We start from the raw sequence: 458240 nt of genomic DNA, 5'->3' as shown, positions 1-458240 counted from the left end.
CAGCGAGGCTTTTCTTTTGCCTTGGCCGCTGCTGCGGCCCAGCGTTGTCGCTCGATCAGGCTTCGGAAGCCTTGGCTTTGGCGGCAGCTTCCTTGATCAAGGTCTGCAGCTCACCTTTCTCAAACATCTCGAGCATGATGTCGCTGCCGCCAACCAGTTCGCCACCGACCCACAGCTGCGGGAAAGTCGGCCAGTTGGCATATTTGGGCAGGTTGGCACGGATCTCCGGGTTCTGCAGGATATCGACGTAGGCGAATTTCTCGCCGCAGCCCATCACCGCTTGCGCCGCACGTGCCGAGAAACCGCACTGCGGCGCATTCGGCGAGCCCTTCATGTAAAGCAGAACGGTATTGTTGGCAATCTGCTCTTTGATTGTTTCGATGATATCCATTGAACACCTCGGCTGAACTATCCGACACAATCGCCGGCACGGTGGACCATTGTATCGGAAAGCCGGGACGCTTGTCTGGCAAGCTGCAGGTGAGCACGAGCGGAGATTCGTGCAAGGCAAGCCTGCTGGTCGCCGGGCCACCGGGGCGCCGCATCAGCACGCACGCCCCTTGGTTTCAGGCGACATTCAATTATAGTATTGCGTCTTTCCCATTTTCGTCGCCGCGTGCGGCATTCGCCGCAGGTCACTGCCGTTGTCAGCCAAACCCCTACGGTGACTTGCATTCGTTGCAGATAAGGTAGTCAATCATGAGCGCTAGGCACTTTCTCTCCCTGATGGATTTCACAGCTGACGAACTGCTCGGCGTGATCCGTCGAGGCATCGAGCTCAAGGACCTGCGTAATCGCGGCGTGTTGTTCGAGCCTCTGAAGAACCGCGTGCTGGGGATGATCTTCGAAAAGTCCTCGACCCGCACCCGACTGTCTTTCGAGGCCGGCATGATCCAGCTCGGCGGCCAGGCGATCTTCCTGTCCCCGCGCGATACCCAGCTGGGGCGCGGCGAGCCGATCGGTGACAGCGCCATCGTCATGTCTCGCATGCTCGATGCGGTCATGATCCGGACCTTCGCCCACGACACGCTCACCCAGTTCGCGGCCAAGTCGCGGGTGCCGGTGATCAACGGCCTGTCCGACGACCTGCACCCGTGCCAGCTGCTGGCCGACATGCAGACTTTTCTCGAGCACCGCGGCGCCATCCAGGGCAAGACGGTGGCCTGGATCGGCGACGGCAACAACATGTGCAACAGCTATGTCGAGGCGGCCATGCAGTTCGATTTCCAGTTGCGCGTGGCCTGTCCGGAGGGCTACGAGCCCGACCCGCGCTTCCTGGCCAAGGCTGGCGAGCGAGTCCAGGTAGTGCGCGACCCGCGCGAAGCGGTAAGCGACGCGCACCTAATCAGCACCGACGTCTGGACTTCCATGGGGCAAGAGGAGGAAACTGCTCGGCGCCTGGCGCATTTCGCGCCTTACCAGGTCAACGCCGCACTGCTCGACCTGGCGGCACCAGACGCCCTGTTCATGCACTGCCTGCCCGCCCACCGTGGCGAGGAGATCAGCCTCGACCTGCTCGACGACCCACGTTCGGTCGCCTGGGACCAGGCCGAGAATCGCCTGCATGCACAGAAGGCCCTTCTCGAATTCCTTGTAGAGCCGGCATACCACCACGCATGAGCCATTCCCTGCTGCTTTCCCTGCGCGACCTCGCCTGTGGCTATGGTGACCAGCGCATCGTCCAGAACCTCAACCTGCACCTCAATGCGGGCGACATCGGTTGCCTGCTCGGGTCTTCGGGCTGCGGCAAGACCACGACCCTGCGTGCCATTGCCGGCTTCGAGCCGGTGCACGAGGGCGAGATACAGCTGGCCGGCGAAGTCATTTCCCGCGCCGGCTTCACTCTCGCTCCGGAAAGACGGCGCATCGGCATGGTCTTCCAGGACTATGCGCTGTTTCCGCACCTGACCGTCGCGCAGAACATCGCCTTCGGCATAGCCAGGCACCCGCGGCAGCGGCAGGTGGTCGAGGAGATGCTCGAGCTGGTGAAACTGGCCGGCCTGGGCGCGCGCTACCCGCATGAGCTTTCCGGTGGTCAGCAGCAGCGCGTGGCCCTGGCCCGCGCACTGGCGCCCGAGCCGCAACTGCTGCTGCTCGACGAGCCGTTCTCCAACCTCGATGTGGAACTGCGTCGGCGCCTGAGCCACGAAGTCCGCGACATCCTCAAGAGTCGTGGCACCAGCGCCATCCTGGTCACCCACGATCAGGAAGAGGCCTTCGCTGTCAGCGATCATGTGGGTGTGTTCAAGGCCGGCCGCCTCGAACAGTGGGATACTCCCTACAACCTCTACCATGAACCGCGCACACCATTCGTCGCCAGCTTCATCGGCCAGGGCTACTTCATTCGTGGCCAGCTGACCAGCCACGAGGCGGTCAACACCGAGCTTGGCGAGCTGCGTGGCAACCGGGCCTACAACATCACCCCTGGTAGCGCCGTCGATGTGCTGCTGCGCCCGGACGACATCGTTCATGCACCGGACAGCCCACTACGTCCGACCATCGTTGGCAAGAGTTTCCTGGGTGCCTCGACCTTGTACCGACTGCAGCTTGCCACCGGCAGCCAGCTGGAGGCGATCTTCCCCAGCCACGTGGACCGCCAGGTCGGCGAGGAAGTGGGCGTGGCGGTCGCTGCCGATCACCTGGTGGTGTTCCCCGCCCAAGGGAGCGTAGCCGCGCAACTGGCAGAGCAGGAAAATGGCGTGCGACGCTACAGCACATCGAACTGAGGCTTCGGCTTTCGCCGCGCCTCATCCGCGTCCGATTTCAGCGAAGCTGCCTTGGGTGAGCGAAGCCAGCAGCGCGGCTGCCAGCTCGACTTCGAGGCCTCGCCTGCCAGCGCTGACGTGAATCGTCGCGAATCGCCTTGCTGATTCATCGATGAAGGTGCGCAAGCGCTTCTTCTGGCCCAGCGGGCTGATGCCTCCTACCAGATAGCCGGTGGAACGCTGCGCCGCCGCCGGGTCGGCCATCTCGCATTTCTTCACCTGCGCGGCCTGGGCCAGGGCCTTGAGGTCCAAGGTGCCGCCAACGGGCACCACCGCCACCAGCAGTTCGCCTTTCTCCGTGCATGCCAGCAAGGTCTTGAATACCTGTTGCGCATCCAGGCCGAGCTTTTGCGCCGCCTCGAGGCCATAGGAAGCAGCCTTCGGATCATGTTCGTAACTGTGCACGCGATGTTCGGCACGGGCTTTCTTCAATACCGCCAAGGCAGGGGTCATGGTTACTCCAGGCGATTAAGCATCGGCGGCTACTGTAGGACAAATCCCAGAAGCCGACTAGATCGCTTCCTACGCGGGCGAATCGCCAACTCGCCTTGCAGTCGAAAAGTGGCTGAGCGTTCACTTTCGACCTTTGACATCGGCATTTCTTGTCTATATTTTTTCGTTTCTGAAGAATCCTGCCCGTTCCGGGTGCATTCCTTGGTGTTCGCCCCGCTTCGGTGCGGGCCGGGCCCTGCGGTCGAACGCGCGAGTACACAACAACAAGAGCGAGGTCTTCCTACATGACGACTGCCCAACCCAAGCTTCAAGCCCAATGCATCGCCGAGTTCCTCGGTACTGCACTACTCATCTTCTTCGGCACCGGCTGCGTCGCCGCGATGAAAGTCGCGGGAGCGAGCTTTGGCCTTTGGGAGATCAGCCTCATCTGGGGGATCGGCGTGAGCATGGCGATCTACCTCACCGCCGGGATTTCCGGCGCGCACCTGAATCCGGCGGTCAGCATCGCCCTGTGCCTGTTCGGCGGGTTCGAAAAGCGCAAGGTACCGTTCTACATCGTCGCCCAGGTTGCCGGAGCCTTCTGTTCGGCAGCGCTGGTGTACACCTTGTACGGCAGCCTGTTCTTCGATTTCGAACAGGCCCATGGCATGTTGCGCGGCAGCCCGGAGAGCCTCGAGCTGGCTTCGGTATTCTCCACCTATCCCCATGCGGCGCTGTCCACTTCGCAGGCATTCCTGGTCGAAGTGGTGATCACGGCCGTGCTGATGGCGGTGATCATGGCCTTGACCGATGATGGCAACGGCTTGCCGCGCGGAGCCATGGCGCCCCTGCTCATCGGCTTGTTGATCGCGGTGATCGGCAGCGCCATGGGGCCGCTGACCGGCTTCGCCATGAACCCGGCACGCGATTTCGGTCCCAAGCTGATGACCTTCTTCGCGGGCTGGGGCGAGGTGAGCCTCACCGGCGGACGGGACGTGCCCTACTTCCTCGTGCCAATATTCGCGCCGATCCTCGGCGCCTGCCTGGGTGCCGCCCTGTACCGGGGCGCAATCGCGCGCAATCTACCGGCGGTCGCGACCCGGCAGGCCCAGGCAGGCGACAATGCCCAGGCCGACACCCAAGCTTCCTGAGCCAGGCTGCCAGCCAATGCCCAGCCTGCCTCCCTCTTTCTGCAAGGCCAACGACATGACAGACCTCCACGACAAGCACTACATCATTGCCCTGGACCAAGGCACGACCAGTTCACGGGCAATCATTTTCGATCGTGACGCCAATGTGGTCGGCACTTCCCAGCGCGAGTTCGCCCAGCACTACCCACAGCCGGGATGGGTCGAGCACGACCCGATGGAAATCTTCGCCACCCAGAGCGCGACCATGGTCGAAGCACTGGCCCAGGCCGGCATCAGCCACGCCCAGGTCGCGGCCCTCGGCATCACCAACCAGCGCGAGACCACCGTGGTATGGGACCGGGAAACCGGCCGGCCGATCTACAACGCCATCGTCTGGCAGTGCCGTCGCAGCACCGAAATCTGCGAGCAGCTCAAGCGCGATGGTCACGAAGCCTATATCCGCCAGACCACCGGCCTGGTCACCGACCCCTATTTCTCCGGCACCAAGCTCAAGTGGATCCTGGACAACGTCGAAGGCGCACGCGAGCGCGCCGAGCGTGGCGAACTGCTGTTCGGCACCGTCGATACCTGGCTGATCTGGAAATTCTCCGGTGGCAAGGTACATGTCACCGACTACACCAACGCCTCGCGCACCCTGATGTTCAACATCCATACCCTGACCTGGGACGACAGGATGCTGGAGCTGCTCGGCATCCCCTCGAGCATGCTGCCTCAAGTGCGCAGCTCGTCGGAGATCTATGGCCATACCAAGAGCGGCATCGCCATTGCCGGTATCGCCGGCGACCAGCAATCGGCGCTGTTCGGGCAGATGTGCGTCGGGGCCGGACAGGCCAAGAACACCTACGGCACGGGCTGCTTCCTGCTGATGAACACCGGCGACAAGCCGGTGACCTCGTCCCACGGCCTGCTCACGACCATCGCCTGCGGCCCCAGGGGTGAAGTCGCCTATGCGCTCGAAGGCGCGGTATTCAACGGCGGCTCGACCGTGCAATGGCTGCGTGACGAACTGAAGATCGTCAACGACGCCCTCGACACCGAGTATTTCGCCGGCAAGGTCAAAGACAGCAACGGCGTCTACCTGGTACCAGCGTTCACCGGACTGGGCGCCCCGTACTGGGACCCCTATGCCCGCGGCGCCCTGTTCGGCCTGACCCGCGGTGTCAAGGTCGACCACATCATCCGCGCCGCGCTGGAGTCGATCGCCTACCAGACCCGCGACGTTCTGGATGCCATGCAGCAGGACTGCGGTCATCGGCTCAGCGAACTGCGCGTGGACGGCGGCGCGGTGGCCAACAACTTCCTCATGCAGTTCCAGGCCGACATCCTCGGCACCTGCGTGGAACGCCCGCAGATGCGTGAAACCACGGCGCTGGGTGCCGCCTACCTGGCCGGCCTGGCCTGCGGCTTCTGGAGCGGCCTGGACGAGCTGCGCGACAAGGCGGTCATCGAGCGCGAGTTCGCCCCAACGCTCGAGGAAGCCGAGAAAGAGCGCCTTTATGCCGGCTGGAAGAAAGCCATCGAGCGCACTCGCGACTGGGCGGAGTGAAGGAGCCGCAAGCCGCAAGCCGCAAGTCAAGGCAGACCGAGTCTGCCCTTGCCTTCGACTCCATCTCCAAGCCCGGCGCCGAAGTGAGTTCGACACGATCGGCTTGTAGCTTGTAGCTTGCAGCTTGCAGCTTGTTGTAGCTTGTGCGTTTTCCAGGATGGCCTGAAGGACGCTCATGAACCTGCCCCCCCGACAGCAACAGATTCTCGAACTGGTCCGCGAGCGCGGCTATGTCAGCATCGAGGAAATGGCGCAGCTGTTCGTCGTTACCCCGCAAACCATTCGCCGGGACATCAACCTGCTCGCCGAAGCTGGCCTGTTGCGCCGCTATCATGGCGGCGCTGCCTATGACTCGAGCATCGAGAACACCGCCTACGCGATGCGCGCCGACCAGATGCGCGACGAAAAACAGAGGATCGCCGAAGCGGTGGCCAGGCAGATCCCCGACCACGCCTCGCTGTTCATCAACATCGGCACGACCACCGAATTCATCGCCCGCGCATTGCTCAACCATGATCACCTGAAAGTCATCACCAACAACCTGCACGTCGCCTCCATCCTCGGGGCCAGGGAAGACTTCGAAGTGCTGGTGGCCGGGGGCACGGTGCGCCGGGATGGCGGCGTCGTGGGCCAGGCGAGCGTGGATTTCATCAATCAGTTCAAGGTGGACTTCGCCGTGGTCGGCATCAGCGGTATCGACGAAGATGGCAGCCTGCTGGATTTCGACTATCAGGAAGTCAGGGTTTCGCAAGCGATCATCGCCAATGCCAGGCAGGTGATCCTGGCCGCCGACTCAAGCAAGTTCGGGCGCAATGCCATGGTCCGGCTGGGTTCGATCAGCCTGGTGGACTGCCTGGTCACTGACCACGCCCCCGCGCAACCGCTGGTGGATCTGCTTGAACAATACAAGATCCGCCTGGAAATCGTCTGACAGTGCGCGGCACCCCAGTCGCATGCAGGATGTTCGTTAATGTTCGATACGGATGCGGGTGATCGGTTTTTTCTATGACAACCCGCTGGTGATTGCCGTTTTGTTGCGCTATTATTTTCGAAAACGAACATAACTGTTCGCATTCGATGAGAACGCTCCCCAGGAGGCCGCCCGTGTCCCGATCCGTTTCCGCTCAGCCAGCCCTCGACGACTGCTATGATCTTGCCGTGATCGGTGGAGGAATCAACGGCGCTGGCATCGCAGCCGACGCAGCGGGGCGCGGCCTTAAGGTGTTTCTTTGCGAAAAGGACGACCTGGCCAGCCATACCTCGTCGGCCAGCAGCAAGCTGATCCACGGTGGCTTGCGCTACCTCGAGCATTATGAATTCCGGCTGGTGCGCGAAGCGCTCGCCGAGCGGGAGGTGCTGCTGGCCAAGGCGCCTCATATCGTCAAGCCGATGCGTTTCGTCCTGCCCCATCGCCCGCACCTGCGCCCGACCTGGATGATCCGTGCCGGCCTGTTCCTCTACGATCACCTGGGCAAGCGCAAGCGCCTGGGTGCGTCGCGCAGCCTGCGTTTCGGCCAGGAAGATCCGCTCAAGCCGGCCATCACGCGTGGTTTCGAATATGCCGACTGCGCCGTGGACGATGCGCGCCTGGTCGTGCTCAATGCCATGGCGGCGCGTGAACGCGGCGCCCAGGTGCGTACCCGTACCCGCTGCCTGCGGGCCGAGCGTGTGGATGGACTGTGGCAGGTGTTGCTGCAAAACGCCGATGGCAGCCAGCAGAGCATCCGCGCCCGGGCTCTGGTCAATGCCGCAGGCCCTTGGGTCTCGAGCTTCATCAAGGACGATCTCAAGCTCGATGCGCCGTACGGCATTCGTCTGATCCAGGGCAGCCACCTGATCGTGCCGCGCCTGTACGAGGGCGAGCATGCCTATATCCTGCAGAACGAAGACCAGCGCATCGTCTTCGCCATTCCCTACCTGGAGCGTTTTACCCTGATCGGCACCACCGACCGCGAGTACGCCGGCGACCCGGCCAAGGTCGAGATCACCGAGATGGAAATCGACTACATCCTCAAGGTGGTCAACGGCCACTTCAAGCAGCAGCTCAGCCGCGCCGACATCCTGCACACCTATTCGGGCGTGCGACCGCTGTGCAATGACGAATCGGACAACCCCTCGGCCGTTACCCGCGACTACACGCTCGCGCTGTCCGCAAGCAGCGGCCAGGCGCCGCTGCTATCGGTATTCGGCGGCAAGCTGACGACCTATCGCAAGCTGGCGGAGTCTGCCATGGCCGAGCTCAGGCCCTTCTTCCCGCAGATGCGAGGCAGCTGGACCGCAGGCGCGCCGCTGCCAGGTGGCGAGGACATGCACACCCCGCAGGACCTGGCCGCCGCGCTGCAGGCCAGCCACCGCTGGTTGCCCGCCGAGGTGGCGCGGCGCTGGGCAGTGACCTATGGCAGCCGTGCATGGCGCCTGGTCGAGGGTGCCAAGGGCATCGAGGACCTGGGTCGCCAGCTCGCACCGGGCCTGTTCACCCGTGAAGTGGATTACCTGCGTGACGAGGAGTGGGCAACGCAAGCCAGCGACATTCTCTGGCGCCGAACCAAGCTTGGCCTGTTCACCAGCACCGAGGAGCGCTGCTCGCTCGAACAGTACCTGCACCAGCACAAGGCGCACCAGGCTGCCTGAGCCAGATGAGCCCCCCTTTGGTGCTTCAGGCGCACTCAAGGGCCGGCAGCGACGTGCCTCCCTTGAATCATGGAGCTTGCGTCGCCGCCCTGCCAGGCCTGACGATTCGGTTTTCCGAACGAGGCATCCAGCCTTGTTCGGAAGCACGGACGACATACAGGTTCCACCCCCCTTCAAAAAGCATTAATTCCCTGTTTTTACAGGCCGTTGCGAACTTGCGCGTGGCTTGGCATGAGTCATGCTCTACACTCGTTACCCGATGCACCGCCGCTTCGCGCGGTGTTCGTTGAACGAAGAGTCCGCCAACGGCTCCATAAGAAAAACAACGTCGAGGAATTATTGATGCGTATCGTTCGTCAATTGCTGGGTGCCGCCATCGCGGCCGCCGTCATCGCTTCGCCAGCCATGGCCGAGGAGCTGACCGGCACGCTGAAGAAGATCAAGGATTCGGGCACCATCACCCTGGGGCACCGCGATTCTTCCATTCCGTTTTCCTACCTGGCCGGCAAGCCGGAGCCAGTGGGCTATTCCCACGACATCCAGCTGGCCGTCGTCGAGCACCTGAAGAAACAGCTCGATGTTCCCAACCTCAAGGTCCGCTACAACCTGGTCACTTCCCAGACGCGCATCCCGCTGGTGCAGAACGGCACCGTCGACCTGGAGTGCGGCTCGACCACCAACAACGTCGAACGCCAGCAGCAGGTCGCCTTCTCGGTCGGCATCTTCGAGGTCGGCACCCGCCTGCTGACCAAGGTCAAAGACGGCCAGCCAAGCTACAAGGACTTCCCGGACCTGGCCGGCAAGAACGTCGTCACCACCGCCGGCACCACCTCCGAGCGCCTGCTCAAGGCGATGAACGCCGACAAGCAGATGAAGATGAACGTGATCTCGGCCAAGGACCACGGCGAATCCTTCAACATGCTCGAAAGCGGCCGCGCAGTGGCCTTCATGATGGACGATGCGCTGCTCGCCGGCGAAATGGCCAAGGCGCGCAAGCCCTCCGACTGGGTCATCACCGGCACGCCGCAGTCTTACGAGATTTATGGCTGCATGGTTCGCAAGGGTGACGAGGCGTTCAAGAAGGCGGTCGACGAAGCCATCGTCGCCTATTTCAAATCCGGCGAAGTCAACAAGAGCTACGAGAAGTGGTTCCAGCAGCCGATCCCGCCCAAGGGCCTGAACCTTCAGTTCCCGATGAGCGACGAGCTCAAGAAGCTGATCGCCGAGCCTACCGACAAGGCCGCGGACGAGAAGAAGTCCTGAGCCGATCATGACCTGCCGCTCGCACCGGGCGTGAATCGATCCTGCAGGTCAGCCATTAGTGTCTAACCTTTCATCCGAGGGCGCATTGCCCTCGGATGCTCGAAAGTGCCTGTGAAACAACCGTCTGAGGGGAAATCCCGATGAATTACAACTGGGACTGGGGCGTGTTCTTCAAGTCCACCGGCGTAGGCAGCGAAGTGTACCTGGACTGGTATGTCACCGGTCTCGGGTGGACCATCGCCATCGCCATCTGCGCGTGGATCATCGCCCTGCTGCTGGGTTCGATCCTGGGTGTCATGCGCACCGTGCCCAACCGGCTGGTATCGGGTATCGCCACGGCCTATGTGGAACTGTTCCGCAACGTGCCGTTGCTGGTGCAACTTTTCATCTGGTACTTCCTGGTACCCGACCTGTTGCCCGAAGGGCTGCAGGAATGGTTCAAGCAAGACCTCAACCCCACCACTTCGGCATTGATCAGCGTGATCATCTGTCTGGGCCTGTTCACCGCCGCGCGCGTCTGCGAACAGGTGCGCACCGGCATCCAGGCGCTGCCGCGTGGCCAGGAGGCAGCGGCCCGCGCCATGGGCTTCAGCCTGCCGCAGATCTATACCAACGTACTGCTGCCGCAAGCCTACCGGATCATCATCCCGCCACTGACCTCGGAGTTCCTGAACGTGTTCAAGAATTCCTCGGTGGCTTCGCTGATCGGCCTCATGGAACTGCTGGCGCAGACCAAGCAGACCGCCGAGTTCTCCGCCAATCTGTTCGAAGCCTTCACCCTCGCGACCCTGATCTACTTCACCTTGAACATGGGCCTGATGCTGCTCATGCGTCTGGTGGAAAAGAAAGTCGCGGTTCCTGGCCTGATCTCCGTGGGAGGCAAGTGAATGGACATGGATTTCAGCGAAATCATCCCGGCCTTGCCAGCCCTCTGGGACGGCATGCTCATGACCCTGCAACTGATGATCATGGGCGTGATCGGCGGTATCGTGCTGGGCACCATCCTGGCCTTGATGCGCCTGTCCTCGAACAGGCTGCTGTCGAACGTGGCCGGTGCGTACGTCAACTACTTCCGTTCGATCCCGCTGCTGCTGGTGATCACCTGGTTCTACCTGGCGGTGCCTTTCGTGCTGCGCTGGATCACGGGCGAGGATACGCCGGTGGGCGCGTTCACCTCCTGCGTCGTGGCCTTCATGATGTTCGAGGCGGCCTATTTCTGCGAGATCGTGCGCGCCGGGGTGCAGTCGATCTCCAAGGGCCAGATGGGCGCGGCGCAGGCGCTGGGGATGACCTACGGGCAGACCATGCGCCTGATCATCCTGCCCCAGGCGTTTCGCAAGATGACGCCGCTGTTGCTGCAGCAGAGCATCATCCTCTTCCAGGACACCTCGCTGGTGTACACCGTCGGCCTGGTGGACTTCCTCAATTCGGCACGCTCCAACGGCGATATCATCGGCCGCTCGCATGAGTTCCTGATCTTCGCCGGCGTCGTGTATTTCATCATCAGTTTCTCCGCTTCCTGGTTGGTCAAGCGCCTGCAAAGAAGGATCACCGTATGATTTCCATCAAGAACGTCAACAAGTGGTACGGGGACTTCCAGGTGCTGACCGACTGCAGCACCGAAGTGAAGAAAGGCGAGGTCGTGGTGGTCTGCGGCCCGTCGGGTTCGGGCAAGTCCACCTTGATCAAGTGCGTCAACGCCCTGGAGCCGTTCCAGAAAGGCGACATCGTCGTCGACGGCACCTCGATCGCCGACCCCAAGACCAATCTGCCGAAACTGCGCTCGCGGGTCGGCATGGTGTTCCAGCACTTCGAGCTGTTTCCCCACCTGACCATTACCGAGAACCTCACCATCGCCCAGCGCAAGGTGCTCGGGCGCAGCGAGGCCGAGGCGACCAAGAAGGGTCTGGCCCTGCTCGATCGCGTAGGCCTGGGGGCCCACGCCAAGAAACACCCGGGGCAGCTTTCGGGCGGGCAGCAACAGCGCGTGGCCATTGCCAGGGCCTTGTCCATGGACCCGATCGTGATGTTGTTCGACGAGCCGACGTCGGCGCTGGACCCGGAGATGGTCAACGAAGTGCTGGACGTGATGGTGGAGCTGGCCCACGAAGGCATGACCATGATGTGCGTGACCCACGAAATGGGGTTTGCCCGCAAGGTCGCCAACCGCGTGATCTTCATGGACAAGGGCAGCATCATCGAGGACTGCCAGAAGGAAGACTTCTTCGGCAACCCCGGCGCCCGCCATGAGCGAACCCAGCTGTTCCTCAGCAAGATCCTGCAACACTGAAGCGGATCCGCGCCCGCCGTCCGCCTGGTCCGGACTGTGGGCGCTGGTCCCGGCAAGGCCACTGTGATGAAATGCAGCCCTCCCGAGCCTTTGCTGTCCAGCCCGCATTCACCGTGAACTCCCGCCTGATCCGCCAGTTGCTGCTGCCGCCCCTGATCATTCTGCTGATGGTCGGCCTGGGCGTCGTTGGCTTCATGATCAGTGAAAGAGCCGGCATCCAGACCCTGGGCGAGAACGGCAAGCGTCAGCTGGAACTGCACGCGCGTACCGTGGAAAGCGAGATCAGCAAATATACCTACCTGCCCAGCCTGCTGGAGCTGGAGGACAGCGTCTCGCGCTTGCTCGAAGACCCCGAGGCTGGCGCCCGTCAGGCGGTCAACGAGTACCTGGAAGGCCTCAACCGGCGTAGCCGCAGCAAGGCCATCTTCGTGCTCGATACCAGCGGGCGGGTCCAGGCCACCAGCAACTGGCGCGATGCAAGCTCCTTCCTCGGCGAGGACTTATCGTTCCGCGCCTATTTCCAGGACGCCGTGCGCGGGCAGCCAGGCCGCTTCTATGGCATCGGCAGCACCACGGGCGACCCGGGCTACTTCCTGGCTCATGGCCTGGAAGAGCATGGCAGAGTCATCGGCGTGGCAGTGGTCAAGATCGGCCTCGACACGCTCGAGGAGCGCTGGCAGCGAGCCCGGCTGGAGGCGTTCGTCAGTGACGAGAACGGCATCATCATCCTGTCCAGCGATCCGACCCGGCGCCTGAAGTCGGTACGTGCCCTTTCACCCGAGGTCAAGGAGCAGCTGGCCCGCAGCCTGCAGTACTATTGGTGGCCGCTCGATCCGTTGCAGCCGCTGGACCGTGAGCGCGTGGCCGACGGCATGGAGAAACTGACCTTCCCGGCCAATGACACGATCGACCATGATCGGCGACAGGCCGTCACTTATCTGGCCCAGACCCGCCCGCTGGTCGATACGCCATGGCATTTCACCTTGCTGACGCCACTGCATGATCTCAAGCGCGAGGCCGTGGTCCAGGGTGTGCTGGTCGGCGTGGCCTTCGCCTTGCTGACCATCCTGCTGATCGCCTGGAACGAGCGGCGCAAGGTCATCGCCACCCGCCTGGCCGCGCGCGAGGCGCTCGAGCAAGCCAACAGTCATCTGGAACGTCGCATCGCCGAGCGCACCGCCGACCTGCGTGCCAGCAACGAGCGCCTCAAGGGACAGATCCGTGAACGCCGCCAGGCCGAGCAGACCCTGCGCCAGGCCCAGGACGACCTGGTCCAGGCAGGCAAGCTGGCGGCGATCGGACAGATGTCGACCAGTATCGCCCATGAACTGAACCAACCCCTGGCAGCGTTGCGGACCTTGTCTGGCAATGCCGTGCGCTTTCTCGAACGCGGCGCCATCGAGACGGCCAGCACCAACCTGCGCACCATCAATGACCTGGTCGATCGGATGGGGCGGATCACCGCCAGCCTGCGCTCGTTCGCCAGACGCAGCGATGATACTGGCCAGGCTTCGCTGGCCAAGGCCGTGGAGGCGGCCCGACAGCTGCTCGGCCCGCGGATTGCCGCCTGTCGGCTGCAGGTGCATGACCGCTGCGCCGACGTCCACCTGGCCATCGACCAGACGCGCCTGGAACAGATCCTGGTCAACCTGCTGGGCAACGCGCTGGACGCCATGGCGGCCCAGCCGCAGCCACAGGTATGGCTCGAGGGTGAAACCCTCGAGGAGCGCTATCGCCTGCAGGTACGCGACAATGGCCATGGTATAGATACCGAGACACGCAGGCATCTGTTCGAACCTTTCTTCACCACCAAGCCGGGCGAGCATGGCCTGGGGCTGGGCCTGACCTTGTCGGCCAGCCTGGCAGCCGCGGCCAAGGGCAGCTTGAGCGTCGAGCACCCCATCGACGGCGGTACCGCCTTCATTCTCGTCCTGCCCCTGGTCACGCCCTTCAAGGAACCGGACAAACATCATGAACCCTGAGCCCCTCACCGTCCTGATCGTCGAGGACGATCCCCATGTGCTGCTCGGCTGCCAGCAAGCCCTCGCGCTCGAGGACATCCCCTGCGAAGGAGTGGGCAGTGCCGAGCAGGCGCTCGAACGTATCGGCGAGGATTTCGCCGGTATCGTGGTCAGTGACATTCGCCTGCCGGGCATGGATGGCCGGGAACTGCTCGACCGGCTCAAGGCGCGCGACAGTAGCCTGCCAGTGGTGCTGATCACTGGCCATGGCGATATCGACATGGCGGTCGGGGCAATGCGCGCGGGTGCCTACGACTTCATGGAAAAACCCTTCTCGCCGGAGCGCCTGGTCGGCGTCGCACGACGCGCCCTCGAGCAGCGCCGCCTGTCACGCGAAGTGCATAGCCTGCGACGTGCCCTGGCCAGCCAGGGCACGCTGGAGTCACGGATCATAGGACGCTCGTCCGCCATGCAACAGTTGCGCGAACTGATCGCCAACGTCGGCGACACGTCGGCCAACGTGCTGATCGAAGGCGAGACCGGTACCGGGAAGGAACTGGTAGCGCGCTGCCTGCACGATTTCAGTCGGCGTCATGACCAGCCCTTCGTGGCCCTGAACTGCGGTGGCCTACCGGAAAACCTGTTCGAGAGCGAGATCTTCGGTCATGAAGCCAACGCCTTCACCGGCGCGGGCAAACGGCGCATCGGCAAGATCGAACATGCCAACGGCGGCACGCTGTTCCTCGACGAGGTGGAAAGCATGCCGCTCAACCTGCAGATCAAGCTGCTGCGGGTGTTGCAGGAGCGGACACTGGAACGGCTGGGTTCCAACCAGAGCATCGCGGTCGACTGCAGGATCATCGCCGCCACCAAGTCCGATCTCGATGCGCTGGGCCAGAAAGGCCAGTTTCGCAGCGACCTGTATTACCGGTTGAACGTCGTGACCCTGGAACTGCCTCCTTTGCGCGAGCGCCGCGAAGACATCCTGCAGTTGTTCGAGCACTTCCTTGCACAAGCGGCCTTGCGCTTCGACCGACAACCGCCAGGGCTCGACAGCCAGACCCTGTCGCGCCTGATGGCCCATGACTGGCCGGGCAATGTCCGCGAGTTGCGCAACGTTGCCGAGCGTCATGCCCTGGGCCTGCCGGTTTTCAAGAAACCCGGCCAGGGCGCTGGCCAAGGGCTGGGCTTTGCCGAAGCGGTGGAGGCGTTCGAGCGCAACCTGCTGAGTGATGCCTTGCAACGCAGCGGCGGCAATCTCAGCCAGGCCAGCCAGGAGCTGGGCATGGCCAAGACCACCTTGTTCGACAAGGTGAAGAAGTACGGCCTCGGCTGAGCGGCAGCTCGCCAGGGGCAGGCCGCGCACAGGTGCTGCCGCGTCGAGACGACACTCCAGGACAGGGCTCGGCGGCACACGGATACCTATCTACCGCATCACACATGAGCTGTCCCGCTTCAATGCCTCGAGCCATATCCGGCCTGATCGATTGGAGTGCCCTGCATGACTGGATTGCTCGATGACCCGACGCCCCCGCCCTTCTTCCCCGCGCGCTTGGCCCCGGCGATACCCTGTTCGCCCCTGGCCCTGGCCGCCCAGCAACGCCTGATCGACTCGAGCAGGCAATTCCATGACCTGTTGCGTCATGCGCCCACCGTTCGCCAGGTCATCCGCGAGCTGCTACGGCAGCGCTGGCAAGTCGATCCGGACACCAGCGGACTGGTGTTCGAAGAGCGCGAGGTCTCATTCGACTTCGTCAGCCTGACACATCTGGCGGCATTCATGCACTCGCATGGCGACGCTGGCGCACAGCTTGCCGCCAACGCCCGCATTCGTAGCGCCCAACCCGCGCCAATGCTCGACGGCCTGACACCTGCCGAGCTGTTGGGCCAACTTGCGGCCATGGACCTGCCCGGCGCGCTCGGCAGCCGATGGCGGGCCTATTGGGAGACGCGTGCGCCAGGCACGCCCAGCAGTCGATTGGAGCACGGCCGGCGGCTGTACCAGACGCATTTCCTGGCCGCGCTGGAACTGGCCTCGCTCGGCATGGAATGTCCGGCCAGCCTTGCATCGATGCTCGACGCCTTGCTCGAGGATACTGGCCAATGGTCGTCGCAAGGTCTGTCGGTGCAGGCCAGCGCCGTCGCGTCGGTACCAGGCGCCTTGCTCTTCACGCTGCGGGACGAACCAGCGCAGCTGCTCTATCGGCCAGACCAGGCCCCGTCGGTGGTCATCTGCCCGACACGCGAAGTCCTCCAGGCGCGCCTTGGCGTGCCCCCTGGACAGGCCCTAGACGGCCAGCCCGTCACCGCTATCGACGCAGGTTTCGAGGCCTGGCATCGGCATTGGCTAGACAAGCTCAATGCAGCGCTGGCACACGACCCAGGCGCTTCGCTGCGGCGCGATGCGGCCTTCGCTCTGGCCATCGCCGACGACCTGGCTCTGGCCTGGTACCGCGACGCGTTGTTGGCAGCGCCTGCAGGCGAATCGATGGAGCTGGAGGAAGCTGTCGCGCCTTCGCTGTTCGATTTCGGCGCATTGACGAGCGACATTCCCTCGCCCCTTCGCTCGCACCTGATCGCCCGACAGCTGGCGTCGCTGTCGGCCGCGGCTGAACGTCAGCCCGGTCTGGTAGAGCAAGCCCAGGCGGACTTGCAGGCAGCGCGAGCGATGGCGCAGGCGGCGCTTGAGCCGTTTCTGCAGGCGCCTCACTGGCATTCGTCTGCCGAGTCGGTCGGTGCGCCGGCCGAACTGGTACGGGCCCATCATGCCGGGCTGCGCGCCCATGCGCGCTTGCAACGCTTGCTCGGCCAGCTCAACGAAGCGGAGCTGACTCGCGTCGAGGCCATCTCGATGCAAGCGTCCGGGCCGCTGGCAGCTGTCGATCAGGTGATCGCCAGCCGGCTGTTGATGCAGCAGGTAGCGCGGCCGGAGCAAGAGCTACCGGCCAGCGAAGCGCCCGTGCACGGTGCGCTGATCATCAGCCAGGCGCCAACCGCCGCCGGCGAGGCCGCCGAAGGCGGCTTGTTGCTGTATTGGCCAGGGGAACACGGCGGGTTGCTGCGGCTGCGCTCGCAGGTTGAGCTGGAGCAGTGCCTGGGCGTCAGACCGGAACAGGGCCAGCGACTTCGTCTCGAGGCCGTGACCGGCGACGCCATCGCCGATGTGCTCGAACAGTTACTGGCGCAGGCACGCGAACTTGCACGGCAGGTCCAGGACCAGCAAGGCCTGGCAGCCGTGGCTCGAGAGCTCCCGGCGCTTCGCGAATGCCTGGCACAGCGCCTGCGCGTGCCACGCCATGCCGCACGCGAGCAGGCCCTGGCGCTGCTCGCGCAGCAACGGCAGGTGCTGGAGGTCGCCGGAGCGACCCCGGAATGGCTCAAGCGCTTGCCTGACGCATCGCGCGACCTGCTCAAGAGCCTGGTTGAGACGTATATCGCCGCCGCAGGCCAGGCAAGAGCCTTGCTCGAGCGTGACCTGCCAGACCGGCGGCTGTTTTGCAGACAGCAAGTCACGGACCGCCTGCGCCAGGACTTTCCGGCCTACGACGGCACGGCCATCCGCATCGAGCTGCCGACCAGCACGCGCTGGATCGACGATCCGATTGCCGGCAGCGGCGCTCCTGGCGTGCCTGTCAAGCGACGCCTGGTGCCAGGCGAGGCACGTGAAACCCTGCCCCTGGAAGACCTACTGCTGCACAACGTCGACGAGCCGAGCGCGCTGCGTCTGCGCTTCATGCGCCTGCTGACGCAGTCCGCGGATGGCGCCTCGAACCGAGCGCTCGAACAAGGCCTCACGGCGCAGTACATCCGCCGACTGGCCGGCCAGCTCGACCTGGCCACGGCCTACGAGTCCATCATCCGGGCAGCCTACGGCGGCCTCGAAGAGACCCCGCACGCCCGGGCCCATCGACGCGAATGCCTGCTCAGGCCACTGCAGGCGATGCTGCGCATCCAAGGCGTGTTGCTACATGGCCAAGGACACTTGGACAGTGCCGCCCGGCAAAGCCTGCAGCGGGCGATCGATACGCCTGGCGCGCCTGGCCTTCGGCTGCTGGCCGCGCTGCTGACGACAGGCGGACCGGACACCGAGGACCGACCTGTCACGCTGTCGGGCATCACCTTCATCGAGGACCAGGCCAGTGGCCTCACCCTGCTCTATCGACCGGAACACTTGGACAAGCCGATTCGTCAGTACCCCAGCCTGGAGGATGCCCGCTGGGCCTTGTATCAGGAGTGCGCGCAAGAACGGGAAATCGCCTATCTGGCCGATCGCGCCTTGCTCGGGGATCCAGCGGCTCATCGCTGGCGTATCCGTCAGGCAAGGATTCGAGGTTTCGATGCCATCATTGCCGTAGGTGCGCGCTGGCCTGCCCACCTGACACTGCCCGAGCTGCTGCTCGAGGCGCAGATGGGCAGGCTCATCGAGGCCCACCGGGCAAGCTCGCGCTCCAACCACGACTTATGGATGAGGCAGTTCGCCTACGAGAGCCGGCTGGTCTTCAACTACCTGAAGATGGCCCTGAGCGTGGTGCCCTTCGTCGGCACCGTGATCGGTCTGTACGACTTTCTGGACGCCACGGCAGAATCGGTCTCGAGCTTCATCGAAGGCGAAACGGCGCGCGGTATCGCCGCGCTGAACGATGCCCTGCTGGCGTTCATCGATGCGGCCATGGACCTGGTCCCTGGCGCTGCGTTAGACGCCAGCGCCCTGCGCCGGGCAGTACAGCGTCGCCATATGGCTCAGTTGGGCGCAGGCGCAGCCAAGGCCTGGCGACCCGATGGCAGCGCCAGCCAGAAGCTGCAGCGCCTGGCAGGCTACGAACACGCTCGACCCTTGCTGCTCCAGGGCCTGCAGCCTGGCAACGAAGGCCGCTACCGAGGCGTCTATCGCCACTCCGAGGGCGACTTCATCCTGATCGAAGGTAGGCCTTTCCGGGTCCGCTGGGATGCCACGGCCCACACCTGGCGCCTGCAAGGCAATCGCAACCTGACCTGGCAGCGTGCCGTGGCACTGGACGAAAATGGCCAGTGGGATACTCATATGGCGCTGTATGGCGTGCACGTGCTAGGCGGCGGTTCCGCTGGGGGCCAGACGCTCGGACGCCTGGCCGACCGGCTCGATCCCTACTGGCCTGCCGCGGTGCGCGAGCGGCTGCCACGCTTTCTGGTGGATCGGCACTACCGCCGCCAGCGCATGCTGCAAGCCCAGGCATTCGCTGATGAAGCCCGCACGCAGGATGCCTTGGCCCGCAGCAACGCGCTGTTCGAGATCTACGAACGAAGCACGCCGGAGCAGAAGCTCGCGCAGTTACCGGCCTTGCTCGACGCCTGTCATACCGATATCCGTCTGGCCAAGCAGCTCTACCGGTCTTGGGACGACTACCTGCCGCTAACCGCGGGACGCAACCGACAGATACCCATGCAGCAGAAGGGCCGGGTGGCCAAGCTCATCTGTGAGCGGCTGCTCAGCCTGCTCGAACTGCAAGCCTTGCGCAGCCAGGCGCTGCTGTGGGAAGGCATCAAGGTCAAGCAGGTCATCGGGCGCTTGCCGAACCTGCGCGAACAGCTGCCCGCGCTGCGTCAGTTGCGCAGGGTATCGATCGAACAGCTGGCGATTCGCGAACGTCTTTTCCAGTCCATGGACGAACTGGCCAGCTGGTACCCGCTGGCTGAGCGTTCCACGGCCTTGCGAACCGCCTTCGAGCGCACCCGCGATGCCCTGAGCAGCGAATTGCGCGCGTTCTTCCAGACTCATCACCTGATCCACGCGGCGCATCGCCACGAAAACATGTCCGTCGTCGCCCAGTTCCTGCTCGAAAGGCTCAAGACGTTCGAGGACGAGGCGCTGGATCTGCACGGTACACTGCTCGACCTGCATAGCGTGAAGGTCAGCACCGCGGAACGCCGGACGATCCATCAACAGGCTCGCAGCGCGTTCGAGCTGTACAAGAAGCGCTTGCAGGCAACGCATTCGACGCTTGCGGATCTGTTCGACGAGCATTATTTCAAACTGCTGCAGGACAACCTCGATACCTTGATCGAGATAAGCGACCGCAAGCTCCGACGGCTGCCGGCACTGGAGCAGATGCGCCAGGCGCCAGCTCGCAGCCCGAGGCTGTTTCTGACCGTCGACGGCCAGCTGAAGGTCGGCGACTTCATCGCGGCAAGCGGCAACCGTCCCGAGCAGATCGTCATGCGTGGCGACGATGGCCAGGTCTTGCGCCGGTTCGAAAGGGCCCAGGGCGATCGCTGGCAGCTCCAGCAGGCCGCACGCAAGCCGCGTGAACATGAGCTGCGCGAGCTGCGCATGGTGGCCAGAGAGGTGACCGCGCAGCTCGACGACTACCGCCGGCGTATCCAGTCCTATCAGCGCCAGGGCATGCTGGCAGCCGATCTCGAACACATGCTGGTGATCAAGGCCGAAGACCTGGAAGCTACGCCAGTCGTCTGCTCGAACTCGACCCTGGCGCGAGCGAAGCGGCGCGCTTGAGGGAGCAGGCCGGGACCTTGCGTGACCAGGGCAAGGCCATGCGTGTCACCCAGATCAAGCAAAGCCAGACGCCGGGCGAAGGGCAGCTGGTGTATCTGCTGGAACAGGGCGAGACCAGCCTGCACCGTCTGGAGCAACGACAACGGCTGGCCGAGCGCGACTACCTGCAGGAATACGAGGTTCGCGATGCGACAGCGCCTGGCCAGCCGGTGATCTGGTATGCCCACTTCCACTATCGCAGCGCCGAGGCGCCATTCGAGGCCTACACCGCAGCGCACCTTAAACGCCGCGAAGACCGTTATCGCGGTGCACAGTGGCAACAAGCCAATACCGGGCAGGATACGATCTGGCGTGGCCCCATCGGACGCCAGGTGGCCATGGCGCACTTCGCCGGGCTCTGACCCAGCCGCTGTGGCGGAGCCCTGCTGCGCCACAGCGGCTTGCCAGCAGCATCGACAGTGGCTCGTGCATGAGGGAAACTCAACACCTATCTGCCCTCATCCAAGATTCATCGCGAGATCGAACGTGCTGGAAATCCGTCACCTGAAAACCCTTCATGCCCTGCGCGAGGCCGACAGCCTCGTCGAAGCCGCCGAACGCCTGCACCTGACCCAGTCGGCCCTGTCGCACCAGTTCAAGGAGCTCGAGGAGCGCCTGGGCCTGCAACTGTTCGTGCGCAAGACCAAGCCCATTCGCTTCACCAGCGCCGGCCTGCGCCTGCTGCAGCTGGCCGATGCGACCTTGCCGCTGCTGCGCGGCGCCGAACGCGATATCGCCCGGCTGGCCGGGGGAACAGCGGGACGCCTGCACATGGCGATCGAGTGCCATAGCTGTTTCCAGTGGCTGATGCCGACCATCGACCAGTTCCGTGACGCCTGGCCGGAAGTCGAGCTCGACCTGGCCTCGGGCTTCGCCTTCGCGCCGCTGCCGGCGCTGGCGCGCGGTGATCTCGACCTGGTGGTCACCTCCGATCCGCTGGACCTGCCCGGCATTACCTACGTCCCGCTGTTCACCTACGAAGCCATGCTGGCCGTGGCCAACCAGCACGCCTTGGCTGGCAAACCCTACGTGGTGCCCCAGGACTTGGCCGACCAGACATTGATCACCTACCCGGTGGAACGTGATCGACTGGATATCTTCACCCGCTTCCTGGAGCCGGCCGACATCGAACCGGCGGCGATCCGCACCTCGGAGCTCTCGGTGATGATGATGCAACTGGTGGCCAGTGGCCGTGGCGTCTGCGGCATGCCCCACTGGGCGCTGCACGAATACAGCTCGCGGGGCTACGTCAAGGCCAAGCGCCTGGGCGAGAAGGGTCTGTTCGCCACGCTCTACGCGGCCGTACGCACCGACATGCTCGACGCGCCCTACATGCGCGACTTCCTGCTGACCGCCAAGGACACTTCGTTCGCCACACTCGATGGCGTCAGCGCGGTGCGCTGACTGCAAGCGCCTGGCGATACAGCGGCAGAATCGAATCGCGGGTCAGGGGCGCCAGTGTCAGCGTCGTCGCCTCGTCCTGCCCAAGCCAGGCCAGCTCTTCGATTTCAGCCGCCGGCCAGACCGCCTCGCCACTGTCGACACGAAACAGTTCGGCTTGCACGATGAAGCCCGGTTCGTTGGCCGCCGGCGCACTGAAGCTGCCCAGGTACACCGCCCGTGTCGGGTCGATGCGCAGGCCCAGCTCCTCATGCAGCTCGCGCGCCAGTGCGTCACGCGGCGACTCGCCCGGGTCGATCTTGCCGCCCGGCTGCATGAAGGCCAGGGTGCCACGCTTGCGTACGAGCAAGGTACGGCCTTGGGGATCGATCAACAGTGCGGCGGCGATGTGCAGGGTGGCGTTCATGGGTCGCAGGGTCCGGAGTCAGGGAGCGCGACGATCATACCAGCCACGATGGCAACAATGCCTGCTGCGCGGTGCGCGGCCATTCATTTGACCGGCTTGGCGGCAAAGCCGGCGAAGCGTTTGTTGAACCCGGCGACCCGTCCTTCCGACTGCGCCTTACGCTGCTGGCCGGTGTATACCGGGTGCGAGGCACTGGATACGTCCAGCGCGACGTAGGGATAGGTCTGGCCGTCGGTATGCTGGTAAGTGCGATCGGTTTCAGCTGTCGATCCGATGAGGAAGAATACGTCGGCGGCGGTATCGTGGAACAAGACGGTTCTGTATTCAGGATGAATGCCGGCTTTCACGCAAGTACCCTCTGGTTTTTAGATACCTTATAACATACAACTCAAGCGTAGGGTTTGGGTAGGTCTGCAAGCAAAGCGAGCCTGCGGCTCCTGGAAGTTCCCTGCGGAGCATGAACTTTTGCACGCCAGCGGTTTCGCTCCGAAACGGCTTGCGCCTCGTCGCCTTTTCACAAAATTTTCATCGAACTCCCCCGGCGTCTAAGCTTCAGACAAGCAGGACGAAAATATAAGGCCGGACGAATTATGGGCGTGTTGTGGCAATCGGAACCAACCAGGACGGACCGGCCCGATGAGACCGCGGCGCAGGCGCCGACGCCGCCTCCATCGCGCCAGCGTCGTTTGTGGTGGCGTCTGTTCGCCGTGGTGCTGGTGGTGGCGATCGTCATCGTCGGCTTTGCCGCCTACGATGAAATGCACACTTCGCAGTTCCAGTCGCGCGAATTCAGCCGGCTGGCCGCCAGCCTGACCTACTCGCTGCAGCCCGGGGCCAGCGACGCCATCGTCTATCCGGGCGAGGGCCCGTTCGACAAGCGCCTGGGCTATAGCGCACTGGGCGAGTTCCTGCCTCGTCTGCTCAAGCGCGACTACCTGATCAGCGAGCAGGTCCGCTTTTCGCCCGCATTGATGCGCTATGTCGACCATGGCCTGTTCGTGCCCTACCAGGAAAAGATCCAGGCCGGCCTGTCGATCACCGATTGCCGCGGCGACACCCTGTATCGCTACGACTATCCCCAGCAGTTGTATCCCGATTTCGATTCGATTCCGCCGGTCGTGGTCAAGAGTCTTCTGTTCATCGAGAACCGCAACCTGCTCGACCCGGACGATCCGCGCAACAACCCGGCGGTGGACTGGCCACGCTTCGCCAAGGCAGCCTATTCGCAGGTGGCCAAGTACCTGGCGCTGCCTGGCCAGTCGGCAGGCGGCAGCACCTTGGCCACGCAGCTGGAAAAGTACCGCCACTCCCCCGACGGGCTGACCGTCTCGGGCGCGGAAAAGATTCGCCAGATGCTCTCGGCCAGCGTCCGGGCCTACCAGGGCGGCCCAGACACCACCCAGGCGCGTCACCGTATCGTGCGCGACTACCTCAACAGCGTGCCGCTGTCCGCCGTGCCCGGACATGGCGAAGTGCACGGGATGGCCGAGGGCCTGAGGGTCTGGTATGGCGCCGATTTCCAGCAGGTCAACACGGCTCTCTCGTCTACCGCCAGCGACGCGCAAAGTCTCGCCGCGCGTGGCCTGGCCCTGCGTCAGGTGCTGTCGCTGATGATCGCCCAGCGGCGGCCGTCGCATTACCTGGCCAAAGGCCGCATCGAATTGGCCGAGCTTACCGACGCGCACATCCGCGTCCTGGCGAACAATGGCATCGTCGAACGGCCACTGGCCGAAGCGGCCCTGGCGAGCAAGGCCATCTACCGGGACTGGGTCGCCCAGCCGACCATCCAGCCGATCATCACCAACAAAGGCATCAGCCTGGCTCGCAACCGCCTGGCCGGCATGCTCAATCGGCCGCTGTATGACCTCGATCGTCTCGACCTGTCGGCCACCAGCACACTGCAAGCCGGCCTGCAACTGCAGGCCAGCGACTACCTCAGGCGGCTTTCCGACCCGGCGTTCGCTGCCCAGCTCGGCTTGATCGGCGAGCGCCTGCTCACGCCCAGTACCACCGACCAGGTGCGCTACAGCTTCACACTGTTCGAACGCACCGCCGATGGGTCGCGAGTCCGGGTGCAGACCGACAGCACCGACCAGCCCTTCGACATCAATGAAGGCAGCAAGCTGGAACTGGGCTCGACGGCCAAGCTGCGGGTCATGACGACCTATCTTGAGATCATCGCCGAGCTGCATGCCCGCTACGCTGGCAAACCCGTGGCGGAACTGAGGAAAGTCGAGGTCGCCGACCTGGACCACCTCAGCCGCTGGTCGCTCGACTGGCTGATGCGCAACAGCAAGGACCAGAACCTGGCCGCCATGCTCGAGGCCGCCCTGGAACGCAAGTATTCGGCGAGCCCTGGCGAGGCGTTCTTCACTGGTGGCGGGATGCATGTGTTCAACAACTTTCGCCGCCAGGACAACGGTCGCAACCCGACTCTCAAGGAAGCCTTGCGCGAGTCGATCAACCTGCCATTCATCCGGCTCATGCGTGACATCGTGCGCTATGTCACCTACCAGCAACCCCTCAACCGCGAGCCGCTGCTCAAGGACGACGCCGATCCGCGGCGTCAGGAATACCTGGCCCGTTTCGCCGATCGTGAGGGTAGCCACTACCTGATGCGGTTCTGGAAGAAATACCAGCGCAAGACGTCCCAGCAACGCCTGGACACCTTCCTCGACGGCATGCGGGTCACGCCCCAACGGCTGGCCGCGGTGCACCGCTACCTGTTTCCCGAGGCCAGCCAGGAAACCTTCGCCTCCTTCGTCCGCAGGCACAGCCAGGCCAACAAGGCGGCGCTGGCCAGGCTCACCGACACGCGCTTGGTCGAGCTGTACGACAGCTACGGTCCGGGTAGATACGACTTGCCAGACCAAGGCTACATCGCCAAGGTCCACCCGCTCGACCTTTGGCTGCTGGGCTATCTGCTGAAGCATCCTGGCGCCTCGCTCAGCGACGCGCTCAACGCCAGCCGCTTCGAGCGCCAGGAAGTCTACGGCTGGCTGTTCAAGAGCCGCCACCAGGGCGCGCGTGACAGTCGGGTACGTACGATGCTGGAGATCGAAGCGTTCCTCGACATTCACCAGCGCTGGAAACGGGTCGGTTACCCGTTCGATCACCTGGTGCCCTCGCTGGCCACCGCGATCGGCAGCTCCGGCGATCGTCCGGCGGCGCTCTCGGAGCTGATCGGCATCATCCAGAACGATGGGGTGCGCTTGCCGACCTTGCGTATCGACACCCTGCACTTCGCCGCCGGTACACCCTACGAGACGCGCCTGGTCAGCGATCCGGACCGGGGCCGGCGGATCCTTCCCGTAGAGGTTGCCCGGGCCCTGCGCGGGGCGCTCTCGGAAGTGGTCGAGGCAGGTACCGCACGGCGCGTGTCAGGCATCTTCAAGCTGCAAGATGGCACTTCGCTGGTGATGGGTGGCAAGACGGGCACTGGCGACAACCGCATCGAACGCTTCGGCGCTGGTGGCCGGCTGATCGGCTCGCGTTCACTCAACCGCACCGCGACCTTCGTGTTCTTCCTCGGCGACAACCATTTCGGCACCCTCACCGCCTTCGTGCAGGGACGTGCCGCCGAAGCCTTCAAGTTCACTTCGGCCCTTCCAGTGCAGGTGCTCAAGGGCATGGCGCCCATCCTCATGCCTTACCTGGAACCGGCGAGTGCCACCCAGTGCACCGTGCCCCACATGGCCATGCGCTGAGTACGTACGCGAACAGCCCACCTATCCATGGGGTTGATGATAATCATCATCATTTCCGGTTTGTTCAAAGATATATCTTGAGTAATATCGCCAGGTCTTCACACACAGGACCTGACCATGCCCCACCCTACTGGCCTTGAAACGCTGGAACGGCGAGCCGGCCGCGGCGAACGCGGCCCACGGGTCTTCGCTCCCGGCGACCTCAAGCTGCTGCTGCTGGCCATGCTCGGCGAACAACCCGGCCACGGCTATGACTTGATCCGCCAGATCGAGAACCTGTTCGAAGGTGCCTACAGCCCCAGCCCCGGCGTGATCTACCCGACTCTCAACTTCCTGGAGGAAGCCGAACTGATCGCCGGCCAGCCACAAGGCAGCAAACGTCTCTATGGCATCACCGACGCCGGGCGGGCCTCGCTGGCCGACCAGGCTATCGCCCTCGAGGGACTGCGCATGCGCATCGAGGTGAGCAAGCGCGCGCTGCGCGGGCACGAGCGTCCAGCCCAGATCCATGAGGCAGTCTGCAACCTGCGCCATGCCTTGCACATGCATGGTGGACGCTGGACCCCTACCGAGATCGAGCGGGTCAGCAACCTGCTCAACGATACCGCCAAGGCCATCGCCGCGGCGCCAGCCGACCCCGTTCAGGAGAACAACCCATGAGCGACACCCCCCATCGCGTCAATCACGAGATCCGCCAGCGCCGATTGCAAGTGCTGCGCGTGACCGACCTGACGCCACGCATGCGCCGCATCACCCTTGGCGGCGAGGAGTTGCAAGGGTTTCTCAGCCTCGGCAGCGACGATCACGTCAAGCTGCTGTTCGCCCTGACAGCGGAGCAGCAGCAGGCCATCGAGGCCCGCAGCCTCGGCCGCGACGGCGGTGCACGCCCGACCATGCGTGAATACACCCCACGCCGCATCGATCTGGCGCACAACGAACTGGACATCGACTTCGTCCTGCATGGCGATGGCCCGGCCTCGACCTGGGCAGCCCAGGCAACCCCTGGCCAGGTCCTGCATATCGCCGGTCCGCGTGCTTCGCTGGTGGTGCCGGACGTCTTCGACAGCTATCTGCTGATTGGCGATGAGACCGCCATCCCGGCCATTGCTCGGCGTCTCGAGGAGCTGCCCGCAGGTCGCCAGGTGGTGGCGGTGATCCAGATCGAAGACGAGCACGAGCGCCAGGTGCTGACGAGCAAGGCGGATGTCGAAGTCATCTGGGTCCTGCGCCATCAGCAAGCGCTGCTCGATCGCCTGCGTCAGCTTCAGCTGCCGCGTGGCTCGCTATACGGCTGGGTCGCCCTGGAAAGATCGCTGACACGCCAGGCAAAAACGCTACTGCTGGAAAAGGGCGTGCCGGAACAGGCACTCAAGGCAGCTGCCTACTGGCGCCTGGACGGCACCGCCGACGACGCGTGAGGCTCAAGCCTGCCCCATTCTGGTCAGGCGTCGGCCTTGCCAATGGTCCAGCCCCAGCAGTACCAGACCGATGCCGAGAAATCCGCCAAGCACCGCAGCGGCATTGAGCAAGACCTGCCAGTAGCCGAGGCTGGCCACATCGATGAATGGATATGGGTACACGCCGATTTCGCGGCCGCGCCACAGCACGAAGGCAAAGTACACAATCGGATAGAGGCTCCACGCTGCCAGGTGGCGCAGGCGCAGCGTGCCTTTGGGCACGCTTGTCCACCAATACGCCGTGAACACGGTCGGCATGATGTCATGCAGCAGTTCGTCGGCCAGCCACTGCCAGCCTTGCGGCTGCCACAGGTGGCGCAGCAGCAGCCCATAGGCGCTCGCCACCAGCAGGATACTGGCAGCCACGCCCGAGCCGACCCTGGGGTCGAGAAAGAAACGCTTGGCTGCTCCTTCCCGGCCGAACGCGGCGTAGCTCAAGACGGTCGCCGCCAGGGTATTGCTCAGGATCGTGAAGTAGCTGAAGACGCTGACCAGTCCCCCCAGCAAACTGGCCTGCTGCTCCCAACGAGCCAGCAATACCAGCTGCACCTGAATCGCCACGCCGCTCCAGCCAAGCACGGCGGCCAGCGTCAGCCATGGATGCCTCGCCATTCAACCGGCCTTGTGATGCAACTCGACATAGAGCGCTTCGACTTTCTCCCGCGCCCATGGCGTCTTGCGCAGGAACGCCAGGCTCGACTTGATGCTTGGATCGCTCTTGAAGCAACGGATATCGATGCGTCGAGCCAACCCCTGCCATTGGTAGTACTCGACCAGAGCGGTGAGCACCTGCTCCAGCGTCTTGCCATGCAATGCGTCATGTCGGGCGGTGCCCATGCCTGTACTCCAACAGTGGAAAAGGTTTCTACGATACACGACTCGACCCTCGACTCGTAGAGCACGGCCAGCGCCAGCACAGGCAAATCTGTCCAAGATCCGTGCGAGCAATTAGGATGTTATATTGTAACTATAACTCATCATCCAAGGATCCTACGTTCGATGCTCGTTCCGTCACTGCGTCTTTCACCTCTGGCCGCCGCCTTGTGGCTGGCATCCACGCCTGGCCAGGCCGTGGAACTCCAAACCCAGGTCATCACGGCCAACCCCTTGGGTAGTCGACAACTGGCTGCACCGAGCACCGTGCTCGAAGGCGAACGGCTGCTGCAGGCGCAGCACGGCAGCCTCGGCGAGACGCTCGATCGCCAGCCTGGCGTCGCCTCCACCTGGTTCGGCCCCGGTGCCAGCCGGCCGGTGATCCGCGGCCTGGATGGCGACCGCATCCGCATACTGCGCAACGGCGTCGGCGCCCTGGACGCTTCGTCGCTGTCCTACGACCACGCCGTGCCGCTGGACCCCAACAGTGTCGAGCGCATCGAAATCGTGCGCGGCCCTGCGGCCTTGCTCTACGGCGGCAATGCCATCGGTGGGGTGGTCAACACCTTCGACAACCGCATCCCGGATACGCCGATCGACGGCATCCATGGCGCCGGCGAGCTTCGCTATGGCGGTGCCGACACCACTCGAAGCAGCGCCGGCAAGCTGGAGGCCGGGAATGGCACCTTCGCTCTGCACCTGGACGCCAACAGTCGTCGGTTCAACGACCTGCGCATCCCCGGCTACGCCCGTGCCTCGAAGGTGCGCGACGCCGCCGAACCGGGCAGTCGGCACCGCCTGGAAAACAGCGATGGTCGCCAGGATGGCGGCGCGCTGGGTGGAGCCTACCACTGGGACCATGGTTACGCGGGTTTGTCGTATAGCCGCTACGACAGCGACTATGGTTCGGTAGCCGAGCCGGGCGTGCGCCTGGACATGGAGCAGGAGCACTACGGTTTCGCTGCGCAGATCGACGATCTCGACGGCCCTTTCAGCTCCGTGAAACTGGATGCCGGCTATACCGACTACGAGCACAGCGAGATCGAAGCTGGCGAAGTTCATACCACGTTCAAGAACAAGGGCTACGAGGCACGCCTGGAGGCGCGCCACCAGCCCTTGGGCCCTGTCGAAGGCGTGCTCGGCGCCCAGGTGAGTCGCAGCGAGTTCTCCGCCCTGGGCGAAGAAGCCTTCGTCCCGAATACCGATACCGATAGCGTCGCCCTCTTCGCCCTGGAGCGGTGGCAGGCCAGCGATAGGCTGGAGCTGAGCCTGGGCGGGCGCCTGGAGCACACCCAGGTCGATCCGGACGCCAAGGGCAACGAGCACTTCCTCGCAGCCGATGGCTCGAGCAGCTTCACCGCAGGCAGCCTGTCGAGCGCAGCGGTCTATCAGCTTGACCCGGTCTGGTCGCTGGCAGGCAACCTGGGCTACACCGAGCGAGCCCCGACCTTCTACGAGCTGTACGCCAACGGCGCTCATGTGGCTACCGGAGCCTATGAAGTGGGCGATCCGGGCCTGGACAAGGAAAAAGCCATCTCCGCCGACCTGGCCCTACGCTTCGACAACGGCACCCACAAAGGCAGTGTTGGCCTGTTCTACAGCCACTTCCGCAACTACATCGGTCTGATCGGCAGCGGCAATCTGCGCGAAGGTCACGACCACGACCACGACCACGACCATGACCATGACCATGGCGATCTGCCTGAGTATCTGTACCAGGGCGTGCGCGCCCGCTTCTATGGCATCGAGGCCCAGGATCGCTGGCAACTGAGCGAGAACCGCTACGGCAGCTTCGCCGTGGAACTCTCGGGTGACTACACCCGGGCCAAGAACCTCGACACTGGCGAACCATTGCCACGTATCGCGCCGTTGCGCCTGAACGGCGCCCTGCTCTGGGAACAGCAGAACTGGCAGGCGCGCCTGGACGTACAGCATGCCGCCTCGCAGCGACGCAGGCCGGACAACGAAACCAGCACCGACGGCTACACCACGCTCGGGGCGAGCCTTGGCTATCGCTTCGATGTCGGTCAGAGCCAATGGCTGGCATTCGTGCGCGGGGAAAACCTCACCGACCAGACCGTGCGCTACTCCAGTTCGATCCTGCGGGACATCGCGCCCGCCCCTGGCCGCAGTGTCGAAGTGGGCCTGCGCACTTCGTTCTGAATGCCTGCCGCTGCCGGACCTGCGTTCCGGCAGCATCTTGCGCGCTTGCAGCGCGAACCTCCCCACACCGCCACCGGGCAGGCGTCTGTCAGACATACGGCCCGTGCCGCCGGGTTGGCTCGACCAGGCGCATCGCCTGGCAGTCGGATCGAACTGCGACCCGCCATGCAAGTCAATGCCAGGAACGGAACACGCTGGCACGCGCCTGGGCGGTCCCTGCGCACAGAACGTTTAGCGCAGGGCAAGCAACGAGCGGGTCTGCCATGGTTCCGGCATCCACGCTCGTGCGGCTGTCGAGCAAGCCTTCTCTCGTTTCTCAATCATGGAGACACCAACGATGAGTTCTGCGACTACCAAGGATGGAACGCCGTGGCTGCCACGCCTGCTCGGCGCGCTGCTGGTGCTCATGGGGCTGGGGCTGCTGGCTGGCGGCATCCTGCTTAGCCGGCTGGGGGGTTCGCCGTATTACCTGCTCGCTGGCATCGGCTTCGGCTTATCCGGGCTACTGCTGCTGGCCAGGCGTCGCATCGGCCTTGGCCTGTACGGCGTGGTATTGCTGGCCAGCACCGTCTGGGCGCTGTGGGAGGTGGGTCTGGACTGGTGGCAGCTGGTACCGCGGCTGGCCATCTGGTTCGCCCTTGGCGTGCTGCTGTTGCTGCCGTGGACGCGCCGTCCCCTGGTCGGCCCGGCATCGAAGGCCAACACTGCCTTGCTGGGCGCCGCGGTCGTGGCCTCTGGAGCCTGCGCCCTGGCTAGCCAGTTCACCCATCCTGGCGAGATTCGTGGAGAACTGGGTCGCGACAACAGCGAGATGGCCAGCGCGGCGCCTGCGATGCCCGATGGAGAATGGCAGGCCTATGGTCGCACCGAACACGGCGACCGCTATTCGCCACTGCGCCAGATCACCCCGCAGAATGTCTACCGGCTGGAGGAAGCCTGGCGAATCCGCACCGGTGACCTGCCGACCGAGAACGATCCGGTGGAAATCACCAGTCAGAACACGCCGCTCAAGGTCAACGGCATGCTCTACGCCTGCACCCCCCACGGTCATGTCCTGGCCCTGAACCCCGATACCGGCGAACAGATCTGGCGCTTCGATCCGCGAATCAAGAGCCCGAACGGCTTCAAGGGATTCGCCCACATGACCTGTCGCGGCGTCTCGTACTATGACGAGAATCGCTATGTCAGCCGCGACGGCACCCCGGCGCCGAAGATCTCGCCCGCGGGGCTGGAGGTGGCCCGGGCCTGTCCTCGCCGCCTCTACCTGCCGACCGCCGATGCGCGCCTGATCGCCCTCGATGCCGATACCGGCAAGGTCTGCGAAGGCTTCGCCAACCAGGGCGTGATCGACCTGACCCAAGGCATCGGCCCCTTCACGCCAGGCGGCTACTACTCCACCTCGCCCGCGGTCATCACCCGCGATCTGGTGATCATCGGTGGCCACGTGACCGACAACGAGTCGACCAACGAGCCTTCCGGCGTGATTCGCGCCTATGACGTGCATGACGGCCGCCTGGTCTGGAACTGGGACAGCAACAACCCTGACGACACCCGCCCGCTCGCGCCGGGCCAGACTTACAGTCGCAATTCGGCGAACATGTGGTCGATCGCCAGCGCCGACGAGAAACTGGGCATGATCTACCTGCCTCTGGGCAACCAGACCCCCGACCAGTGGGGAGCCGACCGCACGCCTGGCGCCGAAAAATTCAGCGCCGGTATCGTCGCCCTGGACCTGGCCACCGGCAAGGTCCGCTGGAACTACCAGTTCACCCACCACGACCTGTGGGACATGGATGTCGGTAGCCAGCCGACCCTGGTCCATCTCAAGACCGATGACGGCATAAAGCCAGCCGTCATCGTGCCTACCAAGCAAGGCAGCCTGTACGTGCTGGATCGTCGGGACGGCACGCCTATCGTACCGATCCGCGAAATTCCGGTACCGCAGGGCGCGGTCGAGGGCGACTGGACCTCGCCGACCCAGGCACGCTCGGACCTCAACCTGCTCGGCCCCGAGCTGGACGAGCGCGCGATGTGGGGCGCCACGCCGTTCGACCAGATGCTGTGCCGGATCCAGTTCCGCCAGCTGCGCTACGAAGGCCAATACACTCCGCCCTCCGAGCAGGGTTCGCTGGTCTATCCAGGCAACGTGGGCGTGTTCAACTGGGGCAGCGTTTCGGTCGACCCGGTACGCCAGCTGCTGTTCACCTCGCCCAACTACATGGCCTTCGTCTCGAAGATGGTCCCACGTGAACAGGTCCAGGCCGGAAGCAAGCGCGAAAGCGAGACCAGTGGCGTGCAGCCCAACACCGGCGCGCCCTATGCCGTGATCATGCACCCGTTCCTGTCGCCCCTGGGAGTGCCCTGCCAGGCGCCAGCCTGGGGCTACGTGGCCGCTATCGACCTGTTCACCAACAAGGTGGTGTGGAAGCACAAGAACGGCACCACGCGCGACAGCACTCCAGTGCCGATCGGCCTGCCGGTAGGCGTACCGAGCATGGGTGGCTCGATCGTAACCGCGGGCGGTGTGGGCTTTCTCAGCGGCACCCTCGACCAGTACCTGCGTGCCTATGACGTGAACGATGGCAAGGAGCTGTGGAAGGCCCGCCTGCCGGCCGGCGGCCAGGCGACGCCGATGACCTACACCGGCAAGGATGGCCAGCAGTACGTGCTGGTGACCGCCGGAGGGCATGGCTCGCTGGGGACGAAGATGGGCGACTACATCATTGCCTACAAGCTGCGCTGAGCGGCGGGCGGGGCAACTGCAAGCTGCAAGAGGCGGAGTCCGCACGGCCCCGCTTCTGCTTGCAGCCTGCAGCCTGCTACCTGCCGCTGCCCGGCTTGAAACCCGGGGCGCCGTGCCCCATCTAAGCACCATAGTCATTCACGCAGGTGCCCCATGAGCGACCAGCAGGATTTCCCGGAACATCAAGACGATAACAGCGAAGTCGAACACATCGATGCCCAGGCCGTGCCGGGGCATCATCTGGCATTGCCGGGGCAGCAGCTGCCCGACAAGGTCTACGTGATTCCGATCCACAATCGCCCGTTCTTCCCGGCCCAGGTCCTGCCGGTGATCGTCAACGAGGAGCCTTGGGCGGAGACCCTCGACCTGGTGGCCAAGACGCCCCATCACTCGCTGGCGCTGTTCTTCATGGACACCCCGCCGGAAGATCATCGTCACTTCGATACCTCCGCGCTTCCCGAATATGGCACCCTGGTCAAGGTCCACCATGCCAGCCGCGAGAACGGCAAGCTGCAGTTCGTCGCCCAGGGCCTGACCCGCGTGCGAATCCGCACCTGGCTCAAGCATCATCGACCTCCCTATCTGGTAGAGGTCGAGTATCCGCGCCAGCTTTCCGAACCGACCGACGAGATCAAAGCCTACGGCATGGCCCTGATCAACGCGATCAAGGAGCTGCTGCCGCTCAATCCGCTGTACAGCGAAGAGCTCAAGAACTACCTCAACCGCTTCAGTCCCAACGACCCTTCGCCACTCACCGATTTCGCCGCCGCGCTGACCTCGGCCACCGGCAGTCAGCTGCAGGAAGTGCTGGACTGCGTGCCGATGCTCAAGCGCATGGAAAAGGTCTTGCCGATGCTGCGCAAGGAAGTCGAGGTCGCGCGGCTACAGAACGAGATCTCGGCAGAGGTCAACCGGCAGATCGGCGAGCATCAGCGCCAGTTCTTCCTCAAGGAACAGCTCAAGGTCATCCAGCAGGAGCTGGGGCTGACCAAGGACGATCGCAGCGCGGACCTTGAGCAGTTCGAGCAGCGCCTGGAAGGCAAGACCCTGCCAGCGAGCGCGCAGAAACGCATCGATGAGGAAATGAGCAAACTGGCCATCCTCGAAACCGGCTCTCCAGAATATGCCGTGACCCGCAACTACCTGGACTGGGCCACTGCGTTGCCTTGGGGCGTGTATGGTCAGGACAAGCTCGATCTCAAGCACGCGCGCAAGGTGCTCGACCAGCATCACGCGGGCCTGGACGACATCAAGGACCGGATCATCGAGTTCCTCGCGGTAGGCGCCTGGAAAGGCGAGATCAGTGGCTCGATCGTGTTGCTCGTCGGCCCGCCCGGCGTGGGCAAGACCAGCATCGGCAAGTCGATCGCCGAATCCCTGGGCCGACCCTTCTATCGCTTCAGCGTCGGCGGCATGCGCGACGAAGCCGAGATCAAGGGGCACCGTCGTACCTACATCGGCGCCCAGCCAGGCAAACTGGTGCAGGCCTTGAAGGACGTCGAGGTGATGAACCCGGTGATCATGCTCGACGAGATCGACAAGATGGGCCAGAGCTACCAGGGCGACCCGGCCTCGGCCCTGCTCGAGACCCTCGACCCCGAGCAGAACGTCGATTTCCTCGACCATTACCTCGACCTGCGCCTCGACCTGTCCAAGGTGCTGTTCGTCTGTACCGCCAATACCCTGGACTCGATCCCCGGCCCGCTGCTCGACCGCATGGAGGTGGTCCGTCTGTCCGGCTACATCACCGAAGAAAAGCTGGCCATCGCCAAGCGTCACCTCTGGCCCAAGCAACTGGCCAAGGCCGGCGTGGCCAAGAGCAGTCTGGGCATCAGTGACGGCGCGCTGCGCCTGGTGATCGAAGGCTATGCCCGCGAAGCAGGCGTACGCCAGCTGGAGAAGCAGTTGGGCAAGCTGGTGCGCAAGGCGGTGGTCAAGCTGCTCGAAGATCCCCAGGCCAAGCTGAAGATCGGCCCCAAGGACCTGGAAGCCTCCCTCGGCATGCCGGTGTTCCGCAGCGAACAGGTGCTTGCCGGCAAGGGCGTGATCACCGGGCTGGCCTGGACCAGCATGGGCGGCGCGACCTTACCCATCGAGGCCAACCGCATCCATACCCTCAACCGTGGCTTCAAGCTGACCGGCAAGCTGGGCGACGTGATGAAGGAATCCGCGGAAATCGCCTACAGCTATGTCAGCTCCAACCTCAAACAGTTCGGCGGCGACCCAGGCTTCTTCAACGAGGCGTTCATTCACCTGCACGTTCCTGAGGGCGCCACGCCCAAGGACGGGCCAAGCGCCGGCATTACCATGGCCAGTGCACTGTTGTCCCTGGCCCGTGACCAGGCGCCGAAGAAAGGCGTGGCCATGACGGGTGAGCTGACCCTGACCGGGCAGGTGCTGCCTATCGGCGGGGTCAGGGAAAAGGTGATCGCCGCACGCCGGCAGAAGATCCTCGAGCTGGTCCTGCCCGAAGCCAACCGGGGAGATTTCGAGGAGTTGCCGGAATACTTGCGTAGCGGCCTGATCGTACATTTTGCCCGGCGCTTCGCCGACGTGGCCAAGGTGCTGTTCGGCTGACGGCGATGCCCTGGCCACCGAACCCAGACGAGGTGGCCAGGCATGTCTGGCCGCTGGCGTCTACCAGGCGCCAGCTGGGTTTGGTACGGAAAGTCGCCGAGCGGCGATCAGGCAAGGCGAAAACAGGCGAGCAAGCGCAGTTTACAGCGTGTAAATGAGCATTCCGAGCCCCGTTTTCAACACGGCATGATCGTCGCGCGGGCACTTCACGTACAAGCCTAGAAGGCGTCGCGATCCTGCTGCATCAATGCAGCCTGATAGGTGAGCAGGGCGCGAAGCTCGTTCTGCAGCGCGCGCACATCCGCGTCGCTGGCCAAGGTCCGTGCCTGCAATCGATCATGGAAGTTTTCCAGGGCAATACAGATGCGATCCATGCCACTGGCCCAGTCACTGCGCAGCTCAAGCAAGGCTGGGAGCGTCGCCAGGGTCTCCAGCCAGTTTGCTTGTTCGGCCTTGCGCTGGGAAAGCTGGCGCAGGTTCTGGCGCACTTCGCCAATCTGGCGGGCACGCGCGGCACGCTCTTCGAGCAGCTGGGAAAACCGCATGCCCTTGGCCAGATCGCCGAACAACGTCTCCAGACGTTCGATGGCCTTGCCGATGGCCTCTGCGGTAAGCAATGCCTCGCCACCGGGCGCGGCGAGCTTGGCAAGCTGTTCGGTACTGGGGATCACGCCCTCGAAGCGGGTCTGCAAGCCGTTTTCCTCGAACACCCTGATAGCTGCCTCGAGACTGTCCAGCTGTTCCTGATGCTGTTCGAGCAGTGCCGCCAGCTGACGCTGGCTGACTTCGCCTCGTCCCTGGTCGGCCTGGATGCGTGAGCGGTCAGCTGTCGTGTCGTAGACAGGCAGCCCGGCCAGCGCACGGTGCTCGCCCCGCGCATGGGCGAGCTGGGCAGCCAACTTCGTCCTCACGTCCTGCAGGGTCTCCTGGGCTAGGCTCAACAGCTCATCGGGCTCGCCCTCGCCCAGCGCGTCGAGGATATCGCGCAGCGGGTCGTTGCGCAGCTCCGCGATCAGGCGCTGGGCATTGCGCGCCAGTCCCTGCCGACAGGCGATGAACAGCTGCATGTGCCGCGCCAGCGATTCGTGCAGCAGCGGAATGAACTTGAAGGTTTCTCGTTGCCAGGCCTGGGTATAGCGCTTGGTGGCAGCCAGCACCTTGCCGTAGTCAGGCGTCTGGGTCGAAGTAGGCAATACGCTGATGTCGTTCACGGTAGGCTCCTTGTCATTGCGCCGATATGGCTTCGTCGAAGATGCGGGTGAGTTGCAGCGAGGTCTGCTCGATGGCGCCCCACTGGGCGAGAAACTGCCTGAAATAGATGATGAACCGGGACAGTTCCTGATTCGTCCTGATGCGCCCAAGCTTCTCGATGGAGGCATCGATGTAGCTCTCGACGATCTGCCATGCTGTCTGCAGGTGCGAGGCTGCGGTGATCACGTCCTGCAGACGGGTATCGAGTTCGCTCATGAACGTGGCCAGTTCTTCCAGGCGTCCCTCCAGATTCACTTCGGCTCGCAGTTGCTGGCTTGTCTGATGGCGTTCTTGCTGGCGAGCCGTGCGTCTCTTGCGGGTGCTCTCGGCCTTGCTTCCATAGATGCTGCCGGTGATGATGATGCCGATCGGGCCGGCAGCCAGACCGCCGATGGCGGCCGCGACATACTGGTCGTATTCCTTGCGCAAGGCTTCGATTTCCTTGTCCAGTTCGGCAAGCCGCTCGCGCAGTTGCTCGATCGTCCCGTTGTTCTGCTTGCGCTTGATCGCGGTGGACTTCTGGTTGACGGCAGGCACCAGCTTGAAACGTGCTTCGTCGCGAAACTCCTCGGTCTGCTGGCGCACCTGCTGGACGCAGCGCGCATAATGCTCCACGTCTTCCTTGATCACGGCCAGGTAGTCCACCAGGGTCGCAACGGAGCGCCGGTCCTGGGTATCGAGCTCCACAGGTTTGGCGAACTGGACCTGCTCCCATTTGTTCACCTGCGGACCGAGGGCACGAATACGTCGGCATTCCTCGACGATGGTTTCACCACTGGAGCCGATGGCGTTGGCAGTCGCGGCCAGTTGCGCCGCCAAGCCCTTGCTGCGGTCGGACAAGGGTCCCCAGCGTCGCGCATGGGCGCGCAGGTCGTTGAACAGCTTCAGCATGGAGTCGCTGCTGAGCTCCGGCTCGTCGATCTCCTTGTAACCAAGCCAGCGTTCGGTATTGTCCTGGCTGTCAGGCAACGCGAATACATGGTTGGTATACCGGTTGAGCGTGACGATATGCTCCCGGCTCAACGTGAGGCCGCCTTCCTGGGGCCCGTCGCGCTTGGCCATGGCCTCGACCAAAGCCTTTGGCAATTGGCTTGCCTGTTGCTGCAACAGTTCATCTGTGGCTTGATTCTGCATACCCCTGGTCTCCTACGATGGGTCTGAAGCGACCCGGCCGGCAGAACATACGGTGGCCACGGATGGGGGCGGCAGCGGGCAGCAGTTCCTGCAATCGCCAGGCAAGGCACTCGATCAGCGGAGACACTATGAAGATCCATCGTCTATTCGTGCTTTCGGGGTGCGCAGTGCTGGCTGCCTGCGCCCAGGCCCCTGTCCCCGAGCCGGCCGTGCTGCTGGAGGGCGCCGGGCAGTGCCCCATCCACCTGGTTCGCGGCCAGCACCTGACCCTGCGCCTGCCAAGCAACCCGAGCACCGGTTATCGCTGGCTGTTGCAGCAGCCAGCAGCCAATATCCTGCGCAGCCTGGGTCCGGAGGTCCATGAAGACGCCACTGACGACGAGATGGTCGGTGGCGCCGGAAGATCGATCTGGCGTTTCCAGGCGCAGGCGCCCGGCGCGAGCCACCTGATCTTGGTCTACCAGCAACCGTGGGCGCCCGAGGTCAGCCCTGAACGTACGTTCGACTGCGCCATTAGGGTTCGCTGACGCACGACCGCGGTCGTCGTCATGCCAACCGGGGTATCGGCATAGGCAGCCAGGCCGATGCACGGCAGGTCATGTTCGGCTAGAATGCCGGCCCTTCGTCGCCCTCTGCCTGGAACCGCCGTGAGCAAAGACCCCGACCGCCTATTCGCCCAGCCGTTGCAACAGGTACCTGACTTCGTGTTCAACGAGGATGTGGTTCGTGTGTTTCCCGACATGATCAAGCGGTCGGTGCCTGGCTATCCGGCCATCGTCGAGAACCTTGGCGTGCTCGCCGCGCGCTTTGCCCAGCCTCATACCGCGTTGTATGACCTGGGTGCCTCGCTGGGCGCGGTGACCCAGGCGCTGCGTCGACACGTACGCGCCGACGGCTGTCGAGTGATCGCCGTGGACAACTCGTCGGCCATGGTCGAGCGCTGTCGGCAATACTTGGTCGCCCAGGACTCGATGTTCCAGGAGCTGCTTCCCGTGGATGTGCTGGAAGCGGACATTCTTGCCCTGACGCTGCAGCCGGCCTCGGTAGTGGCGATGAATTTCACCTTGCAGTTCATCGCCCCGCAGCAGCGCCTGCAGTTGCTGACGACCATCCGCCAGGCCCTGTTGCCTGGCGGCGCCCTGATTCTTTCCGAAAAACTGCGCTTCGAAGACCCTCAGACCCAGGAGCTGCTGACCGACCTGCATCTGGATTTCAAGCGGGCCAATGGCTACAGCGAGCTGGAGATTGCCCAGAAACGCAGTGCCATCGAGCATGTGATGAAGCCCGACAGCCTCGAGGTCCACCGTCAGCGCCTGCTCGCCGCCGGCTTTTCCAAGGTCGTGCCCTGGTTCCAATGCCTCAATTTCGCTTCGTTGATAGCCTTGCCATGATCGATCTCTCCCCCCTGCTGCGCCGTCTCGCCTCCACTCCATTGGCCGCCTGGGCACACGATCTGCCCGCCCAGCTCGAAGCCAAGATGGCCAAGGGTCATGGCGACCTGGCCCGTTGGCGCGCCGCGCTGGATGCCTTGCCTGCGCTGCGACCGGTCGAGATCGACCTGGTCGATGGGCTACGCCTGGACTGTGCCTGCGACGATGCCACGCGCGTGCGGATGCAGCAGGCGCTGATGGGGCTTGCGCCCTGGCGCAAGGGACCTTTCGACCTGTTCGGCGTGCATGTGGACACGGAATGGCGCTCGGACTGGAAATGGTCAAGGGTCAGCCCGCACCTGGACTTGCAAGGCAAGCGCGTGCTGGACGTCGGATGTGGCAATGGCTACTACCAATGGCGCATGCTCGGGGCCGGGGCCGACATGGTCATCGGTATCGACCCGAACTGGCTGTTCTTCTGTCAGTTCCAGGCGGTACAGCGCTACTTGCCGGACCTGCCCGCCTGGCATCTGCCCTTCGCGCTGGAGGACCTGTCAGCAAACCTCGAGGGTTTCGACACGGTGTTCTCGATGGGCGTGTTCTATCACCGGCGTTCGCCGATCGAACACTTGCTGGCGCTCAAGGACTGCCTGGTCAAGGGCGGCGAGCTGGTACTCGAGACCCTGGTCATCGAAGGTGACGAACAGCAGGTGCTGGTACCCGAAGACCGCTATGCGCAGATGCGCAACGTCTGGTTCCTGCCTTCGGTACCCGCCTTGGAGCGCTGGCTGCGCCGCGCCGGCTTCAGCGACGTGCGCTGCGTGGACGTCAGCGTGACCAGCACGGCCGAACAACGCAGCACGCCCTGGATGCGTTATCAATCGCTCGGCGACTTCCTCGACCCGAACGATCCCACCCTGACCGTCGAAGGCCTGCCGGCCCCCAGGCGCGCGGTGCTGGTCGCCCGCAAGTAGCGGCCCGGTGCGGCCGTGCAGAGCCCCACCCGCACGGCACCTTGGACTGGCCGCCGGTCCGGCGCCCCGGCGGCGATCGATCCTGCGCCGGCCCTGCCAGCACCCACCGATGGTGCCGGAATCACCCCTTCTGGGCCGCCACGATCAAGGCTTTCATCTCGGCCACCGCCGTCTTGAAACCGACGAACAGCGCATGTGCGACCAGTGCATGGCCGATATTCAGTTCGTTGACTCCCTCGATCGCCGCCACCGCCTCGACATTGTGGTAATGCAGGCCGTGCCCGGCGTTGACGATCAGGCCCTGGTCCAGACCAAGGGCCACGCCGTCGACGATGCGCTTGAGTTCCTGAGCGATCGCGGCCGGGCTTTCGGCATCGGCGTAGCGGCCGGTATGCAGTTCGATGGCCGGCGCGCCAACCCGGCGCGCTGCCTCGATCTGGCGCTGCTCGGCATCGATGAATAGCGAAACCTGCGCGCCGGTACGCGCCAGGCGCTCGACGGCCGCCTTGATCCGCGCTTCTTGCCCGGCGACATCCAGGCCGCCTTCGGTGGTCAGCTCTTGACGAGTTTCAGGCACCAGGCAGATATGCGCAGGGCGGATGCGCTCGGCGAACGCCATCATCTCCTCGGTAACGCCCATCTCGAAATTCATCCGAGTCTGCAGGACATCCTTGAGCAGCAGCACGTCGCGCTCCTGGATATGACGGCGGTCTTCACGCAAATGCACGGTAATGCCGTCGGCGCCCGCCTCTTCCGCGTCCAGGGCGGCCTTGACCGGGTCCGGATAACGGGTTCCTCGGGCTTGGCGCAGCGTGGCCACATGGTCGATGTTGACGCCCAGAAGCATGCGGTTACTGTGAGTCACGAAAGGCTCTCCTGAAAATTGAGCCTCACAGCATACGGTGTGCTCAGCGCTTGCGAAACAGCTCGCGACTGACCAGCGGCCTGGATCCGAGATGAACCGCCAGGGCCTGGCGCATCAGGCGCTTGGCTGCGAGCAAGGCACCCGGCGCATTCCAGTCAGCCTCGGCGAGCGCCAGCAGCTCGGCGCCATTGAACAGGCCAGGCTGTACCCGCTCCACCCGCTCGAGGCCCGACTCGACTTGCAGACGGTACAGCCCTGCCGGCTCCACTGGCATGCCTGCGGCATCCCGGTCGAGAGCGAAGGCGTAACCAAGCTCCTCCAGCAGCTGCCACTCGAAGGTGCGCAACAGAGGTTCCAGTGCGCGTCCCTGCGCCATGGCTTGCAAGGTCAGCCCATAATGGTCGAACAAGCGTGGGTGAGGGACTTCGAGGGGCAGTAGACGAACCAGCAGCTCGTTGAGGTACAGCCCGCTGAACAAGGCGTCCCCGTGCAGCCAGGTGGCGACGCCGATACTCTCCAGGCGACCGACGGTTTTGAGTTCGCCACGACCGCGCAGCTCGACCTCCAGCGGCACGAACGGCCGGACCAGGCTGCCGCCTTTGCCACGCGCGCGCCGCAACACCGCCCGCACGCAGCCTTGCGGCGTGAAGAAATCCACCAGGGCGCTGGCTTCACGGTAGGCACGGCTGTGCAGCACATAGGCCGGTTGCCCGACAGGTCGCTCCATGGCGCATCATCCAGAGGGGCGGCCCGCAGACGCGGACCACCGAAGGCTAGAGGTCGCCGTAGCCCAGCGAACGCAGGGCTCGTTCGTCATCGGACCAGCCACCCTTGACCTTGACCCAAAGGTTGAGCATGACCTTGGCGTCGAACAAGAGCTCCATGTCCTTGCGGGCATCGGATCCGATGCGCTTGATGCGCTCGCCCTTGTCGCCAATGATGATCTTCTTCTGCCCGTCACGTTCCACCAGGATCAGCGCGTGGATATGCAGCACATGGCCTTGCTGCTTGAACTCCTCGATCTCGACGGTGATCTGGTAGGGCAGCTCGGCACCCAGCTGGCGCATGATCTTCTCGCGCACCAGCTCGGCGGCCAGGAAGCGGCTGCTGCGATCGGTGATCTGGTCCTCCGGGAAGAAGTGTTCGTTCTCCGGCAGACGGCTGGCGATCAGGCCCTCGAGCGCCTCCAGGTTATGCCCCTGCTGGGCGGAGATCGGCACGATCTCGGCGTTGGGCAACTGTTCCTGCAGCCACTTGAGGTGCGGGATCAGCTCGGCCTTTTCATCCAGCCGGTCGGTCTTGTTGACCGCCACGATCACCGGCCCCTGAACGTACTGGACCCGCTCGAGCACCAATTGGTCCTCATCGGTCCAGCGGGTCCGGTCGACCACGAAGATGACCACGTCGACGTCCTTCAGGGCGGCCGCTGCGTTGCGGTTCATGTAGCGGTTCAAGGCCTTGTCGTTGGCCTTGTGCATGCCCGGAGTATCGACATAGACCGCCTGTACAGTGCCTTCGGTCTTGATCCCGAGCATGTTGTGGCGAGTCGTCTGCGGCTTGCGCGAAGTGATCGCCAGCTTCTGGCCGAGAATATGGTTGAGCAAGGTCGACTTGCCGACATTGGGTCGGCCGACGATGGCCACATAGCCGCAACGGGTCGGATTGCTATCAGTCATTGCCATTCTCCACGCCCAAGGCGATCAATGCGGCGGCGGCGGCGACCTGCTCGGCGATACGCCGGCTCACGCCCTGACCACGGCTCTTCTTGTTGAGCAGGGCGACCTCGCATTCGACGAAGAAGGTCCGGCAATGGGGTTCGCCCTGGATGTCCACCACTTCGTAGCGCGGCAGTTCACAGGCCCGTGACTGCAGGAACTCCTGCAGGCGGGTCTTCGGGTCCTTGTTGGTGTCGACCAGGGTAAGCCCCTCGAACTCGTCGACCAGCCAGGCCAGGATACGTTCACGCGCGGCAGTGATGTCGGCATCCAGGTAGATGGCGCCGATCAGTGCCTCCAGGGCGTCGGCCAGGATCGACTCGCGACGAAAGCCGCCACTCTTGAGCTCGCCCGAGCCCAGTCGCAGGTACTCGCCCAGATCGAAGCCACGCGCCAGGCGGGCCAGGGTCTCGCCCTTGACCAGGCGGGCACGCAGGCGCGACAGCTGGCCTTCGCGAGCCTGCGGAAAGCGCTCGTACAGCGCCTCGCCGACCACGAAGTTGAGTATCGCGTCACCGAGGAACTCCAGACGTTCGTTGTTGCGGCCGGCATAGCTGCGGTGGGTGAGTGCCAGGAGCATCTGGTCCTGGTTCTTGAAGGTATAGCCGAGCTTGCGCTCCAGGCGACTCAGGGACGCGGTCATGCGTTCACCTGCGGGGCGGCTGCGGTCGCTCGGTTTGGCGTCTCGTTGGAGAGAGTCGCCGGATTCAACACGTTGTTCAAATCGACTTCCTGGAAGACTGTGTGGCTGTGGAGCGCTGTCGAGCAGCGGCCGGACCGAGCGGTCCCATTGAACACAGCCTATGTCAGAAATGCATTCGGCGCCGTCCTGCGGACAACGCCGATCGGGTATCACTGGATCAGGCCAACCCGCGACAGGTTGGGAAGGTGCCCGAGCTTGGGCTCAGGCCAGCTCATCCAGACGGCGAACGCCTTGCCGACGATGTTCCGGTCCGGAACCATGCCGTGCAGCTCCTTCGGAATGTTAGGATCGTCCCAGTAGCGGCTGTCGTTGGAGTTGTCGCGGTTGTCGCCCATCATGAAGTAGTGGCCGGCCGGCACTGTCCACTGCTGGTCCGGTTGCATGCGATTGCGGGCCATTTCCTTGCGGATCAGGTGCTCGGCCTGGCCCAGGCGCTCCTTGTACAGCTGCGCGCTGCCCAGGGTACCTGGCTCGGCCCCGACCAGCTGCTCGGCGATCGGCTGGCCATTGACGTACAAACGCTTGTCGCTGGTATAGCGGACCTGGTCGCCCGGCACGCCTACCACGCGCTTGATGTAGTTGACGTTCGGATCGCTGGGATAGCGGAACACCATGACATCGCCGCGCTGCGGGTCACCGACCTCGATGATCTTCTTGTCGATCACCGGCAGGCGGATGCCGTAGGAAAACTTGTTGACCAGGATGAAATCACCGACCTCCAGCGTGGGCTTCATCGACCCGGACGGGATCTGGAACGGCTCCACTAGGAACGAACGCAGCACCAGAACGATGAACAGCACCGGGAAGAACGACTTGCCGTACTCGACCAGCAAGGGTTCCTTGCCCAGGCGCTCGACCACGTCCACTTCTGGCTGGGTGACGCTGCCTCGGTAGTTGGCGATCGCTGCGCGCCGGCGAGGCGCCAGCAACAACAGGTCGATGAGGGCCAGCAGGCCACAGACAGCAACGGCGATGACCAGCAACAGCGGGAAATTTAGCGACATAGGACCTAGCTATCCAACCTGAGCACGGCGAGGAAGGCTTCCTGTGGAATCTCCACGTTGCCGACCTGTTTCATGCGTTTCTTACCGGCCTTCTGCTTCTCGAGCAACTTGCGCTTGCGGCTCACGTCGCCACCGTAGCATTTTGCCAGTACGTTTTTCCTGAGGGCCTTGACCGTCGTCCGGGCAACGATCTGTCCGCCGATGGCGGCCTGGATCGCAACGTCGAACATCTGCCGAGGAATCAGCTCCTTCATCTTTTCGGTCAGCGCGCGCCCTTTGTAGTGCGCGTTATCCCGATGCACGATCAGCGCCAGTGCGTCGACCCTGTCACCGTTGATCAGCACATCCAGCTTGACCAGGTTGGCCGACTGGTAGCGATCGAAATGGTAGTCCAGCGAGGCATAGCCACGGCTGGTCGACTTGAGCCGGTCGAAGAAGTCCAGCACCACTTCGTTCATCGGCAGGTCGTAGCGTACCTGCACCTGGGAGCCGAGGAACTGCATGTCGCGCTGGACGCCGCGCTTCTCGATGCACAGGGTGATGACGTTGCCCAGGTGCTCCTGGGGTACGAGGATGTTGGCCGAAACGATCGGTTCGCGGAAATCCTCGACCGAAGAGATGTCTGGCAACTTGGACGGGTTGTCGACATAGATGGTTTCACCGGTCTTGAGCTTGACCTCGAAGATCACGCTCGGCGCGGTGGTGATCAGGTCCAGGTCGTATTCGCGCTCCAGGCGCTCCTGGATGATTTCCATGTGCAGCATGCCAAGGAAGCCGCAACGGAAACCGAAACCCAGCGCGTCGGAGCTTTCCGGCAGGTACTGCAGCGACGAGTCGTTGAGGGTCAGCTTCTGCAGGGCATCGCGGAAGTCCTCGAAGTCGTCGGAGCTGACCGGGAACAGGCCCGCGTAGACCTGTGGCTGGATCTTCTTGAAGCCTGGCAGGACCTCGACCTCAGGTGTCGAGGCCAGGGTCAGGGTGTCACCTACCGGCGCCCCGAGAATGTCCTTGATGCTGGCGATGATGAAGCCGACTTCGCCGGCCTTGAGGTCGGCGGTCTGGGTGTGCTTGGGCGTGAACACGCCAACGCTATCGACCAGGTGGACCTTGCCGGTGGACTTGACCAGGATCTTGTCGCCTTTCTTGACCCGCCCCTGGCGTACCCGTACCAGCGAGACCACGCCGAGGTAGTTGTCGAACCAGGAGTCGATGATCAGCGCCTGCAACGGCGCATCGATCTCGCCCTGGGGCGCCGGGATGGTCTGGACCAGGCGCTCGAGCACCTCGTCGACACCCATGCCGCTCTTGGCGCTGCAAGCGACCGCGTCGGTGGCATCGATGCCGATGATCTTCTCGATCTCTTCCTTGACCCGGTCCGGATCGGCCTGCGGCAGGTCCATCTTGTTCAGCACCGGCATGACCTCCAGGCCCTGCTCGATGGCGGTGTAGCAGTTGGCGACCGACTGGGCCTCGACGCCCTGGCCAGCATCGACCACCAGCAGCGCCCCTTCGCACGCGGCCAGGGAACGGCTGACCTCATAGGTGAAGTCGACGTGGCCTGGGGTGTCGATGAAGTTCAGCTGGTAGATCTTGCCATCGCGAGCCTTGTAATGCAGCGTCACGCTGTGCGCCTTGATGGTGATCCCGCGCTCGCGCTCCAGGTCCATGGAGTCGAGTACCTGGGCCTCCATCTCGCGCGCCGTCAGACCGCCGCACATCTGGATGAACCGGTCGGCCAGCGTCGACTTGCCATGGTCGATGTGGGCGATGATGGAGAAATTGCGGATATGACTCAAATCACTCACAGGTCAACACTCGATAAGGCTGCGAGCCGGACGCCCGCGGAAAAATAGCCGGGAATTGTACTGCAATCAGGGTGGGCAGGCTACAAGCTGCGCGTGGCAAGCCGCAAGCCGCAGACAAAAGCAAAGCGGGGGCTAACATGCCCCCGCCTGGTTCTGCCGGCCTGGGCTTGATGCCCAGGCGGCGAGCGGCCGGATGCAAGCGAGGCCCGGCAGGCCGTTTGGCCCCGCTCTTGCTTGCCGCTTGCCGCTCGCCCTGCAGCCGCCTACTCCGCCTACTCCGCCAGCTTGAAGGTGATGAAGCTGGCACGCCCCTGACGCAGCACCCGCATGGACACCGAACGGTTCTTCGGCAGGTCCCTGGCAATCTCGGTGAACTGCTTGGCCGAAGCGATGGCCTGGTTGTTCAGATGGCTGATGACGTCGCCCGGACGCAGGCCGATCATCGCAGCCGGACCGTCCTGGACTTCCTTGATCACCACGCCCCCCTTGAGCTCGAGGGACTTCTTCTGCTCGGCGGTCAGATCGGCCACGGATACGCCCAGGCGGTTGCTGCTGCGCTCGGCGCCAGCCTGGCCACCCACGCCGATATCGGCATCGTCTTCCGGCAGCGCGCCGATGGTGATGTCGAGGTTCTGGCGCTTGCCGTTGCGGATGATCTCGAGCCTGGCCTTGGCGCCATCCTTGAGGCTGCCGACCAGGTGTGGCAGATCGGCGGACATGACGATCGGCTGGCCGTTCATGCTGAGGATGACGTCACCGACCTGCAGACCACCCTTGGCTGCCGGGCCGTCCTCGAGCACTTGCGCCACCAGGGCACCGGCCGGTCTTTCCAGGCCGAAGGACTCGGCCAGATCCTTGTTGACTTCCTGGATCACCACGCCCAGCCAGCCGCGGCTGACCTTGCCGTCCTTCTTCAACTGGTTCGACACGTCCAGCGCCACGTCGATCGGAATGGCGAAGGACAAGCCCATGAAGCCACCAGAGCGGGTGAAGATCTGCGAGTTGATCCCGACCACTTCGCCGTTCATGTTGAACAGCGGTCCGCCGGAGTTGCCGGGGTTGATGGCCACGTCGGTCTGGATGAACGGCACATAGGTGTCGTTGGGCAGGGTCCGCCCCTTGGCGCTGACGATGCCCTTGGTCACGGAGTGATCGAAGCCGAATGGCGAACCGATCGCCAGCACCCACTCGCCGACCTTGAGCTTGCCGGAATCGCCCAGCTTGACGGTCGGCAGGTTCTTGCCGTCGACCTTGAGCAGCGCCACGTCGGTACGCGGGTCGGTACCGACCAGCTTGGCCTGCAACTCGCTACGATCGGACAGGCGCACGATGATCTCGTCGGCATCGGCGACCACATGATTGTTGGTCAGCACGTAGCCATCGGCGGAGATGATGAAGCCCGACCCGAGCGACTGTGCCTCGCGCTGGCGATCGCCACGCGGCGAGCGCGGCATTTGCGGGATGCTGCGCTCGAAGAACTCGCGGAACATCGGCGGCAGGCCTTCGAGGTCGGGGAGCTGGCCCTGGACGATTCGGCGATCGGGCAGCTTCTGTTTGGTGCTGATGTTCACCACCGCTGGCGATGCCTGTTCGACCAGGCTGGTGAAGTCCGGCAGCGCCTCCTCGGCCTGGGCCGTGAGGACCTGGCCGAGCATCAGCACGGCAGCGAACATGGAAAGATAGGATTTCAAGCGAGGTAGTGACATACGACTCCCGTCAAAACGAGCCTAGTTATCAGTAAGCCCCCTGCAACGCAGGAAAGGTCAGACTCCGAGAAGCCTGACCTATAAGTAATTTGCGACAATTTTGCAAATGACAAACCGTTAATTTCTGTTGAAGCGGCGCGCTCGCAGGGGGACGGCGCACAGCCAGCCGATCACTGCCCTGGCTGGTCATCCCTTGCCCGCATGGACAGCGCCACCCGCTCGGCGGTCCCTAGCGGAACCTCGCCGACCACCGTCACCAGCACCGGGCCCGTGGCCGCGTTCAAGTGTCGCGAAACCGCCACGGTCGGCCCGAGCTGGACGCGCGCATCGCTGCCTGCGACCTCCTTGAGTGGCTCGATGAATACCGAGAAGCGGGCCAGGCCATCATCATAGACCAGGTGTTCGACCCGGCTGTCGCGGGTAGAGCCGCGGCGCACCCAACTGTCGACCAGTTCGAATCCGGGCGGCAGCCATTGCGAATGCCAGCCAGGCGCCTGGGTCGTCTCGAGCGAGGCGGCACGCTTGACCGGATGGCAATTGTGGCTGGGTTGGAGCTCGGCTTCGCTGGGCACCTCATCGGTGTCCAACCGGGTCATCTGGAAGCGTTCGAGCAGCTGCCCCTTGTCATTGACCATCAAGGAGACCAGGGGCAAGGCGGTGCGCCGATCAAGACGCAATTCGAAGCCATGGCGATGCTGGTCACGAGGGGTGAGACGAATGTCGATCGCATCACGCTCGGCCACGCGCGACTTGCCGGTGACGGCAAGGTCGTACCAGTTCGTCAGCTTCGCGGGGTCGAGCGCACGCGGCGCCGAATCGGGCGGACTGTCCGCGCCGTCGCCCAGCGTGCCGCCTACGCATTGCACCCGGCCATCGACGCGCAGCACTTCCTGGGCCGGGCCATCGAGCTGCAGCAGCCGCTCACTGACCTTGCCGTCCTGGACACGGTGCCAGATGTCGTGGGAAGAGAAGCTGCCGTTGCGCTCATAGACGAAGGAACCCTGGTAGCTCTGTTCCTTCTCGGCACGGGCCAGCCTGTGCAGCCAGTCACTCGCTTCGGCGGAGGAACCGGCTGCCAGCGCAGGCGCTGCCATGCAGCTGCCGATCAGCAACGGCAGGAGAGGTAGCGCTCGCATGAACGTCCTTGATCAGTGGTTTTCCATGCTCGCCGCACGTGCATAAGGCAAGGCGCTGCCGTTACCTTGCAGAGCGGACTCCTGGGCATGCTGGCGCACCTGCTCCGGCAGACGCTGGTCCCAGCCGGCCTGGTTCTGCAGCACGCCGTTGGCCATCGGGCCGGTCGGCTGGTCGCTGCTTTCGCTGTAGCCAGCCAGTACCGCCGGACCCTGCGCCTGTGGCACGCTCAAGGTCTGCTGGGCCGGCTGCTGGGCTGCCAGCTGGTTACCGCTGATCTCGTCCTGGTTGTACAGACGCACGCCAGCCAGGACCGCCACGGTGACCGAAGCTGCAACGGCCAGACGACCCAGGCTGCGCCATGGGCCGCGCTTGGCCACTACCGGGGCCGCTTCCTCGGCCAGCGCCGCGGACACTGCCGAGGCGATATCCAGGTTCGGCAGCAGCAGCTCCTTGTGCATGGCCGCACGGGCGACCTGGTAGCGCGACCAGGTGGCACGGGTTTCGGCATCGCCGGCTGCATTCAGCACACGACGCAGTTCCAGTTCATCCGCTTCGTTGTCCATCACCGCGGACAGCGATTCCTGCAAAGCTTCACGACTCATGGCGGTTCCTCTCAAGGCTGTGGCCGCTGTCTCAGGTTTCCTGCAACAACGGTTGCAGGGCTTTATCGATGGCCTCCCGAGCGCGGAAGATCCTGGAGCGCACGGTACCCACCGGACATTGCATGACACTGGCAATGTCCTCGTAACTCAGACCATCGAATTCGCGCAATGTCAGGGCCGTGCGCAAATCTTCAGGCAGCTGCTGGATTGTGCGATGGACAGTGCCTTCGATTTCATCCCGCAACAACGAGCGCTCAGGAGACTCGAGATCCTTGAGGCCATGATCGCCGTCGTAGAACTCCGCATCCTCGGAGCTCACATCGCTGTCCGGTGGCCGCCTTCCGCGGGACACCAGGTAATTCTTCGCCGTGTTGATGGCGATGCGGTACAGCCACGTGTAGAACGCACTGTCGCCGCGGAAGTTCCCAAGCGCCCGGTACGCCTTGATGAAGGCCTCCTGCGCCACATCCTGGGCCTCGTGGGTATCGTGTACGAAACGCACGATCAATCCGAGAATCTTGTGCTGGTACTTCACCACCAACAGATCGAACGCTCGCCTGTCGCCGCGCTGTACGCGCTCGACAAGCTGCTGATCCTCTTCCTGGGTTAGCATGAACACTCCTCGATGATCTCGAAGGAGCGTTGCAACGAGCATCGCTCAGGCTTGCAACCATAGACTCGGGCTTCGCGCAAAAGTTCTCCCCTCCAAGCAAGTTTCCTGCGGCCTCGGTCGGCCTGCATGGAAGACGTAGCGCGATCATTGCCGCCCACGTCGATATTCTAGTCTTCGATACGCAGGGCCAGCCCGGATGAAGCTACCGCCTGCGTCGCCACGGCGATCGTGAACTGCGGGCAGCCTTCTATGGATATCCACCCCGGATGGAAAGTTCCCAGAAAAATTGCTCGATCGACCGGCGCCCATGGAAAATCGGCGCCAGTGGCTGCTATAAAGGCAACCGCTCTGGTTTCACGATACTTTCACAATGCCATCTGCGCATGGCTATTGTGCCGTTCCCTTCCCGAAGATTACTAGTGCCCCGACATGAGCCAACGATTCCAACATGATGTCCTTGTGATCGGCAGCGGTGCAGCAGGCTTGAGCCTGGCACTCAACCTTCCCCGCCATCTGCGCGTCGCGGTGCTGAGCAAGGGCGAGCTGGCCAACGGTTCGACCTTCTGGGCCCAGGGCGGCGTTGCCGCCGTGCTCGACGATGCCGACACGGTCCAGTCCCATGTCGAGGACACCCTCGATGCCGGTGGCGGGTTGTGCGACGAAGCGGCCGTGCGCTTCACGGTCGAACACAGCCGCGAAGCCATCGAATGGCTGATCGAGCAAGGCGTGCCTTTCACCCGCGACGAAGGTCACGGGGTGGATGACGGCGGTTTCGAGTTCCACCTGACCCGCGAGGGCGGGCACAGCCACCGACGCATCATCCATGCCGCCGATGCCACGGGTGCGGCGATCTTCAACACCTTGCTCGAGCAGGCCAGGCGTCAGCCCAACATCGAGCTGCTGGAGCAGCGCGTCGCGATCGACCTGATCACCGAGCGCCGGCTGGGCCTGGAGGGCGAGCGCTGCCTCGGCGCCTATGTCCTGGACCGTGGCACTGGCGAAGTCGACACCCATGGGGCGCGCTTCACCGTGCTGGCCACCGGCGGGGCGGCCAAGGTCTACCTCTACACCAGCAATCCCGACGGCGCTTGCGGCGATGGCATCGCCATGGCCTGGCGTGCCGGCTGCCGGGTGGCGAACCTGGAATTCAACCAGTTCCACCCCACCTGCCTCTACCATCCCCAGGCCAAGAGCTTCCTGATCACCGAGGCCCTGCGCGGCGAGGGCGCGCTGCTGCGCCTGCCCAGCGGCGAGCGCTTCATGCCGCGCTTCGATCCGCGCGAGGAGCTGGCGCCGCGGGACATCGTCGCGCGCGCCATCGACCACGAGATGAAGCGCCTGGGCATCGATTGCGTCTATCTGGACATCACCCACAAGTCGGCCGAGTTCATCAAGAGCCACTTCCCCACGGTCCACGAACGCTGCCTGTCGTTCGGCATCGACATCACCCGCCAGCCGATCCCGGTGGTACCGGCCGCGCACTATACCTGCGGCGGCGTGGTGGTCGACCAGCGTGGCCTGACCGACGTGCCGAACCTGTATGCCATCGGCGAAACCAGTTTCACCGGCCTGCACGGCGCCAATCGCATGGCCAGCAATTCGCTGCTCGAATGCTTCGTCTATGGACGCTCCGCCGCGCTCGACATCCAATCCCGCCTGAACCAGGTCGACATGCCAGAGGCCCTGCCCTGCTGGGATGCCAGCCAGGTCACCGATTCGGACGAGGACATCATCATCGCGCACAATTGGGACGAGCTGCGGCGCTTCATGTGGGACTACGTCGGCATCGTGCGCACCAGCAAGCGCCTGCAGCGCGCGGCTCACCGGGTACGCCTGCTGCTCGACGAGATCGACGAGTTCTACAGCAACTACAAGGTCAGCCGGGACCTGATCGAGCTGCGCAACCTGGCCCAGGTCGCCGAACTGATGATCCGCTCGGCCATGGCGCGCAAGGAGTCCAGAGGCCTGCACCATACGCTGGACTATCCACAGCTGCTGCCACGGGCGCTGGACACTATCCTGGTGCCGCCCAACGGCGCCGGCTGAACTTCAGCCTCAGCCGCAGCCGGCGATGCAGCTCGGGTGCCAAGGCGTCGCCCGGGATGCACTGGGCCCGGGCAAACCGGTCGCCTTGCCGGACGAAGCGCAACACCACCAGCCCCGGCAAGGCGACACTGTCGCGGCACAGGCGCGCCGCTTGCCAACCACCGGCGCGCGAATACAGCCACCAGCCGGCGGGGTCACGGCGCAAGCCGGTCACGGCCTGGGGATGGTCGAGCAGGATGCGTCGGGGAATGGCCCAGGCAGCATGCGTCAGGCAGGCCAGGCACAGCGCCAGTCGGAGCCAGCCGGGCAGCGCGGCCAGGCCAAGCACGCCCAGAGCCAGCGCCAGGCAGGCGAGATAGGCCACCAGCAACAGGCGCGAGCCTTGCCAGTGGCACTCGAAGCGTTCACTTGGGCTGGACACGGTCCAGGATGATGCGAACCATGCGTTGCAGCTCCGGATCCTCGGACTCGTTGCGCTCCATGAACCAGCCGAACAGGTCCTGGTCTTCGCAGGTCAGCAAGCGGCGATACAGCTCGCGGTCCGCCTCGTCCAGGCTGGCATAGACCTCCTGGGTGAAAGGCACCAGCAGCACGTCCAGCTCCAGCATGCCGCGACGGCTGTGCCAGAAAAGCCGGTTGAGTTCAGATTGTTCGACCATGGGGCCCTCCTCGAATGGCCGGCCAGTATACAGGGCCTCCGACGAAGCGGCACGCGGCGTTGGTCGAGGTAGGCCGGCGGCCGGTCACGGGCGAACAGCGCGCTGCCTACCTATTTTGGCCCTGGCGTTCTATCATGGGCGCAGAATTCACGACGTGCGATGACCCATGGCCGATTCCGCTTTCTTCTGCCCGCTGAGCCACGAAGGCATTCTTGCCGTGCGCGGCTCCGATGCCGGCAAGTTCCTGCAGGGCCAGCTGACCTGCAACATCAACTACCTCGACCCGTCCCATTCCAGCCTGGGCGCGCGCTGCATGGTCAAGGGGCGCATGCAATCGAGCTTTCGCATCCTGCCCGAAGGCAACGGCTATCTGCTGGCCATGGCCCGCGAACTGCTCGAGCCGCAGCTTGCCGACCTGAAGAAGTACGCGGTGTTTTCCAAGGCCACGCTGGAGGACGAAAGCCAGGCCTGGGCGCGCTTCGGCGTCCACCAGGGTGAGGCCGCCCTGGCGTCCCTGGGGCTGGAGCTGAACGACGAGGCTGGCGCCACCGTGCGCCTGGACGACCTGATCGCGGTGCGCGTCTCGCCTGGCCGGGCCGAGCTCTGGGCCCCGGCGCGGCAGGCCGGGACGCTGGGCGAGGCGCTTGCCAGGCTGCTGCCGGCAGGCGAACTCAACGACTGGCTGCTCGGCCAGGTGCGGGCCGGCCTCGGCCAGGTCATGGCCCAGACGCGCGAACTGTTCATCCCGCAGATGATCAACCTGCAGGCCGTCGGCGGCGTGAGCTTCAAGAAAGGTTGCTACACCGGCCAGGAAATCGTCGCCCGCATGCAGTACCTGGGCAAGCTCAAGCGTCGGCAGTATCGCCTGGCGCTGGAACAATCGGCGCCACCGGCGCCGGGTACCGCGATCTTCTCGCCCACGCACGGCTCTTCGGTCGGCGAGGTGGTGCTCGCCGCGCGCAGCGAGCAGGGCTGCGAGCTGCTCGCGGTGGTCGGTGCCGAGGCCATCGAAGATGGCAACCTGCACCTGGGCAGCCTGGAGGGCCCGCGGCTGGCCGTGCTGAGCCTGCCTTACGAACTGGACCGTGATCGGGAAATCCAGCGCTGACCCGCCTGCCCCGCGCGCCGCGGGGCTGCACTTGCACCGTAGTAGTAGAAGAATCCATGAACAAGCTGGCCGAGATGGTCCAGGAGCAGCTGCTTGCCGCCATCGAAAACGATGACCTGGTGCTGCCGACCCTGCCTGAAGTCGCACTGAGCATCCGTGAAGCCGCCGAGGACAGCGAGATAAGCGTCGCCGCGCTGAGCCGGGTGATCGGTCGCGACGCGGCGTTGTCGGCGCGCCTGATCAAGGTGGTCAATAGTCCGTTGCTGCGCGCGAGCGTCGAAGTCACCGACCTGCATACCGCGATCACCCGACTGGGCATCAACTACAGTTGCAACCTGGCCGTCGGGCTGGTCATCGAGCAGATCTTCCGGGCCCGCTCGCCAGTGGTCGAACAGAAGCTTCGCGCGATCTGGAGCAACAGCCTGGAAGTGGCCGGCATCAGCTACGAGCTGAGCCGCCGGCACACCCCACTCAAGCCGGACCAGGCGGCGCTTGGCGGCCTGGTCCACCAGATCGGCGCCTTGCCCGTGCTGATCTACGCCGAGGAGCACAACGAACTGTTGGCCGACCCTGTCTGCCTGGAGCACGTCATCGAGCAGATCCAGCCAGTGCTGGGCGACAAGATTCTCAGCGCCTGGGAGTTTCCCGAACAGCTGGTCCGGCTGCCGGGACAGATTCGCGACTTGCAACGGCGAACCGAGCGGATCGACTACATCGACGTGGTGCAGATCGCTCGTCGGCTGAGCAAGCGCGAGCCCGACCGCCCGGTGGACGCCCTGCCCGCCTATCGCCACCTCGGCCTGGCCGCCGGCACCGAGCTGGACGTGCTCGAGCTGCTCGATGCCCGCAGCCTGCTGCACTGAGCACGCTCGGCTCACTGGCCGGCGATGAAGCTCACCCTCACTCGCAGCCCGCCACTGGCGCCATCGTGCAAGCTCACCTGCGCCAGGTGTGCGCGGCAGATTTCACCGACGATGGCTAACCCCAGGCCGGTGCCCTGCGCGCTGCCGCGATAGAAGCGCTCGAAGACCCGCTCGCGTTCGTGCGCCGGGATGCCCGGCCCGTCATCTTCCACTTCCAGGATCGCCGGCGCCAGCACCCTCAAGGTCACGCTGCCACCGGACGGGGTATGCGCCAAGGCATTGTCCACCAGATTGTTCAGCAGCTCGTTGAGCAGCGTCGGCTCGCCCTTGAGCCAGACCGGCGCCTGTGCCTCCAGCGCCAGGGCGATGCCGCGGGCATGGGCCAGCGGTGCCATGGCAAGGCCCAGTTCGCGAGTCAGCTGGCTCAAGTCCAGGCGCTGCGCGCCCCCTTCGGCGATGGCTCGCGCGCCGTTCTCGACACGGGCCAGGGAAAGCAGCTGGTTGGCCAGGTGAGTGAGCCGATCGGTACCTTGCGCGGCCGCTTCCAGCGTCTGGCGCCAGGTCTGCGGCTCGTCGGCGCGCAGCCCCAGTTCGATCCGCGCCTTGAGCGCTGCCAGCGGGGTGCGCAGCTCATGGGCAGCATCGGCGATGAACTGCGCCTGGCGCTCGAACTGACCACGCAGCCGCTCGGTGAAATGATCCAGAGCCCGGACCAGCGGCCTTAGCTCCCGCTGCACCTCGACCACTGGCAGGGCACTGAGGTCGTCCGGCTGCCGCTCTTCGACCGCCGTGCGCAGACGCTCGAGCGGACGCAACGCCGCGCTGACGGCAAACCAGACCATCAGTAGCGCACCCAGTGCCAGCATGCCCAGGCGCAACAAGGTGTCGGCCATGAGCCCCTGGGCCATGCGCACCCTGGCCTCCTCGGTCTCGGCCACGCGGATCTCGGCCATGCCGTTCATGTTCGGTTCGCTCACGGCCTTGAGCAGGCTGACCACTCGCACGTTCTGGCCAAGATAGGTCGCGTTGTAGAACCGTGCCAAGGCCGGATAGTCATCGGTACGCGGCGTCCCCGGCGGCGGCGCTGGCAACTGCTCGTAGCCGGAGATCAGTTTCTGGTGAATGTCCAGCACCTGGTAGAAGATGCGTCCGGCACTGTCATAGGCGAAGGTATCCAGGGCCACGTAGGGCACATCCGCGCTGAGCGTGCCGTCGCGCTGCGAAAGACCGGCGGCAATGGTGCGTGCCGAGGCCAGCAAGGTACGGTCATAGGCCGTATCGGCTGCCTCGCGGCCGTTCCAGTAGGCGCTCAGCCCACTGGCCAGCATCAGTATCACCAGCAGCAGCGCGAGATTCCACAGCAGCCGCGCGCGAAGGCTGTCGGCCTCACGCATCGCGATGCTCGAGCAGGTAGCCCAGGCCGCGGAAGGTCACGATGGCCACGGGCTGGCCGTCGAGTTTCTTGCGCAACCGGTGGATATAGATCTCGATCGCATCGGGGCTGGCCTCCTGGTCCAGGCCGAATACCTGCGCTGCCAGCTGCTCCTTGCTCATCACCCGGCCTGGGCGGGCAATCAACGCCTCGAGCACGCTCTGCTCGCGAGAGGTCAAGGTCAGGGTCTGCTCGCCCAGACTGAAGCGCCGGGTGTCGAGGTCATAGACCAGCGGCCCGCAGTGCTGCTGGCGCTCGCCGCCGAGCACGCTGCGGCGCAACAGGGCCTTGACTCGCGCTTCCAGCTCGGTGAGTTCGAAGGGCTTGGCCAGGTAGTCGTCGGCGCCGAGGTTGAGTCCATGTACCCGGTCCTTCACGTCACTGCGCGCGGTGAGCATCAGTACCGGCAGGTTGCGTCCACGCCCACGCAGGCGGGCCAGCACTTCGAAGCCATCCATGCGCGGCAGACCGACATCGAGGATGGCCACCGCGTAGTCCTCGCTGGCCAGTGCAAGGTCCGCCGCCACGCCGTCATGCAGCACATCGACGGTCAGCCCTGTGCCCTTGAGGGCCTGGGCAACGCTTTCAGCCAGTTGCAGATGATCTTCGACCAGCAGGACCCGCATCGTTCTCTCCCGTCTCGGCTCAAGGATGGGCGCGGAGTGTAACCCTGTCTCCAGCGCTGTGAAGCCCCTCGTAACAAACCTTTCAAATTGAAAGGTTGGTGAAAGGTTCGTTACCTAGCATCGCACCACGGCACACCAATGATGCCGAAAATGCGCCATGAAGGTGCACCGATAAGAACAATAAACGGAGTCAGTCGACGATGCTGTCCTCACAGCCTCAGGCGTGCATGCCTGCCCGATCTCATCCCGCTCGTCCCTCTACCATCGCCACGGCTCTGGCCTTCGCCAGCGTCGCCCCGATGAGCCAGGCCGCTTTCCTCGAAGACAGCAAGGCCACCTTCGAAACCCGCAACATGTACTTCAACCGCGATTTCCGCGATGGCACCAGCAGCCAGCAGTCCAAGCGCGACGAATGGGCCCAGGGCTTCATGCTCAACGTCCAGTCCGGCTATACCGAAGGGACCGTGGGGCTGGGCATCGATGCGCTGGGCATGGTGGGGGTCAAGCTCGACTCCAGCCCGGATCGCACCGGCAGTGGCCTGCTGCCAACCCATGACGATGGTCGCGCCGCCGACGAATACTCCAAGCTCGGCCTGACCGGCAAGATCAAGGTGTCGCGCACCGAACTGAAGTTCGGCACGCTGATTCCCGAGCTGCCGACGTTGCAGCCCAACGATGGCCGCATCCTGCCGCAGACCTTCGAAGGCGGCTTGCTGACCTCCGAGGAAATCGACGGCTTGACCTTCACCGGGGGTCGCCTGGAAAAGGCCAAGGACCGCAACGACACCAATCGCGAAGACATTGCGCTGAACAACAAGAACAATCGCTTCGGCGCCACCGTGGTCGGCGATCACTATGACCTGGCTGGCCTGGACTACCAGTTCTCCGAGCGCGTCACCGGCAGCTACCACTTCGCTCAGCTCGACGACGTCTACCGCCAGCATTTCATCGGCCTGGTCGCCAGCCAGCCCTGGGGGCCAGGCAACCTGGTCGCCGACCTGCGTCTTTCCGTCAGCGACGACCAGGGCCAGGCGCGCGCCGGCAAGATCGACAATACCGCGGCCAACGGCATGCTCAGCTACGCCATCGACAGCCACAAGTTCAGCGCTACCTACCAGCACCTGTCCGGCGACAGTGCCTTCCCCTACATCGATGGGGCCGATCCCTATCTGGTCAACTTCGTCCAGATCAACGACTTCGCCGCAGCCGACGAGCACTCCTGGCAGCTGCGCTACGACTACGACTTCACCCGGCTGGGCATCCCCGGCCTGACGTTCATGACTCGCTACATCAGCGGCGACAATGTCAGCCGTGCCGAGGGTGGCGAAGGCAAGGAATGGGAACGCAACAGCGAACTGAAGTACGTGGTCCAAGGCGGTCCGTTGAAAAACGTCGCCGTACGCCTGCGCAACGCCACCTTCCGCTCCAACTTCGCTCGCGACGCCGATGAAGTGCGGCTGCTGGTGAGCTACAGCGTGGCCCTTTGGTAATCCGACAACAACAACACCCCGGAGATAGACGATGACCTCTTCACTACGCCGCCTCGTCCTTGCCACAGGCTGCCTGCTGCTGGCTGGCAACGCCCTGGCCGCCGAACCCAAGCGCCCCGAATGCATCGCCCCGGCCTCCCCCGGCGGCGGCTTCGACCTGACCTGCAAGCTGGTGCAGAGCGCCTTGGTCAACGAGAAGATCCTCAGCAAGCCCATGCGCGTGACCTACATGCCCGGTGGCGTCGGCGCGGTGGCCTACAACGCGGTGGTAGCGCAACGCCCCGCCGATGCCGGGACACTGGTGGCCTGGTCCAGCGGCTCGCTGCTCAACCTTGCCCAGGGCAAGTTCGGCCGCTTCGACGAGAACGCGGTGAAATGGCTGGCGGCGGTCGGCACCAGCTACGGCGCGATCGCGGTGAAGAGCGACTCTCCCTACAAGACCCTGGATGACCTGGTCGCCGCGTTGAAGAAGGACCCGAGCAAGGTGGTAATCGGCTCCGGTGGCACCGTCGGCAGCCAGGACTGGATGCAGACCGCACTGATCGCCAAGGCCGCCGGGATCAACCCGCGCGACCTGCGCTACGTCGCTCTCGAAGGCGGCGGCGAGATCGCCACTGCGTTGCTGGGCGGCCACATCCAGGTCGGCTCGACCGACATTTCCGACTCCATGCCGCATATCCAGAGCGGCAACATGCGCATCCTCGCCGTGTTCTCCGAGAATCGCCTGGACGAACCGGAGATGAAGGACATCCCGACGGCCAAGGAACAGGGCTACGACATCGTCTGGCCAGTGGTGCGTGGCTTCTACCTGGGCCCGAAAGTCAGCGACGAGGACTATGCCTGGTGGAAAGCTTCGTTCGACCAGCTGCTGGCGTCCGAGGCGTTCGCCGAGCTGCGTGACCAGCGCGAGCTGTTCCCGTTCGCCATGACCGGCGAGCAGCTCGATGGCTACGTGAAGAAGCAGGTCGCCGACTACAAGGCCCTGGCCAAGGAATTCGGGCTGATCCAGTAAGCCCTGACGACAGCGCTGCCTGTTCCGGATGACGCGGAGATGACGTTGTCCGGGCCAGGCAGCTCTCGATCGCTCTTCATGAGGATTCCCACGATGATCCTGCAACGCATTTTCGCCCTGGCCCTGCTGGCGGTCTGTGCCGCGCTGGCGGTGATGGCCTGGCCTTACCAGGCCGCGTTTTCCTACGAACCGGTCGGCCCACGGGCCTATCCGCTGCTCATGCTTGCCCTGATGGGCCTGGGCCTGCTGTACCTGGCGATCCGCCCCACGCCGATCGTGCGCAAGGACGACGAGCCGGAGCTGGACCGACAGACCCTGGTCAAGATCGCTTGCTGCGTGGGCCTGCTGGTCGTCTTCGCCGCCACCTTCGAAGCGCTGGGTTTCATTCTCAGCGCGATCCTGACCGGCCTGCCCATGGCCCGCCTCTATGGTGGCCGCTGGCTGCATGGCGCCCTGGTGGTGATCGGCATGAGCCTGTTCCTGTACTGGCTGTTCGACCGCGTGATGGATGTCCCTCTGCCCCTGGGCCTGCTCGCCGGACTGGAGAACTGAAACATGGATACCTTGAGCTACCTCGGGCAAGGCTTCGGCGTTGCCCTGAGCCCCTACAACCTGGTCACCGCGCTGAGCGGAACGCTGATCGGCACGGTCGTCGGCCTGTTGCCGGGGTTGGGCCCGATCAATGGCGTGGCCTTGCTGATCCCGATCGCCTTCGCCCTCGGCCTGCCGCCGGAATCGGCGCTGATCCTGCTGGCGGCGGTCTACCTGGGCTGCGAATACGGAGGACGGATCAGCTCGATCCTGCTGAACATTCCAGGCGAAGCCTCCACGGTGATGACCACCCTCGACGGCTACCCCATGGCTCGCCAGGGCCTGGCCGGCGTGGCGCTGTCGTTGTCGGCCTGGAGTTCGTTCATCGGCGCCTTCATCGCCACTTGCGGTATGGTCCTGTTCGCACCGCTGCTGGCCAAGTGGGCGATCGCCTTCGGCCCGGCGGAATACTTCGTGCTCATGGTCTTCGCCATCGTCTGCCTGGGCGGCATGGCCGGTGACAAACCGCTGAAGACGTTCATCGCCGCGCTGATCGGACTGTTCCTTTCCAGTGTCGGCATCGACGCCAACAGTGGTGTCTACCGCTTCACCGGCGACAGCGTGCACCTGGCCGATGGCATTCAGTTCGTGGTGCTGGTGCTGGGCCTGTTCTCCATCAGCGAAATCCTCCTGCTGCTGGAAAAGACCCATCACGGCCACCAGGCGGTGAAAGCGACCGGACGCATGCTGTTCAACCTCAAGGAAGCGGCCTCGGTATTCGTGGTCAACATCCGTTGCGGCCTGCTTGGCTTCATCATGGGCGTGCTGCCCGGTGCCGGCGCGACTCTGGCCAGCGCCGTGGCCTACATGACCGAAAAACGCCTCGCCGGCACCTCGGGCAGCTTCGGCAAGGGCGACAAGCGTGGCCTGGCCGCGCCAGAGACAGCCATCGGCGCATCCTGCTGCGGCGCCCTGGTGCCGATGCTGACCCTTGGGGTCCCGGGCTCGGGCACCACCGCCGTGATGATCGGCGCACTGACCCTGTACAACATCACGCCAGGGCCACTGCTGTTCGAGCAGCAGCCAGACATCGTCTGGGGCCTGATCGCCTCGCTGTTCATCGCCAACATCATGCTGGTGATCCTGAACATCCCGATGATCCGCATCTTCACCCGCATCCTGGCCGTACCGAACTGGGCACTGGTGCCGGTCATCGCGATCATCACCGCGATCGGCGTCTATGCCGTGCATGCCACCACCTTCGACCTGTTCCTGATGGTCGGCATCGGCATTCTTGGCTACATCCTGCGCAAGCTCGACTTCCCGCTGTCGCCGATCCTGCTGGGGTTCATCCTCGGCGGTCTGATGGAGCAGAACCTGCGGCGCGCGCTGTCGATCTCCAACGGTGAGCTGGGAATCCTCTGGTCCAGCCCGATCAGCTTGTCGGTCTGGGTCCTGACCCTGTGCATGCTGGCCCTGCCGCTGCTGCGCATCTGGCGTCGCCGCGCCAAACAGCGCCAGGCCCTGGCCGATGCCTGAGGGCAAGCTGCCACTGTACTGGGTCACCGGCCTGGTCGGCCTGGCTGGCGGGTTTCTCGCCAGTCAGGCCGGCTGGCCCCTGCCATGGATGGTGGGCTCGCTGCTGGCGATCATCCTCGTGCGCTGCCTGACCCCCTGGCAGCTCAGCGAGATTCCGGGCGGTCGCAAGTGCGGCCAGTGGATCATCGGCATCGGCATCGGCCTGCATTTCACGCCGGCGATCATCGAGCAGGTGGCCAGCCACTTTGCGCTGATCTTCTTCGGCGCGCTGTTGACCAGCGTTTCCAGCGTGATCGGCGTGTGGCTGTTGAGGCGTACCGGCGAGGACAGGCCTACCGCCTTCTTCGCCAGCATGCCCGGCGGCTCGGGCGAGATGGTCAACCTCGGTGCGCGCAACGGCGCGGCGCTCGGCCAGGTGGCCGCCGCGCAGAGCTTGCGAGTGCTGACGGTGGTCCTGTGCGTGCCGGCGCTGTTCAAGCTGCTGCTCGGTGAAGGGGTAGCGATGCATCACGTCGGTGGGGTCGACTGGGGCTGGCTGGCGCTGGTCGCCCCGCTCGGCCTGCTGGCCGCGTGGGCCTGGCAACGCCTGCGCCAGCCCAATCCCTGGCTGTTCGGTCCGCTGCTGGTGGCCGCCACCACCAGCTTGGCGGCGGGCTTGCAGACCAGCCTGCCGGACGGCGCCAGCCAGATCGGCCAATGGCTGATCGGCAGCGGCCTGGCCTGTCATTTCAACCGAGCGTTCTTCCGCCGCGCGCCGTCCTTCCTCGGGCGGACCTTGCTGGCCACCGCCTTGAGCATGCTGGTCGCCGCCGCTGCTGCCTGGCTGCTCAGCAGCCTGACCCTGCTGGACCTGCGCTCGCTGACCCTGGGCATGATGCCCGGCGGCATCGCCGAGATGAGCCTGACCGCCGAGACCCTGCAACTGTCGGTGCCACTGGTCACGGCCATGCAGGTGATGCGATTGTTGTTCGTGCTGTTCCTGGCCGAGCCGCTGTTTCGCCAATGGGCGGCCAGGTGGCCCGAGACGGATTCACCGGACCACCCAGCGCGCTGATGTGAATGAGCGCTACGGTCAGTTGGACAAGGGCGGCAGCGACCAGTCGATTGGTGCCAGGCCCCACTGCTCGAGGAAGCTGTTCGCCCGGCTGAAATGTCCGCAGCCCAGGAAGCCGCGATGGGCCGACAGCGGCGACGGATGCACCGACTTGAGCACCAAGTGCTTGGTCCCGTCGATCAGTACCTGCTTGCTCTGGGCGTGCTTGCCCCAGAGCAGGAACACCACGTGCTCGCAGTGCTCGCTGACCAGCTGGATGATCCGATCGGTGAACGACTCCCAGCCTTTCCTGGCATGCGAGGCCGCGTTGCCGCGCTCGACGGTCATGGTGGTGTTGAGCAGCAGCACGCCCTGTTCGGCCCAGCTCTGCAGGCAGCCGTGCGTCGGTATCGGGATGTTCAGGTCGCGCTGCAGCTCCTTGAAGATGTTGACCAGCGAAGGCGGTGCCGGGACGCCGGGCTGGACCGAGAAGCACAGCCCATGGGCCTGGCCTGGGCCGTGATAGGGGTCCTGCCCGAGGATGACCACCTTGACTGCATCCAGGGGCGTGGAATTCAAGGCGTTGAAGATCATCGGCCCAGGTGGATAGATCTCCTTCCCGGCAGCGTGCTCTTCGCGCAGGAACTCGCGCAGGCGGTGCATGTAAGGCTGGTCGAATTCGGCACGCAGGGCCGCCTTCCAGCTGGGTTCGAGCTTGATGCGATCGTCGTCGGTCATGGGGTCATCCGTTGGCAGATGGCGGGACGGTAGGAAAGCTGTCCCGGGTTGTCAATGAATCCGACCGACGAGCGACGAGATCGCTCCGACCAGCCATACTTGAGCCGACAAATACAACGAGGTCGTCCATGTCCATTCACCATGAGCTACGCAGCGGTGCGCACGGCGCCCGCATCGGCATCGTCACCCTGGATGCGCCCGAGTCCCTCAATGCCCTGACCCTGTCCATGGTCGAACGCCTGCACGAGCTGCTGCAATTGTGGGCCAACGATCCGGCCGTGGCCTGCGTGCTGTTGCGCGGCGCCGGCAACAAGGCGTTCTGCGCCGGGGGCGATGTGCGCAGCCTGGCCCAGGCCTGCCGCGAGCAGCCGGGCAGCGTCGTCCCGCTGGCGGCGCGCTTCTTCGCCACCGAATATCGTCTCGACCATTACCTGCATACCTACCCCAAGCCATTGCTGTGCTGGGGCCATGGCCATGTGCTCGGCGGCGGCATGGGCCTGCTGCAGGGTGCCGGCATCCGTATCGTCACCCCAAGCAGCCGACTGGCGATGCCGGAAATCGGCATCGGCCTGTACCCCGACGTGGGCGCCAGTTGGTACCTGAACCGCCTGCCCGGCAGGCTCGGCCTGTTCCTCGGCCTCACCGGCTCCACGCTCAACGCCCGCGACGCGCTCGACCTGGGCCTTGCCGACCGCTTCCTGGGCGAACACCAGCAGGCCGACCTGATCGACGAACTGCTGCAGCTGAACTGGCAGGCGCAACCGGCGCTGCAGCTCAACAGCCTGCTCAAGGCCGAGCAGCACCGCGCTCACGAACAGCTGCCCGCCGCGCAGTGGCTGCCACGACGCGCGCGCATCGACGCGTTGCTGGACGTGGCCGAGCCACACGCCGCCTGGCGGGCACTGAGCGACCTGCGCGAGGATGCCGACCCGCTGATGGCGCAGGCCGGCCAGCGTGTGCATGGCGGCTGCCCCTTGACGGCGCATCTGGTCTGGGAACAACTGCAGCGGGCCCGGCGCCTGTCGCTGGGGCAGGCCCTGCAGATGGAATACACCATGAGCCTGAACTGCTGCCGCCATCCGGAATTCAGCGAAGGGGTACGCGCGCGCCTGCTGGACAAGGACAACGCTCCGCGCTGGCACTGGCCCGATATCGAGCGGATACCGGACGCGGTGGTCCAGGCGCACTTCAGCCCTTGCTGGGAAGGCCCACACCCACTGGCGGACCTGGCTTGACTCAACGCTGCCAGCGCTGACCACCCCGCTCGTGGTAGCGCGGAGCGCGTTCGCCGCGCCGGTCGTAGTGAAGGCGCTCATCGTAGCGTGGTTGGCCCAGGCGATGATCGTGGCGGTGGCGATCACCGATGAAGCGCTGGTCCTGGCGATAGTTGCCATGCCACCTGGGATTGACACCGGGGGGCGGATAGGGACGAAACTGCGGCGGCGGCGCTGGCTGGTAGTAGCGCGGCGGCTGACCGTGATGGTAGCGCGGCTGCGTGTTGTAGTAGTAACGCGGCTGCGGTGCGACATGATAGCGATCGACACGATAGTAGCCCGGCTGGATGGATGGCCCGGCCGAATGGTACTGCGTGCGGTAATATCCCTCGTAAGGTGCGCAGGCGCTGGTCAACAGGCCAAGCAGTGCGAGCATCAGGATTCTGTGCATGGCGGCCTCCCGGACCGCTGAGAGCCCGGACCAGCGACGCTGGCGGGGGTCGATCAGCAAACGTTCGTCGACCTCGAATCAGACAATGCACCTGGCGTGCAGTGCCATGTCCGTAACAAATTGATACAAGGCTTTGCACCTTGCAAAACAATGCAGTCAATCCGCTTGCACCGCTCTAGAATGGCGCCACTGGCACACATCACGGGAAGATCATGCCTTCACGTTCCGCCCTGTTTTCGCAACGCTCGCTGCTCCTGGCGCTGCTGGTGTTGCTGGCCTGCGGTTTTCTGGCGACCTCGCTGCTGAGCTACTTCGCTTCGCGCGGGGCGATCCGTGACGGTATCGTCAACACGGAACTGCCATTGACCTCCGATACGGTCTATTCGGAAATCCAGAAGGACCTGGTGCGTCCGGTCCTGATCGCCGCCATGATGGCCCGCGATACCTTCCTGCGCGACTGGATACTTGCCGGAGAACAGGACCCGCGGCAGGTCACCCGCTACCTGGGCGAAATCCTCGACCAGCAACAGACCCGCACCGCTTTCCTGGTTTCCGAGCGCAGTCGTGTCTACTACCAGGCCAAGGGCGTGCTCAAGCGCATCGAGCCCGGCAACTGGCGCGATGCCTGGTATTTCCGCCTGCGCGACCTGTCCGAGCCCTATGAGATCAACGTCGACCTGGACATGGCCAACCAGGACAGTCTTACCGTGTTCATCAACTATCGCGTGCTGGACTACCAGCAGCGCTTCATCGGTGCCGCGGGCGTCGGCCTGAGCGTGGCCTCGCTGGTGCAAATGATCGACGACTACCAGCAGCGTTATGGCCGCTCGATATTTTTCACCGACGCCCAGGGCCGCATCCTGCTGACCGGCTCGCAAGGCGGCCCACACGGCATGCGCGCCGGCCAGCGGCTCGACCAGCAACGCCAACTGCGCGGGCTGCTGGCCAGCATGCCGACACCGAGCCAGGGGAGCCACGAATACCGCGACCAGGACGGGCACAGCCATTACCTCAACGTGCGCCGGGTCCCCGAGCTCGACTGGTACCTGATGATCGACAAGCGCGAGGACGGCGCGCTGGATCGCATCCGCCAGTCGCTGTACCTGAACCTGGTGATCTGCACCATGATCACCCTGGTGGTGCTTTCGCTGCTCAATGCCATGATCAAGCGTCACCAGCACAACACCGAGATCCTTGCCGGTCTCGACAGCCTGACCGGCCTGCCCAACCGGCGCAGCTTCGATCGCATGGCCGGCCAGGCATTGGGCGAGGCCGAACGCGAGCAGGTGGCCCTGGTGGCACTGCTGATCGACCTCGATCACTTCAAGGCGCTCAACGACACCCATGGCCACCTGGCCGGCGACGAAGTGCTGCGCCAGTTCGCCGAGGTGCTGCGCGGCAGCCTCCGCCAGTCGGATATACTGTGTCGCTGGGGCGGCGAGGAATTCATCGTGCTCCTGCGCGACGTCGAGCAAGGCCGTGCCCGCGAAGTGGCGGAGAAGATCCGTCGGCGAACCGAGCAGCTGGCTTTCGAGTTCGCTGGCAAGCCGCTGCGCCTGACCACCAGCATCGGGCTCAGCGAGCGTCGCGCCGACGATACCTTGCACAGCCTTATCAGCCGTGCCGACCATGCCCTTTACCAGGCCAAGCAAGGCGGACGCAACCGTGTCTGCTACGAAACGAGCGAACCCGAACATGCCTGACACCCGCCATTGCCCCGCGTGCGGCGCCGCCAACGCCTGCAGCCTGGCCGATCCGCGCAGCGCCACGCAGGCCTGCTGGTGCCAGGCCGTGAACATCGACCCGGCCGTGCTCCAGGCCCTGCCCGAAGCGCAGCGCGGCCAGGCTTGCCTGTGCCAGCGCTGCGCCACGCGCGCGGACCGGCCAGCGGCCAGCTCGCTCGAGACGGCCGGCTAGAACCCGCGCATGCGCCTGGACCGTTTCCTCGGCAACCTGCCGTGCCACAACCGTCAGCAGGTACGCCTGCTGCTGGCGCAACGACGCGTGCGGGTCGATGGTGAGCCTGTCACCGATCCGCTGCACCCGGTCACTGCCTTCACTCGCGTGGAAGTCGACCAGCAGTTGCTCCAGGCCGGCCAGCCGGCACGCTACCTGATGCTGCACAAGCCCGCCGGATGCGTCAGCGCAACCCGTGACTCGCGCCATCGCACCGTGATCGACCTGCTCCCCGGTGAACTGGGCGCGGACCTGCACATTGCCGGGCGGCTCGACTACAACACCACCGGCTTGCTGGTCCTGACCAACGACGGGCAATGGTCAAGACGCCTGACCCAGCCGCGCGCCAAGTTGCCGAAGATCTACCTGGTGGAAACCGAGGACGAGATCGGCGAGCACTACGTGGAAAAATTCAGCCAGGGTTTCCATTTCGCCTTCGAGGACCTGGTCACGCTACCGGCCCGCCTCACCCTGCTCGGCCCGCGCCAGGCGCGGCTGGCCATCGTCGAGGGGCGCTATCATCAGGTCAAGCGCATGTTCGGCTACTTCGACAACAAGGTCATCGGCCTGCATCGCGAGCGCATGGGCGATATCGTGCTGGATGCAGGCCTGGCCCCAGGGCAGTTCCGTGAACTGACACGCGCCGAGATCGAGACGGTGTGAACGGCGTTCGGTGGCGCAGGTGAAGGCTGCCAGTCGAGCGCAGCAGCGAGTCGGCCGCCCAGCAAAGGTCGTGGATTGGAGGTTTTCAGCGCGCCGGGCTTCTCATCAGGCGGGAGTTCTGGTAAAACATCGGGCTCCGAGCGGCAAGGCCCAGACAAGGGCGCTGGTTTCACGCATCGGGTCGCTTCGCAAGCGGGTATAGTTTAGTGGCAAAACGAAAGCTTCCCAAGCTTTAGTTGAGGGTTCGATTCCCTCTACCCGCTCCATCTTCCTTCCGGTTTCTTCCCGCGCAGTCCTGGTTCGCCCTCCTCTCGACGAGGCGTGGGTCGTAGCATCGATGACATAGGCTCGCTACTCGGTCGATGCTCATATCTTCCATTCATGGCAAACCACCCGGCTTCCAGGGTATGTTTTTTCTACTGTCAGTCGAAAGCGTGCCTGCCTCCCTCGCGTCCGAACCCGCTGCTAGGCTGGATGCATTCGATCATCGACGCGAAGGAGAATCTCCATGGCAGTAGAAAAGGTAGCTATCGTCACCGCTGGTGGCAGCGGCATGGGCGCAGCGGCGGCCCGGCGCCTGGCCGCCGAAGGTTTCCGGATCGCCGTGCTGTCCTCATCCGGCAAGGGCGAGGCGCTGGCCAAGGAGCTCGGCGGCATTGGCGTGACCGGCAGCAACCAGTCGGTCGCCGACCTCGCGCGCCTGGTGGAAACCGTCCAGGACCGCTGGGGACGGATCGACGTGTTGGTCAACAGCGCGGGCCACGGCCCACGCGCGCCGATCCTGGAAATCAGCGACGACGACTGGCACAAGGGCATGGACACCTACCTGCTCAACGTCATTCGTCCGACCCGGCTGGTCACGCCGATCATGCAGCGCCAGCAAGGCGGCGTGATCATCAACATCTCCAGCGCCTGGACCTTCGAGCCAGTGGACCTGTTCCCGACCTCCGCCGTGTTCCGCGCCGGCCTGGCCTCGTTCAGCAAGCTCTTCGCCGACACTTACGCCAAGGACAACATCCGCATCAACAATATCCTGCCAGGCTGGATCGACAGCCTGCCGGCCACCGAGCAACGCCGTGACAGCATACCGCTCAAGCGCTACGGCAGCGTCGAGGAAATCGCCGCGACCATCGCCTTCCTGGCCAGCGACGGTGCCGCCTACATCACCGGCCAGAACATCAAGGTCGACGGTGGGGTCACGCGCAGCGTTTGAGTCGCCGCGGCTACGGTTCTGCCAGCCCTTGCCTTTGCCTTTGCAGGGCTTGGCAAGGCCGATGGCAGCACCACGCGTGGATACCAGATGTTTCAGTGCTTGACCCGCATGAAAGATGATAAGCATTATCATTAAGTTCAGGTCGGCCAGGTATCTTCGTGAGTCACTCCCGGTTCAACTCAGTCTTTCTCACCCAGCGCACCACGCTGCTGCGCACGTTGCAGCGCATGGTCGACAACCCCAGCACGGCCGAGGACCTGCTTCAGGAAACCTACCTGCGGGTCACCAAGGCACTGCGCGAGCGGCCGATCGAACATCTGGAGCCGTTCGTCTTCCAGACCGCGCGCAACCTTGCCCTCGATCATCTGCGCGCGCGGCGCCTGCAGGCCCGCACGCTGCTCGACGACGTACCCGAGCAGGTCCTGGAAAACGTCGCCGCACCGCTGGGCAGCAGCGAGGACGCCGCCCACGCCGAGCACATGCTCAGGCACCTGAGCGTCAGCCTGGGCCAGTTGACCAGGCGCCAGCAGCAGATCTTCATCTTGAGCCGATTGCACGGCGCCAGCTACCAGGAAATCGCTGACCGCCTGGGCGTCTCGCCGAGCACCGTGCAGAAGGAACTCAAGCTGATCATGGCCATCTGCATGGGCGTGGCCGATCGCCTGGCCGAGGGCTCCTGAACGGGCGTCGAGCAGCGACCAGGCAAGCCCGCCTAACGCAGCGACCCGTCACGCGAGCGCCGTTCGCAGGGAACATCCTGCGAGCCGGCGGTATTCGACCAAGGGCCTTGCCATCGGCCGGCACCGCCCCGATCATTCCTGCAACCCTCCGTGCAAGGATCCTTCGTGAGCCAACGACCCGTCTCGCCTTCGTCACCTGCCGAGCCCGCTACCCAGGCAAGCGCCAGAGACCAGGCACTGGACTGGCTGATCCGCCTGCAATGCGCCAGCGAGCAGGACACTCGTGATTTCGAAAGCTGGTTGCAGGCCGACCCGGACAATGCCGGCGCCTACCTAGAAGCCGAGGCCCTGTGGAATGGCCTGGCCCTACGCCAGGCCGCCACGCAGCTGCACCAGGCAGCACGCAGCACGCCTGCCGCCCGCCTGCGCCGGCATTGGAAGCCACTGGCCACGGCAGCGACGCTGCTGGTTGGCCTGGCGACCCTTGGCAACCTGCCCGTGCGCCTGCAGGCCGATCATCTCACCGTGGTCGGCGAACGTCAGCGGCTACAGCTCGGCGACGGTGTCAAGGTCCTGCTCAATACCGACTCGGCGTTGGCCAGTGACGTGCGCGAGGGTCGCCAGATGGCTCGCCTGCTGCAAGGCGAAGCCTATTTCCAGCTGCCTGCTGGCAGTCGGGCTACGCTGGAGCTGCGCGCCGGGCCGCTACGCGCCCAGGCCCGCGACAGCGACTTCGCCGTGCGCTACCTCGACGGGCAGGCCCAGGTGCGCGTGCAACGGGGCGACATTGATGTGCAGGCGCCAAGTGACGAACGCATGCGCCTGAGTGCCGGCGACAGCGTCAGTGTCGGCCCGCACGGCTTCGGCCCGCATCAGCGCACCGACCTGCGCCAGGACCTGGCCTGGGTGCAAGGTCGCCTGGTATTCGAGAACTGCCCGATGAACCAGGTGCTCGATGAACTACGCCGCTATTACCCCGGCTGGATAGTCAATCGCAACGGCCCGCTAGGGCAAACCAAGGTGACTGGAAACTACCGCCTGGACCAGCCCGTGGAGACCTTGCGCGCCTTGGCGCATGTCACCTCCGCGCGGTTGCGGACGTATCCGGCGCTGGTGATTCTCGACTGACCTGGTTTTTTTACGCGATCGCTTCGACTCGTGCGTCTCGTTATAGCCAATGCAACTGATTCCCATTAATCGGAATTGAGCAGCAACCATAACAGTTCGCGCGACAGGGAGCGCTTTCGATGTCCATAGGCCACATCCACCCTTCCTCTTCCTCCCGCATGGGACGACTATCCCTGCTGACGCTCGCCCTGCTGGCCAGCGGCACTTGCAGCCTGCCAACGCTCGCCGCGGAGCCTGCCCAGGCGAGCAGCCCGCGCCTGGGCGACCACCGCTTCGCGATCGGCCAGCAGGGCCTGGTCCAGGCGCTCGATGCGTTCATTCGCGTCACCGGCTGGCAGGTAGGCTTTTCCGCGGAGCTCGCCGAAGGCGTCTCGTCGCCTGGCGTGCAGGGTGCGCTGCCGGCCGAGGTCGCCTTGCAGCGGCTGCTGCAAGGCACCGGCCTGGGCTACAGGAAGATCGGCGACGGCAACGTGGTGCTCGAGCGCCAGGCCTCGGTCGCTGCCATCGCCCTGCAACAGCTCACGGTCAGCGCCACCCGCACGGCCCAGCACATCGCGTCGGTGCCCAGCACCGTGAGCGTGCGGACACGCGAACAGCTCGACCGGCAGAACGTCAACGACATCAAGCAGCTGGTCCGTCATGAGCCGGGGGTAGCCGTCAGTGGCACCGGCCAGCGCAGCGGCCTCAATGGCTACAATATCCGCGGCATCGACGGCGAGCGCGTGCTGACCCAGATCGACGGCGTATCCATTCCCGACAGTTTCTTTTACGGCCCCTACGCCCAGACGCAACGCAACTACGTCGACCCGGAAATCGTCAAGCGTGTCGAGATTCTCCGGGGCCCGGCCTCGGTACTCTACGGCAGCAACGCCATCGGCGGCGCGGTCAGCTATTTCACCCTCGATCCGGAGGACGTCATCAAGCCTGACCAGGACACCGGCGCACGCCTGAAGGCCGGCTACAGCTCGGCCGACCAGAGCTGGCTCACCTCCGCCACCGTGGCCGCGCGCCAGGGCGATGTCGACGGCCTGCTGCACCTGAGCCAGCGCAACGGCCACGAGACCGAGTCCCATGGCAACCGGGGTGGTACCGGCCTGGCACGCAGCAAGGCCAACCCCGAGGACGTGCGCACCACCAACGTGCTAGCCAAGCTTGGCTGGGACTATGCCGAGGATGCCCGGCTGGGGCTGACCTACGAACGCTACAAGGATGACCGCGACGAGAACGTGCTCAGCGCCGTGGGCGGGCCGTTCATCAGTGGCCGACCGTTCGGCATGTACCGCAGCCGCCTGGGCAACGACACCGTGACCCGCGAACGCTTCGGCATCGACCATGACTTCGCCCTCGCCTCGCCGCTTGCCGACCGCGCCAGGTGGAGCCTGGACTACCAGGTCGCCAAGACCGACCAGTCTACCGAGGAGGTCTACGCGCCCCGCGTGCGCCAGGTCCTGCGTACTCGCCAGACCACCTACCAGAACCGTCAATGGGTGCTCGACGCCCAGCTGGACAAGGCCTTCGACATCGGTGCCACGGATCATCTGCTGACCTACGGGGCCACCTTCAAGCATGAACGCATCACCGGCTCGCGCAGTGGCACCGGCACCTGCTTGGCCGTAGGCGTGGGCTGCCCGGCGCCCGGCGCCAGCAGCGAACAGGACGGCCAGGCACGGGTCAGCGATTTTCCCGATCCGACCGTCAAGACCTACAGCCTGTTCGCCCAGAACGAGATCCGCTGGAACGACTGGACCTTCCTGCCAGGGCTGCGCTACGACCGGATCCGCCTCGAGCCGAAGATGACCGATGCCTACCTGCGTTCGCTGCAAGGCCAGGACGACGCGCCAGCCAGGGTCGACGACTCGGCCAAGACCTGGCACCGCGTCTCGCCCAAGCTGGGCGTCACCTACGCCCTCGACGAGCACCACACCTGGTACGGCCAGTATGCCGAAGGCTTCCGCACCCCGACCGCCAAGGCCTTGTACGGACGCTTCGAGAACGCCGCCGGCGACTACACGGTCGAGCCCAATTCCAGCCTGGAACCGGAAAAGAGCAAGGGCCTGGAGACTGGCCTGCGTGGCAACTTCGATGCCGGCACGTTCGGCATGGCGGTCTTCTACAACAAGTACCGCGACTTCATAAACGAAGACGCGGTCCAGTCGGCCAACCTGGGCACCACCTTCCGCGCCAACAACATCAAGCGGGCCACCATCAAGGGCATCGAGCTCGGCGGTCGCCTGAACCTGGATCGCTTCGGCGGCCTCGACGGCCTGTACGGCAGCGCTTCGCTCGCCTATGCGCATGGACGCAACGACGATACCGGGCAGCCGCTCAACAGCATCAGCCCGCTGACCAGCGTGCTCGGGCTGGGCTATGAACAGCCGGACCACGGCGCGCTGCTGAGCTGGACCTTGGTCAAACGCAAGAACCGCGTCGACGAAAGCCAGTTCCATGCGCCCGACGGCAGCAGCTCGAGCCTGCGCACGGCCGGCTACGGCACGCTGGACCTGACCGGCTTCTACCGGCTGAGCGACGGGCTCACGGTCAATGCCGGGCTCTACAACCTGACCGACAAGAAGTACCTGCAATGGGAAGATGTCCGCCGGTATGCCGCAGTCGGCAGCAACGGCCAGAGCGAAGCGGCGGTCACCCAGCCGGCCAACCTGGAGCGCCTGACCGCGCCTGGGCGCAACTTCGCCATCAACCTGGTCTGGGAGATCTGACGCCAGCAGCGCTACGCCCGAGGCGGTCTCGACAGCCTCGGGCGTAGCGCTGCCGGCCAAGTCATTCGCCGGTGCCCGCTGGGCGCCGGGAATTTTTACTGTCCGAGCCCTGTTGGTTCGTCTTGTCACTAGGGTTTGCATGAACAGCCGCCAGCAGGATCGCCGCTCGGGGACTTTCCGTGCAAACCCCAGCCCCCCATACAAGGACTTGCCCATGACCATCGACTCGCCTTCCGAGCGTACCCTGCCACGCTCGCAACGCCTGAACCAGGTCACCCATGCGCCGCACGGCGAGCTGGATGCCCTGGTCAAGGCCCATGCCCCCTTCGACAGCCGCGAGCGCTTCGCCCGCTTCGTGGTCGCCCAGTATCAGTTCCAGGCCGAGCTGCAGCCGTTGTACCAGGACCCGCGGCTGATCGCCCTGTTCCCCGATCTTCCCCAGCGCTGCCGCGCCGAACAGGCTCGGCTGGACCTTCTCGACCTGGACATGCAGGTGCCGGCAGCGCTGCCCGGCGCGCTGGTGGATCCCGGCCTGGGTGAAGCGTTGGGCTGGATCTTCGTCTCCGAAGGCTCCAAACTGGGCGCTGCGTTCCTGATCAAGCGTGCCGCGGCGCTGGGTCTGTCGGAGAGCTTCGGCGCCCGGCACCTGGGCGAACCGGCCGGCGGGCGTGCCGAAGGCTGGAAGCGCTTCACCCGCACGCTCGACAGCCTTGTCCTGGACGTCAACCAGGAGGCCGCCGCCGACCGCGGCGCGATCGCTGCCTTCGAGCGCTTCACCCGGCTGCTCAGGCAAGCGTACGCGACGCAGGCAGCGCTGGCCTGAGCCGTTTCCCGACCACCGTGGTGGTCGGGCCATTGTTATCCGAGACCATGAACCGACCTGCCCGATCGAAGCTTTCCCGCCTGCTCTATGCCATCCTGGCCTACACCAGCCTGGGGATCGGCCTGGTCGCGATCGTCGTTCCAGGCTTGCCGACCACCGAATTCATCCTGCTCGCCGCCTGGGCAGCGACCCGCAGTTCGCCCCGGCTCAGCGCCTGGCTGGAGAACCATCGCCTGTTCGGGCCCATCCTGCACAACTGGCGCAACGGCAAGGTCATCCAGCGCCGGGCGAAGGTCAGTGCTACCCTGAGCATGCTGCTGTGCGCCGGCCTGATGCTGGCACTCCTGGAACACCGCTGGCCCGTGTTCCTGGCCATCGCCGGCATGGCGCTGGGCAACGCCTGGATCTGGTCGCGGCCCGAGCGCATCGCCGCGACATCCCGGGCGCCCTCGCAAGGCTAGCGTGTCGCTCGCCACAATCGCTGCCTGCCATCTAGCGGGCCAAGTCGCTGGAGATTCATCATGGCCCTGTTCGAACCCGGTCACCTGCATCTGCAACATCATGCGCTGAACAAGGATGACCACAGCTACAACCTGAGCCTCGACTATCAGCTCGCCCAGGACCCCAAGGAAGGCCGCGGCATGCAATTCCGCCTGCACGGCACGGTCGCCGATCAAGCCGTGGACGAGTCGTTCTTCCTGCCCAGGGATCAAGCCTTCGATTTCGCCCGCCATGCCACGCGCATCGCCCAGGCGCACGGCCTGCCCAAGAGCGTCAGCATCGGCTCGGTACACCGCTACTACGACGAGATGTTCGAGGACGTGCGCGCCCAGCTCCAGATCAAGTCAGGTGAACCGGTCAAGCCCGAGCATCTGGCCTAGGCCAACGCAAGCCCCGTCCACAATCGGGCCGCATCGAGGCATACTGGCGTCCCGGCAGCCTTGATTCGTCCTTTCCATGCGCATCCATGTCAGCTTCGTCGACCGCGTCGGCATCACTCAGGAGGTCCTGGCGCTGCTTGGCGCCCGCAATCTCAATCTCGACGCGGTGGAAATGGTGCCGCCGAACGTCTACATCGATGCGCCGACCCTGAGCCCGGCAGTGCTCGAAGAGCTTCACGACGCGTTGCTGGAGGTCGAGGGCGTGCGCACGGTAGAGGTGGTCGACATCCTGCCAGGGCAACGCCGGCACCTGCAGCTCGACGCACTGCTGGCGGCGATGAGCGATCCGGTCCTGGCGGTCGATGGCATGGGCAAGGTGCTGCTGGCCAATCCCGCGTTCATCGCCCTGTGTGGCCGCGAGTCCGCTGGCCGCTCGGTGGCTGAGCTGTTCGGCGATACGAGCTTGCACCAAGCGCTGCTGGACAACCAGTTCCACCTGCCGATGCGGGAAATGCAGCTCGACGGCCGCAGCCTGTTGCTCGACGCCACTCCGATCAGCGGTGCCGGCGGGCTGCTCACGCTCTACCCACCGCACCGGATGGGCGAACGCTTGTCCGCCCTACGCCACGACCATGCCGACGGCTTCGACGCCCTGCTGGGCGACTCTCCCGCCATCCGCACGCTCAAGGCCCGTGCCCTGCGCGTGGCGGTACTCGATGCCCCCTTGCTGGTGCAGGGCGAAACCGGCACTGGCAAGGAACTGGTGGCCCGTGCCTGCCACGCCGTCAGTAGCCGGCATGCCGCGCCATTTTTGGCCTTGAACTGCGCGGCCCTGCCGGAAAGCCTGGCCGAGAGCGAACTGTTCGGCTATGCGCCAGGCGCCTTCACCGGGGCGCAGCGCGGCGGCAAGCCCGGGCTGGTCGAGCTGGCCAGCCAAGGCACGGTGTTTCTCGACGAAATTGGCGAAATGTCGCCCTATCTGCAGGCCAAGCTGCTGCGCTTTCTCAACGATGGCAGCTTTCGTCGCGTCGGTGGGGACCGCGAAATCAAGGTCGATGTGCGCATCATCAGCGCCACCCACCGTGATCTCGAGCGCATGGTCGCCGAGGGCAGCTTCCGCGAAGACCTGTTCTATCGCCTCAATGTACTGAACCTGCAGGTACCCCCGCTGCGCGAACGCGGCCACGACATTCTGTTGCTGGCGCACTTCTTCATGCAACAGGCCTGTACGCAGATCCAGCGCCCTCCTTGCCGCCTGACGACAGCCACCCACTCGGCGCTGCTGGCCAACCCTTGGCCGGGCAACGTGCGCCAGTTGCAGAACGTGCTGTTTCGCGCCGCCGCGATCTGCGAGAGCAACCTGGTGGACATCGGTGATCTGGACATCGCCGGCACCTCGATGGCGCGCGGACAGGAAGGTGAAGTGACGAGCCTGGAGCAGGCGGTAGGAGATTTCGAGCGGGCGCTGTTGCAGCGCCTGTATGCCAGCTATCCATCCACCCGGCAGTTGGCCGCACGCCTGCGGACTTCGCACACCGCCATTGCGCAGCGCCTGAGGAAATACGGCCTGCCGGGCAAGTCTTGAGCGTGTACGAGACAGCAACTTTTCAGAATATTCCTACTTAGCCAGACAGTACTTTCAGCGGTGCTCCGACATAAAATGTCGATGTCGCAACGACATGCTTTCCATTCGTCTAGCCAGCCTACGACGCTAGACGTTCGCCCATGGATACGACAAAAGAGCAACCTGATGTTTGAACTCGATTTCTACGGGACGCTGGTGGCCGCTTCCCTGGTACTCCTGCTTGGGCGGGGCCTTGTCGCACGCACCGGCTTCCTGCGTGTCTACAACATTCCGGAACCGGTCGCCGGCGGCCTGCTGGTTGCCCTGGTACTCCTGGGCCTGCGCCACTTCGATATACACGTCCAGTTCGATACTTCATTGCAGCCTCCCTTGATGCTGGCCTTCTTCGCGACCATCGGCCTGGGCGCGGACTTCGCCAGCCTGAAGAAGGGCGGCCGCATGGTCGCCGTCTTCCTGCTGGTGGTCGCGGCACTGCTGCTGGTGCAGAACGCCATGGGCATCGGTCTGGCGACGGCACTGGGGCTCGACCCGCTCATCGGTCTGCTGGCCGGCTCGATCACCCTCTCCGGTGGCCATGGAACAGGCGCGGCCTGGGGCGCGACCTTCAGCGAGAAGTTCGGCCTGGCCTCCGCATCCGAACTGGCAATGGCCTCGGCAACCTTCGGCCTGGTACTCGGTGGCCTGATCGGCGGGCCGGTTGCCCGCCTGCTGATCAAGCGGGTTCGCACGCCAGGCGTGGCGCCGGGCCTCTGTTCGTTGCCGAAAGGCTTCGAACAGCCGGATACCGAACGCCCGATCACACCGTTTTCCTTCATCGAAACACTTGCCCTGATCGCCATCAGCCTGCTGGTCGGCTCGCTGTTGAACGGCGCGTTGCAAGGTACTGCATTCGAACTGCCGACATTCGTCTGCGTGCTGTTCGTGGGTGTCGTGTTGCGCAACGGCCTTGCAGCCTTTGGGCTCTACCACGTATTCGAACGCGAAGTCTCGGTGCTGGGCAATGTCAGCCTGTCGCTGTTCCTGGCCATTGCCCTGATGTCGCTCAAGTTGTGGGACCTGGCGGCACTGGCCCTGCCCTTCTTCATCCTGCTGGCGGTGCAAACCCTGGTCATGGCACTGTTCGCGATGTCCGTCACCTTCAGGGTCATGGGCAGCAACTACGATGCGGCAGTGCTGGCCGCGGGGCACTGTGGGTTCGGCCTGGGCGCGACACCGACCGCGATCGCCAACATGCAAGCGGTGACCCAACGCTACGGGCCTTCGCAAATGGCCTTTCTGATAGTGCCGATGGTCGGCGCATTCTTCATCGACATCATCAATGTCGTCGTGATCAAGCTATACCTGGCACTGCCATTCCTTGCGGCAGGTTGAAGCCCAGGTCAAACCGGTCCTTCACAGCGGACACCGAACAAGGTGCCTTGGAATGATTTCGATACAACGTATTGAATACATTCCAGGCACACCATGGGGTAACTGGTGGGTTCAGCCAGGCTAATCCGAAAAACGCTCGACAAAAGTGGAACGATTTCATTACGGAAGATGCCATCAACCCAATCCAAATAACTTAACTTATTGATTTTTAAATAGTATTTTTTTCTGGCCGGCTTCTTGCTGAAACATCCGCACCAAGAGCGTGGATTCACCACGCCTGATGCCCTTGTTTCCGAGGATCCCCATGAGCGAGTTGCGTTTCACCGAAGATCACGAATGGCTGCGTACCGAGGCCGATGGCAGCGTCACCGTGGGCATCACCGCCTATGCCCAGAACGCCCTTGGCGATGTGGTCTACGTGCAGTTGCCGGAGTTGCAGCACTATGAAAAAGGCGCTGAAGCCGCCACCGTGGAATCCGTGAAGGCCGCCAGCGGCGTGTACATGCCTTTGGCGGGCGAAGTGGTCACCATCAACGATGCGCTTGCAGACAACCCTGAGCTGGTCAACCAAGACCCGTTGGGCGACGGCTGGTTCTTCCGCTTCGTGCCCGCCGACGCCGGTGCCATGACCGCCCTGCTCGACCAGAATGCCTACCAGCGCCTGCTCAAAGCCAACGACGACGCCTGAGGAGCCAAGCCATGACCAACAACCTCGGCACCGCCAACGAGTTTATCGCTCGTCACATCGGTCCACGCGCCGATGACGAGCAGGCCATGCTGGCCGCCCTGGGCTTCGACTCGCTGGACGCCATGACCGCCGCGGTCATTCCCGAAAGCATCAAGGACACCAGCGTGCTGGGCATGCAGGACGGCCAGAGCGAAGCCGATGCGCTCGCCGCGCTCAAGGCCATCGCAGGCAGGAACCAGCTGTTCAAGAGCTACATTGGCCAGGGCTACTACAATACCCACACCCCGGCGCCGATCTTGCGCAACCTGCTGGAAAACCCGGCCTGGTACACGGCCTACACGCCCTACCAGCCGGAAATTTCCCAAGGTCGCCTGGAGGCCCTGCTGAACTTCCAGACCCTGGTCAGCGACCTGACCGGCCTGCCGATCGCCAACGCATCGCTGCTCGACGAGGCCACCGCTGCCGCCGAGGCCATGACCTTCTGCAAACGCCTGTCGAAGAACAAGGGCAGCCAGGCCTTCTTCGCCTCCAGTCACTGTCATCCGCAGACCCTCGACGTGCTGCGCACCCGCGCCGAGCCGCTGGGTATCGAGATCGTGGTGGGCGACGAGCGCGAGCTGGGCGACGCCAGCCCGTTCTTCGGCGCCTTGCTGCAGTATCCGGCCAGCAACGGTGAAGTGTTCGATCATCGTGAGCTGGTGCAACGCCTGCACGGCGCCGGCACCCTGGTGGCGGTGGCCGCCGACCTGCTGGCCCTGACCCTGCTGACCCCACCGGGCGAATTCGGCGCCGACGTGGCCATTGGCAGCGCCCAGCGCTTTGGCGTGCCACTGGGCTTCGGTGGCCCGCATGCGGCCTATTTCGCCACCCGTGATGCTTTCAAGCGCGACATGCCGGGCCGCCTGGTAGGCGTGTCGATCGACCGTTTCGGCAAGGCTGCCCTGCGCCTGGCCATGCAGACCCGCGAACAGCATATCCGCCGCGAGAAGGCCACCAGCAACATCTGCACCGCCCAGGTGCTGCTGGCCAACATCGCCAGCATGTTCGCCGTCTACCACGGCCCGGTCGGCCTCAAGCGCATCGCCGAGCGTATCCACGGGCTGACCGCGATCCTGGCCGCTGGCCTGAAGAGCCTTGGCGTCCAGATAGTGGGCGAAACCACCTTCGACACCCTGACCCTGGCCACCGGCGGCGCGACTGCCAGCTTGCACGAGAAAGCCCGCGCCCACGGCATCAACCTGCGCCAGATCGATGCCGGCCACCTGGGCCTGTCGCTCGATGAAACCAGCACCCAGGCCGACGTGGAAGCGCTCTGGCAACTGCTCGCCGGCAGCCTGCCCGAGCCTGGCTTCGCCGTGCTCGCCGAGCGTGCCGGTTCGCTGCTGCCCGCCGCCCTGCTGCGCCAGTCATCCTTCCTCGAACACCCGGTGTTCAACCGTTACCACAGCGAAACCGAGCTGATGCGCTACCTGCGCCGCCTGGCCGACAAGGATCTGGCGCTGGACCGCAGCATGATCCCGCTGGGCTCATGCACCATGAAGCTCAATGCCGCCAGCGAGATGATTCCGGTGACCTGGGCCGAGTTCGGCAACCTGCACCCCTTCGCACCGGCCGAGCAGAGCCAGGGCTACCTGCAGATGACCAGCGAACTGGAATCCATGCTCTGCGCCGCCACCGGCTACGATGCCGTATCGCTGCAGCCCAACGCCGGCTCGCAAGGCGAATACGCCGGGCTGCTGGCCATCCGCGCCTATCATCGCAGCCGTGGCGAGGGCCATCGCGACATCTGCCTGATCCCTTCCTCGGCCCACGGCACCAACCCGGCAACCGCCCACATGGCCGGCATGCGCGTGGTGGTGACCGCCTGCGATGCCCGCGGCAATGTCGATGTCGAGGATCTGCGCGCCAAGGCCGTCGAGCATCGCGAGCGCCTGGCGGCGATCATGATCACCTATCCGTCGACCCATGGCGTGTTCGAGGAAGCGATTGGCGAAATCTGTGCGATCGTCCACGACAATGGCGGCCAGGTGTATATCGACGGCGCCAACATGAACGCCATGGTCGGCCTCTGCGCACCGGGCAAGTTCGGTGGCGACGTTTCGCACCTGAACCTGCACAAGACCTTCTGCATTCCCCATGGCGGCGGCGGGCCAGGCGTCGGCCCGATCGGCGTCAAGTCGCACCTGGCGCCGTTCCTGCCGGGCCATGCCAGGCTCCGGAACACGACCGGCGCGGTATGCGCCGCGCCGTTCGGCAGCGCCAGCATCCTGCCGATCACCTGGATGTACATCCGCATGATGGGTGGTGCCGGCCTCAAGCGTGCCTCGCAGGTGGCGATCCTCAACGCCAACTACATCGCCCGTCGCCTGGAAGGCCACTACCCGGTCCTCTATGCCGGCAGCGATGGACTGGTGGCGCATGAGTGCATCCTCGACCTGCGCCCGCTCAAGGAGAGCAGCGGCATCACCGTGGACGACGTGGCCAAGCGCCTGATCGACTTCGGCTTCCATGCCCCGACCATGTCATTCCCGGTCGCCGGCACGCTGATGATCGAGCCGACCGAAAGCGAATCTCGACAGGAACTGGATCGCTTCTGCGAGGCGATGATCCAGATCCGCGAAGAAATCCGCGCGGTCGAAAACGGCAGTCTGGACAAGAACGACAATCCGCTGAGAAACGCACCGCACACCGCGGCCGAGTTGGTGGGTGAATGGTCCCATGGCTACAGCCGCGAACAAGCCGTCTATCCGCTGCCAGGGCTGCTGGAAGACAAGTACTGGCCGCCGGTCGGCCGGGTCGACAACGTGTTCGGCGACCGCAACCTGGTCTGCGCCTGCCCGCCCATGGAGAGCTATCAGGATGCCTGAGGAATCGACGATGACCGAGACGCTGCTCAAGACGCCACTGCATGCGCTGCACCTGGAATGCGGCGCCCGCATGGTTCCCTTCGCCGGCTACGACATGCCCGTGCAGTACCCGCTGGGCGTGCTCAAGGAGCATCTGCACACGCGTGAACAGGCTGGCCTGTTCGATGTTTCGCACATGGGCCAGATCCTGCTGCGCGGTGCCGATGTCGCCAACGCCCTGGAAACCCTGGTGACGGCCGACATCGTCGACCTTGCCGTGGGCATGCAGCGTTATGCGCTGTTCACCGATGCGCAAGGCGGCATCCTCGATGACCTGATGGTCGCCAAGCTGTCCGAGGATACGCTGTTGCTGGTGGTCAACGCCGCATGCAAGCACCAGGACCTGGCTCATCTGCGCAGCCACTTGCCGCAATCCTGCCAGGTGCAGCCGCTGTTCGAAGAGCGTGCCCTGCTGGCCCTGCAAGGTCCGGCCGCAGCCAGCGTGCTCACGCGCCTTGCGCCTGAAGTGGCCGAAATGACCTTCATGCAGTACCGTGCGATCACCCTGCTCGATCAACCGTGCCACGTCAGCCGCTCCGGCTATACCGGCGAGGACGGCTACGAGATCTCGGTTCCGGCCGCTGCCGCCCAGGCCCTGGCTCGCCGGCTGCTGGACGAACCGGAGGTCCGTCTGATCGGGCTCGGCGCCCGCGATTCGCTTCGGCTCGAAGCCGGGCTATGTCTGTACGGCCACGACATGGATGCCCAGACCAGCCCGGTGGAAGCGAACCTGGCCTGGGCCATCTCCAAGGCGCGCCGACCCGAGGGAAGCCGCGCCGGCGGCTTCCCAGGCGCTGAACGCATCTTTGCGCAACAACGCCAGGGCGTTTCACGCCTGCGTGTCGGCTTGCTCCCCCAGGAGCGCGTGCCCGTGCGCGAAGGCGCGATGATCGTCGATGAGCACGGCCGTGAAGTCGGGAAGGTCAGCAGCGGCGGGTTCGGCCCCACGCTCGGAGGTCCGTTGGCGATGGGGTATGTGCAGATCGAACGGTCAGTGAAGGATACCCAGCTGTTCGCACTGGTACGAACCAGGCAGATACCGCTCAAAGTGGCCGGCACACCGTTCGTGGCCCCTCGTTACCATCGCGGCTGAAGCACTCGCAAGCTAACCGCCGAGATTCGTTTTCGAACCTTGGATATAACTTTTGAACATGGCGCCAGGCCAGGCGCCATGCCGTTTCCGACAATTTTGTCGGTTATTGGAAAATCCCGATTCACTGCGTCGTGCAGGGCTTGTTTTTGTCGCGGCAGTTGGCGTAGAGTCGCTTCACTGTGTTTGCATGGGTCGCAACAGTTCGTGACCTGGGCCAGTAGCCGCAATCTGCTACAACCCGTTCGACGTCTCTTACTTTCCTGCAACCCAGCCCAGTACCCTTTCACTTGTCGGTGGAAGAACTGTCATCAAATTCAAGCTTCATAGGAAATAAGACAATGGCTGAACGTCAGAACGGTACCGTCAAGTGGTTCAATGACGAGAAAGGTTACGGTTTCATCACCCCAGAAAGCGGTCCGGATCTGTTCGTGCACTTCCGCGCCATCGAAGGCAACGGCTTCAAGAGCCTGAAAGAAGGCCAGAAAGTTTCCTTCGAGGCCGTCCAAGGCCAGAAAGGCATGCAGGCCGACAAGGTCCAGGTCATCGACTAAGCGATTACCGGATTCGAAAAGCCCCTGCCACGTGCAGGGGCTTTTTTTTGTCTCTAGAATCCTGCTTCCATCTTCCGGAGCCATCGCGATGCCCAAGCCCCTGCTTGCCCCTCAAGGAGACTTCCCACCGGCTGGCCTGGGCAGGCGCCTGGCCGCGATGTTCTACGACCTGCTGCTGTGCACGGCATTGCTGATCGTGACGGCTGGCGTGTACAAACTGATCCAGATGGCGATCATCGGCCAGGCTCGCCTGCGCGAACTGACCGAGGCAGGCGCGCTGGACGGCGATCCGCTGTTGTCCAGCCTGCTGCTGTTCGTCCTGTTCGGTTTCTTCGCCAAGTTCTGGACCCATGGCGGCCAGACGCTCGGCATGCAGGTCTGGGGAGTACGGGTGCAGAACGCCGATGGCAGCCCCATCAGCCTGTGGCAGGCCCTGCTGCGCTTCGCCGTGTCGATCGCCTCCTGGCTATGCCTGGGGCTGGGCTTTCTCTGGGCGCTACATGATCGCCGCAAGCGCACCTGGCACGATATCTACTCCGAGACGCAGCTGGTGCGGATTCCCAAGCGCGGGTGAGCTCCAGGCCAAGCCGCAAGCAGATCACGCTCAGCTTGCGGCTTGCGATCAGCAGCTAGCCGGCCCGACGGAGCAGCCAGACCCCGGCCAATGCGCAGATGCCCGCGGGGATGACCACCGCCAGCAGCGGCGGGAAGCCGAACACCTGACTGGAGGGGCCCAGCAGGTCCTGGGCGATGCGGAACACGAAGCCCACCAGCACGCCGGTGAATACCCGCTGGCCCAGGGTGACCGAACGCAACGGGCCGAAGATGAAGGAAATGGCCATCAGCACCAGGGCAGCGGTGACGGCCGGCTGGAGGATCTTGGTCCAGAACGCCAGCCAGTAACGGGCATTGTTCAGCCCCTGGTCGGCCAGGTAATGGATGTAGTCCCACAAGCCGGTGATCGACAGCGATTCCGGCGCCAGGATGACGGTGTTGAGCAACTGCGGTGTGAGCGAAACGTTCCAGCGCTCTTCGTTGGCCTTCACCACTTCGGTGCGGTCACCACGGAAGTGAGTCGTGCTGACATCGTTGAGCATCCAGTGGTCGTCCAGGTACTGGGCACGCTGGGCGAAACTCGAGGAAAGCATGCGCCGCTGGTCGTCGAAGCGGTAGCGGGTCACGCCCAGCAGCAGCCCGTTGGGCTGTACCGAGTTGATATGCACGAATTCGTCACCCTGCCGGTGCCACATGCCGCGCTTGGAGCTCTGCGCCTGGCCACCGGCCTGGCTCAGCGAGCGTTGGGCCTGGGCGCTGTTCTCGGTCACCGGGGCCACGTATTCGCCGATCAGCAGGCCGGCCAGCATCAGCACCAGCATGGGCTTCATGACCGCCCAGACGATGCGCCCGATCGACACCCCGGCGGCACGCATGATGGTCAGCTCGCTACTGCTGGCCAGGCTGCCCAGGCCGATCAGGCAGCCGATCAGGGCCGCCATCGGCAGCATCTCGTAAAGACGCCGTGGCGCCGTCAACAGCACGAACCAGCCTGCATCCAGCACCGTGTAGGTGTCGCTCAGGTCCCCCATCTCATCGATGAAGGCGAACAGCGAGGCAAGGCCCAGGATGATGCCCAGCACGGCCAGGATGGCCAGCAGCACGCTCATGCCGATATAGCGATCCAGCTTAGCCATGGGCCACCTCCGCACGCCGCGCCGCGCGCTTGAGCTTCAGCGGTTCCCAGTACAGCAGCGCCAGGCCGATCAGCAGGAACAGCCCGTGCACCCACCACATGCCCAGACCAATGGGCAGCTTGCCCTTTTCCAGGGCGCCGCGTACGGAGATCAGCATCGTCAGGTAGGCCATGTAGAGAAGGATCGCCGGCAACAGCTTGAGGAAACGTCCCTGGCGCGGGTTGACCCGGGCCAGCGGCACCGCCAGCAAGGTCACGACGAACACCAGCACCGGCAACGACAGCCGCCATTGCAGCTCGGCGCGCTCGCGCAGGCCCTCGTGGCCGAACAGCTGTGAAGTGGGGATGGCCTCGCGCTCGGTCACCTCTTCGCTGACCTCGGGCTTGGGCAACAGCACGCCATAGGTGTCGTACTTGATCGCCCGGTAGTCCGCCTGCCCTGGGTTGCCGTCATAGCGGTAGCCGTTCTCCAGGATCAGGTAGCGGTTGCCATCGGCCTGCAGTTCCTGGTGGCCTTTCTCGGCGACCAGCACCGACGGCCCGCGCTCCCTGGTCTGGCCCTGGTTCAGGCGTTTTTCCGAAATGAATACGCCAGCCAGGTTGGCGCGATCGTCGGAAAGCTCCTCGGTGTAGGTCACCCGGGTGCCGTCGCGCAGGGTCTGGAAGCGCCCCGGCACCAGGGTGTCGAATTCGGTCAGCGCGTCCTGCTGGCTGATGATCTGCTGGACCTGCGCCACGCCCACCGGCGCCAGGCTCAGGCTCAGCCAGGCCACCACCAGCGCCACCAGCGCAGCCGGCGCCATGGTCAAGGCCAGCAGGCGCTGCTGGCTCATGCCGGTGGCCGACAGCACGGTCATCTCGCTCTCCAGGTACAACCGGCCATAGGCCAAAAGGATGCCGAGGAACAGCCCAAGGGGCAGGATCAGTTGCAGGAAGCCCGGCAGACGGAAGCCCATGATCAGGAACAGCACGCCGGGATCGAGGGCACCCTGGGCCGCCTGGGCCAGGTACTTGATGAAGCGCCCGCTCATGATGATCACCAGCAGCACGGCGCTGACGGCGCTCAAGGTCACCAGGACCTCGCGGGAAAGATAACGGAAGACGATCAAACCAGACACTCCTGGGTTGTCAGGGACGAACAGCCGGACAATGGGTACAGACAGCGAGCACCAAGGCCGGTTCGCCAGCCGCGAGCCGCCTCGTGAAGTGCGCGCATTATCCTGTGATTGGCCGCGCCTGTCACTTGGCCAGGCGCAAGCCCGCACGATGGGGTTGTCAGCGCGGCGGCGACAGGCTCAAACTGGCAGCTTTTCGACTGGCCCGCATCCACGCGGCCAGGTCCGCACAGAGCGCCTGCGAAAGACAGCGCCCACTGATCGATCATTCGGGGATCCTGACATGGAACTGGTTGTAAAAAGCGTAGCTGCAGCATCGGTGAAGACCGCCACCCTGGTTCTGGCCATCGGCGAGGACCGCAGGCTCGGCGCCAGCGCCCAGGCCGTGGACCAGGCCAGCGACGGCGCGCTCGGCGCGCTGCTCAAGCGCGGCGACCTGGCCGGCAAGGTCGGCCAGACCTTGCTGCTGCACAGCCTGCCAGGCGTCAAGGCCGAACGCGTGCTGCTGGTCGGCTGCGGCAAGGATGAAAGCCTGGGCGACCGTGCCTGGCGCAAGCTGGTCGGTGCCGTTGGCAACGTGCTCAAGAGCCTCGGCGGCAACGACGCCGTGCTGGCGCTGGACGACATCGCGGTCAGCGCGCGCGACGCACAGTACGACAAGTACCGGCTGCTCGCCGAGACCCTGCTCGACGGCGAATACGTGTTCGATCGCTTCAAGTCCAGCAAGGCCGAGCCGCGTGCCCTGAAGAAGATCACCCTGCTCACCGGCAAGGCTGGCCAGGCCGAGACCGAACGCGCCGTGCGCCATGCCAGCGCCATCGCCAGCGGCATGGCGCTGACCCGCGACCTGGGCAACCTGCCACCGAACCTGTGCCATCCAAGTTTCCTGGCCGACCAGGCCAGGGACATGGGCAAGACCCACAAGAACCTCAAGGTCGAAGTGCTCGACGAGAAGAAGATCAAGGACCTGGGCATGGGCGCGTTCCATGCGGTCGGCCAGGGCAGCGAGCAGCCGCCGCGGCTGATCGTGCTCAACTACCAGGGTGGCAGGAAAGCCGAGAAGCCGTTCGTGCTGGTCGGCAAGGGCATCACCTTCGACACCGGCGGCATCAGCCTCAAGCCTGGCGCCGGCATGGACGAGATGAAGTTCGACATGTGCGGTGCCGCCAGCGTGTTCGGCACCCTGCGCGCGGTGCTGGAGCTGCAGTTGCCGATCAACCTGGTCTGCCTGCTGGCTTGCGCCGAGAACATGCCGAGCGGCGGCGCCACCCGCCCGGGCGACATCGTCACCACCATGAGCGGGCAGACCGTGGAGATCCTCAACACCGACGCCGAAGGCCGCCTGGTACTCTGCGACACGCTGACCTATGCCGAGCGCTTCAAGCCGCAGGCAGTCATCGACATCGCCACCCTCACCGGCGCCTGCATCGTGGCGCTGGGCAGCCAGACCTCGGGCCTGATGGGCAATGACGACGAACTGGTCGGGCAGTTGCTCGACGCCGGCAAGCGTGCCGACGACCGCGCCTGGCAGTTGCCCCTGTTCGATGAGTACCAGGAGCAGCTGGACAGCCCCTTCGCCGACATCGCCAACATCGGCGGCCCCAAGGCCGGCACCATCACCGCCGGCTGCTTCCTCTCGCGCTTCGCCAAGGCCTATCGCTGGGCGCACCTGGACATCGCCGGGACTGCCTGGATCAGCGGCGGCAAGGACAAGGGCGCCACGGGCCGACCGGTGCCGCTGCTGACCCAGTACCTGCTCGACCGCGCCGGGGCCTGAAGCCTCGGCGCTGGCGTCGCTCCGGCGTCGCCGGCCAGGCGAGCGGACCATGAGCAAAGTCGACTTCTATATCCTGCCCACCGACGCTGCCTCGGCGCGCCTGGATTTCGCCTGCAAGCTCTGCGAAAAGGCCTGGCGGCTCGGTCACCAGGTCTACCTGCATTGCGAGGATGCCGCCCAGCGACAGATGCTGGACGAGCGGCTGTGGCGCTTCAAGGGCGAGGCCTTCGTACCGCACGACCTGGCCGAGGCCGAGCCGCAGGCAATGGTCGTGCTCGGCATCGGCGAGGCTGCCGGCCCGCATCGCGACCTGCTGATCAACCTGGGCCAAGCCGTACCGGTCTTCGTCGGCCAGTTCGAGCGCGTCGCGGAAATCGTCGTCGAGGAGCCGTCCATCCGCCAGGCCGCCCGCGAACGATTCCGTTTCTACCGGGAACAGGGCTATGCTCTGCAAGACCACCGCTTACAGCGACTCTGAGAACGATGGACAAGTCTTCCAACCTGACCCAATCCGCCCACCTGCTCGATGACCTCGAGTCGATCCGCCAGCTGTTGGGTGACAATGACCTGCAGCCTCCGCTGCTGACCGAGACGGTGGAGCCGCCCAAGCCCCCTGACGAAACCGCCGAGCCGCCCCCTCAAGCCCGACCGAGCGCCGCCGCGCCAACGGCCGATACGCCACAGGCCCGTCGCCAGGATACGCTGCTGCACCTGGAAGCGGAGTTGCGCGCCGCCGCCCAGCTGATCATGCAGGACGTGATCAACGACTTCACCCCGCATATCGAGACCGAGATCAGGCGCCGCCTGGACGCACGCATGGAACGCCTGCTCAAGCGAGCCGAATGAGGCCCTGCCGGACCGCCGGCAACCCTGGCCCGCGCCCGCTTGCGCAGGTGCTCGCTGCGCAGCTGGACGCTTGCGGCCCGCGGCTCTCGCTTTGCGGCTGGTCGCCTGAACCTCCCGCCTCCGTTATACTTCCCGGCTTTCCCGAATAAATGCCATAGGGTCCCGCCGCGCATGGATAAGACCTACCAGCCGCACGCCATCGAAACTTCCTGGTACCAGACCTGGGAGTCCGAGAACTATTTCGCCCCGCAAGGTGCAGGCGAGTCGTACACCATCATGATCCCGCCGCCGAACGTCACCGGCAGCCTGCACATGGGACACGGCTTCAACAACGCGATCATGGATGCCTTGATCCGCTTCCGCCGCATGCAAGGCCGCAACACGCTGTGGCAGCCCGGTACCGACCACGCGGGCATCGCCACGCAGATGCTGGTGGAACGCCAGCTCGAGGCCAAGGGCCAGAATCGCCATGACCTCGGCCGCGACCAGTTCCTCGAAAAGGTCTGGGAGTGGAAAGCCCAGTCCGGCGGCAACATCAGCCGGCAGATCCGCCGCCTCGGCTCGTCGGTGGACTGGAGCCGGGAACGCTTCACCATGGACGATGGCCTGTCCGAGGCGGTCAAGGAAGCCTTCGTTCGCCTGCACGAGGACGGCCTGATCTACCGCGGCAAACGCCTGGTCAACTGGGACACCAAGCTGCATACCGCGATCTCCGACCTCGAGGTGGAGAACCACGACGAGAAAGGCCACCTGTGGAACCTGCGCTACCCGCTGGCCGATGGCGCCACCACGGCCGACGGCAAGGACCACCTGGTCGTCGCCACGACCCGTCCGGAAACCCTGCTGGGCGATGTCGCCGTCGCGGTCAACCCGAACGACCAACGCTACCAGGCACTGATCGGCAAGTTCGTCGAGCTGCCGCTGGTTGGCCGGCGCATCCCGATCGTCGCCGACGACTACTGCGACCCCGAGTTCGGTACCGGCTGCGTGAAGATCACCCCGGCGCACGACTTCAACGACTACGAAGTCGGCAAGCGCCACGCCCTGCCCCTGCTGAACATCTTCGACAAGAACGCCGCGGTGCTGGCCAGCGCCCAGGCCTTCAACCTCGACGGCACCCTCAACGACGCCATCGACACCCGCCTGCCGGCCCAGTATGCCGGCCTCGACCGCTTCGTCGCGCGCAAGCAGATGGTTGCCGACCTGGACGCCGCCGGCCTGCTGGTCAGCGTCGACGACCACGCCCTGAAGGTGCCCAAGGGCGATCGTTCCGGCACCATCATCGAACCATGGCTGACCGACCAGTGGTACGTCTCGACCAAGCCGCTGGCCGAGCCTGCCATCGCTGCCGTGGAAGATGGACGCATCCAGTTCGTGCCCAAGCAGTACGAGAACATGTACTTCTCCTGGATGCGTGACATCCAGGACTGGTGCATCAGCCGCCAGCTCTGGTGGGGCCACCGCATCCCGGCCTGGTACGACGAAACCGGCCAGGTCTATGTCGGCCGCAGCGAAGAGCAAGTGCGCGCCAGGCACAAGCTCGGCGCCGAAGTGGTCCTGCGCCAGGACGACGACGTGCTCGACACCTGGTTCAGCTCCGGTCTGTGGACCTTCTCGACCCTGGGCTGGCCCGAGCAGACCGAATTCCTCAAGACGTTCCATTCCACCGACGTGCTGGTCACCGGCTTCGACATCATCTTCTTCTGGGTGGCGCGCATGATCATGCTGACCATGCACCTGGTGAAGAACGAGGATGGTACCCCGCAGGTGCCGTTCAAGACCGTCTATGTCCACGGCCTGGTGCGCGACGGCCAGGGCCAGAAGATGTCCAAGTCCAAGGGCAACGTGCTCGACCCGCTGGACATCGTCGACGGCATCACCCTCGACGCGCTGCTGGAGAAGCGTACCAGCGGCATGATGCAGCCCAAGCTCGCCGAGAAGATCGCCAAGCAGACCAAGGCCGAGTTCCCCGAAGGTATCGCCAGCTACGGCACCGACGCGCTGCGCTTCACCTTCTGCTCGCTGGCCTCGACCGGTCGCGACATCAAGTTCGACATGGGCCGGGTCGAAGGCTACCGCAACTTCTGCAACAAGATCTGGAACGCCGCGCGCTACGTGCTGGACAAGGGCGAGGACTGCGGCCAGAACGGCGAACCTGTCGAACTGTCGCTGGCCGACCGCTGGATCATCTCGCAACTGCAGCGCACAGAGGCCGAAGTCACCCGTCAGCTCGAGCAGTTCCGCTTCGACCTGGCCAGCCAGGCGCTCTACGAGTTCATCTGGAACCAGTACTGCGACTGGTACCTGGAGCTGTCCAAGCCCGTGCTGTGGGACGAGCAGGCGCCAGTGGAACGTGCCCGTGGCACCCGTCGCACCCTGGTGCGCGTGCTGGAAGTCGCGTTGCGCCTGGCGCATCCATTCATGCCGTTCATCACCGAGGAAATCTGGCAGCGCATCGCTCCGCTGGCCGGCGTCCAGGGCAGGACCATCATGCTGCAACCTTGGCCGCAGGCCAACGAAGCGCGCATCGATAGCGCCGCCGAAGGCGACATCGAATGGCTCAAGGAACTGATGGTCGGCCTGCGCAACATTCGCGCCGAGATGAACATCGGCCCTGGCAAGCCGCTGCCGCTGTTCCTCAAGAACGCCAACGCCGACGACCAGCGTCGCCTGCAGGAAAACCAGGCCCTGCTCAAGAAGCTGGCCAAGGTGGAGTCGTTCACCGTGCTCGGCGAGCAGGACGAAGCGCCGCTGTCGGCCACCGCCCTGGTCGGTGAGCTGCAGGTGCTGGTACCGATGGCCGGCCTGATCGACAAGGATGCCGAGCTGGCGCGCCTGAACAAGGAGATCCAGCGCCTGCAGGGCGAGGTGCAACGCGTGGGCGGCAAGCTGTCCAATGCAGCCTTCGTCGACAAGGCACCGCCTGCGGTGATCGAGAAAGAACGCGCCAAGCTGGCCGAAGCGGAACAGGCCCTGGCCAACTTCACCGAGCAGCACGCGCGCATCGCTGCGCTGTAGCCGCGCACGCGACGCCACCGCGGGGCAAGCCCGCTTCCACGAGCGTGGGGGCGGGCTTGCCCCGCGATGCTTTCAGGATTTAGAACCATGAGCCACAAGCCAAGCTTGCACCCGCGCAACCGCCATCAAGGCCGCTACGACTTTCCCAGGCTGATCGAGGCGCATCCCGACCTGGCCCGCTTCACCCTCATCAACCCGCATGGCAAGCCCAGCATCGACTTTGCCAACCCCGAAGCGGTACGGGTGTTCAACCGTGCCCTGCTCAAGGCGCAGTACGGTATCGAGCACTGGGACATCCCGGCAGACTACCTGTGCCCGCCGATTCCGGGCCGGGCCGACTATATCCATGTGCTGGCGGACCTGCTGGCCGAGGACAATGCCGGCCAGATTCCACGTGGTGCCGGGATCCGCGCCCTGGACATCGGCGTCGGGGCCAACTGCGTCTACCCGCTGCTGGGGCATGCCGACTACCGCTGGCGCTTCCTCGGCTCGGACATCGACCCGGTGGCGCTCGCCTCGGCCAAGACCATCATCGAGGCCAACGGCCTGGGCAAGGTCATCGACCTGCGTCGGCAGACCCAGCGCCAGCACATACTCGAGGGGCTGTTACGCGCCGACGAATGTTTCGATCTCACCCTGTGCAATCCGCCTTTCCACGCGTCGCGCGAGCAAGCCACCCGTGGCAGCCAGCGCAAGTGGAAGAACCTGGGCAAGCAAGACCCCACGCGCAGGCTGCCGGTGCTGAACTTCGGTGGGCAGAACAACGAACTGTGGTGCGAGGGCGGCGAAATCCGCTTCGTCAGCCAGCTGGTCGCGGAAAGTGCGCGGTACGCGCGGCAGGTGCTCTGGTTCACCAGCCTGGTGTCCAAGGCCAGCAACCTGCCCGGCATCGAGGCCGCCTTGCGCAAGGCCGGTGCGCGGGAGCAGCGGATCGTCGAGATGGGACAGGGGCAGAAGCAGAGCCGCCTGGTTGCCTGGAGCTACCATGACCAGGCCGGACGGCAGGCCTGGCAGGCCCGTCGCGCGGGCAAGCGACAGGCATGAAAAAACCGCGCTCGGGCCAGCCGGACGCGGTTCGCTACGGCATCGACAATTACTTGTTGATGGCGTCGTTCAGGCCCTTGGCCGGTACGAACTTGACGACTTTCTTGGCAGCGATCTCGATGGCGGCGCCAGTCGAAGGGTTGCGGCCAGTACGGGCAGGACGCTCGGAGACTTTCAGCTTGCCGATGCCAGGCAGGGTGATCTCGGCACCGTTCTCCAGCTGGTCGGCGACGATCTGGCCCAGCTGCTCCAGGGCGTTGCGCGCAGTGGTCTTCGGTGCATCGATCGCCTCGGCGATATCGGCAATCAGTTGGTCTTTGGTCAATGCCATGGTGGTGTTCCTTCCCTAATCGAATTCAGAGGTTATGCAGCGTTCTACCGGGGTCATCGACCGGACCGCAAGGTCCGGCATGGCGCGTCTTTCGCGTATGTAGATGCGTAAATCGGCGTTTGGTTCGGCCTCAGGCGAGCACGCTGCCAGCACTGCGCCACCCTCGGGGCGCAAGACCGGGCAAAACTACCACAGCAGCGGATAAATATCCGCAGCCGCCATCGTTTTTATGCAGGTTTTTCAGGGGTTTGGCCAACGAAGCCGGTGTGATTGGCGAAAAAACAGCCAACTGGGGCAGTCCTGCCGATGGTTCCCCTGCAAGCACGCGCACGTGCGGTAAACTGAAGCACTTTGCTGCACCAACCACACGAGAATTCCATGCCAATCCGTCATTGCATCGTTCACCTGATCGACAAGAAGCCTGATGGCAGCCCGGCCGTGCTCCATGCACGCGACACCGAACTGGCCGAGTCGGATGCCATCGAGAACCTGCTGGCCGACCTCAACGACAGCTACAACGCCAAACAAGGCAAGGCCTGGGGCCTGTTCCACGGCGAATCCGGAGCCTATCCACTCAGTGGCTGGCTCAAGCAGTACCTGGAAGCGGAAACGGACTTCACGGCATTCAGCAAGTTGGCCGTGGAACACCTGCAAAAGCTCATGGAGGAGTCCAACCTGTCGACGGGTGGGCATGTCCTGTTTGCCCACTACCAACAAGGCATGACCGACTATCTGGCCATTGCGCTGCTGCATCACAGCGAAGGCGTGGCGGTCAACGAGCAGCTCGATGTCACCCCTTCTCGTCACCTGGACCTGGCCCAGTTGCACCTGGCAGCCCGGATCAACCTGTCGGAATGGCAGAACAACAAGAACTCCAGGCAGTACATTTCGTTCATCAAAGGCAAGAACGGCAAGAAGGTCTCGGATTACTTCCGCGATTTCATCGGCTGCCAGGAAGGTGTCGATGGGCCAGGCGAAACGCGCACGCTGCTCAAGGCCTTCAGTGATTTCGTGGAAAGCGAGGACCTGCCTGAAGAAGCCGCTCGGGAAAAGACCCAGACCTTGGTCGACTATGCCACCAGCCAGACCAAGATGGGCGAGCCGGTCACCCTGGAAGAGCTTTCCAGCCTGATCGACGAAGAACGCCCCAGGGCATTCTTCGAACACATCCGCAACAAGGACTATGGCCTGTCGCCGGAGATCCCCGCCGACAAGCGGACACTCAACCAGTTCCGCCGCTTCACCGGCCGCGCCGAAGGCTTGTCGATCAGTTTCGAAGCCCATCTGCTGGGCTCGAAGATAGAATACGACGAAGAGGCCGGCACCCTGGTCATCAAGGGCCTACCAACCCAACTGATCGATCAGCTCAAGCGTCGCAAGGACTGATCGCAGCCTGCTGCCGTTGCGCCCGCTCGGCATAGGCGCGCACCAGCGCTTCCTTGGCCGATTTGCGCAGTCGCTTGACCAGCCGCTCCTGACGCAGTGCCTCGGATTTGTCCGGCCATTGCTCGACATACACCAGAGCTTGCGCCGGGCTGGTCTTGAAGTAGCGCGCACCCTGTCCTTTGCGGTGGGCCAGGAACCGTCGCTGCGGGTCATCGCTGATGCCGCAGTAGAGCGACCCATTGGCAGCACGCACCAGGTATACATACCAGGGCTTGATCGGCATGTTCTGCTTCACGGACGACTCGAGGCTCGGGGATGGACCTGTATGGGGCATCATCTCTCAGGCCCGTTCGCTGGTCACCTGGACATGCAGCGAACGCCCCGCCTTGAGCCCGAACAGGATCGCACTGAATGCCAACACGGCAAAGATCCAGCCAAGCGCCGACCAGCCGCCGGTAAGATCATGCACCAGGCCGACGGCGAACGGCCCCATCGAGGCCAGCGTGTAACCAACGCCCTGAGCCATGCTCGACAGGTTGGACGCCACGTGGGCGTCTTTCGAGCGCAGCACGATGAGAGTCAGTGCCAGGGCAAAGCTGCCGCCCTGCCCCAGACCGAGCAGCACCGCCCAGCCCCACAAGCCGCCCAGCGGCGCATAGAGGCAGCCGAACAGGCCAGCCAGGGTCACCAGCATGACCAGCACGATCGCCAGGCGCTGGTCCTTGCCGCGGCTGGCCAGCCACGGCACGCTGAGCGAGCTGAGCAGTTGCACCAGCACGGAACCGGACAGCACCAGCCCTGCCTGGGTAGCATCGAGGCCGCGGCCGATCAGGATCGAGGGCAGCCAGCCGAACACGATGTAGGCCAGCGACGACTGTGAACCCATGTACAAGGTCACCTGCCAGGCCAGCGGATCACGCCACAAGCCACGAACCCGATAGGCCACCCGATGAGTGCCGTGCCCCTCGCGCGCCTGGGGCAGCCAGACCAGCATCGCCAGCAGCGCCGGAAGCGCCCAGAAACCCAGCCCCAGCGCCCAGCTACCCGCGAAATGCTCGCTCAGCGGAACCGTGGCACCGGCGGCCAGCGCCGCGCCAAGGCACAGCGCCATGGTGTAGACACCGGTCAACGTGCCAGCGTGTCGGGGGAAGTCCCGCTTCACGATGCCTGGCAACAGCACACCGATCACGCCGATGCTCGCGCCAGCCAACAGGCTGCCCAGGAACACGCCACCGACGCCCAGGTTGCTGCGCAGCACGATGCCGAGCGCCAAGACCAGGAGAATGCCCAATACCACCCGCTCGCTGCCGAAGCGGCGGGCCAGTAGCGGCGCCAGCGGGGCGAACAGGCCCAGGCACAGCACCGGCAAGGTTGTCAGCAGGCCGGCCAGCGAGGCGCTCAGGCCCAGGTCCTCGGAGACTCGTGCCAGCACGGGGGCCATGCTCGACAACGCTGGACGCAGGTTGAGTGCCACCAGTACCAGGCCCAGCAGAAGCAGCCAGGGGCGCTTGGCCATGCCGGCTGGCTCGGTGCTGGCCTGCTCGTGCGCTTCGGCATCGATAAGCAGCTCATCGACGTGCGCCTCGTGACGGGAGGCTGGTTTGCGTGTCTGGTCGTTCATGTTCATTTCTTCGTCAGGATTCGATCAAGGCTCGGCTCAGCGCCATGGCCCGCTCGGCATCGCGTTGTTCAATGGCTTCGAGGATTCGTCCGTGCAGGTCGAACACGGCCTGGCTACGCGGCAGCTGGCTCATGTTGTGCTGAAGGGTCACCGCCAGCACACTCGAGAAGTACCGGTACAGCTCGCTCAATGCCGGATTGTGCGCCGCATCCACGAGGCGCTGGTGAAAGGTGAGGTCGCAGCTGACGTACTCGTCGACGTTGCCATGGAAATGCCCCGAGCTCAGCTGCAACGCCTTGCGCAACCCGTCCAGGTCCGCCTCGGTCCGGCGCAAGGCGGCCAGGCCTATGGCTTCGGCCTCGAGGATGTAGCGGGTTTCGCGTGCCTGCTCGATCGTGCAGCGTGACAGGGCCTGGACTGTCTGTAACGGATCCTGAGCCATGCGCAGGTAGCTGCCATCACCCTGCCGCACTTCCACCAGCCCGCCAAATGCCAGCACGCGCATGGCTTCGCGGACCGTGTTACGGCTGATGCCCAGTTCCAGTGCCAGTTCAGGCTCGGTGGGCAAGCGTTGGCCAACCGTCCAGGTACCCGCGGCGATTCGCTCACGCAGCTGGTCCACGGCTTGCTCGACCAGCGAGCGTTTGATCAGGAGAGTCATACTGACATCCAGTCATCGGATGAATTTGCCGCACAGCGTAACTCGTAGCTGTCGGTGCCGGCAAGACTTTGCCTCGACGCGATGGCGCGCGCCGAGGCAAAGGACGGCGGTCAGTGCAAAGCGTCGAGCAGCGCCTGATTCTGCTCTGGCGTGCCGATGGTGATGCGCAGGAACTGGGCGATCCGCTGTTGCTTGAAATGACGAACGATCACCCCCTGCTGGCGCAGGCGCGCAGCCAGTTCGGCCGCATCCTGGCGAGGATGCCGGGCGAAGATGAAGTTGGCTGCCGACGGCAGCACTTCGAAGCCACGTTCGAGCAACGCCTGCACCAGGCTCTCGCGGCTTTCGATCACCTTGCGGCGGGTCATGTCGAAGTAGGCATCGTCCTGGAAGGCTGCCGCTGCCCCGACGATCGCCATGCGGTCGAGCGGATAGGAGTTGAAGCTGTTCTTGATGCGCTCCAGCGCTTCGATCAGGTCTGGCTGACCGACAGCCAGACCGACACGCAGACCGGCCAGCGAACGCGATTTCGACAGCGTCTGGGTGACCAGGAGGTTGTCGTAGCGATCGACCAGGCTGATGGCGCTCTGCCCACCGAAGTCGATGTAGGCTTCGTCGACCACCACCACCGAATCCCGGTTGGCCTGCAGCAGTCGCTCGATGTCCTCGAGCGGCAACAGCACGCCGGTGGGCGCGTTCGGGTTGGGGAAGATGATCCCTGCATTGCGCTTGCGATAATCGTCCACGCGGATGCGGAACTGCTCGTCCAAGGGCACCTGCTCGAAATCGATGCCGTACAGGCCACAGTAGACCGGATAGAAGCTGTAGCTGATATCGGGGAACAGCAACGGCGCATCGTGCTGGAACAGGCCGTGGAAGATGTGCGCCAGCACTTCGTCCGAGCCATTGCCGACGAACACCTGTCGCGCCGCGATGCCGTAGTGCTCGGCCACGGCCTGCTTGAGCAGGTCGCCGTTGGGGTCCGGATACAGCCGCAGGGAGTCGCCCAGCTCGCCGCGCATGGCTTGCACTGCCTTGGGCGACGGCCCGTAGGGGTTTTCGTTGGTGTTGAGCTTGACCAGGCGCGACAGCTTGGGCTGCTCGCCCGGCACGTAGGGCACCAGGTCCTTGACGAAGGGGCTCCAGAATCGACTCATGTTCATTTTCCCTCTTCGCTACGGATACGGTATTCGGCACTGCGGGCGTGCGCCGTCAGCGATTCGCCACGGGCCAGCACCGAGGCGGTCTGCCCCAGCTCGGAGGCACCTTGCTCCGAGCAGAAGATGATCGACGAACGTTTCTGGAAGTCATAGACACCCAGCGGCGACGAGAACCGCGCGGTGCCGGAGGTCGGCAGGACGTGGTTGGGGCCGGCGCAATAGTCGCCCAGCGCCTCGCTGGTGTGCCGCCCCATGAAGATCGCGCCGGCATGACGGATCCGCGGCAGCCATGCCTGGGGATCGGCGACCGACAGCTCCAGGTGCTCGGGCGCGATGCGGTTGGCCACTTCGATGGCCTGCTGCATGTCGCGCACCTGGATCAGGGCGCCGCGGCCATCGATCGACTTGCCGATGATCTCGGCCCGCTCCATGGTCGGCATCAGCTTGTCGATGCTGGCGGCGACACGGTCGAGAAAGGCGGCGTCCGGGCTGACCAGGATGGCCTGGGCGTCCTCGTCGTGCTCGGCCTGGGAGAACAGGTCCATGGCGATCCAGTCCGGATCGGTCTGGCCATCGCAGACCACCAGGATCTCGGACGGACCGGCGATCATGTCGATACCGACCTGGCCGAACACGTGGCGCTTGGCAGTCGCCACATAGATGTTGCCGGGGCCGACGATCTTGTCCACCAGTGGCACGCTCTCGGTACCGTAGGCCAGCGCGGCGACGGCCTGGGCGCCACCGAGGGTGAAGACCCGATCGACGCCGGCGATGCAGGCAGCGGCCAGCACCAGCTCGTTCACCTCACCGCGTGGGGTCGGCACGACCATGACCACCTCGCCCACTCCGGCCACCTTGGCGGGAATCGCGTTCATCAGCACGGACGATGGGTAAGAAGCCTTGCCACCCGGTACATACAGGCCGGCGCGGTCCAGTGGCGTGACCTTCTGGCCTAGCACGGTGCCATCGGCCTCGGTGTATTGCCAGGAATCCTGTTTCTGCCGTTCATGGTACATGCGCACGCGATCGGCGGCTTTTTCCAGGGCCTGGCGCTGCTCTGGCGTGATACGGCTCAGGGCCAGCTCGAGCCGCTCGCGGCCAAGGATCAGCTCGGCCATCGACTCGACCTGCAGGCCGTCGAAGCGCTGGGTGAACTCCACCAGCGCCGAGTCGCCTCGTTCGCGTACGGCCTTGATGATGTCCAGCACGCGCTGGTTGACCGTTTCGTCGGACACGCTTTCCCAGCTCAGCAGATGGTCCAGATGACGGGCGAAGTCCGGATCGGCGGCATTGAGACGGGCGATTGCAGTGGACACGGTCATGACGAGGGCCTCGATTGTTGGCGAATGCTCAGGCGCCCTAGGCTACCAGTCCATCCGCGCGGGCACCCGAGAAAAAAGGCAATGACGCGGATGGACGGGCGCGACCGCGAAGGTCGCGCACGAAAGTCAGCCGCGATGTCGCGATTCTACCGCTTGGCGCAGGGTATCGATCAGGCTCTGGATGCGGGCGTGCTGCATTTTCATGGAGGCCTTGTTCACCACCAGGCGCGAGCTGATGTGAGCGATGAGTTCCTGTGGTTCCAGGCCATTGGCGCGCAAGGTGTTGCCGGTATCGACCACGTCGATGATCTTGTCGGCCAGGCCGATCAGCGGTGCCAGTTCCATCGAGCCATACAGCTTGATGATGTCGACCTGACGACCCTGCTCGGCATAGTAGCGCTTGGCTACGTTGACGAACTTGGTGGCGACACGCAGACGTCCCTTGGGCTGTGGCGCGTCGACGGCACCGGCCGTCATCAGCTTGCAGCAGGCAATCTGCAGGTCCAGAGGCTCATACAGCCCCTGGCCGCCATACTCCATCAGCACGTCCTTGCCGGCCACGCCGAGGTCGGCCGCACCATGCTCGACATAGGTGGGCACGTCGGTGGCACGCACGATGAGCAAGCGCACGTCATCCTGGGTGGTGGGGATGATCAGCTTGCGGCTCTTGTCCGGGTTCTCGGTAGGCACGATACCGGCTTCCGCCAGCAGCGGCAGGGTATCGTCGAGGATCCGGCCCTTGGATAGCGCGATGGTCAACATGGAACGTCTGTCCTTAAGCAGCTATGGCCGGTCGGGCCCTGCCCGACCGCTTGGGGTTACGGCTGGCGCCTCCATGCGCCGGTCAGGGACTGGCGCCGTGCGACGGGCGCTGCGCAACTTTCGTACGAAACCTAGCCCGGAACGCGTCGGATCTTGGCACCGAGCATCTGCAACTTTTCCTCGATGCATTCATAGCCACGGTCGATGTGGTAGATGCGATCGATCAGGGTATCACCCTCGGCGACCAATGCCGACAGCACCAGGCTGGCCGAAGCACGCAGGTCGGTCGCCATCACCGGAGCGCCCTTGAGCGCCTTGACGCCGGTAACGATGGCGGTATTGCCTTCGACTTGGATCTGCGCGCCCATGCGGTGCATTTCGTACACGTGCATGAAGCGGTTCTCGAAGATGGTCTCGATCACCGCGCCGGTGCCTTCGGCAATGGCATTGAGCGAAATGAACTGCGCCTGCATGTCGGTGGGGAACGCAGGATACGGCGCGGTCCGCAAGTTGACCGCCTTCGGGCGCCGGCCATGCATGTCCAGCGAGATCCAGTCGTCACCGGCGGTCACGTCGGCGCCGGCTTCCTTGAGTTTTTCCAGGACCGCCTCGAGGATCGTCGGATCGGTGTCCTTGACCTTGACCCGGCCACCGGTGACGGCCGCGGCGACCAGGTAGGTACCGGTCTCGATACGGTCGGGCATGACCCGGTAGGTCGCCGAGTGCAGACGCTCGACCCCGTCGATCACGATGGTATCGGTGCCGGCACCCTGGATCCGCGCGCCCATGGCGATCAGGAAGTTGGCCAAGTCGACCACTTCTGGTTCGCGGGCGGCGTTCTGCAGCACGCTGCGGCCCTTGGCCAGGGCTGCGGCCATCATGATGTTCTCGGTACCGGTCACGCTGACGGTATCGAAGAAGAAATGCGCGCCACGCAGACCGCCTTCAGGCGCCTGGGCCTTGATGTAGCCGCCTTCGACCTCGATCTTCGCGCCCATGGCCTCCAATCCGCGAATGTGCAAATCGACCGGTCGCGAGCCGATGGCGCAACCACCTGGCAAGGCGACCTCGGCCTTGCCGAAGCGGGCGACCATCGGCCCCAGCACCAGGATCGAGGCACGCATGGTCTTGACCAGCTCATAGGGCGCGACCAGGGTCTTGATGGTGCGCGGATCGATCTCGACCGACAGCTTCTCGTCGATCACCGGCTCGATGCCCATGCGGCCGAACAGCTCGATCATGGTGGTGATGTCGTGCAGGTGCGGCAGGTTGCCGACCGTGACCGGACCGTCGGCCAGCAGGGTCGCGGAAAGAATCGGCAGGGCGGCGTTCTTCGCCCCGGAGATGCGGATTTCGCCGTCGAGGCGCGCGCCGCCAGTGATAATCAGTTTGTCCATAGGAGTCTCGCCGCCAGTTGGCTCAGGTGCGCTCAGCCCAGGCTGCGCTGCTGAAAAATTTCATGGTTACCGCATGGATGCTGCCGTTGGCGATCCACGGATTCAGGTGCGCATAGATCGCCTGCTGGCGCTTGACCGGGCTCTGGCCGGCCAGTTCGTCGCTGATCACGTTCAACTGGAAGTTGCAGCCTTCGCCCTCAACTTCGACCCGGGTTCCCGGCAGTTTTTCTTCAAGGAAGCTCTTAACTTCTACGGCCTGCATGCTCAACCTCAATCGGCGCCCTGTGCGCGCGGGTCGGCCATCATACAAAAAAGCCCCTCGCCTGCGAACCCCATGCAGAGGCTCGCTGACCGAGGGGCTGCCCTGGCTGGCAAGCATCAGCTGGCCAGCACCTGCGTCAGGTCATAGACCTCGGCGATTTCCCGCATGTCGTGCGGCATGCCCTGCAGCGTGCAGGCCTTGCCTGCCGCCTGCGCGTCGCGCATGAACCCCAGTAGCAGTGCCAGGCCGACACTGGTGGAATGCTCGACCGCCGAGCAATCCAGCACCAGGCGCGGCTCCCGACAGGCAGCGATCAGCGCCTGGCCGGCCTTGCGCAGCCGCGGCCCACTACGGTAGTCCAGCACTCCGGTCAGACGCAGCACGCCCGGTTCGACCATGCTTACGCCGGTTTCGCTCATTGCACGGCCTTGTCGGGCGATTGCTCGGCGGCCTGCTTGGCCTTGGCCACTTCGCCGGCCCAGCTGTCGATGGTCTTGTCCAGGTCGTTGCCGTTGCGCTGCATGGCATCGGCGAACTGATCGCGGAACAGCTTGCCGATGTTGATGCCATTGACGATGACATTGCGCACCTTCCACTCGCCGCCGATCTTCTCCAACGTGTAGGAAACCGGATAGACGGCGCCGTTGTTGCCCGTCACCTTCATGCCGACGCTGGTCCGCTGGCCGCTTTCATCCTTGGCCGGATCGACCTTGATGCCCTGGTTGTCGTACTCGAGCAGGGCATTGCCATAGAACTGCATCAGGCTGCGCTTGAAGTTTTCCTGAAAGCGCTGCATCTGCTGCGCGCTGGCCTTGCGCGAATACTTGACGGTCATGATGCTCTTGGAGATGCCGTCGGCATCGACCACTGGTCCGAGAATCTGGTTGAGCGAGTTGTAGAACGCTTCGCGGTCGTTGCGGTAGGTTTCTCGGTTGGCCTGCAAGTCCGCCAGCAGCTTGTCGGTGGTGCCCTGGATCACCTCGTGGGCCGACTGCCCGGGAGCTGCGCTCGCCAGCATCGGTAGGGCCGCCAGCAGCACCAGCAGGCCACGTCGCAATATAGAGATCATGAAAACTCCTTATTTAGCTTCTTTGCCAACGGAATTGAGCAAAAACTTGCCGATCAGGTCCTCGAGCACCAGCGACGACTGGGTGTCATGGATGGTCCCACCGTCCTTGAGCACGCTGTCCTCGCCACCGACGCTGATGCCGATGTACTTCTCGCCCAGTAGCCCGGCGGTCAGGATCGATGCGGTGGAGTCGGTCGGCAGGTTGTCGACGTTGCGATCCAGCTGCAGCGTTACCCGACCGGTGAACGAATCACGGTCCAGGTCGATGGCGGTGACCTTGCCGATGGTCACGCCCGCCATGGTCACCTTGGCTCTGACAGTCAATCCGGCGATATTGTCGAAGTAGGCATAAACTTTGTAGGTTTCGCTGCTCGGGCTGGCGGACAGGCCGCTGACGCGCAGGGCCAGCAGCAGCAGCGCCAGGATACCGGCCAGAAGGAACAGGCCGACACCGATTTCCAGGGTGCGGTTTTGCATCAGAAATCTCCAAACATCAAGGCGGTCAGAATGAAGTCCAGTCCCAGGACTGCCAGGGAGGCATAGACCACGGTCCTGGTAGTGGCACGGCTGATCCCTTCGGAAGTGGGTTCGCAGTCATAGCCCTGGAACACGGCGATCCAGGTCACCACGAAGGCGAACACCAGGCTTTTCACCAGACCGTTGAGAACATCGTCGGTAAAGGAAACACTGTTCTGCATGTTGGACCAGAAGGAGCCCTCGTAGACTCCCAGCCAATCCACCGCGACCCAGGAGCCGCCCCAGATGCCGACGACACTGAAGATCAGCGCCAGCAGCGGCAGCGAGATGAAGCCGGCCCACAGCCGCGGGGCGACGATGTACTTGAGCGGGTCGACACCGATCATCTCCAGGCTCGACAGCTGCTCGGTGGATTTCATGTTGCCGATCTCGGCGGTCAGCGCCGACCCCGCGCGCCCGGCGAACAGCAGCGCGGTGACCACCGGCCCCAGCTCGCGCAGCAGGGTCAGGGCGATCATCTGGCCGACGGCCTGCTCCGAGCCGTACTTGGTCAGGATGCTGTAGCCCTGCAGCGACAGCACCATGCCGATGAACAGGCCGGACACGACGATGATCGCCAGCGACAGCACGCCGACCGAATAGAGCTGACGCACCAGCAGCTGGAAGCCGCCGCCGATGCCGCCGCGGCCGATCAGGGCATGCCCCAGGAACAGGCACGAGCGCCCCAGCACCGCGACGATATCGATGGCCGAGCGGCCGAACAGACGAATACGTTCGAGCAAGGATCTTCTACGCATCAACGCGCCCCCAGCAAGTCGGCGCGGTAGTCGGGCGCAGGAAAATGGAATGGCACGGGGCCGTCGGGGTCGCCCTTCATGAACTGGCGGATACGTGGATTGTCCGAACCCATCAGCTCCTGCGGCGTACCCTGGCCCAGCACCTGGCCGTCGCCGACCACATAGATGTAGTCGGCGATGCTGGCGGTTTCGGCCAGGTCATGCGAGACCACGATGCTGGTGATGCCCAGGGCGTCGTTGAGCAGGCGGATCAGCCGCACCAGCACGCCCATGGCGATCGGATCCTGGCCGACGAAAGGCTCGTCATACATGAGGATCTGCGGGTCCAGGGCGATCGCCCGAGCCAGCGCCACGCGCCGCTTCATGCCGCCGGAGAGCTCGTCCGGCATCAGTTCGATGGCGCCGCGCAGGCCCACGGCCTGCAGTTTCATGAGCACGATGTCACGGATCATCTCGTCGCACAGCTCGGTATGCACGCGCAGCGGGAAGGCGACATTCTCGAAGACATCGAGGTCGGTGAACAGTGCCCCGCTCTGGAACAGCACGCCCATCTGCTTGCGCGCATCGAACAGGTCGCCACGCGACAACGACGGCAGGTTCTGCCCGCCGACCCAGACTTCGCCACTGGCAGGCCGCAACTGCGCGCCCATCAGGCGCAGCAGCGTGGTCTTGCCGCACCCGGACGGCCCCATGATGCCAGTGACCTTGCCGCGTGGGATCCTGATGTCGACATCGTTGAAAATGCTGCGCGAACCGCGCTTGAAGGTGACGCCCTTCAACTCGACCGCGTACTCGCTATCCACACTCATCTAGACTCCTTGCGATACGACTCGTCAGTTGGACGTCCGCCTTCATCATGAAGGCACACCCCTGGAACGGGCCGAACAGCGGCGAACTATAGCATCGCGGGCAGTCCCGCCCAAGCTGCGAGCGGTCTGCCCCGGCCTGGCGAAGCCGTTCGGGACAATCATCAGGTGAGGCTTTCGCGCTTACCCGTTATAATCGACACCTTTAGACCAGACATGCCTCAATCGACATGAGCCAACCCAGCGAGCTGATACAATCCGCCCGGCGTACCTTGCGTCTCGAACTCCAGGCCATGAAGGACCTCCTGGCACGCCTGGACGACAGTTTCGTCCAGGCCTGCGAGCTGATCCTGGCCAGCAAGGGCCGGGTCGTGGTGCTGGGCATGGGCAAGTCGGGACACATCGGCAACAAGATCGCCGCGACCCTCGCCAGCACGGGCACGCCGGCCTTCTTCGTGCACCCGGCCGAGGCCAGCCATGGCGACATGGGCATGATCACCCGCGACGACGTCATCCTCGCGCTGTCGAACTCCGGCAGCACGGCCGAGATCGTTACCCTCCTGCCGCTGATCAAGCGCCTGGGCATCCGCATGCTCAGCCTCACCGGCAACCCCGTTTCGCCGTTGGCCCAGGCCGCCGACGTCAACATCGACGTGAGCGTCGCCAAGGAAGCGTGCCCGCTCAACCTGGCGCCCACCTCCTCGACCACCACTGCCCTGGCGCTGGGCGACGCCCTGGCCATCGCCCTGCTGGAAGCTCGCGGCTTCACAGCCGAGGACTTCGCCTTCTCGCACCCGGGCGGCGCGCTGGGCCGACGCCTGCTGCTCAAGGTCGAGAACGTGATGCACGGCGGCGACGAGCTGCCCCAGGTAGCGCGTGGCACCCTGCTCAAGCACGCACTGCTTGAAATGTCCCGTAAAGGTCTGGGCATGACCGTGGTACTCGAGGCCGACGGGCGCCTGGCTGGCATCTTCACCGACGGCGACCTGCGGCGCAGCCTGGATCGCAACATCGATGTCCACCAGACCTTGATCGACCATGTCATGACCGCGCATGGCAAGACCGCGCGCCCCGACATGCTCGCAGCCGAGGCACTGAAGATCATGGAGGATCACAAGATCAACGCACTGGCCGTGGTCGATGCCCAGGACCGCCCGATCGGCGCCCTGAACATGCACGACCTGCTGCGCGCGGGCGTGCTTTGATGCATGCCAGTCCTGAGCAATCTGGCGTGCGCCGGTGTCGCACGTCTATGCTGCGCGTCCGCGGTGGCCTGGACGCGGTCAACGCCCATTACCTGTAGAGCTTGATATGTTCAGCAAGAAAGCCCGCAACATCGTCATCCTCGGCGCGATCGCCGCGCTGCTGGTCGCGATCGGCTACTGGAACGTCAGTCCGGAAAGCTTCCTCGACAAGCCCCTGGCACAAGTCGACGAAAGCGCCATCGACTACTATGCGATCAACGCGCACAGTATCCAGTACCTTCCCGACGGCAAGGTGCAGTACGAAATGACCGCCGACAAGGTCGAACACCTGAAGGCCAGCGAGGTGACCCTGCTGACCGCGCCCGACCTGCACATGTACCGCGGCACGCCCTACCCCTGGCATGTACAGAGCGAGCGGGCCGAGGTCAACCCGGACGGCACCGAGGTCGAGCTGATCGACAAGGTGCGCGTGGCGCGCACCGACGAAAGACAGCGTGAAACCATCATTACCACTGCTCGCATGACCGTGTTCCCGCAGAAGCAATATGCGCAGACCGAGCAAGCCGTTAGAATCGACGGCGCCGGTGGCACCACTACGGGCAAGGGCATGAAAGCCTATTTGAAAGACGGCAGGATGGACCTGCTGTCCAACGTAAGAGGACAGTATGAGGCTCGTTAAAACCCTCCCCCTTTTGCTCAGCCTGAGCGCAGCACTGGGAAGCGCGAGCGCCTGGGCCTTGCCGACCGATCGTGACCAGCCTATCCGGATCCAGGCCGACAATGCCCATCTCGACGATAAGAAGGGCGTGGCTACCTACACCGGCGACGTGATCATCACCCAGGGCTCGATGGTGATCAAAGGCAACACCGTCACCCTCACCCGCGCCGAGTCGGGCGACATCGACACCGTGACCTCGGTGGGCAACCTGGCCTACTTCGAGCAGCAGCAGAGCACGGCCAAGCCGGACAAGATGCAGGGCTGGGCGGTCACCATCCAGTACCAGGCGCTCAAGGACCTGGTGGTGCTGACCGACCGTGCCAAGGTGACCAACGACGGCAACAGCACCGAAGGCGAGAAGATCGTCTACAACACCAAGTCGCAAGTGGCGACCGCCGGCCGTGGCGGCAACGTCACCACCCCGCGCCAGCGTATCGACATGGTGATCCAGCCGAAGAAGAAGGCCGAGTAAATGGCGACCCTCAAAGCCCAGCACCTGGCCAAGAGCTACAAGGGGCGGCAAGTCGTGCGCGACGTCAGCCTGTCCATCGACAGTGGCCAGATCGTCGGCCTGCTCGGCCCGAACGGCGCCGGCAAGACCACCTGCTTCTACATGATCGTCGGCCTGGTCCAGGCCGACCAGGGCCGCGTGCTCATCGACAGCCTGGACGTCAGTCGCCAGCCAATGCATGGTCGGGCCCGCGCCGGCATCGGCTACCTGCCGCAGGAAGCCTCGATCTTCCGCAAGCTCTCGGTGGCCGACAACATCATGGCGATCCTGGAAACCCGCAAGGACCTGGATCGCGAAGGGCGACGCAAGGAACTCGAGTCGCTGCTGCAGGAGTTCCACATCAGCCATATTCGCGACAACCTGGGCATGAGCCTCTCCGGTGGCGAGCGTCGCCGCGTGGAAATCGCCAGGGCCCTGGCCACGGCGCCGAAATTCATCCTGCTCGACGAACCCTTCGCGGGGGTCGACCCGATTTCCGTCGGCGATATCAAGCAGATCATCCATCACCTCAAGGCCAAGGGCATCGGTGTGCTGATCACCGACCACAACGTCCGCGAAACGCTGGATATCTGCGAGACGGCCTATATCGTCAACGACGGCAAGCTGATTGCCGAAGGTGATGCCGAAACAATCCTCGCCAACGAGCTGGTGAAGGAGGTCTATCTGGGCCACGAGTTCCGGCTCTGACGTCATGGGCGCCGAGGGCCGACGCGAGCTGTCGCGCCCCGTTGCGGCATGCTCGTCGCGCAGGCACTTTTCGTGCAAGCCCTAGGCAAACGAAGCGATTTCAGGCATATGGTTTGCCTGATTCAAGCGCTCCGGCGCTTCGTGTATGTGTAGTGGATGGCGCATGTGCGCCGGCGAACAAGGTATTAAGCCCCAGCCATGAAACCATCGCTCGTCCTAAAAATGGGCCAGCAACTGACGATGACCCCGCAGTTGCAACAGGCCATCCGTCTGCTCCAGCTTTCCACCCTGGATCTCCAGCAGGAAATCCAGGAAGCGCTGGAGTCCAATCCGATGCTCGAACGCCAGGAAGACGGCGACGACTTCGACAACAGCGACCCGATGGCCGACAACGTCGAGAACAAGCCGGTCGCCGAAACCCAGGACAACGGCAACCAGGAGGCGACGCTCGGCGCCGATAGCCTGGATGAAGGCGACTGGAGCGAGCGCATCCCCAACGAGCTGCCGGTCGACACGGCCTGGGAGGACATCTACCAGACCAGCGCCAGCAGCCTGCCGGCTGGCGACGATGACGAGTGGGACTTCACCACCCGCACGACTGCCGGCGAGAGCCTGCAAAGCCATCTGCTGTGGCAGCTGAACCTGGCACCGATGTCCGATACCGATCGGCTGATCGCCGTCACGCTGATCGACTGCATCAACGACAAGGGTTACCTGGAGGAATCGATCGAGGAGATCTGCGCCTCCTTCGATCCCGAGTTCGATATCGAACTCGACGAGGTAGAGGCCGTCCTGCACCGCATCCAGCAGTTCGAACCTGCCGGTGTGGCGGCGCGCGACCTTGGCGAATGCCTGCTGCTGCAGCTCCGCCAGCTGCCGGCCGGCACGCCCTGGCTGAACGAAGCCCAACGCCTGGTCACCGACTACATCGACTTGCTGGGCGCGCGCGACTACAGCCAGCTGATGCGCCGGATGAAGCTCAAGGAAGACGAGCTGCGCCAGGTCATCGAACTGGTGCAAAGCCTCAACCCGCGCCCCGGCTCGCAGATCGAGAGCAGCGAGCCCGAGTACGTGGTGCCGGACGTGATCGTGCGCAAGCACAACGACCGCTGGCTGGTGGAGCTCAACCAGGAAGCCGTGCCGCGCCTGCGCGTCAACCCGCAGTACGCCGGTTTCGTGCGCCGCGCCGATACCAGCGCCGACAATACTTTCATGCGCAATCAGTTGCAGGAGGCGCGCTGGTTCATCAAGAGCCTGCAAAGCCGCAACGAGACGCTGATGAAGGTCGCCACGCAGATCGTCGAGCACCAGCGCGGCTTCCTCGACCATGGCGACGAGGCGATGAAACCGCTGGTCCTGCACGATATCGCCGAAGCGGTGGGCATGCACGAGTCGACCATTTCTCGGGTCACCACCCAGAAATACATGCACACCCCGCGCGGCATCTATGAATTGAAATACTTTTTCTCCAGTCACGTGAGCACCTCCGAGGGCGGCGAATGCTCGTCCACGGCAATTCGCGCGATCATCAAGAAACTGGTCGCCGCGGAAAATCAGAAAAAGCCATTGAGCGACAGCAAGATCGCTGGTTTACTGGAGGCACAAGGCATCCAGGTCGCCCGTCGCACCGTCGCCAAATATCGCGAGTCGCTCGGCATCGCACCGTCGAGTGAACGCAAGCGACTGATGTAGCCCTCGGATGTATCACAGCGTTCCAGTGGCAGGTGCAATACCTGCCTCTTCATTGCACGGGCAACAAAGGAGAAGCTGTATGCAAGTCAACATCAGTGGACACCATGTCGAAGTCACCCCGTCGCTGCGCGACTATCTGGACCAGAAGCTCAAGCGCCTGGAGGGTCATTTCGACAAGATCACCAACGTGCAGGTCATCCTGAAGGTCGAGAAGCTGCAGCAGAAGGTCGAGGCGACCCTGCAGATTCCTGGTGGCGAAGTGGTAGCCAATGCCGAGGACGCAGACATGTACGCAGCGATCGATGCCCTTGCCGACAAGCTCGACCGTCAATTGAAAAAACACAAGGAAAAACAGCAGAACCTGCTGCAAGGCGCAGCAGCCCGCTGACCCCATCCATGATCCGACTTGAAACCATCCTGACCCCCGGCCGTTCCCTGGTGAACGTGCCGGGCGGCAGCAAGAAGCGCGTGCTCCAGGAAACCGCCACCCTGATCGCCAGGGAAGTGCCGGAACTGGAAATGGAAGACGTCTTCGAGAAACTGGTCGCCCGCGAGAAGCTGGGCTCCACCGGTTTCGGCAATGGCATAGCCATTCCCCACTGCCGACTTGCCGGTTGCACGGCACCGGTCAGCGCACTGTTGCACCTCGATGCGGCCATCGACTATGACGCCATCGATGGCGAACCGGTGGACCTGCTGTTCGTCCTGCTGGTACCGGAGGCGGCCACCGATGCGCACCTGGAACTGCTGCGCCAGATCGCCAGCATGCTTGACCGGGAAGACGTGCGCCGCAGGCTGCGGGATGCCGACAGCAACGAAGCCTTGTACCAGGTTGTCCTGGACGTACAGAACGGCGGCTGAACATGCGTCTGATCGTCGTCAGCGGCCGATCCGGCTCCGGCAAGAGCACCGCCCTGGATGTCCTGGAAGACCACGGCTTCTATTGCATCGACAATCTGCCAGCGGGCCTGCTGCCCCAGCTGGCGGAAAACGCCCTGCTCAATACGGAGTTGCTGCAACCGAAGGTGGCGGTATCGATCGATGCCCGCAACCTACCCAGCCATCTGTCGCGTTTTCCCGAGCTGCTCGAAGATGCCCGGGCCCGGCATATCCAATGCGATGTGCTGTACCTGGACGCTGACGAAGATACCTTGCTCAAGCGCTTTTCCGAGACCCGTCGGCGCCACCCGCTGACCAACGCCAATCGCTCGCTGGCCGAAGCCATTCGCGTGGAAAGCGAGCTGCTCGGGCCGATCGCCGACCTGGCCGACCTGAAGATCGACACCACCAATCTCAACCTCTACCAACTGCGCGACTCGATCAAGCTGCGCCTGCTCAACCAGCCCGAGCCAGGCACGGCGTTCCTGGTCGAGTCGTTCGGTTTCAAGCGCGGCATGCCGGTCGATGCCGACGTCGTCTTCGACGTACGCTGCCTGCCCAACCCGTACTGGAAACCGGAACTGCGCGAGCACTCCGGCCTGGAGCAACCGGTCATCGATTACCTGGCCGCCCAGCCTGACGTCGAGGAAATGTTCCAGGACATCTCCAGTTACCTGCTCAAGTGGTTGCCGCGCTTCGCCGCCAGCAACCGGGCCTATGTCACCATCGCTATCGGCTGCACGGGCGGTCATCATCGGTCGGTATATCTGACCGAGCGCCTCGGCCTGCTGCTGCAGCAGTCTCTGAAAAACGTCCAGGTCCGCCATCGCGACCTTTAGCCACAGGATCCGCCCGAACATGCCCGCTCGTGATATCACCATCATCAACAAGTTGGGGCTGCACGCTCGCGCGGCTGCCAAGTTCGTCGGCGTGGCCGGACGCTTTCCCTGCCAGGTGAAGGTCGGTCGTGCCGCCGACCGCCTGGTGGATGGCAAGAGCATCATGGCGGTCATGATGCTGGCCGCTGGCAAGGGCACCCAGATTCATGTGCATACCGAGGGCGAGCAGGAAGACGAAGCGCTGCAGGCACTGGTCGAACTGATCGACAACCGCTTCGACGAAGGCGAGTAGCCGGGCCTGGCCAGCCACCCTCGGTAGCGTCAGGACATCGCCGTGTCCATCACCATCATCAGGCAGAAGCCGCAGCATAGACCCAGGCTCGCCAGCCGATGATGCCCATTGCTGCGCGCCTCGGGAATGATCTCCTGGGTGACGACCAGCAGCATGGCCCCAGCCGCGCAGGCCAGGCCGAGCGGCAAAAGCAGTTCGGCGACGTTCACCAGCCAGGCGCAGATGACCGCGGCCAGCGGCTCCACCAAGCCGGAGGCCGCTCCGATCAGGAAGGCCTGGAAGCGGGGCATACCGGCGCCTGCCAGTACCAGCGCGATGACCAACCCTTCGGGCACATCCTGCAGCGCGATGCCCATGGCCAGGCTGTCCGCATCGGACATGCCGCCACCGGCCGAAACACCGATGGCCATGCCTTCGGGGATGTTGTGGGCGATGATGGCAATGACGAACAGCCAGATCCGGGCGGCGACCACCGGGCGCTGCTCGGTGCCTACCAAGGCCTGCGCCGAAGCCCCGGACACCTTCAGGTCTACCAGGAACAGGCACAGCGCACCGAACAGCAGCCCGGTACTGATCAAGGCACCCGCGCCCCAGGCGCTGAAACCGATGGCCTGGGCAGCATCCAGGCCGGGGATTATCAGCGAGAAGGCTGTCGCCGCGAGCATCACCCCAGCGCCAAATCCCAGCAATGTGTCGGCCAGAGCCACCGGCATGTTGCGAATGACCAGCACCGGAACGGCACCCAGCGCCGTACCCAGGGCGCACAGCGCACCGCCCTCGAGCGCGCGCAGCATGCGCGGCTCGAGGTCCAGCCAGGCGATGCCTCGCGCCAGCAGCAGCGCGGTTCCGACCAGCAACAGCAAAGTACCCAGGGCCAGGCGAAACAGCCGCACACTGCTGACGGACATCACCTCCGAGCGCATGGCCGTCGGCTCACTTCAAGGCATCGGCGTAGCGACGTTCCACTTCGGCCCAGTCCACGACGTTGTAGAAGGCGCCGATGTACTCGGGACGACGGTTCTGGTACTTCAGGTAGTAGGCGTGCTCCCAGACGTCCAGACCCAGGATCGGCGTGTTGCCGTGCATCAATGGGCTGTCCTGGTTGCCCGTGCTCTCGACCACCAGTTTCTTTTCCGGGGTGACGCTGAGCCAGGCCCAGCCACTGCCGAAACGGCTGAGCGCAGCCTTGGTGAAGGCCTCCTTGAAAGCGTCGAAACCGCCCAGTTGCTCGTCGATGGCCTTGGCCACCTGCCCTTGTGGCTTACCGCCGCCCTGCGGCGACATGATGGTCCAGAACAGGCTGTGGTTGGCGTGGCCACCGCCATTGTTGGTCACCGGCCCCTGCAGGTTCTGCGGCAATTGCTTGACCGCGCCGACCAGCTTCTCGATCGGCAAATCCTTCCACTCGGTTGCCTCGATGGCGGCATTGAGGTTGTTGATGTAGGTCTGGTGGTGCTTGGTATGGTGGATTTCCATGGTCTGGGCATCGATGTGCGGTTCCAGAGCATCGTAGGCGTAAGGCAACGCTGGCAATGTATGTGGCATGTCAATGGATTCCATGTGGGTGGTTGCGAGTTTCGACATCAGCTTTGGCGGTGAGTGCATTTGTCTGCAGCGTATGTCGTTCGAGCAGACGTGCGGTGCGCGGGTACTGTCCATGTTCGCCTATGAAGTTCAGAAGCTCCGTATAGGTCCTGGCGCTGTGGCGCAGGGCCGCCTCGCGCAGCGCCTGCGACAGACGCGGTTGCTGGCTGGCCTGGAGCAAGTGCTGGTGGGCCGCGCACAGGTAGTCGGCGCTTTCCTGGGGCTGATCCAGGCGCAAGTGCAGGTCGGCCAGGTTGTGATGGGCGATGACCAGCGCGGCTACCGCTTCGTCGACGTCATGCCAACGCTCGAACAGGACCTGCGCCAGCGCCAGGGCCTGCAGGTAATGCTCTCGTGCATCGACCAGCTCCCCTTGTTCGAACAGGCGATTGGCAATTTCCGTGGTGCGTTTCCAGTGCTGCATGACGTACCTCCTCGACGATGACCGCTGGCGCCTGATGCCTCAGATGCCGCCAGCTGTGAGTTTTTCCGGATCGAGCAGCGCCTGCAGCTGATCGCGCGACAGATCGGTATGCTCCAAGGCCACGTCGATGATCGGACGCCCCTGCTTGTAGGCAGTCTTGGCTATTTCCGCCGCCTTCAGGTAACCGATGATCGGATTCAAGGCAGTGACCAGGATCGGATTGCGCGCCAGGGCTTGCTTGAGCCTGGCTTCGTTGACCGTGAAGCTGGCGATGGCCTTGTCAGCCAGCAGGCGGCTGGCGTTGGCCATCAGCTCGATGCTTTCCAGCAAGTTGCGGGCGATGACCGGCAACATCACATTCAGCTCGAAATTGCCGGACTGGCCTGCCACGGCGATGGTGGCGTCGTTGCCGATCACCTGGGCGGCGACCATCGCGGTGGCCTCCGGGATGACCGGGTTGACCTTGCCCGGCATGATCGACGATCCCGGCTGCAGCCCCTGCAACTCGATTTCACCGAGGCCGGCCAAGGGGCCCGAGTTCATCCAGCGCAAGTCGTTGGCGATCTTCATCAGCGCCACGGCACCGGTCTTGAGCTGGCCGGACAAGGCCACCGCAGTGTCCTGGGAACCGATCAGGGCGAACAGGTTGGCACCAGGCGCGAATTGGATCTTGGTCAACCCGCCGAGCTGGCGGGCGAAAGTGGCAGCGAATTGCGGATGGGCATTGATGCCCGTGCCCACCGCGGTACCGCCCTGGGCCAGGGCCTGCAGGCTGGGCAAGATGGCTTCCAGATGCGCCAGCGCGCCGCGGACCTGGGCCGACCAGCCGCCAAGCACCTGGCTCATGCGTACCGGCATGGCATCCATCAGGTGGGTGCGGCCGGTCTTGACGTATGGGTGGACCTGGCCGGCCTTGTCATCGATCACCTGCGCCAAGTGGCGCAGCGCCGGGAGCAGTTGCTCGTGCAAGGCCAGGGCGGCACTGACATGGATGGTGGTCGGGATGATGTCATTGCTGCTCTGCCCGCAATTGACGTGGTCGTTGGGGCTGATGGCGGCGCCGACGATCCGGCTGGCCAGGGTCGCGATGACTTCGTTGGCGTTCATGTTCGAACTGGTGCCGGAACCGGTCTGGAAGACATCCACCGGGAAGTGCTCGATGAAGTCCGTCGCCAACAGCTGTTCGACCGCCTGCACGATCGCCGCGCCCTGCTCGGCCGTCAGTTGTTGGAGTTCGACATTGGCCTTCGCCGCTGCCGCCTTGGCCAACAGCAAAGCACGCACGAACTGTACAGGCATGCGCTGCCCGCTGATGGGAAAGTTGTCGACCGCGCGCTGCGTCTGCGCGCCGTACAGCGCCTGGGCCGGCACCTGCAGCTCACCCATGCTGTCGCGCTCGATACGGGTATCACTCATCATCAAATCCTTGCATCAGTTCATCGGGGGAAATGGAAGGCAGCAACGCACAGCTGGCCAGTTGCAGTGCATAAGGCTGCCAGCGCGCGTTGTGCTCGCGACGGTCGAGCCGGCGCAGGTCGAGCAGCGGGCGCCAGGCCTGGTCCAGGCACAAACAACGCCAGTGCCAGGGCAGCATGCGATCGCAAGCGGTATCGAGCAGCAGCTGGAAGGAAGTCAGCGCCACGGTCCAGGCGCTGGTGTCGGTGCAGCACACCAGGTAGCGCCCTTCGGCGAGATAATGCTCGATCAGACGCGGTTCGTCCGGTTCCAGGGCGCAGCGGATGCGCCGGCTCAGCCAGCGCCAGTTTTCCAGGTAGGGCAGCTCATGAAGGATGGGTTTCATGGACATCATCACTGGGTAGCCTTGTAATGATATTCATTATTAATTGATAAATGTAATCACTTCAAGAGCGCAGGGGAAATGTGAGAGTCGAGGGTCGTGCAGGGGCGATGCCGGCGCAGGTCCGGCCGCGACAGGGCGCGCAGCGGCGTTAGGACCTGGCAGGAAGGTGGCTGCCAGCGTTCGGGTGGTACTGGCGGCAGAGCGCGATGATGGCTTGACAGAGGGAGCGCCGCGGCGGCAAATGGCGGCCCACCGCAGGGGGCCATCGCGGCACGGCGGCCTCCTACGCGGGCCGAGCTTCCAGCGTCCATCGGTGGCGCTTTGCAGGGTTGCCGCTCCACGATCCGTCGCGGCCGGCTCGGCGTCTCGACGGCGGCCGCTCACGGCTGGTGGCTTTTTCAGGAGCGTTGCGCGCCCCCTCAACTACCTGCGACGGTCATCCGCTCGATCAGCACCGAACCCGTATGGATATTGCTTCTGGTCTCGATGTCATTGCCGATGGCCACGATCTTCTGGAACATGTCCTTCATGTTGCCGGCGATGGTCACCTCCTGGACGGCGAACTGGATCTCGCCATTCTCCACCCAGTAACCCGCCGCACCGCGCGAATAGTCGCCGGTAACCATGTTCAGCCCATGGCCCATCAGTTCGGTCACCAGCAGCCCACGGTCCATGCGGCGTATCAGCGCTGCCTGGTCCTCGTCGCCGTGGGTCACGAACAGGTTGTGCACACCGCCAGCGTTGGCGGTACTTGGCAGGCCCAGCTTGCGCCCTGAATAGGTACCCAGAACGTAGGAAACCAGCTCGCCATCCTGCACGAACGGCTTGGCATAGGTGGCCAGGCCATCGCCGTCGAATGCGGCGCTAGCGAGCGCGCGCGGCAGGTGCGGGCGTTCGTCGAGGGTCAGCCAGGCGGGAAACAGTCGCTGACCGATGGCGCCTTCGAGGAAGGAAGACTTGCGATACAGGTTGCCACCGGAAATCGCCGCCAGGAAACTGCCGAACAGTCCGCCCGCCAGCTCGGCAGAGAACAGCACCGGCACCTCGCAGGTTGGCACCGGCCGCGCGCCCAGGCGACTGGCGGCACGGCGAGCTGCGTGTTCGCCGATGCTGCGCGGGCTGGCCAGCAACGGGCCTTGGCGGTTCACGTCGAACCAGTAGTCGCGCTGCATCTGCCCTTCGCCTTCGGCGATCATCACGCAGCTCAGGCTATGCCGGGTGGAGGCATAGCCGGCGACGAAGCCGTGGCTGTTGCCATAGACGCGGCAGCCCTGATGAGTATTGAGGCTGGTACCGTCGGCATTGCTGATCCGGCTGTCGGCATCGAACGCCGCGGCCTCGCATTCCAGGGCCATCTCGATGGCCTTCTCCGGCGCGATGCCCCAGTCATGATAGAGATCGAGCTGGGGAATCTCGCTGGCCATCAGGGCCGCATCGGCCAGGCCGGCGCATTCGTCCTCGGATGTATGCCGGGCGATCGCCAGGGCAGCGGCCACGGTTTCGCGAATGGCTTGCGGACCGCTGGCCGAGGTACTGGCCGAGCCTTTGCGCTGGCCGACGTAGAGGGTGATGCCGAAACCCTGGTCGCGGTTGAACTCGACGGTCTCCACCTCGCGCTGGCGCACCGTGGTGGACAGCCCCTGCTCCAGCGAAACGGCCACCTCGCAGGCGCTGGCGCCCTGGCGGCGCGCTTCGGCGACGATCTGTTCGACCTGATCCTGCAACGCTGGCAGGTCCTGCGGGCCTATGCTCTGGACTGCGCTCATGGTTCTCTCCCACTAATTCTGTGTTCGGCATGGGTCATCGACCGACCGGGCCGGACAAGCGGCCCCCGAGTGGTTATCATGGCGGCGTTTTCCAGCGGACTGCCACCATGGTTGATTCATACGACGACGCCTTCGACGGCGAAAAAAGCAAGACCCAGATCAAGCGTGAACTGCACGCCCTGGTCGAACTCGGCGAGCGTCTCACCACGCTCAAGCCCGATACCCTGGCGCGCCTGCCGCTCACCGATGCCCTGCGCAAGGCCTTGGCCGAAGCCAGCAAGCACACCGCGCACATCGCTCGCAAACGTCATCTGTCGTTCATCGGCAAGCTGATGCGCGACCAGGACATCGAGGCCATCACTTCGGTGATCGACCAGCTCGACACCTCCACGCGCGAATACAACGAGCGCTTCCATGCCCTGGAACGCTGGCGCGACCGGCTGGTCGACGGCAACGACGAAGACCTGGAGCGCTTCGTCAACGAATATCCCGAGGCCGACCGCCAGCACCTGCGCTCGCTGATCCGCCATGCGCAGCACGAAAAGGCGCGCGACAAGCCGCCTGCCGCCGCGCGCAAGGTCTTCAAGTACATCCGCGAGCTCGACGAGACGCAGCGCGGCCTGCGCTGAGCCAGGCCAGACCGGCACGCGCCGGCATCGCTGCGCCAGCGCGTGCCGGCCCCGTGGCCGCTCCTCTCACGCGCCGGTGCCGCCGACGGTGATGGCGTCCAGCTTCAAGGTCGGCTGACCGACGCCAACCGGCACCGATTGTCCATCCTTGCCGCAAGTGCCCACGCCACTGTCCAGGGCCAGGTCATTGCCGACCATCGAGACTCGGCTCATCGCCTCGGGACCGTTGCCGATCAAGGTCGCGCCCTTGACCGGGGCGGTGATCCTGCCGTCCTCGATCAGGTACGCTTCGCTGGTCGAGAAAACGAACTTGCCACTGGTGATATCGACCTGGCCGCCACCAAGGTTGGCGCAATACAGGCCTTTCTTCACCGATGCGATGATTTCCTCGGGGTCGCTGTCGCCGGCACGCATGTAGGTGTTGGTCATGCGCGGCATGGGCAGGTGCGCATAGGATTCACGACGGCCATTGCCGGTCACCGCCATGCCCATCAGGCGCGCATTGAGCTTGTCCTGCATGTAGCCCTTGAGGATGCCGTTTTCGATCAGCGTGGTGCATTCGGTGGGCGTCCCTTCGTCATCGACGCTCAAGGAGCCACGGCGCCCTTGCAGGGTACCGTCGTCGACGATGGTGCACAGGCTCGAGGCGACCTTCTGTCCGATCTGACCACTATAGGCCGAGCTACCCTTGCGATTGAAGTCGCCTTCCAGACCATGGCCGACCGCTTCGTGCAGCAGCACGCCGGACCATCCTGGGCCAAGTACCACGGGCAGGGTACCGGCCGGGGCCGGCACCGCCTCGAGATTGACCAGCGCCTGGCGCAAGGCCTCGCGGGCGTAGCCCATCACCCGCTCCTCGCTGAAATAGCGGTAATCCGTGCGCCCGCCCCCGCCTTGCCCGCCACGCTCACGACGACCGTCATGCTCGACGATCACGCTGACGTTGAAGCGCACCAGGGGGCGCACATCGGCAGCCAGGCTGCCATCGGCGGCCGCGACCAGGATGCGCTCCCAGACACCGGCCATGCTTACGCTCACCTGCTGGATACGCGGATCGAGTGCGCGAGTGGCGGCATCCACCCGCTTGAGCAGTTCGACCTTCTCTGCCCGGCTCAATACATCGAGGGGATTGTCCGGCGCATACAGGGCAGCGACATCCTGGCTACGGAAAGCCTGTACCCGGCCCTGCTGGCCGGCACGGGAAATCGAGCGGGCGGCATGCGCGGCCGACGTCAGCGCTTCGAGCGTGATGGCATTGCTGTAGGCGAAGCCGGTCTTTTCCCCGGACTGAGCACGCACGCCCACGCCTTGGTCGAGGTTGAAGCTGCCTTCCTTGACGATCCCGTCCTCCAGTGCCCAGGTCTCCGATACCTGGCCTTGGAAATACAGGTCCGCGGCGTCGATGCCGGGGCCGGCCAACTCGCCCAGCACAGCTTGCAGGCTGTCCAGGGTCAATCCGCCCGGGGCCAGGAGCTGCTCGCTGACGGTGGATAACATCTGGCTCATAGTCACTCCGAAATAGGCGCAGGCCGCAAGGCGTCCTGCGAGAAAAAGCGCCGGTGCGAAACCACCGGCATTCGCGTCCTGATGGACGCCTGATCGTGCTCGTCACGCTCGCCCAGCAGCACTGCCTCGCCGCGAGCCTGCTCGGCGATGACCCGTCCCCAAGGATCGACGATCGCCGCATGCCCATGGGTCTCGCGCGGGCCCGGGTGCAAGCCGCCCTGGGCGGCCGCGAGCAGGTAGCACTGGGTCTCGATGGCGCGGGCACGCACCAGCACTTCCCAGTGCGCGGCACCGGTCACCGCCGTGAAGGCCGAGGGTGCGCTGATGAGTTCGGCACCGGCAGCCCGCAAGGCGCTGTAGAGTTCCGGGAAACGCAGGTCGTAGCACACGCTCAGGCCCAGCCGTCCCACCGGCGTGTCGGCCACCACGATCCGGCTGCCATGGGCATAGTCGTCGGATTCGCGGTAGCGGCCACGCGCATCGGCCACGTCCACGTCGAACAGGTGCAGCTTGTCGTAGCGTGCCACGACCTGCCCATGCTCATCGACCAGCAGCGAGCAGGCACGCGCCTTGTCCCGCGGCCTGTCGGCCGGAGGCAAGGGCAAGGTACCCGCCACGATCCATAACCTGAGGTCGCGGGCCGCGCGTTTCAAGCATGGCAGGATCGGGCCTTCGCCAAGGGCTTCGGCCCGGCCGATGGCAGCCGCATCGCGACGCCCCATGGCGGCGAAGTTCTCCGGCAACACGGCAAGGCGCGCTCCTTGCTCTGCTGCCTGCTCCAGAAGCGCCCGCGCCCGCGCCAGGTTGGCGCGCACATCGTCCTGGCTGACCATCTGGATCACCGCTGCTTTCATCGACGCTCCCGGGACGATTTGTCGAAAGGTTTCACAAAGTTGATTCTAGGCTCTTTCAACGGGCCCTCGACCCGATAGTGCACGCTGGCGTAGCGGGAAATGCGGTCACCGATCAACCGATCGACCAAAAACAGCGCCCCACCCACGGCTGGCGCGCCGACCAGCACGGCCGCCAGCGGCAGGTTGTTGGTCACGGGCAGGGCTACCTGCAGGTTGGCGGCCACGCGGTCGCGTAACAGGTCCAGCGTGCCGTCGAGTTCGACATTGCTGGACGGGCCGGTCATCGCGATCGGCTCGCGGGTCACGTAGACGCCGTTGCTGGCCACCAGCAGGCCCTTGACCCGGTCATAGGCCAGACCTTTGCCGAACAGATCGGAAAAGTCCAGGCGCAGCCGCCGCCCGATGGCATTGAAATTGAGCAGGCCGAAGATCCTCAAGGCTTGTGCGCCACCCTCGACTTCGACGAACTGGCCGTTGCGCAGCGATGCATCGAGGTTTCCGGAAAAGCGTTCGAGGCCGACCCAGGCAGGCGAGCCTGGCCAGCGACCGTCCACATCCAGACGGAAGCTGCGGCTGGTCACGGTCGGGGCAAAACCCCAGGCTTGCAGTACCTTGGCCAGGTCGCTGCCTTGCAGGCGCCCCTTGTACCAGCTGCTGGTGGCGCCAGGAGCGCCCTCCCAGCTACCCTGGCCAGCGATGCGCAAGCCCTTGAGATCGAGGTCGATGGCGTTGATCGCCACGCCCCTGGCGTTGGGGCGCAGCTGCATCGCCCAGCGCCCATAGAGATCGTCGCCACGGTAGAGTCTGTCGATGGACAGGTCCAGCGCAGGTACCTTGCGTGGATCGAAACTGGCCAGCGTGTCGGGCGCGTCGTCGGCCTGGCTGGCGGGCGGCTGTGCCGCGGGCAGGCGCAACGTGCGCAGGTTCACCACCATCGGGCTGTTCTTGCCGTCAGGAACGCGCGCATTGCCCACCACTTCGCGGCTGTCCAGGCGCAAGTCCCAGCCAGCGCCGCCACGGTCGACGCGGACCAGTGCCTGGTTCAGCTCCATGCCGAACGCCTTGAGCTGGCCGATGCTCAGGTTCACGCCTTGCAAGCGTTGTCGGGCACTGCCGCCAGAGTCCTGGCCCGTCAGGTGCGTCATCTGTTGCTGCCAGGGCTCCAGATCGAGCCTTTCCAGCCGGCCGCGAACCCGCAGGCCTTGCCCGCTCGGCAACTGCGGCGTTCCGTTGCCCAGCAGCAGTTCGCCACGCCCCTGGTCGAGTGCCTCGGCCGGCGCGGCATAAGCCAGTTGGGCAAGCACACCGTAACGTGCATCGAAACGCCGCTGCGGTCCGTCCAGGGTCATGCCGAAGGTGCTGTCGACAGTGGCGTTCGCCGCCTTGCCGAACGGCGCTGGCAGGTCGATGGCCAGGCCCTTGAGGCTGGACGCGACGCCCAGGCGATTGCGCTTGCCCAGCTCGACGCGCAATTGGTAGGGCAGCTCGCCCGAAGCGGGCAATGCCTGGTCGAACCGTAGCCAGCGGGTGAGGTCGGCGAGGCCGACCGAGCCCGTGGCCTCGATACGGGTCTGCATGTGGCCAGGCTGGCCTTCGGCGAATGCCTGCGCGTTCACCGGTCGGCCGAAGGCCTGGAGTCGGATCGCCTTGCCACTGAGGCCCTTGTCGAGGTCGAAGGTGAAGTCACCAGCCAGGCGGCTGAGGTCCAGGCTGGGCGGCACGATCCTGAGCTGGGCGTCGCGGGTGGAGAAGTCGACCTTGACCTTCGGCTGCGTGCCCGAAGCCAGGGGGATGTCCAGCTTGACCCGCCCTTGCAAGGGCCCCTTGCCCTCCCAGCCAGCGAACAGCTCGCTGGTGCCGATGGGCGCTTGCTTGAGGATCTTCAGGCCGTCGTCCAGGCCTCCCCTGAACTTGCCGTCCAGGTACAGGTGGCTATGCGGTGCGCCTTCGACATGGGGAATCTCGACGCGTACATCGCTGACCCGGGTGTCGAGCAACTGGCCTTGGCGAGCCTCGATGCGCACCCCTGAATCCTCGATGTAGACATTGCCATCGACCTGCTGGACCTGCGGCCAGCCAGGCTGGAAATCCAGCGCGGCGTCACGCACCTTGAAGAACAGGCTGATGCTGCGCGCGTGCGCCGGGGCGCCATGGTTGATCGAACCCTGGTATTGGAAATAGCCCTCATCGACCGTGCCTTTGACGATGGCGCTGCGCAGCCACTTGTCCACCGCCGGGCTGAGCACACGGGGCAGGTACTTGGCCGTATAGCGTCCGTCGCCATGGGTCAGGCCCACGCGCAGGTCCATGTAGTCCTCGCGTCGCTCGTCGAACAGCAGGCGGATGAGGAAGTCGGCCGCGACGCTGCCCTCTTCCCCCTCGACCCGGATGTACGGCGCGACGAGGGTGAAGCCTTGCTGGTCGAGACGCCAGGTAAGCCGGGCCTTGGCTTGCTGGTAATGCCAGGGTTTGGCGAAGATCGGTTCCAGGTGCAGCATGAACGCCTGACTATCGAGCCGCAGCTCGCCTTGGCCAAGGTCCCCGCTGACGCTGCCGCTCACGTTGCCTGCCCCTGGCGCGCCATGATAGGCGTCGAACCCGACCCCTTCGAGATTGGCGGCGAAACGCAGGCGCTGATCACCCTGCGCCTTGGGCCGTATGTCCAGGCGAACATTGCGCAGCGTGCCTCTGGCCTGGAGCGCATCGACCACGGTCAGCAGGTGCTCCGGCAGCGGTGCCAGCGCATCGAGCCAGGGCGTCAGCGGCCCCAGCTCGATGCGGTCGGCCTGGACTCGCCAGGACTCGTCGGCCGCCACGCTGCCAATCCGCTGTCGAGCCTGCAGGCGCGTTTCCCACGGTTTGCCGTCGAAACGTGCAGCAAGCGAGTCGACGACCACTTCGGCACCTTCGTCGTGCTGCCGGAACCAGGCCGAGAGCGCCAGATCGTCCAGCGTCACCGCTCGACGCTGGCCGTGGGCGCCACGCAGCTGCGGCGCCTTGAGCCGGACCACGCCCTGACGCAACTGCCCTTGGGCCCAGTCGAGCCACAGCTCGCCACCGGCTTGCAGACGCTCGGCCCGCCAGGGGCCCAGCAGCCCTGGCGGGAGCCAGCGTGCCCAGTCGCTCTGCGGCAGGTCGAGGTAGGCGTGCACACTGCCCTGGCGCCACGCTTGGGGCGTGACCTGCCCGTCCAGGCTCAGGCTGACGAGCTGGCCATCGGGCAAGGTGGCGCGAGCATCCAGGCGCTGGCGGGTACCGACAGCCTGCAGGCCGATACCGACATAGGTGAGGGTCACCGGGTCGTGCTGCCAGGGCCTGAGCGTGACCTGGCTATCGAGCACGTCGACCCGACCCAGTTGCCGCAGGCGCTGCAACAACTGGGCCGGATCCAGTGGCGCCTCGTCCCGCCGGGGCAGGCCCTGGACCGCCCAGGCACCTTGCGAGTCCTGCTCCAGGCCAAGCCGCAGTCCTCGCAGCTGCAGGCGCGCCAGGCGCGGTTCGCCGGCCAGCAGGCTCGACCACAGGTCAGGTTTCACGCTGACCTGATCGAGGTGCAGGACCCGCTCGCCCTCGCCCACCACCACGTCACGGCCATCGAGCGTGGGCGTCAAGCCGCTCCAGCGCCCTTGCAGGGCGCCAATGCGCACCGGCACGCCCAGCGCCTGCGAAGCCTTGGCCTGCACTTCGCCTCGATACTCCGCCACCAGCGGGACCAGGAAGCGGCCCAGGCTGGCATACACGGCCAGCAGGATCGCCACCAGTGCAGCGCACAGCAATGCCCAGCGGGTCAGGCTGCCCAGCCAGCGGATCAGACGCTCCATGGGCGCATGCCTCCGGCGGGCGAACGGCCTGGCGATACGCTTGCGCGAGCATGAGGCCTGCACCGCTCACCGACGCTGGCCAGCTCAGCGAGCCAGGAGCGTGCCGGCCAGCCGCGCTGACCGGTGGTGCCAGGGCGTTTCAGAGCAGCACCACGTCGTATTGCTCCTGGGAGTACATGGACTCGACCTGGAAGCGGATGGTCCTGCCAATGAACGCCTCGAGCTCGGCGACATTGCCCGACTCCTCGTCCAGCAGGCGGTCGACCACCTTCTGGTTGGCCAACACCCGGTAGCCCTCGGCCTGGTAGGCGCGTGCCTCGCGCAGGATTTCCCGAAAGATTTCGTAGCAGACGGTTTCCGGGGTCTTGAGCTTGCCGCGGCCGGCGCAGGCCAGGCAGGGTTCGCAGAGCACCTGCTCAAGGCTCTCGCGCGTGCGCTTGCGCGTCATCTGCACCAGGCCCAGCTCGGTGATGCCGATGATGTTGGTCTTGGCATGGTCGCGCTCGAGCTGTTTCTCCAGGGTACGCAGCACCTGGCGCTGATGCTCCTGGTCCTCCATGTCGATGAAGTCGATGATGATGATCCCGCCGATGTTGCGCAGGCGCAGCTGCCGGGCGATCGCGGTGGCCGCCTCGAGGTTGGTCTTGAAGATGGTTTCCTCGAGGTTGCGATGGCCGACGAAGGCGCCGGTGTTGACGTCGATGGTGGTCATGGCTTCGGCCGGGTCGACCACCAGGTAGCCACCGGACTTGAGCGGGACCTTGCGCTCCAGGGCACGCTGGATTTCATCCTCGACGCCATACAGGTCGAAGATCGGCCGTTCGCCCGGATAATGCTCCAGCCGGTCGGCGATCTCTGGCATGAGCTCGCCGACGAACTGCGTGGTCCTCTGGAAGGTTTCCCGCGAGTCGATGCGGATCTTCTCGATCTTGGCGTTGACCAGGTCGCGCAAGGTTCGCAAGGCCAGGCCCAGGTCCTCGTAGATCACGGTAGGCGCACCACAGGACTTGATCTGCATGCCGATCTGTTCCCACAACCGCCGCAGGTAGCGGATGTCCTGCAGGATATCCTCGGCACGCGCGCCCTCGGCGGCGGTGCGCAGGATGAAGCCGCCGGCGCCCTTCATGTCTTCTTCGGCCATGCAATCGCTCACCACGCGCTTGAGCCGTTCACGCTCGGCCTCGTCCTCGATCTTGAGCGAGATGCCCACATGGCTGCTGCGCGGCATGTACACCAGGTAGCGCGAGGGAATCGACAACTGGGTGGTCAGCCGGGCGCCCTTGGTGCCTATCGGATCCTTGGTGACCTGCACGACCAGGGCCTGGCCCTCGTGCACCAGGGCACTGATGCTCTCCACCGCGGAGCCTTCGCGCTGGGAAATCTCCGAAGCGTGGATGAAGGCGGCGCGCTCCAGGCCGATATCGACGAAGGCCGCCTGCATGCCTGGCAGCACGCGCACGACCTTGCCTTTGTAGATGTTGCCGACGATGCCCCGGCGCTGGGTGCGCTCGACATGCACCTCCTGCAGGACACCGTTCTCGACTACCGCCACGCGTGACTCCATCGGGGTGATGTTGATGAGGATCTCTTCACTCATGGCAGTTTCTCGTAAGGTCTTGGAAGAATGGGTCGCCAATGGCTCGGCTAGCGCGGGCGGTGATCCTCGTGCGGGCTCGACAGGTCCTGCCAGCAGTCGATGCCGAAGCGCCCGAGCAGCTCGGCGGTCTCGGTCAGCGGCAAGCCGACCACCGCCGAATAGCTGCCGTTCAGCGCCGTGACGAACACCGCGCCCAAACCCTGGATAGCATAGCCACCGGCCTTGTCCCGCGGTTCGCCAGTGGCCCAGTAGCGGCGGGCTTCGTCCGGTTCGATGAGGCGAAACGCCACACGGCTGGCGACGCACAGGCTCTCGCAACGCTGCCCATCGGTGACTGCGACCGCGGTGAGCACCTGGTGCTCGCGCCCCGACAGGCTGGCCAGCATCGCCAGCGCATGGGCCTGGCCATCGGGCTTGCCGAGAATGGCGCCATCGAGCACCACGCTGGTATCGGCACCGAGCACCACGCCAGGATGCGCCAGGCCGGCCAGGCCGGCGGCAGCCTTGGCCCGGGCCAGGCGTTCGACATAGGCCGAAGGCGCTTCGCCCGCGAGTACCGATTCGTCCACCGCGGCGCCGATGACCGACAGCGGCACGCCGATCTGAGCCAGCAGTTCGCGTCGGCGGGGAGAACCGGAAGCCAGGTACAGTCTGTTCATGAGGCCGTCTCCCTGTCGGTCCGGCAAGCGTTCAGTTGATGCCCAGCCGTTTGCGCAGATCACGCAAGGCGAAGCTTATCCATGGCCAGAGCAAGGCGCTGATCACCGCCGACCAGACCAGGGCCAGCGTCGGCAGGCGATTGCCGGTCAGCGCGCTGAGCCACAGCTGGACCAGCTGGGCGATGCCGAAGATCACCAGGATGACCAGGCTCTGCTGCCACATGGGAAACATGCGCAGGCGCTGCTGCAGCGACATCACCAGGAACGTGATCAAGGTCAGCACCAGGGCATTCTGCCCCAGCAGCGTGCCGTAGAGCACGTCTTCTGCCAGGCCCAGCACGAACGCCGTGGTCATGCCGATCTTGTGCGGCACGGCCAGCGCCCAGAAAGACAGCAACAGGGCCAGCCACATGGGCCGGAAGATCTCCATGAAAGGAGGCATGGGGGACACGCTGAACAACAGGCCGACCACGAAGGTCAGCCAGATCACCCAGCCATTCTTGCTGCGAGCGCTGGCCATCAGTCTCTCCGGGGTAGGGTCGGCGCCGGGACGGCGGCAGGAGGGCTGGCCGGCGCAGTGCTGGCCGGCGTGACGGGCGCGCTGTCGCCTGGCTGCGCGGCCGGTGAGGTGGCCGGCACGGTCGGCGTGGGCGGCGCGGGCGTGGCATCCTGCTGGCTGGCGGCCGGGGCCTGGCCGTTGGCGGGTGCCACCGAGCGCTGGCGATCGGCCGCTTCCTGGGCCATCGCCGCTTCGTTGGCGCGCTCCTCGGGGGTGCGGCTGTCGGTGAACACCAGCAACATGTAGCGACTACGGTTGAGCGCCGCGGTGGGAATGGCCCGAACGATGGCGAACGGCTGGCCGGAATCGTGGACCACTTCGCTGACCGTCGCCACCGGATAGCCGGCCGGAAAGCGCTGGCCCATGCCGGAGCTGACCAGCAGGTCGCCTTCCTTCACGTCTGCGGTGTCGGCCACATGGCGCAGTTCCAGGCGCTCGGGGTTGCCGGTACCACTGGCGATGGCGCGCAGGCCGTTGCGGTTGACCTGCACCGGGATGCTGTGGGTCGTGTCGGTCAGCAGCAGCACGCGCGAGGTGTAGGGCATCAGTTCGACGACCTGGCCCATCAGGCCTCTGGCATCGAGCACCGGCTGGCCGAGGAACACACCGTCACGCTCGCCCTTGTTGATCAGGATACGGTGGGTGAACGGATTGGGGTCCACCCCGATCAGCTCGGCCACCTCGACCTTTTCGTTGACCAGCGCCGAGGAATTGAGCAGCTCGCGCAGGCGCACGTTCTGCTCGGTCAGGGCCGCCAGCTTCTGCAGGCGCCCTTGCAAGAGCAAAGCCTCGGTCTTGAGTTTCTCGTTCTCGGCGATCAGTTCGGTGCGGCTGCCGAACTGCCCGGCCACGCCCTGCCACACCCGTTGGGGCAGGTCGGTGATCCAGTAGGATTCCATCAGTACCAGCCCCATCTGGCTGCGTACCGGCTTGAGCAAGGCAAAGCGGGCATCGATCACCATCAAGGCGATCGACAGCACGACCAGTACCAGCAGACGGACGCCCAGCGAAGGGCCCTTGGTGAAAAGCGGTTTAATGGGCCGTTCCTCGTGGACGACGATTCAGGAGGTCATTGAGCATGGGCGACGTACCAGCCTGCTGCGGATTGACGAAAACGGCGCCTGCCAGGCGCCAGCAAAGCGCATACAGGTAGCATCGCCCGAGCCACCTGTAAACCGCGAGGCCAGGCTACGGCGACCGCATCACTCGCTCGAGAGCAGGTCCATCGCGTGCTTGTCCATCATTTCCAGCGCACGGCCACCGCCACGGGCGACACAGGTCAGCGGGTCCTCGGCGACGATCACCGGTAATCCGGTTTCCTGGGCCAGCAGCTTGTCCAGGTCACGCAGCAGCGCGCCGCCACCGGTCAGTACCAGGCCCCGCTCGGCGATGTCGGAGGCCAGCTCCGGCGGCGACTGCTCCAGCGCGCTCTTGACCGCCTGGACGATGGTCGCCAGGGACTCCTGCAAGGCTTCGAGCACTTCGTTGGAATTGAGGGTGAAGGCACGCGGCACGCCTTCGGCCAGGTTGCGTCCGCGCACGTCGACTTCACGCACCTCGCCACCGGGATAGGCGGTACCGATTTCCTGCTTGATGCGCTCGGCGGTGGATTCGCCGATCAGGCTGCCGTAGTTGCGCCGGACATAGGTCACGATGGCCTCGTCGAAGCGGTCGCCGCCAACCCGGACGGATTCGGCGTAGACCACGCCGTTGAGGGAAATCAGCGCGATCTCGGTAGTGCCGCCACCGATATCGACGACCATCGAGCCACGTGCTTCCTCGACCGGCAGGCCGGCACCGATGGCTGCCGCCATGGGCTCCTCGATCAGGAACACCTCACGCGCCCCGGCGCCCAGCGCCGACTCGCGAATGGCCCGGCGCTCCACCTGGGTGGACTTGCAGGGTACGCAGATCAGCACGCGCGGGCTGGGCTGCAGGAAACTGTTTTCGTGGACCTTGTTGATGAAATACTGCAACATTTTTTCACAAACGCTGAAGTCGGCGATCACGCCGTCCTTCATCGGACGAATGGCAGCGATGTTGCCGGGGGTGCGACCCAGCATGCGCTTGGCTTCGGTACCTACTGCCACGACACTTTTCTGGTTGCCATGGGTACGGATGGCAACGACCGAGGGCTCATTCAGGACGATACCGCGCTCACGCACGTAGATAAGGGTGTTGGCAGTCCCCAGATCGATGGACAGATCGCTGGAAAACATGCCACGCAGTTTCTTGAACATGGGAAAGTGACCCTAGGCAAAGCGTGGGTAAAAAAGTGCGGCAAACTCTAACAATGGCGGGGATTTTGGGCAAGGCGCCAATATGTTAAATTGGCAGTTTTTCCGAGCACGCCAGCAGATGATCGCGGCCGTTGGACCGTCAAAGTCCCGCCATGTTCCTTGCTGCTGACACTTCCGTTTTTCGCTTCCCCTGGAGATCCCATGGCGCTTCAACGCTCCGACGTGGAAAAGATCGCCCATCTGGCCCGCCTGGGCCTGAATGAAGGCGAGCTGCCGCGCATCACCGATGCCTTGAACAGTATTCTGGGGCTGGTCGACCAGATGCAGGCCGTCGACACCCAAGGTATCGAACCTCTGGCCCACCCGCTCGAGGTCAGCCAGCGCCTGCGCCCCGACCAGGTCACCGAGCACAACCAGCGCGAAGCCTACCAGGCCGTCGCTCCGGCGACCGAGAATGGTCTGTACCTGGTTCCAAAAGTCATCGAGTAAGGGATAGTAGCCGCCATGCATCAACTGACACTGGCCGAGATCGCCCGCGGACTCGCCGACAAGTCGTTTTCCTCCGAAGAGCTGACCGGCGCGCTACTGGCGCGCATCAAGTCGCTCGATCCCCAGCTCAACAGCTTCATCAGCATCACCGAGGCCCAGGCCCTGGAGCAGGCGCGCGCCGCCGATGCCCGCCGCGCCGCCGGCGAGTCAGGCGTCCTGCTCGGCGCGCCGATCGCTCACAAGGACCTGTTCTGTACCCGCGGCATCCGCACCAGCTGCGGCTCGCGGATGCTCGACAACTTCGCGGCGCCCTATGACGCCACGGTGGTCGCGCGCCTGGCCGATGCCGGCATGGTGACCCTCGGCAAGACCAACATGGACGAGTTCGCCATGGGCTCGGCCAACGAGTCGAGCCACTACGGTGCGGTGAAGAATCCCTGGAACCTGGAACACGTGCCCGGCGGTTCGTCCGGCGGCTCGGCCGCGGCAGTCGCCGCGCGCCTTGTCCCGGTCAGCACCGGCAGCGACACCGGCGGCTCGATTCGCCAGCCCGCCGCCCTGACCAACCTCACCGGCCTGAAGCCGACCTACGGCCGCGTCTCGCGCTGGGGCATGATCGCCTATGCCTCGAGCCTCGACCAGGGCGGCCCGATGGCCCGCACTGCGCAAGACTGCGCCCTGCTGCTGCAAGGCATGGCCGGCTTCGATGCCAACGACTCCACCAGCATCGACGAACCGGTGCCCGACTACAGCGCCACGCTGAACGCGCCGCTGCAAGGCTTGCACATCGGCCTGCCGAAGGAATACTTCGGCGCCGGCCTCGACCCGCGCATCGCCGACCTGGTTCAGGCCAGCGTCAGGGAGCTGGAAGGACTCGGCGCGGTCATTCGCGAAATCAGCCTGCCAAGCACCCAGCAGGCGATTCCGGCCTACTACGTGATCGCTCCGGCCGAGGCTTCCTCCAACCTCTCGCGCTTCGACGGCGTGCGCTTCGGTCATCGCTGCGAGGCCCCCAAGGACCTCACCGACCTGTACAAGCGTTCGCGTGGCGAAGGGTTCGGCGCCGAGGTCCAGCGCCGCATCATGGTCGGCACCTATGCGTTGTCGGCCGGCTACTACGACGCCTACTACCTCAAGGCGCAGAAGGTCCGCCGCCTGATCAAGAACGACTTCATGAACGCCTTCGCCGAAGTCGACCTGATCCTCGGCCCGACCACGCCGAACCCGGCCTGGAAGCTCGGCGCCAAGGCCAGCGACCCGGTCGCCGCGTATCTCGAGGACGTCTACACCATCACCGCCAACCTGGCGGGCCTGCCGGGCCTGTCGATGCCGGCCGGCTTCGTCGACGGCCTGCCGGTCGGCGTGCAGCTGCTGGCCCCGTACTTCCAGGAGGGCCGCCTGCTCAATGTCGCGCACCGTTACCAGCAGGTCACCGACTGGCACACCCGTGCTCCTACCGGCTTCTGAGGAATTTCACACATGCAATGGGAAGTTGTGATCGGACTGGAGATTCATACCCAGCTCGCCACCCAGTCGAAGATCTTCTCCGGCAGCGCCACCACGTTCGGCTCCGAACCCAACACCCAGGCCAGCCTGATCGACCTGGGCATGCCTGGCGTGCTGCCGGTGCTCAACCAGGAAGCGGTGCGCATGGCGTGCATGTTCGGCCTGGCGATCGATGCCCAGATCGGCAAGCGCAACGTGTTCGCGCGCAAGAACTACTTCTACCCCGACCTGCCCAAGGGCTACCAGATCAGCCAGATGGAGCTGCCGATCGTCGGCAAGGGCCATCTGGACATCGCCCTGGAAGACGGCACGCTCAAGCGCATCGGCATCACCCGCGCGCACCTCGAGGAAGACGCTGGCAAGAGCCTGCACGAAGATTTCAACGGCGCCACCGGCATCGACCTCAACCGCGCCGGCACGCCACTGCTGGAGATCGTTTCCGAACCGGACATGCGCAGCGCCAAGGAAGCCGTGGCCTACGTCAAGGCCATCCACGCGCTGGTGCGCTACCTGGGCATCTGCGATGGCAACATGGCCGAAGGCTCGCTGCGCTGCGACTGCAACGTCTCGGTGCGGCCTAAGGGCCAGGCCGAGTTCGGCACCCGCTGCGAGATCAAGAACGTCAACTCGTTCCGCTTCATCGAGCGCGCCATCAACAGCGAGATCCAGCGCCAGATCGACCTGATCGAGGACGATGGCACGGTGGTCCAGGAGACCCGCCTGTACGACCCGAACAAGGACGAGACCCGCTCCATGCGCAGCAAGGAGGAAGCCAACGACTACCGTTACTTCCCCGATCCCGACCTGCTGCCGGTGGTCATCGAGGACGCCTACCTCGAAGCGACCCGCGCCAGTCTGCCGGAGCTGCCACAACAGAAGGTCGAGCGTTTCCAGGCGCAGTACGGCCTGTCGGCCTACGATGCCAACGTGCTGGCGTCGAGTCGCGAGCAGGCGGACTACTTCGAGCAGGTCGCCCAGATCGGTGGCGACGCCAAGCTCGCCGCCAACTGGGTCATGGTCGAACTGGGCAGTCTGCTGAACAAGCTGGGCGTGGAAATCGACCAGGCGCCGGTCACTGCCGCGCAATTGGGCGGCATGCTGCAGCGTATCCGCGACAACACCATCAGCGGCAAGATCGCCAAGGCCGTGTTCGAAGCCATGGCCGCCGGCGAGGGCGACGCCGACAGCATCATCGAGAACCGTGGCCTCAAGCAGGTGACCGACACGGGTGCGATCGAGCGCATGCTCGACGAAGTGCTGGCAGCCAACGCCGAACAGGTCGAGCAGTACCGCGCCGCCGACGAGGCCAAGCGCGGCAAGATGTTCGGCTTCTTCGTCGGCCAGGCGATGAAGGCCTCCAAGGGCAAGGCCAACCCGCAGCAGGTCAACCAGTTGCTCAAGGCCAAGCTCGAAGGCTGACCCGGCCGTGTTCCTGCCCCGGCCTTGCACTGCCGGGCCGGGGACATGACATTCGTACAGGGAGTTTCGCATGCGACGTTCCTTAGGCATCCTGGCATTGACGGCAACACTGGCCGGCTGTACCGGGCATGCTGTCGATCCCGATGGCTACGACCAGACCGGCAAGGCCTCCTGGTATGGCGCCCGCCATCACGGCAAGCGCACCGCCAGTGGCGAGCCCTTCGATGCGCGTGGCCTTAGCGCCGCCCATCGCAGCCTCGCCTTCGGCAGCCGGGTGCGTGTCACCAACCTGGCCAACCAGCGCAGCGTGGTGGTCCGTATCAACGACCGCGGCCCGCACGGGCGCGGTCGGCTGATCGACCTGTCGCGCGCGGCAGCGCAACGCATCGGCATGCTGCGTAGCGGAGTCGCGCAAGTCCGGGTCCAAGGTCTGAGCGACTGATCCAGAGGAGCGCCGATCATTCACAACCTGGCCACACTCCCCATCTTCAGCCTGCTGCAACTGGGTTTCGGCCTGGTGTTCCTGGTGCTCGGCGCCGAGCTGCTGGTGCGTGCGGCCGTGCGTCTTGCCGTACGGCTGCATGTGCGACCACTGGTGATTGGCCTGAGCCTGGTCGCCTTCGGCAGCACGGCGCCACAGATGGCCGTGAGCCTGCAGGCGGCCTATCAGGGTGCGCCGGACATCGCGGTAGGCAGCGTGATCGGCAGCAACATCTTCAATGTGCTGGTCGTTCTCGGCCTTGCCGCATTGATCATTCCGCTGCGCGTGTCCCGCCAGCTGGTGCGCCTGGACATCCCCCTGATGATCGGTGCGAGCGCCTTGGTGGCGCTGCTCGCCGCCGGTGGCCAACTCGGTCGGCTGGAAGGGCTGCTGCTGTTGCTTGGCCTGGCAGGCTACCTGGGCATGCTCTGGCACCAGTCACGCCATTATGCCCGCACCTACCCCGCTCCGGCTGCGGCCGGTGCTCGCCCCGCGCATTTCTGGTCGATCACCTGCCTGCAAGTCCTGCTTGGCCTCGGCCTGCTCGGCGCGGCTGGCCACCTGCTGCTGGAGGCCGCCGTGGAGGTCGCCATGGAGTTGGGGCTGTCCGAGCGAATCATTGGCCTGACCGTGGTCGCGATCTGCACGTCCTTGCCGGAACTGGCCGCGGCATTGGTCGCGGCGCTGCGTGGCGAACGCGACATCGCGGTCGGCACGGTGATTGGCAGCAACCTGTTCAACCTGCTGGCGGTGCTTGGCCTGACCGCCGTGATTGCTCCAGAGCCGCTGTCGATATCGCCGAACGCTTTGGAATTCGACTTGCCAATAATGCTTGGGGTGGCGGCATTGAGCCTACCGGTCTTCTACTCGGGCTATCGCATCACGCGCGCCGAAGGCCTGGTGCTGCTGTGCCTGTATTTCGCCTATGGCGTGCATGTGCTGGCATTCACCTTTGGCATGCCCCTGGCTGGTCGACTGGAGCGGCTCATGCTGTTCTACGTGCTACCGCTGCTGGCGGTTTCGCTGCTGTATACCACCGTGCGAGCCTGGTGGCGCCAGCATTGATGAGGCGCCGCAGCCTGCAAACAGCCACAGATGCTGCTAGAAGCACGGCCATCGGCTGTGGGAGCAGCCGGGCCAGCGAGACGGGAACGGTAGTCGTCTCGCGGATGCCGGACGCGCCGTGCGGGCCAATGCGGCCGGCCCGGCGTCCCCGGCGGCGGCCTATGCAGGCTGCCTGCGCTTCTTCAGGCGGAAGGCCACGCCGAGCACGAGGATCCAGGCGGGAATCAGCATCACCGAGATGCGGATGGGCGGTGTCAGGTACATGACCACCAGGATCAGCACGATGAAGGCGAGACACAGGTAGTTGGTGAACGGCGAGCCCCAGCTGCGATAGAACGGGGTTTGCCCGGCAGCCAGTTTGGCCTTGCGGAACTTCAGGTGGGTGATGCTGATGCTCGCCCAGTTGATGACCAGCGCGGACACCGCCAGCGCCATCAGCAGGCCGAACGCCTCGCCAGGCATCAGGTAGTTGATGACTACGCACAGCCCCGTGGCGAACGCCGACACGCCCAATGCCACCAGCGGCACGCCGCGACGATTGACCTTGAGCAGCACCCGGGGCGCATCGCCCTGGCTGGCCAGGCCAAAGAGCATCCGACTGTTGCTGTAGACGCAGCTGTTGTACACCGACAAGGCCGCGGTGAGCACGACGACGTTGAGCACCGTGGCCACCAGGTCGCTGTCGAGTTCGTGGAAGATCATTACGAACGGACTGCCGCCTTGAACCACCTTCTGCCAGGGATACAGGGCCAGCAGAACCGCAAGGGCACCGATGTAGAAGATCAGGATGCGATAGACCACCTGGTTGGTGGCCTTGGGAATGCTCTGCCGTGGGTTGTCCGCTTCGGCAGCGGTGATGCCCACCAGTTCCAGGCCACCGAACGAGAACATGATCACCGCCAAGGCCATGACCAGGCCGGTCACACCGTTGGGGAAGAAGCCGCCGTATTGCCAGAGATTGGCCACGCTGGCATCCGCCCCGCCGTTGCCACTGGCGAGCAGCCAGGCACCGAAGCCGATCATGCTGACGATGGCGACCACCTTGATCAGGGCGAACCAGAATTCCAGCTCGCCGTATACCTTCACCTGGGTCAGGTTGATGAGGTTGATGACCACGAAGAAGATCGCCGCGGTGGCCCAGGTCGGGAAGTCCGGCCACCAATACTGGACGTAGATACCCACGGCGGTCAGCTCGGCCATGCCGACCAGGACATAGACCACCCAGTAGTTCCAGCCGGACACGAACCCGGCGAATTCACTCCAGTAACGATGGGCGAAGTGGCTGAAACTGCCGGCTACCGGCTCCTCGACCACCATCTCGCCGAGCTGGCGCATTATGAAGAAGGCCATCAGGCCGGCAATGGCATAGCCCAGCAATACCGAGGGGCCGGCGAGCTGGATGGTCTGCGCGATGCCGAGGAACAATCCGGTGCCAATGGCACCGCCCAGTGCGATCAACTGGATGTGGCGATTTTTCAGCCCGCGCTGCAAACGCTCAGGGGTATGCTGGTCTTGCATGAAGGGTCCTCAGTTCAGGAGGCGTGGTCATTGTCGTTGTCGGCGCTGCTAGGCTTTGTACGAAAAGTGTTTGCGCGACGATCAGGCTACGTTGAAACAGGCTCGGAATGCTCATTTACAACCAGTAAGTCGAGCGCGACCCCGGCCGTTCCTCGCCTGTTTCGCCTCGCCTGATCGCCGCTCGGCGACTTTTCGTACAAAACCTAGATCCACCCGCCCCACTGCAGGACGAATATGCCGATGTTCGTGGTGATGGCCGCCAGCAGCGTGGTGATCACGATGATCGAGGCGGCCAGTTCGTGGTTGCCGCCCGCGGCGCGGGCCATGACGTAGCTGGCCGCCGCCGTCGGGCTGCCGACATAGAGGAACAGGATGCCCAGCTCGGTGCCCCGGAACCCCAGGAGCCAGGCACCCAGGGTGCCGATCAGCGGCAACCAGATCATCTTCGCCAGGCTGGCATCGACTGCCAGCCGGCCGCTGGCACGCAGTGCCGCCAGCGAAAGGGTGCCGCCGATGCACATCAGCGCCAGCGGCAAGGTCATCTGCGCCAGGTAGTCGCCGGAGGTCAGCAGCCAGTTGGGCAGGCGCACCTGGCCATAGGCCATCGGCACGGCTACCAGCACGCTGAGGATCAGCGGATTGCGAACGATGCTCTTGCAGATGCTCCAGGGGTCGGATTTCAAGCTCGGGCTATAGACCGCCAGCACCACCACGGAAAGCGAGTTGTACAAGAGGATGACCAACCCGGCCAGCACCGCGCCGAGGGAGATGCCGTAGTCGCCATACAGGCTTGCCGCCAGGGCCAGGCCGATCACGCCGTTGTTGCCGCGAAACGCGCCTTGGGCATAGACGCCCCGATCGGCACGCGGGCAGCGCCAGATCGCCAGGCCCCAGGCCACGGCGAAGCTGGCCAGGGTAATGGCCACGAAATACAGCAAGACCCCTGGCTTGACCGCGCTGGATAGGTCGGCGTGATAGATGCCCAGAAACAGCAGCGCCGGCATGCAGACGTTGAACACCAATGCCGAGGCGACCTGGTTGAAATGATCGTCGATCAGCCGGATGCGCTTTAGCAGCACGCCCATGAACAACATGGCGAAGACCGGGGCCGTGATGTTCAGCGTCTGGATGAGAAGGGCGAGCATTGCAAGCGGTCCTGGGTTGCCGACAGGGCGCCCATGATACGCGACCGACAAGCCATTGCGTCCTTCATGCCCGAAGAAAAGGAAGATTCCTGCAAACAGGAACACTTCGTGGAATATCGCGGCCAGACAATCGTGGCTCCGCCTGGCGAACCTGCCTGGACCCGGCATGATCCACGCAGGCAACCGGCGCTGACCGGCAGCGCCGGAGCGCTTAGCGCCGTACCGGACGTTTCTGCAGCTTGCGTTGCAAGGTCCGGCGATGCATGCCAAGCGCCCGCGCGGTGGCCGAGATGTTGCCGTCGTGCTCGGTGAGCACGCGCTGGATATGCTCCCATTGCAGGCGATCGACCGACATGGGGTTTTCCGGCACCAGCGAATCCAGGTCGGCATGTTCGGACAACAGGGCCGCCAGCACGTCATCGGCATCGGCCGGCTTGCACAGGTAATTGCAGGCCCCGCGCTTGATCGCCTCGACGGCGGTGGCGATGCTCGAGTAGCCAGTGAGGATCAGCACGCGCATCTCCGGGTCCAGTTCGAGCAGCTTGGGCAGCAGCACCAGGCCGGAGTCGCCCTCCATCTTCAGGTCGAGCGTCGCGTAGTCGGGAACGTCCTGCACGGCCAGGGCCAGGCCTTCCTCGGCCGAGCTGGCGGTACTGACGCGAAAGCCGCGACGGCTCATGGCGCGCGCCATGACCCGGGTGAAGGTCGCATCGTCATCCACCAGCAGCAGGTGGGGCAGCTCTTCGCTTTCGACCTGGTTTTCTTCGCTCATCGTTGTTCTCCTCGGGTGCCATGCGGCAGACGTAATTCGGTCAGGGTGCCACCCTGTTCATGACTATAGAGTTTTACCGAACCGCCCGCACGGGTCACGCTGGCCTTGCTGAGGAACAGGCCAAGCCCGAATCCCTTGCCCTTGGTGGTGATGAATGGCTTGCCGATCGCTTCGGCAATCGCTGGCGGCACGCCAGGACCATGGTCGCGGATGGCGATGATGATGTCCTGGGCATTCCAGTCCAGGGTCACCTCCAGATCGTTCGGGCAGGCATCGGCGGCATTGTTCAGCAGGTTCAGCAGGGCCTGGGTCAGGTCCGGTGGCGGCGTCAGCCGTGGCACCTCGCCATCGCGCAACCGCTGGAAGCGGTAGCTGGCCTCCGGTCGCATGAGGTGCCAACGATCGAGCGCCTCACTCATCCAGGCAGTGACTTCCTGCTCGATCACCGTCATGCGCCGATTGGCTTCGGCGGCCCTGACCAGTTGCTGCAAGGTTTGCTTGCACAGCTTGACCTGGTCCTGGAGCACGGCAAGATCGTCGAGCAGCTGCGGATCGCTGTGATCCTGGCGCATTTCGTTGAGCAGCACGCTCATGGTTGCCAGCGGTGTGCCAAGCTCGTGGGCAGCGCCCGCGGCCTGGGTCGCGACGGCCAGCAGCTGCTCGTCGCGCAGGCTGTCCTCGCGCCGCTCGGCGCGCAGTTGTTCCTGGCGACGCAGCTCCTCGGCCATGCGCGCGGCGAACAGGGTGATCACCGCCGCGGCCAGGGCGATGCTCAGCCACATGCCGTACACCTGCATCTTGTCGCGCGCCAGCGGCAAGGTTTCCAACGGATAGAACTGCACCAGCAACAGGCTATAGGCCGCCAGGGCGATGCCCGACAGCACCAGCGAGTAGATCCAGGGCAAGGTCACCGCGGCAATCGCCAGGGGCACCAGGTAATAGGACACGAACGGGTTGGTCGAGCCGCCCGAGTAATACAGCAAGGCGCTATGGATCAGCAGGTCGCAGGCCAGTTGGAACGCATACTCGAACTCGGTCACCGGCAGCGAAAGACGCAGGCGCAATGCCGTGAAGGCGCACAGCAGCGATGACAGGGCCAGGGTGATCGCCAGGGAAAGCCAGGGCAAGGGCAGCAGTTCGGTCCAGTAGGCCACGGCCACCGAGCCGGCCTGGGCCGCCAGGACCAGGATACGGATGACTGTCAGGCGCCAGAGATTCTGGCGAGTAGCGGATAACGGGCGTGCAGCGGCGAGCATGAGCTCTCCTGATGAGTGCTCCAGAAAAATCGGCTGGAGTATACCGAAGCTGCAACGGTAGCAGCACTGATGCGGCAAAGCGCCACACTTTGTGACACTCGCTGCATGCCTCCCATGAACCCGGCAACCGCTTCTCGGTCTGATGGGCCATGCGTGGAACCGCCTCTGGTCCCGCCCCGCACACAGGAGTTTCACATGCAGATGTTCCGCCGCAGTGCCGCGCTGATCGCGTCCGGCAGCCTGCTAGCCAGCCTCCCGGCGTTGGCCACACAAGTCGAAGCGCCTCGCTACAACCAGGTTTCCCTGCGCGCCGAAGTCAGCAAGGAAGTGGCCCGCGACCTGATGATCGTCACACTCTACAGCGAAGCCCAGGACAGCGATCCGGGCAAGCTCGCCAAAAACATCACCGAAACCTTGAACAAGGCCCTGCAGCAGGCCCGCCAGGTCGAGGCGGTGAAGATCAGCCAGGGCAGCCGCAACAGTTATCCGATCTACGACAGCAAGGGTCAGAAGATCAGTGGCTGGCGCGAGCGCGCCGAACTGCGCCTGGAAAGCGCCGACTTCCCGGCTCTGTCCCAGCTCACCGGCGAGCTGCTCAAGGATTTGAAGATGGGCGGCATGGACTTCTCCATCGCCCCGGCCACGCGCAAGTCCAGCGAAGACCAGTTGCTCAAGGAAGCGGTCGATGCCTTCAAGGCTCGCGCGCAACTGACCACCGAAGCCATGGGCGGCAGCGGCTACAAGATCGTCAGCCTCAATCTCAACAGCAGCGGCTACCCCCGCCCCTACCTGCGCGCCGCGCCGATGGCGATGAAGGCCATGGCAGCCGACGAAGCCGCGCCCGCCCCGGACATCGAGGCCGGCACCAGCGAGGTCAGCCTCAGTGCCGATGGGGTGATCGAGGTGCAATGAGGTTCAGGCATCAAGTTCAAGCGAGCGGCGCGGGTCGAGAAGGTGACGTGTCCTGAACCGCGCCGCTACTTTTGTTTGCGGGCTTGCCGCTCAAACCGACCTTTCCTACATGATTCTCAGACCAGAGGAACAGATTCTTACAGTTTGAAATAGCTATATTTCTTGGTAAAAAGTAGGTTTTTTGCCGGTTTTTCGGCGAAATTTATATCCATGCGACATTGACGTACGATAGTCCCATCTTTTCCGGTTTCGGGAGGGTGCTCGCGGTTGCGCGGGCAATGACCCTAGCATGAGTATGGACAAGCTGGCCCACGAGGCCGGCCCTCCGAAAATGACAAGAACGAGGCCATCATGCTCAAACATGCAGTCATTCCGCTTATGCTCGGTGCCGGCCTGCTCGCTGGCGCGCCTTCGGCCCTGGCCGCGTCCAACCTGGTGTTCTGCTCCGAGGGCAGCCCGGCCGGCTTCGATCCGGGGCAGTACACCACGGGCACCGATTTCGACGCCTCGGCGGAGACTGTATTCAACCGCCTGACCCAGTTCGAGCGCGGCGGCACCAAGGTGGTCCCTGGCCTTGCCACCGACTGGCAGGTTTCCGATGACGGCAGGGTCTACACCTTCCACCTGCGCGAAGGGGTGAAGTTCCATACCACCGATACCTTCAAGCCGACCCGTGACTTCAACGCAGACGACGTGCTGTTCACCTTCAAGCGCATGCTCGACAAGCACCATCCGTTCCGCCAGGCCTACCCCACGGAGTTCCCCTACTTCACCGACATGGGCATGGACAAGAACATCACCGCCATCGAGAAGCTCGACGAACATACCGTGCGCTTCACACTGGCGCAGGTCGACGCGGCGTTCATCCAGAACCTGGCCATGAGCTTCGCCTCGATCCAGTCCGCCGAATATGCCGACCAGTTGCTCAAGCAGGGCAAGCCGGCCGAGATCAACCAGAAACCCGTCGGCACCGGCCCATTCGTGTTCAACAGTTACCGCAAGGATGCGGTCATCCGCTACAAGGGCAACAAGGACTACTGGAAGCCAGAAGACGTGAAGATCGACAACCTGATCTTCGCCATCACCACCGACGCCTCGGTGCGCGTGCAGAAGCTGCGCAAGAATGAATGCCAGGTGACGCTTTTCCCTCGCCCCGCCGACATCCAGGTGCTCAAGCAGGATCCCAAGCTGCAAATGCCCGAGCAGGCCGGCTTCAACCTCGGCTACATCGCCTACAACGTGATGGACCGGATAAAAGGCAGCGACCAGCCCAACCCGATGGCCCAGCTCAAGGTCCGCCAGGCGCTGGACATGGCCGTGAACAAGCAGCAAATCATCGACTCGGTGTACCAGGGCGCCGGGCAACTGGCGGTCAATGCCATGCCGCCGACCCAGTGGTCCTACGATACCCGGATCAAGGACGCGCCCCATGATCCTGAAAAAGCCAAGGCCCTGCTCAAGGAGGCTGGCATCAGGGAAGGCACCGAGATCACCCTGTGGGCGATGCCGGTGCAGCGGCCCTACAACCCCAACGCCAGGCTCATGGCCGAAATGCTGCAAGCGGACTGGGCCAGGATCGGCATCAAGACCAAGATCGTCAGCTATGAGTGGGGCGAATACATCAAGCGTTCCAAGGGTGGCGAGAACGGCGCCATGCTGATCGGCTGGAGCGGCGACAACGGGACCCGGACAACTGGCTAGGCACCCTGTTCGGCTGCGATGCGCTGGCCGGCAACAACTTCTCCAAATGGTGCCACAAGCCGTTCGACGACCTGATCAAGCAGGCCAAGGCCACGTCCGACCGACAACGGCGTACCGAGCTGTACCAGCAGGCCCAGCATATCCTCAAGGAGCAGGTGCCGATGACTCCCATCGCCCACTCCACCGTCTATCAGCCGATGAGCAAGGCGGTGAAGGACTTCAGGATCAGCCCCTTCGGCCTCAACTCCTTCTACGGGGTCAGCGTGGCCGACTAGCGACTGTCTCGGCAGGCGCTCGACCGGAGGTTTCTCGACGTCGACGAGAAATTTCCCAGCCAGAAACAGCAATGGACTCTACCGACCCCGTCCCGACCCTCCTAACGTCGGGACCGGGCTGCCGTTGTCGTCTTTTGCGCCCTGGTTGCATTTTCCTACCGCAAGGATGAGGACTACCCATGCATCATCGATCATTCGCGGCCGGCCTGCTAGGCCTTGCCCTGCTGCTGCAGGCTTCGACCAGCGAAGCCAGCACCCTGGTGTTCTGCTCCGAAGGCAGCCCGGCCGGCTTCGACACCGCGCAGTACACGGCCGCCACCGACAACGACGCTGCCGAACCGATCTACAATCGCCTGGTCGAGTTCGAACGCGGCGGCACCACGGTACAGCCTGCCCTGGCGCAGTCCTGGGAGGTTTCCGACGATGGCCTGCGCTATACCTTCCATCTGCGCCGTGGTGTCCGCTTCCACAGCAATGACCGTTTCACTCCCAGCCGGCCGTTCGACGCTGACGATGTGCTCTTCACCTTCCGGCGCATGCTCGATCCACGGCATCCGTTTCGCCAGGCCTACCCCAGCGAGTTCCCCTACTTCACCGGCATGGGCCTGGATCGCAACATCATCGGCCTGGAAAAGACCGATGCGCACACCGTGGTCTTCACCCTGGCCAACGTCGATGCCGCGTTCATCCAGAACCTGGCCATGAGCTTCGCCTCGATCCTTTCGGCCGAATATGCCGAGCAGCTGCTGGCCAGCGGTCGACCGAACGACATCGATCGCAAGCCGATCGGCACCGGCCCGTTCGTTTTCCAGCGCTACCAGAAGGACGCGCAGATCCGCTACAAGGCCAACAAGCAGTACTGGGACCCCGAGCAGGTCAAGCTCGACGGCCTGGTGTTCTCGATCAATGTCGACCCGTCGGTGCGCCTGCAGAAGCTGCGCCGCGGCGAGTGCCAGGTCACTGTCAACCCCCGTCCGGCCGACCTGCCCGCCCTCGAGGCCGACCCGCAGCTGCGGATCCTCCGCCAGCCCGGCTTCAACCTGGGCTACATCGCCTACAACACCCGCCGTCCACCGTTCGACCAGCTCAAGGTGCGCCAGGCCCTGGACATGGCGGTGAATAAGCAGGCGATCATCCGGGCGGTCTACCAGGATTCAGGCCAGGCGGCGGTCAATGCCATGCCGCCGACGCAGTGGTCCTATGACACCTCGATCGAAGACCTGCCCTACGACCCGGCCAAGGCCAAGGCCCTGCTCGAACAGACTGGGGTCGCCCCGGGGACCCAGATCGATCTGTGGGCGATGCCGGTGCAACGCCCCTACAACCCCAACGCCAAGCTGATGGCCGAGATGCTCCAGGCCGACTGGGGCAGGATCGGGCTGGAGGTGCGCATCGTCAGCTACGAGTGGGGCGAATACATCAAGCGCATGAAGAATGGCGAGCATGACGTGGCGCTGACCGGTTGGACCGGAGACAACGGCGACCCGGACAACTGGCTGGGGACTCTCTACAGCTGCACGGCCATCGGCGGCAACAATTACTCGCAGTGGTGCGACGAGCAGTACGACGCCCTGGTGACGAAGGCCAAGACCACCACCGACCGCGAGCAGCGCATGCGGCTCTACCAGCAAGCCCAACGCCGCCTCAAGCAGCAGGTGCCGATAACGCCTGTGGCCCACTCCATGGTCAGCCAGCCGATCAGTACCAGGGTCAAGGACTTCAAGGTCAGCCCGTTCGGGCGCAACGACTTCGCCGGCGTCAGCATCGAGTGAAACCCGACACCCAAGCAGGGAGTGCCGCCACTCCCATGGCCGGCTGCGGCCGAAATTCGCCGTTCCACCGACGGCAGCCAGCGTTGCACCGCAACGACCTGGCCTTGCAGGGCTGGGAATAACTAGAAAGAAAAAGGAGCTTCACCATGTCACGACCACGTTTGATCACGGTGGCTTTGTGCCTGGGCATCGGTACTGGCCAGGCCCAGGCAGCCGCAGCGGACTTCTTCGAACTGCAGCTCAAGAACGACAGCGCGCAAGCCAGCGCCGAGGGTTTCTTCGCCGGCCAGCAGCTGTCGGGGACCACACGCAACTGGTATGCCCGTGAACGGGCCGCGCGTGGACCGCTATGGCGCTACTCCAAGAGCGATGGCAGTCGGCATGAAAGCAGTCGCCGGGAGAACTGGGTCCAGGGCACCATCCTCGGCTACAGCTCCGGCTTCACCCAGGGCACCCTCGGCGTCGCCACCGAAGTCGCGGCCTACAATGCGATCGCCCTGGAGCGAGGGCGAGCTCGGGTCGCCGGGCCCAACAACCGTACCCTGACCCACGGCGACGGCGATGTCGTCGACCAGTGGAGCAAGCTCGGCCTGGCCAATCTCAAGCTACGCCTGTCCAATACCACGCTCACCGCAGGGCGACATGCCGTCGACACCCCGGTGATCGCCAGCATCGGCAACCGCGCCTTGCCGTCGAGCTTCCAGGGCGCCACCCTGAGCAGCGCGGAATTCGACAATCTTTCCTTCGACCTGGGCACCTACGACCGCGTTTCCCCGCGTACCGAGCAGAGTCTGAGCAAGTTTCGCAGCGAATACGGCGCCGCGGGCCTGGAGACCGACCGCATCAGCATGGTCGGGGTCAATTACCAGCCGCTGACGAGCCTGAGCACCAGCCTGTACGCCGCCAAGGTCGAGGACTTCTGGAACCAGTACTACTTCGACGCGAGCCATGTGCTGGCTCTCGGCGAGTCGACCAGCCTGACCTCCACGCTCAATTACTACCGCACACGTGATACCGGCCGCGGCAAGCTCGGCAAGATCGACAACGACACCTACAGCCTGTCGCTGGCGCTGAACTACCAGGCCCATACCTTCAGCGCCGCCTGGCAGCAGGTCATGGGCGACGAGTACTTCGATTACCTCCACGAGACCAATGGCATCTACCTGGCCAACTCGCTGTTCTCCGATTACAACGGACCGAACGAGAAGTCGCTGCAGCTATCCTATGTGCTGGACATGACTCCCTATGGCGTGCCCGGCCTCAAGTTCAACCTGTACAACGCCCGTGGCTGGGGCATCGACGGCACCCACTACAAGGGTGGTGGCTACGACGTCGCCGGCATGGATGGAGAAAAGCACTACGAATGGAGCATCGGCACGACCTACGTGGTGCAATCGGGCTCGCTGAAGGATACCTCCATCCGCGCCACCTACACGGCCCACCGTGCCAGCGAGGGGCAGGCCGATGGCAGCCTGGACGAGTTCCGCGTGGTCACCACCATTCCGTTCGACATCATCTGACATGCGCCGCCACGGCCCTGCGCGGTCGTGGCGGCACGCTCCGTTCAAGCATCACAGGGAGATGTTCATGAAATCATCCATGCTGATGGTCACCTTGGCAGTGCTGTTGCTGGCCACGGCTTCGAGCCTGTCCGCCAAGCCGCTGGTGGTGTGTACCGAGGCCAGCCCGGAGGGCTTCGACATGGTCCAGTACACCAGCGCGGTGACCTCCGACGCAGCCGCCCGGACCCTCTTCGATCGCCTGGTCGACTTCAAGCCCGGCACCACTGACATCGAGCCGTCCCTGGCCGAACGCTGGGACATCAGTCCCGACGGCCTGACCTATACCTTTCATCTGCGCAAGGGCGTGAAATTCCACACCACCGACTACTTCAAGCCCAGCCGTGACTTCAATGCCGACGATGTGCTCTGGAGCTTCCACCGCCAGCTGGACCGCAGTCACCCCTGGCACGACAAGACCAGCGTCGGCTATCCGTATTTCGAAAGCATGGCCTTCGGTGAACTGCTGCAGTCGGTCGACAAGCTCGACGAGCATACCGTCGCGTTCCGGCTGACCCGCCCGGAGGCGCCGTTCCTGCGCGACCTGGCCATGGCCTTCACCTCGATCTATTCGGCCGAGTATGGCGACCAGCTGCTCGCGGCCGGACGAACCGCGGACCTCAACAGCAAGCCTGTCGGCACCGGGCCGTTCATCTTCCAGCGCTATGCCAAGGATGCCCAGGTACGCTTCAAGCCCAACCCTGAATACTTTCGCGGCAAGCCCCCGGCCGATGCGCTGATCTTCGCCATCACCCCGGACAACAATGTGCGCCTGCAGAAGCTGCGCGCCAACGAATGCCAGATCGCCCTCTACCCCAAGCCCGATGACATACCGGCAATCAAGGCCGACCCGCAACTCAAGGTCGCCGAACTGGAAGCCCTGGTCACTGGCTACATCGCAATCAACACCCAGCGCAAGTACCTGGACGATGTGCGCGTGCGCCGCGCCATCAACCTGGCCTTCGACCGCCAGGCGCATGTAAACCAGCTGTTCGGCAAGGGCAACGCCCTGCCCGCGGTCAACCCATACCCAGCGAGCATGCTCGGCTACAACGACCACAACCGCAACCCGCCGCGCGACCTCGAGGCCGCAAGGGCGCTGCTCGAGGAGGCCGGCGTGCCGCAAGGCACGGTGCTGACGCTGTTCACCCGCAACGGCGGCGGTCCGACCAATCCCAACCCGAGGCTGTCGGCGGAAATGTTGCAGGCCGACCTCGCCAGCATCGGCCTGAAGCTGGACATTCGCCTCATGGAATGGGGCGAATTGCTGCGTCGCGCCAAGCGCGGCGAAGCGGACCTGGTCGCCAGCGGCTGGGCCAGCGACAATGCCGATCCGGACAATTTCCTCGGCCCGCTGCTCAGTTGCGACGCCGCCCAGTCCGGGGAGAACTATGCACGCTGGTGCGACGCCAGGTTCCAGTCGCTGATCGAACGCGCACGCCAGTCCAGCGACGATGTCCAACGCGCAAGTCTCTATGCCGAGGCCCTGGCAGTGTACGATGAAGGCAAGCCCTGGATTCCCCTGGCCCACCCGAAGGTGTTCACGGCCATGCGCCAGAACGTGCACGGCTATCTGATCAACCCACTGGCCAGCAACAGCTTCGCCACGACGTGGGTGAAGTAGACAACCCTGATCGCCGGCCCGCGTGGCCGGCGGTACTGCCTGACCGGCCGATGAGGTACCTGCGACAATGTTGAGTTTTATTGCCCGGCGAATCGGGCTACTGATCCCGACTTTCTTCGGTATCACCTTGCTGACTTTCGCACTGATACGGCTGATCCCCGGCGATCCGGTGGAAGTGATGATGGGCGAGCGCCGGCTCGATCCGGAAATGCACGCCCAGGCCATGCAACGGCTTGGCCTGGACAAGCCACTGCCGATGCAGTACCTGGACTACATTGGCAAGCTCGTCCAAGGTGACCTCGGCGAATCGCTGCGCACCCGCGAAAGCGTGTGGAGCGAATTCCTGATGCTGTTCCCGGCCACGCTCGAACTGGCCCTGGCCGCCCTGCTGTTCGCCGGCGTGGTCGGCCTGCTGGCGGGAGTGATCGCCGCGCTCAAGCGCGGCTCGCTGTTCGACCACGGAGTGATGGGCCTGTCGCTGGCCGGCTACTCCATGCCGATCTTCTGGTGGGGCCTGATCCTGATCATGTTCTTTTCCGTGAGCCTGGGCTGGACCCCGGTCTCCGGGCGCATCGACCTGCTCTACGATATCGAGCCCAGGACCGGCCTGATGCTCGTGGACACCTTGCTCAGCGACGAGCAAGGCGCCTTCATGGACGCCGTGCGGCATCTGATCCTGCCAGCCATCGTCCTGGGTACCATTCCGCTGGCGGTCATCGCCCGCATGACCCGTTCCTCGATGCTCGAGGTGCTGCGCGAGGACTACATCCGCACCGCGCGCGCCAAGGGCCTGTCGCCGGCCCGGGTGGTGTTCATCCACGGCCTGCGTAACGCACTGATCCCGGTACTCACCGTGTTCGGCCTGCAAGTCGGCGCGCTGCTGGCTGGCGCGGTCCTGACCGAGACGATCTTCTCCTGGCCGGGCATCGGCAAATGGCTGATCGAAGCCATCGGCGCCCGTGACTACCCCGTGGTACAGAACGGCATCCTGTTGATCGCGTGCCTGGTGATCCTGGTCAATTTCGTCGTGGACATCCTCTACGGCCTGGCCAACCCACGTATCCGCCACCAGCGCTGAGGTTCGAGCATGGTTACTCCCGTCGCAAGCAACAGCCAATCGACTTCCCCCAACGACAGCTTCGACCAGAGCCTGTTGTATCCCTCGCCCTACAAGGAATTCTGGCACGCCTTCACGCGCAACAAGGGTGCGCTCGCCGGCCTGCTGTTCATGTGCCTGATGGTGTTCTGCGCACTGTTCGCGCCATGGGTCGCGCCCCATGCGCCCAGCGAACAGTACCGCGACTTCCTGCTGACCCCGCCCGCCTGGCTCGACGGCGGCAGCGCGCGCTTTTTGCTGGGCACCGATGAACTTGGACGGGACCTGCTGTCCCGGCTGATCCACGGCGCTCGCCTATCGCTGCTGATCGGCCTGTCCTCGGTGGTGATGTCGCTGGTCCCGGGCATCCTGCTGGGCCTGGTGGCAGGTTTCTTCCCACGCCTGCTCGGTCCTTCGATCATGCGCATGATGGATGTGATGCTGGCCTTGCCCTCGCTGCTGCTGGCGGTGGCCATCGTGGCGATCCTTGGCCCCGGCCTGGTCAATACGGTGATCGCCATCGCCATCGTCTCCCTGCCTTCCTATGTCCGCCTGACCCGCGCCGCGGTGATGGGCGAGCTAAACCGCGACTATGTCACCGCCGCCCGCCTGGCTGGCGCCGGCCTGCCGCGACTGATGTTCATCACCGTGCTGCCCAACTGTATGGCCCCGTTGATCGTCCAGGCGACCCTGAGTTTCTCCTCGGCGATCCTCGACGCCGCGGCACTGGGTTTCCTTGGCCTAGGCGTGCAGCCGCCGACGCCGGAATGGGGCACCATGCTGGCCTCGGCGCGCGACTACATCGAGCGCGCCTGGTGGGTCGTCAGCCTGCCCGGCCTGACCATCCTGCTCAGCGTGCTGGCGATCAACCTGATGGGTGACGGGCTGCGTGACGCGCTGGACCCGAAACTCAAGAACGCAGCCTGAGGACCACGCCATGTCACTTCTACAGATCAACAACCTGGCGGTGCGGTTCGGCGACGCCAATGCCACACCGGTGGTCGACGGCCTCGACCTGAGCGTCTCGGCCGGTGAAATCCTGGCCATCGTCGGCGAATCCGGTTCCGGCAAGTCGGTGACCATGATGGCGCTGATGGGGCTGATCGATCCGCCCGGGCGCATCACCGCCGATACCCTGAGCTTCGACGGCCTCGACATGCTCGGCCTGAGCGCCAGACAGCGGCGCAAGATCATCGGCAAGGACATCGCCATGATCTTCCAGGACCCGATGACCGCGCTCAACCCAAGCTATACGGTGGGCTTCCAGATCGAGGAAGTGTTGCGCCAGCACCTGGGTCTGAAAGGCCGGGCGGCCCGTCAGCGGGCGCTGGAGCTGTTGCAGAAGGTGGAGATCCCCGCTGCCGAAAGCCGCCTCGATGCCTACCCCCACCAATTGTCCGGCGGCATGAGCCAGCGCGTGGCAATCGCCATGGCGATTGCCGGCGAACCGCGCCTGCTGATCGCCGACGAACCGACCACGGCCCTCGACGTGACCATCCAGGCACAGATCATGGACCTGCTGGTGAACCTGCAGCAGGAGCGCGGCATGGCGCTGATCCTGATCACCCACGACCTGGCCGTGGTTGCCGAGACCGCGCGTCGGGTCTGCGTCATGTATGCCGGGCAGGCGGTGGAGGTAGGTCAGGTACCGGAGCTGTTCGAGCTGCCTGCCCACCCCTACAGCGAAGCCTTGCTGGCCGCGATCCCGGAACACAGCGCCGGGGCCGAGCGGCTGGCGACTCTACCGGGCATCGTGCCCGGCCGCCATGACAGGCCCCTGGGTTGCCTGCTCTCACCGCGATGCCCCTATGTGCGCGACAACTGCCGCCAGCAGCGCCCGGCACTCGACCCGCTGGCTCACAGCTTGGCGCGCTGCTTCTATCCGTTGAATCAGGAGGTGGCTTGATGACCGTCGTGTTGACCGCCCGCGAGCTGACCCGCCATTACCAGGTCGCACGCGGCATGTTCAAAGGTAGCGCCCTGGTACGCGCACTCAATGGCGTTTCCTTCGAACTGGAGGCCGGCCGGACCCTGGCCGTGGTCGGCGAGTCGGGCTGCGGCAAGTCGACTCTCGCCCGCGCGCTGACCTTGATCGAGGAGCCGACCTGCGGCTCACTGCAGATCGCCGGCCAGGAAGTCGCCGGTGCCAGCAAGGCCCAGCGCCGGCAGCTGCGTCGTGACGTGCAAATGGTCTTCCAGAGCCCCTACGCCTCGCTCAATCCACGGCAGAAGATCGGCGACCAGCTGGCCGAGCCGCTGCTGATCAACACCGACCTGGGTCGCACCGAGCGCCGCGAACAGGTTCAGGCGATGATGCAGCAAGTGGGCTTGCGGCCCGAGCACTACCAGCGCTATCCGCACATGTTCTCCGGCGGCCAGCGCCAGCGCATCGCACTGGCCCGGGCGATGATGCTAAGACCCAAGGTCCTGGTGGCGGACGAACCTACCTCGGCCCTGGACGTGTCGATCCAGGCGCAGGTGCTCAATCTATTCATGGACCTGCAGCAGCAGTACCGGACCGCCTATGTCTTCATCTCGCACAACCTGGCCGTGGTGCGCCACGTGGCTGACGATGTGCTGGTGATGTACCTGGGCCGCCCGGCCGAAATGGGGCCCAAGGAAGACATCTATCGCAACCCCTTGCACCCCTATACCCAGGCACTGCTGTCGGCCACCCCGAGCATCCATCCCGATCCAGCCAGGCCGCGTATCAAGATCGCCGGGGAGCTACCCAACCCGCTCGCACCGCCGTCGGGGTGTCCGTTCCACAAGCGTTGCCCTTACGCCACGGACAAATGTGTGATGGATGTGCCGGCGTTCCGCGTGGTGGGCAGTCGTCAGGTAGCCTGCCACTATGCCGAGCAATTCCTGCAATAGCGGCAGTACCTTGCCCTGGGGCCGCGCGATCCGTCGTTCACGATCGATCCCATGCTCGCGGACCTTGAATGCAAAACGCCGTCATCGTTCGATGACGGCGTTTCTCTTGGGAGCGATCCGACTCAGTGCATGAAGATCGCGATCAGGATGATGATCGGGATAGGTACACCCAGGAACCACAGCAGAAGTGAACGCATGGTGTTTCTCCTTGTTCGACGTGCAGATAGAGTCGGTTAGCGGATCGGCGCATTGGTGACACGGACACTGGCGCGATCGTCACGCAGCGTACCATCGTCGATCCAGCGAGCCTGGTCGCGCTGGCGGCCACCGAACAGCGCGGCGATGCTGGCGAAGAAAGCGCCGCACAGCATGGCGATGAAGGTCCACAGGGCAGTCCAGGCAGCCGCCTTGGCCGCCGCGTCGGCCGCTTGCTGGGCAGCCAGCTTGGCTTCCTCGGCCGCCTGGCGGGCCTGGCCGTACACCTGGTCCACGCGTGCCTCGGCTTCGGCCTGGGTCAGGCGAGTGCGTTGCGCCACCAGTTGCGCCAGGTAGGCACGGTCATCGGCATTGAGGGTACCGTCGCCCGCCAGCGCCTTGGTGAAGATACGGCTAGCCACGCCATTGGCGGCATCTTCGCTGACCGAGACGGGGCCTTCGCTGCGGAACAGGCTGTCGACGAAATACCCCATCGGATCGTTGCCCTGCCCCTCGCTGTCCGCCGCCGCGCCTACCGCCGCGCCAGCCCCGGTGGCCACGCCAGCAGCCACGTTGGCGCCGGCCTGCGCACCGGCACCGGCCACGTTACCGGCCGTGGAAATGATCAAGGTGGCGGCGACCAGCGTGGCGACTGCCCACGCCAGGAAACCATGGGCGGTATCACGGAAGTACACCTCGTCCCCATGCAGGTTGGCCCATTTCACCCGCAGGCGTCCGGCGATATAGCCGCCTAGGCCCGAGGCGAGGATCTGGGTGACCAATAGCCAGACGATGGTCGAGATACCCAGCGCCTTGGCGCTGGCGCCCTCGTCGGCCCAAGGCGAAGTGGCCGCGAAGCCCAGGCCCGCGCCCAGTATCACGAGAATCAACGACAGGGCAGCCGCGGCTGCGGCACCGGCGAAGATAGCCGCCCAGGACACGCCCGAACGGTTGCCGTCGGCGACGGCGGATGGGTAATCGGCAGTAGTGATCATGTCGGTGGCGCCTTTTTTGGGTGAGCAACAAGTCCATTCGCAAGACTGTGAGTGCATCAGGCGTGCCAACTGTGTCAAAAGATGACTTTCAAGCCAATCAAGGAGTTAGACAAGGATGGTTATCCTAGGATCATGCAAAATGCCGGATGAGGCAGGCATGGGCCAGGTTTTCTGCAAGGCCGGGGCGGTCGCGATGACATTGTGAAACCGTAGGGCGGCAATGCCGCGATCGTCCGCACGGCGGGCCTGGTGGCGCGGGTGCGTGGAAGCAGCGCTGCGTCGTCGTGAAATCTTGGGGCGCGTCATGGCCCATCGCGGCCGGTCCGGCGCTCCAGCGCCGGTCGCTGCCACATCAGCCCATCGCGACACGGTGGCCATTCCCACATGTCCTGTCGCGGCTCGGCGGCCTACGAGGTCCTGAGCCGCGCGTCGATCAGTGATGCTCTCGAGTAGCGCGGAATTTCACATCCGGCCAGCGCTCTTCCATCAGCGACAGGTTGACCCGAGTCGGCGCTAGGTAGGTCAGATGACCACCGCCATCGATCGCCAGGTTTTCCATGGCCTTGTTCCGGAAATCCTCGAGCTTCTTCTTGTCGTCGCAGGCGATCCAGCGAGCCGACCATACCGTGATCGGCTCATAGGCGCACTCGACCTTGTATTCCTCCTTGAGCCGGCTGGCGACCACGTCGAACTGCAGCACGCCCACGGCGCCGAGGATGATGTCGTTGCTGCGCTCGGGGAAGAACACCTGGGTCGCGCCCTCTTCAGCCAGCTGCTGCAAGCCCTGGCGTAGCTGCTTGGACTTGAGTGGGTCCTTCAGGCGCACGCGCCGGAACAGTTCCGGGGCAAAGTGCGGGATGCCGGTGAAGCCCAGCGCCTCGCCTTCGCTGAAGGTGTCGCCGATCTGGATGGTGCCATGGTTGTGCAGGCCGATGATGTCGCCGGCGTAGGCTTGCTCCAGCTGCTCGCGCTCGGACGAGAAGAACGTCAGCGCATCGCCGATGCGCAGATCCTTGCCCAGGCGCACGTGGCGCATCTTCATGCCCTTTTCGTACTTGCCCGAGCAGATGCGCATGAAGGCGATGCGGTCGCGGTGCTTGGGGTCCATGTTCGCCTGGATCTTGAACACGAAGCCGGTGAACTTCTCCTCGGTCGGCTCCACGCTACGCTCGTGGGCCACGCGTGGCAGCGGACGCGGCGCCCAGTCGACCACGGCGTCAAGCACATGGTCGACACCGAAGTTGCCCAGCGCGGTCCCGAAGAACACCGGCGTCAGCTGGCCGTCGATGAAGGCTTGCTGGTCGAACTCGTGGCAGGCGCCCTGCACCAGTTCCAACTGCTCGACGAATGCTTCGTACTGGTCGCCCAGGTGCGCCCGTGCCTCGTCCGAATCGAGCTTGTCGATGATCCTGGCCTCGGTGCGCTCGTGCCCGTGCCCGGGGGTGTAGACGACGATGTAGTCGCCGCGCAGGTGATAGACGCCCTTGAAGTCACGGTAGCAGCCGATTGGCCAGGTGATCGGCGCGGCCTTGATCTTGAGCACCGCTTCGATCTCGTCGAGCAGCTCGATCGGATCGCGAATGTCGCGGTCGAGCTTGTTGATGAAGCTGACGATCGGCGTGTCGCGCAGTCGGCAGACGTCCATCAGGGCGATGGTGCGCGGCTCGACGCCCTTGCCGCCGTCGAGCACCATCAGCGCCGAGTCGACCGCGGTCAGGGTGCGGTAGGTATCTTCGGAGAAGTCCTCGTGACCAGGGGTGTCGAGCAGGTTGACCATGTGCTCGCGGTAGGGGAACTGCATCACCGAGGTGGTGATGGAGATGCCGCGCTGTTTCTCCATTTCCATCCAGTCGGAGGTGGCATGGCGGTCGGACTTGCGCGACTTCACGGTTCCGGCGACGGCGATCGCCTTGCCCATCAGCAACAGCTTCTCGGTAATGGTGGTCTTGCCGGCGTCGGGGTGGGAAATGATTGCGAAAGTGCGGCGCTTCGCGACTTCGGCGGCCTGGTTGGTCATGGGAAATCGCCTGACTGGGATCGAAAAGGGGCAATATCATACCTGAAGTGAGTCAGGGACCAAAATCTGATCGGCGCAAGCAGCAAGCAGGATGGAGCCGACCACGCGCTTGAGGCTTGAGGCTTGCCAGGCTATCGACCGCCTTTCGCAAGCCACGATGGTATACCTGAAAAAACCCTGACATTAGGTAATTCAACGTCATGAAGTGGCATTCTTGATTTTTTATCGCGATGAAATTCCAAAAATCTAGTGATTAACACTAGCCAAACGCCGCTCTGGATGCGAACCTTCACGGCCAAGGAGACGTCCACCCCCCCCGCGAATCCGCTTCGCCTGGGGCTGGTTTCATCAGCTTCCCGGACCTGACGAGGTCCAGCTCATGGGGTCGATCGGCTCGCCGCCGAGGCCACCCCGCTACTCGCGACCACGCCTTGCGCCGCGCCTGCGACGGCCGACCCTCACGGGGTGTGCTCGCCGACTGAAAAAAGGAGTCCACCTGTGGCTACACGCTACGGAAAAGGGCTGTTGGGATGGGCCGCCGTGCTCGTCATCCTGGCCCTGCTGGTCCACTGGATCGGCCTGGATACGATCGCGCGCTATCGCGACGATCTTGCGTTCTACCTGCAAGCGCACCTGGTCTTGGTGCTGGCTTCGATGGCGGCGGCGCTGGCCGTGGGCATCCCCGCCGGCATTGCCTTGAGTCGACCACACCGGGTCGACAAAGCCGAGCGCTTCATGCAGTTCTTCAATGTTGGCAACACCATCCCTCCCCTGGCCGTTCTGGCCATCGCCCTGAGTATCCTGGGCATCGGCGCAGGCCCCGCGATCTTCGCGTTGTTCCTCGCCTCTCTGCTACCCATCGTGCGCAACACCTATGAAGGCCTGAAGAACGTCCCCGCCTCCCTCAAGGAAGCCGCCACCGGCATCGGCATGACCCCGCGCCAGCAGCTCTGGCAGGTGGAACTGCCCAATGCCGTGCCGATCATCGTAGGCGGCGTACGAGTGGCCCTGGCACTGAACGTGGGCACCGCGCCGCTGGCCTTCCTGATCGGCGCCAACAGCCTGGGCAGCCTGATATTCCCCGGTATCGCCCTGAACAACCAGCCGCAGCTGCTGCTTGGCGCAGCCTGCACGGCCCTGCTGGCGCTGCTGCTCGATGCGCTGGTGAGCTTTTCCAGCAAGCGCTGGCTGGAACGCGGCCTGGCCTGACGACGAGAAATGATCATGAAAAAGACAATCGCCTTGCTGCTGGGCGCGGTCCTGCTGTACGCAGGGGCCGTGCAGGCGGCGGAGAAACCCCTGATTCGTATCGGCGCACGGGTGTTCACCGAACAGACCGTGCTCGCCGAAATCACCGCCCAGTACCTGCGTGCGCATGGCTTTGATGTGCGCGTGACCACCGGCCTGGGTAGCAACATCGCGCGCCAGGCCCAGGAAACCGGCCAGCTCGACCTGATGTGGGAATACACCGGCGTATCCCTGGTTTCCTACAACCATATCGATCAACGCATGCCCAGCGCCGAAGCCACCTATGCCAAGGTCAAGCAACTGGATGCGCGCAAGGACCTGATCTGGCTGACTCCCTCGAAGTTCAGCAACACCTACGCCCTGGCGTTGCCGAGGGAAGTCGCCGAGGCCTATCCACAGATCGGCTCGATCAGCGAGCTTGGCCAGGTCCTGCGTGACGAGCGTGAACGTGAACATCTGCTGGCGCTGGACACCGAGTTCGCCAACCGCCCCGATGGCCTTGTCGGCCTGAGGCAAATGTACGACCTGCAACTGGGGCGCCCAAACATCCGCCAGATGGATGCAGGCCTGGTCTACACGGCGTTGCGCAACAACCAGGCGTTCGCTGGCCTGGTCTACACCACCGACGGCCGCCTGAGCGCCTTCGACCTCAAGTTGCTGGCCGACGACAAGCATTACTTCCCCGACTACACCGCGGCCCCGGTGATCCGCAAGGCCGTGCTCGAGGCCAACCCGCAACTGGCCGAGCTGCTCGCGCCGCTGGCCGAGCAGCTCGACGACGAAACCATGCGCCAGCTCAACGCCAAGGTCGATGTCGAGCACCAGAACCCCTCCAGCGTGGCCGCGGCCTTCCTGCGCGAGCATCCATTGAGCGAGGTGCGCCCATGAGCTTGCTCGATACCTTCGCCCACCTCGACTGGGCCCAGGTGCTGCAACTGACCTGGCAGCACGTGACCTTGGTCGGCATCGCTGTCGGCCTGGCGATCCTCATCGGCGTGCCGCTGGGCATCCTGATGACGCGCTTTCCGGTCCTGGCCGGCCCTCTGCAAGCCTGCGCCACCGTGCTGCTGACCATACCTTCGATCGCCCTGTTCGGCCTGCTGCTGCCTTTCTACTCCAAGTTCGGCCAGGGCCTGGGGCCGCTGCCGGCCATCACGGCGGTATTCCTCTATTCGCTGCTGCCGATCCTGCGCAATACCTACCTGGCCCTGACCAATGTCGAGCCTGGCATCCGCGAAGCCGCGCGCGGCATCGGCATGACTTTCGGCCAGCGCCTGCGCATGGTGGAGCTGCCCATCGCGGTCCCGGTGATCCTCGCCGGGGTGCGCACCGCGGTGGTCATGAACATCGGCGTCATGACCATCGCCGCGACCATCGGCGCCGGTGGCCTCGGCGTGCTCATCCTCACTTCCATCAGCCGCAGCGACATGTCGATGCTGCTGGTCGGCGCCGTCCTGGTCAGCCTCCTGGCGATCATCGCCGACCTGCTCCTGCAGACCTTGCAACGTGCCCTCACCCCAGAAGGACTTCGCCCATGATCGAATTGCAGAACCTCAGCAAGACCTTCAACAGCAACGGCAAGGACATCAAGGCCGTCGATTCGGTCAGCCTGACCGTCAACGAAGGTGAAATCTGCGTCTTCCTCGGCCCATCGGGTTGCGGCAAGAGCACCACGCTGAAGATGATCAACCGCCTGATCGCGCCGACTTCGGGCAAGGTGCTGATCAACGGCGAAGACACCAGCGGCCTGGACGAGGTGACCTTGCGCCGGCACATCGGCTATGTGATCCAGCAGATCGGCCTGTTTCCCAACATGACCATCGAGGAGAACATCACCGTGGTCCCGCGCCTGCTCGGCTGGGACAAGCAGCGCTGCCACGAGCGCGCCCGCGAACTGATGAGCATGATCAAGCTCGAGCCCAAGCAGTACCTGCAGCGCTATCCGCGCGAGCTGTCCGGTGGCCAGCAGCAGCGCATCGGCGTGATTCGCGCACTGGCCGCCGAGGCGCCGGTCCTGCTGATGGACGAGCCGTTCGGCGCGGTCGACCCGATCAACCGCGAGATGATCCAGAACGAGTTCTTCGAAATGCAGCGGGCCTTGAACAAGACCGTGATCATGGTCAGCCACGATATCGACGAAGCGATCAAACTGGGCGACAAGATCGCCATCTTCCGCGCCGGCAAGCTGCTCCAGCTCGACCATCCGGATACCTTGCTGGCCCATCCGGTGGATGATTTCGTCAGCAACTTCGTCGGCCAGGACAGCACCCTCAAGCGCCTGTTGCTGGTGCGCGCCGAGGATGCGGCGGACAACGCGCCGGCGCTCAGCCCCGAAACGCCGGTCAACGAGGCGCTCGAGCTGCTGGACGAGCATGACCGCCGCTACGTGGTGGTCACCGATGCCCGGAACAGGGCGCTGGGCTATGTGCGCCGGCGCGACATGCATCGCCAGCAAGGCACTTGCGGCGACTTCCTGCGTTCGTTCAACGCCACCGCCGCGCACGACGAGCACCTGCGCATCCTGCTGTCGCGCATGTACGAGTTCAACCGCGCCTGGCTGCCGGTACTCGATGCCGAGCGGGTGTTCCTGGGCGAGGTCACCCAGGAGTCGATCGCGGCCTACCTGAGCTCGGGACGCTCACGCGGTGGCAAGACCAGCATCGTCTCGCCTGCCGAGGCAACGACCTGCTGAAACCAGCCTGTGAACCGCTGACGCCGTCCACGGCGTCAGCTTGCCCTGCACCCCGCTTCCCTGGCGACGCCGAATGAACGGCGCCCGGCACGCCAGCACAAAAAGATTCTCCTCCCGGCCTCGCCCTGCCTTGTAACCGAGGTGGTCATAAATATGCACAGCTTGCCCTTGCGGATCGACTTTTCATATTGATCGACAGTGTGTCACGGGCAAACTTATTTACTTGTTTCGTGCCGAAACTCGTCGAACGAGTCGATGCAAGAAGCTGTTCTTGTCGTAGCGTCAATTCATCATGGTTCCACAATATTTGACAGGCGGTTCACGCTCGGGAACATCCGCCCGTGACAGGGGTCGTCCATTAGGGTGATGGGCCGGCCATCCACGACGAACGCGCCGGGATCGGCTATTGATCTTGCGTGCTTCACGCCCTAAAGTGCGCGCCGAACATCCATGCTGGAAACGATCCATCCGGCTCAAGTACTGACGACGAGACAGCAAGGCCACTGTCATTCCGCGCGCGGACACGGCTGCCTTCTTGCTTTCGGCGACATGCCTTGGGAAGTAGGCGAACCAAAGTGGGGATACGGAGGGTGTTCAGTTGCAGCCACTTAAATTTTCAGTTTGCCCATGGAGTCCTTGAGCATGTCGATCCAGGTCGAAGATTACTTCGCACGCGACACCTTCCAGAAGATGAAGGCGTTCGCCGATACACAGGAAACCCCGTTCGTTCTCATCGATACCCAGATGATCAGCCAGGCCTATGACGACCTGCGCGCCGGCTTCGAGTTCGCCAAGGTGTACTACGCCGTCAAGGCCAACCCGGCAGTCGAGATCATCGACCTGCTCAAGGACAAGGGATCGAATTTCGACATCGCCTCGATCTACGAGCTGGACAAGGTGATGAACCAGGGTGTGTCGGCCGAGCGCATCAGCTACGGCAACACCATCAAGAAAGCCAAGGACATCCGCTACTTCTACGAGAAGGGTGTGCGCCTGTACGCCACCGACTCGGAAGCCGACCTGCGCAACATTGCCAAGGCAGCGCCAGGGTCGAAGGTGTACGTGCGCATCCTCACCGAAGGTTCCACCACCGCCGACTGGCCGCTTTCGCGCAAGTTCGGCTGCCAGACGGACATGGCCATGGATCTGCTGATCCTGGCGCGTGACCTTGGCCTGATCCCTTATGGCGTGTCCTTCCATGTTGGCTCGCAACAGCGTGACATCAGCGTGTGGGACGCGGCCATCGCCAAGGTCAAGGTGATCTTCGAGCGCCTGCGCGAAGAAGACGGCATCGAACTGAAGATGATCAACATGGGTGGCGGTTTCCCGGCCAACTACATTACCCGCACCAACAGCCTGGAAACCTATGCCGAGGAAATCATTCGCTTCCTCAGGGAAGACTTCGGCGACGAGCTGCCGGAAATCATTCTCGAGCCAGGCCGTTCGCTGATCGCCAACGCTGGCATCCTGGTCAGCGAAGTGGTGCTGGTGGCACGCAAGTCCCGTACCGCCGTGGAGCGCTGGGTGTACACCGATGTGGGCAAGTTCTCCGGTCTGATCGAAACCATGGACGAATCCATCAAGTTTCCCATCTGGACCGAAAAGAAGGGCGAGATGGAAGAAGTAGTGATCGCCGGGCCGACCTGCGACAGCGCCGACATCATGTATGAGCACTACAAGTACGGCCTGCCCCTGAACCTGGCCAGCGGTGACCGCCTGTACTGGCTCTCCACCGGGGCATATACCACCAGCTACAGCGCCGTGGAGTTCAATGGCTTCCCGCCGCTCAAGGCGTTCTACCTGTAAACGCAACGGGGCCGAAAGGCCCCGTCTCGCCTTCTGCGCCTGGCTTCAGCGCCCCTGGATATGCCTGAGCCTGTCGAAGCCATCGAACAGCGGCACGTTCACATGCTCGACGCCTAGGCACATGATCAGCTTGTTCGCCCCGCCCGCTTGCACATAGCGGTTCTCGTAGACTTTCCTGTTGCGCACCCCCAGCGGCACGCTCCCCACCGCGGCAATGGTCACGCCCTCTTGCCCACCGACCTCGGGCACGCCAAGCCGCTCGCCATGTGCCCACAAGCGCCACAGCACAGGTTCAGGGCGGGTAAGGTAGTAGCCAACCCAGTTTCCCTTGAGATCCCAGGCCTCGTAATGGGCATCCCCTTCGGCGAACTCCACTGCCCTGACCCGATAGCCGGGATACTCTCCATCGAAATAGCCAAACCAGAACCTTTGCTGTGACTGGACCGAATGCATGGACGAGACAGTCAACCATTCGTGCTTGCGCTCGAACATCGAGTTCGAGGTCAGCTCCACCGAATCGAGAATGCCTTCATAGCCCGGCGTGCGGGACGTCAACGTAGCGATGAAAGAGCGTTGCTGGATGTATTGCATGAACATGATCCTCCCAGGTTGGAAGGCTCGAACATTTCATGCACGGGTGCGCCCAGGCAGCGAGCAGCGTTTCCTGGTCCGGTGGGCCTGCCTCTCGGCGACCGGCGCGGTGGCCATTCGATCGACCAAATGTCAGCACAAGGTAAAAGTCGCTCTTGAGAGCGCGAACTGTTTGCATTGGAAGGCATAATGCTCGCCGCGTCGCTGGAGATGGTCATGCAAGGTAGGGATGAGTGAAGAGAATACTGTTTCAACTGCACTGGTTCTTCGGAATCACCGCCGGGTTGGTACTGAGCGTGATGGGCATTACCGGGGCCATCTGGTCGTTCCAGGATGAACTGCTGCGCCTGTTCAATGCCGATGTCATGAAGGTTCAGGTCCGCCAGGAGAGCGTTCTGCCGCCCGCCGAGCTGGTCCACCGCGTCGAGGCAGCACAGGGCGAGCAGGTCTCGATGCTATGGGTCGACACCCGCGACGGCAATGCCGCACGGGTCTTCTTCACCCCGCCACCTGGAGAGCGTCGCGGTCAGTTGCACCATGCCGATCCTTACACGGGTGAGCGCCTGGGCCCCGCCGCGGGCCAGGACTTCTTCAACCTGATGCTGCAACTGCATCGCTTCCTGGCCATGGGCGATAGCGGCCGACAGATCACCGGGGCCTGCACCTTGATGCTGATCTTCTTCTGCCTTTCCGGCCTCTACCTGCGCTGGCCGCGCCGGGTCCTGGACTGGCGTGCCTGGTTGACCCTGGACTGGGCACGCAAGGGCCGCGCGTTCAACTGGGACTTGCATGCGGTGGCAGGCACCTGGTGCCTTCTGTTCTATCTGTTGTTCGCACTGACCGGCCTGTTCTGGTCATACGAATGGTATCGCTCAGGCCTGAACAAGCTGCTGGCCGATGCGCCAGCAGCCGGCCAAACACGCGGCAACGGCGAGCAGCGCGGTCATGGCCGGGTCGCACAGCCCATTGGCGAGGCGTCACGCCCGGTAGTGAACTACGATGCGCTGTGGACCAGCCTGCAGGGCGCGGCGGGTCCTGGATTGGCCAGCTACAACCTGCGCTTGCCAGCCCAGGACGGCCAGCCAGCCATGGTTTTCTACCTGCTTGCCGATGCGCCGCACGAACGGGCCTTCGACAGCCTGACCCTCGACCCTGCCACTGGGCAGATCGCGCGCCACGAACGCTTCGCCGACAAATCCTTCAAGGCGCAACTGTTGGCCAGCGTCTATGCCCTGCATGTGGGCAGCTACTTCGGCCTGCCCGGACGCATCATCGTGACCATCGCCAGCCTGGGCATGCCGGTGTTCTTCGTGACCGGTTGGCTGCTGTATCTCGATCGCCGACGCAAGCAGCGGCAGGTGCGGGCCGCGCGTGATCGACTTCGGGACACCCCAGGCACGAGCGACGCCTGGCTGGTAGGCTTCGCCAGCCAGAGCGGCTTCGCCGAACAGTTGGCCTGGCAGACGGCCGAACAACTGCAGGCCGCGGGCCTGCCGGCGCGGGTCAGGCCGCTGGCCGAGCTGGACGAGCGTGAACTGCGCGAAGCGCGTCGGGTCCTGTTCGTGGTCAGCACCTTCGGCGACGGCGAGGCGCCCGACAGTGCGCGTGGCTTCGAGCGCAGGGCGCTCGGCCAGCCATGGTCGCTGTCGCACCTGCACTATGCCTTGCTCGCGATCGGTGATCGCCGCTATCCCTCTTTCTGCGGGTTCGCCCGACGCCTGCAGGCCTGGCTCGAGGCGCGTGGCGCCAGCAGCGTCTTCGCGCCAATCGAAGTCGACGATGGCAACCCTGTAGCGTTACAGCAGTGGCACCAGGCATTGGCCGGACTGACCGGAGCTCAGGTCGCGCCAGCCTGGAAGCCGCCCACGCATGGCAGCTGGACGCTTTGCCAGCGCACCCTGCTCAACCCTGGCAGCCAGGGATATGCAGTCTACCTGCTAGGCCTGCGTCCGGAGACACCTGCGACCTGGGAAGCCGGCGACCTGGTGGAAGTGAAACCCTGCAATGGCCAGGCGAGTATCCAGGCATTTCTGCGCGGCCTCGGCCTGGAGGCCAGCGAGCCGGTGCAGCTCGATGGTTTGCCCATGACCCTGGGCCATGCCCTGACGATCCGTCACTTGCCTACCGGTCGCGAGCATCTGGTCGGTCTGCATGCGCAAGCGGTAGTAGACAGCCTGGCACTGATCGCGCCACGCGACTACTCCATCGCCTCGATTGCCAGTGACGGCATTCTCGAACTGATCGTGCGCCAGGAGCGCCAGCCTGACGGCCAGCTGGGCCTGGGCTCCGGCTGGCTGACCGAACATCTTGCCGTAGGTGGTAGCACCAGCCTGCGCGTGCGCCGCAACAGTGCCTTTCACTTGCCCGAAGCACCGGCGCCCATGATCCTGATCGGCAATGGTACCGGCCTGGCAGGCTTGCGCAGCCTGCTCAAGGCCCGCATTGCCGCTGGCGAGCGACGCAACTGGCTGCTGTTCGGCGAACGTCACCGTGCGCATGATTTCTTCTGCGCCACAGAGCTTCGGCAATGGCTGGCCTGTGGCGACCTGGCGCGGCTGGACCTGGCGTTCTCACGTGACCAGGCGCACAAGCACTATGTCCAGGATGCACTGGCCGAGCAGGCCGAGGAACTGCGCCGCTGGGTGCGAGAAGGTGCCTGCATCTACATTTGCGGTAGCCTGCTGGGCATGGCCAGCGGGGTGGATGCGGTGCTGCAGGACGTTCTGGGCAAGCACGAACTGCAGAAAATGATCGAGGACGGGCGCTATCGTCGGGACGTCTACTGACCGCCGGCATGCTTGGCCAGGCAGCGCCTGGCCCGCAAGCGGTGCACGCAAACTCAGCGCAGTTCGAAGGTATCGGCATCCAGGTTGGCCGGGAAGCGAGTGCGGTAGGCAGCCAGGTCGGCCGCTTTGAGCGTCACCTTGAAGACCCCGTCGGCCTCGCCGGCGTTGAGCATGGTCTCGCCCTGGAAGTCCAGCACCTGGCTGTCGCCTGCATAGGCGAAGCTCTTGCCATCGAGGCCGATACGGTTCACCGCCGCCACATAGCACAGGTTTTCGATGCCCCGTGCCGGTAGCAGGCGGTTCCAGTGATGACGCCGCGCCGCGGGCCAATTGGCGGTGTACAGCAGCAGGTCGGTATCCTGCGGATCGCGGCTCCACACCGGGAAGCGCAGGTCGTAGCAGATCAACGGGCGAATACGCCAGCCCTTGAGTTCGAACCGTACCTGTCGCTCGCCAGCCGTGTAGTGCTCATGTTCACCCGCCATGCGGAACAGATGGCGCTTGTCGTAATGCAGGATTTCTCCGTCCGGGCGCGCCCACAGCAGCCGGTTGCGATGGCTGCCATCGGCAGCCAGGACGATCAGGCTGCCGGTCACCACCGCGCCCAGGCGGGCGGCCTGGCTCCGCATCCAGGCATAGGTCGGACCGTTCTCGGGCTCGGCCAGGCGCTCGGACTCCATGGAAAAGCCGGTAGTGAACATTTCCGGCAGGATGACCAGGTCCATGCCGCTGGCCTGCTGCAACAGCATGTCGAAATGAACGAAGTTGGCCTCGCGGTCATGCCAGACGAGGCTGGTCTGCACAAGGGCAACCTGCAGGTCGGGCAATTGGGTCAGATCGCGCATAGTCTTTCCGCTGCCTGACGCAGCGTCTCCTCACGTTTGGCGAAGCACAGCCTGATCAGGCGCTGTCCAGGCACCGGCTGCTGGTAGAACACCGAGACCGGAATGCTCGCCACGCCATGCTCGCGGGTCAGCCAGGAGGCCATCTGCACATCGTCCAGGTCCGGACGGATGGCGCTGTAGTCGACCAGTTGGAAATAGGTACCGGCCGCGCGCCGCAAGCTCAAGCGCGACTGCGCCAGCAGGTCGCAGAACAGGTCGCGCTTGGCCTGGTAGAAGCCCGGCAACCGCTGCACATGTTCAGGATGTTCGGCCATGAAGTCGGCCAGTGCATGCTGCAACGGAGTCACGCCGCAGAAGTTGACGTACTGGTGGACCTTGCGCAGCTCCGCAGTCAGTTCGGCCGGAGCGACGACGTAGCCGGTCTTCCAGCCAGTGACATGGTAGGTCTTGCCGAACGAACTGACCACGAAGGCCCGGGCATACAGCTCTTCGTGCCTGAGCACGCTGGCATGCGCCACTGCGTCATAGACCAGATGCTCGTAGACCTCGTCGCTGAGGATGTGAATATCACGCCCACGAATCAACCCGGCCAACCGGTCCAGGTCCTCCCTGGTGATCAAGGCTCCGCTGGGGTTGTGCGGAGAATTGAGCACGACCATGCGGGTACGCGGACTCAGCGCATCCGAAAACCGTTGCCAGTCGATCGCGAAGTTTCCATCGCTCAGCTGCACATGCACGCAGCGTCCGCCTGCCAGCGTGACCGCGGGGTCATAGCTGTCATAGCACGGGTCGAAGACGATCACCTCGTCTCCCGGCCGCGCGACTGCCTGGATAGCGCAGAAGATCGCCGCCGTGGCGCCTGGAGTAATGGTCACATGCAGGTCTGGATCGACCTCGATGGCATGAGACTGGAAGATCTTCGCCGCCACCTGCTGGCGCAGCGCCGGCAAGCCAGTCATGGGCGCGTACTGGTTGTGCCCGGCCGCCACGTGCCGCCCGACCGCATCGAGCAAGGCTTGCGGCCCGTCGAAGTCCGGAAACCCCTGGGACAGATTGAGCGCGCCAGTCTGGGCAGCGAGCTGCGACATGGTGGTGAAAATGGTCATGCCGACGTTCGGCAACTTGCTGTCGATCATGGGCTCTCCGTAGGTGCTGGGCCGCTGCAATCTGCAAGCAAGGATCGCCTACCCTCCGGCGACTTGCCACAAGCTGCAAGCCATCAGAGCAGATACCTGTCCTGCAGACGCCTCGATGAGCTTGCAGCTTGCCGCTTACCTGCGCTTGTCCTTGCGTTTTTTCTCGGCCTTCTTGTGGTGAGACATCAGTCGGCGCTTCTTGTTGACCTGACGATCGGTCAGCGTGTTCTTGTTGCCCTCGTAGGGGTTGTCGCTGCCCTTGTACTCGATGCGGATCGGCGTGCCGACCAGCTTGAGCACCCGGCGGTAGGTGTTTTCCAGGTAGCGCGAATAGGAACGCGGGACCTTGTCGACCTGGTTGCCGTGGATCACGATGATCGGCGGGTTGGCGCCTCCCAGGTGAGCGTAGCGCAGCTTGATGCGACGGCCATTGACCATCGGCGGCTGGTGTTCGCTGACCGCATCCTCGAGGATCTGCGTAAGGCGGCTGGTCGGCCAGCGGGTGACGGCCGACTTGAACGATGCCTGTACCGACTTGTACAGGTGGCCGACACCAGTGCCATGCAGGGCGGAAATGAAGTGGATGTCCGCGAAGTCGACGAAGAACAGCCGGCGCTCCAGTTCGGTCTTGACATAGTCCCGCTCGCTCGGCGCCATGCCGTCCCACTTGTTCAGGGCAATGACGATGGCACGACCGGCTTCCAGGGCGAAACCGAGCAGGTTCAGGTCGTGATCGACCACGCCTTCGCGCGCGTCCATGACGAAGATCACCACGTTGGCGTCCTTGATCGCCTGGAGTGTCTTGACCACCGAGAACTTCTCGACTTCCTCGTGGATCTTGCCGCGCTTGCGCACCCCGGCGGTATCGATCAGGGTGTACTTCTCTTCATCACGCTCGAATGGAATGTAGATGCTGTCGCGCGTGGTGCCTGGCTGATCGTAGACCACCACTCGCTCTTCGCCGAGCATGCGGTTGACCAGGGTCGACTTGCCCACGTTCGGTCGCCCGATGATGGCGATCTTGATGCCATCCTTTTCGCTCGGGCCGGGGATGCGCGCGGCCTCCTCGCCCTCTGCGACGTCTTCGTCCAGGGCCTCGTCTTCCTTGTCGCGCGGCAGGTGACCGAGCACTGTTTCCATCAGCGCGTTGACGCCACGCCCTTGCGAGCCGGCCACCGGGATGGCGTTGCCCATGCCCAGCGGAGAGAACTCGGCACGCGCGGTATCCGGGTCGATGTTGTCGATCTTGTTGGCTACCAGCACGGCCTGCTTGTTGCGCTTGCGCAGGTGCTCGGCGATCATCTGGTCCGCCGCGGTCATGCCGGCACGCGCGTCGACCAGGAACAATACGTAGTCGGCTTCCTCGATGGCCATGAGCGACTGCTCGGCCATCTTCTCGTCCATGCCGACTTCGTCGCCGGTGATGCCACCGGTGTCGATGAGGATGAAGGAGCGACCCTGCCAGCGCGCCTCGCCGTACTGGCGGTCGCGAGTCAGGCCCGAAAGATCGCCGACGATGGCGTCACGGGTCTTGGTCAGGCGGTTGAATATGGTGGACTTGCCGACGTTCGGCCGACCCACCAGGGCGATAACGGGAACCATGCGGCTCTCCAATGCTTGAATTCTTGAAAATGCAAAGGCCGCTGCAAGGCAGCGGCCGGAGTTCGTGCGGTACCCAAGGTACCCGCCCGAGGCCAGCACGGCCTCAAGCATAGCCTCAGCGGATGGTCAGTGCCTCGAGCTTGCCGCTGTTGCCAAAGACGTAGATGGTGTCGCCGACCACCAGGGGCCGGGCGCGCAAGCCATCGCTGTCGATACGCTCGCGACCGACGAAGCGACCGTCCACCTGGCTCAACAGATGCAGGTAGCCTTCGAAGTCGCCAACGGCCACATAGCTGGAGAACACTTCCGGCGCCGACAGCTGGCGACGCGCCATGGAATCGTTGCTCCACAAGGCGCTGGAGGAGCGTTCGTCGATGCCCTCGACGGTGCCGGACGCCTGGCTCACATAGACGTTGCCGAAGCCGTGGGCGACACCCACATAGCTGGACGCATCACGCTGCCACAGCGAGCGACCGCTTTCCAGGTCCAGGGCGGCGACACGCCCCTGATAGGTGCTGACATAGATCACGCCGCCGGACAGCAGCAGGCCACCATCGATGTCGACCACCCGTTCCAGCTCCGAACGCCCTTGCGGCACGGCTACGCGCGCCTCCCATACCGGCACGCCATTTTGGGTATCCAGGGCGATCACCTTGCCGCTGGACAAGCCGGCCACGGCCAGGCGATTGGTCACGATCGGCGCGCCGGTGCCACGCAAGGTCAGGACGGCCGGCGTGCTTTCGTAGATCCAGCGACGTTCACCGGTAGCGGCATCCAGGCCGATCACGCGGTCATCCTGGGTCTGCACCACGACCACGTCGCCGTTGGTGGCAGGTGGCGCCAGCACTTCGCTGGTCACCCGCGAACGCCAGCGCTCTTCGCCGTCGGTGGCATCCAGGGCGATCACCTCGCCCTTGAGCGTGCCAAGCATCACCATCCCGTAGCCAACGCCCACGGCTCCGGAAACCGGCAGGTCCAGCTCCTGCTTCCAGATCACGTCGCCATTGCCACGGTCCAGGGCCATGACCAACCCATTGACGTCCGAAGCGTAGATACGGTCGTTCTCGATGGCCGGGACCAGGGTGTTGTAGGTCTTGCCCTGGCCATCGCCGATCGAACGACTCCACTGCTTGGTCAGCGTGACCTCCTCGGTGAAGGGGGTCAGCTCCGCCGGCGGCAGTTCCTTCTTGCTGTTGCTGCTGCAACCCGCCGCCAGGACGGCAAGGGCCAGCACTGCTGCTTGTTTCCAACCGATCACGTCAAGCGTCCCCTTTGGCCAGGTCATCCAGCTTCAGTTGCAGGCCACCGACCGCGGCGTCGTCGGACAGCGCGGCCTTGGCTTTCTCGTAGGCCCCATGGGCATCATCGTCGCGACCGAGCTGTACCAGCAGGTCGCCCTTGAGCTCTTCGCGACTGGCCTGGAAGGCCTTGTCGGCTTCACCGTCGAGCAGCTTCAGGCCTTCCTCGGCCTTGCCCTGTGCGGCCAGCACACGTGCCAGGCGCTGGCGCGCAATCTCGCCCAGGGTGACGTCGGCCGGCTTGTCCAGCACGCTCCGAAGCTCGGCCGCGGCGTCGTCCAGCTTGCCGCTGTCGACCGCCACCTTGGCCACGAACAGGCTGCCGTACTGGGCATAGGCAGTGCCGCCGTACTCGCCCTTGAGCTTGCCGGACAGCTCGGCGACCCGGGTCGGATCCGGCTGACCAGCAGGCGTCAGCGAGCTTTCCAGCAGGGCCTGGTACAGGGCCGAGGCGCCTTGCGACTGGTTGGACTGGTACTTGTGCCAGGCTTGCCAGCCCACCACCACCGTCGCCGCCAGCAGCGCGCCGGTTACCAGCGGCTTGCCGTTGCGGTTCCACCAGTCCTTGGCCACGGCCATCTGGTCATCATCGGTACTCGACACCCCAATACTCCTTTTCAGCAATTCGGCTGTTCAACCACGTCACGCTTGCGCGAACGCGGTCTCCAGGTGCCCCGCCAGGGCATCCCAGGCAATGTTCTGTTGGTCGCCCTGGCCACGCAGGGGCTTGAAACCTACCACTTGGCCGGCCAGTTCGTCGTCCCCGAGGATCAGCGCATGCAGCGCACCGCTCTTGTCGGCCTTCTTGAACTGGCTCTTGAAGCTGCCGCCCCCGGCGTTGACCTGCAGGCGCAGCCACGGCAGGCGGTCACGCAGCGCCTCGCTCAGACGCAAGCCGGCCAGCTCGGCCTGCTCGCCGAAGGCGCACAGGTAGACGTCGACTTGCCGGCTGATCGACTCGGGCACCTGCTGCAGCGTCTCGAGCAGCAGGATCAGGCGCTCGATGCCCATGGCGAAGCCCACCCCAGGCGTGGGCTTGCCGCCCATCTGCTCGACCAGGCCGTCGTAGCGACCACCGGCACAGACGGTGCCCTGAGCGCCGAGCTTGTCGGTCACCCACTCGAACACGGTCTTGCTGTAGTAGTCCAGGCCGCGGACCAGCTTGGTATTGATCACGAAGGGAATGCCGGCGGCGTCCAGGCGCGCCTTGAGCCCTTCGAAGTGGATGCGCGAGGCCTCGTCGAGATAGTCTTCCAGTTTCGGCGCGCCGACCAGCACCGCCTGGGTACCAGGATCCTTGCTGTCGAGGATGCGCAGCGGGTTGCTCTTGAGGCGGCGCTGGCTGTCTTCGTCGAGCTGCTCAAGGCGCGCGGAAAGAAACTCCACCAAGGCGTCGCGATAGTGGGCGCGGGCCTCGCTGGTGCCCAGGCTGTTGAGTTCGAGCCTGACCGCGTCCTGGATGCCCAGCAGGCCCCAGAGGCGCCAGGTCAGCACGATCAGCTCGGCATCGATGTCCGGGCCGTCGAGGTTGAAGACCTCCACGCCGATCTGGTGGAACTGCCGGTAGCGACCCTTCTGCGGACGCTCGTGGCGGAACATCTGGCCGATGTACCAGAGTTTCTGCACCTGGCCGTTGCCGGTGATGCCGTGCTCGAGCACCGCCCGCACGCAGGCCGCGGTCCCTTCGGGGCGCAAGGTGAGCGAGTCGCCGTTGCGGTCCTCGAAGGTGTACATCTCCTTCTCGACGATGTCGGTCACCTCGCCGATCGAGCGCTTGAACAGCTCGGTGAACTCGACGATCGGCGTGCGGATCTGGCTGTAGCCATAGGTATCCAGCAGGCCCGCCACGGTGCCTTCGAAATAGCGCCACAGCGGCGACTGCTCGGGCAGGATGTCATTCATGCCACGGATGGCTTGCAGCGATTTGCTCACGAAAAATCCTTACGCATCTGTCTGTCAGCCGCGGACGATCAACGCCGCGTCGGCCTCGGCCTTCTCGGCCGCTTTCTGGCGGATGAGCTTCTCCAGCTCGTCGACCAGGTTGTCATTGGTGAGTTTCTGCGACGGCTTGCCGTCGATGTAGACCAGGTTCGGCGTACCGCCGGTCAGGCCTACATGGGACTCCTTGGCCTCACCCGGCCCGTTGACCACGCAGCCGATCACGGCGACGTCCATCGGGACCAGCAGGTCCTCCAGGCGGCCTTCCAGCTCGTTCATGGTCTTGACTACGTCGAAGTTCTGTCGCGAGCAGCTCGGGCAGGCAATGAAGTTGATGCCGCGCGAGCGCAGGCGCAGCGACTTGAGGATGTCGTAGCCGACCTTGACTTCCTCGACCGGATCGGCGGCCAGCGAGATCCGGATGGTGTCGCCGATGCCTTCGGCCAGCAGCATACCGAGGCCCACGGCGGATTTCACCGTCCCCGAGCGCAGGCCGCCGGCTTCGGTGATGCCCAGGTGCAGGGGCTGCACGATCTGCCCGGCCAGCTGCCGATAGGCTTCCACGGCCATGAACACGTCGGACGCCTTCACGCTGACCTTGAAGTCCTGGAAGTCCAGGCGATCCAGGTGCTCCACGTGCCGCAGCGCCGACTCGACCAGCGCCGCCGGGGTCGGTTCGCCATACTTCTTCTGCAGGTCCTTTTCCAGGGAGCCGGCATTGACGCCGATACGGATCGGGATGCCGCGATCACGCGCGGCGTCGACCACGGCGCGCACGCGGTCCTCGCGGCCGATGTTGCCGGGGTTGATGCGCAGGCAGTCGACGCCCAGCTCGGCCACCCGCAGCGCGATGCGGTAGTCGAAATGGATGTCCGCCACCAGCGGTACGGCAACGCGCTGCTTGATGCGACCGAAAGCCTCGGCGGCGTCCATGTCCGGTACCGAGACGCGGACAATGTCGACGCCGGCATCCACCAGGCGCTGGATCTGCGCGACGGTGGCCTCGACGTCGTTGGTGTCGGTGTTGGTCATGCTCTGCACCGAGATGGGCGCATCGCCACCTACCGGTACATTGCCGACCCAGATCTTTCGGGATTCACGACGCTTGATCGGAGATTCACCGTGCATGGATTACTGTCCCAGCTTGAGGCGAGCGGTTTGCCCGCTTGTGAATGGGGCGACGTCGACCGCCTGGCCGTTGTAGCTGACCTGGGCGCCCCGGGCGAAGCCCAGGCGCACCGCGAACGGCGGCTTGCCGGTCAGGTCCAGGCGATCGCCCTTGCGCTTGACGGCACTGAACAGCACCTTGCCGTTACCGTCCGTGACCTGGGTCCAGCAGTCGGCGGAGAACTGGATGCTCAGTTGCCCGGCACCGGCCGGTACGGCGTCGGCGGCCGGCGTGGTAGCGCCGGCGGGAGCCGCGCTGCCGGTGCCGGCTGCAGTGGGCGCGGGCGCGACGGCGAGCGGAGCCGTGGCGGGCGGCAGCGAAGGGCTAGCCGATGGGGCTGGCGAGGCCGTATTTGCCGGTGGCGCAGGGGCATCGCCGGCTCCGCTCGCCTCGCCCGGGCTGCCGCCAGCCGGCGACGCCTCGAGTGCCAGCGGCGCGCTTTCAGGCTGCTGGCCGGCGCTCACGGCCTGGTCTTCCGGCTCGTCCAGCGGATGGATCTGGGTGGTGCCGTCGGCACTCTCGACCTCGACATGCTCCAGGGCCATGCGTGTCAGGTCCTTGCCACGCGTGCTGCTCTGGTCCTGCCACCAGAAGAAGCCACCGCCGACCAGCACCAGCAGCAGCAACAGGCTGACCCCGCGCAGGATGTTGTGGGACAGGCGGATCGGCTCTTCGATTCGCCCCAGCGAGTGGACTTCGCTGCCTTGGGCGTGGGTGCCGGTATACCGGTCGAACGCCTCGACCAGTGGCGCCTGGTCCACACCCAGCAGCTTTGCGTAGGCGCGGATGTAGCCGCGGGCGAAGGTATGGCCAGGCAGCTTGTCGAAAGCGCCGGTCTCGAGATTGTTCAACGAACTGACGGTCAGGTTGAGCTTGCGGGCCACCTCGGCCTGTGTCCATTCCCGGCTTTCGCGGGCCTGGCGCAGGAGTTCACCGGGATTCTGGCCAGGCGCTGCTGCTACTTCGGAATGCGCGGCTTTCATCGTTGCTCCGACAGGTATTGCTGATATTCCGGCGTACCGGGATAGAGTCGTTGTAAGTGCTGGCCCTGTTCGGCCAGGTCGCTTCGGTCGCCCAGCGCTCGCGCCAGGCGGCTGCCCAGCAGCAGGCTGCGCGCATCCGGTTCGGCCACCTGATGGAATCGCTGGTGGAAAGTGCTTGCCAATGCCGGCTGGCCATCCTCGAAATGCCACTGGGCCAGACCGAGCAAGGCTCGAGGCTGGTACGGATCGAGCGCAAGGGCACGTTCGAGCTGTTCGCGTGCCTCCTGCCGACGTCCCAGCTTCAGGAGCGTGGCACCCAGGTTGCCATGCACCTGCGAACGCTCAGGATACAGGGTATCGGCTGCTGCTTGGCGAAACATCTGCTCGGCCTGGAGAAAATCTCCACGAGCATAGAGGAAGCTGCCGTAGTTGTTGCGAATCTTCGGGTCGTCAGGGCGTTGCGCGAGCGCCTTGAGGAAGTGCCCTTCGGCGGCTTCGGGCTCGCCCTGCGCCTGCAGGACCAGGGCCAGCGCGGCATGCGCATCGGCATTGCCGGGATCCAGGGCCAGGGCCTGGCCGAGCGGGATCTTCGCGCGCTGCGTCATGCCTTGTTGCAAATAACCGAGCCCCAACTGCACATAGGCCTGGCCAGCCTGTGCCCTGCCCTGGCGGCTGGCCAACGGATCGAGCGCGCCGCTGGAGACACAGCCGGCCAGCAGCGAAAGCGACAGGATCGACAGCGTGGCGCGCAGGCTCATTGGCAGGATGCTCGTCAGTTGCCCATGGAGCCGTCACGCACTTGAGCATCGGCATCGAGCTGACGCACGGCGATGTAGCGCTCGCTGCGCCGCGTACGGTCCATGACCTGGCCGACGAGCTGGCCGCAGGCGGCATCGATGTCTTCGCCACGGGTGGTGCGCGTGGTCACGTTGAAACCACCGTGATGCAACAGGTCCTGGAAACGGCGGATCGCATTGTTGCTCGGCCGCTCGTAGCCCGAGTGGGGGAACGGGTTGAACGGAATCAGGTTGATCTTGCACGGCACGTCGCGCAACAGCTCGATCAGCTCGGCGGCATGCTGCGGCTGGTCGTTGATGTCCTTGAGCAGGGTGTACTCGACGGTGAGCACGCGCTTGCCCCCCAGGGTGGACATGTAGCGCATGCACGACTCGAGCAGGACCTTGAGCGGGTATTTCCGATTGATCGGCACCAGCTGGTTGCGCAGCTCGTCGTTCGGCGCGTGCAGCGAGAGCGCCAGGGATACATCGATATGCTTGGCCAGCTCGTCGATCATCGGCACCACGCCCGAGGTGGACAAGGTGACGCGACGCTTGGAGATGCCGTAGCCCAGGTCATCCATCATGATCTGCATGGCGGCCACGACATTGTCGAAATTCAGCAGGGGTTCGCCCATGCCCATCATGACCACGTTGGTGATGGCGCGGTCGATCTTGGCCGGGACGGTCCCGAAGGACTTGTTCGCCACCCACACCTGGCCGATCACTTCGGCGGCGGTGAGGTTGCTGTTGAAGCCTTGCTTGCCGGTGGAGCAGAAACTGCAGTCCAGGGCACAGCCGGCCTGGGACGAGACGCAGAGGGTACCGCGGTCGTCGGTGGGGATGTAGACGGTCTCGACGCAGCTGCCCGAGGCGACCCGGACCACCCACTTGCGCGTGCCGTCGGCGGAAATGTCTTCGCTGACCACTTCCGGCGCGCGAATCTCGGCAACGCCCTTGAGCTTTTCGCGCAGGGCCTTGCCGACATTGGTCATGGCGTCGAAATCGTCGACGCCGAAGTGGTGAATCCATTTCATGACCTGGCCGGCACGAAAACGCTTCTCCCCGATCGACTCGAAGAATTTTTCCATTTCCGGCTGGGTCAGGCCCAGCAGGTTGATCTTGCCAGTCATGTCACTCATGGAATCACCCAGGACCCTGTTCGCTTAGCGAATGCGGTCGCACAGCTCGGTAGCGGAGAAGAAGTAAGCGATTTCGCGGGCAGCCGAAGCTTCCGAGTCGGAACCGTGGACGGCGTTCTCGTCGATGGAGACGGCGAAGTCGGCGCGGATGGTGCCGGCGGCAGCTTCCTTCGGGTTGGTGGCGCCCATCAGCTCGCGGTTCTTCAGGACGGCGTTCTCGCCTTCCAGCACCTGGACGATGACCGGACCGGAAGTCATGAAGGCGACCAGATCAGCAAAGAAGCCACGCTCCTTGTGCTCGGCGTAGAAACCTTCGGCCTCGGCCTTGGACAGCTGCTTCATCTTCGAGGCGACGACGCGCAGGCCGGCTTCTTCGAAGCGAGTGGTGATCTTGCCGATGACGTTCTTGGCAACTGCGTCGGGCTTGATGATGGAGAAGGTACGTTGAACAGCCATTGGAAACTCCGGAATTTGAGTGTTGCGAAAAATTGAACCCGCGGATTATACGCGGGTTCCTGGGGATTGCCTAACCTGCAGCGCGCTTCAGTCGAGCTCGTCGATCCAGGCTGCCTGGATCGCTTCCAGGACCTTCTCGCCGCCACGCTGCGGGTCGTCGCTGAACTCCGGCAGCGCCAGGACCCAACGATGCAGCTCGACGAAATTCAGGTAGCGAGGATCGACTTCCGGCTTGCTCTCGGCCAGCTGGATGGCGATTTCGAGTACATCGACCCACTTCAGACTCATGAGCGGCTCCTGCCTCAATGCGGCGCCTCGGCGGCGTGGTTGAGCGAATACTTGGGAATCTCGATGGTCAGGTCCTGGTCGCCGACCAGCACCTGGCAGGCCAAGCGCGACTGAGCTTCCAGCCCCCAGGCCTTGTCCAGCATGTCTTCCTCGAGTTCGTCGGCCTCCTCGATGGAGTCGAAGCCCTTGCGGATGATGCAATGACAGGTGGTGCAGGCACAGACACCGCCGCACGCGCTTTCCATCTCGATGTGGTGCTCGTGGGCCAGTTCCAGGATATTGGTACCCGGCTCCACCTCCACCACCAGCCCGTCCGGGCAGAACTTTTCGTGCGGCAGGAAAATCACCTGGGGCATCGGTTACTCCTCGATCTCATTCAGGTTGCGCCCGGCCAGTGCGGCTTTGACCGTCGAATCAAGGCGACGGGCGGCAAAAGCATCGGTCACTTGCGACAGACGCCTGGTCTGTTGCTCGATGGCAGGACCATCGGTGCCGGCAAGCAAATCACGCAGCTCCTGCATCTGCAGTTCGATGGCCTGGCGCTCTTCGGCATCGAGCAGGCGATCGCCGTCGGCCTCCAGGGCGCCCTGCACGGCCTCGAGCAACCGCTCGGCGTCGACCTGGTGCTCGCGCAGCTGGCGCAGCTGCTTGTCGCTCCCGGCATGCTCGAACGAATCCTTGAGCATGCGGGCGATCTCGCCATCGGTCAGGCCATAGGAGGGCTTCACCTGGATGCTGGCCTCCACGCCGGAGCTGACTTCACGAGCCGCGACCCCGAGCAGGCCGTCGGCGTCGACCTGGAAGGTCACGCGGATCTTCGCGGCACCGGCGACCATCGGTGGAATGCCACGCAATTCGAAGCGCGCCAGCGAGCGGCAGTCGGCGACCAGCTCGCGCTCGCCCTGCAGCACATGGATCATCATGGCCGACTGGCCATCCTTGTAGGTGGTGAATTCCTGGGCTCGCGCCACTGGAATGGTGGTGTTGCGCGGAATGATCTTTTCCATCAGCCCGCCCATGGTCTCGAGCCCCAGCGACAGCGGGATCACGTCGAGCAGGAGCAGTTCGCCCCCTTCACGACGATTGCCAGCCAGGGCATCGGCCTGGATCGCAGCGCCGATGGCGACTACCTGGTCCGGGTCGATGGAGGTCAGTGGCGTGCGCCCGAACAGCGCGCCGACCGCCTCGCGCACGCGCGGCACGCGGGTCGAACCGCCGACCATGACCACCTCGCGCACGTCCTCGAGTTCCACGCCGCTGTCACGCACCGCGCGCCGGCAGGCCTTGAGGCTGCGGGCGACCAGCGGCTCGATCATGACTTCGAAGGCCGCGCGGCTCAACTCGCCCTGCCAGCCAGCATGACCGACCATGACCGACTCGACATCGGTCAGCGCCTGCTTGGCCGCGCAGGCGGTTTGCAGCAGCTCGCGCTGCGTGGCCGGGTCGAGGTCGGCGGACAGGCCGGCCTGGTCGATGATCCAGCTGGCGATGGCATGGTCGAAGTCATCGCCCCCGAGCGCCGTGTCGCCGCCGGTGGCCAATACCTCGAAGACGCCGGCGGTCAGGCGCAGGATGGAGATATCGAAGGTGCCGCCGCCGAGGTCGTAGATCGCCACGAGCCCTTCGGCATTCTGGTCCAGGCCATAGGCCACGGCAGCCGCGGTCGGCTCGTTGAGCAGCCGCAGGACATCGAGGCCGGCAAGGCGCGCGGCATCCTTGGTCGCCTGGCGCTGGGCGTCATCGAAATAGGCCGGCACGGTGATGACCGCCCCGACCAGCTCGCCGCCCAGGGTCTGCTCGGCGCGCTGACGCAGGGCACGGAGGATGTCCGCAGACACCTCCACCGGGCTCTTCGGACCTTGGACGGTGTCGATGAACGGCATGTGCGATTCGCCCCCGAGGAAGCGATACGGCAGCTGCTCGCCCAGCTGCTTGACGTCGGCCAGGCCGCGCCCCATCAGGCGCTTGACCGACAGGATGGTGTTCAACGGATCCTGGGACGCCGCTTCGCGCGCGGCGAGGCCGACCTCGCTGCGACCCTCGAGGTAGCGCACGGCCGAAGGCAGGATGACATTGCCCGATGCATCCGGCAGCGGCTCGCTGCGGCCGCTGCGTACCGCGGCGACCAGGGAATTGGTGGTGCCCAGGTCGATCCCCACCGCCAGGCGACGCTGGTGCGGCTGGGGGGTCTGACCGGGTTCGGCGATCTGCAGTAGGGCCATGCTTATCTGAGTACCTTAGGCGTCCTCACGGTCGACGCCGGGTTAATCGTCGAGGCGCTCTTCCAGTTGGCGCACTTCTTGGGCGAGCTTGTCGAGAAACTGCATGCGGCGCATCAGGCGCTCGGCCTGGTCACGCCGCGCAGAGTCATCCCAACAAGCGGCAAAATCGTCGTTCAACGTGTCCTGCGCCTGCCTGAGGCGTCGCTTGAACAACGCGACACCGTCCAGGTCGGCTTCGTCCTGCAACTCTTCGAGCTCCTCGCGCCACTGCATCTGCTGCATCAGGAAGTCCGGATCGTGGACCGTGACTTCCTGGGGCACCGCGTGCCCGCTGATGGACAGCAAGTAGCGGGCGCGACGCGAAGGGCTGCGCAGGGTCTGGTAGGCTTCGTTGAGCGCGGCCGATCGCTCGAGGGCGACCCGCTGCTCATGCTCGGAGGCGTCGACGAAGCGGTCCGGGTGCACCTCGCGGGCCAGTTCGCGATAACGCGAAGCGAGCTTGTCGAGGTCCAGACGAAAGTCAGGCTGCAGGTCGAACAGGGCGAAATGGCAAGGAATACCCACGGTCGGCCTCAGACGTTGAAGCTTTCGCCGCAGCCACACTCACCGCGCACGTTGGGATTGTTGAACTTGAAGCCTTCGTTCAGCCCTTCCTTGACGAAGTCCAGCTCCGTGCCGTCCAGGTAGACCAGGCTCTTCGGGTCGATGATGACCTTGACGCCATGGCTTTCGTAGACCTGGTCCTCGTCGGCGAGTTCGTCGACGAATTCCAGTACATAGGCCAGGCCGGAGCAGCCGGTGGTGCGTACGCCCAGGCGGATGCCCTCGCCCTTGCCGCGCCCTTCCAGGGAGCGCCGCACGTGATTGGCGGCGGCTTCTGTCATGCTGATAGCCATCGAGACTCCTTACCTTTTGCCAGGCGGCGGTTAGAGCAAGCCTTTCTTCTGCTTGTAGTCACGCACGGCCGCCTTGATGGCGTCTTCGGCGAGTACCGAGCAGTGGATCTTGACCGGCGGCAGGGCCAGTTCCTCGGCCAGCTGGGTGTTCTTGATGGTCTCGGCTTCGTCCAGGGTCTTGCCCTTCATCCACTCGGTGGCCAGGGAGCTGGAAGCGATGGCCGAGCCGCAGCCGTAGGTCTTGAACTTGGCGTCCTCGATGACGCCCTGTTCGTTGACCTTGATCTGCAGGCGCATGACGTCACCGCAGGCCGGGGCGCCGACCATGCCGGTCCCGACGTCCGGGTCCTCGGCATTCATCTTGCCGACGTTGCGAGGGTTTTCGTAGTGGTCGATGACCTTTTCACTGTATGCCATGGTGCAATTCCTTCCTCATCAGGGAGCCGCTCTGTCGGCGACTGCTTAGTGGGCGGCCCACTCGATCTTGGAGATGTCGACGCCGTCCTTGTACATGTCCCACAACGGCGACAGCTCGCGCAGCTTGTTCACGGCCTCGCAGACCTTCTGCGCGGCGTAGTCGACTTCCTCTTCGGTGGTGAAGCGACCGAAGGAGAAGCGGATGGAGCTGTGGGCCAGTTCGTCGTTGCGACCCAGGGCACGCAACACGTAGGACGGTTCCAGGGACGCCGAGGTACAGGCCGAGCCGGACGATACGGCAATGTCCTTGAGGGACATCAGCAGCGATTCACCCTCGACGTAGTTGAAGCTCAGGTTCAGGTTGTGCGGCACGCGCGCGGTGCGGCTGCCGTTGACGTACAGCTCCTCGAGGTCCGAGACCTGCTTGAAGAAGCGGTCGCTCAGGGCCTTGATGCGCACGTTCTCGCTGGCCATCTCTTGCCTGGCGATGGCGAAGGCCTCGCCCATGCCGACGATCTGGTGGGTTGGCAAGGTGCCCGAACGCATGCCGCGCTCGTGGCCACCGCCATGAATGGTGGCTTCCAGCCGCACGCGCGGCTTGCGGCTGACGTACAGCGCGCCGATGCCCTTGGGACCGTAGACCTTGTGCGCCGAGAAGGACATCAGGTCGACCTTGAGCTTCTGCAGGTCGATCTCGACCTTGCCGGCCGACTGCGCGGCATCGACATGCAACAGCACGCCGCGGCTGCGGGTCAGCTCGCCGATGGCAGCGATGTCGTTGATCGAGCCGACTTCGTTGTTGACGTGCATCAGCGAGACCAGGATGGTGTCGTCACGCAGGGCCGCCTCGACCATCATCGGCGTGACGATGCCGTCTTCGCCCGGCTCCAGGTAAGTCACCTCGAAACCTTCGCGTTCGAGCTGGCGAGCGGTATCGAGGACCGCCTTGTGCTCGATCTTCGAGGTGATGATGTGCTTGCCCTTGGTGTGGTAGAAGTGCGCCACGCCCTTGAGCGCCAGGTTGTCGGATTCGGTCGCACCGCTGGTCCAGACGATCTCGCGCGGGTCGGCATTGACCAGCTCGGCGACCTGGCGACGGGCATTCTCGACAGCTTCCTCGGCCTTCCAGCCAAAGAGGTGGGAGCGCGACGCCGGGTTACCGAAGTTCCCGTCGAGCGTCAGGCACTCGCACATCTTCTGGGCGACACGGGGATCGACCGGCGTGGTCGCGGAGTAATCGAGGTAGATCGGCAACTTCATTACTTGTCTCCTATCAGGCGGTCGCGCCGCTCGCCGAAACGTTCATTCGACGGCGGACGTCTCAATCTTGTCCATCTGGGCAGCCCGGCCGGCGACACGGCGCAGGTCCTGGCGCTGGGCGACTTCCTGCACTTCGCGGCGGGTGACGAGGTCGGCCAGGCTGATGCCACTGAGGAACTCGTGGATCTGCTGGCTGAGATCGCACCACAGGTGATGGGTCAGGCAGGTGTCACCGGAGTGGCAGTCTCCCAGACCCTGGCAGCGGGTGGCATCGACCGATTCGTTGACCGCATCGATGACCTGGACCACCTGGATGGTCTCCATGGCGCGGGACAGCTGGTAGCCGCCACCGGGGCCACGCACGCTCGAGACCAGGCTGTTGCGTCGCAACTTGGCGAACAGCTGCTCCAGATAAGAAAGGGAAATGCCCTGGCGCTCGGATATGTCGGCCAAAGACACCGGCCCCTGCTGCGCGTGCAATGCCAGGTCGAGCATGGCAGTGACGGCATATCGGCCTTTGGTAGTCAGTCGCATGGCTATTGGGTACCACGGGATTTACAGGATGTGGGCAAGTATGCAATTCCCGAGCATTCAAGTCAACTATAAGACCTACTGCTTTAGTCGGGTTTGCAGCCGAAAGGCGGCCGGCATCATAGCAGGTGCGGAGCGCAAGCACACGCCCCGCCGTGCCGCGCCGTCAATGCGACGGGCTGTCGCCGGGCGCCGTCTCCTTGACCTCGGCGAAATCCTCCTCGCGCAATGCCGGCATCGCCTTGGCACGGTAGCTGCCATCGAGCTTGGTCAGCTCGCGGCACATGTCCTCCAGGCGTCCGTCGACCGCCTGCAGGTGATCGAGCAACTGGCCGATCGCCCGCGCTACCGGATCGGGCATGTCGGCGCTCACGCCATAGGCATCGAAGCCGATCTTCGCGGCCATCGCCTTGCGCTTGACCTCGACCTCGTCATCCTCGGTCTTGACGATGATGCGCCCGGGAATCCCCACCGCCGTGGCACCCGGCGGCACGGCCTTGGTGACCACGGCGTTGGAGCCGATCTTCGCCCCGGCGCCGACGGTGAATGGGCCAAGCACCTTGGCCCCGGCACCGACCACCACGCCATCGCCCAGGGTCGGGTGGCGCTTGCCCTTGTTCCAGCTGGTTCCACCGAGAGTCACGCCCTGGTAGAGCGTGACGTCGTCACCGATCTCGGCCGTCTCGCCGATGACGATGCCCATGCCGTGGTCGATGAAGAAACGCCGGCCGACCTTGGCCCCCGGATGGATCTCGATTCCGGTCAGCCAGCGACCGAAGTTCGACACCAGACGCGCCAGCCACTTGCAGTCGCGAGTCCACAGGGCATGGCCCAGCCGATGCAGCCAGATGGCATGCATGCCGGGGTAGCAGGTCAGGACCTCGAAGGCATTGCGCGCGGCCGGGTCACGATGAAAAACGCTCTGGATATCTTCACGCAGACGCTCGAACATCTATTATGTGTCCTTCCGTTTGTGCGGCTCGCCCCGGACCGCCTTCTGGGTCTCGGTGAGGATGCCGCGCAAGATGCTCATTTCCGAACGATTGACCGCGCTGCGCCCATACAGCCGGCGCAGGCGCGGCATCAGGTGCTTGGGCTTTTCCGGGTCGAGGAAGCCGATCTGCACCAGGGTCTGCTCCAAGTGTTCGTAGAACAGCTCCATTTCGTCCATGGTCGCCAGCTCGCCGCTGCGCAGCGAGTTGGCCTCGAACTTCTCGACCTTCGAAGGCGCGTCGCTGGCGGACAGCCAGGCCATGCGCACCTCATAGGCGAGCACCTGCACGGCCGCGGCCAGGTTCAGCGAGCTGAAGTCGGGGTTCGAGGGAATATGTACATGGAAGTGACATCGCTGCAGTTCCTCGTTGGTCAGGCCGGCATGCTCGCGGCCGAACACCAGCGCGATCTGCGCCTGCTGGGCGGCATGCTCGACCACCTTGGCACCGCACTCGCGCGGGTCGAGCAGCGGCCAGGGAATGCGCCGGTCGCGGGCGCTGGTACCCAGCACCAGGCTGGTGCCAGCCAGCGCCTCTTCGAGACTATCGACCACGACGGCGGCCTCGAGCACATCGTCGGCGCCGGAGGCGCGCGCGCAGGCGTCGGGCGCCGGGAAGTGCTGAGGCTGAACCAGCACCAGGCGCGACAAGCCCATGTTTTTCATGGCACGCGCAGCGCCGCCGATGTTCCCGGGGTGGCTGGTATTGACCAGAACAACACGAATATTTTGCAGCAAGGTGAGGGGCTCACAGAGGCAGTTGACGGAAAGGGAATCTTACAGAAGCGTTCCTGGTTACGCCACGAAAGCAAATGTCACGCTTCAGCCAGCGAACTTTTCTGCTAGAATGTCCGGCTTTCTTTAACACTCCAGGTGAACCGCCCATGCAGCCTATGCTGAATATCGCGCTGCGCGCCGCTCGCAGCGCCAGTGAACTGATTTTCCGCTCCATCGAACGCCTGGATACCATCAAGGTCGACGAGAAGAACGCCAAGGACTACGTTTCCGAGGTCGATCGCGCCGCCGAACAGAGCATCGTCAACAGCCTGCGCAAGGCCTACCCGAACCACTCGATCCTGGGCGAGGAAACCGGCCTGCACGCCGGCTCCGGCGAGGAAGGCAAGGATTACCTGTGGATCATCGATCCGCTGGACGGGACCACCAACTTCCTGCGTGGCATCCCGCACTTCGCCGTCAGCATCGCCTGCAAGTACCGCGGTCGCCTGGAGCATGCCGTGATCGTCGACCCGGTACGCCAGGAAGAATTCACCGCCAGCCGCGGTCGCGGCGCCCAGCTCAACGGCCGCCGCCTGCGCGTGAGCTCGCGCACCAGCCTGGACGGCGCCCTGCTCGGCACCGGCTTCCCCTTCCGTGACGACCAGATGGCCCATCTGGACAATTACCTGGGCATGTTCCGCGCCCTCACCGGCCAGACCGCCGGCATTCGTCGCGCTGGCGCCGCGAGCCTGGACCTGGCCTACGTCGCTGCCGGGCGTTTCGATGCCTTCTGGGAGTCGGGCCTGTCCGAATGGGACATGGCCGCGGGCGTGCTGCTGATTCAAGAAGCAGGCGGCCTGGTGAGCGACTTCACCGGTGGCCACGACTTCCTCGACAAGGGACACATCGTGGCCGGCAACATCAAGTGCTTCAAGGCGGTACTCACCGCCATCCAGCCGCACCTGCCGGAACACATGAAGCGTTGATCCTGGTACGGGAATGAAAAAGGCGATCCATGCGGATCGCCTTTTTTCATGCTACTTGACCACTTTCAGGCTTGGCGGACCGCTCGGGCGCGGCGGCTGCCCACCATCGTCCGGCCGAGCAGCGCCAGGCGCTTGCAGCGCCTCGTCGTCGAGTTCGTCTCCCTCGATCAATGGCGGCTCCAGTTCGAACACCATGCCTTGGCCGTTTTCCCGGGCATAGATGCCAAGGATCGCGCCGACCGGCACGTACAGGGTATGGGCCACCCCACTGAAGCGGCCCTCGAAGCTGACCGCCTCGTTGTCCATGTGCAGGTTGCGCACGGCGCTGGGCGAGATGTTCAGGACGATCTGGCCATCGCTGGCGAAGCCCTGAGGTACCTGGACCGCCGGATACTCGGCGTTGACCAGCATGTGCGGGGTGCAATCGTTGTCGACGATCCATTCGTACAGCGAGCGCACCAGGTAGGGGCGACTGGATTTCATCAACGGCTCCTTAGATATTGCGCATTTCGCGTTCGGTAGCGGAGAGGCTCGCCAGGAAAGGCTCGCGGGCGAACTGTCGCTCCATGTAGTCCAGCAGCGGCTTGGCCTGCCGCGGCAATTCGATCTTCATGACGGGTAGACGCCATAGTATTGGCAATAGACAGCAGTCGACCAGACTTTGCTCCTCGCTCATGAAACAGGGAAACTCGCCGAACAAGGGCGAGACGCCAGTCAGGCTCTCGCGCAGCTCCTTGCGCGCCTCGGTGCGCTCGGCGTCCTGGCTGCGCGGGTCGAGAATCCGGTCCACCAGCGTGCACCAGTCGCGCTGGATACGGTGCATCAGCAAGCGACTGTTGCCGCGCGCCACCGGATAGGCCGGCATCAGCGCCGGATGCGGGTAACGCTCCTCGAGGTACTCCATCACCACGCTCGGTTCGTACAACGCCAGGTCGCGATCGACCAGCGTCGGCACGCTGCCATAAGGGTTCACTTCGATCAGCCGGGACGGCAGCCGACCAGCATCGACATCGATGATCTGGACGATGACGCCTTTCTCGGCCAGCACCAGGCGTACCCGATGAGAATAATGGTCAGCGGGGTCGGAATAGCAGGCTAACCTGTTGGTCGCGCCCATGGTGCTCCTCCTCGCATGGGAAACTTGTAAAACTGCAATACGAACGCGCCCCGGAGGCCCCCGCGGTATCGCGAGAGCGCCCCAGGGCGCGTCCAACCACCGGAAACCTGTCAGTGCTCAGTGCACATCCTTCCAGTACTCACGCTTGAGCAGATAGGCCAATACCAGCAAGACAGCCAGGTACAAGAGCACGTAGGTACCGATGCGCTGGCTTTCGAGCTTGACCGGGTTGGCCGAGTAAGCCAGGAAGGTCACCAGGTTCCTGATCTTTTCATCGAACTGCTCGGGCGTCAGGGTACCGGAATTCGGCTCGATGGTCAGCTGGTCGCATGCCTGGTGGGTGAGTGGGCTGCCGGTCAATGGGTCGAACTGCTTCTTGCCGTCGACCACGCTCTGTACCTGCTTGCAGCCTATCACCTGGTTGCCCTGCAGCCCGGCCAGCACGTTGGGCATGCCGACATTAGGAAAGACCTTGTTGTTGCTGCCAAAGGGGCGCGACTTGTCTTCGTAGAAGCTGCGCAGGTAGCTGTACAGCCAATCGTTGCCGCGCACCCGGGCGACCAGGGTCAGGTCCGGTGGCGCCGCGCCGAACCAGACCTTGGCATCCTCGGGGCGCATCGCGCTGTTCATGTGGTCGCCGATCTTGGCGCCGGTGAACACCAGTTTTTCCAGCATCAGTTCATGCGGGATGCCAAGGTCGTCGGCAACACGCTCGTAGCGCTGGAATCTGGCTCCGTGGCAACCCATGCAATAGTTGACGAATGTTCGCGCACCGTCCTGCATGGCGGCCTTGTCGGTCAGGTCGATGTCGACCGAGTCGAGTTCGAAGGCCGGCTCGGCAGCCATGGCCAGCATGGGCAGGATCATCAGCATCAATGCCGCGATGAGCTTGTTCATCAGCCTGTCACCCTTTGCGGAACCGGTTTGGTGTTTTCCACCGCCGTGTAGAACGGCATCAGGATGAAGTAGGCGAAATAGAACACGGTGCAGACCTGCGCCAGCAATGTCCGGCCCGGGCTGGGCGCCTGCACGCCAAGCACGCCGAGCGTGACGAAGGCCACGCAGAAGATCGCCAGGGCGAGCCTGCTTGGCCAGCCCTTGTAGCGCATCGAGCGCACCGGGCTGCGATCGAGCCATGGCAGCACGAACAGCGCAGCGATGGCCGCGCCCATGGCCATGACCCCGAACAGCTTGTCGGGCACGGCGCGCAGGATCGCGTAGAACGGCGTGAAATACCACACAGGTGCGATATGCTCGGGCGTCTTGAACGCATTGGCTGGCTCGAAGTTGGGCTTTTCCAGGAAATAGCCGCCCATTTCCGGGAAGAAGAACACCACGGCGCAGAACACCAGCAGGAACACCACGACCCCGAGGATGTCCTTCACGGTGTAGTACGGATGGAACGGGATCCCGTCCAGCGGCACGCCGTTCTCGTCCTTGGTTTTCTTGATGTCGATGCCATCGGGGTTGTTCGAGCCGACTTCGTGCAGCGCCAGGATGTGCAGGGCCACCAGGCCAAGGATGACGATCGGCAGGGCCACCACATGCAGGGCGAAGAAGCGGTTCAAGGTGATCCCGGACACCAGGTAGTCACCCCGGATCCACTGGGTCAGGTCATCGCCGATGACCGGAATGGCGCCGAACAGCGAGATGATCACCTGCGCGCCCCAATAGGACATCTGCCCCCACGGCAGCAGGTAACCCATGAATGCCTCGGCCATCAGCGCCAGGTAGATCAGCATCCCGAATACCCAGACCAGTTCGCGCGGCTTCTGGTAGGAGCCATACAGCAAGCCGCGGAACATGTGCAGGTAGACCACGATGAAGAATGCCGAAGCGCCGGTCGAGTGCAGGTAGCGCAGGATCCAGCCGTATTCGACATCGCGCATGATGTATTCGACCGAGGCGAACGCCTCCTCTGCCGTGGGCGTGAAGCTCATGGTCAACCAGACGCCGGTGACCAGCTGGTTCACCAGCACCAGCAGCGCAAGGGAGCCGAAGAAGTACAAGACGTTGAAGTTCTTCGGCGCGTAGTACTTGCTCAGATGCTCTTCCCACATCCGAGTGGCCGGAAAACGAGCATCGATCCAGTCCATCAGCTTGCTCATCACGCGTTCTCCTGATCGATGCCGACCACGATCACCTCATCCGTCTCGTACGAATGCGGTGGCACTGGCAGGTTGAGGGGGGCAGGCTGCGACCGGTAGACGCGCCCGGCCAGGTCATAATGCGAACCGTGACAGGGGCAGAAGTAGCCACCGAGCCATTTCGGACCGAGATCGGCCGGGGCGACTTCCGGCCGGAACGTTGGCGAGCAACCCAGGTGGGTGCACAGACCGACCAGCAACAGGATCTCGGGCTTGATCGAACGGGTGCGCGGGTCGACATAGGTCGGCTGCTGCGACGCCTCGGACTGCGGATCGGCGAGCTCTGCCTCGAGCTTGGCCAGGTTGCCAAGGATCTCTTCGGTTCGTCGCACGATGAACACGGGCTGCCCGCGCCACTCCGCCACCATTTGCTGGCCAGGCTCGATCTTGGAAATGTTGATCTTCACCGGCGCTCCGGCGGCCTTCGCCTTGGCGCTGGGGAACCACGACCCTACGAACGGCACTGCAGCACCTACCGCCCCTGCCGCCCCCACCACGGATGTGGCGGCCACGAGGAAGCGACGCCGGCCTGCATTGACAGCGTCATTGCTCATTCAGTCCTCTCCCCATCAGCTTTTCCTGGCCTGCTCGACAGGCATCTTCGAATAATGTCTGTGGCGCTAAAAAATTGGCCGAATGGTAAAGAACAAAACCTTACAGTGACAAGGTGATTACCGGCCGGAACGGCTGCAACCCGCGCGATGCTTGATTTGCGTCTATGCGACAAGTTGCCACGGACATGCTCACAGGTTAGTTCAACGGACAAAAAAAACCCGGCTCCAGGAGCCGGGTTCTCTTGACCACCGAAGCGAATTAACGCTTGGAGTACTGAGGACGCTTACGCGCCTTGCGCAGACCCACTTTCTTACGCTCGACTTCACGGGCGTCGCGGGTGACGTAGCCAGCACGACGCAGAGCGCCACGCAAAGTTTCATCGTATTCCATCAGGGCGCGGGTGATGCCGTGGCGGATCGCACCGGCCTGACCGCTGACACCGCCACCAGCGACGGTGACGTAGATGTCGAACTTCTCGACGGTCTCGGTCAGCTCCAGCGGCTGGCGAACAACCATGCGAGCGGTTTCGCGGCCGAAGAAGGTGTCCAGGGGACGGTTGTTGATGGAGATGTTACCAGTGCCCGGACGCAGGAAAACGCGTGCGGTTGCGGTCTTGCGACGGCCAGTGCCGTAATTTTGAGTCGCCGACATAATGAACTATTCCGTTAAATCTTCAGTTCTTGGGGCTGCTGAGCAGTATGAGGGTGGTTGGTGCCCGCATAGACCTTCAGCTTGCGGTACATGTCGCGACCCAGCGGGTTCTTCGGCAGCATGCCTTTTACCGCGGTCTCGATCACACGCTCAGGGGCCTTGGCGATCAGCTTCTCGAAGTTGATTTCCTTGATGCCGCCCGGGAAACCGGAGTGGGAGTAGTACATCTTGTCCGAAGTCTTGGCGCCAGTGACACGGACCTGCTCGGCATTGATGACGACGATGTAGTCGCCGGTATCAACGTGAGGGGTGTACTCTGGCTTGTGCTTGCCACGCAGACGACGAGCGATTTCGGTAGCCAGACGACCCAGGGTCTGACCAGCGGCGTCGACTACGTACCAGTCGCGCTTTACTGTTTCCGGTTTAGCAGTAAAAGTTTTCATTCTTTATAGCCTCAGGGGCCGCCCAGCGAAAATAAGACGGCGGATCTTACTGGATAGTGCCTCGCTTGACAAGGCAAGCGCGCAGCCGCATAGGGACGCTATCGGGGGCTCGGGTCAGCGCGTCCAATATTCGGCAGGGTTCTTCCTGTGGGTGGTGCATCACTCCCACCACACGGAGAGGGTGAGGATTATCCAGATTGCGGGAAGAATTTCAACCCGCTTCGTCGATTCGCGGCGCATCGGCGTGAGAGTCGCCGCCCTTGCTCGCTATCTGCCCGATTGGCCTGACAGCTTTGCGTGCAACTCGAGCCAGAAGCATGAGCGCCTGTTACAGGCTGGACACGGCCAGGGAAAAATAAGACGATCCAGCCAGTGATTGACCACTCTCTCCTATATAAGAACAACGAAGAATGATGCTTAATCAACCCTGCGCCTCGCTCCGCCGCGTCAGCATCCTGGCCATCGACACGGTGTTCGCCTCGACGCTGATGCAAGCCAAGGACTTCTTTCACCTGGCCAGCCTGCGCCATGGCAAGCAGATGGGGCTGGGCCTGCAGCCGACGTTCGAGATCCGCCTGGTAAGCCCCGGCGGCAGGCCGGCGGACAGCTTCAGCGCCGTGCAGATCCCGGTCGACGGCGACCTGGAGGACGCCGACATCATCATCCTGCCAGCGTTCTCCGACGACTTCGATGCGCTCTGCCTGCGCTACCCCCAGGTGCTGCCCTGGCTGCGCCAGCAGCATGCCCGCGGCGCCGTGCTCTGTGGCGAGGCCAGCGGCGTGTTCTGGCTCGCCGAGGCCGGCCTGCTGGACGGCAAGGAGGCGACCACCTACTGGCGCTTCTTCGACAGTTTCAGCGAGCGCTTCCCCAGGGTGAGGCTGAATCAGGACAAGCACCTGACCGACGCCGACAACCTGTATTGCGCCGGCGGCAGCACTTCGGCCTGCGACCTGTACATCTACCTGATCGAGCGCTTCTGCGGCGCCAGCATCGCACGCACCGTGGCCCGCGACATCCTCTACGAGGTCCAGCGCAGCTACACGCCCGGGCGTATGGGCTTCGGTGGCCAGAAGCTGCACCAGGACCTGACCATCCTGCAGATCCAGCACTGGCTCGAGGAGCACTTCGCCGACAAGTTCCGCTTCGAGGACGTCGCCCGCAACCATGGCATGAGCATCCGCAACTTCATGCGCAGGTTCCAGGGCGCCACCGGCGACAAACCCCTGCACTACCTGCAGCGACTGCGCATAGAGACCGCCAAGGGCCTGCTGTCGAGCACCCGCAAGAGCATCAAGACCATCAGCTACGAGGTCGGCTATGACGACGCGAGCTTCTTCGCTCGCCTGTTCCGCCAGCACACCGAGCTGTCACCCAACCAGTATCGGCAGCTGCGGGCATCCGGAGGGTAGTCGCGAGCTTCACGCTGCAAGCTGATCGGCGAACCTGCGGTATCGCGGCTTTGGCTTGTAGCTTGCGGCTCGCGGGCTTGGGGCTCAGGGCTTGTGGGCGCGAGACAGGAACTCGTGGGACTGCATCTCCAGCAGACGACTGAGGGTGCGCTGGAACTCAAAGCTCAGGCGTCCGCCGGTGTACAGGTCCTTGAGCTCCACCTCGGCGGAAATGATCAGCTTGACGTTGCGATCGTAGAACTCATCGACCATGTTGATGAAGCGCCGGGCAATGTCGTCGGTGGTCACGCCCATCTGTTCGACATTGCTCAGCAGCACGGCATGGAAGATCTTGCCCAGCTCGATGTAGTCGTTCTGGCTGCGCGGACCGTCGCACAGGGCGCGGAAGTCGAACCAGGCGACGTCGTCGCAGGTACGCAGGGCGTGGATCTCGCGGTTCTCGATCACCAGCACGTCGTTCTCGACGGCCTGGGTGCATTCGGGCGTCAGCGCCTTGAAACTCTGGCGCATGCTGCGCTCGGCTGCCTCGTCGAGCGGATGGTGGAACAGTTCGGCCTGTTCCAGGTGACGCAGGCGGTAATCCACCCCGCTGTCGACGTTGACCACCTCGGTGTTCTGCTTGATCAGGGCGATGGCCGGGAGGAAGCGGGCGCGCTGCAGGCCATCCTTGTACAAGCCGTCCGGCACGATGTTGGACGTCGCCACCAGGGTGACACCGTTGCGGAACAGTTCTTCCATCAAGGTCCCGAGGATCATGGCATCGGTGATGTCGGAGACGAAGAACTCATCGAAACAGATGACCTTGGCCTCTTCCGAGAAACGCTTGGCGATGATCGTCAGCGGGTTCTTCTCGCCCTTGAGCGATTTCATCTCCTCGTGCACACGCTTCATAAAGCGGTGGAAGTGGGTGCGCATCTTCTGCTTGAACGGCAGCGCCTCGTAGAAGGTGTCTACCAGGTAGGTCTTGCCGCGACCCACGCCGCCCCAGAAGTACAGGCCCTTGACCGGGGTCTGCTCCTTGCGGCCGAACAGCTTGCCGAACACGCCGGGCTTGTTGTTCTGCGCCGCCAGCAGGTCATCGTACAGACGCTGCAGGTGGCGTACCGCTGTCTCCTGCGCCGCGTCATGGAAGAATTCAGGGCGTTTGAGGTCTGCTTGATATCGTTCTAGAGGCGTCATATACGTAGGCGAGGTAACGAAAAGCGGGCCGTCACTGTAGCGACGGCCCTGGATAATGGCAATCAGACTTGCGACAAGATGCCTCAGTCTTGCTGGGGATGCAGGGCGGCCCGCAGCTCGTCGATGGCGCTGTCACGCGCAGCGGCATCGGCGAACTGCGGGCCCTGGGCAACGCTTTCGTCGTCCAGCCACACGCTGAAGCCGAGCGCCTCGATCCGCAGGTCGAGCGCATCGCCCTGCTGCAGGCGCCTGCTCACCGCACCGGCGCTCTTGCCATCGGCGAAGCCGCGCGAGAGCAGCAACTGCTCGCCATTGGCCGCCAGCAGGCGGAAGCGGAAACTGCCGTCGTCGTCGCGGAAGCTGACGAAGCGAGCTGCCTTGGCCGCCTTCTTCTTCGTCTCGCCACCGACCTGCGGGCTGTTGCGGAACGAACGCAGGCCGACCGCTTCACGCAACTGCTCGAGGAACGGGCTGGCAATGCGGCGAGCCTTCTGCGCTCCGGCCAGGAGAATGTCTTCGAGGTCGGCCGGCCGCGCCATCAGTTCGTGGTAACGCTCGCGACCTTCGCCGAGCTGACCGTCGAGCAGCTGGAACAGGCGCTGCTTGGCCTCGCCCCAGCCCAGTCCCTGGAGCAGCTCTTCACGCAATTCGCTGGCTTGTGCCGGTGTCGAGAACGCCTGGTACAAGGTGAACAGATGTGAATCGTCCGGGTCCTTCGGCTCGCCAGGTGCGCGCGAGTCGGTCACGATCCGGGAAATGGCGCTTTTCATTTCCTTGGCGCTGGCGAACAGCGGAATGGTGTTGTCGTAGCTCTTGGACATCTTGCGGCCATCCAGACCGGGCAAGGTCGCGACGCTTTCCTCGATCAGCGCTTCGGGCATGACGAACAGCTCCTTGCCCTGGCCGAACAGGTGGTTGAAGCGCTGGGCGATGTCGCGGGCCATCTCCACATGCTGGATCTGGTCGCGACCGACCGGCACCTTGTGCGCGTTGAACATGAGGATGTCAGCCGCCATCAGCACCGGATAGCTGTACAGGCCCATGGTCACGCCGGCGTCCGGGTCCTCGCCGCTCTCCAGGTTCTTGTCCACCGAGGCCTTGTAGGCGTGCGCACGGTTGAGCAGGCCCTTGGCGCTGACACAGGTCAGCAGCCAGGTGAGCTCGGGAATCTCGGGGATGTCGGACTGGCGATAGAAGGTCACCTTCTCGTGGTCCAGGCCACCGGCCAGCCAGGTCGCGGCGATCTCCAGGCGCGAACGCTGGATGCGCAGCGGATCGTCGCACTTGATCAGGGCATGGTAGTCGGCCAGGAAATAGAACGAGTCGGCACCGGGCTGCTGGCTGGCGAGGATCGCTGGGCGGATGGCGCCGGCATAATTGCCCAGGTGCGGAGTGCCGGTGGTGGTGATACCGGTGAGGATGCGCGTAGTCATGGGTTATCGCTTGATCAGGCTTGGCTCAGTTCGAAAGGCGCGGCAGCAGCAGATCCTTCAGATCGGTCAGCTTGCCATGAAAGAAGTGTCCGCATTCTGCCACTTTCAGCAGCTCGTGGGGACGCCCCAGCGCCTCGGACCATTCATACACCAGCCGCGGCGCGACCACTTCGTCGGCGTCGGGCTGGATCAGAGTCAACGGGCATCGTTCGGGCAACGGGAACTCGTCGGTCAGGCGCATGACCGCCGGAGCGACCATGAACAGGTGCTGCAGCGGCACGCCACGAGCCTCTAGCCGCCCTGCCAGGCTGGCAGCGACGAAGCCGCCAAAGGAGAAGCCCAGCAGGACCAGTGGCAGCTCGGGGTAGCGCTCGCGCACCCAACCGGCCACGGCTTGCGCGTCGGCCACTTCCCCCGCGCCCATGTCATGGCTGCCCGCGCTCTGGCCGACACCTCGGTAGTTGAAGCGCAGCGTGACGTAGCCGGCATCGCGGGCGGTGCGCTGCAAGGTCGAGACCACCTTGTTGAGCATGGTGCCACCCTGAACCGGATTCGGGTGGCAGATCAACGCGACGCCACGCGCTTGGGCGACGTCCAGGTGCAGGGCTTCCAGGGGGCCGCAGGGGCCATCGATCAACAGGGGGGTTTCGCGGGCAAGCAAGGCACTACTCCGTGACCTTGAAACAGGTCGACTCGTCTAGCTGAGGAATTCTGTTCTGGCATATTTGCGATCGCTCGCGGTATACAGCGCAGGTCTGAGCCGTTAACGTAAAGCAAAGCCGTTTATAGAGGAAGGACTCGTGGAACTCTCGCTTCTAGTTTGGTTGCTGCCGACCCTGGCCCTCGTGGTCGGCGTCGTGGTCGGTTTCGCCCTTGCCCGCCTGCTGCCCAACGCGGCGCCGAGCAGCACCCAGCGTCAGCTGGACGACATCCAGCAGCGCTTCGACAATTACCAGAACGAAGTGGTCACCCACTTCAACAGCACGGCCACGCTGGTCAAGCGGCTGACCCAAAGCTACCAGGACGTGCAGGACCACCTGGCCGATGGCGCCAACCGCCTGGCCCTGGACGAACTGACCCGCCAACGCCTGCTGGCTTCGCTGCATTCCGACGCAGCCCAGCCCGCGCGCGACCGCCTGACCCCGCCGAAGGACACCGAGGCACCGCTCGACTACGCCCCCAAGTCGCCGAACGCACCAGGCATGCTCGACGAGAGCTACGGGCTCAAGCGTTGAATCGCTGAACCTGAAAAAGGCCTCGCTCGAGGCCTTTTTTGTGCACTGGATTCACTGCCCTCTCCGCGGGCACGCTCGCTCTCACAGCTACGCCACATCGTTTGAAATCTGCGAGATGCCCGCCAAGAGGCCCGAACGAACAGCCTAGCTGCAAGCCTTCAAAGCCTGCTCGATATCCGCCAGCAGATCCTCCACATCCTCCAGCCCCACCGACAACCGCACCAGCCCCTCGGAAATGCCGTGGTGCGCCCGCTCTTCGGGCGTATAGCTGGAATGGGTCATGCTTGCCGGATGCTGCGCCAGCGATTCGGCATCGCCCAGGCTGACCGCCCGACCGAACAGTTGCAAGGCATTCATGAAGCGACGTCCAACCTCGACACCGCCCTTGAGCTCGAATGCGATCATGCCGCCGGGAAGGCGCATTTGCCGTTGCGCCAGCTGATGCTGCGAAAAACTCGCCAACCCGGGGTACCTGACCAGCTCGACCTGTGCCTGCCGCTCGAGAAACTGGGCCACCGCCAAGGCATTCGCGCAGTGACGGTCCATGCGCAGCGCCAACGTCTTGATACCGCGCATCAGCAAGGACGCGTCATGCGGCGAGAGCACGGCACCGGTCAGGTCCTTGAGACCTTCCCGGCGAATCCGCTCGATCAGCGCCTTGCGTCCGGCCACCAACCCGGCAGTGACATCACCATGGCCACAGAGGTATTTGGTCGCCGAATGCACCACCAGGTCGGCTCCCAGTTCCAGCGGCCGTTGCAGATAAGGGGTGCAGTAGGTGTTGTCGACCACTACCGGCACGCCATGATGACGAGCGACCGCGGTGACCGCCGGGATATCCACCAGCAGCATGTTCGGATTGGCCGGCGTCTCGAAATAGATCATCCGTGTCCTGGGCGTGATCGCGGCCGCCAGGGCCTCGGTGTCGTTCAGGTCGACATGCCGGATCCTTACCCCGAATTCGCCGATACCATGGTGCAGGAAGGCGAAGGTGCAGCCATACAGGGTCGACCCGACGATCAGTTCGTCTTCAGGGCGCAGCAGCGTCCACAAGGTCGAGGTGATCGCGCCCATGCCCGAGGCCAGAGCCAGGGCGGCCTCGGCGCCTTCGAGCGAAGCGATGCGCTGTTCCAGCAGCGCCAGGGTCGGATTGGAGATACGGCTATAGAAATGCCCTTCCCGCTCCCCTGCGAAGCAGGCAGCCCCCTGTTCGACATCGGAGAAGGCATAGGTGCTGGTCTGGTAGATCGGCGGCACCAGGGCGCCACCGTGGGACATCGGGTCGTAGCCATGATGAATGGCTCGGGTGGAAAACCCGTGCTGCGGGTCGTGCTTGCTCATGACGGAAGCCTCCGGCGCTTTGCTATAAGCTTATGCCACGATAGCCTCGACCCCATGCCAAAACGCTGCGTTTGCCGATGACGTTTTGGAAAGAAATACAACAGGCAACGATCATGGAGGGCACACTATGCCTTCGCCACTCGACCGTACCGATCGCGCCCTGCTTGCGGCATTGCAGGACAATGCCCGGCTCACCGTCGCACAACTGGCCGACCAGGTCGCGCTGACCACTTCGCCTTGCTGGCGGCGCTTGAAACTGCTCGAGGAGAACGGCTACATCACGGGCTATCAGGCGACGCTCTCACCCAAGGCCCTTGGCTTCGGTGTCACGGCGTTCGTCAGCATCATGATGGATTCGCACACCAAGGACATCGCCCTGGCGTTCGAACGGCGGCTGATGGAAATCCCCGAGATCGTGGCCTGCCACAACATTTCCGGTCGCTATGACTTTCTGCTGGAGATCCTGGCCCGCGACCTGGAGTCCTTCGGCGAGTTCGCGCGCGAGGTGCTGCAGCGGCTGCCAGGCGTGAAGGAGATCTATTCGAGCTTTTCGTACAAGGCCATGAAGGCGCGGCGGGTGATCCCGGTTTCCGAAACGCATATCTGAGACGGACGTTCGTTGACGTGCATACGGCCGACGAATCAGGTCCCTACCTGGCGTTACGCTGGCAATTGCCTGCTTGCCATGGGCTGGACGAAGCAGCGGCGAAGCACTTGCAGAAGTGGATCGAACCATCAAGGCCAGGACCATCGACAGATTCCGGGGCTGGCCTTGCAGCCCCAGGATCATGTCGTGGACAACGCGGAGCTAGATCGCGCCGCGCTGACGCAGCACGTCCAGCACCTGCTTCACGGCCTCATCGACCGCGGTGGCCTGGGTATCGATCACCAGATCCGCGTCCAGCGGCACATCGTAGGGGAAGCTCTCGCCCGGGATGTTGTCGCCGTCAGCGGCATACAGCCCCTGCGGGTCACGCTCGCGGCAGACCTGTGGGGAGGCCTGGACGTAGACGGTAACCAGGCGCTCCTGGCCGATCAACGCCTTGGCCTGTTCGCGGCCTTCGGCATCCGGTGCGACGAAAGCGGCCAGGGTCAGCAGGCCGGCCTCGTTGAACTGGCGCGCCACATGGGCGGCGCGGCGCCAGTTCTCGGTACGCCCGGCGCGGTCCTGCGGCAGGCCCTTGTTCAGGTCGTGACGCAGGTTCTGGCCATCGAGCACATAGACCGCGCGACCCATGTCGAACAGCTTGCGTTCCACGGCGTAGGCCAGGGTGCTCTTGCCCGCGCCGGACAGGCCGCTGAACAGCACGGTGGCTGGCTGCTGGCCGAAGCGCAGCGCGCGCTCCTCGGTGGAGACGTGAGCAGCCTTGCCATGCTGGCCGCTGCCGCCGTGCGGCAACACTGGCGGGGCGATGATCATGCCGGCGCCAACGGTGCCATTGGTCAGCCGGTCGATGACGATGAACGCCCCCGTGGTGCGATTGCTGTCGTAGCCGTCCAGGGCGATGGCCGAGTCCAGGCTGACCTTGACCCGGCCGATCTCGTTGAGCTGCAGCGCACTGGCCGCGCCACGCTCGAGGGTGTTCACATCGACCTTGTGGGTGATGCTGGCGATCGAGCCCGGCACATAACTGGTGGCGCGCTTGATATCGTACTTCTTGCCCGGGAGCATCGGCTCCTCGGCCATCCACACGAGCATGGCGTCGAACTGGTCGGTGACCGGCGGGACGTTGTCGGCATGCACCAGCAAGTCGCCACGGGAGATGTCGATCTCGTCTTCCATGGTCAGAGTCACTGCCTGGCCTGGACCGGCATGCTCCAGTTCGCCTTCGTAGGTGACGATGGACTTGACCCGGCTGCTCTTGCCCGACGGCAGCACGACCACTTCGTCGCCCTTGTGCACGATACCGCTGGCCAGGGTGCCGGCGAAGCCGCGGAAGTTCAGGTTGGGACGGTTGACGTATTGCACCGGGAAGCGCAAGTCGGTGAAGTTGCGATCGGCGGCGACTTCGACGGTTTCGAGGATTTCCATCAGCGCAGGGCCGGTGTACCACGGCGACCGCTCGCTACGGTTGACCACGTTGTCGCCCTTGAGGGCGGACATCGGCACGAAGTGCAAGCTGCTCGGCTTCAGGTCGATGGCCTCGGCGAAGGCCAGGTAGTCGGCCTTGATCGACTCGAAGACCTGCTCGTCGAAGTTCTTCAGGTCCATCTTGTTGACCGCGACGACGATGTGCCTGATGCCCAGCAGCGAGGCGATGTAGCTGTGCCGACGGGTCTGGGTCTGCACACCGTAGCGGGCATCGACCAGGATGATCGCCAGGTCGCAGGTCGAGGCACCGGTGGCCATGTTGCGGGTGTACTGCTCGTGGCCCGGGGTATCGGCGATGATGAACTTGCGCTTGGCGGTCGAGAAGTAACGGTAGGCGACATCGATGGTGATGCCCTGCTCGCGCTCGGCCTGCAGGCCATCGACCAACAGCGCCAGGTCAACTTCCTCGCCCGTGGTGCCGGATTTCTTCGAATCGCGGGTAATGGCCTCGAGGTGGTCCTCGTAGATCATCTTGGAATCGTGCAGCAGGCGCCCGATCAGGGTGCTCTTGCCGTCATCCACGTTGCCGCAGGTGAGGAAACGCAGCAGTTCTTTGCGCTCGTGCTGAGCCAGATAAGCGAGGATGTCTTCGCTGATCAAATCGGATTGGTGCGACATGGAGTAACCCTGAGAATTAGAAGTAGCCCTGACGTTTCTTGTCTTCCATGGAACCGGCGCCATCATGGTCGATGACCCGGCCCTGGCGCTCGGAAGTGCGCGTCAGGAGCATTTCCTGGATGATGTCGGTCAGGCTCTCGGCCTGCGACTCCACCGCGCCCGTCAACGGGTAGCAGCCGAGGGTGCGGAAACGCACCTTCTTCTTGACGATGCGGGCCTTCTCTTCCTCGGAGAGGTGCTCGAGGATGCGCTCGTCGTCGATCATGATCAGGGTGCCGTTCTTCTCGATGACGTCGCGCTCGGCAGCGAAGTACAGCGGCACGATCGGGATGCCTTCGAGATAGATGTACTGCCAGATGTCCAGCTCGGTCCAGTTCGACAGCGGGAAGACACGGATCGACTCGCCCTTGTTGACCTTGCCGTTGTAGATGTTCCACAACTCCGGACGCTGGTTCTTCGGGTCCCAGCGGTGCTTGCTGTCGCGGAAGGAATACACGCGCTCCTTGGCGCGGGACTTCTCCTCGTCGCGCCGCGCACCGCCGAAGGCGGCATCGAAGCCGTGCTTGTCCAGCGCCTGCTTCAGGCCCTGGGTCTTCATGATATCGGTGTGCTTGGCACTGCCGTGGGTGAACGGGTTGATGCCCTGCGCCACGCCTTCGGGGTTGACGTGGGTGATCAGTTCCAGCCCCATTTCCTCGACCATGCGGTCGCGGAAGCGGTACATCTCCTGGAATTTCCACTGGGTGTCGACGTGCATCACCGGGAACGGCAGCTTGCCCGGGAAGAAGGCCTTGCGCGCCAGGTGCAGCATCACGGCGGAATCCTTGCCGATCGAGTAGAGCATCACCGGGTTGTCGAACTCGGCGGCCACCTCGCGGATGATATGGATGCTCTCCGCCTCCAGCTGTTTCAAGTGCGTCAGTTTGTCGACCATGGCTACTCACGAAAAACGATCTTATGGACGGCCAGCGGGCCGTGTTCGAGCAGATCACTTTACCATGGAGACAGGTTCTATTCAGGAGGCCGGATAGATCGAAACAATCTATCGATATGCCTGCGGGTTTGGGTTCATCGGGACGTGCCGAAGGCCGATACGTCGGCCCGGCCCCATGGGCCGCCGGGCGGCCCATGGGCAATTGCAGACGTTCAGACTGGCTTCAACAGCTCCTGCGGCGGCATTTCGCACTTGATCTTGCGGCCCAGCAGCGCCTCGATGGCCGGCAGCTGGTAGGCGTCGTCCTCGCCAGCGAAGCTGATCGATACGCCACTGGTACCGGCACGCCCGGTACGGCCGATGCGATGCACATAGTCGTCCGGGTCTTCGGGCAGGGTGAAGTTGATCACGTGGCTGATCCCGTCGATATGGATCCCGCGTCCGGCCACATCGGTGGCCACCAGCACGCTGATGCGGCCTTCGCGGAAGTTCTCCAGGGTGCGGATGCGCTTGTGCTGGGGCACGTCGCCGGACAGCTGGGCGGCGTTGACGCCGTCGCGCACCAGGCGTTCCTCGATACGCCGCACCTCGTCCTTGCGATTGGCGAACACCATCACCCGCTCCCACTTGTTGCGCGTCACCAGGTTGTACAGCAGCTTGTACTTGTCGCTGCCGGCCACGGCATAGACATGCTGCTCGACGGTCTCGCTGGCCACGTTTTCCGGCTCGATCTCGACGATTGCCGGGTTGCTCGTCCACTGCTTGGCCAGGTTCATCACATCATCGGTGAAGGTGGCGGAAAACAGCAGGGTCTGGCGCTCGCTCTTGGGCGGAGTCTGGCGGATGATCTGGCGCACCTGGGGTATGAAGCCCATGTCGAGCATGCGGTCGGCTTCATCGAGCACCAGCACCTCGACCATGTCCAGGTGCACCTCGCCGCGCTGGTGAAAGTCCAGCAGACGGCCAGGCGTGGCCACCAGGATGTCGCAGTGGCGCGCCTCGAGGCTCTTGAGCTGCTTGTCGAAGTCCATGCCGCCGACGAAGGTCATGACGTTGAGCCCGCTGTAGCGGACCAGTGCCTGGGCATCCCTGGCGATCTGCACCACCAGCTCGCGGGTCGGCGCGATGATCAGCGCCCTCGGCTCGCCCATGTAGCGTTCCCTGGGCGGTGGCACCTGCTGCAACTGGGCGATGATCGAAATGAGGAAGGCGGCGGTCTTGCCGGTCCCGGTCTGGGCCCTGCCGATGGCATCCTGGCCACGCAGCGTGTGGCCGAGGACCTGGGCCTGGATCGGCGTGCAATAGGGAAAGCCGAGGTCGTGGATCGCGTGCATCAGCTCGTTGGAGAGCCTGAAATCGTGGAAACGTGTTTTGCCCTCCTGTGGCTCGACCACGAAGTCTTCCGGCTTCCACAGCGAGGCCTGGGGCTTTGGCTTGCGCTCGCGGCGCGGCTTGCCGCGGCTTTGGGCCGGCGCTTGCGGGTCGGCCGGGCGCTGCTCGTCCACGCCTGGGGGCTGGGCCTGGACAGCAGCGGGAGCGACAGGTGGGGCAGGCGCCGCGACGTGCTGGGTCACGGCCTCGGGGACGGCGGCCGAGGTCTCGGCGCCTCCCTTGGCGAATATTTTCTTGAGTGCCTTGAGCACGGTCGTCTCGTCGGTTGGTTAAGGAATGTACGCCGGGCAGTGTAATGCAAGAATCGGGCTCGGCGTAGTGGCTGTCACGCTCCGGCTACAAGCGCAACCGTCGCTCAACGCAGCTTCTCGCTCAGCCAGGCCAGGATATCGTTGAGTTCGGCCACCGCCACCTCGTGTTCCATCGGATACTCCATCCAGCGCGCGGCCACGCCCCAACTATCGAGGTACTCGAATGCGGTACGCCCCATGGCGGGGATCACCACCGGATCATGCACGCCGTGCAGGCAGAGTGCCGGGGTGCGCTGCTGACCGGCGCTGAGCTGGTGCTGCTCGGCGAAGGTCGGTGCGTAGGTGGACAACGCCAGGACGCCACCGAGCGACTGCTGCCACTGGATGTAGGCCGTGTGCAGCACCACCGCGCCGCCCTGGGAGAAGCCCGCCAGGAAGATCCGCGCCAGGTCGATGCCCTTGGCACGCTCGGCCTCGATCAGTTCGATGACCTGCTCGGCGGAGGCTTCGAGCTGCGCCTCGTCGATCGCGCGCGCTGGGGTCATGGCCTTGATGTCATACCAGCTGGGCATGGCATAGCCGCCATTGATGGTCACCGGCCTGGTGGGCGCCTGCGGCATGATGAAGCGCGTACTGTGCAGGTGCTGCTGAAGGAATTCGGCCACCGGCAGGAAGTCGTAGCGATCGGCGCCCAGGCCGTGCAGCCAGATGACACAGGCATCGGCGGTCTGTTGAGGTTCGAGGATCAGCGGGTTGGTCATGACGACTCCAGTCAGGTGCAGGTTCTCGCAGCGCAGGCGCAGGACCGCTTCCCGACGGCCCCGCACCTGCCTTGCAACGTTTGGCGACAAGCGCTGCCGGTGACGTTAACACCCTTTGCGCCCAGGTGCTGACGCGAGCACGCCACCAGGCCGGCTGGCGGGCCGCTACTTGGCGTCCTTGGCGGTCACCGGCGCCGGTGGCGGACGCAGTCCTACCTCGGCCACTAGCTTGAGCGACTTGCCGTTGCGCACCACCTCGATGGCGACCTTCTCGCCGGGCTTGATCCGGGCGACCTGGTTCATCGACTTGCGGCCATCGCCGGCGGGCTCGCCATTGATGCTGACGATCACATCGCCCAGTTGCAGGCCGGCGCGCTGGGCCGGGCCGTCGCGAAAGATGCCCGCCACGACGATGCCGGGGCGTCCGTGCATGCCGAACGACTCGGCCAGGTCCGGGCTCAGCGGCTGCACTTCGATGCCCAGCCAGCCGCGAATCACCTGACCGTGCTCGATGATCGACTTCATCACCTCCAGCGCCAGCTTGACCGGGATGGCGAAACCGATGCCCTGCGAGCCGCCTGACTTGGAGAAGATCGCGGTGTTGATGCCGATCAGGTTGCCGCTGGCGTCGACCAGGGCGCCGCCGGAGTTGCCGGGATTGATCGCCGCGTCGGTCTGGATGAAGTCCTCGTAGTTGTTCAGGCCCAGCTGGTTGCGACCGGTCGCGCTGATGATGCCCATGGTCACGGTCTGGCCGACCCCGAACGGGTTGCCGATGGCCAGGGCGACATCGCCGATGTGGATGAAGTCGGAGCGCCCGATGGTCATGGCCGGCAGCTTGTCCAGGTCGATCTTCAGCACGGCCAGGTCGGTTTCCGGATCGCTGCCGATGACCCTGGCCAGGGTCTCGCGCCCGTCCTTGAGCGCCACCACGATCTGGTCGGCGCCGCTGGTGACGTGGTTGTTGGTCAGCAGATAGCCCTCGGGACTCATGATGACCGCCGACCCCAGGCTCGACTCCCAGCGGCGCTGCTTGGGCAGATTGTCGCCGAAGAAGCGGCGGAACTGCGGGTCCTCGAACAGCGGATGGGCGCTCTTGTTGACCGCCTTGGTCGTGTACAGGTTGGCCACCGCGGGCGCGGCCAGCGTGACGGCCTCGGCATAGGAGACCGGACCTTGCGTGATCTGCGTGGTCTGCGGTGCCTGTTGCAGGTTGACATCCTGGCTGGGCAAGCCCACCCATTGCGGAAAACGCTGAATGACCAGCAGGGCGATCAGCACGCCGGTCAGCAGCGGCCAGCCAAAGTAACGCAGAGCCTTGAGCATCGAATGGATCCTGGAATGAGCGGAGCCGCTGCCGGAGCGGCCTGGGACGCGCGCGATCATACACATCATCAACGCGCTCGACGACGGTTGTACGTCGCGCCTGGCCAAGCGCCGTCATCCAGTTGCCCTGGAATCGGCGACGCTCCGTATAATGACGTCCATCAGCCGGCCTGCGAGCCGGTACCACCCTCGATCACGGAGACCCTCCCATGGCCGTTGCCCTGAGCACCCTGGTCGCAGAAGCCGAACGCTATCTTTCCAGCTCGAAGATCCAGGACTACTGCCCCAACGGCCTGCAGGTCGAGGGGCGTGCGCAGGTACGCCGTATCGTCAGCGGCGTGACGGCCAGCCAGGCGCTGCTCGATGCCGCCGTCGAGGCCGAGGCGGACCTGGTGCTGGTGCATCACGGATACTTCTGGAAAGGCGAGAACCCCTGCATTACCGGCATGAAGCAACGTCGACTCAAGACATTGCTGCGTCACGACATCAGCCTGCTGGCCTACCACCTGCCCCTGGACCTGCATCCGGAAGTGGGTAACAACGTGCAGCTGGCCCGTCAGCTGGACATCATCGTCGAAGGTCCGCTGGATCCGGACAACCCACGGGTGGTCGGGCTGGTCGGCGCGCTCGCCGAGCCGCTCTCGGCCCGCGACTTCGCCCGGCGTGTGCAGGAGGCGCTGGGGCGCGAGCCGCTGCTGATCGAGAGCGAGCAGATCATCCGCCGAGTCGGCTGGTGTACCGGAGGTGGCCAGGGCTACATCGACAACGCCATCGCGGCGGGTGTCGACCTGTTCCTCAGCGGCGAGGCATCCGAGCAGACTTTCCACAGCGCCCGCGAGAACGGCATCGCCTTTATCGCCGCCGGGCATCATGCCACCGAACGCTATGGGGTGCAGGCATTGGGCGACTACCTGGCGCGGCGCTTCGCCGTGGAACACCTGTTCATCGATTGCCCCAACCCGATATGAATGCCAATGGCAGGCTCGGCCGCCGCGGCGCGGCCCCATGAGCGACCAGACAGCAACCGGAATACCCGGTGAGCGGGCACTGGCCCGCTACCAGCGCCCTGCCGCATCATGGTCGCTCTGCTTGTCCTCGACCCAGCGCGGCCCTTCGCCGGTGGTCTCCTTCTTCCAGAACGGCGCCTGGGTCTTGAGGTAGTCCATGACGAAGTTGCAGGCATCGAAGGCGGCCTGGCGATGGGCGCTGGCGACACCGACGAAGACGATCGGCTCGCCCGGCTCGAGCGCGCCGACCCGATGCAGCACCTCGACCTTGAGCAGCGGCCAGCGCTCGCTGGCCAGCTGGACGATCTTCGCCAGCGCTTTCTCGGTCATGCCCGGATAATGCTCCAGGAACATTCCGGCCACCTCGCGCCCGTCGTTGAAGTCCCGCACGTAGCCGACGAACCCGACCACCGCGCCGACACCGACATTGGCGGCATGCATGGCAGCGAGCTCCAGGCCCGTATCGAAGGGCGCCTGCTGGACACGTACGCCCATTGTTCAGCCCCCCGTGACCGGCGGGAAGAAGGCAATCTCGTCACCCTCCTCCACCGGTTCGTCGAGTCGGCACAGTTCCTGGTTGCGCGCGCACATCAGGTTTTGCTCGGCAAGCACCGCGCAGGCCTCGTCGCGCGCCAGCAAGGCCCTGCGCACGTCGTCGAGGACCATGAACGCACCCTCCAGCGTCTCGCCATCACGCCCGATCAGTTCGCGATAGCGGGCGAAGTAGACCACCCGGACGTTCATCGTTGCTCCGCCTGGTAGTGTCCGCTCTTGCCGCCGCTCTTCTCCAGCAGGCGGACCTGCTCGATGAGCATGCCCTTGTCGACGGCCTTGCACATGTCATAGAGGGTCAGGGCCGCCACGCTGGCAGCGGTCAGCGCCTCCATCTCCACCCCGGTCTGGCCAGCCAGCTTGCACAGGGCGGTGATACGCACGGTCCGGTCGCCCTCAGCCTGCAGCTCGAGCTTGATGCTGGTGAGCATCAACGGATGGCACAGCGGGATCAGCTCGCTGGTCTTCTTGGCCGCCTGGATGCCGGCGATGCGTGCCACGGCGAACACGTCACCCTTGGGATGGCCGCCCTCGACGATCATGCGCAAGGTCGTCGGCAACATGCGCACCCGCGCCTCGGCAATGGCCTGGCGCGCGGTCACGGCCTTTTCGGTGACGTCGACCATATTGGCGCGCCCCTGGGAATCGAGATGAGTCAGCACGGCTTTCCTCCTGTACACGAGCCGGCAGTGTAAACCCGAGGATGCCCTGTGCGCAGCGAAAAAGGCCGGGCGGGGCCCGGCCTGCGGCCTGCCGGATCAGAGATGCGACTCGGCGTATTCGGCCAGCACCGAGCGCGGCACGCCTTGCAAGGTGACGTGGACGCCGTGGGGGAAGTCCTTGAAACGTTCCGTCAGGTAGGTCAGCCCCGAACTGGTCGCCGAGAGATACGGGGTGTCTATCTGTGCCAGGTTGCCCAGGCACACCACCTTCGAGCCGGCTCCGGCGCGGGTGATGATGGTCTTCATCTGGTGAGGGGTGAGGTTCTGGCACTCGTCGATCAGGATCAGGCTCTGCTGGAAGCTGCGCCCCCGGATGTAGTTGAGTGACTTGAACTGCAACGGCACTCGCTCGAGGATGTACTCGACGCTGCCGTGGGTATTTTCGTCGTCCATGTGCAGGGCTTCGAGGTTGTCGGTGATGGCGCCCAGCCAGGGCTCCATCTTTTCCGCCTCGGTCCCTGGCAGGAAGCCGATCTCCTGATCCAGGCCCTGCACGCTGCGGGTGGCGATGATGCGCCGGTAGCGCTTGCTGACCATGGTCTGCTCGATGGCGGCCGCCAGGGCCAGGATGGTCTTGCCCGAGCCTGCCGCGCCAGTCAGGTTGACCAGGTGGATATCCGGATCGAGCAGCGCGAACAGCGCCAGCGCCTGATGAATGTCGCGTGGCTTTAGCCCCCAGGCTTCCTGGTGCAGCAGCGGCTCCTGATGCAGGTCGAGCAGCAGCATCTCGTCGTTGCGCACCCCCTTGACCCAGCCGACGAAGCCTTGCTCGTCGATGATGAACTCGTTGACGTGGACCGTCGCGATGGCTTCGGTCAGCTGCACGCGGTGCCAGGTACGGCCTCGTTCCTGGCGGGTCTCGACCTTGTTGACCCGATCCCAGAACGAGCCGGTGACCGAATGGTAGCCGCGCGACAGCAGCGAGACGTCATCGACCAGCTGGTCGGTGCTGTAGTCCTCGGCCAGAATGCCGCATGCCCGCGCCTTGAGGCGCATGTTGATGTCTTTGGTGACCAGGACCACGTCCAGGTCGGTGCGCTTGGCACGCAATTCGAGCAGCTGGTTGATGATGATGTTGTCGTTGAGCGTCTCTGGTAGCAGGCGATTGGGTTCGTTGCGCGGGCTCATGACGATCGAGAGGTAGCCCTTGGGCCCGCTCTTGCCACGCTGGATCGGCACGCCCAGCTCGACATCGCTGGGCGAGGCAGCGCCCAGGGTCTGGTCGATCAGGCGAATGGCCTGGCGACATTCGGCAGCCACCGTGTGCTTGCCGGTCTTGAGCTTGTCGAGTTCCTCCAGCACCGTCATCGGGATGGCGACGTGATGTTCCTCGAAATTGAGCAATGCATTGGGATCGTGGATCAGGACGTTGGTATCGAGCACATACAGGATTGGCCGATCGGAGGAAGGGGTGCGTCCTTGGTCATCCATACTCTGTCACCTTCTGTGGGAGCCAGACGACGCGCTACCGCTGCGCCGCAGAGTGACCGCCGTTCCCCCCGTATCCGCGTCGTTACGGGCGGGGAGCGCACCTGCAGGGGATGGGCCTGATGACGCCACCTGTGCTGCAGGATTCGGCTGTCCACCTCCTACATACCGCAAAACCCATGAACGGAAAAAGCATTTTCGCCTGCGTTTGAAGTTTATTTTGCAGAATGACGAAGGCGCCTTGGCGCGGCTGCCGACTGCCGCTACAGTCAGTGATGGACATGCTTGCGCGCGGCCTCGTCAACCTGCCAGCGCCTGGCGGGACGCCTGATGGCAGTCGGCCCAGCCGATCCCGCTTCGCGCGGTCTGGCGCAGCAACCCTTCCAGTGCCGGCTGCGCCCTGGCCGAAATGCCACTGAACTGGATCACGCCGTTGCGCCACAGCAGCATCAGGCTCAGGACACGTTGCATCGACTGCTCGGCGCTCAACGAACCATTGTCCTGGGCATCGATGTCCCACAATGCCACGCCCAGTCGCTGGCGCTCCATGAAACCTTGGTCATCGACGCGCCGCTGGGCATAAGGTGGTCGAAACAACGGCACGTACTGTCCAGGCAGCTCGGCCTGGACCAGCGCCTGGCTGCGCTGCAACGATGCCTGCCAGCCCTGCCACTGCGCATGGGAACGATACTCCCACCCCTGGATACCGACGCACTGGCCGGCATAGAGCTGGCGCAGCGCGTCTGCCGCGCCGGCATCGCGCCGTTGCTGCAGGCGGTTGCCAAGCACGAAGAACACCGCTTCCAGGCGCTGCTGGCGCAGGTAGTCGGTCAACGCGTCGACCGGGCTGCCTTGGGCACCAGGCCCGCCAGCGAAGGTGAGCAGGAACAGGCGGTCGGAGAACACGCCGCCGGTGCCCTGCGGGTCGAGCACACGCTCGATCTCGCTACCGGTTGCTGGCAGCAAGGCAGCCTTGCGCAGCAGCTCGTCGAGGTAGCGGGCATGGAACCGCTGGCTCGGCTCGGTCCACTGGGCATAGAACTCGCCTACTTGGGTCGCGAAGGTCGCGGCCTGGGTACGCAGCTCGTCCAGCGATTCGATCGGGAAGCAGAACGAGGCATCCTGTTCGCAGCTCTGCGCGGCCTGCTGGTAGTTCTGCCATAGCCGTCCCCAGAGCCGGGCGCGTACCGCGCGCACCTGCTGCACGTTGATCTGGCGGAGCTGCAAGCGAGCCGCCAGCGCCTGCTCGTCGAGCATTTCGCTTTCCTGCAGGGCCTGGGCGAAGGAAAGGATTTCCGCCCGCGAAGCCACATCGAACAGCGCCGGGCTGTCGAGTGTCTCGGGCCAGACGCTGCGGTCGAAGCTGGCCAACGGACTGGCAGCGGCCTGGATGGCGACGCTCAGCAGACCGGCCAGCACGGCCCAGGCAATGCGCATGATCGAGATCTCCATGAAAAGGACCAGGCGCACTATAGCGTCTGCGCCGCCCCATGGGCTGCGGCTATCGTCGACATAGTTTGGCGAGACCCGTCCGGGTCTCTACAATCGCCGGACGATCCAAGGAGCCGAACCCATGCTGACGGTGATTTCCCCCGCCAAGACGCTCGATTACGAAACCCCGCCCGTCACCACGCGGTACACCCTGCCGCAGTACCTGGACCACTCCCAGGAACTGATAAAGCTGCTGCGCGACCTGTCGCCTGCCCAGCTCAGCGAGCTGATGCACCTGTCGGACAAGCTGGCTGGCCTGAACGCCGCACGTTTCGGCAGCTGGCAGCCGCATTTCACCCCGGACAACGCCAAGCAGGCGCTGCTGGCGTTCAAGGGCGACGTCTACACCGGACTCGATGCCGATACCTTCGCCGAAGACGACTTCGCCTACGCGCAGGAGCACCTGCGCATGCTGTCGGGTCTCTACGGCCTGTTGCGACCACTGGACCTGATGCAGCCCTACCGGCTGGAAATGGGCACTCGGCTGGCCAACCCCCGGGGCAAGGACCTGTATGCCTTCTGGGGCACGCACATCGGTGAGTGGTTGAACCAGGCCCTGGCCGACCAGGGCGACGACCTGCTGCTGAACCTGGCCAGTACCGAGTATTTCAGCGCGGTCAAGCGCGGTGCGCTCAAGGCCCGGGTGATCGACGTGGAGTTTCGCGACTGGAAGAACGGCCAGTACAAGATCATCAGTTTCCACGCCAAGAAGGCGCGCGGCCTGATGAGCCGCTTCGTCATCCAGGAGCGCATCGACGATCCCGAGCGGCTCAGCCAGTTCGACCTGCAGGGCTATTACCACAGTGCCGAACAGTCGCGCCCCGACAAGCTGGTGTTCCTGCGCGACCAGCCTCCGGCGTGATCGCCAGACAAGGCCATCGGCTGGCCTGCGCGGCGCCCTGCGAACCAGGTCAGCTCCGTCGACGGCTCACATCGAGCGTGCCCTGCACGCGATGGGCGACCTGCTGCTGGCTGAAGTCGAACCGGTAACCGATCGTCAGCCGTTCGCCCCGCGCACTCCAATGGGCATCATCGACCTCCAGCCTGGCGCCGGGCAGGCCGATCACCCTTTTGAGCCAGCCGGCATTTACCGCTACGATGAGGCGATTCGCTTCCCAAGGACTTGTCCATGCTCATCGGTGCACTGCTCATCCTCACCTGGCTGGTCTTGCTGCTGCGCTATCCGGCCAAGGCACTGCCCGTTTCCCTGGCCGCGGTGTGCGGGCTCGGCCTGGTCGCGTTGTGGGTGGTGTGGCAGGACACCCGGGAGGCTTCGCGGCTGGCACGCCTGGACTTGCGCCTGACCTATGCGCCAGAACGTTGCCCGGCCGATCGCACGCTGCGGGTCGAGATGAACAATGGCAACCAGGTGCCGTTGACCGAATTGCGCTGGCGAGTCGCGGCCTACGCGCCCGGCGATACCGTCAACCTGGCGGAAAACACCTACTACGTGCCGCGTTATCGTGGCCCCGGCGAGTTGCAGCCCGGCGCCAGCTGGGACGACTGCCTGCCGCTTCCGCCGCTGCGTCCGGGGTATCGGCCGCAGACCTTGGAGTTCCGTGCCGAGCATGTGCAGGGAGCCTTTGCCAACTGATTCACCGGCAGTTCATGCTTGCCCCCGGCGCTGAACGTTTCGATGTTCGAATCGATCCACGGCGCCTTCGATTCCAGTCCTTGCCAGGTCCTGCTCATGCCCACCGTTCTGATCACCGGTTGTTCCAGCGGCATCGGCCGCGCCCTGGCCGATGCGTTTCGCGACGCAGGCCACCAGGTCTGGGCGACGGCGCGCCAGCCAGCGGACGTCGAGCGCCTGGCCAGCGCAGGCTTCGTCGCCCGGCAGCTGGACGTCAACGATTGCGAAGCCCTGGCCCGCTTGGCCGAGGCATTGCAAACGCAGCAAGGTGGCCTCGACATCCTGATCAACAACGCCGGCTATGGCGCCATGGGCCCGCTGCTCGATGGGGGTGCCGAGGCGCTGCGACAGCAGTTCGAGACCAACGTCTGCGCGGTGGTCGGCGTGACCCGCGCCCTGTTCCCGCTGCTGCGCCATCGTCGCGGCCTGGTGGTGAACATCGGCAGCGTTTCCGGGGTGCTGGTCACCCCGTTCGCCGGCGCCTATTGCGCCTCGAAAGCCGCCGTGCATGCGTTGACCGATGCCTTGCGAATGGAGCTCGCACCGTTCGGCATCCGGGTCATGGAGGTTCAGCCTGGAGCGATCGCCTCGCAATTCGCCAGCAACGCCCAGCACCAGGCCGAGCAGGTACTGACTAGCGATTCGCCATGGTGGCCACTGCGCGAGCACGTCCGCGCCCGAGCACGCGCCTCGCAGGACCAGCCGACCTCGGCGCAGGCATTGGCCAGGGGCGTGCTGGAGGCGACACGAAAGACCAGGCCACCTGCGCTGGTGCGGCTGGGCAATGGCAGCACGGCGCTGCCACTGCTTGCCCGACTGGTGCCGCGCTGGCTGCTGGACAAGGTGCTGCGCAAACGCTTCGGGCTGTCGCGTTCGCTGTGAACGTGGAGGGCGGTATTGCGGTGGCCGCGAGCACCTGGGGCCGCTCTGCGGTCATCGCGGCCGGCCCGGCGCCCCGCCGATCGCGGCACGGCGGCCGCTCTCACATCAGGCGATGGAGCGCACCACCCCGCCATCCACCCGCAAGGCCGCGCCGGTGGTCGCGCTGGCCTGCAATGACGCCAGGTACACCACCATGCTGGCCACCTCCTCCACCGTCGCCAGCCGCTTGAGCAGCGACGTGGGCCGGTGTTCGGCGAGGAAGCTGGCTTCCAATTCCTCGGTACTGCTGCCCTGCTCGCGGGCCATGTTGGCGAAGAACTCACCGACGCCTTCCGAGCGGGTCGGGCCCGGCAATACCGCGTTGACCGTCACCCCGGTACCTGCCAGGGTCTCGGCCAGGCCTCGGGAAATCGCCAGCAGCGCGGTCTTGCTCATGCCGTAGTGGACCATCTCGGTCGGGATCTGCATGGCCGACTCGCTGGACAGAAACAGCACCCGGCCCCACTTGCGCTCGGCCATGCCTTGGGCGTAGTGCCGCGACAGGCGCACCGCGCTCATCACGTTGACGTCGAAGAAGCGCTGCCAGTCCTGGTCGCAGATCTCGAAGAACGGCTTGGGCTCGAAGATCCCGAGGTTGTTGACCAGGATGTCGGTATGAGGCACCTGCGCGAACAGCGTCTCGGCGCCCGCCGCCGTGCCGAGATCGGCCGCCACGCCGATGATCCGTGCTGCCGGCACGCGATCGCGCACCCGCTTGAGGGCCTCGTCGAGCCGCGCACGGGTACGGCCGTTGAGCACCACTTCGGCCCCTGCATCGGCCAGACCGGTGGCGATCGCCAGGCCGATGCCGCCGGTCGAGCCGCTGACGATGGCGCGCTTGCCGTTGAGGGAAATGTGCATTGTCCTGCCTCCTCTGCTCTGAAGAACCGTCCAGGCGCTGTCTCGTGCCTAGGCTTTCGGGGGTTGCGCGTCGAAGGCCTGCCAGCCGCCGCCCAGCGCCTTGTACAGCCCGACCAGGGCCTGCGAGACCGCCGCCGAGCTGTCGATCCACTGCTCCTGGCTGGCCAGCAGCGCGCCCTGTACGGTCAGCACGTTGACGAAGTCCACCGCGCCTTCGACATATTGGCGCTGGGCAGTCTCCAGGGCCACGCGGTTCTGCCGCACGGCCTCGGCCAAGTGGTCGCGACGCAGCTGGCTGGCGTTGTACAGGCGCAGCACGTCGTCGATCTCGTGCCAGGCGCCCAGCACGACCTTGCGGTACTCGAGCGCCGCTTCCTGCTGCTGGGCCTGGCGCAGCTGCAACATGCCCTTGAGCCGCCCGCCTTCGAAGATCGGCAACGACAGCTGCGGACCGAAGGCCAGGCGCCGCGAATCCCAGGCGCCGAAATCAGCCAGCTGCATGGCCTGGAAGCCAACGTTGCCGGACAACCGGATGCTCGGGTAGAAGTTGGCCTTGGCCACGCCGATGCTGGCGGTGGCGGCATGCAGACGTGCCTCGGCCTGGCGGATGTCCGGTCGACGTTCGGCCAGCTGCGAAGGCAGGCCGATGGCGAACGTCTGTTGCGGCGCGGGCAGCTCGCCCTTGGCCAGCAGCTCATCGCGCAGGCTGCGCGGTGGTTCGGCGGCCAGCAGGCCCAAGGCATTGATCAGGTCGTCGCGACGCGCCTCGAGGGTCGGCAAGCGTGCCTCGATCGAGGCGACCTGGGCGCTGGCCTGGGCCACGTCTAGCCGGGTGGCGACGCCTTCGGCCTGGCGATCCTGCGACAGCTTGAGACTGTGGCGAGCGACCGCGAGGTTCTCCTGGGTGATGTCCAGGGTGTGCTGTACGGCACGCAACTGGATGTAGTCGCCGGCAGTCTCGGCCAGCAGTGCCAGCAGCACGCCGCGGCGATCGTTCTCGGCCACCTCGACGCGGGCGTCGGCGGCCTCGACCTGGCGGCGTACCCGCCCCCAGAGGTCCAGCTCCCAGCCCGCGACCAGATCACCTTGCCAGAGACTGAAGGCCGAGCGGCCATTGTTGCCAGACGGGTCACTGAGCCCTTCGGCGCTATTGCGAGCACGGCTGTAGCCAGCATCCAGGCCCACCGCCGGCGTTTCGTCGGCAGCCACGCTGCTGCGCGCGGCGCGGCTTTGCAACAGCCGTGCGCTGGCGATCTGCAGGTCCAGGTTGCGCTCGACCACGCGCTGGATCAACGTGCTCAGGCGTGGGTCATGGAAGTTGTCCCACCAGCGTAGCTCCAAGGGCTGCGCCACCGGCTGGCTGGCTGCGGACTCGCCTTGCACGGCGGCCCACTGGCTCGGCGCCTGGCTGTCAGGGCGCTGGAAATCCGGGCCCATGCTGCAACCAGCCAGCCAGGCGGCCAGCAGCAACGGTGTCAAGCGTGATGCAGGCTTCATCGTGCGCTCAGCTCCTTGCCTTCGAGCGTGTCGCCCTGGGTATCGATGGTCGCCTCCACCGACATGCCGACACGCAGGCGCTCCAGCAGCGGCTGACCAGCGTCGAAGACCACCTTCACTGGAATGCGCTGGACCACCTTGGTGAAGTTGCCGGTGGCGTTGTCCGGCTTGACCGCGGCGAACGTCACCCCGGTGGCCGGCGCGATGCTGTCGACGTGGCCGTGCAAGGTCTCGCCAGAGAAGGTGTCGACCTTGACGCTCACCGGCTGGCCGGTGCGCACGTGGGTCAACTGGGTTTCCTGGAAGTTGCCGATCACATAGGCACGCTGCAGCGGCACCACCGACAGCAGACGCGCGCCTGGATTGACGTAGGCGCCGACTCGCAAGGCGCGCTCGCCGACCATGCCGTCCAGCGGCGCGGTGATACGGGTGTAGGACAGGTCCAGGCGGGCTTTCTCGACCTCGGCCTCGGCGCGCTTGAGCTGGCCATCGGCGCTGGCGACCTGGGCCTGAAGGATGTCCACCTGCTTGCGTGCCGCGACCGCCGCGGCCTGGGCCTTGGCCAGGTTGGCCCGGGCCTGGTCGCCCTGGCTGCGCGCCTGCTGGGCGTTCTGCACGGTGCCGGCTCCCTGCTCGGCCAGGCGGCTGTAGCGCCCCAGCTCATGTTCGGCGAAGGCCTTCTCGGCCTGGACGGCCTTGACCGCGGCCTCGGCCTGGGCAATCAGCGCAGCCTGGCGCTCCAGCGTGGCGCGGGCGTCGGCGCTGTGCGCCTTGGCCACCAGTAGCTGCGCCTCGGCGGCATCCAGCGCGGCCTGGTAGTCGCGCTCATCGATGCTCGCCAGCAACTGGCCTGCCTTGACCTGCTGGTTGTCCTCCACCAGCACTTGCTTGATGAAGCCGGCCACCTTGGGCGCCACCACGGTGTAGTCGGCTGCCACGTAGGCATCGTTGGTGGTCTGCCGCTGGTCGCTGCCAAGCATCCAGGGGCCGACGATGGCGGCCAGCACAGCCACGGCCAGTACCGAGCCGATGACGAGGGTCTTGCGGTTGTTGGTCATTTCAGCAATCTCGAATTCGTCCGGGCAGTCAGGCCACCGCGCGCGATGGATAGACCCGGGTAGGGACCACAGGGATGAGGCAGATCAGCGCCACGGCGATACCCGCCATGACCAGGTAGAGGTCGGCCGAGGTGAGCACCACGGCTTGCTCGTGGATCCGTCTGGCCAGCCCGACGGCGCTGTCGTCGACCAGCGGGGCATTGCCCAGGCTGTCGACCAGATGGTTGGAATGGAAATGCCGGCGCAGTGTGCCCAGCGCATCGAGCAGGCCGGCGGCGATGACCGCCGCCAGCCCCTTGACCGTGTTGAACCAGGCCGAGGCGAACGGCCCTTCCTGCGGCGTCATGCCATTGGTCGAGAGCATCAGCAGCGGCAGTACCGACATGGGTTGGCCGAACACCTGCAGCAGGTAGAACACGTAGAAGTCATCGCGAATCCAGGCCGAAGTCAGCAGGCTGTTGCCCGCGCAGGACAGCGCCAGCATGCCCAGTCCCAGCGCCAGGACCCAGCGGCAGTCCACCGCGCGGATGTTGCACAGCGCGGCGGTCAGCGGCAGCGCGATCAACTGCGGCATGGCCACCAGCATCATCAATGGGCTGGTCTGCGCAGGCCGGTAACCCTGGATCTGCGCCAGGTAGGCCGAGGGGATGCTGCCCACTCCCGACAGCACGATCAGCACGCCAGCCAGGGTCACCAGGGCGAAACTCAAGTTGCGCCGCGCAAGCATGCGCAACTGGAAGAACGGCAGCGGCTCGGACCATTCGTTGTACAGGAACAGCACCAGCAACAGCAGGCCGCCGCCGAGCAGCCAGCAGATCAATGGCGAATCCAGCCAGCCCCAGCGATCGCCCAGGCTCAGCCCCAGCACCAGGCAACTGAGCGCCGGCAGGCCGAGCAGTACCCCGCGCCAGTCCAGCTGCTTGAAGCGCTCCAGACGCAGCGGGTCCTGGGGCAACCCCCAGGCGACACAGAACATCGCCAGCAGCGATGGCAGGATGATCTGCCAGAACGCCCATTGCCAACCAACGTATTCGGTCCACAAGCCAGCCAGCGGCGTGCCCAGGTTCGGACCGAAGGTCGCGGTGAGCGCATAACAGGCCAGCCCGTAGATCTTGATGCCTGGCGGCAGAAAGCGCAGAGCCACGCTCATCAGCATCGGCGGCAGCGCTCCAGACGCCAGTCCCTGCAGCACGCGCAGCAGCATCAGGCTGTGCAGGTTCGGCGCGTAGGGCTGGACCAGGCCGAACAGCGCGAACAGCCCGATCGCGCACAGGGTGAAGCGGCGCAGGGAAAATGTCGTCGCCAACCACGGCGCGAAGGCCATGGCCGACACCGAAGCGGCCGAATAAACCGCCAGCAGCCAGGCGCCTTCGTCGGCACCGATGCCCATGCCGCCCCGAATGTCCGCCAGGGAAATCTTGGTCACGGACTCGTTCAGGCCCGCGCAAAGTACCGCGAGCAGCACGCCGAACAGCCCGGTCACCACCCGCAGGCCGAACGCTGCCTGCGCAGGTGCCGCAGGCGCGGTGGCAGTAGGCAGATTCAGCGAGGTCATGCTCAGACATCTCCAGCAACAAATTAGGCTGGGGAGTTTAAAAAAGACCAATGCTTACGAAAACTGACTTATCAGCAGCTTTACATTGCGCCTGACGCAATCCGCATGAGCCCGATCAAGGGTCCGCGCTGCAACAGTTTTTCAATGTCTGGCGCAACCAGCGATGCGCCGGGTCATGGTGAAAGCGTGGATGCCAAGCCTGCATCACCGTGACCCGCTCCAGCGCCAGGGGGATCTGGAACGAGCGCAAGGGCAGCCCGAGCTTGGCCACGCTGTTGAGGATGTTGGCCGGCATGGGCAGGATCAGGTCCGAGTCGGGCAACGAGAACATGGCCGAGTGAAAGCTCGGCGTGATCAGCGCGACCCGGCGCTGGACCTTGTAGTTGGCCAGTTCGGCATCGATCGGGCCGTTGGCGCGGCCGCGGCGCGACACGCTGATCTGTGGATAGACGGCGAAGCGCTCAGGGGTGATCTCGGCATCGAAGATCGGATGATCGCGGCGCGCCAGGCCGACGTAGACCGTATGGAACAGCCGCTGCACCTTGATCTCCGGGCCCAGGTCGATGCTCGAGCTGATGATCAGGTCGGTACGCCCGTCACGCAACACCGCATCGTCGTCCTCGCCACCGCTCTCCGGTACGAAGCGCAGCACCGTGCGCGGCGCCTGCTCATGCATCATGCGCAGCAGCTGTGCCCCGTAGAGCGCGATGAACAGGTCGTTGGTGCGGATGTTGAAAGCGCGCTCCAGGCTCGGCAGGTCGACATCATCGCCGCTGCGAAACACCTGGCCGGCCTGCTCCACCAGCGCACTGACCTGCTCGCGCAGGGCCAGGGCCCGCGGCGTTGGTACCAGGCCGCGCCCGGCACGCACCAGGATCGGGTCGCCAAGCGCCTCGCGGATGCGTCCCAAGGTCCGGCTCATGGCCGCCGGGCTGAGGTTCATGCGCTGCGCCGCGCCGACCACGCTACCCTCATCGAGCAGGGCATCGAGGGCAACGAGCAGGTTCATGTCGGGGAGTTGCATGGCCATGTTCCGTGACAGCTGCGGGACATGCGATCTTAGCAGCTTCGCGGAATGCGCCAGGCGCAACCTGTGGTTGCGTGGCGGGCCATTTATCGCGGCTCACCGGGCGTGGTAAACCTGTCCGTTGGAGATGCCAGCCAGGCAAGGCGTCGCGCCCTCAATCGCCAAGGAGTCCTTCATGCCTCATCCCGTCCTGATCGCCATAGACGCCTCGAGCGCCTCGCGTGCCCTGCTCGATCTCGCGCTTCGGTATTGCCGACCGGACACCCACGAACTGCATGTGCTGCTGGCCATCGATCCGACCTTCGCCGTGCATGACCGCCCAGCCGCCTTCACCGAGCAGGAGCTGGAGCAGTATCCGGCCGCTTGCGAAGAACAGCGGCAGGCCGAGCGTGCCGTCGGCGCTTCGCTGCATGCCTTGCGCGAAGCCGGGTTCGCCTGCTGGGGCTGCCTGGTCGCCAAGGACCCGGTCGAGGCGATCGTCGGCAAGGCCGCGCAGCTGGGCTGCGAGCTGATCATCATGGGCCATCGGCACCTGTCGCGTCTGGGACGCCTGCTTGACCCTTCGATCAGCGCCAAGGTACTCGATCGGGTCAAGGTCCCGGTGCTGGTGGGGGCGGCCTGAACGGGCAGGCGTTCGCTCAAGCCTTTCAGACTAGAGCTCGGCCAGCTCCGGAAGCTGGCCTCCTGCCTCCCCAGCGACCCTGCTCCATGAGGGTACGGTGTCACTCCCGATCCGGCTTGACCACCACCGTGCACGTCATTCCTGCCGCCAGCAGAAAGCCTTCCGGCACCTGATCCAGATGAATCCGCACCGGCACCCGCTGGGCCAGGCGCACCCAGTTGAAGGTCGGGTTGACGTCGGCGATCAGCTCCCGGCTCTGGGGATTGTCGCGGTCATAGATGCCACGGGCGATGCTCTCCACGTGCCCCTGGACATGCTCGCCGCTCATCATCTGCAGCTCGGCCGGATCGCCTACCTTGACGTGTGGCAGCTTGGTTTCCTCGAAGAAGCCATAGACCCAGAAGGAGTGCTCGTCGACCACCGCCATCACTGCCTCGCCGGTGCGGGCGTAGTCGCCACGATGCACGTTGAGGTTGGTCACGTAGCCGTCGACGGTGGCCAGAATACGCGTGCGTCGCAGGTCGAGCTCGGCAGCCGCCAGCTGGGCCAGGGCCTGCTGGTAGTCGGCCTGGGCGGCGTTGGCGATGTTGCTGGCATCGTCGCGGTTTTCCGTGGAAATCACCAGGTTGTCCAGATCGGCGCGGCGCCGCGCATTGACCTTGCGCATCTCCCAGGTGGCCTTGCGTGAAGCCACCAGGGCCTGGGCTTGCTGCACGGCCAGGCGATAGTGCTCGGGGTCGATCTGGATCAGCAGGTCGCCCTTCTTCACCCGCTGGTTGTCATGCACCGGGACGTCGACCACGTAGCCAGGCACGTCGGCGGCGACGTTGATGATGTCGGCGCGCACTCGGCCGTCGCGGGTCCAGGGTGTGGTCATGTAGTGCAGCCACAATTGCCGGCCAATCGCCACGGCAGCGGCCAGGACCAGCAGCGTGGCGATCAGGCTGAAGAATCTTTTCATCGAGGGTCTCTCACCAGTAGACGCACAGCGCCAGGGCGCCGAACAGGCAGACGAACAGGCTCAGGCGCAGCAGCGCCGGATGCCAGAAGAAGCGGTAGCCATCGTGGCTGGCGATGAAACGGTCCAGCCCCCAGGCCAGCCCCGCGGCCAGCAGGAACAGCAAGGTCATGGTGGGCAGGTACACGCCATGGAAGGCGATCTCACGAGGCATGGGGCATTCCTTGGGCCGGGGCCAGCGGCGAACGAGGGTCGAGCAGCGAGGTACGGATGAAATGCAGGTAGCTCTGCACCCGACGCAACGCCGAGGTATCGAAGTGCCTGGCGAAGGGCTCGTCGGCGGCCCGCACGCTGGCGATGGCCTGGTCTACCGCCAGCAGCGCGCGCTCATGGTTGCTGGCACCGGGCTGCAGGAACAGTCGCGCCAGCGCCCGCCCCATCACCCGGATGGCCTGGCGCCATGGTTGCCATTCGGCATAGGCCGGATGCACTGGCAGGCCAGCCTGCTCCTTGCGCAGCTCGATGATGGCATGGCCGATTTCGCTGACCGAGAACATCCAGCGCAACAGTTGCCCCTGCACCAGCGGCTTGCCGGCAGCCAGGCCGTAAGCCTGGTGCAGCAAGTCGCGGGTGCGGCTTTCGAAAGCCGAACCGAGGCCACGCAACCGTCCGCTGATCGCGAAGAGCACCTGTTCGCGCAGCTCGCGCTCCAGCCGGCTCCATAGCCAACGACTGTTGGGCGGCAGGACGATCGCGCCTGCCGCGGCGCAGACCAGCATGCCGACGACCATGCCCAGGTAATCGTTGATGAACACGTAAGGGTCGTACACGGTCGGGTTGTTGGGCACCGAGCCGATGGCGAAGAACACCAGCAGGCCGACGCCATAGCCGGCATAGGCCGGCCGCGAGGCGAGGAACGCGCCGAGCATGAAGACCGGCGAAAGCACCAGGCACAACAGCGCGAAGCCGTCGATCCAGGGGAACACGAAGAACGTCTCGAAGAAGCCGACGAACGCCCCGAGCAAGGTCCCGCAGGCCATCTGGAACGACAGCCGCTTGGGGTTGGGCGAGGTCGCCGACAGCCCGGCCGTGACCGTGGCGATCAGGGTCATCATCGCCCCGCTCGGCCAGTCGCTGAGGATCCAGTAGCTGCCCAGCAGCAACAGCACGGCCGCCGAGCGCACGCCGGCGGCCAGCGACACCAGCCAGCTGGTCTGCGCGACATAGGGCTCGGCCCCACGCTCGCGTTCATGGTTGTGGGCTGCCAGCGAGGCGTGGGTCTGGGCGTAGCTATAAAGATCATCGATGAAGCGGTACAGCAGCTCGAAGGCGGTGTGGAAGTCCAGCAGGTCGGCTTCGCTCGGGGCGGTTTCCAGGTAGGCGGCGCGCAGACCGCGTACCTGGGCCTGCAGGCCGTCCTTGTAGGCTGCCAGCTCCAGGGTCAGGCGCAGCGCATCGGCATCGGTCAAGGCCCGACCGACGTAGGGCTCGAGCAACTGCGCCAGCGTATCCAGGCCCGGCTCGATGGCGCCGACGATCTGCAGCGGCCCACGCAAGCGCAAGCGCTCGAGCAACTGGTGCAAGGCGTTGAAGCGGGTGGTGATGGCCATGAATTCGCTGTTCATGCGCACCAGCCGGCCACTGCGCCGGCGCATGTGCGGGTCTTCGAAGGCGGTGACGTTGCGCAGGCTTTCCAGGCCCACCGCCTCGGCGATGAAACGTACGTTGCTGCTTTCGAAGCGGTCGCGCTGGCTGTTGCCGCGCAGCGCCTCGACGACGAAGCCGGCGAAGGTGCCGAAACGCTGGTAGAGCGCATTGCGCATGGCGGCGCTGGCCGATTGCGGCAGGATCGCCGCGCTGACCATGGTCGACACCAGGATGCCCAGGCAGATCTCCAGCACCCGCCACACGGCGGCCATGAAGGCTGCCTGGGGATGCTCCAGCACCGGCAGGCCGATCATCGCCGCGGTGTAGCCGGCCAGCACGAAGCCGTAGGCGCGGAAGGTGCGGTAGCGCATCGCCCCGGCCGAACAGAGCCCGACCCACAATGCCAGGCTCGGCAGGAACAGCTCGGTGTTCTGCGGGAACACGGCGATCAGCGCCACCATCATGGCCGAGCCGGCCAGGGTACCGAGGATGCGGTAGAAGCTCTTGGCCAGCACCTGCCCGCTCTGCGGTTGCATGACGATGAACACCGTGATCATCGCCGTGCGCGGCTGCGGCAGTTCCAGGCGCATGGCCAGCCACAAGGTCAGGAACGCGGCGGCCAGGACCTTGAAGATGTAGACCCAGGTCACCCCATCGGTACGCGCCCAGGCGAAGAAGCCACGCCGCCATTCCAGGCTGCCCAGCCAGCGCAGCGGCAGGCTCGCGGCGCTCATCGGGAACGATCCGGCTGGTCGAAGAGCGCCAGGGTGGCGGGTGTCTTCGGCGCTGCCTGACGCTCCTCGGCCGGCACGTCGCGCCCAGCCTGCAAGCCGCCGCCCAGGGCGGTGACCAGGTCCGCATGCACCAGCAGGCGCGCGGCCTGGACCTGCTGCTCGATCTGCTGCTGGCGGAACAGCAAGGTCTGCGCCTGCAGCACCTCGAGGTAGTCGGTCAGGCCGCGCTGGAAGGCGACCGTGGCGATGTCGTAGGTCTTGCGCGCGGCGGCGACCGACTCGGCGGCCAGGTGCGCCTGCACCTGCATCGACTCGCGACGGATCAACTGGTCGGACACGTCCTTGAGCGCCTGCACCACGGTCTGGTCATAGCGCGCCACCGCCATGTCGTAGCCGGCCGCGGCGACGCCCAGCTGCGCGCGCAGGCGACCGCCGTCGAATATCGGCAAGCTGATGGCCGGGCCGACGTTGTAGTTGAACTTGCGGCCCGTGATGAATTCCAGCGGGCCGCCGCCGGTGGCCATGAAGCCCAGACCGCCGACCAGGTCCACGTTGGGGAAGAAACCGGCATGGGCGATGTCGATGCCACGCGCCTGGGCGGCCACCTGCCAACGGCTGGCGACCACGTCGGGACGCTGGCCCAGCAGCTCGGCCGGCATCGCCGAAGGCAGTGCCAATGGCGCTGCCAGGGTCAGGCTGGGGCGCTGGATCGCGGCGCCCGCCCCCGGCCCCTGGCCGGCCAGCGCCGCCAACTGGTTGCGGGCCAGGACAATCTCTTCCTGCAACGCATCGAGCTGGCGATGGGTCTCGGGCAGCGGTGCTTCGGCCTGGCTGACTTCGAAGTGGGTGCCGATGCCGGCCGCCAGTCGCCGCTTGGCCAGGGAGACGATCTGCTCCTGCTGGGCCAGCTCGGCCTTGACGATGTCCTGGCGGGCAAACTGCAGCGACAACTGGATGTAGGTCTTGACCAGGTTGTTCTGCAATTCCAGTTCGGCCTGGCGCGCTTCGGCCACGCGCATGTGCGCCTGGTCCACGGCCTGCTCGCTGGCATTGCGTTCCCGCCCCCAGAGGTCCAGGGCATAACTCAGGCCAAGGGTGGCGTTGTTGTCCCAGGTATTGGCGCCGGACAGCGCGCCCGGCCCATAGAATTGGTCCTCAGGCCAGTTGTGCCGCTTGAGCACGGCCTGGCCATCGCCTTGCAGCCGCTCGTTCGACTCGACCACGCCGGCCATGGCCTTGGCTTCGCGCACGCGCGCGGCCGCCAGGGCCAGGCTGGGGCTGCCGGCCAGGGCCAGGTCGATCCAGTGATCCAGTTGCGCGTCGCCGAAGGCTCGCCACCATCGCGAGTCCGGCCAGCTGGCTTCGCGGGCGGCTTGGCGAATCGCTTCGTCGGTAGCCAGGCTATTGGCTTGCAGCAGGATGTTTTGCGGGGCGATGCCCGAGGTTCCGATACAGCCGCTCAAGGTAAGACTAAGGGCACAGGCACTGAGCGCATTGAGCGCTCTGATCATGCGACGCGGCACAGCTGCAGTTTCCCGAGGAAAGAGATGGAGGGGCGGCGCAATTCTAAGGGGGCGCCGGCACTGGCGATAAGCGTGGTTTCCTGCGAATCTTTGTTACCGAATCGGTGATAATCAGGCTTTGGTCTGAGGACCTCCCCGGTAACTTTGTGCAACACTTTGTCGTCTACTTCGAGAGCGACCCATGGACACCCTGCAAAACATGCGTGCTTTCAGTTGCGTCGCCCAGGTGGGCAGTTTCACTGCCGCCGCCGCGCAGCTCGATACCACCACCGCGAACGTCTCGCGCGCGGTCTCCAACCTGGAAGCCCATCTGCAAACCCGCCTGCTCAACCGCACCACCCGACGCATCGCCCTCACCGAAGCCGGCAAGCGCTACCTGATGCGCTGCGAACAGATCCTCACCTATGTCGAGGAAGCCGAAGCCGAGGCCAGCGACGCCCATGCCCGCCCGGCCGGCGTATTGAAGGTGCACTCGATGACGGGCGTGGGCCAGCACTTCGTCATCGATGCGATTGCCCGCTACCGCGAGACCCACCCTGACGTGACGTTCGACCTGACCATGGCCAACCGCGTGCCGGACCTGCTCGACGAGGGCTACGACGTGTCCATCGTGCTCGCCAGCGAGCTGCCGGACTCCGGCTTCGTCTCGCAGCGCCTGGGCATCACCTACAGCATCGTCTGCGCCTCGCCCGACTACGTGGCCCGTCACGGCATCGCGCAGAAGCCGGCCGACCTGCTCCAGCATGCCTGCCTGCGCATGGTCAGCCCGGTGATCCCGCTGGAGAAATGGCAGTTCGACGGCCCGCATGGCCAGGAAGTGGTCAACATCACCCAGTCACCCTTCCAGGTGAATTCGGCCGATGCCATGAAGACCGCCATCCGCAGCGGCATGGGGGTCGGGGTGCTGCCGATCTATTCGGCGATCGACGGCCTGCGCGATGGCAGCCTGTTGCGGGTCATGCCCGACTACCGGCTGCAGGAGCTCAACCTCTATGCCATCTATCCGTCGCGCCAGTACCTCGATGCCAAGATCAAGACCTGGGTGGAGTACCTGCGCAACTCGCTACCTGAAATCCTCGCGGCCCACGAGGCGGACCTCAAGACCCACGAGCTGATGATCGTCAACTGAAAAACCTGCTGCGTCGGGTGGGAGGACAATGGTAGCGTGCTACCGATCGTTCCATTCACCATGAGAGAAGTCGCCGATGAAAAAGACCGTCCTGGCCTTCAGCCGCATCACCCCGGCCATGGCCGAGCGCCTGCAGCACGATTTCAACGTGATCCTGCCCGACCCGGCCGTGGGCGATCTCAACGCCCAGTTCAACGAGGCGCTTCCCGAGGCGCACGGGCTGATCGGCGTCGGGCGCAAGCTCGGTCGCGCCCAGCTCGAAGGCGCGGCCCGGCTGGAGGTGGTCTCGAGCGTATCGGTCGGCTACGACAACTATGACCTGGCCTACTTCAACGAACGCGGGATCGCTCTGACCAACACCCCCGACGTGCTCACCGAAAGTACCGCGGACCTTGGCTTCGCCCTGATCATGGGCAGCGCCCGACGCATCGCCGAGCTCGATGCCTGGACCAAGGCCGGGCATTGGAAGGCCAGCGTGGCCCCGGCGCATTTCGGCAGCGACGTGCATGGCAAGACCTTGGGAATCGTCGGCATGGGCAACATCGGCGCGGCGATCGCCCGACGTGGTCGCTTCGGTTTCGGCATGCAGGTCCTGTACAGCGGCAACAGTCGCAAGACCGCGCTGGAGCAGGAGCTCGGTGCCCAGTACCGCAGCCTCGACCAGCTGCTGGCCGAATCCGACTTCGTCTGCCTGGTGGTGCCGTTGAGCGATGCCACGCGCAAGCTGATCGGCGCGCGCGAGCTGAAGCTGATGAAGCCCAGCGCCTTCCTCATCAATATCGCCCGGGGCCCGGTGGTGGACGAAGCGGCGCTGGTCGAGGCACTGCAGGCCGGTACCATTCGTGGCGCCGGGCTGGACGTCTACGAGAAGGAGCCGCTGGCCGACTCGCCCCTGTTCAGTCTGCCCAACGCCCTGACCTTGCCGCACATCGGCTCGGCCACCGCCGAAACCCGTGAAGCGATGGCCAACCGGGCGATGGAGAACCTGCGCTCGGCCCTGCTCGGCGAGCGCCCACGGGACCTGGTCAATCCGCAGGTCTGGAAAGGTTGAGGCTACGTTCTTCCAGGCCGTTTCGAGGAGTTGGCACTTCACCCCATTCAACGCGTCAGCGCGGCCGTGCGTCCAGGCACGGCCCGGGGCTTGCGGAACACCAGCACGTTGCCCGCCATCACCAGCAACAGGCCGAGCAGCGCCGGAGTGGTCCATTGGTAGCCTTCGGCGAACGCCGAGACGTTGAGCGCGACCAGGGGAAACAGCACGGTGCAATAGGCGGCGCGCTCGGGACCCATGCGCCCGACCAGGGTCAGGTAGGCAGTAAAGCCGATCACCGAGCCGGGAATCACCAGGTACAGCAGCGAGCCGACATAGCGGCTGCTCCAGTCCATGCCGAAGGGAACACCGTCGATCAGGCAATACACGGCCAGCATGCTGGCACCGTAGAGCATGCCCCAGGCGTTGCTGGTCATCGGCCTGAGCCCGGCTTTCTGCTGCACGCTGGAAAGCAGGTTGCCGGCCGAGAAGCACAAGGTGCCGAGCAAGGCCAGGCCCAGGCCCAGCAGGGTCTGGCGACTGGCCGCGTGCGCGCCTAGTTCGGGCCAGAACAGCAGCGCGAGCCCAAGCAGTCCGCAGGCGCCACCGCCGAGCACGTTGGCAGCGATGCGCTGCCTGAAGAACAACCAGGCATTGAGCGCGTTCCACAAGGTCGCGGTAGAGAACACCACGGCCACCAGGCCGCTGGCGATCCATTGGCTGGCGGTCAGAAAGCACATGAAGTTGACGCAAAACAGGCACAAGCCCTGGGCCAGGCAAACCAGGTGGGCACGCTTGCCCATCGGTTGCAGGCGACGGCTTAGCAGCAGGATGACGAACAGTATCAGACCGGCCAGGGCGAAGCGGTAGACGATCGATACCGGGATGGCGACCACGCCCAGCTGGAGTTTCAAGGCGATCCACGTGGTACCCCAGATCAATACGGTCAACAGATACAAGAACAGGTTCATCGGCGGCGCTCCTTGATCGAGGCGCCCAGTGTCCGCCCGAACCGCAACGGCCGGCTTGCGCAAACTTGCGCTTTTGCACGCTCGCCTGCTGCTAGCGGGACGATGGCGCAGTAGGATGTACGCGGAGGAATCACCCATGACGCCACTCAACCAGCTGCAGGTCTTCAATGCCATGCACGCTTCGCCGCACGCCCGCCTGGAACTCGGCGCGCAGCTGGGCGACGGCCTGGCCGCGGCATTGTGGAGCAATCGCGACGACGCCCGCGACTACCAGGCGCCCAGCCACCATACCCTGTCATGCTACATCGCCGATGGCACCGGCACCTTTCGTCGCCAGCGGCCGGCCGACAAGGGCGCGCCGGACAAGCTGTGCATCATGCCCGCCGGCCATGAGTCCAACTGGATCGTCAACGGCGCGATCCGCCTGGCGCACCTGTACATCAGCGAAGAGCAGTTCGCCCTCGGCTGCGTCCGCCTGCTCGACCGCGAACCTCGGGAGATGCAGCTGCAAGAAGCGACCTTCGTCGACGACCGCCAGCAGGCGGCGCGCTTTCGCCAGCTGGTCGCCCTGGACTGGCGCGAGCCGGGCGAGCGCCTGCTGGCCAGCAGTCTGGGGCACGACATCATCGACCATGCGCTGCTCAGCCAGGCTGGCCCGCGCAGCGGCCTGCGTCTCAAGGGCGGGCTGGCGCCGCACCAACGGCGACAACTGGCCGACTACATCGAAGCGCACCTGGAACAGCCGATCACGCTCGGCGAACTGGCCACGCGCTGCAACCTGTCCGAATACCACTTCGCCCGCATGTTCCGGACAAGCTTCGGCGTGCCGCCCCATCGCTACCTGCTGACGCGGCGCATGCACCGGGCCTGTCGGCTGCTGCGTGGCGGGGACTTGGCGCTGGGCCAGATCGCCCTGCTATGCGGCTTCGCCAGTGCCAGTCACTTCAGCAACCGCTTCCGCCTGGCCATGGGGGCGACGCCAAGCGACTACCGCGGCGCGTTCTGAGCAGCGCCAACTCAGGCCTGCAGCAGCACCAGGAGCGAACCGGCCAGCCAGCTCGTCGCGGCCAGGCCAAGCAGCAGGCGCGGCTGGTAAGGCAGGCCGAAGACCCACAAGGTCACGCTGGCCATCAGTACCGCGAACCATTCCACCAGGCCATGGGCCCAACCGCGCAAGTGCACGGCAAGGACCAGCGACAACAGTAGCAGGGCCCAGCCGCCCGCTCGCAGCACGCGGGTCTGCGCTTGGCGGGGCTTGCGGCCAAGCAGGTCGTTGAAATGCTTCTCCATGGCCAGGCACAGCGCGGCGAAGCCGGAAAAACCAAGCAGGGCAACGCTTAGCATCAGTCCATCTCCGGTTCGGCGCCAGCACGCTCGGATGCTCTCGGTGCGCGCTTGGCCAGCGGCCGCGGCGCCTTGAGCATCTGGCTGCCAACCCAGGCCAGGAACAGGGCGCAAGCCAGGGCAGTCAGGTCGAAGCCCGCCATGGCCCAGTCACCCACGGCGATGGAGTGATCCAGGCCCTGGCCAGTGGTCACACCGTTGAGCACCGGCAGCGCGCCGAACAGCGCCGCGCCCAGCAGCAACTGTTCGGCCCAGGCACGCCGGCCCGGGCGCAGGGCGGCGTGAAGCAGCGCTGCCGCCCAGGCCAGGAAGAACACCTTGACCTCCCAGTCGCCTCGCCCCTCGAGGGCAATCGGCAGCAAGCGGTTGGCCTGGAAGAACGCCGCCACGGCGATCATCAGCCCGCTCATGCTGGCGATGTTGAGCACCTCGACCAGCCGCAGTTCGCCCGGCATGCCCTGGCTCTTGGCGTGCTTGAGCTGGCGCTTGCCCAGCCACATGACCAGGCCGGTGCCGATGACCGCCGTGCCGGCGACGCCGAAGACGAAGTACAGCCAGCGCAACCAGGGCCCGGCGAAGTGGCCCATGTGCAGGCCGACGAAAGTGAACGAAGTCATCATCGCCAGGCTTTCCGGCGCACCGCCCGACAGCTGCTGGCCACTGACGCCATCGAAGGTCCAGCTTTCGCTGCGCTTGTAGGGAACGCTATCGGCCGATGAGCGAGCGAAGCTCACCCGAGCGTTGCGGTCGCCTGGATTTTGGACCTGGATGAAGCCCATGCGCGCCCCAGGCGCCTGCTCCCCGACCTTGGCGTACAGGGCCGGCAGCGCCACCAACGACGCCGGCTCGCCGGCTGCCGGGGGCGCCTGGACGACGCCGAGCAGGTCCTTGAAGTAGCCGCTCGGACTGCCATAGCTGGCGAGGATGGGCGCCGGCATCACCATGTACATGAAGATCACCAGGCTGCTGTAGCTGATCATCAGGTGGAACGGCAGCACCAGCACGCCAATGGCGTTGTGCCCATCGAGCCAGGAGCGCTGGCCCTTGCCTGGGCGGAAGGTGAAGAATTCCTTGAAGATCTTCTTGTGGGTGATGACGCCCGTCACCAGGCCCAGCAGCATGATGAAGGCACAGAAGGTCGACAGCCAGCGGCCCCAGGGGTGCGGCATCTGGAGCTGGAAATGGAAGCGGTAGAAGAATTCGCCGCCCCGGCTATCGCGCGCCAGGACTTGCTCGCCGCTCTGGGCATCGAGCTCCTTGCTGACGAAGCCGCCTCGCCCGACTGCGTCCCTGGCGCGCCAGCCGACGCTCAGCGCGGCCTCGCGTTCGCTGGGCAGACGGATGAACCAGCTGGCCGCATCCGCGGCATTGGCCTGCAGGTAGCGTTGGGCCATGGCAAGACTGGCCGCCGGGTCGAGCGCGTGGCTGCGGATTTCCGGCTTGGTCCAGTGATCGATCTCTTCCTTGAAGTAAGACAGCGTCCCGGTCAGGAAGATGGCGAACAGCAGCCAGCCGAAGATCAGCCCGACCCAGGTGTGCAGCCAGGCCATGGCCTGGCGCAGGCCCTCTTTCATGGGTTTTTCATCCAGTAGGCCAAGCCATCGACCAGCCCCAGCGCCAGGCTCGGCGCCAGCACGCCCAGCCAGGCGCGCGTCGCGCTACGACAGGCGAAGCACCAGATGAATGCCAGCAGGTAGAACAGGAAGGACAGCAGCAGGCCGGTGAGCACCGCGTCGACCTGGGCCAGCGGGCTGAGCAGCGCAATGCAGGTGCTGGCCAGCGACGCCAGCAGGTAGCCCCCCAGCAAGGCAGCCAGGCTGCGCGAGGTCACGGCCAGTCGATAGTCGAGCGCAAGCCCGGCGGCTTTGCTTTTCATGGTGAGTTCCGATTGAGCGGGTCACCGATAATAATGATTTCAATTCTCACAAGCAAAGCACTGTTACATCTGCCTGCCGGATCGGTTCACTCGCCGTGGCCGGGAGCCTGGCCGAAGACCGTGGCCAGATGCGCCTCGTAGGCTGCCAGTGTCGCCGGCACGTCGGGCCGCTTCATCACGTCCACGGCCACGAAAGTCGGCAAGCCGCTCATGCCGAGGAACTGGTTGGCCTTGTGGAAAGGGAAATACACGGCATCCACGCCCTTGCCCTCGAAGAAGTCGCTCGGATCGTCGAACGCTTGCTGCGGCGCGTTCCAGGTGGCGCTGATCATGTAGCGCTTGCCATGCAGCAGGCCGCCGCTGCCGTATTTCTGCGAAGCGTCCGCGCGGGTACGTCCGTCATTGGCGTAGAGGCTGCCATGCCCGGAGGTGAACACTTCGTCCAGGTACTGCTTGACGGTCCATGGTGCCCCCATCCACCAGCCGGGCATCTGGTAGATCACCACATCGGCCCAGAGGTAGTTCTCGACCTCTTGCTCGACATCGTAGCCACCGTCGATGAAGGTCTGGCGTACTTCATGGCCAGCTCGGTCGAAGTACCCCAGGGCCGCTTCGTGCAGGGTCTGGTTGAGTTGGCCAGCGGAATGGGCGAAACGTTTGCCACCATTGAGTAGCAGGATCTTGTTCATGCAATGCCTCTGCGAGTCGGTTTCGGTCAGCGACCAGATTTTTCGATGGCCGGCAGGTTAGAGGCTGCGCTGCGCTGGAAAAAGACGATGGCAGTCAAATGTGCTTTGCCTGCACCGCATGAATCGACAGTGTATTGTTGTTCCGGAAACATTTAACTGCCCAAGGGAGCGCCCGATGACCACCCACCATGCATTTCTTCTCAAGGCCAAGACACGCCCGGAGCAGGCCGACGCCTTCGAGGCATTGCTGCGCCCCCATGTGGAGCCCAGCCGCCAGGAACCTGGCTGTATCGAATACCACATGTTGCGCGACCTGCAGGACCCTACCCTGTTCATCTTCTACGAAGTCTGGGCAAGCAAGGCCGACCTGGATGTGCACCTGGCCCTGCCGCACATGCGCGCGTTCTTCGAGCAGCGCATGGACTACCTGGAACAGGACCTGGAGATCCAGCAAGTGGAAATGCTCAGCCCTTCCTCGGCTAGCCGTTGAGCAACAGGTGTGTGCCCAGCAGTGCCAGGCCAATGAAGAAGCAGCGCCGGAACAGCGTTGGATGGATCCGTCGACGCAGCCACTGGCCGCAGAACATGCCCAGCAGCGCGGGCACGAACATCAGCAGCGAGGCCCCCAGGGCCTGGCCGCCGAGGGCTGACTGGCCAGCCAGGCCAAACGCCAGAGCGATGGTCGACACGGTGAACGACAGGCCCAGCGCCTGGACCATCTCGTCGCGCGCCAGCCCCAGCGCCTGCAGGTAGGGCACCGCAGGCATCACGAACACGCCGGTGGCCGCCGTCACCACGCCCGTGACCAGGCCGCACAGCGGGCCGAGCCAGCGCTCGTGCCGAGGCGCGATACGCAGCTGCGGCCCGCTGAGGCCGTACACGGCATAGACCAGCAGCGCGCCGCCCAGCGCATGCGCCGCCCAGGGGCCACTGTCGATGCCCAGCCAGAGGCTGCCCAGCAACGTACCAACGACGATCATCGCCAGCAGGCTCCCCAGCCTGCGCAACAGCCCCAGCAGATGCCCGCCCGAAGCCAGTTGCCACAGATTGGTCAAGGTCGAAGGCACGATCAGCAGCGCTGCCGCCTGTGCCGGAGGCATGGCCAGGCCGAGCAGGCCCATGGCGATGGTCGGCAGGCCCAGGCCTATGACTCCCTTGACCATGCCCGCAAGCACGAAGGTCAGTATCACCAGCAGTGACAACCAGGACCCCAGATCCTGGTAGAACGCGAAAAGATTCGACATGGCTGTCCTTTGCCCTGGCAGGGGACGTTGAAGAAGCCGCCATAGTGGCATTGGTCATGCCGTCCAGGCGACAGCCATGATGCTGACCGGCCCGTCGCACAGGTCCGGCTTGCCGAGCGAGCTCTCTTTTCCCCACAATCGGCACCTGGACTGGCATGCAGCCATGACCCGGAAAAGGAGCGTTCCCGTGCCGTCGATCTACCAGCTCAAACCCCGCTTCCAGGCGCTGTTGCGGCCTTCGGTCAAGCGTCTTCATTCACGCGGCGTCAGCGCCAACCAGGTGACCCTCGCAGCCGGCGGCATCTCGGTACTGCTGGGGCTGTTGCTGGCCTGGCGCGCCGATGTCGCCTGGCTGTTCCTGCTGGTACCGCTGTGGATGCTACTGCGCATGGCCTTGAACGCGATCGACGGCATGCTGGCCCGTGAGTTCGGCCAGCAGTCCAGGCTTGGCGCTTATCTCAACGAACTCTGCGACGTGGTCGCCGATGCCGCCCTCTACCTGCCCTTCGCCTTGCTCCCAGGCGTTTCGCCGACGCTGGTGGTCCTGGTGGTGATCAGTGCCCTGCTGAGCGAATACGCCGGAGTCATGGGCCCGCTGGCAGGCGCATCACGGCGTTACGACGGGCCGATGGGCAAGAGCGACCGGGCCTTTGCCTTCGGTGTGCTGGGCGCGGGCGTCGCCTTCGGCTTGCTGGCCGCGACATGGATCAACGGCCTGCTGGCGCTCATCCTCGTGCTCTCGATCCTCACGCTGGGCAACCGGGTCCGCCAGGGCCTGGCACAGGCCAGCTGAATCCCTGCGGTCAGACAAGGACCTTGCCCATGCGTCAGGCACAATCGCTGCACTTCACCACCCACGATGGCGTCGAGCTGCACTACCGTCATTGGCCGGCCATCGGCAATGAACATCAGCCACGCCGCGCGGTGCTGATGTTCCACCGCGGCCATGAGCATGGGGGGCGCATGGCTCACCTGGTCGATGAACTGGACATGCCAGGTTATGACTTTTTCGCCTGGGATGCGCGCGGCCATGGCCAGTCGCCCGGCGAACGTGGCGACAGCCCGGGTTTCGCCACCAGCGTGCGCGATGTGCAGACCTTCATCGACCACGTGCAGGCACGCCACGGCATGGTCCAGGAGGACATGGTGGTCCTGGCGCAGAGCGTCGGCGCCGTGCTGGTGGCCACCTGGGCCCACGACTACGCACCCCGGGTGCGCTGCCTGGTGCTGGCCTCGCCAGCCTTCGAGGTCCGGCTCTACGTGCCGTTCGCCCGCGCCGGGCTCAAGCTGCTCAAGGCGCTGCGGGGCAACTTCTTCGTCAATAGCTATGTCAGGCCGCGCCTGCTGACCCACGACCCACAGCGGGTGATGTCGTATCTGGCCGACCCGCTGATCAGCCGACCGATCTCGGTCACCATGCTGCTGGGGCTGCAGGAAGCCGCCGAGCGGATCGTGGCCGACGCCCAGGCGATCCAGGTGCCGACCCAGCTGCTGGTGTCCGGCGCCGACCTGGTGGTCGAGCAGGCGCCCCAGCGGCGCTTCTTCGAACGCCTGGGCAGCGCGCGCAAGGAGCTCCATGTGCTGCCTGGCTTGTTCCACGATACGCTCGGGGAACGCGATCGCACCCATGTCCTGGCGCGGATCGAAAGGTTCGTCGAGCACTGTTTCGAAAGGCCGGCGCCGCGCCCTGCCCTGCTCGACGCCGACAAGGTCGGCGCCAGTTGCGCCGAAGCCGAGAGCCTGGCGGCGCCGTTGCCGCGCGGCTCGCTGCGGGGCCTGTACTGGAGCGCCACGCGCGCCGGCCTGCGCCTGGCCAAGGGCTGGTCGGCCGGCGTCAAGCTGGGCTTCGACAGCGGCTTCGATTCTGGCAGCACGCTCGATTATGTCTATCGCAACCAGCCGACCGGCAAGGGCCGCCTGGGCCGCGCGATCGACCGGACCTACCTCGATTCGATCGGCTGGCGTGGCATTCGCCAACGCAAGCTGCACGTCGAGCAATTGCTGCGCCTGGCCATCGGGCAGTTGCGCGCGCAACAACGGCCGGTGCATATCGTCGACATTGCCGCCGGGCACGGCCGCTACGTGCTCGAAGCGTTGCAGCAGCTCGAGTGCCTGCCTGATTCGATCCTGCTGCGCGACTACAGCGCGGCGAACGTGCGGCAAGGCGAGGCGCTGATCGCGGAAAAAGGCCTGGCCCAGATCGCCCGCTTCGTCCAGGCCGATGCCTTCGACCGGCAGAGCCTGGCCAGCCTCGATCCGCGACCGACCCTGGCAGTGGTCTCCGGGCTCTACGAACTGTTCGCCAGCAACCAGCTGGTCGGCCAGTCCCTGGCCGGATTGGCCGAGGCGGTCGAGGATGGCGGCTACCTGGTCTACACCGGCCAGCCCTGGCACCCGCAACTGGAAATGATCGCCCGCGTCCTGACCAGCCACCGCGACGGCCAGGCCTGGGTCATGCGCCGGCGCAGCCAGGCCGAGATGGACCAGCTGGTGGAGGCCGCAGGCTTTCGCAAGATCACCCAGCGTATCGACCAGTGGGGCATCTTCAGCGTCAGCCTGGCGCAGCGGGTGCGCTGACGCGCGAGGGGCCGCGTGGTGGCGGCCCTGGCCGACTCGAACCGACCTTTGAGACCTTGACCCCGTACCACGCTCCCAGGCCAGCAACGCAAGCGCCCGCGACCAGCCCCTGGCAGCCCTATCGACACTTTCACTGACAGGACGACACCCGTGCCATGTTCGCCGAACTGACTGCCTTTCTGATCACCTCCGCCGCGCGCCTGATCACCGGAGCCCGCGCCCTGTGGCTCGGCTGCACGCCACAACCGGTCCGGCGCCTGTACTTCGCCAACCACACCAGCCATGGTGACTTCGTGCTGCTCTGGGCCTCGCTGCCAGCGGCGTTGCGCCGACGCACCCGCCCGGTGGCTGGCGCCGACTACTGGAACAAGCCTGGAGTCCGCGACTTCCTGATCCGCGAGGTCTTCAACGGCGTGCTGATCGAACGCAAGCCTGGCCAGACCCACGACAACCCCCTGCAGCCGGCCCTGGATGCGCTGGCGCAGGGAGACTCGCTGATCTTCTTTCCCGAGGGCACGCGCAACCTGGGCGACGAGCCGCTGCTGCCGCTCAAGAGCGGTTTGTTCCACCTGGCCACGGCGCAGCCGGAGGTAGAGCTGGTGCCGGTATGGATCGCCAACCTCAACCGGGTCATGCCCAAGGGCCGCGCCCTGCCCCTGCCGCTGCTGTGCACCTTGAGTTTTGGCGAACCCCTGCGCCTGCATGCCGACGAGAGCAAGCAGGCTTTTCTCGAGCGGGCCAGCCAGGCCTTGCTGAACCTGGCTGAAAAGGACGCCTGAGATGGACGAAAATACCCTTTCGCTGTTCGCCGGAATCGGTGCCCTGCTGCTGCTCGCCAGCCTGATCGGGCGGCTGCTCAAGTGGCGCGCAGGTCCCACTCCACATGCCGTGATCGACAACCTCAACGCCCGTATCAATGCCTGGTGGGTGATGGTGCTGGTGATCGGTATCGCCTTCCTGTTCGGCAAGAACGGGGTGATCGTGCTGTTCTACCTGGTGTCGTTCTACGCCTTGCGCGAGTTCATGACGCTCACACCGACCCGCCGCAGCGACTATCCGGCGCTAGCCGCGGCATTCTACGTCGCGCTGCCGCTGCAGTACCTGCTGATCGCCATGGACTGGTATGGGCTATTCAGCATCTTCATCCCGGTCTACCTGTTCCTGCTGCTGCCGATCCTGGCCACGCTCGGCGGCGATACCACGCGCTTTCTCGAACGTGCCTCGAAGGTCCAGTGGGGACTGATGATCGCGGTCTACTGCCTGTCGGCGGTACCGGCGCTGATGACGTTGGAAATTCCCGGCTACCAGGATCGCAACCTGCTGCTGATCGCTTGGCTGATCATCGTGGTGCAGCTTTCCGATGTGCTGCAGTACGTGTGCGGCAAGCTGTTCGGCAAGCGCAAGGTAGCACCGAGCCTGTCGCCCTCGAAGACCGTGGAGGGGCTGGTCGGCGGTATCGCCCTGGCCATCGCGATCGGTGCCTCGCTGTACTGGATCACGCCCTTCACCTTCTGGCAGGCGGCGGCAATGGCTCTGGCGGTGACGAGCATGGGCTTCTTCGGCGGGCTGGTGATGTCGGCCATCAAGCGCGACCGCGGCGTGAAGGACTGGGGCCACATGATCGAAGGCCATGGCGGCATGCTCGACCGCATGGACTCGGTATGCTTCGCCGCGCCGATCTTCTTCCACTTCGTGCGCTACTGGTGGGCCTGACGCGTCGGGGATAGCGCGCACAGACAACTGCAGGTCGAGCCCAGGCATCCGGGGCGCGGGCGCGCGCCCTAAGGTGACGAGTCTTTCAGCCACCCCCCTGGAGCCTTGCCAATGTCCGACTTCATCACCGTCATGCGCGAAACCTGTCCCACCCCGGTGCTGGACGCTACCAAGTGGAAACGCATCGGCGGCGACCCGCATACCGTCAACCTCAACGCCTACCTGTCGGCCGACGGCAGCAAGATCATGGGCACCTGGATCTGCACCCCGGGCAAGTTCGAAGTCAATTATGAGAAATGGGAGTACTGCCACTTCCTCGACGGCTATTGCATCATTACGCCCGAAGGGGAAGCGCCCAAGCACCTGAAAGCCGGCGATGTGTTCGTCATCGAGCCAGGCATGAAAGGTACCTGGGAAGTGGTCGAGACCGTGCGCAAGTACTTCGTCTTTGCCTGACCACAGCGTGGCCGGCCGCGGGCCCGCACGGCGGGCCGAATGGTTGCCAGGCGGACCTGCTCCATTTTCCTGGCACGCCCCGCGCACAGGCAACTGTCGTACAAGCCTGCCGGATGCTGGGGCCGCTGCGCGCCCTATCGCGGCACGCCGGCCACCGCTCTCAGTCGCTGTCCCCGTTTCGTTGTTTTCGGCGATAGCCTTCGACGATTGCCGAGAAATCCTTGGCGCCGTCGCCGCGCAGGCTCATGGCCTGGTACAGCTGCTGGGCCACGGCGCCCAGGACCACCGGCTGGCGTGCCTGGCGCGCGGCCTCGGTGGCCAGCCCGAGGTCCTTGAGCATCAGCTCGGCGCCGAAGCCACCGGTGTAGCCACGCGAGGCCGGTGCGCCTTCGATCACGCCCGGCCACGGGTTGTAGGTATCCGAACTCCAGCAACGGCCGGTGGAGCTGTTGATGATGCCGGCCAGCACCTGGGTGTCGATGCCAAGCGCATTGCCCAGTGCCATTGCCTCCGAAACGCCGATCATCGAAATGCCCAGCAGCAGGTTGTTGCAGATCTTGGCGATCTGCCCGGTGCCCACTTCGCCGCAGTGCACGATATTGCGCCCCATCCTTTCCAGCACCGGCTTGAGCGTGGCGAACAGCTGCGGCGTGGCCCCGACCATGAAAGTCAGGGTGCCGGCCGCCGCGCCGCCGGTACCGCCGGAAACCGGGCCATCACCCATGTCCACGCCTGCCTTGGCTGCAGCCTGCGAGACCTCGCGGGCGGTCTGCGGATCGATGGTGCTGCAGTCCAGCGCCGGGGTGCCGGGACGAATGCCGGCCAGAACCCCGTCTTCGCCCAGGTAGACGCTACGCACATGTTGCGCCGCTGGCAGCATGGTGATCACCAGTTCGCTGCTGGCAGCGGCCTCCCTGGGCGACGTGCTGACTTGCCCGCCCAGTTCCGCCAGCTCGGCCAGCACCTGCTGGTTGAGGTCGTACAGATTCAGCGAATGGCCGGCCTTGATCAGGTTGCGGGCCATGGGCGCGCCCATGTTGCCCAGGCCAATGAACGCAATATGCATGGTGGGCCTCCTCAGCGCAGGCTGATGGTGGTGTTAACGCCATCACCGGTGCTGTCGTCGTCGAACCAGCGGGCGGTGACCGTCTTGGTCTGGGTGTAGAACTGCACGACCTGCTTGCCGTAGGGCCCCAGATCGCCGAGCTTGGAGCCGCGCGAGCCAGTAAAGCTGAAGAATGGCACTGGCACGGGGATGGGGATGTTGATGCCTACCTGGCCGACATCGATCTCGCTCTGGAACTTGCGCGCGGCGGCGCCGCTCTGGGTGAACACGCCGGTGCCGTTGCCGAAGGGGTTGGCATTGACCAGGGCGATGGCCTCGTCGAGGGTGTCGACCTCCATCACCACCAACACCGGCCCGAAGATTTCCTGGGTATAGACTTGCATGCCGGTAGTCACTCCGGAAAGCAGCGTCGGGCCGATGAAGTTGCCCTGTTCAAAGCCCGGCACCTGCACGTCGCGGCCATCCAGCTCCAGCCGGGCGCCCTCGTCCAAGCCGCTCTGGATCAGCCGCAGCACCCGTTCCTTGGCGCGCCTTGAGACCAGTGGGCCGACATCGGTGCCCGGTTCGCTGCCGGCATTGACCTTGAGCTTGCCAGCGGCCGCGACGATGTCCGGCAGCCACTGCCGGGCCTGGCCGACCAGCACCGCCACCGAGGTCGCCATGCAGCGCTGCCCGGCGGCGCCGAAGGCCGCGCCGACCAGCGCATTGATGGTCTGCGTCCGGTTGGCGTCAGGCAGCACCACGGCATGGTTCTTGGCGCCCATCATCGACTGCACGCGCTTGCCATGCTGGCTGGCCAGGTTGTAGACGTGGGTACCGACTTCGGTCGAGCCGACGAAGGAGATCGCCTTGATGTCGCGGTGGGTACAGAGCGCGTCGACCACCTGCTTGCCTCCATGCACCACGTTGAGCACCCCTGGTGGCACACCGGCTTCCAGCGCCAGCTCGACCAGTTGCACGGTCGACAGGGGATCCTGTTCGGAAGGCTTGAGCACGAAGGTATTGCCGCAGACGATCGCCATGGGGAACATCCACAGCGGAATCATGGCCGGAAAGTTGAACGGTGTGATGCCTGCGCAGACGCCGATGGGCTGGCGCAGCGTGTAGGTATCCACGCCGCCCGCGACATTCTCGGCGAATTCGCCCATCTGCAAGGTCCCGATGGAGGCCGCATGTTCGACCACCTCCAGCCCGCGGAAGATGTCACCTTCGGCATCGGCCAGGGTCTTGCCCTGCTCGGCGCTGAGCGTCGCGGCGATGCGCTTGCTGTGTTCGCGGATCAGCGCCTGCAGCTTGAGCATGATGCGCATGCGCGCGCCGATCGGGGTGTCGCGCCAGGTCGTGAAGGCGCGTTGGGCAGCAGCGACCGCGGCGTCGACTTCCCCGACCGTGGCGAACGGTACGCGGGCCAGGACCTGCTGGGTGGCCGGGTTGACCACATCGCGCCATTCGGTGGTCTTCGACTCGAGCCACTGGCCGTCGATCAACAGCCTGACCTGCTCGACCTTGGCCTGGTCAGGGGTATGGGGTGTGTTCATCTGCGCTCTCCTTGGAATTGTTGTCGGAACGAGATCGTCAGCGCCGGACCTGCGCAGGGCGCTTGGGGAATGGGCCTGCATCGAGTATAGATGTGCAAACATCCAACAAGAACGCACAAAAAAGCCGGATCAACATGCAAAAAGACCTTGCCTCTCTCGGCGCGCTGAACTGGGACGACCTGAAGTTCTTCCTTGAAGTGGCACGGACTCGAAAGGCCAGCAGCGCCGCCAGGCGCCTGGGCGTCGACTACACCACCGTGTCCCGGCGCATCGCTTCGCTGGAGCGCGCACTGGGCACGCTGCTGTTCGAGAAGTCGCGCGCCAGCGGCTTCGTCCTCACCGCCGAGGGCCAGCGGCTGCTGGGCTTCGCCGAGTCGATGGAAAGTACCTTGCACATGGCCTGCGAACAGGTGTCCGGCTCAGGCGTGGCCTTGTCGGGGCATGTGCGCATGGGCTGCACCGAAGGGTTTGGAAGCTTTTTCATCACCCCTCAGCTGAGCCATTTCGTCGATGCCTATCCGGCCATCTCGGTGGACATCCTGCCGCTGCCGCACTTCATCAGCCTGTCCAAGCGCGAAGCCGACCTCGTCATCGCCCTGGAACGCCCCGAGCACGGTCCTTATGTCTGCTGCAAATTGTGCGACTACCGCCTGCGCCTCTATGCCACCCACGAATACCTGGACACCCACGAGCCGATCCAGCGAAGCGCCGACCTGGCCCGCCATCGATTCATCAGCTATGTCGACGACCTGGCCTTCAGCTCCGAACTGCTGTACCTGGCCAACCTGATCCCCGAGGCCAGCGCCCAGCTACGCAGCACCAGCGTGATCGCCCAGTACACCGCAGCCCTTCGAGGACGGGGGCTGGCGATCCTGCCTTGTTTCCTGGCTGCGCAGGACCCGCGGCTGGTGGCCTTGCTGCCGGAGCAGATCGAGATTACCCGGCATTTCTGGATGTATTGCCGGGAGGATTTGAGGAAGCTCAAGCGGATCACGTTGCTTTGGGATTACATTCGCGAGGTGACCGAGCGCAATCAGGGACTGTTGAGAGGCGAGACCTGTGAGATGCGGTTTGCCGACTGACAGCTTTCACGTCGTTAGGGATGCTCCGATCAACTTGCCGCGCGGAGGCGGTGAGTTGATCGGAGCATCCCTAGGCTTTGTACGCAAAGTCGCCGAGCGGCGATCAGGCAAGGCGAAAACAGACGAGGAACGGCCGGGGTCGCGCTCGACTTTACGGGTTGTAAATGAGCATTCCGAGCCTGTTTTCAACGTAGCCTGATCATCGCGCAGGCACTTTTCGTACAAAGCCTAAAGACCAGTGGAGCTACCGGGGCCAAATCGGATGCCGAATGTTGATGGCCTGAGGGCGCGGGATGATGCGCCTGACCGAACCTCTATTAGTATTGGGGTGAAGCTGTACCGGCAATATCCCAATGGGGGCATAACGGCGAAGATAATCATGGGCGAAGTTCTTGCAGAAAGGGGTGTTGCTCGCTGTAGGAAACCGCGAAGCAGTCGCCCTGCCGCTTCTGAAGGGCGCCACCGCCCTGACCTTTCATCAACGCCATTGGCAGGCGCTCTGGCAAGCGCAGCGTGGTCGGGGGCAGGTGCTGAGCACCTGACGCGCGATTATCGACACGCGATGGAGGGCCTGTAGGACCTCGACCGATGAATGCTACCCACCAATGCGCGCACTTCCCACGTTTTCTCAGCGGGGCGCAGTCGGCTCCAGCATCAGCCCGCTGAGGCGCCGCACCCGGCGGTTCACTGCGTCCTCGAACACGCCCGGACGCGGTTCGACCAGCGTGAACCAACGCCGCGCCCGGGTGATGCCGGTGTAGACCAGCTCCTTGGTCAGTACCGGGTTGAGCGCGTCCGGCAGGATCAACGCGGTGTGTTCGAATTCCGAGCCTTGGGACTTGTGCACGGTCATGGCATACACGGTTTCCACATCGGTGAGGCGGCTGGGCAGTACGAAGCGCACGCCACCCTGGCCATCGTTGCGGGGGAAGGCCACTCTCAAGGTGAGCCGGTCGCTATCCTCCGCTTCCGGCAGGCGCAGGGCCACGCCGATGTCGCCATTCATCAGCCCCAGACCGTAGTCGTTGCGGGTCATCAAGACCGGACGACCCTCGTACCAGTGGTGATCGCTTTCGACCAGGCCGGCCCCAAGCAGAGCACGCGTGGCCCGCTGGTTGATCGCTTCCACACCCCACGGCCCCTTGCGCACCGCGCAGAGCAGACGGAAGCGGTCGAACGCGGCGAGCACTTCGGCGGCCCAGCCCAGCCAGGCGGGATTGGCCAGCGGCGTGGTGGCGGGCGGTCTTTGCCGCTGCAGCACATCGAAGTACTGGCGATAGCCTGCGGCACTCCCACGGCCACGCCCGCTACCGCTGAGCAGCAGCCTTTCCAGAGCATGGTCTTGCTCGCCTTGCAGACGACAGCTGGTGATGTCATCGAAGCGCGTATCGGTCAAGACGCGGCGGGCATCGGCAGCGCGTTGCTCATTGACCGCCCGGGCCAATTCGCCGATGCCACTGCCTTCGGCGAAACGCCGGGAGTGGCGCAGCATCACCAACTGCTGGGCCAGGGCATGCTCAGTCGGGTCCCCCTCGCGCAGCCCCGAGGCGTCCAGAGGCTGGCCGGCGACCGTCTCCAGCCAGGCCCAGGTCGCCGGGCTGTAGAATCCGGCCTCCGCATCGCGACACAAGTCGCCGAGCACCGCCCCGGCTTCTACCGAGGCCAGTTGGTCCTTGTCCCCCAGCAGCACCAGGCGCGCCTGCGGCGGCAGGGCTTCGAGCAGGTTGGCCATCATTTCCAGGTCGATCATCGAGGCTTCGTCGACCACCAGGACATCCAGTGGCAGCGGGTTGCCTCGGTGATGCCGAAAATGCCGAGTGCCAGGCCGGCTGCCCAACAGACGATGCACCGTGGTCACTTCGCTGGGAATCCGTGCCTTGATTGCCTGTGCCACCTCCAGGCCTTGCACCTGGGCGCCGATCGACTCGGTGAGGCGGGCGGCAGCCTTGCCGGTAGGCGCTGCCAGACGGATGCGCAATGGCCGCCCGGCTTCGACCCGAGGCCCCTGCAGCAACGCCAGCAGACGCACCACCGTGGTGGTCTTACCGGTGCCTGGCCCACCGGTGATGATGCTCAGGGCGGCGCGGGAGGCCAGGGCGCATGCCAGTTTCTGCCAATCGATCCCCTCGGCGGCGGGCGTCGGGAAGAGCCTGGCCAGGCGCATGGGCAAATCGTCCGGCACCTGCGACGGCGAGGCGAGGCGCGACCGCAAGGCGCTTTCCACGGCGCGCTCGTAGGTCCAATAGCGGCGCAGATAGAGGCGTTCGCCGCTGAGGACCAACGGCCTGTCGCTCGGCCCGTGCTGACCGTGAGCGACCAGGGCCGATGCCTGCAAGGCCTGGATCCACTGACTGAGGGCAAGGCCGGCCAGCATGCTGGAGGGCAAGACCTCAGTGCTGAGGCTGTCTTCGCCTTCCGGCGGCAGCGACAATGCAAAGTCTGGTTCAGCCAGGGTCTGCGCCAGGTCGAGACAGACATGGCCGTGACCCAGCTGATGACTGGTCAAGGCCGCGGCGAGCAACACCAACGGCTGCGTGGAAGCAGCCTGCTCGGCCAGAAAGCGCACCAGGGCCAGGTCCAGCGGGCGCAGCCAGCCCTGGCCGACCCAGCGCTCCAGCAGGGCGAAAAGGCCAGCGCTGGAAGCCAGGGACGGCAGCGCTTCGGCCATCGACGGGGTGCTTGCGGGCAGATCGTTCATGGCCGGGCCTCTGCGAAAAGATCAGCCTGGGCACCGGGTATCAGCGCCTGAAGCTTGCCTTGGAACAGCAAGTCCAACTGTTCGATCAAGACTTTGGGTGGACGGCTGAAGTGCACGCCTCGGCTACGGGCACTGAGCCCGCGCAAGAAAATGAACAACGCACCGCCCACATGGCGGTCGTAGTCATAGTCGGCCAAGCGAGCCTTGAGCTGGCGATGCAAGGCCAGCAGATAGAGCACGTATTGCAAGTCGTACCGGTGTTCGAGAATGGCCACTTCCATGGCGGCGGGCGAATAACTGGCGTCTTCGGCTCCCAGCCAGTTGGACTTGTAGTCCGCTACGTAATAGCGACCTTGGTGTTCGAAGCACAAGTCGATGAAGCCCTTGAACAGCCCATTGAGGCGGTTGCCTTCGGCGGCGGCACGTGGCGCTGCGTCGTGGGTGTACTGGCGAACCAGGCTGTCGAGCCGCATCACGTCGACCTCGCGACTGGCGAACCAGAACTCCATTTCGTAGCGATAATCCTCCAGCTCGAGCAGGCGCACCTCGGCACCGTCGGCCAGTGGCAGTGGCGTGGCAAGCAAGGCGTCGAGCCAGTGCTCCAAGGTCGGTATCCAGCCGTCCCAGCCGCGTGCGGCGCAGCGCCGGGCCAAGGTATCGCGCAGAGTCTCTGGATGCTCGGCCGCTTGGCCGAAGCCTTCGCGCGCAGCCCACTCCAGCAGGCCGTGGAGGAAGGTGCCAGGGTGCGGCCCACGCGGGAACCGATGAATGGAGCCGTGGCCAGGCGCGACCTCGGTGGCATTGCCCAGGGGTTCGTCATCGAGCAGGTTCTGCGCCTTCAGGCTGTCCGGCGCCCACTCGCCCTCGACGCTGTCGGCAATGCGCAGGGCGCTGTAGGAAGCGATCCACCAGTGCTCGGCGGCGCGCCTGGCCGGTTCGCGTGCCGGTTGCAGCCGCTGTTCGTCACGGGGTGGCACATACACTTGGCCGTTGACGGCAGGCAATGCCTGCACCTGCATGGCCGGGCAAGCGCCCCGCATCTCAGCCAGCCAGTCGGTCAGATCGCCAGAGGCTTGCAGTGGAGCGCCGCCGCCAAGCAGGTAGCCCAAGGCCGAGCGGTGCAGGACCGAGCGGCTGTCCCGGCCGCGCTTGAGGTCCGCCACACCCAGCCAGCAAGCGTATTGCGCTCGGGTCAGCGCCACGTAGAGCAAGCGCAGGTCTTCGCCCAGGCGCTCGTCGTCGGCAGCGGCGATGGCGGCTTCGTCCGGGCTCATGCTCACCCGTCGCTCACCTTGGTCATCGTGCCAGCTGATCGGCAGTCGGCTACCGTCCACCGGCCGGGCGCTACAGACGAACGGCAGGAACACCAAGGGATATTCCAGGCCTTTGGACTTGTGGATGGTCACCACCTTGACCAGTTGCTCGTCGCTCTCCAGGCGCACCACCTGCTCCTCTCCACCTTCGACCTGGCTGGTCAAACGTTCGGCCAGGTAGCGAATCAGCGCCTGCTCCCCGTCCAGCTCAGCCGACGCTTGCTGCAGCAGCTCGGTCAGATGCAGCAGGTTGGTCAGTACGCGCTCACCATCGCTCCTGGCGGTCAGGCGTGCCGGCAATTGGAAATCATGCAGCAATCGTCGCAACATGCTCAGCACGCCTTGTTCTCGCCAGAGCGCGCGGTATTCACGGAACTGCATCACCCGTGCCTCCCACGCCAGCTCGTTGCGGTTGAGCGCATCCAGCTCGGCCAAGGGCTGGGCCAAGCTGACGCTGGCCAGCGCGGCCCGCAGCAAACGGTCCGCATCCGGCTCGGCGCAGGCCCGCAGCCAGGCCAGCACATCCACGGCCTCCTGGCTTTTGAATACGGACTCCTTGTCGGAGAGGTAGACGCTGCGTACCCCGCGCGCACGCAACTGCGAGCGTATGGCCTGGGCCTCGCCACCATCGCGCACGAGGATGGCGATATCCGACGGGACCAACGGGCGCTGTTGACCTTCGCGGGTGACGAAGCCGCATTGGCCCGCCTTGCCTAGCTCTAGCAGGCGGACGATTTCGCTGGCGCAGGCCGGCGCCAACTGTTCCCGATACGTGCCGTTGGCTACCGGTTTGTCACTGGACAATGCCCAGAAAGTCAGCGCAGATTGCGCCTGGCCTTGCACCTGGAGCGCGTCCTTGCGGCCTTGTGCGGCCACGGACAGGAAGGGCACCGGATTGTCACTGGCGTCACGGAAAAGGAAGGCGCCACGCCCTTCGGGCCTGGCTTCGGCATGCTCGAACACGCGGTTGACCGCGGCCACCAGGGCCTCGGTGGAACGGAAGTTGGTACCCAGGCTGTGCAAACGTCCGGTACTGGCGCGCCGCGCGCGCAGGTAGGTGTGGATATCCGCGCCACGGAAAGCATAGATCGCCTGCTTGGGGTCTCCGATCAGGAAGATGCCCAAGTCCTGACGGTTTTGCTCGATCTGGTAGATCCGCTCGAAAATGCGGTATTGCACCGGGTCGGTGTCCTGGAATTCGTCGATCAGCGCCACCGGAAACTGCTCGCGAATGACCTGGGCCAGTGCTGGGCCCGACTCGCCCCGCAGGGCCGCATCCAGGCGCAGCAACATGTCATCGAAGCCCATTTCGGCCCGCCGGCGCTTTTCGCTTTCGAAGCGCGCAGCCACCCAGGTCGCGGCATGATCGAGGGCCTCCGTGCCAGGATCAGGTAGCTGCTGCAAGCGTTCACGCAGGGTCAGCATGGCGTCCAACGCGGCATGGCTGGGAGGTTCGGTTTTCCAGGCTTCGGCCATCCCCTCGGGGGTGAGGCGCTCGAAACCCTTGCCGATGTCGAGCAGATGGATATCTGGCGTCGCATGCCAGTGCGCCAACGCCTCCAACCACGGCTCGAAGTAGCGCGGCTGCAGTTTGCGAGCGTCCACGGCCTTGTCGGCGATGCCTTGCAGCAAGAGCGCGCGCAGTTCCTCGACCCAGGCGCCCCAGGGCTGCTTGATCCGGGCGAGTTCATCCTGGCGCCGGCGCAGGCCAGTCTTGATGTGCTGGGCAGGGTGGGCATCGTCATCGAGCGGACCCGCGCCGCCAAGCAAACCTTTCAGCCGGGTCAGCAGGGCAGCGGGCGACTTCCAGTGCTCCCGGACCCAGCCCAAGGTCTCTCCCGTCATGCCGTAGCAGAACTGTCGCCAGTAATCGCGCACCACTTCGTTGAGCAGCTCGCTGTGATCGGTTTCCAGGCTCTGAGTGAACAGGCTGCCACTGTCGAAGGCGTGCTCGCGCAACATGCGCTGGCACCAGCCATGGATGGTCGAGACCGCGGCTTCGTCCATCCACTGCGCGGCGGCGTCCAGCTTGCTGGCGCAGAGCGGCCAGGCGTCGATGGGGTAGTCAGCCCGCAATTGGCCTACCAGGGCATCCGGCTCGGCAATCTCGTCGCGAAAGAACTGCGCCGCCTGGGCCAGGCGAGCCCTGATACGATCTCGCAACTCCTTGGTGGCGGCGTCGGTGAAGGTCACCACCAGGATCTGGGGCGGCAGCAATTCGCGGCCGAATCCGCTATCGCCCAGCCCGTGTCCCAATACCAGGCGCAGGTACAGGGCCGAGATGGTGAAGGTTTTGCCAGTCCCAGCACTGGCTTCGATCAACTGGCTGCCGCGCAGGGGAAAGGTCAAGGCAAGCGGGCGGCTGGCTGCTTCGCTCATCGGGCTTTCTCCTGCGCCTGAAGATCCGTCCAGGGGGCGCTGAACAGCGGTTGATAGAGCGCTTGCACCCAGCCCTCGAAGGACTCGTCGGCAGTGAGCGCGGCGAAGTCCGGGTACTGGCGGGCCAGCGCCATGTCGCGGGCGCGCTCGCCGGCGCCTCCTCCAGGAAATTCCGAACCCTCGTAGGCGACCTGGGCCGCCTTGAACGCGGCCTCCCGATCCTTTCCGGCCAGGAAAGCGAACGCGGTACGCGGCGCTACCGGCAATGGCTGGCACATGCCTTGGCGCCAGGCCAACAACAGGTCGACAAGAGCGGCACGGGCGTGTTCCACGCTCAAGGGAGCCAGCAGCAATGTGGTATCGGTGGCCACCACCGCCGTATGCAGCGGCAGGCCCTCACTGCAGGCCAGCAGATGGTGCACCCAACTGTCGATCAGCCGTGACCATTTACGCCCGCCCCGGGTGTTGATTGCATTGGCCAGGAGGGTGATGCGCAACAGGGCACCGTCCTCGCCTTCATGCAAGCCAGCCAGCCAACCCTCCACTTCCAGGCCTTGAGCAGCAAAGTGCAACGGCAAGGCACTTTGCACAGGCGTGGGCCAGCGGACCAACAACGCCTGGTACCGACTGATCAAGCCTGGCAACGGGGCGATCAGCTCCGCCTGGAGCAGTTCCCCAAACCCGGCCATGGGCAGATGCCCGGCCGCCTGGAGCCTACTGGCCTGATTGCGCAGCACCTCTTCAAGCTCGGTTTCGCCACCTTGCAGGGCGGCATCCAACAGTTGGGTACTCAGGTTGTAGTGTTGCAGCCCGTCCAAGGTAAAAGGCTCGGCCTCTTCGAGAGCGCCCTGCACTTGCTCGAAGTACACCTTCAACCGTTGGGTATAGAAATGCTTGACCGGGTTGCGCAAGAAGCTCGTCAGTACCTCCAGCCCCAACGGCCCTTCTGGCACGAAGGCAGGCAAGCCGTCGGCCTGAACCCGCGGCGCGTAGGCCTCATGCACGGCCCGCCACTCTCGAGCATAACTGAACAACGCCGGCTGCCCTTCCTGGAAATAGCGGATGCTGAACGGCTGCAGAGGGTGCTCCAGGCTCAGGGCCTTGATCAACGCTTCGCCATTGGAGGGCTCGCTGCGCAAACGCCAGCCGGCAGCGAGGTGATCGCGCAGTTGGCCGACCAGCACGGACGGCGGGCGCTCCGTGTTGTCGCGGATGCTCCGGCCCACCCAGCTGATGTAGAGCTCCTTGCGGGCCGAAAGCACAGCCTCGAGCAACAGGTAGCGGTCGTCCTCTCGGCGAGAACGATCTCCCGGACGATAATCCGTGGCCATCAGGTCGAAATCCAGGGGCGGCTGGGCACGAGGGTAGTCGCCGTCGTTCATGCCCAGCAGGCAGACCATTTCGAAGGGAATCGCTCGCATGGGCATCAGGGTGCAGAAATTCACCGAACCGGCGAGAAAGCGTTGGTTCAACCCGCCCTGGTCCAGCCCCGCCAGCCAGGCTTCACGAACCACCGTCAAGGGCAGCGCCTCGACCAGCCCAACGGTCTCGCAGGCTTGCAGCCATTGATCGCGCAACTCATCGAGTTGAATGAGCAGGTACTCGGCATGCTCGTCCTCGGGCTTGAAGAAGTCGTTGACCAAGCCTTGCAAGCGCTGGCCCCAGGCTTGCGGCGCAACGGATTCGAGCAGCGCCTGGGACCAGTGGTCCAGGCGGTCGATCACGGCGAACAACGGTCCTACCAGGGCTGCGTCCAGGCCACCGACTTCGTCGTAAGGCTCTACCCCGGCGAACCCCTCCCCACCGCCGACGGCGTAGCCCAAGAGCATGCGTCGCAAGCCGAATCGCCAGCTGTTCTGTTCCATGCCCGCGGGCAAGCCCAAGGTCTTGCGCTGCTGGGCATCCAGGCCCCAGCGAACGCCAGCGCCTTCAATCCAGCTGTGCAGAACGGCCAAGGATTGCTCGGCAATGCCAAAACGCGCGCGCACGGCTGGCACGTCCAGCAGGTCAAGAATCTCGCCTACGGCAAAGCGGCTGTCGGGAAGTTTCAGCAAGTGTTCCAGGGCGATGAGCAGCGGGTCGCGCCCGCGCTGGGCCTGATCGTTCAAGGTGAAAGGAATGAACCGTTTATCGTCTCTTGGCACCTGCCCGAACACGGCGCGAATGTACGGCGCGTAACCGTTGATGTCCGGAACCATGACGATGATGTCCCGGGGCTTGAGCGCGGGATTGCTGGAAAAGCGCTGCAAGAGTTGGTCATGCAAGACTTCCACTTCTCGCTGTGCGCTATGCGCGATGTGGAAACGAACGGATGGATCCGCTTCGGGATCTACCGCTGGCCAAAGCTCACGGGTTTCGGCGAGGGGGCGCAACTCCAGAATGTCGTTCTGCAACTGACCGAGCAGAGTCTCGGTCGCCCCATCTTCGTACAGGTCGATCTTTCCATCGCTGAAAGCCCCCCGGTAGCTGTCCGGCTGATCGAACTCATCCAGCAGGGCAATGTAGTCACGCCCTTGTTTACCCCAGGCGGCCAGCAACGGCTGGGCATGCTGGTGCAAGCTGGTAGCGTCGAGCTGTAGCGGCACTCCCGGTTTGCGGCGCTGCCGACGATACTCGCGCTGTAGCAATTCCTTGTCCGCAATTATGTCTGCCCAATGATGGCGACAGGGATTGTGCACACACAACAGCACTTGGGTGAACCGGGCCAGCCCGGCCAATGCATGAAGCACCTGAGCGGGAAGCGATGAGATACCGAACACGATCACACGGCTCGGCAGGCCCGGCGGTGCTGTTTGTGCCGATAGCATGGTATCCATGTAGCGCTGGTGAACGCCCGCTCGGCTCTGGGCCATGCCTTCGACACCAACGTCTCCGAGCAGCGCCTGCCACAGTGCCGCCTGCCACTGGTTGCCTTCGGCCAGAGGGCGTGACTCACCACGACCACTGCGCAACTGATAGCGCCCTGCCGCCCAGTCTTCGAGCCAATCGGCTCGATATACCTGATATTGGTCATAGAGGTCGGCCAAACGTTGGGACAACTGGTAACGCTTGCGCATGTCCTGGTCATCGCCCAAGAAGCGCGCGAGCGGTGCGAATACAGGCTGATCGATCAGGATCGGCAACAATCGCATCAGACGCCAGGTGAGCGGTCCTTTGTCCAGCACGGACGTTTCTGGAATCTCCGAGCGGCCGAGAACGGATCGGTACAAACGCCACATGAAGCTACCTGGCAACTGCACGTCGATGGCCGCCGCCACGCCGCAGCCGCCGTCCTCGGGATCCGCCGCCAATGCCATCTTCAGCCATTGGGCGATGCCGTTGCTCTGCACCAGGGCGACCTCGTTTTCCAACGGGCGCAGCGGGTAGCGACGCATCCATTCCACTACCAGGCTACGCAAGTCGTCTGGGCGATTGCCGTGGATCACCATGAAACCGGGCGTGATGGACTCGAACTGCGACATGAGCTACCTGGAAGCGGTCAAAGGGAAACGATGCCATCTGTCCCTGGTCATCGCAACCCTGTCCGGCGCTGGGCAGCAGCCCTTGAAGCTGCCAGCCGCAACGACCAAGGCGCTGGCCCAGGCGTTCGAAGCCTTCCAGGCCAGCGCCGGATGCCCCGAGGCCACGCCCGGCTTGCCGCCTGAACCCCAGAAAGGACAAAACCCCTGGCTGCGGTCGCAGTCAGGGGTTTTGCGGAATGAATCTTGGCGATGACCTACTCTCACATGGGGAAACCCCACACTACCATCGGCGATGCATCGTTTCACTGCTGAGTTCGGGATGGGATCAGGTGGTGCCAATGCTCTATGGTCGCCAAGAAAAACGGTGCCGATCCGTCCAGGGGACGTGTCGGCCAACTCGGATGTGTGATGCAAGGTGCGAATTTTCGGTGCTGCGTCTTCACTCACCGCAACCTGCGCTGCAGATTGCTTGGGTGTTATATGGTCAAGCCTCACGGGCCATTAGTATCGGTTAGCTCAACGCCTCACAGCGCTTACACACCCGACCTATCAACGTCGTAGTCTTCGACGGCCCTTCAGGGAGCTCGAGGCTCCAGTGAGATCTCATCTTGAGGCAAGTTTCCCGCTTAGATGCTTTCAGCGGTTATCTCTTCCGAACATAGCTACCCGGCAATGCCACTGGCGTGACAACCGGAACACCAGAGGTTCGTCCACTCCGGTCCTCTCGTACTAGGAGCAGCCCCTCTCAAATCTCAAACGTCCACGGCAGATAGGGACCGAACTGTCTCACGACGTTCTAAACCCAGCTCGCGTACCACTTTAAATGGCGAACAGCCATACCCTTGGGACCGGCTTCAGCCCCAGGATGTGATGAGCCGACATCGAGGTGCCAAACACCGCCGTCGATATGAACTCTTGGGCGGTATCAGCCTGTTATCCCCGGAGTACCTTTTATCCGTTGAGCGATGGCCCTTCCATACAGAACCACCGGATCACTAAGACCTACTTTCGTACCTGCTCGACGTGTGGGTCTCGCAGTCAAGCGCGCTTTTGCCTTTATACTCTGCGACCGATTTCCGACCGGTCTGAGCGCACCTTCGTACTCCTCCGTTACTCTTTGGGAGGAGACCGCCCCAGTCAAACTACCCACCATACACTGTCCTCGATCCGGATGACGGACCTGAGTTAGAACCTCAAAGTTGCCAGGGTGGTATTTCAAGGATGGCTCCACGCAGACTGGCGTCCACGCTTCATAGCCTCCCACCTATCCTACACAAGCAAGTTCAAAGTCCAGTGCAAAGCTATAGTAAAGGTTCACGGGGTCTTTCCGTCTAGCCGCGGATACACTGCATCTTCACAGCGATTTCAATTTCACTGAGTCTCGGGTGGAGACAGCGCCGCCATCGTTACGCCATTCGTGCAGGTCGGAACTTACCCGACAAGGAATTTCGCTACCTTAGGACCGTTATAGTTACGGCCGCCGTTTACCGGGGCTTCGATCAAGAGCTTCGCTTGCGCTAACCCCATCAATTAACCTTCCGGCACCGGGCAGGCGTCACACCCTATACGTCCACTTTCGTGTTTGCAGAGTGCTGTGTTTTTAATAAACAGTCGCAGCGGCCTGGTATCTTCGACCGGCATGGGCTTACGGAGCAAGTCCTTGACCCTCGCCGGCGCACCTTCTCCCGAAGTTACGGTGCCATTTTGCCTAGTTCCTTCACCCGAGTTCTCTCAAGCGCCTTGGTATTCTCTACCTAACCACCTGTGTCGGTTTGGGGTACGGTTCCCGATTATCTGAAGCTTAGGAGCTTTTCCTGGAAGCCTGGCATCAACCACTTCGTCGCCTAGTGGCAACTCGTCATCAGCTCTCGGCCTAGGGATCCCGGATTTGCCTAAGATCCCAGCCTACCACCTTAAACTTGGACAACCAACGCCAAGCTGGCCTAGCCTTCTCCGTCCCTCCATCGCAATAACCGGAAGTACAGGAATATTAACCTGTTTTCCATCGACTACGCTCTTCAGCCTCGCCTTAGGGACCGACTAACCCTGCGTCGATTAACGTTGCGCAGGAAACCTTGGTCTTTCGGCGTGCGAGTTTTTCACTCGCATTGTCGTTACTCATGTCAGCATTCGCACTTCTGATACCTCCAGCCAGCCTCTCGACTGACCTTCACAGGCTTACAGAACGCTCCTCTACCGCGTCACCTGGTGGTGACACCCGTAGCTTCGGTGCATGGTTTGAGCCCCGTTACATCTTCCGCGCAGGCCGACTCGACTAGTGAGCTATTACGCTTTCTTTAAAGGATGGCTGCTTCTAAGCCAACCTCCTAGCTGTCTAAGCCTTCCCACATCGTTTCCCACTTAACCATGACTTTGGGACCTTAGCTGACGGTCTGGGTTGTTTCCCTTTTCACGACGGACGTTAGCACCCGCCGTGTGTCTCCCATGCTCGGCACTTGCTGGTATTCGGAGTTTGCATCGGTTTGGTAAGTCGGGATGACCCCCTAGCCGAAACAGTGCTCTACCCCCAGCAGTGATACATGAGGCGCTACCTAAATAGCTTTCGAGGAGAACCAGCTATCTCCGAGCTTGATTAGCCTTTCACTCCGATCCACAGGTCATCCGCTAACTTTTCAACGGTAGTCGGTTCGGTCCTCCAGTCAGTGTTACCTAACCTTCAACCTGCCCATGGATAGATCGCCCGGTTTCGGGTCTATACCCAGCGACTTGACGCCCTATTAAGACTCGCTTTCGCTACGCCTCCCCTATACGGTTAAGCTTGCCACTGAATATAAGTCGCTGACCCATTATACAAAAGGTACGCAGTCACAGCACGAAGCTGCTCCCACTGCTTGTACGCATACGGTTTCAGGTTCTATTTCACTCCCCTCTCCGGGGTTCTTTTCGCCTTTCCCTCACGGTACTGGTTCACTATCGGTCAGTCAGTAGTATTTAGCCTTGGAGGATGGTCCCCCCATGTTCAGACAAAGTTTCTCGTGCTCCGTCCTACTCGATTTCACCGGCAAGAGATTTTCGTGTACGGGGCTATCACCCACTATGGCCGCACTTTCCAGAGCGTTCCACTAATCTCAAACCGGCTTAAGGGCTGGTCCCCGTTCGCTCGCCACTACTAAGGGAATCTCGGTTGATTTCTATTCCTCAGGGTACTTAGATGTTTCAGTTCCCCTGGTTCGCCTCTTGCACCTATGTATTCAGTGCAAGATAACCAGCTTGTGCTGGCTGGGTTCCCCCATTCAGAGATCTCTGGATCACAGTCTGTTTGCCGACTCCCCAAAGCTTATCGCAGGCTACCACGTCTTTCATCGCCTCTGACTGCCAAGGCATCCACCGTATGCGCTTCTTCACTTGACCATATAACCCCAAGCAATCTGGTTATACTGTGAAGACGACATTCGCCGAAAATTCGCATGGCTCGCATGAGCCACTTACAAATTTTACCTTAGCCTGATCACCCCCAGTGAAAGGGATCATCAGTCTATATCTATCACACATCCGAATTTTTAAAGAACGATCTGACAAAAGCCAGACATCAATCTTCACGAGGAAGACTCATGTCTAGGTTCTGACGACAGGCAAGGTGGTGGAGCCAAGCGGGATCGAACCGCTGACCTCCTGCGTGCAAGGCAGGCGCTCTCCCAGCTGAGCTATGGCCCCAGAAACTGGTAGGTCTGGGCAGATTTGAACTGCCGACCTCACCCTTATCAGGGGTGCGCTCTAACCAACTGAGCTACAGACCTATATGCAGGGTCTTGATCGTCTTCTACAAGGAATCAAGCAATTCGTGTGGGGGCTCATCAGCTGGCTGATGTCGTCGATTAAGGAGGTGATCCAGCCGCAGGTTCCCCTACGGCTACCTTGTTACGACTTCACCCCAGTCATGAATCACACCGTGGTAACCGTCCTCCCGAAGGTTAGACTAGCTACTTCTGGTGCAACCCACTCCCATGGTGTGACGGGCGGTGTGTACAAGGCCCGGGAACGTATTCACCGCGACGTTCTGATTCGCGATTACTAGCGATTCCGACTTCACGCAGTCGAGTTGCAGACTGCGATCCGGACTACGATCGGTTTTGTGAGATTGGCTCCACCTCGCGGCTTGGCAACCCTCTGTACCGACCATTGTAGCACGTGTGTAGCCCAGGCCGTAAGGGCCATGATGACTTGACGTCATCCCCACCTTCCTCCGGTTTGTCACCGGCAGTCTCCTTAGAGTGCCCACCCGAGGTGCTGGTAACTAAGGACAAGGGTTGCGCTCGTTACGGGACTTAACCCAACATCTCACGACACGAGCTGACGACAGCCATGCAGCACCTGTGTCAGAGTTCCCGAAGGCACCGCTCCATCTCTGGGGCGTTCTCTGCATGTCAAGGCCTGGTAAGGTTCTTCGCGTTGCTTCGAATTAAACCACATGCTCCACCGCTTGTGCGGGCCCCCGTCAATTCATTTGAGTTTTAACCTTGCGGCCGTACTCCCCAGGCGGTCAACTTAATGCGTTAGCTGCGCCACTAAGATCTCAAGGATCCCAACGGCTAGTTGACATCGTTTACGGCGTGGACTACCAGGGTATCTAATCCTGTTTGCTCCCCACGCTTTCGCACCTCAGTGTCAGTATCAGTCCAGGTGGTCGCCTTCGCCACTGGTGTTCCTTCCTATATCTACGCATTTCACCGCTACACAGGAAATTCCACCACCCTCTACCGTACTCTAGCCGACCAGTTTTGGATGCAGTTCCCAGGTTGAGCCCGGGGCTTTCACATCCAACTTGATCAACCACCTACGCGCGCTTTACGCCCAGTAATTCCGATTAACGCTTGCACCCTCTGTATTACCGCGGCTGCTGGCACAGAGTTAGCCGGTGCTTATTCTGCCGGTAACGTCAAAACTGCAGGATATTAGCCTACAGCCCTTCCTCCCGGCTTAAAGTGCTTTACAATCCGAAGACCTTCTTCACACACGCGGCATGGCTGGATCAGGCTTTCGCCCATTGTCCAATATTCCCCACTGCTGCCTCCCGTAGGAGTCTGGACCGTGTCTCAGTTCCAGTGTGACTGATCATCCTCTCAGACCAGTTACGGATCGTCGCCTTGGTGAGCCGTTACCTCACCAACCAGCTAATCCGACCTAGGCTCATCTGATAGCGCAAGGCCCGAAGGTCCCCTGCTTTCTCCCGTAGGACGTATGCGGTATTAGCGTTCCTTTCGAAACGTTGTCCCCCACTACCAGGCAGATTCCTAGGCATTACTCACCCGTCCGCCGCTGAATCCGGGAGCAAGCTCCCGTCATCCGCTCGACTTGCATGTGTTAGGCCTGCCGCCAGCGTTCAATCTGAGCCATGATCAAACTCTTCAGTTCAATACTGCTTGGGTTTTTAAGAAACCCTAAACTTGGCTCAGCAATCTCAAATGACTACTATGATTGCTCATGTGTCACTTGTGATGCTGATAATCTTGGTGACTATCAGTCCAAACTCACAAGCACCCACACGAATTGCTTGATTCGATTTGTTAAAGAGCGTTTGGCCAAGAGCGTTTCGTCTCAACCGAGGCCGCGCATTCTACGCTGTCCTCATCGTCTGTCAAGCGTTTATTTCGAAGTATTTGCCGAGAATCTCGTTCAACTTCAACCACTTGACTCGCTGGCGATTGCTCGTAGCGGGAGGCGAATCATACAGCGTTGAAACCTGCTGTCAACCACCTTGTTCACCGCTGCCGATCAGTCGACCGAAGCCCTCCCGAGCCTGCCTGATCCGTCCAACCCTTTGATTCTCAAGGAGTTTTCCGTTTCGACTGCGTCGGAAGTGGTGCGCATTATAAGGGGATTCGAAAGGCCGTCAAGCCTTTATTCGAAAAATCTCATATTTCTTTTGCCTGCCGTTTTCCCAGCCGAGGCAGATGCTTCCACACTCGCGGTATGCGCAAGACCAGCAATCCTGCAGCCAGACTCGCATATATCGCCCATTCCTTGAGATCGGAACGAACGATCCACAAAAAATGCAGCAACCCCAGCCCCAGGATCACATAGATCAGCTTGTGCAATTTCTTCCACCGCGCCCCCAAGCGCCGCTGGCTTGCCCGATTGGATGTGGCGGCCAGCATCAGCAACCCGGCGAACCCGAGCGCACCGACGATGATATAGGGTCGCTTGCTCAACTCCACCCCCAGTTGCCTCCAGTCCAGCCCCAGGATGAAGAACAGATAAGCCAGCATGTGCAGAACGATATAGGCAAATGACCATAATCCCACCTGCCTGCGCACGATGATCCACCCTGCCCAGCCGCTCACCCGTTGCAAGGGCGTCATGCAGAGCGTGATCAGCAGTATGGTCAGCCCACCCAGTCCCAGCCGATCCACCAGGATCTTTCCAGGGTCCGGCCCGAGCAGGCCAGCCGATGCCTGATAGAGCCACCAGGTGGGAAAGGCGCAGCCACAGAGGAAGATAGCCAGGCGAAACCACGGGTAACGCATCAGTAGTGCTTCCGCAGGTCCAGCCCGGCATACAACGAGCCGACTTCCTCGGCATAACCGTTGAACATGAGGGTCTCGCGCACGTTCGGACTGAACAGCCCGCTAGGCAGGCGTCGCTCTCGAGCCTGGCTCCAGCGAGGGTGATCCACCTGCGGGTTGACGTTGGCATAGAAACCATATTCTTCCGGCGCCAGGCCCTGCCAGGTCGTGCCAGGCTGCTCGGTCACCAGGCTGACGCGCACGATCGACTTGATGCTCTTGAATCCGTACTTCCAAGGCACGACCAGGCGCAAAGGCGCGCCGTTCTGGCTGGGCAGCTCCCGGCCATACATGCCAACCGCCAGGATCGTCAGCGGATTCATCGCCTCGTCCAGCCGCAGCCCCTCTACATAGGGCCAGTCGATCAGGGCGAAGCCTGAACGCTGCCCCGGCATGTGCTTGGGATCGTGCAGGGTTTCGAAGCGGACGTAACGCGCCCGGGAAGTCGGCTCGACCTGTTTGAGTACACTGGCCAAAGGAAACCCCAGCCAGGGAATGACCATCGACCAGGCCTCGACGCAACGCAACCGGTAGATCCTTTCTTCGAGCTGGCAGGGCTTGACGAAATCTTCCAATGCATAGCGCCCCGGCTTGCCTACTTCCCCGTCGACCACGACGCTCCAGGGCTCCGTCGGCAAGCTGCCGGCATTGGCCGCCGGATCGCCCTTGTCGGGACCGAATTCATAGAAGTTGTTGTAGTGGGTCGCGTCGCGAAACGGGGTGATGGGCTCGCCCTTTACGGTCACGGCCTCCCAGCGGGTCGATTGGAGCTTGTCGCGCAACCAGTCGGGCGGGCTGCCCGCCTCGGCATCGGCGTAACGGCTGGCCTGGGCTGCGCGGCCGATGCGCGGCAAGCCCGCCATGGCAGCGCCGGCGAACGCTCCGCCGAGCAGGCTGCGCCGCGAGAGATAGCAGGATTGACTCGTGATCTCCGACGACTTGCACTCGGAGGATCGAGGAAGCTTGATGAGCATGACGGCCCCGCGACACTGGTTGGGTGATGTACCAGTAGACTATGGGGCCGCAAGGTTATTCCACGATTAAACGATTTTCACGGCTTGCGACGGCGGGTACGCAGCAGGTACTGCACCGGGCCGGAGACAGCGTAGCCGAGGAAGATGAGCAGCAAGATGCGTGGCGGGTCGCTGAATACCACGGCGAATACCAGCACCACGGCCAGGATGGCCACGAACGGCACGCGCCCCTTGAGGTCCAGCTCCTTGAAGCTGTTGTACTTGATGTTGCTGACCATCAGCATGCCCGCGGCGGCGACCAGCAAGGCGACCACGAACGACAGCTTCGAGCCCTGGATACCGTAGTCGCTGAAAGCCCATACGGTACCGGCGACCACACCGGCAGCGGCCGGGCTCGCCAGGCCGATGAAGTAACGCTTGTCGGCGGTACCGACCTGGGTGTTGAAACGTGCCAGGCGCAGCGCCGCGCCAGCGACATAGATGAAGGCCACCATCCAGCCGACCTTGCCCATGTCGCCCAGCGCCCAGACGAAGGCCAGCAGTGCCGGCGCCACGCCAAAGGCAACCATGTCGGACAGCGAGTCATATTCGGCGCCGAAGGCGCTCTGGGTGTTGGTCATGCGCGCCACCCGACCGTCGAGGCTGTCCAGCACCATGGCGACGAAGATGGCGATGGCGGCAAAGGCCAGGTACTTGCTGCCTTCCCGGGCATCTCCGGCGCTCAGGAAACCGTGCGCGCTGATGGAACTGATGATCGAGTAGAAGCCGGCAAACAGGTTGGCCGTGGTGAACAGGTTGGGCAGCAGGTAGATGCCACGGTGCCGAACCTTGCGCCCTTCAGCGTCATGCCCTTCCTCGATGTGCTCATCGACGGGCAGCAGGCTTTCGGCGTCGGAGGGCTTGTTCGGCTCTTCGGGACGTTCGCTCATGGAGGTTACCTTGCAACAGGGTGGAAAGTTTTCGACGCAGGCTGGCGACGGAGGTTCGACGCCGGCCGATGGTCGCTTTATACCAGAAGCTGGTGCCCAAACGAAAAACGCGGCCAAGGCCGCGTTCTTCGTCACGTCACGACAAGAATCAGTTCTTGCTCTTGTCGACGATCTTGTTGGCCGAAATCCAAGGCATCATCGAGCGCAGCTGCTCGCCGATGATCTCGATACCGTGGGTAGCGTTGTTGCGACGCTTGGCGGTCATCGACGGATAGTTGGTGGCGCCTTCGCTGATGAACATCTTCGCGTACTCGCCGTCCTGGATGCGCTTGAGTGCGTTGCGCATGGCCTTGCGGGATTCTTCGTTGATGACCTCGGGGCCAGTGACGTACTCACCGTACTCGGCGTTGTTGGAGATCGAGTAGTTCATGTTGGCGATGCCGCCTTCGTACATCAGGTCGACGATCAGCTTGAGTTCGTGCAGGCACTCGAAGTAGGCCATTTCCGGGGCATAGCCGGCTTCGACCAGGGTTTCGAAACCAGCCTTGACCAGCTCGACGGTACCACCGCACAGCACGGCCTGCTCGCCGAACAGGTCGGTTTCGGTCTCGTCCTTGAAGGTGGTTTCGATGATGCCGGTACGACCGCCACCCACGCCAGCGGCGTAGGACAGCGCGACGTTCTTGGCATTGCCCGAGGCGTCCTGGTAGATGGCGATCAGGTCAGGGATGCCACCGCCCTTGACGAACTCGGAGCGCACGGTGTGGCCAGGAGCCTTCGGCGCGATCATGATCACGTCCAGGTCGGCACGTGGCACGACCTGGTTGTAGTGGATCGAGAAGCCGTGGGAGAAGGCCAGGGTAGCGCCTTTCTTGATGTTCGGCTCAATTTCGTTCTTGTACAGGGTGCCCTGGAACTCGTCCGGGGTCAGGATCATGACCAGGTCGGCGGCGGCGACGGCGGAAGCGACATCGGTCACCTTCAGGCCGTGGGCTTCTGCCTTGGCGACGGTGGCCGAACCTTTACGCAGACCGATGGTGACATCCACACCGGAGTCCTTCAGGTTGCACGCCTGGGCGTGACCTTGGGAGCCGTAGCCGATGATGGCGACCTTCTTGCCCTGGATGATGGAAAGGTCGCAGTCTTTGTCGTAGTAAACTTTCATGAAACACCCCTGTTATATCTGGCTCCTGGGGAGCCATCGCTGAATGCTGTTGTTTAGATGCTGAGCACTTTGTCGCCACGGGCAATGCCGGTGACGCCGCTGCGCACGGTTTCGAGAATCGAGGCAGTGCCGATCGCCTGGATGAAGCTGTCGAGCTTGTCGCTGGTGCCACTGAGCTGCACGGTGTACACGCTGGCCGTCACGTCGACGATCTGGCCGCGGAAGATATCCGTGGTGCGCTTGATCTCGGCGCGCTGGGCACCGGTGGCCTTGACCTTGACCAGCATCAGCTCGCGCTCGATGTGGGCGCTTTCCGACAGGTCGACCAGCTTGACCACCTCGACCAGCTTGTTCAGGTTCTTGGTGATCTGCTCGATCACCTCGTCATGCCCGATGGTCGTCAGGGTCAGGCGCGACAGGCTCGGATCCTCGGTCGGTGCGACGGTCAGGCTTTCGATGTTGTAGTTGCGCTGGGAAAACAGGCCGACCACGCGAGACAGGGCACCGGGTTCGTTTTCCAGCAGCAGGGAAATGATGTGCCGCATATCAGGTACGCTCCGTCTTGCTCAGCCACATATCGCGCATCGAACCATCCTTGATCTGCATCGGATAGACGTGCTCGCTCCGGTCGACCTGGATGTCGATGAACACCAGTCGATTCTTCATGGCGAAGGCTTCCTCGAGCTTGGGCTTGAGATCCTTCAGGCTGGTGATGCGGATGCCGACATGGCCGTAGGCCTCGACCAGCTTGATGAAATCAGGCAGCGACTCCATGTACGAATGCGAGTGGCGGCTGTTGTAGGCCATGTCCTGCCACTGGCGCACCATGCCCAGCACACCGTTGTTCAGGTTGACGATCTTCACCGGCAGGCCGTATTGCAGGCAGGTCGACAGTTCCTGGATGTTCATCTGGATACTGCCTTCGCCGGTGACGCAAGCCACGTCGTCGTCAGGGAAGTTCAGCTTCACGCCCATCGCGGCGGGGAAGCCGAAGCCCATGGTGCCCAGGCCGCCGGAGTTGATCCAGCGATTGGGCTTGTTGAAACGGTAGTACTGCGCCGCGAACATCTGGTGCTGGCCCACGTCGGAAGTCACGAATGCCTCGCCGCCGGTCACTTCGCACAGCGTCTCGATGACGGCCTGTGGCTTGATCACGCTGCCATCACCCTTGTCGTAAGGGAACAGGCCGCGGTCGCCACGCCATTCCTCGATCTGCTTCCACCAGGCATCGAGTGCCGCCTGGTCAGGCTTGGCGCCGATTTCCCCGAGGATCGCCAGCATTTCGTTGAGCACGCTGTCCACGGGGCCTACGATCGGCACATCGGCCTTGATCATCTTGGAAATCGACGCTGGGTCGATGTCGATGTGGATGATCTTGGCATTCGGGCAGAACTTGGCCGGGCCGTTGACCACCCGATCGTCGAAGCGGGCGCCGACCGCGAAGATCACGTCGGCATGGTGCATGGCCATGTTCGCCGGGAAGCTGCCGTGCATGCCGAGCATGCCGAGGAACTGACGGTCGGTGCCTGGGTAGCCGCCCAAGCCCATCAAGGTGTTGGTGACCGGCAGGTTCAGCGCCTTCGCGATCTGGGTCAGGGCCTCGGAGCCGCCGCCGAGGATCACGCCGCCGCCGGAGTAGACGATCGGACGCTTGGCGGCCAGGAGCATTTCGGCAGCCTTGCGGATCTGCCCCGAATGCCCGCGCACGGCCGGGCTGTAGGAGCGCAGCTTGACCTTCTTGGGATAGACGTACTCGAACTTCTCGGCTGGGTTGGTCATGTCCTTGGGGATATCGACCACGACCGGCCCGGGACGTCCCGACTCGGCCAGATAGAAAGCCTTCTTCAGCACCTCGGGAATTTCCGAGGCGTGCTTGATCATGAAGCTGTGCTTCACGATCGGCCGGGAGATACCGATCATGTCGGTTTCCTGGAAGGCATCGGTACCGACCATGGTGCTTGGCACCTGCCCGGAGAGGATCACCATCGGAATGGAATCCATGTAGGCCGTGGCGATACCGGTGATGGCGTTGGTGGCACCAGGTCCGGAAGTCACCAGCACCACGCCGGCCTTGCCGGTCGCGCGGGCATAGCCATCGGCCATGTGGGTAGCGGCCTGCTCATGGCGAACCAGGATGTGCGAGATCTCTGGCTCCTTGAACAGGGCGTCGTAAACATGAAGAAGAGCACCACCAGGGTACCCGTAGATGTGCTTAACGCCTTCGTCGCGCAAGAAGCGGACGACCATCTCAGCGCCAGATAAAAGCTCCACGTTGTTCACCTCTAAAACGCCAGAATACCGCCCGGAAGGCGGGGTCTTGATAGGTTTACTGCCAAGCAGAGCATGAGCGAACGTCAGCACTGACTGAGCAAGTATTGGGAGCGCCCCAGAGTGTTGCGGGGTTTTCCCACCCAGCGCGAGGTAACGCGTTGCGGGGTGTTACAGGTCGGCGCGGGTGTGCGCCTCATGATCGGCTTGGCGGGTCTGCTTCTGGCAGTCCCCCTACAGCGGAAACTGGATTCTTCTTATTCACGGCCCGCAAGTCAAGAAAAATTATTGCCAATTTTTCCCGCAGATGAATTGCCACCGCCATAAAAAACCGGACCGGCAGCAGAAAAATAAACTTTTGGAAGAAAAAGGGCCACAATCTGCGGCCCTTGATGGAAAAAAAGAAGAAATCAGGCGGATGGGCTGATCAATTGGTCGAATGCTGCCAGCAGTCGGCGCAACTCGCGGCTTTCATCAGGTCGGTCGCCATAGACGGTTTCGGCCATCACCAGGATGCCCGAGGCGTTGGGAAGCGGCAGGCCCTGTTCGAGGATGTGCTTCATGCGCGGCAGGAAGATCCATTGCAGCCACTGTTCGAAGCTCATGCTGTCGACAGCGAACGGCGCCGTGCTGGCCAAGGCCGCGGCACTGGGCGACGCCTCGCTCCACCAGCCCTGCACATGCAGTTCGCGCTCTATCAGCAACAGGTGGTCGGCGATCTCGGGAACGCGCCGGTCCATCACGAACGGACCTGCGCTTTCTGGCGTGCCAGCGCCGCCCCAGCACTGTCGCCCTGCTTTTCGCGGGCCTGGGCAATGACGTTCCACAACTCCGACTGCAGGTCGGGGCGACCACTGGCATAGGTCAACGCACGCCGCGCCAGTTGCTCGGCCTGAGCCGCATCGCCCTGGGCCAGCCGAACCTGAGCCAGGCGGAACAGCACCTGGGGCTCGCGCGGGGCGATCCGCTGGGCGCGCTCCAGGCTCGACGACGCGCCGTTGAAATCGCCGCCACCTTGCTGCTGGCGCGCGGTGGTCAACAGCGCCAGCACCGGTCCGTCCAGCTGTTCGTCGGCCGACAGGCTGCTGCCAATGGGCGCATTGCTGCGTGGGATGCCAGTCGGGGCCGGCGCGCTGGCGGTGCTGGACGCACTGTTCATCGAAGCGATGTCGAATGGTTCGTCACTGACCGGATTGGGCGTGATCGGCCCGGTGCTGATCGGCGCCGCAGCGGTGGACGCCGGGAAGGTCTGGATCGGCTCGGTACTGGCGCCCTGCGGTACCATGACGGTCACCCCAGAGTCGCTCGGCAAGGCCTGTGCCTGGCTGGTTCCGGTCGCGACCGGGTTGGCCGCGGCAGGGCGATTGGCCGCGACACGCTCGGCATTGGAGACCCTGGAGCCCGAATCCACCACCGGGATCGAACCACGCGGCACACTGGCGCAGCCATGGAGCATGGCCAGCGTCGTCAAGGCAGGAAACCACCACTTGTTCACGTCACACCCTCTTATGCATCAGGTGACCTGCCGGGCGGCAGGCCACACGCTTAGTTCATCCATCCCTTGACCCAGTCCATGACCGACTCGTCCGGATTGGACTGGCCACCGCAAGCGGCACCGGCGGGTGGCTCGCTGCCACGAATATACGGCATCTGTACCGCCCCCGGACAGCTGGCGTCGGAGCCCTGCCCTGAGTAGGGGTCGATCCAGGCCTGGACGATGTTGTCCGGCTGCGGCATGTCCAGCGGCAGCGGATCGGCCTTGCGCATGAAGCTGGTCCACACCTGCAGGGCACCGGTGGCGCCGGTGAACGGCGTCTTGCCATTGTCGTCGCGCCCCAGCCAGACCACGGCTAGCAGGTCCTGGCTGAAGCCGGAGAACCAGCTATCGCGTGAATCGTTGCTGGTGCCGGTCTTGCCCGCCAAGGTCAGCGAGCCGGGCAAGGAATTGTAGACCGAGCGCCCCGTGCCCTCGCGCATCACCCGCTGCATGGCATTCTGTACCAGATAAATGGCGCCGGGATCGAACGTCTGCTGGATCTGGAACGGATAACGCTTGAGTGGCTCGCCCTCGGCCGTCAGCACGCTGCGGATACCGCGCAGGGGGGTATTGAAGCCGCCGTTGGCGATGGTCTGGTACATGGTCGCCACCTGCATCGGCGACATGCCGCCAGCCCCCAGCAACATGGCCGGGAATGCCGGCCAGTCGACGTCCACGCCCAGACGGCCAATGGTCTTGATCACGTTCGGCACGCCGACTTCCAGACCGATCTTGGCCGTGGACAGGTTGTACGAGTTGGCCAGCCCCTGGTAGAGGTAGATGGTGCCGTGCGAGCGGCGGTCGTAGTTCTGCGGGCGCCAGACCTGGCCGTCGCCACCCTTGACCGAGAAAGGCTCGTCCTGCACCCAACTGGTGAGCGTGAACTTGCTCGGCTTCTCCAGCGCGGTCAGGTAGACCGCCGGCTTGACCAGCGAGCCGATCGGCCGTACCGCGTCGATCGCCCGGTTGAAACCGGCGAAACCGGCCTGGCGGCTGCCGATCAAGGCCTGGACTTCACCGGTCTCGGGGTTGGTCACGACCATTGCCGACTCGACTTCCCCGGCCCCCTTGCGCCCGGCCAGGCGCTTGAAGGTCTCGCGCATGGCGGTCTCGGCCTTGAGCTGCAGGATCGGGTCGAAGCTGGTGAAGATGCGCAAGCCTTCTTCGGTCAGGTCTTCGTCGCGATAGTCCTGGCGCAGCTGGCGCTTGACCAGGTCGAGGAACGCCGGGAACGAACTGTCGGCCAGACTGCCGCGCTTGGTCACGCCCAAGGGCATCTTCTTCGCTGCATCGACAGCCTCCTGGCTGGCCACGCCCTGCTCGGCCAGCAGGTCGAGCACCAGGTTGCGACGATTGAGGGCCCGCTCGGGATAGCGCCGCGGATTGTAGTAGGACGGCCCCTTGACCATGCCTACCAGCAAGGCCACCTGGTGCAGCTTGAGCTCCGATAGCGGTTGGCTGAAGAAGAACTGGCTGGCCAGGCCGAAGCCATGCACGGCACGCTGGCCGTCCTGGCCGACGAAGACCTCGTTGAGGTAGGCCTCGAGGATCTCGCGCTTGTCATAGTGCATTTCCAGCAGCACGGCCATCATGGCCTCGGTGAGCTTGCGGCTCAGGCTGCGCTCGCTGGTCAGGTAGAAGTTCTTCACCAGCTGCTGGGTCAGGGTACTGCCGCCCTGGCGCATCGAGCCGGACGAGGTGTTCACCCATGCCGCGCGCGCGATCGACTTGGGCGAGACACCGAAGTGATGATAGAAATCGCGGTCTTCCACCGCTACCAGGGTTTCGAGCAGATACGGCGGCACCTGGTCGATCTTGATCAGAATGCGGTCCTCGAGGTTCTTCGGATAGATGCCACCGATCAGCAGCGGCTCCAGCCGGACCACGTCGAGCTTGCCGCCGTTGGCGCCCGAGAGGCCGGCCACATAGTCGCCGGAGAACCGCACGCGCACCAGCTGTGCCGGCTCCATGCCCTCGTAGAACTGGAAACCGCGGGTATTGAGCTCCACGGTATTGCCGTTCACCGACGCCGCCCCGGGGCCGTTGGCCGAGCTCTCGCGGCGATAGCCCAGGGCATCGAGCTCGGTCAGGAAGTCATTGCGGCTGAGTTTCTGCCCGACGAACAGCTCGAGCGGCCGGGCATATACCTTCGCCGGGATCGACCAGCGCTTGCCGGCGAATTTCTCCTGGACGACAGCATCGAGGTAAACCGCGAAGCCGGCGAGCACCACCAGGCCGACCAGGCTGAGCTTGAGCGCCCAGCCCAGCCAGGCGCGCGAGCGGCCGGTCGGGCGTTTCTTTGAATTGCGGGGGGTCTTGGTACGAGTCATGGTCGCGGATTATACGCACTTTACAAAGGCTGGGCAGGCGCCCTCTGGCGGTTTGCAGGGGCGGCACCATTGACCATAATGTGGGTTTCGAATTCCCTGACCCTTGAAGGATCGCCTGTGAGCCAAGCCCTGATCACCGCGCTGCAGAACCCAGCGCTCTACCCTCACCCAGTCGACGGCTTCCAGCTGATCGAGACGCACATCTCCTGGGTTCTGCTCACCGGTGACTATGCCTACAAGATCAAGAAGCCGATGAACTTCGGCTTTCTCGACTTCACCGAGCTGGGCCGGCGCGAGCATTTCTGCAACGAAGAGCTGCGCCTGAACCAGCGCCTGACCGAAGGTCTGTACCTCGAGGTAGTGCCCATCACCGGTAGCGAGCAGGCCCCGCGCCTGGGCGGCGATGGCCCGGCCATCGAATATGCCCTGAAGATGCGCCAGTTTCCGGCTGGCCAGATGCTGTCCACCTTGCAGGCCAATGGCGAGCTGAGCGCCGGGCATATCGACCAGATGGCCCGACAGATCGCCGAGTTCCACCTGCAGGCACCCCGGGTACCCGTCGAGCACCCCCTGGGCACGCCGGAAAGCGTCATGGCTCCGGTGGAGCAGAACTTCGAGCAGATCCGCCCCTTCCTTTCCGACAAAGCCGACCTGCAGCAACTCGAAGGCCTGCAAGCCTGGGCCCGCAGCAGCTTCGAGCGACTGCGCCCGCTGCTCGAGTCGCGCAAGGCCGACGGCTTCGTGCGTGAATGTCACGGCGACATCCATCTGGGCAATGCGACCCTGATCGATGGCCAGGTGGTGATCTTCGACTGCATCGAATTCAACGAGCCCTTCCGCCTGACCGATGTCTATGCCGATATCGCCTTCCTCGCCATGGACCTGGAGGATCGTGGCCTCAAGTGCCTGTCACGACGCTTCATCAGCCAGTACCTGGAACTGACCGGTGACTACCAGGGGTTGGAGCTGCTCAATTTCTACAAGGCCTATCGCGCCCTGGTACGCGCCAAGGTCGCGCTGTTCAGCCTGGCGCCGGACGCCGATGGCGTACAGCGCGCCACCACCCTGCGCACCTACCGCAACTATGCCAGCCTGGCCGAAAGCTACAGCGCCATCCCGTCGCGCCTGCTGGCCATTACCCATGGCGTCTCGGCCGTTGGCAAGAGCCATGTCTCCATGCGCCTGGTCGAAGCCCTGGGCGCGATCCGCGTGCGCTCGGATGTCGAGCGCAAGCGCCTGCATGGCCAGCAGCCAGAGGCCGAGAGCGGCAAGCTGCAGGCCGGGATCTACGACGCGCAGGCCAGCCAGGCCACCTATGAGCGACTGCACCGGCTGGCGACCGGGATCCTGCGCGCCGGCTTCCCGGTGGTGCTGGACGCTACCTACCTCAAGCGCGAGCAGCGCCAGGCAGCAGCGGCGGTAGCCAGCGAAACCGGCGTGCCCTTCCTGATCCTCGACTGCCATGCTCCCGAGGCGGTCATCGCCAGCTGGCTGGAGCAACGCCGTGCCGAGAACGACGACCCGTCGGACGCGACGCTGGAAGTGGTCAAGGCCCAGCAGGCCAGTCGCGAGCCGCTCGACGAGCAGGAGCTGCAATCGAGCAAGCAGGTCGATACCCAGGCAAGCACCAGCATGGACCAGTTGATCGAGCAGATCCACCAGCGTCTGCCGGGGCTTTGATCGGCTGCAACGCCAGGGATTGCAGCCCGTCGGGCGCCAGCGGCCAATCGCTGCGCTGGCGCCAGCGCCCGCTACACTGCATTGACCACTGACCTGCCGGCGATTACCCATGGCCATTCAGCATCGCAAGGAGGCCTGATGAATGACGAATTGCAGCATCTGAAGAACCTTGGCAAGACATCTGCGCAGTGGCTGCATGCAGCCGGTATCCATAGCGCGTCGGATTTGCGCAAGCTAGGCGCGGTGGGTGCCTATCAGGCAGTGAAGACCCGTGGCTTTCGTGCCACCAAGGTGCTGTTGTACTCGATCGAGGGCGCGTTGCTGGACATGCACTGGAACGACCTGCCTGCCGAACACAAGCAGAAACTCAATCAGCAACTGCATGCCGAGACCCGCCTGGGCGGCGCCGGGAAATAAATGCGACGAAAGGCATTGACTGAGAAATGAGAATCGTTATGATTATCACAACTGGTCGCGAGACTGGTTGGATAAACTGAAAGCCCCTGGTTCGGACTCTCAGATTATCTCCTCATCAGGCTAATCACGGTTATTGACCCGGCTCTTTTGCCGGGTCTTTTTTTGCATGCGCGGCGTGTTTCGGCGTCCGGCTCTAGCGAGCGATGATCAACGGGTGGCCACGCTCCGGATGGGGCTGCACCAGTACCTCCAGGCCGAACACTGCCTTCAGCTTTGCTGGTTCGAGAACCGCTGCCGGTGCGCCCAGGGCGTGACAACGCCCTTGGTTCAGCAGTAACAGGCGGTCGCAATAACGTGCCGCCAGGTTCAGGTCGTGCAGGATCACCATAACCGCCACGCCCCGCTCGGCGAAACGGCGTAACGCTTGCAAGGTAGTGTGCTGGTGCAACGGATCGAGCATCGAAGTCGGCTCGTCGAGCAGCAACGTGGCGCCCTGCTCGCCAGGCCACAGCTGCGCCAGCACGCGTGCCAGATGTACCCGCTGGCGCTCGCCTCCCGACAGCGCCAGGTAGTTGCGTCCCGCCAGATGCGTGGCATCGACCGCCTCCAGGGCCACCCGGACGATATTGCGATCCTGTTGCAGCCCGGACGCATGCGGCAAGCGTCCCATGGCCACCACCTCCTCGACGCGAAACGCGAATTCCAGGCTCGATACCTGCGGCAAGACCGCCAGGCAGCGTGCCCGTTCCTGGCTGCCCCAGCGCTGCAGCGCTCGCCCACGCAGTCGCACCTGGCCATGGCTGGGCTCCAGTTCCGCGCACAACGCCGCCAGCAGGCTGCTCTTGCCCGCACCGTTGGGGCCAAGCACGCCCAGCAGCTGCCCCGGCACCAGCTCGAAGCTGATGTCATGCAGGACTTGGGCATTGCCTCGCCATAGACCAAGCCCGTCGACTTCCAGCATCAGTGACGCCCCCTTACCAGCAATACCAGAAAGAACGGTGCGCCGATCAGCGCGGTGACGATGCCGATCGGCAATTCCGCCGGTGCCAGGGCCAGGCGCGCAACCAGGTCGGCGAACAGCAGCAGCGCGGCGCCGGCCAACAGCGAGGCCGGCAGCAGCACCCGGTGATCCGGCCCCGCCAACAGACGTACCAGATGCGGCACCACCAGGCCGATGAAGCCGATCAGCCCCGCGGCGGCGACCGCCGCGCCGACACCCAGGGCGGTACAGAACACCAGTTCGCGCTTGAGCCTCTCCACCTCGATGCCCAGGTGCCGCGCTTCCGACTCGCCCAGCAGCAGTGCATTCAAGGCCCGGGCCCGGCGCGGCAGCCACAGCGCAACCGCCGCGACCACCAGCAACAAAGGCCATAACCGCTGATAGCTGGCGCCATTGAGCGAGCCGAGGTTCCAGAACGTGAGGCTGCGCAAGGTGGCGTCGTCGGCCAAATAAGTGAAAAGTCCCACCGCCGAGCCGGCCAGCGCGGTCAGCGCGATCCCCGCCAGCAACATGGTGGCGACATGGGTCCGGCCGTCTCGGCGGCCGAGCCGATAGACCAGAGCGGTCACCAACAGGCCACCGACGAAGGCGCAGATCGACAGCAGGTAGGGTTCGATCCAGGACGGCATGCCGCCCAGCCAGCTGCCGCCGACGATCGCGATCGCCGCGCCGAGTGCCGCGCCACTGGCCACGCCTACCAGCCCTGGATCAGCCAGGGGGTTGCGGAACAGCCCCTGCATGGCGACGCCCGAAAGCGCCAGCACGGCACCGACCGAAAGCCCCAGCAAGGTACGCGGCAAGCGGATCTGGCCGATGATCAGTTCGGCCTGTTGCAGACCCGCGCCGCCAACCGGAACCCCGAACAGGCGCAGTACGGCCCGCAACACATCGGCCAGCGGCAGGCTCACCGGCCCCAGCGCCAAGGACAGCCAGGCGGCAAGCATGCATAGCAGGACCAGGCAGACGAACAATATCCGTGGCCGCACCCGTCGCCTCATCGGGCCAAGCCCCCGAGGGTCGCCGGATGCAAGACTGCCGCCAGTTCACGCAAGGTGTCGGGCATTCGCGGGCCCAGACCACCAACCAGCAGTGTCGGGTCGAGCGCGAACAGGCGCTTGTCGCGCACGGCCCGCGAGCGGGCCAGTGCCGGATTTTCCTTGAGCAGGGCCTGTAGCGCCTGCTCGCCTTGCAAGACGCGATCGGCCAATACCAGGACATCGGCATCGAGCGCCGCGAGCATTTCCGTCGAGAAATCGCGATACCCCTCGTGCTCGGCAAGGTTGCGCCCCCCGGCCTGACGTAGCAGCCAGTCGCCCGCGGTGCCTTTGCCGGCGACCAGCGGCCTGGCCCCGGCATGACCGACCAGCACCAGCACGCCAGGCGACGGCCCGCGGGCCTGCGCCTGGCCGACCTCGACGCGCAGCGCCTGTAGGCGCTGACGGTACGCCTCGGCGAGCGCCGCGGCCTTGTCGGGCATGCCCAGCAGGCGCCCAAGGTGCTGCAGGTTATCCTCGACCGCGGCCAGTTCGGCCCTGCTCGAGAACAGCTCGACGCGCACGCCGGCCGCACGCAGCTGTTCCAGCACCGGCGGCGGGCCCATCTCCTCGGTGCCGGCCAGGATATCCGGGCGCAGGCTGAGGATGCCTTCGGCAGAGAGCGCGCGTTGGTAACCGATGCTCGGCAGCGACTTGAGCGATGCCGGGTGCTGGCTGGTGGTATCGACCCCGACCAGCCGTGACTCGCCACCCATGGCGCTGATCCATTCGCTCAAGGCACCGCCCGCGCTGACCCACCTGCGCGGCAGGTCGTCGGCCAGCGCCTGGGCGGCGAAGAGCAGGCAAGCGCACAGGCCGATGAAAGATCCAGGACGGCGCATCGTTCGACTCCTCTGGCAGACGCACGTCGCTTGTCGATAGCGACAGGATTGCGCACCATGGCTGCATGGCGCACTCGGATCCGCCAGATCTTGATAACTATTCTCATCGCACGCAAGTCCGTTGCGCACCGCAAGAGGTTTCCAGGCAATGCAGTTTCTTTGCCATTCCAACGACCTGCCGGAGGGCACCAGTCGTTCGTTCACGACAGAGGGCCTGCAACTGTTCGGCGTTCGCCGCCAAGGCCAGGTCTACCTCTATCGCAACCGCTGCCCGCACCGGGGCATACCCCTGGAATGGCGAACCGACGCTTTTCTCGACGAAAGCGCCAGCCTGGTTCGCTGTGCCCACCATGGCGCGCTGTTCCTGATCGAGACAGGCGAATGCGTGGCTGGTCCCTGCGAAGGCGAGCGACTACAGGCACTCGACAGCCTGGAAGACAGTCGAGGCATCTGGCTCAGCGATCGACCAGCACCGGCAGAGGCCGATCGATGACGATCTGCTCGGCATCCAGGCGCGTACCGTAGGCCAGCACCTCCACGCCATCGTCCATCGCTGCGCGCAAGGCCTGGGCGTAGGCGGCGTCGATCTCCCCGGCAGGACGCACCGCCTGCACGCCGGCGAGATTGACGCAGTACAACTGCACCGCGCGGATACCCTGCCGCGCCAACGCGCCCAATTCGCGCAAGTGCTTGGCGCCGCGTTGGGTGACGGCGTCGGGGAAAGCCGCCACGGCGCTGTCCGGATAGCCCAGGGTGACGCTCTTGACCTCGACATAGGCCGGCCCGTCGGGAAAATCCAGGCGAAAGTCCACCCGGCTACCCTCCTCGCCATAGGCCACTTCACGCCTGAGCGCGGTGAACCCGGCCAGCTCGCCGATCACCCCGGCACGCAGGGCCTCCTCGACCAGTGCGTTGGCTCGCCCGGTGTTGATGCAGGCCAGGCGCCCCTGCGGCGTCTCGCTGATTTCCCAGGTGCCTGGCAACTTGCGTTTCGGATCGCTGGAGCGACTGAACCACACGCGTCCGCCTGCCTGCATGCAATTGAGCATCGAGCCGGTATTGGGGCAATGGATGGTAATCTGTTCGCCGCTGGCCAGTTCGATATCGGCCAGGAACCGCTTGTAGCGCCGCAGCAGGCGCGCCTGCTCGAGCAAGGGGAAGAAGAGCATCAGCCGCGCCAGCCTTCCAGCCCACGGGCAATGCGCTGTACCGCTTCTTCCAGACGCTCCAGCCCTTGGGTATAGGCGAAGCGCACATGGTGCCCTGCCAGGTGCCGACCGAAGTCCAGCCCGGGCGTGAACGCCACGTGCTCGGTTTCCAGGAAATGCTGGCAGAACGCAAAGGCATCACCACCGAAGGCACTGATGTCGGCATATAGATAGAAGGCGCCCTGCGGCTCGACGGCGATCCGGAAGCCCAGCGCGCGCAGGGCGGGCAGCAGGTAGTCGCGGCGCCGGGCGAACTCGGCGCGACGCTGTTCGAGGATCGCCAGGGTGGCCGGCTCGAAACAGGCCAGCGCAGCATGCTGGGCCATGCTCGGCGCGCTGATGTAGAGGTTCTGCGCCAGCTTTTCCAGGTCCGCCATTGCCGCTGGTGGGGCGACCAGCCAGCCGAGTCGCCAGCCAGTCATGCCGAAGTACTTGGAAAAACTGTTGAGGACGAATGCCTCCTGGTCCACTTCGAGCACGCTTGGCGCATCCATGCCATAGGTCAGACCATGGTAGATCTCGTCCACTACCAGGTGCCCGCCCTGCGCGCGGGTGGCCTGGGAGAGGCTGGCGAGGTCGTCGCGCATGAGCACGGTACCGGTCGGGTTGGCTGGCGAGGCTACCAGGGCGCCGACGGTCTGCCGGTTCCAGTGCCGCGCCACCAGCTCGGCATTGAGCTGGTAATTGTCCTGTGGCCCCACCGGCACCAGCTGCGCCGCGCCTTCCACCAGTCGCAGGAAATGCCGATTGCATGGGTAGCCGGGGTCGGCGAGCAGCCAATGCTTGCCCGGATCGACCAGCAGGCTGCTGGCCAGCAGCAAGGCGCCAGACCCGCCAGGGGTAATCAGAATACGCTGCGGATCGACATCGAGGTCATGCCGCCGGCCATAGAAGCCGGCGATCGCCTCGCGCAATGCCGGCAACCCACGCGCCGCGGTGTAGCGAGTATGGCCGGCGGCGAGCGCGGCCTGGCCAGCTTCGACGATAGGCGCCGCGGTGGTGAAATCCGGCTCGCCGATCTCCAGGTGGATCACGTCGTGCCCAGCGGCCTGCAGTTCGTTGGCCCGCGCCAGCAAGGCCATGACATGGAAGGGTTCGATGGCGCGACTGCGCTCGCTGTAGGACTGGGCCATGGGCTTTTCTCGATTTGGACTAGACTGGTGATTCTACCTTTGCACGGCTGCGAACGTGTGTGACACGCCGCTGTCAATACCTCGATGCAGGCGGGGTAGCATACCCCTGATCTATCTGGTAAGTTCGGCGGCTCGCAGTCGCAGGGCCGGCGGGTGCCGGAGATGGAGCAAGCCTGTGCATTGGATCAGATGAGTGAGAGGCGGTCTATTCATGTCCACCCAAGAAAAGCATAAAAGCAGTCAACTTTTTCACGGCGTAGAGTCCTACGAGGAAACCCAGGGCGAAGAGTACATGGGTGAGCCCATGCGGGCCCACTTCACGAAACTGCTCAATGCCTGGAAGCAAGATCTGATGCAGAGCGTGGATCGCACCGTCGACCACATGAAGGACGAAGCCGCCAATTTCCCGGATCCGGCCGACCGTGCCAGCCAGGAAGAGGAGTTCGCCCTGGAGCTGCGCAACCGTGATCGCGAGCGCAAGCTGATCAAGAAGATCGACAAGACCATCCAGAAGATCCAAGACGAGGAATACGGCTGGTGCGAGGCCTGCGGCGTCGAGATCGGCCTGCGTCGGCTGGAGGCCCGTCCGACGGCGGACCTGTGCTTCGATTGCAAGGAGCTGGCGGAAAAGAAGGAGAAGCAGGTCGGCAAGGCCTGACCTGTTGGCGACCCTGCGCAGGCAGGCTTGCAGTTCGCTGTCGCCTGCCGGCAGACAGATCACCACGGGGCGCTCAGGCGCCCCGCTTCATTGATGGACCCGCGGCCATGAACGACTCCAGCTACGTCGGACGCTTCGCCCCGACCCCAAGCGGCTTTCTGCATTTCGGTTCGCTGGTCGCCGCCCTCGCCTCCTGGCTCGATGCCCGGGCCGCCGGAGGACGCTGGCTGCTACGGGTGGAAGACACCGACCCGCCCCGCGAGATGCCCGGGGCCCGTGACGCCATCCTGCAGACCCTCGAGCGCTACGGGCTGGAGTGGGATGGCGAGGTGGTCTGCCAGAGCCAGCGCCATGCGGTCTATGCCGAAGTGGTCGAACGCCTGTTGCGCCAGGGGCTGGCGTATGCCTGCACCTGCTCGCGCAAGCAGCTCGAAGGCTACGACGGCGTCTATCCCGGTTTCTGCCGCAATGCCGGCCACCCCCGTCAGGGCGCGGCGATTCGTCTGCGCGTGCCGGAGCTGAACTACCATTTCGTCGACCGGGTGCAGGGCCGCTTCGAGCAGCATCTGGGACGCGAGGTGGGCGACTTCGTCATCCAGCGTCGCGACGGCCTGTACGCCTATCAACTGGCGGTGGTGCTGGACGATGCCTGGCAGGGAGTGACGGACGTCGTGCGCGGCGCCGACCTGCTCGACAACACGCCCCGCCAACTGTACCTACAGGAGCTGCTCGGGCTGCCTCATCCGCGCTACCTGCATATCCCGCTGATCACCCAGCCCGACGGGCACAAGCTCGGCAAGTCCTATCGCTCGCCCCCCCTGGCCGCCGACCAGGCCACGCCGTTGCTGCTGCGCGCGCTGAGGGCGCTGGGCCAGGCCACCGAACCGACGATGGACGCTGCCAGCCCCGCCGAGGTGCTGGCCATCGCCACGCAGCGCTGGCGCCCGCAGGCCATCGCCAACCGGACCACCTTGCCCGAGGCGCAGCTGCGCTGATCGCCCAGGCCCCACCACTGGCCGGTCCTGGCGGTATGGCCCGGATAAATGCAGGCAGGCCTTGCCGATTGCTCGAAAGCCCAATAGATTCAAGCCTTTGCCGTAGGCAGACAGCGCTTGCGCCGCGGCTTGCCATTTGCGCCGATAATAAACGACCGATCCTGGCGCCCTGACTCGAGGCCAACATGTACATCTACCGTCTGGTCCTGCTGCTGGTGGTCGGGATCTACCTGTTCTCTCCCGCCATCATGGACTGGTGGATCGAACCCACCGGAGCCTGGTATCGCCCCTACCTGCTCTGGCTGATCCTGATCGTCGTGACCTTCATCCTGCAGAGCCAACGAGATGCCGATGAGCTTTAGCCTGACCCAGATGATCCTGGTCAGCGCCGCCTACCTGCTGGTGCTGTTCGGCGTGGCCTGGGTCAGCGAACGCGGCCTGATCCCGCGCTCGGTCATCCGCCACCCGCTGACCTATACCTTGTCCCTGGGCGTCTATGCCAGCGCCTGGGCCTTCTATGGCTCGGTAGGCCTGGCCTACCAGTACGGCTATGGCTTCCTGGCGTGTTACCTCGGCGTTTCCGGTGCCTTCCTGCTGGCGCCGGTGCTGCTCTATCCGATCCTCAAGATCACGCGCACCTACCAGCTGTCCTCGCTGGCCGACCTGCTCGCCTTTCGCTTTCGCAGCACCTGGGTTGGCGCGCTGACCACATTGTTCATGCTGGTCGGGGTCCTGCCCCTGCTGGCGCTGCAGATCCAGGCGGTCACCGACTCGATCAGCATCCTCAGTGCCGAGCCAGTGAAGGCGCCGATCGCGGCCGGCTTCTGCGCGATGATCACCTTGTTCACCATCTTCTTCGGTTCACGACACATCGCCACCCGGGAGAAACACGAGGGGCTGGTATTCGCCATCGCCTTCGAGTCGGTGATCAAGCTGGTGGCCCTGGGCGGCGTCGGCCTTTACGCCCTCTATGGCGTGTTCGGCGGCCCACACCAGCTCGAAGTCTGGCTGTTGCAGAACCAGACGGCCCTGGCCGCGCTGCATACGCCACTGCAGGAAGGGCCGTGGAGGACGCTGCTGCTGGTATTCTTCGCCTCGGCCATCGTCATGCCGCACATGTACCACATGGCCTTCACCGAGAACCTCAACCCTCGCGCACTGGTCAGCGCCAGCTGGGGCCTGCCGCTGTTCCTGCTGCTGATGAGCCTGGCCGTGCCGTTGATCCTCTGGGCAGGGCTACGCCTGGGGGCCAGCACCAATCCGGAATACTTCACCCTTGGCCTGGGCATTGCCGCCGACCATCCGGGCCTGGCCCTGCTGGCCTACGTGGGCGGGCTGTCCGCCTCCAGTGGCCTGATGATCGTGACCACCCTGGCACTGTCCGGCATGGCACTCAATCACCTGGTCCTGCCCCTGTACCAGCCACCGGCCGAAGGCAACATCTACCGCTGGCTGAAATGGACCCGCCGGGCACTGATCGTCGCGATCATCACTGCCGGGCTGGTCTTCTACATGCTCCAGAACAATCACCAGAGCCTGGCGAACCTGGGCATCGTCGCCTTCGTCGCGACCTTGCAGTTCCTCCCGGGGGTACTCTCGGTGCTGTACTGGCCGACAGCCAACCGGCGCGGCTTCATCGCGGGCCTGCTCGCCGGCTTCCTGGTCTGGGTAGTGACCATGCTGCTGCCACTACTGGGCAATCTGCAGGGTTTCTACATTCCGTTGCTGGACGTCATCTACGTGCTCGACGACACCAGCTGGCACATGGCGGCGATCGCTTCGCTGGCCGCCAACGTGCTGCTGTTCACCCTGATTTCGCTGTTCACCAACGCCAGCAGCGAAGAAGACAGTGCCGCCGAAGCCTGCGCCGTGGACAATGTGCGCCGCCCCCAGCGGCGCGAACTGCATGCTGCCTCGCCCCAGGAGTTCGCCACCCAGCTGGCCAAGCCACTAGGCGCCAAGGCCGCGCAGAAGGAAGTCGAGCAGGCCCTGCGCGATCTGTACCTGCCGTTCGACGAGCGTCGCCCCTATGCGCTGCGCCGGCTGCGCGACCGCATCGAGGCCAATCTCTCCGGGCTGATGGGCCCCAGTGTCGCCCAGGACATGGTCGAGACCTTCCTGCCCTACAAGTCCGGTAGCGAGAACTACGTGACCGAGGACATCCACTTCATCGAGAGCCGCCTGGAGGACTACCACTCGCGCCTGACCGGTCTGGCCGCCGAGCTCGATGCCTTGCGCCGCTATCATCGCCAGACCTTGCAGGAACTGCCGATGGGGGTCTGCTCCCTGGCCAAGGACCAGGAAATCCTGATGTGGAACAAGGCCATGGAGGAGCTGACCGGCATCGCCGCCAAGCATGTGGTCGGCTCACGCCTCAAGACCATCGGTGAACCCTGGCGCGGCCTGCTGCTGGGGTTCATCAACGTGCCCGATGAACACCTGCACAAGCAGCGCCTGGCGCTCGATGGCCAGACCCGCTGGCTGAACCTGCACAAGGCGGCCATCGACGAGCCGCTGGCGCCTGGCAACAGCGGCCTAGTGCTGCTGGTCGAGGACCTGACCGAGACCCAGGCCCTGGAAGACAAGCTGGTCCATTCCGAACGGCTGGCCAGCATCGGCCGCCTCGCTGCCGGCGTCGCCCACGAAATCGGCAACCCGATCACCGGCATCGCCTGCCTGGCGCAGAACCTGCGCGAGGAGCGCGAAGACGACGGCGAGATCACCGAGCTGTCGAGCCAGATCCTCGAGCAGACCAAGCGCGTCTCGCGCATCGTGCAATCGCTGATGAGCTTCGCCCATGCCGGCGGCAGTCACCAGAACAGCGAAGAGCCGGTCTGCCTGGCCGAAGTGGCGCAGGACGCGATCGGCCTGCTGGCTTTGAACCGGCGCAACTTCGAGGTGCAGTTCTTCAACCTGTGCGATCCCGAACACTGGGTCGAGGGTGACCCGCAACGCCTGGCCCAGGTGCTGATCAACCTGCTGTCCAATGCCCGCGACGCCTCGCCGCCCGGCAGCGCCGTGCGCGTGCGCAGCACGGTCTGCGAACACACCGTCGACCTGATCGTCGAAGACGAGGGCACTGGCATTCCGAAGAACATCATGGACCGTCTGTTCGAGCCTTTCTTCACCACCAAGGATCCCGGCGAAGGGACTGGCCTGGGGCTGGCTCTGGTCTATTCCATCGTGGAAGAGCATTATGGGCAAATCACGATCGACAGCCCGGCCGATATCGAACGGCAACGAGGTACCCGGATCCGCGTGACGCTGCCCAGGCATGTCGTAGCGACGTCCCCTGAGAATCGAGACCGTCGAGAGAATTGAATCAATGCCGCATATTCTGATCGTCGAAGACGAAACCATCATCCGCTCGGCCTTGCGCCGATTGCTCGAGCGGAACCAGTATCAGGTCAGCGAAGCGGGCTCGGTGCAGGAAGCCCAGGAGCGCTTCAGCATCGCCACGTTCGACCTGATCGTCAGTGACCTGCGCCTGCCCGGTGCGCCAGGCACCGAGCTGATCAAGCTCGGGCAAGGCACGCCGGTATTGATCATGACCAGCTACGCCAGCCTGCGCTCGGCCGTCGACTCGATGAAGATGGGCGCGGTGGACTACATCGCCAAGCCGTTCGATCATGACGAGATGCTCCAGGCGGTGGCCCGCATCCTGCGCGATCGACAGCGCGCGCCCGGGCCAGGCGCCGAGGCACGGCCGACCAGCAAGCCGGCCGGCACCGAAAAGGCGGCGACCGGCGCGGCCAATGGCGACATCGGCATCATCGGCTCATGCGCGCCGATGCAGGATCTGTTCGGCAAGATCCGCAAGGTCGCCCCTACCGATTCGAATGTGCTGGTGCAAGGCGAGTCGGGTACCGGCAAGGAACTGGTGGCCAGGGCCTTGCACAACCTGTCCCGACGGGCCAAGGCGCCGATGATCTCGGTCAACTGCGCCGCGATTCCGGAAACCTTGATCGAGTCCGAGCTGTTCGGTCATGAAAAGGGCGCCTTCACAGGTGCCAGCGCCGGCCGCGCGGGCCTGGTCGAGGCGGCCGATGGGGGCACGCTGTTCCTCGATGAAATCGGCGAGCTGCCTCTAGAAGCCCAGGCCAGGCTGCTGCGCGTGCTGCAGGAAGGGGAAATCCGCCGTGTCGGTTCGGTCCAGTCGCAGAAAGTCGACGTGCGCCTGATCGCCGCGACCCACCGCGACCTGAAGAGCTTGGCCAAGGCCGGGCAGTTTCGCGAAGACCTCTACTACCGGCTGCACGTGATCGCCTTGAAGCTGCCGGCGCTGCGCGAGCGCGGCAACGACGTCATCGAGATCGCCAAGGCATTCCTGGCCCGACACAGCGCGCGGCTGGGACGGGATGACCTGCGCTTCTCTGTCGAAGCCGAGCAAGCGATTCGCCATTACAGCTGGCCAGGCAACGTGCGCGAGCTGGAAAACGCCGTCGAGCGATCGGTGATTCTCAGCGAGAGCGCGGAAATATCCGCCGAGCTGCTAGGCATCGACATCGAGCTGAGCGACCTGGAGGAGGAAGACAGCTTCGACGAGAACCAGGCGAGCTCCTCGACCGCCAGCACCAGCCACGAGCCGACCGAGGACCTGTCGCTGGAAGACTATTTCCATCACTTCGTCCTCGAACACCAGGACCACATGACCGAAACCGAGCTGGCGCGCAAGCTGGGTGTCAGCCGCAAATGTCTGTGGGAGCGCCGCCAGCGCCTGGGCATCCCTCGGCGCAAAAGCAACGCCACCAGCGACAGCTGAGCGCAGAGCTGCGAGCCTGGGCCACCTAACCCGCGGATTTGACGATCAGCCTGCCGTGGCTCGCAAGCCCTGACAGGGTTTGCCGAACGCCAGGGCACCGTGATCAGTTTGAGGCGAGGCTTGCCAGGGGGGTGTTACCGCCACCCTCAAGCCGTAACAAATCCGAGGCATACGGTAACGATTTTACTGCGATCGCGACGCTTTGTCGCAGCACCAAACGTCTCAACCCCTTGATTTCGTTGGGTTTTAAAAAGTTGGCACGGCACCTGCTATGTATCTGGTACAAGAACAATAACAAGCACGGCAAAAACAGAACAAGAACAAGACGAATCGGCTCACGCATAACAAGAACAAGACGGCGGAGGCGCAGCTAACTGATTCTTTTGGAGAGGAGTGATGCTTGGGGCTTGCCCCATGACCAGGCAGAGAACAACAAAAACTGCACTAAAAAGCAGCGCCTGAACTGGTTGGATCGATAGATCAGCATGACATCAGCGACCAAAGCAATCCGTTTGCTCCTCACTCCCGGTTTTGGGAGTCGTCCACAAGCTCGGGAGAGCTTGCGGACTGGGCACTCAACAAAAACAAGAGCCCGACAGAAAAACAACAAGAGCACGCAACGACTTTCCTGGGGAGCTTCGGCTCCCCATGTCGTTTCCGGATGCCAGGTTCGCTCGCTGCAATGCCCCTTGGCGTACCGCCTACACCATCCCACGAGTAAATGCTAGAATCCCCGCCTATCATGCGGCCATTCCCTCATTCTTGGCCGAACATTCCTTCAAACAGTGCATCCCATGCTGAAGAAGCTGTTCCAGTCTTTCCGTCCTCCTGTCCGTGGCCAGCACCACAGGCGTACCACGCCCGAGGTGATCAACAGCAGCCAGCACTCGCTGCAGCGCAGCCAGTTCAGCCGCCACGCGGTCAGCATCGTCGAGCGCCTGCAAAGCGCGGGTTACCAAGCCTATCTGGTCGGCGGCTGTGTCCGCGACCTGCTCCTGGGCATCACCCCCAAGGACTTCGACGTCGCCACCAGTGCCACTCCAGAACAGGTCCGCGCCGAATTTCGCAATGCCCGGATCATCGGTCGTCGCTTCAAGCTGGTCCACGTGCAGTTCGGTCGCGAAATCATCGAGGTGGCTACCTTCCGTGCCCACCACTCCGATGAAGACCAGTCCGATAGTCACCGTTCGTCGCACCATGCCAGCGGTCGCATCCTGCGCGACAACGTATACGGCACCCTAGAAGATGACGCGCAACGTCGTGACTTCACCATCAACGCCTTGTACTACGACCCGGTCAGCGAACGTATCCTCGACTACGCCAACGGTGTTCATGACATCCGCAATCGCCTGCTGCGCCTGATCGGCGACCCGGTCCAGCGCTATCAGGAAGACCCCGTGCGCATGCTGCGCGCGGTGCGCTTCGCCGCCAAGCTCGACTTCGGCATCGAGAAGCACACCGTCCAGCCGATTCGCGAGCTGTCCCCGATGCTGCGCGAAATCCCGCCAGCCCGATTGTTCGAGGAAAGCCTCAAGCTGTTCCTTTCCGGCCACGGCGCGCTGGCTTTCGAGATGCTGGTCGACCTGCAGCTGTTCGATCCCTTGTTCCCGGCAAGCGCCCAGGCGCTCGAGGAGCGGCCGACCTATACCCATACACTGATCAGCCAGGCCTTGAGCAACACCGACCTGCGCATCAGCCAAGGCAAGCCGGTGACCCCCGCGTTCCTCTTCGCGGCCCTGCTCTGGCCGGCGCTGCCAGCACGGGCGCTCTACCTGCAAAGCCAGGGGGTGCCGCCGATTCCTGCCATGAGCGGCGCGGCCCATGACCTGATCGTCGAGCAATGCCAGCGCGTGGCCATCCCCAAGCGCTTTACCTTGCCGATCCGCGAGATCTGGGACATGCAGGAGCGCCTGCCACGGCGCAGCGGCAAACGGGCCGACCTGCTGCTGGACAACCCTCGCTTCCGCGCCGGCTACGATTTCCTTTTGCTGCGCGAGAGCGCTGGCGAGCAGACCGACGAACTGGGCCAGTGGTGGACCGACTACCAGGAGGCCAACGACGGCGAGCGCCGCAACATGATCCGCGACCTCGGCAGCCGTGACGAAGGCGCCGCGCCGCGCAAGCGCAAGCGCAGCGGTAGCAAGCGCAGGCAAGGTGGCGACGAGAACTGGGACTGAGCATGACGGTACGTGCCTACATCGGTCTTGGCAGTAACCTGGCCGAGCCTGCCGAGCAGTTGCGCAGTGCCTTGCAGGCGCTCGACGCCGCGGCAGGCGCGCGCCTGGCCGCTGTCTCCAGCTTCTATGCCAGCGATTCGCTGCTGCCTGGCCAGCCTCGCTACACCAACGCCGTGGCGGCGCTGGACACCGACCTGGCGCCCCTGGCGCTGCTCGATACCCTGCAAGCCATCGAAACCGATCAGGGGCGCGAGCGCAAGGAACGCTGGGGTCCCAGGACGCTGGACCTCGACCTCCTGGTGTATGGCGACCAGCTGATCGACGAACCGCGCCTCAAAGTGCCGCACTACCACATGCAGGCGCGCCCCTTCGTGCTGTATCCGCTGGCCGAGCTGGTGCCGGCCGATTTTCGGCTGGCCGATGGACGGCAACTGGCCGACCTGCTCGCGGCCTGCCCCTTCGTCGGGCTCGAGAGGCTGTAACCTGGGTGTTACGTTGGCGGTAACAGCGTAATCGCCCGTCGCGCACATGCGGTAACACAGTCATTGACTTCCCCTATCCCGCTCATGACTATAGGCGCCCGTGGCGTCGATCCGCCACCGATGCCGTGGAGCGACCGCGGCCAGCCCTGCGACTGAACATCACGTACGATGATGTGCCCACCGTGCAGACCGTTCGGCCTCTTGCCCGGCCCGGCCTGCGTGGTGCCCGAACGAGGACTCTTTCACATGCCTGACGTTACCCTGACCACCCTCAACGGCCTCAAGGCCAAGGGGGAAAAGATCACCATGCTGACCTGCTATGACGCGACGTTCGCCAAGGTCGCCAGCCAGGCCGGCGTGGAAGTGCTGCTGATCGGGGATTCGCTGGGCATGGTCCTGCAAGGCCACGACAGCACGCTGCCAGTGACCACGGCCGAAATGGCCTATCACACCGCTAGCGTCAAGCGTGGCAACCAAGGGGCGCTGATCCTCGCCGACCTGCCGTTCATGGCCCATGCCACGCTCGAGCAGGCCCTGGCCAACAGTGCCACGCTGATGCAAGCCGGCGCCCACATGATCAAGATCGAAGGGGCCGCCTGGCTGGCCGAGACCATAGGCCGCCTGGTCGAACGCGGCGTTCCGGTGTGCGCCCACCTGGGTCTGACGCCACAGACGGTCAATGTCTTCGGTGGCTACAAGGTCCAGGGTCGTCAGGAGGCCCAGGCCCGCAAGCTGCGTGACGATGCCATCGCGCTCGAGCAGGCCGGCGCGGCGATGCTTCTGCTCGAATGCGTGCCAGCCGAGCTGGCCGCCCAGATCAGCCGCTCCGTGAGCGTCCCGGTCATTGGCATCGGCGCCGGTAGCGCCACTGATGGGCAGGTCCTGGTGTTGCATGACATGCTCGGCTTGTCGCTCACAGGGCGCGTCCCGCGTTTCGTGAAGAACTTCATGCATGGCCAACCAGACATCCCCAGCGCCCTTGCCGCCTACGTCAAGGCAGTCAAGGAGGCGAGCTTCCCCGCCAGCGAACACGAGTTCAGCGCATGAATACAGTCAAGACCGTCCGTGAACTGCGCGCCGCCGTGGCACGCGCGCGCAGCGAAGGCAAGCGCATCGGCTTCGTGCCGACCATGGGCAACCTGCACAGCGGGCACGTCGCGCTGGTCACCAAGGCGGCGCAACGTGCCGACTTCGTGGTCGCCAGCATCTTCGTCAACCCGTTGCAGTTCGGGGCCAGCGAGGACCTTGGCAGCTATCCGCGCACTTTGGCCGCCGATCAGGAAAAGCTGCTCCAGGCTGGCTGCAACCTGCTGTTCGCGCCCACCGTCGAAGAAATATACCCCGACGGCATGGAGGCCCAGACCCGTGTCAGCGTACCGCGTCTTTCCGAAGGGCTGTGTGGCGCCAGCCGTCCAGGGCATTTCGAAGGCGTGGCGACGGTCGTCAGCAAGCTGTTCAACATGGTCCAGCCCGACCTGGCGGTATTCGGCGAGAAGGATTTCCAGCAGCTGGCGGTCATCCGAGCGCTGGTGCGCGACCTGAACCTGCCGATCCAGATCATTGGCGAGCCGACCGTGCGTGCCGAGGATGGTCTGGCATTGTCATCGCGCAACGGTTATCTGAGCGCGCAGCAGCGTGCCACGGCCCCTGTCCTGTACCAAGTCCTGCAGCAAGTCGCCGAAGCGGTTCGCCAGGGTCGTCGTGACTATCCGGTGCTGGCCAGCGAGGCGCAGGCACGACTGGAGGCAGCGGGGCTGCGTACCGACTACTTCGAAGTGCGCCAGGCGCTGACCCTGCGCCCGGCGATTGCCGACGACCATGACCTGGTGATCATTGCCGCCGCCTATCTGGGGCAGACCCGTCTGATCGACAATTTGCACCTGGTTCTTGCCACTGGCTAGCCAAACGCGGCGCCATGCTGGCTGCAACGCAGGCTGTGCCTATAATGAAGCCAGCCTGCAACTGGCGACACGCGCCAGTGTCCAAGGCAAGTCAACGCACCAAGGAACCCATGCGCAATGGCGTATTATCGTACCCCCCATGATGTGACGGCGCTGCCCGCCTGGCAGGCGCTCCAGCAACACCGCGACGCCATGCAAGGATTCAGCATGCGCGAAGCGTTCGCCGCTGACCCGAAGCGTTTCGAAGAATTCTCCTTGAGCAGTTGCGGCCTGTTCCTCGACTACTCGAAGAACCTCATTACCGAACAGACCCGCGAACTGCTGGTGGACCTGGCCAGAAGCGTCGGTCTTGAAGAGGCCATCAGGTCGATGTTCGCTGGTGAGATCATCAATGCCTCCGAAGGCCGACCGGTGCTGCATACCGCCTTGCGCAGGCCGGTGGGCGACAAGCTCGAAGTCAATGGCGTCAACGTGATGCCCGAGGTCCACAAAGTCCTCAACCAGATCACCGAGCTGGTCGGGCGCATCCACGACGGGCTGTGGCGTGGCTACAGCGAGAAACCGATCACCGACGTGGTTAACATCGGTATCGGCGGTTCCTTCCTGGGGCCGGAGCTGGTTTCCGAAGCCCTGTTGCCGTATGCCCAGCGCGGCGTGCGCTGCCACTACCTGGCCAACATCGACGGCAGCGAATTCCATGAGCTGTCGGCCAAGCTGCGTGCCGAAACCACGTTGTTCATCGTCTCGTCGAAGTCCTTCAACACCCTCGAGACCCTGAAGAACGCCACCGCCGCGCGGACCTGGTACCTGGCCCAGGGCGGCTCCGAGGCAGAGCTGTATCGCCACTTCATCGCCGTGTCGAGCAACAAGACCGCTGCCGTGGCCTTCGGTATCCGCGAAGAGAACATCTTCCCGATGTGGGACTGGGTCGGCGGGCGCTATTCGCTATGGTCGGCGATCGGCCTGCCGATCGCGCTGGCCATCGGCACCGCCAACTTCAAGGAGCTGCTGTCCGGTGCCTACACCATGGACCAGCACTTCCAGACCGCGCCGTTCGAACAGAACATGCCGGTGCTGCTGGCCCTGCTGGGGGTCTGGTATGGCAATTTCTGGGGCGCGCAAAGCCATGCGATCCTGCCGTACGATCATTACCTGCGCAACATCACCAAGCACCTCCAGCAGTTGGACATGGAATCCAATGGCAAGAGCGTGCTGCAGGACGGCTCGCCCGCCAAGATCGAGACCGGTCCGGTGATCTGGGGCGGTGTCGGCTGCAACGGCCAACACGCCTATCACCAGCTGCTGCATCAAGGCACGCAACTGATCCCGGCCGACTTCATCGTTCCGGTGGTGAGCTTCAATCCGGTTTCCGACCATCACCAGTGGCTGTATGCCAACTGCCTGTCGCAGAGCCAGGCGCTGATGCTGGGCAAGACCCGCGAGGAAGCCGAGGCCGAGCTGCGCGAAAAAGGCATGAGCGAGGCGGACGTCGCCCGGCTCGCACCACACAAGGTGATCCCGGGCAACCGCCCGAGCAATACCCTGGTGGTCGAGCGCATCAGCCCGCGTCGCCTGGGCGCGCTCGTCGCCATGTACGAGCACAAGGTGTTCGTGCAGAGCGTGGTCTGGGGCATCAACGCCTTCGACCAGTGGGGCGTCGAGTTGGGCAAGGAGCTGGGCAAGGAAGTCTACCAGCGCCTGGTCGGCAGCCAGGAAGCCGCCGCGGACGATGGTTCCACCCAAGGCCTGATCAACTATTTCCGTAGCCGTCACCGTGGTTGACGGGCGGTAAGCGAAGGGCCGCCGCGCCGGTAGAGGCGGCCGCCGCCGGGGCGCCGGCGGCTCCTCAGCCGGCTGAGCTGCGTCGCCGGTACCGGCATGCGCCCTCGCCCCCGCCATTGCCCCTCCCCAACCCAGCTACACTTCCCTATCGAACAGCCGTTGCACTTCATCCTGCCGGCAGCCGGATCGTTGCCCCGCGTCCAGGATCGGTGCAGTCCCCAGCCGCGTGCCGGCACGACAAGCGCAGGATCACCCGCCATGTTCGATATCCGCCAGTATCCACAAGCCATGTCCACGATCGATGCCACGCAGCTGTCGGCGGACGACTACCAGCGCATGTACCGCCAGTCCGTCGAGCGTCCCGACGCGTTCTGGAGCGAGCAGGCCCGTTTGCTGGACTGGATCAGCCCCTGGTCGAGCGTACGCCAAGGCCGCTTCGCCGACGGCGATGTGCGTTGGTTCGACGGCGGCCAGCTCAATGTCAGCGTCAACTGCATCGATCGCCACCTGGCCAGGCGAGGCGACCGCATGGCGCTGCTCTGGGAAGGCGATGATCCAGGCGACTCGCAGGCCATCAGCTACCGCGAACTGCATCGTCAGGTCTGCCGCCTGGCCAACGCGCTGAAAGCACGAGGGGTGGGCAAGGGCGACCGGGTCTGCATCTACATGCCGATGATTCCCGAGGCGGCCTACGCCATGCTCGCCTGCGCCCGGATCGGCGCGGTCCACTCGGTGGTGTTCGGCGGTTTTTCGCCCGATGCCTTGCGTGATCGCATCCGCGACGCCGACTGCCGCACGCTGGTTACCGCCGACAAGAGCATTCGTGGCGGCCGACGCATCGCGCTCAAGCAGAACGTCGACAAGGCCCTGGAGAGCTGCCCCGCTGTCGAGAACGTGTTCGTGGTGCGCCGCACCGGTGCCCGGATCGCCTGGCAAGACAAGCGTGACATCTGGTACCACGAGGCCATCGCCGCCGCCTCGGAGGACTGTCCTGCCGAACCGATGGGCGCCGAGGACCCGCTGTTCATCCTCTACACGTCTGGTAGCACCGGCAAGCCCAAGGGTGTGCTGCACAGCACCGCCGGCTACCTGTTGCAGGCGGCGTTGACCTTCAAGGTGGTGTTCGACTACCGCGAGGGCGAGGTCTTCTGGTGCACCGCCGACGTCGGCTGGGTCACTGGCCACAGCTACATCGTCTATGGGCCCTTGGCCAACGGCGCAACCAGCCTGATGTACGAGGGCGTACCGAACCACCCAGACTGCTCGCGTTTCTGGCAGGTGGTGGACAAGCACCAGGTCAACATCTTCTATACCGCACCCACTGCCCTGCGCGCGCTGATGCGCGAGGGCAATGCTCCCCTGCAAAGCACTTCGCGTGCAAGCCTGAGATTGCTTGGCAGTGTCGGCGAGCCGATCAACCCGGAAGCCTGGGAATGGTACTTCGAGGAGGTCGGCCAGAAACGCTGCCCGATCGTCGACACCTGGTGGCAGACCGAAACCGGGGGCATCATGCTCAGCCCGCTGCCTGGCAACCCGCGCCTCAAGCCTGGCTGCGCCAGCCAGCCGCTGTTCGGTGTCCAGCCGGTGCTGCTGGATGAGCAAGGCAAGGAGATCGAGGGGGCTGGTGCCGGCCTGCTGGCGATCAAGGACAGCTGGCCGGGCCAGATCCGCAGCGTCCATGGCGACCACCAGCGCATGCTCGACACCTACTTCAAGCCGATGCCTGGGTACTATTTCACCGGCGACGGGGCACGCCGCGACGCCGATGGCGACTACTGGATCACCGGGCGCATCGACGACGTGATCAACGTTTCCGGCCATCGCATCGGCACGGCCGAGGTCGAAAGCGCCCTGGTGCTGCACGAGGCGATCGCCGAGGCCGCGGTGGTCGGCTACCCGCACGAGCTCAAGGGCCAGGGCATCTATGCCTTCGTCACGCCCATGCACGGGATCACTCCGGACGAGGCCTTGAAGGCCGAGCTGCTGGCTCTGGTGAGCAAGGAAATCGGCAGCTTCGCCAAGCCCGAGCGGGTCCAGTGGGCGCCCGCGCTGCCAAAGACGCGCTCGGGCAAGATCATGCGACGTATACTGCGCAAGATCGCCTGCAATGAACTCGACAGCCTGGGCGACACTTCGACCCTGGCCGATCCGGGTGTGGTACAGGGGCTGATCGACCAACGCCTGAACCAGTGAAGGCAGCCGGCATCGGCTGTCCGGGACGCCATGGAAGCCATTCGCCGCCGTATCGAGACCCAGATCCTCAGCCTGACCGGGCTGGCCCTCGGCCAGCTCGACCTCGAGTCGCCCAAGGGCGATCCGGGCTTGTTCGGGCCGCAGAGCCTCAGTTGGCGGGTGCATGGCGACTTCACCAGCATGCTGATCGGTGGCATCGGCGCGCTGCTGCTGCAACTGCTGCATCCGCTCGCCCTGGCGGGCGTCTGGGACCACTCCAACTTCCGCCAGGACCTGATCGGGCGCTTGCGCCGTACCGGCCAGTTCATCTCGGGAACCACCTTCGGTTCCACCGGCGATGCCCAATGGCTGATCGAACGGGTACGCAAGGTTCACTTGCAGGTGGTCGGTACCGCGCCAGACGGCCGGCCTTACGCGGCCAGCGATCCCGACCTGCTGACCTGGGTGCATGTGGCGGAAGTCAGCAGTTTTCTGGCGGCCCACCTGCGCTATCGAGATCCACACCTGTCGCTGGCTGACCAGGATGCCTACTATGCCGAGATCGCCCTGATCGCCGAACGCCTGGGAGCGCGTGCCGTGCCGCGTTCCTGCCGCGAGGTGGAGGCTTATCTCGAGGCGATCCGCCCACAGTTGCACTGTGATGCCCGCAGCCACGAGGTGGTCGGCGTCCTGCTCGAGGCACCCGCGCCCAGCCGCCTGGCGGCGCCGGTCGGCAAGCTCATGTTCGCCGCTGGTATCGACCTGCTGCCAGACTGGGCCATGCAGATGCTCGAGCTGCATCAGAGCACGCTGCAAAAGCGGCTGATTCGCCAAGGCGTGCGCACGATCGCGCCAGTGCTGCGCTGGGCGGTACGCGACGGCTCGCAGCATCGGGCGCGGCGGCGCATGGGTATCGGCTAGCGGGATTTCGCGCGGCCTCCGGAACCGTTGCGTCATGCCATACTCCAAGCACTTCCGCTCGTGACAGACGCCGCCCACATGCTCAAAGGACTGATCCGCGCCGCCGCTACCCTGTTGGTCATCGTTGCCGTATATGGCCTGCTGGGTTTCTTCGTGTTTCCGCCCATCGCCTTGCACCTGGCCAATCACCAGTTGGCGCGCCATGCCAATGTCCCTGCCACGCTGCAACGTGTGGAATTCGATCCGTTTCACCTCAAGCTGGTGCTGCACGAACTGCGCATCGGCGAGCCAGGCGATCAACAGCTGGGCTTCGAACGGCTGCAGGCCGACTTGCAGCTGGACAGCCTGTGGCGCGGTGTCCTGCACCTGGCGGCGGTCGAGCTGAGCCGGCCACGGGTCGAAATCGCCTTCGCCAAGGATGGCACGCTCAACCTTACCCAACTGTTCCGGCTGCCGGACGACCAGGACAAGCCCGACGAGCCGGCGCGCAAGCCCTTTCCGCTGCGCATCGACAGTCTCAAGCTGGACGAGGGTTATCTGCGCTTTCGCGACTTGCGCCCGAGCGAACCTATCGCCTTCGTCTACGATTCGCTGAACCTGGAGCTGAACAGGCTCAGCACCCTGCCGGATGACCACGCCGACATGCTGCTAGTGGCCAAGGGTCCGGACGGAGGCCGCCTGGACTGGAAAGGCAGCTTGGGTCTGGCGCCGTTCACCTCGCAAGGCACCCTGCAAGTCACCGATGCGCGCATGAAGCTCTGGTGGCCCTATGTAAGGGACCATGTCGCCCTGGCGCTGGACGATGGCCTGCTGAGCTTTTCCACCCATTACCGCTTGAGCCTGGCCAAGCACACCGAACTGTCGCTGGAGCAGACTGCGCTGAAGATCGCTCCACTCTCGATCAAGACCGTGGATGGGCGCCAACTCGGGCGCCTGGCCAACCTGCAAATCAGCGACGCGTCGATCGACCTGGCCCGCCAGCGGGTCACCCTGGGCAAGGTGCATGGCGACGGGCTCGAGGCCTGGGCGGCCCTGGACGACGACGGCGAACTGGACTGGCTGAAAGTGCTGCCTGCCACGCCCGCTCCGTCGTCCACGCAGCACGCCCCGGCCGTCACCGCCAAGCCACCTGCCACCGCAAAGGCCTCGCCAGGGCCAGGCAAGCCCTGGCAAGTGCTGCTCAAGGATGTCCGGCTCGGCAATGCCTTCGTGCACCTGGCCGATCGGCGCCAGCCAGAGCCGGTCACGCTGGATGTCGGCCCGCTCGACCTGAAGCTCCAAGGCTTCGACAGCCTGGGCCGATCACCCTTCTCGCTCAGCCTCGACACAGGCGTCGGCAAGCAAGGCCGCCTGCAGGCCAGCGGCCAGGTCGAGCTGGCGCCGATGCGTGCTCGGCTCAAGCTCGGCACACGCGACATCGACCTGCGCATGGCCCAGGCCTACCTCAGCCCCTACCTGCGCCTGGAACTGCGCAGCGGCATGCTGACCAGCGACCTGGACGTCGATCTGCAAAGCGTCGAACCGCTGCATTTCCAGGTTGCCGGCAAGGCCCAGGTCGACCAGTTGCATACCCTCGATACGCTCAACAATCGTGACTTGCTCAAATGGCAGCGACTGGACCTAGAGGGTCTGTCCTATGTGCATGGCGATGCCTTGTCGATCGAACGGGTGAGCCTGCTGCAACCCTACGCAAGATTCATGATCAACGAAGACCGCACGACCAACTTCGATGACCTGGTCGTCAAGCCGGACAGCCGCGCCGATGAGGCACCCGTACGGCCGGCCGCACACCGGGCCAGGCCGGCTCTGGGCGTGCGTGTGGGGCAAGTGCGCATCCAGGACGGCTCGGCCAACTTCGCCGACCTTACCTTGACACCGTTCTTCGCCACTGCCGCACAGGCGCTCAACGGCACCATCGGCACCATCGACAACCGTGCCGCGAAGCCGGCCCAGGTCGACATCCAGGGCAAGGTCGACCGGTACGCGCCGGTGGTGATCCACGGCGCGCTCAATCCACTCGACCCGATGGCCAGTCTCGACATCGCGGCCAGCTTCCGTCGCGTCGAGCTGACCACCCTGACTCCCTACTCCGGCAAGTTCGCTGGCTATCGCATTCGCAAGGGCCGGCTAGACCTCGACTTGCACTACCTGATCAGCCAAGGGCAGCTGAAGGCCGAGAACCAGGTGGTGATCGAACAGCTGCAGCTGGGCGAAAGGGTCGAAAGCCCCGATGCGATCGACTTACCGGTTCGGCTGGCGGTGGCCTTGCTCAAGGACAGCGACGGTCGGATAGCGCTTTCGCTGCCCGTGGCGGGCGATCTGAACAACCCGCAATTCAGTGTCATGCCGATCGTCTGGCAGACCTTGCGCAACCTGCTGGCGCGCGCGGCGCAATCACCGTTCAGGTTCATTGGTGGCCTGGTCAACGGCGGCGGCGCGCAGGACCTGAGCACGATCGCTTTTGCCCCCGGCTCCAGCGAACTGAGCGAAGCCTCCCGTGCCGCGCTGGACCAACTGGCCAAGGCGCTGGCCGAGCGGCCCGACTTGCGCCTGGAGATCGAAGGCACCAGCGCAGCGGCCAGCGATGGGCCGCTGATCGCCCAGCGGCGCCTGGAGCGGGAATACCAGGCCATGTGGTACAAGATGCTGCAGCGGCGCGGCGAGAAGGTGCCGGCCGATGCCTCCCAGCTGCAGGTCGCCGATGAAGAGAAACCGGCCATGCTCGAGGCGATCTATCGCACACGCCTCAAGCGCCAGCCGCCAAAGGAATGGGACCAGCTCGAGCGCACGGTGCGTACCGCCAGGTTGCATGCTGCCGTGATCGACTTCTGGGCGGCCAATACCACGCTGCTGCGCCTGCTTGGACAAGACCGCGCCAGCAGCATAAAGGACTACCTGGTCGACAAGGGCAAGCTGCAAGACCAGCGGGTCTATTTCCTCGATACGGCTCTGGGCCAGGCCCAGGCCGATGGCCGCGTGGTCACCCCGTTGCATCTGGACGTCGAATGAGCGTATAGCAATGAGCAAGCCCCCGGCGATGCGGGGGCTTGTTTCAGGATGGCCGGGTCCCTCGGCCGATGAAACGATCCTTATTCGGCTTTCAGGCCGTCAGCCGAAACGGCTTGCACGCCCTTGATCTTCTTGGTGATCGCGATGGCCATTTCCTTCTGCGATTCGCTCACGGCGACGTCGGAGGACAGGGAAACCACGCCTTTGTTGGTTTCGACCTTGATGTCGCTGCCCGGGATGCCCTTCTCGGTCAGCAGGTCAGCCTTGACCTTGGTGGTGATCCAGGTATCGGAAGTATCCTGCTTGACTTCCTGGGTGGTGGAGTTGGCCGCCAGCGTCATGGGTGCCTGCGCGGACTGCTGTGCAAATGCAGCATTGGCCATGGTCAGAGACAGGGCGGTAGCAGTAGCGGCAGCAATGGCGAACTTCTTCATACGGGACACTCCTGTTATTCGAAAGGTCTGCGCCAGAATGCTGTTTGGCGTCAGTGACAAGGAGGATGCAGCTCGCGTGCCAGTTTTCCGAAAACAAAAAACACTTACATATCAGTAAGTTAGAAACACGGACCGTTTCGCTTGTCGTGCAAATTGCAAAAACTGGCGATTTTTCGCATGCAAGATGCAAGTCGCTGGCGCTTTTTGTCCGCCCATGAAAAAGGGCCCTGTTCAGGGCCCTTCTTCTGTCTTCATCGTCGGCTTAGACGCCGGAAGCCTTGGCTGCCGCCACGTCCTTGACCGACAGCTTGATACGGCCGCGGTTGTCCACGTCCAGTACCAGCACTTCGATCTCCTGGCCTTCCTTGAGCACGTCGGTGACCTTCTCCACGCGCTCGTTGCTGAGCATGGAAATGTGCACCAGGCCATCCTTGCCAGGCAGGATGTTGACGAAGGCACCAAAATCGACGATACGCTCGACCTTGCCGACGTAGATCTTGCCGATCTCGGCCTCGGCAGTGATGCTCAGCACGCGCTGGCGCGCTGCTTCCGCCGCCTCCTTGGTCTCGCCGAAGATCTTGATCGAGCCATCATCCTCGATGTCGATCGAAGCCTTGGTTTCTTCGCAGATGGCGCGAATGGTGGCGCCGCCCTTGCCGATGACGTCGCGGATCTTGTCGGTGTCGATCTTCATCGCCAGCATGGTCGGTGCGTTGGCCGACAGCTCGCTGCGCGACTGGCCGATGATCTGGTTCATCTGGCCGAGAATGTTCAGGCGCGCTTCCAGGGCCTGGCCCAGGGCGATCTCCATGATCTCTTCGGTGATGCCGTTGATCTTGATGTCCATCTGCAGGGCGGTAACGCCCTTGGCGGTACCGGCGACCTTGAAGTCCATGTCGCCCAGGTGATCCTCGTCACCGAGGATGTCGGTCAGGACCGCGAACTTCTCGCCTTCCTTGACCAGGCCCATGGCGATACCGGCAACCGGCGCCTTCATCGGCACGCCAGCATCCATCAGCGCCAGGGACGCGCCGCAGACCGAAGCCATGGAGCTCGAGCCGTTGGATTCGGTGATCTCGGACACCACGCGAATGGTGTAAGGGAACTCGCTCTCGTTCGGCAGCATGGCTTGCACGCCACGACGGGCCAGACGGCCATGGCCGATTTCGCGGCGACCGGCACCGCCCATGCGGCCGCACTCGCCCACCGAGAACGGCGGGAAGTTGTAGTGCAGCATGAAGCTGTCCTTCTTCTCGCCTTCGAGCGTGTCCAGCAGCTGGGCATCGCGCGCGGTACCGAGGGTCGCGACGACCAGGGCCTGGGTCTCGCCACGGGTGAACAGTGCCGAACCGTGGGTCTTGGGCAGGACACCGACTTCGATGTTCAGCGGACGCACGGTGCGCGTGTCGCGCCCATCGATGCGCGGCTTGCCGTTGACGATGTTTTCGCGAACGGTGCGGTATTCAAGCTCGCCGAAGATTTCCTTGACCTCGCCAACGGCCGGGCCGGCCTCTTCATTGGCGAAGCGGGCCACGGCCTGGTCGCGCAACTCGCCCAGGCGCGCATAGCGATCCGCCTTGAGGGTGATGGTGTAGGCTTCGGAAATCGCTTCGCCGAACTCGGCGCGCACGGCAGCCAGCAGCTCGGTGTTGGCGGCGGCCGGCTGCCAGTCCCAGGTCGGCTTGCCAGCTTCGGCAGCCAGTTCCTTGACCGCCTTGATCACGGCCTGGAACTCGTCATGGGCGAACAGCACCGCGCCCAGCATCTGGTCCTCGGTCAGCTCCTTGGCTTCCGATTCGACCATCAGCACGGCCGACTCGGTACCGGCCACGACCATGTCGAGGCTCGAGGCGGCCAGTTGCTCGTAGGTCGGGTTGAGCAGGTAGCCGGTGCTCTCGTGGAAGGCGACGCGGGCAGCGCCGATCGGGCCTTCGAACGGAATGCCGGAAATGGCCAGGGCAGCCGAGGTACCGATCATCGCGGCGATGTCCGGGTCGGTCTTCTTGCTGGTGGAAACCACGGTGCAGACGACCTGCACTTCGTTCATGAACCCTTCGGGGAACAGCGGGCGGATCGGACGGTCGATCAGGCGCGAGGTCAGCGTTTCCTTCTCGGAAGGGCGGCCTTCGCGCTTGAAGAAGCCGCCCGGGATCTTGCCGGCTGCGTAGGTCTTCTCCTGATAGTGCACGGACAGCGGGAAGAAGCCCTTGCCCGGATCGGCCTGCTTGGCACCGACCACGGTCACCAGCACGGTGACATCGTTGTCGACGGTGACGAGCACGGCGCCGGATGCCTGGCGCGCGATGCGGCCAGTCTCGAGAGTGACGGTCGACTGACCGAACTGGAATTGCTTGATTACCGGGTTCACGGTTTCCTACCTTCTTCAGTGGCTCTGGGGGAACTGGTTTCTTGCGAATTCTTGGGCAGCGCAGGGTATCGGCCCTGTCGACCGTCCAGACAAAACGAAAGGTTGGAAGCCTGGCCTGAGCGAGCGGGGAACCGCTCGGCCAGACCAGGCCGCCAACCTCTTCGACACACGTGGCGTGTTCATCGGCACCGCTGCGTGGCAGCGGCGCCGAAGCATGCAACACGCCATGTACACCACTGGCCGGGCCGCTATTAGCGACGCAGGCCCAGGCGACCGATCAGGGCGCTGTAGCGAGTGGTGTCCTTGCCCTTCAGGTAATCCAGCAGCTTGCGACGCTGGTTGACCATACGGATCAGGCCACGACGGGAGTGGTGGTCTTTTTCGTTGGCCTTGAAGTGGCCTTGCAGCTTGTTGATGTTGGCGGTCAGCAGAGCAACCTGCACTTCCGGGCTACCGGTATCGCCGGCGGCTTGCTGGTATTGGGCAACGATCTGAGCTTTTTCTTCGACGCTGAGGGCCATGAGGCTTCTCCTGTAAACGGACCCCGCAAGCGGGTTCCAATAGGCCGAGGACGAATCCCCGTATTGATGTAAGAGGCCTGACCGTGCCTATTGACAGCCATCCTCGGATCCGCGGATCTGGGCCAAAGCCCCGGCCCGCGGTTTCGATCATTCCGATCGAATCAGTCGACGTGGCGCCACGCGCCCGTCCTCGCTCACCTCACCGATACCGATGAAGCGACCATCGTGATCCTGCACCCGAACCATGCCCTGCATGGGCGCATCGGGAGCCCGTACTGCCTGCCCATGCAACCAGTAGAAGGCACTGTGCTCGGACAGCCTGACCAGCGGCCAGTCGAGCAGCCCGCTGTCCGACGGCAGCAGGAAACGGTCGAGCGCCTCGCTGCCACCTTCGGCATGGGCGTGCTCGAGCGCTTCGAGCGTCACTGTCCTGGCCAGGTCGAACGGCCCGGCCTGGGTTCTGCGCAGCTGCGCGACATAGGCGCCACAGCCAAGCGCCTGGCCTATGTCCTCCACCAGGGTGCGGATATAGGTGCCCTTGCTGCAGCCGACCGATAGCGTGGCGCGAGTGCCCTCGAACTGAAGCAGTTCCAGGCGGCCAATAGTAACAGAACGCGCCTCGCGCTCCACTACCTCTCCTGCACGCGCAAGCTTGTACAACGGCTGGCCGTCGCGCTTGAGCGCCGAGTACATGGGCGGTACCTGGCTGATCTGGCCACGAAAACGCGGCAGCAGCGCTTCGACATCGGCGCGACCGACGGTCACCTCGCGGGTCTGCAGGACTTCGCCTTCGGCATCGGCCGTGCTAGTGGTCTGCCCCAACTGCATGACCGTCTCGTAGCCCTTGTCTGAATCGAGCAGGTACTGAGAGAACTTGGTCGCCTCGCCGAAGCACAGCGGCAAGACTCCGCTGGCCAATGGGTCGAGGCTGCCGGTATGACCGGCCTTCTCGGCATTGAGCAGCCAGCGGACTTTCTGCAGGGCCGCGTTGGAAGTGAAGCCCAGCGGCTTGTCGAGCAGGATGATGCCGCTGACATTGCGGCGGATACGTTTGACCTGGGCCACCCGTTACTCCTTGGTGTCCGGCTCGTCGGCATCCTGGTGCAAGCGGTCTTCGGCCACCGCACGCTCGATCAGCGCCGACAGATGGGCGCCGCGGCTGATGCTCTCGTCGAAATGGAAATGCAGCTGGGGCACGCTGCGCAGGTTCATCACCCGGCCCAGCTGCAGACGCAGGAAGCCTGCGGCATTGCCCAGCGCCTTGAGCGTCTGCTCGACGCCATCGGAGCCATCGGCGCCCATGACGGTGATGAATACCTTGGCATGACCGAGGTCACGGCTGACCTCGACGGCGGTGATGGTCACCAGGCCGACACGCGGGTCCTTGACTTCACGACGAATCAGCTCGGCCAGCTCGCGCTGCATCTGGTCGCCAATGCGTTGGGTACGGCTATATTCTTTTGCCATTGTTGCTACCTGTAACTAAAGCGGCAAACGCCCGGCCAGGCGCAATGCCTGACCGGGCGTTGTTTCCAGAAGCGGTCACCTGGCGCCAGGCGCGAAATGACCACTTCCCCTGCTCGTCGCTCAGAGCGTACGGGCCACCTGGACCTTCTCGAAGACTTCGATCTTGTCGCCGACCTTGACGTCGTTGTAGCTCTTGACGCCAATACCGCACTCCATGCCGGAGCGGACTTCGGCGGCGTCGTCCTTGAAGCGACGCAGCGATTCCAGTTCGCCCTCGAAGATCACCACGTCCTCGCGCAGCACGCGGATCGGACGGTTGCGATACACGGTGCCTTCGATGACCATGCAGCCGGCGATGGCGCCGAACTTCGGCGAACGGAACACGTCACGCACCTCGGCGACGCCCAGGATGTTCTCGCGAACATCGCTGCCGAGCATGCCGGTCAGGGCCTTCTTGACGTCCTCGATGATGTCGTAGATCACGTTGTAGTAACGCATGTCCAGACCTTCCTGCTCGACGATCTTGCGCGCGCCGGCATCGGCACGCACGTTGAAGCCGAACAGCACCGCATTGGACGCCAGGGCCAGGTTGGCGTCGCTTTCGGTGATACCACCGACGCCGCCACCGACCACGCGCACCTGCACTTCGTCGTTGCCCAGGCCGCCGAGCGAGCCTTGCAGCGCCTCGAGCGAACCACGCACATCGGTCTTGAGCACGATGTTGAGGGTCTTCTTCTCTTCCTGACCCATGGTCTCGAAGATGTTTTCCAGCTTGCCGGCATGGGCGCGGGCCAGCTTGACCTCGCGGTACTTGCCCTGGCGGAACAGCGCGACCTCACGGGCCTTCTTCTCGTCGGCGACCACCGACAGCTCGTCACCGGCTTCAGGCGTGCCGTCCAGGCCGAGGATCTCGACCGGAATCGACGGACCGGCTTCCTTCACGGGCTTGCCGTTCTCGTCGAGCATGGCACGCACGCGGCCATAGTTGGAGCCGCACAGGACCATGTCGCCCTGACGCAGGGTACCGTCCTGGACCAGGATGGTCGCCACCGGGCCACGGCCCTTGTCCAGGCGCGATTCGACCACGACACCACGACCCGGAGCGGTCGGGGTCGCCGTCAGCTCGAGGATCTCGGCCTGCAGCAGGACGGCTTCGAGCAGTTCGTCGACACCGGTACCCATCTTCGCCGAGACCTTGACGAACGGGGTGTCGCCACCCCAGTCCTCGGAGGTCACGCCTTCGACGGCCAGCTCGTTGCGGATGCGATCGATGTCGGCACCAGGCTTGTCGATCTTGTTCACCGCGACGACCAGCGGAACGCCAGCGGCCTTGGCATGCTGCACGGCCTCGCGGGTCTGCGGCATCACGCCGTCATCCGCCGCCACCACCAGGATGACGATGTCGGTGGCCTTGGCACCACGCGCACGCATCGCGGTGAACGCGGCGTGGCCCGGGGTATCCAGGAAGGTGACCATGCCACGGTCGGTCTCGACGTGGTAGGCACCGATGTGCTGGGTGATGCCACCGGCCTCGCCCGCGGCAACCTTGGCGCGACGAATGTAGTCGAGCAACGAGGTCTTGCCGTGGTCGACGTGGCCCATGACGGTCACTACCGGCGCACGGGACTCGGTCTCGCCTTCGAACTTCAGCGACTCGGCCAGGGAATCTTCCAGGGCGGTATCGCTGACCAGGGTGACCTTGTGGCCCAGCTCTTCGGCGACCAGCTGCGCGGTTTCGCGGTCGAGCACCTGGTTGATGGTGACCGGCGTGCCCAGCTTGAACATGAACTTGACGACTTCGGCGCCCTTGACCGACATCTGCTGTGCCAGCTCGGAAACCGTGATGGTCTCGCCGATGGTCACGTCACGGATGACCGGACCGGTCGGGTTCTGGAAACCATGCTGGTTGCGCTTCTTGGGCTTGCCCTTGCCACCGCGACCGCGACGGAAACCATCGCTTTCCTCGTCGGTGGTGCGCGGCGCGGCACGCGGCGTCGGAGCCTTTTCTTTCTCCTTGACCTTCACCTTGATCGACACGCGCGGCGCTTCGTTGCGGCGCTCGCCACGACGATCGTCCTCACGGGCACGATCCCCGCGACGGGCATCGTCCTTCTTGCGCTCGCCGCCACGATTGGCGGCATCGGCGGCGGCCGGTGCCTCGGCTGGCGCGGCTGCCGGTGCCGGCGCTGCCGGAGCTGCCTTGGGCGCAGCGGCCGCGGCCTGAGCGGCATCGCGACGCGCCTGCTCCTCGGCACGCTGGCGAGCTTCGGCCTCGGCCTTCTCGCGAGCAGCGTTCTCCGCCGCGCGGCGCTCTTCGAGCTCACGCTTCTGCTCGGCCTGGATTTCCTCCGGGCTGCGCTGGACGAATACTTTCTTCTTGCGTACTTCTACGCTGATGCTCTTGCTACCGGCGACACGCAGGGTGCTAGTGGTCTTGCGCTGCAAGGTAATCTTGCGCGGCTCCTGCGCCTTGCTCTTGTGGCCGCTCTTCAAGTGGCTCAGCAGAACCTGCTTTTCGTTGTCGGTCACTACCTGACCGGCGTCGGTGTGCGGCAGACCTGCCTCACGCATCTGCTGCAGCAGGCGCTCTACCGGTGCTTCGACCTCTTGGGCCAGTTCTTTCACCGTGACTTGCGTCATGCACTTCTCTCCTCAGGCCGCGCCAATTACTCAAACCAGTGGGCTCGGGCGGCCATGATCAACTTGCCGGCACGCTCTTCGTCGATGCCGTCGATGTCGAGCAGGTCGTCAATCGACTGCTCGGCCAGGTCTTCGCGGTTAACCACACCGCGCACCGCCAGTTCCGCCGCCAGGTCCTTGTCCATGCCCTCGAGCGAGAGCAGGTCTTCGGCTGGGTGTGCGTCTGCCAGTTTTTCCTCGGTAGCGATGGCCTTGGTCAACAAACGATCCTTGGCACGAGCGCGAAGCTCGTTGACGATGTCCTCGTCGAAGCCGTCGATGTTGAGCATTTCTTCCAACGGTACGTAGGCAATTTCTTCCAGGCTGGTAAAACCTTCGTCAACCAGTACTTGCGCCAGTTCTTCGTCGACTTCCAGCTCTTCGACGAAGTTGCGCAGGATGTCGCCAGTTTCGGCCTGCTGCTTGTCCTGGATGTCCTTCTCGGTCATCACGTTCAGGGTCCAGCCAGTCAGTTGACTGGCCAGGCGAACGTTCTGACCGCCGCGCCCGATGGCCTGGGCAAGATTGTCCTCGGCCACGGCGATGTCCATCGCGTGGGCATCCTCGTCGACGATGATCGCCGCGACTTCGGCCGGCGACATGGCGTTGATGACGAACTGCGCGGGGTTCTCGTCCCAGAGGACGATATCCACGCGCTCACCACCCAGCTCGCCGGACACCGCCTGCACACGCGAACCACGCATGCCGATGCAGGCGCCTTGCGGATCGATGCGCTTGTCCTTGGAACGAACGGCGATCTTGGCGCGCGAGCCCGGATCACGGGAAGCGGCCATCACCTCGATCAGGCCCTCGGCGATCTCGGGCACTTCGATGCGGAACAGCTCGATCAGCATCTGCGGAGCGGTACGCGACAGGATCAGCTGCGGACCACGGTTTTCGGTACGAATCTCCTTGAGCAGCGCACGCAGGCGCACGCCGACCCGGAAGGTTTCGCGGGCGATGATGTCCTCGCGTGCCAGCAGGGCCTCGGCGTTGTTGCCCAGGTCGACGATGACGTTGTCGCGGGTGACCTTCTTGACGGTACCGGAAATGATCTCGCCCACACGTTCGCGGTAGGCGTCGACCACCTGGGCGCGCTCGGCTTCGCGGACTTTCTGCACGATGACCTGCTTGGCGGTCTGGGCAGCGATACGACCGAACTCGATGGACTCGATCTTTTCCTCGATCACGTCGCCGACCTTGGCCTCTGGATGGGTCTCCCGGATCTTGCTCGGCCAGGTTTCGATGGCCGGATCGTCCAGGTCGTCTTCCTCGACCACGGTCCAGCGGCGGAACGTCTCGTAGTTGCCGGTATGGCGGTTGATCTCGACACGCAGGTCGACTTCGTCTTCAAAACGTTTCTTGGTTGCGGTAGCCAGCGCCACTTCCAGCGCTTCGAAAATGACGCCGGGCGGGACGCCCTTTTCGTTGGATACCGATTCAACAACCAGCAGTACTTCTTTGCTCATCGTACGCCTCGCCTTGCGCAAGCCATTCGGTCCGGACGTCGCTCCGGACCAGGCACGTCTCAGTCAAAACTGGGAATAATATTGGCCTTGTCGATCGAGTCGATCGGCAACAGGAACTCGTGATTGTCCACCTGGACCACCACGTCCTGATCCTCCACACCGCGGAGAAGGCCCTGGAAGTTGCGTCGACCCTCAAAAGGCGTACGCAGCTTTATCTTCACTTGTTCGCCGGCATGCGAAGCGAACTGTTCCAGCGAGAACAGTGGGCGATCCATGCCAGGAGAGGACACTTCGAGGGTGTATTCGGAGCTGATCGGATCTTCTACATCCAGGACGCCACTAACCTGGCGACTGACCACTTCGCAGTCGTCCACCAGGATCCCGCCTTCCTTGTCGATGTAGATACGCAGTACCGAATGCTTGCCTTGGGAGATGTACTCGATCCCCCAGCATTGATAGCCAAGACCCTCGACAACCGGGGCCAACAAGGCCTGCAACTGTTCTAGCTTGCTCGACACCTGAACCCCCTCGTGCATGCTGTGCAAATAAAAAATGGGCGAAACGCCCATCCCTGATACGCCGTAGGACAACGACGTTGAGAACTGATCAGCTAACAAAAAGCCCCTTTTGAAGGGGCTCCGCTGACAACTGGTTGCGGGGGCTGGATTTGAACCAACGACCTTCGGGTTATGAGCCCGACGAGCTACCAGACTGCTCCACCCCGCGTCAAAGCTGGAGCAAAAGTATAAGACCGAACCCTGCAAGGGTCAATCTGACCTTCCACCTGCAAGAAAGCCCGCTGTAGCGGGCTCTCATGCTTCAATTGGTACCGAGAAGGGGACTCGAACCCCTACACCCTATGGGCACAACCACCTCAAGGTTGCGTGTCTACCAATTCCACCACCTCGGCAATACGACTACTTGAAACCCGTTACTTCTGCTCTTCGGTCGAGGAAGGAACATCACTTTTTGGAGCGACGTCACTTTTCTGTTCCTGGAGCACCGGTACATCATCATTGACTGCCGGCTTCTGCTCTTTCACTTCGAGAACCGCTGGATCTGGAAGACCCGCCTGGTTCAGTTCTTGAGCTTTCTCCTTGGCGAAGTATCCTAACCCAAGCGCTGTCAAAAAGAAAGAGGCAGCAAGTATAGCAGTGATCTTACTCAGGAAAGTCGCGGAACCCTGGCTACCGAATACGGTATTCGAAGCACCCGCACCGAAGGAAGCCCCTGCTTCCGCGCCTTTACCTTGTTGCAGCAACACCAGAACAATTACACCGATGGCGCCCAACAGATGAAAAACAACTACGACTGTTTCCAGCATTTGTTCAGTTTCCTGCGGCGCGACAAATTGCACCGAATTCGTCTGCGTTCAGGGACGCTCCACCAATGAGCCCCCCATCGATATCCGGCATGCCAAACAGCTCGGCCGCATTGGCCGCCTTGACGCTGCCACCGTACAGGATCCGTACGCCGGAAGCGATCTCGGCATCCTTTGCCGCCAACTGCCCCCGGATGGCGGCGTGCACATCCTGGGCCTGCTGAGGCGTGGCCGTCAGGCCAGTACCGATGGCCCATACAGGCTCATAGGCGATGATCGCATTGGCAAAAGCCGTAACACCACATGTTTCGATGATACTGCCCAACTGACGCCCGACAACTTCCAGCGTCTTGCCTGCCTCGCGCTCGGTCAGCGTTTCGCCGACACAGAGCACTGGCTTCAAACCGCTTTGCTGGGCAGCTGCAAACTTGCGTCCAAGTACTTCGTCACTTTCGCCGATCAACTGGCGACGCTCCGAATGACCTATCAACACCAACTTGCAGCCTGCTTCAGCCAGCTGACTCGGTGCAACTTCGCCGGTCAGCGCGCCCTGCTCGGGCTGTACTGCAGAATTCTGTGCTCCAACGGCAATCCCCTTGCCCTGCAACGCATCGATCACCTGATTGATGAACAGTGCAGGCGGAAAAACCGCCACTTCGACATCGGCTGGAAGCGCCTGCCTTTCCAGGCCCGAGATCAGCTCAGCGACGCTGGCGCGGGTACCGTGCATTTTCCAGTTACCAGCTACCATGGGGCGACGCATGCCTTACCTCGTCGATCAAAGTGGGCGCAGATCTTACCCAACCCTGAAAGCGCTGGCAAGCGCCTTCACGCACAAACTTCCGCCACCAGCTTGGCCAGTGCCTCGGCATGCCCGCGCACCTGGCTTTCGTCATCGCCTTCGACCATCACCCGCACCAGCGGCTCGGTGCCGGACTTGCGCAGCAGCACGCGGCCACGACCAGCCATCGCCTCGGTGACCTCGGCACAGGCGCGCTTGACGTCCGGATGCTCCACGGGATCCACGTCGCTGCCGGAGAAGCGTACGTTGATCAGCACCTGCGGACACTTGCGCACGCCCTGGCGCGCCTGGGCGAGGGTCTCGCCACGGCGCTTGAGCGCCATCAGCACCTGCAGCGCGGCGATGATCGCATCGCCCGTGGTGGTATGGGCGCAGCAGACCACGTGGCCGGAGTTCTCACCGCCGAGCTGCCATTCGCGCTCGAGCAGCTCGGCCATCACGTAGCGGTCGCCGACCTTGGCGCGAGCGAAGGGGATGTCCAGCTCGCCGAGCGCCAGCTCCAGCCCCAGGTTGCTCATCAGGGTCCCGACCACGCCGCCCTGCAGCTTGCCGCGCTCCTTCAGGTCGCGGGCGATGATGAACAGCAGTTCGTCACCGTCGACGATCGCCCCGGTATGGTCGACCATCAGCACCCGATCGCCATCGCCGTCGAAGGCGATGCCCAGGTCGGCATGCCCCACCAGCACGGCAGCCTGCAGCGACTCGATATGGGTCGAGCCACAGTTCTCGTTGATGTTCAGGCCATCGGGCTGGGCGTGCAGCACGGTGACCTCTGCACCCAGCTCGCGAAACACGCTGGGCGCGACCTTGTAGGTAGCGCCATGGGCGCAGTCGACCACCAGCTTGAGGCCGGCGAAGTCGGTGCTGCTCGGCACGCTGCTCTTGCAGAACTCGATGTAGCGGCCGGCCGCGTCGTTGATCCGCGACACCTTGCCCAGCTTGCTCGAATCGACCACGTTCATCGGCTGGTCGAGCAGCTCCTCGATCATCTGCTCGACCTCGTCGGGCAGCTTGACCCCCTGCCCCGAGAAGAACTTGATGCCATTGTCATCATGCGGGTTGTGCGAGGCACTGATGACGATGCCCGCCTCGGCATGGAAGGTGCGGGTCAGGTAGGCGATGGCCGGGGTCGGCATCGGCCCTAGCAGCATCACGTCGGCGCCGGCGGCGGAAAGCCCTGCCTCCAGGGCGGATTCGAACATGTAGCCGGAAATGCGGGTGTCCTTGCCTACCAGCACCCGGCAGTTGCCCTGCTTGCGAAACGCCATGCCAGCGGCCCAGCCCAATTTGAGCATGAAGTCCGGAGTGATGGGATATTCGCCGACGCGGCCACGGATACCGTCGGTACCAAAGTATTTTCTGCTCATAAGGGCTCCAGATTCTTCTATTCGGCGTTCTGTACCGCAGCGATCATGCGTACCACATCGACGGTCTCGGCCACGTCATGCACGCGCAGGATGCTCGCGCCCTTGGTCATGGCCAATGCCGCCAATGCCAGGCTGCCGTGAAGGCGCTGTTCGACCGGACGATCGAGCGTCAGGCCGATCATGCTCTTGCGCGATACGCCCACCAGCAACGGCCGCCCCAGGCGGTACAAGGCTTCCATGTGCCTGAACAGGCTCAGGTTGTGCGCCAGCGTCTTGGCGAAACCGAACCCTGGATCGAGGATGATGCGCCCCGCATCGATGCCGGCAGCCGCGCAGGCAGCCATACGCTCTTCAAGATAGCGCGTGACTTCGAAGGTCACATCCTCGTAGTGAGGATTATTCTGCATGTCGCCCGGCTCGCCGCGCATGTGCATCAGGCACACCGGCAAGCCAGTGGCCGCCGCGGCGTCCAGGGCGCCATCGCGCTCCAGGGCACGCACATCGTTGATCAGCCCCGCGCCCAGGCGGGCCGCCTCGCGCATGACCGCTGGCGTAGAAGTATCCACCGAGACGATGACATCCAGCTGGCTGCCGATGGCCTCGACCATCGGCGCCACGCGTTCGAGCTCTTCGGTGACCGAGACCGGGCGAGCGCCAGGACGGGTGGACTCGCCACCGATGTCGACCAGCGTCGCGCCGGCGGCGACCATGGCCTCGGCATGGCGCAGGGCGGCATCGCGCGCGGCGAACCGCCCACCATCGGAGAAGGAGTCGGGAGTGACGTTGAGGATACCCATGACATGGGTGCGGGACAAATCAAGAACCCGGTTGCCGCAAGGCAACCGGGCCGGGTACTGCTGAGAGGTCATAGATGCCCTTAGTGTTGAGCCGCCGGACCGCCGATTGGCGACTCGGGACGGTCACCCTGAGGCGCGGTGGTGCCCGAAGGGCCTGCATCGTTGTCCCAGTCACGAGGTTCGCGTGGCGTGCGGCCTGCCATGATGTCGTCGATCTGATCGGCATCGATGGTTTCGTACTTCATCAGGGCCTCGGCCATGGCATCGAGCTTGTCACGGTTGTCGGTGAGGATCTGCTTGGCCGTGGCATAGCAATGGTCGATGATGCTGCGCACTTCCGAGTCGATCAGCTTGGCGGTCTCGCCCGAAACGCTGGCGTGCTGGCTCGCCGCGCTGCGGCCGAGGAACACTTCGCCCTCTTCCTCGGCGTACATCAGCGGGCCAAGCTTTTCGGAGAGGCCCCACTTGGTGACCATGTTGCGGGCGATCTGGCTGGCACGCATGATATCGTTGGACGCACCTGTGGTGACGCCATCGAAGCCCAGGGTCATCTCCTCGGCGATACGGCCGCCGTAGAGCGAGCAGATCTGGCTGATCAGGGCGCGCTTGGACAGGCTGTAGCGGTCTTCCTCGGGCAGGAACATGGTCACGCCCAGGGCTCGGCCACGGGGAATGATCGAAACCTTGTAGACCGGGTCGTGCTCGGGAACGATGCGCCCGACGATGGCGTGGCCCGCCTCGTGATAGGCCGTGTTCTGCTTTTCCTTCTCCGACATGACCATGGTCTTGCGCTCGGCGCCCATCATGATCTTGTCCTTGGCCAGCTCGAATTCCTTCATCTCGACCAGGCGCTTGCCAGCACGCGCGGCGAACAGCGAGGCCTCGTTGACCAGGTTGGCCAGATCGGCGCCGGAGAAGCCCGGCGTGCCGCGGGCGATGACGGCGGCATTGACGTTCTCGCCGATCGGCACCTTGCGCATGTGCACCTTGAGAATCTGCTCGCGACCGCGGATGTCCGGCAGGCCGACCACGACCTGGCGGTCGAAGCGGCCCGGACGCAGCAGCGCCGGGTCGAGCACGTCGGGACGGTTGGTGGCGGCGATGACGATGATGCCATCGTTCATCTCGAAGCCGTCCATTTCCACCAGCAGCTGGTTGAGCGTCTGCTCGCGCTCGTCGTGGCCACCGCCCATGCCAGCGCCACGATGGCGACCGACCGCATCGATCTCGTCGATGAAGATGATGCACGGGGCATGCTTCTTGGCCTGCTCGAACATGTCGCGGACACGGCTGGCGCCGACACCGACGAACATCTCGACGAAGTCGGAACCGGAAATGGTGAAGAACGGCACCTTGGCCTCACCAGCGATGGCCTTGGCCAGCAAGGTCTTGCCGGTACCGGGCGGGCCGACCATCAGCACGCCGCGCGGAATGCGGCCACCCAGACGCTGGAACTTGCCCGGGTCGCGCAGGAACTCGACCAGCTCGCCGACCTCTTCCTTGGCTTCGTCGCAGCCGGCGACGTCGGCCAGGGTGGTCTTGACCTGGTCTTCGGACAGCAGCCGCGCCTTGCTCTTGCCAAAGCTCATCGGGCCGCCCTTGCCGCCGGCACCGCCCTGCATCTGGCGCATGAAGAACATGAAGACGGCGATGATCACCAGGATCGGGAAGCTGGCCACCAGCAACTGGGTCCAGATGCTCTGCTGCTCGGGCTGCTTGCCTTCGATCACCACGCGATTGTCGACCAGGTCGCCGATCAGGCCGTTGTCGGCGATCGCCGGGCGAACGGTCTTGAAGGTATCGCCATCGGTGCGCTTGCCGGTGATGACGGCGCCGTCGACCGTGACACGCTCGACCTTACCGTCCTTGACTTGCTGGATGAAGTCAGAGTAGTTGAGGGTCTGCGGCTCGTTCGGGCTGGAGAAGTTGTTCATCACGGTCACGAGGACCGCCGCGATGATCAACCACAGGATCAGGTTCTTTGCCATGTCGTTCAATTAGCTACCCTCTGAGGTCCGGCGCACGACGCAGCCGTGCCTCGCATGATATTCACCGACCTAACTTACTACATTACCTACGCATTCGCAGGCACCGTCTGTAACCCTTTGTGAAACCTAGCCTACACGAAGATCCGACAAACCCGTCAGAAAACGCCGATTGGAAATAACTATCATCCAATCACCAACCCCTTGCGGGGCCCTGGCTCTAGCCTTTCCAGCCCCTGGCCAGGAGGTATTGCTCGCGGGAGCGGTCGCGCGATGACGACGGCTTGCGCATCTGCACCTTGTCGAACTTGCTGCGGACATCCTTGAGATACTGGTCGAAGCCTTCCCCCTGGAAGATCTTGATCAGGAAATCGCCTCCAGGTTTCAACACGCGACCGGCAAGATCCAGGGCGAGCTCGCAAAGGAACATGGCGCGCGGCATGTCGACCTCGGGCGTTCCACTCATATTGGGGGCCATGTCGGAAATCACAAGGTCCACATGCGAATCGCCGACCGCCTGCAGGATCTGCTCGAGCACCTCGTCCTGGGTGAAGTCGCCCTGGATGAAGGTCACGTCGGGAATGCTGTCCATCTCCAGGATGTCCGAAGCGATCAGCCGGCCTTGCCCACCGATCAGACGACTGGTCACCTGCGACCAGCCGCCGGGAGCAGCGCCCAGGTCGATCACGCTCATGCCAGGCCGGATGAGGCGGTCCTTTTCCTGAATCTCCAGCAGCTTGTAGCTGGCGCGCGAACGGTAGCCGTCCTTCTGCGCCTGCTTCACGAAAGGATCGTTGAAATGCTCTCTCAGCCAGTTATGGCTGCTCTTGGAACGTTGCGCCACGGGGCACCTCGATGATATGCGTCTGGATTGACTGGGCGGAGCCACGGGCCCTCGGGTAAAATGCCGGTCAATTTTACAGAATCAGACGAAAAGGGTCAGATTATGCCGCTCAATAACGAGCAGAAGAAGCAGTACAAGTCCATTGGTCATGACCTCAAGCCCGTCCTGATCGTCGCCGGCAATGGGGTGAACGAAGGCGTGGTGGCCGAATTGGAGCGCGCCCTGGCTGATCACGAGCTGATCAAGGTGGAGATCCGCTCCGAAGATCGCGAAGAGCGTGCGGCGGCCATCGCCGAACTGTGCAAGGTCGGCCGCGCCGAGCTGGTGCAGACCATCGGCAAGAAAGCCCTGATCTACCGCAAGAACCCGCAACCGAACAAGCAGCTGTCGAACGTCCACCGTTACAAGTAACCGGTGGAGCCCCTCAGCGGCGCGGCGCGCGCGCCCTGACGGGGACCGGTTGGGCCACCAGCACGATGCCGGCGAAGCCCAGCGCCAGGAAGCAGAACATCTGCCACCGCTCACCCACGGCGATGCCGTAGCGCAGCGTGTAGTACGTCACGCAGGCGGTGAAGCCCAGCAACAGCATCTGCCCACGGAACTGACGCCACCAGGCGGACAGGCCGTCGACCCGCGCCAGCACCGCCAGCTGGATCATCAGCCCGAGCCACGCCACGCCGACCAGCCAACGGTCGATCTGCGCGGCGACGTCCTGTACCAGCAAGGGTGCCAGGCCGCTGACCTTGAGCGCCGGCACCAGCCCGACGTGAAATACCCACAGGCCGCCAACCCAGAATACCTGGGCCAGCTGCCAGAGGATCCCCTCGAGCGATGGCGCCCGCAAGCGCCGGTCAGATGTGTTTGACTTCGACAATCTCGTACTCGACCGTCCCGTTGGGCGTCTGGACCACCACGGTGTCACCTTCTTCCTTGCCGATGATGGCGCGGGCGATCGGTGCACTGTTCGAGAGCTTGCCCTTCTTCACGTCGGCTTCGTCCTCGCCGACGATCTGGTAGGTCACCTGCTCGCCGGTCTCGGTGTTCTCGAGGTCCACGGTGGTACCGAAGATCACCTTGCCGGTATGGGCGATGGTGGTGACATCGATCACCACCGAGTTTTGCAGGCGCCCTTCGATGTCACGGATCCGCGCCTCGACCATGCCCTGCTCTTCGCGAGCGGCATGGTATTCGGCGTTCTCCTTGAGGTCGCCGAGCTCACGCGCTTCGCCGATCGCCTGGCTCAGGCGCGGGCGCTCGGTCTTGCTCAGGAACAACAGCTCCTCTTCCAGGGCGCGGGCACCCTGGACGGTCATCGGGTACTTGGTCATGCTCATGCTTTGAGTCCTGCATGCAGATCCTGCAAGCGGCGAACGGTCTTCTCGGGGCCGAACTTCAGCGCTTCGCAGATGGCTTCACCAGCCGCAATGGTAGTCGTGCAGTAGATCTTGTGCTGCAGCGCATTGCGACGAATCGAGTAGGAATCGGCAATCGACTGGCGGCCTTCGGTGGTGTTGATGATCAGCGACACCTCGTCGTTCTTGATCATGTCGACCACGTGCGGGCGGCCTTCGGTCACCTTGTTCACACGGCGTACTTTCAGGCCGGCTGCCTCGATGACCTTGGCGGTCCCGGCGGTCGCGACCACTTCGAAGCCCAGGGCGATCAGGTCGCGGGCGACGCCAGCCACCTGCGGCTTGTCGTCGTCGCGCACACTGATGAAGGCGGTGCCGCCGGTCGGCAGCACTTCGCTGGCGCCCATCTGGGCCTTGGCGAAGGCTTCGCCGAAGCTGTCGCCCACGCCCATGACTTCACCCGTGGATTTCATCTCAGGACCGAGGATCGGGTCAACCCCGGGGAACTTGGCGAACGGGAAGACGGCTTCCTTGACGCTGTAGAAGTTCGGGATGATTTCCTCGGTGAAGCCCAGTTCCTTGAGCGACTTGCCGGCCATCACGCGGGCCGCGATCATCGCCAGGGAAGTGCCGATGCACTTGGAGACGAACGGCACGGTACGCGAGGCGCGCGGGTTGACTTCGATCACGTAGATCTTGTCGCCCTGCAGGGCCAGCTGCACGTTCATCAGGCCGATCACGCCCAGTTCCAGGGCCATCTTGCGCACTTGCTCGCGCACTTCGTCCTGGACTTCCTTGCTCAGCGAGTAAGGCGGCAGCGAGCACGCCGAGTCGCCGGAGTGCACGCCGGCCTGCTCGATGTGCTGCATGATCGCGCCGATCACCACGTCGGTGCCGTCGCAGACCGCGTCGACATCCATCTCGATGGCGCAGTTGAGGAAGTGGTCGAGCAGTACGGGGCTATCGTTAGAGACCTGGACCGCCTCGCGCAGGTAGCGCTTGAGCTCTTCGGGCTCGTAGACGATTTCCATGGCGCGCCCGCCCAGTACGTACGAGGGGCGCACGACCAGCGGATAGCCGATGCTGGCCGCGGCACGGATCGCCTCGTCTTCGCTGCGCACGGTAGCGTTTGGCGGCTGCAGCAGGTTCAGGCGCTGGACCATCTGCTGGAAGCGCTCGCGGTCTTCGGCACGGTCGATGGCGTCCGGGCTGGTACCGATGATCGGTACGCCAGCCTCTTCCAAGGCGCGCGCCAGCTTCAGCGGGGTCTGGCCGCCGTAGTGGACGATGACGCCCTTGGGCTTCTCGACGCGGCAGATTTCCAGCACGTCTTCCAGGGTCAGCGGCTCGAAGTAGAGGCGATCGGACGTGTCGTAGTCGGTGGAAACGGTTTCCGGGTTGCAGTTGACCATGATGGTCTCGTAGCCATCGTCACGCAGCGCCAGGGCTGCGTGCACGCAGCAGTAGTCGAACTCGATGCCCTGGCCGATACGGTTGGGACCACCGCCGAGGATCATGATCTTGTCGCGATCGGACGGGTTGGCCTCGCACTCCTCCTCGTAGGTCGAATACAGGTAGGCGGTGTCGGTGGCGAACTCGGCGGCGCAGGTGTCGACGCGCTTGTACACCGGCAGCACTTCCAGCTTGTGGCGGTGACGGCGCAGGTTCTTGTCGGTGATGCCGAGCAGCTTGGCCAGACGCTGGTCGGAGAAGCCCTTGCGCTTGAGGCGGCGCATCAGCGCGGCGTCGATGTCGGCCAGGCCCAGGGTCTTGACCTTCTCCTCGTCCTTGATCAGGTCTTCGATCTGCACCAGGAACCAGTGGTCGATGCTGGTCAGGGCGAAGATCTCGTCGCGGCTCATGCCGGCACGGAAGGCATCGGCCACGTACCAGATGCGCTCGGCGCCCGGCACGGTCAGCTCACGCTTGAGGATGTTGGCGGCTTCCGGACTGGCCAGGTCGACCTTCGGGTCGAGGCCGCAGGCGCCGACTTCCAGGCCGCGCAGGGCCTTTTGCAGCGACTCCTGGAAGGTCCGGCCGATGGCCATGACTTCGCCAACGGATTTCATCTGGGTGGTCAGGCGGGCATCGGCCTTGGGGAATTTCTCGAAGGCGAAGCGTGGCAGCTTGGTGACCACATAGTCGATCGACGGCTCGAACGAAGCCGGGGTACGACCACCGGTGATGTCGTTCTGCAGCTCGTCGAGGGTGTAGCCGACCGCAAGCTTGGCGGCGATCTTGGCGATCGGGAAGCCGGTGGCCTTCGAGGCCAGCGCCGAGGAACGCGACACGCGCGGGTTCATCTCGATGACGACCATGCGGCCGGTGTTCGGGCAGATGCCGAACTGCACGTTGGAACCACCGGTTTCAACGCCGATCTCGCGCAGCACCGCCAGCGAGGCGTTGCGCATGATCTGGTATTCCTTGTCGGTCAGGGTCTGCGCCGGCGCGACGGTGATCGAGTCACCGGTGTGGACGCCCATCGGGTCGAAGTTCTCGATCGAGCAGACGATGATGCAGTTGTCCTTCTTGTCGCGGACCACCTCCATCTCGTATTCCTTCCAGCCAATCAGCGATTCGTCGATCAGCAGCTCCTTGGTCGGCGACAGGTCCAGGCCGCGGGCGCAGATTTCCTCGAATTCTTCACGGTTGTAGGCGATGCCGCCACCGGTACCGCCCATGGTGAAGGACGGACGGATGATGCATGGGAAGCCCAGGCGCTCGAGCACCGCGTTGGCTTCTTCCATGCTGTGGGCGATGCCGGAGCGCGGGCACTCCAGGCCGATGGCCTTCATCGCCTTGTCGAAGCGCGAACGGTCTTCGGCCTTGTCGATGGTGTCGGCGTTGGCGCCGATCATTTCCACCCCGAACTGCTCCAGCACGCCATGGCGCTCGAGGTCCAGGGCGCAGTTGAGCGCGGTCTGGCCACCCATGGTCGGCAGCAGCGCGTCAGGACGCTCCTTCTCGATGATCTTGGCCACCGACTGCCATTTGATCGGCTCGATGTAGGTGGCATCGGCCATGGCCGGGTCGGTCATGATGGTGGCCGGGTTGGAGTTCACCAGGATGACGCGGAAACCTTCCTCGCGCAGGGCCTTGCAAGCCTGGGCGCCGGAATAGTCGAACTCGCAGGCCTGGCCGATCACGATCGGGCCAGCGCCGAGAATCAGGATGCTTTTGATGTCTGTACGTTTTGGCATGGGTTGTCACTCAAATCCGCGGGTCAGTCGGCAAGCCGTCTTGGACAATCTTGGTCAGGCGCGTCCGGACGCGGCAACCTGCCACGTCCGGGGCCTTGTCGCAGGATGCTTAGCGGCGCTTGGCCATGGCATCGATGAAGCGGTCGAACAGCGGCGCGACGTCGGTCGGCCCCGGGCTCGCCTCAGGGTGGCCCTGGAAGCTGAACGCGCTCTTGTCGGTACGCTCGATCCCCTGCAGGGTACCGTCGAACAGCGACTTGTGGATGGCGCGGACATTGCCCGGCAAGGTGGCTTCGTCGACGGCGAAACCGTGGTTCTGGCTGGTGATCATCACCACGCCGGAGTCAAGGTCCTGCACCGGGTGGTTGGCGCCATGGTGGCCATGGCCCATCTTGACGGTCTTGGCACCGGAAGCCAGGGCCAGCAGCTGGTGGCCCAGACAAATACCGAACACCGGGATGTCGGTCTCGAGGATGTCCTTGATTGCCTGGATCGCGTAGTCGCACGGCTCGGGATCGCCAGGGCCATTGGACAGGAACACGCCGTCGGGACTGAGCGCGAGCACTTCGCTCGCCGGGGTCTGCGCCGGCACCACGGTCAGGCGGCAGCCGCGATCGACCAGCATGCGCAGGATGTTCACCTTGACGCCGTAGTCGTAGGCGACCACGTGATGCGGCAGCTTGGCGGCATCGATCTCCGGATGGCTGTCGGTCTCCAGCTTCCAGACACCGGAGCGCCACTCGTAGCGATCCTTGGTGCTGACCACCTTGGCCAGGTCCATGCCCTTGAGGCCGGGGAACTCGCGCGCGGCGGCGATCGCGGCTTCTTCGCTGATATCGTCGCCTGCCAGGATGCAGCCGTTCTGCGCGCCCTTTTCACGCAGGATACGGGTCAGGCGACGGGTGTCGATGCCGGCGATCGCCACCACGTTGTTGGCCTTGAGATAGTCAGGCAACGACTGGGTGTTGCGCCAGTTGCTGGCCAGCAGCGGCAGGTCGCGGATCACCAGGCCGGCCGACCAGACGCGGTTGGATTCGGCATCCTCGGCGGTGGTGCCGGTGTTACCGATATGCGGATAGGTCAGGGTGACGATCTGCTGGGCGTAGGAAGGGTCCGTAAGAATTTCCTGGTAGCCGGTCATTGCGGTGTTGAACACCACCTCACCAACGGTCTGACCGTCGGCTCCGATGGCTTCACCGCGAAAAATGCTGCCATCGGCAAGGGCGAGTATGGCTGGCTTAGTCAAGAAGACCTCCCGTAAATCAAGCCTGAAAGGGCGATCGCAGGTTGCAAAAAAGCGGAATGACGTATGGACACGTCACTCCGCTTTTCTATGCTGATTCATCTGCGCGCTTTTAGTGGACACACTAAAGCTGTAGCTTACAGGAATGGGTGTTTTGGGTCTACCGGATATGTGCCTTGGATGCAGTGGATTGCGACATTGGCTCAATGAAGGGAGCGGGAGGTGGCCGTTTTCGTAAAGCGAGGCATGGGGAGCGGTGACATCGAGCCTGCCGGGGTTGCGCAGCAGCCCTCGGTTCCCGCTCCTTCGCTCCCCCACCTTCAACGCAGCTCCAACACATCCTGCATGTCGTACAACCCGGGCGCGCGCCCATCGAGCCACAACGCGGCACGCACCGCACCCTTGGCGAAGGTCATGCGGCTGGAGGCCTTGTGGGTGATCTCCACGCGCTCGCCTTCGGCGGCGAACAGTACTGTGTGGTCACCGACCACGTCGCCCGCCCTCACCGTGGCAAAGCCGATGGTCTGGCGGTCGCGGGCGCCGGTCTGGCCTTCGCGGCCGTACACCGCCACCTGCTGCAGGTCACGCCCCAGTGCCTGGGCCACTACCTCACCCATGCGCAGCGCAGTCCCCGACGGAGCATCCACCTTGTGGCGGTGATGCGCCTCGAGGATCTCGATGTCCACATCGTCACCCAGGACCCGCGCCGCCGTGTCTAGCAGCTTCAGGCACAGGTTGACGCCGACGCTGAAGTTGGCGGCGAAGACGATCGGAATTTCCTTGCCCGCCTCGGCCAACAACGCTTTTTCTTCCGAAGTGAAGCCGGTGGTCCCGATGACCATGGCCTTGCCCGCCTTGCGGCAGAACGCCAGGTTCTTCAAGGTGACCGAAGGATGGGTGAAATCGATCAGCACGTCGAATTCGTCGGCGACCTTGGCCAGATCGCCACACAGCGGCACGCCGATCCGCCCAAGCGCCGCCAGTTCGCCAGCATCGGCGCCCACCAGCGAACTGTCGGGCTTGTCGATGGCTGCCGTGAGGCCGGCTACCGGAGCTTGCTGCTGCACGGCCTCGACCAGGGTCTTGCCCATGCGCCCAGCGGCTCCCATCACTGCAATACGTCGCATAACCAGTTCCTTCTCAGAGATCGCCGAAGAAGCGCTTCACACCCTCGAACCAACCACTGGCCTTGGGCGAATGGGAGCTGTCGACTTCCAGCGAATCACGCAGCTCTTCGAGCAGCTCGCGCTGGCGACGGCTCAGGTTGACCGGCGTCTCGACCGCCACGCGGCACATCAGGTCGCCCGCGGCGCCACCACGGACCGGGGCCACACCCTTGCCGCGCAGACGGAACTGCTTGCCGGTCTGGGTACCTTCCGGGATGCGCAGCTTGACCCTGCCGTCGAGAGTCGGCACTTCCAGCTCGCCACCGAGGGCGGCATCGGTGTAGCTGATCGGCACCTCGCAATACAGGTGCTTGCCATCGCGCTGGAAAATCGGGTGCTCGCGCACGCTGATGACCACATAGAGGTCACCGGTGGGCCCACCTTGCGCCCCAGCTTCGCCCTCGCCCGACAGGCGGATGCGATCGCCCGTGTCGACTCCTGGCGGCACCTTGACCGACAGGGTCTTGTATTCCTCGACTCGCCCTTCGCCATGGCAGGCGTTGCACGGATCGGTGATGACCGACCCACGGCCATGGCAACGCGGGCAGGTCTGCTGGACCGAGAAGAAGCCTTGCTGCATGCGCACCTGGCCAATGCCACCACAGGTCGAGCAGGTGGTCGGCGCGGAGCCTTTCTTGGCGCCGCTGCCGTCGCAATGGGTGCAGTTGACCAGCGTCGGCACGCGGATGTTGACCGTGGTGCCGCGCACGGCTTCTTCCAGGTTCAGCTCGAGGGTATAGCGCAGGTCGCTGCCACGCTGGGCACCGCCACGCGCGCCACCACGGCCGCCACCGAAGAAGTCGCTGAAGACATCGCCGAAGATATCGGAGAAGTTGGCGCCACCGAAGCCCGCGCCACCGCCACCCATGCTCGGGTCGACGCCGGCATGGCCGTACTGGTCGTAGGCCGCGCGCTTGCTGGCATCGGAGAGCACTTCGTAGGCCTCGTTGGCCTCCTTGAACTTGTCTTCCGACTCCTTGTCACCGGGGTTGCGGTCCGGGTGGTACTTCATCGCCAGGCGGCGATAGGCTTTCTTGAGGTCGCCTTCGCTGGCGCCGCGCTCGACACCCAGGACCTCGTAATAATCACGCTTTGCCATAAGTCATTCGCACTCTTGAGGGCTTTCGGCAAACCTCTGCGCATCTTGCGCCGTGCCGTCGACACCCGTCGCCAGGCCCGCAGGCGCCCCGACAGATGCCGTAGAATTTCGTGTGTCCCAGACACGCCAACGCGGGAGCAAGCCCCCGCGCGGCGACATCCTACCAGCTCGACGCCCGATGACGACGAGCCGGCCGACAACTTGCAGGGATTACTGCTTGTTGTTGTCTTTCACTTCCTCGAACTCGGCGTCCACCACGTCGTCCTGGCGAGCTTCCGGTTCGGCCTGCTGGGCGCCGCCCTGTGGCTGCTGGCCCTGCTGCTCGGCGTACATCTTCTGGGCCACCGGCGCGGAGACCTTGGACAGCTCCTCGACCTTGGCGTCGATGGCTGCCTTGTCGTCGCCCTTGATGGCGGCTTCCAGGGCCACCACGGCCGCTTCGATCGCGGTCTTCTCGTCAGCGCTCACCTTGTCGCCGGCGTCGGCCACCATCTTGCGGGTCGAGTGGACCAGCGCATCGCCCTGGTTGCGGGCCGCAGCCAGCTCCTCGAACTTGCGGTCTTCCTCGGCGTTGGCCTCGGCGTCACGCACCATGCGCTCGATCTCTTCGTCCGACAGTCCGGAGTTGGCCTTGATGACGATCGACTGCTGCTTGCCGGTGGCCTTGTCCTTCGCGCCGACGTGCAGGATGCCGTTGGCGTCGATGTCGAAGGTCACTTCGATCTGCGGCACGCCACGCGGAGCTGGCGGGATGTCGGCAAGGTCGAACTTGCCCAGCGACTTGTTCTGCGCGGCCTGCTTGCGCTCGCCCTGCAGGACGTGGATGGTCACGGCGCTCTGGTTGTCGTCGGCGGTCGAGAACACCTGCGACTTCTTGGTCGGGATGGTGGTGTTCTTCTCGATCAGCGGAGTCATCACGCCGCCCATGGTCTCGATGCCCAGGGTCAGCGGGCTGACGTCCAGCAGCAGCACGTCCTTGACGTCACCGGCCAGGACCGCGCCCTGGATGGCGGCACCCATGGCGACCGCTTCGTCCGGGTTGACGTCCTTGCGCGCTTCCTTGCCGAAGAAGTCGGCAACGGCTTTCTGCACCAGCGGCATGCGGGTCTGGCCGCCGACGAGGATCACGTCGTTGATCTTGCTGGCATCGATGCCGGCGTCCTTCAGGGCGATGCGGCAAGGCTCGATGGTGCGCTGCACCAGGTCCTCGACCAGCGACTCCAGCTTGGCGCGGGAGATCTTCACGTTCAGGTGCTTCGGACCGGTCGCATCCGCGGTGATGTACGGCAGGTTGACGTCGGTCGACTGGGCCGAGGACAGCTCGATCTTGGCCTTTTCCGCAGCTTCCTTGAGGCGCTGCAGGGCCAGCGGATCGTTCTTCAGGTCCATGCCGGACTCTTTCTTGAACTCGTCGACGAGGTAGTCGATCAGGCGCATGTCGAAGTCTTCGCCACCGAGGAAGGTGTCGCCGTTGGTAGCCAGCACTTCGAACTGGTGCTCGCCATCGACTTCGGCGATCTCGATGACCGAGACGTCGAAGGTACCACCACCGAGGTCATAGACGATGACGGTGTGGTCGCCCTTGGCCTTGTCCATGCCATAGGCCAGCGCGGCGGCGGTCGGCTCGTTGATGATGCGCTTGACGTCCAGGCCGGCGATGCGACCGGCATCCTTGGTGGCCTGGCGCTGGCTGTCGTTGAAGTAGGCCGGAACGGTGATGACCGCTTCGGTGACCGGCTCGCCGAGGTAGTCTTCGGCGGTCTTCTTCATCTTCTTGAGGACTTCGGCGCTGATCTGCGGCGGCGCCATTTCCTTGCCATTGGCTTCGACCCAGGCGTCACCATTGCTGGCCTTGACGATCTTGTAGGGCACCAGCTTGATGTCCTTCTGCACGACGTCTTCTTCGAAGCGACGACCGATCAGGCGCTTGACCGCGAACAAGGTGTTGTGCGGGTTGGTCACTGCCTGGCGCTTGGCCGACTGGCCGACCAGGATCTCGCCGTCGTTGGCGTAGGCGATGATCGATGGCGTGGTGCGCGCGCCTTCGGCGTTCTCGATGACCTTGACGTTACCGTTCTCGAGGATGGAGACGCAGGAGTTGGTGGTCCCCAGGTCGATACCGATGATTTTGCCCATGTTGAATCTCCCGAAACTTGAATTGGGTTACAGCGGGCGCGTTGGCCAACTGCGGCAATACTTGAGTGCTTGACACCTAGATGGGGTTGCCCCGGAAGATTTCAAGCCTGTTCATCGATCGAGGGTTGCGGCGCTGCCGGCGCCTTGCTGACCACCACCATGGCGGGGCGCAGCAGACGGCCGTTGAGCAGGTAGCCCTTCTGGAACACCTTGAGCACGCTGTTGGGCTCGACCTCGGCGCTTTCTTCCATGGCCATGGCCTGGTGATGCTCGGCGTTGAACGGCTCGCCATGCGGGTCGACGGCCTCGAGGTTGTAGCGCTTGAGGGTGTCGGCGAACATCTTCAGGGTCAGCTCGATGCCTTCGCGCATCGGCCTGATCGCCTCGTCATCGGCGCTGGACAGTTCCAGGCCGCGCTCGAGGCTGTCGATGACCGGCAGCAGATCGCTGGCGAACTTTTCCAGGGCGAACTTGTGCGCCTTCTCGACGTCCTGCTCGGCACGGCGACGGACGTTCTGCAGGTCGGCCACGGCACGCAGGGACTGATCCTGGGCGGCTGCCAGCTGCTCCTCGAGCTGCTGCACGCGGGCGCCGAGATCCTCAGTGCCAGCGGCTTCGGTGTCGAGGTTCTTTTCATCCAGTTGTTCGTCAGCCATGGGGTTCTCCTTCGCAAATGGGGTGTGCGCGAGACGTGCTCGCCGGGTCTGGCGGATATATGGGGGCTGAAAACCCAGCTTCAAGGGCAGGCTCGCCGCTCACCCATGCATGCCTGCCGTCAGGGGGCATTGTCAGGCCCACGGCAAACACTGTATAAATAAACAGACCTGAACAAAAATCGGGAGCCGCCCATGCTGGTGCACCTGTCGATCCACAACTACGCCATCGTCGAACACCTGGACCTCGAGCTCGCCCGGGGCATGAGCGTCATCACCGGCGAGACCGGTGCTGGCAAGTCGATCATGCTCGACGCGCTCGGCCTGGCATTGGGCGACCGCGCCGACAGTGGCGTGGTGCGCCCGGGCGCCGACAAGGCGGACATCCTCGCCACCTTCGACCTGGCGGACATCCCCGAAGCCCACGCCTGGCTGGCCGAGCGCGACCTCGAGCAGGACGGCCCGTGCATCCTGCGCCGCGTGATCACCGCCGAAGGGCGAAGCCGCGGCTACATCAATGGCACGCCCTGCCCGCTCGGCGATCTCAAGGCCCTGGGCGAACTGCTGATCGACATCCATAGCCAGCACGAACACCAGTCGCTGCTCAAGACCGACACCCATCGTCGCCTGCTCGACGAGTACGCTGGCGCCAGCGACCTGGCGCGCCAGGTCCAGCTGGCGGCCCAGCGCTGGCGGCAGACCCGCCAGGAGCTGGAGCGGCTGTCCAACTCCAGCGACGAACAACGGGCACGCCACCAACTGCTGAGCTACCAGCTCGAGGAGCTGGAAAACCTCAACCTGGGCGAGAACGAGCTCGAGCAGCTGGAGCAGGAGCACAAGAACCTGACCAATGCCGAAGCCCTGTTCGGCGTATGCCGCCAGGTCATCGACCAGTGCAGCGAGAGCGACTCGGGCAACGTGCTCAGCGCCCTGACCGCCTGCCTCAACCGCCTCGGCGCCGCCGCCGACGCGCCGCGCGCCCTGGGCGAGGCAGCCAACCTGATCGCCAGCGCGCAGATCCAGGTGGAAGAAGCGGTCGGCGAGCTCAACCGCTTCCTCGATCATTTCGATGCCGACCCGATGCGCCTGCAAGCCCTTGAAGAGCGCCTCGACACCCTCTACACCCTGGCGCGCAAGCATCGCGTGCAACCGGCCGAGCTGCCCCAGCTGCAACAGCGGCTGATGGATGAGCTCGAAGGGCTCAACGCCAGCGACGAGTCGCTCGAACGCCTCGCCGAGGAGCTGGCCGCCTATGCCAAGCATTACCAGGAAAAGGCTGCCGAACTCAGCGGCCTGCGCCAGCATGCCGCCAGCCAGCTCGCCGAAGCCGTCGAGCAGGAGATCCAGCGCCTGGGCATGCCGGGCGGGCGCTTCCGCATCGCGCTCACGCCTGTCGCTGGCGACGAGCTTTCGCCAAACGGCCTGGAGCTGGTCGAACTACTGGTCAGCGCCAACCCTGGTCAGCCGCTCAAGGGCCTGGCGAAGGTGGCATCCGGTGGCGAGCTGTCGCGGATCAGCCTGGCGATCCAGGTGATCACCGCGCAGACCTCGCGCATCCCGACCCTGGTCTTCGACGAAGTCGACGTGGGCATCGGTGGCCCGACCGCGGAGATCGTCGGCCAGCTGCTGCGTCGCCTGGGCGAGCGCGGCCAGGTCCTGACCGTGACCCACCTGCCGCAGGTCGCGGCGCAAGGGCATCATCACCTGTTCGTGCACAAGGTTCGCCAGAGCGATACTACCCATACCGCCGTGGCCAGCCTCGGCAAGCGCGAGCGTGTCGAAGAGGTGGCGAGGATGCTCGGCGGCATCGACCTGACCAAGGAATCCCTGGCTCATGCGCGCAAGATGGTGGTGTCCGGCAAGTGAGGGCATGCGCGGGCAGCGCTTCCTTATATGGTGCGTTGCCGGGGCGCCGGTTACCGCATGACGGGCTTCACGGCCCCAGGCTTCAAGCCGCAGGCACAAGAAAGGCGACCCCAGGTCGCCTTTCTTGTGTCAGTGACGATCGAAACCGTTACTTCTTCTTGCGTACATACAGCACGAGATTGTGATCGACCAGTTCGTAGCCGTGCTCGGCGACGATTTCCTTCTGGCGCTTTTCGATCTCGGTATCGACGAATTCGATGACTTCGCCGGAATCCACGTTGACCATATGGTCGTGATGGCCGCTGTCGGCCAGTTCGAACACGGCGTGACCGCCGTCGAAGTTGTGGCGAACCACCAGACCCGCGGCTTCGAACTGGGTCAGTACACGGTAGACGGTTGCCAGACCGACGTCCTCGCCAGCTTCCATCAGTGCCTTGTAGACATCTTCCGCGCTCATGTGGCGCTGCTCGGCCGAGTCGAGCATCTGGAGGATCTTCACTCGAGGCAGGGTTACCTTGAGACCCGCTTTGCGTAATTCGCTATTTTCAACCATGGTCAGCTTTCTCGCCGATGCTGCTTCGCAGCTTCTCTTAATACGGGTATGATCGGGGTTTACGTTGTCCAGCCAAGATAGTGGAAGTCGCCCACCGATGCAAAACACCAAGCTCTTGCTAACCAGCCTCACCTTCGTGGGACTGCTCGCACTCGCCGGTTGCTCGTTTCCCGGGGTTTACAAAATCGACATCCAGCAGGGCAATGTCGTCACGCAAGACATGATAGACCAATTGCGTCCCGGAATGACCCGTCGCCAAGTACGGTTTATCATGGGCAACCCCTTGTTGCAGGACACGTTCAACACCAATCGCTGGGATTACCTGTACAGCCTCCAGCCTGGTGGCGGCCAGCGCCAGCAAGAACGCGTCAGCGTGTTCTTCAATGACAGCGACCAGCTGGTCAGCCTCTCTGGCGACTTCATGCCGGGCGTGAGTCGTGATCAGGAAATCCTCGGCGGCAGCGGCGACACCACCGTCAGCCCTGAAGCCCAACCAGGCCAGCAGCCTGCCGAGCAACCGGCCCAGCCTGGCTCGCTGGAAGAGTCGATCCAGCGCGAAATCGACACCATCGAGACCACCCCGGTGCCGACACCGGCGCCGCTGGAAACCTCGCCTTGACTCGAATGTCTTCCAGAAGCGTTGGGGCCGTGCCTCCAACGCTCTCGGTGGACTTCAGGGCCTGGAGGTAAGAGCGGCCGCCGTGCCGCGATGGGGCTGCAAAGCAGCTCCGGGGTCTCGAAATCGTCACTGACTGTCGAAGGTACCCGACGCCGCTGCGCGCCCTGTCGCGGCATTGCGGCCGCTCCAGTTCGCGACCGTGCTTTCGACACCACCGGTGGGGGCAAGGTGTGGGAGCGGTCGCTGCCGGAACACCCAGCGGCTCCTACTTCTCACCCATACAGCTGCTTGGCCCGCTGGCAGAATGCATCGACCAGGGTATTGGCGGCCTGGTTGAACAACGGCCCCAGCGTCGCGCGCACCAGCGACCCGGCATAGTCGAAAGACATGTCCAGACTGATCTTGCAGGCCTTGTCCCCCAGCGGCTTGAAGATCCACAGGCCATGCAGCTGAGTGAACGGCCCCTCCTCCAGGTTCATCTCGATCGACCGCCCCGGCACCAACGTGTTGCGGGTCATGAACTGCTGGCTCAGGCCGCCCTTGGCCACTTCCAGACTGGCGCGCATGTGGGTCTCGCTCGCCTCGAGCACGGTCGATGCCGAACACCAGGGCAGGAACTTCGGGTAGCTGGCCACATCATTGACCAGATCGTAGAGCGCCTGGGCAGGATAAGGCAGCAGGGCAGAGCGTTGGATATGGGTAGTCAAGGCGTCACTTCCAAAGCTTGGGCGGCAGCGCCTCGCGGCGCATCGGGAACCTGTCCCGATCGACGAGACAGGTCCTGCATTGTCCGGGATTCGTCCTACAGGCTCAAGCATGCAGAAATCCCGTAGCCGACAAGCCGAACGGCTGCTTATAATGCCGTCCCTATGGCTAAGCAAAAGAAACATCCGACCGGGACCATCGCGCAGAACAAGAAAGCGCGACACGATTACTTCATCGAGCACAAGTTCGAGGCCGGACTGGTCCTGTCCGGTTGGGAAGTAAAGAGCCTGCGGGCCGGCAAGGCGCACCTGACCGACAGCTACGTGCTGCTCAAGGATGGCGAAGCCTGGCTGTTCGGCAGCCACATCACCCCGCTGACCACCGCCAGCACCCACGTCATCGCCGACCCCACGCGCACCCGCAAGCTGCTGCTCAACAAGCGCGAGCTCGAACGCGTCGAAGCGTCGGTCGCGCAGAAGGGCTACACCTGCGTGGCGTTGTCGCTGTACTGGAGCAAGCACCTGATCAAGTGCGAGATCGCGCTCGGCAAGGGCAAGAAGGAGTTCGACAAGCGCGATACCCAGCGCGAGCGCGACTCCAACCGCGAGATCCAGCGGGCGGTACGCAACAAGGGCAAGGACGAGTAGCCGCTCGCCCCGCCTGGCCACGTCACCGGCCCACACGGGCATCGGCGACGCGGCCTGGGCATGCGCCTGACGAAGCGGCGTCTAGTGGCCGCTGCGGCGCTCGGCCCGGGCGACCCGCTGCGCTTGCTGCTGGGCCTCCTCCAGCACCTCCTGCACGTACAGGATATGCCGGCTCGACACTTGCCGAGCATCATCGGCGCGCCCCTCGACAATCGCCTGGTAGAGCTGCCGATGCTGGCTGATCAGCATGTCGCGGGTTTCGCTGCGCTGCTGGTACATGCCGCCGATGTTGGTCACCACGTTACGCTTGAGCAAGTCGAACAGCCCGCGGATGGTGTGCAGCAGCACGGCATTGTGGCTGGCTTCGGCGATGGCCAGGTGAAAGCGCGCGTCGGCGGCGCCCTCTTCGGCACGGCTGACTTCATCGGCGCGTGAATAGCAGTCCTGCAGCGCATCGAAGGCCGCCTTGAGCCGTGCCCGGTCAGGCTCGGTAGCCCGCTGGGCGGCATAGTAGGCGCACGAAGCCTCGAGGGTATGGCGAAACTCGAGCAGGTCTCGCTGGGCATCGCCGCTGCGCTCGAGCAGTTGCAGCAAAGGATCGCTGAAGGTCGAGCCCAGCGCCTCGGCGACATAGTTGCCGCCGCCCTGGCGACTGACCAGCAGCCCCTTGGCCACGAGTTTCTGGATCGCCTCGCGCAACGAGGGACGGGATACGCCGAACTGCTCGGCCAGGACCCGCTCGGCCGGCAGTCGCTGGCCCGAGGTCAAGGTGCCTTCGAGGATCATTCCCTCGAGCCGCTCGACGATATCGTCGGACAGGCGCCGTTGACGGACCTGATCAAAAACCATCATTCACTCTCCACAACCCGCCCGTGTGCGGGGCGCCTATTCTCGCTCATCCATGGGCGACCGACACTTGCCAGTCGCTGCTTTTTGCAACGGTCCAGAGTTCCATCGACCGGTCTGCGACCAAAGTCACGAACGAGACAAATTGACACACCAGAGGCCGGGTTTTAACCTAGCGTTCAGACATTGTAAATTGGTCTTACCAATTAGCCAATGCCAGCGCCTGACCAACGACAATTAGGGGCCACCCCGTATGCAAACCTGGCAACAACTTTATTCGCCACTTGGCAGCCTGGGCCTGTCCGCGCTAGCCGCCGTCATACCGATCGTGTTCTTCTTCCTGGCCCTGGCGGTGTTTCGCCTCAAGGGTCACGTAGCAGGCAGCATCACCTTGGCACTGTCGATCCTGGTGGCGATCTTCGCCTTCCAGATGCCCGCCGACATGGCCCTGGCCGCGGCCGGCTATGGCTTTGCCTACGGCCTGTGGCCGATCGCCTGGATCATCGTCGCCGCCGTGTTCCTCTACAAGCTGACCGTCAAGAGCGGCCAGTTCGAGGTGATCCGCAGCTCGGTGCTATCGATCACCGACGACCAGCGCCTACAGGTCCTGCTGATCGGCTTCTGCTTCGGTGCCTTCCTCGAAGGCGCGGCCGGCTTTGGCGCGCCAGTGGCGATCACCGCTGCCCTGCTGGTCGGCCTCGGCTTCAACCCGCTGTACGCCGCCGGCCTGTGCCTGATCGCCAACACCGCGCCGGTGGCCTTCGGCGCCCTCGGCATCCCGATCATCGTCGCCGGCCAGGTGACCGGCATCGACGCCTTCCACATCGGCGCCATGACTGGCCGCCAGCTGCCACTGCTGTCGCTGTTCGTGCCGTTCTGGCTGGTGTTCATGATGGATGGCGTGCGCGGCGTGAAGGAAACCTGGCCCGCCGCGCTGGTGGCCGGCCTGAGTTTCGCCGTGACCCAGTACTTCACTTCCAACTTCATCGGCCCGGAGCTGCCGGACATCACCTCGGCCCTGGCCAGCCTGATTGCCCTGACCCTGTTCCTCAAGGTCTGGCAGCCCAAGCGCTCGTTCGCCGGCGCCCCGGGCAGCATCGGCGCGGCCGTGGCCAACGGTGGCGGCAGCCAGCCTTCGCCCTACAGCCTGGGCGAGATCTTCAAGGCCTGGTCGCCGTTCCTGATCCTCACCGTGCTGGTCACCATCTGGACCCTCAAGCCGTTCAAGGCGGCCTTCGCCGCGGGTGGCTCGATGTACAGCTGGGTGTTCAACTTCGCCGTGCCGCACCTTGACCAACTGGTGATCAAGAGCGCACCGATCGTGGCCACCCCGACGGCGATCCCGGCGGTGTTCAAGCTCGACCCGATTTCGGCCACCGGCACCGCGATCTTCCTCTCGGCGCTGTTGTCGATGCTGGTGTTGAAGATCAACTTCAGGACTGGTCTGACCACTTTCAAGGAAACCCTGTACGAGCTGCGCTGGCCGATCCTGTCGATCGGCATGGTGCTGGCCTTCGCCTTCGTCACCAACTATTCGGGCATGTCCTCGACCATGGCCCTGGTTCTGGCTGGCACCGGCGCGGCGTTCCCGTTCTTCTCGCCGTTCCTCGGCTGGCTGGGCGTGTTCCTGACCGGCTCGGACACGTCGTCCAACGCCCTGTTCAGCTCGCTGCAGGCCACCACCGCGCACCAGATCGGGGTCAACGACACCCTGCTGGTGGCGGCCAACACCAGCGGCGGCGTGACCGGCAAGATGATTTCCCCGCAATCGATCGCCGTGGCCTGCGCCGCCACCGGCCTGGTCGGCAAGGAATCGGACCTGTTCCGCTTCACGCTCAAGCACAGTCTGTTCTTCGCCACCATCGTCGGCCTGATCACCCTGGTTCAGGCCTACTGGCTGACCGGCATGCTGGTCCACTAGCGTGACAGGAGCCGGGTGCGCCACGCCGCGCCCGGCAGCCGTCCTATCCATCTACGCTGCGAGATCCCATGATCATATCCGCCTCGACCGACTACCGCGCAGCAGCCCAACGCAAGCTGCCGCCGTTCCTGTTCCACTATGCCGACGGCGGCGCCTACGCCGAGTACACCCTGCGCCGCAACGTCGAAGACCTGGCCAGCATCGCCCTGCGCCAGCGCGTCCTGAAGAACATGTCCGAGCTCAGCCTGCAGACCGAACTGTTCGGCGAGACGTTGAGCATGCCGGTGGCGCTGGCCCCGGTCGGCCTGACCGGCATGTACGCCCGCCGCGGTGAAGTGCAGGCAGCACGCGCGGCCGCGGCCAAGGGCATCCCGTTCACCTTGTCGACGGTCTCGGTGTGCCCGATCGAGGAAGTCGCCCCGTCCATCGACCGCCCCATGTGGTTCCAGCTGTACGTGCTCAAGGACCGCGGTTTCATGCGCAACGCCCTGGAGCGGGCCAAGGCCGCTGGCGTACGCACCCTGGTGTTCACGGTCGACATGCCGGTCCCGGGCGCCCGCTACCGTGACGCCCACTCGGGCATGAGCGGCGTCAAGGGGCCGATGCGCCGCGTATTGCAGGCGATCACCCACCCGCGCTGGGCGCTGGACGTCGGCCTGCGTGGCCGCCCGCACGACCTGGGCAACATTTCCACCTACCGCGGCAACCCGACCGGCCTGGCCGACTACATCGGCTGGCTGGGCGCCAACTTCGACCCGTCGATTTCCTGGAAGGACCTGGAGTGGATCCGCGAGTTCTGGGACGGCCCGATGCTGATCAAGGGCATCCTCGATGCCGACGACGCGCGCGATGCGGTCAGGTTCGGCGCCGACGGCATCGTCGTCTCCAACCACGGCGGTCGCCAGCTCGATGGCGTGCTGTCCAGTGCCCGCGCTTTGCCGGCGATCGCCGATGCGGTCAAGGGCGAGCTGAAGATCCTCGCCGACTCGGGCGTGCGCAGTGGCCTGGACGTGGTGCGCATGATCGCCCTCGGCGCCGACAGCGTGCTGATCGGCCGCGCCTTCATCTACGCCCTGGCCACCCACGGCGAAGCCGGGGTGAGGAACCTGCTCGAGCTGTTCGACAAGGAAATGCGTGTGGCCATGGTGCTGACCGGCGCCAAATCCATCAGCGAGATCACCCCCGATTCGCTGGTGCGCGAACTGGGCGCCTGAACGCGCCCGCACGAAACACCGCCTGATTGACCGGGGCACGCGTCGCGCCAGACGGCGCGGCCCCGGGAGGAGACTGCATGAGCCTGCCTGCCGCGTTTCTCCGGGATGCCGAGCGCTTGATCCCGGCCGAACGCCGTTTCGACGACCCCACTTCGACCCTGGCCTTCGGCACCGACGCCAGCTTCTATCGACTGATCCCCAAGCTGGTGCTGCGCGTCGAATCCGAGGACGAAGTGGTCGGCCTGATCCATCTCGCCCAGCGCGAGCGCGTGTCGCTGACCTTCCGCGCCGCCGGCACCAGCCTGTCCGGCCAGGCCATCACCGACTCGGTGCTGCTGGTGCTGGGCGACAACTGGAACGGTCGCGAGATTCGCCGCCAGGGTGAGCAGATCCGCCTGCAGCCTGGCGTCATCGGTGCCCAGGCCAACGCCTGGCTGGCCCCCTATGGGCGCAAGATCGGCCCTGACCCAGCCTCGATCAACGCCTGCAAGATCGGCGGCATCGTCGCCAACAACGCCAGCGGCATGTGCTGCGGCACCGCGCAGAACACCTACCACACCCTGGCCGGCATGCGCCTGGTGCTGGCCGACGGCACGCGCCTGGACAGCGAGGACCCGGCCAGCGTCGCGGCCTTCGAGCGCAGCCACGGTGCCCTGCTCGAAGCACTCGCCCGCCTGGGCCGCGAAACCCGCGCCAACGTCGAGCTGGCCAGCAGGATTCGCCACAAGTACCGCCTGAAGAACACCACTGGCCTGTCGCTCAACGCCCTGGTGGACTACGACCAGCCGCTGGACATTCTCTACCATCTGCTGGTTGGCTCCGAAGGCACCCTCGGCTTCATCAGCGCGGTGACCTACGACACCGTGCCCGACCACCCGCACAAGGCCACGGCACTGATCGTCTTCCCCGACGTGGAAAGCTGCTGCAAGGCCGTCACCCTGCTCAAGCAACAGCCCGTCTCGGCGGTCGAACTGCTCGACCGACGCAGCCTGCGCTCGGTCCAGGACATGGCCGGCATGCCGGTCTGGGTCAAAGGCCTGAGCGCCAGCGCCTGCGCCCTGCTGATCGAGTCGCGGGCCGCCAGCCAGGCCCTGCTGCACGAGCAGCTCGACCAGGTTCGCGCCTCCATCGCCCACTTCCCACTGGAACAGAAAGTCGACTTCAGCGAAGACCCTGGCGTCTACAACCTGCTCTGGAAGATCCGCAAGGACACCTTCCCTGCCGTTGGTGCGGTACGCCAGACCGGCACCACGGTGATCATCGAGGACGTGACCTTCCCGGTCGAGCGGCTGGCCGAAGGCGTCAACCGGCTGATCCGCCTGTTCGAAAAGCACCGCTACGACGAAGCGATCATCTTCGGCCACGCGCTGGAGGGCAACCTGCACTTCGTGTTCACCCAAGGCTTCAACAGCGCCGCCGAAGTGGCCCGTTACCAGGCCTTCATGGACGACGTGGCACAGCTGGTAGCCGTGGAATTCGGCGGCTCGCTGAAGGCCGAGCACGGCACCGGGCGCAACATGGCGCCGTTCGTCGAGCTGGAGTGGGGGCATGACGCCTACCAGCTGATGTGGACGCTCAAGCGTCTGCTCGACCCCAACGGCATCCTCAACCCGGACGTGGTGCTCAGCGAAGACCCGCAGATCCACCTCAAGCACCTCAAGCCGCTGCCGGCTGCCGACGAGATCGTCGACAAATGCATCGAATGCGGTTTCTGCGAGCCGGTCTGCCCGTCCAAGGGCCTGACCCTGAGCCCGCGCCAGCGCATCGTCATGTGGCGTGACATCCAGGCCCGGCGACGCGCCGGTGAAGATACCCGGGCACTGATGCAGGCCTACCAGTACCAGGGCATCGACACCTGCGCCGCTACCGGGCTGTGCGCCCAACGCTGCCCGGTGGGGATCAACACGGGCGAACTGGTCAAGAAGCTGCGCAGCGAGGCCGCCGAACACGAGCGCACCGCCGAGTGGCTGGCCGAGCACTTCCAGACCACCCTGCGTGGCGCCCGCCTGACCCTCGCCGCCGCCAACGGCGCGCGCAAGCTGCTTGGCGCCCCGCGCCTGCGCCAGCTCAGCGCCTCGCTGAGCAAAGCCAGCAAAGGCCGCCTGCCGCAATGGACCCCAGCCATGCCGCAGCCTCTGCGCGCCCCGCTGCCTACCCGCACGGCCCATGACAACCGCCCGCGCGTGGTCTACCTGGCTGCCTGCGTGTCCCGCGTCATGGGCCCAGCCGCTGGCGATCGGGAGCAGGCGTCGCTGCTCGACACCACGTGCGCACTGCTGGAAAAAGCCGGCTACCAGGTGGTCTTCCCGGAAGACGCCGACAACCTCTGCTGCGGCCAGCCGTTCGCGTCCAAGGGCTACCCCGAGCAGGCCGAGCACAAGCGCCAGGAGCTGATCAACGCCCTGCTGCATGCCAGCCGTGGCGGGCTCGACCCGATCTATTGCGACACCAGCCCGTGCACCCTGCGCCTGGTCCAGGACCTGGCCGAAACCCGCCTGGACCTCCATGACCCGGTGCGCTTCATCCGCACCCACCTGCTCGACAAGTTGCAGTTCGTCCCGCAGGAAGCACCTATCGCGGTACACGTCACCTGCAGCACCCAGCACCTGGGCGAAAGCCAGGCGCTGATCGACCTGGCGCGCCTGTGCAGCAAGCAGGTGGTGATCCCCGAAGGCATCCACTGCTGCGGCTTCGCCGGCGACAAGGGTTTCACCACCCCCGAGCTCAATGCCCACGCCCTGCGCAGCCTCAAGGACGCCGTGCAGTACTGCAGCGAAGGCATCTCCACCAGCCGCACCTGCGAAATCGGCCTGTCGACCCACGGCGGCATCGACTATCACGGGCTGGTCTACCTGGTGAATCGCGTGACGCTTCCACTGGCTAAGCGCGAAGCCGTTGGCGCCTGAACCGCTGCGCTGCCTGCAACGCACCAAGGGCCGGTCGCCGCGCTTTGCGCGCGGGGATCGGGCCTGAACAAGCGCAACTTTGATTCGAAATATTGCCGACTCCCTGGAACGGCGCTTCCAGGACACGGCTTGCTCCTGTCCGATTGAACCCTCGTCGAGGCCGCGCAGTCCATCCTGTAGGCCCACCTTCCGAGGCCTTCACCCTCAAGGAGACACCCATGAAAGGTACTGCGCTTTCAGCTCTGTTCGCCGCAGCCACGCTGCTGGCTTCGCCGGTGTTCGCGGCCGAGGACCTGTGCGAGATCAACCTGCAGAAGATCAACGACATGAAGGTCACCCAGACCGCCACCACCGCAGGCGACGCAGCCACCGGCGGGCCCGGCGCCAACATCGACGAGCAAGTCCAGAAAGCCCAGCAAGCCAAGGCTTCGGGCAACACCGAGGACTGCATCTCGATCACCGGCAAGATCCTGCAAGACCTGGAAAACCGCGAGAAAGGCAGCAACGGGCGTTGAGTGCCAAGCGCGGGCGACAGGCCAGCAGTCGACGTCGCCCGCCCGATGGCGTATACTCCGTCACACGTACCTCGAGGTACGACAGCTAGAGCTGAACCATGGGGCCGATTAGGATTCGACGCCGGTAGCGAAACTCTAGGTGCATGCCGAGTTGGTAACAGAACTCGTAAATCCACTGTTGCAACTTTCTATAGTTGCCAATGACGAAAACTACGAGGGCTACGCTCTCGCTGCGTAAGCAGCCGAGCCCGCTCTCCTGGTAGCTTCGGCTCCAGCAATCACCAGGGGATGCCTGTAAACCCGAAGTGATTGTCATACAGAACAGGATCGCCGCGTAGTACGTTGTGGACGAAGTGGCTAAAACTTACACAACTCGCCCAAAGCACCCTGCCCGTCGGGCGGCTGCGGGTTAACTCAATAGACACGGCTAAGCATGTAGGACCGACAGCGGAGTACTGGCGGACGGGGGTTCAAATCCCCCCGGCTCCACCAAATGATCAAAAAAAGACGTCCACGGACGTCTTTTTTTGTGCCTGGAGTCCAGTAAATACGCGGCTTCCAGCGCTTTTGCGGTCTTTTGAGAGTTTTTGAGTTCCAGCCATTCGGGTATTCCAGGCGGTATTCCAGCTCACCCGGTGCTAATCTTTGGAATACCGAATCAGTGCTTGAGGACAATCTCATGCCTGCTCAAAACCTCCGCCTCTCCGATCGACAGCTCAAGGGAGTCAAACCCGCGTCCAAGGATTATGTCCTCACGGACGGTGACGGTTTGCAGCTCCGCGTACGCAGCAACGGCTCGTTGCTGTGGAATTTCAACTACCGCGAACCGGTGACCAAGAAGCGCATCAACATCGGCTTCGGGACCTATCCCGAACTGTCACTGGCGAATGCACGAAAGAAGGCAGTCGAAGCACGCGAGTTGCTCGCCCAAGGCATCGACCCGAAGGTGCAGCGCAATACGTTGAATGAAGCCAAGCGCGCAGAAACGGAACACACCTTCGAGAACGTGGCCACCGCCTGGTTCGAGCTCAAGAAAGACTCGGTGACCCCAGCCTACGCCGAGGACATTTGGCGATCGCTCACGCTGCACGTATTCCCCGATTTGAAGACGACACCACTCACCAAAATCACCGCGCCGATGGTGATCGGATTGCTTCGTCCAATTGAAGCGAAAGGCAGCTTGGAGACGGTCAAGCGTCTAAGCCAGCGGCTAAACGAGATCATGACCTACGGCGTAAACTCCGGGCTGATCTTCGCCAATCCGCTCACCGGCATCAGGGCAGTATTCAAGAAACCCAAAAAAGAGAACATGGCTGCGCTTCCGCCCGAAGAGCTTCCCGAACTCATGATGGAGATCGCGAACGCCAGCATCAAACGCACGACCCGCTGCCTGATCGAATGGCAATTGCACACGATGACTCGCCCCGCCGAGGCGGCGACTACTCGCTGGGCAGACATCGACTTTGAAAGGCGTGTCTGGACCATCCCAGCAGAGCGGATGAAAAAGCGCCGCCCACACAGCATTCCGTTGAGTGATCACGCTGTCGCACTGCTGGAGTCACTGAAGACTCACAGCGGCCATCGCGAATACGTCTTTCCGGCCGATAGAAATCCACGCACTCACGCCAATAGCCAGACCGCCAACATGGCGTTGAAACGCATGGGTTTTCAGGATCGATTGGTCAGCCACGGCATGCGCTCGATGGCCAGCACCATCTTGAATGAACATGGGTGGGACCCCGAACTCATTGAGGTCGCACTGGCGCATGTCGACAAGGATGAGGTGCGCAGCGCCTACAACCGAGCCGACTACATCGAACGCCGCCGTCCGATGATGGCTTGGTGGAGTGAGTACATTCAGAAGGCCGCCACTGGCAGTCTGCTTGCCTCTGCATACGGCCAAGTCAGAGACAAGAACGTGGTGCCGATCCACTAGCGCTGTAAAGGCGCAATAACGGCGGCGACAGAAACTGAGCGCTCAAGATTCAGGGAAAGCAGCCTCGTTTTTCCGCTTTCCAACACGGGTCCATCCAAACAGGGCTGCAAAGCCGCCCTGTTTGGATGGACCTCACTTTGAAGAGCTAAAAGCCACGACGTTGTCCAGGATTTACCGCGGAACTCCATCGGTGGATAACCGCTTTTAACGTCCCTAAGAGCGCTGAATTTCGGCCCTTGACCGGGTTTATCCACAGGCGTAGAAATGGCCGTGCAAAGGCTGTCGATGACAGCACCCCAGGTGACCCGAGCCTTCAAGGTCACGCCGCTCTCGCGGTGGCTCTACCCAAGGGCGATTCGCATCCGGCAGCTCGCCCGGTCACTACCCATGTGATGGATGCTCTTACACATATAGCGCTCGTGCGCCAGACACACCGTACCTCGCTGCCCTGCAGCAACCTATCCGCTTGGCCGAATACTGCGCCAACCTGTGCCCGTCTCTTTCTTCTGGAAAGAGACGGGCACTTCTACCACTGCTGCAGCCCTGATCGCACAAGGCTTTGCGGCATTCCCCCTCGTGACAATCGGCGTGACAAATGCCGATGTCACCAGCAACAGCCATGTAGATGATGGTGCCGCAGACCACGGAATGGACTGCACCTGACTGACAGTCAGGCATGCCCCGGTCATCGCATTGCTGCTTGCACCTGGCTCAGGATCTCGCGGCGCTGGTCTCGTCAGCCAATGCAGCCTCCACCCGCCCACCGGTAACGGTGTTCAGGAGGCCAGATCATGAGATGCCCTTGCTCCCGGTCGTAAGGAGCCGCCAGTCCCACGTAATGGACATTCCCCACAGGTCGCAGGGGCCTTGATCCCTGATAACACTCAGCATTCTTGGCGGGATGACGTGGGGCGAGGACTGGAGAGCAAAAGATGAGGTTACCGATATGGCATTGGTGGGTAGACGCGATGGCCGCAATTTCGGCTACGGCAGGCAATTGAGCTACGCAGGGCCGCAGGCGTTGAAAGACATGTTCGGCGGCGGCCACTACGGCACGGTGAAGGCACACTGTGATCGGTGGCAGGCATTCGTCGAATGGTGCCGTTCCGAACAGGGGCCGGGTTTCAATGATGCGCGGCAGATTGATCGGAAGGTGTTGGGTGACTATGCGGCGTATCTGCGCGACTTGGTTAGGCGCGGTGACCTTGCTGTCAGCACCGCACAAAACCGCTTATCCAGCGTTAACAGAACCATGGCGGCGCTTCGCGGTGATCAGCATGTGAAACTGCCAAGCCCGAGCAAGGCGTTGGGCATGCAGCGCACCGGGATTCGACACTCGGTACCTCAGGGCCAAGACTGCGATCAAGTTAAAGAGATCGTCCATGCGCTTTGCCGAAATCATCAGCAACGGGCCGCCGCAATCGTTCTGTTGGCACGGGCCACCGGCATGCGCTTGCGTGAGGCCATCTTGGCGGATCTGCCACGACTAAGCCGTGAGGCTAACGAGCTAGGCAGGATCAATATTCAGGATGGTACCAAAGGCGGTCGCGCCGGTGCCTCGGCGCCGCGTTGGATTGCGGTGAACGACGATGTTCGCGAGGCGCTTGGGTTTTCACGGCAGGTATCGCCTGTGGGTAGCCACAACCTGGTTGCGCCGCACGAAAGCTACCGGAATCTTCTGCAAGAAATTATCCGCCCTGCGCGGGACATCTTGCATGCACACAACCTCAAAGGCTTCCATGAGCTAAGAGCGGCGTACGCATGTGAGCGCTATGAGCAAATCACCCAACACCGAGCGCCTATCAATGGCGGCCACTGTTGCCAGTTAGATAGGAGCCTTGATCGTGAAGCTCGTAGGCAAATCAGCTTCGAGCTGGGGCACGGGCGCATTGACGTGGTCGCGGCATACATAGGTGGCCGGGCATGAGTAGACCATTCCATATGGAGCTGTTCTTGGCTGGCGTTCTGACCGGCTCGCACGCAACCCGGCAACGCCACGTGCGACAGGCAAAAATAATCCAGGCAGAAATCGCAGGGCGCTGGAAACGAGAAACACCTTGGGCTTGGCAGAGAAAGCATGTGGCTTGGTTTCTTGAGCACCGCTTAGCTGAACGATGCGAGGTGACCCGCTATCGCTACCTGCTGACCGTGCGGCTGCTCGCTCGTCGCTTGAAAAAATCCTGGATCTTCAACCGCCATGCGAATCCCTAATTTTGACAGTCAAGACCGAGCGCATTCGTCGCGTGACTGCCATAAGCGGATGGCAGCTATCAGCGATAAGCAGCCGTTATTCGCTATCCAACCTGCGCTCTCGTACTGTCGCTAAACTGTAGCAAAATCGCCAACCAGTGTTTAATGGTCGATAACGACCAAAACCACATATCATACGTGATTGGGATTAGGCAGATGTAGTAATGGCAGCTGATCAGCGTTGTGATCCCAGTATCTCATCAAGGGTACACAACGTGCCGTGACTACCTAAGCGCATCGAGTAATTTAGGAGCCGAGATGGCATACGTAGTGGTTTTACTTGCAACCCGATGGGGAAGTGATTTAGGTGGCCTCAATGTGTTTAACAAGGGTTTAGCAGAAGGCTTGATCCAAGCACTCCCCAAAGAAAGCCAGACGTACTGTTTTGTAAATCGGTTGCCGGAAACAGGATGCGAAGTAGGAATAAATCTTATAGTACAGAAAGAGTTCACCGCATCCGAGATAGCTGACAAAATTGCCAACTATTGTACAACATCAGACTTAGAGACATTGCAAGGCGTTTTAGTTGTGGGACATGACGTCATCACAGGCCAAGCTGCCGTCGACTGCGCCAACCAACTTCGTCAGCATCTTAGCGAGACGGACATTAAGTCAGCCGTTATAGGCCATATGGACTATTCGTCATATGCCTTTATGAAAGGGCAAAGCATGGATGAGGTGACTGCACGTTCGATGCAGCAGCGAGAAGTCATTGCTGCTGCAGATTGTGCTTTTGCTGTGGGCCCTCTGCTACAGCGTAATTTCGCATCGGCGCGAAGTGCCAAGAATCGACCAAGATCACCTGTAAGGCCATTGATACCCGGCGTTGAAAAAATTAAGTGGCAGCACCACGACCCTCGCGTCGATTTGCAAGTTTTTATCTCTGGCCGACTTAATCGTGATGACGATCCGATAAAGAATTCTACACTGGCCATCCACGCACTCGCAGAAGCATATTCACGAGGTCGGCAAATCGATGCTGTGGCCTGGCTAGCTCGTGGGCAACTTTTTGCGTGGGGAGTAGACCCAAGCTCCGACAAAATTGTGGTGGAAGAGCTCAAAGAAATCGGTAGCAAGAATGCTGCTTTTACTCTTCATGCAGAGCCATTTTCCGATGACCAAGTAGCCCTAAGGCAACGCTTGGCTAGTTGTCATGTAGCGTTGATGCCGTCGTGGCATGAAGGTTTTGGTTTGAGTGGATGGGAGGCTCTTTGCGCAGGCATCCCCCTTGTATGCTCGCGCCAATCCGGACTTGCGATGCTAATTGATGATCTGAAACACCAGTTCCCAGAGGTTTCATTCGACAGCATTGAGTTTGTAAATCTTGGCGGCAGCACGACTGCAGGCACGCCGAACCAAGAAGATATCGATAAGTGCGCTGACGCTTTGCTTGCAATTACAAGCAACCTTGAGGCGCGAAAGCAAGCTGCTATCGAAGTTGCATCCCTACTAAAACGTGAATATAGCTGGAAGCGCTGCGCATCTGATTTACTAGAAGGTACTGGCTGGTACTTTCCTGGCTCGGTACATTGGGCGAACCGACAAGCTGTCGGTCGAAAGCAGGAGGAGTCTCGTCAGGTATTGGAACGAATACTTGAAAATCTGGGCCAATTAGACCTCGAAGAGGACTGGGCTGATTTGACTACAGCCTTCAATAGTCTGAGTGATGCGGGTAAGAACGCCGATTTGCATAATCGGGCCGACCTGCAAGAGAAACTGCGTGATATCAGTAGTGCCATTGGTGATCGTATGGCTATGACGAGCTCAGCAAGAGACTCAGGACACATGGACGTGTGCTGGCGGTTCATGGCCGCTTGCGCAAATATATGCTCTAGTTTCAGAGCGTTCTCTGAGTCCTTTTCAGAACCTATGCTACAGGTCATTTGGAAAGATTCGTTTTTGACTAAAGAGTTATTTTACTACTCATCCGTCTTTGCCAGCGAGATATTAAATCAGGCAAGCGAAATAGCTCCTAAGTTTTTCGAACCAGCTCGTGTATTAGATTTTGGCACCTCGTTCGCTATTCGACTTGCACGTTTGGAAAACAAACATCCCGGGATCGCGACAATTGTTCCTGGAATTGAAGCTGATCCTAATTTTAGAATGGAAAATCAGCGCTGCATTAAAGTAACTAAACTCTCCCATGATATTGCAGATAGCATCGCAAGCGACCCTATATTAGCGCCTACGACCCTGGCGCTAATGGCGCACGGTCTGGATCCGGCTCGCCAAATTTCCGATCAGAGTGTTAGTTTTTTAAATATGTATTACCCTACCGCTGGCAAGGTCAAGGGGCATTGGCGTGGCGATAAGCGTGTATTCGCCGCATTTGCTACCGCGAGCTTATCCACGCAGGTACTTCTTGAAACTTTACGGAGAATGGCTCTTGATGAAGATGAAAGTATTAGATGGGCCTCATTGCATCTAGCATTCTCTCACACCCTACGACGTCGACTAGAAGCTGCTTTCTCCGCGGGGGGGGTGAAAATAGAGCGCTCCCTGAATGAAGAGCTGGGTAGGATTGTGGACTTGGCTATCAGCACCGATGAAGGCCATCCATGGCTGCATCGGGAATTTCTGAGCCATTATCTAGAGGAGTGTGCATCTCCATCAGAACCCGGTAAGCCCGTACGTTTAGGCGTATTAGACTTTCCCGTCGCAAGATGGTTGATTGGCCCAGTCGTAGGTGAAGTGGGGCCTACACTTCGTGGCTGTATGCATCCAGAGGTTACTGTTACGCGCGCTGATACTCTCCAAAATGTTAAGCGCGTCTTACTTGTATTACCTCCAATTGAAATCGATGATGCGGCATCCGGAGCATCGCGGACCAGTACACCAGCATTAGGCTTGGGCCTGCTGGCCTCTCATCTCGCGGCTCAAGGGCACGACGTTCAGATAGCGGACTGTCATAGGTTCCCAAGGCTCCGTGCGGAGGTATTGCGCCTAGCACAAACTTTCGACCTGATAGGATTCAATACCGTATTTTCCACAATACAATCAACGATGAATATGCTCGTTGGTATTCGCAAGAGAACACATAGTACTACGTTGGTAATCGGCGGGCCGGCAGCCAAGCTAAATGCATGGCAGTTTTCTACTGTGCACACAGAGGACGCCCAAGCAAGCTGGGACTTTGCAGTTTCAGCAAATGCTGTGGAAAATTTATCCTCTTTGGTGGCCAGCTTGAAAAACCCAGGGAAGTGGCCCCTAGCACCGGGCATTACCCCAAATTTGAAAAGTTGGAATGTGGTTGGTCGTGGAGTCGAGGCTGGCAACGTTATACCGGCAATTTCACAAGATTCATCAGCGACCACATGGCCGCAAGTAATAATTGATCGTCGCATTTACCGCAATGAGAATGGTCAGTATGAGCCCGCGCGAACCAGGGCAAAATCGACTACTTTCTATGAGGCTCACGTAGTTATGTCGCAAGGCTGCGACTGGAATTGTGCCTTTTGCACCGAGCGAAAAGATAAAAGTGGAGGTGAAATTCGCCGAGAGGTCTCGCATGTCCTCATGGAGGTTAACGCCTTGGCTTTGCAACATCCAGAACTCCGTATTCAGTTCGTAGATGATAACTTGCTTCCGCAGATAGCATCCGATGGAAAGCCTCAAGCGAACAAGTACAGTGGACTCGCATGGGCGAGCGACTTCATTGAGGGCCTGACCAAAATCAAAGAGCGGGCTGGTGAATCATTTGGGTGGCGTGGGATTTTCCGCATTGAAGATTTCATTGCTTACGAAGAACGTATGGGCTTCTCTTTCATAGAGCGCTTACAACAGTCTGGGTGTCGCATGCTTGCATTCGGCATTGAGCACGGAAGTGAGGAGCGAAGAAAAAAGAGTAAAGCTGCAAGTCAAACTGTAACCAACCGTCAAATTTCCGAGCTTTTTGCACGACTTCGATCTGCAGATATTCTCACAAAGGCCTATTTCATGCTGGGCGGTCAGTGGGAGACACCAGAGTCAGCACAGCAAACAATTGATTTCTCGGTTGAATGTGGAGTTACCCTAGCATACTTTGCGCTTTATAAAGATTTCTCTACTGCCTCAAGCGTTCTGAGCAAAGAGCAGCATGCAAATGATCCGAGACCAGAAAGCTATATACGCTACAAACAGCTAACACTCAGCTGGGATCAGCAGCTCATTGACGTACAAAACAATCCTGAGCCCTGCGATTTCTATATGGGTGGTTCGCCTGTTACGGAGCAAGAGCTGCAATGCTATCGTGAACTATCAATTCTGGGCTTCCAATTTGCAGACTTGGTCAAGTACAACGATTTTCATAGCGTAGAAGCAAACGAAGGTAAGCTTTTGAACTCTGTCACATGGGGTGTACCGTCGGATTACTTCAAAATCGTTGAGCACGCTTACCGCAAATTCTATTTACGAGATGGATTTGTTAAAGAATACTGTGCTTTACTGAAGCACGGGTATTGAGATAGCGTCAATATCTGCTTTGGCCTGTTGCAGTCTGGTGTGAAAGGCTGCATCGGCTCGAAGCAGAAATCGTATGTGTGCATAGCAAACCCAGACAGCAAGTCGACACAGTGTTAAAATCTAATGGTCGTGCGGCTACTCACTCATCGACCAAAGAAACCATTAATATTAAAAACCTAAGCAATAGTAAATAACTGCAGCATGTCAAGTACTGCTGTATAAGAAAGGGGGCTATATACCCCCTAGATAATATTAAGTATGTAGTACTATTTCCGGAAGCTATAAATAAGCATACCCCCAGAAGATTCAACTTCCAATTTCAATCTCCGTCTGCAGATTGGTTGCATTTTCTACGTAACCCGCCAACTTACCAACCATTGAGTTATAAATACCTGGAGCATTATCCGGGGCTTGAAAAGTTAGCACGAATACTACTTCTTGCTCTGGCAGCTCGTGATGATCTGCCAAACCGAATTGATAAAGATCCCTAGCATAAATTCGAGCGTGCAACCTCAATGATCCGGCCTGTATAGACCGTCCTGAAAAAGAATTCGCATGACGTCGGATCGGACTCCATTTTGCAAGATCCTTTCTCGCACTCTCCTCTTTAGCTTTTGCTTCCTGCATGGACCCTAGAAGATTTATTGTCTTGCCACTAGGCCCCTTAGCTTGGAGCGCAACTTGCAAGCGAGTGGAGAAGTAATTAACTCCGCCTAACCCTGAGACAATAGGTTTAATAATTGCGGTTAGAGAGGCTCGCCCCACAAGCTTACCGCTGGCCATCATTTCCGGCGGGATGGGTAAATCGTTCCAATAGTAAGCACTGCCAGCTTTTAGTTTAGAAACCCAAGCCAGCGTGACTGTTCCTTCTTTACATACCCAAGGCATTGTATCTGGAGCCCAGGGGGTTCCCCACCCCAGCTCATGACAATGTTCATCACGCTCCGCACAATTAATTAATAGCGCACGTACTAAGTCTGGAGTAGGATTCTTTAAATTGAAGAAAGTATGAGCTGCAAGCGAAGAAATTAGAGTTGTACTAAAACTAGTGCCAGTGTTAGTAACACCGCCAATCATCCGAAGGCTTGAGAACCATGAAAGGTCCGGCTTTTTCATCCCTGCTGGGGCTGGCCCCTTCAAGCTAAGTGAGCATGCTTGCGATGGGACGCCCACGGCACTGGCAGTACGACCGCTGACCGTCAAAGCTCCCTCACAGTCCGCAGGCGGACATAACTTTTTTAAGTTGGAGCTTGAAACGTTGCCAATCGAAATAATCGGTAAAATCCCATACTCACGAGCAATTTTATTGATCTCATGCCCAAGAAAACTAATCTCTTTGGGGTTCGCTGACGGGGCTATTTCGTTAAATGACAGATTCCATACCTTTGCAAAGGTATTGGTAGCAGCAGCAACATCTTTCAAGTAGTTAAGGAACTGATTCTGGGTTGGCTGTTTCTTCGTTCCATCCTTTGCAATTGCTTGGACGGTTGCGAACCGACAATTCAATTCTGGAAGATTTAGGTTATTGTTCCACGCATGTCCGTTACACACGAGAGATGTTATCTGATTACCGTGAATTCTATTTGCCACAAAATCGTCGATTAAAGGAGGAGCTGCCCAGTATTCAAACGGTTTGTAACTTGCAGCCGAGCGCCCTCCATCAATTACCACAACAATAGGGAGATCTTGTGGAGATATGCTTGATAGATCTGGCTCAGCGCCCTGGCCCGGAGGAGTTGAATTGGATGTAATGCTTGAGACAGGCTCAATACGATATGTTGTCCCTGACGCTGCAATCTCTTGGAGGGTATGAACTGAGTCCACCTCAGCTGAGAAGGAAGCGATTCCTGACTCAAGGTATTGCTGGCAAGCATACAGCAATACCGGATCAATGCTTTCGTCAGGCTCTTCACTTTCTGCCTTGACGTCAAATAAGTTTGAAAACCGCTCATCACCAAAAGATATTTTCTTCTTCCGATATAGCTCTAATAAGTCGCTAACAACTGACAATCTAGCCTCCTCATTAGAGAAGGGAAGAAGCCAAAAACTAAATTGCTTGCAATCTCCTTGCCCTTCAGCCCCCCAAAATTCTTCTGCAGTTTTCCCACGAAAAGTTTCGAAGGCATTGAATAGGCTAACTGACTCCACGCGCGATATATCAACGCGCTCCACAATATTTTTTGCGGTTTTCAAACGCTTTGAGATGACATCGAAGGCCTTTACATCGCTTTCCAAGAGATAGCCATCAAATGCCGGCGCCACAATTCTGCAGCCATAGTTAATGGAAAAAATGTCTTTTGGAGTCCAAGTAGAGGCGTGCGAATCGCTGAACATCCTTACGACAAGATGAGTCTTATTTGCATGGGTTTTAATTTCACCCACTTGTTTACTGAAGCTATCGAAGGCTTCTGACAACTTCGCCCTCTGAGCTAGAAGACGATTTTGTCGTACATCCTTCTCATTTTTCCCTCCCCCTTTAATTGCTGAAGGTGCCGGCTTTCTTAAAAAATTGAGCACCGGATTGATCAGCGGAGTTCCATTATTGGCTGCCACTTTTTAGTCCTTTAAGTAACTTGATATGGTTTGTCGGCTAGTACTTAGAATTTTTGCCAAGTCAACTTGAGTAACATTGTATTCTCGATGAAGCAAGCGAGAGATGTTTTTCTTTTCAGTAATTGAAAGCTCTCCATTTGTTGGCATGGCGGTATTCCCTAGAGTGCTCTCGACAACCGCGCTGATTACAGAACCAAGATTTATTTCTGATTTTGATAATATGCATTTCCGTCGCGTGGCTATAGATATGCTCTCAATATCGGCGCCGCTGAGCCCTTCAGACAACTCTGCGAGAAGCTTGTTTATACCTTCTTCTCCAGAATCTAAAAACAGAAAATGATTCCAGAGATTTTCTCTCATATCGCAATCTGGGGTCTGGAATTTGATTTTGTATGGAAAACGCCGCCAAATTGCTGGATCTAATAACCCAGAGTGATTTGTGGCTGCTATGACAACTGAGTGATCATCAAGAGAGTCTAAACCCTGGATTAAGGTATTAACCACTCTTTTTAGCTCACCTAATTCGTGACGATCATCTCTAAGTTTCGCTACTGCGTCCACTTCATCCAAAAAAAGAATAGCATTCTTCTTGGGAGCAAAGTCGAATATCTGCCGAAGATTTTTTGCAGTATCTCCCAACAGGGATGATATAACTGACTCAAGCCTAACAACATATAATGGTCGATTAAGCTGAGCGGCTATGTGACCAGCAATCAAGGTCTTGCCTGTGCCTGGAGGTCCCGACAATAAAAGATTGAGGCGCCCTGCGAGCCCGTGTGAAATCAGCTCATCAATATTTATTACATCAGCAATAAATGTTTGAAACACATTTCTGGCATCACCATTGAGAAACAAGGGGCTCACCGGCCACTGGGCTTCCTCCAACAAAGGCATGCGTGATTTAGTGTCGACCGGCAGACTTTCCATGTACCCCGAACTCTGAAGAGGTACACCTCTCTTTCGCAAGATCGACTTAATTTTTTGCGCCGACTCTAAATCATAATTGCTTATAGATTTAGCGATCTTATTGCTGGCTGAGCGGACATCGGAATAATTAGCTTCAAGAGAGGCTTCTATCAGCGCAATGATGTCTTCCGATCTAACCTGCATTTTTACTTCCTCAGCGTATCACGTGCATATGACCTTCAATGCTAACCAATTGCACACATGTGTCAAGCAAGAAAGCCAATTATGACAAGCCTTACGTCGAATTCGTAAACCCACAGCAGCATCCATGGCTATGGAGTGAGGCTAGGAGGTCAATCACAGAATGGACAAGCACAGCTTCGGCAAGGAGTGACCTGTGTATTTGACTATCGAAAGGCTAAGACTTATCGCAAATGCACTGGCCTCAAGGTCTCGCTGCACAGTCCTGCTATCACCAGCCACCTTAATCACGCCCGGAACGCCAGCTAGGCACTGCATAACAATCTCGCCATGTGCCTAGCTAGCATGCGAGCGCTGCAGAGTAGCTTGGCCGGCAGGTCCGTAAGGATAAAAACTACAAAAAGCCCTACGTAACAGAGAAAACTCTTACAATCCTCGGCCGCATTCCTACGATTTTTCTCCTCCATTGATACACAAGAGATAGCACCGTGAGTGACTCAGACAGCTCATCCGCGCCACTGGTTGACGTAGTGAAGCTCGCCGCATCCCTTCAGCGTTTCGCAGATGATCGCGACTGGCAGCAATTCCACTCTCCCAAAAATCTCATCCTGGCTCTCACTGGAGAGGTAGGCGAGCTGTGCGAGATTTTCCAATGGATGAGCGATGCCGACTCGATCTCCGCCGCAACAGACCCCGAAATCGGCCAAGCCGTCAAGGACGAACTGGCGGACGTACTGATGTATCTGGTTCGCCTGAGCAGCGTACTCGGCGTTGACCTCAACGAGGCGGTGACACAGAAACTCGCCTCGAATGGCCAGAAGTACCCCGTAGATAAAGCCAGAAGCAACAGTAAAAAGTACGACCGACTCTGACCAACACGCACCTAAGGACAACCCGTGATCGTTTACGCTGCGACCAAACAGCAATTTCTCAAAGACAACGATAACGATGACATTGAGGAGGTGATCCTCAGGCACTACAAGGAAGCTACCGGCAAGAACGTTGGCACCTCGGAAATCAGGTCGTGGCAAGGGTCCCTAACGTACATGGCCAAGGTCCTTAGAGATGAGGGCCTGCCGAGCGATGCGGGCCTGGCCATTGAATTGCACATTCCGCAGTCGTCGAAGCGAATCGACTTTCTACTCACCGGTCGCGACGAAAAACAGGCAAAAAAGGCCGTACTGATCGAGCTGAAGCAATGGAGCAAGGCCAACGCCACGACCAAAGACGCCATCGTCAAAACGGCGTTGGGTGGCGGCCTCATTGAGACCATTCACCCGTCCTATCAGGTATGGTCCTATGCAGCGCTGCTGGAAGGCTTCAACGAGGCGGTGTATGACAAAAGCATCGAAATCCGTCCGTGTGCCTACCTCCATAACTACGTCAGCGACGGGGTCATAGATTCAGCCCACTATGAGCCCCACATCAGCAAGGCTCCGCTGTTTCTGAAAGGCCCGGAAGAGCTCAGTAAACTCAGAAGTTTTCTGAAAAAGCATATAAGCCATGGCGACAACAAAGAGGTGCTGTACGAGCTGTCCGAAGGAAAAATCCGCCCGTCCAAGGCGCTAGCCGAAGCCCTCGGCGGGTTGATGAAAGGCAAACCCGAGTTCGTGTTGATTGACGATCAGAAAGCCATTTTTGAGTCGGCGCTGGCGGCGGCAAGCGAGGCTTCGGACCAAGCACCCAAGGTGATGATCATCGAAGGTGGACCGGGCACCGGAAAAACTGTTCTGGCTATCAATCTGCTGGTGAAGCTCACCGAATTGAAGCTGATGAGCAAATACGTCTCCAAGAATGCCGCCCCTCGCAAGGTCTACGAAAGCAAACTGGTTGGCACCATCAAGCGCAGCCATTTCTCGAATTTCTTTTCAGGCTCTGGGGCATTCATCGATACTGAGCCCAACACATTCGATGCGCTTATCGTGGACGAAGCTCACCGGCTGAATGAGAAAAGCGGGCTTTATGGAAACCTTGGGGAAAACCAGATCAAGGAGCTGATTGACTCAGCGAAATGCTCCATTTTCTTTATTGATGAGGACCAGCGTGTAACCTTGAGCGATATCGGCAGCAAGCAGGCGATACGCGCCTTTGCAAAAGTCAAAGGTGCTGTGGTGGAAGAACACGTGTTGTCTTCGCAGTTTCGCTGCAGTGGTTCTGACGGTTACCTGGCATGGCTGGATGACACGCTGGGCATTCGCTCGACGGCAAATCCGACGCTTGAGACCCAAGAGTACGAGTTTAAGGTGTTCGACTCACCTCAGGCGATGCATGACGCAATCAACGAGAAAAACCACGGAAACAAAGCTCGTGTGGTCGCCGGCTATTGCTGGCCTTGGTTGAGCAAGAAAGACCCCACCGCTGCTGATATCGTGATTGGTGACTACAAACGCCAATGGAACCTGGATCAGGATGGCAGCCTGTGGATCATCGCTGAGAACTCCATTGAACAGGTTGGCTGCATTCATACCTGCCAAGGTTTGGAAGTCGACTACATCGGGGTGATTATCGGACCAGATCTGGTCGTACGTGACGGTCAGGTAGTGACATCTCCGGATGAGCGCGACAAGCACGATAAATCGATTCGCGGCTGGAAAAAAATGATGAAAGAGCAACCTACCCTCGCGAAAAGTGAAACAGACCTGATCATCAAAAATACGTACCGAACCCTGATGACAAGGGGGATGAAGGGTTGCTACCTGTACTGCACCGACAAAGAGACTGCGCAGTACTTCGAGAGTCGGCTTAGCCAGCACGGTAATCATTGACGGTATCATCGTCAGGAGCTCCTGTACGTGCGAGTAGGGACATCGTACGCGCAGGGGCGACAATCGACAGCACGACCATTTGCTTTATAGATTTGGACCCGATTCGCGTTTGGGGGCGGTTCACAAAAGCACCATCCATCGGAATCCAGACCACGCAGCGTTCCAACTGGTATTCCAAGCAAGTTGAGCAAAAAATTATTTACCAGCAAAAACAGATAGATATCGACCGGTTTCAAATTACCCCGGCCCAGCAATTCTAATGAAAAGACACCCACCGGCCCAAGAAAGACTTTTTTACCCACGATTCCCCGACCACTGACTGAAAAACCTCCCCTGAAACAGCCTGCCATGGCCTCTTCAGGCGTCGCCCAAACACCGGCCAAGCCCGAACCGCATGCTCGTGACCCTATCCGTCCAACCCCATCCTGCAAACCGCCCCACCCCATCATCTCCCGCCTGCCTTCAAGCAACCGCAGTACCACGATGTATCGCAAAACAGCCCCGCCAAAGGCCCCCCTTCACTCCCCGCCCTCACCCTGCACCAAGCGCCAATGCCCAATCTGCTGACCGATGTTCCAGTAAATGATCTGTTCATACAGCTGGCGGACGAAGTCGGCGTCGAAGTCGGCTTCGGCGGCCCAGCGCAGCCGTTCCTCGAGCATCGCCGCGACCCGCTCCGGCGCCGGTATCGCCTGTTCGTTGGGCTTGAAGCGTATCGCGGCCTTCACGTAGCCCAGGCGTCTTTGCAGGGCCTCGAAGATCTGTCGGTCATGAAAGTCGATGCCTTCGCGGATGTCGCTCAGGCTGGTGCAGTCGTCTGGTGTTTTCAGGTGCGGCATTAAGCGGTTCTCGATATGGCGAAAGGAGGGGCGAAGCCCAGGCTAGATGACATCGTACTGCGCTCCGCAGGAGCGGGCCGGTGCCGAGCGCAGCGGGTGGAGGCGCGCACGCTTTGCGGGCGATGGGTCGGCCTGTTGCGTGCCGGGCCGGTGCTCGGCGATCAGTTCGTCGATCAATGCGTCGAGCTTGCTCCGGTCGTAGTGATGCGGCGTGGTGATCAGGTGCGCGGTGTCGCCCGAGGTCGCCAGGCAGTACTTGCGGGCGAGCTGCGGCGAGGGGCAGGGAAACACCACGGTGATCGAGTTGTCATTGCGCCAGGCCGCGATGCCGGCGCCCTGCAACCGGTCCACGGCGTACTGGGCGGCGTCCAGGCTGTCCTTGATGCGACGGCGCCACTGGGCTGGCGAATGACCGCGCAGGGCCGCCCACATGATCATCGGCGTATGGCCGTTGCGCGAGCCGCTGATGGTCTTGTCGTTTGCCGAGATATAGTCCACCTCCACGGAGATACGCTCGACGTTGTCGCGCTTGGCCACCACGATCCCGCAGGGGATGGGCGAGCCGATCATCTTGTGCCCGGAAACGCAGATCGAATCGATGCCATCGGCGAAGGTGAACGGTTGCGGCTGGTCGACGAAGGGCAGGATCATGCCACTCAACGCGGCGTCGGCATGCAGGTAGTAGTCCTTGCGCGCGATGCCGGCCTGCTCGAGCAGGCGCTGGATCTTGCCGATGTCGTCTACCGCGCCGCGCATGGTGGTGCCGATGTTGGCGAAGATGATCGGATGCCGCTCGCCATCGGCCTGGATCCGGGCGAGCAGGTCCTCGTAGTCGATCTCGCCGTTGGGCAGAGACTCGACCGCGCGGCACTTGATGCGCAGCAGCTTGACGATCTTGGCGACCGAATAATGGGTGTCCCGCGAGTAGTAGAGCGTGCCATCCGGGAACAGCTCGCGGGCCAGGTAGCAGCCGAACATGTTGCCTTCGGTCCCGCCATTGGTGACGTAGCCCCAGCTGTCCTCGTGGTCAATGCGGAACAGCTCGGCGAAATACGCCATCACGTCCCGCTCGAAATCGAACGAGTTGAGCAGGTAGTTGCTCGACTCGCTCCAGTCGCCGCAATTGTTGATGGAGAACCGGAAGAACCGGTGCAGGTGCGAGTAATCGAAATCGGCGTTCTCCGGGTAGCCGATGTTGAAATACTGGTTCTCCAGGCAGTGTTGCCAGAACGCATCCAGCTGGCGCTGATCGGTGACAGACAACGTCATGTTCGACTCCTTTCAAATGGATCGGCAGGCGCGCCCCGCCGGGGGCGCCTGCCGTCGTGCGTCAGGCGGCCTTCTGGCGTGACTCGACCAGCGACCACCAGCTGCCCAAGGTCGGCGACTTGGCCAGCTCCTCGAAGCTCACCTCCACGCCACGTGCCTTGAGTTCGGCTGCCAACTTCATCACCAGCAACGAGTCCAGCCCGTAGAAGATCAGGTTCTCCTCGGGGTCGAGCGTCTCGCCGTCGTCGACCAGCGGCTGCAGGCGGCTCTGCAGCCAGGCCCGGGTGTTTTCCACCGCCAGCAGCTGGCGCAGCCGCTTCTTGTCGATCTTGCCCACCGGCGTCAGCGGCATGACATCGATCAGGCGGATGCGATCAGGCAGCTTGTACTCGGCGATGCCCAGCTCCAGCAGGTGGCGCCTGAGCGCCGAGGCCTTGAGGCCTGGGTTGCGGGACACTACATAGGCGCAGCTCTTCTCGCCCAGTACCTCGTCGGGCATGGCCACCAGGCCCGCATGAGTGACGTCCGGGTGCAGCACGATCAGGTTCTCGATCTCTTCGGAGGCGACCTTCTCGCCGCCGCGATTGACCTGATCCTTGATCCGCCCGACCACCCGCAGGTCGCCGCTGGCGGTGAGCTGCACCAGGTCGCCGGAATAATAGAAACCGTCCTGGTCGAACGCGCTGGCGTTCTGTTCAGGGCTCTTGTAGTAGCCGCAGAAGGTGTAGGGCCCGCGCGTGGCGAGCATGCCGGGTTCGCCCGGGGGCACCGGCTGGCCAGCCTCGTCGACGATCTTGATCTCGTCGCCGGGGCTGATGGGGCGGCCCTGGGTGGTGAAGATCTGCTCGTCGCTGTCATCCAGCCGGGTGTAGTTGATCAGCCCCTCGGCCATGCCGAACACCTGTTGCAACTTGCAGCCCAGCACCTGCGGCACCTGGCGTGCAAGCGAGTCGGCGAAGACCGCGCCACCGACCTGCAGGTACTGCAGCGAGCGCAGCTGTTGCTGATGCTGCGGCGCGGCCTGGAGCCAGAGGGCCACGGCGCTCGGCACCAGCGCGACGGTATTGATCTCGTGGCGCTGGACCAGCTCGAAGCAGCTGGCCGGTTCCGGGCTGGCGGCCATGACCACGCAGCCGCCGGCATGGAACACGCCCAGCGCGCCGGGCGAGCTGAGCAGGAAGTTGTGCGCCGCCGGCACCGCGCTGAGGAACCGGGTGTGCGGGCCTAGCGCGCAGATCTCGGCGCAGGTGCGGGCATTGTAGTGATAGTCGTTGTGCGTGCGCGGGATCAGCTTGGGCGTGCCGGTGCTGCCGCCGGACAGCTGGAACAGGGCCACCTGCCCCGGCGCGGTCGGCGCGTAGGCGACCGGTTGCAGGCTAGGCGTCTCGATCCAGCGCGCCAGGTCGTGCTCGGCATCGGGCTCGTTGATCAGCAAGCTGATGCGCGGGCTGGCGCCAACCTCGGCGAACGCCTCGAGATAGCGGTCGTCGCGGAAGAACTCGTGCTCGCGCGAGGCGATCAGCAGCGCCGGCTGGATCTGCCGGGCGTAGGCCACGAGCTCCAGCTTGCGATGGCTGTATAGCGCGTTGAGCGGCACGATCCCGGCCTTGAGCAGGGCGAAGAGCACGATATGGAACTCGGCCACGTTGGGCAGTTGGACCAGTGCCGTGTCGCCCTGCCCCAGGCCCTGCTCGGCCAGGCGCGAGGCCAGGTTCGACGACAGCCGCTCGAGCTCGCCATAGGTGAAACGGCGCTCGCCGCAGATGATCGCGGTGGCGTTGGGCTGCGCCTGGCTGCGCGCATGCAGGATCTGGCCGAGCGGCTGGTCGATCCAGTAGCCGCTGTCGCGATAGCGTTGCGCCCGGTCCTGGGGCCAGTCGGTGAATTCGATCGTCATGATGGGGTTCCGGAAAAGGTTGGATCAGTGGGAAAGTCCGCAGGCACGCAACATGGTGCCCAGTTTGGCCTGGACTTCCGCCCATTCGGAGTCGGGCTGCGAGCTGTCGACGATGCCGGCGCCAGCGAACAGTCGAACCCGGTTGTCGCGCACCGTGCCGCAGCGGATGGTCACCACCCACTCACCGTTGCCCTGGGCATCGCACCAGCCCACCATGCCGGTGAACAGGCCACGCTCGCCGGACTCGACGAAGCGGATCAGCTGTCGTGCCCGCTCGGTCGGGAAGCCGCACACGGCCGGGGTGGGATGCAGCCGGCAGGCCAGTTGCAAGGCCGATACCGTCGGGTCGGCCAGGGTGCCTTCGATGCGCGTCGACAGGTGCCAGAGCGCAGGCGTACTGATCAGCGAGGGGCGTTGCGGGACATCGAGCCGGGTACACAGCTCGCCGACTCGCGCGGCAATGTCCTGGGTGACGAAGCCGTGCTCGTAATGGTCCTTCTGCGAAGCGGACAGCCACTCGGCGTTGCGTCGATCGGCCTGGGCATCGGCCATGCGCCGGATCGAGCCGGCCAGCGGATTGGAGACGAAGCAGGCGCCCTCCTTGCGAACCAGCAGTTCGGGGCTGACGCCCAGCAGCGTGCCGCCATCGCTCAGCGGCACGCGGAAGTGATAACCGCCCGGGTTCTGCGCTCGCAGGTTGCGCTGCAGGCTGTCCACCTCGACCTTCTCGGCGAACACCAGCTCGCGCTGGATCGACAGCACCGCCTTGCGCACATCGCTGTGGCGGAAGTTGACGATGGCATGCTCCACCGAGCGCTTGAAGGCGTGCGCCTCCGGCAAGTTGCGCTGTTCGAGCAAGGCAGGCAGCGCTACCGGCTCGAGGTCGGCGGCGCTGGTACGCGCCTGCCAGCTGGCGTGCTCGGGAATGTACAGGCACGAGGCCTCGGCGGTGTCGAAAGGAATCGCACCGACCAGCACCGGGTTGGCCTGGCCGCGCTTGCGGGCCTGTTCGAAGGCTTGCGACACGGCGTGCTGGAAGATGCCGGCGGCCTCGTCGCCCTGCAGCGCCGGGGTTTCGATGCGCTGCATCGCGCCGCTGCACAGCAGCTCCCGATCCCCCGAAGTGAAGGAAAAGACCGTCTCTGCATCAACCGCATGCGCGCCTGGCAGCGCGTCGGTCTTGAGGTTAACCGCGCTCATCGGTATGTCGAGCCTCCATGCTGAATGATGAATTTAGGGTTTGAATCTAAATGGTTATCGTTTCTAATAGAGGACGACATATTTTTTTACTTGTCAATCACAGGGAACGAGTGGGCCATGAAAGAATTAACCTCGATGCAGGCCGCCTGCTGGAGCGGTCGGGCCGCTCGTGACGCGCTGGGCATGGTGGGCGCTCACCTCTATGCCGAGTTCGACGGGCAGGCCGTGGATCCCGCTCGGCTGCGACGGGCCGTGGCGCACATGAGCCTGCGCCACCCCATGTTGCGCCTGCGTCTGAGCGCCGACGGCCAGCAGTACATCGCGCCGGCGCAAGAAGCTCCCCAGCTGGAAGTCGAGGATCTGCGGCAGTCGAGCCCGCAACAGGCCAGCGAGCGTCTGCTGCACAAGCGCGAGGCGTGGACTCACCAGCAGCTCGACCTTCGCCAGGCGCCGCCTGTGCGGCTGGGCCTGAGCCTGCTGGCCGACCAGCGAGTGCGCCTGCACGTGGACGCCGACATGATCGCCGTCGACCCTTCGAGCTTCCGCATCCTGATGGAAGACTTCGCCGCCGCGTATGAGGCGCCCGAGGCTGCCTTGCCGACAGCTCCGGACTTCTTCGACTGGTGGGACCGGGTGCGCGCCGATCCGGCGCTCAAGGCCGCGCGTTCGCGCGATCGTGACTGGTGGCGCGAACGGCTGGAGCGCATCGCCCCCGCGCCGAACCTGCCCTTGCACGCCGGCCAGCCGGCACGGGCACGCAGCGAACGACTGCATGCCTGGCTCGATGCGGCCCAGCGCCAGGCCTTGCAACGCCTGGCGCGCGACCGCCGGATCAGCCTCTCGAGCCTGATGCTGGGCCTGTTCGCCACGGTGCTCGGGGCGCACACCGGCGATCGCCGCTTGCGATTGAACGTGCCGAGCTTCTGGCGCGAACCACTGGTCGAAGGCATCGAGCGTACCGTTGGCGAGTTCGCCAATGTGCTCATGCTGGATGTCGACCTGGATGCCGCCGCGCATCCGGCTGCCTTGTGCGCGCAGCTCGCCGACCAGGTGACCGAGCGGCTGGCGCACGGCGCCTGGTCGGGCGTCGACCTGATGCGCGAGCTGTCGCGCCGGCACGGCTCGACGCAACTGGCACCGGTGGTATTCACCGCGGCGCTGGGCCTGCCCGGCGGCGAACTGTTCTCCGAGCGTGTGCGGCGGGTATTCGGCACGCTGGCCTGGACCATCTCGCAAGGCCCGCAAGTGGCGCTGGATGTGCAGGTCGCCCGCGCCGATGGTGGCATCCTGATCAACTGGGACGTCCGCCTCGACGCCCTGCCGCGTGGCTGGGTCGTGCAGTTGTTCGAGCGCTACACGACGCTGGTACGCAGTGTCGCCGAGCATCCCGGCGTTCTCGACCAGCCCCTGGCCGAGCGCCCCGGCGAGCGGCCCCTCGACCCGCTGCAACAGGCCTATGTGCTCGGACGCGGGACCCACATGCCGCTGGGCGGCGTGGCCATGCAGGAGTTTCGCGAATACCGTGGCACGCTGGATATCGATCTGCTGCGCGCCCGGCTCGAGGCCATGGTGCGCCGGCACCCGAGCCTGCGCACGCGGATCGACGCGCACCGCCGCGTGCAATTCGTCAGCCCCGAGCCGCAGGTCAACCTGGACGTGGTGGATCTTTCGCGGATGTCGAGGGAACAGGCGCTGCAAGCCATCGAGAGCCGGCGCGAGGCCTACGCGCATGCACATTTCGAACTCGACCGGGCGCCGTGGAACATCACCGCGTGGCGCCTGGCCGACGACCAGTGGGTAGTCTTCGCCCGACTGGACGCGCTGATCCTGGACGGGCGCTCGATCGCCGCGCTGCTGGTGGAGCTGTTCGGCGAGCCGGCCGGCGAAGCCGAACCCGGCCAGGCCGAGCCGGTCGACAAGGCCGAACTCGCCCGGCAGCGCCAGGCCGATGCAGCCTACTGGGAGCACAAGCTCGCCGGCGTGACCGGCCCACCCTGCCTGCCCTGGACCCAACCGCTGGAGCAGATCGCCAGTTCGCGCTATGCCCGTCAGCGCCTGCGCATTCCCGCGCCGGTGTTCGCCGCGCTGGGCAAGCTGGGTGCCCGGCAACGGCTGTTCAAGCATGCGACCCTGACAGCGGTGGTGCTGGAAGTGCTTTCGCACTGGGTGCGCGAGGGCGACCTGTGCGTGGCGATGCCAGTCGCCATACCGAACCAGAGCGCGTTCGCCAACCACTCGAGCTTCATCGCGGTCAACTGGTCGCGAGCCTGCGGCAGCTTCACGCAACGGGCGGCCCGCCTGCAGACCGACGTGCTCGAAGGCTTGCAGCACTTGGCGTTTTCCGGCGTCGACCTGGCGCGCCAGCTGTTCGAGCGCCACGGCCCCGGGCCGGTGTTGCCAGTGGTGGTCACCAACGGGTTGTCCTGGCCGGTGGCGCCGGCCGACAGCCCGATGCGCCTGCACGACGGGCTGACCCAGACGCCACAGGTGGCGATGGACGTGCGCTTCTCCAGCGACGCCGAGGGCAGCTTGCTGCTGGAGATCGACCATGCCTGCCAGGCGCTCGATCCGGCGTGCGTGCGTGACCTGCTGCAGGCACTGGATCGCACGATACGCCGGATCGTCGACCGCGATCGCTTCGCCATCGAACCGAACACGGTGGTCGACACCGGCCACTATCAGCTCAACAGCCCGGTCGCTGACGCCAGCCACGAGGCGTTCCTCGAACGCATCGCCGAGCGGTTGTTCGACCCCGACAATCACAGGACCGCCCTGATCAGCGGAGATCGACGCATCAGCTACGCCGAGCTGGGTGCCGAGGTGGCGCGGGCGATCGCCGCGCTCGAGGCCCGCGGCGTGAAACAGGGCCAGGTGCTGGCGCTGTGCCTGCCACGCAGTCCGGCACACACCATCTTGACCCTGGCCTGCGCCCTGACCGGGGTCATCTGGGTGCCGATCGATGCCGGGGCGCCCGCGCAACGCCGCCAGTACCTGCTCGACAACTGTCGACCCGACCTGGTGGTGCTGGCCGAAGGCGAGGCCTTCGGTCACCCCAGCGCCACCTGCGAGGCGCTGCTCGCCGAGCCGGCACCAGCCCCGGCCAGCCTGCCCCGCCTGTCGCTGAGCGAAGCGCCGGCCTATTACCTGTACACCTCGGGCACCACCGGCAAGCCCAAGTGCGTGGTGCTCGACAACCGCGCCACCGCCAACGTCATCGGCAGCACCCTGGCCCGCTGGGCAGTGACCGAGGACGACGTGTTCATGTCCGTCACGCCGCTGCACCACGACATGTCGGTGTTCGACGTGCTCGGCAGCCTCACGGCCGGTGCCACGCTGGTGCTGCCCGGCGCCGACGAGGACAAGGACGCGCTTGCCTGGCACGCGCTGATCGCCCGCCACCAGGTGAGCCTGTGGTGCACGGTCCCGGCCATCCTGGACATGCTCCTGGCCTGCCGTGGCGAGCACTCCCTGCAGAGCCTGCGGCTGATCGCCCAGGGCGGCGACTACATCAGGCCGACGACCATTGCGCAACTGCGCGCGCTGCTGCCAGAGGCGCGCCTGGTCTCCCTGGGCGGCCCGACCGAGACCACCATCTGGAGCATCTGGCACGACATCGGCCCCGATGACCAAGGCTCGATCCCCTATGGCCGGCCGCTACCGGGCAATCGCTACCTGGTGCTCGACGAGCATGGCGAGCATTGCCCGACCGGCGTGGTGGGCCGGATCCACACCGCAGGGGTGAACCTGGCGCTGGGCTACCTGTTGGACGGTCAACTGCAGCAGACCGACTTCGTCACGGTCGAGGACGAGCACGGCGAGCCGGTGCGGGCTTTCCGTACCGGCGACTGCGGACGCTACCGCGAGGACGGCGTGCTGCTGTTCGACAGCCGGGTCAATGGCTACGTGAAGATACGCGGGGTGCGCGTCTCGCTACCGGACATCGAGATGGCGCTTGCCAGCCATCCGGCGCTACGCCAGGTGCTGGTGGTCGACTACGGCGATCCGCGCGCTGGTGAGACCTGCCTCGGCGCGCTTTACGTCGGCACGCCGGACGCGGCGCCGAGCGTGGCCGAACTGCGCGCCCACGCCCGTCGGCAGCTGCCGCAGTCGCATGTACCGACCCGCCTGCTGAGCGTGACGGGCCTACCGCTTTCGCAGAACGGCAAGCCCGATCGCCAGAAAGCCCGCAGCCTGCTCGAGGCAACGGCCTCGGCGCCAGCCCGTGCCGAACCTGACAACCCGGTGCTGGGCATCTACCTGAAGGTGCTCGGCCAGACACCTTCGGACCCGGTCGATGCGGCGGCGAGCTTCCTGAGCCTGGGCCTGCGCCCGCAGCACCTCAAGGCGATCGCCGCCGGCCTGCGCGAGCGATTCGGCGTCGAGCTCTCGCCGACGCAACTGCTGCGCTGTCGCAATGCGCAGGACGTCGAGCGCCTGCTCGCCACCGCCGTCGCCTGAGCCCAACACACCATCCACACGCACCCGAGCGTGGCGCCACAGCCGGCGGCCGCGCTCATGCAGACAGCACCTAAGGAGAGGGATCGGATGAAAGACCTACCCACTGCGGACATCACGGGGATCGGCCTGGGCCCCTTCAACCTGGGCTTGGCCGCACTGCTCGAGGCCCACCCCGGCCTGAGCGCCACGTTCCTTGAACGCAAGAGCGAATTCCGCTGGCACGAAGGTCTGCTGTTGCCTGGCACGACCCTGCAGGTACCGTTCCTGGCCGACCTGGTGTCCATGGCCGACCCGACACACCGCTTGAGCTACCTGAACTACCTGCACCAGCACGAACGGCTCTATCAGTTCTACTACTACGACAACTTCCAGGTTCCGCGCCGCGAGTACGATCATTACTGCCGCTGGGCCTCGCAACAGCTGCCCAGCTGCCGCTTCGGCGAAGAGGTCAGCGACGTGCGCTACGACGCCGGCGCCGAGCACTTCCTGGTCCAGACCCAGTCGTTGTCCGGCTTTAGGCGGCAGTACCACAGCAGGCATCTGGCAGTCGGAGTCGGTACCGCCCCTTGGCTGCCACGCTGGGCGCAAACCGGCTCGCCAGCGCCGATCATGCACTCGGCGGAGTTCGGCAAGCGCCGCGCAGAGCTGGCCGAATGTCGCCAGGTCACCGTGGTCGGCTCGGGACAGAGCGCCGCCGAATGCGTGCTGGCGCTGTTCAGCGAGCTGACCCCCGAACGGGTCGCCGCTGGCGCCTCGATCCGCTGGATCACCCGCTCGCCCGGATTCCATCCGATGGAATACTCGAAGCTCGGTCAGGAATGCTTCACTCCGTCCTACATGGAGTACTTCCACAGCCTGCCCCGCGAGCGACGCCGCGACATCGTCGCCACCCAGGGTCTGCTGTACAAGGGCATCAGCTTCTCGACCATCGCCGACATCTACGACCTGATCTACGAACGCTCGATCGGCGGCGTGGAGCCGGGCCTGACGCTGTTGTCGAACTGTGAGGTGGAACGGGTCGACACGGTCGGGGGCGCGCTGCGCATCGCCTATCGCCATCGGGAGCTGGGCCAGGCCAGCGTCCTCGAAGCGGACGCCATCGTCGCGGCCACGGGTTACTCCCATGCCTGGCCGGCGTGGTTCGAACGCTTCAAGGGCGAGATCCTGGCCACTGACGAGTACGGCGACTGCATCGTCCATGAAGATTTCACCGCGCGCCGTTGCGACGACGGTGCCGGGCGCATCTTCGTGCAGAACGCCGAGATCTTCCAGCACGGGGTCGGCTCGCCCGACCTGGGGGTGGCCGCCATCCGCAACGCGACCATCGTCAACCGGCTGCTGGGCCGCGCCCATTACCGCCTGCCGAGGCGTTCGTCGTTCCAACGCTACGGCATGCACGAAGCCTGAGCGGCGCACACGGCATGCCGGCCACGAAGGCCGGCATGCCCTGGCTCACGCCAGTAGCCGCCGGACCTCCAGCGCCGCCGTCTGGCCATGGGTGAAGGCGCCGATGACCCGTTCGATGGTGTCGCTCAGCAAGGCCATCTGCGCCTGGCCATAGCGCGCCGTGAGGTAGGTCACGACCAGGCGCAGCGCTCGCTTGCCGTCGATCACGTTCTCCATGATCTCGAACTGGATGCCGAACATCGACTGGCTCTTGTCCGGGTCGATCTGCCGGTAGCGGATCGGCTCGCCGCCAGGCGCGCCCAAGGCACCGTTGAGGGCATTGTTGGCGTGGATCTGGATGTAGACATCGAACAGCAGGCCTTGCTCGGGGGCCATGCCCAACGCCTGCTGGATCTGCTCCATGGGCACGTCGGCATAGGCCATGGAATCGTTGATCAGGCGGCTGACACCCTCGATCATCTGGCCGACCGGCTGGTTCGGCTCGAACCGCACGCGGTGCGCCACCATGGTGGTGAAATAGCCGACCGTGTCGTAGTAGGCCGGATCGGTGCGCCCGGAGGCCGAAGTGCCGATCACCAGCTCGCGCAGGTCGCCCATCTTGTGCAGGGCCAGGGCAATGGCGGTATAGAGCACACCGAACAGCGACGAGTCGTTCTGCCGAGCGAAGCCGTACAGCTGGTCGATGGTGGCCTGGTCGGGCGTGATCTCGAACCAGCGGGCATCGGTCGAGCCCTGGCTGGCCGATGTCGAGCCAGGGCCGGCCTGGTCGTCGAGCGCAGGCAGGACCAGGCCCGGGGTAGCGCCACGCAGCATGTCGGTCCAGTAGGCCAGGTGCCGCGGATCGATACCCTCGGCACGCGCCTGCAGGGCGTATGCCTGGAACGACGGCGCCGGTGCCTTCCAGGCCGGCGCGCGGTCGCTGGCCCGTGCCTGGTAGGCCTGGGCCAGCTCCTGCATCATCACGTTGAGCGACCACTCGTCGATCGCCATGTGGTGCACCAGCAGTGACAGACGCTGGCGTTGCTGCGTCGCATCGCGGAAGAACCGCACGCGCATGGGCAGCTCCCGGGACAGGTCGAAACGGTGGCTGGCCTCGCTGGCCAGGCTCGCGCCCTGGCTCTCTTGGCTCGACCAGAACCACTTGTAGCGCGACAGGCGCTCGAGCGGGACCAGGCGCTGGAGGGGCTCCGGGCCATCGAAATGGTAGGTGGTGCGCAGGCTGGCGTGGCGGTGCACCAGGTCGGTGAAGGCTTGTTCGAAGATCGCCTCGTCGACCGGGTCGAGGAAGTCCATGGCGAAGGGCAGGTTGAAGATGGTGCCGAAATCGAAGGCTTGGTAGGCGCGCCCCAGCGATGCCTGGGCAGGCGCGAAAGGTGCCTCCTGCACTTCGCCGATTTCCCGACCACGGCCGGCCAGAGTAGCGTCCAGCACCTGCGCGCGGGCGGCCAGGGCGGCGGCCGAGGAGGCACTGAAGAAGTCGTTGAAGCGGACCTCCACGCCATGGGTTTCGGCCAATCGGCCGATGATGCGCGTGGCCAGCAGCGAATGGCCGCCGAAATCGAAGAAATCATCGTTGGCGGTCATGCCAGGTTCCGCCAACGCCTGGCGGAACTCGTCGAGGATGATCGCCTCGACCGCGTTGCCAGTGGCGGCCTGCGTGGCTGGCGCGCCCATGCCGTCGACCAGCTCCCCGGCCTCGGCCGCACGACCCTGCAGCCAGGGCAGGTTCGGCACCCCGACCGGGCGCCCGGCGCAGGCGTCCAGGGTCATGCGGTAAAGGTCATCCTCGCGGCACACCTGGTCGAGGATCGGATGCAGCACGAACGCCAGGATCGACCCCTGCCCTAGCTGCATGACCCGCGCTTGCAGCGGCGGCTGGGTGTGCGGCTCCCAGGGCTGCGCCTGAAGGGCCAGCAGTTGCTCGCGGGCCTCGAGCTCGTCACGCACCTGCAGCACGCCGACGCAATCGCGCCAGTGCGTGCCGACCAGCTTGAGCAGCTCGCCGTCGTCATCGAAAAGGTAACGGGCGTTGAGCTCCGGCAGGCTCTGGACGACCGCGCCGAGCGCGGCCTCCAGCCTGGCCGGCTCGAACTCGCCGGCCAGGCGCCAGGCGCTGAAATGCTTCATGGCGCGTTCGGGATCTTGCGCCTGAAGAAGCCAGGCCTGCTCTTCGTGGGACGTGACGGGCAGTGTCTGCGTGCCCGGATTGAGTTCCATCATGGAAATTCCTACCTTGTCGAACTGGACGATAAGCAGCAGAGGCACATGCATGCCGGCGAACCCATCCAGGGGCCGGGGGAGCGGTGCCGCCTTTTGGCGAGCACCGCGGGTGAGCAGGTCCATTGCGCAAAACCTGCAAACAAATTAATCTTAATGATAATAATACATATTATCATTAGTCAAAAGTCTGGCGTCAGCCAGGCGCCGGGGAGACGTACCGTGGACAAGGGATCGTTCGCGCTCAGGCAGCAGATGGAGCGGCTGTATCTCGATCATCACAAATGGCTGACCAGCCTGCTGCGACGCAAGCTGGGCAACTCGACCGATGCCGCCGACCTCATGCACGATGTCTACCTCAAGCTGATCGGTAAAGGCCGCGTACCTACGGCCGCCGAGTGCCGCTGCCACCTCACGCAGATCGCCAAGGGCATGGTGGTCGACCTGCACCGCCGGCGCCGCCTGGAGGCCAGCCACCTCGAGACGCTCAAGGACCAGCACGAACCGCTGGCCCCTTCCGAAGAAACCCGCGCCCTGGCCGCCGAGAGCCTGGCGCGGATCGACAGCATCCTGCGCGACCAGCCCAGGGCGCGAGAGGCGCTGCTGCTGCATCGCCTGGAGGGCATGGGGCATCGCGACATTGCCACGCAACTTAACGTCTCGGTCTCTTCGGTCGAGAAATACATCGCCTCGGGCGTGCGTGCCTGCATGTCGCATGTCTGAAGTCCTTGGGCCAAGACGCGAGGGTTGCCACCAAAGCCGCCGGACGGCGATCAGGCAAGGCGAAGACAGGCGGGCACGCCGGGCGTACGGGCTGCACCGGGCATTCCAGATCGCTTCCGACGCGGCCCGATCGTTGAGGATCTGGCCGCGCCGTTCGTAATACACAGTAAGTGCCGTGGCAACCCGGCATGCCAAGGACACCAGGCCGCCCTCGGGCACCTGCAGCCATCTACCAGGAGAACCAATGAGCATCAACGAGGCGAGCGAGGCCAAACCCTCGCCCAGCGGCACCGTATCGCAGGTCCTGCAACCGATACGCGGACGACTGGTCGTCGCCGGCCTGATGGCCGCCGTCGGCAGCCTGCTGACCCTGGTGCCGCTGGCCGGCATCGCGCACATCGCCCGACGGATGCTGGAGCAGGCTGACAGGGTCGGCGCCCCGTCACTGACCGGCGACATATGGCAGACCATCGGCCTCAGCCTGGCCAGCCTGGTCGCCGGCATGACCTTGATCGGGCTGGCGGAAACACGGGCTCACCTGGCCGACAACCAGATCACCGGGCAGCTGCGCCAGGCGATCGTCCGACGCCTGGCCAGGGTGCCGCTGGGCTGGTTCACCAGCAGGGCTTCCGGTGAGGTCAAGCAGGCCATGCAGGACGATGTGGATACCTTGCACAGCCTGACCGCGCACTTCTACACCACGCTCGGCCGCGCGGCCGGCGCGGTGACCGGCGCGGTGCTGTACCTGTTCGCGATGGACTGGCGCATGGCGCTGGTATCGCTGCTGCCTTTCCCGCTGTTCTTTCTTTTCGTCAAGCGCGCCACCCAGGCCAGCAGCGCCAACATGCAGGCATTCGGTGCCGGCATGGCGCGCATCAACAACGCGGTGGTCGAATTCGTCAACGGCCTGGCGGTGGTCAAGGCGTTCGGCATCGAAGGCAAGGCCCACGGCAGCTACCGCGACGCCGTGGATGCCTTCGCCGCGGCCTTCACCGACTTCACCCGCCCGCTGGTCAATGCCATGGCCAATGCCCATGCCCTGCTCACCCCGGTCGCCGTGCTCGGGGTGGTGCTGACCTGCGGCACGCTGTTCAGCTGGCTGGGCTGGATCCGCCCGGTGGATATCCTGCCCTTCGCGCTGGTCGCCCCTGGCATGTGCGCGCCCTTGCTGCTGCTGAGCTACATCACCCATGACTTGCAGAACGCCACTGGCGCCGCCCAGCGAGTGCACGCCCTGCTGCATACGCCAGTGCTGGAGACCCTCGCGCCCGGCCAGGCGGCGTCCCCGGCCAATGCCGAGATCCGTGTCGAGCAGTTGAGCTACGCCTATGGCGATACGCCGGTGCTGCGGGACGTCAGCTTCACGCTACGGCCCGGCACCGTCACCGCCATCGTCGGGCCCTCCGGCGCGGGCAAGTCGACCTTGGCGCGCCTGCTGCTGCGCTTCTTCGACCCCGACGCCGGGCGCATCACCCTGGGCGGGGTGGACCTGCGCCAACTGGACAGCGCGCAGCTCTATCGCGCCGTCGGCTTCGTGCTGCAGGATGTCCGCCTGATCCACGCCAGCCTGCGCGACAACATCGCCCTGGGCCGACCTTCGGCGACCCAGGAAGACATCGAGGCCGCCGCCCGGACCGCCAACATCCACACGCGCATCCAGGCCCTGCCCCGTGGCTACGACTCGGTGATCGGCGAGGACGCGCAACTGTCCGGGGGTGAACTGCAACGGGTGAGCATCGCCCGCGCCGTGCTGCTCGACCCACCGGTGCTGGTGCTGGACGAGGCCACCGCGGCGGCCGATGCCGAGAACGAAGTGCAGATCCAGCGGGCCCTGTCGCGCTTCGCCCGCGGCCGCACCGTGCTGGTGATTGCGCACCGGCTCGATACGGTGATGCACGCCGACCAGATCATCCTGCTGGACAAGGGGGGCATCCAGGAACAGGGCACCCACGCCCAGCTGCTCGCGCGCAATGGCCGCTACGCCCGTCTCTGGGCGTTGGGCGGCTACCAACAGGCCGACCAGGAGGCAGCCTCGCCATGCTGAAGACCTTCATCACGCTGCTGGGCAAGGATGCCCGTATCCTGCATCGCTACCTGGGCCTGACACTGCTCTACGGCCTGCTTTGCGGGCTGGCCATCGTCGCCGTGGTGCCGGTGCTCGGCAGCCTGCTGCGCGATGCGCCAGGCGCCGCGGCCGGCTGGCTGTGCCTGCTGCTGGTCGGCGTCGGCCTGTGCTGGGCCCTGCGGCGGGAAGTCGAGAAACAGGGCATCCGGGTTGGCATCGCGGTATTGCAGAGCGGCCGGCATCGGCTGGGCGACCATGCGGCGCAGGTGCCGCTGGGCTGGTTCGACGCCAGCAACACCGCGCGGCTGAGCCACGTCACCACCCAGGGCATGATGACCCTGGCGCAGCTGCCGGCCCACGTCTTCACCCCGCTGCTCACCGCACTGATCACCCCGACCGTGGTCACCGTGGCACTGTGGCTGCTCGATCCACGCATGGGCCTGATCGCCCTGGTGGCGCTGCCGATGCTCTTGCTGGTATTCGCCATGACGGCCCGCCTGGGCCTGCGCGCCGACGCGCGGCACCATGCGCAGACCGCCCAGGCCAGCCGGCGCATGGTCGAGTTCGCCCAGGCGCAGTCGGTGCTGCGCGCCTTCAATGGCGAGCAGGGCGGCACGCGCTTTCTGGAACAGGCCATCGGCAGCCAGCAGCAGGCGGCCAGGCGCCTGATCCAGGTGTCGGCCATGTCGGTGGTGCTCAACAGCTGGGCCGTGCAGGCGGTGTTCGCCGTGCTGCTGGTCGCCGCCACGCTGTCGCTCGGCGAACTGACCGGCGATGGCTTGCCGGCGGATTCACTGGTGGCGGTGATCCTGGCGCTGCTGCTGACCACCCGCTACATCGATCCGTTGCTGGAGGTGGCCAGCTACAGCGAAGTGCTGCGCGGGGCGCGCAGCCAGCTGGCGGTGGTGGACGAGCTGCTGGCCGTGCCACCGCTGGCCCAGGCGCGCGATCCCCAATCACCCAGGGATGGCACGATCGAGTTGCGCGACGTGAGCTTGCGCCATGGCGAGGGCCAGCCCGAGGTGCTCAGGCAAGTCAGCCTGAGCATCCCCGCCGGCAGCATGACCGCCCTGGTCGGCGCGTCAGGTTCGGGCAAGACCACGCTGATGCGCCTGATCGCCCGCTTCTTCGATGCCAGCGAGGGCAGCGTCCTGGTCGGCGGCGTCGACGTACGGCAGATGTCCAGTGGCCAGCTGGCCGCGCAGATCAGCCAGATCTTCCAGGATGCCTACCTGTTCCAGGGCAGCATCGCCGACAACATCCGGGTCGGCAAGGCTGACGCCAGCGACGCCGAAGTGCTGGAGGCGGCGCGCCAGGCCGGGGTGCTGGAGATCATCGAGCGCCTGCCGCAAGGGTTGGATACCCCCGTGGGCGAAGGCGGCGCGCGCCTGTCCGGTGGCGAGCGCCAGCGCATCTCCATCGCCCGCGCGCTGATCAAGGACGCCCCGATCCTGCTGGTCGACGAGGCCACCGCCGCGCTGGACGCCGAGAACCAGGCGGCCATCAGCGAGACGCTGGCGCGCCTGCGCACAAAGCGCACCCTGGTGGTGATCGCGCACCAGCTGTCGACGGTGGCCATGGCCGACCAGGTCGTGGTGCTCGAGCAAGGCCAGGTGCGCGAACAGGGCAGCCCTGCACAGCTGCGCGAGGGCGCCGGCCTGTATGCGCACTTCCTGGCCCAGCGGCAGGCTGCCAAGGGCTGGCGGATCGCCGGGGACACGTCGTGCGAGGAGCCCGCTTGAGACCTGTCGTCCTGTCGCTCCTGTTCGTGGTGCTGTGCGTGCTGTCGCTGATGGTCGGGGTCAAGGAAGTGGCCTGGCATGACCTGCTGGCGTTGTCCGAGGACGCCTGGCTGACCCTGACCGCCAGCCGCCTGCCACGCCTGGCCGCGCTGGTGCTGACCGGGGTCGGGCTGGCGATGTGCGGGGTGATCCTGCAACAGATCGTGCGCAACCGCTTCGTCGAGCCGGCCACCAGTGGCGGGCTCGACGCGGCCAAGCTCGGCATCCTGGTCGCGCTGACCGTGTCCCCCGCCACCGGCACGGTCGGCAAGATGCTGACCGCGCTGGCCTTCTGCTTCGCCGCCAGCCTGCTCTACGTGGCGCTGATACGTCGGATCCGCTTCAAGAGCATCGTGCTGGTGCCAGTGCTGGGCCTGATGTACGGCAGCGTGCTCAGCGCCATCGCCGAATTCTATGCCTACCGCCACAACTTCCTGCAGAGCATGCAGGGCTGGCTGCTGGGTGACTTCTCGCGGATCGTCCAGGGCAACTACGAGATCATCTACCTGGTGCTGCCGATCGTGGCGCTCATCTACCTGTTCGCCCAGCGCTTCACCGTGCTCGGCATGGGCGAAGGCATGGCCAGCAGCCTGGGCCTGAACTACACCGCCCATGCCACGCTGGGCCTGCTGCTGGTGGCGGTGACGGTGTCGGTCACCGTGATCACGGTAGGCGCGATCCCCTTCGTGGGGCTGGTGATCCCCAACCTGGTCGCGATCTACTTCGGCGATAACCTGGTGCGGACCTTGCCAGTGGTGGCCCTGTGTGGCGCCTCCCTGCTGCTGGCCTGCGACATCCTCGGGCGACTGCTGATCTACCCCTTCGAAGTGCCGATCGGCCTGACCGCGGGCAGTGTCGGCGGGGTGCTGTTCCTGGTGCTGCTGGTGAGGAAGTACGCATGAAGCGCCCGCTGGCACGCCATGGCATCTGGCTAGTGGTCCTGCTCCTGGCGCTGGGCTTCCTGCTGCTGGGCTCGGGGCTGGACTTCGACTACGTCATCCCCAAGCGGGTCACCCGCCTGGCCGCGATGGTCATTGCCGGGGTGAGCATCGCCTGCTCCTCGGTGATCTTCCAGACCTTGGCCGGCAATCGCATCCTGACGCCGGCGATCATGGGCTACGAAGCCATCTACCTGCTGTTCCAGGCGTTGCTGATCCTCTGGCTGGGTACCCAGAGCCTGGTGCTGCTGGGCCGCCATGGCAACGTCTGGCTGTCGATCCTGCTGATGCTCGGGTATTCCTGGCTGATCCACCGCTGGCTGCTGCGCGACAGGCGCAACAATGTCTACCTGCTGCTGCTAGTGGGCCTGGTACTGAGCATGGTGATGGCCACCTTCACCCAGTTCATCCAGCTCAAGGTCAGCCCTGGCGAGTTCTCGATCCTGCAAGGCTTCAACTACGCCTCGTTCAACAAGGCCCAGCCGGCGCAGGTCATCTATTCGGGCGCGCTGGTGGCGGCCGCCTGCCTGGTCATGCGTCGCAGCCTGCCGGTGCTCGACGTACTGGCGCTGGGCCGCGACCAGGCGATTTCCCTGGGGGTCGACCACCTGCGCGCGCTCGGCGTGCAGATGACCCTGATCGCCATCCTGGTGGCCGTGTCCACCAGCCTGGTGGGGCCGACCGCGTTCATGGGCGTGTTCGTCGCCAACATCACCTACGGCCTGGCCAGGACCTTCCGCCACGCGGTGACCCTGCCACTGGCCAGCGGCATCGCCATCGCCGTGTTCATCCTTGCCCAGTACCTGGTCGAGCAGGTGTTCAACTACAACACGTCCGTCAACATCCTAATCAACCTGGTGTGCGGGGTGTACTTCCTCGCGCTGATGGTTCGCACACGAGGTAACGCATGATCACGCTCAGCCATGTCCACAAGGCCTACGGCGACAAGCAGGTACTGGGCGACGTCAGCGTGCGCTTCCCGGCGGGCAAGGTCACTTCGCTGATCGGCCCCAACGGCGCGGGCAAGACCACCCTGCTGATGCTGATCGCACGGTTGCAGACGGCCACCGGTGGCCAGCTGACCCTCGGTGGCCAGGACATCGCCTCGATCCCGGTGCGCGACTACGCCAAGCGCGTGGCGACCTTGCGCCAGGCGCCGGACTTCAACCTGCGCCTGACCGTGGAGGAGCTGGTCGCCTTCGGCCGCTTCCCCTACAGCCGGGGCAACCTCACCGCCGCGGACCGACGGGCCATCGACGAAGCCATCGAGTTCCTCTCGCTACAGGCCCTGCGCCAGCGCTACATCGACGAACTCAGCGGCGGACAGCGGCAAATGGCCTTCCTGGCCATGACCATCGCCCAGCAGACCGAATACCTGCTGCTGGACGAGCCGCTCAACAACCTGGACATGAAGCACGCCGTGCTGATCATGCGTGCCTTGCGCCGGCTGTGCGACGAGCAGGGTCGCACGGTGATCCTGGTGGTCCACGACATCAACTTCGCCGCCAACTACTCCGATCACATCGTGGCCATGAAGCACGGCGCGGTGCACTGCTGCGGGCCGGTGGCGGAGGTGGTCGACGAGCGCTGCCTGCGCGAGCTGTTCGAGCTGGACTTCGAGATTCTGCGCAGCGGACAGGGGTTCGTCTGCAACTACTTCAACCCACCGACATCAATGGAGCTGACATGAAGGCTGGCAACGTGAACAAGGCGGCCGCCGCGCTGCTGGCGGCGGCGATCGCCCTGGCCGTGCAGGGCTGCGACAAGGCCGAGGACAAGCAGGCGAGCATCGCGCCGCCGACGCCACAGGCATCGGCGTACCAGCCGGTGAGCGTCGAGCACCCGCTGGGTACCACGGTGATCGAGAAACTGCCCCAGCGCGTGGTGGCCTTCGACATGAGCGAGGTGGACAGCCTCGACCAGCTCGGGGCCCCCGTGGTCGGCATGGCCAAGGACTATGTGGCGGACTTCCTGGTCAAGTACCGGGACGATCCCCAGGTCGCCGACGTCGGCACCACCATCCAGCCCAACCTCGAGCGGCTGCACGCGCTCAAGCCCGACCTGATCCTCATTTCGCCGCTGCAGGCACAGAGCTACGCCGAGCTGAGCCAGATCGCGCCGACCCTGTACGACGATGTCGACCTGAGCAACCGGCAAGGCCACTTCATCGACACCGCCAAGGCCCACCTGCTGACCCTGGGTCGAATCTTCGACAAGCAGGACCTGGCTCGCGAAAAGGTCGCGCACATGGACGCCACGATCGAAAAGACCCGCAAGGTAACCGAAGGCCGCCCGGAAAAAGCTCTGATCGTGCTGCACAACAATGGCGCCTTTACCTCCTACGGGGTCAAGTCGCGCTATGGCTTCGTGTTCGACACCCTTGGCGTGAAACCGGCCAGCGGCGACATGGAGGCCGGGCTGCACGGCCAGCCGATCTCCAACGAGTTCATCCAGCAGGCCGACCCGGACATCCTCTACGTGATCGACCGCACGGCGGTGATGGAGCGGCGCCCGGCGCTGAACCTGCAGAGCCTGGACAACCCGCTGCTGCGCAAGACCAAGGCCTGGAACAATGGTCGGGTGGTGTTCGTCGACGCACAGACCTGGTACCTCTGCACCGCCAGCGTGACCTGCCTGGACCGCATGGCCAGCGAAGTGGTCCAGGGCTACGAGGGCTGAATCCGGCGATCGATACCCTGGAAAAGGCCAGTGCCACTACGGTAGTGGCCTTTTTTGCCATATGGTAATGATTTCCATTGCGGATTTGTGGTGCTGGTTCGGAAACCTAGTACATACCTTCCCTCTTTCCGAACCGAAAGGAACTCAAGCATGTCGGAACGCTGCATCACCCGGCCCGTCCACCCCGCCGCACGGCAGGCCGCCCTGCACCTTGCCCCCACCCGTACGTCCCTGGCCGTCAGGATGGCGTTGCTGCTCGGCCTGGGCGCGGCGCCCGGCGTCGTGTTCTCCGCGTCGACCGGGCAGGACAGCGGGCCGGCCAGCCTGGTGCTCTCCGAGACCACCATCGAGAGCACCCAGGACGCTGCCGGCGACCTGCCGCCCGAGTATGCCGGCGGGCAGGTCGCCACGGGCGGCAGGGTCGGGTTGCTGGGCAACAAGGACCTGTTGGAAACGCCCTTCAGCACGATCAGCTATACCGACAAGTACATCCAGGACCGGCAGGCCAAGGAAATCACCGATGTCATCGCCGCGACCGATCCTTCGGTGTTCACCAATGGCGTGAAGGGCTCGCACAGCGAGAGCTACTCGATTCGTGGTTTCAGCACCAGCCCCAGCGACATGACCGTCGATGGCCTGTTCGGCATGGCGCCCTTCTATCGCGCCTCGCCAGAGATGTACGAGCGCGTCGAGGTGCTCAAGGGGCCATCGGTGCTGCTCAACGGCATGCCGCCCAATGGTTCGGTGGGGGGGACCGTCAACCTGATTCCCAAACGCGCAGGCGATACGCCCCTGACCCGGCTGACCGGCACGTTCGAATCGGACTCGCAGTTCGGCGGGCACCTGGACGTCGGCCGCCGCTTCGGCGACGACAACCAGTTCGGCGTGCGCTTCAACTCGGTCTATCGAGATGGCGACACCTCGACCAATGACCAAGGCCATCGCACCCAATTGAACGCCCTCGCCCTGGACTGGCGCGGCGAGCGTGGGCGGCTCTCGCTCGACCTGTTCGACAGCGAAGACACCATCAACGGCCAGAACCGTGGCATTGGCCTGGCGGCGGGTGTCTCTGTACCCAAGCCACCAAGCTCGGACACCCTGCTCAACCCCGACTGGGCACGCTTGCAGACCAAGGACAAGGGCGTGATCCTGCGGGGCGAATACGAGCTGAGCGACCAGGTCATGGCCTACGGTGCCATAGGTACCAGCAAGACCCACTACCAGTACAATGGCGCGATGTCGGCAACCGTCCTCAACGACGCCGGCGATTTCCGGACGCTCATGGGGCAATTGCAGTTCGAGATCCACAAAACCTCGGCCGAAGTCGGCTTGCGCGGCCACTTCGACACGTTCGGCATCGGCCACCAGTGGTCGGTGAATGCCACCCAGTACAGTGACAAGGAAAAAGACTGGGGCCGCCGCTCGATCGACGGTGCCGAGGTGATCAGCAACATTTATCACCCTGTCTGGGGGCCGAAAGCACCGACTTCCTGGCCGCTGATCATTCACACCGAGAACGACCTCAAGAGCTACGGCCTGGCCGACACGCTGTCGTTCCTGGACGACCGCGTGCAATTGACCCTGGGCGTGCGCCGCCAGGAGGTGGTCACCGACACCTATGGCGTCGCCACTGGCGCACGCAACAAGCCCGGCTATGACGAACACGCGACCAGCCCGGCCGCCGCGATCCTGTTCCGACTGACCGACAACCTGTCGCTCTACGGCAACTACATCGAAGGCCTGAGCAAAGGCTCATCGGCGCCGTTGACCGCGGCCAACGCTGGCGAGGTGTTCGCGCCCTACGAGTCCAAGCAGCGCGAGGTCGGCCTCAAGCTCGACCTGGGTACCTTCACCCACACCCTGGCCTTCTACGAGATCAAGCGCCCGAACAGCTACACCGATCCGGTCACCAACATCTACTCGTTCGGCGGCGAACAACGCAACCGCGGTGTGGAATGGAGCTTCTTCGGCTCGCCAATCATGGATGTCCGGCTGATGGGTGGCATCGCGTACGTCGATCCCAAGGTGACCAAGGGCCTTCCGGCGTCGGAAGGCAAGAAAGCCACCGGCACGCCCAAGCTCCAAGGCAAGCTAGGTGTGGAATGGGACACGCCCTTCGTGGATGGGCTGACCCTGACGGCCAATGCCACCTCGCTGTCCAAGCAATACATCAACGCCGACAACAGCCTGTCCATTCCGGGCTACACGATCTTCGACGTCGGCGCGCGCTATGCGCTGGAAGTCGGCAACAAGCCCGTGGTCTTGCGAGCCAACGTCTCCAACCTGGCCGACAAGGACTACTGGGGCATGCCACAGACCTCGAGCCTGGCGCTGGGCGCGCCACGCACATACGAGCTGTCGGCGACGGTGGACTTCTGACGTAGGCTGACCAGGGCGGGGCACTGCAACGAGGCCCCCTCAGGGAAACCACAGCAGATTCAAAAAGCAGGCCTATCAGATACAGCGACCGTCTCCGACTGATCCAAGATGGTCTTGTGCATGCCTACGCCTCCCGCTTCGCAGGAGGCGCTTGCCGATGTTGTTCCTTGTCTTGTAGAGAACATGCTGTTCTCAACCAACCGCCCGCCCTGCATCCACCTCCTCCAATTGCCGCCGCACACTGCCAATCGAATCCTGCACCTTTCGGGTAAAACTCGACGGCTCACGATACGTCATGACCAACCGATCGATCGCCCGCGTCATGGCCACGTACAACAAACGCGCCTCGTCCGCCTCGTCTTCCTCCTTGCGTGGCATCTCGCCGAGCCCAGGAATAAGCACCAGACCAAACTCCAACCCCTTGCTCGAATGCATGCTGACGATCTTGACCGAGTCCCCGCTGCCATACAGTCGGCCACGCCCCTCGGACGACTGTCCGGAGGCGAAGGCAATCCCGGCTACCTGCAATGCCCGCTCGATACGGCGGGCCTGGGCGGTATTGCGGTAGATCACCGCCATGTCATCCAATGCGCGGCCCTGGCCATGGGCGTCGCGGATGCGTTCGACGATGCAATTGCACTCCTGCCAGTCGGTCTCGCAGCGCAGCAATTCCGGGAAGGCGCCGCGGCGTCCGGCACTCTGCGGGGCGACCACCGGTACGCCGTCCTCGGCGGCGTCGCGAGCGGCGAGCAATTCCGTGGCGAAGGCGCGTGCCACTGAGAGCACCTCGACGGTATTGCGGTAGTTCAGGCGCAGAATGGTAGTACGGCCCTGGGCCTGGATGCCGACGCTGGCGAAGCTGAAGTTCATCCCGCTCTTGCCGCCCTTGTCGCGGTAGATGGACTGGGCGTCGTCATACAGCACCAGCAGCGAATTGCTCTGCGGGTCGATCATCTGCACCACCAGCTTGAACCACTCTGGCTGGAAGTCGTGGCCTTCGTCGATCAGCACCGCTGCATACTGGGCACGAGGGATGAAGCCACGATCCACACCGTCTATCGTGTTGTCGACCATCTGCTTCATCTTGACGTCCATGGGCAGGTACTGAGCGGGACCGCTGACGTTGAAGGTCCTGAGCATGTCCGAGCACCAGGCATGGAAGTTGCGCACGATGACCTTGTCGCTCAGGCCCCGCTCATGCAGCACTTGGCGCAAGCGGCCGGCCAGCGACTTGTTGTAGCAGAGCACCAGCACCGGCTTGCTCGAGACTTGTGCCAAATGGGCGCAGCGGTAGCCAAGGATCATGGTCTTGCCAGAGCCGGCCGCGCCGTGGATCACCCGGTGTCCCTCCCCCAGCGAGCGCGCCAGCTGCTCTTGCTGCAGGTCCATCACCTTGATCAGCGTTGGCAGCGGCGCGTCCTGCTCGGCGAACAGACCGAATTGACCGGGCACTGCGTTCACTCGCACTTCGGGGTATAGGTGATAACGCACACGATCGATTTGCGGCAGGCTCAGATGGCACGGGAATACATGGTGGAACATGCCCCAGAGTCGCTGCTGGAAGGCCTCGGTATCGACCGTCTCGGTCATCTCGTCCTGGAACATCACCTGCTGGGGGTTGAGCACCTCGGCGAGGTTCGTGCCTTCGAACTGCTTGCGGGTAATGCCGGTCAGCACCACGCCCCAGCCGAACGGCATTAGCAACTTGCCAGCATGTGGCGAACCGGCGGGTTGTACCAGTGCAGGGTCCTTCTGCAGCATGCTTGCGGCTTCCATGGCATAGGTCCGCGCTTGCAGCATCGGGTTCTTCTGGGTTTTCAACAGGCCTTCGGCGTAGATCCTGGCCTGGTCACGGTCCATGCTCTGGATGGTATCGAGCTTCCAATCCTTCACTTCCAGCACCAGCAGCCCGCGCAGCGGGTGTAGCAACACGAAGTCCGGCTGCAAGGCTTTCGGCCCCACCGGGACGTTGTACCAGCAGAGATAGTCGTCCTCGAGCTTCTTCTCCAGACGATCAGCTAGCCGGCGTTCGCCCGACGTATCGAAGCGGCAGGTGGTACGGGATGGAAAGAATCGAGCCATGTCGGTTGCCTTTTCCGTGGCGTGCCAAGGCACTGTTGAGGTGGCGGAGGTTCGAGCTTCCCTTTAATGGACAGCGTTGTAAAGACTTGTAACTTTCGGAGGGGGGGGGGACAAGTGTTCTACCAGACCACCCGCACCAGATCGAGACAAACCGAGAAACGAAGTTGACGAATGAACCCTCGAGGCACTTCACCTCTTGTTTTCAGCGCGATAGATCATTTATTCAAAACCACAAAAACTTAATTTTGTTTTTCAAGAAAACATTAAGTAATTTATGACTCACCCTCACGACTTGCTTCGCAAAAAATGTACTTGCACGATATGACGGTACACGAATAAGATTCGCTCCGCCGCCAACGACACAGCGGCTTATCATTAATCGGCTGTTTCGGCAGCCCACACGGTCATCCGCCTTGGAATTAGCCATGAGCAGAATTAACAATAAGGACATCATAAACAATGAACATAGAGAAGACGCCACAAGACGATGTAAATGAACTGATCGTAAACGTTATCACCACCGCTCCGTCTGTGCTGCGCACGATCCAGCGAGACACACAACTCTATCGAGTCCAGAAATCGAAACGCGATTCGAGCCCGATCCATTATGAGCGCGCCTCCGACTCACGCTATGCCGATCCTGCGCAACGAATCGGAGTGAAATACCTGGCAGGTAGCGACATGGTGGCCATCGCCGAGTCTTTTCAAGGCGACAACCGCGACCAGAGATCCGTCCAGGCCAGCGACATGGCGCAAAAATCGCTCCATTGCCTACAGGCGGCACGCGACCTGAGAGTAGTAGACGTAACGGTCCTCGCAGCTAGAAGCACAAACAGTCCTTTGTACGCGATGGTGAAGACCAGATACGACAATGGTTACGAACTGACCCGCCAGCTCAGTCACGCCTGTATGCAATTAACAGACATAGATGGCCTGATCTACCCTTCTGCGGTACTGAGCCCCGCGGGTTTGTTCGAAGGTTGCAACTTGGTTCTGTTCGAAAACCGGCAGGCACAGCTCCGTCCGGTGCATTATCTGCCTGTACTGGAAGTCGAGCTGTCTACTGGCGAGACAGCGAAGGAGCTGCTCAATGCCTTGGGCGTCACGATAGTCTGAGGTATCCGCCAGCGTTTCTGGCAACCCTGGCTGTCAATGCCCCATCGTCCCCATGTTGTCAAAGTCTCGTTTGAACAGATCGATACGCTTTGCCGTATCTAGCAGTTCGTGGCGATACTTTTCATCTGCCGATGTGTCCGGTTCGGCCAGGTCGATCCGGTCGAGCAGAAACTGGATGAACAGGTTCATCCGCGAGGTATCCGCTGGGTCGATCCGCATTTCCTCGATCAGCCTTTCGAAAATCGGCTTCACCCTATTTCCATCGAACTGAAAGCCGGGGTAATAGCGCCGTCGACCTTCGCTGTAGACCAACAGCTTGCCGCTTTGGGTACGCTGGCTCAGTGCCTGCTTTTTTATGCCAAGGATGTCACAGACTTCACTGGCATCGAGCAGATCACAGCGTTGCTGCGCGCGCGTGAAGGCACGCTTGCGCATGTTGGCGTCGGCCAGCTGATTGCGCACGGCGATGCTGCGCTTCTTTTCCTCAGTGTATTGGACCCGCTTCGAGAGGCTGGCGGCAGGTTGCGTTTCGACCGGCGCGAGTTCTGCGATGGCGGCGAAGGCCTGGGCATCCTCCAGAGTGACCGCACGCAGCAGTTGGGCCTCTGGAGTCGTGGCGATTCTTGCCAGGAAGCGATAGATCAATTGGACCTGGGCTTGCGAAGCTCTCGCGCTCGTACGAGGTGCGACTGCGTCAAGCATTGCAGCGGACATGAGTACCTCCATCACGGTGCATGAACTGGCATTCACGGTACTGCCGCATGGCTCTTTAGTCAAGTTGTACACTTGTCCAACTCATTTACCGCTGCGCTTGAATCATTTCCTCACGAATACCCGCCCCCGTGCCAGGAACGATATCAATATAACATCATCGAATCCCTCGAAAATAACCAGGGCCTTCCCTTTTTCCTACCCTGGCCAGGAGCGATTCATGCAATTCAGACACATCAAGATCGGCCTTCGCGCTGCCGTAATGTTCATCCTGATCGGCCTGCTGGTGGCGCTGCTCGGGCTGGTCGCGCTGTACGAGACGCGCAGGATGGACAGCGCCAGCGATGAGATCCGCGCCATCTGGATGCCGGCGGTGATCGTGCTGGGCGATATCGGGCGGGATGTAGGGCGGGCGCGGGCGTTGACCATGCGCAGCATCCTCGAGGAACAGGCCAGCGCCCGCGAGGCGACCCTGGCCGAGGTGGATGGCATCAACAGCGGCCTGCAAAAGGGCTTGGCGTTCTATGAAGGCACCATCGACGAGCCGGAAGACCGGGCGCTGTTCGATGCCTTCATGACGGCCAAGGAACGTTACCAAGCGCTGCAGGCCAACGTTCGCGAGGCAGTCCTGGCCAACCGCCTGGACAATGCCCGACAACTGGTCAATGGACCGCTGGCGCAGGGCACCGAGGCAATGATGAGCACCCTCACGGCGCTGGTGCGGTACAACGCCCAGGGTGCCGAGAAGGCCTCCACGCGCAGTGCCGAGGCATATGATGAGTCCTTTGCGCTGATCATCGGCGCGCTGCTGCTGATCCTGCTGGTTTTGGTCGCGATCGCCACGCTGCTCACTCGCAGTATCGTCGTGCCGTTGGCCGAAGCGGTAAGCGTGGCGGAACGGGTCGCTTCGGGCGATCTGACCCGGGACATCCCGGTCGAAGGTCGCGACGAGCCGGCGCTGCTGCTCGGCGCGCTCGCGCGCATGCAGGACAGCCTGCGCGGAACGCTGCGCCAGATCGCCGCCTCTTCCGAGCAGCTGGCCTCGGCTTCGGAAGAACTGCACAGCGTCACCGAGGACACCAGCCGTGGCCTGCACCAGCAGAGCGCGGAGATCGACCAGGCGGCCACGGCGGTGAACCAGATGACCGCGGCCGTCGAGGAAGTCGCCGGCAATGCGGTCAGCACCGCGGACGCCTCCAAGAACGCCGACCAGACCACGCGCGAGGGGCGCGAGCAAGTCAATCAGGCCCTGGACTCGATCCGCCTGCTGGTCGAGGACGTGACCGGGACTTCGCAAGAGATCGAACAGCTGGCTAGCAGCGCTAACGAGATCAGCCGGGTGCTGGACGTGATCGGCGCGATCGCCGGGCAAACCAACCTGCTGGCGCTCAACGCGGCGATCGAGGCGGCGCGCGCTGGCGAGGCCGGGCGGGGCTTCGCGGTGGTGGCCGACGAGGTACGCGCCCTCGCCCACCGCACCCAGCAGTCCACCGAGGAGATCGAACAGATGATCGGCGCCATCCAGTCGGGTACCGAGCGCGCGGTGGGGGCCATGCACAGCAGCCAGGGCCGGGCCAGTGGCACCCTGGATATCGCCCAGGGCGCCGGTCGGGCGCTGGAGACCATCGCCGAGGCCATCGCTTCGATCAATCAGCGCAACCTGGTGATCGCCAGCGCTTCGGAGCAGCAAGCCCAGGTGGCCCGGGAAGTCGATCGCAACCTGGTGAACATTCGCGACTTGTCGATGCAGACCTCGACCGGCGCCAACCAGACCAGCGCCGCCGCCCAGGAGCTTTCGCGCCTGGCGGTGGAACTCAGCGCAATGGTGGCGCAGTTCAAGCTGTAAGTCAGCTACGGCGCAGGTCGTGGTTGCAGCATCGGCCACGACCTGCCCTGCCAGGCCAGGGGTCGCTGCTCAGGAGCTGGCCTCGCCAACGGCGCGACCGCTGGCTGCGCGCGAGTGACCGCGCGAGGTGACGATGCCCAGGAAGGAAATCACGATCGCCAGGCTCAAGGTCGCGGTGATCTCCGCGCGGTGCGCTTCGCTGAACATCATCACGCCCAAGGCGCAGGCGATGAAGATGATCACCGCCCAGGTCAGCCAGGGGAACAGCCACATGCGGAACTTCAGCTGGGCGTTCTCCCGCTCCAGGCGGCGTCGCATGCGCAGCTGCGAGATGGCGATGACCATGTACACCAGCAGGGCGATCGCGCCGGAGCTGGCCAGCAGGAACTCGAACACACCCTTGGGCGCGAAGAAGTTGAGAATGGCGATGGCCGCGCCGATCAACGTGCTGCCCAGCACCGCGGCACGCGGTACGCCGACCGTGGAGGTCTTGTTCAGCATGGCCGGCGCGTCGCCGCGTCGGGCCAGCGAGAACAGCATGCGCGAGGCGATGTAGATCGAGGAGTTCATGCAGCTGGCCACGGCGACCAGCACCACGAAGTCGACCATGAACGAGGCGTACGGAATGTCCATCAGCTCCAGCGCGCGCTGGTAGGAGCCGACGACCGGCAGCTGCGGATCGTTCCACGGTACGATCGAGATGATCACCAGGATCGACAGCAGGTAGAAGGTGCTGATGCGCCAGATCACCGAGCGCGTGGCCTTGGCGATGTTGCGCGAGGGATCGCTCGATTCGGCGGCAGCGATGGTCACCGCCTCGGTGCCGATGAAGCTGAACATGACCGTGATGAAGGCGCCGACCACGGCCGAGGCACCGTTGGGCGCGAAACCGCCGTACTGCTCCATCAGCGAGCCCAGGCCGCCGACTTCGCGCTCCGGCAGCCAGCCCATCAGCGCGGCGAAGCCCAGCCCGATGAAGCCGATGATCGCGGCGACCTTGAGAATGGCGAACCAGAACTCGAACTCGCCGTACTTGGCGACGCTGAACAGGTTGGTCGCGGCCAGCAGGACGATCGGGCCGAGGGCGAACAGCCAGCTGTCGATTTGCGGGAACCAGAGGTTCAATACATGCCCGGCGGCCAGCGCCTCGATGGGAATGACCAGCACCCAGAACCACCAGTACAGCCAACCGATGGTATAGCCGGCCCATGGCCCGATGGCCTGGTCGGCATAGGTGGAAAACGAGCCGGTGTCGGGGTGGGCGACGGCCATTTCCCCGAGCATGCGCATCACCAGGACCACGAGGGTGCCGGCGACCAGGTAGGCGATTATGGTTGCAGGGCCAGCCGCCGCGATGGCGTGCCCCGAACCTACGAACAGTCCGGCGCCGATGATGCCCGCGATGGACAGCATCGTTACATGACGTGGCTTGAACCCTTGCGCAAGGTTACTACCATCAGATCCCACGGTGTTCATCGATCTTGTTCTCTTTTTGCTGACACAAGGAAAGGAGGCAGGCGTAGGCGAAAAGAATCTCCTGTAGGAACAATGGGATGACGCGTCACTCACGCTCTGTTGTTGACCTTTTCACGTTTGCAGAGCGATGCGCCAGCGAAATTCGGACCCACTTTAAGCCGGGGATGGGCCAGAAAAATTGTTCGAAAACGTCCCGCAGGTGCGCGATCACGACAGTAAATGCCTGGACGCGGCAAACGTCGCATATGGCATGTCGATTTGCGTCATGGGTGGTGAAAGATTGGCGAAATGCCATTAAGCGAGGGGCGGCTTCCAGCGCCATGGGGGATTGCAGGACCAGCCCAGGCCGGCGCGTTCCTGGTTCATGGGTGCGCCGGCCCGGTTAGTGGTCACCACTCCAGGCAGATCTTACCGAAATGCTGGTTGCTTTCCTGATGACGGAACGCCTCGACGATCTCTTCCAGGGCGAAGCGCTTGTCCAGCACCGGCCGCAGACCGTTGGCATCGATGGCGCGGATCATTGCCTGTTGCTGGGCACGGCTGCCGACCAGCACGCCTTGCAGGCGAATCTGTCGCACCAGCGCCTGAACCAGCGGGAACTGTCCGGCCACGCCGGTGAGGATGCCGATCAGCGAGACATGCCCGCCGATCCGCGCGGCGATCATCGACTGCTCCAGCGTGGCCGGGCCGCCGACTTCGATCACGTGGTCGACACCACGACCGCCAGTGAGCTGGCGCACTTTCTCGCCCCAGGCGGGCGTGCTGCGGTAGTTGATCAGATGATCGGCGCCGAGCGCTTCGAGGCGTTCGAGCTTGGCATCGCTGGACGAGGTGGCGATCACCGTGGCACCGGCCAGCTTGGCGAACTGCAAGGCAAAGATCGAGACGCCGCCCGTGCCCTGTACCAGTACCGTGTCGCCGGGCTTGAGCCGATCATCGGCCATCAGTGCGCGCCAGGCGGTCAGCCCGGCAGTGGTCAGCGTCGCCGCCTCGGCATGGCTGTAGCTCTTGGGCGCCAGGGTGAAGGAGGTGGCGCGCGCGGTCACCTGCTCGCGCGCATAGCCGTCGATACCATCGCCCGGCACGCTGGTGAAGCCCTCGACGTGCGCCTGGCCGTCGATCCAGTCGGGAAAAAAGGTGCTGACCACCGCATCGCCGACCTTGAACTCGTCGACGCCCTCGCCCACCGCGATCACTTCGCCAGCGCCATCGGCCATGGGGATGCGCCGCTCGCTCGGCCCCCACATGCCACTGACCACGGCGAAATCATGATAGTTGAGCGAGTTGGCGTGCAGGCGCACGGTGATTTCGCCGGCCTCGGGCGGCGACGCGTCATGACTGCCGAACTCGACCTTGTCATAGCCACCGCCGGGCTGCACATAGATAGCCTTGTTGCTCATTGCCGAAACTCCTTCGCAAGTGAAGAGGGTTAAACGAACAGACAGCCTGGCCGCCCAGCCGATCAGTCGAGCAGACCGCGTAGTGCCCGGCAGTCGCTGGCGTGCCAGTCGGCGAGCCCGGGCCAGGGGTTGTCCGGCACGTTGACCAGCACCGTGCGTGCGCCGGCGGCGCGGCCACAATCGAGGTCGATGCGGTAGTCGCCGACCATCACCAGTTCGGTGGGCGCCACGCCCCAGGCCGAGGCGATCCGCAACAGGCCGTCGGGGCTGGGCTTGGGCGCCGCCTCGTCACGTCCGAGGATGTGCGCCACCGGGAAACAGTCGGCCAGGCCAATGGCCTCGAGGGTCACATGCGCCAGCTCGCGGGCATTGCGGGTGAGGATGCCAAGGCGGCAGCCGCGGGCGGCCAGTTCGCGCACCAGCTCCACCGCGCCACTGGCCGGCCGCGAGGCCAGGGCCAGCTCGCGCTCGTGCTCCAGCAGCCAGGCGTGCTTGGCCTTGGCCACCTCGGCCGGCAAGGCTGCCAGATGGCCGAGGATGTCCTCGTCCGCCGGGATGTCCAGTGCCCGGCGAATCGCGGCGAAGTCGTGCACGGCGATGGTCAGGGTGCCGTCCATGTCGAACACCCAGTTGCGGATCGTCGAAAGCTTCATGCCCAGTCCTTGCGCTGACGAATCAAGCCTTCCTGGCACGACGAGGCGACCAGCTGGCCGGCGCGGTTGTAGATGCTGCCACGGTTGAAGCCACGGGCATTGCCGGCCCAGGGGCTATCGGTGGCATACAGCAGCCAGTCGTCGGCGCGCAGATCGCCGTGGAACCACAACGCGTGGTCGAGGCTGGCAATCTGCATGTCGCGCTGCCAGACCGACTTGCCATGGGGCAGCAGCGAGGTGGTCAGCAGGCCGAAATCCGAGGCGTAGGCCAGCAGGTACTTGTGCAGCGCCGGGCTGTCGGCGAGATGGCCATCGGCGCGGAACCAGGCGTACTTGACCGGATCGCCCGGACGCGGATTGAACGGGTCGCGCTCGCTGACCGGACGGATCTCGATGGGCTTGTCGCACAGGATCTTGTCGCGCAGGCGCTCGGGCAGCCAGTCGGCATGCGCGCGCGCCAGCTCGACTTCGCTCGGCAGGTTTTCCGGGCCGACCACCTCTGGCATGTCGGCCTGGTGCGCAAAGCCTTCCTCATCGTACTGGAACGAAGCGCTGCAGGTGAAGATCGGCTGGCCTTTCTGGATCGCCGTCACCCGTCGCGTGCTGAAGCTGCCGCCGTCGCGCACCCGGTCGACCGAGTAGACCACCGGCAGGCTGGCATCGCCTGGACGCAGGAAGTAGCCATGCAGGGAATGCACATGGCGCGCCTGCTCGACCGTCTGGCAGGCCGCCGACAGCGATTGGCCCAGCACCTGGCCGCCATAGAGCTGGCGGAAGCCCAGGTCCTGGCTACGGCCGCGGAACAGGTTCTCTTCGATAGGCTCGAGGCTCAACAGGTCGACAAGGTCGTCCAACACATGGCTCATTCAGGGTCTCCTGGCACGGCATCACGGCAATTCATGGGCGGATGATACAGGGTTTGACTGCCGATCCATCGCTCAGCCGTGCAAGGTCCGCTCCCAGCGCGCGCGATCGATGCGGTACAGCACGTGCGGGCGCAACGGGTGGCCGACCGGCAGGCGCGGGTGCTCGAAGCTGCCGGCGGTGTCCTGGAGCATGCCGATCGCCTGCATGACCTTCTGCGAAGGCAGGTTGAGCTCGCTGGTGAACGACACCACCTGGTCCAGGCGCAGCTGGCTGAAGGCGCAGCGCAGGCACGTCCAGGCCGCCTCGCTGGCGAAGCCGAGCCCCCAGTGGGCCCGGGCCAGGCGCCAGCCGATCTCCACCGCCGGGGTGAAGGCGGCCTCGAAGTTCACCCGCAGCAGCCCAGTCATGCCGATGAACGCGCCGGTGTCGATGCGCTCCAGCGCCCACAGGCCGAAGCCGTACTCGTTGAAGTGGCCACGAATGCGGCCAATCAGCGCCGCCGCCTCCAGCCGCGTCAACGGTGCGGGGAAATAGCGCATCACCTGAGGATCGGCGCTCATGGCAGCGAACTCGCCCAGGTCCTCGTCACGCCATTGGCGCAAGATCAGCCGCGCGCTTTCCAGACGGAGAATCGGGGTCATGGCATCGCTCCATCATCAAAGGTTCGCCAGTTCAAGAGTAGGCTGGCCTGCCAGCTTTACCGGCGCCTCGTGAAAACCATCGGCGAGCCGGGTGCGGCCTGATTGCCCGGCCAGGCAGCTTGCTGGCAAGATGGTCGGACTTCCTGGCGCGATCATCCCATGCCCCTGCCCCTGATCTATCACGATGACTACAGTCCGGAATTTCCCGCCGGCCACCGCTTCCCGATGGACAAGTTCCGGCTGCTGCGCGACCACCTGGTGGAAAGCGGGCTGACCACCGACGCGGCGCTGCTGCGACCGCAGACCTGCCCTGTGGATATCCTTGCCCTGGCGCATGACCGCGACTACATCGAGCGCTACATGGGCGGCGAGCTGTCCCGCGAAGACCAGCGCCGTCTCGGCCTGCCCTGGAGCCAAGCCCTGGCCCGACGCACCGTACGCGCCGTCGGCGGATCGCTGCTGGCCGCCGAACAGGCGTTGCAGCATGGCATCGCCTGCCATCTGGCCGGCGGCACCCACCACGCCCATCGCGACCACCCAGCCGGCTTCTGCATCTTCAACGACCTGGCGGTGATCAGCCATTACCTGTTGGCAGCCGGACGCGTGCAGCGGGTGCTGATCTTCGATTGCGACGTGCACCAGGGTGACGGCACGGCGCGCATGCTCGAAGACACGCCGGAAGCGATCACCGTCTCGCTGCACTGCGAACAGAACTTTCCGGCACGCAAGGCGCAGAGCGACTGGGACATTCCACTGCCGCGCGGCATGGGCGACGCGGCCTACTTGCAAGTGGTGGACGAGGCGCTCAACTACCTGCTGCCACTGTACCAGCCGGACCTGGTGCTCTATGACGCAGGCGTCGATGTGCATAAGGACGACGCGCTGGGCCATCTGCAACTGACCGACCAAGGGCTGGCCATGCGTGACGAACGTGTACTGCGTCACTGCCTGGGGCGCGATATCCCGGTGGTCGGGGTGATTGGGGGTGGCTATGACCAGGATCGCGTGGCGCTGGCGCGACGGCACGGCATCCTTCATCACAGCGCGGCGCGCGTGGCCGGTTGTACACAATGACTGTGGAACGGCCTGTGGGTAACCTGAGCGAAAAGCCCTGGAGGCCTTTGGCTCTCTGGCCTACAGAGGTCTGATCATTTTTTGTACAGGTCGCTCGGCATCGCTTGAACTGTGGACAAACAGCATCGCGTTCATTCGGCCTAAGCGCTTGTGCACAATCACTGTGGAACCGCTTGTGGATAACCTGCGCGAAAACGTCCCTGGCCCTTGATCTGCCTGGCCTGCAAAGACATGCTCATTTTTTGTACAGCCTATCAGAGATGAGCCTGCGCTAGAATGCGCGTCTTTTCCACAGCCCCTATCGCCATGACCCAGTCGCCCACCTCCTCTCGTCCTCTCGTCGCTGTCATCGGTGGCGGCCCTGCCGGCCTGATGGCGGCCGAAGCCCTGGCCCAGGCCGGCGTGGCCGTGGCGGTATTCGATGCCATGCCATCGGTGGGTCGCAAGTTCCTGCTTGCCGGTGTCGGCGGCATGAACATCACCCATTCCGAGCCGTATCCGGCGTTCGTGGCACGTTACGCCGAGCGCCACGCGCCGATTGATGCGCTGCTGCAGGATTTCGACGGACCTGCCTTGCGCCAGTGGATCCATGGCCTGGGCATCGAGACGTTCGTCGGCACCTCCGGCCGGGTGTTTCCACGCGACATGAAGGCCGCGCCACTGCTGCGCGCCTGGCTCAAGCGCCTGCGCGATGCCGGGGTGGTTATCCACACACGGCATCGCTGGTTGGGCTGGAACGCCGACGGCAGCCTGCGCCTGGCTTATCCACAGGGCGAGCTGAAGTATCAGGCCGATGCGGTAGTCCTGGCACTGGGCGGCGCCAGCTGGGCACGCCTGGGTTCGGACGGCGCCTGGTTGCCTCTGCTGGCCGAGCGAGGCGTGGCTATCGCGCCATTGCAGGCCAGCAACTGCGGTTTCGAAGTGCAAGGCTGGAGCCAGCTGCTCCAGGACAAGTTCGCCGGGGCCCCGCTGAAGAACGTTGCCCTGGCCTTGCCTGGCAGCCAGCCGCGCAAGGGCGAATGCATCGTCACCGCGCTCGGTCTCGAAGGCAGCCTGGTGTATGCGCTGTCGGCGCCCATTCGGGAAACCATCAACCGACAAGGCAGCGCGACCGTGCTGCTGGACCTGCTACCTGACCGACCTGTGGACAAGATCGTCCAGGCACTGGCCAAGCCACGCGGCTCGAAATCCATGGCCCGGCACCTGCAGGCTCAATTGGGGCTGGAAGGCATCAAGGCCGCGCTGCTGCGCGAGCTGACCGACCAGGCGACCTTCGCCGACCCGGAGCGACTGGCCCGAGCAATCAAGGCGCTGCCCATCGAGCTGTTGCGCCCGCGTCCGCTGGACGAGGCGATCAGCACGGCGGGCGGGGTACGTTTCGAGGCGCTGGATGCCAGCCTGATGCTCGAACGATTGCCCGGGGTGTTCTGCGCCGGGGAGATGCTCGACTGGGAGGCGCCGACCGGGGGCTACCTGCTGACCGCCTGTTTCGCCAGCGGATTGCGGGCGGGGCGGGCTGCGGCGGCGTGGGTTGGTCGAGGTGGCGCGCAGGTGTAGAGAAGAGTTGGCCTGGGCCACCATGGGCTGCGCCGCAACCCATCAGGGCTCAGGCCTTGCTGGCGACCTCTCTACCACCCACCGTTGGTGCTGCAAGCACGGCCCTCAGGGCTTGCGCTTGCGCGGCCCGCCGTTGAAGCTCGGCACCTTGCGTACCGCCTTGACCGTCGGCTCGGCAGGGCCTGGCTCGGCACTGTCCATCCAGCGTCCCAGGCCCCGCTTGGCACTGTTCTCCTTGGGCTTCTTGGGTTTCTTCGGCTTCTTCAGCACCTGGCCACTGGCATCGGTCAGCGGCACCCGGTGGTCGGGAATGAACCCAGGCTCTTCGTGACGCGGCAGGGTCTGACGAATCAGGGTCTCGATGGCCGACAGCAACAGCACTTCGTCGGCACACACCAGCGATATCGCCTCGCCCTTGTTGCCCGCCCTGCCCGTGCGCCCGATCCGGTGCACGTAGTCCTCGGCGACGATCGGCAGGTCGAGGTTGACCACCAGCGGCAGGTCGTCGATATCCAGGCCGCGAGCGGCCACGTCGGTGGCCACCAGCACCTCGATCTGGCGCGCCTTGAAACTGTCCAGCGCACGCTGGCGGGTAGCCTGGGGCCGGTCGCCATGGATGCCGTCGGCCTTGACGCCGTCGTCGAGCAGGCGCTCGACCAACTGGTCGACACCGTTGCGGGTCTTGGCGAAGACCAGCACATGCTTCCAGCGCTGCTCACGCAACAGATGGCAGAACAGGTCGGCCTTGCGCTTCTTGTCCACTGGCACCAGCCACTGCCTGACCGTGCTGGCGGTGGTGTTGCGCGGGCTGACCTCGATGCTCAGCGGGTCGTTCAGGGCCAGGCCGGCGAGCAGGCGGATCTGCTCGGAAAAGGTGGCAGAGAACAGCAAGGTCTGGCGCTTGCGTGGCAACGCCGCGTAGACCGCCTGCAACTCCTCGGCGAAGCCCAGGTCGAGCATGCGATCGGCTTCGTCGAGCACCAGCGTCTGTACCTGCCCGAACTTCACTGCGTTCTGCCGGAACAGGTCAAGCAGCCGCCCAGGCGTGGCGACCAGCAGGTCGACCCCGCGGCGCAGGCGCATCATTTGCGGGTTGATGCTGACGCCGCCATAGACCGCGTAGGTGCTGACCGGCAAATCGGCGGCATAGTCGCGGATATTGCCGTGGACCTGCTCGGCCAGCTCGCGGGTGGGCACCAATACCAAGGCGCGGATCGAGTTGCTGGCTACCTTGCCCCCTTCGAGCGCCAGGCGCTGCAGCACCGGCAAGGCGAAACCGGCGGTCTTGCCGGTGCCGGTCTGCGCCGCGGCCATCAGGTCGCGACCGGCCAGCACGGCGGGAATGGCCTGGGCCTGGATCGGCGTCGGGGTGGAGTAGTCCAGTTGCTGCAAGGTGCGCAACAGGGGTTCGATCAGGCCGAGTTTGGCGAAAGTCATGGCAATACCGTCAGGGTTCAGCGAAGCCGGCAGTTTACCGCAACACCTTGCCCGGCTTGCATGTTTCGCCTGGCGTCAGCGGTTTTGCGCGTGGCGCACGGCGCCATTGTGGCAGGCCGATGAGCACCACGGCGCTGATAATCACGCCCATCGCCAGGGTTTCCTCGATACCGATCCGCTCACCCGCGAAGAGGATGCCCAGCAGCACCGCCACCGCCGGGTTGACGTAGGCATAGCTGGTGGCCGCCGCCGGGCGCACATGCTTGAGCAGGTACATGTAGGCGCTGAATGCCAGGATCGAGCCGAACAGTATCAGGTAGGCCAGGGCCGCCCAGCCCGCCATGTTCGGCATCTGCGTCAGGCGCTCGCCGCTCACGACGCTGCCAGCCAGCAGCACGGCGCCACCGACCAGCATCTCTGCGGCGCTGGCCATGGCCCCTTGCGGCAAGGGCAGGCGCTTGCTCCACACCGAGCCGAACGCCCAGGCTGCCGCGGCGAAGACGATCAGCGCCGCGCCCATGGGGCTGGCTTGCAAGTTGGAGCCAAGGTTGAGCAGCGCAATGCCGGCCAGCCCGAGCAGGATGCCGGCCCATTCAAGGCGCGAATTGCGATAGCCGAACAGCAAGCCGAACAACAGCGTGAACAGCGGCACCGTGGCGATCGCCAGGGCCGCGATACCCGAGGCGACACCAGCGTGCTCGGCCAAGGTCACGCCGCCATTGCCGCAACTGAGCAACAGGAAGCCGATCGCCCCGGCCGAGCGCCATTGCGGCCAGGTCGGTGGCGCAACCCCGCGCCAGCGCAGGAAACCGTAGAGCAAGCCACCGGCCACCAGGAAACGCACCCCCGCCATCAGCATCGGCGGCCAGGATTCGACGCCGATCCGGATCACCAGGTAGGTCGACCCCCAGACGAAATACAGGGCAACGAAGGCGCCGATCAGCAGCCACGGCAGGCGGGAGGAGGCAGACATTGGGAAAGTGCTCGAAATCCATTTGAAAGGGGCTTAGTTTAGAAAGGCCATGGCGATAAATTAAGTCGCAAACCACGCTTCAAGTACACACGAGCCTTGGATTGCATGGTTATGCAAGGCGTTGACGATCGAATGCAAGGCACCGGGAAGCCAATGGACAAATACGACCGCATCATCCTCGCGGCCCTGCTGGAAAACGGCCGAGCCTCCTTCGCGCAATTGGCCCGGCAGGTCAACCTGTCGGCACCGGCCGTGGCCGAGCGTGTGGCCAAGCTGGAGGCCAGCGGAGTCATCACCGGCTACGCGGCCAAGGTCGACCTGGACAAGATCGGCCTGCCGATCCAGTGCGTGATCGAGCTGCGCCTGGCCAGCCACGGCAACCAGCAAGCCTACGAAGCCCTGACGCGAATCCCGCAGCTGACCCAGTGCCACCGGGTCACCGGAGACCCGTGCGTGATCATGCAGGCCGCGCTCGGCTCGATGAGCGAGCTGGAAACGCTGATCGACCAGGTCGCCCAGTTCGGCTTCAGCAAGACCTCGATCATTCTCTCCAGCGCAATCGAGCAACGCGTGCCACTCGGCCACCTCGGCCAGCCAGGCAGGAAAGCCTAGGCCCGGCGCACTCTAGCGCCGGAGCAGCAGCCTGCCTTGCACCGGTACATAACGGCTGGCGGCTCGCACCAGGGCGTTGGCGGTCAGGCCAGGCACCCCGTAGACCACCGCCTCGACGCCGTGGCGCTGGATGACCCGTTGCAGCAGCAGGTCGAAATCGCCATCGCCCGAGGCCAGCACCACCTGGTCGACCCGCTCGGCGGCGTCGACCACATCCAGGGTGATGCCGACGTCCCAGTCACCCTTGGCCGAGCCATCGCTGCGCTGGATGAACGGCTTGAGCCGCACTTCGAAACCAAGGTTGCGCAAGATCTGCTGGAACTGCTGCTGCTTGCTGTCGCCCCGATCGATGGCGTAGGCCATCGCCTCGACGATCTGGCCTTCACGGCTGACTTCGGCCCACAGTGCGGCATAGTCGAAATGGCAACCGTAGACCTGGCGCACCGTGTAGTAGAGGTTCTGCACATCGGCAAACAGCGCGATCTTCTTCACCGGGTTTCCTTTTGCTGCGGTTGCCACGCTCATCGACAGACGGGCCGGTCAGACGAAGGTATCGTCGTCATCGGCGAAGAAGCCACCGTCGTCATTGCCATAGTCGCTGTCCATGAAGCTGCCCTGGTCGCTGCCGTAGTCGCCGTTGTCGGCCACCTGCTGCTGCTCGCCCTGGTCGTTCCAGCCGCCGGTGTCGCTGGCTGGGGCCGGTTCCTCGCGGATCACTTCGACCACTTCCTCGGGCTTGTCGTGGAACAGGCTGCTGATCCCTTGCGCCAGCAGCACGCCACCGGCCACGCCGGCCGCGGTCTGCAACGCGCCGCTCATGAAGCCGCCACCGGCACCGCCCATGCGCGGCGCCGCGGGCGCGGCGCTGAAGCCCGATTGCTGCGCTGCCAGGCCCGGGCGGGCCGGTTCGCGCCAGCCGCCAGCCGAACCAGGCGCCGGGGCCGGGGCCTGGCCTTGCGGGCGCTGTGGCTCTGGACGCGAGCTGGAGCCGAACAGGCTGGAAAGAAACCCACCGCCCTGCTGCTGGGCCGGTGCCGAGGAGGCCTGGGCGCGGGCCTGCTTGAGCGCATCCTCGAGCTTGCGGTTCTGCTCATCCAGCCGCTTGATCGCGGCCTCCTGCACCAGGATCGCCTGGGCCATGTAGTACGGCGCCGCCGGCTGCTGGCGCACATGCTCCTGAATCCGCGCGAAGGCCTCGGCATCGCGTGGCTGGCCGGGGTTCTCGGCCTGCTTGATGCGGCCGAACAGGCCGTCGATCAGGGATTGTTCTTCAGTGTTCATGGGCTACCTCATGCAAGAGCCAGAATCGGACCCAGCCAAGATGGGGGATCGCCGTGGCGTATTCAATCTCGGCCGGTGTGAAACTTTCTTCAGCTTGGACAGCGCCTGGGCTACAGTGACGCCCTGCTTTTTCCTGCCATGCGATGTTGACCGATGAATCCGTTGAGCATTCTGCGCGACTCCTTGTACTTCTCCCGCCGCCATCTGGCGGGCATCCTCCAGCTGTGCCTGCCCCTGGTGGTGCTCGAGACCCTGCTCACCCAGCTGCTGTTGCGCCAGCTCGGCGACCAGGCCCAGCCGCTGCATGGCCTGCTGGTGAGCCTGCTGGTGTACCCGCTGTACAGCGCGGCGCTGATCCTCTACCTCGATAGCCGCAGCAACGGCCAGGCACCACGCAAGCGCGACCTGCTGGCCCGCGCCGTGCAACTGTGGCCGGCCCTGGCCTTGCAGGTACTGATCAGCTCGCTGCTGATCCTGTTCGGCCTGACCCTGCTGGTCTTCCCTGGCATCTGGATCATGGTCAACCTGGTGTTCGCCGAATACCTGCTGGTGCTGCGCGGCCGCCGCGTGGTCGAAGCCATGCGCGAGAGCGCGCAGATGACCACCGGCCACTTCTGGCAGATCCTGGTGTGCATGCTCGCCGTGCTGGCGCCGCTGTGGCTGCTCGACGCACTGTTGCTCACGCTGTTCCCGAACCCGCAGCCAGGCGTCGAACTGGCCTTGGACAGCCTGGTCAACTTCTTGCAACTGTTCACCATCGTGGTGCTCTACCGCCTGTTCATGCTGCTCGAGCAGCACAAAGGCCGTTGAGCCTGCCTGGCAATGGCCTTCGGTCCCTTGCCAGGCCCTTGGATGACCGCCCCCAGGAAGGCTTTCAGTCTCCGCTCACGCCTGGTCGACGCGTAGTGTGCCGGCACTTGCCCAGCACACCAGGAGCGAATCATGAACCAGACCCCCGACCCAACCGGCACCAGCGACGAAGTGGAATCGTTTCGCGGCAGGATCTACCTGCTACAGGACGGACAAGCCATTCCCCTGCGCTTCAGCCGCAGCAGCGACCGCTTCGACTGGGGCATCACGCCCGGGGATGACTGGTTGCAGGCCGGCGGCGACCAGGACTCGCCAGTGCTGCAGTTCACCTATCACTCCAGGAGCGAAGGCCGGCTGAACTTCATGATCTGCGGCACGGGCAGCCAGGCCGGAAAACGCCTGGGCATCAGCCGAAACGGCTACCTGGGCCTGTATCGGCACGCCGAAGTGGTCGCCTACTGGAAGATCGAACCGCTGGAGGTCTCCGGCGAAGACCTGATCTGCCGCTGGCGCGACCACCTTGGTCACCAGGTCAAGACCGAACGCGACGTCCCGCACCATGCGCCGGGAGTGTTCTACCTGCTGACGGTCGCTGAAGGCGAGATTCACCAGTACCTGATCAGGCGCGTGGCGTAGCCTGGGTCACAGAACGCTTCGATCGCCTCGGGCCATGGCGCCGATCCTGCCAACTGCCCGAGGCCGCTTCGCGTCGTGGCGTGGGCCTTCACCTCGCCACAGGTGACCAGGAATTGGCCAGGTCCGGGCCACCGAGAGCTCAAGTCCCCCTAGGCTTCGCCCGCGCCGTCGCTTGCGCCACCAGCGGATCATCCGGCCAGTGATGCTTCGGGTAGCGCCCTTTGAGATCCTTCTTCACTTCGCCATAGGTGGTCCGCCAGAAGTTGGCCAGGTCCTGGGTCACCTGTACCGGCCGGCGCGCCGGTGACAGCAGGTGCAGCTTGAGTACCTGGCGTGCGCCGGCGATGCGCGGGGTTTCGGCCATGCCGAACAGTTCCTGCAGGCGCACCGCGAGTACCGGAGGGTACTCGCTGTAGTCGATACGGATGCTGGAGCCGGACGGCACTTGCAGGCTCTGGGGCGCCTGGCTGTCCAGTTGCTGGGGCAAGGGCCAGGGCAGCAGGTTGCGCAGGATCGAGGCGAGGTCGAGCTGGGCAAAATGGCTCAGGCGCGCGACCTTGCCCAGATAAGGCGCCAACCAGTGTTCCAGCGAGGCCGACAAGGCTTCGTCAGCCAGGTCGGGCCAGTCGCTCTGGCCTTGCTGGTCGAGGTCCAACTGGCGCAGCAGGGCGACACGGGCCTGCCACTGCCGCAGCTCGGGTGTCCAGGGCAGCAGTTCCAGGCCTTTGCGGCGCACCAAGTTGACCAGGGCTTGGGTTCGGGCCTGTTCGTCGAGTCCAGTCAGCGGCGCGCTGTCGAGGATCAGCTCGCCGACCTTGCGCTGGCGTTCGGCACGCAGCACCCCTTCGCGCTCGTCCCATTCCAGTTCATCCACTTGCCGGACCTGTTCGCGCAGCACGCCATCGAACAGCATCGGATCGAAATCCACCGCCAGGTAGATCCGCTCCTCACGCTGACCCTGGCGGCTGCCCAGTTCGGCGATCACCAGCCAGGGATGCTTCATCAACGCATCCGGCTCGGCGAACACGGCCGCCCTGCCGTTGGCCAGGCGATACTCGCCACCGCCGGGCCGGCGTTGCTGGGCGATCCGGTCGGGATAGGCCAGTGCCAGCAGGCAGCCGATCCAGCGCGGATGGCGAGGGTCGTCGACTTCATCGCTGGCTGGGCCGCGCAGGTATGAACGGTACTGCCGGGCCAGCTGCCGGGCGCGATGAGTGGCGCCCTGGCCGCCGCGCTGGGCACGCTGCTCACCATCGAGGATGGCCAGGCGGGCGTGCAAATCGGCGCCACCGCCACGCTGGAGGTCGCGCTCGCCGAGCAGCGCGGCAATGGCGCAGGCCTGGTCCGCCAGCCCCAGGGCATGCCCGCGCAACAGCAAATGGGCAATGCGCGGATGTGCGGGCAATTCGGCCATGGCCTGGCCGTGGCGGCTGAGGCTGCCGTCGGGGTTGAACGCTGCCAGGCGCGCAAGCAGTTCGCACGCCTGGGCGAAGGCTGCGCTCGGCGGTGCGTCGAGCCATTTCAGCTGGTCGGGCTGCACGCCCCAGCGGGCCAGTTGCAAGGCCAGCCCGGCCAGGTCGGCCTGGAGGATTTCAGCGGCGGCGAAGGCAGCCAGCTGGTCGTGCTGCGCCTCGGACCAGAGCCGGTAGCAGACGCCAGGCTCGACCCGCCCTGCCCGCCCGGCGCGCTGGGTGGCGCTGGCCTTGGCGATACGCTGGGTATCGAGCCGGGTCATTCCACTGCGTGGGTCGAAGCGTGGCGAACGCTCCAGGCCCGCGTCGATCACCACACGCACGCCGTCGATGGTGATGCTGGTCTCGGCGATGTTGGTGGCAAGCACGATCTTGCGCTGGCCGACCGGCGCCGGGTCGATGGCGGTCCGTTGCGCAGCCAGGTCAAGCTCGCCGTGCAAGGAGCAAAGCTGGATGTCGGGGCGTTCGCCGAGATGCTCCAGCAGCCCTTGCTGGACGCGGCGGATCTCGGCCTGGCCAGGCAAGAATACCAGCAGGCTGCCTGGCTGCTCGTCGAGCGCATCGAGGCAGGCCTGCACCACCCGTGCTTCGATGAACTCGCCAGGTTGCGCGGGCCGGCCCCAACGCACCTCGACCGGGTGCATGCGCCCGGCACTGGTGACGATCGGGGCGTCATCGAGCAGTCGCGAGAGCCGTTCGCCTTCCAGGGTCGCGGACATCAGCAGCACCTTCAGGGGCTGATCGTCGCGCAGCAGTTCGCGACCATTCAAGGTCAGCGCCAGGGCCAGGTCGGCGTCGAGGTTGCGCAGGTGGAACTCGTCGAAGATCACCAGGCCGACGCCCTCGAGCGCCGGGTCTTCCTGCAGCCGACGGGTGAGCACGCCTTCGGTGACCACTTCGATGCGCGTGGCCGGCCCGACCTTGCTTTCGAGGCGAATGCGGTAGCCGACGGTTTCCCCGACCCGTTCGCCCAGCTCGCTGGCCATCCGCTCGGCCGCGGCGCGCGCGGCCAGGCGCCTGGGCTCGAGCATGATGATGCGCTGGCCGGCCAGCCACGGCTGGTCGAGCAGCGCGAGCGGCACGCGGGTAGTCTTGCCCGCCCCGGGCGGTGCCTCGAGCACGGCTTCGTCGCGTTCACCCAGGGCTTGGCGCAGGGCAGGCAGTACGGCATCGATCGGTAATGAAATCATGGGGGTCCTCAGGCAAGCGCCCTAGTATAACGGCGAACCGGGACTGGTTCGTGATGGTCCCAGTAACGGGTACGGCTGTTTGCCTGTATCGTTGCAGCTTTTCTGCGGAGACTCCCCATGCGCATCCATAATCGCCTGATCGGTGGCGCCCTGGTCGCCACGCTGCTAACCCAGCTGACCGCCTGCGGCACATTGCTCTACCCCGACCGTCGTGGCCAGATCGAAGGGCGGATCGACCCGGTGGTGGCGGCCCTCGACGCGGTCGGCATCCTGTTCTACGTGATACCGGGGCTGGTCGCCTTCGGCATCGACTTCGCCACCGGTGCCATCTACTACCCAGGCGGGACCACCGCCCAGGTCGACCCGGCGCGCCTGCACCAGGCGGTAGGCAGCGATGGCCAGGTCGACAAGGCCAAGTTGCAGGCCATTCTCGAGGCCGAGCTGGGCCAGCGCCTGCCGCTCGACGATCCGCGCCTGATCCAGCACCGCGGCAGTGTCGAGCAACTGGCTGCCTTCGGCCTGGTGCCGGCGGCGTGAAGCTGCTGCCGGCACGCGCCCCAAGATGACTTCGCCAGCGCAACACCAGCGCCTGCTGCGCCTGGCCACGCGGGCCTCGCTGCTGGTGGCGAGCTTCCTGGTGCTGGGCAAGGCCCTGGCCTGGTGGCTCAGCGGCTCGGTGAGCCTGCTGGCTGGCCTGACCGACTCGGCCCTGGATGCGGTCGCGTCGTTCCTCAACCTGCTGGCGGTTCACTATGCCTTGCGTCCGGCCGACGACGATCATCGTTACGGCCACGGCAAGGCCGAGGCCATGGCCGGAATGGCCCAGGCGCTGTTCATTGGCGTCAGCGCGGTGCTGATCGGTGTCCAGGCGCTCGAACGCCTGCAATCGCCGCAGCCACTAGGCGACACCACGGCCGGGATTGCCGTGATGCTGCTGTCGCTGGTGCTCACCGTGGCGCTGCTGATGCTGCAACGGCGGGTCGTGCGGCTTACTGGCTCCACGGCCGTGCGCGCCGATTCGCTGCACTACCGCTCCGACCTGCTGCTCAACGCCAGCATCCTGCTGGCGCTGTTGCTGGCACGCTTCGGCTGGCCGCAGCTCGACGCCCTGTTCGGCCTGGGCATCGCCGTGTACATCCTCTGGAGTGCCTGGCAGATCGCCCGTGAAAGCAGTGCCATCCTGATGGACAAGGAGCTGCCGACCGACATCAGCGAGGGCATGCGCGCGCTGGTCTGTGCGATACCCGGCGTGCAAGGCGCGCATGACTTGCGCACGCGCGTGTCGGGCAATCGCTGGTTCATCCAGGTTCATCTGGAGCTGCCCGGCGAGTTGCCGTTGCATGCGGCGCATGCCTTGTGCGTGCGAGCCTCGCAAGCCATCCGCGATCGCTATCCGCAGGCCGATGTGCTGGTGCATGCCGATCCGGTCTGAAGCGCGGGTTCAGTTGATGCCGTAGCCGCGCCCGCCAAGACAGGCGCCCAGCGCGCGGCGGTAGGTCCGGGCGACCTCCTGGGGGGGCGCAGAGGCCGCGCTGGCCGGGTCGAAGCCGGATTGCTCGACGGCCCAGCGATGGCATTGGTAGCGGTCTTGCTCGAGCTGCTGCGGCGTCTGGCCGTACGCTGGGTAGGCGATCACATCGTAACCGCTGCCCTGCACTGGCGCAGGCATGGGCGCCGTCTGCGGCGGCTCCACCACCACATAGCCGCCACTGTCTTGGAGATATTGGTAGTAGGTGTCCGCCACTTGGTAGAACAAGGCGCCACCGAGCCAGAGCTCGCGGGCGTAGGGCGGCAGGTAGTCGACCCTGGCGCCATGGGGTGGCCTGACCACGATGTAGCTCGGCCCATGCGGCTGGAACCAGTAGCCTCCCGAGTAGAAATAGTCCCGACCTTGGTAGGGCACTCGCCAATAGCGCTCGGGGAAGCGGTCGATGGCTTGGCCGGGTTGATAGCGAGGCCCGGGGCCCCAGCCATTGCCATGCCCGCCAGGCCATTGCGCGCCGTGGCGCTGGGCTGGGCCACCGGCCTGCCAAGGCCCGCGTCGCGGGATGTCCTGGTAGTAGCCTTGGCGTGGCGGCTCGCTCTGGCGAACCTCGTCGCGCGAGCGCAGCGGTGAACTGCCCTGGCCAGCGTTGGGGTCTTGCGGCCCCTGCTCGCCAGGGCCGTCATGAGGCGCCTGGGCCGCTGCCGGCAAGCCGATCGCCATGCAGACCAGGGCGACACCGACCATCGGCCAGATGCGTGACTTCATGCTGTGCCTCCCGGCAGAGAGTGAGGGGTGCAGTCTACAGCGCCATGCACCGCAAAGGATGAAATTCGCGTCCATGAAAAAAGGGAGGCCGGTTGGCCTCCCTTCGGGAATTGTCGTCCGTGCTCGACGCTTGTGACGTCGGCTCACCTCGCACTGCCTTGTGGACGGTGCGTAGCCCGGGGGCCTGGCCGCTCCTGTTGGATGACCTGGCCGCGACCGCCTGGATTGGGTCGGCCGCCGTGGACTGATGTCCGGGCAGTGATTCTGTGGTTAAAGATAAAGGACCAGGGCCGGCAGAAGATTGCGAAGATTGCTGGTATAAATATGACTTGCGCAATTTTTCACCCTAGATCGATAATTCGCCGCAATCCGAACAGAAAAGGCTTTTCCTGTGAGCAAACTAGACCGTTACGACTTGAGCATTCTCGCCGAGCTGCAGCGCGACGCGCGCATTTCCAACCAGGAACTGGCCGAGCGCATCGGCCTGTCGCCGTCGCCTTGCTCGCGGCGGGTCAAGCAGCTCGAGGACGATGGCTACATCTCGCGCCAGGTCGCCTTGCTCGATCGCAAGAAGCTCGGGCTGAGCCTGACTGCCTATGTACTGATCGGCATGGACCGCCACACGCCGGAACGTTTCGAGACCTTCGAAGCCACCATCCGCAGCCTGCCGCAGGTGCTCGAATGCAGCCTGGTGACGGGGATGGATGCCGACTACCAGCTCAAGGTGGTCGTGCCGGACATGGATCATTACCAGAAGCTGCTGCTGGGTAGTCTGACCCGTATCGAAGGCGTGACCAGCGTGCGCTCGAGCTTCGTGCTCAACCAGGTGCTGGCCAGTACCGAGCTGCCGCTGACACATCTGCGCTGACCGCCTGGGCTCTTCACCTATCGCCGTACGTACGCCTGAACGGGCACTGCCGAAGCGGCGCCGCGCCAGCGAGTCGAGGGCGCTGTCGCCCGGCAGATCCTGGGCCCGCGTTGCGGGCCATCGCGGACAGTCCAGTGCCTCGGCCGGCGCTGTGCCTACGCGGCCCCTGCAACGGCCACCGATGGTGTTGGAAGCACGGCCAATGCCGATCCGCCCTCAGACCTGTCCTCCCCTCACCGGCACCTCGCGCCAAGCCCCCTGTTCCAGACCTTCCAGGCTCCAGTCACCGATCCGCACGCGCACCAGGCGCAGGGTCGGCAGACCGACCGCGGCGGTCATGCGTCGTACCTGACGGTTGCGGCCTTCGCGGATGATCAGTTCCAGCCAAACGGTCGGCACGCTCTTGCGAAAACGCACCGGCGGGTTGCGCGGCCACAGGTCGGGCTCGTCCAGCTGACGCACCTGCGCTGGCAACGTCGGCCCGTCGTTCAGCTCCACGCCATCACGCAAACGCTGCAGCTGCTCTTCGCTCGGCTCGCCCTCGACCTGTACCCAGTAGGTCTTGGCCAGCTTGTGCCGGGGGTCGGCGATACGTGCCTGCAGGCGGCCATCGTTGGTCAGCAGCAGCAGCCCCTCGCTGTCACGGTCCAGCCGACCGGCCGGATAGACGCCGGGCACATCGATGTAGTCCTTGAGGGTAGTGCGTCCTTCGCCATCGCTGAACTGGGTCAGGACGTCGAACGGCTTGTTGAACAGGATCAGTCGCGGCTCGGCTGGCGCCGCCTTGGGCAGGCGGCGCGAACTGGCAGGCCGTGCCGGAGGACGGCGCGGCTTGGAACGGGGGGGCAGTGGCATGCGACCTCAGCGGAACGGCGGCTCATCGAAGCTGCGCAGTTTACGCGAGTGCAGCGAATTGAGCTCGGTGCGCAGCAGGTCGAGGGCGGCGATGCCGATCTTCAGGTGCTGGCTGACGGCGCGGTTGTAGAACGCATTGGCCGAGCCAGGCAACTTGATCTCGCTGTGCAGCGGCTTGTCCGAGACGCACAGCAAGGTGCCATAGGGCACGCGCAGCCGGTATCCCTGGGCGGCGATGGTGCCGCTTTCCATGTCCACCGCCACTGCGCGCGACAGGTTGATCAGCGGGCGCTCCTGGGCCCAGCGCAATTCCCAGTTGCGATCGTCGTAGGTCAGCACGGTGCCGGTGCGCAGGCGTTTCTTGAGATCGTCGCCACGCTCGCCGGTCACCTGGGCCGCTGCCTCCTGCAAGGCCAGCTGGACTTCGGCCAGCGCCGGAATGGGGATGTTCGGCGGCACCAGCCGATCGAGGATCCCGTCGCGGCGCATGTAGGCGTGGGCCAGCACATAGTCGCCGATGGTCTGCGACTGGCGCAGGCCGCCGCAGTGGCCGATCATCAGCCAGCAGTGCGGGCGCAGTACCGCCAGGTGGTCGGTGATGTTCTTGGCGTTGGATGGGCCGACGCCAATGTTCACCAGCGTGACGCCGTCGCCATCGCCGGCGATCAGGTGATAGGCCGGCATCTGGTAGCGGTGCCAGACCACGCCGGTTACCAGGGCCTGGGCCTGGTCGTCGGCCATGCCCTTGTCGATCACCACATTGCCGGGCAGGACCATGCGCACGAAGCGCGGGTCCTCGCGCAGCTGCTCCAGGCCGTGGGCGATGAACTGGTCGACGTAGCGGTGATAGTTGGTCAGCAGGATCCAGGGCTGGACGTGCCGCCAGTCGCTGCCAGTGTAGTGCACCAGGCGGCGTAGCGAGAAATCCACGCGCGCCGCGTCGAACAGCGCCAGCGGCAGGGTTTGCGCGCCGTCCCAGTCGTACTGGCCATCGGCGATGTCGTCGGTGGCGGCCGACAGGTCGGTACTGGGGAACACCCGGGCCAGTTGCGCGGCGGTAACGCCCGTGCCGGCCAGTTCGTCGCCCTGATCGACCACGTAGGGGTACGGAATGCTCTGCTCGCTGGCACCGACTTCGACGGTCACCGCAAAGTCGCTCATCAGAGGCCGCAGTTGCTCGAGCAGGTAGTTGCGGAAGGCAGCCGGCTGGGTGATGGTGACGCTGTAGGTGCCGGCAACCTGGACCTTGGCATAGGCCCGCGTGGTGACTGGCGCGTCGCCCTGGCAGTAGTAGGTCAGGCGCAAGGCCGGGTAGCGGAACAGCGCGCGCTCGTCGGCGTCCGGCTCGGAGCGATCCTTGAGGTAGCGCTTGAGGGCCTGGCTGAGGGCCCCGGTTGCCTGCTCATGCAAAGCCGCCAGACGATCGACGGCCTGCTCGGGGGTATCAACGACTACGAAGGCTTGGCTCACACTGTGCTTCCTGTCTGGACATGCAGGCACCCATCTTGCCTAGGTTCGACGTTAAAAACATCCCCTCTCAGCCCGGCCAGACGGGCGTCGAGCGAGCCAGCAGGGCTTGCACGTCGAGCCCGCGCGGCAAGCTGCCATAAGCGCGCCCGCCAGGCCCCAGGCGGCTGGCGATGAAAGCGTCGCTGACCGCCGAGTCGCCGGCCTCCAGCAGGAGCCTGGCCTGTAGCGCCAGAGCGATGTCCTCGGTGACCTGGCGGGCTCGGTACTGCAGGTCGTCGGGATCGCCCAGGGCCTGCATGAGCCCGGCGACATGCGTGGCCAGGCGCGCATCGCCATGGCCATCGCCCAGCTCCATCCGCAGCGCCTCGAGGGTCGCGGGTTCCTTCGCCAAGGCGCGCAGCACGTCGAGGCACTGGACATTGCCGGAGCCTTCCCAGATGGAGTTGACCGGCGCTTCGCGATACAGGCGCGGCAGGATGCTGTCCTCGACATAGCCGGCGCCGCCCAGGCACTCGGCGGCTTCGTTGATCATGGCCGGGGCCCGCTTGCAGATCCAGTATTTGCCAACGGCGGTCACCAGGCGGGCGAAATGCGCCTGCCGCGGATCATCCAGGTGGTCGAGTGCCTGTCCCATGCGCAGGCTCAGCGCCAGCGCCGCCTCGCTTTCCAATGCCAGGTCGGCCAGCACGTTCTGCATCAGCGGCCAGTCGACCAGCGGGCGACCGCCAACCTTGCGGTGCGCGCAATGGTGGCTGGCCTGGGTAAGGGCCTGGCGCATCAGCGCGCTGGAGCCGACCATGCAATCGAAGCGGGTCATCGCCACCATCTCGATGATGGTCGCGACGCCCCGCCCTTCTTCGCCAAGCATCCAGGCCAGGGCGCCACGCAGCTCCACCTCGCTGGACGCGTTGGAATGGTTGCCAAGCTTGTCCTTGAGCCGCTGGATATAGAACTGGTTGCGACTGTCGTCGGGGCGATGCCGGGGCAGCAGGAAGCAGCTCAAGCCTTTGTCGGTCTGGGCCAGGGTGAGGAAGGCATCGCACATCGGCGCCGAGCAGAACCACTTGTGCCCGACCAGCTCATAAGCCTGCCCCGGCCCTGGCTGGCCGACCGGCCAGGCGCGGGTAGTGTTGGCCCGCACGTCGGTGCCGCCCTGCTTTTCGGTCATCGCCATGCCCAGGGTCACCCCGGTCTTGTGCCGATCGCCGATGTTGCGCGGATCGTAGTCACGGGCCAGGACCTTGGGCAGCCAATGATCAGCCAGCTCCGGTTGCAGGCGAAGCGCCGGCACGGCGGCGAAGGTCATGGTCAACGGGCAGCCACTGCCGGCCTCGGCCTGGGAATGCAGATAGGTCATCGAGGCGCGTGCCACGTGCGCGCCTTCGCGTGGCTCGGCCCATGGCAGCGACGGCAGGCCGTGTTCGATGGCCGTGCGCATCAACGTATGGTAGGCGGGATGGAATTCCACCAGGTCGACGCGGTGGCCCTGGCGGTCATGGCTGCTGAATTGCGGCTTGTTGCGGTTGGCCAGGAAACCGGCCTCCATCAGCGGACCTCCAGCCAGGGCACCATAGGCGTCGATCCGGGCCACGGCCCAGCCGGCGCCGAAGCGCCGCGACCATTGTTGCAAGGGCAGGTCCAGGCGATAGAGGTTGGCGCCATCGAGCGACGGCGGCTGGTTGGTGACCTCGTGGGTTTCGGCGTACTGATGCAGGTTCATGCGGTGCTCCCGGGCCGATGCGTCAGGCCAGTGAAGCACTCCCCACGGGTGTGCTCAAGACCTTGGCAGGACGGTCCGTCGGGGCGGCGGATCCGCGCATGGGGTTGCGGGAATGGCGTGCCCTCCCGGCCCCGACACGAAGGTCGTGGTGGATTTGCAGGGCTTTGGAGGTAGACGCAACTGTGTTCTTCAGCTTTGTCGTCTGGCAGGCAAGCCATGGCATCAGCCCCCCACCGGCAACGTCCTGACCTGGCCCACGGGCAAGGTCAGGCACAGGTCGAAGCGGCTGCCCTGTCCCGGCGTGGACTGATGGGACAAGGCGGCGCCGATCAGGTCGCCCAGCTGGCGGCAGATCGACAGCCCGATGCCGAGCCCGCCGTAGCGGCGCGTCAGCGAGCCATCCACCTGGAAGAAGCGCTGGTAGAGAATCGCCTGGTCCAGGTCTTCGAAGCCGATGCCACTGTCGTGCACGCTGAGGGTCAGCGCCACGCTGTCCGGCCCTACCCGCCGCCCGCGCACCTGCAGCAGGACGCCGCCGTGCTGGGTGAACTTCAAGGCGTTGTCGAGCAGGCAAGCCAGGCAACGCGCGAGCTTGCCTGCATCGCCCAGCAGGCAGTCCGGCAGCTGCGCAGGTATGTCCAGGCTCAGGTACAAGCCTTTGCCGAGGGCCTGCCCGGCATGCCCAGCACGCAGCTGCTCGAGCAGCCGGCGCAGGCTGAAAGCCGCCACATGGGCGCGCAGGCGCCCGGCCTGAAGTTCGGTGAGCAGGAGGATGTCCTCGACCATGGCCATCATGTCCTGCGCCGAGCCGCTGGCGGTGCGATGGTACTGGGCCTGCTCGGCGCTCATCGGCAGGGTGCGCATCAGCTCCAGCGAGCCGATCACGCCACTCATGGGAGTGCGCAGTTCATGGGTGACGGTGGCGAGGAAATCGTCCTTGAGACGATTGCTGCGGGCCAGCTGGTCATTGAGCTGCTCCAGGGCATGACTGGCCTGGCGCAAGCTGAGCGACTGCCGTTCACGCAGGCTGTTGATCCGGTCGGCCAATGCCAGGGACAGCAAGGCCATCTCGAGTGCCGAGCCGATCTGGCTGGCATACATGGTGATGAACAGATTCGGCAGGTAGCCGAGCACCATCAGGATGTTGATCACCCCGCCCAGCAGGAAGGCCGACCAGGCGATGAGGAAGTAGCGCGCTACCCGGACGCCGCGCCGCCAGGCATAGAGGCCCGCACCGAAGAGGCTCACGCTGAACAGCAGCGCCAGCAGCGTGGCCATGCGCAGGGCAATGCCATAAGGCAGGGTGACGGCTAGCGCCACCACCAGCGCACCCGCTGCCATCAAGGCCTGCAGCAAGCGATCCAGCCCCCGCCCGAGCCGCGCGGTCTGCAGGAAATGCCGGGCGAACTGACTGCCGAACAGGCACGCGGCACCAATGAACAGGGGCGTCGCGGCATTGGCCCACCACGGGCTGTCCGGCCACAGGTAGGCCACCCCGGCGCCGTTGACCGAAACCTGGTACAGGCCGAACGAAGCGATATAGAGGATGTAGTACAGGTAGCTGATATCGCGTACGCCAAGGTAGATGAACAGGTTGTACACCAGCATCACCAGCAGCACGCCGTAGATCATGCCCAGCACATACAGCCGCGCGGGTTGCGCCTCCAGGTAGGCCTGGGCCGACCACAACGTCAATGGCGCCTGGAGCGAGCCCTGGCTTCGCAACCGAAGGTAGACGGTAGTGGCCTGGCCGGGACGCAATGGCAGTTCGAACAGGTAGTTGTCCTGGCGGATCGGCCGGCTGGCATAGGGCAGGGTGTCCCCGGTGCGCTGGGCCAGGCGCAATCGGCCCTGGGCATCGGGCAGGTAGAGTTCCAGCTCATCCAGCGGCGGATAGGCCAGTTCCAGCAGCCACTGGCGCGGCGGGCTGGACGCCGGCGCCAGGTAGCGCAGGTCGACCTTGAGCCAGAACACCGAGCTGGAATAGCCGGCATTGAACGTACCTTGGCCCTGCGCGCGGAAACGCTGGGCGAAGGCTGGCGAACCGACCTGGGCGATGCCAAGGATACCGTCGGGGTCTTCGAGGACTTGCAGGTAGCTGCCAAGCGGCAGGCTTCGGGTCTGCCCGGTGAAGTCGACCGCAATGGCCAGCATGGGCAACCAGCCCAGCACAATGATCAGCAAATAGCGCATAGAGCCCCAGCATGGCCTGTCCGCTCGTGTCGCGCTGGCCTCCCTTTCCCCGCGTCGACAGCTCCGGCAGGACCTTCATCGAATTATGCGCGCACTCTAGCATAGCTTCAGGGTCTCTAGCGCAGCCTTCTTGAATTATCAACGAACCGCTCTAGCACGGGCATTACAGAGAAAAATGAAGCCAAGCAACCTGACTGACCGTTCAGCTCGCCCGGACTAGGCGCTGGCACAGGGCGCTGCAGCGACCGCCAGGATTTGGTGGTAAGCTCGCGCACCATGAATACCTACAGCTCCCGCCCCGTTGTCCTCTGTCTCTCCGGCCACGACCCTAGTGGCGGTGCTGGCTTGCAGGCAGATATCGAAGCCCTGATCGCCCAAGGTTGTCATGCCGCGCCCGCGGTGACCGCCCTGACCGTTCAGGATACCGTCAATGTCACCGATTTCCGGGTGCTGGACCGCGACTGGGTACTGGCCCAGGCCAACGCCGTGCTCGCCGACTCGAGCGTGGCGGCGGTCAAGCTCGGCATGCTCGGCTCGACCGAAATGGTCGATACCGTGGCCGAACTGCTCGGCGCCCACCCGCACCTGCCGATGGTCTGCGATCCGGTGCTGCGCGCCGGCGGCGGCGGTCGCCTGGGCAAGGACGAGGTCGGCTACGCGCTGCGTGAGCGGTTGTTGCCACTGGCGCTGATCGCCACGCCCAACCTTCCCGAAGCGCGCATACTGGCCGAGCTCCCGGAAGGCTCGCCCGACGAATGCGCGCAGCGCCTGCTGCCGTTCTGCAAGCATCTGTTGATCACCGGTGGGCATGGCGACGAAGAGCAGATCCACAATCGCCTCTACAGCCGCGACGGCCAGCGCCATACCTGGACCTGCCCGCGCCTGCCGGGCAGCTATCACGGTTCCGGTTGCACCCTAGCCAGCGCCCTGGCCGGTCGTCTGGCCTTGGGCGAGCAGTTGCAAAGCGCGGTGCGCAGCGCCCTGGACTATACCTGGCGGACCCTGCGCGATGCCGAGTGCCTGGGCAAAGGGCAGTTCGTGCCACGTCGCCTGCCGCTGGATTTCTGTTGCTGATTCGCCCCTGAGGCCCGAAATGAACCTACGCGGTCTGTACGCCATCACCGATAGCCAGCTGCTGGCCGGTCGTTTCCTGTCGCACGTGGAGGCCGCGCTGGAAGGCGGCGTCCGCCTGCTGCAGTACCGTGACAAGAGCGACGACGCCTCGCGTCGCCTGCGCGAGGCCGAGGCGCTGCTCAGGCTCTGCGAAAGCTACGCCACCGAACTGGTGATCAACGACGATGCCGAGCTGGCCGCGCGCCTGGGTGTCGGCGTGCACCTGGGCCAGGGCGATGGTCCGCTCGCCCCTGCTCGCGCCCTGCTAGGGCGCCAGACGATCCTTGGCGCTACCTGCCATGCCAGCCTTGACCTGGCCACTCAGGCAGCCGCCGCAGGCGCGAGCTACGTGGCTTTCGGCCGTTTCTTCAACTCCGTGACCAAGCCCGGCGCAGCGGCTGCCGACCTGGCCTTGCTCGACGCGGCCCGCTCCCGGCTGAAGCTGCCCATCGCGGTGATCGGCGGCATCACCCCGGACAATGCCGCCCCGCTGGTCGCCCATGGCGCCGACCTGCTCGCGGTGATCCACGGCCTGTTCGGCGCCGACAGCGCGCAGGAAGTCACCCGCCGCGCCCGTGCCTTCAATGCCATGTTCACCTCCTGATTCGAGAGAAAAGCCCATGTCCCGCTCAGAGTCCCTGTTCGCCCAAGCCCAGAAGCACATTCCAGGCGGCGTGAACTCGCCCGTCCGTGCCTTCCGCAGCGTCGGCGGCACCCCGCTGTTCTTCAAGCATGCCGAAGGCGCCTACGTGATCGACGAGGACGACAAGCGCTACGTCGACTATGTCGGTTCCTGGGGCCCGATGATCCTCGGCCACAGCCACCCCGAGGTGCTGGATTCGGTACGCCGCCAGCTCGAGCATGGTCTGTCCTACGGCGCGCCGACGGCCATGGAAACCGAAATGGCCGACCTGGTCTGCTCGCTGGTGCCGTCCATGGAGATGGTGCGCATGGTCAGCTCCGGCACCGAGGCGACCATGAGCGCGATTCGCCTGGCGCGTGGCTACACCGGCCGTGATGCGATCATCAAGTTCGAAGGCTGCTACCACGGCCATTCCGACAGCCTGCTGGTCAAGGCCGGCTCCGGGCTGCTGACCTCCGGCGTGCCGAGTTCGGCCGGCGTGCCTGCCGATTTCGCCCGGCACACCCTGACCTTGCCGTTCAACGACATCGCCGCGGTGGCAAAGACCCTCGCCGAAGTCGGCCAGGACGTGGCTTGCATCATCGTCGAGCCGGTCGCCGGCAACATGAACTGCGTGCCGCCGGCGCCAGGCTTCCTCGAAGGCCTGCGCGAGCAGTGCGACAAGCATGGCGTGGTGCTGATCTTCGACGAAGTGATGACCGGTTTTCGCGTCTCCCTCGGTGGCGCCCAGGCCTACTACGGCATCACCCCGGACCTCTCCACCTTCGGCAAGATCGTCGGTGGCGGCATGCCGGTCGGCTGCTTCGGTGGCAAGCGCCAGATCATGGAGCAGATCGCGCCGTTGGGCCCGGTCTACCAGGCCGGTACCCTGTCCGGCAACCCGCTGGCCATGGCCGCTGGCCTGACCACCCTGCGCCTGATCAGCCGCCCGGGCTTCCATGACGAGCTGAGCGCCTTCACCAGCCGCATGCTCGATGGCCTGCAGCAGCGTGCCGACGCGGCCGGAGTGCCTTTCGTCACGACCCAGGCCGGCGCCATGTTCGGCCTGTACTTCACCGGTGCCGACGACATCGTCACCTTCGAGGATGTCATGGGCAGTGACGTCGAGCGCTTCAAGCGCTTCTTCCACCTGATGCTCGACGGCGGGGTCTACCTGGCGCCGAGTGCGTTCGAGGCGGGCTTCACCTCCATCGCCCATGGCGAGACCGAGCTGAAGATCACCCTGGACGCCGCGGAAAAAGCCTTCGCCGCGTTGAAGTGATCCTGGCGCCGCGCTGCCGGGCCACCTGCGCCCGACAGCGCGCGCGGGCTTGCGGGTTTTGCCGGCGCGCTCGCCAGGCGGCGCAAACAATGCGTGGAAAATCGAGTAAATCTTTGTAAGGTGTGCGCTGCTTATCCCATAATGTGCCACCAGAGACATTGGCCGCAGCTTTGCAGAGGTAAGTCGATCCCCATGAACCGCACCGGCCGCGCCCTTGCCCTGGGCTGCCTGTTGCTTCTCCAGCCTCTGCTGGCCCTGGCAGAGAGCGGCAATTCGCTGCTCATCCCGACCACGGGTCGTTGCACCCTCGATACCCAGCCGCAGGACCTGGCCAGGGCGTTGCAGGCGTGCGAGCAGACCGCCGCATCGGGCGATGCGCAGGCCCAGTACGAGCTGGGTGAGTTCTTCTACAGTGGCAACCAGGCCTCCCGCGACCTGGGCAAGGCACTGGAGTATTTCGAACAGGCTTCGCTGCAAGGGCACGCCCAGGCCCAGTATCGTCTGGGTGGCATGTTCTTTCATGGCGAGGGCGTACCGGCCAACGACGTGCAGGCCTACATTCTGCTGAAGATGGCCGCCGTCAATGGTGCCGAGGATGCACTGGACCTGGCCGACGAAGTCTCGGCCGAGATGCCGCGCGACGAACTCGAGCGCGCCACGCAGGTGCTCGGGCAGATCTTCCGCAAGTACTTGCTCGAGCTGCAGAATGCCGATGGGCGCACGCCCTTCTCGCCGCTTCCCTAGCGCGGTGCTTCAAGGACGCTTCTGAAACACCACGCCAGGGCGACCGGGCAAACGGCTACTTGTCCGGCATCGGCATCGGGAATGGCATCACGTTGCCACCCCCCTTCGCCTCGCTGATCTTCACCGCGCCGACCCGCTCCACTTCGTCGATGCGCACGATCGAGTGCATCGGCACGAAGCTGCGCACCACGCCGTCGAACTGGGCCTTGAGCTTTTCTTCGCTGGGGTCGACCACCATCTGGGTCCGCTCGCCGAAGACGAACTCCTCGACTTCCAGGAAGCCCCACAGGTCGCTCTGGTAGATCTGCCGGGCATACATCTCGAAGACCTGGCCCTGGTTGAGGAAAATCACTTTGTACAAAGGGGTATCGCGCTTGGTCATGGTCGCAAGGCACTGTCGAGCAAAGATGGAAAGAGCGCGATCATAACAGACCGCGGTGCCCGACAAGCATCGACCGCCCGGCATGGCGACGTGCGCCAGCGACCGGCGCCGACCGGACCGCAGGCCGTCCGACGCCGGCCACGGCACGCTGCATGGTCCATCTGCGACCCTTGATCGCCTGGGTGCTTTCGCCACTGCCGATCAAGGGTTATTCTTGTTTCACATTCCTATGCTGGCGAGCGGCCCAAAACCACCTTGAACGCACCCATACAACCTCATCGTTTCACCCTCGAGCCCTTCGAGGCCCATCGTTTCGCCAACCTGTGCGGACAGTTCGACGAGCACTTGCGGCTGATCGAACAGCGCCTGGCCATCGAGATCCGCAATCGCGGCAACCAGTTCGAACTCATCGGCGAACCCAAGACCACCTCATCCGCTGAACAGCTGCTGCGCCGGCTCTATCGCGAGGCCAAGGCCACCGAGCTGTCGCCGGAGATGGTCCATCTGTACCTGCAGGAGTCGACCGTGGAAAACCTCGATACACCGGCGGTGAACGAAGTTGGCGTCTCGCTGCGCACGCGAAAGGGCAACATTCGCCCGCGCGGCGTCAACCAGCAGCGCTACGTCAAGGAAATCCTGGCCAACGACATCAACTTCGGCATCGGTCCGGCCGGTACCGGCAAGACCTACCTGGCCGTGGCCTGCGCGGTCGATGCCCTGGAGCGCGAGCAGGTACGTCGCATCCTGCTGGTCCGCCCGGCGGTCGAGGCGGGCGAAAAGCTCGGCTTCCTGCCTGGCGACCTGGCGCAGAAGATCGACCCCTACCTGCGCCCGCTGTACGACGCGCTGTACGAGATGCTCGGCTTCGAGCACGTGGCCAAGCTGATCGAGCGCCAGGTGATCGAGATCGCCCCGCTGGCGTACATGCGTGGCCGCACCTTGAACAACAGCTTCATCATCCTCGACGAAAGCCAGAACACCACGCTCGAGCAGATGAAGATGTTCCTCACCCGTATCGGCTTCGGCTCGACCGCGGTGATCACCGGCGACATCACCCAGGTCGACCTGCCACGCGGCACCAAGTCGGGCCTGGCCCACGTGATCGAGGTGCTCAAGGACGTACCGGGCATCAGCTTCACCCATTTCCAGCCGAAAGATGTCGTGCGCCATCCGCTGGTGCAGCGCATCGTCGAGGCCTACGACCGCTTCGACGCTCGCCAGGCCAAGCCCGAGGCGCCTGCCAGCGATGCTTGAACTGGACCTGCAACGGGCAACCGATGCGGCTGCCCCGGACGATGCCGACTTTCGCCGCTGGTGCGAGCTGGCCCTGCGCCAGCGCAGCGCCGACTCGGAAATGACCATCCGCCTGGTCGGCCTCGACGAAGGACGCGAGTTGAACCGTACCTACCGGCACAAGGACTACGCTACCAACGTGCTGTCCTTTCCTGCCGATGTGCCGGACGAGCTGCTCGACATACCACTGCTGGGCGACCTGGTGATCTGCGTCCCGGTGGTCGAGCGCGAGGCTGCCGAGCAGGGCAAGCTGCTCCAGGCGCACTGGGCGCACCTGGTCATCCACGGCTGCCTGCACCTGCTCGGCTACGACCATATCGAAGACGCGCAAGCCGAGGAAATGGAAGCATTGGAGCGGACCCTGCTCGCCGAGCTGGGTCATCCGGATCCCTACGCCTTCGATGAAACCGACCTGCCACATTCAGATACCTGCAAGGATCACGAGTAACCGCCATGAGCGAAGATCGATCGAGCAACGGACAAAAGTCCTGGCTGGGCAAACTTACCCAGGCTTTTGTCCATGAGCCGAAAAACCGCCAGGAGCTCCTGGAACTCCTGCGCGAAGCGCACCAGAACAAACTGCTGGACAGCGAGGCGCTGACCATCGTCGAAGGCGCCATCCAGGTCGCCGACCTGCAGGTACGCGACATCATGGTGCCGCGCTCGCAGATGATCAGCATTCGCGCCAGCCAGTCGCCGCGCGAGTTCCTGCCGTCGATCATCGACGCGGCTCACTCGCGCTACCCGGTCATTGGCGAGAGCCATGACGACGTGCTCGGCGTGTTGCTGGCCAAGGACCTGCTGCCGCTGATCCTCAAGGAGAACGGCGACAGCTTCAACATCAAGGACCTGCTGCGCCCGGCCACCTTCGTGCCCGAATCCAAGCGCCTGAACGTGCTGCTGCGCGAGTTCCGCGCCAATCACAACCACATGGCCATCGTCATCGACGAATACGGCGGCGTGGCCGGCCTGGTGACCATCGAGGACGTGCTCGAGCAGATCGTCGGCGACATCGAGGACGAGCACGATGTCGAGGAAGATAGCTACATCAAGCCTCTGCCTAGCGGCGATTTCCTGATCAAGGCGCTGACCCCGATCGAGAACTTCAACGAGTTCTTCGACGGCGAGTTCTCCGATGACGAGTTCGACACGGTCGGCGGCCTGGTCATGAAAGCCTTCGGCTACATGCCCAAGCGCAACGAAACCACCGAGATCGGCGCCTACCGCTTCCGCGTGCTCAATGCCGACAGCCGGCGCATCCATCTGCTGCGCCTGACCCCGACCAATCGCCAAGGATAGACATGCGCTGGATCACCCGCCCCGGCTGGCCCGGTAACCTGCTGGCCGTGGCGGCCGGCGCCCTCACCTCGCTGGCACTGGCGCCGTTCGGTCTCTGGCCGATCGCCTTGCTGGTCATCGTCGTCTTCTACCTCGGCCTGCGCGAACTGAGCCCGCGCCAGGCCCTGTGGCGCGGCTGGTGCTACGGCTTCGGCCTGTACGGTGCCGGCACCAGCTGGATCTACGTGAGCATGAACACCTACGGTGGGGCTTCGCCGCTGCTGGCGACCGTGCTGCTGGTCGCGTTCTTCGCCGCCCTGGCCTGGTTCTTCGCCCTGCCCGCCTGGCTTTGGGCGCGTTGGCTTCGCCGCAACGAGGCGCCGCTGGCCGATGCGCTGGGCTTCGCCGCCCTATGGCTGCTGCAGGAGGCTTTTCGCGGCTGGTTCCTGACCGGCTTCCCCTGGCTGTACGCCGGCTACAGCCAGCTCGATGGCCCGCTGGCCGGCCTGGCACCGCTCGGTGGGGTCTGGCTGATCTCCTTCGTGCTGGCGCTGAGCGCCGCGCTGCTGTGCAACCTGCATCGGCTGCGCCAGCGGCCGGCGCTGCTGGCCTGCGGCCTGGTCCTGCTGCTGGCGCCCTGGGCCGTGGGCCTGGCGCTCAAGGGCCACGCCTGGACCCAGCCGGCCGGCGCGCCGCTCAAGGTGGCCGCCCTGCAAGGCAACGTCGAGCAGGACCTGAAATGGGACCCGGCGCATATCGATGCGCAACTGGCGCTGTATCGCGACATGACGTTCACCTCGCGCCCGGTCGATCTGCTGGTCTGGCCGGAGACCGCGGTACCGGTGCTCAAGGACCAGGCCCAAGGCTTCATCGACGTGATGGGCAGGTTCGCCGCCGACCGGAATTCGGCGCTGATCACCGGCGTGCCGGTGCGCCAGATCGTCGACCAGCAGCGCCGCTACTACAACGGCATCACCGTGACCGGCGAAGGCGCGGGCACCTACCTCAAGCAGAAGCTGGTGCCCTTCGGCGAGTACGTGCCGCTGCAGGACATGCTGCGCGGCCTCATCGAGTTCTTCAACCTGCCGATGTCGGATTTCGCCCGAGGCCCGCAAGACCAGTCGCTGCTACAGGCCAAGGGCTACCAGATCGCCCCGTACATCTGCTACGAAGTGGTTTATCCAGAGTTCGCCGCAGGCCTTGCCGCACGCAGCGAGCTGCTCCTGACCATCAGCAACGACACCTGGTTCGGTACCTCCATCGGGCCCTTGCAGCACCTGCAGATGGCCCAGATGCGCGCGCTGGAAGCCGGGCGCTGGATGATCCGCGCGACCAACAACGGCGTGACCGCGCTGATCGACCCGTTCGGCCGGATCACCACGCAGATCCCGCAATTCGAGCAGGCGGTGCTGTACGGTGAAGTGGTGCCGATGCACCGCCTGACACCGTACCTGCAATGGCGCTCCTGGCCACTGACGGTGGTTTGCGGGTTGCTGCTGGGCTGGGCATTGCTGGGCAGGCGCATGGCACGGGCGCGAGCCGTGTCGCCGGCCAGCAGCTGAGACTGCTTGCGGGGCGAGCCATCGACATCACGACCGATGGATTCGCCCCCGTTGGATCGCCGGACCCACCATCCACACTGCTGACAGCCGATCGCGCAGGCGTGCCTTTCCCTTGCTGTGCGCTCGAACGCAGGCCAGCACCACCTTCAATGGAACAGCCGATACCCAAGCAGCCCCGCCGCCTCGTTGAGCAACTGGCCACTCTGCCAGATCGCCCGGCTCTCCGGCAGCAGTCCTGCGAACGGCCGGCCATGGGGCTTGCCAAGAAAGCCCATCGGCGCGGGCAGCACCTCGAAGCCGTTGCGCTCGAAACTCCAGCGCGAACGCTGCATGTGCCAGGCCTGGGTGACCAGCACGACGCGACGGATGCCCAGCGGTTGCAGCAGACGCGCGCTGAAACGGGCATTCTCCCAGGTCGTGCGGCTCTCGCCCTCCTGCCAGGTCACGTCCACGCCGAAATCCGCCCGCAATCGCTCGGCCATCAGGCGCGCCTCGCTCGGTGGCGTGCCGTAATGCAGCCCGCCGCTGGTCAGCACTGGCAAACCCGAGGCCTTGGCCAGTTGTGCGGCAAAGCGCATGCGCTCGAGCGCCATGCCGGTGGGTTGGTCCTGGCCGCCCCAGCCCGGATCGCCCCGTTCGCGGCCCGCCCCGAGCAGCACGATCGCATCGGCTCGCGCCGCCAGCCCGGACCAGTCCTGCAGCGCCAGCGCAGGCTCGGTCTCGAGCCAGCGCGCTGCCTGTTCCACCGCCACTGGCAGGCTCATCAGCCACAATCCGCCAAGCCCCACGGCGAAGCACAGGCGCGCCAGCGCCGGACAGCGCTGGCGTAGCCATCAGGCAGCGAGCAGCATCAGCAGCAGCAAGCCCGGCGGCAGCAGCCACTGCTTGAGGAAAAAGCGGATCGGCATCAGGCACACTCCCGGCAAGTGTGCGCAGCCTAGGGGTATCGCCGTCCGGCGACAAGTCGCAAGCGGCGTTCAGCGCAATGGCAGGCTACGTCCGCCCGGCCTGGCGTTGCGGCGTTTCTTGCCATGCAGCCAGACGACCTTGGCAGTCGCTACCGGCTCGCCCTGGACAAAGGTGCCTGGGCTGACGTGGCGCCCCGCCGGAAGGGCTTCCAGATAATGCCGGATGACGTCGTATTCGGCACGGCTCAAGCCGCGCAGCTCCAGTTCCACAGGCATCACATCGCGCAGGCGGTGCGAGGTCCGGGCCGCCTCCAGCGCCAGTCCCAGACGATCGATCAGACGTTCGTAGAGCTCCGGTCTCATTGCGGGTAATCGTGTATCTCCCATCCTTGCACCTCGTTGATGGCAATCGGTGTTTCCACACCTGAGCTTAGCGTGGCTGGCGCAGGCAGCGTTCCGCCACGACCAACGGGCACCAGGGCCGACGCAATCAGGGTTTCCCACGACGCGCGGCGCTCATGTATGCTACGGCGTTCACTCCATCGACGCCGGATTGCCGGATGCAGCGCCTGTGCTGCCTCGACAAGGTTCCCATTTCTCAGCGCAAAGTAGCCATGCACGAACAATATCAACCCCGTGAAATCGAAGCCGCCGCCCAGCAGTCCTGGGACGAGCAACAGTCGTTCGCTGTGACCGAACAGCCAGGCAAGGACACCTACTACTGCCTGTCGATGTTCCCGTACCCGAGCGGCAAGCTACACATGGGGCATGTGCGCAACTACACCATCGGCGACGTCATCGCCCGCTACCAGCGCATGCTCGGCAAGAACGTCCTGCAGCCGATGGGCTGGGATGCGTTCGGCATGCCGGCGGAAAACGCCGCCATGAAGAACAACGTCGCGCCGGCCAAGTGGACGTACGAGAACATCGAGTACATGAAGTCCCAGCTCAAGAGCCTGGGCCTGGCCATCGACTGGGCGCGCGAAGTCACCACCTGCAAGCCGGACTACTACCGCTGGGAGCAATGGCTGTTCACCCGTCTGTTCGAGAAGGGCGTGATCTACCGCAAGAACGGCACGGTCAACTGGGACCCGGTCGACCAGACCGTGCTGGCCAACGAGCAGGTCATCGACGGCCGTGGCTGGCGCTCGGGCGCGCTGATCGAGAAGCGCGAGATCCCGATGTACTACTTCCGCATCACCGACTACGCCGACGAGCTGCTGGAGAGCCTCGACGAGCTGCCAGGCTGGCCCGAGCAGGTCAAGACCATGCAGCGCAACTGGATCGGCAAGTCGCGTGGCATGGAAGTGCAGTTCCCCTATGACCAGGCGAGCATCGGCCATGCCGGTACTCTCAAGGTCTTCACCACGCGTCCCGACACCTTGATGGGCGCCACCTACGTCGCGGTCGCCGCCGAGCACCCGTTGGCCACCCAGGCCGCCGAAGGCGACCCGCGGCTGCAGGCGTTCATCGACGAATGCAAGAGCGGCAGCGTCGCCGAAGCCGACGTCGCCACCCAGGAAAAAAAAGGCATGCCCACCTCGCTGTTCGTGGAGCATCCGCTCACCGGCGAGAAGCTGCCGGTGTGGGTCGCCAACTACGTGCTGATGCACTATGGCGACGGCGCGGTCATGGCGGTGCCGGCGCACGACGAGCGCGATTTCGAGTTCGCCCGCAAGTACCAGCTGCCGGTCAAGGCCGTGGTTCGCACCAGTGCTGGCGACGATGTCGGCAGCGAGTGGCAGGCCGCCTACGGCGAGCATGGTCAGCTGATCAACTCCGGCGAGTTCGATGGCCTGGACTTCGAGGGCGCCTTCGATGCCATCGAGGCCGCGCTGATCCGCAAGGCGCTGGGCAAGTCGCGTACCCAGTTCCGCCTGCGCGACTGGGGCATCAGCCGCCAGCGCTACTGGGGCTGCCCGATCCCGATCATCCACTGCCCGAGCTGCGGCGACGTGCCGGTTCCGCAGGAGCAGTTGCCGGTGGTGCTGCCCGAGAACGTGGTGCCCGATGGTGCCGGCTCGCCCCTGGCGCGCATGCCCGAGTTCTACGAATGCAGCTGCCCGAAATGCGGCGCCGCGGCCAAGCGCGAAACCGACACCATGGACACCTTCGTCGAGTCGTCCTGGTATTTCGCGCGCTACGCCTCGCCGAACTACGAAGGTGGCATGGTCGATCCGAAGGCGGCCAACCACTGGCTGCCGGTCGACCAGTACATCGGTGGTATCGAACACGCGATCCTGCACCTGCTCTATGCCCGCTTCTTCCACAAGCTGATGCGCGACGAAGGCCTGGTGACGTCCAACGAGCCGTTCAAGAACCTGCTGACCCAGGGCATGGTGGTCGCCGAAACCTACTACCGCGTCGCCAGCAACGGCGGCAAGGACTGGTTCAACCCGGCCGATGTCGAGGTCGAGCGCGATGCCAAGGCCAAGATCATTGGCGCGCGCCTGAAGACCGACGGGCTGCCGGTGGAGATCGGCGGCACCGAGAAGATGTCCAAGTCCAAGAACAACGGCGTGGACCCGCAGGCGATGATCGACGCCTATGGTGCCGACACCTGCCGCCTGTTCATGATGTTCGCCTCGCCCCCCGACATGAGCCTGGAGTGGTCCGACTCCGGCGTCGAAGGCGCCAGCCGCTTCCTGCGTCGCGTCTGGCGCCTGGCCCACGCGCATGTCGCCCAGGGCCTGCCCGGCCAGTTGGACACCGCCGCCCTGGACGATGCGCAGAAGGCCGTGCGCCGAGCCATCCACACGGCGATCCGCCAGGCCAGCATCGATGTCGGCCAGTTCCACAAGTTCAACACGGCCATCGCCCAGGTGATGACCCTGATGAACGTGCTGGAGAAAGCGCCGCAGACCAGCGCGCAAGACCGCGCGCTGCTTCAGGAGGGCCTGGAGGCCGTGACCCTGCTGCTCGCCCCGATCACCCCGCACATCAGCCACGCGCTGTGGAACCACCTCGGCCACGACCAGGCGGTGATCGATGCGTCCTGGCCGAGCGTCGACGAAAGCGCCCTGGTACAGGACAGCATCGTTCTGGTGGTACAGGTCAACGGCAAGCTGCGTGGCCAGGTCGAGATGCCGGCCGGCGCCAGCCGTGAAGAGATCGAAGCCGCCGCCCGCGGCAACGAGAATGTCCTGCGCTTCACCGAAGGCCTGACCATTCGCAAGGTCATCGTGGTGCCAGGCAAACTGGTCAATATCGTCGCCAATTGATGGCAACGCCGGTCGGTGCTTGGCATCGGCCGGCGGCATCGGCCCACAACGGAGCTACAACATGATCAAACGCAATCTGCTGGTAATGGGCCTGGCTGTCCTGCTCAGCGCCTGCGGCTTCCAGCTGCGCGGCACCGGCACTTCCGAGCTGTCCATCCGCGAGCTGGACGTCAACGCGCGCAACGCCTATGGCGAGACCGTCACCCAGCTGCGCCAGGCCCTGGTCAACAGCGGCGTGCAGGTCCATGCCGGCGCGCCTTACCGGCTGACCCTGACCAACGAGCAGGAAAACCGGCGCGCGGCCACCTATTCGGGCGGCAGCCGCTCGGCCGAATACGAGCTGACCACGGTGCTGAACTACACCATCGCCGGCCTGAACAACGCCGAGCTGCTCAGCGACAAGGTCACCGTGCGCAAGATCTACGTGCATGACGGCAACAATGTCACCGGTTCCGACCAGGAGGCCAGCCAGGTTCGCAAGGAAATGCGTCGCGACCTGGTGCAGGCCATGCTGGTCCGCTTGCAGCTGCTGACGCCTGCCCAACTGGACCAGCTCCAGCAGCAGGCCGACGAGCGCGCCAAGGCGCAGGCGCAGGCACTCGAGGCGGCACGTCGCGCCCAGGCCGAGACGCCACAGCAATCGCCACTGGAAATCCCGGCCAACTGATGCCGAACGGGGCACCCAGGTGCCCCGTCCTCTCGCCATGAAGCTCTCTCCTGCTCAACTCGACAAACACCTCAAAGGCCAGCTTGCGCCTGTCTACGTGGTCAGTGGCGACGACCCGCTGCTGTGCCAGGAGGCTGCCGATGCGATCCGCGCGGCCGCTCGCCGACAGGGCTACGACGAGCGTCAGGTATTCAGTGCCGACGCCAATTTCGACTGGGGCAGCCTGCTGTTGGCCGGCGCCAGCCTCTCGCTGTTCGCCCAGCGACGCCTGCTGGAGCTGCGCCTGCCGTCCGGCAAGCCAGGCGACAAGGGTGCTGCTGCGTTGATCGAATACTGTGCCAACCCGGCCGAAGATACCTTGCTGCTGATCAGCCTGCCCCGGCTCGATGCCAGCGCGCAGAAGAGCAAGTGGGGCAAGGCGCTGCTGGAGGGCGCGCAGTGCCAGTTCATCCAGATCTGGCCGATCGACGCCCAGCAGCTGCCACAATGGATCGCCCAGCGCCTGTCCCAGGCCGGCCTTTCGGCCAGGCGCGACGCCGTCGAGCTGCTCGCTGCCCGGGTCGAGGGCAACCTGCTGGCCGCCGCCCAGGAAATCGAAAAGCTCAAGCTGCTGGCCGAGGCCAGCCAGGTGACGGTCGAGACGATGCAGGCTGCCGTGGCCGACAGCGCTCGATTCGACGTGTTCGGCCTGGTCGATGCCATCCTCAAGGGCGATGCCGGCCATGCCCTGCGCATGCTCGAAGGGCTGCGCGGCGAAGGGGTCGAACCACCGGTGATCCTCTGGGCGCTGGCCCGTGAGCTGCGGCTGCTGGCGGGCATCGCCCAGCAGTTCAGCCAGGGCGTGCCGCTGGAGAAGGCCTTCAGCCAGGCCCGACCGCCGGTTTGGGACAAGCGCCGGCCACTGGTCGGCAAGGCCGTGCATCGCTTGCCGGCCCAGCGCTGGAACCAGCTGCTGCTCGACGCACAACGCATCGATGCGCAGATCAAGGGCCAGGCCGAAGGCTCGCCGTGGACCAGCATGACCCGGCTGGTGCTGCTGATGGCCGGGCAGCGCCTGGCCTTGCCAGCAGAGTAAGGCCAGGCCGAGCACGCCGATACATACAATCAATTGGCCGCGCCTGGCCGTCGACCCTACAGTTCGCCGCGCAATCAACCAGCATGAGGCACTGCCATGAGCAAGAAGCCGAGCAAGCACGGCCCCAACAAAGCCAAGTCGATCGTCGCCCAACCCCTGTTCCGTTGTCGCCAGGAACGGGCAGGCAAAGGCAAGGGCAGCTACCGCCGCGAAGCCTTCCAGTCGAAAGATTGGGAGGCTTCTTGCTTTCTGGCTGCTTGAGGCACGAACTGCGCGAGCATGATATGGTCTTCACCTAACCTGCAATTCCTGGATTCGTGCATGCTTTTTCGTCTTCCCATCGATCGGCACCCTCGTCACCTCGTGGCAGCCTCGAGCCTCGTCCTGCTCGTCGCCTGCGCCGAGAAACCCACCGCCGCGGATGCCTTGCCCCTGGCGCCGGCCCAGCCAGCCGTGGTCGCGACACAGCCGAGCGCCGTGAACGATGCCAGCATCCAGATCGAACCGCAGCAATCCTTCGCCCAGTGGCAGGCGCGCTTTCGGGAGCAGGCTTTGCAGGCCGGTATCAGTGCGGCGACGTTCGACCGCGCCTTCCTCGACGTCACGCCCGACATGGACGTGATCAAGGCTGACCGCAGCCAGCCGGAATTCACCCGGCCGGTCTGGGAATACCTCGACGGCGCACTGTCGCCGGTGCGCGTGCGCAAGGGCAAGGCGCTGCTGCAACAGCATGCCGCCCTCCTGCAACAGCTCGAGGAGCGCTATGGCGTGGATCGGCAGATCCTGGTCTCGGTCTGGGGAATGGAAAGCAACTTCGGTCAGTTCCAGGGCAGCAAGTCGGTGATCCGTTCGCTGGCGACCCTGGCCTACGAGGGGCGCCGGCCAGCCTTCGCCCACGACCAGTTGATCGCTGCCCTGCAGATCCTGCAACATGGTGACATCCAGCCGGACGCCATGCGTGGCTCCTGGGCGGGAGCCATGGGCCAGACCCAGTTCATCCCGACGACCTACAACACCCACGCGGTGGATTTCGATGGCGATGGGCGACGCGACATCTGGAACAGCGTTCCGGATGCGCTGGCCTCCACCGCGCACTACCTGCAAAGCTCGGGCTGGAAGCGAGGCCAGCCCTGGGGCTTCGAAGTCCAGATACCTGCCGGCTTCGACTACTGGCTGGCCGATGGCGCCCAGCGCAGGCCAGTCAGCGAATGGCTGCAGCTGGGCCTCCAGCTGCCCGCCGGGACTCGCCTGCCGGACGGCAGCAGCCAGCTCCCTGCCGCGCTGCTGCTGCCGGCCGGAGCACGCGGCCCGGCCTTCCTAGTGCTGGACAACTTCAAGGCAATCCTGCGCTACAACAATTCCTCGTCCTATGCCCTGGCGGTCAGCCTGCTGGGCGATCGCTTCTCGGGCTGGGGTTTCATCGCCGGTGCCTGGCCCAAGGATGACCGACCGCTCAGTCGCAGCGAGCGCATGGAGCTGCAAAACCTGCTCAACGATGGCGGCCACGAAGCCGGGAACGCCGATGGCATCATCGGCGCCAACACCCGCAAGGCCATCCGCAATGCCCAACAGGGGCTAGGCTGGCCGGCGGATGGTTATCCGACGCACCAGTTGCTGGATAGTTTGCGCCAGCGTTGAGGCGCGGTCGCCGTATGGCCTGGGTCATGGCTTGAAGATGGCCCTCGCTGGGGCGGCCGCCGCCGGGGCGCCAGAAGCACCTGCTTCAGGCGTCCCGGACAGCCAGTGGCGGGTTCGACATCCTGGAGCCGCTTGGCAGCCCATTGCGCAGGGCGTCCCCTCCTACGCGGGGCCGTGCCAGCGAGGTGAGGACGGTCTGCCGGTTCCTTGTTCCCGCTCCATGGGTTTCATTCCCGAAACAACGCCTGGTCGAGCCTGAGGCCCGGCCGGCGACTGTCGAGCGTCACCTGGGCCCCTAGCGGCAGGCAGATGTTCGGATCGCAATGCCCACTGCGCCAGCCGGCCAGCACCGGGATCTCCAGCGGGCCGAAGATCTCCAGCAACAGCGGTGTCAGCGCCGCCACGCTGATCCCGGCGAAATCGCCTGCCAGCACGCCACGCACGCCGTGCAGCTTGCCGGCCAGGCGCAGTTGCGTCAGCAGGCGGTCGACACGATACAGCGGCTCGTTGACGTCCTCGATGAACAGGATGCTGCCGTGGGTCTGCACTTCGGCCAACGTGCCCAAGGTTGCGTTGAGCAACGACAGGTTCCCCCCCACCAAACGCCCGCTGGCACTGCCCGGTAGCACGCACGTCAACGGATGGGCCTGCGGATGGAGAATCTGTTCGCCCGCCCCGAGCTCGCCACGCAGCTGCTGCAGCAGCGAGCTGGCGGTCGGTTCCTGCTTGTCGCCGAGCAGATCGGCATTGAGCATGGCGCCGTGAAAGGTCACGAAGCCGGCATGCCGCTGGATCACTGTGTGCAAGGCGGTCGCGTCGCTGTAGCCGATGAACGGCTTGGGGTTGTCACGTAGCAGATCGATATCCAGCCCTTCGAGCAGGCGCATGCTGCCGTAGCCACCACGCATGCACATGACCGCCGCGATGGCCGGGTCGGCGAAGGCAGCATGCAGGTCCGAAAGACGTCGCTCGTCGCAACCGGCCAGGTATCCTTGGGCTTCGTCGACACCGGGATAGAGATGGCAATCGTAGCCACGCTGCATGAACCAGCGGCGCGCCTGCTCGGCATCCAGCCGGGCCGGGCCGGCCGGAGCGATGATGCCGAAGCAGTTGCCTGGCGACACACGTGCCGGAAGCGTCGAAACGCTACGCTCGCCCTCGATCATCGACCTACTCCTTACGTCGGCACTGCGCCGCGCTCGAACATCCTGGAATGAAAATGCCGATGCCGCCAGCAGGCGCGCATCGGCATTCGACTGGTCAAGCCTTGCTCAGAGCTTGATCTTGGCTTCGTGAGCTTGCTGGTCGGCATGGTAGGAAGAACGTACCAGCGGCCCGGAGGCGACGTTCTTGAAGCCCATGCGATAGCCTTCCTCGGCGAACCAGGCAAAGGTATCCGGATGCACGAAGCGCTGCACCGGCAAGTGACTGCGCGAAGGCTGCAAGTACTGCCCCAGGGTCAGCATGTCGATGTCATGCTCGCGCATGCGCTGCATGACTTCGATGACTTCCTCGTCGGTCTCGCCAAGCCCGAGCATCAGGCCCGATTTGGTCGGCACATGGGGCACCAGCTGCTTGAACTTCTGCAGCAGGTCCAGCGACCAGTCGTAGTCCGAACCCGGACGCGCGGCCTTGTACAGGCGCGGGACAGTCTCGAGGTTGTGGTTGAACACATCCGGCGGCTCCTGGGCGGTGATATCCAGGGCCACGTCCATGCGCCCGCGGTAATCGGGCACCAGGGTCTCGAGCTGCACGCCCGGCGACAACGCGCGAATCTCGCGGATGCAGTCGGCGAAATGCTGCGCGCCACCGTCGCGCAGGTCATCCCGGTCGACCGAGGTGATGACCACGTACTTCAGGCGCAGGTCGGCGATGGCGATGGCCAGGTTCTTCGGCTCGTCGATGTCCAGCGGCTTGGGCCGACCGTGGCCGACGTCGCAGAACGGACAACGGCGGGTGCAGATGTCGCCCATGATCATGAAGGTCGCGGTGCCGCCGGAGAAGCATTCGCCCAGGTTCGGGCAGGATGCTTCCTCGCACACGCTGTGCAGCTTGTGCTTGCGCAGCAGCTGCTTGATCCGGTCGACTTCCGGGGAAACCGGGATGCGCACGCGGATCCAGTCCGGCTTCTTCGGCAGCTCCTCGGTCGGGATGATCTTCACCGGGATGCGCGCGACCTTTTCCGCGCCACGCAGCTTCACCCCGGCCTCGACCTTTCGAGGGGCGGGGCGCGGGGTGACATCGGTCGCCTGGATCAGGTTCGGCACGGTTTCTTGCACAATAGTCATATTCAGTCGATTCCGCCCGTAAGGGTCGTCTGCTCAGCATAGTCGAGGTGGTTGACCAGCTGGTCGCGCAGCCTTGTCCTGACCTCGGAGAATTCGATCGGCCCTGCATGGTCGCGCAGCTGGGTCATGGCCAGCCCCGCATATCCACAGGGGTTGATGCGGCGAAACGGTGCCAGGTCCATGTCCACGTTGAGCGCCAGCCCGTGGAACGAACGGCCGTTGCGGATGCGCAGGCCGAGCGAGGCGATCTTCGCCCCGCCGACGTAGACGCCAGGCGCGTCGGGCTTGGCCAGCGCTGGCACGCCATACCCGGCGAGCAGGTCGATCAGGCTCTGCTCGATGCGGCTGACCAGCTCGCGCACGCCGATGCCGCGACGACGCACGTCGAGCAGCAGATAGGCGACCAGCTGACCAGGGCCATGGTAGGTCACCTGGCCACCACGGTCGGTCTGTACCACCGGAATGTCGCCAGGCATCAGCAGGTGCTCGGCCTTGCCGGCCTGGCCCTGGGTGAACACTGGAGGATGTTCGACCAGCCAGGCTTGATCGCCGCTTTCGGCATCGCGCTCGGCGGTGAAGCGGCGCATGGCCGCCAGCACCGGTTCGTAGGGCACCAGCCCGAGATCGCGAAAGCCGAGGCTACCGGGCATCAGAGCACCATGTGCACGATGCCGGTGGCGCGCAGCGCGCTGTTGATATCGCGCAGCTGGTCTTCCCCGGTAGCCACGATATGCAGCTGGACGGTGGTGTACTTGCCATTGCTGCTCTGGCGCTCGGCCAGGGTCTTGAGATCGACTTCGGCATGCTTCTTGAGAATTTCGATGACGGTGTCGCGGAAATTGACGACCGTGTCACCGATCACCTTGATCGCATAGTCGGGGCAGGGAAATTCGATCTTGGGCGACTTGACATCTTGTTCGCTCATGGCGGATACGGCCTCGCAAGCCGTGGCAACAACACCCCCGCCGGGTTGGCGGGGGCCTGCCGGTCACGGATCAGTTGAACAACCCGTAGAAGAATAGACGAATGCTATCCCACATACGGCCGAAGAAACCAGCTTCCTCGACGCCGTCGAGGGCGATGAGGTCGGCACTGTGGACCACTTTCTCGTCCAGCTTGACCTCGACCTTGCCGATCACGTCGCCCTTGGCGATGGGCGCGGTCAGCTGCGGGTTCAAGGTCATCGAAGCGACCAGGCGCTTGAGTTGGCCCTTGGGCATGGTCAGGGTCAGGTCGTCGGCCAGGCCGGCCTTGACCTGGCTGGTGGCGCCTTTCCAGACCTGCGCCTGGGTCAGCTCGGTGCCTTTCTGGTAGAAGGTCTGGGTTTCGAAGAAGCGGAAGCCGTAGGTCAGCAGCTTCTGCGTCTCGGCGGCCCGCGCCTGCTCGCTGTTGGTGCCGAAGACCACGGCGATCAGGCGCATGCCATCGCGCACCGCCGAAGCGACCATGCAATAGCCCGCTTCCTCGGTGTGCCCGGTCTTCAGCCCATCGACGGTCTTGTCACGCCATAGCAGCAGGTTGCGGTTGGGCTGCTTGATGTTGTTCCAGAAGAATTCCTTCTGCGAATAGATGGCGTAGTGGGCCGGGTCCTCGTCGATGATCGCGCGCGCCAGGACGGCCATATCGTGCGCCGACGAATAGTGCTCCGGATGCGGCAGGCCGGTCGGGTTCAGGAAGTGGCTGTTGCTCATGCCCAGGTCGGCGGCCGTCTTGTTCATCATGTCGGCGAAGGCATCTTCGCTCCCGGCGATGTGTTCGGCCAGGGCGACGCTGGCATCGTTGCCGGACTGGATGATGATGCCGTGCAGCAGGTCGCTGACGGTGACCTGGCTACCGACCTTGATGAACATGCGCGAGCCACCGGTGCGCCAGGCGTTCTCGCTGACCGTTACCGGATCGTTCTCGCCGATCTGCCCGCGACGGATGTCCAGCGTGGCGATGTAGGCGGTCATCAGCTTGGTCAGGCTGGCTGGAGGCAGGCGCTCGTCACCGTTGTTCTCGACCAGCACGTTGCCGCTGGAGGCATCCATGAGCACGTAGGACTTGGCCGCCAGTTGCGGCGGCGCCGGCATCATCTGCTCCGCCGCGAAGGTCGCGGGGGCGATCATCAGCAGGACAGGCAAGCAAAGGCGTTTGGCAATAGAGGTGATGTTCATCCGTCTCTCGAAATGGCTAATGGTCTCGCTGCCCGTTTCGGGCAACCTGTTCAAAGGCCGGCGGCTGCTGGGCAAAAGCCGCCATTGTACATGGAAAGGCAGCTCCAAGCTCCAAACTGAGAGCTCCAAAGAGAGCCCCCAAGCGAACAGCGTATAGCGCCACGGCCGGCTCCCGCGTACAGCGCGCCGCTAGTCCGCGGTGACCAGCTTGGCCTGGCCAAGGTTGGCCAGGCGCACGCTGTCCTGGGTCTGCTGCACCTCTCCCGGGTTGTTCATCGGTCCGAGCCGGACGCGATGCAGCGTCTGCTGGTTACGCACGATCGAACTGATGAACACTGGCGCACTGACCATGGTGCTGAGCTTGGCGCGCAGCAGCTCGGCCGCGTCCGGGTTGGCGAAGGCTCCTACCTGCAGGAACAGCCCGCCGCTGTTGCTCGGCACGCTGCTGCCGGCGACCTGTACCGGGACCACCGCCGCGGCATGCTGCTGGGGCGGCGGAGTCCATTGCTCGACCTTGCCGGTGCTGGCCGGCAGCGGCTTGGCCTGGGCGACCTGCGGCTGCTTGAGCACCAGCGGTGCCGGACGCCCACGCTCGGCCCACCATTGCTGCGGGTCGATGCCTTCCACGCGGACCCGCGCCGTGCCGGTCTCGGCATAGCCGAGCTTCTTCGCCGCCGCGTAGGACAGGTCGATGATGCGGTCGGAATAAAACGGCCCACGATCGTTGACCCGCAGGATCACGCTGCGCTGGTTGTCCAGGTTGGTCACGCGCACGTAGGCCGGCAATGGCAGGGTCTTGTGCGCGGCACTCATGCCGTACAGGTCGTAGACCTCGCCGTTGGCGGTATTCTGGCCGTGGAACTTGGTGCCGTACCAGGAGGCGATGCCTTCGGCGCGGTAGTTGCGAAAATCCTGGATCGGGTAGTAGGTCTTGCCCAGCACCGTATAGGGGTTGGCCTTGTAGTTGCCGGTGTGCAGGGTCGGCGTGGCATCTGGAATCTTGCTGACATCCACGTCCCACCAGGGGGCGCCATCCTTGTGCGCGCGATTGATGTCCAGACCAGGCTGGGCGCGTACCGCCACGCCACTGCTCTTGTGCGGCACGGGGCGACTGGATGAACAACTGGCCAGGACCAGCCCCGCCATGATGCAGGCCAGCAGCTTGAAGGAATCGACAGAGAAGACACGCATTACTTGACACCCCGGGCCTGGACCAGCTGCTGCGCAAGCTGGTGCACGGCCATTGCATACATCACGCTGCGGTTGTAGCGAGTGATGGCATAAAAATTCTTCAGCCCCATCCAGTATTCGGGGCCCTGTTCACCTTCCAGGCGGAAGGCCGTGACCGGCAGATCATCGCGCAGCGCATCATGACTCGACCAGCCCAGCGCTCGCAACTGGGCGACCGTCATGACCGGTTCGATGCCTGGCGTCAGGCCTTCGTCGACCCGCTCGCCGAGCACCATCGCGCGGCTGACCACAGGCTCGCCGGCCACCCAGCCGTGCTGCTTGAAGTAATTGGCGACACTACCGATGGCATCGTCCGGGTTGGTCCAGATGTTGATATGGCCGTCGCCGTCGAAGTCCACGGCATAGGCGCGGAAACTGCTCGGCATGAACTGTGGCAAACCCATGGCGCCCGCATAGGAGCCCTTGAGGGTGAGCGGGTCGAGCTGCTCGGCGCGAGCCAGCAACAGGTATTCGCGCAGTTCCTTGCGGAAGAACTCGGCGCGCGGCGGGTAATCGAAGCCCAGGGTCGAGAGGGCATCGATGACCCGGTAGTTGCCGGTATTGCGGCCGAAGAAGGTTTCCACGCCAATGATCGCCACGATCACCTCGGCCGCAACGCCGTATTGCTGCTCGGCGCGCGCCAAGGTCGCTTCGTGCTGGCGCCAGAAATCCACGCCACGGGCGATGCGCGCGTCGGTGATGAACATCGGGCGATAGTCCTTCCACGGCTTGACCCGTTCCGCCGGACGCGAGATGGCGTCGAGGATCGACTGTTTGCGCTGGACTTCCCGGAACACGCCCTGCAGCTGTTCGCTGGCGAAGCCATGGTCACGGGTCATTTCAGCGACGAACTCGGCCACCTGGGGCGAGGCGTCGTAGTCGCCGGCCGTGGCCTGCTGGACTGCGCCGAGCAGGCCCATCGCGCCTATCCACGGCATCCAACGGGCTGTCCAGCCACGCACTGCTTGCATGTGATTGTTCACCTTATTCAAACCTGCGCGATCCATTTGCGGTGCGTGTGGATCGACATCAGAACGCCAAACGCTGACAGCAGCGTCACCAACGAAGTTCCGCCATAGCTGATGAAGGGAAGCGGCACGCCCACCACGGGCAACAGGCCGCTGACCATCCCGATATTGACGAATACGTATACGAAGAAAGTCATGGTCAGGCTGCCCGCCAGCAGCTTGCCGAACAAGGTCTGCGCCTGGGCGGTGATGACCAGCCCGCGGCCGATCAGCAGCAGGTAGATCAGCAGCAGCGCGCAGATGCCCACCAGGCCGAACTCCTCGCCAAGCACGGCGATGATGAAGTCGGTATGGCTTTCCGGGAGAAAGTCCAGGTGCGACTGGGTACCGAGCAGCCAGCCCTTGCCGAACACGCCACCCGAGCCGATCGCGGCCTTGGACTGGATGATGTTCCAGCCGGTGCCCAACGGATCGCTTTCCGGGTCCAGGAAGGTCAGTACCCGCTGCTTCTGGTAGTCGTGCATGACGAAGAACCACATGGCCACGGCCACCGGTACCGCCGCCGCCAGCACGCTGAGGATCCAGCGCCAGCGCAGCCCGCCCATGAACAGCACGAACGCACCGGAGGCCAGGATCAGCAGTGCCGTGCCCAGGTCGGGCTGACGCACGATCAGGATGAACGGCACGCCGATCAGCACCAGGCTGATCAGCACATGCTTGAGATGCGGCGGCAGCGTGCGCTTGGACAGGTACCAGGCGATGGTCGCCGGCATGATGATCTTCATGAACTCCGACGGCTGGAAGCGGATCACCCCGGGGATGTTGATCCAGCGCGTGGCGCCCATGGCGTTGTGGCCCATCACGTCCACCACGATCAGCAGCAGCACGCCGGCCAGGTACGCCAATGGCACCCAGCGGGCCATGAAGCGTGGCTCGAGCTGAGCGATGACGAACATCGAGATCAGCCCGAGGCCGAAGGAGCTGGCCTGCTTGAGCAGCAGGTCCCAGTTCTTGCCGCTGGCCGAATACAGCACGAACAGGCTGCCGGCGGCCAGGGTCAGGAGAATGATCAGCAAGGGACCGTCGACATGGATGCGCTGCAGGAAGCTGGCGCGTCGACGCATCACGTCCTCGCTCGAGAGCATGCGATCGAAATTGTTCTTCACGGGGCCGTTTCCTGGGCGACGGTGTCGGGAGCGAACTCGGGCTTGAGCCGGCCTTGCTCGTCGAGCAGCCAGGCATCCATCACCTGGCGAACGACGGGGGCGGCGACGCCGGAACCGGACTCGCCGTTCTCGACCATCACCGCCACCACGATCCGGGGATCGTCGGCCGGGGCGAAGCCGACGAACAAGGCATGGTCGCGATGGCGCTCCTGGAGTTTGTTGCGGTCGTACCTCTCGCCCTGCTTGATCGCCACCACCTGGGCGGTGCCGCTCTTGCCGGCGATGCGGTACTGCGCGCCGATCGAAGCCTTGCGCGCGGTGCCGCGGGCATTGTGCATCACCTGCTCCATGCCATGGGTGACCTTGGCCCAGTCGGACTTGTCGCGCAGCACGATGTCCTGCATGGGATTGTCATCCACCGGTGGCTGGCCCTCGATGGTCTTGGCCAGGTGCGGACGGTTCCACTTGCCCTTGTTGGCGATCAGCGCGGTGGCCTGCGCCAGCTGCAAGGGGGTGGCCTGCATGTAGCCCTGGCCAATGCCGAGGATCAGCGTCTCGCCTGGGAACCAGGCCTGACGCCGGGTGGCGCGCTTCCATTCACGCGACGGCATGAGCCCGGCGGACTCCTCGAACATGTCCAGCGAGACCCTTTGGCCGATGCCGAAGCGGTTCATGTAGCTGGACAGGCGGTCGATGCCCATCTTGTGCGCCAGATCATAGAAGTAGGTGTCGTTGGAGCGCATGATCGCCGTGTCCAGGTCCACCCAGCCGTCGCCGCTGCGGTTCCAGTTGCGGTACTTGTGGTCGTAGTTGGGCAGTTGGTAGTAGCCCGGGTCGAAGACCCGGCTGGAGGCCGTCACCACGCCCGAATCCAGGCCGGCGATGGCCACCGCCGGCTTGATCGTCGAGCCGGGTGGATAGAGCCCGCGCAGCACCCGGTTGAACAGCGGTCGGTCGATCGAGTCGCGCAGCTCGGCATACGCCTTGAAACTGATCCCGGTCACGAACAGGTTGGGGTCGAAGCTCGGCTGGCTGACCATGGCCAGGACCTCGCCGGTGCGCGGGTCGAGCGCGACGATGGCGCCGCGACGCCCGCCCAGGGCGGCTTCGGCCGCCTCCTGCAACTTGATGTCCAGGCTCAGGACGATGTCCTTGCCCGGTTTCGGGTCGGTGCGCTTGAGCACCCGCAATACTCGGCCGCGGGCATTGGTCTCGACTTCCTCGTAGCCTACCTGGCCATGCAGCTCGGCTTCGTAGAAGCGTTCGATGCCGGTCTTGCCGATATGATGGGTACCGCTGTAGTTAACAGGGTCGAGGGTCTTGAGTTCCTTCTCGTTGATCCGCCCGACATAACCGACCGAATGGGCGAAATGCGCGCCCTGGGGATAATGCCGCACGAGCTGCGCGACCACCTCCACGCCGGGCAGGCGGAACTGGTTGACGGCGATGCGGGCAATCTGTTCCTCGGTCAGTTCGAACAGGATCGGCACTGGCTCGAACGGCCGGCGCCCTTGCTTCATGCGTTTTTCGAACAGCGCCCGGTCGTCCTCGGTCAGTTCCAGGACCTCGATGATCGAATCCAGCACCTGTTGCCAGTTGCCGGTGCGCTCGCGGGTCATGGTCAGGCTGAAGCTGGGCCGGTTGTCGGCGATGATCACGCCGTTGCGATCGAAGATCAGCCCGCGGGTCGGCGGGATCGGCTGCACGTGCACCCGGTTGTTTTCCGAAAGCGTCGAGTGATAGTCGTACTGGATGACCTGCAGGTAATAGAGCCGGGCAATCAGCACGCACACCAGCAACATGACCGCAACCGCGCCGACCACGACACGATTGCGCACCAGGCGGGCGTCTTTCTCGTGGTCCTTGAGACGAATCGGTTGCGACATCGGGAAGGCTTACTGGCTCATTTGTGATAAGGGTGCCCGGACAGCACGGTCCAGGCGCGGTACAGCTGTTCGCCGATCAGTATCCTTACCAGGGGGTGCGGCAGGGTCAGCGGCGACAGCGACCAGCGCTGTTCGCTACGGGCACAGACTTGCGGCGCGAGCCCTTCGGGACCACCGACCATCAGGTTCACCGTACGCGCATCGAGGCGCCAGCGATCCAGCTCGGTGGCCAGTTGCTCGGTACTCCATGGCTTGCCATGGACTTCCAGTGTGACGATCCGTTCCCCAGGCTGGACCTTGGCCAGCATGGCTTCGCCCTCCTGGCGGATCAGCCGGGTGACATCGGCGTTCTTGCCACGGGTGTGGAGCGGAATCTCCACCAGTTCCAGCGCCAGTTCGGGCGGCAGACGCTTGGCATATTCGTGCCAGCCCTCCTCCACCCAGCGAGGCATGCGCGAACCGACCGCGATCAGACGTAGACGCACGGCCCTTGCTCAGCCCCGATCCTTGAGGTTGTCGGCGTAGCTGTGGGTGTTTTCCGGGCTATGGTGCTTGCCATCGGAGGCACGGCTCTGCTCGGCACCCAGCCACAGCCGCTCGAGGTCGTAGAACTGGCGGGCCGCGGCGGTCATCATGTGCACGATGACGTCGTTGAGGTCGAGCAGCACCCAGTCGCTGTCGCCCTTGCCTTCCTCGCCCAGGGGCTGGACACCTTTGTGCTTGACGATTTCGCGGACCTTCTCGAGCATCGCATTGATCTGGCGATTGGAAGTACCGGTGGCGATGATCATGTAGTCGGTCAGGCTGTGCTTGTCGCGCACGTCGATGACCTGGATGTCCTGGGCCTTGACGTCTTCCAGGGCCGAGGTGGCCAACTGGACCAGCTCTTCGCCGGAAATTTTCTGCTTGGTCATAGAGAACTCGTTCAACTCGTTGGATAGGCGCGCTCAGGCGCCTTCAGTTCGGCGCACGGTAAAGGTCATGCGCCTCGATGTAGGCCAGTACTGCGTCCGGCACCAGGAACCGTACCGACTTGCCGCTGGCCAGCAGCTGTCGGATCTGTGTGGCCGAGACCGCGAGCGGTGTCTGCCAGATGAACGAAATGTGCCCCGCCGGGCCTGGCAAGGCGGCGGGATCGTTCTGCGAGCGCGCCGCCAGAAGGTTGCGTAGCTCGTCTGGTGGTTCGACGTCGGCATCCGGGCGTTGCAGCACCAGGATGTGACAATGTTGCAGCAGCTCCTGCCAGCGATGCCAGCCAGGCAGGCCACAGAAGGCATCCCAGCCCAGCAACAGGAACAGCTGGTCGTCGGCACCCAGTTCGGCGCGAACCGATTCCAGGGTATCGATGGTATACGAAGGCTTGTCGCGCGCCAGCTCCCGGGCATCGACGCCCAGCCGCGGCTCGTCCTGCACCGCGTGCCTGACCATCGCCAGGCGATCGGCGGCGGTCACCTGCGGCGTGTCCCGGTGTGGCGGGCGCGCATTGGGCAGCAGGCGCAGCTCGTCCAGCTCCATGAACTCGGCAACCTCCAGCGCGCTGCGCAGGTGACCGATATGCACCGGGTCGAAGGTACCGCCGAGAATGCCGACGCGACGCACTGCCTGGCTCAAGTCAGCAGGACTCCTGGCCACGCAGCTGGCCGTCGCCGATCACCACGTACTTCTCGCAGGTCAGCCCTTCCAGGCCGACCGGGCCACGGGCGTGCAGCTTGTCCGTGGAGATGCCGATCTCGGCACCCAGGCCATATTCGAAGCCATCGGCGAAACAGGTCGGGGCGTTGAGCATGACCGACGCCGAATCGACCTCGGCGAGGAAACGCCGGGACTGGCCCTGGTGCTCGGTGACGATCGCATCGGTATGGTGCGAGCCATAGTGATTGATGTGCTCGATGGCGGCATCCAGGCCGTCGACCACGCGGATCGAGAGGATGGCCGCCAGGTACTCGGTGCGCCAGTCCTCTTCGCTGGCGGGCAGCGCCTCGATGATCTGGCGGGTGCGTTCGCAGCCACGCAGCTCGACGCCCTTGTCGCGCAGGCGACGGGCCATTTCCGGCAGGAAGTCGGCGGCGATGCGCTGGTCGACCAGCAGGGTTTCCATGGCGCCGCAGATCCCGTAGCGGTAGGTCTTGGCGTTGAACGCGATGCGCCAGGCCTTCTCCAGCTCGGCGTGCTCGGCGACGTAGACATGGCAGATACCGTCGAGATGCTTGATCACCGGGACGCGGGCGTCGCGGCTGATACGCTCGATCAGGCCACGGCCGCCACGCGGGACGATCACGTCGACGAACTCCGGCATGCTGATCAGCGCCCCCACCGCTTCGCGGTCGATGGTTTCCACCACCTGCACCACCGCCGGCGGCAGGCCAGCCTCGGCCAGGCCACGCTGGATGCAGGCGGCGATCGCGCGGTTGGAGTGGATGGCCTCGGAGCCACCACGCAGGATGGTCGCATTGCCCGACTTCAGGCACAGGCTGGCGGCATCGATGGTCACGTTGGGGCGCGACTCGTAGATGATCCCGATCACTCCCAGCGGTACCCGCATCTTGCCGATCTGGATGCCCGACGGACGATGGCTCATGTCGCGGATCGCCCCCACCGGGTCCGGCAGGCCGGCGACCTGGCGCAGGCCGGCGATCATGCCATCGATGCGCGCCGGGGTCAGGGCCAGGCGATCGAGCAGCGCCGGCTCCAGGCCATTGGCACGGCCGCCTTCGAGGTCGCGCCGGTTGGCCGTGGTCAGCTCTTCGCGCGCGGCATCCAGCGCATCGGCGGCGGCCAGCAGGGCACGGTTCTTCTGCGCGGTGCTGGCCCGGCCGATCACCCGGGAGGCCTCGCGGGCGGCTCGACCGAGGCGGGTCATGTAGTCAGAAACGGACTCAGTCATGGGCTTTGTGTCTTGGCGAAGGGGAAATCGGCTGATTATAACTGCCGCGCGGATATACGCCCAGCGGTGGCTGGCAGATGGTAGTCATTGCGTAGGAATAATCTGCAGGAAAGATGTAACCGCCATTGACGGAGGCCGCTGGAAATCAACCCGCACAGTGCGCGCTCGTGACCCGCGCTGCTGGCAAGCGTCGTCGAATTATCTGGCTGCGCGGCCGTCTGAGAGGCCAACCACCCTTTCTTCGACCAGGCGACCGACTGCTATGATCCAGCCCCCCGCACCACGAGCCCATGAGATGCCCGATCCGTCTTCCCGACCGGCCTTGGCCTTGCCGGACAGCTTCTTCGACCGCGATGCCCAGACCTTGGCCCAGGCACTGTTGGGCAAGGTGATCCGGCACCGCCATGGCGACCTGTGGCTGGCCGCGCGGATCATCGAGACCGAAGCCTACTACCTCACCGACAGAGGCAGCCATGCTTCGCTGGGCTACACCGAGAAGCGTCGCGCGCTGTTCCTCGATGGCGGGCATATCTACATGTACTACGCTCGTGGCGGCGACTCGCTGAACTTCAGTGCCCATGGCCCTGGCAACGCCGTGCTGATCAAGTCGGCCTACCCTTGGGTGGACGCACGCTCGAACGAGAACAGCCTGGCGCAAATGCAGATCAACAACCCCGACGCCAGTGGCGCGATGCGCCCACCCGAGCGCTTGTGCGCAGGGCAGACCTTGCTGTGCCGGGCCCTGGGCCTGAAGGTACCGCAATGGGACGCCAAGCGTTTCGATCCTGAACGTTTTTATGTGGAAGATTGCGGTATCAAAGTGAAACACATTATTCAGACCACCCGCCTCGGCATTTCCCAGGGACGTGATGAACACTTGCCCTACCGTTTCGTCGATGCCGAGCATGCGCGCCACTGCACACGCAACCCGCTGCGCAGGGGTCAGGTCGAGGGCCGGGATTTCTTCATCATCGAACAAGGAAGCTGATATGGGCCAATGGCTCGACAGCCTGACCGGATGGCTTGGCGCCAATCCGCAATGGCTTGGTGTGGCGATCTTTCTGGTCGCCTGCGTGGAATGCCTGGCCATCGCCGGCGTGATCGTGCCCGGCACGGTATTGCTGTTCGCCGTCGCGGTACTGGCCGGCAGCGGCGCGTTCTCGCTGGGCGAGACGCTACTGCTGGGCTTCGCCGGGGGACTGCTCGGCGACGCCCTGTCCTATGCCCTGGGCAGACGCTTTCATCAGAACATCCGTCGCCTGCCGCTGTTGCGCCAGCATCCCGAGTGGATCGGTGGCGCCGAGACCTACTTCCAGCGCTATGGTATCGCCAGCCTGCTGGTGGGCCGCTTCATCGGCCCGCTGCGCCCCATGCTGCCAATGGTCGCCGGCATGTTCGACATGCCACTGCCACGCTTCATCGGCGTGAGCATGGTCGCCGCCGCCGGCTGGTCGGTCGCCTACCTGCTGCCTGGCTGGGCGACCGGTGCGGCGATGCGCCTGCCCTTGCCGGAAGGCTTCTGGCTGGATGCCGGAATCATCGCCGCAACCCTGGCCGTGCTGATCGGCCTGAGCATCAACAGCAGCCTGCGCAGCCAGCGCCACGGCACACGCCTGATCGCGGCGGTCAGCTTCCTGGCGCTGCTGGCGGTGTTCTTCGGCTGGCCCTACCTGCATGAGTTCGACCAGGGCGTGATGACGCTGATCCAGGAACATCGCCGCCAGGCCCTGGACAGCGCGGTGGTGGTGGTCACCCGCCTCGGGGATTTTCGAACCCAGCTGATCCTGGGCCTCCTGCTGACCGTGCTGCTGCTGGTCGCCCGCCAGTGGCGCCATGCCACGTTCGCCTGCGCCGCGCTGCTGGGCACGGCAGTGGCCAATGGCACGCTCAAGTGGCTGTTCGCCAGGGCCCGTCCGGAGGTGCTGACCGACCCGCTGACCAGCTACAGCATGCCCAGCGGTCACAGCTCGGCGTCCTTCGCCTTCTTCCTGACCTTGGCCGTGCTCGCCGGCCGCGCCCAGCCGGCCCGCATGCGACTCACCTGGATCACCCTGGGTTGCCTGCCGGCCCTGGCCATCGCGATGTCACGGGTCTATCTCGGCGCGCACTGGCCGACCGACGTGCTGGCCGGTTCGTTGCTGGCCTGTTGCCTGTGCGCCGCCAGCCTGGCGGTGGTGCAACGCCGCCAGCCGCTGGAGGCGCTGGCACCACGGGTCTGGTGGCTGATCCTGCCAGCCTGCGTGGCGCTGTTGTCGTTCTTCGCGCTATACGCCCTGCCCGAGGCCATCTCGCGCTATCAGTACCAGTTGCTAGATGCGCCATTGCCCTAGCCCCGAGTGGCCCTGCAAACACCCGGTACTGAAAGCGCCCATCCAGCGACAGGGTGGCGAGTGGCCGCTCAGGCGAACAGCTCGCCTTGCATCCGTTCCAGCAGGGTCTGGATCATGTCCAGCCGCTGTGGCGGCGAGTCCATCGCCAGCAGGTCGAGCTTGTCTTCGTCCATCAGCGGCAACAGGTAGGCCAGCTGGTTGGCCAGGGCCTGCTGGCCAGCCACCGGGCGTGGCATGTCCAGGGCTTCGACCATCGGATGTTCGCCCAGGGCCTGGAGCAAGGCCAGAAGGTCATCGTCACGTTCGGACAGCGGGCTGTCGGCCAGCTCTTCCAGCCAGCGAACCTCGCCGAGCAGGAGCTGGTCCTTCGACACTTCGGTGCGTTCGAGCTCGAAGCGGCGCACGCCCTCGACACGAATGCCGAGCAGGCCATTGTCCTGCTGGCTGAAATCGCGGATCAGCGCCTCGCAGCCGATCGAGGCGACCACTGGCGGTGCCTTGCCGACCTGCTCGCCCTCGAGGATGCAGACCACGCCGAAGCCCTCGCCCTGCTTCATGCAGCGGCCGATCATGTCCAGGTAACGCGCATCGAAGATCTGCAGGTCGAGCATGCAGCCGGGAAACAGCACGGTATCGAGGGGAAACAGCGGTAACGTCATCATAGATCCTCAGGCCAGCAGACTCACCGCCAACGGCAGGAATACCGCCGTGGCCACTCCCATCAGGCTCATCGCCAGCGCGGCGAAGGCACCACATTCATCGCTTTCCTGCAGCGCCACCGAAGTGCCCACCGCATGCGCCGTCACGCCGAGCGCCATGCCCCGCGCCTCGGGGCTGCGCACGCCGAAGCGCGACAGCAGCGCCGGGCCGAGGATCGCCCCCAGCACCCCGGTGATCAGCACGAACACAGCCGCCAGCGCGGCGACCCCGCCGATCTGTTCGGCTACCAGCATGGCGATCGGCGAGGTGACCGACTTGGGCGCCATGGTCATGAGGATCATGTGCTCGGCGCCGAACCAGCTACCTAGCAACAGACAGGATCCGGTGGCGAACATTCCGCCGAGTACCAGCGTAGTCAATGTCGGCCAGAACAGCTGGCGGATGCGCCGCAGGTTGAGATAGAGCGGCACGGCCAGGGCCACGGTGGCCGGGCCGAGAAGAATGTTGAGGATCTCGGTGCTCGTGCGGTATTCGCCGTAGCCGATCCCGCATGCCAGCAGCATGCCGATCACCAGCAGCATCGAAAGCAGCACCGGCTGCAGGAAGATCCAGCGCGTTCGTTCGTACAGCGCCAGCGCCAGCTGGTAGGCGCCCAGGGTGATGCCGATGCCGAACAGCGGATGATGCACCACCGCGCTGCCCGCCCCTTGCCAGTCGAGGATCATGGCTGTTCCTCGCGCTTGCCCTGGCGCTGGATGAGCTTGTGCATCAGCACGCCGACGAACGCCAGGGTGAACAGGCAGGAAATGACCAAGGCGCCGACGATGGCCCAGAAATCGGCCGCGATATCCCTGGCATAGACCATCACGCCCACCGCGGGCGGGACGAGCAACAGCGGCAGGTAGCGCAACAGGCTGCTGGAGGCTTCGGTCAACGGCTTGCCGACCTCGCCGCGCAGCATCAGGAACACCAGCAACAACAATAGCCCGATGATCGGGCCCGGGAGGATGGGCAGCAGCAGGTGATTGAGCGCCGTGCCCAGCAGCTGGAACAGCACCAGCCAGGTCAAACCTCGCAACAGCATAGACATCTCCTTCGAGCGACACGGCCATTATAAGCATGCTGTCCGTCACGGCCCGATAGCCATGCAGCCCGCGAAACCGCCAACGGATCGGCAAGCGCTGATCCACTCCGATATTCGGGCATGTTGCACGGCGGGCGCAGCTGTTTCAGCGCTGGCATTCTACGGCATACTTGCGCCCGTCTCTCGCCTGGAATCGATCATGCGCCCGCTGCTGCCCCTCGCCCTGACCCTGCTGCTCGCCGCATGTGGCGACGGCGAGTCCTTGCTGCCACCGGATGCGCGCCTGCCGGACGGCGGCCGCTACCGTGGCGAGGTGGTCGACGGGCTGCTGCAAGGCCAGGGGCGCATCGACTACCCCAACGGCAGCTGGTATGCCGGTGGCTTCGTCGACGGCCAGTGGCACGGCCAGGGCCAATGGCATGGCAGCAATGGCGAATCCTATCGCGGCGAGTTCGCCCAGGGCCTGTTCCATGGGCTGGGCGAGCTGGTCACGCCCGGCAGCCGCTACAGCGGCACCTTCAAGCATGGTCGCCGCGACGGCGAAGGCACGCTCAAGGAGCGCGACGCGGTCTATCGCGGCGAATTCAAGGATGACCAGTATTCCGGTGCCGGCCAGCTCGAACTAGCCGACGGCAGCCGCTACCAGGGTCTGTTCGCCAATGGCAAGCCAAACGGCGCCGGGGTGCGCAGCGACCCTGACGGCAACCAGTTCAGCGGCCTGTTCGTCGACGGCTTGCTGCAAGGCAGCGGCACCTTCACCAGTGTCGACGGCGAGCAGTACACCGGCGAGTTCAAGGACAACCGCCTCGAGGGCCGTGGCCGCTACGAAAACGTCGACGGTGATGTCTGGATCGGCGAATTCCGCAACGGCTCGCTCAGCGGCGAAGGCGAGTTGCTCGGCAGCGATGGCAGCCGCTACAAGGGCGGTTTCCGTGATTGGCGCTTCAGCGGCCAGGGCCGCCTGCAGCTGGCCGACGGCAGCCATTACGTCGGCGGCTTCGAAAACGATGCCTACCATGGCCAAGGGCGCCTGTCGCTGCCCGATGGGCGGGTCGAGGCTGGCCAGTGGGCCAACGGTGTCCGCGTACGTGATGAGCATGGCAGGTTGCTGCCCGACCCGCTGGAGCTGGCCTTGCTCAACCAGGGCAGGTTGCTCGATCAGGCCCTGGCGGCGCTCAGGCCGTCAAGGCCCGCCATCGAGCTGTACAGCCTGGTGGTGGCCGGGGATGGCCAGCAGAGCGTGTTCCTGCGTGAAGCCGACTACGTCACGCAGCTGCTCAAGGTCCGCTTCGGCGCCCACGGCCAGGTGACCCTGGCCAACCATCGCGACCACCTGGCCGATCGCCCCATGGCGACTCGCGAGAACCTGGCCCGCAGCGCGCAGGCCCTGGCGCAGCGCAGCGGCCCGGAAGACCTGATCTTCATCTACCTGACCAGCCATGGCAGCCAGGATCATCACCTGGTCCTCGACCAGCCGCGCCTGCAACTGGCCGACCTGTCCGCCGACGAACTGGCCAGCGCCCTGGCCCCGCTCAAGCAGCGCAACAAGGTGATCGTCGTGTCGGCCTGCTATTCCGGTGGCTACATCGCTCCGCTCAAGGACGAACACACGCTGGTCATGACCGCTTCGCAGGCGGACCGGGTATCGTTCGGCTGCTCGGAGGAAGCGGATTTCACCTACTTTGGCGACGCCCTGTTCGGCCAGGCGCTGAACCACACCGACGATCTCGAACAAGCGTTCGAACTGGCGCGCGCCACGGTTGCCGAACGAGAACGACAAGAAGGCTTCGAAGCCTCCGAACCACAGATCTGGGCACCTGCGCCCGTGCTCGCGCACTGGCAACGCCTGCGCCGTCAGCAGGCCCAGGATGCCTTGCGGGACGTGGCACCGCCGCCTGCTGCCAGACAGGCGCAGAAAGCGGACAGCCACTAAGCTGACTGGAAAAAAAGGAGAAACAGCATGTACTTGACTCCTCAGCATGTCCTGCTTGCCGGAGCGACCGGATTGACGGGGGAACACCTGCTGGACCGGCTGCTCAACGAGCCGACCATCACCCGGGTACTGGCGCCGACCCGCCGGCCGCTGGCCGAACATCCTCACCTGGAAAATCCGGTCGGTGATCCGGCCGTGTTCCTGCCGAGCCTGGCCGGGCGCGTCGACATCGCCTTCTGCTGCCTGGGCACTACCCTCAAGCAGGCCGGCTCCGAAGCGGCCTTCCGCGCCGTGGATCTGGACATGGTCGTGGCGTTCGGCAAGCGCGCCCGGGAGCTGGGCGCCAGGCACCTGCTGGTGGTCAGCGCGATCGGTGCCGATCCGCATTCGTCGATCTTCTACAACCGGGTCAAGGGCGAGATGGAAGAAGCGCTCAAGGCGCAGGACTGGCCGCAGTTGACCATCGTGCGGCCCTCGCTGCTGATCGGTGAGCGACTCGAGCAGCGCCTGGCCGAGCGCATCGCCGCGCCGCTGTCCAAGCTGGTGCCAGGCAAGTACCGGGGGATCGAAGCCTGTGCCCTGGCCCGAGCCCTCTGGCGCCTGGCGCTGGAAGAGCAGGATGGGGTGAGGATCGTGGAGTCGGATGAACTACGCCGACTGGGCAAGTAGCCAGGTGGCACGCGGTGCGATGATGGGGCTCCGGGCAATTGATGGTCAGGCCGCTGCCAGCCCCCTCGCCCGTTACAACCCGCCGCTGGCCTGGAACCCCACGCCCAGCACCGTCAGCACCGACAACGGCAATAGCAGCGTGTCGAGCACCAGGCTGCCAGGAAGGTCCAGTCTTGGGTGGGCCGGGGCTGGCGCGCCGAAGCGGTCCATGGCGCAGCAGCCGCCACCGATGGCGTACAGGTCCAGCCGGGTTCCGGCGTAGACCACTGGCGCCCCTGGCCTGGCCGCATCCAGCGTGCGTACCGTCGCGCAGCCGCTGGACAGCGCCAGCAGCCCGGCCAGGCTGGCGGCCAGGCGCCCCCTCACTCTTGCGCCCCCAGATGATGCTCGCCCCAGCGCGGCAGCATGTCCTGGGGGATGTCCAGCAGGTTGAGGATGCGAGCGACGACGAAGTCGACCAGGTCGTCGATGGTCTGCGGCTGATGATAGAAGCCTGGCGCGGCCGGCAGGATCACTGCGCCCATCCGCGAGAGCTTGAGCATGTTCTCCAAATGGATGGTCGACAGCGGCGCCTCGCGCGGCACCAGGATCAGCTGGCGGCGCTCCTTGAGAGTGACGTCGGCCGCCCGCTCGATCAGGTTGTTGCACGCGCCGGTGGCGATCGCCGACAGGGTGCCGGTGGAGCACGGCACCACGACCATGGCGGCCGGCGCGCCGGAGCCGGACGCCACGGGCGACATCCAGTCTTCCTTGCCGTACACGCGGATCTGGCCAGCCGCGGCACCGGTGTACTCGGTGAGAAACGCCTGCATCGCCTGGGGCTTGGCCGGCAGGATCACGTCGGTCTCGGTCGACATCACCAGCTGCGCGGCCTTGGAGATCAGAAAGTGGACTTCGCGGTCCTCGCGTACCAGGCAGTCGAGCAGGCGCAGGCCATACTGCGCCCCCGAGGCCCCGGTCATCGCCAGCGTGATGCGCTCTGGCCCGCTCACCGCAGCGCCTCGGCCAGCTTGCCATGCAGGCCGCCAAAGCCGCCGTTGCTCATGATCACCACTTGGGTGCCAGGACGCGCCTGGCCCTTGACGCGCTCGATGATCGCTTCGAGGCTGTCGGCCACCACCGCTGGCACTTGGCACTGCGCCGCGGTGGCTGCCAGGTCCCAGCCAAGGTTCGCTGGTGCGTACCAGATGACCTGGTCGGCGGCGGATACGCTCTGCGGTAGGCCATCGCGGTGAGCGCCCAGCTTCATGGAGTTGGAACGTGGCTCGATCACCGCGATCACCGGCGTGTCGCCGACGCGCTTGCGCAAACCGTCCAGGGTGGTGGCGATGGCGGTCGGATGATGGGCGAAATCATCGTAGATGGTGATGCCATTGACCTCGGCGACCTGCTCCATCCTGCGCTTGACGCTCTTGAAGGCGCCGAGCCCCTCGATCGCCATGGATGGCACCACGCCTACGTGCCGCGCGGCGGCCAGCGTGGCCAGGGCATTGGCCACGTTGTGCTGGCCGGTCAGCGACCATTCGACCACGCCTTGCAGCTGGCCATCGAACAGCACTTCGAAACGTGAGCCATCGGCACTGAGCAGGCGCGCCTGCCATTGGCCACCGTCGCCGGTGGTCTGCACCGGAGTCCAGCAGCCCATGCCGATCACTCGCTTCAGGGCTTGCTCGGTGGTGGGATGAACGATCAGGCCCTGGCTGGGAATGGTGCGTACCAGATGATGGAACTGCCGCTCGATCGAGGCCAGGTCCGGGAAGATATCCGCATGATCGTACTCGAGATTGTTGAGGATGGCGGTACGCGGGCGGTAGTGGACGAACTTCGAACGCTTGTCGAAGAAGGCACTGTCATACTCGTCGGCCTCGACCACGAAGAACGGCGTTTCGCCCAGGCGGGCCGACACCGAGAAGTTCTGCGGCACGCCGCCGATGAGAAAGCCGGGGCTCATGCTGGCATGCTCCAGTACCCAGGCCAGCATGCTGCTGGTGGTGGTCTTGCCGTGGGTGCCGGCCACCGCCAGGACCCAGCGTCCTTGCAGCACATGGTCGGCCAGCCATTGGGGGCCGGATACGTACGGCAGGCCCTTGTCCAGTACATGCTCGACCGCCGGGTTGCCCCGCGACAGGGCATTGCCGATCACCACCAGGTCAGGCGCCGGCTCGAGCTGGACAGGGTCGTAGCCCTGGGTCAGCTCGATGCCCTGGGCCTGAAGCTGGGTGCTCATCGGTGGGTAGACGTTGGCGTCCGAGCCCGTCACCCGATGGCCGAGCTCCTTGGCCAACACCGCCAGTGAGCCCATGAAAGTGCCGCAAATACCGAGAATGTGAATATGCATGGTCGACCTCGCAAAACGTCGAGGCAGGGTAGCCCAGGCCGCGGCAAATCGCACCCGCTGTTTGGCTCAGCGGTTGCGCCCGATGCCATGCCGGCGAAGCTTGCGATACAGGGTGTTGCGGCTGATCCCCAGCTGCTCGGCCACCTGGGTCATGTGCCAACGATGCTCTTCGAGCATGGTCAGCAGCACGCCGCGCTCGGCATCCTCGAGACGGCCGGTGGCAGGCGTGATCGCCACCGGCGCTGGTGGCGCTCCCTTGCGGCGAATCGGTGGCGGCAGGTCATCGAGGCCGATCCAGCCGGTTTCGCAAAGCGCCACCAAGGTGCGCAGCACATTGCGCAGCTGGCGCACGTTGCCTGGCCAGGCGAAATCCAGCAGGGCCTGGCGCGCGCCTGGCTCGATCCTGACGGGCTGGCCGTTGGCCTCCTGCTGCATCAGCAGGTCCAGGAGCTGCCCCTTGTCGCTGCGCTCACGCAAGGCAGGCAGAGCGATTTCCAGGCCGCTCAGGCGGTAGTAGAGGTCTTCACGGAAGCTGCCCTGCTCCACCCGCTCGAGCAATGCCTGATGCGTGGCACTGATGATTCGCACGTCCACGGCTTGGGGCTCGCCTCCGATCGGCACCACCTGGCGCTCTTCGAGCACGCGCAGCAGTCGGGTCTGCAGGGCCAGCGGCATGTCGCCGATCTCGTCGAGCAGCAGGGTTCCGCCATCGGCCTGCAGCAGCTTGCCACGCATGCCTTCCTTGCGTGCCCCGGTGAAGCTGCCGCCGCGATAGCCGAACAGCTCGCTCTCGATGAGGTGTTCCGGGATCGAAGCGCAATTGATCGCCACGAAGGGCTTGTCGCGGCGCCGGCTGGCCTGGTGCACGGCCTGGGCGAACGCTTCCTTGCCCGTGCCGGTCTCGCCTTGCAGCAACAACGGCACATCGCGCTCGAAGACCCGCACGGCGCGGCGAAAATCGTTGCCCAGCGCCGGATCGAGCAGGCAGATGCCGCTACTGGGCCCGGCTGCCGACGAGAGCGACGCCAGGGGTATCGACCAGGCTGGCGTCGATGCGCGGCCGCGCACGCTGGCGTAGGCCTGCCGACCATCACCCAGGCGCAACGGCCAGACAGTGCTGCCCTGGGGCATGGCACGCCCGAGCAGGTCCTCGGTACGGCAGGCCAGGAAGCGCTCCAGCGGTTCGCCGAGCAACGCGCCGCGAGCGCTATCGAGCAGGTTCAGAGCGCCCTGGTTGGCGGCGCGGATACGCCCCTGGGCATCGAACGCCAGCAGCGCTTCACTGAACGAGCCGACGGACTCGGCCTGCAGATGCAAGCGCAGCAGCCACTGGTCTTCGAACTGGCGCAGGAAGCAGCAGCTTTCGATCATCCTGGCCGACAGGCTGACCAGCGCCATGGTGTGGAACTGGCTCTGGCGCGACACGTCGAGGCGCGCCGAGGAAACATCGAGCACGGCCAGCAGCTCGCCATGGGGGTCGAACACCGGGCTCGCGGAGCAGGTCAGCCCGGTGTGCCGCCCACGGAAATGCTCGTCGCGGTGGATGGTCAGCGCCTGGCGTTCGATGACACAGGTACCGATGCCGTTGGTGCCCTCGCGGGCCTCGCTCCAGTCCGCGCCAAGCCACAGCCCGGCACGTTCGAAGACCTGCTGCTCGCTGGGCGTCGTGACGCAGTCGAGGATGATGCCGCGGGCGTCGGTCAGCAACACGGCGTGGCCTGCGCCGCATAGCTGGCGGTGCAGGCTGTGCATCTCGTCATGGGCGATCCGCAGCACCTGGCGCAGGCGCTCGCGGCTTTCCCGCAGGCGGGCCTGCTCCAGCACCACGGGAGCCTGGGCGACGCTCGGGTCGAGATGGTAGTCGTTCAGGCAGCGCAGCCAGGAACGGGCGATCGAAGGGTCGCTGCCCGGCCCGCTGGCCTTGCCGCGGGCGACCGTCACCACCTGGTCGGCATGCTGGATGAAGGGATTGCTCTGCATTGTTGTTGTGCCCCGCAGATAGAGTCTGCCCAGCATCCTCCACCTCCCGGTGCTTTGCAACGATCCCCAGCCTCCGACCAGGCGCAGCGTGTCGGAAACGGTACAAAGTGTCATCGGCGAGTGTCGCAAAGCGGGTACGAAAGCCTGCGGCAGATCACCTGCCCCGGCCAAAGGCCGCTAGCCAGAGCGGTTTGCGACAATGGCCCGAGGTTTGCTCTACGCTTTGCAGACTCCACAACAAAACCACAGACAGGAGACACACCATGCGTTACGCACATCCCGGCACCGAAGGCGCGAAAGTGTCGTTCAAGGCACGTTACGGCAACTATATCGGCGGTGAGTTCGTGCCTCCGAGCAAAGGTGAATACTTCACCAATACCTCCCCGGTGAACGGCAAGCCGATCGCCGAATTCCCCCGCTCGTCTGCCGAAGACATCGAAAAAGCCCTCGATGCCGCCCATGCCGCCGCCGATGCCTGGGGCCGTACCTCGGTCCAGGATCGCTCCAACACCCTGCTGCGGATCGCCGACCGCATCGAACAGAACCTCGAACTGCTGGCGATCACCGAGACCTGGGACAACGGCAAGCCGATCCGCGAGACCCTCAATGCCGACATTCCGCTGGCGGCCGATCACTTCCGCTACTTCGCCGGCTGCATTCGTGCCCAGGAAGGTTCTGCAGCCGAGATCAACGACAGCACCGTGGCCTATCACATCCATGAGCCGCTCGGCGTGGTCGGCCAGATCATCCCATGGAACTTCCCACTGCTGATGGCTGCCTGGAAACTCGCCCCGGCCCTGGCTGCCGGCAACTGCGTGGTGCTCAAGCCAGCCGAGCAGACCCCGCTGGGCATCAGCGTGCTGGCCGAGCTGATCGGCGACCTGTTGCCACCTGGCGTGCTCAACATCGTGCAAGGCTATGGCCGCGAAGCCGGCGAGGCGCTGGCCACCAGCAAGCGCATCGCCAAGATCGCCTTCACCGGCTCCACTCCGGTCGGCTCGCATATCATGAAGTGCGCCGCCGAGAACATCATCCCGTCCACCGTGGAGCTGGGCGGCAAGTCGCCGAACATCTACTTCGAAGATGTCATGCAGGCCGAAGCGTCGTTCATCGACAAGGCAGCCGAAGGCCTGGTGCTGGCCTTCTTCAACCAGGGCGAAGTGTGCACCTGCCCATCGCGCGCGCTGGTTCAGGAATCGATCTACCCGCAGTTCATGGAAGTGGTGTTGGAAAAGGTCAAGAAGATCAAGCGCGGCGACCCGCTGGACACCGAGACCATGGTCGGCGCCCAGGCCTCGCAGCAGCAATTCGACAAGATCCTCTCTTACCTGCAGATCGCCGAGCAGGAAGGCGCCGAGCTGCTGGCCGGCGGCCAGGTGGAAAGGCTCGAAGGCAACCTGGCCACCGGCTACTACATCCAGCCGACCCTGCTCAAGGGCAGCAACAAGATGCGCGTGTTCCAGGAAGAGATCTTCGGCCCGGTGGTCAGCGTCACGACCTTCAAGGACGAAGCCGAGGCCCTGGCGATCGCCAACGATACCGAGTTCGGCCTCGGCGCCGGTGTCTGGACCCGCGACATCAACCGCGCCTACCGCATGGGTCGCGGCATCAAGGCCGGTCGCGTCTGGACCAACTGCTATCATCTGTACCCGGCGCACGCGGCCTTCGGTGGCTACAAGAAGTCCGGCGTCGGTCGCGAGACCCACAAGATGATGCTCGATCATTACCAGCAGACCAAAAACCTGTTGGTCAGCTACGACATCAATCCGCTGGGGTTCTTCTAAGCTGCAAGCTGCAAGCTGCAAGAAAAAGCAGAGCGTGCACGGCCTGCTTTTCTCTTGCGGCTCGTGGCTTGAATGGAGATGGCGCGCTTCATGCAGGACCGATCACCAAGGGCCGGCATCTCCTGCCGGCCACCAAGAACAACAAAGGTGAACACGATGCCTAGCGATCATTCCGCAAATGCACCGGCAGGTGCTTCAGTCGACTTCGAGAAGGTCGGGGCCGACTACTTCGAGCAACGTGAACTGAAGAAAGGCGCCGCCGGCTGGGTCCTGCTGGTGGGCCTGGGCGTGGCCTACGTCATTTCCGGCGACTACGCCGGCTGGAACTTCGGCCTGGCCCAGGGAGGCTGGGGCGGGATGTTCCTGGCGACCTTGCTGATGGCCACCATGTACCTGTGCATGTGCTTCTCCCTGGCCGAACTGTCCTCGATGATTCCCACCGCCGGCGGCGGCTACGGCTTCGCGCGCAGCGCCTTCGGGCCGTGGGGCGGTTTCCTGACCGGTACGGCCATTCTCATCGAATACGCCATCGCGCCGGCGGCGATTGCCGTGTTCATCGGTGCCTACTGCCAGTCGCTGTTCGGCATCGGCGGCTGGATGATCTACCTGGCGTTCTACATCGTGTTCATCGGCATCCATATCTTTGGCGTTGGCGAAGCCTTGAAGCTGATGTTCATCATCACCGCGGTCGCGGCCATCGCCCTGGCGGTCTTCCTGCTTGGCATGCTGCCCCATTTCGATGCAGCCAACCTGTTCGACATTCCCCAGACCAGTGCAGCCGGCGCCAGCGCCTTCCTGCCGTTCGGCTATGTCGGGGTCTGGGCGGCGATACCCTACGCGATCTGGTTCTTCCTGGCCGTCGAAGGCGTGCCGCTGGCCGCCGAGGAAACCAAGAACCCGCGTCGCGACCTGCCACGGGGCCTGATCGGCGCCATGCTGGTGCTGCTCAGCTTCGCCTTGCTGATCCTGGTGATCGGCCCTGGCGGAGCCGGAGCCGACGCGCTCAAGGTCTCGGGCAACCCGCTGGTCGAGGCACTGGCCAAGGCCTACGGCGGCTCGACCTGGATGGGCGGCTTCGTCAACCTGGTGGGGCTGGCAGGCTTGATCGCCAGCTTCTTCTCGATCATCTATGCCTATTCGCGGCAGATCTTCGCCCTGTCGAGGGCCGGCTACCTGCCGCGCAAATTGTCCCAGACCAACAAGAGCAAGGCGCCGGTGCTGGCCCTGGTGATCCCCGGCATCATCGGCTTCGCCTTGTCGCTGACCGGCCAGGGCGACTTGCTGATCCTGGTGGCGGTATTCGGCGCGACGCTGTCCTACGTACTGATGATGGCTGCCCATATCACCCTGCGCATTCGTCGTCCGAAGATGGAGCGCCCCTACCGCACCCCCGGCGGCATTCTGACCTCCGGCGTGGCGCTGGTGCTGGCCTGCCTGGCCGTGGTCGCCGGCTTCCTGGTCGACCCACGGGTGGTGATCGGCGCGGCGCTGATCTATGCGGTGCTGATCGCCTACTTTGCGCTCTACAGTCGGCATCATCTGGTGGCTGGCACCCCGGAGGAGGAGTTCGCCGCCATCCAGAAAGCCGAACAGGCGCTGCACTGATCCTGAACAGGCCAGGGGCATCGCTGCCGCGCGCCTGGCTGACCTGCGCCGTGACCGCCTCGGCGCCGTGGAGGTTGTGAATGGCAAGTTTCGTACATACGGTCGGCAATCAGATCCACCGTTTCGACAGTCTCAGGGAAGTGTTGGCCAAGGCCAGCCCGGCCCGCTCCGGTGACGTTCTCGCTGGCGTGGCCGCCAGCAGCGACGCCGAGCGGGTCGCGGCGCAGATGGCACTGGCGGACATCCCGCTCCGGCAGTTTCTCGACGAGGCGCTGGTCCCTTACGAAGATGACGAAATCACCCGGCTGGTCATCGATACCCATGACGCCGAGGCCTTCGCGCCGGTCAGTCACCTGACCGTGGGTGGCTTGCGCGACTGGCTGCTCGGCGAGCAGGCCGACGAAGCCGCCTTGCGTGCCCTGGCGCCCGGCCTGACCCCGGAAATGGCTGCGGCAGTGTCGAAGATCATGCGTATCCAGGACCTGGTGCTGGTCGCCCAGAAGATCCGCGTGGTGACGCGCTTTCGCGGCACCATGGGCCTGCGTGGACGGCTATCGACGCGCCTGCAGCCGAACCACCCGACCGACGATCCCGCCGGGATCGCCGCCAGCATCCTCGACGGCCTGCTGTACGGCAACGGCGACGCCATGATCGGCATCAACCCGGCCACCGACAGCACGGCCTCGATCTGCGCCCTGCTGGAAATGCTCGATGCCATCATCCAGCGCTACGACATCCCGACCCAGGCCTGCGTGCTGACCCATGTGACGACTTCGATCGCGGCCATCGAGCGCGGCGTGCCGCTGGACCTGGTGTTCCAGTCCATCGCCGGCACCGAAGCGGCCAATGCCGGCTTCGGTATCAACCTGAACCTGCTGCAGGAAGGCTACGAGGCTGGCCTGAGCCTCAAGCGCGGCAGCCTGGGACAGAACCTGATGTACTTCGAGACCGGCCAGGGCAGCGCGCTGTCGGCCAACGCCCACCATGGCGTCGACCAGCAGACCTGCGAAGCACGCGCCTATGCCGTCGCCCGGCACTTCAAGCCGTTCCTGGTCAATACCGTGGTCGGTTTCATCGGTCCCGAGTACCTGTACAACGGCAAGCAGATCATTCGTGCCGGCCTGGAGGACCATTTCTGCGGCAAGCTGCTGGGCGTGCCGATGGGCTGCGACATCTGCTATACCAACCACGCCGAGGCCGACCAGGACGACATGGACAGCCTGCTCACCCTGCTGAGCGTGGCCGGGATCAACTTCATCATGGGGATCCCGGGGTCCGACGACATCATGCTCAACTACCAGACCACCTCGTTCCATGATGCCTTGTATGCGCGCCAGGCCCTTGGTCTACGCCCGGCACCGGAATTCGAGCAGTGGCTGGCCCGTACCGGCATCCTCACCCAGGCCGATGGCCAGGTGCGCTTGGCCGAGAGCTTGCCAGCGGCTTTCCGCCAGGCACTGGCACAACTGGGATAGAAGACCATGGAAAAAACCACTCCGAGTACCGAAAACCCCTGGCACGCCCTGCGCACCCTGACCTCGGCACGCATCGCCCTGGGTCGGGCCGGCACCAGCCTGCCGACCCGCGCCCAGCTCGACTTCCAGTTCGCCCATGCGCAGGCTCGTGACGCGGTGCACCTGCCGTTCGACCGAGCCAGCCTGGGCGACGGGCTCGCCCAGCTCGGCCATGCCGCGTTGCTGCTGCACAGCGCGGCCAGCGACCGTGACCAGTACCTGCAGCGCCCGGATCTGGGTCGCCGGCTGGACCAGGCGTCGATCCAGACCCTGCGCGAACACGTCGACGAGCAACCTGGCGGGGCCGACCTGGCGATCGTGATCGCCGACGGGCTGTCGGCGCTGGCCGTGCATCGCCACGCTCTACCGCTGCTGGCCCGCTTCAAGGAGCAGGCGGCGGCGGACGGCTGGTCGGTGGCGCCGGTCACGCTGGTCGAGCAGGGCCGGGTCGCGGTGGCCGACGAAATCGGCGAGCTGCTCGGTGCGCGCATGACGGTGATGCTGATCGGCGAGAGGCCAGGGCTCAGCTCGCCGGACAGCCTTGGCGTGTATTTCACCTATGGCCCGCGGGTCGGCCTGACCGATGCGTATCGCAACTGCATTTCCAACGTGCGGCTCGAAGGCCTGAGCTACGGCATGGCCGCCCACCGCCTGCTGTATCTCATGCGCGAGGCTTGCAGGCGCCAGCTGTCCGGCGTCAGGCTCAAGGACGAGGCACAGGTCCATGCCCTCGAACAGCACGACCAGCCGGACACGACCGGAAACTTCCTGCTGCCCAGGGAATAGGGCCGATGGCAAGGCAGATTGCGCAATCAGTCTGCCTGTCGGCACAGGCCTGGCCCACGGTAACCCGCCGCTACAAACTCTCCGGGCATAAAGCGATCTTCGCCGTATAATGCCTAGCTGCCATGTGTGAAATTTTACCTTTTACCCGGTGAATTCAGGCTGGTACGAACGTTCTTGCTAGGACTTTTCGTACAAAAAAGCCTGGCTACGCCCTTGGCATCGTCCGCTATCGCGAGCCCTCGCCGCTCAAGAACACAGGTGCTGTACATGGATTTCAACCCGCTGGACCTCATCCTGCATCTCGATGCCTACCTAGATCTGCTGGTCAGCAATTATGGGCCCTGGATCTATGCGATCCTCTTCACCGTGATCTTCTGCGAAACCGGGCTGGTGGTCATGCCGTTCCTGCCAGGCGACTCGCTGCTGTTCATCGCCGGAGCCGTGGCCGCCGGTGGCGGCATGGACCCGGTCCTGCTCGGCGGCCTGCTGATGGCGGCGGCGATCCTTGGTGACAGCACCAACTACGTCATAGGCCGCACGGCGGGAGAACGGTTGTTCCGCAACCCCAACTCGAAGATCTTCCGTCGCGACCATCTGCGACAGACCCATGAATTCTACCAACGCCATGGCGGCAAGACCGTCACCCTGGCGCGCTTCCTGCCGATCCTGCGCACCTTCGCGCCCTTCGTCGCCGGCATCGCTCGCATGCACTACCCGCGCTTCCTCGGCTTCAGCGTCGCAGGCTCGGTACTGTGGGTCGGTAGCCTGGTCACGCTCGGCTACTTCTTCGGTAACGTGCCATTGATCAAGCAGCACCTGTCGCTGATGATCGTGGCGATCATCCTGCTTTCCCTGGTGCCGATGCTCATCGGTCTGTCGCGCGGCCGTGGTGGCCGGGCAGCCAAGGCGCACTGACCCCGCGGATGTGGTCCTTGCGCGCCTGGCGGCGCCAGCGAACGCTGGCTCGCTATCCTGTCGAATCGCAGCAATGGCAGGCGGTCCGCGAACGCCTGCCACTGCTCGATGGCCTGAGCGAGGATGAAGATCGCTGGCTGCGCGAAGCCAGCGTGCTGTTCCTGCATGACAAGCACCTGACCACCCTGTCCGGTCTCGAACTCGATCCGGGCCAGCGGTTGTTCCTCGCCGCTCAGGCCCAGCTACCGTTGCTGTACCTCGGCCAACTCGACTGGTACCGGGGTTTCCATGAGCTGATCCTCTACCCGGACGACTTCCTCAGCCCGCAGCGCTATCGCGACGCCAGCGGCGTCGAGCATGCCTGGAACGCCGAGCACAGTGGCGAAGCCTGGTTGCAGGGGCCGGTGATCATGGCCTGGCCTGGGGTGCAGGCCAGCGGCGGCTGGGACGGCTACAACCTGGTGATCCACGAGTTGGCGCACAAGCTCGACATGCTCGGTGGTGACGCCAACGGCCTGCCTCCACTGCATCGCGACATGCGTGTGAGCGATTGGGCCACGGCCATGCAAGGCGCCTTCGACGACCTCAACCGGCAACTGGACGCCGACCCGGACGCGCAGACCGCGATCGACCCCTACGCGGCGGAAAACCCGGCCGAGTTCTTCGCCGTCACCAGCGAGTATTTCTTCAGCGCGCCCGACCTTCTGCATGAGGCGTATCCGGCGGTGTACCAGCAGCTGCGCCGGTTCTATCGGCAGGATCCGCTCGAGCGCCTGGCACGTCTGCAAGCCGAGCACCCGGCCTACCGCGAACACCCGGCCTGAACCTGCCGCAACGCCTGGCGACGTGGCATGCGCTGGCGGAATGTGCCTATAATCGCGACCAATTTTCCTGGTCAAACATGGGGGCACTGCCCAATGAGCTACAGCAAGATTCCGGCAGGCAAGGACCTGCCGAACGACATCTACGTCGCCATCGAGATCCCGGCCAACCACGCGCCGATCAAGTACGAGATCGACAAGGACAGCGACGCCCTGTTCGTCGACCGCTTCATGGCTACCCCGATGTTCTACCCCGCCAACTATGGCTACATCCCCAACACCCTGGCCGATGACGGTGATCCGCTCGACGTGCTGGTCGTGACCCCCTACCCGGTCGCGCCAGGCTCGGTCATCCGCGCCCGTCCGGTCGGCGTCCTGCACATGGACGACGAAAGCGGCGGCGACGCCAAGATCCTGGCCGTGCCGCACGACAAGCTGACCCAGCTGTACGTCGACATCAAGGAATACACCGACCTGCCGGCGCTGCTGCTCGAGCAGATCAAGCACTTCTTCGAGAACTACAAGGATCTGGAGAAGGGCAAATGGGTCAAGATCAAGGGCTGGGAAGGCGCAGACGCCGCCCGCGCCGAGATCACCAAGTCGGTCGCGGCCTACAAGGGCTGATCCGCTCCAGTGCCTGCAAGGAGCCTCGCTTCGGCGGGGCTTTTTCATGCCTGCCGAAAACCGCGCGAGCGACGCGCCCTGTAGTCTTTCCTACGGCAGTGGCCAAACTTCGCGTTTATTTTCCGCCCTCCCGCTACCCGCTAGACTCGGTCGCATGAAGACATCCGGCGACCGCCTCAAGGCCCTCCTGAAAGAATGCAACCTGACCGCGTCCGACCTCGCCGCGCAGCGCAATGTCGCGCCCCAGCACGTCAACAACTGGTTCAACCGTGGCATCCCGCTGGCGCGCGTCGATGAACTGGCCGAGCTGCTGTGCGTGAACCGCCGCTGGTTGCTGACCGGCCAGGGCCGCAAGTACGCCAAGCCGATCCTTCGCCCCTTGCCGATCAGCACCCAGACAGACTCGGCGGCCATCAGCGCCGAACTGGCTGGCAGCGACGCCAGGCTGATCCGCCTGCCCTACCACCAGGCCCGCGATGGCAGGTTACTGGCAGTGCCGGAGCGCGGCCTGACGTTGCCGGCCCAGGCGCTGGCCGGCTGCGGCGTCGAGCCGGCCGCCGCCCTGAGTGTCAGCATGCCCAGCGACAACATGGAGCCGCAGTTGCCCCAAGGCGCCACTCTGGCTATCGATCGCGGCATGACCCGCATCGTCGACGGCGAAGCCTACGCCCTGCTGCACAAGGGCTACCTGCGCGTTCACCAGCTCAGCCAAGGCCCCAGCGGCGCCTGGTATCTGCACAGCCAGGACACCGACCGCTACCCAAGCGAACGCTACACGGCCGAGCAGCGCGCGGCCCAGGCGATGGAGATCATCGGTTGGGTATTCTGGTGGTCGCACCTGCGCCCTACCCGTCCGCGATGACAGCCAAAGGGATTTTTTGCTGGGCAACCCCGTCGCTGGCAGGTATCCTTGCCAGCACTTTCGCCTCTGCCGGCCGTTGCCGCATCGCAGAGGCCGGACGCTGGCTCAAACAGCCATTCGTCCCCTGAGGCCTCCATGGCCGATCATCGTTTGCAGGCGGTTGTGGCTTACCAAAAATGAGCCAGGACCGTCCCCGAGAAGCCGGCCACAAGCCGGCTTTTTAATGCCCGAAAGATGGACATTTGTGCTTCGAGGGCCGCTGCGCGGCCCTATCGCGACCGGTCCGGCGCCTCACCGCTCCACCCTGCCCATTTTTCAAGCCACTCAGCAAAGCTGTCACGCGTCGACGAACGCCGGCATGCCTGTTGCAGATGAAGTAATTCCGCACGGGCGGCAAGTTGTTCAAGGCACAACTTAGAATGCGCAGAGACTTGATACTTCGGTCTATCGAAAGCATACCGGGCTGTACAACCTAAGTTGGCTGCGAGTCACGCCCAGGTATTTTTATTGACGTCATTTGCCCGCCAACATCCTCCGCCCCCATAAAATAATTCTAACTTCGCCAAGCACGCCGGCTGCTAATGTAATACCAATTATTTCGAACATGACGTCCAACGGTCGCCATTCCCGCCCTGTCATGCCGAGCCTCCCTCCGTCCTGCCCGAACCGGCCTGAAAGGACCACACCATGCCTTCTTCATCCCAAGCACCAGCCGACAAGCTGGAAAGTGTCCAGATGCTGCGTGCCATCGCCGCGCTTGCCGTAGTGTTCTTTCACATACCGTTGTTCCGCAACGGCGAGTGGGGCGTGGACATCTTCTTCGTGATCAGTGGCTTCATCATGGCGCTGGTTACCGTCCAGTCCGCTAGCCACTTCTTCACCAAGCGGCTGATCCGTGTCGTTCCCTTGTACTGGCTCGGCACACTGGGGGTATTCGGCATCGCCCTGGTGATGTCGAACCTGCTGGACAACACGACCGCCGATGCGACAGGCCTGGTCAAGTCGTTGCTCTTCATCCCCTACCAGAAGGGCGAGTATGTGCAACCCCTGCTCTTTCTTGGCTGGACCTTGAACTTCGAGATGTTCTTCTATGCCTTGTTCGCCCTGTCCATGGCGATCAGTCATCGTCATCGCCTGCTGGTCTGTTCGAGCCTGATCCTGGCCTTGGTGCTGCTGGGTCGCCTGGTAAGCTTCGACAGCGTGCCGGCGCGCTTCTACACCGACCAGATCCTCCTGGATTTCGTCCTGGGCATGGGTTGCTACGCAGTCTACGTTCGCACGGCCAACTGGCGTCGGACAACGCCAGGCAACGGCGCCCGTGCGCTGCTGATACTGACCGGCAGCGCCGCGCTGCTGTACATGGCGCTCTACGGGGACCTGACCGAGACAGCGCAACGCTGGGTGGTGTGGGGCATACCGGCAGCGGTGGCATTTCTGGCGCTGGTGCATGGCTGCGCCGGGCTGCGCTTGCCCAGCCTGCTGGTATTGCTCGGCGATGCCAGCTATTCGCTGTACCTGTTCCACCCGTATGTGCTGAAAGTCTTCAACAAGGTCTTCCATGTGTTCGACGCCCCGGGCTTGCTCGCCTATGTCATGACACCCGTGAGCATTGGCTTGTGCTGCCTTGTGGCAATCTGCATTTATCGCCTGGTGGAACTGCCGATGACCCAGTGGCTGCGTGTCCTTTTCATCGACCGACGCAAGCCAGCCATCCAGCCGCAGGTCCTGCCGATGGGAAATGGCAAATAGAGCAGCCAGGTCATGTCGGCATCCGCTTTACCATCATTGCCCTGCTCGGACCTGACTTGTCCGTCACCTCCACATCGATCGCGGCAGTGCGTCGCTCAGACGTCTTCGTCCCAGCACCAAGCTGAGCTCATGAAGCAACTCCTAGGAGCCGGCAATCATGAACTCAGCGCTTGATGGTCGAGCACGCATCCAGGCTTTACACAGGTTAGAAGTCGTACCGAGCGCCAACCGTCATGCTGCGCGAGGGCCCCTGGAAGTTGAACGTCGACGTGGAGCCCACCCGCGACAGATAGTCCCGGTCAAACAGGTTGTTGACGTTGAGGGTCGCCGTGAGCTTCGAGGTGACGGGGTATGACAGCATTGCATCGACGGTGGCATAGCCCGGTGCATCGATGCGCACGCCGCCGTTCTCGGAGTAGAAGTTGCTCATTGCCGAGACGCCACCACCGATGGCCAGTCCAGACAGCGGACCTTGGCTGATGGTGTATTTGCTCCAGAGCGACGCCTGATTGCGCGGCATGATGAAGAAGGTGGCCTCGGTGTCACCGTCGACCGTTTCCGTTTCCATCCAGGTGTACCCTGCCAGCAATTCCCAGTTAGGCGTCAGCTTGCCGCTGACTTCCACTTCGGCACCCTTGACGCGCGTCTTGCCGGAGGCAACGGAGAAGCCAGTGTCCACGCCATCGGCATCGTATTCGGTGCTGGCGCGGTTCTTGTCGGTCAAGTGGAATACCGAGACACGAGCGTTGAGGTCGCCACCGAAGTAACTGCTCTTGAGCCCGAACTCATACTGATCGCCTTCGCGTGGCTTTAGGACCCGGCCGTTGCTATCGGTATCCGACTGCGGCTTGAACACCTGCGAGTAGCTGGCGTACAGCGCATGGTTGTCGGTGAGGTCGTAGACCAACCCTGCATAGGGCGTAAAACGACCATCGACACGCTTGTCGTCTTCGGCGGTCGAGCCGCTGCTCAGGGTAGTCGTGTAGAAATCGCCGCGATACCAGCTAAAGCGTCCACCGGCGATCAGCGCCAGGCGCTCGATCGGACGGAAGGTGACCTTGGAGTACAGGCCGTACTCTTGCTCTTGCATGCCGGTTTCGGTGCTGTAGTTCGGCGAGGGCTTGGCGAACCGCTTCGGCGAGTAGCTATTGACGTCGATGTTCCCCAGGGTGGTCGAGCCGTTGAGGTATTCGGTGTCGTAGTTCTTGTAGTCGGTGCCGACCACGAATTCGCTGATCTGGCCAAAGGTTTCGAAGGGCTGGCTGTAGCTTGCGTCCAACGAGTAGGTGTCTTGGGTGAAGTCTCGGGCGCTGGCGCGCTCGGAGTTGGCACCGCTGGTACCGTTGGTCGCGGTGAAGGCATACAGGTAGTTGGTGTCGCGGTGCGAACCACGGGCGGCGATACGGCCATAGCCACCGTTATCGAAGCGGTGGGTCAGCTCGGCGACCAGGTCGGTGGTCTTTCCATCGAAGTAGTTCCAGTCGGCGCCAAGGAACCTGGAATGGCTGAAGTCGGGAACCTCACCGGAAAGCGTTGCCGGGTAGCCGTTGTGCGGGGTGATGTTCTTCACTTCGTGGATCAGGCCGAACGACAACAGGGTGGCATCGTCCAGATCGATATCCAACGCACCGTAGTAGCTGTTGCTGGTGTTGGCGTTGTAGTCGACTTCGCCATTGGTATCGTCACGCGAAGCGACGAAACGTCCGCGCACCCGACCAGCAGCATCCAGCGGCCCGCCCAGGTCGATTTCTTCGTGGTTGGTGTCCCATGTACCGTAGCTGGCTTCGACATGGCCCTGGAACTCGGCGGTCGGACGCTTGCGCACCATGTTCACGATGCCGCCCAGCTCGCTGGTGCTGCTGAACAACCCGGCCGGGCCACGCATGATCTCGACACGATCGAAGGCCGCCAACCCAGGCACGGTGCCGAAGATACTGGCCATGGGTGCCGGCAAGCCGTCGATGTTGAACTCGCTGTACTCATAGCCGCGGGCATAGATCGATGAACGACCGCTATCGTTGGTCAGGGTACGCAGACCAGCGGTGTATTTGGCCAGGTCATCCAGATGCACGAACTGGCGATCCTTGATGTAGTCCTGGGTGTAGACGGTGACCGACTGCGGGATTTCCTTGAGCGACGCCGGGGTCTTGGTACCCACGGTCGCAGCGTCGACGCTGTAGCCACCGGTTTCTTCCGAAGACAGCATGTCGTAGAGACGGTTGCCTTCGATGGTCAGTGCCGGCAGATCAAGCGAACTGTCCGCCGCCGTCTGGTTCGCCACCGTCTCGGCCAGTGCCGACAATGAGAACGGCGCCAATAGCCCTAGAACCAGCCATCCCCGAATCCGTTCTGGACTCCCCTTCCCCTTGACAGCGCTCATGACACACCCTTCTGTTGGATTTGTGGACAGAACAGCACTGGGTCCGTCCGCGCCGCTACGAGTGGCTCAAGCCACTTTCTTGAGCGCAGCAGCCTGTGTCCTGGCTCATGCCAGACGTTGGGCGGTGTTGGGACTGGGCAAGGATGACGGCAGAAAGACCTGAATGACAGTCAATCGCAAACGAAACCAGTTGCTTTTTGCGAACGATACCGGACGACAAACAGGGGTGCAGCAGGATTAACCTTCTTAACACAGGCTGTGCCAGACAGGCCCGGGCAGACAAGAACCGACACGGTGCGATTGCCCCATCCCCGCCGCAATGGGATGATGTGTAACTGATAGAAATTCTTATTCAAGGCTAGTCATGCCCACCTCTCTCTTGCTCGTCGAAGATGATTCGCGTCTGCGTGAGGACCTTGAGCGCCACTTTCTCAACCGCAGCTTTCTGGTCGACGCGTGTGCTTCCGGTGCCCAGGCGTTGAAAGCAGCCCAGCACAACCACTTCGACCTGGTGTTGCTGGACATCATGCTTCCAGGGCTCGACGGTCTCAGTCTGCTCGACGAATTACGCCGCCAACAGGCAGTACCGGTGATGTTGATGTCGGCGTTGGGCGCCGAGCAAGATCGCATCAGTGGCTTTACCCGGGGCGCGGACGACTACCTGCCCAAGCCTTTCAGCCTGGCTGAGCTGGACGCCCGGGTCGATGCACTTCTGCGCCGTGTGGCCTTTGACCGGGTCACGGTACGACAGACTGAAACCGGACCGGTAAGGATCGACCATGAGCATCAGGATGTCATTCACCATGGCCAGGTAGCCGGGCTTACGGCCTCCGAATTTCGCTTGCTCGCTACGCTCAAAGCTCACCCTGGCGAAGCCCTGAGCAAGGCCTTTCTTTATCAGACAGTGCTGTATCGCGCTTATACCCGCCTGGACCGGGGCCTCGATGTCCATGTATGCAACCTGCGCCGCAAGTTGGCCGATATCGGTGTACAGCGTTGGCAAATCCAGGCAGTGCGCAGTCAGGGATACATTCTGGTCGACACGGAACGACATTGATGCGCCGCCATCCCTTGCTGTGGAAACTGGCGGCCTTGCAGGTCAGCTTCTGTCTGCTGCTGACCTGGCTTATGTGGACCTGGGGGTTGTCGGTACAGCGCAGTACCTATTTTCTCTCCCAGGCCGATCAGCATTATCTAGCGCGCCATGCGCAACAGGCTGAGCAGGCCTGGCAGCATGGGGGCGCAGCCGGCGCCGAAGCCTTTCGCAGGGAACTGGAACAAGCCGAGGGCATCTGGGCAGCGGTGATCGGTCCGCAACTACAAAGCCTTGGCACTACGCCGCTGGATGCCCAAGAAGCCAGTCACCTGACGTTCATGCGCAAGCTCGAGTGGCCGATGAGCCGGCGCCTGCAGGACGAACTTCCCTACGTCAGCATCGAGTTCCCGCAACATCCCGAGCAAGGCCGCCTGGTGATGCAACTGCCCGAGCGCCTGCTGCCCACGGGCCTGACGCCGTGGACTCACGTCATCACCCACGGCGTCGCGCCCTCGCTGATGGCACTGCTGTTGTGCCTGGCCATCTATCGACACCTGGTCGTGCCACTCAACCGCCTGCGCGACCGCGCCGACGCCTTGCGCGCCGACAATCTGGACGACTCCGGCCTTCTCCTGCAGGAACGGCGCGATGAGCTGGGCGAACTGGCGCAGGCTTTCGAACACATGGCCGCGCGCCTTCGCCAAAGCCTTGAACAACAACGCCTGCTGCTGCGCACGTTATCCCACGAACTGCGTACCCCGCTGGCGCGGCTACGCATCGCCCATGACAGCATGCTCACACCCGAGCAGTTGCGCGCACGCCTGGAGCGGGAGGTGAACGATATGCAGAAGTTGCTCGAGGACACGTTGGACCTTGCCTGGATGGACACCGAGCAGCCACAACTATCTACCGAACCTGTAATGATGGTTTCAGTCTGGGAAGCATTGTCCCAGGATGCCTGTTTCGAAAGCGGCTGGGATCGAGCTCGCCTGCATTGCTCGCTCGGTACCGATTGCCGGGTGCAGGCCCATCTGGACAGCCTGGCCCAGGCGCTGGAAAACCTGATGCGCAATGCCATTCGTCATTCGCCCGCCGAAGGCCGGGTCAGCCTGGAGGGCTGGCGTGAGGGCGACTGTTGGCACCTGCGCCTGAGCGACCAGGGCCCTGGCGTACCCCAGGCTGACCTTGAACGCATCTTCGAACCCTACCAGCGCCTACCCGACAGCGGAGCAGGCTTCGGCCTGGGGCTGGCCATCGCCCGCCGCGCAATCGTGCTGCAGGGTGGTCGGTTGTGGGCCAGCAATGGCCATCCCGGCCTGTGCCTGCATCTCCTGCTACCTGTCGCCCGGGAATGTTTAGAAGGTTAATGCGCTTTACGCCCACAGGGTCCTGATTATCATCTCGACTGTTCAGCCGTGCACACCTTACAAAGCCCTGATGAGACTCCTGATGAGCAAGATGATCCTGTCCTTGGCTTTGGCGCTGGTCCTCGCGGCCCCCGTTGCCCTGGCCCAGCCCAAGCACGAGCAGAAAATGGACACCTCGTTGCTGTACCACCAGGACCTGGCCTACCGTTTCAGCCAGCTCGACCTGGACTCGGTCGATGGCCGACGCCATTATCGCCTGTGGATCGGCAAGCCGGACCGCCCCGCGCCCGCGGCAGGTTATCCGGTGCTATGGATGCTCGATGGCAATGCCGCGCTGGGCGCCCTGGACAGCGCACAGCTGAACCAACTCGCCGCTGGCCAGGCGCCGCTGCTGGTGGCTGTAGGTTATCAGACCGAGCAGCGTATCGAGCGTGCCGGGCGCACCTATGATTACACCCCCGCGTTACTTGGCCAGGCCGAACAGCTCGACCCGCTGACCGGCCAGCCCAGCGGCGGCGTTGATCTGTTCCTCGACCTGCTGGCCCAGCGCATGCGGCCGATGGTGGATGGCGTCGCGCCCATCGATCCTGAGCGCCAGACCCTCTGGGGGCACTCCTACGGCGGCTTGGCCGTGCTGCACACGCTGTTTACCCGTCCCGGCATGTTCAGCCACTACGCCGCCGCCAGTCCTTCGCTGTGGTGGCATGACGGCGCTATCGTTCGCGAAGCGACAGGCTTGCAGGAGCGCCTGGGTGAAACGCGGCCACATCTGCTGCTGATGCACGGTGGCGAGGAAGCCGCTCGCCCACGCGGACCGTCGAAAGGAGATAGCCAGGGGCCCGCGCGCCAGCTGAGCGAAGACCTGGCCAAGGTACCAGGGCTGGACGTTCGCTTCCAACGCTTCGAGGGGCTGGGTCATGGGCCCATGCTGCCGGCCTCGTTGCGCTTCGTGGTCGAGCAAATGTCCCGATGAACAAGTCGCTCGCTGCCTGCGATAGCGCCGCATGGGCAGCGAGCCCCAAGTTCAGCCCTTGACGCACACTACCTGGCGCAGGGTATGCACCACCTCGACCAGGTCGCGCTGGGCGCGCATGACCGCGTCGATGTCCTTGTAGGCCATGGGGATCTCGTCGATCACGTCCTTGTCCTTGCGGCATTCCACGTGCGCCGTGGCGCGCTTCTGGTCGTCCAGGGTGAAGCGGCTCTTGGCCTTGCTGCGGCTCATCACTCGCCCGGCGCCATGGCTGCAGGAGCAGAACGACTCGGCATTGCCCAGGCCGCGGACGATGAAGCTGCGCGCGCCCATGGAGCCAGGGATGATGCCCAGTTCACCTGCGTGCGCGGAAACCGCGCCCTTGCGGGTGACCAGCACTTCGCGTCCGAAATGCCGTTCGCGCTGCACGTAGTTGTGGTGGCAGTTGACCGCTTCCAGGCTGGCTTCGAAGGGTTTGTCGATGACCCTGCGGGCGGCGGCGACCACCGCCTGCATCATCAGCTCGCGGTTGTGCCGGGCGAAGTCCTGGGCCCACTCGACCGCCTCGACATAGTCGGCGAAGTGTCTGCTGCCTTCCTCGAAATAGGCCAGGTCCTTGTCCGGCAAGTTGGCCAGGTGCTGACGCATGTCGGCCTGGGCCAGCTCGATGAACAGGCTGCCGATGGCATTGCCAACGCCTCGCGAACCGCTGTGCAGCATGAACCAGACCCGGTCGGCCTCATCCAGGCAGACCTCGATGAAATGGTTGCCGCCACCCAGGGTACCCAGGTGCTGGCGGTGGTTGCTCTTCTCCAGGCGGGGGTACTTGTCGGTGATGGCCTTGAAGCGTGCCGCCAGCCGCCCCCAGGCCTGGTCGGCCTGGCGCGGTATGTGGTCCCAGGCGCCCCGGTCGTGACGACCGAAGGTCTTGCCGTGCGGCACGGCCTGCTCGATGGCGCTGCGCAAGCCATGCAGGTTGTCCGGCAGGTCATGGCCGTGCAACGAGGTCAGCGCGGCGATCATGCCGCAGCCGATGTCGACGCCAACCGCCGCCGGGATGATCGCGCCCACCGTGGGAATCACGCTGCCGATGGTCGAACCCTTGCCCAGGTGGACATCGGGCATGACCGCCAGGTGCTTGAAGATGAACGGCATGCGCGCGGTGTTGATGAGCTGGCGCCGGGCCTCGTCCTCGACCGGCACGCCCTCGGTCCATAGCTTGATCGGCTTGGCGCCGGCGACTTCGAGCTTGTTCATGGTGCCTCCTCCAAGGTGCCTGAGGCCATCATACTCGCCATAGGTCGTACACAGGCGACTTGCCATCGGGGTGGTCCGGTGGAGTATCCTTGCGCGGTCTTCAGGGCGGGGTGAAACTCCCCACCGGCGGTAAATCGAAAGATGAGCCCGCGAGCGCCTTGGCCATGCCAAGGGTCAGCAGACCTGGTGAGATCCCAGGGCCGACGGTCACAGTCCGGATGAAAGAAGGCGTCAGGCAGGGACCTTCCGGTACCCTTGCGCGCGCATTTTGTTCGCCCCGAGACGTTCATCTTCCACGAGGAGCGTTTCATGTCCACTTCGCACCACCCGCAATTCCCCAACGTGACCGCCGCCATCGCCGCCTTCCGCGCCGGCCGGCCCGTGCTTTTGCTCGACGACGACGACCGCGAGGACGAGGCGGACATCATCGCCGCCGCCGAAAACATCACGCTGCAAACCATGGCCATGATGATCCGCGACTGCAGCGGCATCGTCTGTCTGTGCCTGGACGAGGCGACCGTCGACGCCCTGCAGCTGGCGCCGATGGTGCAGAACAACCAGGCCCGCCACGGGACCGGCTTCACCGTGACCATCGAGGCCGCCGAAGGCATCAGTACCGGCGTCTCGGCCCAGGACCGCATCACCACCATCCAGGCCGCCCTGCGCTCCACCGCCGACGAGCGGCACATCGTCAGCCCAGGGCATGTGTTCCCGCTGCGCGCGCGCAATGGCGGCGTGCTGACCCGCCGTGGTCACACCGAAGGCTCGGTGGACCTCGCTCGCCTGGCCGGTCTGCGCTCTGCGGCGGTGCTCTGCGAGCTGATGAACCCTGATGGCAGCATGGCTCGCGGCGAGCAGGTGGCGGTCTATGCCCGGCAGTACAATCTGCCGGTGCTGACCATCGAGGAACTGGCGCGCTATCGCCAGGCCATGCTGGAACCGCAGCCGGCCTGACCGGGCCGCCCATCGAACCGATGCCAGCGACCCCTCCTTCCATGGCCTGCCCGGGCGCCCGTCCGGCAGGCCCGGGTTTTGGCTAGCCGAGGCCTTGAAATGGATGTCTTGGCCGGCCGAGCCCGGCGTATCGCCCCGCGCGTTTGCTCACCTCGCCCCGCTCTGCTAGTGTCGCGCCGTTCATAATGGTTACCGAGACCGCCGCCATGGCCCGTAAAAAAGCGTCCATCGATTTCGAGCAATCCCTCGCCGAGCTGCAGGCCCTGGTCGAGCGCCTGGAGAACGGCGAGCTGTCGCTGGAGGACTCGCTGGCTGCGTTCGAGCAAGGCATCAGCCTGACCCGCGACTGCCAGAACGCACTGGCTCAGGCCGAGCAGAAGGTCCAGGTACTGCTCGAGCGTGACGGCGAGCTGGCCGCCGAGCCCTTCGACACGGACCCCGCCGCATGATCGCCGCCTACCAGGCCAGTTGCCAGGCGCGCGTGGACGCGGCCCTGGAACCGCTGTTCCAGGCGCCATCGGAAAAACTCCAGCGGCTGTACGCGGCGATGCGCTACAGCGTGATGAATGGCGGCAAGCGGGTTCGCCCGCTGCTGGCGTATGCGGCCTGCGAGGCGCTCGGCGCGCCACCCGCGCAGGCCAACGGCGCGGCCTGCGCGGTAGAGCTGATCCATGCCTACTCGCTGGTGCACGATGACCTGCCGGCCATGGACGATGACGATCTGCGCCGGGGCCAGCCGACCACCCACAAGGCGTTCGACGAAGCCTCGGCGATCCTCGCCGGCGATGGCCTGCAGAGCCTGGCCTTCGGTGCCTTGCTCGATCCGCGCCTGAGCCCCCAGCCTGCCGAGCTGCGCCTGGCCATGGTCCAGGCGCTGGCGGCCGCCGCCGGGCCGGCCGGCATGGTCGGCGGCCAGGCCATCGACCTCGGCTCGGTGGGTCTGCGGCTCGACCAGCAGGCCCTGGAGTACATGCACCGGCACAAGACCGGTGCCCTGATCGAGGCCAGCGTGCGGCTCGGCGCGCTGGCCAGCGGGCATGCCGACCCGGCCCGGCTCGAAGCCCTGCAGGTCTACGCCCAGGCGGTCGGCCTGGCGTTCCAGGTGCAGGACGACATTCTCGACATCGAGAGCGATACCGCGACCCTGGGCAAGCGTCAGGGCGCCGACCTGGCGCGCGACAAGCCGACCTACCCGGCCCTGCTCGGGCTGGAGGCGGCCAAGGGCTATGCGATCGAACTGCGGGACCAGGCCCTGGCGGCACTGGAAGGCTTCGGTGAATCGGCCGAGCCATTGAGAGCGCTGGCGCGCTACATCGTCGAACGGCGCAACTGATCCTCGCGCCGGTCGAACGCCAGCAGGCGAAAACCGGTCGCTGATGGTCGGCAAATGGGCAGTTTCCCTCCAATGGGTTAAACTGCCGCCACTTCAAACCTATAACGATTCGCCTGATGCCCACGACGTTTCAAGAGATTCCCCGCGAACGCCCGGTCACGCCTCTGCTGGACCGCGCCGACACGCCCGCCGGCCTGCGCCGGCTGGCCGAAGCCGACCTGGAGACCCTGGCCGACGAGTTGCGCCAGGAGCTGCTCTATACCGTCGGCGAGACCGGTGGGCACTTTGGCGCCGGCCTGGGCGTGATCGAACTGACCATCGCCCTGCACTATGTCTTCGACACACCGGCCGATCGCCTGGTGTGGGATGTCGGCCACCAGGCCTACCCGCACAAGATCCTGACCGGTCGTCGCCAGCGCATGCATACCCTGCGCCAGAAGGACGGGGTCGCGGCGTTCCCGCGCCGTAGCGAAAGCGAATACGACACCTTCGGCGTCGGTCACTCCAGCACGTCCATCAGCGCC

General features: G+C 64.1%; 399 protein-coding genes, 5 tRNA genes, 3 rRNA genes, 1 other RNA gene, 3 pseudogenes and 1 riboswitch (1 of these 412 only partly in view). Of the genes and pseudogenes, 192 read left to right on the top strand and 219 right to left on the bottom strand.

What is annotated here, in order from left to right; translation table 11 throughout:
- Nucleotides 1-55: 55 nt before the first annotated feature.
- Entirely contained in the window at nucleotides 56-391 is a 336-nt protein-coding gene (gene grxD / locus ACY8GK_RS20540) for a Grx4 family monothiol glutaredoxin (protein WP_196180688.1), read from the bottom strand.
- A 308-nt stretch (nucleotides 392-699) separates the two neighbouring features.
- Between grxD and argF the strand changes: the two genes are divergently transcribed.
- Both argF and ACY8GK_RS20530 read left to right on the top strand, forming a co-directional pair.
- Complete coding sequence (gene argF / locus ACY8GK_RS20535; protein ID WP_196180686.1) at nucleotides 700-1620, top strand: ornithine carbamoyltransferase; 921 nt, start codon at nucleotides 700-702, stop codon at nucleotides 1618-1620.
- On the top strand, nucleotides 1617-2726 hold the full coding sequence (locus tag ACY8GK_RS20530; RefSeq protein WP_196180684.1) for an ABC transporter ATP-binding protein: 1110 nt from the start codon (nucleotides 1617-1619) through the stop codon (nucleotides 2724-2726). The genes argF and ACY8GK_RS20530 overlap by 4 nt, the downstream gene beginning before the upstream one ends.
- Nucleotides 2727-2747: 21 nt before the next feature.
- Here the strand turns inward: ACY8GK_RS20530 and ybaK are convergent, their stop codons facing one another.
- Nucleotides 2748-3218, bottom strand: a complete 471-nt coding sequence (gene ybaK, locus ACY8GK_RS20525) for a Cys-tRNA(Pro) deacylase (RefSeq protein WP_462401917.1) — start codon at nucleotides 3216-3218, stop codon at nucleotides 2748-2750.
- A gap of 284 nt (nucleotides 3219-3502) precedes the next feature.
- Here ybaK and ACY8GK_RS20520 point away from each other — a divergent pair, with 284 nt between their 5' ends.
- From ACY8GK_RS20520 to metR, 13 genes are all read left to right on the top strand, one after another.
- Nucleotides 3503-4348: an MIP/aquaporin family protein gene (locus ACY8GK_RS20520; RefSeq protein ID WP_196180680.1), complete on the top strand. Its 846-nt coding sequence runs from the start codon at nucleotides 3503-3505 to the stop codon at nucleotides 4346-4348.
- Between the two features lie 55 nt (nucleotides 4349-4403).
- Nucleotides 4404-5894 (top strand): glycerol kinase GlpK, encoded by a 1491-nt coding sequence (gene glpK / locus ACY8GK_RS20515; RefSeq protein ID WP_196180678.1) that lies wholly within the window; start codon nucleotides 4404-4406, stop codon nucleotides 5892-5894.
- A 175-nt stretch (nucleotides 5895-6069) separates the two neighbouring features.
- Entirely contained in the window at nucleotides 6070-6825 is a 756-nt protein-coding gene (locus ACY8GK_RS20510; protein WP_196180676.1) for a DeoR family transcriptional regulator, read from the top strand.
- A 173-nt stretch (nucleotides 6826-6998) separates the two neighbouring features.
- Complete coding sequence (gene glpD, locus ACY8GK_RS20505; protein WP_462401916.1) at nucleotides 6999-8525, top strand: glycerol-3-phosphate dehydrogenase; 1527 nt, start codon at nucleotides 6999-7001, stop codon at nucleotides 8523-8525.
- 342 nt (nucleotides 8526-8867) lie between these two features.
- A complete protein-coding gene (locus ACY8GK_RS20500) occupies nucleotides 8868-9788 on the top strand; it encodes a glutamate/aspartate ABC transporter substrate-binding protein (protein ID WP_196180674.1) in 921 nt (306 codons plus the stop codon).
- A 140-nt stretch (nucleotides 9789-9928) separates the two neighbouring features.
- On the top strand, nucleotides 9929-10675 hold the full coding sequence (locus tag ACY8GK_RS20495; RefSeq protein ID WP_196180673.1) for an amino acid ABC transporter permease: 747 nt from the start codon (nucleotides 9929-9931) through the stop codon (nucleotides 10673-10675).
- Nucleotides 10676-11347, top strand: coding sequence for an amino acid ABC transporter permease (locus ACY8GK_RS20490; protein WP_196180672.1), 672 nt, complete (start codon nucleotides 10676-10678; stop codon nucleotides 11345-11347). It abuts the gene before it with no gap.
- On the top strand, nucleotides 11344-12078 hold the full coding sequence (locus ACY8GK_RS20485; protein ID WP_196180671.1) for an amino acid ABC transporter ATP-binding protein: 735 nt from the start codon (nucleotides 11344-11346) through the stop codon (nucleotides 12076-12078). Before ACY8GK_RS20490 ends, ACY8GK_RS20485 begins: the two co-directional genes overlap by 4 nt.
- A 71-nt stretch (nucleotides 12079-12149) precedes the next feature.
- Nucleotides 12150-14060: a two-component sensor histidine kinase AauS gene (gene aauS / locus ACY8GK_RS20480; protein ID WP_196180670.1), complete on the top strand. Its 1911-nt coding sequence runs from the start codon at nucleotides 12150-12152 to the stop codon at nucleotides 14058-14060.
- A complete protein-coding gene (gene aauR, locus ACY8GK_RS20475) occupies nucleotides 14050-15375 on the top strand; it encodes a two-component response regulator AauR (protein ID WP_196180669.1) in 1326 nt (441 codons plus the stop codon). Before aauS ends, aauR begins: the two co-directional genes overlap by 11 nt.
- A gap of 165 nt (nucleotides 15376-15540) precedes the next feature.
- Entirely contained in the window at nucleotides 15541-20529 is a 4989-nt protein-coding gene (locus tag ACY8GK_RS20470) for a hypothetical protein (protein WP_462401915.1), read from the top strand.
- Entirely contained in the window at nucleotides 20526-20930 is a 405-nt protein-coding gene (locus tag ACY8GK_RS20465; RefSeq protein ID WP_462401914.1) for a hypothetical protein, read from the top strand. The genes ACY8GK_RS20470 and ACY8GK_RS20465 overlap by 4 nt, the downstream gene beginning before the upstream one ends.
- Before the next feature lie 124 nt (nucleotides 20931-21054).
- Nucleotides 21055-21972, top strand: a complete 918-nt coding sequence (gene metR, locus ACY8GK_RS20460; RefSeq protein WP_196180667.1) for a transcriptional regulator MetR — start codon at nucleotides 21055-21057, stop codon at nucleotides 21970-21972.
- On the opposite strand, the gene ACY8GK_RS20455 is transcribed toward metR, so the two are convergent.
- Both ACY8GK_RS20455 and ACY8GK_RS20450 read right to left on the bottom strand, forming a co-directional pair.
- On the bottom strand, nucleotides 21956-22375 hold the full coding sequence (locus ACY8GK_RS20455; RefSeq protein ID WP_196180665.1) for an NUDIX hydrolase: 420 nt from the start codon (nucleotides 22373-22375) through the stop codon (nucleotides 21956-21958). The genes metR and ACY8GK_RS20455 overlap by 17 nt on opposite strands.
- Nucleotides 22376-22458: 83 nt before the next feature.
- Nucleotides 22459-22722, bottom strand: a complete 264-nt coding sequence (locus ACY8GK_RS20450) for a type B 50S ribosomal protein L31 (protein ID WP_196180663.1) — start codon at nucleotides 22720-22722, stop codon at nucleotides 22459-22461.
- Nucleotides 22723-22965: 243 nt separating this feature from the next.
- Between ACY8GK_RS20450 and ACY8GK_RS20445 the strand changes: the two genes are divergently transcribed.
- The 3 genes from ACY8GK_RS20445 (at nucleotide 22966) to ACY8GK_RS20435 (ending at nucleotide 27500) form a co-directional block, all read left to right on the top strand.
- Entirely contained in the window at nucleotides 22966-26082 is a 3117-nt protein-coding gene (locus ACY8GK_RS20445) for a transglycosylase domain-containing protein (RefSeq protein WP_462401913.1), read from the top strand.
- A gap of 117 nt (nucleotides 26083-26199) precedes the next feature.
- The gene (locus ACY8GK_RS20440; RefSeq protein ID WP_196180659.1) at nucleotides 26200-26742 is read left to right on the top strand and encodes a PadR family transcriptional regulator; all 543 of its coding nucleotides are present in this window, start codon (nucleotides 26200-26202) and stop codon (nucleotides 26740-26742) included.
- A complete protein-coding gene (locus ACY8GK_RS20435; RefSeq protein ID WP_196180657.1) occupies nucleotides 26739-27500 on the top strand; it encodes a siderophore-interacting protein in 762 nt (253 codons plus the stop codon). The genes ACY8GK_RS20440 and ACY8GK_RS20435 overlap by 4 nt, the downstream gene beginning before the upstream one ends.
- A gap of 3 nt (nucleotides 27501-27503) precedes the next feature.
- Here ACY8GK_RS20435 and ACY8GK_RS20430 read toward each other — a convergent pair whose 3' ends face one another.
- On the bottom strand, nucleotides 27504-28151 hold the full coding sequence (locus ACY8GK_RS20430) for a Pr6Pr family membrane protein (RefSeq protein ID WP_196180655.1): 648 nt from the start codon (nucleotides 28149-28151) through the stop codon (nucleotides 27504-27506).
- Complete coding sequence (locus tag ACY8GK_RS20425) at nucleotides 28152-28376, bottom strand: VF530 family protein (RefSeq protein WP_462401912.1); 225 nt, start codon at nucleotides 28374-28376, stop codon at nucleotides 28152-28154.
- 162 nt (nucleotides 28377-28538) lie between these two features.
- Here ACY8GK_RS20425 and ACY8GK_RS20420 point away from each other — a divergent pair, with 162 nt between their 5' ends.
- The 3 genes from ACY8GK_RS20420 to lon all read left to right on the top strand — a co-directional run bounded on the left by ACY8GK_RS20420 (nucleotide 28539) and on the right by lon (nucleotide 35895).
- Nucleotides 28539-30575 carry a TonB-dependent receptor gene (locus tag ACY8GK_RS20420; protein ID WP_462401911.1) on the top strand — a complete coding sequence of 679 codons (2037 nt, stop codon included), beginning with the start codon at nucleotides 28539-28541 and terminating at the stop codon, nucleotides 30573-30575.
- A 337-nt stretch (nucleotides 30576-30912) separates the two neighbouring features.
- Nucleotides 30913-33318: a glucose/quinate/shikimate family membrane-bound PQQ-dependent dehydrogenase gene (locus ACY8GK_RS20415; RefSeq protein WP_196180649.1), complete on the top strand. Its 2406-nt coding sequence runs from the start codon at nucleotides 30913-30915 to the stop codon at nucleotides 33316-33318.
- 153 nt (nucleotides 33319-33471) lie between these two features.
- Nucleotides 33472-35895 (top strand): endopeptidase La, encoded by a 2424-nt coding sequence (gene lon / locus ACY8GK_RS20410; RefSeq protein WP_196180647.1) that lies wholly within the window; start codon nucleotides 33472-33474, stop codon nucleotides 35893-35895.
- Nucleotides 35896-36113: 218 nt separating this feature from the next.
- On the opposite strand, the gene ACY8GK_RS20405 is transcribed toward lon, so the two are convergent.
- Both ACY8GK_RS20405 and ACY8GK_RS20400 read right to left on the bottom strand, forming a co-directional pair.
- Nucleotides 36114-37106, bottom strand: coding sequence for an alpha-xenorhabdolysin family binary toxin subunit B (locus ACY8GK_RS20405; protein ID WP_462401910.1), 993 nt, complete (start codon nucleotides 37104-37106; stop codon nucleotides 36114-36116).
- A gap of 13 nt (nucleotides 37107-37119) precedes the next feature.
- Nucleotides 37120-38280, bottom strand: a complete 1161-nt coding sequence (locus ACY8GK_RS20400; RefSeq protein WP_462401909.1) for an alpha-xenorhabdolysin family binary toxin subunit A — start codon at nucleotides 38278-38280, stop codon at nucleotides 37120-37122.
- 128 nt (nucleotides 38281-38408) lie between these two features.
- Between ACY8GK_RS20400 and ACY8GK_RS20395 the strand changes: the two genes are divergently transcribed.
- From ACY8GK_RS20395 to cmoB, 3 genes are all read left to right on the top strand, one after another.
- Nucleotides 38409-38807: a protease inhibitor I42 family protein gene (locus tag ACY8GK_RS20395; protein WP_462401908.1), complete on the top strand. Its 399-nt coding sequence runs from the start codon at nucleotides 38409-38411 to the stop codon at nucleotides 38805-38807.
- 84 nt (nucleotides 38808-38891) lie between these two features.
- Complete coding sequence (gene cmoA / locus ACY8GK_RS20390) at nucleotides 38892-39671, top strand: carboxy-S-adenosyl-L-methionine synthase CmoA (RefSeq protein ID WP_196180641.1); 780 nt, start codon at nucleotides 38892-38894, stop codon at nucleotides 39669-39671.
- The gene (gene cmoB, locus ACY8GK_RS20385) at nucleotides 39668-40624 is read left to right on the top strand and encodes a tRNA 5-methoxyuridine(34)/uridine 5-oxyacetic acid(34) synthase CmoB (protein WP_462401907.1); all 957 of its coding nucleotides are present in this window, start codon (nucleotides 39668-39670) and stop codon (nucleotides 40622-40624) included. Before cmoA ends, cmoB begins: the two co-directional genes overlap by 4 nt.
- Nucleotides 40625-40745: 121 nt before the next feature.
- On the opposite strand, the gene pdxJ is transcribed toward cmoB, so the two are convergent.
- From pdxJ to rpoE, 10 genes are all read right to left on the bottom strand, one after another.
- Nucleotides 40746-41471, bottom strand: a complete 726-nt coding sequence (gene pdxJ, locus ACY8GK_RS20380) for a pyridoxine 5'-phosphate synthase (protein WP_462403045.1) — start codon at nucleotides 41469-41471, stop codon at nucleotides 40746-40748.
- A gap of 61 nt (nucleotides 41472-41532) precedes the next feature.
- The gene (gene recO, locus ACY8GK_RS20375) at nucleotides 41533-42216 is read right to left on the bottom strand and encodes a DNA repair protein RecO (RefSeq protein ID WP_196180638.1); all 684 of its coding nucleotides are present in this window, start codon (nucleotides 42214-42216) and stop codon (nucleotides 41533-41535) included.
- Nucleotides 42217-42262: 46 nt separating this feature from the next.
- Complete coding sequence (gene era / locus ACY8GK_RS20370) at nucleotides 42263-43165, bottom strand: GTPase Era (protein WP_196180637.1); 903 nt, start codon at nucleotides 43163-43165, stop codon at nucleotides 42263-42265.
- Entirely contained in the window at nucleotides 43158-43847 is a 690-nt protein-coding gene (gene rnc / locus ACY8GK_RS20365; protein ID WP_196180636.1) for a ribonuclease III, read from the bottom strand. The genes era and rnc overlap by 8 nt, the downstream gene beginning before the upstream one ends.
- A 209-nt stretch (nucleotides 43848-44056) precedes the next feature.
- A complete protein-coding gene (gene lepB, locus ACY8GK_RS20360) occupies nucleotides 44057-44911 on the bottom strand; it encodes a signal peptidase I (protein WP_196180635.1) in 855 nt (284 codons plus the stop codon).
- 5 nt (nucleotides 44912-44916) lie between these two features.
- On the bottom strand, nucleotides 44917-46716 hold the full coding sequence (gene lepA / locus ACY8GK_RS20355; RefSeq protein WP_196180633.1) for a translation elongation factor 4: 1800 nt from the start codon (nucleotides 46714-46716) through the stop codon (nucleotides 44917-44919).
- Nucleotides 46717-46988: 272 nt separating this feature from the next.
- On the bottom strand, nucleotides 46989-48389 hold the full coding sequence (locus ACY8GK_RS20350) for a DegQ family serine endoprotease (protein ID WP_462403044.1): 1401 nt from the start codon (nucleotides 48387-48389) through the stop codon (nucleotides 46989-46991).
- A 203-nt stretch (nucleotides 48390-48592) separates the two neighbouring features.
- The gene (locus ACY8GK_RS20345; RefSeq protein WP_462401906.1) at nucleotides 48593-49558 is read right to left on the bottom strand and encodes a MucB/RseB C-terminal domain-containing protein; all 966 of its coding nucleotides are present in this window, start codon (nucleotides 49556-49558) and stop codon (nucleotides 48593-48595) included.
- Nucleotides 49559-49570: 12 nt separating this feature from the next.
- Entirely contained in the window at nucleotides 49571-50161 is a 591-nt protein-coding gene (locus ACY8GK_RS20340; RefSeq protein WP_196180625.1) for an RseA family anti-sigma factor, read from the bottom strand.
- A 31-nt stretch (nucleotides 50162-50192) separates the two neighbouring features.
- Nucleotides 50193-50774: an RNA polymerase sigma factor RpoE gene (gene rpoE, locus ACY8GK_RS20335; RefSeq protein ID WP_196180623.1), complete on the bottom strand. Its 582-nt coding sequence runs from the start codon at nucleotides 50772-50774 to the stop codon at nucleotides 50193-50195.
- Nucleotides 50775-51203: 429 nt separating this feature from the next.
- Here rpoE and nadB point away from each other — a divergent pair, with 429 nt between their 5' ends.
- Nucleotides 51204-52820 (top strand): L-aspartate oxidase, encoded by a 1617-nt coding sequence (gene nadB / locus ACY8GK_RS20330; RefSeq protein ID WP_462401905.1) that lies wholly within the window; start codon nucleotides 51204-51206, stop codon nucleotides 52818-52820.
- Here nadB and ACY8GK_RS20325 read toward each other — a convergent pair.
- Complete coding sequence (locus tag ACY8GK_RS20325; RefSeq protein WP_196180619.1) at nucleotides 52789-53241, bottom strand: protein YgfX; 453 nt, start codon at nucleotides 53239-53241, stop codon at nucleotides 52789-52791. The genes nadB and ACY8GK_RS20325 overlap by 32 nt on opposite strands.
- Nucleotides 53225-53479: an FAD assembly factor SdhE gene (locus ACY8GK_RS20320; RefSeq protein WP_196180617.1), complete on the bottom strand. Its 255-nt coding sequence runs from the start codon at nucleotides 53477-53479 to the stop codon at nucleotides 53225-53227. Before ACY8GK_RS20320 ends, ACY8GK_RS20325 begins: the two co-directional genes overlap by 17 nt.
- Before the next feature lie 166 nt (nucleotides 53480-53645).
- Between ACY8GK_RS20320 and ygfZ the strand changes: the two genes are divergently transcribed.
- Both ygfZ and ACY8GK_RS20310 read left to right on the top strand, forming a co-directional pair.
- A complete protein-coding gene (gene ygfZ / locus ACY8GK_RS20315; protein WP_196180615.1) occupies nucleotides 53646-54587 on the top strand; it encodes a CAF17-like 4Fe-4S cluster assembly/insertion protein YgfZ in 942 nt (313 codons plus the stop codon).
- A 56-nt stretch (nucleotides 54588-54643) separates the two neighbouring features.
- Nucleotides 54644-55450: an HDOD domain-containing protein gene (locus tag ACY8GK_RS20310; RefSeq protein WP_196180613.1), complete on the top strand. Its 807-nt coding sequence runs from the start codon at nucleotides 54644-54646 to the stop codon at nucleotides 55448-55450.
- 11 nt (nucleotides 55451-55461) lie between these two features.
- On the opposite strand, the gene ACY8GK_RS20305 is transcribed toward ACY8GK_RS20310, so the two are convergent.
- Both ACY8GK_RS20305 and ACY8GK_RS20300 read right to left on the bottom strand, forming a co-directional pair.
- Nucleotides 55462-56844: a sensor histidine kinase gene (locus tag ACY8GK_RS20305; RefSeq protein WP_196180611.1), complete on the bottom strand. Its 1383-nt coding sequence runs from the start codon at nucleotides 56842-56844 to the stop codon at nucleotides 55462-55464.
- Nucleotides 56837-57508 (bottom strand): response regulator, encoded by a 672-nt coding sequence (locus tag ACY8GK_RS20300; protein ID WP_196180608.1) that lies wholly within the window; start codon nucleotides 57506-57508, stop codon nucleotides 56837-56839. Before ACY8GK_RS20300 ends, ACY8GK_RS20305 begins: the two co-directional genes overlap by 8 nt.
- Before the next feature lie 200 nt (nucleotides 57509-57708).
- Between ACY8GK_RS20300 and ACY8GK_RS20295 the strand changes: the two genes are divergently transcribed.
- From ACY8GK_RS20295 to ACY8GK_RS20275, 5 genes are all read left to right on the top strand, one after another.
- Entirely contained in the window at nucleotides 57709-58998 is a 1290-nt protein-coding gene (locus ACY8GK_RS20295; protein ID WP_196180606.1) for an OprD family porin, read from the top strand.
- Nucleotides 58999-59029: 31 nt separating this feature from the next.
- Nucleotides 59030-60010 carry a Bug family tripartite tricarboxylate transporter substrate binding protein gene (locus ACY8GK_RS20290; protein ID WP_196180604.1) on the top strand — a complete coding sequence of 327 codons (981 nt, stop codon included), beginning with the start codon at nucleotides 59030-59032 and terminating at the stop codon, nucleotides 60008-60010.
- Nucleotides 60011-60103: 93 nt separating this feature from the next.
- The gene (locus ACY8GK_RS20285) at nucleotides 60104-60562 is read left to right on the top strand and encodes a tripartite tricarboxylate transporter TctB family protein (RefSeq protein ID WP_196180602.1); all 459 of its coding nucleotides are present in this window, start codon (nucleotides 60104-60106) and stop codon (nucleotides 60560-60562) included.
- 3 nt (nucleotides 60563-60565) lie between these two features.
- Nucleotides 60566-62080 (top strand): tripartite tricarboxylate transporter permease, encoded by a 1515-nt coding sequence (locus tag ACY8GK_RS20280; RefSeq protein ID WP_196180600.1) that lies wholly within the window; start codon nucleotides 60566-60568, stop codon nucleotides 62078-62080.
- Nucleotides 62073-63134 (top strand): AbrB family transcriptional regulator, encoded by a 1062-nt coding sequence (locus ACY8GK_RS20275; protein WP_196180598.1) that lies wholly within the window; start codon nucleotides 62073-62075, stop codon nucleotides 63132-63134. Before ACY8GK_RS20280 ends, ACY8GK_RS20275 begins: the two co-directional genes overlap by 8 nt.
- Before the next feature lie 18 nt (nucleotides 63135-63152).
- Here ACY8GK_RS20275 and ung read toward each other — a convergent pair whose 3' ends face one another.
- The gene (gene ung / locus ACY8GK_RS20270) at nucleotides 63153-63851 is read right to left on the bottom strand and encodes a uracil-DNA glycosylase (protein ID WP_196180596.1); all 699 of its coding nucleotides are present in this window, start codon (nucleotides 63849-63851) and stop codon (nucleotides 63153-63155) included.
- 128 nt (nucleotides 63852-63979) lie between these two features.
- Between ung and ACY8GK_RS20265 the strand changes: the two genes are divergently transcribed.
- Nucleotides 63980-65086, top strand: a complete 1107-nt coding sequence (locus tag ACY8GK_RS20265; protein WP_196180594.1) for an enoyl-CoA hydratase/isomerase family protein — start codon at nucleotides 63980-63982, stop codon at nucleotides 65084-65086.
- 1 nt (nucleotide 65087) lies between these two features.
- Here the strand turns inward: ACY8GK_RS20265 and ACY8GK_RS20260 are convergent, their stop codons facing one another.
- Nucleotides 65088-65516, bottom strand: coding sequence for a hypothetical protein (locus ACY8GK_RS20260; RefSeq protein WP_196180592.1), 429 nt, complete (start codon nucleotides 65514-65516; stop codon nucleotides 65088-65090).
- Nucleotides 65517-65728: 212 nt separating this feature from the next.
- Between ACY8GK_RS20260 and ACY8GK_RS20255 the strand changes: the two genes are divergently transcribed.
- From ACY8GK_RS20255 to ACY8GK_RS20170, 18 genes are all read left to right on the top strand, one after another.
- Nucleotides 65729-67219, top strand: coding sequence for a sensor domain-containing diguanylate cyclase (locus ACY8GK_RS20255; RefSeq protein WP_462401904.1), 1491 nt, complete (start codon nucleotides 65729-65731; stop codon nucleotides 67217-67219).
- Nucleotides 67212-67433: a cysteine-rich CWC family protein gene (locus ACY8GK_RS20250; protein WP_462401903.1), complete on the top strand. Its 222-nt coding sequence runs from the start codon at nucleotides 67212-67214 to the stop codon at nucleotides 67431-67433. The genes ACY8GK_RS20255 and ACY8GK_RS20250 overlap by 8 nt, the downstream gene beginning before the upstream one ends.
- Nucleotides 67434-67442: 9 nt before the next feature.
- Nucleotides 67443-68135 carry a pseudouridine synthase gene (locus ACY8GK_RS20245; protein ID WP_196180578.1) on the top strand — a complete coding sequence of 231 codons (693 nt, stop codon included), beginning with the start codon at nucleotides 67443-67445 and terminating at the stop codon, nucleotides 68133-68135.
- A 192-nt stretch (nucleotides 68136-68327) separates the two neighbouring features.
- Nucleotides 68328-68401: transfer RNA gene (locus ACY8GK_RS20240), tRNA-Gly, on the top strand.
- Between the two features lie 242 nt (nucleotides 68402-68643).
- Nucleotides 68644-69348, top strand: coding sequence for an SDR family oxidoreductase (locus ACY8GK_RS20235; RefSeq protein ID WP_196181097.1), 705 nt, complete (start codon nucleotides 68644-68646; stop codon nucleotides 69346-69348).
- A 158-nt stretch (nucleotides 69349-69506) separates the two neighbouring features.
- Entirely contained in the window at nucleotides 69507-70028 is a 522-nt protein-coding gene (locus tag ACY8GK_RS20230) for an RNA polymerase sigma factor (protein ID WP_196181099.1), read from the top strand.
- 165 nt (nucleotides 70029-70193) lie between these two features.
- Complete coding sequence (locus tag ACY8GK_RS20225) at nucleotides 70194-71156, top strand: FecR family protein (protein ID WP_462401902.1); 963 nt, start codon at nucleotides 70194-70196, stop codon at nucleotides 71154-71156.
- 119 nt (nucleotides 71157-71275) lie between these two features.
- Nucleotides 71276-73873, top strand: a complete 2598-nt coding sequence (locus tag ACY8GK_RS20220) for a TonB-dependent receptor (protein WP_462401901.1) — start codon at nucleotides 71276-71278, stop codon at nucleotides 73871-73873.
- A 214-nt stretch (nucleotides 73874-74087) separates the two neighbouring features.
- Entirely contained in the window at nucleotides 74088-74696 is a 609-nt protein-coding gene (locus ACY8GK_RS20215; RefSeq protein ID WP_462401900.1) for a biliverdin-producing heme oxygenase, read from the top strand.
- 47 nt (nucleotides 74697-74743) lie between these two features.
- Nucleotides 74744-75157, top strand: coding sequence for a YbaN family protein (locus ACY8GK_RS20210; RefSeq protein ID WP_196181105.1), 414 nt, complete (start codon nucleotides 74744-74746; stop codon nucleotides 75155-75157).
- A gap of 60 nt (nucleotides 75158-75217) precedes the next feature.
- On the top strand, nucleotides 75218-75577 hold the full coding sequence (locus ACY8GK_RS20205; RefSeq protein WP_462401899.1) for a DUF5064 family protein: 360 nt from the start codon (nucleotides 75218-75220) through the stop codon (nucleotides 75575-75577).
- Between the two features lie 76 nt (nucleotides 75578-75653).
- Entirely contained in the window at nucleotides 75654-77162 is a 1509-nt protein-coding gene (locus ACY8GK_RS20200) for a sigma-54-dependent transcriptional regulator (protein ID WP_196181109.1), read from the top strand.
- Nucleotides 77163-77327: 165 nt separating this feature from the next.
- Nucleotides 77328-78533 (top strand): sodium/glutamate symporter, encoded by a 1206-nt coding sequence (gene gltS / locus ACY8GK_RS20195; protein WP_462401898.1) that lies wholly within the window; start codon nucleotides 77328-77330, stop codon nucleotides 78531-78533.
- Nucleotides 78534-78837: 304 nt separating this feature from the next.
- Complete coding sequence (gene gcvH / locus ACY8GK_RS20190; RefSeq protein WP_196181113.1) at nucleotides 78838-79221, top strand: glycine cleavage system protein GcvH; 384 nt, start codon at nucleotides 78838-78840, stop codon at nucleotides 79219-79221.
- Nucleotides 79222-79232: 11 nt separating this feature from the next.
- Entirely contained in the window at nucleotides 79233-82088 is a 2856-nt protein-coding gene (gcvP, locus tag ACY8GK_RS20185; RefSeq protein ID WP_196181115.1) for an aminomethyl-transferring glycine dehydrogenase, read from the top strand.
- A gap of 10 nt (nucleotides 82089-82098) precedes the next feature.
- On the top strand, nucleotides 82099-83220 hold the full coding sequence (gcvT, locus tag ACY8GK_RS20180) for a glycine cleavage system aminomethyltransferase GcvT (RefSeq protein ID WP_196181117.1): 1122 nt from the start codon (nucleotides 82099-82101) through the stop codon (nucleotides 83218-83220).
- A gap of 338 nt (nucleotides 83221-83558) precedes the next feature.
- Nucleotides 83559-83771: a cold-shock protein gene (locus tag ACY8GK_RS20175; protein ID WP_462401897.1), complete on the top strand. Its 213-nt coding sequence runs from the start codon at nucleotides 83559-83561 to the stop codon at nucleotides 83769-83771.
- 88 nt (nucleotides 83772-83859) lie between these two features.
- The gene (locus ACY8GK_RS20170) at nucleotides 83860-84345 is read left to right on the top strand and encodes an RDD family protein (protein WP_462401896.1); all 486 of its coding nucleotides are present in this window, start codon (nucleotides 83860-83862) and stop codon (nucleotides 84343-84345) included.
- Nucleotides 84346-84400: 55 nt separating this feature from the next.
- Here the strand turns inward: ACY8GK_RS20170 and lptG are convergent, their stop codons facing one another.
- Both lptG and lptF read right to left on the bottom strand, forming a co-directional pair.
- Nucleotides 84401-85462 (bottom strand): LPS export ABC transporter permease LptG, encoded by a 1062-nt coding sequence (lptG, locus tag ACY8GK_RS20165; protein WP_462401895.1) that lies wholly within the window; start codon nucleotides 85460-85462, stop codon nucleotides 84401-84403.
- Nucleotides 85455-86570 (bottom strand): LPS export ABC transporter permease LptF, encoded by a 1116-nt coding sequence (gene lptF / locus ACY8GK_RS20160; RefSeq protein WP_196181124.1) that lies wholly within the window; start codon nucleotides 86568-86570, stop codon nucleotides 85455-85457. Before lptF ends, lptG begins: the two co-directional genes overlap by 8 nt.
- Nucleotides 86571-86859: 289 nt before the next feature.
- Between lptF and ACY8GK_RS20155 the strand changes: the two genes are divergently transcribed.
- The 5 genes from ACY8GK_RS20155 to rlmF all read left to right on the top strand — a co-directional run bounded on the left by ACY8GK_RS20155 (nucleotide 86860) and on the right by rlmF (nucleotide 93261).
- A complete protein-coding gene (locus ACY8GK_RS20155) occupies nucleotides 86860-88353 on the top strand; it encodes a leucyl aminopeptidase (RefSeq protein WP_462401894.1) in 1494 nt (497 codons plus the stop codon).
- Nucleotides 88354-88402: 49 nt separating this feature from the next.
- On the top strand, nucleotides 88403-88831 hold the full coding sequence (locus tag ACY8GK_RS20150; protein ID WP_462401893.1) for a DNA polymerase III subunit chi: 429 nt from the start codon (nucleotides 88403-88405) through the stop codon (nucleotides 88829-88831).
- Nucleotides 88832-88836: 5 nt separating this feature from the next.
- Nucleotides 88837-89199, top strand: a complete 363-nt coding sequence (locus tag ACY8GK_RS20145) for a DNA polymerase III subunit chi (protein WP_196181130.1) — start codon at nucleotides 88837-88839, stop codon at nucleotides 89197-89199.
- A 171-nt stretch (nucleotides 89200-89370) separates the two neighbouring features.
- Nucleotides 89371-92217, top strand: coding sequence for a valine--tRNA ligase (locus ACY8GK_RS20140; protein ID WP_196181132.1), 2847 nt, complete (start codon nucleotides 89371-89373; stop codon nucleotides 92215-92217).
- An 87-nt stretch (nucleotides 92218-92304) separates the two neighbouring features.
- Complete coding sequence (rlmF, locus tag ACY8GK_RS20135; protein WP_196181134.1) at nucleotides 92305-93261, top strand: 23S rRNA (adenine(1618)-N(6))-methyltransferase RlmF; 957 nt, start codon at nucleotides 92305-92307, stop codon at nucleotides 93259-93261.
- A 49-nt stretch (nucleotides 93262-93310) separates the two neighbouring features.
- Here the strand turns inward: rlmF and ACY8GK_RS20130 are convergent, their stop codons facing one another.
- On the bottom strand, nucleotides 93311-93592 hold the full coding sequence (locus ACY8GK_RS20130) for an HU family DNA-binding protein (RefSeq protein ID WP_196181136.1): 282 nt from the start codon (nucleotides 93590-93592) through the stop codon (nucleotides 93311-93313).
- 378 nt (nucleotides 93593-93970) lie between these two features.
- Between ACY8GK_RS20130 and yejK the strand changes: the two genes are divergently transcribed.
- A complete protein-coding gene (yejK, locus tag ACY8GK_RS20125; protein WP_196181138.1) occupies nucleotides 93971-94978 on the top strand; it encodes a nucleoid-associated protein YejK in 1008 nt (335 codons plus the stop codon).
- On the opposite strand, the gene ACY8GK_RS20120 is transcribed toward yejK, so the two are convergent.
- The 13 genes from ACY8GK_RS20120 to ACY8GK_RS20060 form a co-directional block, all read right to left on the bottom strand.
- Nucleotides 94959-95312 carry a GIY-YIG nuclease family protein gene (locus ACY8GK_RS20120; protein WP_462401892.1) on the bottom strand — a complete coding sequence of 118 codons (354 nt, stop codon included), beginning with the start codon at nucleotides 95310-95312 and terminating at the stop codon, nucleotides 94959-94961. The two genes, yejK and ACY8GK_RS20120, sit on opposite strands and share 20 nt — an antisense overlap.
- Before the next feature lie 6 nt (nucleotides 95313-95318).
- Nucleotides 95319-96599 (bottom strand): CynX/NimT family MFS transporter, encoded by a 1281-nt coding sequence (locus tag ACY8GK_RS20115; RefSeq protein WP_462401891.1) that lies wholly within the window; start codon nucleotides 96597-96599, stop codon nucleotides 95319-95321.
- 13 nt (nucleotides 96600-96612) lie between these two features.
- A complete protein-coding gene (locus tag ACY8GK_RS20110; RefSeq protein ID WP_196181142.1) occupies nucleotides 96613-97260 on the bottom strand; it encodes a FadR/GntR family transcriptional regulator in 648 nt (215 codons plus the stop codon).
- Nucleotides 97261-97370: 110 nt separating this feature from the next.
- On the bottom strand, nucleotides 97371-98417 hold the full coding sequence (gene hisC, locus ACY8GK_RS20105; protein WP_196181144.1) for a histidinol-phosphate transaminase: 1047 nt from the start codon (nucleotides 98415-98417) through the stop codon (nucleotides 97371-97373).
- A gap of 2 nt (nucleotides 98418-98419) precedes the next feature.
- A complete protein-coding gene (gene hisD, locus ACY8GK_RS20100) occupies nucleotides 98420-99742 on the bottom strand; it encodes a histidinol dehydrogenase (protein ID WP_462401890.1) in 1323 nt (440 codons plus the stop codon).
- A gap of 126 nt (nucleotides 99743-99868) precedes the next feature.
- Complete coding sequence (gene hisG / locus ACY8GK_RS20095) at nucleotides 99869-100504, bottom strand: ATP phosphoribosyltransferase (RefSeq protein ID WP_196181148.1); 636 nt, start codon at nucleotides 100502-100504, stop codon at nucleotides 99869-99871.
- Between the two features lie 131 nt (nucleotides 100505-100635).
- Nucleotides 100636-101901 carry a UDP-N-acetylglucosamine 1-carboxyvinyltransferase gene (murA, locus tag ACY8GK_RS20090; RefSeq protein WP_196181150.1) on the bottom strand — a complete coding sequence of 422 codons (1266 nt, stop codon included), beginning with the start codon at nucleotides 101899-101901 and terminating at the stop codon, nucleotides 100636-100638.
- A 22-nt stretch (nucleotides 101902-101923) separates the two neighbouring features.
- Nucleotides 101924-102163 (bottom strand): BolA family protein, encoded by a 240-nt coding sequence (locus ACY8GK_RS20085; protein ID WP_028689666.1) that lies wholly within the window; start codon nucleotides 102161-102163, stop codon nucleotides 101924-101926.
- Between the two features lie 116 nt (nucleotides 102164-102279).
- On the bottom strand, nucleotides 102280-102582 hold the full coding sequence (locus tag ACY8GK_RS20080) for an STAS domain-containing protein (protein WP_196181151.1): 303 nt from the start codon (nucleotides 102580-102582) through the stop codon (nucleotides 102280-102282).
- Nucleotides 102579-103232 carry an MlaC/ttg2D family ABC transporter substrate-binding protein gene (locus ACY8GK_RS20075; RefSeq protein ID WP_196181152.1) on the bottom strand — a complete coding sequence of 218 codons (654 nt, stop codon included), beginning with the start codon at nucleotides 103230-103232 and terminating at the stop codon, nucleotides 102579-102581. The genes ACY8GK_RS20080 and ACY8GK_RS20075 overlap by 4 nt, the downstream gene beginning before the upstream one ends.
- A 9-nt stretch (nucleotides 103233-103241) precedes the next feature.
- Nucleotides 103242-103709 (bottom strand): outer membrane lipid asymmetry maintenance protein MlaD, encoded by a 468-nt coding sequence (gene mlaD / locus ACY8GK_RS20070; protein WP_196181153.1) that lies wholly within the window; start codon nucleotides 103707-103709, stop codon nucleotides 103242-103244.
- Nucleotides 103709-104506, bottom strand: a complete 798-nt coding sequence (mlaE, locus tag ACY8GK_RS20065) for a lipid asymmetry maintenance ABC transporter permease subunit MlaE (protein ID WP_196181154.1) — start codon at nucleotides 104504-104506, stop codon at nucleotides 103709-103711. Before mlaE ends, mlaD begins: the two co-directional genes overlap by 1 nt.
- Complete coding sequence (locus ACY8GK_RS20060) at nucleotides 104506-105315, bottom strand: ATP-binding cassette domain-containing protein (protein ID WP_196181155.1); 810 nt, start codon at nucleotides 105313-105315, stop codon at nucleotides 104506-104508. The genes mlaE and ACY8GK_RS20060 overlap by 1 nt, the downstream gene beginning before the upstream one ends.
- A 227-nt stretch (nucleotides 105316-105542) precedes the next feature.
- Between ACY8GK_RS20060 and ACY8GK_RS20055 the strand changes: the two genes are divergently transcribed.
- The 9 genes from ACY8GK_RS20055 (at nucleotide 105543) to ACY8GK_RS20015 (ending at nucleotide 112135) form a co-directional block, all read left to right on the top strand.
- The gene (locus ACY8GK_RS20055; protein ID WP_462401889.1) at nucleotides 105543-106517 is read left to right on the top strand and encodes a KpsF/GutQ family sugar-phosphate isomerase; all 975 of its coding nucleotides are present in this window, start codon (nucleotides 105543-105545) and stop codon (nucleotides 106515-106517) included.
- Between the two features lie 106 nt (nucleotides 106518-106623).
- Nucleotides 106624-107196 carry an LPS export ABC transporter periplasmic protein LptC gene (lptC, locus tag ACY8GK_RS20050; RefSeq protein WP_462401888.1) on the top strand — a complete coding sequence of 191 codons (573 nt, stop codon included), beginning with the start codon at nucleotides 106624-106626 and terminating at the stop codon, nucleotides 107194-107196.
- A complete protein-coding gene (gene lptA / locus ACY8GK_RS20045) occupies nucleotides 107183-107707 on the top strand; it encodes a lipopolysaccharide transport periplasmic protein LptA (protein ID WP_462401887.1) in 525 nt (174 codons plus the stop codon). The genes lptC and lptA overlap by 14 nt, the downstream gene beginning before the upstream one ends.
- Nucleotides 107708-108433: an LPS export ABC transporter ATP-binding protein gene (gene lptB, locus ACY8GK_RS20040; RefSeq protein WP_196181158.1), complete on the top strand. Its 726-nt coding sequence runs from the start codon at nucleotides 107708-107710 to the stop codon at nucleotides 108431-108433.
- Between the two features lie 198 nt (nucleotides 108434-108631).
- Nucleotides 108632-110125, top strand: coding sequence for an RNA polymerase factor sigma-54 (locus tag ACY8GK_RS20035; RefSeq protein ID WP_196181159.1), 1494 nt, complete (start codon nucleotides 108632-108634; stop codon nucleotides 110123-110125).
- Between the two features lie 79 nt (nucleotides 110126-110204).
- Nucleotides 110205-110513, top strand: coding sequence for a ribosome hibernation-promoting factor, HPF/YfiA family (gene hpf / locus ACY8GK_RS20030; RefSeq protein WP_196181160.1), 309 nt, complete (start codon nucleotides 110205-110207; stop codon nucleotides 110511-110513).
- 8 nt (nucleotides 110514-110521) lie between these two features.
- On the top strand, nucleotides 110522-110986 hold the full coding sequence (gene ptsN, locus ACY8GK_RS20025) for a PTS IIA-like nitrogen regulatory protein PtsN (protein ID WP_196181161.1): 465 nt from the start codon (nucleotides 110522-110524) through the stop codon (nucleotides 110984-110986).
- A 2-nt stretch (nucleotides 110987-110988) separates the two neighbouring features.
- Entirely contained in the window at nucleotides 110989-111843 is an 855-nt protein-coding gene (rapZ, locus tag ACY8GK_RS20020; protein ID WP_196181163.1) for an RNase adapter RapZ, read from the top strand.
- A 19-nt stretch (nucleotides 111844-111862) separates the two neighbouring features.
- Complete coding sequence (locus ACY8GK_RS20015) at nucleotides 111863-112135, top strand: HPr family phosphocarrier protein (protein ID WP_196181165.1); 273 nt, start codon at nucleotides 111863-111865, stop codon at nucleotides 112133-112135.
- A gap of 29 nt (nucleotides 112136-112164) precedes the next feature.
- On the opposite strand, the gene ACY8GK_RS20010 is transcribed toward ACY8GK_RS20015, so the two are convergent.
- From ACY8GK_RS20010 to pmbA, 6 genes are all read right to left on the bottom strand, one after another.
- Nucleotides 112165-113058 carry a ZIP family metal transporter gene (locus ACY8GK_RS20010; protein ID WP_196181166.1) on the bottom strand — a complete coding sequence of 298 codons (894 nt, stop codon included), beginning with the start codon at nucleotides 113056-113058 and terminating at the stop codon, nucleotides 112165-112167.
- Nucleotides 113059-113068: 10 nt separating this feature from the next.
- Nucleotides 113069-113680, bottom strand: coding sequence for a superoxide dismutase (locus ACY8GK_RS20005; protein ID WP_462401886.1), 612 nt, complete (start codon nucleotides 113678-113680; stop codon nucleotides 113069-113071).
- A 1-nt stretch (nucleotide 113681) separates the two neighbouring features.
- Nucleotides 113682-114143, bottom strand: a complete 462-nt coding sequence (locus tag ACY8GK_RS20000; protein ID WP_196181168.1) for a DUF2753 family protein — start codon at nucleotides 114141-114143, stop codon at nucleotides 113682-113684.
- Nucleotides 114144-114182: 39 nt separating this feature from the next.
- The gene (locus ACY8GK_RS19995) at nucleotides 114183-115559 is read right to left on the bottom strand and encodes a class II fumarate hydratase (protein ID WP_196181169.1); all 1377 of its coding nucleotides are present in this window, start codon (nucleotides 115557-115559) and stop codon (nucleotides 114183-114185) included.
- On the bottom strand, nucleotides 115552-115953 hold the full coding sequence (locus ACY8GK_RS19990) for a FagA protein (protein ID WP_462401885.1): 402 nt from the start codon (nucleotides 115951-115953) through the stop codon (nucleotides 115552-115554). Before ACY8GK_RS19990 ends, ACY8GK_RS19995 begins: the two co-directional genes overlap by 8 nt.
- Nucleotides 115954-116363: 410 nt before the next feature.
- Entirely contained in the window at nucleotides 116364-117710 is a 1347-nt protein-coding gene (gene pmbA, locus ACY8GK_RS19985) for a metalloprotease PmbA (protein ID WP_196181171.1), read from the bottom strand.
- Between the two features lie 107 nt (nucleotides 117711-117817).
- Between pmbA and yjgA the strand changes: the two genes are divergently transcribed.
- Complete coding sequence (gene yjgA, locus ACY8GK_RS19980) at nucleotides 117818-118339, top strand: ribosome biogenesis factor YjgA (protein ID WP_462401884.1); 522 nt, start codon at nucleotides 117818-117820, stop codon at nucleotides 118337-118339.
- Nucleotides 118340-118405: 66 nt separating this feature from the next.
- Here yjgA and tldD read toward each other — a convergent pair whose 3' ends face one another.
- The 8 genes from tldD to mreB form a co-directional block, all read right to left on the bottom strand.
- Complete coding sequence (gene tldD, locus ACY8GK_RS19975; protein ID WP_196181173.1) at nucleotides 118406-119845, bottom strand: metalloprotease TldD; 1440 nt, start codon at nucleotides 119843-119845, stop codon at nucleotides 118406-118408.
- 2 nt (nucleotides 119846-119847) lie between these two features.
- Entirely contained in the window at nucleotides 119848-120699 is an 852-nt protein-coding gene (locus ACY8GK_RS19970) for a carbon-nitrogen hydrolase family protein (RefSeq protein WP_462401883.1), read from the bottom strand.
- The gene (locus tag ACY8GK_RS19965; protein ID WP_462401882.1) at nucleotides 120696-124520 is read right to left on the bottom strand and encodes a YhdP family protein; all 3825 of its coding nucleotides are present in this window, start codon (nucleotides 124518-124520) and stop codon (nucleotides 120696-120698) included. Before ACY8GK_RS19965 ends, ACY8GK_RS19970 begins: the two co-directional genes overlap by 4 nt.
- Before the next feature lie 139 nt (nucleotides 124521-124659).
- The gene (rng, locus tag ACY8GK_RS19960) at nucleotides 124660-126117 is read right to left on the bottom strand and encodes a ribonuclease G (protein ID WP_196181176.1); all 1458 of its coding nucleotides are present in this window, start codon (nucleotides 126115-126117) and stop codon (nucleotides 124660-124662) included.
- A 47-nt stretch (nucleotides 126118-126164) separates the two neighbouring features.
- Nucleotides 126165-126776 carry a Maf family protein gene (locus tag ACY8GK_RS19955; protein WP_462401881.1) on the bottom strand — a complete coding sequence of 204 codons (612 nt, stop codon included), beginning with the start codon at nucleotides 126774-126776 and terminating at the stop codon, nucleotides 126165-126167.
- Nucleotides 126777-126807: 31 nt separating this feature from the next.
- Nucleotides 126808-127296 carry a rod shape-determining protein MreD gene (gene mreD, locus ACY8GK_RS19950; RefSeq protein WP_462401880.1) on the bottom strand — a complete coding sequence of 163 codons (489 nt, stop codon included), beginning with the start codon at nucleotides 127294-127296 and terminating at the stop codon, nucleotides 126808-126810.
- Nucleotides 127296-128342, bottom strand: coding sequence for a rod shape-determining protein MreC (gene mreC, locus ACY8GK_RS19945; RefSeq protein ID WP_230376215.1), 1047 nt, complete (start codon nucleotides 128340-128342; stop codon nucleotides 127296-127298). Before mreC ends, mreD begins: the two co-directional genes overlap by 1 nt.
- Nucleotides 128343-128537: 195 nt before the next feature.
- Nucleotides 128538-129575 (bottom strand): rod shape-determining protein MreB, encoded by a 1038-nt coding sequence (gene mreB, locus ACY8GK_RS19940; protein ID WP_003255163.1) that lies wholly within the window; start codon nucleotides 129573-129575, stop codon nucleotides 128538-128540.
- Nucleotides 129576-129776: 201 nt separating this feature from the next.
- Between mreB and gatC the strand changes: the two genes are divergently transcribed.
- The 5 genes from gatC (at nucleotide 129777) to ACY8GK_RS19915 (ending at nucleotide 134535) form a co-directional block, all read left to right on the top strand.
- A complete protein-coding gene (gene gatC, locus ACY8GK_RS19935; RefSeq protein ID WP_196181182.1) occupies nucleotides 129777-130064 on the top strand; it encodes an Asp-tRNA(Asn)/Glu-tRNA(Gln) amidotransferase subunit GatC in 288 nt (95 codons plus the stop codon).
- Nucleotides 130065-130079: 15 nt separating this feature from the next.
- Nucleotides 130080-131531, top strand: a complete 1452-nt coding sequence (gene gatA, locus ACY8GK_RS19930) for an Asp-tRNA(Asn)/Glu-tRNA(Gln) amidotransferase subunit GatA (protein WP_462401879.1) — start codon at nucleotides 130080-130082, stop codon at nucleotides 131529-131531.
- Nucleotides 131532-131543: 12 nt separating this feature from the next.
- Nucleotides 131544-132989, top strand: coding sequence for an Asp-tRNA(Asn)/Glu-tRNA(Gln) amidotransferase subunit GatB (gatB, locus tag ACY8GK_RS19925; protein ID WP_462401878.1), 1446 nt, complete (start codon nucleotides 131544-131546; stop codon nucleotides 132987-132989).
- Between the two features lie 70 nt (nucleotides 132990-133059).
- On the top strand, nucleotides 133060-133431 hold the full coding sequence (locus ACY8GK_RS19920) for a septal ring lytic transglycosylase RlpA family protein (RefSeq protein WP_462401877.1): 372 nt from the start codon (nucleotides 133060-133062) through the stop codon (nucleotides 133429-133431).
- 75 nt (nucleotides 133432-133506) lie between these two features.
- The gene (locus tag ACY8GK_RS19915; RefSeq protein ID WP_462401876.1) at nucleotides 133507-134535 is read left to right on the top strand and encodes a calcium/sodium antiporter; all 1029 of its coding nucleotides are present in this window, start codon (nucleotides 133507-133509) and stop codon (nucleotides 134533-134535) included.
- Between the two features lie 159 nt (nucleotides 134536-134694).
- On the opposite strand, the gene ACY8GK_RS19910 is transcribed toward ACY8GK_RS19915, so the two are convergent.
- The 4 genes from ACY8GK_RS19910 to ACY8GK_RS19895 form a co-directional block, all read right to left on the bottom strand.
- On the bottom strand, nucleotides 134695-136053 hold the full coding sequence (locus ACY8GK_RS19910; protein WP_196181190.1) for an amino acid permease: 1359 nt from the start codon (nucleotides 136051-136053) through the stop codon (nucleotides 134695-134697).
- Nucleotides 136054-136256: 203 nt separating this feature from the next.
- Nucleotides 136257-137198 carry an AEC family transporter gene (locus tag ACY8GK_RS19905; protein WP_462401875.1) on the bottom strand — a complete coding sequence of 314 codons (942 nt, stop codon included), beginning with the start codon at nucleotides 137196-137198 and terminating at the stop codon, nucleotides 136257-136259.
- Nucleotides 137199-137409: 211 nt separating this feature from the next.
- Nucleotides 137410-137970: a response regulator transcription factor gene (locus tag ACY8GK_RS19900; RefSeq protein ID WP_196181194.1), complete on the bottom strand. Its 561-nt coding sequence runs from the start codon at nucleotides 137968-137970 to the stop codon at nucleotides 137410-137412.
- Complete coding sequence (locus ACY8GK_RS19895; protein ID WP_196181196.1) at nucleotides 137967-139226, bottom strand: ATP-binding protein; 1260 nt, start codon at nucleotides 139224-139226, stop codon at nucleotides 137967-137969. The genes ACY8GK_RS19900 and ACY8GK_RS19895 overlap by 4 nt, the downstream gene beginning before the upstream one ends.
- 195 nt (nucleotides 139227-139421) lie before the next feature.
- On the opposite strand from ACY8GK_RS19895, the gene ACY8GK_RS19890 reads away from it, so the two are divergent.
- From ACY8GK_RS19890 to ACY8GK_RS19850, 9 genes and pseudogenes are all read left to right on the top strand, one after another.
- On the top strand, nucleotides 139422-140138 hold the full coding sequence (locus ACY8GK_RS19890; RefSeq protein WP_462401874.1) for an SIMPL domain-containing protein: 717 nt from the start codon (nucleotides 139422-139424) through the stop codon (nucleotides 140136-140138).
- Nucleotides 140139-140489: 351 nt separating this feature from the next.
- Nucleotides 140490-142114: pseudogene (locus ACY8GK_RS19885) on the top strand (ABC transporter substrate-binding protein).
- 179 nt (nucleotides 142115-142293) lie between these two features.
- Nucleotides 142294-143886 (top strand): ABC transporter substrate-binding protein, encoded by a 1593-nt coding sequence (locus ACY8GK_RS19880; protein WP_462401873.1) that lies wholly within the window; start codon nucleotides 142294-142296, stop codon nucleotides 143884-143886.
- Nucleotides 143887-144032: 146 nt separating this feature from the next.
- The gene (locus ACY8GK_RS19875; RefSeq protein ID WP_196181203.1) at nucleotides 144033-145406 is read left to right on the top strand and encodes an OprD family porin; all 1374 of its coding nucleotides are present in this window, start codon (nucleotides 144033-144035) and stop codon (nucleotides 145404-145406) included.
- Between the two features lie 67 nt (nucleotides 145407-145473).
- Nucleotides 145474-147069, top strand: coding sequence for an ABC transporter substrate-binding protein (locus ACY8GK_RS19870; protein ID WP_196181206.1), 1596 nt, complete (start codon nucleotides 145474-145476; stop codon nucleotides 147067-147069).
- Nucleotides 147070-147136: 67 nt separating this feature from the next.
- Complete coding sequence (locus tag ACY8GK_RS19865; protein ID WP_196181207.1) at nucleotides 147137-148147, top strand: ABC transporter permease subunit; 1011 nt, start codon at nucleotides 147137-147139, stop codon at nucleotides 148145-148147.
- A gap of 9 nt (nucleotides 148148-148156) precedes the next feature.
- A complete protein-coding gene (locus ACY8GK_RS19860) occupies nucleotides 148157-149092 on the top strand; it encodes an ABC transporter permease subunit (RefSeq protein ID WP_196181209.1) in 936 nt (311 codons plus the stop codon).
- A 10-nt stretch (nucleotides 149093-149102) separates the two neighbouring features.
- Entirely contained in the window at nucleotides 149103-150071 is a 969-nt protein-coding gene (locus tag ACY8GK_RS19855; protein WP_462401872.1) for an ABC transporter ATP-binding protein, read from the top strand.
- Nucleotides 150071-151042: a peptide ABC transporter ATP-binding protein gene (locus ACY8GK_RS19850; protein ID WP_462401871.1), complete on the top strand. Its 972-nt coding sequence runs from the start codon at nucleotides 150071-150073 to the stop codon at nucleotides 151040-151042. Before ACY8GK_RS19855 ends, ACY8GK_RS19850 begins: the two co-directional genes overlap by 1 nt.
- Before the next feature lie 233 nt (nucleotides 151043-151275).
- Here ACY8GK_RS19850 and ACY8GK_RS19845 read toward each other — a convergent pair whose 3' ends face one another.
- Both ACY8GK_RS19845 and ACY8GK_RS19840 read right to left on the bottom strand, forming a co-directional pair.
- Complete coding sequence (locus ACY8GK_RS19845; protein WP_196181215.1) at nucleotides 151276-152232, bottom strand: hypothetical protein; 957 nt, start codon at nucleotides 152230-152232, stop codon at nucleotides 151276-151278.
- A gap of 433 nt (nucleotides 152233-152665) precedes the next feature.
- Complete coding sequence (locus ACY8GK_RS19840) at nucleotides 152666-154249, bottom strand: peptide chain release factor 3 (RefSeq protein ID WP_462401870.1); 1584 nt, start codon at nucleotides 154247-154249, stop codon at nucleotides 152666-152668.
- Nucleotides 154250-154747: 498 nt separating this feature from the next.
- On the opposite strand from ACY8GK_RS19840, the gene ACY8GK_RS19835 reads away from it, so the two are divergent.
- The 5 genes from ACY8GK_RS19835 to ACY8GK_RS19815 all read left to right on the top strand — a co-directional run bounded on the left by ACY8GK_RS19835 (nucleotide 154748) and on the right by ACY8GK_RS19815 (nucleotide 159995).
- Nucleotides 154748-155458, top strand: coding sequence for an ABC transporter permease (locus tag ACY8GK_RS19835; protein WP_462401869.1), 711 nt, complete (start codon nucleotides 154748-154750; stop codon nucleotides 155456-155458).
- Nucleotides 155459-155473: 15 nt separating this feature from the next.
- On the top strand, nucleotides 155474-156385 hold the full coding sequence (locus ACY8GK_RS19830; protein WP_462401868.1) for a glycine betaine ABC transporter substrate-binding protein: 912 nt from the start codon (nucleotides 155474-155476) through the stop codon (nucleotides 156383-156385).
- Entirely contained in the window at nucleotides 156382-157035 is a 654-nt protein-coding gene (locus ACY8GK_RS19825; protein ID WP_196181363.1) for an ABC transporter permease, read from the top strand. The genes ACY8GK_RS19830 and ACY8GK_RS19825 overlap by 4 nt, the downstream gene beginning before the upstream one ends.
- Nucleotides 157032-158189: an osmoprotectant ABC transporter ATP-binding protein OsmV gene (locus ACY8GK_RS19820; RefSeq protein WP_196181361.1), complete on the top strand. Its 1158-nt coding sequence runs from the start codon at nucleotides 157032-157034 to the stop codon at nucleotides 158187-158189. The genes ACY8GK_RS19825 and ACY8GK_RS19820 overlap by 4 nt, the downstream gene beginning before the upstream one ends.
- Before the next feature lie 642 nt (nucleotides 158190-158831).
- Nucleotides 158832-159995 (top strand): type III PLP-dependent enzyme, encoded by a 1164-nt coding sequence (locus ACY8GK_RS19815; protein WP_196181359.1) that lies wholly within the window; start codon nucleotides 158832-158834, stop codon nucleotides 159993-159995.
- Nucleotides 159996-160040: 45 nt separating this feature from the next.
- Here ACY8GK_RS19815 and ACY8GK_RS19810 read toward each other — a convergent pair whose 3' ends face one another.
- Nucleotides 160041-160586 (bottom strand): hypothetical protein, encoded by a 546-nt coding sequence (locus ACY8GK_RS19810; protein ID WP_462401867.1) that lies wholly within the window; start codon nucleotides 160584-160586, stop codon nucleotides 160041-160043.
- Nucleotides 160587-160819: 233 nt separating this feature from the next.
- Here ACY8GK_RS19810 and ACY8GK_RS19805 point away from each other — a divergent pair, with 233 nt between their 5' ends.
- A complete protein-coding gene (locus tag ACY8GK_RS19805; protein ID WP_462401866.1) occupies nucleotides 160820-163372 on the top strand; it encodes a PepSY domain-containing protein in 2553 nt (850 codons plus the stop codon).
- Between the two features lie 53 nt (nucleotides 163373-163425).
- On the opposite strand, the gene ACY8GK_RS19800 is transcribed toward ACY8GK_RS19805, so the two are convergent.
- The 21 genes from ACY8GK_RS19800 to trmJ all read right to left on the bottom strand — a co-directional run bounded on the left by ACY8GK_RS19800 (nucleotide 163426) and on the right by trmJ (nucleotide 182059).
- The gene (locus ACY8GK_RS19800) at nucleotides 163426-164217 is read right to left on the bottom strand and encodes an amidohydrolase (protein ID WP_196181353.1); all 792 of its coding nucleotides are present in this window, start codon (nucleotides 164215-164217) and stop codon (nucleotides 163426-163428) included.
- Nucleotides 164205-165353: a pyridoxal phosphate-dependent aminotransferase gene (locus ACY8GK_RS19795; RefSeq protein ID WP_462401865.1), complete on the bottom strand. Its 1149-nt coding sequence runs from the start codon at nucleotides 165351-165353 to the stop codon at nucleotides 164205-164207. Before ACY8GK_RS19795 ends, ACY8GK_RS19800 begins: the two co-directional genes overlap by 13 nt.
- A gap of 135 nt (nucleotides 165354-165488) precedes the next feature.
- Entirely contained in the window at nucleotides 165489-166955 is a 1467-nt protein-coding gene (der, locus tag ACY8GK_RS19790; protein WP_462401864.1) for a ribosome biogenesis GTPase Der, read from the bottom strand.
- A 115-nt stretch (nucleotides 166956-167070) separates the two neighbouring features.
- Nucleotides 167071-168213 (bottom strand): outer membrane protein assembly factor BamB, encoded by a 1143-nt coding sequence (gene bamB, locus ACY8GK_RS19785; RefSeq protein ID WP_196181347.1) that lies wholly within the window; start codon nucleotides 168211-168213, stop codon nucleotides 167071-167073.
- Between the two features lies 1 nt (nucleotide 168214).
- Nucleotides 168215-168856, bottom strand: a complete 642-nt coding sequence (locus tag ACY8GK_RS19780; protein ID WP_462401863.1) for a tetratricopeptide repeat protein — start codon at nucleotides 168854-168856, stop codon at nucleotides 168215-168217.
- A gap of 39 nt (nucleotides 168857-168895) precedes the next feature.
- A complete protein-coding gene (gene hisS / locus ACY8GK_RS19775) occupies nucleotides 168896-170185 on the bottom strand; it encodes a histidine--tRNA ligase (RefSeq protein ID WP_196181343.1) in 1290 nt (429 codons plus the stop codon).
- Nucleotides 170186-170209: 24 nt separating this feature from the next.
- A complete protein-coding gene (gene ispG, locus ACY8GK_RS19770) occupies nucleotides 170210-171319 on the bottom strand; it encodes a flavodoxin-dependent (E)-4-hydroxy-3-methylbut-2-enyl-diphosphate synthase (RefSeq protein ID WP_196181341.1) in 1110 nt (369 codons plus the stop codon).
- Between the two features lie 3 nt (nucleotides 171320-171322).
- Nucleotides 171323-172342, bottom strand: coding sequence for a RodZ domain-containing protein (locus ACY8GK_RS19765; RefSeq protein WP_196181340.1), 1020 nt, complete (start codon nucleotides 172340-172342; stop codon nucleotides 171323-171325).
- Nucleotides 172339-173100 carry a type IV pilus biogenesis/stability protein PilW gene (gene pilW, locus ACY8GK_RS19760; protein ID WP_196181338.1) on the bottom strand — a complete coding sequence of 254 codons (762 nt, stop codon included), beginning with the start codon at nucleotides 173098-173100 and terminating at the stop codon, nucleotides 172339-172341. Before pilW ends, ACY8GK_RS19765 begins: the two co-directional genes overlap by 4 nt.
- A 14-nt stretch (nucleotides 173101-173114) precedes the next feature.
- Complete coding sequence (gene rlmN, locus ACY8GK_RS19755; protein WP_196181336.1) at nucleotides 173115-174260, bottom strand: dual-specificity RNA methyltransferase RlmN; 1146 nt, start codon at nucleotides 174258-174260, stop codon at nucleotides 173115-173117.
- Between the two features lie 24 nt (nucleotides 174261-174284).
- Nucleotides 174285-174716, bottom strand: a complete 432-nt coding sequence (gene ndk, locus ACY8GK_RS19750) for a nucleoside-diphosphate kinase (protein ID WP_196181334.1) — start codon at nucleotides 174714-174716, stop codon at nucleotides 174285-174287.
- 87 nt (nucleotides 174717-174803) lie between these two features.
- Nucleotides 174804-175004, bottom strand: coding sequence for a Fe-S cluster assembly protein IscX (gene iscX, locus ACY8GK_RS19745; RefSeq protein ID WP_196181331.1), 201 nt, complete (start codon nucleotides 175002-175004; stop codon nucleotides 174804-174806).
- Nucleotides 175005-175018: 14 nt separating this feature from the next.
- Entirely contained in the window at nucleotides 175019-175360 is a 342-nt protein-coding gene (gene fdx, locus ACY8GK_RS19740) for an ISC system 2Fe-2S type ferredoxin (RefSeq protein WP_196181329.1), read from the bottom strand.
- Nucleotides 175361-175363: 3 nt separating this feature from the next.
- Nucleotides 175364-177226 (bottom strand): Fe-S protein assembly chaperone HscA, encoded by a 1863-nt coding sequence (gene hscA, locus ACY8GK_RS19735; protein WP_462401862.1) that lies wholly within the window; start codon nucleotides 177224-177226, stop codon nucleotides 175364-175366.
- A 42-nt stretch (nucleotides 177227-177268) separates the two neighbouring features.
- Nucleotides 177269-177790, bottom strand: a complete 522-nt coding sequence (gene hscB / locus ACY8GK_RS19730; protein WP_196181324.1) for a co-chaperone HscB — start codon at nucleotides 177788-177790, stop codon at nucleotides 177269-177271.
- Nucleotides 177791-177798: 8 nt separating this feature from the next.
- A complete protein-coding gene (gene iscA, locus ACY8GK_RS19725; protein ID WP_196181322.1) occupies nucleotides 177799-178122 on the bottom strand; it encodes an iron-sulfur cluster assembly protein IscA in 324 nt (107 codons plus the stop codon).
- Nucleotides 178123-178152: 30 nt separating this feature from the next.
- Complete coding sequence (iscU, locus tag ACY8GK_RS19720; protein WP_002552476.1) at nucleotides 178153-178539, bottom strand: Fe-S cluster assembly scaffold IscU; 387 nt, start codon at nucleotides 178537-178539, stop codon at nucleotides 178153-178155.
- A 45-nt stretch (nucleotides 178540-178584) separates the two neighbouring features.
- A complete protein-coding gene (locus ACY8GK_RS19715; RefSeq protein ID WP_196181320.1) occupies nucleotides 178585-179799 on the bottom strand; it encodes an IscS subfamily cysteine desulfurase in 1215 nt (404 codons plus the stop codon).
- Nucleotides 179800-179841: 42 nt separating this feature from the next.
- Nucleotides 179842-180333 (bottom strand): Fe-S cluster assembly transcriptional regulator IscR, encoded by a 492-nt coding sequence (iscR, locus tag ACY8GK_RS19710; protein WP_196181318.1) that lies wholly within the window; start codon nucleotides 180331-180333, stop codon nucleotides 179842-179844.
- A 163-nt stretch (nucleotides 180334-180496) separates the two neighbouring features.
- Nucleotides 180497-181282, bottom strand: coding sequence for a serine O-acetyltransferase (gene cysE / locus ACY8GK_RS19705; protein WP_196181316.1), 786 nt, complete (start codon nucleotides 181280-181282; stop codon nucleotides 180497-180499).
- Between the two features lie 3 nt (nucleotides 181283-181285).
- Nucleotides 181286-182059 (bottom strand): tRNA (cytosine(32)/uridine(32)-2'-O)-methyltransferase TrmJ, encoded by a 774-nt coding sequence (gene trmJ / locus ACY8GK_RS19700; protein WP_196181314.1) that lies wholly within the window; start codon nucleotides 182057-182059, stop codon nucleotides 181286-181288.
- 146 nt (nucleotides 182060-182205) lie between these two features.
- On the opposite strand from trmJ, the gene suhB reads away from it, so the two are divergent.
- Complete coding sequence (suhB, locus tag ACY8GK_RS19695; RefSeq protein WP_196181312.1) at nucleotides 182206-183024, top strand: type III secretion system regulator SuhB; 819 nt, start codon at nucleotides 182206-182208, stop codon at nucleotides 183022-183024.
- Between the two features lie 51 nt (nucleotides 183025-183075).
- Here suhB and ACY8GK_RS19690 read toward each other — a convergent pair whose 3' ends face one another.
- The 7 genes from ACY8GK_RS19690 to rplM form a co-directional block, all read right to left on the bottom strand.
- Nucleotides 183076-183507 carry a ClpXP protease specificity-enhancing factor gene (locus tag ACY8GK_RS19690; RefSeq protein ID WP_196181310.1) on the bottom strand — a complete coding sequence of 144 codons (432 nt, stop codon included), beginning with the start codon at nucleotides 183505-183507 and terminating at the stop codon, nucleotides 183076-183078.
- 10 nt (nucleotides 183508-183517) lie between these two features.
- Nucleotides 183518-184141, bottom strand: a complete 624-nt coding sequence (locus ACY8GK_RS19685) for a glutathione S-transferase N-terminal domain-containing protein (RefSeq protein ID WP_196181308.1) — start codon at nucleotides 184139-184141, stop codon at nucleotides 183518-183520.
- Between the two features lie 117 nt (nucleotides 184142-184258).
- On the bottom strand, nucleotides 184259-185038 hold the full coding sequence (locus ACY8GK_RS19680; protein WP_196181306.1) for a cytochrome c1: 780 nt from the start codon (nucleotides 185036-185038) through the stop codon (nucleotides 184259-184261).
- Nucleotides 185038-186249 carry a cytochrome b gene (locus ACY8GK_RS19675; RefSeq protein ID WP_462401861.1) on the bottom strand — a complete coding sequence of 404 codons (1212 nt, stop codon included), beginning with the start codon at nucleotides 186247-186249 and terminating at the stop codon, nucleotides 185038-185040. The genes ACY8GK_RS19680 and ACY8GK_RS19675 overlap by 1 nt, the downstream gene beginning before the upstream one ends.
- Nucleotides 186249-186842: a ubiquinol-cytochrome c reductase iron-sulfur subunit gene (gene petA / locus ACY8GK_RS19670; RefSeq protein WP_196181303.1), complete on the bottom strand. Its 594-nt coding sequence runs from the start codon at nucleotides 186840-186842 to the stop codon at nucleotides 186249-186251. The genes ACY8GK_RS19675 and petA overlap by 1 nt, the downstream gene beginning before the upstream one ends.
- Nucleotides 186843-187101: 259 nt before the next feature.
- Nucleotides 187102-187494, bottom strand: a complete 393-nt coding sequence (gene rpsI / locus ACY8GK_RS19665) for a 30S ribosomal protein S9 (RefSeq protein WP_054893989.1) — start codon at nucleotides 187492-187494, stop codon at nucleotides 187102-187104.
- A 14-nt stretch (nucleotides 187495-187508) separates the two neighbouring features.
- Complete coding sequence (gene rplM / locus ACY8GK_RS19660; protein ID WP_196181302.1) at nucleotides 187509-187937, bottom strand: 50S ribosomal protein L13; 429 nt, start codon at nucleotides 187935-187937, stop codon at nucleotides 187509-187511.
- Between the two features lie 512 nt (nucleotides 187938-188449).
- On the opposite strand from rplM, the gene ACY8GK_RS19655 reads away from it, so the two are divergent.
- Nucleotides 188450-189346, top strand: a complete 897-nt coding sequence (locus ACY8GK_RS19655; protein WP_462403043.1) for a GlxA family transcriptional regulator — start codon at nucleotides 188450-188452, stop codon at nucleotides 189344-189346.
- A gap of 84 nt (nucleotides 189347-189430) precedes the next feature.
- Here ACY8GK_RS19655 and zapE read toward each other — a convergent pair whose 3' ends face one another.
- The 3 genes from zapE to ACY8GK_RS19640 form a co-directional block, all read right to left on the bottom strand.
- Nucleotides 189431-190525: a cell division protein ZapE gene (gene zapE, locus ACY8GK_RS19650; RefSeq protein WP_196181300.1), complete on the bottom strand. Its 1095-nt coding sequence runs from the start codon at nucleotides 190523-190525 to the stop codon at nucleotides 189431-189433.
- A gap of 83 nt (nucleotides 190526-190608) precedes the next feature.
- Nucleotides 190609-191958: a tryptophan--tRNA ligase gene (locus tag ACY8GK_RS19645; protein WP_462401860.1), complete on the bottom strand. Its 1350-nt coding sequence runs from the start codon at nucleotides 191956-191958 to the stop codon at nucleotides 190609-190611.
- A gap of 25 nt (nucleotides 191959-191983) precedes the next feature.
- Nucleotides 191984-192619, bottom strand: coding sequence for an alpha/beta hydrolase (locus tag ACY8GK_RS19640; RefSeq protein WP_196181298.1), 636 nt, complete (start codon nucleotides 192617-192619; stop codon nucleotides 191984-191986).
- Between the two features lie 139 nt (nucleotides 192620-192758).
- Between ACY8GK_RS19640 and ACY8GK_RS19635 the strand changes: the two genes are divergently transcribed.
- Nucleotides 192759-193193, top strand: coding sequence for a ZapG family protein (locus tag ACY8GK_RS19635; RefSeq protein WP_196181297.1), 435 nt, complete (start codon nucleotides 192759-192761; stop codon nucleotides 193191-193193).
- 144 nt (nucleotides 193194-193337) lie between these two features.
- Here the strand turns inward: ACY8GK_RS19635 and ACY8GK_RS19630 are convergent, their stop codons facing one another.
- Entirely contained in the window at nucleotides 193338-194534 is a 1197-nt protein-coding gene (locus ACY8GK_RS19630) for a methionine gamma-lyase (protein ID WP_462401859.1), read from the bottom strand.
- Between the two features lie 127 nt (nucleotides 194535-194661).
- Here ACY8GK_RS19630 and ACY8GK_RS19625 point away from each other — a divergent pair, with 127 nt between their 5' ends.
- On the top strand, nucleotides 194662-195141 hold the full coding sequence (locus ACY8GK_RS19625; protein WP_196181295.1) for an Lrp/AsnC family transcriptional regulator: 480 nt from the start codon (nucleotides 194662-194664) through the stop codon (nucleotides 195139-195141).
- 201 nt (nucleotides 195142-195342) lie between these two features.
- Here the strand turns inward: ACY8GK_RS19625 and cysN are convergent, their stop codons facing one another.
- The 5 genes from cysN to algW all read right to left on the bottom strand — a co-directional run bounded on the left by cysN (nucleotide 195343) and on the right by algW (nucleotide 201908).
- A complete protein-coding gene (gene cysN, locus ACY8GK_RS19620) occupies nucleotides 195343-197244 on the bottom strand; it encodes a sulfate adenylyltransferase subunit CysN (RefSeq protein ID WP_196181293.1) in 1902 nt (633 codons plus the stop codon).
- 16 nt (nucleotides 197245-197260) lie between these two features.
- Nucleotides 197261-198178 (bottom strand): sulfate adenylyltransferase subunit CysD, encoded by a 918-nt coding sequence (cysD, locus tag ACY8GK_RS19615; protein ID WP_196181291.1) that lies wholly within the window; start codon nucleotides 198176-198178, stop codon nucleotides 197261-197263.
- Between the two features lie 212 nt (nucleotides 198179-198390).
- Complete coding sequence (gene rhlB, locus ACY8GK_RS19610) at nucleotides 198391-199821, bottom strand: ATP-dependent RNA helicase RhlB (protein ID WP_462401858.1); 1431 nt, start codon at nucleotides 199819-199821, stop codon at nucleotides 198391-198393.
- A 104-nt stretch (nucleotides 199822-199925) separates the two neighbouring features.
- Complete coding sequence (locus ACY8GK_RS19605; RefSeq protein ID WP_196181287.1) at nucleotides 199926-200582, bottom strand: alpha/beta hydrolase; 657 nt, start codon at nucleotides 200580-200582, stop codon at nucleotides 199926-199928.
- 165 nt (nucleotides 200583-200747) lie between these two features.
- Nucleotides 200748-201908 (bottom strand): Do family serine endopeptidase AlgW, encoded by a 1161-nt coding sequence (algW, locus tag ACY8GK_RS19600; protein ID WP_196181285.1) that lies wholly within the window; start codon nucleotides 201906-201908, stop codon nucleotides 200748-200750.
- 209 nt (nucleotides 201909-202117) lie between these two features.
- On the opposite strand from algW, the gene ACY8GK_RS19595 reads away from it, so the two are divergent.
- Entirely contained in the window at nucleotides 202118-202876 is a 759-nt protein-coding gene (locus ACY8GK_RS19595) for a Nif3-like dinuclear metal center hexameric protein (protein ID WP_462401857.1), read from the top strand.
- Between the two features lie 87 nt (nucleotides 202877-202963).
- Here the strand turns inward: ACY8GK_RS19595 and moaE are convergent, their stop codons facing one another.
- The 5 genes from moaE to ACY8GK_RS19570 form a co-directional block, all read right to left on the bottom strand.
- Complete coding sequence (gene moaE, locus ACY8GK_RS19590; protein ID WP_462401856.1) at nucleotides 202964-203410, bottom strand: molybdopterin synthase catalytic subunit MoaE; 447 nt, start codon at nucleotides 203408-203410, stop codon at nucleotides 202964-202966.
- A 3-nt stretch (nucleotides 203411-203413) separates the two neighbouring features.
- A complete protein-coding gene (locus ACY8GK_RS19585) occupies nucleotides 203414-203659 on the bottom strand; it encodes a MoaD/ThiS family protein (protein WP_196181279.1) in 246 nt (81 codons plus the stop codon).
- Complete coding sequence (gene moaC / locus ACY8GK_RS19580; RefSeq protein ID WP_196181277.1) at nucleotides 203656-204129, bottom strand: cyclic pyranopterin monophosphate synthase MoaC; 474 nt, start codon at nucleotides 204127-204129, stop codon at nucleotides 203656-203658. The genes ACY8GK_RS19585 and moaC overlap by 4 nt, the downstream gene beginning before the upstream one ends.
- A 96-nt stretch (nucleotides 204130-204225) precedes the next feature.
- Nucleotides 204226-205620 (bottom strand): PhoH family protein, encoded by a 1395-nt coding sequence (locus tag ACY8GK_RS19575; protein ID WP_196181276.1) that lies wholly within the window; start codon nucleotides 205618-205620, stop codon nucleotides 204226-204228.
- Nucleotides 205621-205917: 297 nt separating this feature from the next.
- Entirely contained in the window at nucleotides 205918-207054 is a 1137-nt protein-coding gene (locus ACY8GK_RS19570; protein WP_196181275.1) for a polysaccharide deacetylase family protein, read from the bottom strand.
- 136 nt (nucleotides 207055-207190) lie between these two features.
- Between ACY8GK_RS19570 and yaaA the strand changes: the two genes are divergently transcribed.
- The gene (yaaA, locus tag ACY8GK_RS19565) at nucleotides 207191-207970 is read left to right on the top strand and encodes a peroxide stress protein YaaA (RefSeq protein WP_462401855.1); all 780 of its coding nucleotides are present in this window, start codon (nucleotides 207191-207193) and stop codon (nucleotides 207968-207970) included.
- Between the two features lie 49 nt (nucleotides 207971-208019).
- On the opposite strand, the gene ACY8GK_RS19560 is transcribed toward yaaA, so the two are convergent.
- Nucleotides 208020-208175: a hypothetical protein gene (locus ACY8GK_RS19560; protein WP_462401854.1), complete on the bottom strand. Its 156-nt coding sequence runs from the start codon at nucleotides 208173-208175 to the stop codon at nucleotides 208020-208022.
- Nucleotides 208176-208237: 62 nt separating this feature from the next.
- Between ACY8GK_RS19560 and ACY8GK_RS19555 the strand changes: the two genes are divergently transcribed.
- Both ACY8GK_RS19555 and ACY8GK_RS19550 read left to right on the top strand, forming a co-directional pair.
- Nucleotides 208238-208702, top strand: a complete 465-nt coding sequence (locus tag ACY8GK_RS19555) for a multidrug transporter (protein WP_196181273.1) — start codon at nucleotides 208238-208240, stop codon at nucleotides 208700-208702.
- Nucleotides 208703-208798: 96 nt separating this feature from the next.
- Nucleotides 208799-209623, top strand: coding sequence for an SDR family oxidoreductase (locus tag ACY8GK_RS19550; RefSeq protein WP_462401853.1), 825 nt, complete (start codon nucleotides 208799-208801; stop codon nucleotides 209621-209623).
- 105 nt (nucleotides 209624-209728) lie between these two features.
- Here the strand turns inward: ACY8GK_RS19550 and ACY8GK_RS19545 are convergent, their stop codons facing one another.
- The 5 genes from ACY8GK_RS19545 to ACY8GK_RS19525 form a co-directional block, all read right to left on the bottom strand.
- Nucleotides 209729-210523: an SDR family NAD(P)-dependent oxidoreductase gene (locus ACY8GK_RS19545; protein WP_462401852.1), complete on the bottom strand. Its 795-nt coding sequence runs from the start codon at nucleotides 210521-210523 to the stop codon at nucleotides 209729-209731.
- 48 nt (nucleotides 210524-210571) lie between these two features.
- Complete coding sequence (locus tag ACY8GK_RS19540; RefSeq protein WP_196181270.1) at nucleotides 210572-212020, bottom strand: efflux transporter outer membrane subunit; 1449 nt, start codon at nucleotides 212018-212020, stop codon at nucleotides 210572-210574.
- Complete coding sequence (locus tag ACY8GK_RS19535; protein ID WP_462401851.1) at nucleotides 212017-213078, bottom strand: HlyD family secretion protein; 1062 nt, start codon at nucleotides 213076-213078, stop codon at nucleotides 212017-212019. The genes ACY8GK_RS19540 and ACY8GK_RS19535 overlap by 4 nt, the downstream gene beginning before the upstream one ends.
- 28 nt (nucleotides 213079-213106) lie before the next feature.
- A complete protein-coding gene (locus ACY8GK_RS19530; protein ID WP_462401850.1) occupies nucleotides 213107-214633 on the bottom strand; it encodes an MFS transporter in 1527 nt (508 codons plus the stop codon).
- Nucleotides 214634-214748: 115 nt separating this feature from the next.
- The gene (locus ACY8GK_RS19525) at nucleotides 214749-215657 is read right to left on the bottom strand and encodes a LysR family transcriptional regulator (RefSeq protein WP_196181266.1); all 909 of its coding nucleotides are present in this window, start codon (nucleotides 215655-215657) and stop codon (nucleotides 214749-214751) included.
- 178 nt (nucleotides 215658-215835) lie between these two features.
- On the opposite strand from ACY8GK_RS19525, the gene ACY8GK_RS19520 reads away from it, so the two are divergent.
- Nucleotides 215836-216282 (top strand): universal stress protein, encoded by a 447-nt coding sequence (locus tag ACY8GK_RS19520; protein WP_196181264.1) that lies wholly within the window; start codon nucleotides 215836-215838, stop codon nucleotides 216280-216282.
- A gap of 100 nt (nucleotides 216283-216382) precedes the next feature.
- On the opposite strand, the gene ACY8GK_RS19515 is transcribed toward ACY8GK_RS19520, so the two are convergent.
- The 4 genes from ACY8GK_RS19515 to ACY8GK_RS19500 are packed head-to-tail and all read right to left on the bottom strand — an operon-like array spanning nucleotide 216383 to nucleotide 221144.
- On the bottom strand, nucleotides 216383-217243 hold the full coding sequence (locus ACY8GK_RS19515; RefSeq protein WP_196181262.1) for an HlyD family secretion protein: 861 nt from the start codon (nucleotides 217241-217243) through the stop codon (nucleotides 216383-216385).
- Between the two features lie 10 nt (nucleotides 217244-217253).
- On the bottom strand, nucleotides 217254-217454 hold the full coding sequence (locus ACY8GK_RS19510) for a DUF1656 domain-containing protein (RefSeq protein ID WP_196181260.1): 201 nt from the start codon (nucleotides 217452-217454) through the stop codon (nucleotides 217254-217256).
- Nucleotides 217444-219621 (bottom strand): FUSC family protein, encoded by a 2178-nt coding sequence (locus ACY8GK_RS19505; RefSeq protein WP_196181258.1) that lies wholly within the window; start codon nucleotides 219619-219621, stop codon nucleotides 217444-217446. The genes ACY8GK_RS19510 and ACY8GK_RS19505 overlap by 11 nt, the downstream gene beginning before the upstream one ends.
- Entirely contained in the window at nucleotides 219618-221144 is a 1527-nt protein-coding gene (locus ACY8GK_RS19500) for an efflux transporter outer membrane subunit (RefSeq protein ID WP_462401849.1), read from the bottom strand. The genes ACY8GK_RS19505 and ACY8GK_RS19500 overlap by 4 nt, the downstream gene beginning before the upstream one ends.
- 181 nt (nucleotides 221145-221325) lie before the next feature.
- Here ACY8GK_RS19500 and ACY8GK_RS19495 point away from each other — a divergent pair, with 181 nt between their 5' ends.
- Together ACY8GK_RS19495 and ACY8GK_RS19490 are read left to right on the top strand one after the other, a co-directional pair.
- Nucleotides 221326-222273 (top strand): LysR family transcriptional regulator, encoded by a 948-nt coding sequence (locus ACY8GK_RS19495; protein ID WP_196181255.1) that lies wholly within the window; start codon nucleotides 221326-221328, stop codon nucleotides 222271-222273.
- 76 nt (nucleotides 222274-222349) lie between these two features.
- Nucleotides 222350-223324 (top strand): 2-hydroxyacid dehydrogenase, encoded by a 975-nt coding sequence (locus tag ACY8GK_RS19490; protein ID WP_196181254.1) that lies wholly within the window; start codon nucleotides 222350-222352, stop codon nucleotides 223322-223324.
- A 47-nt stretch (nucleotides 223325-223371) separates the two neighbouring features.
- Here ACY8GK_RS19490 and ACY8GK_RS19485 read toward each other — a convergent pair whose 3' ends face one another.
- The gene (locus tag ACY8GK_RS19485) at nucleotides 223372-224274 is read right to left on the bottom strand and encodes a DMT family transporter (protein ID WP_462401848.1); all 903 of its coding nucleotides are present in this window, start codon (nucleotides 224272-224274) and stop codon (nucleotides 223372-223374) included.
- 136 nt (nucleotides 224275-224410) lie between these two features.
- Here ACY8GK_RS19485 and ACY8GK_RS19480 point away from each other — a divergent pair, with 136 nt between their 5' ends.
- Nucleotides 224411-225280, top strand: coding sequence for a helix-turn-helix domain-containing protein (locus tag ACY8GK_RS19480; RefSeq protein ID WP_462401847.1), 870 nt, complete (start codon nucleotides 224411-224413; stop codon nucleotides 225278-225280).
- An 11-nt stretch (nucleotides 225281-225291) separates the two neighbouring features.
- Here the strand turns inward: ACY8GK_RS19480 and ACY8GK_RS19475 are convergent, their stop codons facing one another.
- The 4 genes from ACY8GK_RS19475 to mdaB all read right to left on the bottom strand — a co-directional run bounded on the left by ACY8GK_RS19475 (nucleotide 225292) and on the right by mdaB (nucleotide 228183).
- Complete coding sequence (locus ACY8GK_RS19475) at nucleotides 225292-225618, bottom strand: DUF3325 domain-containing protein (protein ID WP_196181251.1); 327 nt, start codon at nucleotides 225616-225618, stop codon at nucleotides 225292-225294.
- Nucleotides 225618-227192, bottom strand: a complete 1575-nt coding sequence (locus tag ACY8GK_RS19470) for a PepSY-associated TM helix domain-containing protein (RefSeq protein WP_462401846.1) — start codon at nucleotides 227190-227192, stop codon at nucleotides 225618-225620. The genes ACY8GK_RS19475 and ACY8GK_RS19470 overlap by 1 nt, the downstream gene beginning before the upstream one ends.
- Nucleotides 227189-227494: a DUF3649 domain-containing protein gene (locus tag ACY8GK_RS19465; protein ID WP_196181249.1), complete on the bottom strand. Its 306-nt coding sequence runs from the start codon at nucleotides 227492-227494 to the stop codon at nucleotides 227189-227191. Before ACY8GK_RS19465 ends, ACY8GK_RS19470 begins: the two co-directional genes overlap by 4 nt.
- A gap of 86 nt (nucleotides 227495-227580) precedes the next feature.
- On the bottom strand, nucleotides 227581-228183 hold the full coding sequence (gene mdaB / locus ACY8GK_RS19460; RefSeq protein ID WP_462401845.1) for an NADPH:quinone oxidoreductase MdaB: 603 nt from the start codon (nucleotides 228181-228183) through the stop codon (nucleotides 227581-227583).
- Nucleotides 228184-228358: 175 nt separating this feature from the next.
- On the opposite strand from mdaB, the gene ACY8GK_RS19455 reads away from it, so the two are divergent.
- Entirely contained in the window at nucleotides 228359-228673 is a 315-nt protein-coding gene (locus ACY8GK_RS19455; RefSeq protein WP_196181247.1) for a putative quinol monooxygenase, read from the top strand.
- Here ACY8GK_RS19455 and ACY8GK_RS19450 read toward each other — a convergent pair.
- On the bottom strand, nucleotides 228663-229427 hold the full coding sequence (locus tag ACY8GK_RS19450) for a sulfite exporter TauE/SafE family protein (RefSeq protein ID WP_462401844.1): 765 nt from the start codon (nucleotides 229425-229427) through the stop codon (nucleotides 228663-228665). The two genes, ACY8GK_RS19455 and ACY8GK_RS19450, sit on opposite strands and share 11 nt — an antisense overlap.
- A gap of 187 nt (nucleotides 229428-229614) precedes the next feature.
- Between ACY8GK_RS19450 and ACY8GK_RS19445 the strand changes: the two genes are divergently transcribed.
- From ACY8GK_RS19445 to ACY8GK_RS19425, 5 genes are all read left to right on the top strand, one after another.
- On the top strand, nucleotides 229615-230220 hold the full coding sequence (locus tag ACY8GK_RS19445) for a CDP-alcohol phosphatidyltransferase family protein (protein WP_196181243.1): 606 nt from the start codon (nucleotides 229615-229617) through the stop codon (nucleotides 230218-230220).
- Between the two features lie 29 nt (nucleotides 230221-230249).
- Nucleotides 230250-232004 (top strand): bifunctional alpha/beta hydrolase/class I SAM-dependent methyltransferase, encoded by a 1755-nt coding sequence (locus ACY8GK_RS19440; protein ID WP_196181241.1) that lies wholly within the window; start codon nucleotides 230250-230252, stop codon nucleotides 232002-232004.
- Nucleotides 232005-232159: 155 nt separating this feature from the next.
- On the top strand, nucleotides 232160-232783 hold the full coding sequence (locus ACY8GK_RS19435; protein WP_196181239.1) for a lysophospholipid acyltransferase family protein: 624 nt from the start codon (nucleotides 232160-232162) through the stop codon (nucleotides 232781-232783).
- Between the two features lies 1 nt (nucleotide 232784).
- Nucleotides 232785-233717, top strand: coding sequence for a phosphatidate cytidylyltransferase (locus ACY8GK_RS19430; RefSeq protein WP_196181237.1), 933 nt, complete (start codon nucleotides 232785-232787; stop codon nucleotides 233715-233717).
- A 111-nt stretch (nucleotides 233718-233828) separates the two neighbouring features.
- Complete coding sequence (locus tag ACY8GK_RS19425) at nucleotides 233829-234173, top strand: cupin domain-containing protein (protein WP_196181235.1); 345 nt, start codon at nucleotides 233829-233831, stop codon at nucleotides 234171-234173.
- A 160-nt stretch (nucleotides 234174-234333) separates the two neighbouring features.
- On the opposite strand, the gene mmsB is transcribed toward ACY8GK_RS19425, so the two are convergent.
- Both mmsB and ACY8GK_RS19415 read right to left on the bottom strand, forming a co-directional pair.
- A complete protein-coding gene (mmsB, locus tag ACY8GK_RS19420) occupies nucleotides 234334-235239 on the bottom strand; it encodes a 3-hydroxyisobutyrate dehydrogenase (protein ID WP_196181233.1) in 906 nt (301 codons plus the stop codon).
- 11 nt (nucleotides 235240-235250) lie between these two features.
- Nucleotides 235251-236777, bottom strand: coding sequence for a CoA-acylating methylmalonate-semialdehyde dehydrogenase (locus tag ACY8GK_RS19415; protein ID WP_462401843.1), 1527 nt, complete (start codon nucleotides 236775-236777; stop codon nucleotides 235251-235253).
- 134 nt (nucleotides 236778-236911) lie between these two features.
- Between ACY8GK_RS19415 and ACY8GK_RS19410 the strand changes: the two genes are divergently transcribed.
- Nucleotides 236912-237859, top strand: a complete 948-nt coding sequence (locus ACY8GK_RS19410; protein WP_196181229.1) for a LysR family transcriptional regulator — start codon at nucleotides 236912-236914, stop codon at nucleotides 237857-237859.
- A 224-nt stretch (nucleotides 237860-238083) separates the two neighbouring features.
- Nucleotides 238084-238256 (top strand): annotated as a pseudogene (locus ACY8GK_RS19405) (polymorphic toxin type 44 domain-containing protein); the annotation flags it as partial.
- Nucleotides 238257-238487: 231 nt separating this feature from the next.
- Here ACY8GK_RS19405 and recD read toward each other — a convergent pair.
- From recD to recC, 3 genes are read right to left on the bottom strand one after another with little or no spacing between them, the layout of a single operon-like run.
- Nucleotides 238488-240557 (bottom strand): exodeoxyribonuclease V subunit alpha, encoded by a 2070-nt coding sequence (recD, locus tag ACY8GK_RS19400; RefSeq protein WP_196181622.1) that lies wholly within the window; start codon nucleotides 240555-240557, stop codon nucleotides 238488-238490.
- On the bottom strand, nucleotides 240554-244249 hold the full coding sequence (recB, locus tag ACY8GK_RS19395) for an exodeoxyribonuclease V subunit beta (protein ID WP_462401842.1): 3696 nt from the start codon (nucleotides 244247-244249) through the stop codon (nucleotides 240554-240556). Before recB ends, recD begins: the two co-directional genes overlap by 4 nt.
- Complete coding sequence (recC, locus tag ACY8GK_RS19390; RefSeq protein ID WP_462401841.1) at nucleotides 244246-247710, bottom strand: exodeoxyribonuclease V subunit gamma; 3465 nt, start codon at nucleotides 247708-247710, stop codon at nucleotides 244246-244248. Before recC ends, recB begins: the two co-directional genes overlap by 4 nt.
- Here recC and ACY8GK_RS19385 point away from each other — a divergent pair.
- The gene (locus ACY8GK_RS19385; protein WP_462401840.1) at nucleotides 247709-247963 is read left to right on the top strand and encodes a hypothetical protein; all 255 of its coding nucleotides are present in this window, start codon (nucleotides 247709-247711) and stop codon (nucleotides 247961-247963) included. The two genes, recC and ACY8GK_RS19385, sit on opposite strands and share 2 nt — an antisense overlap.
- Here the strand turns inward: ACY8GK_RS19385 and rrf are convergent.
- The 14 genes from rrf to mrcB form a co-directional block, all read right to left on the bottom strand.
- A 5S ribosomal RNA gene (rrf, locus tag ACY8GK_RS19380) occupies nucleotides 247952-248067 on the bottom strand. The genes ACY8GK_RS19385 and rrf overlap by 12 nt on opposite strands.
- 123 nt (nucleotides 248068-248190) lie before the next feature.
- A 23S ribosomal RNA gene (locus ACY8GK_RS19375) occupies nucleotides 248191-251082 on the bottom strand.
- Between the two features lie 227 nt (nucleotides 251083-251309).
- Nucleotides 251310-251385 (bottom strand) — tRNA-Ala (locus ACY8GK_RS19370).
- 6 nt (nucleotides 251386-251391) lie between these two features.
- Nucleotides 251392-251468: transfer RNA gene (locus ACY8GK_RS19365), tRNA-Ile, on the bottom strand.
- A gap of 79 nt (nucleotides 251469-251547) precedes the next feature.
- Nucleotides 251548-253083 (bottom strand): 16S ribosomal RNA (locus tag ACY8GK_RS19360).
- Together the 16S, 23S and 5S rRNA genes with 2 tRNA genes alongside form the textbook arrangement of a ribosomal RNA operon.
- A gap of 500 nt (nucleotides 253084-253583) precedes the next feature.
- Nucleotides 253584-254195, bottom strand: a complete 612-nt coding sequence (msrQ, locus tag ACY8GK_RS19355) for a protein-methionine-sulfoxide reductase heme-binding subunit MsrQ (protein ID WP_462401839.1) — start codon at nucleotides 254193-254195, stop codon at nucleotides 253584-253586.
- Nucleotides 254195-255208, bottom strand: a complete 1014-nt coding sequence (gene msrP / locus ACY8GK_RS19350) for a protein-methionine-sulfoxide reductase catalytic subunit MsrP (RefSeq protein ID WP_462401838.1) — start codon at nucleotides 255206-255208, stop codon at nucleotides 254195-254197. Before msrP ends, msrQ begins: the two co-directional genes overlap by 1 nt.
- 77 nt (nucleotides 255209-255285) lie before the next feature.
- The gene (gene pssA / locus ACY8GK_RS19345; RefSeq protein ID WP_196177905.1) at nucleotides 255286-256137 is read right to left on the bottom strand and encodes a CDP-diacylglycerol--serine O-phosphatidyltransferase; all 852 of its coding nucleotides are present in this window, start codon (nucleotides 256135-256137) and stop codon (nucleotides 255286-255288) included.
- Nucleotides 256138-256285: 148 nt separating this feature from the next.
- Nucleotides 256286-257302, bottom strand: coding sequence for a ketol-acid reductoisomerase (gene ilvC, locus ACY8GK_RS19340; RefSeq protein ID WP_196177907.1), 1017 nt, complete (start codon nucleotides 257300-257302; stop codon nucleotides 256286-256288).
- A 53-nt stretch (nucleotides 257303-257355) separates the two neighbouring features.
- The gene (gene ilvN, locus ACY8GK_RS19335; protein WP_196177910.1) at nucleotides 257356-257847 is read right to left on the bottom strand and encodes an acetolactate synthase small subunit; all 492 of its coding nucleotides are present in this window, start codon (nucleotides 257845-257847) and stop codon (nucleotides 257356-257358) included.
- Between the two features lies 1 nt (nucleotide 257848).
- Nucleotides 257849-259573, bottom strand: a complete 1725-nt coding sequence (locus tag ACY8GK_RS19330; protein WP_196177912.1) for an acetolactate synthase 3 large subunit — start codon at nucleotides 259571-259573, stop codon at nucleotides 257849-257851.
- A gap of 407 nt (nucleotides 259574-259980) precedes the next feature.
- On the bottom strand, nucleotides 259981-260310 hold the full coding sequence (locus ACY8GK_RS19325) for a YqcC family protein (protein WP_230375837.1): 330 nt from the start codon (nucleotides 260308-260310) through the stop codon (nucleotides 259981-259983).
- Entirely contained in the window at nucleotides 260310-261065 is a 756-nt protein-coding gene (locus ACY8GK_RS19320; protein ID WP_462401837.1) for a tetratricopeptide repeat protein, read from the bottom strand. Before ACY8GK_RS19320 ends, ACY8GK_RS19325 begins: the two co-directional genes overlap by 1 nt.
- Before the next feature lie 50 nt (nucleotides 261066-261115).
- On the bottom strand, nucleotides 261116-263437 hold the full coding sequence (gene mrcB, locus ACY8GK_RS19315; protein ID WP_462401836.1) for a penicillin-binding protein 1B: 2322 nt from the start codon (nucleotides 263435-263437) through the stop codon (nucleotides 261116-261118).
- 117 nt (nucleotides 263438-263554) lie between these two features.
- Between mrcB and ACY8GK_RS19310 the strand changes: the two genes are divergently transcribed.
- A complete protein-coding gene (locus ACY8GK_RS19310) occupies nucleotides 263555-265117 on the top strand; it encodes a bifunctional aminoglycoside phosphotransferase/ATP-binding protein (RefSeq protein WP_462401835.1) in 1563 nt (520 codons plus the stop codon).
- A gap of 138 nt (nucleotides 265118-265255) precedes the next feature.
- Nucleotides 265256-265534, top strand: a complete 279-nt coding sequence (locus tag ACY8GK_RS19305) for a TfoX/Sxy family protein (protein WP_196177920.1) — start codon at nucleotides 265256-265258, stop codon at nucleotides 265532-265534.
- 193 nt (nucleotides 265535-265727) lie between these two features.
- Here ACY8GK_RS19305 and ACY8GK_RS19300 read toward each other — a convergent pair whose 3' ends face one another.
- From ACY8GK_RS19300 to ACY8GK_RS19290, 3 genes are read right to left on the bottom strand one after another with little or no spacing between them, the layout of a single operon-like run.
- A complete protein-coding gene (locus ACY8GK_RS19300; protein WP_196177922.1) occupies nucleotides 265728-266495 on the bottom strand; it encodes a heme ABC transporter ATP-binding protein in 768 nt (255 codons plus the stop codon).
- Nucleotides 266495-267478 (bottom strand): FecCD family ABC transporter permease, encoded by a 984-nt coding sequence (locus ACY8GK_RS19295; RefSeq protein WP_462401834.1) that lies wholly within the window; start codon nucleotides 267476-267478, stop codon nucleotides 266495-266497. Before ACY8GK_RS19295 ends, ACY8GK_RS19300 begins: the two co-directional genes overlap by 1 nt.
- 50 nt (nucleotides 267479-267528) lie before the next feature.
- Entirely contained in the window at nucleotides 267529-268410 is an 882-nt protein-coding gene (locus ACY8GK_RS19290) for a heme/hemin ABC transporter substrate-binding protein (RefSeq protein WP_196177926.1), read from the bottom strand.
- A gap of 148 nt (nucleotides 268411-268558) precedes the next feature.
- Here ACY8GK_RS19290 and ACY8GK_RS19285 point away from each other — a divergent pair, with 148 nt between their 5' ends.
- Nucleotides 268559-268903 carry a Rieske (2Fe-2S) protein gene (locus ACY8GK_RS19285; protein ID WP_196177928.1) on the top strand — a complete coding sequence of 115 codons (345 nt, stop codon included), beginning with the start codon at nucleotides 268559-268561 and terminating at the stop codon, nucleotides 268901-268903.
- Here the strand turns inward: ACY8GK_RS19285 and sfsA are convergent.
- Both sfsA and ACY8GK_RS19275 read right to left on the bottom strand, forming a co-directional pair.
- Nucleotides 268866-269579, bottom strand: coding sequence for a DNA/RNA nuclease SfsA (sfsA, locus tag ACY8GK_RS19280; RefSeq protein WP_196177930.1), 714 nt, complete (start codon nucleotides 269577-269579; stop codon nucleotides 268866-268868). The two genes, ACY8GK_RS19285 and sfsA, sit on opposite strands and share 38 nt — an antisense overlap.
- Entirely contained in the window at nucleotides 269579-270751 is a 1173-nt protein-coding gene (locus ACY8GK_RS19275) for a pyridoxal phosphate-dependent aminotransferase (protein WP_462401833.1), read from the bottom strand. The genes sfsA and ACY8GK_RS19275 overlap by 1 nt, the downstream gene beginning before the upstream one ends.
- Nucleotides 270752-270962: 211 nt before the next feature.
- On the opposite strand from ACY8GK_RS19275, the gene dksA reads away from it, so the two are divergent.
- The 13 genes from dksA (at nucleotide 270963) to ACY8GK_RS19210 (ending at nucleotide 289610) form a co-directional block, all read left to right on the top strand.
- The gene (gene dksA / locus ACY8GK_RS19270; protein WP_196177933.1) at nucleotides 270963-271409 is read left to right on the top strand and encodes an RNA polymerase-binding protein DksA; all 447 of its coding nucleotides are present in this window, start codon (nucleotides 270963-270965) and stop codon (nucleotides 271407-271409) included.
- Nucleotides 271410-271516: 107 nt separating this feature from the next.
- Nucleotides 271517-272404 (top strand): tRNA glutamyl-Q(34) synthetase GluQRS, encoded by an 888-nt coding sequence (gene gluQRS, locus ACY8GK_RS19265; RefSeq protein ID WP_196177935.1) that lies wholly within the window; start codon nucleotides 271517-271519, stop codon nucleotides 272402-272404.
- Nucleotides 272405-272589: 185 nt separating this feature from the next.
- Nucleotides 272590-272766: a hypothetical protein gene (locus tag ACY8GK_RS19260; RefSeq protein ID WP_003250005.1), complete on the top strand. Its 177-nt coding sequence runs from the start codon at nucleotides 272590-272592 to the stop codon at nucleotides 272764-272766.
- Nucleotides 272750-275725 carry a sensor histidine kinase gene (locus ACY8GK_RS19255; RefSeq protein WP_196177937.1) on the top strand — a complete coding sequence of 992 codons (2976 nt, stop codon included), beginning with the start codon at nucleotides 272750-272752 and terminating at the stop codon, nucleotides 275723-275725. The genes ACY8GK_RS19260 and ACY8GK_RS19255 overlap by 17 nt, the downstream gene beginning before the upstream one ends.
- 4 nt (nucleotides 275726-275729) lie before the next feature.
- Nucleotides 275730-277166 (top strand): sigma-54-dependent transcriptional regulator, encoded by a 1437-nt coding sequence (locus ACY8GK_RS19250; RefSeq protein WP_196177939.1) that lies wholly within the window; start codon nucleotides 275730-275732, stop codon nucleotides 277164-277166.
- Nucleotides 277167-277960: 794 nt separating this feature from the next.
- On the top strand, nucleotides 277961-279343 hold the full coding sequence (locus ACY8GK_RS19245) for a polynucleotide adenylyltransferase PcnB (RefSeq protein WP_462401832.1): 1383 nt from the start codon (nucleotides 277961-277963) through the stop codon (nucleotides 279341-279343).
- Nucleotides 279344-279345: 2 nt separating this feature from the next.
- Nucleotides 279346-279825, top strand: a complete 480-nt coding sequence (gene folK / locus ACY8GK_RS19240) for a 2-amino-4-hydroxy-6-hydroxymethyldihydropteridine diphosphokinase (RefSeq protein ID WP_196177943.1) — start codon at nucleotides 279346-279348, stop codon at nucleotides 279823-279825.
- Nucleotides 279826-280071: 246 nt separating this feature from the next.
- Complete coding sequence (panB, locus tag ACY8GK_RS19235; protein ID WP_196177945.1) at nucleotides 280072-280872, top strand: 3-methyl-2-oxobutanoate hydroxymethyltransferase; 801 nt, start codon at nucleotides 280072-280074, stop codon at nucleotides 280870-280872.
- A complete protein-coding gene (panC, locus tag ACY8GK_RS19230) occupies nucleotides 280869-281726 on the top strand; it encodes a pantoate--beta-alanine ligase (RefSeq protein ID WP_196177947.1) in 858 nt (285 codons plus the stop codon). Before panB ends, panC begins: the two co-directional genes overlap by 4 nt.
- A 117-nt stretch (nucleotides 281727-281843) precedes the next feature.
- Nucleotides 281844-283508: a glucose-6-phosphate isomerase gene (gene pgi, locus ACY8GK_RS19225; protein ID WP_196177949.1), complete on the top strand. Its 1665-nt coding sequence runs from the start codon at nucleotides 281844-281846 to the stop codon at nucleotides 283506-283508.
- 258 nt (nucleotides 283509-283766) lie between these two features.
- Nucleotides 283767-285701, top strand: coding sequence for an acetate--CoA ligase (gene acs / locus ACY8GK_RS19220; RefSeq protein WP_462401831.1), 1935 nt, complete (start codon nucleotides 283767-283769; stop codon nucleotides 285699-285701).
- A 30-nt stretch (nucleotides 285702-285731) separates the two neighbouring features.
- On the top strand, nucleotides 285732-286601 hold the full coding sequence (locus ACY8GK_RS19215; RefSeq protein WP_462401830.1) for an oxygenase MpaB family protein: 870 nt from the start codon (nucleotides 285732-285734) through the stop codon (nucleotides 286599-286601).
- A 78-nt stretch (nucleotides 286602-286679) separates the two neighbouring features.
- On the top strand, nucleotides 286680-289610 hold the full coding sequence (locus ACY8GK_RS19210; protein WP_462401829.1) for a DUF748 domain-containing protein: 2931 nt from the start codon (nucleotides 286680-286682) through the stop codon (nucleotides 289608-289610).
- An 80-nt stretch (nucleotides 289611-289690) separates the two neighbouring features.
- Here the strand turns inward: ACY8GK_RS19210 and ACY8GK_RS19205 are convergent, their stop codons facing one another.
- From ACY8GK_RS19205 to rlmE, 16 genes are all read right to left on the bottom strand, one after another.
- Complete coding sequence (locus tag ACY8GK_RS19205; protein ID WP_196177956.1) at nucleotides 289691-290044, bottom strand: BON domain-containing protein; 354 nt, start codon at nucleotides 290042-290044, stop codon at nucleotides 289691-289693.
- A gap of 262 nt (nucleotides 290045-290306) precedes the next feature.
- Complete coding sequence (gene pnp, locus ACY8GK_RS19200) at nucleotides 290307-292412, bottom strand: polyribonucleotide nucleotidyltransferase (RefSeq protein WP_196177958.1); 2106 nt, start codon at nucleotides 292410-292412, stop codon at nucleotides 290307-290309.
- Nucleotides 292413-292663: 251 nt separating this feature from the next.
- Entirely contained in the window at nucleotides 292664-292933 is a 270-nt protein-coding gene (gene rpsO / locus ACY8GK_RS19195; protein ID WP_196177960.1) for a 30S ribosomal protein S15, read from the bottom strand.
- Between the two features lie 147 nt (nucleotides 292934-293080).
- On the bottom strand, nucleotides 293081-293998 hold the full coding sequence (gene truB, locus ACY8GK_RS19190) for a tRNA pseudouridine(55) synthase TruB (protein WP_196177962.1): 918 nt from the start codon (nucleotides 293996-293998) through the stop codon (nucleotides 293081-293083).
- Nucleotides 293999-294001: 3 nt separating this feature from the next.
- Entirely contained in the window at nucleotides 294002-294400 is a 399-nt protein-coding gene (gene rbfA / locus ACY8GK_RS19185) for a 30S ribosome-binding factor RbfA (RefSeq protein ID WP_196177964.1), read from the bottom strand.
- Between the two features lie 120 nt (nucleotides 294401-294520).
- Nucleotides 294521-297040, bottom strand: a complete 2520-nt coding sequence (gene infB, locus ACY8GK_RS19180; RefSeq protein ID WP_196177966.1) for a translation initiation factor IF-2 — start codon at nucleotides 297038-297040, stop codon at nucleotides 294521-294523.
- Between the two features lie 26 nt (nucleotides 297041-297066).
- A complete protein-coding gene (gene nusA, locus ACY8GK_RS19175) occupies nucleotides 297067-298548 on the bottom strand; it encodes a transcription termination factor NusA (RefSeq protein WP_196177968.1) in 1482 nt (493 codons plus the stop codon).
- 59 nt (nucleotides 298549-298607) lie between these two features.
- Nucleotides 298608-299066, bottom strand: a complete 459-nt coding sequence (gene rimP, locus ACY8GK_RS19170) for a ribosome maturation factor RimP (protein WP_196177970.1) — start codon at nucleotides 299064-299066, stop codon at nucleotides 298608-298610.
- A 131-nt stretch (nucleotides 299067-299197) separates the two neighbouring features.
- Nucleotides 299198-299274 (bottom strand) — tRNA-Met (locus tag ACY8GK_RS19165).
- Between the two features lie 98 nt (nucleotides 299275-299372).
- Nucleotides 299373-299458 (bottom strand) — tRNA-Leu (locus ACY8GK_RS19160).
- 21 nt (nucleotides 299459-299479) lie between these two features.
- Nucleotides 299480-299872, bottom strand: coding sequence for a preprotein translocase subunit SecG (gene secG, locus ACY8GK_RS19155; RefSeq protein WP_196177972.1), 393 nt, complete (start codon nucleotides 299870-299872; stop codon nucleotides 299480-299482).
- Nucleotides 299873-299876: 4 nt separating this feature from the next.
- Nucleotides 299877-300632, bottom strand: coding sequence for a triose-phosphate isomerase (gene tpiA, locus ACY8GK_RS19150; RefSeq protein ID WP_196177974.1), 756 nt, complete (start codon nucleotides 300630-300632; stop codon nucleotides 299877-299879).
- 65 nt (nucleotides 300633-300697) lie between these two features.
- Nucleotides 300698-302038: a phosphoglucosamine mutase gene (gene glmM, locus ACY8GK_RS19145; protein WP_462401828.1), complete on the bottom strand. Its 1341-nt coding sequence runs from the start codon at nucleotides 302036-302038 to the stop codon at nucleotides 300698-300700.
- Nucleotides 302039-302055: 17 nt separating this feature from the next.
- Nucleotides 302056-302907 carry a dihydropteroate synthase gene (gene folP, locus ACY8GK_RS19140; protein ID WP_196177977.1) on the bottom strand — a complete coding sequence of 284 codons (852 nt, stop codon included), beginning with the start codon at nucleotides 302905-302907 and terminating at the stop codon, nucleotides 302056-302058.
- 8 nt (nucleotides 302908-302915) lie between these two features.
- The gene (ftsH, locus tag ACY8GK_RS19135) at nucleotides 302916-304823 is read right to left on the bottom strand and encodes an ATP-dependent zinc metalloprotease FtsH (RefSeq protein WP_196178336.1); all 1908 of its coding nucleotides are present in this window, start codon (nucleotides 304821-304823) and stop codon (nucleotides 302916-302918) included.
- A 217-nt stretch (nucleotides 304824-305040) separates the two neighbouring features.
- On the bottom strand, nucleotides 305041-305664 hold the full coding sequence (gene rlmE / locus ACY8GK_RS19130; RefSeq protein WP_196177979.1) for a 23S rRNA (uridine(2552)-2'-O)-methyltransferase RlmE: 624 nt from the start codon (nucleotides 305662-305664) through the stop codon (nucleotides 305041-305043).
- A gap of 102 nt (nucleotides 305665-305766) precedes the next feature.
- On the opposite strand from rlmE, the gene ACY8GK_RS19125 reads away from it, so the two are divergent.
- Complete coding sequence (locus ACY8GK_RS19125) at nucleotides 305767-306075, top strand: YhbY family RNA-binding protein (protein ID WP_060392475.1); 309 nt, start codon at nucleotides 305767-305769, stop codon at nucleotides 306073-306075.
- Between the two features lie 13 nt (nucleotides 306076-306088).
- Here ACY8GK_RS19125 and ACY8GK_RS19120 read toward each other — a convergent pair whose 3' ends face one another.
- From ACY8GK_RS19120 to grpE, 8 genes are all read right to left on the bottom strand, one after another.
- Nucleotides 306089-306538 carry an MFS transporter gene (locus ACY8GK_RS19120; RefSeq protein ID WP_462401827.1) on the bottom strand — a complete coding sequence of 150 codons (450 nt, stop codon included), beginning with the start codon at nucleotides 306536-306538 and terminating at the stop codon, nucleotides 306089-306091.
- Entirely contained in the window at nucleotides 306516-306998 is a 483-nt protein-coding gene (greA, locus tag ACY8GK_RS19115; protein WP_462401826.1) for a transcription elongation factor GreA, read from the bottom strand. The genes ACY8GK_RS19120 and greA overlap by 23 nt, the downstream gene beginning before the upstream one ends.
- A complete protein-coding gene (gene carB, locus ACY8GK_RS19110; RefSeq protein ID WP_196177985.1) occupies nucleotides 306995-310216 on the bottom strand; it encodes a carbamoyl-phosphate synthase large subunit in 3222 nt (1073 codons plus the stop codon). The genes greA and carB overlap by 4 nt, the downstream gene beginning before the upstream one ends.
- A gap of 109 nt (nucleotides 310217-310325) precedes the next feature.
- Nucleotides 310326-311462: a glutamine-hydrolyzing carbamoyl-phosphate synthase small subunit gene (gene carA, locus ACY8GK_RS19105; RefSeq protein ID WP_462401825.1), complete on the bottom strand. Its 1137-nt coding sequence runs from the start codon at nucleotides 311460-311462 to the stop codon at nucleotides 310326-310328.
- 317 nt (nucleotides 311463-311779) lie between these two features.
- Nucleotides 311780-312586, bottom strand: a complete 807-nt coding sequence (gene dapB / locus ACY8GK_RS19100) for a 4-hydroxy-tetrahydrodipicolinate reductase (RefSeq protein ID WP_196177990.1) — start codon at nucleotides 312584-312586, stop codon at nucleotides 311780-311782.
- Nucleotides 312587-312599: 13 nt separating this feature from the next.
- Nucleotides 312600-313724 (bottom strand): molecular chaperone DnaJ, encoded by a 1125-nt coding sequence (dnaJ, locus tag ACY8GK_RS19095; protein WP_196177992.1) that lies wholly within the window; start codon nucleotides 313722-313724, stop codon nucleotides 312600-312602.
- 210 nt (nucleotides 313725-313934) lie between these two features.
- Nucleotides 313935-315860 (bottom strand): molecular chaperone DnaK, encoded by a 1926-nt coding sequence (dnaK, locus tag ACY8GK_RS19090; RefSeq protein ID WP_196177994.1) that lies wholly within the window; start codon nucleotides 315858-315860, stop codon nucleotides 313935-313937.
- A 101-nt stretch (nucleotides 315861-315961) separates the two neighbouring features.
- Nucleotides 315962-316516, bottom strand: a complete 555-nt coding sequence (gene grpE, locus ACY8GK_RS19085) for a nucleotide exchange factor GrpE (RefSeq protein WP_196177996.1) — start codon at nucleotides 316514-316516, stop codon at nucleotides 315962-315964.
- Between the two features lie 192 nt (nucleotides 316517-316708).
- Between grpE and recN the strand changes: the two genes are divergently transcribed.
- On the top strand, nucleotides 316709-318379 hold the full coding sequence (gene recN / locus ACY8GK_RS19080) for a DNA repair protein RecN (RefSeq protein ID WP_196177998.1): 1671 nt from the start codon (nucleotides 316709-316711) through the stop codon (nucleotides 318377-318379).
- Between the two features lie 148 nt (nucleotides 318380-318527).
- On the opposite strand, the gene fur is transcribed toward recN, so the two are convergent.
- Nucleotides 318528-318932, bottom strand: coding sequence for a ferric iron uptake transcriptional regulator (gene fur / locus ACY8GK_RS19075; protein WP_196178000.1), 405 nt, complete (start codon nucleotides 318930-318932; stop codon nucleotides 318528-318530).
- A gap of 97 nt (nucleotides 318933-319029) precedes the next feature.
- Between fur and ACY8GK_RS19070 the strand changes: the two genes are divergently transcribed.
- A complete protein-coding gene (locus ACY8GK_RS19070; protein ID WP_196178002.1) occupies nucleotides 319030-319551 on the top strand; it encodes an outer membrane protein assembly factor BamE in 522 nt (173 codons plus the stop codon).
- Between the two features lie 272 nt (nucleotides 319552-319823).
- Here ACY8GK_RS19070 and ACY8GK_RS19065 read toward each other — a convergent pair whose 3' ends face one another.
- Nucleotides 319824-320258, bottom strand: a complete 435-nt coding sequence (locus tag ACY8GK_RS19065) for a type II toxin-antitoxin system RatA family toxin (protein ID WP_196178004.1) — start codon at nucleotides 320256-320258, stop codon at nucleotides 319824-319826.
- A gap of 162 nt (nucleotides 320259-320420) precedes the next feature.
- Here ACY8GK_RS19065 and smpB point away from each other — a divergent pair, with 162 nt between their 5' ends.
- Nucleotides 320421-320903 (top strand): SsrA-binding protein SmpB, encoded by a 483-nt coding sequence (gene smpB / locus ACY8GK_RS19060; RefSeq protein WP_196178006.1) that lies wholly within the window; start codon nucleotides 320421-320423, stop codon nucleotides 320901-320903.
- Between the two features lie 81 nt (nucleotides 320904-320984).
- On the opposite strand, the gene ACY8GK_RS19055 is transcribed toward smpB, so the two are convergent.
- Nucleotides 320985-321752 carry an FCD domain-containing protein gene (locus tag ACY8GK_RS19055; protein WP_196178338.1) on the bottom strand — a complete coding sequence of 256 codons (768 nt, stop codon included), beginning with the start codon at nucleotides 321750-321752 and terminating at the stop codon, nucleotides 320985-320987.
- 250 nt (nucleotides 321753-322002) lie between these two features.
- Between ACY8GK_RS19055 and ACY8GK_RS19050 the strand changes: the two genes are divergently transcribed.
- From ACY8GK_RS19050 to ACY8GK_RS19010, 9 genes are all read left to right on the top strand, one after another.
- On the top strand, nucleotides 322003-323670 hold the full coding sequence (locus tag ACY8GK_RS19050) for a lactate permease LctP family transporter (protein ID WP_462401824.1): 1668 nt from the start codon (nucleotides 322003-322005) through the stop codon (nucleotides 323668-323670).
- A 68-nt stretch (nucleotides 323671-323738) separates the two neighbouring features.
- Nucleotides 323739-324884 carry an FMN-dependent L-lactate dehydrogenase LldD gene (gene lldD / locus ACY8GK_RS19045; RefSeq protein WP_462401823.1) on the top strand — a complete coding sequence of 382 codons (1146 nt, stop codon included), beginning with the start codon at nucleotides 323739-323741 and terminating at the stop codon, nucleotides 324882-324884.
- A gap of 77 nt (nucleotides 324885-324961) precedes the next feature.
- Complete coding sequence (locus tag ACY8GK_RS19040) at nucleotides 324962-327790, top strand: FAD-binding and (Fe-S)-binding domain-containing protein (RefSeq protein WP_462401822.1); 2829 nt, start codon at nucleotides 324962-324964, stop codon at nucleotides 327788-327790.
- Nucleotides 327791-328008: 218 nt separating this feature from the next.
- Nucleotides 328009-328305 (top strand): hypothetical protein, encoded by a 297-nt coding sequence (locus ACY8GK_RS19035; protein ID WP_196178013.1) that lies wholly within the window; start codon nucleotides 328009-328011, stop codon nucleotides 328303-328305.
- Between the two features lie 100 nt (nucleotides 328306-328405).
- Nucleotides 328406-328797, top strand: a transfer-messenger RNA (tmRNA) gene (ssrA, locus tag ACY8GK_RS19030).
- Nucleotides 328798-328984: 187 nt separating this feature from the next.
- Nucleotides 328985-330241: an integrase domain-containing protein gene (locus ACY8GK_RS19025; RefSeq protein WP_462401821.1), complete on the top strand. Its 1257-nt coding sequence runs from the start codon at nucleotides 328985-328987 to the stop codon at nucleotides 330239-330241.
- Between the two features lie 946 nt (nucleotides 330242-331187).
- A complete protein-coding gene (locus ACY8GK_RS19020; protein WP_462401820.1) occupies nucleotides 331188-332168 on the top strand; it encodes an integrase domain-containing protein in 981 nt (326 codons plus the stop codon).
- Nucleotides 332165-332452, top strand: a complete 288-nt coding sequence (locus ACY8GK_RS19015) for a hypothetical protein (RefSeq protein WP_462401819.1) — start codon at nucleotides 332165-332167, stop codon at nucleotides 332450-332452. The genes ACY8GK_RS19020 and ACY8GK_RS19015 overlap by 4 nt, the downstream gene beginning before the upstream one ends.
- Before the next feature lie 297 nt (nucleotides 332453-332749).
- Nucleotides 332750-336931, top strand: coding sequence for a radical SAM protein (locus tag ACY8GK_RS19010; protein WP_462401818.1), 4182 nt, complete (start codon nucleotides 332750-332752; stop codon nucleotides 336929-336931).
- 306 nt (nucleotides 336932-337237) lie between these two features.
- Here the strand turns inward: ACY8GK_RS19010 and ACY8GK_RS19005 are convergent, their stop codons facing one another.
- Both ACY8GK_RS19005 and ACY8GK_RS19000 read right to left on the bottom strand, forming a co-directional pair.
- Nucleotides 337238-339484 (bottom strand): S8 family serine peptidase, encoded by a 2247-nt coding sequence (locus ACY8GK_RS19005; RefSeq protein ID WP_462401817.1) that lies wholly within the window; start codon nucleotides 339482-339484, stop codon nucleotides 337238-337240.
- 3 nt (nucleotides 339485-339487) lie between these two features.
- The gene (locus ACY8GK_RS19000) at nucleotides 339488-340594 is read right to left on the bottom strand and encodes an AAA family ATPase (RefSeq protein ID WP_028699919.1); all 1107 of its coding nucleotides are present in this window, start codon (nucleotides 340592-340594) and stop codon (nucleotides 339488-339490) included.
- A 485-nt stretch (nucleotides 340595-341079) separates the two neighbouring features.
- Here ACY8GK_RS19000 and ACY8GK_RS18995 point away from each other — a divergent pair, with 485 nt between their 5' ends.
- A complete protein-coding gene (locus tag ACY8GK_RS18995; protein WP_462401816.1) occupies nucleotides 341080-341463 on the top strand; it encodes a nucleotide pyrophosphohydrolase in 384 nt (127 codons plus the stop codon).
- A gap of 24 nt (nucleotides 341464-341487) precedes the next feature.
- Nucleotides 341488-343356, top strand: coding sequence for a DNA/RNA helicase domain-containing protein (locus ACY8GK_RS18990; protein WP_462401815.1), 1869 nt, complete (start codon nucleotides 341488-341490; stop codon nucleotides 343354-343356).
- Nucleotides 343357-343874: 518 nt separating this feature from the next.
- Here ACY8GK_RS18990 and ACY8GK_RS18985 read toward each other — a convergent pair.
- The 4 genes from ACY8GK_RS18985 to ACY8GK_RS18970 all read right to left on the bottom strand — a co-directional run bounded on the left by ACY8GK_RS18985 (nucleotide 343875) and on the right by ACY8GK_RS18970 (nucleotide 348561).
- Nucleotides 343875-344186 (bottom strand): isochorismate lyase, encoded by a 312-nt coding sequence (locus ACY8GK_RS18985; RefSeq protein ID WP_196178342.1) that lies wholly within the window; start codon nucleotides 344184-344186, stop codon nucleotides 343875-343877.
- 51 nt (nucleotides 344187-344237) lie between these two features.
- On the bottom strand, nucleotides 344238-345464 hold the full coding sequence (locus tag ACY8GK_RS18980; RefSeq protein WP_462401814.1) for a histidine decarboxylase: 1227 nt from the start codon (nucleotides 345462-345464) through the stop codon (nucleotides 344238-344240).
- A 61-nt stretch (nucleotides 345465-345525) separates the two neighbouring features.
- Nucleotides 345526-347361, bottom strand: a complete 1836-nt coding sequence (locus tag ACY8GK_RS18975; protein ID WP_462401813.1) for a (2,3-dihydroxybenzoyl)adenylate synthase — start codon at nucleotides 347359-347361, stop codon at nucleotides 345526-345528.
- A 24-nt stretch (nucleotides 347362-347385) separates the two neighbouring features.
- On the bottom strand, nucleotides 347386-348561 hold the full coding sequence (locus ACY8GK_RS18970) for an isochorismate synthase (RefSeq protein WP_462401812.1): 1176 nt from the start codon (nucleotides 348559-348561) through the stop codon (nucleotides 347386-347388).
- 117 nt (nucleotides 348562-348678) lie between these two features.
- Between ACY8GK_RS18970 and ACY8GK_RS18965 the strand changes: the two genes are divergently transcribed.
- Nucleotides 348679-353019 (top strand): amino acid adenylation domain-containing protein, encoded by a 4341-nt coding sequence (locus ACY8GK_RS18965; RefSeq protein ID WP_462401811.1) that lies wholly within the window; start codon nucleotides 348679-348681, stop codon nucleotides 353017-353019.
- 87 nt (nucleotides 353020-353106) lie between these two features.
- Nucleotides 353107-354426, top strand: a complete 1320-nt coding sequence (basC, locus tag ACY8GK_RS18960; protein ID WP_462401810.1) for a putative histamine N-monooxygenase — start codon at nucleotides 353107-353109, stop codon at nucleotides 354424-354426.
- Between the two features lie 45 nt (nucleotides 354427-354471).
- Here the strand turns inward: basC and ACY8GK_RS18955 are convergent, their stop codons facing one another.
- The gene (locus ACY8GK_RS18955; RefSeq protein WP_230375843.1) at nucleotides 354472-356769 is read right to left on the bottom strand and encodes a condensation domain-containing protein; all 2298 of its coding nucleotides are present in this window, start codon (nucleotides 356767-356769) and stop codon (nucleotides 354472-354474) included.
- 96 nt (nucleotides 356770-356865) lie between these two features.
- Between ACY8GK_RS18955 and ACY8GK_RS18950 the strand changes: the two genes are divergently transcribed.
- The 8 genes from ACY8GK_RS18950 to ACY8GK_RS18915 all read left to right on the top strand — a co-directional run bounded on the left by ACY8GK_RS18950 (nucleotide 356866) and on the right by ACY8GK_RS18915 (nucleotide 367208).
- The gene (locus ACY8GK_RS18950) at nucleotides 356866-357366 is read left to right on the top strand and encodes a sigma-70 family RNA polymerase sigma factor (RefSeq protein WP_196178049.1); all 501 of its coding nucleotides are present in this window, start codon (nucleotides 356866-356868) and stop codon (nucleotides 357364-357366) included.
- A gap of 244 nt (nucleotides 357367-357610) precedes the next feature.
- Nucleotides 357611-359410: an ABC transporter ATP-binding protein gene (locus ACY8GK_RS18945; RefSeq protein WP_462401809.1), complete on the top strand. Its 1800-nt coding sequence runs from the start codon at nucleotides 357611-357613 to the stop codon at nucleotides 359408-359410.
- Entirely contained in the window at nucleotides 359404-361173 is a 1770-nt protein-coding gene (locus ACY8GK_RS18940) for an ABC transporter ATP-binding protein (RefSeq protein ID WP_462401808.1), read from the top strand. The genes ACY8GK_RS18945 and ACY8GK_RS18940 overlap by 7 nt, the downstream gene beginning before the upstream one ends.
- Complete coding sequence (locus ACY8GK_RS18935) at nucleotides 361170-362114, top strand: ABC transporter permease (RefSeq protein WP_462401807.1); 945 nt, start codon at nucleotides 361170-361172, stop codon at nucleotides 362112-362114. Before ACY8GK_RS18940 ends, ACY8GK_RS18935 begins: the two co-directional genes overlap by 4 nt.
- On the top strand, nucleotides 362111-363061 hold the full coding sequence (locus ACY8GK_RS18930) for an iron chelate uptake ABC transporter family permease subunit (RefSeq protein WP_196178057.1): 951 nt from the start codon (nucleotides 362111-362113) through the stop codon (nucleotides 363059-363061). Before ACY8GK_RS18935 ends, ACY8GK_RS18930 begins: the two co-directional genes overlap by 4 nt.
- Nucleotides 363058-363840 carry an iron ABC transporter ATP-binding protein gene (locus tag ACY8GK_RS18925; RefSeq protein ID WP_196178059.1) on the top strand — a complete coding sequence of 261 codons (783 nt, stop codon included), beginning with the start codon at nucleotides 363058-363060 and terminating at the stop codon, nucleotides 363838-363840. The genes ACY8GK_RS18930 and ACY8GK_RS18925 overlap by 4 nt, the downstream gene beginning before the upstream one ends.
- Nucleotides 363837-364829: a siderophore ABC transporter substrate-binding protein gene (locus tag ACY8GK_RS18920; RefSeq protein ID WP_196178060.1), complete on the top strand. Its 993-nt coding sequence runs from the start codon at nucleotides 363837-363839 to the stop codon at nucleotides 364827-364829. Before ACY8GK_RS18925 ends, ACY8GK_RS18920 begins: the two co-directional genes overlap by 4 nt.
- A gap of 150 nt (nucleotides 364830-364979) precedes the next feature.
- Nucleotides 364980-367208 (top strand): TonB-dependent receptor, encoded by a 2229-nt coding sequence (locus tag ACY8GK_RS18915; protein WP_462401806.1) that lies wholly within the window; start codon nucleotides 364980-364982, stop codon nucleotides 367206-367208.
- A 192-nt stretch (nucleotides 367209-367400) separates the two neighbouring features.
- Here the strand turns inward: ACY8GK_RS18915 and ACY8GK_RS18910 are convergent, their stop codons facing one another.
- Nucleotides 367401-369290 (bottom strand): DEAD/DEAH box helicase, encoded by a 1890-nt coding sequence (locus ACY8GK_RS18910; protein ID WP_196178064.1) that lies wholly within the window; start codon nucleotides 369288-369290, stop codon nucleotides 367401-367403.
- 459 nt (nucleotides 369291-369749) lie between these two features.
- Between ACY8GK_RS18910 and ACY8GK_RS18905 the strand changes: the two genes are divergently transcribed.
- Nucleotides 369750-370406 carry an RES family NAD+ phosphorylase gene (locus ACY8GK_RS18905; protein ID WP_462401805.1) on the top strand — a complete coding sequence of 219 codons (657 nt, stop codon included), beginning with the start codon at nucleotides 369750-369752 and terminating at the stop codon, nucleotides 370404-370406.
- Between the two features lie 33 nt (nucleotides 370407-370439).
- Here ACY8GK_RS18905 and ACY8GK_RS18900 read toward each other — a convergent pair whose 3' ends face one another.
- The gene (locus tag ACY8GK_RS18900; RefSeq protein ID WP_196178068.1) at nucleotides 370440-371120 is read right to left on the bottom strand and encodes a MerR family transcriptional regulator; all 681 of its coding nucleotides are present in this window, start codon (nucleotides 371118-371120) and stop codon (nucleotides 370440-370442) included.
- Here ACY8GK_RS18900 and ACY8GK_RS18895 point away from each other — a divergent pair.
- Nucleotides 371119-372963 (top strand): methyl-accepting chemotaxis protein, encoded by a 1845-nt coding sequence (locus ACY8GK_RS18895; protein WP_462401804.1) that lies wholly within the window; start codon nucleotides 371119-371121, stop codon nucleotides 372961-372963. The two genes, ACY8GK_RS18900 and ACY8GK_RS18895, sit on opposite strands and share 2 nt — an antisense overlap.
- A gap of 69 nt (nucleotides 372964-373032) precedes the next feature.
- Here ACY8GK_RS18895 and ACY8GK_RS18890 read toward each other — a convergent pair whose 3' ends face one another.
- From ACY8GK_RS18890 to ACY8GK_RS18870, 5 genes are all read right to left on the bottom strand, one after another.
- Nucleotides 373033-374439: an amino acid permease gene (locus ACY8GK_RS18890; protein WP_462401803.1), complete on the bottom strand. Its 1407-nt coding sequence runs from the start codon at nucleotides 374437-374439 to the stop codon at nucleotides 373033-373035.
- Nucleotides 374440-374828: 389 nt separating this feature from the next.
- Complete coding sequence (locus tag ACY8GK_RS18885; RefSeq protein WP_196178074.1) at nucleotides 374829-375839, bottom strand: zinc-dependent alcohol dehydrogenase family protein; 1011 nt, start codon at nucleotides 375837-375839, stop codon at nucleotides 374829-374831.
- A gap of 62 nt (nucleotides 375840-375901) precedes the next feature.
- The gene (locus ACY8GK_RS18880; RefSeq protein ID WP_196178076.1) at nucleotides 375902-376492 is read right to left on the bottom strand and encodes an HAD family hydrolase; all 591 of its coding nucleotides are present in this window, start codon (nucleotides 376490-376492) and stop codon (nucleotides 375902-375904) included.
- Entirely contained in the window at nucleotides 376489-377358 is an 870-nt protein-coding gene (gene tesB, locus ACY8GK_RS18875) for an acyl-CoA thioesterase II (RefSeq protein WP_196178078.1), read from the bottom strand. The genes ACY8GK_RS18880 and tesB overlap by 4 nt, the downstream gene beginning before the upstream one ends.
- Nucleotides 377359-377430: 72 nt before the next feature.
- The gene (locus ACY8GK_RS18870; RefSeq protein WP_196178080.1) at nucleotides 377431-378000 is read right to left on the bottom strand and encodes a GNAT family N-acetyltransferase; all 570 of its coding nucleotides are present in this window, start codon (nucleotides 377998-378000) and stop codon (nucleotides 377431-377433) included.
- Nucleotides 378001-378159: 159 nt separating this feature from the next.
- On the opposite strand from ACY8GK_RS18870, the gene ACY8GK_RS18865 reads away from it, so the two are divergent.
- A complete protein-coding gene (locus ACY8GK_RS18865) occupies nucleotides 378160-379074 on the top strand; it encodes a histone deacetylase family protein (RefSeq protein WP_196178082.1) in 915 nt (304 codons plus the stop codon).
- Between the two features lie 306 nt (nucleotides 379075-379380).
- A complete protein-coding gene (locus ACY8GK_RS18860) occupies nucleotides 379381-380631 on the top strand; it encodes a TIGR03862 family flavoprotein (protein WP_462401802.1) in 1251 nt (416 codons plus the stop codon).
- Nucleotides 380632-380736: 105 nt separating this feature from the next.
- Here the strand turns inward: ACY8GK_RS18860 and ACY8GK_RS18855 are convergent, their stop codons facing one another.
- Together ACY8GK_RS18855 and yedA are read right to left on the bottom strand one after the other, a co-directional pair.
- Nucleotides 380737-382068 (bottom strand): DEAD/DEAH box helicase, encoded by a 1332-nt coding sequence (locus ACY8GK_RS18855; protein ID WP_462401801.1) that lies wholly within the window; start codon nucleotides 382066-382068, stop codon nucleotides 380737-380739.
- Between the two features lie 34 nt (nucleotides 382069-382102).
- The gene (gene yedA, locus ACY8GK_RS18850) at nucleotides 382103-383041 is read right to left on the bottom strand and encodes a drug/metabolite exporter YedA (RefSeq protein ID WP_462401800.1); all 939 of its coding nucleotides are present in this window, start codon (nucleotides 383039-383041) and stop codon (nucleotides 382103-382105) included.
- A 153-nt stretch (nucleotides 383042-383194) separates the two neighbouring features.
- Here yedA and ACY8GK_RS18845 point away from each other — a divergent pair, with 153 nt between their 5' ends.
- Nucleotides 383195-383653: an Lrp/AsnC family transcriptional regulator gene (locus ACY8GK_RS18845; RefSeq protein WP_196178090.1), complete on the top strand. Its 459-nt coding sequence runs from the start codon at nucleotides 383195-383197 to the stop codon at nucleotides 383651-383653.
- A 12-nt stretch (nucleotides 383654-383665) separates the two neighbouring features.
- On the opposite strand, the gene ACY8GK_RS18840 is transcribed toward ACY8GK_RS18845, so the two are convergent.
- Together ACY8GK_RS18840 and ACY8GK_RS18835 are read right to left on the bottom strand one after the other, a co-directional pair.
- Nucleotides 383666-384145 carry an NYN domain-containing protein gene (locus tag ACY8GK_RS18840; protein WP_329604764.1) on the bottom strand — a complete coding sequence of 160 codons (480 nt, stop codon included), beginning with the start codon at nucleotides 384143-384145 and terminating at the stop codon, nucleotides 383666-383668.
- A gap of 48 nt (nucleotides 384146-384193) precedes the next feature.
- Nucleotides 384194-384934: a DUF2076 domain-containing protein gene (locus ACY8GK_RS18835; RefSeq protein WP_196178094.1), complete on the bottom strand. Its 741-nt coding sequence runs from the start codon at nucleotides 384932-384934 to the stop codon at nucleotides 384194-384196.
- A gap of 153 nt (nucleotides 384935-385087) precedes the next feature.
- On the opposite strand from ACY8GK_RS18835, the gene ACY8GK_RS18830 reads away from it, so the two are divergent.
- Together ACY8GK_RS18830 and ACY8GK_RS18825 are read left to right on the top strand one after the other, a co-directional pair.
- Entirely contained in the window at nucleotides 385088-385744 is a 657-nt protein-coding gene (locus tag ACY8GK_RS18830; protein WP_196178096.1) for a YciC family protein, read from the top strand.
- Nucleotides 385745-385876: 132 nt separating this feature from the next.
- The gene (locus tag ACY8GK_RS18825; RefSeq protein ID WP_462401799.1) at nucleotides 385877-386380 is read left to right on the top strand and encodes a hypothetical protein; all 504 of its coding nucleotides are present in this window, start codon (nucleotides 385877-385879) and stop codon (nucleotides 386378-386380) included.
- A gap of 139 nt (nucleotides 386381-386519) precedes the next feature.
- On the opposite strand, the gene hrpB is transcribed toward ACY8GK_RS18825, so the two are convergent.
- Nucleotides 386520-389042: an ATP-dependent helicase HrpB gene (gene hrpB / locus ACY8GK_RS18820; protein WP_462401798.1), complete on the bottom strand. Its 2523-nt coding sequence runs from the start codon at nucleotides 389040-389042 to the stop codon at nucleotides 386520-386522.
- Nucleotides 389043-389159: 117 nt separating this feature from the next.
- Here hrpB and ACY8GK_RS18815 point away from each other — a divergent pair, with 117 nt between their 5' ends.
- Both ACY8GK_RS18815 and ACY8GK_RS18810 read left to right on the top strand, forming a co-directional pair.
- Entirely contained in the window at nucleotides 389160-389579 is a 420-nt protein-coding gene (locus ACY8GK_RS18815; protein ID WP_196178104.1) for a polyribonucleotide nucleotidyltransferase, read from the top strand.
- Between the two features lie 25 nt (nucleotides 389580-389604).
- Nucleotides 389605-390474 carry a cation diffusion facilitator family transporter gene (locus ACY8GK_RS18810; RefSeq protein WP_462401797.1) on the top strand — a complete coding sequence of 290 codons (870 nt, stop codon included), beginning with the start codon at nucleotides 389605-389607 and terminating at the stop codon, nucleotides 390472-390474.
- A 9-nt stretch (nucleotides 390475-390483) separates the two neighbouring features.
- Here ACY8GK_RS18810 and ACY8GK_RS18805 read toward each other — a convergent pair whose 3' ends face one another.
- Nucleotides 390484-391293, bottom strand: a complete 810-nt coding sequence (locus ACY8GK_RS18805) for a DUF6515 family protein (RefSeq protein ID WP_196178107.1) — start codon at nucleotides 391291-391293, stop codon at nucleotides 390484-390486.
- 391 nt (nucleotides 391294-391684) lie between these two features.
- Between ACY8GK_RS18805 and ACY8GK_RS18800 the strand changes: the two genes are divergently transcribed.
- On the top strand, nucleotides 391685-392161 hold the full coding sequence (locus tag ACY8GK_RS18800; protein ID WP_196178109.1) for an Lrp/AsnC family transcriptional regulator: 477 nt from the start codon (nucleotides 391685-391687) through the stop codon (nucleotides 392159-392161).
- 216 nt (nucleotides 392162-392377) lie between these two features.
- Here ACY8GK_RS18800 and ACY8GK_RS18795 read toward each other — a convergent pair whose 3' ends face one another.
- From ACY8GK_RS18795 to ACY8GK_RS18780, 4 genes are all read right to left on the bottom strand, one after another.
- Nucleotides 392378-392953: a pseudouridine synthase gene (locus ACY8GK_RS18795; protein ID WP_196178348.1), complete on the bottom strand. Its 576-nt coding sequence runs from the start codon at nucleotides 392951-392953 to the stop codon at nucleotides 392378-392380.
- Nucleotides 392954-393022: 69 nt separating this feature from the next.
- Complete coding sequence (amn, locus tag ACY8GK_RS18790) at nucleotides 393023-394486, bottom strand: AMP nucleosidase (RefSeq protein ID WP_196178111.1); 1464 nt, start codon at nucleotides 394484-394486, stop codon at nucleotides 393023-393025.
- Nucleotides 394487-394553: 67 nt separating this feature from the next.
- The gene (locus ACY8GK_RS18785; RefSeq protein ID WP_196178113.1) at nucleotides 394554-396206 is read right to left on the bottom strand and encodes an acyl-CoA dehydrogenase family protein; all 1653 of its coding nucleotides are present in this window, start codon (nucleotides 396204-396206) and stop codon (nucleotides 394554-394556) included.
- Nucleotides 396207-396428: 222 nt separating this feature from the next.
- Nucleotides 396429-398399, bottom strand: coding sequence for a sensor histidine kinase (locus ACY8GK_RS18780; RefSeq protein WP_462401796.1), 1971 nt, complete (start codon nucleotides 398397-398399; stop codon nucleotides 396429-396431).
- A gap of 276 nt (nucleotides 398400-398675) precedes the next feature.
- Here ACY8GK_RS18780 and ACY8GK_RS18775 point away from each other — a divergent pair, with 276 nt between their 5' ends.
- The 4 genes from ACY8GK_RS18775 to ACY8GK_RS18760 all read left to right on the top strand — a co-directional run bounded on the left by ACY8GK_RS18775 (nucleotide 398676) and on the right by ACY8GK_RS18760 (nucleotide 402160).
- Nucleotides 398676-399473 (top strand): hydroxymethylpyrimidine/phosphomethylpyrimidine kinase, encoded by a 798-nt coding sequence (locus ACY8GK_RS18775; RefSeq protein ID WP_462401795.1) that lies wholly within the window; start codon nucleotides 398676-398678, stop codon nucleotides 399471-399473.
- 19 nt (nucleotides 399474-399492) lie between these two features.
- Nucleotides 399493-400116: a thiamine phosphate synthase gene (gene thiE / locus ACY8GK_RS18770; RefSeq protein ID WP_462401794.1), complete on the top strand. Its 624-nt coding sequence runs from the start codon at nucleotides 399493-399495 to the stop codon at nucleotides 400114-400116.
- Nucleotides 400117-400132: 16 nt separating this feature from the next.
- Complete coding sequence (gene hemL / locus ACY8GK_RS18765) at nucleotides 400133-401416, top strand: glutamate-1-semialdehyde 2,1-aminomutase (RefSeq protein ID WP_196178121.1); 1284 nt, start codon at nucleotides 400133-400135, stop codon at nucleotides 401414-401416.
- A 192-nt stretch (nucleotides 401417-401608) separates the two neighbouring features.
- Nucleotides 401609-402160 carry a tetratricopeptide repeat protein gene (locus ACY8GK_RS18760; RefSeq protein ID WP_196178123.1) on the top strand — a complete coding sequence of 184 codons (552 nt, stop codon included), beginning with the start codon at nucleotides 401609-401611 and terminating at the stop codon, nucleotides 402158-402160.
- A gap of 55 nt (nucleotides 402161-402215) precedes the next feature.
- On the opposite strand, the gene ACY8GK_RS18755 is transcribed toward ACY8GK_RS18760, so the two are convergent.
- Nucleotides 402216-402542, bottom strand: coding sequence for a DUF1820 family protein (locus tag ACY8GK_RS18755; RefSeq protein ID WP_196178125.1), 327 nt, complete (start codon nucleotides 402540-402542; stop codon nucleotides 402216-402218).
- A 255-nt stretch (nucleotides 402543-402797) separates the two neighbouring features.
- Between ACY8GK_RS18755 and ACY8GK_RS18750 the strand changes: the two genes are divergently transcribed.
- From ACY8GK_RS18750 to lnt, 4 genes are read left to right on the top strand one after another with little or no spacing between them, the layout of a single operon-like run.
- Complete coding sequence (locus ACY8GK_RS18750) at nucleotides 402798-403796, top strand: PhoH family protein (protein WP_196178127.1); 999 nt, start codon at nucleotides 402798-402800, stop codon at nucleotides 403794-403796.
- On the top strand, nucleotides 403789-404283 hold the full coding sequence (ybeY, locus tag ACY8GK_RS18745; RefSeq protein WP_196178128.1) for an rRNA maturation RNase YbeY: 495 nt from the start codon (nucleotides 403789-403791) through the stop codon (nucleotides 404281-404283). The genes ACY8GK_RS18750 and ybeY overlap by 8 nt, the downstream gene beginning before the upstream one ends.
- Before the next feature lie 5 nt (nucleotides 404284-404288).
- Nucleotides 404289-405134 (top strand): HlyC/CorC family transporter, encoded by an 846-nt coding sequence (locus tag ACY8GK_RS18740; protein ID WP_196178130.1) that lies wholly within the window; start codon nucleotides 404289-404291, stop codon nucleotides 405132-405134.
- Nucleotides 405135-405136: 2 nt separating this feature from the next.
- Nucleotides 405137-406675, top strand: coding sequence for an apolipoprotein N-acyltransferase (gene lnt, locus ACY8GK_RS18735; RefSeq protein WP_196178132.1), 1539 nt, complete (start codon nucleotides 405137-405139; stop codon nucleotides 406673-406675).
- A 146-nt stretch (nucleotides 406676-406821) separates the two neighbouring features.
- On the opposite strand, the pseudogene ACY8GK_RS18730 reads toward lnt, so the two are convergent.
- Both ACY8GK_RS18730 and ACY8GK_RS18725 read right to left on the bottom strand, forming a co-directional pair.
- Nucleotides 406822-407583: pseudogene (locus ACY8GK_RS18730) on the bottom strand (YdcF family protein).
- 69 nt (nucleotides 407584-407652) lie between these two features.
- Nucleotides 407653-407970, bottom strand: coding sequence for a hypothetical protein (locus ACY8GK_RS18725; RefSeq protein WP_462401793.1), 318 nt, complete (start codon nucleotides 407968-407970; stop codon nucleotides 407653-407655).
- Between the two features lie 227 nt (nucleotides 407971-408197).
- Between ACY8GK_RS18725 and leuS the strand changes: the two genes are divergently transcribed.
- The 5 genes from leuS to ACY8GK_RS18700 all read left to right on the top strand — a co-directional run bounded on the left by leuS (nucleotide 408198) and on the right by ACY8GK_RS18700 (nucleotide 414184).
- Nucleotides 408198-410804, top strand: a complete 2607-nt coding sequence (gene leuS, locus ACY8GK_RS18720; RefSeq protein WP_196178138.1) for a leucine--tRNA ligase — start codon at nucleotides 408198-408200, stop codon at nucleotides 410802-410804.
- Between the two features lie 61 nt (nucleotides 410805-410865).
- Nucleotides 410866-411471 (top strand): LPS assembly lipoprotein LptE, encoded by a 606-nt coding sequence (locus ACY8GK_RS18715; protein ID WP_196178140.1) that lies wholly within the window; start codon nucleotides 410866-410868, stop codon nucleotides 411469-411471.
- A 37-nt stretch (nucleotides 411472-411508) separates the two neighbouring features.
- Nucleotides 411509-412546, top strand: coding sequence for a DNA polymerase III subunit delta (gene holA / locus ACY8GK_RS18710; protein ID WP_462403042.1), 1038 nt, complete (start codon nucleotides 411509-411511; stop codon nucleotides 412544-412546).
- A 96-nt stretch (nucleotides 412547-412642) separates the two neighbouring features.
- Nucleotides 412643-412807 (top strand): alternative ribosome rescue factor ArfA, encoded by a 165-nt coding sequence (gene arfA, locus ACY8GK_RS18705; RefSeq protein ID WP_462401792.1) that lies wholly within the window; start codon nucleotides 412643-412645, stop codon nucleotides 412805-412807.
- 60 nt (nucleotides 412808-412867) lie between these two features.
- Nucleotides 412868-414184 (top strand): lytic murein transglycosylase, encoded by a 1317-nt coding sequence (locus ACY8GK_RS18700; RefSeq protein WP_462401791.1) that lies wholly within the window; start codon nucleotides 412868-412870, stop codon nucleotides 414182-414184.
- A 227-nt stretch (nucleotides 414185-414411) separates the two neighbouring features.
- Here the strand turns inward: ACY8GK_RS18700 and ACY8GK_RS18695 are convergent, their stop codons facing one another.
- The 13 genes from ACY8GK_RS18695 to ACY8GK_RS18635 all read right to left on the bottom strand — a co-directional run bounded on the left by ACY8GK_RS18695 (nucleotide 414412) and on the right by ACY8GK_RS18635 (nucleotide 426762).
- Nucleotides 414412-415350 carry a S66 peptidase family protein gene (locus tag ACY8GK_RS18695; RefSeq protein WP_462401790.1) on the bottom strand — a complete coding sequence of 313 codons (939 nt, stop codon included), beginning with the start codon at nucleotides 415348-415350 and terminating at the stop codon, nucleotides 414412-414414.
- A gap of 105 nt (nucleotides 415351-415455) precedes the next feature.
- Nucleotides 415456-416472, bottom strand: coding sequence for a lipoyl synthase (lipA, locus tag ACY8GK_RS18690; protein WP_462401789.1), 1017 nt, complete (start codon nucleotides 416470-416472; stop codon nucleotides 415456-415458).
- Between the two features lie 2 nt (nucleotides 416473-416474).
- The gene (gene lipB, locus ACY8GK_RS18685; RefSeq protein WP_462401788.1) at nucleotides 416475-417122 is read right to left on the bottom strand and encodes a lipoyl(octanoyl) transferase LipB; all 648 of its coding nucleotides are present in this window, start codon (nucleotides 417120-417122) and stop codon (nucleotides 416475-416477) included.
- Entirely contained in the window at nucleotides 417122-417397 is a 276-nt protein-coding gene (locus ACY8GK_RS18680; RefSeq protein WP_196178150.1) for a DUF493 domain-containing protein, read from the bottom strand. Before ACY8GK_RS18680 ends, lipB begins: the two co-directional genes overlap by 1 nt.
- Nucleotides 417398-417467: 70 nt before the next feature.
- Nucleotides 417468-418628 carry a D-alanyl-D-alanine carboxypeptidase family protein gene (locus ACY8GK_RS18675; protein ID WP_462401787.1) on the bottom strand — a complete coding sequence of 387 codons (1161 nt, stop codon included), beginning with the start codon at nucleotides 418626-418628 and terminating at the stop codon, nucleotides 417468-417470.
- A gap of 189 nt (nucleotides 418629-418817) precedes the next feature.
- The gene (locus tag ACY8GK_RS18670; protein WP_196178154.1) at nucleotides 418818-419819 is read right to left on the bottom strand and encodes a septal ring lytic transglycosylase RlpA family protein; all 1002 of its coding nucleotides are present in this window, start codon (nucleotides 419817-419819) and stop codon (nucleotides 418818-418820) included.
- Complete coding sequence (gene mltB / locus ACY8GK_RS18665) at nucleotides 419819-420829, bottom strand: lytic murein transglycosylase B (RefSeq protein ID WP_196178156.1); 1011 nt, start codon at nucleotides 420827-420829, stop codon at nucleotides 419819-419821. The genes ACY8GK_RS18670 and mltB overlap by 1 nt, the downstream gene beginning before the upstream one ends.
- Before the next feature lie 17 nt (nucleotides 420830-420846).
- Complete coding sequence (gene rodA, locus ACY8GK_RS18660; protein WP_196178354.1) at nucleotides 420847-421950, bottom strand: rod shape-determining protein RodA; 1104 nt, start codon at nucleotides 421948-421950, stop codon at nucleotides 420847-420849.
- A gap of 38 nt (nucleotides 421951-421988) precedes the next feature.
- Nucleotides 421989-423878: a penicillin-binding protein 2 gene (mrdA, locus tag ACY8GK_RS18655; protein WP_462401786.1), complete on the bottom strand. Its 1890-nt coding sequence runs from the start codon at nucleotides 423876-423878 to the stop codon at nucleotides 421989-421991.
- Between the two features lie 17 nt (nucleotides 423879-423895).
- A complete protein-coding gene (gene rlmH, locus ACY8GK_RS18650) occupies nucleotides 423896-424363 on the bottom strand; it encodes a 23S rRNA (pseudouridine(1915)-N(3))-methyltransferase RlmH (RefSeq protein ID WP_196178160.1) in 468 nt (155 codons plus the stop codon).
- Nucleotides 424364-424372: 9 nt separating this feature from the next.
- Nucleotides 424373-424792, bottom strand: coding sequence for a ribosome silencing factor (rsfS, locus tag ACY8GK_RS18645; RefSeq protein WP_196178162.1), 420 nt, complete (start codon nucleotides 424790-424792; stop codon nucleotides 424373-424375).
- Between the two features lie 43 nt (nucleotides 424793-424835).
- On the bottom strand, nucleotides 424836-425477 hold the full coding sequence (gene nadD, locus ACY8GK_RS18640; RefSeq protein WP_196178356.1) for a nicotinate-nucleotide adenylyltransferase: 642 nt from the start codon (nucleotides 425475-425477) through the stop codon (nucleotides 424836-424838).
- A 13-nt stretch (nucleotides 425478-425490) separates the two neighbouring features.
- Nucleotides 425491-426762: a glutamate-5-semialdehyde dehydrogenase gene (locus ACY8GK_RS18635; RefSeq protein WP_196178164.1), complete on the bottom strand. Its 1272-nt coding sequence runs from the start codon at nucleotides 426760-426762 to the stop codon at nucleotides 425491-425493.
- A gap of 295 nt (nucleotides 426763-427057) precedes the next feature.
- Here ACY8GK_RS18635 and ACY8GK_RS18630 point away from each other — a divergent pair, with 295 nt between their 5' ends.
- Together ACY8GK_RS18630 and ACY8GK_RS18625 are read left to right on the top strand one after the other, a co-directional pair.
- A complete protein-coding gene (locus tag ACY8GK_RS18630; protein WP_462401785.1) occupies nucleotides 427058-427750 on the top strand; it encodes a DNA-3-methyladenine glycosylase in 693 nt (230 codons plus the stop codon).
- Between the two features lies 1 nt (nucleotide 427751).
- Nucleotides 427752-429092: a bifunctional DedA family/phosphatase PAP2 family protein gene (locus tag ACY8GK_RS18625; protein WP_462401784.1), complete on the top strand. Its 1341-nt coding sequence runs from the start codon at nucleotides 427752-427754 to the stop codon at nucleotides 429090-429092.
- Between the two features lie 68 nt (nucleotides 429093-429160).
- On the opposite strand, the gene ACY8GK_RS18620 is transcribed toward ACY8GK_RS18625, so the two are convergent.
- From ACY8GK_RS18620 to ACY8GK_RS18610, 3 genes are read right to left on the bottom strand one after another with little or no spacing between them, the layout of a single operon-like run.
- Entirely contained in the window at nucleotides 429161-429751 is a 591-nt protein-coding gene (locus ACY8GK_RS18620; protein WP_462401783.1) for an LON peptidase substrate-binding domain-containing protein, read from the bottom strand.
- A gap of 9 nt (nucleotides 429752-429760) precedes the next feature.
- Nucleotides 429761-430477: an LrgB family protein gene (locus tag ACY8GK_RS18615; RefSeq protein ID WP_196178172.1), complete on the bottom strand. Its 717-nt coding sequence runs from the start codon at nucleotides 430475-430477 to the stop codon at nucleotides 429761-429763.
- Entirely contained in the window at nucleotides 430474-430836 is a 363-nt protein-coding gene (locus tag ACY8GK_RS18610) for a CidA/LrgA family protein (protein ID WP_196178174.1), read from the bottom strand. The genes ACY8GK_RS18615 and ACY8GK_RS18610 overlap by 4 nt, the downstream gene beginning before the upstream one ends.
- 199 nt (nucleotides 430837-431035) lie before the next feature.
- On the opposite strand from ACY8GK_RS18610, the gene ACY8GK_RS18605 reads away from it, so the two are divergent.
- Together ACY8GK_RS18605 and ACY8GK_RS18600 are read left to right on the top strand one after the other, a co-directional pair.
- Nucleotides 431036-432769 carry a C13 family peptidase gene (locus tag ACY8GK_RS18605; RefSeq protein ID WP_196178176.1) on the top strand — a complete coding sequence of 578 codons (1734 nt, stop codon included), beginning with the start codon at nucleotides 431036-431038 and terminating at the stop codon, nucleotides 432767-432769.
- Nucleotides 432770-432796: 27 nt separating this feature from the next.
- On the top strand, nucleotides 432797-433438 hold the full coding sequence (locus tag ACY8GK_RS18600; RefSeq protein ID WP_196178177.1) for an oxidoreductase: 642 nt from the start codon (nucleotides 432797-432799) through the stop codon (nucleotides 433436-433438).
- A gap of 72 nt (nucleotides 433439-433510) precedes the next feature.
- Here ACY8GK_RS18600 and ACY8GK_RS18595 read toward each other — a convergent pair whose 3' ends face one another.
- From ACY8GK_RS18595 to ACY8GK_RS18580, 4 genes are all read right to left on the bottom strand, one after another.
- The gene (locus tag ACY8GK_RS18595; protein ID WP_196178358.1) at nucleotides 433511-433792 is read right to left on the bottom strand and encodes a YceK/YidQ family lipoprotein; all 282 of its coding nucleotides are present in this window, start codon (nucleotides 433790-433792) and stop codon (nucleotides 433511-433513) included.
- A gap of 8 nt (nucleotides 433793-433800) precedes the next feature.
- Nucleotides 433801-434430 (bottom strand): flavin prenyltransferase UbiX, encoded by a 630-nt coding sequence (gene ubiX / locus ACY8GK_RS18590; RefSeq protein WP_196178179.1) that lies wholly within the window; start codon nucleotides 434428-434430, stop codon nucleotides 433801-433803.
- On the bottom strand, nucleotides 434427-435776 hold the full coding sequence (mpl, locus tag ACY8GK_RS18585) for a UDP-N-acetylmuramate:L-alanyl-gamma-D-glutamyl-meso-diaminopimelate ligase (protein WP_462401782.1): 1350 nt from the start codon (nucleotides 435774-435776) through the stop codon (nucleotides 434427-434429). Before mpl ends, ubiX begins: the two co-directional genes overlap by 4 nt.
- A 66-nt stretch (nucleotides 435777-435842) precedes the next feature.
- Nucleotides 435843-437756, bottom strand: a complete 1914-nt coding sequence (locus ACY8GK_RS18580; protein ID WP_462401781.1) for a sigma-54-dependent Fis family transcriptional regulator — start codon at nucleotides 437754-437756, stop codon at nucleotides 435843-435845.
- 263 nt (nucleotides 437757-438019) lie between these two features.
- Between ACY8GK_RS18580 and exaC the strand changes: the two genes are divergently transcribed.
- From exaC to ACY8GK_RS18535, 9 genes are all read left to right on the top strand, one after another.
- Entirely contained in the window at nucleotides 438020-439540 is a 1521-nt protein-coding gene (gene exaC / locus ACY8GK_RS18575) for an acetaldehyde dehydrogenase ExaC (protein WP_196178185.1), read from the top strand.
- A gap of 156 nt (nucleotides 439541-439696) precedes the next feature.
- Nucleotides 439697-441145 (top strand): ethanolamine permease, encoded by a 1449-nt coding sequence (gene eat, locus ACY8GK_RS18570; RefSeq protein ID WP_462401780.1) that lies wholly within the window; start codon nucleotides 439697-439699, stop codon nucleotides 441143-441145.
- Nucleotides 441146-441225: 80 nt separating this feature from the next.
- Nucleotides 441226-442620, top strand: a complete 1395-nt coding sequence (locus tag ACY8GK_RS18565; RefSeq protein ID WP_462401779.1) for an ethanolamine ammonia-lyase subunit EutB — start codon at nucleotides 441226-441228, stop codon at nucleotides 442618-442620.
- A gap of 6 nt (nucleotides 442621-442626) precedes the next feature.
- The gene (gene eutC, locus ACY8GK_RS18560) at nucleotides 442627-443445 is read left to right on the top strand and encodes an ethanolamine ammonia-lyase subunit EutC (protein ID WP_462401778.1); all 819 of its coding nucleotides are present in this window, start codon (nucleotides 442627-442629) and stop codon (nucleotides 443443-443445) included.
- 267 nt (nucleotides 443446-443712) lie between these two features.
- Complete coding sequence (locus ACY8GK_RS18555) at nucleotides 443713-444360, top strand: DedA family protein (RefSeq protein ID WP_196178192.1); 648 nt, start codon at nucleotides 443713-443715, stop codon at nucleotides 444358-444360.
- An 8-nt stretch (nucleotides 444361-444368) separates the two neighbouring features.
- Nucleotides 444369-445184 carry a M90 family metallopeptidase gene (locus tag ACY8GK_RS18550; RefSeq protein WP_196178194.1) on the top strand — a complete coding sequence of 272 codons (816 nt, stop codon included), beginning with the start codon at nucleotides 444369-444371 and terminating at the stop codon, nucleotides 445182-445184.
- Nucleotides 445185-445277: 93 nt separating this feature from the next.
- Nucleotides 445278-445805: an inorganic diphosphatase gene (ppa, locus tag ACY8GK_RS18545; protein ID WP_196178196.1), complete on the top strand. Its 528-nt coding sequence runs from the start codon at nucleotides 445278-445280 to the stop codon at nucleotides 445803-445805.
- A 154-nt stretch (nucleotides 445806-445959) separates the two neighbouring features.
- A complete protein-coding gene (locus ACY8GK_RS18540) occupies nucleotides 445960-446667 on the top strand; it encodes a LexA family transcriptional regulator (RefSeq protein WP_462401777.1) in 708 nt (235 codons plus the stop codon).
- Between the two features lie 687 nt (nucleotides 446668-447354).
- Complete coding sequence (locus ACY8GK_RS18535) at nucleotides 447355-448416, top strand: acyltransferase family protein (protein ID WP_196178201.1); 1062 nt, start codon at nucleotides 447355-447357, stop codon at nucleotides 448414-448416.
- Between the two features lie 205 nt (nucleotides 448417-448621).
- On the opposite strand, the gene ACY8GK_RS18530 is transcribed toward ACY8GK_RS18535, so the two are convergent.
- Complete coding sequence (locus ACY8GK_RS18530; RefSeq protein WP_196178203.1) at nucleotides 448622-450796, bottom strand: TonB-dependent siderophore receptor; 2175 nt, start codon at nucleotides 450794-450796, stop codon at nucleotides 448622-448624.
- A gap of 364 nt (nucleotides 450797-451160) precedes the next feature.
- Here ACY8GK_RS18530 and ACY8GK_RS18525 point away from each other — a divergent pair, with 364 nt between their 5' ends.
- The 3 genes from ACY8GK_RS18525 (at nucleotide 451161) to ACY8GK_RS18515 (ending at nucleotide 454172) form a co-directional block, all read left to right on the top strand.
- Nucleotides 451161-451853: a response regulator transcription factor gene (locus ACY8GK_RS18525; RefSeq protein ID WP_196178205.1), complete on the top strand. Its 693-nt coding sequence runs from the start codon at nucleotides 451161-451163 to the stop codon at nucleotides 451851-451853.
- Entirely contained in the window at nucleotides 451853-453199 is a 1347-nt protein-coding gene (locus ACY8GK_RS18520) for a HAMP domain-containing sensor histidine kinase (protein ID WP_462401776.1), read from the top strand. The genes ACY8GK_RS18525 and ACY8GK_RS18520 overlap by 1 nt, the downstream gene beginning before the upstream one ends.
- Nucleotides 453200-453281: 82 nt before the next feature.
- A complete protein-coding gene (locus ACY8GK_RS18515) occupies nucleotides 453282-454172 on the top strand; it encodes an alpha/beta hydrolase (RefSeq protein ID WP_462401775.1) in 891 nt (296 codons plus the stop codon).
- 51 nt (nucleotides 454173-454223) lie between these two features.
- Here the strand turns inward: ACY8GK_RS18515 and ACY8GK_RS18510 are convergent, their stop codons facing one another.
- Entirely contained in the window at nucleotides 454224-455429 is a 1206-nt protein-coding gene (locus tag ACY8GK_RS18510; RefSeq protein WP_462401774.1) for an RtcB family protein, read from the bottom strand.
- A gap of 92 nt (nucleotides 455430-455521) precedes the next feature.
- Nucleotides 455522-455663: riboswitch (FMN riboswitch) on the top strand.
- A 75-nt stretch (nucleotides 455664-455738) separates the two neighbouring features.
- Here ACY8GK_RS18510 and ribB point away from each other — a divergent pair.
- From ribB to dxs, 4 genes are all read left to right on the top strand, one after another.
- Complete coding sequence (ribB, locus tag ACY8GK_RS18505; protein ID WP_462401773.1) at nucleotides 455739-456383, top strand: 3,4-dihydroxy-2-butanone-4-phosphate synthase; 645 nt, start codon at nucleotides 455739-455741, stop codon at nucleotides 456381-456383.
- A 206-nt stretch (nucleotides 456384-456589) separates the two neighbouring features.
- On the top strand, nucleotides 456590-456832 hold the full coding sequence (locus ACY8GK_RS18500) for an exodeoxyribonuclease VII small subunit (RefSeq protein WP_196178215.1): 243 nt from the start codon (nucleotides 456590-456592) through the stop codon (nucleotides 456830-456832).
- A complete protein-coding gene (locus ACY8GK_RS18495; protein WP_462401772.1) occupies nucleotides 456829-457716 on the top strand; it encodes a polyprenyl synthetase family protein in 888 nt (295 codons plus the stop codon). The genes ACY8GK_RS18500 and ACY8GK_RS18495 overlap by 4 nt, the downstream gene beginning before the upstream one ends.
- Before the next feature lie 116 nt (nucleotides 457717-457832).
- On the top strand, nucleotides 457833-458240 hold the beginning of the coding sequence (dxs, locus tag ACY8GK_RS18490; RefSeq protein WP_462401771.1) for a 1-deoxy-D-xylulose-5-phosphate synthase. 1491 nt of this gene lie beyond the right edge of the window; 408 of the gene's 1899 nt are visible here — the first part of the coding sequence; its start codon is at nucleotides 457833-457835; its stop codon lies off the right edge, out of view.

It is taken from the genome of Pseudomonas sp. Marseille-QA0332 (assembly GCF_054950175.1).
This window is presented reverse-complemented; position numbering and strand designations above follow the sequence as displayed.

Bases quoted from the DNA above. Each gene is read 5' to 3' on its own strand.
- yjgA (WP_462401884.1), top strand. From the start codon at position 117,818: ATGGTTGATTCATACGACGACGCCTTCGACGGCGAAAAAAGCAAGACC.
- ACY8GK_RS20210 (WP_196181105.1), top strand. From the start codon at position 74,744: ATGAACCGACCTGCCCGATCGAAGCTTTCCCGCCTGCTCTATGCCATC.
- ACY8GK_RS19965 (WP_462401882.1), bottom strand. From the start codon at position 124,520: ATGGAGCGTCTGATCCGCTGGCTGGGCAGCCTGACCCGCTGGGCATTG.
- ACY8GK_RS20150 (WP_462401893.1), top strand. From the start codon at position 88,403: ATGAGCAAAGTCGACTTCTATATCCTGCCCACCGACGCTGCCTCGGCG.
- ACY8GK_RS19490 (WP_196181254.1), top strand. From the start codon at position 222,350: ATGAAAAAGACCGTCCTGGCCTTCAGCCGCATCACCCCGGCCATGGCC.
- ACY8GK_RS19555 (WP_196181273.1), top strand. From the start codon at position 208,238: ATGCTCATCGGTGCACTGCTCATCCTCACCTGGCTGGTCTTGCTGCTG.
- hisD (WP_462401890.1), bottom strand. From the start codon at position 99,742: ATGACCGTGTCCACTGCAATCGCCCGTCTCAATGCCGCCGATCCGGAC.
- ispG (WP_196181341.1), bottom strand. From the start codon at position 171,319: ATGCACGGTGAATCTCCGATCAAGCGTCGTGAATCCCGAAAGATCTGG.
- ACY8GK_RS18810 (WP_462401797.1), top strand. From the start codon at position 389,605: ATGACTTCGCCAGCGCAACACCAGCGCCTGCTGCGCCTGGCCACGCGG.
- ACY8GK_RS20430 (WP_196180655.1), bottom strand. From the start codon at position 28,151: ATGGCGAGGCATCCATGGCTGACGCTGGCCGCCGTGCTTGGCTGGAGC.
- cysE (WP_196181316.1), bottom strand. From the start codon at position 181,282: ATGTTCGAGCGTCTGCGTGAAGATATCCAGAGCGTTTTTCATCGTGAC.
- ACY8GK_RS18715 (WP_196178140.1), top strand. From the start codon at position 410,866: ATGATCAAACGCAATCTGCTGGTAATGGGCCTGGCTGTCCTGCTCAGC.
- mltB (WP_196178156.1), bottom strand. From the start codon at position 420,829: ATGCAAGCAGTGCGTGGCTGGACAGCCCGTTGGATGCCGTGGATAGGC.
- algW (WP_196181285.1), bottom strand. From the start codon at position 201,908: ATGCTCAAGGCTCTGCGTTACTTTGGCTGGCCGCTGCTGACCGGCGTG.
- ACY8GK_RS18785 (WP_196178113.1), bottom strand. From the start codon at position 396,206: ATGAACCTGCATCAGTACGCCGAAACCCACGAGGTCACCAACCAGCCG.
- ACY8GK_RS19290 (WP_196177926.1), bottom strand. From the start codon at position 268,410: ATGCGCCGTCCTGGATCTTTCATCGGCCTGTGCGCTTGCCTGCTCTTC.
- ACY8GK_RS19595 (WP_462401857.1), top strand. From the start codon at position 202,118: ATGGCCGTTGCCCTGAGCACCCTGGTCGCAGAAGCCGAACGCTATCTT.
- ACY8GK_RS19250 (WP_196177939.1), top strand. From the start codon at position 275,730: ATGCCGCATATTCTGATCGTCGAAGACGAAACCATCATCCGCTCGGCC.
- ACY8GK_RS19125 (WP_060392475.1), top strand. From the start codon at position 305,767: ATGCCGCTCAATAACGAGCAGAAGAAGCAGTACAAGTCCATTGGTCAT.
- gatA (WP_462401879.1), top strand. From the start codon at position 130,080: ATGCATCAACTGACACTGGCCGAGATCGCCCGCGGACTCGCCGACAAG.
- ACY8GK_RS20200 (WP_196181109.1), top strand. From the start codon at position 75,654: ATGCGCATCCATGTCAGCTTCGTCGACCGCGTCGGCATCACTCAGGAG.
- hisC (WP_196181144.1), bottom strand. From the start codon at position 98,417: ATGAGTCGATTCTGGAGCCCCTTCGTCAAGGACCTGGTGCCCTACGTG.
- eutC (WP_462401778.1), top strand. From the start codon at position 442,627: ATGGAAAAAACCACTCCGAGTACCGAAAACCCCTGGCACGCCCTGCGC.
- ACY8GK_RS18670 (WP_196178154.1), bottom strand. From the start codon at position 419,819: ATGCGTGTCTTCTCTGTCGATTCCTTCAAGCTGCTGGCCTGCATCATG.
- lepB (WP_196180635.1), bottom strand. From the start codon at position 44,911: ATGTCGCTAAATTTCCCGCTGTTGCTGGTCATCGCCGTTGCTGTCTGT.
- hisG (WP_196181148.1), bottom strand. From the start codon at position 100,504: ATGTTGACCATCGCGCTATCCAAGGGCCGGATCCTCGACGATACCCTG.
- ACY8GK_RS20265 (WP_196180594.1), top strand. From the start codon at position 63,980: ATGTCCATTCACCATGAGCTACGCAGCGGTGCGCACGGCGCCCGCATC.
- ACY8GK_RS18555 (WP_196178192.1), top strand. From the start codon at position 443,713: ATGGATTTCAACCCGCTGGACCTCATCCTGCATCTCGATGCCTACCTA.
- mrdA (WP_462401786.1), bottom strand. From the start codon at position 423,878: ATGTCGCAACCGATTCGTCTCAAGGACCACGAGAAAGACGCCCGCCTG.
- ACY8GK_RS19680 (WP_196181306.1), bottom strand. From the start codon at position 185,038: ATGAACAAGCTCATCGCGGCATTGATGCTGATGATCCTGCCCATGCTG.
- ACY8GK_RS20110 (WP_196181142.1), bottom strand. From the start codon at position 97,260: ATGACTCTCCTGATCAAACGCTCGCTGGTCGAGCAAGCCGTGGACCAG.
- der (WP_462401864.1), bottom strand. From the start codon at position 166,955: ATGGTTCCCGTTATCGCCCTGGTGGGTCGGCCGAACGTCGGCAAGTCC.
- ACY8GK_RS18680 (WP_196178150.1), bottom strand. From the start codon at position 417,397: ATGAGCGAACAAGATGTCAAGTCGCCCAAGATCGAATTTCCCTGCCCC.
- ACY8GK_RS19990 (WP_462401885.1), bottom strand. From the start codon at position 115,953: ATGATGTCCATGAAACCCATCCTTCATGAGCTGCCCTACCTGGAAAAC.
- ACY8GK_RS20115 (WP_462401891.1), bottom strand. From the start codon at position 96,599: ATGAACGACCAGACACGCAAACCAGCCTCCCGTCACGAGGCGCACGTC.
- ACY8GK_RS20255 (WP_462401904.1), top strand. From the start codon at position 65,729: ATGCCTTCACGTTCCGCCCTGTTTTCGCAACGCTCGCTGCTCCTGGCG.
- cmoA (WP_196180641.1), top strand. From the start codon at position 38,892: ATGCCGGCCCTTCGTCGCCCTCTGCCTGGAACCGCCGTGAGCAAAGAC.
- ACY8GK_RS19675 (WP_462401861.1), bottom strand. From the start codon at position 186,249: ATGAGCAAGCTGATGGACTGGATCGATGCTCGTTTTCCGGCCACTCGG.
- ACY8GK_RS20395 (WP_462401908.1), top strand. From the start codon at position 38,409: ATGAAGATCCATCGTCTATTCGTGCTTTCGGGGTGCGCAGTGCTGGCT.
- ACY8GK_RS18780 (WP_462401796.1), bottom strand. From the start codon at position 398,399: ATGCGCTATTTGCTGATCATTGTGCTGGGCTGGTTGCCCATGCTGGCC.
- ACY8GK_RS19255 (WP_196177937.1), top strand. From the start codon at position 272,750: ATGCCGATGAGCTTTAGCCTGACCCAGATGATCCTGGTCAGCGCCGCC.
- tldD (WP_196181173.1), bottom strand. From the start codon at position 119,845: ATGAGCCAGATGTTATCCACCGTCAGCGAGCAGCTCCTGGCCCCGGGC.
- rpsI (WP_054893989.1), bottom strand. From the start codon at position 187,494: ATGTCGGCGACTCAAAATTACGGCACTGGCCGTCGCAAGACCGCAACC.
- ACY8GK_RS18805 (WP_196178107.1), bottom strand. From the start codon at position 391,293: ATGAAGTCACGCATCTGGCCGATGGTCGGTGTCGCCCTGGTCTGCATG.
- ACY8GK_RS20215 (WP_462401900.1), top strand. From the start codon at position 74,088: ATGACCATCGACTCGCCTTCCGAGCGTACCCTGCCACGCTCGCAACGC.
- ACY8GK_RS18605 (WP_196178176.1), top strand. From the start codon at position 431,036: ATGCGCCCGCTGCTGCCCCTCGCCCTGACCCTGCTGCTCGCCGCATGT.
- glmM (WP_462401828.1), bottom strand. From the start codon at position 302,038: ATGAGCAGAAAATACTTTGGTACCGACGGTATCCGTGGCCGCGTCGGC.
- aauR (WP_196180669.1), top strand. From the start codon at position 14,050: ATGAACCCTGAGCCCCTCACCGTCCTGATCGTCGAGGACGATCCCCAT.
- ACY8GK_RS18890 (WP_462401803.1), bottom strand. From the start codon at position 374,439: ATGAACACCGTGGGATCTGATGGTAGTAACCTTGCGCAAGGGTTCAAG.
- mdaB (WP_462401845.1), bottom strand. From the start codon at position 228,183: ATGAACAAGATCCTGCTACTCAATGGTGGCAAACGTTTCGCCCATTCC.
- ACY8GK_RS20000 (WP_196181168.1), bottom strand. From the start codon at position 114,143: ATGCAGCACTGGAAACGCACCACGGAAATTGCCAATCGCCTGTTCGAA.
- ftsH (WP_196178336.1), bottom strand. From the start codon at position 304,823: ATGGCAAAGAACCTGATCCTGTGGTTGATCATCGCGGCGGTCCTCGTG.
- ACY8GK_RS19070 (WP_196178002.1), top strand. From the start codon at position 319,030: ATGCAAAACACCAAGCTCTTGCTAACCAGCCTCACCTTCGTGGGACTG.
- ACY8GK_RS19570 (WP_196181275.1), bottom strand. From the start codon at position 207,054: ATGCGCATTGCCTGGGCCGTGCTGGCCGGTCTGCTGAGCGTCGCCATC.
- recD (WP_196181622.1), bottom strand. From the start codon at position 240,557: ATGAACGATCTGCCCGCAAGCACCCCGTCGATGGCCGAAGCGCTGCCG.
- ACY8GK_RS18825 (WP_462401799.1), top strand. From the start codon at position 385,877: ATGAACCAGACCCCCGACCCAACCGGCACCAGCGACGAAGTGGAATCG.
- ACY8GK_RS19715 (WP_196181320.1), bottom strand. From the start codon at position 179,799: ATGAAGTTGCCGATCTACCTCGATTACTCCGCGACCACGCCGGTCGAT.
- lptA (WP_462401887.1), top strand. From the start codon at position 107,183: ATGAGGCTCGTTAAAACCCTCCCCCTTTTGCTCAGCCTGAGCGCAGCA.
- mreB (WP_003255163.1), bottom strand. From the start codon at position 129,575: ATGTTCAAGAAACTGCGTGGCATGTTTTCCAGCGATCTGTCCATCGAT.
- ACY8GK_RS20085 (WP_028689666.1), bottom strand. From the start codon at position 102,163: ATGCAGGCCGTAGAAGTTAAGAGCTTCCTTGAAGAAAAACTGCCGGGA.
- ACY8GK_RS18925 (WP_196178059.1), top strand. From the start codon at position 363,058: ATGATCACGCTCAGCCATGTCCACAAGGCCTACGGCGACAAGCAGGTA.
- pilW (WP_196181338.1), bottom strand. From the start codon at position 173,100: ATGAGCCTGCGCGCCACGCTGTCGATCCTGTCGCTTTCGCTGCTGGCC.
- ACY8GK_RS19795 (WP_462401865.1), bottom strand. From the start codon at position 165,353: ATGATCGACAGCAAGTTGCCGAACGTCGGCATGACCATTTTCACCACC.
- lptC (WP_462401888.1), top strand. From the start codon at position 106,624: ATGTTCAGCAAGAAAGCCCGCAACATCGTCATCCTCGGCGCGATCGCC.
- ACY8GK_RS18860 (WP_462401802.1), top strand. From the start codon at position 379,381: ATGACCCAGTCGCCCACCTCCTCTCGTCCTCTCGTCGCTGTCATCGGT.
- ACY8GK_RS19995 (WP_196181169.1), bottom strand. From the start codon at position 115,559: ATGAGTGATACCCGTATCGAGCGCGACAGCATGGGTGAGCTGCAGGTG.
- ACY8GK_RS19430 (WP_196181237.1), top strand. From the start codon at position 232,785: ATGGACGAAAATACCCTTTCGCTGTTCGCCGGAATCGGTGCCCTGCTG.
- ACY8GK_RS19040 (WP_462401822.1), top strand. From the start codon at position 324,962: ATGAGCCTGCCTGCCGCGTTTCTCCGGGATGCCGAGCGCTTGATCCCG.
- ACY8GK_RS19440 (WP_196181241.1), top strand. From the start codon at position 230,250: ATGCGTCAGGCACAATCGCTGCACTTCACCACCCACGATGGCGTCGAG.
- ACY8GK_RS20495 (WP_196180673.1), top strand. From the start codon at position 9,929: ATGAATTACAACTGGGACTGGGGCGTGTTCTTCAAGTCCACCGGCGTA.
- msrQ (WP_462401839.1), bottom strand. From the start codon at position 254,195: ATGCGTTACCCGTGGTTTCGCCTGGCTATCTTCCTCTGTGGCTGCGCC.
- yejK (WP_196181138.1), top strand. From the start codon at position 93,971: ATGCCAATCCGTCATTGCATCGTTCACCTGATCGACAAGAAGCCTGAT.
- ACY8GK_RS19300 (WP_196177922.1), bottom strand. From the start codon at position 266,495: ATGCTGGAAGTCGACGGGCTTGGTCTATGGCGAGGCAATGCCCAAGTC.
- ACY8GK_RS19480 (WP_462401847.1), top strand. From the start codon at position 224,411: ATGACGCCACTCAACCAGCTGCAGGTCTTCAATGCCATGCACGCTTCG.
- pgi (WP_196177949.1), top strand. From the start codon at position 281,844: ATGGCGTATTATCGTACCCCCCATGATGTGACGGCGCTGCCCGCCTGG.
- ACY8GK_RS20015 (WP_196181165.1), top strand. From the start codon at position 111,863: ATGCCCGCTCGTGATATCACCATCATCAACAAGTTGGGGCTGCACGCT.
- ACY8GK_RS18695 (WP_462401790.1), bottom strand. From the start codon at position 415,350: ATGATCGAGGGCGAGCGTAGCGTTTCGACGCTTCCGGCACGTGTGTCG.
- hrpB (WP_462401798.1), bottom strand. From the start codon at position 389,042: ATGATTTCATTACCGATCGATGCCGTACTGCCTGCCCTGCGCCAAGCC.
- ACY8GK_RS18910 (WP_196178064.1), bottom strand. From the start codon at position 369,290: ATGGCTCGATTCTTTCCATCCCGTACCACCTGCCGCTTCGATACGTCG.
- ACY8GK_RS18885 (WP_196178074.1), bottom strand. From the start codon at position 375,839: ATGAGCAACAAGGCTATCTATGTGCAGCCCGGCGGTGGCTATGACAAG.
- ACY8GK_RS19535 (WP_462401851.1), bottom strand. From the start codon at position 213,078: ATGACCAACAACCGCAAGACCCTCGTCATCGGCTCGGTACTGGCCGTG.
- rng (WP_196181176.1), bottom strand. From the start codon at position 126,117: ATGAGTGAAGAGATCCTCATCAACATCACCCCGATGGAGTCACGCGTG.
- ACY8GK_RS18525 (WP_196178205.1), top strand. From the start codon at position 451,161: ATGCCCACCTCTCTCTTGCTCGTCGAAGATGATTCGCGTCTGCGTGAG.
- ACY8GK_RS20075 (WP_196181152.1), bottom strand. From the start codon at position 103,232: ATGATCTCTATATTGCGACGTGGCCTGCTGGTGCTGCTGGCGGCCCTA.
- ACY8GK_RS20485 (WP_196180671.1), top strand. From the start codon at position 11,344: ATGATTTCCATCAAGAACGTCAACAAGTGGTACGGGGACTTCCAGGTG.
- iscR (WP_196181318.1), bottom strand. From the start codon at position 180,333: ATGCGACTGACTACCAAAGGCCGATATGCCGTCACTGCCATGCTCGAC.
- ACY8GK_RS20510 (WP_196180676.1), top strand. From the start codon at position 6,070: ATGAACCTGCCCCCCCGACAGCAACAGATTCTCGAACTGGTCCGCGAG.
- ACY8GK_RS20245 (WP_196180578.1), top strand. From the start codon at position 67,443: ATGCGCCTGGACCGTTTCCTCGGCAACCTGCCGTGCCACAACCGTCAG.
- ACY8GK_RS19210 (WP_462401829.1), top strand. From the start codon at position 286,680: ATGCTCAAAGGACTGATCCGCGCCGCCGCTACCCTGTTGGTCATCGTT.
- era (WP_196180637.1), bottom strand. From the start codon at position 43,165: ATGACTGATAGCAATCCGACCCGTTGCGGCTATGTGGCCATCGTCGGC.
- ACY8GK_RS19840 (WP_462401870.1), bottom strand. From the start codon at position 154,249: ATGACCAACCAGGCCGCCGAAGTCGCGAAGCGCCGCACTTTCGCAATC.
- murA (WP_196181150.1), bottom strand. From the start codon at position 101,901: ATGGACAAACTGATTATCACTGGCGGCGCGCGCCTCGACGGCGAAATC.
- ACY8GK_RS19215 (WP_462401830.1), top strand. From the start codon at position 285,732: ATGGAAGCCATTCGCCGCCGTATCGAGACCCAGATCCTCAGCCTGACC.
- yedA (WP_462401800.1), bottom strand. From the start codon at position 383,041: ATGTCTGCCTCCTCCCGCCTGCCGTGGCTGCTGATCGGCGCCTTCGTT.
- gcvT (WP_196181117.1), top strand. From the start codon at position 82,099: ATGACCGAGACGCTGCTCAAGACGCCACTGCATGCGCTGCACCTGGAA.
- ACY8GK_RS18845 (WP_196178090.1), top strand. From the start codon at position 383,195: ATGGACAAATACGACCGCATCATCCTCGCGGCCCTGCTGGAAAACGGC.
- ACY8GK_RS20290 (WP_196180604.1), top strand. From the start codon at position 59,030: ATGACCTCTTCACTACGCCGCCTCGTCCTTGCCACAGGCTGCCTGCTG.
- petA (WP_196181303.1), bottom strand. From the start codon at position 186,842: ATGAGCAATGACGCTGTCAATGCAGGCCGGCGTCGCTTCCTCGTGGCC.
- zapE (WP_196181300.1), bottom strand. From the start codon at position 190,525: ATGACGCCTCTAGAACGATATCAAGCAGACCTCAAACGCCCTGAATTC.
- ribB (WP_462401773.1), top strand. From the start codon at position 455,739: ATGTCCACTTCGCACCACCCGCAATTCCCCAACGTGACCGCCGCCATC.
- ACY8GK_RS19465 (WP_196181249.1), bottom strand. From the start codon at position 227,494: ATGAAAAGCAAAGCCGCCGGGCTTGCGCTCGACTATCGACTGGCCGTG.
- ACY8GK_RS20275 (WP_196180598.1), top strand. From the start codon at position 62,073: ATGCCTGAGGGCAAGCTGCCACTGTACTGGGTCACCGGCCTGGTCGGC.
- lnt (WP_196178132.1), top strand. From the start codon at position 405,137: ATGCGCTGGATCACCCGCCCCGGCTGGCCCGGTAACCTGCTGGCCGTG.
- suhB (WP_196181312.1), top strand. From the start codon at position 182,206: ATGCAGCCTATGCTGAATATCGCGCTGCGCGCCGCTCGCAGCGCCAGT.
- cysD (WP_196181291.1), bottom strand. From the start codon at position 198,178: ATGGTCGACAAACTGACGCACTTGAAACAGCTGGAGGCGGAGAGCATC.
- ACY8GK_RS19425 (WP_196181235.1), top strand. From the start codon at position 233,829: ATGTCCGACTTCATCACCGTCATGCGCGAAACCTGTCCCACCCCGGTG.
- ACY8GK_RS18520 (WP_462401776.1), top strand. From the start codon at position 451,853: ATGCGCCGCCATCCCTTGCTGTGGAAACTGGCGGCCTTGCAGGTCAGC.
- ACY8GK_RS19585 (WP_196181279.1), bottom strand. From the start codon at position 203,659: ATGAACGTCCGGGTGGTCTACTTCGCCCGCTATCGCGAACTGATCGGG.
- ACY8GK_RS20155 (WP_462401894.1), top strand. From the start codon at position 86,860: ATGGAACTGGTTGTAAAAAGCGTAGCTGCAGCATCGGTGAAGACCGCC.
- ACY8GK_RS19325 (WP_230375837.1), bottom strand. From the start codon at position 260,310: ATGGACCGGCGCGTTCCCGAGATCGCCGACCACCTGTTGCTGATAGAG.
- mlaD (WP_196181153.1), bottom strand. From the start codon at position 103,709: ATGCAAAACCGCACCCTGGAAATCGGTGTCGGCCTGTTCCTTCTGGCC.
- rlmN (WP_196181336.1), bottom strand. From the start codon at position 174,260: ATGAGTGACATGACTGGCAAGATCAACCTGCTGGGCCTGACCCAGCCG.
- fdx (WP_196181329.1), bottom strand. From the start codon at position 175,360: ATGCCCCAGGTGATTTTCCTGCCGCACGAAAAGTTCTGCCCGGACGGG.
- folP (WP_196177977.1), bottom strand. From the start codon at position 302,907: ATGACCTCTCAGCAGTACCCGGCCCGGTTGCCTTGCGGCAACCGGGTT.
- ACY8GK_RS20220 (WP_462401901.1), top strand. From the start codon at position 71,276: ATGTCCATAGGCCACATCCACCCTTCCTCTTCCTCCCGCATGGGACGA.
- mrcB (WP_462401836.1), bottom strand. From the start codon at position 263,437: ATGACTCGTACCAAGACCCCCCGCAATTCAAAGAAACGCCCGACCGGC.
- ACY8GK_RS20005 (WP_462401886.1), bottom strand. From the start codon at position 113,680: ATGCCACATACATTGCCAGCGTTGCCTTACGCCTACGATGCTCTGGAA.
- ACY8GK_RS19245 (WP_462401832.1), top strand. From the start codon at position 277,961: ATGCTGAAGAAGCTGTTCCAGTCTTTCCGTCCTCCTGTCCGTGGCCAG.
- ACY8GK_RS18855 (WP_462401801.1), bottom strand. From the start codon at position 382,068: ATGACTTTCGCCAAACTCGGCCTGATCGAACCCCTGTTGCGCACCTTG.
- ACY8GK_RS20010 (WP_196181166.1), bottom strand. From the start codon at position 113,058: ATGCGCTCGGAGGTGATGTCCGTCAGCAGTGTGCGGCTGTTTCGCCTG.
- ACY8GK_RS19575 (WP_196181276.1), bottom strand. From the start codon at position 205,620: ATGGATGACCAAGGACGCACCCCTTCCTCCGATCGGCCAATCCTGTAT.
- folK (WP_196177943.1), top strand. From the start codon at position 279,346: ATGACGGTACGTGCCTACATCGGTCTTGGCAGTAACCTGGCCGAGCCT.
- ybaK (WP_462401917.1), bottom strand. From the start codon at position 3,218: ATGACCCCTGCCTTGGCGGTATTGAAGAAAGCCCGTGCCGAACATCGC.
- nadB (WP_462401905.1), top strand. From the start codon at position 51,204: ATGAGCCAACGATTCCAACATGATGTCCTTGTGATCGGCAGCGGTGCA.
- lptB (WP_196181158.1), top strand. From the start codon at position 107,708: ATGGCGACCCTCAAAGCCCAGCACCTGGCCAAGAGCTACAAGGGGCGG.
- ptsN (WP_196181161.1), top strand. From the start codon at position 110,522: ATGATCCGACTTGAAACCATCCTGACCCCCGGCCGTTCCCTGGTGAAC.
- mlaE (WP_196181154.1), bottom strand. From the start codon at position 104,506: ATGCGTAGAAGATCCTTGCTCGAACGTATTCGTCTGTTCGGCCGCTCG.
- smpB (WP_196178006.1), top strand. From the start codon at position 320,421: ATGGCTAAGCAAAAGAAACATCCGACCGGGACCATCGCGCAGAACAAG.
- ACY8GK_RS19890 (WP_462401874.1), top strand. From the start codon at position 139,422: ATGCAGATGTTCCGCCGCAGTGCCGCGCTGATCGCGTCCGGCAGCCTG.
- iscU (WP_002552476.1), bottom strand. From the start codon at position 178,539: ATGGCATACAGTGAAAAGGTCATCGACCACTACGAAAACCCTCGCAAC.
- ACY8GK_RS20080 (WP_196181151.1), bottom strand. From the start codon at position 102,582: ATGAGCGAAACCGGCGTAAGCATGGTCGAACCGGGCGTGCTGCGTCTG.
- rplM (WP_196181302.1), bottom strand. From the start codon at position 187,937: ATGAAAACTTTTACTGCTAAACCGGAAACAGTAAAGCGCGACTGGTAC.
- gltS (WP_462401898.1), top strand. From the start codon at position 77,328: ATGTTTGAACTCGATTTCTACGGGACGCTGGTGGCCGCTTCCCTGGTA.
- sfsA (WP_196177930.1), bottom strand. From the start codon at position 269,579: ATGCTCTTCTTCCCCTTGCTCGAGCAGGCGCGCCTGCTGCGGCGCTAC.
- ACY8GK_RS20250 (WP_462401903.1), top strand. From the start codon at position 67,212: ATGCCTGACACCCGCCATTGCCCCGCGTGCGGCGCCGCCAACGCCTGC.
- ACY8GK_RS19285 (WP_196177928.1), top strand. From the start codon at position 268,559: ATGCAGTTTCTTTGCCATTCCAACGACCTGCCGGAGGGCACCAGTCGT.
- ACY8GK_RS20435 (WP_196180657.1), top strand. From the start codon at position 26,739: ATGAGCGACACCCCCCATCGCGTCAATCACGAGATCCGCCAGCGCCGA.
- ACY8GK_RS19305 (WP_196177920.1), top strand. From the start codon at position 265,256: ATGAATGACGAATTGCAGCATCTGAAGAACCTTGGCAAGACATCTGCG.
- ACY8GK_RS19260 (WP_003250005.1), top strand. From the start codon at position 272,590: ATGTACATCTACCGTCTGGTCCTGCTGCTGGTGGTCGGGATCTACCTG.
- ACY8GK_RS20420 (WP_462401911.1), top strand. From the start codon at position 28,539: ATGCTCGTTCCGTCACTGCGTCTTTCACCTCTGGCCGCCGCCTTGTGG.
- ACY8GK_RS19025 (WP_462401821.1), top strand. From the start codon at position 328,985: ATGCCTGCTCAAAACCTCCGCCTCTCCGATCGACAGCTCAAGGGAGTC.
- mmsB (WP_196181233.1), bottom strand. From the start codon at position 235,239: ATGCATATTGCGTTCATTGGCCTGGGCAACATGGGCGCGCCCATGGCC.
- ACY8GK_RS19875 (WP_196181203.1), top strand. From the start codon at position 144,033: ATGTCACGACCACGTTTGATCACGGTGGCTTTGTGCCTGGGCATCGGT.
- ACY8GK_RS18835 (WP_196178094.1), bottom strand. From the start codon at position 384,934: ATGAACACTGAAGAACAATCCCTGATCGACGGCCTGTTCGGCCGCATC.
- ACY8GK_RS20175 (WP_462401897.1), top strand. From the start codon at position 83,559: ATGGCTGAACGTCAGAACGGTACCGTCAAGTGGTTCAATGACGAGAAA.
- dnaK (WP_196177994.1), bottom strand. From the start codon at position 315,860: ATGGGCAAAATCATCGGTATCGACCTGGGGACCACCAACTCCTGCGTC.
- ung (WP_196180596.1), bottom strand. From the start codon at position 63,851: ATGACCGACGACGATCGCATCAAGCTCGAACCCAGCTGGAAGGCGGCC.
- ACY8GK_RS18895 (WP_462401804.1), top strand. From the start codon at position 371,119: ATGAGTACCTCCATCACGGTGCATGAACTGGCATTCACGGTACTGCCG.
- ACY8GK_RS18630 (WP_462401785.1), top strand. From the start codon at position 427,058: ATGCCCGATCCGTCTTCCCGACCGGCCTTGGCCTTGCCGGACAGCTTC.
- ACY8GK_RS20310 (WP_196180613.1), top strand. From the start codon at position 54,644: ATGAACAAGCTGGCCGAGATGGTCCAGGAGCAGCTGCTTGCCGCCATC.
- ACY8GK_RS18500 (WP_196178215.1), top strand. From the start codon at position 456,590: ATGGCCCGTAAAAAAGCGTCCATCGATTTCGAGCAATCCCTCGCCGAG.
- gcvH (WP_196181113.1), top strand. From the start codon at position 78,838: ATGAGCGAGTTGCGTTTCACCGAAGATCACGAATGGCTGCGTACCGAG.
- ACY8GK_RS19845 (WP_196181215.1), bottom strand. From the start codon at position 152,232: ATGATCACTACTGCCGATTACCCATCCGCCGTCGCCGACGGCAACCGT.
- ACY8GK_RS18635 (WP_196178164.1), bottom strand. From the start codon at position 426,762: ATGACTGAGTCCGTTTCTGACTACATGACCCGCCTCGGTCGAGCCGCC.
- ACY8GK_RS19545 (WP_462401852.1), bottom strand. From the start codon at position 210,523: ATGCACATTTCCCTCAACGGCAAGCGCGCCATCGTCAGCGGCTCGACC.
- ACY8GK_RS19475 (WP_196181251.1), bottom strand. From the start codon at position 225,618: ATGCTAAGCGTTGCCCTGCTTGGTTTTTCCGGCTTCGCCGCGCTGTGC.
- ACY8GK_RS19385 (WP_462401840.1), top strand. From the start codon at position 247,709: ATGAGCTACCTGGAAGCGGTCAAAGGGAAACGATGCCATCTGTCCCTG.
- ACY8GK_RS18760 (WP_196178123.1), top strand. From the start codon at position 401,609: ATGAACCGCACCGGCCGCGCCCTTGCCCTGGGCTGCCTGTTGCTTCTC.
- ACY8GK_RS18740 (WP_196178130.1), top strand. From the start codon at position 404,289: ATGAGCGAAGATCGATCGAGCAACGGACAAAAGTCCTGGCTGGGCAAA.
- ACY8GK_RS20205 (WP_462401899.1), top strand. From the start codon at position 75,218: ATGGCCCTGTTCGAACCCGGTCACCTGCATCTGCAACATCATGCGCTG.
- exaC (WP_196178185.1), top strand. From the start codon at position 438,020: ATGCGTTACGCACATCCCGGCACCGAAGGCGCGAAAGTGTCGTTCAAG.
- holA (WP_462403042.1), top strand. From the start codon at position 411,509: ATGAAGCTCTCTCCTGCTCAACTCGACAAACACCTCAAAGGCCAGCTT.
- ACY8GK_RS19550 (WP_462401853.1), top strand. From the start codon at position 208,799: ATGCCCACCGTTCTGATCACCGGTTGTTCCAGCGGCATCGGCCGCGCC.
- ACY8GK_RS20345 (WP_462401906.1), bottom strand. From the start codon at position 49,558: ATGCGAGCGCTACCTCTCCTGCCGTTGCTGATCGGCAGCTGCATGGCA.
- infB (WP_196177966.1), bottom strand. From the start codon at position 297,040: ATGACGCAAGTCACGGTGAAAGAACTGGCCCAAGAGGTCGAAGCACCG.
- ACY8GK_RS20470 (WP_462401915.1), top strand. From the start codon at position 15,541: ATGACTGGATTGCTCGATGACCCGACGCCCCCGCCCTTCTTCCCCGCG.
- ACY8GK_RS18625 (WP_462401784.1), top strand. From the start codon at position 427,752: ATGGGCCAATGGCTCGACAGCCTGACCGGATGGCTTGGCGCCAATCCG.
- secG (WP_196177972.1), bottom strand. From the start codon at position 299,872: ATGCTGGAAACAGTCGTAGTTGTTTTTCATCTGTTGGGCGCCATCGGT.
- recB (WP_462401842.1), bottom strand. From the start codon at position 244,249: ATGAGCGAAGCAGCCAGCCGCCCGCTTGCCTTGACCTTTCCCCTGCGC.
- ACY8GK_RS20500 (WP_196180674.1), top strand. From the start codon at position 8,868: ATGCGTATCGTTCGTCAATTGCTGGGTGCCGCCATCGCGGCCGCCGTC.
- mreD (WP_462401880.1), bottom strand. From the start codon at position 127,296: ATGGCCAGCGCTCGCAGCAAGAATGGCTGGGTGATCTGGCTGACCTTC.
- lipB (WP_462401788.1), bottom strand. From the start codon at position 417,122: ATGCCCGGTAGCCTCGGCTTTCGCGATCTCGGGCTGGTGCCCTACGAA.
- mpl (WP_462401782.1), bottom strand. From the start codon at position 435,776: ATGCATATTCACATTCTCGGTATTTGCGGCACTTTCATGGGCTCACTG.
- grxD (WP_196180688.1), bottom strand. From the start codon at position 391: ATGGATATCATCGAAACAATCAAAGAGCAGATTGCCAACAATACCGTT.
- ACY8GK_RS20440 (WP_196180659.1), top strand. From the start codon at position 26,200: ATGCCCCACCCTACTGGCCTTGAAACGCTGGAACGGCGAGCCGGCCGC.
- cysN (WP_196181293.1), bottom strand. From the start codon at position 197,244: ATGTCGCACCAATCCGATTTGATCAGCGAAGACATCCTCGCTTATCTG.
- ACY8GK_RS19825 (WP_196181363.1), top strand. From the start codon at position 156,382: ATGAGCTTGCTCGATACCTTCGCCCACCTCGACTGGGCCCAGGTGCTG.
- ACY8GK_RS18530 (WP_196178203.1), bottom strand. From the start codon at position 450,796: ATGAGCGCTGTCAAGGGGAAGGGGAGTCCAGAACGGATTCGGGGATGG.
- fur (WP_196178000.1), bottom strand. From the start codon at position 318,932: ATGGTTGAAAATAGCGAATTACGCAAAGCGGGTCTCAAGGTAACCCTG.
- ACY8GK_RS18830 (WP_196178096.1), top strand. From the start codon at position 385,088: ATGAATCCGTTGAGCATTCTGCGCGACTCCTTGTACTTCTCCCGCCGC.
- ACY8GK_RS19820 (WP_196181361.1), top strand. From the start codon at position 157,032: ATGATCGAATTGCAGAACCTCAGCAAGACCTTCAACAGCAACGGCAAG.
- ACY8GK_RS19450 (WP_462401844.1), bottom strand. From the start codon at position 229,427: ATGTCGAATCTTTTCGCGTTCTACCAGGATCTGGGGTCCTGGTTGTCA.
- ACY8GK_RS19865 (WP_196181207.1), top strand. From the start codon at position 147,137: ATGTTGAGTTTTATTGCCCGGCGAATCGGGCTACTGATCCCGACTTTC.
- hemL (WP_196178121.1), top strand. From the start codon at position 400,133: ATGTCCCGCTCAGAGTCCCTGTTCGCCCAAGCCCAGAAGCACATTCCA.
- ACY8GK_RS20130 (WP_196181136.1), bottom strand. From the start codon at position 93,592: ATGGCATTGACCAAAGACCAACTGATTGCCGATATCGCCGAGGCGATC.
- aauS (WP_196180670.1), top strand. From the start codon at position 12,150: ATGCAGCCCTCCCGAGCCTTTGCTGTCCAGCCCGCATTCACCGTGAAC.
- rodA (WP_196178354.1), bottom strand. From the start codon at position 421,950: ATGCGTCGACGCGCCAGCTTCCTGCAGCGCATCCATGTCGACGGTCCC.
- ACY8GK_RS18510 (WP_462401774.1), bottom strand. From the start codon at position 455,429: ATGAACAAGCTCGAAGTCGCCGGCGCCAAGCCGATCAAGCTATGGACC.
- yaaA (WP_462401855.1), top strand. From the start codon at position 207,191: ATGCTGACGGTGATTTCCCCCGCCAAGACGCTCGATTACGAAACCCCG.
- rlmF (WP_196181134.1), top strand. From the start codon at position 92,305: ATGAGCCACAAGCCAAGCTTGCACCCGCGCAACCGCCATCAAGGCCGC.
- ACY8GK_RS18980 (WP_462401814.1), bottom strand. From the start codon at position 345,464: ATGACGTTGTCTGTCACCGATCAGCGCCAGCTGGATGCGTTCTGGCAA.
- ACY8GK_RS18565 (WP_462401779.1), top strand. From the start codon at position 441,226: ATGGCAAGTTTCGTACATACGGTCGGCAATCAGATCCACCGTTTCGAC.
- ACY8GK_RS20320 (WP_196180617.1), bottom strand. From the start codon at position 53,479: ATGGTCGAACAATCTGAACTCAACCGGCTTTTCTGGCACAGCCGTCGC.
- ybeY (WP_196178128.1), top strand. From the start codon at position 403,789: ATGCTTGAACTGGACCTGCAACGGGCAACCGATGCGGCTGCCCCGGAC.
- ACY8GK_RS20140 (WP_196181132.1), top strand. From the start codon at position 89,371: ATGGATAAGACCTACCAGCCGCACGCCATCGAAACTTCCTGGTACCAG.
- ACY8GK_RS19055 (WP_196178338.1), bottom strand. From the start codon at position 321,752: ATGGTTTTTGATCAGGTCCGTCAACGGCGCCTGTCCGACGATATCGTC.
- ACY8GK_RS19455 (WP_196181247.1), top strand. From the start codon at position 228,359: ATGACCACCCACCATGCATTTCTTCTCAAGGCCAAGACACGCCCGGAG.
- ACY8GK_RS18815 (WP_196178104.1), top strand. From the start codon at position 389,160: ATGCGCATCCATAATCGCCTGATCGGTGGCGCCCTGGTCGCCACGCTG.
- ACY8GK_RS19530 (WP_462401850.1), bottom strand. From the start codon at position 214,633: ATGACCTCGCTGAATCTGCCTACTGCCACCGCGCCTGCGGCACCTGCG.
- ACY8GK_RS20285 (WP_196180602.1), top strand. From the start codon at position 60,104: ATGATCCTGCAACGCATTTTCGCCCTGGCCCTGCTGGCGGTCTGTGCC.
- ilvC (WP_196177907.1), bottom strand. From the start codon at position 257,302: ATGAAAGTTTACTACGACAAAGACTGCGACCTTTCCATCATCCAGGGC.
- ACY8GK_RS19295 (WP_462401834.1), bottom strand. From the start codon at position 267,478: ATGCTTGCCGCCTGGCTGTCCTTGGCGCTGGGGCCGGTGAGCCTGCCG.
- tpiA (WP_196177974.1), bottom strand. From the start codon at position 300,632: ATGCGTCGCCCCATGGTAGCTGGTAACTGGAAAATGCACGGTACCCGC.
- ACY8GK_RS18900 (WP_196178068.1), bottom strand. From the start codon at position 371,120: ATGTCCGCTGCAATGCTTGACGCAGTCGCACCTCGTACGAGCGCGAGA.
- ACY8GK_RS19900 (WP_196181194.1), bottom strand. From the start codon at position 137,970: ATGAGCGAAGAAAACCAGGTCGAAAGCGAAGAGCTGCCCCACCTGCTG.
- ACY8GK_RS18600 (WP_196178177.1), top strand. From the start codon at position 432,797: ATGTACTTGACTCCTCAGCATGTCCTGCTTGCCGGAGCGACCGGATTG.
- lldD (WP_462401823.1), top strand. From the start codon at position 323,739: ATGATCATATCCGCCTCGACCGACTACCGCGCAGCAGCCCAACGCAAG.
- basC (WP_462401810.1), top strand. From the start codon at position 353,107: ATGAAAGACCTACCCACTGCGGACATCACGGGGATCGGCCTGGGCCCC.
- gatC (WP_196181182.1), top strand. From the start codon at position 129,777: ATGGCGCTTCAACGCTCCGACGTGGAAAAGATCGCCCATCTGGCCCGC.
- ACY8GK_RS19850 (WP_462401871.1), top strand. From the start codon at position 150,071: ATGACCGTCGTGTTGACCGCCCGCGAGCTGACCCGCCATTACCAGGTC.
- ACY8GK_RS19205 (WP_196177956.1), bottom strand. From the start codon at position 290,044: ATGAAGAAGTTCGCCATTGCTGCCGCTACTGCTACCGCCCTGTCTCTG.
- ACY8GK_RS18975 (WP_462401813.1), bottom strand. From the start codon at position 347,361: ATGACGATCGAATTCACCGACTGGCCCCAGGACCGGGCGCAACGCTAT.
- ACY8GK_RS18955 (WP_230375843.1), bottom strand. From the start codon at position 356,769: ATGGACCTGCTCACCCGCGGTGCTCGCCAAAAGGCGGCACCGCTCCCC.
- ACY8GK_RS18920 (WP_196178060.1), top strand. From the start codon at position 363,837: ATGAAGGCTGGCAACGTGAACAAGGCGGCCGCCGCGCTGCTGGCGGCG.
- ACY8GK_RS19830 (WP_462401868.1), top strand. From the start codon at position 155,474: ATGAAAAAGACAATCGCCTTGCTGCTGGGCGCGGTCCTGCTGTACGCA.
- ACY8GK_RS19810 (WP_462401867.1), bottom strand. From the start codon at position 160,586: ATGCAATACATCCAGCAACGCTCTTTCATCGCTACGTTGACGTCCCGC.
- ACY8GK_RS19625 (WP_196181295.1), top strand. From the start codon at position 194,662: ATGCCTTCGCCACTCGACCGTACCGATCGCGCCCTGCTTGCGGCATTG.
- ACY8GK_RS18755 (WP_196178125.1), bottom strand. From the start codon at position 402,542: ATGACCAAGCGCGATACCCCTTTGTACAAAGTGATTTTCCTCAACCAG.
- rpsO (WP_196177960.1), bottom strand. From the start codon at position 292,933: ATGGCCCTCAGCGTCGAAGAAAAAGCTCAGATCGTTGCCCAATACCAG.
- ACY8GK_RS20455 (WP_196180665.1), bottom strand. From the start codon at position 22,375: ATGAACGCCACCCTGCACATCGCCGCCGCACTGTTGATCGATCCCCAA.
- ACY8GK_RS19000 (WP_028699919.1), bottom strand. From the start codon at position 340,594: ATGCAGGTTAGATCGGAAGACATCATTGCGCTGATAGAAGCCTCTCTT.
- lon (WP_196180647.1), top strand. From the start codon at position 33,472: ATGAGCGACCAGCAGGATTTCCCGGAACATCAAGACGATAACAGCGAA.
- ACY8GK_RS20060 (WP_196181155.1), bottom strand. From the start codon at position 105,315: ATGAGTGTGGATAGCGAGTACGCGGTCGAGTTGAAGGGCGTCACCTTC.
- hscA (WP_462401862.1), bottom strand. From the start codon at position 177,226: ATGGCCCTACTGCAGATCGCCGAACCCGGTCAGACCCCCCAGCCGCAC.
- tesB (WP_196178078.1), bottom strand. From the start codon at position 377,358: ATGAGCCATGTGTTGGACGACCTTGTCGACCTGTTGAGCCTCGAGCCT.
- lipA (WP_462401789.1), bottom strand. From the start codon at position 416,472: ATGACTATTGTGCAAGAAACCGTGCCGAACCTGATCCAGGCGACCGAT.
- acs (WP_462401831.1), top strand. From the start codon at position 283,767: ATGTTCGATATCCGCCAGTATCCACAAGCCATGTCCACGATCGATGCC.
- ACY8GK_RS20340 (WP_196180625.1), bottom strand. From the start codon at position 50,161: ATGAGTCGTGAAGCTTTGCAGGAATCGCTGTCCGCGGTGATGGACAAC.
- ACY8GK_RS19495 (WP_196181255.1), top strand. From the start codon at position 221,326: ATGGACACCCTGCAAAACATGCGTGCTTTCAGTTGCGTCGCCCAGGTG.
- ACY8GK_RS20445 (WP_462401913.1), top strand. From the start codon at position 22,966: ATGGGCGTGTTGTGGCAATCGGAACCAACCAGGACGGACCGGCCCGAT.
- gatB (WP_462401878.1), top strand. From the start codon at position 131,544: ATGCAATGGGAAGTTGTGATCGGACTGGAGATTCATACCCAGCTCGCC.
- ACY8GK_RS20300 (WP_196180608.1), bottom strand. From the start codon at position 57,508: ATGCGGGTCCTGCTGGTCGAAGATCATCTGCAACTGGCTGAAAGCGTT.
- iscX (WP_196181331.1), bottom strand. From the start codon at position 175,004: ATGAGTCTGAAGTGGGTCGATGTACTCGAAATCGCCATCCAGCTGGCC.
- ACY8GK_RS19525 (WP_196181266.1), bottom strand. From the start codon at position 215,657: ATGCAACTCCCCGACATGAACCTGCTCGTTGCCCTCGATGCCCTGCTC.
- ACY8GK_RS18700 (WP_462401791.1), top strand. From the start codon at position 412,868: ATGCTTTTTCGTCTTCCCATCGATCGGCACCCTCGTCACCTCGTGGCA.
- ACY8GK_RS20120 (WP_462401892.1), bottom strand. From the start codon at position 95,312: ATGCCCCATACAGGTCCATCCCCGAGCCTCGAGTCGTCCGTGAAGCAG.
- dksA (WP_196177933.1), top strand. From the start codon at position 270,963: ATGTCCACCCAAGAAAAGCATAAAAGCAGTCAACTTTTTCACGGCGTA.
- ACY8GK_RS19955 (WP_462401881.1), bottom strand. From the start codon at position 126,776: ATGAACAGACTGTACCTGGCTTCCGGTTCTCCCCGCCGACGCGAACTG.
- dapB (WP_196177990.1), bottom strand. From the start codon at position 312,586: ATGCGACGTATTGCAGTGATGGGAGCCGCTGGGCGCATGGGCAAGACC.
- recO (WP_196180638.1), bottom strand. From the start codon at position 42,216: ATGGAGCGACCTGTCGGGCAACCGGCCTATGTGCTGCACAGCCGTGCC.
- ACY8GK_RS20035 (WP_196181159.1), top strand. From the start codon at position 108,632: ATGAAACCATCGCTCGTCCTAAAAATGGGCCAGCAACTGACGATGACC.
- recC (WP_462401841.1), bottom strand. From the start codon at position 247,710: ATGTCGCAGTTCGAGTCCATCACGCCCGGTTTCATGGTGATCCACGGC.
- ACY8GK_RS19765 (WP_196181340.1), bottom strand. From the start codon at position 172,342: ATGAAAGCCGCGCATTCCGAAGTAGCAGCAGCGCCTGGCCAGAATCCC.
- ACY8GK_RS19515 (WP_196181262.1), bottom strand. From the start codon at position 217,243: ATGAAAAGATTCTTCAGCCTGATCGCCACGCTGCTGGTCCTGGCCGCT.
- ACY8GK_RS19860 (WP_196181209.1), top strand. From the start codon at position 148,157: ATGGTTACTCCCGTCGCAAGCAACAGCCAATCGACTTCCCCCAACGAC.
- ACY8GK_RS20295 (WP_196180606.1), top strand. From the start codon at position 57,709: ATGCTGTCCTCACAGCCTCAGGCGTGCATGCCTGCCCGATCTCATCCC.
- ACY8GK_RS19605 (WP_196181287.1), bottom strand. From the start codon at position 200,582: ATGACCAACCCGCTGATCCTCGAACCTCAACAGACCGCCGATGCCTGT.
- ACY8GK_RS20305 (WP_196180611.1), bottom strand. From the start codon at position 56,844: ATGCGTGAGGCCGACAGCCTTCGCGCGCGGCTGCTGTGGAATCTCGCG.
- glpK (WP_196180678.1), top strand. From the start codon at position 4,404: ATGACAGACCTCCACGACAAGCACTACATCATTGCCCTGGACCAAGGC.
- ACY8GK_RS20280 (WP_196180600.1), top strand. From the start codon at position 60,566: ATGGATACCTTGAGCTACCTCGGGCAAGGCTTCGGCGTTGCCCTGAGC.
- ACY8GK_RS18880 (WP_196178076.1), bottom strand. From the start codon at position 376,492: ATGAAGCTTTCGACGATCCGCAACTGGGTGTTCGACATGGACGGCACC.
- ACY8GK_RS18620 (WP_462401783.1), bottom strand. From the start codon at position 429,751: ATGACGTTACCGCTGTTTCCCCTCGATACCGTGCTGTTTCCCGGCTGC.
- ACY8GK_RS19050 (WP_462401824.1), top strand. From the start codon at position 322,003: ATGCAAACCTGGCAACAACTTTATTCGCCACTTGGCAGCCTGGGCCTG.
- ACY8GK_RS18535 (WP_196178201.1), top strand. From the start codon at position 447,355: ATGCCTTCTTCATCCCAAGCACCAGCCGACAAGCTGGAAAGTGTCCAG.
- panB (WP_196177945.1), top strand. From the start codon at position 280,072: ATGCCTGACGTTACCCTGACCACCCTCAACGGCCTCAAGGCCAAGGGG.
- rsfS (WP_196178162.1), bottom strand. From the start codon at position 424,792: ATGACCAAGCAGAAAATTTCCGGCGAAGAGCTGGTCCAGTTGGCCACC.
- ACY8GK_RS19035 (WP_196178013.1), top strand. From the start codon at position 328,009: ATGAAAGGTACTGCGCTTTCAGCTCTGTTCGCCGCAGCCACGCTGCTG.
- ACY8GK_RS19415 (WP_462401843.1), bottom strand. From the start codon at position 236,777: ATGAACACACCCCATACCCCTGACCAGGCCAAGGTCGAGCAGGTCAGG.
- panC (WP_196177947.1), top strand. From the start codon at position 280,869: ATGAATACAGTCAAGACCGTCCGTGAACTGCGCGCCGCCGTGGCACGC.
- greA (WP_462401826.1), bottom strand. From the start codon at position 306,998: ATGAGCATGACCAAGTACCCGATGACCGTCCAGGGTGCCCGCGCCCTG.
- gluQRS (WP_196177935.1), top strand. From the start codon at position 271,517: ATGAACGACTCCAGCTACGTCGGACGCTTCGCCCCGACCCCAAGCGGC.
- msrP (WP_462401838.1), bottom strand. From the start codon at position 255,208: ATGCTCATCAAGCTTCCTCGATCCTCCGAGTGCAAGTCGTCGGAGATC.
- ACY8GK_RS19895 (WP_196181196.1), bottom strand. From the start codon at position 139,226: ATGCTCGCCGCTGCACGCCCGTTATCCGCTACTCGCCAGAATCTCTGG.
- eat (WP_462401780.1), top strand. From the start codon at position 439,697: ATGCCTAGCGATCATTCCGCAAATGCACCGGCAGGTGCTTCAGTCGAC.
- ACY8GK_RS20490 (WP_196180672.1), top strand. From the start codon at position 10,676: ATGGACATGGATTTCAGCGAAATCATCCCGGCCTTGCCAGCCCTCTGG.
- ACY8GK_RS19015 (WP_462401819.1), top strand. From the start codon at position 332,165: ATGAGTAGACCATTCCATATGGAGCTGTTCTTGGCTGGCGTTCTGACC.
- ygfZ (WP_196180615.1), top strand. From the start codon at position 53,646: ATGGCCGATTCCGCTTTCTTCTGCCCGCTGAGCCACGAAGGCATTCTT.
- ACY8GK_RS20350 (WP_462403044.1), bottom strand. From the start codon at position 48,389: ATGTTCGCTGCCGTGCTGATGCTCGGCCAGGTCCTCACGGCCCAGGCC.
- ppa (WP_196178196.1), top strand. From the start codon at position 445,278: ATGAGCTACAGCAAGATTCCGGCAGGCAAGGACCTGCCGAACGACATC.
- ACY8GK_RS19880 (WP_462401873.1), top strand. From the start codon at position 142,294: ATGCATCATCGATCATTCGCGGCCGGCCTGCTAGGCCTTGCCCTGCTG.
- recN (WP_196177998.1), top strand. From the start codon at position 316,709: ATGCTGGTGCACCTGTCGATCCACAACTACGCCATCGTCGAACACCTG.
- rnc (WP_196180636.1), bottom strand. From the start codon at position 43,847: ATGACCGCGTCCCTGAGTCGCCTGGAGCGCAAGCTCGGCTATACCTTC.
- ACY8GK_RS18940 (WP_462401808.1), top strand. From the start codon at position 359,404: ATGCTGAAGACCTTCATCACGCTGCTGGGCAAGGATGCCCGTATCCTG.
- hpf (WP_196181160.1), top strand. From the start codon at position 110,205: ATGCAAGTCAACATCAGTGGACACCATGTCGAAGTCACCCCGTCGCTG.
- ACY8GK_RS19645 (WP_462401860.1), bottom strand. From the start codon at position 191,958: ATGACTACGCGCATCCTCACCGGTATCACCACCACCGGCACTCCGCAC.
- ACY8GK_RS18905 (WP_462401805.1), top strand. From the start codon at position 369,750: ATGAACATAGAGAAGACGCCACAAGACGATGTAAATGAACTGATCGTA.
- ACY8GK_RS20425 (WP_462401912.1), bottom strand. From the start codon at position 28,376: ATGGGCACCGCCCGACATGACGCATTGCATGGCAAGACGCTGGAGCAG.
- ACY8GK_RS20145 (WP_196181130.1), top strand. From the start codon at position 88,837: ATGGACAAGTCTTCCAACCTGACCCAATCCGCCCACCTGCTCGATGAC.
- ACY8GK_RS20530 (WP_196180684.1), top strand. From the start codon at position 1,617: ATGAGCCATTCCCTGCTGCTTTCCCTGCGCGACCTCGCCTGTGGCTAT.
- ACY8GK_RS19905 (WP_462401875.1), bottom strand. From the start codon at position 137,198: ATGCTCGCCCTTCTCATCCAGACGCTGAACATCACGGCCCCGGTCTTC.
- ACY8GK_RS19800 (WP_196181353.1), bottom strand. From the start codon at position 164,217: ATGCGCGATCTGACCCAATTGCCCGACCTGCAGGTTGCCCTTGTGCAG.
- ACY8GK_RS19920 (WP_462401877.1), top strand. From the start codon at position 133,060: ATGCGACGTTCCTTAGGCATCCTGGCATTGACGGCAACACTGGCCGGC.
- cmoB (WP_462401907.1), top strand. From the start codon at position 39,668: ATGATCGATCTCTCCCCCCTGCTGCGCCGTCTCGCCTCCACTCCATTG.
- pdxJ (WP_462403045.1), bottom strand. From the start codon at position 41,471: ATGCTTCTGGGCGTCAACATCGACCATGTGGCCACGCTGCGCCAAGCC.
- ACY8GK_RS19690 (WP_196181310.1), bottom strand. From the start codon at position 183,507: ATGAAATCCAGTCGCCCCTACCTGGTGCGCTCGCTGTACGAATGGATC.
- ACY8GK_RS19630 (WP_462401859.1), bottom strand. From the start codon at position 194,534: ATGAGCAAGCACGACCCGCAGCACGGGTTTTCCACCCGAGCCATTCAT.
- rapZ (WP_196181163.1), top strand. From the start codon at position 110,989: ATGCGTCTGATCGTCGTCAGCGGCCGATCCGGCTCCGGCAAGAGCACC.
- ACY8GK_RS19485 (WP_462401848.1), bottom strand. From the start codon at position 224,274: ATGAACCTGTTCTTGTATCTGTTGACCGTATTGATCTGGGGTACCACG.
- ACY8GK_RS19685 (WP_196181308.1), bottom strand. From the start codon at position 184,141: ATGGGCGCGACCAACAGGTTAGCCTGCTATTCCGACCCCGCTGACCAT.
- leuS (WP_196178138.1), top strand. From the start codon at position 408,198: ATGCACGAACAATATCAACCCCGTGAAATCGAAGCCGCCGCCCAGCAG.
- ACY8GK_RS20235 (WP_196181097.1), top strand. From the start codon at position 68,644: ATGGCAGTAGAAAAGGTAGCTATCGTCACCGCTGGTGGCAGCGGCATG.
- ACY8GK_RS19020 (WP_462401820.1), top strand. From the start codon at position 331,188: ATGGCATTGGTGGGTAGACGCGATGGCCGCAATTTCGGCTACGGCAGG.
- ACY8GK_RS19410 (WP_196181229.1), top strand. From the start codon at position 236,912: ATGCAAAAAGACCTTGCCTCTCTCGGCGCGCTGAACTGGGACGACCTG.
- argF (WP_196180686.1), top strand. From the start codon at position 700: ATGAGCGCTAGGCACTTTCTCTCCCTGATGGATTTCACAGCTGACGAA.
- ACY8GK_RS19970 (WP_462401883.1), bottom strand. From the start codon at position 120,699: ATGAAAGCAGCGGTGATCCAGATGGTCAGCCAGGACGATGTGCGCGCC.
- nusA (WP_196177968.1), bottom strand. From the start codon at position 298,548: ATGAGCAAAGAAGTACTGCTGGTTGTTGAATCGGTATCCAACGAAAAG.
- pmbA (WP_196181171.1), bottom strand. From the start codon at position 117,710: ATGAGCGCAGTCCAGAGCATAGGCCCGCAGGACCTGCCAGCGTTGCAG.
- ACY8GK_RS18540 (WP_462401777.1), top strand. From the start codon at position 445,960: ATGAAGACATCCGGCGACCGCCTCAAGGCCCTCCTGAAAGAATGCAAC.
- ACY8GK_RS19505 (WP_196181258.1), bottom strand. From the start codon at position 219,621: ATGAGCGCCGCGAGCCTGCCGCTGCGCTGGCTGGGCAGCCTGGAATGG.
- ndk (WP_196181334.1), bottom strand. From the start codon at position 174,716: ATGGCTGTTCAACGTACCTTCTCCATCATCAAGCCCGACGCAGTTGCC.
- ACY8GK_RS19540 (WP_196181270.1), bottom strand. From the start codon at position 212,020: ATGAAGCCTGCATCACGCTTGACACCGTTGCTGCTGGCCGCCTGGCTG.
- rpoE (WP_196180623.1), bottom strand. From the start codon at position 50,774: ATGCTAACCCAGGAAGAGGATCAGCAGCTTGTCGAGCGCGTACAGCGC.
- ACY8GK_RS20520 (WP_196180680.1), top strand. From the start codon at position 3,503: ATGACGACTGCCCAACCCAAGCTTCAAGCCCAATGCATCGCCGAGTTC.
- ACY8GK_RS20055 (WP_462401889.1), top strand. From the start codon at position 105,543: ATGAGCCAACCCAGCGAGCTGATACAATCCGCCCGGCGTACCTTGCGT.
- ACY8GK_RS19855 (WP_462401872.1), top strand. From the start codon at position 149,103: ATGTCACTTCTACAGATCAACAACCTGGCGGTGCGGTTCGGCGACGCC.
- ACY8GK_RS18970 (WP_462401812.1), bottom strand. From the start codon at position 348,561: ATGAGCGCGGTTAACCTCAAGACCGACGCGCTGCCAGGCGCGCATGCG.
- ACY8GK_RS20415 (WP_196180649.1), top strand. From the start codon at position 30,913: ATGAGTTCTGCGACTACCAAGGATGGAACGCCGTGGCTGCCACGCCTG.
- ACY8GK_RS18865 (WP_196178082.1), top strand. From the start codon at position 378,160: ATGCCCCTGCCCCTGATCTATCACGATGACTACAGTCCGGAATTTCCC.
- dnaJ (WP_196177992.1), bottom strand. From the start codon at position 313,724: ATGGCAAAGCGTGATTATTACGAGGTCCTGGGTGTCGAGCGCGGCGCC.
- ACY8GK_RS18775 (WP_462401795.1), top strand. From the start codon at position 398,676: ATGAATACCTACAGCTCCCGCCCCGTTGTCCTCTGTCTCTCCGGCCAC.
- rbfA (WP_196177964.1), bottom strand. From the start codon at position 294,400: ATGGCAAAAGAATATAGCCGTACCCAACGCATTGGCGACCAGATGCAG.
- thiE (WP_462401794.1), top strand. From the start codon at position 399,493: ATGAACCTACGCGGTCTGTACGCCATCACCGATAGCCAGCTGCTGGCC.
- gcvP (WP_196181115.1), top strand. From the start codon at position 79,233: ATGACCAACAACCTCGGCACCGCCAACGAGTTTATCGCTCGTCACATC.
- ACY8GK_RS19470 (WP_462401846.1), bottom strand. From the start codon at position 227,192: ATGAAAGAGGGCCTGCGCCAGGCCATGGCCTGGCTGCACACCTGGGTC.
- ACY8GK_RS18930 (WP_196178057.1), top strand. From the start codon at position 362,111: ATGAAGCGCCCGCTGGCACGCCATGGCATCTGGCTAGTGGTCCTGCTC.
- ACY8GK_RS19510 (WP_196181260.1), bottom strand. From the start codon at position 217,454: ATGCCTCGTGAGATCGCCTTCCATGGCGTGTACCTGCCCACCATGACC.
- ACY8GK_RS18495 (WP_462401772.1), top strand. From the start codon at position 456,829: ATGATCGCCGCCTACCAGGCCAGTTGCCAGGCGCGCGTGGACGCGGCC.
- ACY8GK_RS18610 (WP_196178174.1), bottom strand. From the start codon at position 430,836: ATGCTGTTGCGAGGTTTGACCTGGCTGGTGCTGTTCCAGCTGCTGGGC.
- carB (WP_196177985.1), bottom strand. From the start codon at position 310,216: ATGCCAAAACGTACAGACATCAAAAGCATCCTGATTCTCGGCGCTGGC.
- ilvN (WP_196177910.1), bottom strand. From the start codon at position 257,847: ATGCGGCACATCATTTCCCTGCTGCTGGAAAACGAACCCGGTGCCCTG.
- ACY8GK_RS18965 (WP_462401811.1), top strand. From the start codon at position 348,679: ATGAAAGAATTAACCTCGATGCAGGCCGCCTGCTGGAGCGGTCGGGCC.
- ACY8GK_RS19520 (WP_196181264.1), top strand. From the start codon at position 215,836: ATGCCTCATCCCGTCCTGATCGCCATAGACGCCTCGAGCGCCTCGCGT.
- ACY8GK_RS18915 (WP_462401806.1), top strand. From the start codon at position 364,980: ATGTCGGAACGCTGCATCACCCGGCCCGTCCACCCCGCCGCACGGCAG.
- ACY8GK_RS19435 (WP_196181239.1), top strand. From the start codon at position 232,160: ATGTTCGCCGAACTGACTGCCTTTCTGATCACCTCCGCCGCGCGCCTG.
- ACY8GK_RS18580 (WP_462401781.1), bottom strand. From the start codon at position 437,756: ATGCAGAGCAATCCCTTCATCCAGCATGCCGACCAGGTGGTGACGGTC.
- iscA (WP_196181322.1), bottom strand. From the start codon at position 178,122: ATGGCTATCAGCATGACAGAAGCCGCCGCCAATCACGTGCGGCGCTCC.
- arfA (WP_462401792.1), top strand. From the start codon at position 412,643: ATGAGCAAGAAGCCGAGCAAGCACGGCCCCAACAAAGCCAAGTCGATC.
- ACY8GK_RS19815 (WP_196181359.1), top strand. From the start codon at position 158,832: ATGTCGATCCAGGTCGAAGATTACTTCGCACGCGACACCTTCCAGAAG.
- ACY8GK_RS18615 (WP_196178172.1), bottom strand. From the start codon at position 430,477: ATGATCCTCGACTGGCAAGGGGCGGGCAGCGCGGTGGTGCATCATCCG.
- pssA (WP_196177905.1), bottom strand. From the start codon at position 256,137: ATGAGCGAACGTCCCGAAGAGCCGAACAAGCCCTCCGACGCCGAAAGC.
- moaE (WP_462401856.1), bottom strand. From the start codon at position 203,410: ATGGGCGTACGTGTCCAGCAGGCGCCCTTCGATACGGGCCTGGAGCTC.
- ACY8GK_RS18870 (WP_196178080.1), bottom strand. From the start codon at position 378,000: ATGACCCCGATTCTCCGTCTGGAAAGCGCGCGGCTGATCTTGCGCCAA.
- ACY8GK_RS19010 (WP_462401818.1), top strand. From the start codon at position 332,750: ATGGCATACGTAGTGGTTTTACTTGCAACCCGATGGGGAAGTGATTTA.
- ACY8GK_RS19870 (WP_196181206.1), top strand. From the start codon at position 145,474: ATGAAATCATCCATGCTGATGGTCACCTTGGCAGTGCTGTTGCTGGCC.
- ACY8GK_RS18675 (WP_462401787.1), bottom strand. From the start codon at position 418,628: ATGAACATCACCTCTATTGCCAAACGCCTTTGCTTGCCTGTCCTGCTG.
- ACY8GK_RS18945 (WP_462401809.1), top strand. From the start codon at position 357,611: ATGAGCATCAACGAGGCGAGCGAGGCCAAACCCTCGCCCAGCGGCACC.
- ACY8GK_RS19910 (WP_196181190.1), bottom strand. From the start codon at position 136,053: ATGCAAGACCAGCATACCCCTGAGCGTTTGCAGCGCGGGCTGAAAAAT.
- ACY8GK_RS20400 (WP_462401909.1), bottom strand. From the start codon at position 38,280: ATGCAGAATCAAGCCACAGATGAACTGTTGCAGCAACAGGCAAGCCAA.
- lptG (WP_462401895.1), bottom strand. From the start codon at position 85,462: ATGGCTAAGCTGGATCGCTATATCGGCATGAGCGTGCTGCTGGCCATC.
- ACY8GK_RS18725 (WP_462401793.1), bottom strand. From the start codon at position 407,970: ATGGGAGATACACGATTACCCGCAATGAGACCGGAGCTCTACGAACGT.
- ACY8GK_RS18550 (WP_196178194.1), top strand. From the start codon at position 444,369: ATGTGGTCCTTGCGCGCCTGGCGGCGCCAGCGAACGCTGGCTCGCTAT.
- ACY8GK_RS18515 (WP_462401775.1), top strand. From the start codon at position 453,282: ATGAGCAAGATGATCCTGTCCTTGGCTTTGGCGCTGGTCCTCGCGGCC.
- grpE (WP_196177996.1), bottom strand. From the start codon at position 316,516: ATGGCTGACGAACAACTGGATGAAAAGAACCTCGACACCGAAGCCGCT.
- ACY8GK_RS20170 (WP_462401896.1), top strand. From the start codon at position 83,860: ATGCCCAAGCCCCTGCTTGCCCCTCAAGGAGACTTCCCACCGGCTGGC.
- ACY8GK_RS19275 (WP_462401833.1), bottom strand. From the start codon at position 270,751: ATGGCCCAGTCCTACAGCGAGCGCAGTCGCGCCATCGAACCCTTCCAT.
- ACY8GK_RS20260 (WP_196180592.1), bottom strand. From the start codon at position 65,516: ATGCACAGAATCCTGATGCTCGCACTGCTTGGCCTGTTGACCAGCGCC.